Origin of the sequence: Bifidobacterium crudilactis, assembly GCF_000738005.1 — a bacterium.
Taxonomy (GTDB): domain Bacteria; phylum Actinomycetota; class Actinomycetes; order Actinomycetales; family Bifidobacteriaceae; genus Bombiscardovia; species Bombiscardovia crudilactis.
Window position 1 is genome coordinate 1 of sequence record NZ_JHAL01000001.1, and the last position, 461,373, is coordinate 461,373.

The following is a 461,373-nucleotide window of genomic DNA, read 5'->3' on the forward strand; positions in this document are numbered from 1 at the left end:
GAAACTTTGCGTGACGAGCTTTTAATGAACAAAAGAAACCCCTTCAAATCAGTATTCACACAGTACTGCCCAAAAAAATGAATACCGTGTAGTATTCCCCCGTTTTTAGAATAGCGGGTAGCCTGTGGCCTGTCAAAAGCCGTAACACGCCACATATCCCGCGCCCATACGACAACGAGGAGACCCGCTATGGGCGTTTCCTCGCGCTCTAAGACCTGGTAACGATTGAGAAATTCACCAACACCTCACACGTTTCTGCGTCTGAAACGAGGCCAGCACCACTGTCGCCTTCGCAAGGTCCGTAGTATCCCGGACTTCCTGAATCCCGGCAGAAACTGATGAAATCACCACGCAGCTCCTGCACGAACAGCGACATCACGGTCGGTTAGGAATTATCCAAGACCGTGTCTACCGCTGAATTTCGGCTGTAAAGTACTTGCGCAACGCCTGAGCCGTGAACGAATTACCGTGCATAAGCAGTTGTTCCGGCGGGCCTTCAAAGAGGACGTGCCCGCCGTCTGCCCCCCGCACCTGGTCCGACATCGACAATCCAGTCGGCCTGCCCGATGAATCTGAGATTGTGTTCTATGACGACGATGGTGACCGACCTGTTGACAATCAAGGACTTGAGCAGGTCGATGATCTGCTGGATGTTTGATTCGTGCAACCCGCTGGTGGGCTCGTCCAGAACCAGCAGCTTCGTGCTCTCGTTCATGAGGAACTTGGCCAGTTTCAGACGTTGCAGCTCACCACCCGAGAGGGTGTCCAGCGACTGCCCGATTGACAGATATGCGAGTCCGACCTCTTGCAGATGGCGCATGGCCGGCCCCAGTGATCTGGAATACAGTCGCTGAGCCTCTTGCGCCGTCAAGGCAAGGGCCTGCGCGATATTCAGCCCATGGTGACGATACCGTAATGCCTGTTTGGAGTATCGCGTTCCGTTGCAGTCTTCGCACACCGCCGAAGTGTCGGCCAGATAAGCGAGGTCTAGCGTAATCACGCCCTTGCCCTTGCAAGTGGGGCATCTTCCTTCACCGTTGTATGAGAACAACGAGGGGTCTTGATTCGTGGCGCTTGCGAAATCGGAACGCAAGGCGTCGAAAACGCCCAGATAGGTGAGGAGATTCGAGCGGTGGGTCGTATGGATGGGTCGTTGATCCAGCAGTATTCCTTGCTGCTGTTTGAGCAAACCTTCCGACACCAAGGTGCTTTTCCCTGAACCGGCGACGCCGGTTATCACGCTTAGCGCGTTCCTCGGAATTCTGGCGGAGACATTGACGAGATTATGTCTGGTGACGTTCTCGATTTCAATGAATTCACCATCTGCCGTCGAGCCTTGAGTCATCGTCCCGCGATTTCGCAGAGCATGGCCGGTTCCGGTGTCGCTGCCCAGCAGCCCAGAGTATGTACCTTGGAACGTTACCGTTCCCCCGTGGCTCCCTCCTCCGGGCCCCATATCGATGACATGGTCGGCGATGTTGATGAGCTCCGGGTCGTGATCGACCATAACGAGAGTATTTCCCTTATCTCGCAACCCTTGGAATATTTGCGCCACACTCACGAGATCATGCGGATGAAGACCCACACTGGGTTCATCGAAGATATACAGCACATCGCTCAAGGGGCTGTTGAGATAGTTGGCCAGCTTGAGACGCTGCGCCTCGCCGCCGGAAAGCGTTGTCGTCACCCTATCCAGACTGAGATAGCCCAATCCCACCTTGACGAGATTATCTATCTTTGCGGTTATCTCCTTGACTATCACCGCCGATGAGCCGGCATCGATTCCGCTCATCCACTCATGAAGCTGCCGAATGCTCATCGAACTGCACTCCGCAATGCTCGTTCCCTTGATTTTCGCGGAAAGCGCCTGCTCATTCAACCTCGTTCCCTTGCACGACGGGCATATTCCGGTCTGCGTGATTCGCATGATGTCATGCTCGTAGGTGCTTGAGTCCCGATTCATGATTGCCTCAATCCTCGGAATGAGACCTTCGTAGCTTGCGCTTTTATGCCATTGCGCCGACGGGTGCGCCGGTTTCTGCCGCTTCCCGTACAGCAGGAGCTCCAAGGTAGCAGCAGGCCAATCTTCGACCGGCATGTCATTGTCGAAGAAACCGGATTCCGTGTATCTCGTCAGTCTCCAACCCCCGGGTTGAAAGGTTGGGAAACGGATGGCCCCTTCCTTCAGGGTTTTAGACATGTCAAGAAGAGATTTCGGGACGATGGTTCTCGTAAAACCAAGACCCTGACACGTCGTGCACATCCCCGACGGGGTATTGAAGGAATACGCCATCGAATATCCGATGAAGGGTTTGGCGATACGGGAGAACAGCAGACGCAGTGCGGTGTATAGGTCGCTATACGTTCCCACGGTGGAACGTGCGTTTCCGCTGAGCTGTTGCTGACCGACCACCAGGGAAAAGGGCACATTATCTATCCGTCCGACCGTCGGTGCAGGATATTTCGGCAACAGTTGCTGAACATAGGCACTGTATGCCTTGTTCACGTTCCTCTGCGATTCCGCGGCGAGAGTCGAGAACACCAGCGAGGATTTTCCCGACCCTGATACACCCGTGACCGCCGTGATTCTGTGCTTGGGAATGCGCACTGTGACATTCTTGAGATTGTTCGTACAGGCATTCTCGACAACGATATCGTGACTGCTCATTTGGCAGACCTGCGATTGCGAAGCGCTGTCACAAGCTTTTGCGACATTTTTTCGAACTGTACCTGCTCACTTGCCGTCCACACCGATCTCGCGACATCGGCCAGTTCCTGATGTTGACGATCGACGTTGCTAATGAAAGCCTGGCCGGAAGCAGACAGGTTTGTCTGCAGTTCTCGTCGGTCACCCGTGCCCGGCACCTGATCGACGTAGCCAAGCGATTTCAGCTCGCCAAGATTCTTGGACAGTTTTGAACGCGTGATTCCCAAACGCTGACTCAATGCGGAAGGTAGAACCGAGCCCTCCGTCAATGCGAACATGATGTCGTATTGCAACCACGTTATGCCTTGCGGATTCACACGATTTCTCTCGGCCACGAATTCGCATTGCAACAGCATGAGAGCCGAGTTGAAGGAAGCGGAAGACCCGTCATTTGATTTCATATTGGAAACTATATCATAAATGAAACTATAATGAATCATCATATTGACAGGCTCGCCCCAGATGCCCGACCTTCACGCTGCGGCAAGTCAATATGCACGGAACCGCCCTCCGCTCCGATCGATACAACTCAATCACGGAAACTCGGATGGTTCTTCGTCAGTGGCCTCAACATGACCGAATACCAGTGCGCGGTGCCTGTCGTACCGTTTCGCAGCGCAGGAACAGGCCAGCACAAGGAGAGGCCCACCACCCCACAATCGGAGTGGCGGGCCTCAACGCGAAAGGCATTCGTGATCCTACCGCGTTCAAGACGTGGGCAGTGTCTCGTCATGCTCGGTTACTGCCCACGCATGTTGGCGATTATCTTTTGGAACGCTTTCTTGAGGACAGCAGGATCCCCGCACCTGCGACTGCCAACGCCAGCATCGCTCCAATCGCCGCATACACTTGGGCGCCGGTCTTTGCAAGTGTCCCACCGTTGCTCTTTGCAGGTGGATTGTTCCCAGGAACAACGACTTTACCTGGCGTATGGGTGTTGGTGATGTCGAAACCCTCGACCGTGGCGGTGTACCCGTCAACGGCATCCTCACTGACCGTGTACTGAATCAGTTTTCCACCATCGAACTTGGGAAGATTCTCAAACGCATACCGCCAGCCATCAGCCGCGGAAACCCGCTTGGACTCCACCTTCACACCATTCGCCAACACATTGACCACAACATGATCAGGACGAAGACCATCACGATTACCATCATCATTCCAAGACTTCACACCCGCAACACCAACCACCTCAGGAATTCTCTTATTCACCACCGTTTTGGTCACTGCATGATCCGAGGTGAAATCTCCTGCAACGACCTTGATTGGCGTGGCATCCAACTGGTACCCATCCGGTGCCACGGTCTCGATCAGGGTGTAGCTGGTTTTGAGAACACCATGGAGCTCTCCGTTGCCATTCGCGTCGGTTGTTATCTTACCGACCTCAGCGCCCGTTGCGTCTCGGGTCACCGAGAAGACGGCACCGGCCAGGGGGCTGTTCCCTTCATCTGTCTTGTGTATCCGTATGGTAAAGACACTGCCCTCGCCTTGACCACCAGAAACGGTATATCTAACGTTCGTGGTGGTGTCTTTGATGACGGTCTCATGCGACAGCAGCTCTGCCTTATTGGCGAATACCTCACCATCTATAGGCGTATACGAAAGCTTGACGGAATAGGAGATTTTGAAACCATCCGAAGCGGCATAGTCACCGAGCTTGACATTCATTCCCTTGCCGTCAGCATCTATTGTGCTGGCGTACGAAGATGTCACATCGGTGACATCCGAAAATCCCCAGCCGGACGTGTTGTCATTCCAAACCCACCGGCCTTTGGTCACCTGAATCGAACCTGGGACGATGGTGCCGCCATCGAACTGCAACCTGTCGCTTACAGATGCATCCGTCCGTGCCGTGCCATCCCTGTTCACGTAAATCGAATAGGTCAATGTGCCATCATTATTGAACCATCCGGACTTCCCGATAGGCGCATAATTGGGCTTATCGGGACCCGTATAGTTCACATCACCCGCATGAACGACCTTGCCGTCGATGGTGAGATTTATCGGCACGCTCGTGGCTTCCTTTACCACAGTGGAGTCAACGCGCGTGTAGAAGAAGAACGATCCCTTGACATCGGAATGCGTATCAACGTACGGAGCATAGGTGATAATCAAGGTCTTCGTAGACGCATCGACCGTCACCGATGCCACCACACTCCCATCTGATGACTTCAAATCAAATGATGAGGTCGCCTCCAGGGTCAGCTGATCAGGAAGCTTTATAGTCGTCGTATCCCCGGATTTGACATCTTTCCCGGAAAGATCGAAATCTCCGTTGATGCGAAAATCATCCCATCTACCCACATTTGGGGAAGAATTACCATTTGTGCCTGTGACCGAAAAATTATTCAGCACCCCGGTAATTTCGGCCGCATCAGCCACAGCACCTGATAGCGTCATTGCAAGCAGGCACAAGAAACTTGTCACCACGAGAAAGATCCTGCGGAACAGAGATCCTTTCGCATTTACATCTGATTCAGAGTCCCCACTCCGAAAAAACGGAGAAAGTCCTTTTGCTCGGGCTCCCACGTCTGAATTCAATCGAATCATATTATCCCCATCCCCTAGAAAAACCCAACAGAACAAGCTTATCATGGGCGTAAATTCCAAAACCGGGCCCCGGAGAAGCCCTTTCGCCCGCGATTACATCATTTTGGATCCGCTCGGTTTACGGCAAACCACACCGGAATATTCTGAGGACTGCATGTTGGTTCTCAACTTCTGCAACAGAAGATTGTCTATCTACGAGGACAAAAGCATTACCATGTCAGCACTTAAGGAGAGTGTGATGAAGATTCTTATATCAACTATTTTCCAGGACGCCGGTGAAGCCACTAGGGCATTGCGCATGGCCGGCATCATTCGCCGGTACGCCCCGGTCGACAAGCCGGTCGACATCGCGTTCGTATCACGGGGAGGCGGATTCAACCAGCTTGCCGAGGACTCCGGGTTCAGGATAATATCCGCAAAACCACATATCACGCATGCAAATTTCCATGATGAGTTTCATACGGCATTCGGTGATCTGATAGGTGACCTGCAGGTCGCCAAAGCATTGCTGCAAGGCGAGATCGAGGTGTACAAGCGTGAATCACCCGATGTCATTGTCAACGGTTTCTTTCCCGTCTCGACGATTGCCAGACGCATGGCATGCAGCAGCGCAATCGGCATCTCTTTCCTGCCGCTACCCCTGGTGAGAAGGTTCACCCAAGAGGTCACCCGATTCCCCGAGGAATCGGCTCTCTCACGACTGCCCGAGAGCCTTCAGAGAGCCATCATGCGATGTATTCCGACTAAAGCGAAGTGCGCCAATCCTGCTTTGAGACATCGGACACTTGCCCGCGCGGCGTATGAAATGGGATGTTCGGAAAAGCTCGACAACATTTTCGATATGCTCTCCTCTCGATGCTATCTCATCAACGATTATTCGATTTTCTATGATGCGGACAGCTACGGCGAGAACGTCGTATTCACAGGTCCTTTGATTCCACAGACCACAGAGAGCTCGATCTCCGATCCCGGCGTGCTGAAGGCACTCTCACTGAGCAATCACAGGAAAAAAGTCTTCTGCTCATTGGGAAGTGTGGGGAGTAAGGAGTTGTTGCAGGAAATCGTAGCCATGCTCAATTCTCCGCAAGGTCTCGATCTCGGTGGTGTTATTAGAGTGCCCAAGGAAACCTGTGATCTTGCCGAAGCTAAACGGATGCTCCACAACCGCCACATGTATATGACCGATAGCTTCCTGCCTGCTCGGCATCTCTGCCGACAAGTCGATGCGGTCATCTGTCATGGAGGGCAAGGCACATTACAGACTGCCATACAAGGTGGCGCTCCTGTAATCGGCGTAGCCATGCAACCTGAGCAGGAAATAAACCTACAGCATCTCGCAGATTTCGGTGCCGCAATCAAGATCAGCAGAAGACACTGGAACGCGGTGAACATTGGCACGGCGGTTGACAGAGTGCTTTCTGAGCCAGGATTCCGCATTCAATCGCGCAAACTGGAACTCATCGCCGAGAACACCGATACGGAAAAAATCATCGGCACACGGTTCTGGAAGGTCGCAGGAGATCCGAAGCGGGTACGACAGAACCTTCCTGCGGTAGATCTCTGATATGGCACGAGATTACCCGAAGTCTTGCCTCGGCCCGTCTCATCGCCCCACTCCGATGTGCCGTTTGGCCGCCTCATTTTCAGTGCCGCAGTTGCATCCGAAACATTCGCATGTCGCTATACAAACCGCACCCGTCACATGGCGCCCCCGAGGCTCCCAAGCAAAATACCCGCCCTGCGCTTGCCTGCGTAATGGGGTATCGATCAGCCGGCTACTTGAGCCGTTGTTCCGCCTCGGCCCTAGCCTCTTCAACGATTTTTCTGACATCTGATCGCTTGAATATCCATCCTATGGCGATGCCGATCACCAGGCTCACAAGGATAAGGACCAATGCCGGCATCCTTACAGAAAAGATAAGGAAATTGACCTCAACCGAATGCCAGTTGAAAAAGGCGAACAGCACAACTATCACAAGAACGGCAATCGCACATATCTGCTTTAACGAAATATTCTTCATCTTCACTCCTTACAACAATCCTGTCGTCAGTAACCAATCATCAGCTTGGACCAGAACTTGGGTGCCGCTGCATGCACCTCATCCCGATATCTTCTAGCGTAGCTTGTATTAGAACTCCTGATCCAGCCCCCGCGACTTGCAGGCACACCACGACTGTCATCAACGGCACCAAGGCGCTGCCTGCAGATACTGAACTACTCGTGCGGAGGATGAGGGAGGGCATGTATTTTCCGCCTGCCTCCGATCATCGGATGACTCACTCGCCTTTTGCTGAGCAGCGATGACCCCTTGGCCTCTAGTCTCCTGTGTGTCGATCGAAATCAGGCCAGTCAGAGCCTCGGACCCGCTTTCGACGTTCAGCCCTGCTTCCTGCAACTCGGTGTTGTCGCCTCGGTGATTGAATATCCACACTTCCCAAACACGCGATGCCACAGCGGAGCAGGCCGAAAAAGGATCAAACTCCTACACCGGCAGTTGTCCCCCTCCTCAGGAAGATCGAACAAACCACATAGACAAGGTGCACGGTTCCTCGGCACTGCGCAACGCAGGAAACCCAGGGCGTATGACGCCGAATCCCAATCAGGTGAATGCCTCTCAATCAACTGCCGACCATCAGGCATTGAGGAGCCATCCAGGAGGCAAACACCGGAAGCGGTCAGTACCTTGTTCGGCAGTCTGACTGATATCAGTTCTTGCGGTGATGCTTGAGCACCCAAGCCAGAGTCGTGGCTCCGGCAAACAAGAGTGCGTATATACTCACCGTTATCACGACATCCATGACGGGAGCACTCCACAATGATGGGAGAAGCTGCCGCATCCCATCACGCGTGAAGAAGCCGATGGTGACATGCAGCAGCAGACCAAGCCCGTTAATCCACTGGATGCGATTCAGCCAGTCGGCTGTATTCATCCTATTTCCCGCGGGCTCACCCGTGAAATTGACATAGGCAAAGCCGCCCAGGGCAAACACATTCAGCAACAACGGCACCCGCCAAACCGGCGACAGGCCACGGCTGCCGGCAAGCGCGGCAAGTGCTCCGACAATAGCTATGAGCACCGCCCAACCGCATACGCCTTCCAGGAATCTGTGTCGCTGAAAAAAGTCATACATACCAAGCAATCCCGTCACTCAACCATCTGCTCGAACGACACACCCCTGAGCCGTCACCGGCACAGCATCACATCAACTTGAACCATGAAATGCACAACAACCCACACTACACAAAGCATCCATCTGCCACCCAGCCGAGCGTGCCTCGTCGTGCGGCACTTCGGGCACTCCACCAGACTCTGCACAAGCACGAGGTCAGGCTTTCCTGCACTTCATCGGAAGCCGTGTCGCCGGGATTCACAACATATAATGCAGTGGTCAAGGCATCAACAGAGTTGCCGATTCGGGGAACAAACTTGGGGATAACAGGAGAACATCGCATGAAGATTCAACACCTGGGGACGGCAGCCGCCGAGAGGATTCCGGGAATATTCTGCAAATGCGACACCTGCAACAACGCAAGAAGGATCGGAGGCCGGGCCGTACGTACCCAGTCCCAGGCCGTCGTGGACGACACCGTGCTCCTGGATTTCCCGGGCGACACCTACCTGCACTATATTCGCGACAATTTCCCTTTGCCAGATATCCGCACGCTGCTCATCACGCATTGGCATTCCGATCACTTCTACGGCGAGGACCTGGCCTACCGCATGGGCAAGGGCATGTACGCCGATTGCAACGACTCGCATATGGACGTCTACGGCTCGCAGACCGTCAGAGGATTCTACGACAGGGCATTCTTCCTCGAACAGCATCACGACGACGATATGCTGTCCTTCCACACCATCGTCCCCGGCCAATCCTTCCAAGTAGAGAACGGCACTTACACAATCCATGTTTTCGAGGCGGCACACGGCCAGTACAGCGGCGACTGCGTGTTCTATGCCATCAGCGACGGCACGAAATCACTGCTCTACGCCCACGACACCGGCTACTTCTCCGAAGCAACATGGCAACAACTTCGGGAGGCCGGGCTCAAATACGACTATGTCTCCCTGGATTGCACTCTGGCGATGACCCCACTGCCGGAGGTCGGGGTGCCACACATGAACTTCGACCAGAACCTCAAAGTACGAGAAACCATGTGCCAGCTGGGTCTGGCGGACGACTGCACCATATTCGTCGCAAACCACTTCTCCCACCATGGCTTCGAAGGCTACGAAGACTTCACTCCTCGGGCCGAAAGCGAGCATTTCGTCGTCAGCTACGACGGCATGACCTGTTCCTTCTGACAATCGCACACCGACAGCGGAGCTATGAACGGTGAACGCATTCCGGTCATGAGCAGGTCAACAAGACCACGGCTCAGAGAGGACAAAGCAAGACGTTGTTGTCGAGTGGATGGCTGACCCGTTTATCGCATCAGACTCCATTGGCTGTTAAGACCAACCCCCGGTCGATATAGCTGCGAACGGCTTGCTCAACGGTTTCGAGTGTGTCGAACTTTGGGACATATCCGATCAAGGTACGGGCGTTCTCTATGCTGTATTGACCGCTCCGTGCAATGTGATAATACGTATGCTCACTCAACGACCCATTGTTGATGTGCTCAACCCACTGCGGCCAGGGCATGAACTCTATGTCGGGCTCCTGATCGAAGAAACGGTACATCGCCTTTGCGTACCCATACAATGTCATTGATTCAGCAGCCACCGCATGGAAGCTCTCTCCCAGAGCCTGGTTTCTGTGTTCGATTGCCTTGAAGAACATCTGTGCCACGTCATCGGCGTGAACATGGTGCAGCGTCTCCATTCCGAAATTCGGCAAGGCGATGGCTCGCCCGTCAGCAATGTCCTGGAATACTCCGATATCCGTGTTGCCCTGAGGATTGATTATGGTCCACCCCGGACCGGATATCTGACCGGGCATAATCACCGTGGAAGGGAATCCCTTCTTTCTGAACTCCTCCTTCAGGAACAACTCGCTGTCGTACTTGTTGATGCCATAGTCGTCGAGTGGTGTCTTCATCGCGTTTGGCTCGACCGGCAGGGTTTCGGCACGTCCATGCGCCCAGATCGACGAGCAGAAGAGATAATGCGACAGTTCGGTACCCTCCAAAGCTCCGACGATGCCTTTGGTGTCATCCAGACTGAAACTAATCAAATCGACAACAACATCGGCACCGAGTTCCGCTATCTTCCGGTTGAATTCGTGATCCTTGACTCTGTCGAGGCTCAACCGGCTGATATGCTCCCACTCGGTTCCTTTCACATAGGGCTTGTGCTGACCCCGGCTTACCGCAATCACATCGTTCCCGCTTCTTACCAATTTCGGGACGAGATACGACCCAATATGACCGTAAGCCCCAATAACCACTATCCTCATCCGCATATCCTTTCCTCGCTGACATCCGTGAAATTCATATCAATTCCTGCGCAGACACTACATACCTGATGCTTGATGGTTTCCTGCACCTTGCACTTCGACTGCACTCTCATCACTCTGCCCCGTGACGCAGGCTCCTGTAACCGGATCGCACCACCCCGATGTGAGATAGTGATTCAGCAGAATAATTCGCTCAGGCTTCGTTTCGTCGGCATTCTTGGCAGCTTCTTCACTCATCGGACGAATCCTTCCAGGCACGCTCGATAGCATCCGAGTACTGTGTGACGCCAACGGCCCCGGGAATGCCGAATCTCTTGTTCAAGAGTGTGAAGGGGACTCCCGTTACACCCATATCGAGCGCCAACCGCCTATCCTCACGCACTGCACGCCCGAATTCGCCACCGGAAATAACAGCTGATATCCGATGTTCAGATAAACCCACAGCCACACCGATTCGTAGCAATGTATCGGCCTCGAAGGCCTGCTGATTCCCACCGAATACTTCGGCTTGCATCGCCCGCATGTATTCCCAGCCGAGACCAAACTGATTCCCCAACTGCACCAATCGGAGCATATCGAAGGAGTTCTTCATCGGCCTGTCCACGTGATACACGAGTCCATCCTGCCGGGCCTGACGTGCGATCATCTCCTCGTTGGGACGCACCTGCTCCACTGTCATACCGACCTTTCGCGCCAGAAAATCCATGGTTGGCTTAACTTCTTTCGGAGCCTGCGGATCTATCTGGAAGGTGTGCACGTTCAGCTCGATCCGTTCACTATGCGATGACGATTCAATCTCCTTTGAGAGCCTGTGCTCACCGATATAGCACCAAGGGCACAGCACATCCGCCCACACATCGATAACGAGTTTCTTCCCTGTCTGTATTACGTCGTCAGTCATAATCCGCAACACCTTTCACATAAGTTGAGGATGACCTCAAGTTAATATCAGCATATCATCATGAGTAGGCTCGATTCTCGGAAAGGAGAAAAATGGCGCGCACCGCGAATTCACGAAAAGATGCCAGGGACAACACGGCTAAGCTGCACTCAGCGGCCCTGGCCGTTTTTGCGCGCCTTGGCGTCAACGCACCCCTTGAAGCGATCGCAAAAGAGGCTGGTGTCAGCATCGGTACGTTGTACAACCGCTATGCCACACGCGAAGAACTGTTGGAAGCACTGATGCCCGGCGCGATTGAACAGGCAAACTCAACACTCACCGAGGCATTGAAGGAATCCTCCGACCCCAAGAGCAGTCTCGAATTGTTTTTCAACACCATGATTGACCTTCAACGCACCGATTCCATGCTTAACGCCGCATTGCACGCCCTTCCCAAAACGACAGCCTCCACGAATTCCGATGGCTGCGGCGAGTTACTGGCGATTGGGTACCGACTTCTCGATCAGTGCCATGCGGCAAAGGTGCTCTCAGAGGACTTCGGCAAACAGGACCTGTTCAACATACTTTGGCTCTTCAGCAAGGCGCTATGCGACCCCGCCGCTCCGAACGATTGGGAGCACACCATACGACTGATGATTGACACCGCTTGGGTCAGACATCCCAAACAGCAATGACCTGCTGTGCTCAATCGGCGAGAAACGCTTTGAAGTTCCAGCCACAGTCCGGACAGCATGATGCCGATGCCTCTTTACCTTGTCGAGTTATCAGGAATGAATGATGATATGACGGCAGTCAACACTCTCCCGGAGTGAATACCGAGGTGTAGAAACTAGATGCATACCGTTTCTCAGAACCCTGCAGCCATATGGGTCGACAGTTGTACTGACGCATTTACTGAAATATCAGAGATGGGCACGCGGAACATGTGTGTCGAGACTGCTCTGCACGCTGATTGCCGCTTTGCTGAACAATGCCAACCGCATCGCAAGAATCCTTTGTGAACAAGGCTGATGTGCCTATCCCTCAGCTTCTCTCATTGTTCGTCGATCACTGCAGGAACCAGGAACATTCTGAGGACCCCAGGACACTGCAAACCCTCATTGAATCCCAACAAAGCAATTCGCTCGTCAATCAAGAAACGCGACGAGCTGCTTCATTCGCAGCAAGGCTTCCGCCAACCACACGAACAAAACTTCTCAAGCGTCATTCTTAAATTCAGCAACACGGGAAAGACTTTCGCACTCTTCGCCAACCACCAGCCTTATGAGAAATCCTGAGGTGATGACGGCACTCACCCGGTATCGAGAACTCTGTCCTTCCATCTGGTCTTCCAACCGCAAGGAACCATCCGCACAAAGCGTATCGAGAGTAAGGGTTCATTCTCTCGGTTTCTTCCTTCCAATAAACCCTGTGAATTTCTTGGATGCATCGCCTATCCCTGCACTGAGTCCGTCACCCAGCTGACGCCCTAATTGTGCGGCATCACCACCGAGACGTGCGCTTCCTTCGGCGACTTTGTGCGTCGTCTCGCCTCCGAGTTTGGCTGCGCCCTGCCCTAAACGCTTAGCACCTTCGCCGAGGTGCTTCACACCGGCTCCGAAGCGACTCGTACCATCAGTAATGAGCTTGCCCGCTGCGTCCGCCCAGCTTGGGGCCATCTCGATCTCAATCCGTTCGGCTTCGATACCGACTGAAATGGCAAACTGAGCCACGTGATCATTCACTTCGTCCAATATCTGGAGCGTATGCGTCACCGCGAAGGGATGTTTCACCTTCTGTTCACGGACCTTGAGACCCGATGCTTTTATGCTGGCATTCAGTTGGAACAGCTTGCTTTCGATATCGTGCAAGCGCACACGTCTCGCCTCGATAACGCCCTGCCTGTGCATTTCGACCGTTTCCGGACGCTCTGCCATCACACGATCAAGCTCCAGCACGTACAACTTGTCCTGCAACTGGACGGCGTTGCCAAGAATGGATGTCCACTCGGTGATGTCCTTCTGCATCTGGACACTCACACGTTCGGCTTCTCCAGCGTCACCAGCTTCTGACAGCTTCTTGGCGAGACCTTCGATTTTCAATAGTGCATACCCCTGTGCACGCACCAAATCCTGGGGGCAGCCCGCGATCTTCGACCATGTCGTATCGGTCACACTGCCGACTTTGTTACGAATCATCACTGTCTCATCGACCATATGGGCCACACCAACCAGGTTCGCGATTGATTGGTCCTTCTGATCCTGCAGCAGATCATCGATCTTCTTGTCGATGGTTTCCAGATAGTCTGTGATCTCTCGGATCGACTGTTCAAGAGCCATCTGCGTCATGATCCCGGCAACACCTGTCAGCATCTGCGGGTTTACCAGAGTCGATGCTTTGGATAGATTCTCAAACTTGAGAATGTGTTTGATTTTGCCGCTTTGGCGAAGCACACCGGTGCCTGTTGACCCGTACTGCGCCACCTTCTGTGCTGACTCACTGGTGAGTTTCACCCAACGGCCGCTCTGCGCAGCAAGTTCGCCGAATGCCTGCAACCCCTTACCTGCGACTTGCAGACTTTGTTTCCCGAGGTGCAGTGCCTGCTTACTGAGACCTGCATCGTCGAGCCACGAGTTGACGGCATCGTCATCGCCCAAAATCAATATGCCCTGATCATCTTTGATGATGCGAATAGCTTGCTCATCGCCCGACGCAGGAGTCATCTCCAATGAATCCATCAGATACCCTTTTCGATAAGTCAGGCAACTATTTGACTGCGGCCGAAAAGGCGCTGTTGAACAGTGAATCAGCGCGATGCCTGAGCGCCTTGATCTTCTTACGGTCCTTCTGCGGAGCCTTATCGAGCAAATCCAGACCAAGGCGAATCTTGTCGAGCTCGCCACGCCACTGACCGATGGGCGCATCTTCCGACAACTCGGCCGATTGCGTCTCGATGATCTCCTCGACCGCATCACATTGATAGCCGATACGTTCCAAGGGATCGCTGCCCTCCGGGAGATGAACCTTCTTGACCAAGTCGATGAACTTGTCCGAGAAATGCTGTTGCTGCAACCATGTAAAAGCGCTTTGAGTCATTTCGGGGGGTACGAGCTGCGCCAATGTTGTAATGATATTGACAACATTGGCGCCGGTTTTCACCACATTCCCAGGCTTCTTTGCTTTCGGCATTCTGACCCTTCCCCCGATCAGTGAACTCAATGCTTCTCAGTATAGATGCAGCACATCGCGTGCCGTCCTCTGACTCGGCCCTGGCTTAACCTGCAGAGCAGATCGCCACACAGACGGTCCCCGGCTACAGCTTCTTGTCTTTCAGCCATGCCGTTGCGATTTTGGATGCGGACTCCTGATCGGTGGTGCTGCGAACGTTCATGGAGATCAGGTCATCGGTGCTCAGCGAGGCATCGATGTCGTTGATGACCTTCACCGCCTTGTCGTCAAGTTTCTTGCTGGCGACCGGAACGACGTTCGAGGCAAGGAACAGTCCCTGGGGGTCCTTGAGGGAAAGCAGATGATTCGCCTTGAGCTCGGGGCTGGCCGTCGAGATGTTCGCGAGCTGAATGCTGTTATCGTTCAGCGCCTTGACGGTGAGCGGGCCTCCCTGGTCCTCTATCGGCGTGAAGGAAACCTTGACTCCGTAGGTCTGTTCAAGGCCTTTGGGGCCGTAGGGCCGCGTTTCGAGTTCGGAGTTGCCGCCAAGCGTCATCGTGTCCGTGACCTTCGAGAGGTCCTTGATCGTGGAGATTCCCCACTTGTCGGCGAAGGCCTGGGTCACGACGTAGGAGTCCTGGTCGGCGGCCTTGGATTGGTCGAGCACCTTCAACCCATTCGGCATCGCCTTGGACAGGGCCTGATACACCGCGTCCGAGGTACGGGCCGTCGTGTCCGGTTTCAGGTATTGCAGCAGATTGCCGGAATATTCAGGGAACAAATCGATCTTCCCCGCCTCGACCTCCGGAAGATACACCTCGCGTTGCCCTATGCGGAATTGCCGGTCGACCTTGTACCCCGACTTTTCCAGGCCCTGCGCATAGATTTCCGCGATGATCTCATTCGAATAGTAGTCCTGTGAACCGATGACGATGGCCTGCGAACTGCTGCTCTGACCGCCGTCATCCAATGGGTTGCTGTTGCCGCATCCCGTGAACATCAGCACTCCCATGAGTACCATCACGACTGCGCTTAGACGTTTGCGTGTGCTCATTCTCCGACTCTCCCTTGTTTCCCCTTGTTGATAACCGTTTACATGCATCCGGGCCCTATGCGCTGGCGTACCTCCTGGTCACGGCCCGCTGGATTGCCGCAAGAACGAGTTCCAACAGCACGGTGACCGCCACGACGAGCAATGCCGCGGCCAGCATCATCGGATAGTCGCGGGTTTTCAGACCGGCGAAAAGAAATCGCCCCAGACCGACATCCGACGTGTATGCCGCGAGGGTCGCGGTGGCCACGACCTGAAGCGTCGCCGCCCGGATGCCGCCCACGATCGTGGGCGAGGCAAGGGGAATCTCTACGCGGAACACCACCTGAAGCGGACTCATGCCGATGGCCTTGGCCCCTTCCGGAATCGACGGGTCCACCGCCTGCATTCCGGCATACGCCCCTGCCAGGAGCGAAGGTACGGCGAGAACCACCAACGCGACAAGAGGCGCCGTGATGCCGATGCCGATCCAGAGACCGACGATGGTGAGCAACCCCAGGGTGGGCACCGCCCGTGCCGCCCCGGTCAATGCGCCGATGAGTCCCGTTCCCCGCCGCACATGGCCCACCACCACGCCCAGTGGCAGGGCGATGAGAGCCGCTATGAGCACGGCGACAAGTGTGATTCCCAAATGCTGGGCCAAACGGACGGGAATCGATTCAGATCCTGCCCAGTTCGCAGGGTCCGTCAGCCAGGCGTATGCAGATGACCACATGACTATCGTTCCTCGCTTCCCACGCCGGACGTCCTACGGTTCCGCCTCCAAGGCGTCAGCAGACGACCGAGGCCAAGAATCAGACCATCGACGATGACGGCCAGCAGCATCGTGGCGACCACCCCGGTGACGACCTCGGCCATGATGCCCCGCTGGAACCCGTCAGTGAGCAGCGTTCCCAGACCGGAGACGCCGATCAACGCCCCGATGGTCACCAAAGCGATGGTCGAAACCGCCACCACCCTGATTCCGGAAATCAGCACCGGCAGGGCAAGCGGCAAATCCACACGCCAGAATACCGACCGCGGGGATTCCCCCATCGCGATGGCCGCATCCCTGACCTCCGGGTCGACGGAGGTGAACGCATCCTCGGCCGTACGCACCAGCAACGCGACCCCGTAGACGCTCAACGCGATCACCATCGTGGCGTTCGAACGCAGTGGCGTACCGAATATCAGCGGTATCACTATCAGCATCGGCAGTGCCGGAACCGCATACAGGACCGTGGCTGCACTGAGAAGAGGCCTGCCGATCTTTGGCTTGCGCGAAGCGAGCAGTCCGATGGGGACGGCGACCACGACGGCCACGATAATCGCGGGAAGCGCCAAAGCCACATGGTTCAGTGCCAAAGCCAGAAGCTGGTCGAGATTGGATGACACCCAGGTCATCGTGCCATCACCCCTACAGGACGGCCGTCAGCGTCAAGGACCATCTCACGACCTTCAACCATGGCCGTGGAAAGCTGTCTGTCCGCCCGGTCGACCCCCACGAACTCACGCACGAACTCGTTGGCGGGTTTGCTCAGAATCTCCTGAGGGGTGCCCTGCTGCGCAATAACGCCGCCTTCCCTGAGCACCACGACTTCATCTCCGAGTCGAAGGGCTTCGTCGATATCATGGGTGACGAACAAAATCGTCTTGCCAAGCGTTTTCTGCAAGCGAAGCAGCTCATCCTGCAACTCCCTGCGCACTATGGGATCAACCGCGCCGAATGGTTCGTCCATCAGCAGGATATTGGGGTCCGAAGCCAGAGCCCTGGCAACTCCGACTCTCTGCTGCTGCCCTCCGGACAGCTCATGCGGATACCGATCAGCGAATGACGCATCCATCCCTACACGTTCCAGGAGCCCAAGCGCATCCTGACGTGCGCGACGTCGCGGCACCCCATTCAGCACGGGAACCGTGGCGATGTTCTCGGCTACGGTGCGGTGAGGCAGCAATCCCCCGTTCTGCAGCACATAACCTATGGAACGGCGAAGCGCGACAGGGTCTCGCTGACGGATATCCTCTTCGTCAATCAGCACCCGGCCACTGGTCGGGTCGACCATACGGTTGACCATACGCAGCAGCGTCGTCTTGCCCGACCCTGAGGAACCCACCAGAGTCAAGGTCCGAGAGGAAGGAACAAGCAGCGAAAAATCCCTGATGGCCTGAGTGCCTTTGCCATACGACTTCGACACCGATTCGAATCTGATCATCACTCCCCCTTCGCCCGCCCCCCCGACACAACGTGGCTCAGTCTACAAGCACACGCAAAGCAGTTTCGTCCGAGCACGGGGCAGAGTGTGAATGTCTACACCCAGGTAACCAAGTGCCTTCAGCAGCAATCACTCGATACCTCGATCCTCGCCCGCGCCACCGGGACCAACGACATCTGCACCAGCGAGATGATGTGAAAAGTCACTGCTACAAGGCATTGCCGTCGCATGTCTCACAACGCTCCTGCCTCATCTGCAATCGCAGGGATGCGTGAATTCTCGCTTCTCAACCCCATCAGGGCTACCGTCGCCTTCCACGGGATACAGCCTCATCGACAGGCACTTGTTCAGGAGTTTTTCCGCTGTGCAAGAAGTGTCGGATTCTGTCGAACACACTCACGGAATCACGCTTGTTCAATGATTTGGTGATGTCTTTCCAGTGGTCCGTAAGCGGCGCTTCGCCATGCTCCCAGTAGTTGAGAAGCATCGCCAGCACTTCGCCCCCGTCGTCGATGATGGTGGAGTACTGGGTGAAGGTGCCGTCCTCGTTGAGCTGTCGCGTCTCCACCACGAACGACCCAAGCACCTGAATATAGGCGTTCCCCCGTATCGGCTCGCAAGGTTCCAAAACCAGGAAATCAAGGTCATCACGCTGCAGCCGTTGAACCAGGGACTCGAGCAGGGCTTGAGAAATCTCATCGTTGCGATAACTGTCCTGGTCTGTACGCAGCGTGAACTCGTTCATCGTTTCGACCTGCACTCCCATCATTCGACTCGGGTTGACGAGCACCGGGGACCCATTGCTCACCGCCCCACGATTCTACGCACCGCCCGCTCCACCAGATCCGGGTCCGGATCGTTGACACTGAGCAGACCATGAATGATCAGACCTTCGATAAGCGGGTCGAGCATCCGTACGGTATCGGCGTCGAAAAAGCGTCTCAGCGCCGTTCTGTTGCCGCACATCCACTGCTGCGTAATGTTTCTGAACCTTTCCTCGCGTGATGCCAGGGTATAGAGTTCGTGCGTGATTACCGATGCCTTATTCCCCTCCTCCTGGCCGGCGAGGATAAAAGTCACGATTACCGAGATGGCCACGTCAGGGGTCTCGCAGACTCGCAGACTCTCTGCGAAAGCGCCGCTGCCGTCTTGGGCGAACTGAGAGAACGCCTCGTACAGCAGGTCGTGCAGTTGTGCGAAGTAATAGGTGGTCAAGCCTAAAGGAACTCCGGCTTCGGCGGCGATTTTACGGTGTGTGGTCGCGGCGACGCCATATTCGGCTACGACCGTCAGACATGCCGAGATGATGAGTGCTCGCTTGGAGCGTTTGAACGCCCCTGATTTCCCGTCTTCACGGGCTTGCGACTGCTCGGCCATGGGACAACCACCTTACTGAAATCGCCGATATCGTTGCTATACTATTGTACATACGTACAGTTCCGGTTGAACTTCGAGAAGGAAGCCACAGCATGCAACAGGCGATCACATGGAACAAAGGTCACTGGACTCACGACCCTGCACTGGTCGACATCAGTGATTCACGGATGCGCGTGACCGCCCGTGAAGCTTCGGACGCCTGGCGCATCACATCCTATGGATTTATCCACGACTCCGAGCATGCACTCACCGCACCCTTCCAGATGGAATCCGCGATGGAGGTCACCTTCAGAGCCGACATGTCCCAACAGTTCGACCAGGCGGGTTTGTTTATCCGTGCCGATGAATCACACTGGGTCAAAGCCGGTCTGGAACAGTCAGACGGCGTGCTGCAGTTAGGAGCGGTGGTCACCTACGGCACATCGGATTGGTCGGTTTCACCCACACCGGAATGGAACCATCGCATCATCACCATCCGTGCAAGTTGGTCGAATGACGCCATCACGCTCCGCGCAAAGGCCGACGACGAAGACTTCCGTCTGGTCAGAGTGCTCCCCTTCGAAAAAAGCGCACATGTTGAGGCCGGCCCCTACATTTGCGCACCAAGCCGAGCGGGCTTCTCCATCGACTTCCTATCCTGGCAGACAGCCGAAGCCGACACCGCGCTTCACGGATAGCTTTCCGCAGACCGTGCGCCACGGACTCCCCGATGCCCATATCGAGATGGCATAGCATTCTCTCCGGCCCGAGCACTTGTCTTTCAGACCGCAACATGTCGCGGCGTTGAACACGCCCACAACGGTGTTGCGCCTGGCGGCGTTCGGTGATACCGTTACCAGCAATCGCGGTACAGCAGGGTTGCTACTCAGTGAAATGAGGCAAGACCTGGGACAGGGTATATCTGTCCCAGGTCTTTTTTTGTTTTCATCGCGGTGTGTATCTGTGAAGAAGGAGACAATGATGTCAAATACACAACAGTCTGCCGAGAGCATCATCTCCGGCGTCGGAGGCTCGGCCAATGTGCGCAGTATGACGCATTGCGCCACACGGCTACGATTCGAGCTCCGGGACAACAGCAAGGCCGACCAGCAGGCATTGGAAGCCATACCCGAGGTGCTTGGAGCGCTTGCGCAAAGCGGCAATCGCTATCAGGTGGTCATCGGCGGCGGCGTCGAAACGATGTACAACGCCATCGTCGCACTGCCCAGCATGGCCAATGTCGCTCATGGCGAGGAGTCGGAGGATGACGGCACATCCGGCACCTCCGATGCGGATGTCAAAGCGGCGGCAAGAAGCAAAGCTCGCGGAAAAATCGCCTGGCTGGATTCGTTCTTCGAATATCTTTCGGACTCTTTCCGCCCGATTCTCGGCGTTCTTCTCGGCGCTTCCCTAATCATCGCCTTCGCATCCGTGATGGACGCGCTTGGCATCGTGGATTTCCGCTCTCCCACAAAACCCGCGGGATGGGTGCTCATCGACGCGATGTGGCGAGGAGTGTTCTACTTCCTGCCGATCATGATCGCCTACAATGCCGCCAAAAAGCTGAAGGTTGATCCATGGCTCGGTGCAACGGTTATGGCCGCTCTGATGACGCCGAATTTCATGAGTCTTTCGGATATCAAGACATTCCCGAACGAAACACTCTGCGTCGTCAACCATACGTTGAACACCAGTTCCTGCACCACCAAGATCTTCGGCCTCACCATGCAGCTGAATGACTATGGCGGCAACGTGTTCGTGCCTCTGATGATGGTTGCCGTGCTCGCTCTGGTCTATCACGGCTTCAAGAAAGTCATCCCCAGTAGCGTTCAGATGGTATTCCTGCCCTTCCTGTCGATGATTATCGTCATCCCGCTCACCGCATTCCTCATCGGCCCGCTGGGCGTCTGGCTCGGCAACGGCATCGGCGCAGGTCTGGCATGGCTGAATACCACGGCTCCGTTCATCTTCGCCATTCTGATTCCCATGATCTATCCCTTCCTCGTCCCGCTGGGCCTGCATTGGCCTCTGAACGCCCTGATGCTGGTCAACATCCAAACTCTCGGCTACGACTTCATCCAGGGCCCCATGGGCGCGTGGAACTTCGCCTGCTTCGGCGCAACCGCAGGTGTGCTCTTCATCGCTTGGCGCAACAAGGACAAGGTCATGAAGCAAACCGCGACCGGCGCTTTGGTTGCGGGTCTGTTCGGAGGCGTTTCCGAACCATCTCTCTACGGCATCCATCTGCGTTTCAAGAGAATCTACCCGCGTATGCTCGTAGGCTGCTTCGCCGGTGGCCTTACGCTCGCCATTCTGAGCCTGCCTTACGGCGGCGTCCGAACCGGGGCATTCGCATTCACCTCGCTGCTGACCATCCCGGTGTTCAGCCCCATGTGGGTCTACGCGATTTCAGTGGCCGTTGCATTCGTAGTGGCCATGGTCCTCATCATCATCAGCGACTATCGCACTCCCGAGCAAAAGGCAGAGGCAGCAGCGGCTCTCGCGAAGGCCGAAGGGCAGGTCTCCGCAACGGTTTCGGCACAGGAACCGATTAGCGCACCGGCACCTCTCGGCCAGCAGACAAGCACTCTGCTTGCGGATGCCCCAGGAGATCTGGCCTCATCATCCGGCTCTCCGACGGCAGCGGCACCTGTTTCCGTGGTCCACGCTCCGATCGCAGGGCGCGTGATCACTCTCGACGAGACCGGTGACCCGGTATTCGCCACAAAAGCCTTGGGCGAAGGCGTCGGCATCGTTCCTGAAGGCTCCTCGGTGGTATCCCCGGTTTCGGGAACACTGCTCAGCGTAGCCAAGACCGGTCACGCCTTCGGCATCAAAACGGATGACGGCGTGGAGGTTCTGGTGCACATCGGCATCGATACGGTCAAGATGAAGGGAGAGGGCTTCACCGTCGCCGTGACCAAGGGCAGCCGAGTCACCGAGGGCGACGTGCTCGCCACCGTTGACTTCGATGCGGTTCGCGCAGCAGGCTACAGCACGACGACCATCGTCACCGTCACCAACACGCTGCGCTTGCATGCCGTTGAACCGATAACGGATGTTACCGTGGAGATAGGCGATCCCATCATTGCAGTGGAGCATTGAGACAAGGGATTGACGGTGTGCGCATGGGCTTCGTTTTGAAGGGAGGTCGTCATGGAGATTCTTCGAGTATTCAACAATAATGTGGTGTTGGCGAAGGACGATCATGCCGATGAGGTTATTCTCACAGGCCGAGGTCTCGGCTTTCAGACGAAGCCCGGCGCACACGTCGATCCGACGAAAGTCGTCAGAAAATTCATTCCCTCCGATGGCCGCGATCCTGATCATATGGCCGAAATGCTCTCGTGCATATCGCCGGATATCATCCAGCTCGTAACCGACGCCATGCAGGCCTCCGGATTGAAAGATCTGTCACAGAACAAACCGATGCTGGTTATGGCACTCTCGGATCACGTCGGCTTCGCGCTGCAGCGCATCAAGAAGGGAATAGCGGTCGAGTACCCGCTTCAGGCGGAAGTGGAGCATCTGTACCCCGAAGAATATGCCAAGGCAAACGAGCTGTTGCATGCCTTGAATACCAAACTCAACGACGTACTGCCGAAGGCGGAGGCCATCGCCTTCGCCCTGCATCTGGTGAACGCCGGTTTCTCATCCGGCGATCTGACCTACACGTACACGATGACCGGCATCATTCAACAGATGTTGGCGGTTGTGGAAAGCAGTTGCAACGTCACACTTGATTCGAGCTCCATCAATGTCGGTCGATTCATCACGCATCTGCGCTATCTCTTTGTGCGTATACACCAGCACAAGCAGCTCGAAGGCGATGAACGCTCCCCCATCGCCACCGCGATCATGCAAAGCTATCCAGAGGCGATGGATTGCGCGCAGAAACTCGCGACCATCGTCGAACTTCGTTTCGACGTGAATCTCACCGATGACGAAATCGCCTACCTTGCCTTGCATGTATACCGCGTGGCCCAACAGCCCAAGGTCGGCAGCAAGAACAGGCAATAACCAAACTTAGGGGCTGCCGCATGCGAAGCCCCTTGATCTGGGTCCTGACTTAAGTACCCACCGTCCTGCAGACGACGGCGGCATTGATTCTTCCGTAGTGACTGCTACTGGATTGTTTAGAAAGGAATTCTCATGATTTCAAAAACCGTCACCGTAGGTGCAGCATCAGGTCTTCATGCTCGCCCGGCAGCTCGCTTCTCACAGGCAGTGGCAGACTCAGGCGTAGATGTGGACATCACGTTTCACGATGAGACCGTCGATGCCTCCAGCGTGCTGGAATTGATGACGCTCGGCGTCGGCAACGGCGATGAGGTGACGCTCAGCACTGCGAATGATGCCGACGCGTCGACCCTGGATGAGCTTGTGGCTTTGCTGGCCAGTGATCTCGATGCTGAGTGAAACACTTCTCAAAACCACCGCGCACACACTTCACGGCATCGGCGTAAGCGCCGGGGCGGTCCACGGTCCGGTGGCTGTCGTGTCCACCGCCATCGGCGTGGACGGCAATGAAGCGCCGTCACATGACGCGGAGGCCGACAGCGCCACGGTCAAGGCCGCGATGACCCATGTCGCGGAACAGCTCAAGGAACGCGCGGATCGCAGCGTCGGGGAACTCGAAGGACGTACTCACCGCCACCGCACAGCTCGCCTCCGACCGCGGGCTGCTGAAAACCGTGACCAAACATCTTCAGAACGCCGAAGGCATCACCGCATCCGTGCACAACGCCGTGGGTGAATACGCGGGCAAACTGCAGAAGATCGGCGGATATATGGCCGAACGCGTCACCGATCTGTATGACGTGCGCGACCGGGTCATCTGCGAGCTGCGAGGCGAGGCTGCGCCCGGCGTCCCGGAACTGAAGGAGCCGAGCATCCTCGTGGCCCGCGATCTGGCACCTGCGGAGACCGCCACCTTGGATCCGAAGATCGTGCTGGGCATCATCACCGAGGAGGGCGGGCCCACAAGTCATACGGCGATTCTGGCCGCGCAGTTGGGCATCCCCGCGGCGGTGAAGGTATCGGGAATCGTCGAGGCCGCGCACGAAGCCTCCGAGCTCGCGTTGGACGGCGGCGCGGGAACGGTGCTGGTCGACCCTTCGGCAGCCGAAATCGACGAACTCAGCGAACGTTCCGCCCGCAGGACGGCATTGCTCTCAGGTTCCCAGGGTCCGGGTCTGACGAAGGACGGCAGGCCTATCGCCTTGCTGGCCAACATCGGCAGCGCCGCGGACGCCTCCAAGGCGGCGGCAATCGACCTTGAGGGGTCGGGGCTTTTCCGCACCGAGTTCATGTTCCTCGACAGACAGGACGCTCCGAGCGTCGAGGAACAGACGGATACCTATACCCGCGTGCTGCAGGCCTTCGGTGACCGTCGGGTCGTGGTGCGCACTCTGGATGCCGGCGCGGACAAGCCTCTGGCGTTCACGCAGATGCCCGAGGAGGAGAACCCCGCACTCGGCATCCGAGGCCTGCGTCTGGGCATGCGCAAGCAGGAGCTGCTGGATACGCAGCTGGAAGCGCTCTCCCGGGCGTACCAGGCGACCCATGGCAACGTGTGGGTGATGGCGCCGATGGTGGCGGATGTCGACGAGGCGCGCTGGTTCGCACAGAAGGTCCGCGCGCTCGGACTACCCAAGGTCGGCGTGATGATCGAAGTACCGGGAGCTGCCCTGCGTGCTTCCCGCGTGCTGCGTGAAGTGGATTTCGCCTCCATCGGCACGAACGACCTTGCGCAATACACGATGGCCGCGGACAGGCTCAACGGCGACCTTGCCGGACTGCTCAGCCCATGGCAGCCAGCGGTTCTGGAGATGATATCCTTTGCCTGCAAAGGCGGAGCCGCCACACACAGCCATATCGGCGTATGCGGAGAAGCCGGCGGAGACCCGCTGCTGGCATTGGTGTTGGCGGGCCTCGGCGTCACCTCGCTGTCGATGGCGCCCAAGAAGGTCGCCGCCGTCAGGGCCTCGCTAGCGATGCATGATTTCTCGCGTTGTCAGGACATGGCGCAGGCGGCGCTGGACTCCTCCAACGCCACCGAAGCCAAAAGCGCGGTACTGGCCCTGGCCGACCCGGCGGTGAAGGATCTGCTGTAAGCACTACAGCTTCGACATTGTCGGGGTTCGCATCAGGCAACATACGGAGATGCGAACCTCGACCCCATCCTCTCGGATACTGTCTGTTGCCACTGACGGCGATATGATTCGCACGCCATGCCGGAGCGCCTTCCAGAGCAGCGGCGACGCGAGAGTTGATTCCTAATGTTGGAACAAGGCTCTCAGGAAATCGATATCTATCTCCAGATCATTGTTGATGGTTGACCGGAGTTGGCGATAGCGCAGAGGCGTCGCGTCTTGTGATTCCTTGAATTTTCTGGAGAACACTTCGGCGCTTCCATACCCGCAGCGTTTCGCTATCTCGGCTATGCTCATCTCGGTCATACTCAGAAAATCACATGCTTTGGCGATGCGTATATGGTCGATGTACTCTTTCATGGTCATATCGTTTGCCGCGTGAAATTCTCGCGACAGATAGCTTCTGTCGATATGCAAATATTCCGCAACGCCCGTCGCGGTGATGCCTTCCCCATAATGTTCATCGATATATTGCATGGCCTTGGTGATAGTTTCGCCTAAATGCCGCGTCGAACGATTGGGGTTCAGAGACACACGATTGGATGCGAGTCTGAATAGCAGTTCAAAGGTAATCGCATTGAGCTTGAGCTCACTGCGCACGGACCCATCGGTGTACGAGAAGCATTCGGTGAGTAGATTCAGGAACGGCAACGCCGCAGTGACCCTAAAGGCATGTTTGCCAGGCGTGTAGCCGATGGCCGAGAGATACTCATCAGGGTTGTCGGCCGTGAATCCCAACCAGCAGTAGGTCCAGGGATCTTCTGCCGAAGCACTGTATTCCGCTGATTCATCGGGCTGGATCACAAAGCAATCGTTCTTCTCCAGTGAATACACGGTATCGTCTATTCGCAGCGTTCCTCTGCCATTGAGAACGATATGGATGATGTATGCGTTGCGTAGCGCCGGGCCGAAGGAATGATTCGGCCTGGTCTGGGATACTCCGCAAAATGCGAAAGCCACACCACTGTGCTTATGCGGAGCACGCAGAATGTAATAGAGCGAGTTCTCCATAAGTACGTCCTTCGAGTCGTATCGCCGATTGTACCTTCTACTCACGCATCCGCCTGCGTTTGGCCAAATCGGCGCGACGCAGGCGGACAACATCCAATGCTTGAATAGGACCATGGGTATGTGCAGTTCACTGCTGCACAGGCATGGTGACCGTGCGCGTCTTAGTTGCTTGCCGACACATCCGGCTTCTTGCGTCCTCGCAAGTCACTGACCAATACGCCAAGGAAGATAATCACGAAGATTGCGGACAACACCGGGAACGGAATCGTCAGCGAATCCGACCCCGTGACTGCTTGGACAGCACTCATGAACAGAGGGGCCGCAAAATTGCCGATGTTGCATCCCACGAAAATCAGCGAGGTAGCCAGCGTGCTGGTGCGAGGACCCGTTATGTCTCCCAAGGTGTTGAAAATATACGGGAAGCACCAGGATCCCGGAATGCCCGACAGAATCAGACCTGCCATGGCAAGAGGGAAGTTATTCGCGGCCAACCCCATCAACAGATCGGAAAGCGCGAAGATGGCGATACCCAGATACAGCAGTTTCTTGCCCATAAGTTTGTTCATCATGCCGAACACGAAGCCTGCGACGATACCGAGGATGGGCATAAGCGACAGCAGGTAACTCGAATTGAAGTTGTCTCCTCGAATGCTGGCTGCGATGGACGGGAAGCGCACGCTCATGGCCAGCGAGTTCAGCACCAGGATAATGGCGAATCCAACAAGAACATACACAAAGGGGTTCATACGTTCTTTGGCCTGCTCCGCACCCTTTGTCGGGTCGTCCTGCGGACGGGTGCTGGTCTCCGGAACGGTGATCCAGAAGAAGACCATCAGCGGGAATGCCAGGAAGTAGATGGCGAAGCTCCAGTGCCATCCAAGCGTCAGCAGCAGGCCTGCGATGAAGGTCAGCACGGACTGTCCGATGCTCTCCATGGAATTTCTGAATCCCAGCATCGTTGCACGAGTATCGCCGGAATACAAGGCATTGATCAGGCTGACTGCAAGAGAGTTGTACACACCAAGTCCAGCTCCAAGAATCAAACGACTGGCGAAAATAATGGGGTACGACGCGGTGAACATAGGAATCACGCCACCGATGCCGGCGAGCAGCAAGCCCAGGCAGATGGTTTTCTTCATACCTAGTCCACGTTCAATCAAACTTGACAGGAAGATGAAGATAATCACCATAAAGCTTGGAACCGTGGACAGCAGCTCATTTTGCGCGTTGGTGACGTCAAGTGCGTTACGCATCAAAGGCAGCGCGCCATTGATCGCCGGAGCACTGGTCAGGAGCAGCGAGATGCACAGCACCGCCGACTTGACCACCAGACTGTTGGATTTGGCTTTCATTGTTTCTCCTTACCTATATGCACAGTGAATGTGCACGCTAAACATAGAGGCGTGTTGAGCACGCTTCAGCAATTTCTTCGCTCAGAAACTCGGATTACTCGGTCTGCTGTTCGCCCACCGCCTCCACAATGAAGAGTTTGGAATCGAAGTCCTCGGTAGTGCCAAGAGGGTTGACTCCGCCCATCTCTCCACTCGAAGCATCGGTGTCGACCAATCCGATTCTCATCAGTTCAACTCCACTGAAATGCTTGCCGCTTATGGTCGACGGGCCTGTGCATGTGACGCTGTATACGGTCTGCGGGTCAAGCCCGCACAGCCGTACCCGCGTGTAAGGGGAATTCGGCTTCAGCAGAATCTTGTAATCACCCACAAGTGCACGCCTGCGGTCAGAGGACACCACCATCCATGCAGCCTTGCGGTTGTCATACGGCGCCAGCAGCCGGTAGAAGTCACCACGATGAATGACCTTCCTGTAATCCTGGAACAGTCGTACCTGGCGACGCACCTCGTCAACTTCCTCATCGGAAAGTTTGCCGAGATCGAGCTCATACCCGAAGGTGCCGAACATAGCCACGTTTGATCGGGTGCGGAGAGGAGTGACTCTGCCTGTCTGATGGTTCGGAGTGATCGACACATGCGACCCCATGCTCGCCAGAGGATAGAACACGCTGGTGCCGTACTGGATGTTCAGACGCTCAACCGCATCGGTGTCATCACTGCACCAGATCTGCGGGGAGTAATGCAGCATGCCCATGTCGAAGCGGCCGCCACCTGAGGCGCAGGACTCGATCAGCAGATCGGGGAAGGCCTGCAGCAAGCGTTCCATCAAGCTATACACACCGAGGATGTAGCGATGGAAGAGCTCCCCCTGATGCGCGGCATCGCGAGTGATGTCGTAGCCTTCGGAAATGAAACGGTTCATATCCCACTTGATGTAGGCGATGTTGGCGGAGGAAAGGAGGGAATACATCTGCTCGTAGATATTGTCGACAACCTCGTTATCCGCGAAGTTCAGCACATACTCATTGCGCCCATGCGACATCGCTCTACCAGGTGTGTGCAATGCCCATTCAGGATGCGCACGGAACAGATCCGAGTCCTTGTTGACCATCTCAGGCTCGAACCATAGGCCGAACTGCATGCCGAGATCGTTGATCCGACGCGCCAGACGTGTCAGACCGTTGGGAAGCCTATCCGCATTGGGAGTCCAATCTCCCAGTCCTGCTTTGTCGTTGTTGCGAGCGCCGAACCATCCGTCATCAAGCACAAACAGCTCAACACCCACATCGTGAGCACGCTGAGCGATGGCGACCAGCTTGTCCTCGTCGAAATCAAAGTATGTGGCTTCCCAATTGTTGATGAGAATCGGGCGCTCCTTGTTCTTCCACGGCCCGCGAATGATGTTGTTCCTCACCACGTCATGGAATCCGTGGCTGAGATCATTGAAACCTTCAGAGGTATATCCGATAAGAGCTTCGGGAGTCTGGAAGCTCGCCCCGGGGTCAAGCTGCCAGGAGAAATTGAAATCGTTGATGCCAACCTGCAGTCTGGTCACATCGAAGGAGTCCACCTCGGCATGCAAATCGAAATCGCCCGAGTACTCGAAGGCGAGACCAATGGCCTCCCCCGCGATCTCATCGGTACCCGGTCGCGAGAACAAAGCCGTCGGGTTTGCAAAATGGCCGCTGGCTCCTCTGAGCGACTCGATGGCCTGGATACCGGTATGGAGTCCGTGTCGCTGGGGATGACGCTCTCTTGCCCATGCCCCTATGAAATCCGTCATATCGTAGCGGCAATCAGGCAGATCAAGGCTCAGACTCATCGCCCTGTTCAGCACCAGCCCTTGGGTGCCTTGGTTCGTGATCGTCGCGCTGCGGGCGATGATCGGAGAGTTGCTGAATATCGTGTAATGCAACACCACAATGAGGCTCAACATCTGATCTCTTAACGTGACGTCGAGCGTGACGGCTTCGTCATCATCATTCACATAGGTTGAAGGCAGATGTTCGAAGCTTGGTTTTCCTTTGCTGACGGTATACGAGGAATACTGCAGGTCGGTGATTTTTGAACCGTTGGGCTGAGTCACGATAATCGCCGGTCGACGATAGTCGCCGGTACCGTACTCCGGATACTCCTGCCTCAAGTGTTCCAGCGAGTAGAGCAGATCGCCCTCTTTGCGGCAGGTCGCGGTTGACCGATGCTGGTATTCGACCAGATAGCTAAAATCATCACGGTCAGGCACTGCGGAACCGTAATACAGATTCAACAGCTTGCCTTGCTTGTCCGCCTGAATAATGTAGCTCACGGAACCATTCGTCAGATGGAATTGCTTCGACTGCTCATGAACGATTACTGATGCCATATACATCTCCTCATTGAGTTCGTATGCTGTATCGACATCGACCCGTTCCGCATCACCGCGGCACCCATGGCCGATAACGATTCCGAGTCTAAGCGGGTGAATCCTCGAATCGCGGGACAATGACGGTCAGCCGGTGGGCTGAAACTTGCATTTTGTGACGGCGACGTATTCGGGTGCACTATCCATCGCTCTCGGCATAAGGCCTGAATGAACCTATCGAAGGCCTGAATAGTCACAAAACATCAATATTCCGGAAGCCTGGCAAACTCTACGGCGTTACGGTAGATACTGTGAATGACGTATCCAAGCTAAGCGCATCCGGCAGCGAGCCCGACCACATCAGTGTGCGTGGGGCCCGCGTGAACAATCTGAAGAACATCGATGTCGACATTCCCCTGCACCAGCTGGTCGGCATCGGCGGAGTATCGGGAAGCGGCAAATCGTCGCTGGCTCTCGGCGTGCTCTATGCGGAAGGTTCACGGCGATACATCGAAGCCCTGTCAACGTACACACGCAGACGGATGTCCCTGGCTCCCCGGGCCGACGTGGACGCGGTGCAACACGTCCCGGCCGCTCTGGCGCTACGGCAACGACCCGGTGTTCCAGGCATCCGGTCCACCTTCGGCACCTCCAGCGAGCTGCTCAACGTACTCCGCCTGATGTTCTCACGACTCTCCAGCCATGTCTGCCCGAACGGGCACCATGTACCTCCCACCATCAACGTCGCCGCCGAACGGCCCATCATCTGCCCTATCTGCGGAGCCAACGTCGAGGCTCCCGGCGCCGAGGCCCTCGCCTTCAACTCTGCAGGCGCCTGCCCACGTTGCCAGGGCACCGGCGTGATACGGGATGTCGACGACCGCACCTTGGTGCCGGACCCGACCAAGACCATCGACGAGGGCGCAGTGCTGCCCTGGCAGATGTTCGGATTCAACGTCCAGCCCGATATCGTGCGGGAATTCGGGGTGCGCACCGACGTTCCCTGGAACGAGTTGAGCGACCACGAGCGCGATATCGTCTTCACCGGTCCGGAGGAGAAGAAACACATCACCCTCACCAGCGTCAAAGGGGTGCACAAGCTCGACTTCACCTTCCGCAATGCACGGCTCACCGTGACCAAGGAGCTCGAACGCGCGGACAGCGAGCGCAGGCTCAAGCGGGTGGCTCGATTCCTCAGCGAAGGCACCTGCCCGGACTGCAAGGGCACCCGGTTGAGCAAGACGGCGCGCGCTCCTCGAATCAACGGTCTGAACCTGGCCGACGTCAGCGCCATGACGCTCGACGAGGTCATCGCCTGGGCTCCGACGGTGACGGCCACTCTGCCCGAGGATATGCAGTCGATGGCGCTGGGTCTGGTGAGCACCCTCGAATCCATGGCGCAGCGCCTTGTGGAACTGGGACTGGGCTATCTGACGCTGGACAGGGCCGGCTCCACACTCTCGACGGGCGAGCGTCAGCGTGTTCAGCTGGCACGTGCCGTGCGGAACGAGACCACCGGAGTGCTGTACGTACTTGACGAGCCATCGGTCGGCCTGCATCCCGCCAACGTGGAAGGTCTCATAGGCGTGATGCGGGATCTGCTGTCGGATGGCAATTCCGTGGTGTTTGTGGACCACGACGTTCAGGTGCTCCGGCAGGCGTCATGGCTTATCGAAATCGGCCCCGATTCGGGCAGTCAGGGAGGTCAGGTCATCGCCGAAGGGACGATTGATGACCTTATCGCGTCGCAACGGCATGCTCAGAGTCGGGGAGAGGGAGAAGCAGGGGCGAAATCCCGCGCGGGCGGCTCAAGGCTTGCCGGATTCCTGGCCGGAAGCGAAGACATCGTCATACGCGAACGGATACCATCCGTGCAGGTCTTCGACAAAGGCCGCATCAGCATGTCCACCGATGCGATTCACACCGTGCACCCTCTGCAGGTCGATATCCCGAAAGGAAGGCTTACCGCAATCACCGGAGTCTCCGGATCGGGGAAAACGACCATGCTGCTTGAATCACTGGTTCCCGCCATCAATGCGGACAGCAACGGACATCTGATGCCAGAACACGTTCGGAGCATCGATGCGGCCGGCACCACTACGGCTCATGTGGTTGACGCGACGCCCATCGGCATCAATGTGCGCTCCACCGTAGCGACCTATTCAGGGGTTATGGACGAGCTGCGCAAAGCCTATGCGGCGACGTCAGCCGCCGGAGCCGACGGGCTGACAGCCTCCGACTTCTCCTACAACACCGGTTCGCTCGCCTGCACGCGATGCGAGGGGACGGGTGAGATATCACTCGACGTGCAGTTCCTGCCGGATGTGGTCATTCCCTGCCCGGATTGTCATGGTTCGAGATTTCTGGCGCGGGCGCACGACTATCTCCTGGACGGGATTTCCCTGCCTGAGATTCTCGGCCTGACCATTCACGAAGCCATCGACCGTCTGTCCGGCCTGCGGCGCGTGGCACGCAGACTGCATGCCTTCGACCAGCTCGGGCTCGGATATCTGACCTTGGGAGAGGCCACCCCTTCACTGTCCGGCGGCGAGGCACAGAGACTCAAACTCGTCAACCAGCTGCACAAGGACCAATCGGATGCGGTGTTCGTGCTCGATGAGCCGAGCGTCGGACTGCACCCTCTTGATGTGCGCACGCTGCTCAAGGTTCTCGACCGGCTGACCGAACGCGGCGCGACCGTTCTCGTCATCGAGCATGACCTCGACATCATCGCCAATGCCGATTACATCATTGATATGGGGCCAGGCGGAGGAGAGCAGGGCGGCCGCATCGTCGCCACTGGCACTCCGGCGCAGATTGCCGCCGATGCTCACTCGGTAACAGGCCGTTATCTGTCCCCGCTGCTGGCCCAACATAGATAACTGCAATAAAAGGACAGCTTTTCCGGGAATTATTCGATGAATTACTGTCCTTTTATTGCAGTTATCTCATTGTCGGGAAGACTTGACTGTAGGGTGAACGGTATGGAAGACAACGTTTGGATCACACGACTCAGCTGGGCCGCGACGATTATGGGCATTCTCATGTACGTGTCATACATTCCCCAGATCATGAACAACCTCAGCGGAGACAAGGGCAGCCCGATTCAACCTCTGGTGGCGGTGCTCAACTGCTCACTCTGGGTGGCGTACGGTCTGCTCAAGAAACCCAAGGACTACCCGATTGCCATCACGAACGCACCGGGCATCGTCTTCGGTTTGATCGCCTGCATCACCGCGCTCTGATTGGCATGGTCAGCCACGCGTAACGCATAGGGACGTCGATTCGGATGCAAGCGCCTCATATGCGCTTGGGAGCCTGGATGCCGCATCGCTCAACCGCGTGAATCTGCTCTGTGCCTTCGGTCGAGACCCACCAGGGCGAGCGCTCCCACAGTGACCCAGATCAGCGGGACCAGATAGCCGAGGAACTGACCTGTCCCCTCGAAATAGGCTGAGGACAAGACCGCTCTCACCACATTGCCGGTGGGCAGGATGCGGCTGACGACCTGATATGAGGGCGACAGGAACGGCATGGGTAGGATGCCGGTGGCGGTCGCATTGCCCAGGGTGATGAACAGAACAGCCGTAATCACCTGGCCCAGAGGGCCGACGGCTTCAAGCAAGGCCGTTCCGGTGACCACTGCGGACATGCAGAGCAGTGCGAGCATGGGCAGAGCCGACCAGAATGTCCCAGGCGCGATACCATACCAGGGGTCGAGCAGCAGGGCCACGAAGAGACCGGCGATTACCGATACCAGCAGCATGATGCCGAGTCTTGCCCGCAGCGATAGACGCAGCTTTTTCGCCAGAGACGACAGGGCCTGCGAAAGCACGAATCCGGTCAATGCCGTACCGAACACCGCGAAGAATACGCTGCGGCCAGGCGTCGCATTCGCAGCGACTTCCGGCGTGGTGTTTCTGACCTTCAACGTCATACCCGCACTCCGTGCAATACCAGCTGCCAAGGGCTGCATATATGCCAGTACCGAGGACCCGTCGACGCTGGTGTACGACAACACCACCCTTCGGTGCGCTCCGTCGAGCTCTATGACTCCGTACACGTCATGTCTGTTGAGCTGAGCGAGACCGGCAGCCTGGTCGCTCACCTCGATGAGTTTGTATTGATTTCCCGATTGCTCCTGCAGGCCCGTCGCGGAGATTCCCGCAACCGCGATAGGGAGTTCGTGGGGTTCAGGCGCGTTGAACACAGCGATGTAGAACAGACTGAACAGACCTCCCGTCAGCAGGGCGGAGACCATGACGGTCAGCGCTGCACGCACCATTGTTTTTCTGGGTATGGCCGACAAGCCCTTCGTCGGCAGTGTTTCTTCATCACTCATCTTCGGCAAAACCCTTCTCATTACTGATTGCACGTTGCCCGTTGCACGTCGTACATTTCACGCCGAACGTTATAGTTGTCATTGACTGATAACAATAACATATAATCAGTCGATGACAATCCGAGCTACCATGACTTCATGGCAAGAACGACACCAGGCACCCCATCAGGACGCGACCGCGTGCTCTCTGCGGCGCTGTATCTCTTCAGCCGTTATGGCTTCCAACGAATCACCACCGACCAGATAGCTCAGAGGGCGGAAGTCAGCCAGGCCTATGCGGTGCGGGCCTTCGGCAGCAAACAGGGCCTCATCCGCGCTCTGGCAAGCGGCTCGAGCAACCGTATGGCCGCTCTCTTCCTTGAGACGGCGCCGCTCGACACCGAGGGGCAACGAAAGGAATTCAGAACACGTTTCAGCGCTCTGGCATTCGAATCCGATGACATGCGACTGCTCGCACAGCTCTTCGCATGCGGCGGCGACGAGGAGATCGGCCCCCTCGCCCGAGAGGGATTCCTCAAGATGTGCCACCTGCTGCACGACGAGCTGAAGCTGCCACTCGAAGAGGTCAGACGCATTCTCGCCACCGGCATGCTTTCAATCACACTGTCCGCACTGGACTATCCGCGCCCGTCCGACGACATCATCGAGTACCTGATCAGCGGTCAATCCCCGAATACCTAAGCACATGAGGATAACTGCATCAACAGTGCAGCTTTCCTGCATGAACCACACGGTTTGCCGCACTTCTGATGCAATTATCCTCGCTGCACCCAGCTGAGCGGCTTTAATACAACCCCAACAAATCTCGAACCTTTGGCTAACACCCACTGCATACCCTCCTATTACCAGGCAAGGCCCGCAACACCACAGGGCCTTCGACGTCACCCAGTGAGAGGTATGGCAATACATGCAGAAGATACAATCCGGCCAATCATTCCTGTTTCGTCAACATGGATACAACAGCACCATCCTCGAAACCCGCATGACGGAACAGGTGCGCGGAGACTGCCTGGATGCGGCGTTGTCGAACACCGCACAGCGTTTCCCCGATATGACCCAAAAACTTGTGGAACGCGACGGCGACTACTATCTGCATCCCAACCCGCTGTCATTGCACGTGGCCAATACGGACAGATTCCGCACCTTGGGGGGCCTCGAAAGCGGTTACCATCTGATTGACGTCACCTACACAGGAAAGCGCATCAGAGTGGCCTTCCACCATGCCCTGTGCGATGGCAGAGGAGTGAAGCCCTTTGTGGAGACGCTGATCTACTACTACTGCCGCGAGCGCTACCAGCAACATTTCGACGACAGCGGGATTCTCACACTGGACACGGCTATCGACCCCCGTGAATACGAGGAACCGTTGCCGAGCAGCCCCTTCGTCACGAGCATGGAGACCGGCAGGCGAATCACCACCGAGGGCTATGCGCTGCCCGAAAGCACTCCCGACGCTCAGGACTGCCACCATACGGTTATCGAGGTGAACCAAGGTGCGTTCGTCTCTGCGGCGAAGGGCACAGGTGCAACCCCCGGCATTTTGGCGGCGATGCTGTTCTCGAAGGCGGTGCTGACACTGCACCCCGATGCGGGAGCACCGGTGATATGCAATATGGCCGCCGATATGCGATTCGCCATCGGGGACTCCCCCACCAGAAGGAACTGCACCGGTTCACTCTGCCTGCCGTATTCCGCAGCAGAGTCCGCCGATGCAATGTCCGAGGTGGCAAGCAGCTACCGGTCGATGATCGCCGAACAACGTTCAGAAGACTCCGCCCACGAAATGCTGAATATGCAGCTCGCGCTGTTCGACAAACTCGATGGAATGAGCACGCTCAAGGACAAGCGTCGCATGATGTCGATGTTCGACCGGCTTGTACTGAACACCTATGTACTGAGCTATGTGGGAAGCATGCGTTTCAACGATTTCGCACGATACGTGGAATCGACGCACCTGTACAGCGGCGGCATCAAGGGACTCACGCTGAATATGGTCGCAGCGGGGAACACCATGGGCTTTGATGTCCTGCAGGGATTTCCCGGCGCCATGTATGCACAGGCCTTTGCCGATGAGCTACGTAATCTGGGTCTTCATTGCGATGTCGGCACGACCACAATCTGCGAAAGCGGTGCGGACCACAGCCACATCACCGCCGAGCAGCAGCCCGAGCACTGGTGCAGGACCGCATGACGGTGCGTGCCCCTGCGATATCGTCGCGGCATCACCCGTCCACGCTGCTCTTGATGACGCGCATGGTGGGATATGACTCTATTCGTCGAACAGCAGGCAAAGGATACATTTTCTCCGTCTGGAAACGTTCGTATGCCGCGCTGTCCGCAACTTCGACCCTGATGAGGTAATCTACGGGGCCGAAAAGCCTGCGCACCTCGGTGGTCTCAGGATAGGATGCCACGACCGTTTCGAACTGCTCCACGATCTCCCTGCTCGTACCTACAATCTGGACCTCCATATACACGCAGAATGCCCTGCCTGCCATGACGGGATCGACCATGACTCGATAACCGGTGATGACACCTTCGTTCTCAAGCCGTTTGATGCGTCTGAGGCATGGAGCCGGGGTGAGACCCACGCGTGCCGCGAGTTCCACATTGCTGATACGTCCGTCCACAAGCAATATATTGATTATTGCTCGATCTACACCATCTATAGCTATATTGCTGCTCATACCTTCATATTAGAACCATAGAACACAATTTTCATGCGCCTGATAAGCGATATAATTGTTTTCATTCAGTCAATACGAAGGAAATGCCGATGTCACGCACCGTTCCCTATGCCCAAGTAGATGTATTCTCGCCGCAACCTTATGGAGGCAATCCTCTCGCGGTCATTCTGGACGGTTCAGGGCTGTCCGACGAAGCGATGCAGAGTATCGCACGCTGGACGAATCTGTCCGAAACGACCTTCGTCTCGTCTCCGCAGGATGCGAAGGCCGACTACGGTCTTCGCATCTTCACCCCGGGAGGCGAAGTGCCCTTCGCCGGACACCCCACCCTCGGCAGCGCACACGCATGGCTTGAGCACGGTGGCATGCCACATACACCCGGAACCCTTATACAGGAATGCCCCGCAGGACTGGTTACGCTACGTCAACATGCAGGAAAGCTCTCATTCGCCGCACCCAAGATGATTCGGACAGGAGCCATTGAACACGACTATCTCGAATCCTTGACTGCCGACCTCGGCATTCCTGCCGATCGCGTCGTCTCCCACCAGTGGGTCGACAACGGCCCCGGATGGGCCGTCATCCGTGTCTCCTCCGCCCAGGAGGTTCTCGAGCTGCATCCGAACTTCACCCGCGCACCCAAAGCGATGGTCGGGGTCATCGGAGCTTATCCAAAGGGTTCGCCCTGCGCCTTCGAACTGCGTACATTCGCCCCGGGTGTAGGTGTGTTCGAAGATCCGGTCTGCGGATCGATGAACGCATCAGTGGCGCAGTGGCTGATCGGCTCGGGCGAGATGACGGGTCCATACGTCGTTTCCCAAGGAACATGCCTGCATAGAGCAGGCCGCATCGAAATAACGCCGGGAGACGACGGGACCGTATGGGTCGGGGGCCACACGGCGACCATGTTCGCCGGCAGCGCCGTCATCTAGATATTCGACAATCGACGCGGAGATTCGATTGATGCGTACGTACAGAGCCGTAAACACCAGGCAATACCCGGGTGCAACGGTCCGACGATTACCCGACACCGTCGAAAGGCAAGGAACCATGACTCAGAACAACACTGAAGATACCGTCGCGCTTATCGGCGCGGGTGCCATCGGACTGTCCATCGCATCCGCATATACCCGCAAAGGAGCACACGTCGTGGTATGTGGCGGACACACGCCAATCGAGCGGATAAGCGTCACGGAGGGAGAACAAAGCCAATCTTGGCCAGTGACCCACACCGACGACCCATCGGCAATCGCCGGCGTCAAAACGGTAATTCTTGCCGTCAAAGCTCATCAGACGGAGTCCGCAGCTTCCTGGATCACAGCCGCAGCGAGTCCGTCCACAACGATTCTCGTCGCGCAGAATGGTATCGAACATGCCCGTCGGGTGTCGCCCTACTCAGGGGAAAGTCATATCGTACCGGCCATCGTCTATTTGAACGTCGAACGTACCGAACCCGGTCACGCACTGCTGCGCAGGGCAGGAGATCACGACCTATCACTTCCCGACACCCCGGCGGCCCGACGCATGGCCGATGAACTCATCGCAGGAGGCATGCGCATGCGTCTCGAAGACGATTTTCCCCGTACCGCATGGCTCAAGCTTCTGGTGAACCTCACAGCCAACCCCCTGACCGCACTGACCGGACGTCGCGCAGAGGTGATTCGAGAGCCCGGAATCACCGAACTCGCCCGCCAGATTATGCGCGAAGCCCAGCAGGTGGCACAGGCGGAAGGCGTTCACCTGGAACCGTCGGATGTGGAGACCGAGCTCGATTGGCTGATGCACGTGCCCGCCGGCTCCACAAGCTCCATGCGTCAGGACCGCCTGGCTGGCAAACCACTGGAATACGACGCTTTGACAGGAGCCGTCGTTCGCGCGGCGGAGCGTCACGGAATCGAAACCCCTGCGAACCGTATGATTCTGGCACTGCTTGCAGCTATTCGGCCCGCATAAGCCGGATGGAACACTAGTCAAGCGACATCCCCAGTCAGCCAGGGCCTTGCTCTAGGCCAGGTTCTCGCCACTTGCGGCATCTCGATGATTCGGCTCATCTTCCATCAGCGACGCACCCCTTGTCTTATGCACCCCGTCTTCACTCCCTGTCCAGGGAAAGCCAAAGAACTTGTAGATACCCGCCGCCGTCCCCTTGAGATGGAGTTACGCTCCCGGCTCGCATAAACCCAGTGACATATGCTTTGATGTTTTATGAGAGCTTGCGTATGACAGGGGGACGATGCGTCGAATTCACGATGTTGGAAAGCACTCGAATGCCGCCGGGGAACAGGTTCCTCCACGCTTCTCCGTGTGGAGGATAGCCGCTACGGTTCTGGCAATCGTGTCCGTTCTGCTGACTGCCGCGATAGCGCTGCCGCATCTGCTGCCCTCGCGCTCCCATCACCACGATGCAGCCTCTCGACATGAGAACCAACAGAACTTGAGTCCTTCGGCACTTCAGCACGCGGATGGCTATGCACCCGAGGGTGAAGTCCGGGTTCCAGGTCAGAGAGCCGAAGACCATGTGGTGAAAACACTCAAAGCGGGCGCATCGGAACGATACGTCTATTGGACCACAGGTACTGAACGGGCGACAACGCTCACCATTCCCGGAGCCCTGCGTGGTTCGGACAAAGGGAAGGACGTCACCATCGACATCACGCTCCGCCGCAAGGCCGCGATGGTGAACGGGACGCCGCATATCGGTGAAGACGGCGTCATAGACGCATCCTCTGCGGGACTCATCGGTGACGGCGAGACCAGCAACACCAAGAACTTCAACACCCTGCTCCAGCTGCTGCCCAGAGAGTCCACCACCACACTGAGCTTCCCCGAAGGCCACTTCGCCTTTACCGGGGTGCTCAACATGGTCAGCAATCTGAACATCCTGGGAACGCCGGGAAAGACCTATGTGCAGATGCCTGCCGGAACGGTCGGCGACATGGTCATCTGGTATCCGACGGGAGGGGCCAAGGCGTACGACGGCATACATGATGTGTCGTGGAAAAACATCACGTTCAGAGGAGATTACCGCGACCTCACCCCCACACAGACGATTTTCCAGTCCGTGATGCACGCCAGCAACATCTCTTTCGACAACTGCACCTTCGACATGATTCAGCGCCCTTTCGGACACATACTGGATGTCGACGGCAGCACCGGAGTGACGGTTCGCAACAGCACGGTCATCGGATCACCCAACCGCGGGCAGACCTTCAAGGAGGCATTCCAGATGGATGTGGCCGCCTTGGGAGCCAGCGGCTATTACGACAAGGAAACCGTCTTCAACAATCTCTCGACCACTCATATGACCATCGAAAATAATCGTTTCCTGCCGTTGCGGTCCGAATCGGGTCGCCTTCTGCTGCCTGCCGCCGCGCCTTTCGGCACACACATGGCCTATGCGAAGACACCCGAGGATGAAAGCTACATCCGCTTCGGCACCTTCACCGGCAACTATGTCGAGAATGCCGCCGCCTTTGAGGGGGCGGGGACCGAGAACAGCGCCGTCATCCATTTCGATGCAGCAGACGACATCACCATCAGCGACAACACCTTCGTATGGACCGGTGAAACGCCTCAGCCATCCTGGGCGGTGGCTTTCTACTCGCGCTCCCACCGGATGGTCAAGCCAAAAGCCTGGCACGGCATCACCATCACCGGCAACACCTTCAAGAATTTCGCGCCACGTCGGGGAGCGTTCGTCCTCTACCAGGAACCCGATAGCGTCACCGTACCGGGCCCTTCGGTTTCGCAGGTCACCGTTGCGCACAACAGTTTTGAAGGAACGCCACGGCACATCGGCCTGCTCTGGCAGCGCGAATACTTCCGACGTTTCATCGTCACCCACGACCAGCATATCCTCGGCCACGGCAACACCGTTGACGGAGACATTCATCTGGAAGACCGGACGGACGACCAGTAACCCGCTTCGGCGGGCCGCCGGGGCAGATGAAATCAGCGGCTATCCCTCGTTCCGCGCGTGTTCGTCCCCGACAGATTGCTCGACCCGGGGCGCCTTCCCGCCTCTGTAAATCAGCAGACTCGGCATTGCGAGAGCCAGAACCACGACTCCGGCGATCACGGGATACCACGCGGTCGGGATGCCCGACTGCCCGGCAGCAGGGACGAAGGTCATCACGAAGGCGCAGATGCAGGCGACTATGCCCATACCCGCCATCACGTACAACGCCGGTGCACGATACCCGCTGTTGCCGGTCTTATGCAGCCGACGGAGATTGATGCTGGCGACGAACATCAGCATGTACATCATGACATACAAGGCCACAGCCATGCCGATCAGCAGCGAGAACACCATGGAAACGCTCTTCGGGAACACCAGATACAGGCAAGCCAGAATCGTGACGATAACACCCATCAGCATAAGAATGCCGGATTGCGCGCCGTTCTTGTTCGTCTTCCTGAAATACTCGGGCAGACAGCCATCCTCCGCCGCGTTGTACAGACCTCGCGAGGGCCCGGAAATCCAACTGATGATGGAGGCGACGGCGCCGAATACGATGGCCAGGCCTACGACATTGCCCATGAATCCCAGATGGAAGGTGCTGAACATGGTCTGAAAGGCACGAACCGTACCGTCCGAGAGATTGACGTCCTTCGGCAGCACCATCGCCAGAATCAACGTCGGTACGATGAAAATCGCGAGCGCACTGACAAAGGCGATTGCGACCACATGCGTATATCGCTTGGGCTGTTCCATCTGCTGGGCATGAACGGCGTTGACTTCCATGCCGCCAAAAGCCAGAACATTCTGGACGACCAATGCGATGCCCGCGATATTGGTGAAGTTGGGGATGACGGAGCTCTCGGTAAGCGTGCTCGATATATGCTGCCCGGTGGCAAGCCAGGCCGCCCCGAGTATCAGCAGCAGGCAGGCCGGGATGATGGTGCCGATCAATCCGGCGCCGGAAGCGACCTTCGCGAAGAGGTTGCCTCCCTTGAGCGTGAGCCATATCGCCCACCAGAACACCACGACGATCACGATCATGACGTAGATGCCGTAATCCGAAAGCTGGCTGAGTCCGAAGGCGGCGGCACCCGCAGCCGCGACGAAGGCGAGCTGCGCGGGGTACCACACCACGTTGTGTATCCATTGCATCCACACTGCGATGAAGCCGAAACGCTTGCCCAGCCCCTCCTTGACCCATTCATAGACCCCGCCTTCATAGGTGGCGCCGAGTTCGGCGGATATCAGGGCCGTGGGCACGAAGAACATTATCGCGGGAATCAGATACAGGATGATCGACTGCCATCCGAGCACCGCCATGGCAGGGAGCCCCCGAAGACCAGCGATCGTGATGATCGTCATGATGGACATTTGCGATACCGTGATCAGTGTTTTCTGAGGTTTCACCAGTGTGGATCTTTCTGAACTAGGCTTCGGCCGCAGTGATATCCCCGTCACCATGACCCTGACAAACCTTACTCCGATTTTGTTTTCGCTCATCTCCGCACCAGCATATGGACTCTCCGCCCGCATTCGAAGACCCCATGACGCCAGTGCCACACTGCTTCACTCTTCAAGATATTTGCCGCTCACCACGGGCTTTCAGCCTCATCCACAGCTATACTGCAAGGCATCAGAGGCAAGAGAAGAGGAGCGCACCCGCATCCTCGTTTCATGTGCCAGAGGACCCTGACGGCAACAGGGAGAATCCACAGGAGGTCAACGCCGGGATGACGACGGTTAACGATCAACAGGCAAAAGCGGAACAAACCGACTTTCTGCACCATCTTTTCGTTCCCGTGTACATGCCCGCCATCCTCTTTGCGACCGGCGAAGGCGCCCTGATACCAGTGGTCCCTCTGACGGCACGGGCCTTGGGAGCCGATCTCGCCACATCGGGAATCATCTCGGGTCTGCTGATGATCGGCGTGGTTCTCGGCGACATCCCCAGCGGCTTCGCCGTCTCGCGCTGGGGTGAGACCTTCGCCATGCGCGCAGCCGCAATCATCGCCATCATCTCTGCGATCGTGTGTTGGAAGGCACCGAATCTGCCTATTCTCGCGCTGGGCGTGCTGATGATAGGCATCGCCTCGGCCACATTCAATCTCGCACGTCACGCATTCCTCACCACTTGGACGCCACCGTGGTACCGGGCGCGAGCTATGTCGCTTCTCGGCGGAACATCTCGCATCGGCTATTTCGTAGGCCCGTTCCTGGCCTCTCCGATCATCGCTCTTACCGGCGCGCAGAGCGTCTACTGGATTCATGTCGGGGCATGTATCGCCGTACTGATTGTCCTGCAGGTGATGCCCGACCCCGAAAAGGCCTTGGCCCGGAACCGTGCGAGCGCGGAAGCGCACCGAATACAGCTCTCGACGCCGCCATCAACGACAGCGACGAGTGCCGCGCCTGCTCCCGGTGCTTATGCCAGACCGTTGAAGCGCGCGCACAGGCTGCCGATCATCACCTATTTCCCGATACTCATCAGGATGGGCAGCGCCGCCGGAATCCTCCAGATGATGCGCGCTTCACGGCAGGTAATCCTGCCCCTGTGGGGAGTGCAGCTGGGTATATCCTCACCGCATATAGCGCTGATTATGGGAATAGCCGGTGCCGTCGATCTGTCATTGTTCTACACATCAGGTCAGATCATGGACCGTTTCGGGCGGCGCTGGGCCGCCGTGCCCGTACTGGTCGGAATCAGCATCGGCCATCTCGTCATGCCGTTGGCCACGGCCGAATGGGGTTACATCCTTGTCGCCATCATCATCTCCACGGCAAACGGTTTAGGCAGCGGCATCGTGATGACGCTGGGCTCGGACCTTGCCTCAAGGTACGCACCGGACCATATGCCGGCATTCCTGGGCGGTTGGCGCACCTCCACGGATTCCGGCTCGGCCCTCGGTCCATTGGCCATTTCGGGAATGACGGCCATCGCAGGATTGTCATCGGCCGCTGTGCTGATGGGCTGCGGCGGATTGGTCGGCGCATACCTGATGTATCGCTATATTCCCCGACTCGTCGGGAAATGAGCGTGAAAACCGTTGCCTGGGTACGGCACAGCTTCCACACTCGCCCGATTTGCGCAGCATGAGAGTCCACGATCACGAGGATGAGGTTGGCATCAGCTTTTCCGTGGCGGAGATCATGGCCTTGTACAACCCCTTGTCCTTCAGCCAGGCGATGGTGCGTGTGTAGTCATCCGTGATGCCGTAGAACACGCGGGTATTGTCCTGACTGCCCTTCTCGTCCATCTGGAAGGATATTCCGATCAGCACCCGCTTGTTCAGAGCGTTGCCGGTGTCGGAATCGTAGCTGAGGAGATTCGAGGAGACCTTGGTATTCGGCAGGGATTGGTAATCCTCGTCCAATAGCCTTGCAAGCGTGCGCGCGTCTGCGGCACCCAACGAGGTACTCGGCCCGTTCAGCTCTTCGGGATCTGCGACGTACGTGCTGTTGCCATAGACATCCGAGACCTCCGAAGACCGGATATTGTCGTAGCCCAATGTCTGCAGACTGTTGGCTTTGCGATATCCCGCATCGTTCACCAGTCGACGATAGGCATCGCTTTGATTCAGATATTTCTGATACAAGTGGTAGCTGCGGTCCATGGAAGAACCCGTATGCATCCGGTAGTGGAACTCCACGCTGAGAACATCATCATCATTGAGGTAACAATTCGAACAGCCTGACGAGGAGGCAAATTGACTCGATACACCTGTACCGGTCTCGGCATTGCCGCCGGTGAATAAGGAATCATATTTCGGATCGCGTGATCTGCTGATGATTTCCGCATGCAATGCTCTGGCATCGGCTATCGCCTGTGCATCGGTGAGTGTAATCGAATTCGCATTGGTGCCCGCATACGGCAGGGCCATCAGACCGATGTCCGGAATGGTGACCGAGGCGATGTCCTGCTGCGCGGGGACTCGACCTTCGTATCCGGTCAGGTCGAAGCTTGTCAAGGAGAAGAATACAGCTGCGATGACGACGAAGGCTGCAAAGCGTTTCAAGCTGGACAGCGTGAATATCCTAATCGTTCCGCACAGGGTCATGGAAGTGACGGCGAACACCACCGGAGCCCCGAGAACCACACCCAGAAAGAACAGACCGTGATTCGAGCGAACCGGGGCGTAGGTGGACGTCAGAGATTCCAGCAGCATGCCGGCGAGACAGGCACCAACGAAGGTGGTAAGCACGGTCGCCACCATGGTAAATCCACCGAAGGTAATGTTGCTGCCCGCACATTCGGATTTGAGTCGCCGGTACAGCACCCCGGATGCCCATATCACGACAACGCTCACCAGAATGAATGCCGCAACCGTCCAGGGCGATACTCTGGCTCCGTGCATCCATAAATCGATCAGCGGGTGCATCCAAGCGGCGTAACCGACGGAATCGTATGAGAAACCATAGAGGAACATGTCAAGAACACGGAAGGTCAGCACCGAGAGCGCAGGAACAATCCCGTTGAGCAGGGCCGACACCAACACCGCGACCCCGATATTGCCGGACAGTATGCTGGCCAGCACCGACAGAGCGTAGATGAACAGCATGATGACGGACGTCACGATGAACCATCGCAGAAGATCTCCCATATCGGGATTCCGCTGCACCGGTTCCGAAGAACTCGATGCGCCGACAATGCCCACCGATACTGCCGTGTTCACATACGAGTCCATCAAACCACCCTCGCGGTCCTGGGAGGCAAATCCCGAGAACCCCATACTCACAAAAGGCACCATCGCGAGCGAGAGAACGAATTGCGGTATGAACAGCAGGATGGCCCCCGATAGGACATTGCTGCGGAAAAGAGAATCTCTGGTCAGCGGCATCGCGTGAATGAAGGCGACTCGGCCTTTCGAATCCAGATACGAGAAGACCGCGACCGCTACGACCACTGGCGCAAGCACCTGATAAGCCAGAAAACCGAAGTTCTGGTCATTCAGCATCGACTCGACGATATACGAGCGAGCGCGTTGCGTATCGCTGCTCAGCAAGGCCACCACAGGGCCCAATATCAGCAGAATCGCACTACCGACCAACGATATCGGCCAATACCGCCTGAGCTGGTGCCGAATGATGGCCGAAGACACGACCGTGCCCGGCAGACCCGTGCGATCACGCTTGCCCATCCAAGGAAAGACGATGCGCCTGCGCACTGTGGTCTCAGCGTATCCTGGTGTGTTCATTGCCCTTGCCTCCCAGTTGATACATGAATACTTCTTCGAGGGTCAGTGGAATGACATCGAAGAGCAGCGGGTGAGTCCGCCGCGCAAAGTCTTCGAGCTCTTCGACCGTGTTGCGCACGATGAGATAATCGACCGAAGCACTGTCACGGCGGTCCAGGACATCCAGCTCTTCATAGATCCCCGCCCCCGGCCGAGCGTTTGCACCGTAGGAGACCTGGAGTTTATGGATGTCCGACTTGAGTTCGTCAAGGTCCCGCTCGACGACCACGCCACCTTGCTTGATTGCGCAGATGCTGTCGCAGTAGCCCTCAAGCTCACGCAGATTGTGGGATGACACGATTGTGGTCATGTTCCTGTCGGCGGAGGCATCGACGATGAGTTCCCAGATGCCCCGTCGGACTATCGGATCGAGTCCGTCGAGAGGCTCGTCCAACAACAGATATGCCGGTTTTCTGGCAAAGGTGAGGCAGAACGCCGCTTGCTTGCGCATTCCTTTCGACATATGGGCTATCTGCATACCGCCGCGAAGCGAGAACTGTGACACGCACATTCTGAAGACATCGTCATTCCAGTTTGTCGGGTACAAGCCGCTAAACAGTCGGGCTGCCTCATGAAGCGTGAAACCATTGAGAAAGGTGAGGTCATCCGGGACGAAAGCCAATCTGCTCTTCGTGCCCGGGTTCTCATAGACCGGCGTGCCGTCGTAGGTGACGGTGCCCGCATCAGGTCGGAGCACGCCGGCCAATATGTTCAGTATGGTGGTTTTCCCGGAGCCGTTGGTTCCCACCAAGCCGTAAATCGACCCGGTGGCAATCGTCATGTCTATATTCGATAAGGCGTGCTGCGCCCCGAAAGTTTTTACGATCGACCGTACCTCAATCATGAATATCCCCCTGATTCCTGGGTGTTGAGCGTCCGGAAGCCCTGACGTCCGCAAGCAACCGGGCAACGAGATCAGCCAGTTCGGCATCATCCGGAACCAGCAACCGAAGTTCATGCAAATCCTCGCTAAGGCGGGATGTCGCCTCCCGAAGCAGGCGTGCATCTGGACGGATGTCTTTGGGAGCGTGCGCGAAGCTGCCGACTCCTGCGACACTGTATATATAGCCTTGTTCCTCCAGCTGGCGGAAAGCCTTCTGGATGGTATTCGGATTGACGGTGAGCTCCTTCGACAATTCACGCACCGAGGGCAGCTTGCTTTGAGCGGGTATGAGCCCCGACAAAATCTGCTCTTTGATTCCCAGAACGACTTGTTCATAGATGGATTTGCGACTTTTCAGATCTATATCAATCATCGCCGCCTCCAAGACGCTCATTCCCTTAGCCAATCGGCCGTCGATCGGCTGCCGTGACACCGACGGGGAACAGCAGGTCGGCGCGGTTCACCAGATTGCGCTTTGGCACGAAGGAATTATGCCTCAATCCAGCGAACTAACTGTACTATATCACATAGTACAGTTATTCGTTTCACACGACGTCCGCCCGACATTGGCCACGCACCTCGCTAGATTGGGCGCTATGGCGAATAAGATACGACAGTCGGTAACACCGCATCCAGGCGAACAGCATCAGCTGGGAGGCGAGCAGTCGAAACTCAATTGGCTGAGAGCAGGCGTGCTGGGCGCCAATGACGGCATCGTGTCGGTTGCCGGCACCATCATCGGCGTGGCCGGTGCGGGTTCCAACATCAGGGCGCTGATGGTGGCGGGGTTCGCCGCACTGGCTGCAGGTGCCTTCTCCATGGCGGGCGGCGAATACGTGTCGGTGAGCACCCAGCGTGACACCGAACGGGCCTTGCTCGACAAGGAACGCTGGGAGCTCAAGAACTGCTGGGACGACGAGGTCGACGAACTTGCACAAATCTATGAGACCAAAGGCATATCCCCCGCGACGGCCCGCACGGCGGCGCTCGAGGCCATGCATACCGACGCCTTGTACGCCCACGCCACCGACGAACTCGGTCTCGACCCGAATGAGCTGATCAACCCTTGGAGCGCGGCGTTCTCCTCATTCGTATCCTTCACCACTGGCGGGCTCATCCCGCTGCTGTTCGCCTTGCTGCCGATTCCGGCAGTCGGCACCATCATCTGCATCGTCATGGCCGCGGCCCTGGCCCTGTGCCTCACCGGTCTGGTCTCGGCCAAGCTCGGAGGGGCGGACTGGCACAAGGCCGTCGTACGCAACGTCTGCATGGGGTTGGGCACCATGCTGTTCGCATGGCTCGTCGGCCTGGTATTCAACACCGCCACCGGGGCCTGACGGCCACACAGCCTGAAAGCTCCTCTCATATCGTCGGCGACAACGCCATGCCCTGTCGCCGGGCGCTACACTTGGTGAGATGACCAGTTCCGAGGATTACGTCACCTACGTCATGGATCAGGCCCGCGGCCCCTGGGCTCTCCGGCAGCGAAAGATGTTCGGCGATTTCATGGTCTACGTCAACGACAAACCGATACTGCTGCTCTGCGACGATCAGACCTTCGTCAAAATCGTCCCGCAACTCGACGGTCTGATGAAAGATGCAGCATGCGCGGCACCCTATGCGGGCGCGAAGGAACACTACATTCTCGATGTCGACGACGCCGAGCACGTGCGGCGGGTGCTGTCCGTGCTCGAACCCATCACACCGCTGCCCAAAGCCCGCAAGCGAAGAACTTGACACGTCCCAGTTGACGGATGCGACAACGACGGCATGACCGTCAGAAAGAAAGATATGAGGGATATAGCGATATTGGTATTCGACGGCTTCGAACCGCTTGACGTATTCGGCCCGGCGGAGGTATTCGGGTGCATCAGAAGAATCCATGACACCGCCGATGCGCCAGAGATACGGTATTACTCACTCGCCGGAGGAACGGTTCATGGTGCGATAGGCACCGACATCGTCACGAGAGCACTCGACGACGCTCCTGACAAGGATGTTCTGCTCATACCAGGAGGCCCCGGCACCAGAAGCCTGGTGAAGGATGCCGTCTTTCTCGAAGCGCTGCGCCGACAGCTTCCTCGTTTTTCGCGGATACTCACCGTCTGTACAGGTTCAGCTCTGCTTGCCGCGACGGGAACGATAGATGGGCGCAAGGCCACATCCAACAAGCGAGCGTTCACATGGGTGAAAAGCGTCAGACCCGAGGTCAAATGGGTCGCGCACGCACGTTGGGTCGAGGACGGGAATCTGACCTCATCGTCCGGAGTGAGCGCAGGAACAGACATGGCTCTGAGCGTGGTTGCCAAGGCCTACGGAGATGAATTTGCACGCACCTTGGCTGCCGCAATCGAATACGTGTGGAACGACGACCCGAGCGATGACCCCTTCGCCGCTCTCTGACCTTCATCGGCGGTCGCTCACCGTGGACCCGACTATGGATTCCTTCTCGACAAGCCTGCAGGTAATCATCGCCTGAGTGAGATCCAAACTGGGCATTTCCGCATTCGTCACGGGCGGCGCAACCTCAGAGACGTCCTTGCCTTCTATCAGGGAAATCAGCTTGCGCGTTCCCCAGCATCCCATCTCGTAATGAGGAAGCTCGACCGTGGTCAGGCGCGGAGAGAGCGTTTCCGCAATCACCTGATGGTTATCCACACCGACCACCGAAAGATCCTTGCCGACGGTCAGTCCTTGCCAGGCCGCGGCCTGGTACACGCCCCAAGCCCTGGCATCGTTGAAGCAGAAGAAACCATCCGGCCGGAGCTCCTCCATAAGCTTTTCGGTGGACACCAGCGCCTCGGCTCCGATGCGCGGATTGGTGACCAGCTGGTCGTCAAAATCGATTCCATGCGCGGCCAAGGTATCCCGATATCCCGAGAAACGTCCGAGCTGCGCCGCGATGTCGTCGTCCAAACCGATGTATGCCACTCGCCTGCACCCTGCGGCGATGAGACGTTCGGTCACATCCCTGCCGATGGCCGTCTCGTCAGGCACGATCGAGGGCAATTCGCCGTTGACATCCGTGGCATCCACCAGAACCAGCGGGTAATCTCGCAGGGTCTGCGGAACGGACGTCGGCTGATTGAACATGCGCGCGTAGAGAAAGCCATCCACACCATACTGTTTGAGTGTCTCGATTTCACTGGATTCCAGTGCCTTCTCGCCATTCGTATTGACTGTCAGCAGCGTGTAGCCGAAAGCTCGCGCGGCATCCTGAGCCCCAAGAATCAGTCGCCCGGCAAAAGGGGTCGTCGCGATTTCATCGCTGATGAAACCGAGGATTCGCGTTCTGTTCGTCCTCATGCTGCTGGCAATGCGATTCGGCCTGTATCCCAGTCGTTTGGCCTCATCGCGGATTCTGTCGGCGATATCGGGTTTGATACGACCGGCATCCCTGTTATTCAGGACCAAAGACACCGAGGACACGGAGACACCCATCCGTTCGGCTATCTCCTTCATCGTGACAACAGCCATATCGTTTCCTCTCGTCCTGCGTCTCGAATGTCATCCACGACACCGAATACCGCATCATTACTCACGTCAAACGTTACACGCTTGTTTGTCCGCCTTCCCGACCTTCCACCCACAGCACCTGCATCGCGTCCGGACGATGCCCTTCTCGGCCGCTGAAATCCGATGCCGGCAGGCAGGTGGCGCACCCGTCAGCGGCGGCGCACCCCATCCACCAATGGTGCCATGGCTTCGGCAATCGCAGTGAAGTCGATGTCATTGACCGAGCACAGCACGGCGATGTCGTCATCACTGAGGTTGAACATGTAACCTCCGCATATTCCTCCGCATATTGCCCCGAGGGTATCGGTATCGCCGCCGATGCTTGCACAGGTGCGAACACACGAGCGCAGATTCCCGCGATACCTGTAGACCAACGAGACGGCGGCGGGCACTGTCTGGATGGTGTCGAGTCCCGTGCCCAGGAAGGAATACAACTCGTCACGGAACTGACCTTCGTCCGGAATCTCGGCGATTCTGCGTCCGCAGGCGATACGTTTGAGGATATCGGGAGTGGGGAGCCTATTGCCGAAATCCGAGGCCAATCGCGCCGTTCGGGCTATGACGTCATAGTATTCATCCCAATCAACGTCATCGTTATCGAACATGAAGCTGACCGCCGCAGCTATTACGGATGCCCCCTGGATGGCTATCTGGGTGTTGTGCGTCGGCAGACAGATGGCCGCCACATTACTCACCAGAAGCCCCAGGTCATCGCAGTTTGACACCAGTCCAATCGGCGCGATTTTCATCGCCGCACCGTTCGTCGTCCCCCAGATGCCGGACTCGGTAATGGGCGTGCCGTGCTTGATCGCCTCAACCGCCCTTTTGGTGCTGGGACCTGCGACGACTGCGCTTTTCTCGTCATGATCGAGCCAGTCGATGAGATATCTGACGAATACCTCGGGCTCGACCTTACCTCCCGTTTCGATGAGCATGTCACAGAGGAATACGGCGTTCTCCGTGTCATCGGTCACCGTGCCTGCGTCCAGATGCCGGATGAAGGTTCCCAAATCATCAGGGCTGGGCTGGAAGTCGGTTACCTCACCGTAGCGGTGCTCGATCTGCTCCTTGGTGAGGTTCTCCGTCGGCATGCCCATCGCGTCCCCGTAGGCGATGGCAAGCAATGTTTCGCGCACTCGTTGTTGTGTGGTTTTCATCGATGCTCCTCGTGTTGTGCCGAAAGCAGGAAATTCTCGACTACCGAACGATTCGGAGAGGTCAACGCTCCGAATGCAGTGCACGTCAACGCCGCGCATGCGGAGGCGAAGCGCAACGACGCGTCAAGAGCCTGGTCTCGAAGAAGGTATTCGGTCATAAACGCCCCGATGAATGCGTCACCGGCACCGGTGGTGTCGCGCACGTCGACGTGGAAGGCGGGCATATCGTTGCGCTGATCCAGCTCATCAACCGCAGTGACTCCGGCGCTGCCTCTGGTCAGCACGATTGACCCTTGAAAATACTTTCTGATGAAGACTATCTGACGACCTATGTCATAGCTGCCGGAGAACGGTCCGATCCCCTCCTGACAGGGTGCGAAGACATCGACGTATTTCAGGAACTCATACAGAAACTCGCGATCGACGCCCTTGGCGAGCACCGTGTCGAAGTCTTCCTGCATATTGAACACCACCAGTTTGCCTGCGGCCTTTGCACGTCGCACTGCCGTCATGGACAGGTCAGCCGGTGTCAGGTCCACATACAGAATCGATGCTTCATCTATCAGATCAAGATCCGCTTCCTCGGCACTCATTTTCGGCAGCGCCTTCCCCCCGTCGGAATCGAGCACCAGCGCCTTCTCACCATCACCGTCGACATAAATCAGGCAATGCGGAGCCTGGTACCCCCCGGATTGCGTGACAACGCCCCGTGTGTCCACACCGATTTCCTTCAGACTCGTCACGATGAGCTCGCTGTCCTCATCATCGGCGACTTTGGATATCGAAGCCGTCCGTGCTCCCAGCCGTTGGGCCTGGACCAGAACATTCGTGCCGCTGCCTCCAAGCATGCGTTGGGTGGAGCGCACCGAGCAGAAACCATCGCGTATGGGCAGATGGTCCACGACTTTAATGGTGTCGAGCGCGCTACCGCCCAGACCGAGAATATCCATTCTTTCCCCTCTCATGGCACTCCGACCCCTCAGTCATGAACGCGCCACCGGATCATCGTTGATCAGCCTTTCGTTCCAGAAGAATAGCGTCTGCATACAGCAATGTCAAACGATTGACGACTGGTGTCGAGCGTCAAATTCCGAAATAACCACGTCAAGCACCGTCCGTGCGGCAAACGTTTCCGGCACGCGTGAACGCCGGGATACAGAAAGCCTGCAATTGCGGCGTATTGACCCACCCGATAGTCACGCTCATCGCATTACTCGCTGCGCACCATCACTACGCAACCGCACAAGGCGGCATGCTTAGCGCGGACCTTCGCGGCTATCAGCCGAGCAATGCCAGCAAATCGGCCTTACTCAGTGCAGAGAGCGAACCGCCTGTCGCGGTTGAGGCATCATCGACGAATCTGGTGGCAAGATCGGTTTTGGAGCGTTGAAGCGCAATAATGCGTTCTTCGATCGTGTCTTTGGCGACGATCTGATACACGTTCACATCCTGAGTCTGACCTATGCGATGGGCTCGATCCGTGGCCTGATCCTGCGCCGCCGCATTCCACCAGGGATCCGCATGAACCACCACGCACGCCCCGGTCAGATTGAGCCCCGTATTCCCGGCCTTCAGGGAAATCAAAAACACCGGGGTCTCATCACGGTTGAACTGTTCGACCAACTCCACCCGCCGTTTCTTCGCGGTGGCGCCGGTGATCACGTCATACTGCACCCCCACGGTCCGAAGTCGGGCGGCAATCAAGTCGAGGTAGCTGGTGAACTGGGAGAAGATCAGCATCTTGCGCCCCGCGTCACGACAATTCGAGACGAGCTCTTCGATCGCATCAAGCTTTGCGGAGGTTCCAGGCTTCACGAGCTCCGGCTTCGCCGAAGCATCACCGTCATTGTCGTAAATCAGTCGAGGATCACAGCACACCTGCCTCAGACGCATCAACTGTGCGAGAATCTGAATTTTCCCCTGTTCGAAGTCGACATCCTTCTGTTTGTTCAGACTCATACGAAGCTTCTGCTCCAAGGCCGCGTACAGTCTGCGCTGCTCGCCCTCGAGTCTGACGGTGACCACGTTCTCGATTTTATCCGGAAGGTCCTTCAGCACCTGAGACTTCAGACGTCTCAGCATGAACGGCCCGACGAAGGCCTGAAGCTTTTCCTGGGCGTGTTCGTCCCCGCTGATAACAGGCATCTCGAAACGTTCGCGGAAATGACGGTAACTGCCCAGGATTCCGGGCATCAGCACATCGAATATGCTCCAGAGTTCCGACAGTCGATTCTCTATCGGCGTTCCGGTAAGCGCGAACCTATGGCGCGCATCTATCGAACGCACGGCCCTGGATGACAGCGTCGCATGATTCTTGATGTATTGGGCTTCATCCAACACCAGTGCGAAACACGTGATGCCGGTGTAATCCTCGACATCACGGCGCAGCAGGTCGTATGAGGTAATCAGGACGTCACAGCATGCATGAGCCTGTATCAATTCCCTGCGCTCCGCCTTGCTTCCGGCGACGACCGATACGCGTAGCGACGGTGCGAACTTGGCGCATTCCGCCGCCCAGTTGTACACCAGCGAAGCAGGACAGACGATCAGGCTGGGCCCCACGTCGCGTGATTCATCCAAGCGGCCAAGCAGGAAGGAGAGGAGCTGGACCGTTTTGCCCAAACCCATCTCGTCGGCAAGAATCCCACCAAAGCCCTTGTCACACAATGCATTCAGCCAACGGAAACCTTCGACCTGATATGGACGAAGCACACCGCGAAACACTTCCGGCAGGGTGTATGTGGCGGGATCGACGACTTTCATATCCTGCAGATAGGCCGTAAAACTCGGGTCCTTGTCGTCATCATCAACCTGGCTGTCGAGGTAATAGGCTTCGAAGGCCGGCACCTTCACGCCCCCCTTATCCAGCTCCGTCACGGAAAGCCCCAGATCGCCGGATACTTCGTCCAACGCGTCGACATCCATGTTGCGCACATCGACGAACGACCCGTCGCGTAAGCGGTGGTAGCGTTTGCGCCGTCGGTAGCTTGCCAACAACGCGGGTATATCCTCCGGTGCGATCTCATCGGCAATCGGTGAGATTTCAACCAGACCCGATTTCACTGAAAGCCCAAGCTTTATGGTGGGATGGCTGACTGCCGTCAGACCATCGAATGCGGGGGTCGAAAACACCTCACCCATGCTTCTGAGCACAGCAAGCCCTTCATTGAGCAGCTTGTAAATCGCTTCATCCTGAGCTTCCGGAATCCTCGCGATAGGACCCTGCGGCCGAGGGAAGTAATGTCGAATCGCCTCGACGGCAAGCCTCTCGGTCTCCTTGTCCCTCAACACTCCCGACCCGGCCTGCACACCATCGAAGACGTGGAAACGGTCATCGCCGTACCTGGCCTGGAGGTCGCAGGTGATCCCCTCCCTGTCCCGATCCAGATAGATTTCGATATTGCACGGCAGTTTGCGCAGGCGAAGGAGCTCTTCGGGCATCGACACCGGAATTCCTCGCGACGTTGCACCACGACCATCGAGCTGAGACTCCCCTGAAGCCGCTGATGACATGCTGAGTGCAGGAAGCACGGTACGCACGAAGGCGTCGATATCCTGTCTGCCCAAGTACAGTGATTCGCCCTCGCTGCTGCCGCAGAGCACAGCAAGAAGCTTGCGGTTTCTGATGAAGGTATCCGAACAGCGATGGATACGAGGGTAATCGGAGCCGTCACTCTGATTGCCTGCAACCGGGCGGACCATCACGAAAGAGGAGCGGTGCCCTTTCACAAAGCGTTCGATGCACAGATTCGCATGAATGACGAAATCCTGAGTCTTGGCGTCGGCTTGCAGTGGACGTTGACCCGAATCCGTTGCTTCCGCCCCTGCCTCCGAGTCGGCCGTGTCGATCATCAGACCCAAATCAGGGTCCCCGTCCACGACAAGAGCAGGCATGGCGGCCATGAAATACTGTTCAGGAGGAGCGTATTCAACCGGCAGCCCCGTATCTACGTACAGATCCAGCAACTCCGCGATCTCATCCTCAGACAGGGGCATAGCCGTTGAGGGAGCCTTCCGCGAACGACGGTAGCTATCCATACGGTGCTCGCTCACGCTGTCGCGGATATCGACCGCCCTGTCGAGAATATCCAAAACACCTTTGGACCTGTCATCGAAGGCATCCCTGGTATGAACGAAACCCAGTTTCTTGCCGTACGCGACATACTGTTGCCATCTGACCGCCCTGACAAGCTCGCGGATGTCTTTGACCACATAATTCACCGCATGCGAAGACACGGCTATATGCAGTCGAAGCTGCCACCCAAGAGCGGTGAATTCGATGCTGGGCCTCAGGCTCACCGTTCCGATGCCCATTCTGCGATTGGGTTGCGAAACGACTCCCGATCCACCGGAATCCGCGAGGCTCCCGACTTCCTTCAACAGCTCGAGTTGCCGCGTTTTCGCCTGCTGCTTGAGGTCTGCATCCTCCTGGAGCATGAAGGCCTGCAACTCCCGCGAGGTTCGCTGTATCGTCCGGCGTGGGGCGTCGCCTTCTCTTTGGTGAAAATCCTCGGGCTTGTCGTTGTACGCCATCACCAAAGCGATGACATGCTTGCACAAGGAACCGAAGCGTCCGAATGCAGGGCATGAGCATGAGGCATCGGTGATGTCGCCGGCACCCTGATCTATCGTGGCAGCAACTCGATAATCAGCGCTCAATCCCTCGATGCCGTCCACCGTCGCGCTAAGGGACAAGACATCCCCTTCGGATGCGCTGCGGAGATTGTGCAGGCGCCCACTGCTAATCACCTGATACGCGCGGAAATACGCCGAACCGCCACGCTGTTTCAAAGTAGCATCGGGTACGACCTGCCAGTGCCCATAACTCACGCCGCCACCAAGGCCTTGCGGCAAGCGGCTCTCTTCGTTTCTGATACCCGATCCCCTGACTGATTCATTTGCATGTCGCCCTGTCCTCATGCCATACCCCGGCGAATGCCCATCCAATTTCAAACCTCATCCTGCTGTTAACAAACTGCAAACTATGACATTACTCAGCGCGTGCTAATTCCTCATCTGAACGGTGTTGTGAGGCGGAATCGCCACACGCGCCAATCCCTGCACACGCAAGAGGCGCGACGCCCTGGCGATGTCACAGCGGCGATGCCGTATCAGGGACAACGCTCCGGCGTATCGGCATATCACCACCCACGGCACGCAACAATCTTCCACTCAACACCGTAACGACAAGAATCGTGAGCAAAGCCCCCAATAGCAATGCGGTGGCCTCGCCTCCGGCGAACACTCCCATGCTCTTGCCCATGGCCACGGCCCCGACTGGAACACCCAACTGTGCCGATGTCGAAAGCGCAATCGGCCAAGGTTGCCGCGATATCGCCATCAGACCATGAGCAAGCAAGGATGCAGCAGCTAGGGAAAAGCCCAGCAGTATCGCCTTTGGATCCGAAATCACACTATGGAGATCGAGGGAACTGCCGACCCAGACGAAGAATATCGGCTCGAAAAAGCCCTGAGTGAGTGCGAAGGTCTGATTCGCCACCCTGTGAGGTTCGTGCACCGCGGCCACTGCCAGCCCCAAGGCGAATCCGGCCAGCATGACCGAAACTCCCATGGAAACCGCAATCGCCGCAAGCGTGAACAGCATCGTCAGGGTCATCCTGAGCTCAATCGCCAGACCACGTTCCTCGCTGAGATGGTGCACCTTGTGCCAGTACCCCGTTTTCCTGAGCCACATGAGGACGACGCCGAACAAGGCCGCAATCAGCAGCACCGCACCTGCACCCAATGCCGCCCTCCCCGCTCGCTGAGGTTCCAGTACCAAAGGCAACACGATTATCGAGGATGCATCCGCCACCGCGAGCTGCACCAACATCTCAAGACCGGAAGCAGTGGTGACGCGCGCACCGCCGAGTGCAGGCATGACTATGCTCGCCGACGAGGATGCGATCACCACGGCATACACCGCACCGTGCCCTGTTCCGAAAATCCATGCCACCAGCAATCCCAAAGGAACGGCCAGCACAGACACGGTCACAGCTCTGAGCGCTCCCCTTGTCAATCCCTTCAACATCGCGGATTGTCGCAGCGGAACATGCGTACCGGCCACGAACATCACCAATGCGAAACCGATTTGTGCCAGAAAGGTGAGAATCTCGTTGTTCGAATCCACAACCTGGAAACCGGAACGTCCGAGAACCATGCCCACCAGAAGCTCACCGATAACCACAGGGATATGCATCATGCGATTCAGGCTGAGAACCGGACCGAGCATGGCTACGGCGCAAAGCAGCGCCAATACGGCAAAACTCACAGTGTCACCAAAACACAGGGGATATCGGTGTTCTCATCATTGTGATAGCAGGCACACACGCGATGGTAGCCATCTGCTATCTGCAGAGCTCTGGATGTGGTGATGCTGCCACGTACCAAAAGTATGGGAGAGATCTCATCCCCCTGGTCAATTTTCGCCAAATCCGCGGAAACATGGGGATTATCGATTCCCAACAAGGGAAGTCTTGCGGCGCGAAGTATGTCTTTAGCCTTGAAATGCTGCAATTCCTTGCTCTGCCTCATGGCCTGCACCACTGTATCGACCTCTTCGTCCGAGGCAATCAAGGACAGGTATGACTCCGCCGCTGGGTAGTCGTGTTCCTGCGGCGCACTCTTCCACAACACGACGGTGCCTTTATCCGCTTTGGTTTTCCCCATTTCAAACCCCCACGTCCCCGGTCGATAAATGCGCACACATCATAACTCGGACAACACCTATGCACGATTTCTTGTATATCAGAGCGGAAATTCGCCTTGTCCGCATATACGACGACGGGTAGTGCGCACCGCGGCCTCCCGCCGCGCACTACCCGTCGATACTGCATTCACCGAAAGGTCGTCGATGATGATTCAACGACCTTGCAGTGAGTTCAGTTCTTGGAGTTTTTCCTGATTCGCAGTATCGCGAAGCCCAGCACGGCGAGCAGACCCGCCACGACGAGCACCGATGCCACGGCGGCACCGGTATGGGCCAAGGACTTCCCGGCAGGCACCGACGCTGCGCCGTCAGACGAGGACGGCGTTGAAGGAGTGCTGGGCACGACAGTGACGGCAGGCACCTTAATCGTTACCTCAAGCTTGCCTGTGGCCGTCAGACCGTTGGCATCGGTCACCGTATACGACTGAGGAGTGACCTTGCCCGAGTAATCCTTATCAGGMGTGAAGGTCGCTACCGGCTGACCATCGACCAGCTTAATCGTCCACGTACCCTCACCCGCAACGGTCTTCGCGGTCGAACCATCGGCGAACGCGGCACTCGTGATGTCACCGGAACCAGGAATCGTCTTCGGCGTGAGCGTGGCGGTCGTGTTGGGGTTAATCGTCTTCGACGCATCGCCAGTAGTCGGCTTGATGGTCACATCCAACTTGCCCGTGGCGGTCAGGCCATTGACGTCGGTCACCGTGTAAGACTGCTCGGTCACCTTGCCGGTGAACCCGGCCTCAGGAGTGAACTTCGCCTTCGGCTGACCATTCACCAAATCAATCGTCCACACACCCTCACCAGGAACCGTCTTCGACTGCTGACCGTTATCGAACGCCACCTGAGTGAGTGCCCCGGTACCCCTCGTGGACTTCGGCATCAACGTGGCACTTTCACCCTGAGCGACAGTCTTCGACGCGTCACCCGTCGTCGGCGGCACGTTAATGGTCACATCAAGCTTGCCCGTGGCCGTCAGCTCATTGACATCGGTCACCGTGTACGGCTGCTCCGTCACCTTGCCGGTATACCCGGCCTCAGGAGTGAACGTCGCCTTCGGCTGACCATTCACCAGCTTAATCGTCCACGTGCCCTCACCGGGAACCGTCTTCGTGGTCGAACCATCCGCGAAGGCAACCGCCTTGATAGCACCAGCACCCGGGGTCGTCTCAGGAGACAACTCGGCGGTCGTGTTCGGATTAATCGTCTTCGCAGCATCACCCGTCGTCGGCGGCTCGGCTGTCGCCGTGGCCACACAAGAAGAAGCACCGTTCGCCGGAGTGGTGACCGTTGCCGACTTACCATCAGCGGACAGCACGGGTGTGTACTTTTCGCCATTGACTTGGCATTCCCAAATAATCTTATATGCGTCTTCAGAGGTAGTGTTGCTACCCGTTGATTTAGCTATGGAATACGTGGTTTTTGAGCCTTCTGCTCCTGACAAGAACTGCTGTTTGCCGCTTGAGGTCTCTCCGCCTGAACTGCTGGTTGCTCCGAGGGTGCCTCCCTCATTTTTCGCAGTGACGGTGAAACCTGCATTGCTGCCACCGTTCTGAACTACGTTGAGGCCTGCTGTTGCCGTACTGAATACGACTGCGATTGCTATGCCCTGCCGTGAATTTCCGCCTGCAGAATTGCGAAATGCGGAACTTATCGTTGTCGGAGCATCTGCGGAAACCATGACGATACCATTCCCCGGCACGGTTCCATTTGCCGTTTCGCAAGTCACGCTCGTGCTTCCGAGACCTGTAAGCCCCTTTGTGCAAGGCTTAGCCCATCCGGAGGGAGTCACGTCGAGGTACTTGTTCAGTGCTTTATCAGAAGTCCAGGTGAAGCCCTCGTGCGAAGGTCCTGTGGATTCCGCATCCGCCATTACCAACGAATACCCTGATGTCACAGGTGCATCGTTGTTTTGAGTATCAAATACCTGTATCTGTTCGAGAGAGACCGTGTCCCGCTGAGCAAAATCGGTCGTGATTCCGGGATTGGCAACGACTTGATAGAGTGCGGGTTTCCCCGAAGTCCCCACGTAATAGTCTTGTCCAGCCTTGGTCGCGCCAAGAAGCGAACCCGACTTTCCTGATTCGGTCCATGTCGGGAGCTGAGTCGCCAAAACCCCATTAGCGCCATCAGCACCTGCTGAGACCTTCACGTTCATCGTAATCTTGTAGCGACCAAGGTTAATCGTCAATGGCTTGTTCGCAGGCATGGAATCCGCGGAGACCGTGCCGAAGGTGCTGAAATCTATCCAGCACAGGGCATCAGCATTAGGGCCGCCGCTGCCGTACGAGCAGCCTTGTACCGCGTTGCTCTGCTGCTCGCTCTGAGAACTTGAGGTGGCGGTTTCGGCTTGGGCTGCTTGCGCAGTGACCATGCCGGATGTTCCTATCAGTGCTGTTGCTGCGAGAAGCCCGACCAGTGATTTTCCACTGAGATGCTTAATTCGTGTGAATAACGACAACCAATTCCCCTTTACCAATGCAGATATATACCCAACATCAACGTGCCAGCCATAGAGGCAGACCTGTTCATTCCGAAATCGTCCACGGTTCATCCTGGCCCAACAACCATTCCACACAGCCGGAGAACTGTCTCCCCGCACCCATGTATCAAACCGGTTCGATATATTCGCCCGTTTACTGTATGACCAAGTGCAGACCATGCGAGCGGATAATGGCAAACCGTTATCGAAGAAGGCGGCATGCGCCACGACACCAGGATGCCCGGTCATTGCACGACCGGATCCCACTCCCCTGCCTGGATATCTCTTTCTGACTACGGCACCGGAGAAACTTCGTCGCGACCTTGCTCCGATGGATTACATTGGCAGGAAGAGAAGTCCGCATCAGTGAAGTTTCAGACCGAGTCACTGTCAGCCTGAACGGCTCGGGATGCATGGTCGAAGATATGAATATAGGAGTGCCACCGGAATGAATGTTCTCCCCCGAGAAAATCACCGAGAGGATTGCCCTGTACTGCATCGCTGCCCTTGGGGCGATTCGGAAGACATGCAGATGCGCCAGTATCATGACCTTGAATGGGGGACGCCTCTTCATGACAGCCGAGCGCTGTTCGAACTGCTGTCGTTGGAGCTCATGCAGTCCGGCCTAAGCTGGAGGACCATTTTGCACAAGCGGCAGGGCTTCATCAGGGCATTCCACAATTTTGACCCACATGTGGTGATGACGTTGGACGCGGAAGGCGACGGGTTGCTATCCGACCCTTCGATTATCAGGAACCGTAGAAAAATTCAGGCGGTGATCAATAACGCCGAAGCCATCGTCGCACTCGAAAATCGCGGCATCTCGTTCAATGAGTATGTCTGGCAGTTCGTAAATCATCAAAGCATCACGAACCAAGTCACCGACTACACACAATCCCCTTGTCAAAGCCCCATATCCATCACCATGAGCAAAAGCATGAAACGTGACGGTTTCAGCTTTGTAGGCCCTGTTGTCGTCTACTCCTTCATGGAGGCGGCAGGGTTGGTCAATGACCATGAAAGCAGCTGTTTCAGGTGGGCGCAGCTGGCGCAAGGTAGTCAGTCCGCGTCGCAAGGCCTGCAGGCCTGAACTGCGATATCAATGCTCACGGACTGGTGTTGAACCGGAGGGAACACCATCATCCCACCGGCCCGACACCTTCATACTCACCCAATGGCCGCGCGGGGACCGGCATCGGGGTGCGCACCATCACTGAACGCTCATATGGCGTTGCCTCTGACGATTTCTCTGAATCTGAGACCCGAATCCTTCCAAATACGTTCCTGATTATCGTAATTGACCCGAAGTATGCCGAAGCGTTTGCCGTACCCCAAAGACCACTCAAAATTATCCAGCAAAGACCAGGCGAAATACCCCGATACCGGGGCTCCCTCATCTATCGCCTCCGCAACGGCCTTGATATGCTCCTCCAGATACGTCACTCGGTGAGGATCGTGAACTATTTCGCCCCCGAACGGCGAGCCGCCGTTTTCAACCGTGTCGTCCCAGGCTGAACCGTTCTCGGTGACCATGAGTTGCAGACCGGGATAGCGCTTGGACATCTCGACCAGTAGATCGCGCAAACCCTCCGGCTCCTGATTCCAGCCCATTGCGGTGAGCTGGCCTTCGGGAGGCAACACCTCGACGCCTTCCTGAGCCGGCATGGGACTCGAATATGGACCGGCAGGACGAGCCGATGCAGTCACAAGGTCGTGCTCGCGCTGACGGACGTACATCGTCGAGTAATAGTTGATTCCCAGACTGTCCAGCGGCTGCCGGATGGTCTCCATATCTCCGTGATGGACGAAAGCCCAATCGCTGATACCTTCCGTGGACTGCAGCAATCGGGGGTCGTATCGTCCATCGAACATCGGACCCAGCCAGATTTCGTTCGCGAAAAGGTCGGATTGCTCTTTTGCCCTCATATCCGCCGGTGAGGCACTCGCCGCACGGCAGACCTGAAGATTCAGGGTAACCGACACTTTGGCTTCATCCCCGAGTCGCCTCCTAATCGCCTGCACTGCAAGCCCATGGGCAAGATTCAAATGGTGCGCGGCGGCGAGCGCCTGCCCATAATCCTGAATTCCCGGCGCGTGGACGCCGCTGCCGTACCCAAGGTATGCGGAGCACCAGGGCTCGTTCAGAGTCGTCCAGGTATCGACGAGCTCCCCGAGCTCCCGCGCCAGAACATCAGCATATCGCTCGAATTCCTCAGCGGTCTCCCGCACAGCCCAACCTCCGCGATCTTGCAGATACTGGGGAAGGTCCCAATGATAGAGGGTCACCACCGGCCTGATGTGCGCATCTCGCAATGCCTGAAGAACCCTGCGATAATGCTGCACGCCCTTGTCGTTTACCGGCCCCCTGTATTCGGGAATGATTCGTGACCATGAGATAGACAGGCGATATGCTCCGACGCCAAGCTCCTGCATAAGCTCTATGTCTTCGCGATAGCGGTGGTACTGGTCGCAGGCGACCGCTCCCGACGACCCGTCTGCTATCGTCCCCGAACGCTCGCAGAAGGTATCCCAAATGGATGGGGTTCTTCCATCCTCATGTACGGCACCTTCGACCTGATATGAAGCCGTGGCGGTTCCCCAAAGAAAATCGGGTGGAAATGTGAATGTCATGTCGCTCCTAACAACTCTTCGCGGTTGCTGACCAGATGGGTTCCGGCCGGTATTCCGCTATGAAATGGATGGTTCGATACCGGCAGGTGCCTTTCGGAAGACCTTAGGGACGGATTCCAGGCGTATGTAGCCACGCCCTGGCGTACCTGCGAACAGTTTCGCCGCATCATCCTTTGACCGCTCCTGCCATGATTCCCGAGACCAGTTGCTTCCCTGCTATGAAGAAGAGAATGATCAGCGGGAAGGTCGTCAGTATGACGCCCGACATCACAATCGTGTAGTCGGTGAAATGAGCGCCCTTCAATGTCGCGGCGGCCACCGTGAGCATACTGTTCTTGTTGGAACCGAGAATGAGCATCGGCCAGAAATAGTTGGTCCATTGGCCGATGAAGGTGAACAGGAATAGCATCGCCGTTGCAGGTCGTGCCGCCGGCATCGCGACCGACCAGAAGGTGCGGATCATCGACGCGCCGTCGACCCGGGCCGCTTCGATCAGTTCATACGGCAAGGCGTCACGCAGATACTGGGTCATCCAGAAGACGCCGAAGGACGTGACGAGACCGGGTATGATAACCGCCCACAACGAGCCGAAAAGCCCGGCTTTGTTAGCCAGAATATAGAGAGGTACCACACTTAGCTGCTGTGGGATGGTCATGGTGCCCACGACGAAGGTCAAGAGCACCCCGCTGCCTTTGAAGCGCAGCTTCGCAAATGAATACCCGGCCAAGGTGCTGAACAGCACGGTTGAGACGGAGACCAGCGTGGCCACCATCAGCGTGCCTCCAAGTGCCTGCCAGAACTTGATTTCTCCGAAAGCCCTTGCCAGGTTTCTGAATAACGAGCCCCCCATCACCAGCGCACGCACCCCATACTGATTCGCAGGCGTGTCCTGGGATGCGATGGAAACCGCATAGTACAGCGGGAACAGAAACAACAGCATAAAGAACGTCAACACCGCGTAGCTTGCCCAACCTGGTTTTCTTCCCTCAGAGGTCATTCCAAGGCGTGCGTTCCGTCTGCGTGAGGCTGCCGCGACCCTGCGGCCATATATCTGCTCCAACGCAGGTGAAGCTATAGGCTCTTTCTTCGACCATCTATCGAAATCAGTCATCGTGCCACCTCACTTGTCTGTTCGAGAGTCGCTTGTTGCTCGTCTGCACGGGCATTTGCACCGGAGCGGCGAGCCCTGAGCAATTCGGCATCCTGACGCTTCTTGAGTTCCCGCAATGTTGCCTTGTCGCGTTTGACACGAGTTCCCGACGACATCCTTCTGGTAAGCCAGAAGTTCAACATGGTCACCAGCACGATGATGATGAACAGGAACCACGCCACCGCTGCGGCACGTCCCAGATTGGGCTGCCCAACCGTGACATTCACGAATCCCAACTTGTACAGGTACAACGACACGGTCAGGTACTGGTTGTTGACGCCTCCTCCGGCGCTGGCGGCGTTATGGAAGAGCTGCGGTTCATCGAATATCTGCAATCCGCCGATGGTCGACGTGATAATCACGAAAATCAGCGTCGGTCGCAGCATCGGCAGGGTCACCGACCGGAAGGTCCTCCATTTCCCGGCGCCGTCCACTACGGCCGCTTCGATGACGTCGCGCGGAATCGCCTGCATCGCCGCCAGGAATATCAAGGCGTTGTATCCGGTCCAACGGAAATTGACGATCATGGCGATTGCGATATGCGACCACAACGCACTGCCATGCCACATGATCGGCTGCATGCCTATGGCTTGAAGCAATGCGTTGACCGCACCCATCCGGTCCGAAAATATCTGGGAGAAGATGATGCCTGCGGCTGACGGTGCGACCACATACGGGAGGAGCACACCCATCCTCCAAAAGGTTTTCGCCTTCAGATTCGCATCGAGAATCCACGCGATCAGCAAAGCGCATATCACCTGCGGAACGGAGCTGAGCAGAAAGATGGATACCGAATTCCGCAAAGCCACCCAGAAGGCTTCCTGATGCAGCACCCATTGAAAATTGCCGAGCCAGGATGCCTGTGTGTCGGAGCATGTCGCACCGCACACCGCCCATCCTGCATCGCCTGTCAGGGTATTGTACTGTCGCATCGCCACGAATACGGTGTAAATGAGCGGGAACAGACCGACTACTGCGAACAGTAGGAAGAACGGGGCGATATAGAGATAAGGCGAGGCCTTCCACTCGATGATACCCATCCTGTTTCTCCAGGACTTCGATGGTGCCGGCCGTCTCCGCGTGACCTCTTGCGATTCTGACATAATCTCTCCTTTGAGAAACGCCATATCGGACACTGTTGGTGAGATTCACGCCCTCAGCCACGGGCGCATGAAGGCAGTGATGACCTTTCATGCGCCTCTGTGGAGAGGGCGCGAATGCTGACCCGTGTGGTGTTGAAATACTACGACAGTGCCTTCACATCGTTCACGAACTGCTGCCACGATTGTGATGCGGACTGCTCCTTGGTCACGTCGACGCGACCGAGTGCGTCTCCGAGCTTGGAATCAATGTCGTAGTACTGACTGCCGGTGTATGGGATGACCTTGACCGCGTCGGCGCGGTTGGCGTAGATCTTCCCGGTGGGGGCGTTGTTGAGGAAGCTGTCGACCTTGTCGGTGACTTCAGAGTTCTTCAATGCGGTCGGGGAACTCGGGAACTGGGCCGCCGCCTTGAAGGTCGCGACCTGCTGGTCTGGCGCGGTGAGCCATGCCACGAGTTTCGCCGCCTCGGTCTTCACCTTCGAGGTTTCGGGCACCACGAGCCATGAACCGCCTTGGTTGCTGCCGCCTCCAGGTGTCACATCCGCTATGTCCCAGCCTTTGAAGTCCTCGCCTGAATTGCCCTTGATGTTGTTGACCAGCCAAGCAGGGCACATGATCGTGGCGAATCCGGAATCCGACTTGAAGCTGGCGTTCCAATCATCGGACCACTGGTTGAGGTGCGCTGACATGTCGGACGTCGCGGTAAGCTGGTCGTAGAGGTTCTTCACCGTGCTGTCCGTGGCGACGACCGTACCATCCTTCTTGACGTATGCTTCCTTGATTTGCGTCTTCATCGTGCCCCAGATTCCACCCATGGCGTCGTACCAAGGCAGACCGGTTTTCTTGGTGTATTCCTCACCGGCCTTGAAATAGGTGTCCCAGCTGGCACTGTCTCCGCCGAGCATCTTGGCTACTTCATCACGGTCGGTCGGCAGTCCTGCCTTGGCGAAGAGATCGGAGCGATAGCACACGGCCGTCGGTCCGATGTCGTTGCCGGCGCCTATCAGCTTTCCGCTTTCCGTAGTCCCTCCCTCCGTCTTCCAATCGAGCCAGTCGTTCCCCTTCACGTAGCTCGAAAGATCGACGAATTTATCCGGCATCGCCAGGATGGAAGGCATCCATGCGATGTCCGCCGCATACACATCGTAGGCATCCGAACCCGATGAGATGGCCGTGTTGAAAGCCGAGCGCGCATCATCCGAACCGGATGCCACGGTCTCCTCGATTTTCACATTCGGGTGCTCCTTCTCATAGGCCGCCCACAGATCTGCGCCCGGTCGCTCAGCCGTGCTCTTTCCATAGCCGAAATTGTTGAAGGTCTGAACTTTGATGACGACTTTGCCGTCGCTGTTGGTACTGCTTGCACTGTCTCCGGAGCCTCCGCATCCGGCGAATCCGATGACCGCGGCCCCCGCAGCGAGGGATGCCAACACCTTCTTAGCGATCACAGTCCTAGAAACACTCATCTTTTCCCCTTCCTATATCGCACGCCGATGTGCGACCTGTGCCGTCCAAGCCTTCTTTGCCTCGGACGATTCACAATGGAACCGTTTCCAATACGGTGGTATCAGGATAGCCTGACCATACTCGTTTGTAAAGCCACCACACCTCACCATCGGCAGCTCTCTTCGGGAGAAATCCCCGTCCAGGTATCTATTCAGGCGCTATCACGTATCTTGAGCTGAACCTCAAAAATCTCGCTCCGTTGCCGGCATTTCCCATCACGCAAGCATTCCTCCAACATGCGCACGGCTCCGTCGGCCATTGCGTCCAAAGGCTGGGCCAATGATGTCAGTTTGGGGGACAATGCCCTGGCCAGACGAAAATCGTCGAAGCCGATAATCGCCACATCCTCGGGGACTCTGATTTGCCGCTCATACGAAGCCATTGCCTGCATCGCCCCCGCAGCGATTTCATCGGATTCGGCGAATACCGCATCCAGATGAGGAAAGTCATCGAGCAACCGCTTCATCGCCTTCGCCCCGAACTCCGTGGAGAACGGCCCTTGCACCACCGCGAGAGGCTGCAGTCCTGCTTCTCCCAAGGCCTCGACCATGCCTTCGGTTCTGTCGACGGGAGCAGTCATGTCCTCGGGCCCCGCAATCACGACGATGCGTGTTCTGCCTATTTCCAACAGACGTTTCCCTGCCAAATATCCACCGGCGTGATTGTTCACATCCACATACGGCACCGCCGTGTCCTGAGGAGGACGACCAATGAATACCTGAGGCTTCTGGTACCGACGAATTGCTTCGGCAACCGTATTGCTCAGATGATAGCTGAGCACCACCATGCCGTCAGCACCCACCCTGTCCAACAGCCTTTCGAAACCATCGCTGTCATCAGGATTGGTCAAAGCCAACAGCGGCAGAAGCCCTCGCTCGGCGAAGGAGAGCGAAAGCCGACTAATCATTCCCGCTATGAAGGCGTCACCGAATATGAAGGGCGTGGGCTCCGGAACCGCAAGCGCCACAACCCCACTACGGCCCGAAGACAATCTCCGAGCCGCCAGATTCGGAGAAAAATGAAGTTCACTGGCGGCCCTCCGAACCTTCTGCCTGGTCGACGGCGAAGCGGACCCAGCACCAAGTGCGCGCGACGCGGTGGATACGGCGACACCGGCACGCTCCGCGACATCCCGTATCGTCACCACTTTTCCGTTGCCCATAATCATCAATGATTACACACCGGCAATAACCTTTTCCCAGGCGGCTACAGGACCGGGAACCACAAGGAAAATCGGATGCGGCTGGGGACCGCGTTCCGTCATGCGCGCATACGCCTTCGGATCGCGTTGTTCCAGCTTCTTGAGTAGCAGTCTCCATTCGTAGGACAGCTGCCCAGCGTTGACCGTCAACCGCAGTTCAGGATCAGGCCGCTCCAGGATTCTGGAGCGGTCGAAGTGATATCCACGCCGATCCGCCTCATCAGCCAGCGGCCCCAGATAACTGGCCACAGCGGCCAGCGGATGCTCGCATGCGCGAAAACGTTCAAGTTGGGGATGATGCGTATAGCCCTTGGTCTTGCCAGACAACACGGCCTGCGCCAACAACGATTCCCGCCAGCAGGCAACGATGCCTTTGGCATCGAGCACAGCAGGGGTCAGACTCCACATTCTCATTGCTTCGCCATCCCTTCACCATAGACTCAGTCAACCGAGCCCTTCGCCAATCGGCTCACATATCCGATGCACGCTCAGGACTTCTCGCTCCCGCCCCTGACAATACCCCACTCTGAACCCTGATAGGACGAAGAAATTCATCAGCACCCGGATGCTGATTGCGCTGCGGGGAAAACTCAAACACCCCGAAATGACGCCAATATTGTAAAAAGCAAGTGTGACTTAATTCACCCTTGTGCAAATTCGTCCCATTCTCCGTCGCCAGCGGTTATAGTTAGTGTCACTTGTTCCTACTACCGAAGGGGGTTCGTTATGGGATTGTTTGACGATGCAAAGAAGGCAGCAAAGGACGCTGGCGATAAGGTCGCCGAGGCAGCATCTGACGTGAAGGATGCGGTTTCCGAGAAGTTCTCCGAGGCGACGGATAAAGCTTCGGACAAGGCTTCAGACAAGCTGGACGAGGCCAAGGCCAACGGCAAGGCAGCAGGCGCCGAGGCGGAGAAGGCAGCCACCGAGGCCAAGAATGCAGCCAAGGATAAACTGCGCTGAACCAAGCAGTCATGAGGCGAAACCGATAGGCCAAACAGGCCCGGCGGTCCGTCCCTGACCACGCATCGACGAGGGCGCTCCCCAAGGGGGAGCGCCCTCGTGTCATTCTCGGACCTTTCGACTTTCGGCATTCACATATCGAGAGACCGCCGTTCCAAAGCCAGATGACCACGACCACCGTCGCATCCTTATCGTCACCGCCATGGCCGCGGGCCCTGTCCACCCAGGTACCATATCTCCAAAGACCCGCATGCTGAGGTGACGGCACCTCGAACATCATCGCGTCACAGGAAAGACTCCGAGACTTGTTGTAATATTCCCGGTGGCATTTCCCCATACGCGCCTATCGGCAATATGCGTTGGATATGCTGAGTCTCGGTTCGATGTTCATGGCAGAAAGGGGTGGGACGTGCTGGGTTCACGCTGTGGAGTTCCGGAATGTCAGAACCACGCCGTCAAAGAATGGGATACCGTTCGCAATCGTCCTGCTGATGCTCATACCTTCGTGCCGATTCCCGTATGCGAATTCCATTATTGGATACTCGACAATGGCGGTCGACTCACGCTGAAATTCCGGGGATAGCATTCTCGGCGCCCACCGCACGCACAACATCAGAGCTTGTTGCCCTGCCTTGTTCTGGCTGTGACGAAGTTTTCAAGCACCGTGGCATCAATGCCGACATAATCGCGAATCGAGGTGAATTGATGCTGCTCCCTGACATCCGCCCTGGTGAATCCGGTCACGGCAATCGTGGTCGCACCGGAGGCAACGGCGGATTGCAACCCTGAGGGAGAGTCCTCCAAAGCGATGCATTCCTTGATGTCGTCATGCGCTATTCCGAGTAATTCCGCGGCATGTTCATAAGGTGCCGGGTCCGGCTTCGACGGCAGACCATCGTCGCCGCATACAAAAGCCGAAAAGGCTCCCTCAGGAGCCTGCCGTACAACGACTTCAGCCAACGTTCTCGGAGACGATGTCACCAGAACGGAAGGCACCCCGGCCTTCACCAAGGATTTCAGGACGGACAGCACGCCGCCCGTCCAAGGCATTGCCTCCAACTCGCGGCGTGCCACATAGTCGACCATGAGTTCGGCAATACGTTCTTCGGGGAGGTCCGTGCCCATTTCGCGCATTTTCCTCGCGCACAGAGACAGAGCCGTCCCCGACATCTGCCAGCCCAACGCTTCATTCCAAGTGCCGCCGAAGCGTTTCGCTATGGCAAATTCGCCATCATGCCAGTAAGGCTCGGAATCTATCAGCGTGCCATCCATATCCCAGAACACAGCTCGCAATGTCATACGACCTCCCCGTCAATCACGCATTGTCGCTCTCCGAAAGGCTATCAAGCCCCACGGAGAGCAACAGGGAAATCAGCGGCCTGAATTGCGGAATGGCGCTTTGCCGCCGCTGCGCTTGCGCGACTGGTGGAAGGAGTGGTTCGCCCCGTTTGAGTTCATGCTCGACTGCTTACCGTTCCTTCTTCTGGAATCAGCTGACTTCGGCGCATGCGAACGCTCCGAACGCGGACCGTCGAAACGGCCGTCGCGTGAACGGGAACCCTGCGAACGGGAACCTCGTGACCTAGTGGAGGATTGCGCACCCCGGCCTCCCCTGCCCTGGCGGGCGGGTCGAGACTCAGGCAAAGTCCAACCTGAAACCAGCGGCGCATGCTGTCCGACAAGCTTTTCGACTGCAGGCGAGTCACTGGTCACGGAAAGCGCTTTGGCCTCGATACCGGCGGTACGCAGCAGACGACGTACATCGCGACGCTGGTCGGGCAGCACCAGAGTCACCACATCACCCTCATGACCTGCACGGGCGGTTCGTCCGGAACGATGCAGGAACGATTTCGCGTCTGCCGGCGGGTCCACCTGAACCACCAGCTCGACGCCACTGACATCGACACCTCGTGCCGCAACATCCGTGGCTACGAGCACACGGACATCACCTTCGCTGAAAGCGTTCAGATTTCTGTCGCGTTGATTCTGCGACAGATTGCCGTGCAGCTCGGCGGCGGGGATGCCGTTATCCGTAAGATTCTGAGCCAGTTTCTTGGCCTGGTGCTTGGTCCTGGTGAACAGAATGCGCTTGCCGGAGCCGGAAGCGAGGGTCCTGACCAGCTGATGCTTCTGCCCAAGAGTGGTTTCGAAGATATGGTGCGTCATCTGGGTCACCTGAGCGGTGGCGGAATCGACGGTATGAATCTTGGGATCTTTGAGGAAGCGGTTGACCAATGCATCAACGCCATGATCCAGCGTTGCCGAGAACAGCATGCGCTGCCCATCGGAGGAAACCTGTTCCAGAAGTCTTTCGACAGCGGGCAGGAATCCCATATCGGCCATTTCGTCGGCTTCATCCAGCACGGTGATCTCAACGTGTTCCAAGGTAAGCAGACGCTGCCTGAGCAAATCCTCAAGACGTCCAGGGCATGCTACGACGATGTCGGCTCCTGCCCGCAAGGCGTCGACCTGACGGCTCTGACGCACACCACCGTAGACCGTCGTGGTGCTGAGTCGGCATGTGGCGGCAAGAGGTTCGATGACCTCGTTAATCTGGTTGGCCAATTCGCGCGTCGGTGCCAGAACCAATGCACGTGGGCTTGGCATGGGGCCACGGCCTCGGCCTGCATTACGGTTGCTGCGACCACGGCTGTTATGACCTTTGCCGCGGTGGAAATCATCGTTCCCGCCGCGCTTGATGAGCTCCTGCTCGTATTCCTGCATCTCCCTGTCCGCAGCCGCTGGGCTTTGCATGCTCAGGCGCGTGATCAGAGGAATGGTGAAAGCCAAGGTCTTGCCCGAACCGGTCTTGCCGCGTCCGAGGATGTCCCGACCGGCCAATGCGTCAGGGATGGTGTCGACCTGAATGGGGAATGCGGTGCTCTTTCCGTCCGCAGCGAGGGCAGCCACCAGAATGTGTGGAACGCCGAGCTCCGCGAAGGATGTGGTTGAGTCTGAGATTGAAGAATTATCGTTTGATACAGATTTGGTGTTTGGCACCGGTTACCTTTCATTAAGGAATGATTCCAGCGGCTGTGATGTCAAGCCGCGCGGCCGCGAGCAAGGCCATTGATTTCGTGGAAAATTCCCGATAACCGAAGCGTTCAAGCGACATAGTGGGGATTCGACCGAATCCCGAGCAAAGACCGACTATAGCATGGAGCCGTCATTTTGCCGAATGGCGTTCCGATGAGAACATGCCTCCATCAATACCGCAAATGGCATTATTCCAACGTTTACAACGACAATGTACAGGATGTCGACTGCGCAAATCCATGCGTTTCGCCCCGCCTGTGTCGGGTGGATTCAGCGCAGACCCCAGATAATCAGTGATTTCGAAGAAGGGAAACCCTCGTCCCCTCGATCGTCGGAAGCCTGTGCGGCTTCGTCGGCCTCGTCCATTCGCCGATGCAGCTCTCGACGCCATAACCGTGCGCGCTCGGAACGTTGGATTTCAATGACCTGCCCGTCCGCAGCGGCGGCGAAGATGCTCGACCCTTCGGGCGTGCGCAACCGTCTCAGCTGACGACGAAGCTGCCTGTTCTCCTCCGCCAATTCGAGAATCCTGGTGATTCCCGCAAGGTTGATGGACTCTTCCTGACTCATGTATTGAGCCTGGCAGAGCCTATCCAAGTCGCGAATCGAATATCTGCGAGCGCCGCCCTCGGTACGTTTCGGCACAATCAGCCGAAGCCGGTCGTACTGCCGCAAGGTCTGCGGATGTATGTCGGCCAGATCCGCGACCTGTCCGACGGTCAGCACAGGAAGATCGATGTCGATACCGGCATCGTCCGCACCGTCGAGATCCACACGACCCGCGACCAAGGAGCGGGCGCATATGAGATACATCTGTCTGATTTCTCTCGCTATCGTGGCCATACCGCTCACCTCTCTTCCACGTGAAATGACTTGTCCTCAGGCCGCCGCGGTGTTGTGCGCACCGCGACGGCCCGGACCGCTCTATTGGGCGGAAGGACGCATACGGAGCTCATGGAGTTCGGACGCGAAGCTCTCGCTCTCGGCCTCGAGCTCACGCAGCAGCTTCTTCTGCTTGATGCCGAGCTTATGGGGAAGCGCCACCTGAATCGTGGCAACCAGGTCACCCTTACCTTTGCTGTTGTGGACGCCCTTGCCTGCGATACGCACCTCGGTGCCCGTCGTGGAGCCCGCTGGGACCTTGACCGTGATGGCTTCGCCGTCGATGTCCAAGGTCTCCACTTTCGCGCCGAGCGCCGCCTCAGAGACGGTGACGGGCAGCTTCATCCGCACGTCCAGGCCATCGAGGGTGAAGCGCTCGTCCCTCTTCACATGAACGGTGAGGTAGAGATCCCCGCTGGCGCCTCCGTACTGGCCCGGGTGACCTTTGCCGGAGAGGCGAATTTTCTGGCCGTCGCCCACCCCTGCCGGAAGGTGCGTCTTAAATTTGCTTCCTCCGACGCTTAACGAGACGGTGGCACCTTTGACGGCTTGACGGAAGCTCAGCGTGATGGAGGAATTTCGGTCCGCACCTTTGGACGGTTGGGGCTGTTCCTGTGCACGCTGGTATCCGCGCCGCGAAGAAGCTCCGCCGGCGCCTCCGAACGCGGAGAAGATATCCGAGAAGTCGGGCTGCCCGCCTCCGGAAGTGGAGAAGCGGACGCGCGAACCGCCCTGCCCGTCCGCCGCTCCACCGAACATCGAACCGAACACATCCTGGAAGCTGTTGGCATCGAATCCTGCCTGGCCGGAACCCCCTGCGAACCGTGCCCCGCCCATGCCGAACTGGCGAATCGCGTCGTATTTCTGACGCTGTTCCTTGTTGCGCAGCACATCGTATGCTTCGGAGATGTCCTTGAACTTCTCTTCCGCTGCGGCACCCTTGTTCAGATCTGGGTGATACTGGCGTGCCAGTTTGCGATACGCCTTGGTGATCTCCGTTTCGCTGGCATCCTTAGAGACACCCAGAACCTTGTAAAAGTCCTTGTTCAGCCATTCATTCTCAGCCATGCATGCCTCCCCGCTTGATGATGGTCGTTGTTCCTTCCTCGATGGTCAGTCTCTTCGAGACTTCCGCCTCTTCTCAGGCCGAAGCTCCCTGAGGCGAGGCCACGACGACACGCGCCGCGCGAATCACTCGATCTCCGATGCGATATCCGGATTCGACGACCGTATCAACGGTCTCCTTCTTGGCTTCCGCATCGGGTTTGTGCAGTATCGCCTCATGCTTGGTGGGATCGAAATCCTCACCGGCTTCCCCGAACTTCTCGACACCGAACTTCTCGAAGGTCTTGTCGATCTTCGCGCTGACGGCCTGGAAGGAATCATCCAGATCGCCATGCTGCCGAATTCTGTCGATGTCGTCGAGTGCAGGGAGCAGCGCGGTGAGCACGTCGATAATGCCGTGCTGCCGGAAGCGGTCCTGCTCCTTGACCGTGCGATTGCGAAAGTTGATGAACTCCGCTCTTTCACGCTGCAGGGCTTCGAGATAACCCGCGGCCTCCTGCTTCGCCTTGCCGAGATCGGTAAGCCCTTCCTTATCGGAGCCTTCCGAGGCATCGGCCTTATCCTGACCGGCTTGCCTGGTCTCGTCGGAGTCCGCCGAGGTGCCGGAGGCATCCGATTTCTCGGAACCCTCCGGTGCATCGGCTTTCGCCGACGACTTCGGGGATGCCGATTCGCCGCCGGTCTTGTCGGCCAGCGAATCGGCATCGGGCATATCCCGCAAGTAGTCGTCCTTGTCGAACTCGGACATCACTTGCTGCCCTTCTTCTTGTCGTCATCGTCCACGACCTCGGCGTCGACCACGTCGTCCTCGGACGATGGCGCCGCGCCTGCTGCGCCAGCCGCACCCTGAGCACCTTCGGCGCCCTGGGCCTGCTGCTGTGAGTACAGCGCTTCGCCGATCTTCTGAGCGGCGGTGGTCAGCTCCGTCTGGGCAGACTTGATCTTCTCGAGATCGTCACCCTTGAGGGCTTCCTTCAACGCGTCGACCTTCTCGGTGACTTCCTTGGAGACCTCGTCAGAAAGCTTGTCCTTGTTGTCGTTGACCAGCTTTTCGGTCTGATAGGCGAAGGATTCGGCCTGGTTGCGGGTGTCCACATCCTCACGGCGCTGCTTGTCCTCGGACTCGTGCGCCTCGGCCTCCTTGACCATACGGTCGATCTCGTCCTTGGGCAGGCCCGAACCGCCGGTGATGGTCATCGACTGCTCCTTGCCGGTGCCCTTGTCCTTCGCGGACACGTGCACGATGCCGTTGGCGTCGATGTCGAAGGTGACCTCGATCTGAGGCATGCCGCTTGGCGCAGGTGCGATTCCGGTCAGCTCGAAGGTGCCGAGCGGCTTGTTGTCACGGGCGAATTCACGCTCGCCTTGGTACACCTGAATCAGCACGCTGGGCTGGTTGTCCTCCGCGGTGGAGAACACTTCGGAGCGCTTGGTCGGGATGGCGGTGTTACGGTCGATGAGCTTGGTCATGATGCCGCCCTTGGTCTCGATTCCGAGGCTCAACGGGGTCACATCAATCAGCAGCACATCCTTGCGGTCACCCTTGATGACACCGGACTGCACTGCGGCGCCGACTGCTACGACCTCATCCGGGTTCACGGACTTGTTCGCTTCCTTGCCGCCGGTGAGTTCCTTCACGAGCCTCCTGCACGGCCGGCATACGCGTCGAACCGCCGACCAGTACCACATGGTCGATGTCGTTGACTGAGATGCCCGCGTCTGAGAGCACATTGTTGAACGGTGTGCGGCAACGCCCGAGCAGGTCGGAGGACATCTCCTCGAAGTGGGCACGCGTCAGCGTCTCGTCGAGGTGCACAGGTGTGCCGTCAGGCGTCATGGCCAGATACTGCATCGAGATATTCGTCGAGCTTGAGGAGCTGAGCTCCTTCTTCGCCTGCTCGGCCGCTTCCTTCAGACGCTGCAGGGCAATCTTGTCCTTGGCGAGATCCACGCCGTACTTGTTCTTGACTTCGCCGACCAGCCAATCGATGATCTTCTGATCCCAGTCGTCGCCTCCGAGTTTGTTATCGCCATTGGTGGCCTGCACCTGAATGGTGGAGAAGCCGTCATCGTCCTTGCCGATTTCCAGCAGCGAGACATCGAAGGTGCCGCCACCGAGATCGAAGACCAGGATGCGCTCGTCTTCCTTGCCCTTTTCCAGGCCGTATGCCAGAGCCGCTGCGGTGGGCTCGTTGATGATACGCAGAACATTCAGACCCGCGATCTTTCCTGCATCCTTGGTCGCCTGACGCTGTGCGTCGTTGAAGTATGCGGGGCAGGTGATGACCGCATCGGTCACCGGGCCGCCGAGATACGCTTCCGCGTCCCTCTTGAGCTTCATGAGAATCTGAGCCGAAATCTCCTGCGGAGTCCAGCCCTTGCCGTCGATGTCGACGGTCCAATCAGTGCCCATGTGGCGCTTGACCGAGCTGATGGTGCGATCAACGTTGGTTACGGCCTGACGCTTGGCAACCTCACCTACAAGAATCTCACCCGACTTGCTGAAGGCCACCACTGACGGCGTAGTCCTCATGCCCTCAGCGTTCACGATGACCGTTGGCTCGCCACCCTCAAGTGTGGCGATGCACGAATTCGTGGTTCCCAAATCAATACCGACTGCACGTGCCATAACTTTTTCCTCCTGGTTGTACTCGTACAAGGTCATCACACCTCGCACCTTCACGGTTTCCCGCTCACGTTCCTGGGCGGTGCCAATACCTCATACACGACCGCTCTCGAAACTTGAGCCTACATCACTCAACTTCTGATGGCAAACGAATATTCCCGGAATCCGCAAATTCTTCAAAACACCAGGCGGACCACCTTCAGAGCCAGGCGGCCATCCCACGTTCGAGCAACGGCGTATGCAGCATGATCAACGTGCCGTATCCGAACAGCACCAACAGAAACAGGCCCTCCGGCATCAGGAACCAGGACGCCACGACCAGAGCCGCCATCAGGGCGTCGATTACCGCCATGACGACCGTGAGACCTATACGGGATATACCGATCACGACGGCGTTCTTCAAAGTCCCGGACACGGTGTTTTCAAATCGGGCCTGCAACGCCCAGACCCACAGCCAGCCGATATACCAGATCACCGAGAACGCGATTTTCACTATCAGCAGGGGCGTGAACTGCAGCACCACCCATGCATACACCAGCGCAAGCCCCGTGACTGCGAACGGCAACCAAAGGATGGTCGACTGAACAAAGTTGCGTTTGAACGAATCAAAGAAATTCGAGGTGACATGCCCGCGTGCCTCCAGGGACTTTCGCCCCGCGTCGTGGGCGGCGGTCATCGCCGCACCGACGGTTATCAACGGCAGGCTGGTCACGATCAGCAGCAGATTGATCCATATCGCGTCGATCATGGCGGACAGACCTCGCATGAATGCGGAATCAGGTGAGAACATACCCATCGGGAACCCCCAGTGCATTGACTCCAGTGTCAACAATCCTAGTGCAACAGCTTCTGACAACAGATGACGCAGCCCTTCCTTCGGACAATCCACATCATCTCGTCGTCTCCATCAACCAGCATATATGAGAACGTATACATCGGAGCCGACTGCACGACATACTCCCGGCACGCGCGACACTTGCCATACAAGCGCATTGTTTACACAGCCACACTCCATGCCGCTGCGGACATCAATCTGCTCTGACGCCCGCATGTTGCTCTACGTGAATGCTATCGTTTTCATTGTTGCGGGCACGGCCCGGCAACGCAGCAACCCGTGCACGGAGGCACGGGGTCATCCGCACGGTGCTGTGCGTATGACCAGCCAATACCACGGCAACATGGAAGGGAATCAATGAAGAATCTCAAAACCATCGCAAGCGCCGCCACCGCCATCATCATCGGACTGGGGAGTCTGGCAGGATGCGGAGGAGGCAGCGCCAGCGGCGACAAAGGACACGTCTATTACCTCAACGGCAAACCCGAGGTGGTGGATCAGCTGAAACAGCTGGCCGAGGACTACACCAAGGAAAGCGGCGTACAGGTCGACATTCAGACCGCGGCCTCGGGAAGCTACGAATCCACGCTCACCTCCGAACTGTCCAAAAGCAACGCACCCACGATGTTCACGGTGGCAGGTTATGACGAATTCGCCAAATACAAGCAATATCTCAAACCCATCCAGGACACGGACGTATACAAACTGATGTCCGACGAAGGCAAGGCCAACGCACATCAGGATTCCGACGGAGTGTACACGATGCCCTACGCAGCGGAATGGTACGGCATCATCTACAACAAGAAGATCGTCAACGAATACGCCTCGAAAAGCTATGCGCTGATTCACAGCGACGCCGATATCACCAATTACGAGACCCTCAAAAAGGTCGCCGAGGACATGCAGAAACACAAGGACGATCTGGGCATCAAGGCAGCCTTCGCCACTCCAGGATTGGACTCCTCCGACTCATACCGCTTCGCGGCACACATGACACGACTCCCGCTTTTCTACGAGTTCCGTGACGCGGACAGCACCTTCGAGGCAACCATCAAGGGCACGTATCTGAAGAACTACAAGGATCTGTTCGACCTCGAAATGAAGAACAGTCCGACGGAAGCATCGTTGCTGAGTTCGAAATCCTATGATGACGTGACCTCCGAATTCGCATTGGGCGAGGTCGCCTTCTACCCGAACGGCATATGGGCGTACAGCCAGATTAAGAACCACGAAGTCGCCGACGACGACCTCGGCATGCTCCCCTATTACATGGGCATCAAGGGGGAGGAAGACTACGGAACGACCTCAGTCTATGACGCGTCCTGGGCGGTCAACGCCAAGGCCGATGAGAAGGATCAGCAGGCTTCCCTCGACTTCATCAAATGGATGGTCAGCAGTAAGGAAGGCAAGGAAATCCTGAGCAAGGAGATGGGCTTCTCCGTGCCATTCACCACTTTCACCGACAGCGACCAACCCAGCAATCCTCTGACAACGGCTGCGCGAGCATACCAGAAAGCCGGCAAGAACGACGTGCGCAGCTTCCCGTTGCCAAGTCCCCAGTGGCAGGAGGACCTCACGAGCGCCCTAACCGAGTACGCCCAAGGCACGGGCACCTGGGCGAAATTTAGCTCGACATTCACCGAAGAATGGAAGAGCGAATGGGCGCACAACAAGTCCGAGCTCGGCTTGCTGCCTGAATCACAGAAATTCAATTAACCCCGGACACGCGAATACACGCACATTTAGAGGCCCACGGCAAGGGAAGTATCTGCGCCATGGCCCACATCAGAAAGGACGATGATGACCGATAACAATCTCAATGACGACTGGTGGAAGCAAGCCGTTGTCTATCAGATATATCCACGAAGCTTCAAAGATGCAAACGGCGATGGCCTGGGCGATATTCCGGGCATAACTTCGAAGATGCAGTATCTGCGTGAGCTCGGCATCGATGCCATATGGCTTTCACCCTTCTACCCCTCCGACCTCGCCGACGGGGGATACGACATCATCGACTATAGAAACGTCGACCCGAGACTCGGTACGATGCAGGATTTCGATGCCATGGTGTCCGCCGCGCACCAAGAGGGCATCAAGGTCATCGTGGACATTGTGCCGAACCATACCGCGAACAAACACGCATGGTTCCTGGAGGCTCTCGCTGCAGGACGTGGCTCCACGGCACGCGAGCGCTATATCTTCAAGGAAGGCTCCGGACCGAATGGCGAATTCCCTCCTAATGACTGGCAGTCTCTTTTCGGCGGTCCAGCCTGGGAACGTGTCGAGGACGGCCAATGGTATCTGCATATCTTCGCCAAGGAGCAGCCGGATCTGAACTGGAACAATCCGGAGGTTCACGAGGAATTCAAGAAGACCCTGAGGTTCTGGTCGGATCATGGGACCGACGGATTCCGCGTCGATGTGGCGCACGGCCTGGCGAAGAAGCTGGACGGCGCTTCCATGAAGGACCTGTCGCGTTGGACCGTGCACGACTCGCTGTCGCATGACGGGACCCACCCGCTATGGGATCGTGCGCAGGTGCATGACATCTACCGCGAATGGCGACAGGTCTTCAATGAGTACAATCCTCCGCGCTTCGCTGTCGGAGAGGCATGGGTGGTGCCCGAGCACCAGTATCTGTATGCCTCACCGGACGAACTGGGTCAGGTCTTCAACTTTGAATTCGCCATCGCCAACTGGTTCAGCCAGGACTTCCGCACCGCGATTCGTGACGGTCTGCAGGCAGCCAAATCCTCCGGCTCCACAGCCACATGGGTGATGAGCAACCACGACGTACCGAGGCACCCGAGCCGATACGGCCTGCCGCAAGCCCCATCTAAGGCAACCCACCAGCTTCCCAAGGACTGGGTATTGCGCGACGGGACCACCTATGAGGAGAACCGGGAGCTCGGCACCAGACGTGCACGGGCGGCGATTCTGATGGAGACTGCACTACCGGGATCAGTGTATATCTACCAAGGCGAGGAACTTGGGCTGTTCGAGGTTCCCAACATCCCGTGGGACCGTCTCGAAGATCCCACACCATTCAGAACCAGAGGACGCTATACGGAAAAAGGTCGCGACGGTTGCCGCGTCCCATTGCCATGGAACTCGCAGGATGCACCGCACGAGGCGTCCTGGGATTCTCGCTTCGGCACCGGAGCATCTTTTGGATTCTCCCCGAGCGATGCCACGGCTGGCAGTCAGTCCGCCGACCCGCACCTTCCCCAGCCTCTGTGGTATAAGGATTTTGCCGTCGATGTTGAGCAACAGGACCCGACATCCATGCTGTCCTTGTACAAGGCATGCCTGTCGCATAGGGCGGCATTGCTGACATCAGCGCACAACACCTCGGTCACTTGGCTGGACGAGGGCGACGAAGTGATTGCATACACCCGCCAAGCGGCGGATAACAGCGGATATACGGCAATCGCCTCGATCACCAACTTCGGAAAGAATGCAGTCGCATTGCCGGAAGGTGATCTGATACTGAGCTCCATCCAGCTGGACGATCCCGCCCTTCTGCCCCAGGATGCCAGCGCCTGGATAGGCATCAAGTAGCGGGTGATATGCGAAACTGTGCAATAGGGCATGTTAAGAGGCGTGAATCGAGTACTTTACGTGCCGATATGCACAGTTTCCGGGAAATGGTCAGACCAGATTCACATGAAGCACGGAATATCCGACCGTTCAGAAGATAACTGCACTAAAAGGACAGCAATTCGGTGAGACTTCACCGAAAAAGCTGTCCTTTTAGTGCAGTTATCTCCGTTTAAGCCCCTGGACGGAACAGCTAGACCAGGTTCGCGTCGCGCTCGGCCCGCTTGGAGAGGATATAGGGGCGGATGGCGAACGCGAGTACCAGACCGCCGACGACGAGCAGGACGAGAATACCCATACCACCCGTGTAGGGCAGGTTCGCCAGACTCCACGCCGGGTCGAGCACCACCACCTGCCCGCCATCCTGGGACACATAGGCGAGATTCGTGCCGGACGTGGCATACGTGACCTTCGTGACCTGTGTGGCGTCGGCATTCCACACGGGACGCACATCCACCGTGAAATCGGACACCTTGAAATAACCGGACGGAGCATTCGTCTCCTTGAAGGAGAGCTCACGAGCCTCAACACCCTGCAGAGACAAGGTGCCATCCGATTTGGTCACTACCACCTCGGTACCGCTCGCATCACCCAGACGATACTCGCCATCCGACAGCTTCGTGAACTTCAACTTCTGCCCGTCACGCGACACCTCGAACCCCACGCCACCAAGCTTCTTCGACAGGTCGTCCTTGTTCAGCTTCACCACATCCACCTTGAAGGTATAGGCGTTCGCCGCGGCGCTCATGGATTCCGTGCCATCGCTGTTATCCGTCCAACCTTCAGTCGCACTGTCCGTATAGGAGCGGGCCAGGGTCACGGCATTCACATTCGGCTTCAACGACTCCCCCTCAACAGGAGACGACACCACAGCCGACGCACTCAACACCGCCTTGTACCGGAGTCGCATCAACGAACCCGCAGGCACCGTGTTCTTATTCCGCACACCACTAATGCCGTCCGACTCCGCGAACAAGACCTTCAACCCGTCCACCGACAACTTATCACCAGACACCACAATCGACGAGGGCGGCAAAGTCTGCGGCTGGGTGGGCGAGAGCGCATCCACGAACACCTCAACCCCCGACCCATCAGCAGGCAACGTCAACCCCGACGCCGCCACATCAGCCACATCGAACACATACGAGTCATACGACACCGACGAGAACCCACTCAAGTCAGGCACCCGCAACGCTATCTCAAACTCCACCTCGGAGCCCACATCGAAGCCATCCATACCCGCATCGTTCACTATCCGCTTCGCAATATCCGTCACCGTGGTCTTCAACGCCGCCTGGCCAAGGCGAGGCTTGCCCTTAACCCCGGCGTCCACGAAATCCACGAAACGACCTTCATCACCGAGAGCCTCGTTGAAGACCTTCGTACCCACGATAATCGGCAAAGAACCACCAGACGACTGCGTGGAATCCACGATCAAATACAAGCCCGGACCAGACACCTTAAGCGTTGCAGAGCCAGAAACACCAGCAAGCGGCATACTCTTGACCCCACCCAGCTCCGCATCACTCTTACCAGCCAACTGTTGGGCAAACAACTGCAAACTCCCCGCATACGGACTAAACGCCGAAGTCACATCATCCGACAACGGTTCAGTCGGATACCCCAACCATCGCGAGGCCACCCAACCCATCGGATTATCCACATCCACACTTGAAGCACCGGTCGCGTCCGCAACCGCCAACACCGAGGCCTTCACTGGATCGGCGGGAGTCGATATCCTCACCGATTTGAGCGCACCAGTCTGATCGAACACCGACTCCGCGTAGTCACCGATCTTGTACGCTGTCAACTCGCCCGCCGTGATACCCGTCAACGAAATCTCATAGGGCCTCGAGGACGCCACCTGCCAACCCCTTATGGTGGTTTTCACCGGCTCCGTCGCCCTATTCGACAACCCACTGGCGGCACTGCCATCCTGCTGACCCCACACATACAAGTCGTAATCCTTCGACTCATCGGTCATCTTCAACTCGGGCAACACCATATTGCCACCGTTACTTGTCCTACCCGAACCCAGTACCTTCTTCGTAACCGGGTCGACAATCTTCCACCCAAGAACGGAACCTAATTCCGATTCTCCCAACAGCTTCAACTCACGAGAACCTGCAACACCAGAAACCCAACCCATCCACGAGGTCAACCGCTTACCCGAATCCACGAATGTCAACCTCACATCCCCCACACCGTCCTGCGCCTGCGTGTCAGCATCCGCCGACAGCAGCAAATCAACTAGCTGCACACGAACAGCAGGCCGCAAGGCGTGGTTCGTGTTGTAGGCATTTACGAAGTACGCAGCACCGTCGTAGCGCACACCCGTCACTACACCAATTCTCCGCCAATCAGAGGAACGCAGCAAAGTCCCATCAGCACCAGAAGCGCAAGAATTCGCTGGACACCGTCGTTGCGCCATGCCGCGCATGGCGGTAGTACCTTGGTAATTGAAGTATTCGCCAGCATCGCCCATAGTCAAGGGAAACACACGATATGAGCCTGTAGACGTCCCGGCTGTGCTAGAGCCACTGTGACAAGCGATCTGGTTGCATACTCCTACTAATTGCGTAGCGTCACCCAACTGGCGCAGTTCAAGAGCTGAAAAGTATTCTTCTGAATCCAGCGCATGGGATACCTTGGCAAGCCTTGACTCATACGAGGCGACACCGTCCGTGACAGTACCGTAATCGAAACCATTACAAGCGGTGTCGCCGCATGAGTAACCACCGCTGTTAGTTGCACCGTCAAACGCGAATGTGCTGGTCATCATGTCAGTCGCCCATAACAGCACTTCACCTTCATCCAACGGTGTGGTGGCTGTTTTGGAGTTCTCTTGAAAAGATGTGTTTTCTATAGGCGTGACAACCCGGGAAGTTCGAGGTCCCGTCGCCAAGTAAAGGTACTGGCCATCGACCTGAACAGTGGGAGGGTCGCCGGACTCGACAACCGTCGCAGCATTCGATAGTTGTCCCGACTTGCCGAAGATCACCTTACGGGCATCAGCTTCACTGTCAACGTCCTTAATCAGCTGCGGTCCGCTGCCGCCAGTTCCTCTGAAATACCCATCAGGGCCATAATCGGGCGAATCGGCCACAGCCTGATTGACCGGAAACACGACGAGCACACCAGCCAGCAGTACGAACATGGAAAACACGAACACGAAAATGGCAAAGATTGCTCGGCCCGAACTATAGTCAAGCTCAGAGCGGCGTCGAAAAACAGCAAGAACCCACACCCTACGCACAAGAGCACCACCCATCGAAGCGAAAACAGCACCCCCCCCCCGCGACCGTTCTCAACCTTACGAAACGCCTGAGAAAGCGAAAGGAACATGCGACGAACATGATGAACAACATCATACACTATGTATGATGTTGTTCCGAGGATTCGTCCGCTCCCCCGGAAACCACTCAAGCGCACCGCGCAGCCAGCGGTGCCGCATATACAACAGCGGTTGCAAAGCGCCATTCATGCTTTGCAACCGCTGCCATACGACTTGCACCTGTGCTGGAGACTCCGGCACGGAGGCCTTCCGGCCAGAGATATCCGACTTGCCGCTATCCCTTGACCGCTCCTGCCATCACACCTTTGATGATGTATTTCTGGCACAGCAGGTAGAAGACGACGATCGGCACGATTGCCAGAACCAGGCAGCCCATCATCGCGCCCATATCGACCGACCCATAGCCGCCCTTAAGGTACTGGATGGCGATTGACATGGTCTTGTACTTACGCATATCCAAGGTGAGATATGGCAGAAGGAAGTCGTTCCAGATCCACATCGTCTGCAGAATCGCCACCGAAATCAGCGATGGCCGCATGATCGGGACCACAATCTGGAAGAAGATGCGCGGCACGCTCGCACCGTCGATCATCGCCGACTCCTCGAGTTCGACCGGAATGGACTTGATGACACCGGTGAAGATGAACACAGCCAATCCTGCACCGAAGCCGAGGTAGATGATCCACAATCCCCAGGGGGTGTTCAACCCCAGCATGTCGGCGATCTTGGAGAGCGTGAACATGACCATCTGGAACGGCACGATCATATTGAACAGGAAGAGAATGTACAGCGTTTTTGCGGAGAAGTTGTTGACACGCACTATCCACCAGGCGCACATCGAGGTGCACAGCAGAATAAGCGAGACCGATCCGACCGTCACCACCACGGTCCAGCCGAAGCTGGAAATCAGATTCGTCTGCTCGATGCCTCTGGTGTAGTTCTTGAAGCCCACGAAGGCTTTGCCCAGGGGAAGGGAGAAAGCGTTCTGCGAGATGTACGCCTTCTCCTTGAAGGAGTTGATAAACACCAATACGATCGGGAATATCCATGCGAGAGAGACAACGGTGAAGAAGGTTGTCCACCATGCCCCATGCTTGACCTTGTCGCTCATGCTGCCACCTCTTTGCTTGTTGTCAGGCGGTTCTGCAACAGCACGATCACCGCCACGATCACGAAGAACACGACTGCCTTGGCCTGCCCGACGCCCTCGAATCCGATACGTCCGTAGAAGGTTCTGAATATGTTCAGCGCCAGCAGTTCGGAACTATTCGAAGGTGCTCCGTTGGTCAATGCCAGGTTCTGGTCGAACATCTTGAACCCGTTGGTCACCGTAAGGAACGAGCACACCGTGATTGACGGCATCATCAGAGGAATGATGACCTTGGTCAGGGTCTGACGACCGCTGGCGCCATCGACGGCAGCCGCTTCAATGACATCTCCGGGCAGGCTCTGCATCCCGGCGATGTAGATGATCATCATGTACCCGATCTGCTGCCAGCAAACCAGCAGCACCATGCCCCAGAAACCATAGGTTCCCGAGAAGGTAATGGATCTTCCCCACTTCGCCAGTACGCCGTTGAGCAGCAGCAGCCATATGTAGCCCAGGATGATGCCGCCGATGAGATTCGGCATGAAGAACACTGATCTGAAGAAATTTGAACCGCGCATCGTTTTTGTCAGCATATACGCGATGGCGAAGGCCACCACGTTGACGACGATAGTGGTGATCACCGTGAAGGCCACGGTGTACCACAGAGCATGAATGAATTCCTTATCGGAGAAAACGCCGGAGTAGTTCCGGAGCCCCACCCATTTGGCATCGGTCACCGTGGTGAATTTCGTAAAGCTCAGGTAGATGCCCATTATGAACGGCACAAGAAATCCGATAATAAATGCTGCAAACGTTGGCAACGCAAAAAGCGCCCACCACTTACGTACAGCTTTACCGACCATCGTAATCATAGGTTGCTCACTTTCTCCTCCTCGAGATAAGCCGTACACCTCACCCGTAGGACCCGGAAAAGCAACGCACCCTTACGCTACTTGCGGGAATCAGGGTTTCTCGAACTCCGAATGGGAACCCGAACACTGAAAAACTATCAAACCGGTCGAGCAATGTCAAACGCTGTCATTCGGTATGGCGAGAATCCATCGAGAGTAAGCGGGGAGAAAAATTCATGGTATTCCGCGTCAAATCAATCAAACCACGAAGTGGCGCACTCGGCACGCCGTTAACCTTGATGCCGAGAACCCGACGACGAAAAGCTTTTCTGATGCCATCGTTTTCATGAGGAAATATCACACCAAAGGAACTCGAATCCATCGCTTCCTGCCCTGGTTCTGAGCCGTCAGGGCATATCAGGAAGCCGAAATCTCCCTTCTCAAGCCTTGTCGGAGCAACGAAACGATGCCCAAAGCAACGATTCGGTCTATGTTCTCACTGATTCCGCACCCATGCCGACGATGGACGCCCTCGACTCCTGTCCGGAGTCTGCGAAAGGGCGAAAGACCGGTGAATAGGACCGAAAACATCAGTCCACAGTTGCTCAGACTCGCAATTTCGAAGATTATATGTTAACGTTTTCAGTCAAGGGGGCAGGCAAAGTGGCTTGCCATCCCGAAAACCGAACGGTTTCACACTCACTGCATCAAACAGAGAAGTCTGATGGGAATAAGAAGGAGTCGGTGATATGAGAGTCGCGCATAAGGCACTAACTGCAACTCTAGCGATAGCGATGTTGGCTGGCACAGCGGCCTGCGGAAGTAGTTCCGATGACGGGGACGCCGCTGCGGGGGGCATCTACTATCTCAACAACAAACCTGAAATCGCAGACAGCATGAAGGCCCTGGCCGCAGCGTACACGAAAGAGACCGGAGTCCCCTTCACCGTACAGACAGCGGCCTCCGGCACCTACCAGCAATCGCTCAAATCTGAACTCTCCAAAAGCCAGCCCCCGACGCTGTTCCAGGTTCTCGGGCAAAGCGGTCTCGATACGTGGAAAGACTACGCCGCCAACATGAGCGACACGGAGATCTACAAGCAGCTGAATGACCCGGATCTGGCCCTCAAATCCGATGACGGCAACGAGGTTCTCGCCGTCCCCGTGGTGACGGAAACCTATGGCATCATCTACCGCAAAGACCTCCTGCAGAAGTACTTCGAGCTGCCGAATGCCACCATCAAGGACGTCAAGGACATCAACAACTTCGAAGCATTGAAGACCGTGTCCGATGAGATTCAGACGAACGCCAGCGCACTGGGCGTCAAGGGAGCCTTCGCATCAATGGGATTCGACGCCTCGAGCAACTGGCGTTGGAGCACCCACTTGGCGAGCATCCCCCTGGCCTTCGAATTTGCCAAAGACAATGTCACCAAGCAGCCTTCAAGCATCAAAGGCACCTATCTCAAGCAGTTCAAGAACATCACCGACCTCTATCTCAAGGATTCGACCGTCCCGACAAGCGCGCTGAGCGGCAAAACCATGGATGACTCACTGTCGGACATCACTACGGGTGCCGCAGTATTCTTCCAGAACGGCTCGTGGTCATGGCCGGATTTGGTCTCCGGAGGACTGAAGGCTGATCAGATCGGCGTTCTACCCATCTATACAGGGATTCCGGGCGAAGAGGACTATGGCATGTCGACCGGCTCGGAAACATTCTGGTGCGTCAACAAACAGGCATCCGAAGAATCGCAGAAAGCCACCAAAGACTTCCTCAAGTGGCTAATCACTTCGGACAAGGGACGCGAAACATGGTCGCACACCATGGGCTTCACCACACCGTTCAAGACATTCACCGGCGAGTACGCAACAGACAATCCCATCGTGAAGGCCGCGGACGAATACCAGGCCGAAGGCAAGAAGAACGTGCAGTGGGCATTCCTCTATGACCCGAGCGACGAGTGGAAGACGAACCTTGGCAACTCCTTGCTGGAATATGCCCAGGGAACCAGCGACTGGGACGGCGTGAAGAAAGCATTCGTGGACAGCTGGGCCACGGAGTATGAGACCACCAAGGCCAACCAAGGCTGATATCAAGACCGTCAACCGGTTGCACTGAGAGCAGGGTGGGTACGCGCAGCACACGTAGCGCACCCACCCTGCTCTTGTTGTAGAGAGACGCAGGCATGTATTCTTGCCGCCGGCGCATCTCCTACCGGAGCCCTCTCGGCCAGATGCCGCATGAAATCATGGTGCCCGGTGTGTCGAAGCCTGCCGGAGCACGGTCGCACACGCATGAAGCCCTATGCTGGTAACCACTGCTACGGGAAGGTTCAATCACCGAACCGCAATACGCACAGCAATGCCTTAACCTGACACCATACAAGGAGGAGATATGACCGCCACCATCCATGAAGTCGCAAAAGAGGCAGGCGTGTCCATTTCCACGGTTTCCCGCTCCTTCACCCACCCGGAACTCGTGTCAGAGAAAACCAAGACCGCCGTCTTGGACATCGCCAACACCTTGGGCTTTTCCATATCTCGTTCGGCGACAGCACTGAAATCCGGGGTTTCGTTACGCATCGCACTGCTGCTCAGCGACCGCCTGGGGTCATGGTTCAATTCTGCGATTCTGGAGGGATTGAATTCGGTCCTGCATCCTGCGGGTTACGATATTTCGATTTTCCAGATCGACAGCAGCTCCGACCGCAAGTCATTCTTCGACACGCTGCCAACCCGCAGGAACGCCGATGCGGTGATCGTCGCGTCATTCGATGTCGCCGACACCGAAATCGAACGTCTGAACACCTTGAAAGTTCCTATCATCGGCATCAATTCGGCCACTCACAACGTGTACAACGCCTCGGTCCGGATCAATGACGAGCTGGGTGCCATGTTGGCGTTCAAACATGTCTTCTCTCTGGGCCATCGCAATATCGTATATGTGCAGACCGATCCTATGAATTCCTTGTTTTTCAGCGTTCAGCAGCGCAAGGACTCCTTCGTCGAGTGCTGCAAGGAGGCTTCGCTCGATCCACGTGTGCTGACCGCGAGCGCCTCAGGCAACAGAATCTCGGATGTGCTGACCCAGCTCTTCACCTTGGACAGCATGCCTACCGCCGTCATCTGTCAGGAGGACGGGTTGGCCATACCACTGATGTTCCAAATGGCCCGAAGCGGTATTCGTGTTCCGCGCGACGTGTCGGTGATTGGCTTTGATGACGGCATCTACGCCAAGGACACCGGTCTGACCACCATTCGCCAGGACCCCCTGGCCATGGCCAGAACCGCGGCAAGAATGACTCTGGAACTCATCGACGGTGAACTTCCGAATAATCCGCAACGCATATTCGAACCGCAGCTCATGCTGAGATCCAGCACGGATGTGGTGCGAGCCTGACACACGGCATGAAACCGTGGTGATGCACCATGCCAGCGGCCACGGTCCTCAGCGGTATCGTCGAACCAAGGCACTCAGCAGTTCCAGTGGTTAATCACGTTGTCGCCCCTGTACCTGGAAAGCACCGAGTAGTGAGCTGTATCCAGACGGAACAAGCGGGCCGCATGCGGGTCCAGCCCCAGCCATTGCGTCGTCAGAATTCGCAGGATATGCGCATGGGCTACCATGACCACGACCTTGCCCTGCTCCATAAGCGGCGAAACATTCTGCAGCACTCCGGAGGCACGTTTCGCGGCATCCTCCAAGGATTCTCCCGGGCCATTGTGGACGTGGACGGTTTCCCCCGAAGGAAGCGTGGAATCCCAATCGCCCCCGAGTCGTTCCGAGAGGCTCTGAGGGCCGTCACGCCAAAGCACCCAATCACTGCCATTCGCCTTCGCGACATCATCCCGGGTTCTTCCCTCTGCCCGGCCATAATCCCACTCAGCCAGTCCGTCGACGACCGTCGCGTCGTGGAAACCTGCAAGTCGGGCCGTCGTACGTGCCCTTTTCAGAGGACTCGTATAGACCATATCCGGTGAAAAACTTCCGCCGAAGGCTGCAGCAAGCCGTTGACCTGCCTGGAGGGCCTGTGTCTCTCCAATCGGGGTGAGAGGGATATCGGTGCGACCCGTATGCTGTCCTGACACGCTCCATGCGGTCTGCCCGTGCCGGAGCAATACGATGAGTCCTTGTGTGATGGGTCCTTCTGTCGAAGCGTCATTGCTTACGTCGTGTTGAGAATCAGCCATGTCTCCACTGTACTCACAGGTGGGGTCTATGCACGATACCGTCTTAAGGATGCTTGGAGAGGACTGCAGCGACCGTATACGTTCCTCGTGAAGTGCGCGGCGCAGGAAGCTCCGGTGTGAAATAATGTGGGATGTGACTCAAGACGAACAGCGCAACGACCTCACCGAGACAGCCGATCGGTTAACGGCCACATTCGATTCCGTCAATACAAAGGTGGACAGCATGAAGGCACAAGCTCAGAACGATCCGGATTCCTTCAGCGACAAGATCATCAAACTCGCATTGCCTGGGTTGGCAGGCATGTTGGCGGGTCAGATATTCAAGATGGTCTGGAACAAGCAGCGCGGCAAGGATGGTCTGGATGATGAGGAGCGGCAGGAGGGCTTCTTCATGAGTCTGGTGTTCGCCGCGTTATCCGCCGCAGTGACCGCAGTCGTCTCGCAGCTGTCGAATAGGGGTTCGGAGGCTTTCGTCGACCATCGCCATAAAAAAGCCGCAAGGCGCTGAAGCGACGGTTGCGATCAACGCAGGACGAGTCTCTCTTCGACCGTAATGCCCCACGGCACTACCCAAGACATCGCCGGACATGCATAATGGTGACATGTCAACATCTTCTGACCGCACCAAATCCTCGGCGGCAAACAGGGACGAATCCCGAGACGAATCTCAAAACAACGCAGTTGTTCGGTGTTTGATGAATCGCCGCTCGATTCGTCATTTCACCTCCGCGCCCATCCCCGAAGATACCATCGACATTCTCGAAGCGGCAGCCCAACATGCGGCGACAAGCCAATATCTGAACTCGTGGTCGGCAGTGCGTATCACGGACCCCTCCGTGCAGCGGCAGCTGGCGGAGATCGGACGGCAACCGTATATCGCAGAAGCTCCTCTGCTATACGTGTATATCGTCGATCAGCACCGTAACGCGCGCATTGCAGCGGAACAGGGTATCGATGTCGAGTCCGAGAGCTTCACGCTGAACAGCAGCTATATTTTCAGCCAATCCCAGAACGATGCGGTCCTTGCTCTGCACGCCATGGAAACTGCGGCAAATGCCTTGGGGCTTGGCTGCGTTATTCTGGGATCGCTGCTCAACGATATCGACAGACTGATCAGCATCCTGAAGCTTCCGCCTCTGACGTTCCCCGTTCTTGGACTCGCGATCGGTGAACCGGACCAAAGCCCGGAACGCAAGCCACGCCTTCCGCACGACATGCAGTTTTTCCAGGACACGTATCCTGATGATCGGCAGTGGGCATCAATGGCTCCGGCTCTCGAGCGTTTCAATGACATCGTGCATCGATATTACGACTTGCGCGACACCAGCAAACCTGTGGCCTCATTCAGTGCACAGATAGCCAGAATATCCACGTCACCGGCACCGCTACACAAATGCATCAACCATCCGGCGGAACGACAGGGGTTCACACCGGATCGTTGAGCTCCGCATACTCCTGCGTGATGGCGGCTCAGCGCCGTCGGGGCTTGTACCCACGTTTGCGCGAACGAGGCTTGAACGCAGTCGATTTGGCTGCATAGCCCTCACTGCCAGGTGCTCGGCTGGTCAGGTGCCAGGTACCACACAACTCGCATCGATATACCCAAAGCTCGACTCCGCGTTGAACACGGCTTTCCTCAGCGGCCCGCCGCGCCGACGTCTGGTCGTGGTACATGATCTTGGAAGACGCACTGCATCTGCGAGGCACGAAATAGTGCACTGCTCAGCACCCCTTACGGCAAATCATTGCCGGCGGCAACATAGAGATCGTACCATTCCTGAGCACTTAACCTCACGTCGACCCCTGCGGCCATATCCTTCAACCGCGATGGCGTCATCGACCCGAGCAACACCTGCATCAAGGCCGGATGCCTGAGAATCCATGCGACCGCAATAGCGCTTGGGCTTACGCCATGATCGTCGGCAACCCGGTCGAGCATGTCATTGAGTGCAGGGAACTTGGGATTGTCGAGGAACACCCCCTCGAAGAATCCGTATTGGAAAGGGCTCCATGCCTGAATGGTCATGTGCTTGAGCCTGCTGTATGAGATCAATCCGCCATCGTGATCGATACTGGGCGCGTCGATCATATTGACGTGGAATTCCTGCTGGACCATACCGGTATGGCCGAGGCCGAACTGCAGCTGATTGACTTCCAATTTTTGGTCGACCGCGCTTTGCAAGAGCTCCACCTGCATCGGATTGACGTTGCTGACGCCGAAATGCCGTACCTTCCCCTCATTCTGGAGCTGGTTGAAGGCCTCCGCCAACTGGTCCAGCTCCACCAGAGTATCCGGACGATGCAGCAGCACGAAATCAACATAGTCGGTCTGAAGATTGGCCAGTTCACCATCCAGCGCCTGAAGCAGGTGCTCTTTGGTGAAATCGTAGCGAGTGATGTTCCCGCTTTGTTCATCTCTGAAAATTCCGAATTTCGTCTGGATGTAGATGCTGTCGCGGTCAACATGGCAGTCTTTCAAAGCGGTGCCGAAGCGTTGCGAGCTCAACCCGCCCGCATAACCGTCGGCGGTATCGAAGAAGTTGATGCCGGCATCCAATGCAGTGCCGACGATATCGGCCGCGTCCTGCCCGCTCTTGTCTGCGATGCGCATCACACCGAGCGCCACCCGTGAAGCGTTTACTCCTGATCGTCCCAATTGCGCGTATTTCATATCCGCAACTCCCTTTCACCAGATGGATGGCCACCACATCAATCCGGTGTCGTGGCCCACCTCCGTGTCTTCGCATGTCACTGCATTCCTGGCAGAGCCGCAGCTCATCCGTGCATCGGTCTGCACGCGATGCACGCGTGCGAGGCCTCTCCGTACAATGCGTCCGTTCAAAGTCTAACGCGGATGAACCGCAGGCATGAGAAAGTAGACGGCAAGCGAATTCCCTCCGGAATAGTGTTCCGTCATCCCTGCCGCGAAGATTGTTGACGCACCATCATAGCCCGCAGCATGGCTGCCGCCGAGACGACCACGACCACGGTCATACAGACGAAGGCAGAGCGGGACCCTGCGACGGTAGCCAGCGCGTATTTCCTGCTTCCTGCTGTTCCCTGCCCAGCCTGTGCCACTGCGATGAACACCGACATCACCGTGGTACCTACGGCGCCCATCAGCTGCTGGAGTGTGCTGAACATGGCGTTTCCGTCCGCTTTCAGCTCGGGTGGAAGCTCATTCAGTGCGTCTGTCATGATATTCGAATATGCAGTGGAGAAACCCACCATATAGATGCAGTAGAACACACCCAAGGCCAACAGACCGGCATCGCTGCCCAAAAGGCATAGCAACAGCAGACCTATGAAGGCTACGCCAAAGCCTGCGAATATCGGCTTGTTTGCGCCGATTCTATCGAGCAGCATCCCTCCCAGCGGTGCCATTACAGCTCCGAATACCGCTCCCGGCAGCACCGACAGCCCTGCGACCAAGGAGCTGTTTCCCATACCAAGTTGGATAAGGGTGGGCATCACGAATCCCAACCCGATGGTGATGAAGGGAAAGAGGACATAGGACAGCAAATGCCATCTGAAGCTCGCGCTTTGCAGTACACCAAGCCGTATCAAGGGGGAGAAGGATTTGCGCGAGATCCAGGTGAATGCGCACAAAGAAGCTATGCCTAACACCAACAGCGCTACGGCGGTCATCACGATTCCTGATGCAGAATGCTGCCCCAGCGACATCGCCGTTATCGCCGCACCACCCTGTTCGATGGCAAAGAGCAGCGACACGAATGCCACAGAGATGCACAACAATTGGATAACGCTCAATCTTGCTTCGGTGGTCGGAACCGGCTGCTCAATACATCTCACACCTATGAACAAGGCGAACAGCAGAAAAGGAACAATCAGCACGAAAACCCAACGCCAGGACACCAGCGATACCACGACACCGCCGAAAGTAGGGCCTAGAGCCGGCGCCGAAGCGCAGACCAGATTGCCGATACCCATCAACTGACCGATCTTGGACTTGGGTGACTGTTCGAGAATGATATTGAACATCAGAGGTAGGGCTATACCCGTACCGCAGCCCTGCAATACTCTGGCGACCAGCAGCAACGGAAAGTTGATGGCGGCAATAGCCACGACCGAACCTACAAGGCACAATCCCACGGCGATGCAGAACTGTGTTTTCAGCGGGACGCGCCGCTTCAGATATGAGGATGTGGTGACCGTAAGCGCGACAACCAGCAAGTAGCCGGTCGTCAGCCACTGGATGGTCGAGGTGCCTACACCGAATTCTGTCATAAGTGCTGGGAACAGCACGTTAACCAGTGTCTCCGTAAGAATGCCTATGAACGCCAACGTGCCTGTGGCGATGACCGCTCCAAGCAGACGACGCGTAATGCGATCGTTCTGGGGTGCAGTACCTGAATGCGGAAGAGCAGCCGTAGATTCGCTGCGGAGTGTGGAAGGGCCCGTGGTTACGGATTCCGATGCTTGTGTTGAAAGATGCTCATGTGGTGAGGTCATGATGATCTAGTGCCGTCCCCGGCATAACCTTTCTGGGGCTTGGATGCTGCATCAGCAAGAAAGAGCGTGCAGTCCGGAAGTCTGACCGGAAACCAAGCAGAAACCTGTATAGGTTATCAGTGCACACCAGACAAATATGTGGTTGGGTGTGTGGGGTATGAGTGAACCCCGGGTAGGTGGTGCCTACTCGGGGTTCTGTACGTGTATAGCGGCAACGTGCTACTCTCCCACACCCTAACGAGTGCAGTACCATCGCCGTGCTAGGTCTTAGCTTCCAGGTTCGGAATGGAGCTGGGCGTTTCCCCTAGGCTATGGTCACCGCAAATCTTTGATTATCACTCCCGGACGTGCCGGGAATGGGATGTGGCCGCTTGGGAACCGGATGGTGGACGCGATGTATATCGTTGTCATGAATCAACAAGTGCTCCTTGTTGACAGTCATTGCTAGAAGGACTTACGGTATCCATCCAACCCAAGGGTTGAATGAAGTATGATTGCCTTTCGACTGTTAGTACCGGTCAGCTCCACCCCTTACGGGGCTTCCACATCCGGCCTATCAACCATGTGTTCTACATGGAGTCTTCAGAGACTCGAGGTCTCATGGAATTCTTATCTTGAAGCAGGCTTCCCGCTTAGATGCTTTCAGCGGTTATCCCTTCCGAACGTAGCTAACCAGCCGTGCCGCTGGCGCGACAACTGGCATACCAGAGGTTCGTCCACCCAGGTCCTCTCGTACTATGGGCAGGTCTTCTCAAAATTCCAACGAGCGCAGAGGATAGAGACCAAACTGTCTCACGACGTTCTGAACCCAGCTCGCGTGCCGCTTTAATCGGCGAACAGCCGAACCCTTGGGACCTGCTACAGCCCCAGGATGCGACGAGCCGACATCGAGGTGCCAAACCATCCCGTCGATATGGACTCTTGGGAATGATCAGCCTGTTATCCCCGGGGTACCTTTTATCCGTTGAGCGATGCCGCGTCCGTACACCGGCACCGGATCACTATTTCCGACTTTCGTCCCTGCTCGACCTGTCAGTCTCACAGTCAAGCTCCCTTGTGCAATTACACTCAACACCCGATTGCCAACCGGGCTGAGGGAACCTTTGAGCGCCTCCGTTACTCTTTAGGAGGCAACCGCCCCAGTTAAACTACCCGCCAGGCACTGTCCCTGATGTGGATAACACATCGAGGTTAGATATCAAATGAGAACAGAGCGGTATTTCAATTGTTGACTCCACTCGAGTTGGCACCCAAGCTTCAAAGTCTCCCGCCTATGCTACACAGTTCGCACCTAATACCAATACCAAGGTATAGTAAAGGTCCCGGGGTCTTTTCGTCCTTCTGCGCTTAACGAGCATCTTTACTCGTACTGCAATTTCGCCGAGCTCCTGGTCGAGACAGTGGGGAAGTCGTTACGCCATTCGTGCAGGTCGGAACTTACCCGACAAGGAATTTCGCTACCTTAGGATGGTTATAGTTACCACCGCCGTTTACCGGGGCTTAAATTCACTGCTTCGCCGAAGCTGACAGATCCTCTTAACCTTCCGGCACCGGGCAGGCGTCAGTGCATATACAGCGACTTTCGTCTTCGCATGCACCTGTGTTTTTGGTAAACAGTCGCTACCCCCTGGTCTGTGCCACCCGCTACAGCTCGCTCCGTGAAGAAGTCCACCGAGACGGGTCTCCCTTATACCGAAGGCACGGGAGTAATTTGCCGAGTTCCTTGACCAGGATTCGCTCGATCGCTTTGGTATTCTCTACCTGACCACCTGTGTTGGTTTAGGGTACGGGCGGCTATCAACCTAACACCGAAGTTTTTCTTGACAGCCTGGATCGCCGAGTTCGGGCTAAAAAGCCCCCATCATCACACCTCGGGCAATATCCGGCGGATTTACCTACCGAACACCCTGCGTGCTTAACCACGGAAGACCACCTCCGCAGCCGGTTACCATTCTGTGTCACTCCTGTGCTGTCCTACTGTAAGGGAAGGTCCCAACCCGAAAACCATCGACGACCCGAAGGCCGCCTCAAGTCAACGAGGAGGTTAGTACCCCAAATCTCGGATTTGACGGTTGAAAGCCGGTAGGAGAATATCAACTCCTTCATCCATTCGACTACGCCTGTCGGCCTCGCCTTAGGACCCGACTAACCCAGGGACGATGAACGTGGCCCTGGAACCCTTAGTCATCCAGCGTGGGAGATTGTCACTCCCATTTCGCTACTCATGTCTGCATTCTCACTTCCGTACAGTCCACGGCTGAGTTCCCTCGCCGCTTCGCCCCGTACGGAACGCTCTCCTACCCATTAGCCATAAGACTAATGCCGCGTCTTCGGTGGTGTGCTTGAGCCCCGCTACATTGTCGGCGCGGAACCACTAGACCAGTGAGCTGTTACGCACTCTTTCAAGGATGGCTGCTTCTGAGCCAACCTCCTGGCTGTCTATGCGACTCCACATCCTTTCCCACTTAGCACACGCTTAGGGACCTTAGACGACGATCTGGGCTGTTTCCCTTTTGACTACGAAGCTTATCCCCCGCAGACTCACTGCCGAAATAGACTTCACAGGTATTCGGAGTTTGGCTGCTGTTGGTACCCGATATGGGCCCGCAAGCATCCAGTAGCTCTACCCCCTGGAAGCAATCAATCGACGCTGCACCTAAATGCATTTCGGAGAGAACCAGCTATCACGGAATTTGATTGGCCTTTCACCCCTAACCCCAAGTCATCCCCTCAGTTTTCAACCTAAGTGGGTTCGGTCCTCCACGCGGTCTTACCCGCGCTTCAACCTGCTCAGGGCTAGATCATCCCGCTTCGGGTCCAGGACATGCGACTAAAACGCCTTTTAAGACTCGCTTTCGCTACGGATCCCCCACTCGGGTTAACCTTGCCACATATCACTGACTCGCAGACTCATTTTTCGATAGGCACGCCGTCACCCCGAAAGGCTCCGACGGTTTGTAAGCACATGGTTTCAGAAACTATTTCACTCCCCTCCCGGGGTACTTTTCACCTTTCCCTCACGGTACTCGTTCGCTATCGGTCAGATTGAAATATTTAGGCTTATCCAACGGTCTGGACGGATTCGCACGGGATTCCTCGAGTCCCGTACTACTTGGGAGAAGCAATCAACAGACAACGCGCGTTCGACTACGGGGCCATCACCCTCTTCGGCCAGGTATTCAATCCTGTTCGTCTCACACATTGTTTTCTTACTGTTGCCGGCCTCATCAGCGACCGGACATACTTTCCCACGACACCGACTGCGCAACGCCTGACAGCTATCACACGCAACCGGTTTAGCCTGATCCGCTTTCGCTCGCCACTACTCACGGAATATCTTTTCCTGCAGGTACTGAGATGTTTCACTTCCCTGCGTACCCCCCGCATAAGCGGTACCACCCCATAACGGGCGGTGTGTTTCCACATTCAGAAATCCTCGGATCAAAGCCCTGTTGGCGGCTCCCCGAGGCTTATCGCAGCCTCATACGTCTTTCATCGGTTCAATCTGCCAAGGCATCCACCATATGCCCTTGCAAGCAACACATACGAACATACATATGCCCTGCCGCAAGCCTTTACTAGCTTATTCCTAGACAACAAATCATCACACTAATTGATCATTAAACGATCGACACGGACTCTATACAGAGCCCGATCGAAATATACAGCAAGCAGTAAAAACTGCTTGCTCGCGTCCACTATCCAGTTCTCAAGCTGCCACCGCACCAGGCGCATCAACCCACCACCAAAGGGAAGGCATCAACGACAGGGCGTCGAATCGCCGAGTGGCAATCCGGGAGCCCAAAAGCGTATCCGTACCGCAAAAGTCTGAATTAACTGATCCACACCAGTACGCCACCACACACGACAACCTGCCGCGCTGATGACCTGTTCGCCACAAACCGTGGCTTAAATTCTCCGTAGAAAGGAGGTGATCCAGCCGCACCTTCCGGTACGGCTACCTTGTTACGACTTAGTCCCAATCACGAGTCTCACCTTAGACGGTTCCCTCCAAAAAGGTTAGGCCACCGGCTTCGGGTGCTACCCACTTTCATGACTTGACGGGCGGTGTGTACAAGGCCCGGGAACGCATTCACCGCGACGTTGCTGATTCGCGATTACTAGCGACTCCGCCTTCATGGAGCCGAGTTGCAGGCTCCAATCCGAACTGAGACCGGTTTTAAGAGATTCGCTTCATGTCGCCATGTCGCATCTCGTTGTACCGGCCATTGTAGCATGCGTGAAGCCCTAGACGTAAGGGGCATGATGATCTGACGTCATCCCCACCTTCCTCCGAGTTAACCCCGGCGGTCCCTTGTGAGTTCCCACCATAACGTGCTGGCAACACAAGGCGAGGGTTGCGCTCGTTGCGGGACTTAACCCAACATCTCACGACACGAGCTGACGACGACCATGCACCACCTGTGAATCGGCCCCGAAGGGAGACCCCATCTCTGGGGCTGTCCGAAACATGTCAAGCCTAGGTAAGGTTCTTCGCGTTGCATCGAATTAATCCGCATGCTCCGCCGCTTGTGCGGGCCCCCGTCAATTTCTTTGAGTTTTAGCCTTGCGGCCGTACTCCCCAGGCGGGATGCTTAACGCGTTAGCTCCGACACGGAACCCGTGGAAGGGTCCCACATCCAGCATCCACCGTTTACGGCATGGACTACCAGGGTATCTAATCCTGTTCGCTCCCCATGCTTTCGCTCCTCAGCGTCAGTAACAGCCCAGAGATCTGCCTTCGCCATTGGTGTTCTTCCCGATATCTACACATTCCACCGTTACACCGGGAATTCCAATCTCCCCTACTGCACTCTAGCCTGCCCGTACCCGGCGCAGATCCACCGTTAAGCGATGGACTTTCACACCAGGCGTGACAAACCGCCTACGAGCTCTTTACGCCCAATAATTCCGGATAACGCTTGCACCCTACGTATTACCGCGGCTGCTGGCACGTAGTTAGCCGGTGCTTATTCAAAAGGTACACTCACTCTCGCTTGCTCCCAATTAAAAGCGGTTTACAACCCGAAGGCCTTCATCCCGCACGCGGCGTCGCTGCATCAGGCTTTCGCCCATTGTGCAATATTCCCCACTGCTGCCTCCCGTAGGAGTCTGGGCCGTATCTCAGTCCCAATGTGGCCGGTCGCCCTCTCAGGCCGGCTACCCGTCGAAGCCTTGGTGAGCCATTACCTCACCAACAAGCTGATAGGACGCGACCCCATCTCATACCGCTAACGCTTTCCCAACAAACATGTGAAATGTTGGAGCATCCGGCATTACCACCCGTTTCCAGGAGCTATTCCGGTGTATGAGGCAGGTTAGTCACGCATTACTCACCCGTTCGCCACTCTCACCATCAAGCAAGCTTGATGGATCCCGTTCGACTTGCATGTGTTAAGCACGCCGCCAGCGTTCATCCTGAGCCAGAATCAAACCCTCCACAAAAAAAATGAAGAGCCAACAATGACCCTTAAAAATAATTCATATTGACGGATTCGTTAAAAAACGAACCACACAAAAATCTCGGTACTCATTAAGCTAATCAAAGCACTCCACCAAAAAATGAAGCTCATACCGAACTGGCAATTAAAAAAGACTATAAAAAGTAGTACAAATACGCTCTTGAGTTCTCAAACCACCACCACACCAGCAAGCTTTCCAACTCCCTTGAGGAGAAGTCCGCCGTGCTGAGCAGCGAATAACAAACTTACCCTTGAGGGGCCTGTTATGCAAATTGATAGGCGCAGTGAAGCGTGGGAGCCTTGGCATTCCAAGCTTCCATCGGCGTGTCGAATATGCGCGAAAACTCTCGACAACACCAGATTAACGCTCCTGACCAGAGAAAAAAGGATTGCCGTGCATCGCAATACGGCGTGTCGCACCTTTCTTTCGCCCCCGAAAGCACCACGCACCTTTCCTCACCTCAACGGCAGGAGTCAAGGAGGTACCGCATAGGCATCACATATGCATTCCATCGTTCACACGACAGGTGGTAATACGGCAGTATGAGCAAGAACATAGCGGTACTGACCGGTGCTGGAATCTCGACTTCGGCGGGTATTCCCGATTTCAGGGGGCCTGAAGGCGTGTGGACCAAACACCCTGAGCAGATGAGCGTGTATGACATCGACGCCTTCATGACGGATACGGAGGAACGTAAGTACTCCTGGCGCTGGCAAAAGGAGTCGCCCGTATGGAACGCGCAACCCGGAATCGCGCACAAGGCCCTTGTGCATTTGGAAAAGGCGGGACTGCTGAGTCTGCTGGCAACGCAGAATTTCGACGCATTACATGAAAAAGCCGGCAACTCCCCGGATGTCATCGTGAATCTCCACGGGTCCATCGGCACATCGCACTGTCTGAAATGCCACGCACGGTATGACACGGCGACAATCATGAACCATCTTGACGAAGAACCCGACCCGCATTGTCATCGTCAGCTTCCATACCGCTCCAATATGACCTGCGGTGGCATCCTGAAAACCGACGTGGTGTATTTCGGCGAAGCCCTGCCGGAAGGGGCTATGGAGAAAAGCATGAGACTTGCGACATCGGCCGACGAGTTATGGGTCATCGGCAGCACTCTGGAAGTCTTCCCCGCAGCGTCACTGGTGCCGGTTGCCTCTCAGGCCGGCGTCCCCATCACCATCATGAACATGGGACGCACCCAATACGATTCCCTGGCCACCACGCTCATCAGGGAACCCATCCAGGATGCCTTGCCCCGGCTCGTCGAGGAAACGATTCAGGCAAGCAGGAGCTGACCGGCCGAAACCACCGGGGCGAGAATCAGTAGACCTGCTCTACTCGGAAACCTTCGCCCCGCAGGGTGTCCAAGACCTGGGCGATATGGTCGGGCCCGTTGGTCTCGACCGTGACCTCAAGCAGCACGCCGTTGCGATAATGCCCCGAGGCCTTGAACTGGTCATGGTTCAATTCGATGACATTGGTCTCTCAGGTCGGCGAGCAATGTGGCGATTTTAGCGAGCTGCCCAGGGATATCCGGCAGTTCAACGCCGAACTGCATGATTCTGCCCCGGGAAATCATGCCGCGTTGGATAACCGCACCGATGGTCACCGTATCGATGTTGCCACCGGAAACGATGGGCACAATCACATGGGGACCGGGCTCGGACTGAAAGACCTTGGATTGCATATCCAGTTGGGACAGTGCAGCCAGGGGAACCGCACCGGCGGCCTCGACCACGAGCTTGTGCTTTTCGAGCATCAGCAGAATCATCTCGGAAATATCGCGTTCGGTCACTTGGACGATGTCGTCCAGATACTCCCGCAACAAGGCGAAGGTCAGGTCACCGGGACGTTTTACGGCAACGCCTTCCGCCGCGGTATTGACCTGTTCGGCCTCGACCACATGCCCAGCCGCGAATGATTCACGCCATGCGGGCGACCCTACCGGCGTTGCCCCGATGACATGCACCTCCGGGCGAAAGGTCTTGATCGCGAGCGCGACGCCCGCCGCAAGGCCGCCCCCGCCCATGGGCACGACGACGTCCGTGACGTCCGGTACGTCATGCAGGATTTCCATCGCGATGGTGCCTTGCCCGCACAGCACCTGGTAGTCGTCAAAAGGATGGACGAAGGTCATATGCCTTTCGGTCGACAGACGTTGGGCGTAGGCGAAACTCTCATCGAAGACGTTGCCCTGAAGCACGACTTCGGCGCCGTAGGCCCTTGTGGCATCGACCTTCAGCGGCGGGGTTATCTGCGGCATCACAATCGTGGCCTGCGCCCCCCTCTCCCTGGCGGCGAAAGCGACACCCTGAGCGTGGTTGCCCGCCGAGGCGGTGACGATGCCTTTGTCAAGGTCCTCCTGCGACAGGGAGGCAATCTTGTTGTAGGCGCCCCGAAGCTTGAACGACCCGGTCAGCTGCAGGTTCTCCGGCTTGAGCAGCACACGGTGTCCGCTGCGTTCGCTGAGTATCTGAGACTCTTCGATACGCGTATGCCTGACCGTGCCCTGCAGACGTTGCTCGGCGGCAAGCAGCTCGGCACGATGATCGGATAAGAGATACTTCTGGACTTCGTCGCTTTGCATGGCATTCATTATCACGCCCGCACATGACGAGTGCATGTGCATCCGCCGGCATGCGTTCACTACGTGGACAGACGGCATCGGCGATACCGAACCAGGCACCGTCACGAAGACGGCGAATCCCCGGACTTCCAAGCTGTTCCTAGCCGCTGTCCGAACAAATGTCAAGACCTATTCAAAGCGCCTGTGCTCTGCTAGATTGATTTCGCTTCCCGCCCTTCGCAGATGAACGACTATGAATGACCTCAATCATCCGCAAAGCGCTGCGAGAGGAGGCACACACCATTGAATACGGATTAACCGGTAAGGGAACCATGATGAATATATTCGCACGTGACAGACGCACCTTGAGCTCGGTACGACGCCTGGCAGCGACGGCCCTGGCAGGGCTGAGCGTCATCGCCTTGACCGCTTGCACGGGTACCGGGCAATCGACGACCTCCTCGGATGCAAATGCCAGCGGTTCATCGAATTTCCCCGTCAGCATCAAGCATGCCTACGGCACCACCACCATCAAGTCACAGCCTTCTCGCGTCTCGACGATAGGTTGGACGAACCAGGACGCCGTCATCGCCCTTGGAGTCATCCCCGTGGATATGCCGAAAATCACCGACGGAGCCGCAGGAAGCAGCGGCATCCTTCCCTGGACCGAAAGCGCGTTGCAGAAACTGGGTGCTACAGGAGACAAAGCGCCGAAACTGCACGATGAAAGCGACGACATCGATACCGAGGCCATCGCCTCGACCAGCCCCGACATCATCATCGGCATCCAATCGGGCATTTCGAAAGCCCAGTATCAGACGATGAGCAAAATCGCGCCGACCATCGCCTACCCCGGCAAGGCCTGGGCGGCACAGTGGAGACAGGTCCTGACCTTAAGCGGCAAAGCCCTCGGCAAGGAGAGCGAAGCGAAACAGGTCATCGCGGATGACGAGGCCGCCATCAGCAAAGCCGCGAGCGCACATGCGGAACTGCAAGGCAAGAACGCCGCCGTCATGTACTTCGACACCACCAAGCTCTCCACGGTCAGCGTCTACACCACAGCCGACACACGACCTGCATTCCTGCAAGACCTGGGCCTGTCGACACCGGCCTCAGTGGAGAAGATTTCGAAATCCACGGATTCCTTCTACAAGGACATAGCGGCCGAGAATGTCGATCAGTTCAACGATGTTGACATCATCGTCACCTACGGAGACGACGCCACCCTCGCCACCTTGCAGAAGGACCCTCTGATTTCTCAGATTCCGGCGGTGAAACGAGGCTCCGTAGTAGTGATAGACCTGAATTCGAAGCTGGGCAGCGCGATTGCCCCTTCCGCCCTTTCCATCCCCTCCACGGTGGATGACTATGCCAAGGTATTGGCGCAAGCGGCGGCGAAGGTCGGCTGACACCAATTCAAAGACCGATTACCACGGGTGGCAAGCGGCTCACGAACGGCCACGAATCGTCACAGGCAGGCGACGACAAGCATCATGGGAGACGGGAACTTCAGGGCATCATGCACGGAGTCATACGAGACAAAGCAACTGCGCGTGGGGCAGGCGGATATGCCTTGCTGCTGATCACGGCTCTGGCGATACTCGGTGTGCTCTCGGTGACCTCGATCGCCATAGGTTCACGTTCCGTACCTCTCTCTGAAGTTGTGAGGATTCTGACCGATCCACAGATGACCGGCGTCTCCGCGGAGGCCGTCCGTCTGCGCATACCGCGTATGGCACTGGGCATACTGGTCGGAATGGCCTTGGCGACCGCGGGAACGCTGTTGCAGGGGATGACCAGGAATCCGCTTGCCGACCCCTCGATTCTCGGTCTCAATGGTGGCGCGGCCTTCGCGATTGTTCTCTCGATGGCCACGGTCGGCTTAAACGCTCCTATTCAATACGTCTGGGTAGGGATGCTCGGCTCATGCGCGGCGGCGATCTGCGTGTGGTTCCTTGGCTCAATCGGAGCGAAGGGAGCGACGCCGCTGAAGATGACGCTCGCGGGAGCCGTGGTCGCAGCCATGCTCTCCTCGTTGACGTCGGCGATACTGCTGCCACGGATAGACGTCATATCGTCGTATCGCTTCTGGCAGGTCGGAGGGCTGTCGGGAGCCCGCTTCTCACTGATGCTACCGATACTGCCGATTATCGGCATCGGCATAGGCATCGCCGCGCTCTGTCTGCCGGGCTTGAACGCGCTCGCCATGGGAGACGACCTGGCAACGGGACTGGGTAGCCGAGTTCGCACCGTGCGCTTCGGCGCCTGGGCCGCAGCGGTGATGCTGTCCGCGAGCGCCACGGCACTCGCCGGTCCGATAGCCTTCGTAGGCCTTGTCGTACCTCATGCAGCGAGATTGCTGGTCGGTTCTGAATACAAGCGCATACTCGGCCTCTCCCTGGTGCTGGGGCCCATACTCCTGGTGACCTCGGATACCATCGGTCGCGTGCTCACCCGCCCAACCGACGTGGAGGTGGGAATCGTCACCGCCATCATCGGTGCCCCATGTTTCATTCTCCTGGTACGCAGCCGCAGGCTGCAGCAGATATAGGAGGAGGGCTGACGATGAATCAGACACGCTCCTATCGGCATCCTGCACTGTCATCCACAGCGGATGCTCGGACCAGACGCATACGTCGCAAGGTTCTGGTGTGCCTGCTGCTGGTCATGCTCGCATGCTCGCTCCTGTACGTCGACATCACCTTCGGCACGGTGCTCTACAGCTTCGACGATCTATGGCGGGTCATCTCCGGCGAGTGGATTCCCGGCATCTCCTTCGCCTTGGGGGAGCTCCGCATCCCGCGGTCGCTCACCGCCCTGGCCTGCGGGGCGACGTTCGGTCTGGCTGGTTCGTGTTTCCAGCATCTGCTGCGCAACCCGCTGGCCAGCCCTGACATCATCGGCATCACCGCCGGGGCAAATACGGCGGCGGTGTTCGGCATCGTCGTTCTCGGACTGTCGGGGCCTGAATTGAGCACGCTGGCCATCGTAGGAGGCCTCGTAACCGCCTTGGTGGTTTCGGGGCTGACGTGGAAAGGCGGCCTCTCTCTGGGTCGGCTCATTCTCATCGGCATCGCGCTCGGAGCCATGCTCGACGCGCTCAGCTCATGGATGCTGGTGCACGCCGACCAATGGGACATCCAATCGGCATCGCGATGGCTGACGGGCAGTCTGGCCGGGGCTCAGTGGAGCGATGTCGCCCTCTCCATGTGCGCCCTGCTCATCGGAGGTGCGGCGATGATCGCACTTTCCAGAAGATTGAACGTTCTGCGCCTCGGGGACGACCTCGCAGCAAGTCTCGGAATCCGAGTCGGCATGTCTCAGATCGCCATCATCATCGTGGCCGTGTCCATGCTTTCGGTGGCTACGGCCGCGGTAGGTCCGATTGCATTCGTGTCATTTCTCTCCGGTCCAATCGCCAGACGGCTTAGCGGACATGGGGATTCCGCGCTGACGGAATCGGCGCTGGTCGGAGCGAGCCTCGTACTGGCTTCCGATATTGTGGCGCAGCACCTCGTCTCCGAACAGCTGCCAGTCGGGGTCGTCACCAGTGTGATCGGCGGGCCGGTTCTGGTGATATTGATGACATTGGCCGCAAGAAAGGGGAATCTGGAATGATAGACCATCCTCGCCGCCGAGCCGGTGGAGCGGAGACCGCGCACAGCGGCTTGCAAACAGACGTCGCAAACGGAATCGCCGGAGATACCGACCACATGCAGGCAAGTAATCTTTCAGTCGGCTACGGCACACATATCGTCGTCAACGACATCGACCTCGATATCCGACCTGGTTCCGTGGGAGCAATAATCGGACCGAACGGATGCGGCAAATCCACCTTGCTGCGGGCGCTTGCGCGATTGCTGAAAACACGCAATGGCGCGGTCCTGCTCAACGGCCAGGATATTGCCAGGATGCCGACCAAGTTGGTCGCCACGAAAGTCGGGCTGCTCCCGCAGTCCTCAATCGCGCCTGAAGGCATCACGGTGAACGATCTGGTCTCACGCGGTCGTTACCCGTATCACCGTTTCTCAGGCACATGGTCGGCAGAGGACCAATCCGCTGTGGACCACGCCCTGCAGGTCACGGGGATGACGGCTCTCGCGGACCGTCCTGTGGATGAGCTCTCGGGCGGGCAGCGTCAACGAGCGTGGATTGCCCTCACTCTGGCTCAGCAAACCGGGATTCTGCTGCTTGACGAGCCGACGACGTACCTCGATGTGGCCTACCAATTGGAAGTCCTTGACCTTCTCAGCGACCTCAACATCACGGAGGGCACCACAATCGTCATGGTGCTTCATGACGTCAATCTTGCTGCACGCTATGCGGATTGGATACTGGCGATGCACGAGGGCCACTGCGAAGCCTTGGGCGCACCTTCCGAAATACTCACCGAAAGGCTCGTGCAACAGGTGTTCGGCATACACGCGGCAATGATTGCCGATCCCGTGTCCGGACTGCCCATGATGATCGCCGATCGCGGCCACTCCCTGCAGGAACGTCGACATCGGCATTCGCCACATCGCGAGGAAGCACCCCGGTGAGCGGATTTTCCCGACAAACACAGCATCCGGATACGCATGCACGACGAACAGCAGAAGGGACAACAGATGAATTCCTCGCAACCGAATGAAGGGCAATCCGCCAAGCAGATACCTGCATTCCGACCGTATCTGGTCAAGGTCGCCCGCACGGAACAGCTCTCCACAAGCTTCCGCCGTCTCGTCTTCACCGGCGACGACCTTCAATACATCGGCACGGACGGCTTGGACCAGCGCATCAAAATCCTGCTGCCTCTAGAAGGTGGCAGATGGGGAGACCCGCATCTATTCGCGCCTGATTCAGTGGAACAGGGCTCATGGTGGGAACAGTGGCGGGCATTGGCACCTGAAGACCGCAATCCGATACGCACTTACACCATTCGCTCAGCGGATTGCGAGCGCCGAGAGCTGTCCGTTGATTTCGTCATCCATAACGACCCCGGTCCCGCAGGGACTTTTGCACAGCAGGCGGAGGTCGGCTCCCAGGTCGTCATCATCGGCCCCGACCGTCGCGCAGAAGATTCGTCCATCGGCATCGACTTTCACCCGGGACAGGCGAACACCATCCTCCTTGCCGGCGATGAGACCGCCGTTCCTGCAATAGGCGGCATACTCCAGGGGCTGCTTGACTCACATTGGTCCGGCCAGGGCAAAGCCCTGATAGAGGTCCCTTATGAAGACGATACGACCCTGCAGCTGCCGCATCCTGAAGGTTTCACACTCGATTGGGTCAGCCGTTCTTCCGGCCGGACGAGCATGGCGCACGGCGCTTCGCTCATCACTCGGGTGGAAGATTACATCGCCGAGCATCCGGCCTTGTTCCCCGCTGATGACTCTGACGTCACCAGCGCCGCCGCCCTTGCCTCAAGTGGATTCACGGACATCGATGTCGATAGGGAGCTCCTCTGGGAGGTTCCCGAAAAGGCTCACGTCAAAGGATTCTATGCCTGGATGGCTGGCGAGGCGGCAACGGTCAGGAGCCTGCGCAGGATTCTGGTCAAAGACCGTGGCATCGACCGTTCTCGTGTGGCCTTCATGGGGTATTGGAGGGCCGGGAAATCGGAGATGTAGGCTTCCTTATAGCTGATAGGCGAAGGCTTCCCATGGGGCGAGCCTTCCTGTGAGCAACGTGGACGCGGTCTGCGGCCTGGGATAATTGCTGATAAGCAGATTTTCCTCGTCGATTGACATACCCGATGCCTCGACCGGGAAGGCCACGGGGTCAAGGCCCAGAGCCGCTGCCGTCTGCGGAGGTATATGCGCCGTGTGCCCTGTCAGATTGGCGACCACGACCACGCGCGAGAGTTCGGTGGTGTCCGACAGATCGAATCCTTCCAAAGAGCGCTCAAAGGAATACACCCGCTCGTCGTCGCCGTCCAGCAACGTCCAGCCGCCCGCCGAAACCACCGGATTCGTATGGCGCAGATGAATCAACTCCTTGTAGAAGGCGAGAACCGAATTGGGGTCGCGCTGCTCGTCGACGGCATTGATGATCCGTTTGTTGGGATTGACCGGCAGCCAAGGAACCGACGCCGCATCCTCCTCAGTGAATCCCCCGAAGGTCGAGGAATCCCATTGCATCGGAGTGCGGGCATTGTCGCGGCTGCGTCTGCCCAGAGCGTCGAGCATCTGGTCATGCGTGGAAAGCTTCATCGCCAGCACCCGCAATTTGTACAGGTCCAAGGACTCGATATCTCGATACTGGTCCAAGGCGGTGAAGCCGGCGTTGGTCATGCCGAGCTCCTCCCCCTGATAGATATACGGCGTACCCCGGTGCATATGCAGTACCAAGGCCAGGGCCTTCGCCGACAGCGAGCGCAATTGTTCCGTCGTGGTATCGCCCCAACGTGACACCACTCTGGGCTGATCATGATTGTTGAAGAACAGACTTGCCCAACCCGATTCCTTGACGGCCTCCTGCTCGCTGGCCATGATGCGCTTCAGCGGCACGATGTCAAGCGGCAGCGGATTCCACTTGCTGCCTCTGGCATCAAATTCGACGTGATGGAACAGAAACAGCATGTCGAGCTCATCGTTCGCCGGGTCCGTTATCGCCTGGTTGCGTGCCGGGGTGATGCCAGGAGCCTCTCCGACGGTCAGGAACCCTTCCCTTCCCTCGAACACCTGCTGGCGCATCTCCTTGAGGAATTCATCGAGACGGGGCCCGTCGGCCATGACGATCTGTGCATTGGCGTAACCGTCCTCCCCCGGTACACCGTCCGGCAGTTCACCGTCTGCTTCGACGGGCTTGGAGATCAGCGTGATGACATCCATGCGGAAACCGTCGATCCCACGATCCATCCACCAGTTCATCATGTCGTACACCGCCTGGCGAACCGCAGGATTCTCCCAATTCAGGTCAGGCTGCTTCTCCGAGAAGGAATGAAGATAGTATTCGCCACGTTCCGGCGAATACTCCCATGCCGAACCTCCGAAATCCGATCCCCAATTATTGGGTTCTGAACCGGGCACACCGGGCGTATGGCCGTCTTTCGCGGGCCTCCACCAATACCAGTCCGCGTAGGGCATGGTTCCTTTGCGCGATGCCTCGAACCAGGCATGCTCGTCGGAGGTGTGGTTCACCACAAGGTCGATGATGATCCGCATGCCGCGTTGGTGCACGGCCTGGATCAGATCATCCATATCATAGAGCGTGCCGAACATCGGATCGATGTCCTGATAGTCGGAGATGTCGTAGCCATAGTCATTTTGCGGGGATTTATAGACCGGGCTCAGCCAGATCACATCCACGCCGAGATCCGCAAGATAGTCGAGACGACTGATGATTCCACGGAGGTCGCCGATACCGTCGCCGTTCGTGTCCTGGAAGCTCCGGGGATATATCTGGTAGACCACCGCATTCGCCCACCAGGGATTCTCGCTGGCCCCGTTGGTACGAATCGAACCCGCCAGGAATTCACGCTGCTCTGCTGTCATGACCGTCCATCTCGCATACCCAAGTAATCACTGCATATCGTCACAGGTTGCAACGGCACAGCCGACTCCTACCATCTCTCAATGGAGCGCCGGCACATTCCACGCTTTGCAGCCCGCGAAGACGAAAGCCTACAGCATCCGGCTCACAAATGCGCGCAGTGATGTCCCACTGAGACAATCACGATTCCGACTCAAGTTCAGCTACGGCGGATTCGGCGTTCAGGTACCCGATCAAGCGGTGAAGAGCCGCAGGATTCTGCAGTCTTGTATGGGCTTTGGTGAGTCCCTGACCGATTTTGATCGTCCAGGAATCATCAGGCATCACGGCGAACATGGTTTCATCCGTACTATCGTCGCCGACGGCCATCATGAAGTCGTAGGCGTCGCTGTTCACCAACGGACGTACCGCCTGCCCCTTGCTGGTGGAAACAGGGCAGACCTCGACCACCATGGCGTTCTCCATCACCATAAGTCCGAGCTTGCCGGTAACCGTGCGCAAGGATTCCAGAAGCGCGGTCTTCTCATCCGCGGCCTGCTGCTGGTCGCTCATGCGATAATGCCATGCGATCGCGTCATCCTTCTGTTCGATAAGCGAATTCGGCACCTTTTCGACTGCCTGTTCCAGAATCGGTTGAATAGTCTTCTTCCACTCCTGGGCATCAGGAAGATTCAACGCGCGCGTCCAGCCCTGCTCCCAGGTCTTCGCCGGGTCAACCCCATCGGGACTTTCCCCGACCTGCGGGTATTTCCAGAACCACACGCCGTGCTCGGCTATCATACCCACGGGGAGATCCGCAAACCAATCGTTCATGGTCTCATGGCTTCTGCCTGAGACGATGATCATGTCGACGCCGGGCTGCGACGCCAGACTGCGCATCAGCTCCTTCAAGGCCTTGGTGGGCTTTGCGCGATCAGGGGTACGGGCCAGGGGCGTCAACGTCCCGTCATAGTCGAACAGCACCAGACGACGCTTGGCATTGCGCCACTGGTCCATCAAATCGTTTCGCTGGCTCATGCGCAGACGCTTGTCGGCCGAGCTGACATCGGCCACCTGTTCCAAGGCGGAGATGAAGCCCGCGCACCAAGTCGCTGCGGTTCGTGCCTTCAATCGCGCCTGCATGGCGACATTCCGTCGTGTGGACTCTTCGACGCTGGTCTCCAAAGCATCGTGAAGCGCTTCGCAGACAGCCTCCGTATCGTACGGGTTGGCGATAAAGGCTTCAGAAAGCTCCGCCGCCGCACCGCACATATCCGACAGCACCAGCGACCCGTCACGCCCGTCATGGCATGCCAGATACTCTTTGGCCACCAGATTCATGCCGTCACGCAACGGCGTCACCAAAGCCACGTCCCCGGCCGCATAGATTCCGCAAACCGGCTTGATGGGCAGGGAACGAGTGATGTAGTGAATCGGGGACCAGGACAGCAAGGAATACTGCCCGTTGATCTGGCCGACAAGCTGATCGACCTGCTCTTTCAATCGCTTATAGGTATCGACGTTTTCACGGGACGGTGTGGCCAGCAGGTAGTACGTCACATGCCCCGCCCACTCCGGATATTTCTCCAGCATCCGCTGATAGGCGCGAAGACGCTCCGGAATGCCCTTGGTGTAATCCAGACGATCCACGGAAACGATGACCTTGTTGGGTTTGGTCGTTCCCCCGGCAGCGGACTTGGCAAGATTGAGTTCAGGCAGTTCCTCATGAGCGTAGTGACTCCACCAGCTGCCTTCCTTGGTGGATGCCTCCGCCGCGGCGTTGCTTTCGGCGGTGAGCGAGCTCAGGAAGCGGCTGTGGGGGCGTTTGCCCGCAGCCTCCTCGATGCCCCTGCGCATCATCCGGGCAAGGTTGGAACGCGAGGTCCGGCGGTACAGGTTGTAATCAATGCCGATCGGGAACGCGTCGACTGCGGCGTCATGCCCATCGGGCATCGCGAACCGGCCCTCCGCATCGCTGTGCTTGTCGAGGAGCAGCTCAACCGACCCCTCGAAGTTCTTCGCATAGTCGACCGTATGGAATCCGACGAGATCCGCGCCCAGAATACCTTCGAGTATCTCTCTGCTCCACGGAAGCGAGCGGAAAATCTCGGGGCTCGGGAAGGGCACATGCAGGAACCAGCCGATGGAGGCTTCCGGGAAATGCTCACGCAGCATCTGCGGCAACAGCATCAGGTGATAATCCTGAATCCAAACCTTGTCGCCCTTGCGCAGCAGAGGAATCAGGGTTTCGAGGAACCGAGCGTTGACCTCCTGATATGTCTGCCATGTGTCGGGCTCGAAGTGGGCCTCATGGGCGAAGTCATGGAGCAGCGGCCACATGGTGTCATTGGAAAAGCCCGCGTAATATCCATCGACCTCATGCTTGCTCAGAAAAATCGGCACGCATCGTCTGGTCTCGTACTCCTCGCGGATGCGATCGATTTCCTCATCGGAATGCTCATCCGGGTTGATACCGCTCCACCCCACCCAGATGCTGTCCTTGTGCGCTTTGTGGTAAGGCCCGATGGCCGTCGCCAGACCGCCGACGTTCTGCCGCAGGGAATATGACCCGTCATCACTGACATCTAGAGACATCGGCAATCTGTTCGATACGATTATCAGTCGTCCCACATTTCCTCGTTTCCGCGAGCAGGGCACGGCCCTGCATTGTTGGGCACTCTCTATCCTTCTCCAAGCTATAGCACACCAGCTTCACGGGCACACTACGTCCACGGAAGGCACGGATTTCGAGGAACACGCGCTCAACCTACTCTCCACTGGGAAAGCCGAAGATGGCTCACAAACCACAATTACGCGGTTCGCGCATCGTGACGGACCTAACCCGGTTGTTGCAGGAATCCCCCGCACAACAGACACCCATTTATGAGATAACTGCACTAAAAGGACAGCTTTTCGGAGAATTCTTACCGAATTGCTGTCCTTTTAGTGCAGTTATCGTATCCCGGCCTATACAGGGCGGAGACCACGGTTCAGAGAGCGTATACCAGCGCCTCCCAGGGCGAAAGCCTGCCCGTCAGCAACGAAGCCGCCGTGTCGTCCTGGGAATAATTGCTGATCAGCACCTTGCCCGAGTCCACGGCACCAAGCGAAGCGGCCATGGCACCCGACTGATCGGTTCCCAGAAGCTTCGCGGTCTGTTGCGGCACCTCGGCGCTTTGCGAGGAGAGGTTCACAACCACCAGCAAACGTTCACCTGTGGATTCCAACTCACGAGTGAAGGCGTACACGTGTTCGTCATCCTTATCCAGGAGATGCCATGACCCTGCCGCCACCACTGGATTCGTGTGACGCAGCTCGATGAGTTTGCGGTAGAAGGCCAGAACAGAGTCCTCGTCGCGGCTCTCCGCTGCGGCGTTGATCGTCGCATGGTTCGGATTCACCGAGATCCAGGGTTCCTTCGGAGCATACGAGGCCGTGAATCCTGCATATGCGGTCGAGTCCCACTGCATGGGCGTCCTCGCGTTGTCACGGCTCATCACAGCCATACCGTGCAGCATGGATGCCGCGTCCTGGACCTTCGCCTCTTCCACGCGCTGGTGATACATGTTGATGGATTCGAGGTCCCTGTACTGGTCGAGTCTGGTGAAACCGGCATTGGTCATTCCCAGTTCCTCGCCCTGATAGATGTAGGGGGTGCCTCTATGCATATGCAGCAACAGTCCAAGAGCCTTTGCGGACAGCGAGCGCAGCTCCTCGCTCGAGGTATCTCCCCAACGCGACACGATTCTAGGTTGGTCATGATTGTCGAAGTACAGGCTGGCCCAGCCCGCATCGCGCACGGCCTCCTGCTCGCGGGACATGATGCCTTTGAGCTTCGTCGCTTCGAAGGGCAGAACATTCCACTTCGTGCCCTCCTGATCGATGCTGACATGGTCGAAGAGGAACAGCATGTCCAGCTCATGGTTGGCAGGGTCGGAGATGACGCCCGTGCGCTCTGGCGACAGCCCCGGAGCTTCGCCGACGGTCATCACGCCCTCGCGTCCCTCGAACACGCTCGCGCGCATTTCCTTGAGGAACTCCTCAAGCCGCGGTCCGTCAGTGCAGAACGGCCCTGGATTCGAATACCCTTCCGGCCCCACGGGGGTATCTTCCAGAAGGCAGCCGGCCTCGCCCGGCAGTTTTCCGTTCTCGTCCATCACCTTGGAAATCATCACGATAACGTCCATGCGGAAACCGTCTACGCCGCGATCCATCCACCAGTTCATCATCGAATACACAGCCTTGCGCAGGCTCTCGCTCTCCCAGTTCAGCTCGGGCTGCTTCTTGGAGAAGTTGTGCATGAAGTATTCGCCGCGCTTAGGGTCGTATTCCCAAGCAGAACCCCCGAAGCAGGAGCCCCAGCGATTGGGCTCGGCACCTGGCGTGCCAGGCTCGAAACCGGGGCGCGCAGGACGCCACCAGTACCAGTCGGCATGCTCGTCCTGAGAATCGCGCGAAGCCTGGAACCACGCATGCTCGTCGGAGGTGTGATTGACGACGAGGTCCATGACGACCTTGATGCCGCGCGCATGCGCCTGGGCGAGCAGCTCATCCATGTCTTCAAGCGTGCCGAAGAGCGGGTCGATGTCCTGGTAGTCGGAGATGTCGTAGCCGTTGTCGTCTTGCGGGGACTTGTACACAGGGCTGAGCCAAATGACATCCACGCCAAGATCCGCCAGATAATCGAGTCTGGAAGTAATGCCCTGAAGATCGCCGAAACCATCGCCGTTCGAATCCTGGAAGCTGCGCGGATAAATCTGGTAGACCACGGCATTCGTCCACCAGGGGTTGGGGGTCTCCCCGTTGGTACGAATTGAATCACTGAGCACGACTCGTTCGGAGTTGGTCATGACGAATCCTTTCTTCGTTGCACTGCATCGGCTAGATTACAGATGTGACGTGGTGCCGACCTTCGGCATTCCCGTATCGATGTCGTCCGGAATGCCGCTCAATGTCACGAAGCCGCAACCGGCACGAACCGAGTCCACTGGAGTCTCCCACTGTGTGCAAGCGCTTGCTCACAGACCGTACAAAACCTTAGCCGACGTCGCTGTCCTGCTGCCATCACCTGAATCTTCTATTTTCCCCTACAGTATGGCAACAACCGAATAACTTGGGATGCCTCGGCGCGTCTGCCGTTTGGAGCAAGAAAATCCGTATCCGCCACGGGATTGAATCATCATCGGGCTCCGCCCACCTGGACGGAGCCCGATACACAACACCAGAAATCACGCACCCATCACAGACCGACACTGTGCAACATGGCACGCAGAGCCTGGCAATCCGAGTGCTTCACATGCCATGGTGCACAGTGTCATCCGTGACTCGACTCCGTGAATACGCAACTATGCGCAACAGCACGCAAAGCAGCTTGATTTGTCGGCTTTGCGTGCTGTTGCGCACAGTTCCCGGAGAACGAGTCAGACGAGACGATTGACTTCGTGAACGGTTGCGTTACGTATGACGACGTATGGCAATCGCTGCGCGATTCTTACCACCGCCAGGGGCGACGGCCTTCGCGCCCTTAGCGGGCGCTCACTTCGCCTACAAATACCCCAATGGGGGGGGTATTCGCTTAACGGTTCAGCCTTTGTGGTTGCTCACTTCGCCTACGACGTTTCACTTGCCGGTTTCGTGTGAACCTCGCTGATTAATCGCTTTCAGCGATTCTTACCATCGCCCCGGTGATGGCCTTCGCGGACGATGCCGTCCGCTCACTTCACCTACGAATACCCCAATTGGGGTATCCGCTTAACGGTTCAGCCTTAGTGGGCGCTCACTTCGCCTACGACATTTCACTTGACAGTTTCGTGTGAACCTCGCTGATTAATCGCTTTCAGCGATTCTTACCATCGCCGGGGCGATTGACTTCGCGCCCTTCGTGGGCGCTCACTTCGCCTATGTACAGCACACCGTGCTGTACATTTAACGGCTCAGCCTTTGCGGGGCGCTCGGCGCCGTCAGTACGCAGCCCACCGGGCTGTGTACTACTTGACGGCGCCCTGCAACAAAAGACCGCCCTTGCGGGCGGTCTCAATCACTCCTCACGCCCCTTTGCGGGGCGCTCGGCGCTGTCAAACAGACAGCCCACTGGGCTGTATGTTATTTGACAGCGCCCCTCATTACACCGGAGATGACCCACTTCTGGGCGAAGATGTAGACGATGAGGATTGGAGCCATAGCCATCAGATAGCTGGAGAAAGCCATAGGATAGTTGGTGGCGAACTGCGAGCTGAACACGTACTGCGCCAGAGGAATCGTCTGATTCGATTGATCGGTCAGAATAATCAACGGCAGCAGGAAGTCGTTCCAGGCCCACAGAGCGGTCAGGATGGCGATGGTGGCATTGATGGGTCCCATCAGCGGGAAGATGATCTTCCAGAAGATACGCCACGTACCAGCACCGTCAATCCTCGCGGCCTCTTCCAGTGAAACCGGAATCGAGCGGATGAATCCGGTCGCAATGAACAGATTCGTTCCCAGACCAAGCACCATGTACAGCAGCACCAGACCAATCTGATTGTCAAGGTGCCAGCTGCCGAACTGCTTGGCGATAGGAAGCATGATCACGGGGAAGGGCACGAACATGGCTGCGATGAAGAAGTAATACATGAAGCGGAAGAAGCGCTTATCCATATTTCTTGCGACCGCATATGCCACGAAGGTATTGGTCAGCAGCGTCAACACCACTGCGGCCACCGTGATCAGCGCCGAATTGAGCGCAGCCTTCGGGTAGTTCACCTTGTTCCAGGCATCGGCGAAATTATGCCATTCCCAGGTGGTCGGCAGACTGAAGGTTCCCGCATCGGCAGGTGTCTTCAGCGCCGTGATGACCGTGAAGTACAGCGGGATGAGGATGGTCAAGGAAAGCACAGCTATGACTGCTGTCAACCACCAGTTGATGCGGTGAGAATGGCTCTTCTTGATCTTTTCCGATCCGGTTGGCTTTGCGCCGGTAGTTAAAGTTGTTGCGGCACTCATTTCAGATCTTCTCCTTGTTCCCAAAGAACTTCAGCTGAACAAACGCGATAATCGCCAGAACGATGAAGAACAGCACAGCGTTTGCAGTCTGGTAGGCGTATTCACCGCCGGTTAGACCACCCGTGTAAATCAGGTAGGTCACCGTTTCGGTCTTTGAATCAGGCCCACCATTGGTCAACGCCACGACCTGATCGAAGGTACCCAAAGCGTTCTTCATGGTCAGCACCAGATTGATGGTGAAGAATGGTCCAATCAGAGGGAAGGTGATCTTGCTGAAACGCTGCCATCCATTGACGCCATCGATGGAAGCCGCTTCGTAGATTTCGCTGTCTATGGTCTGCAGACCCGCAAGATAAATCAAGGTCGAGTAGGCGATGCCCTGCCAAACGGCCAGGAACACGATCGGCACCCAGGCATAATGCTCGCTGGTCAGCAAGGATTCCGAAAGCCAACCGATATTCAGCGCACGTCCGAGAGCCGGTAAGGGCGTCATGAAGATGTACTTGAATACATAGCCGATGACGAGCACACCCAAGGTGTACGGAATGAAGTAGATTGCGCGGAAACCGTTCTTGAACCACAAATTGCCGTTCAATGCCACTGCAAGGAACATCGAGATGACATTGATCAGGATCGTGATGGCGATGGCGATCAGGAAGGTGAACAGATAGGCGTGCCCGACACGGTCGTCGGAGAACAACGCGATGTAGTTCTTGAAGCCGATCCACTTGTAATCGCCGAAACCTTGCGAATTGGTGAAGGAATAGGCAACACCCTGCACGAAAGGCACATACAGGAAGAGGCCGAAGATAACAGCCGCCGGAACGACCATCCAGTAGTAGGCCCGGTCGACCTTGCGTTTGGAGAAAGCACTGCGCTTCTTGGGACGCTTTACGACAGCGGCCTGCGCGGTTTGTACATGTGACATGATGATCTCTCTATCCTTCCTCGGCCTACTCGAAGGTCCTGGCTTGGATCTTGTCCCACTCGGTCTGCATCGAGGAGGTGAAGTTCTCCACATTGCCCGTGGTCACCATCGTCTGGAGATAGCCTCCGATATTGATGGACGAGGGAATGTAGTGGTCGCAGAAGTCAGCAAGCTTGTTCTGCTTGAAGAACGGCAGGACGCCCTTGAGCGCGTCGTCGCCGACCGTGGTGTCTTTCAACGGAGTGAACGCGGACTGAGCCTTGGCATACGCCTCGAGCTGCGGCTTGCTCATCAGGAACTTGATGAACTTCATCGCTTCCTCAGGATGCTTGGTATTCGCACCCATCGTCAGCATCACGTCATCGCCTGCAGTCAGAACCTGCTCGTCCGCATTGTCGGTGGCGGGCATTTGCGCGAAACCGAGGTCGGCATCCGCATTGACCAGCTTGATCTGCGGAATGGCATACGTGCCGAGCGGAATAATCGCCGCCTTGCCGTTGGCGAAATCCTGGGTTCCCTGCTGGTACGTCACACCCTTATCGGCCTGTGCGTACTTCATCAGCTCAACGATCTTGTTACCGGCATCGCTCCAGATGTCGTTGAACGTGGTCTCGCCCTTCTTCAGCGCGGTGTACTTGCTTTCAGGAACGAGCGTGCCGTTCAACGAAGCCAACGGAGCCTGCAGCGTCCACGAATCAGCGAGCGTGGCCTGCACCGGAGTGATCCCCGCATCCTTGAATTTCTGGAGCATCTGAATGAACTCGGACCAGGTCTTCGGCGGATTGTTCGGGTCGACACCTGCCTGCTTCCACAGGGTCTTGTTGTAGATATAGCCGCTGGCATTGCCTGCGAAAGGCAGACCATACAGCTTCTTCTTGGAAGCGTCCGTCGTCTGCACGAGGTTCTTCGCGATGGTCACCATGCCGGGGTTGAGGGTCTTGACGATGGGATCATCCGTGAAATCGTGGAATACGCCCGAAGCCGCGAACATGCCGAAGCTGATGTCGCCGTTGAAGGTGATCACATCAGGCACACGGTTCTTGACCAGACGAGTGCGCAAATCGGTCTGTGCACTGGCGGAGTTGTTGATGTTGATGCGAATGTTCGGATTCTCGGCCTCGAACTCCTTCGCCATGGCCTTGAACTGATCCGCGGCCTCAGACTTGAACTGGAAGAAATCCAGAGTGACGACCTGAGCGGTCGAGGAACCGCAACCGCTGATCGACAAGCCTATGGCAGCCGCCAGAAGAGCCGCGCACGAGCGGCCCAAAATTTTTTTCATTCGTCCCGACCAACCAGAAAGCGTTCCGCTTCCCTTAGGACGAAAAATGGAATCAGACTTCATTTCGACTCCTTATTGTCGTGGCTCGACGCGCCGTCGCGTACTGAGCTTACTGTCATTGAGCATCATAACTATCCGCAATTATCATTCCTATCCCTGGCGAGTCAGTTGCAGTAAGCAACAAAATCGAGCTTATTTTATAAACTAAGAAAGAAAATAGATCTTTCCTGTCCCTCGTCCCGTGATAGACGATGAGGCAGACCAATATCAGCGAATGGGGAAACGCACAATGGTAAGAGCATCCGATAATGATGCACTCGGTGTTCCCGGACAGCACGCCAAACTTCAGCAGCATGACACCACGCATCTCGCAGTACCCAAATGGTTCGATGCGTCTCCGTACACGCATCAGGTCGCTGCGGATATCGTCCGTTACGGGCCGATAGCCCGCACCACGCTCGCACAGATCCTCAACCTTTCCCAAGGCGCGCTCTCACGCATTACCGGAGACCTGTTGCATCTCAAAGTCATCGAAGAGCTCTCCGGCAACGACGCCCCTCGGCAGGGCGGGCGTCTGCCTTTCGGCTTCAGCAAGCAGCAGAACGACAGCTCCGAACGCCGCGGACGTCCGCTTACCGCCTTGCGAATCAATGCCAAAGAACGCACGTTCATCGGTATCAACGTGCGGGGCAACAGCGCCTTGGCCATAGCGGTGAACGCTCTGTGCGAACCTCTCGGAGAGGCGCACACCATCGAATTCTCCTACGTGTCCTCAGAGGAGCTCAGCACGCTGCTGGTGGAGCCGATCAAGGCATGTGCAGCCGATGCGGAAAGTGCCGGACTGCCACGCCCGTCCCTGGTTGGGGTCAGCTTGGGCGGACATGTCGTCGATAATCAGACGGTCACTGCGGCTCCCTTCCTGCACTGGAACGGCAACGCCCCTCTCGCCCGGATGATTTCAGAGAACTGCGGCGTTCCCACGATGCTCTTCAACGATCTCGAATCCGCGGTCAGACATGAATGCTGGTTCGGCGCGGGAGTCGGCGTCTCTCGCTTTGCCTTGATCACCATTGGTGCCGGTATCGGATATTCCATCGCACAGGACGGGGAGCCGATCAACAATTCGGAAACAAGCTATGGAACGGCCACGCACATCATCGTCGACCCCGAAGGCCCGAGATGCTATCAGGGGCACATCGGCTGTGCAGACTGTCTGGGAAACGACTCGATAGCGGAACAGTACTCAGAGCTTATGGGCAGAACCTGCTCCTTCGAGGATTTCGTCGTTGACGCCCGCAAGGGGTTGAGACAGGCCACACAGCTGCTCAACCGCACCTGTTTCAGGCTAGGCGTGCTCATCGCCACCATTACCAACGCCGCCATGCCCCAGAAGGTGCTCGTAGGCGGAGAATCCTCGTTCCTTGCCGAAATGAGCATGGAGCTGCTGCGTAAAGGCGTGGAAAGCTATCGCCACAGTCAGGCGGAGCCCGTACCTATAGAGATTCTTGACGACAACTGGATCAATTGGGGCAGATCGGCCGCCTCGAGTGCCATAGAACGATACATTCTGGGCTGAAATCCGACTCCCGGAGCATTTGCAGGGATTCCCGGGAGACCGTGTTCACAGGAATGCCGACATACACGAAGGTGGACGTTGATATTTCAACGCCCACCAACCTTGGTTACTGACAAATCCCTACACAACCGACGCTACTTCGGTCGGTTGCCTGGATGTCAGGCCAATTCCGCCTCGAACAGCACCGCCTGTGCAGGATGCAGGGAGGGGGCTCGCAGGCCCGAAGCCATCAGGAACATGCCCGGAAGCACTACCCCTTCGGCATTCCACCATGCCAAGTCGGACTGACCGTTCCCGATTTCACTGACGTCCAAACTGACCGAAAGCGGTTTCACCCTATACAAGGCCTCGGGGTCCAATCCCGGAAGTCGAACCGGGGCGCTCGGATAGATCTTGGATGTAGTGAGTTGGGTGAAGCTGTACACGCCGTGCGACCTGTCTCGGTTGACCACACCGTCGAGGCGCACTGCCGGATCGCCGGAATCCCCATGGACCATCCTGCCTGTCGCGAAGATCTCACGTCGGGCTTTGAAGGCCTCGACCCAACCGGCAAGGGTGTCGAGCGCCGACTGAGGCTCTTCCAACAGATTCCATTCGATGCCCATATGCCCGAAGAATGCCGTCGCCATACGCATCTGCTGGCTTGTCGAACGACGGGTCGAATGAGCAGGCGATGCACCGATATGCTCCCCTATCATTTCGGGCGGCACCAGCAGGGAAGTATAGCGTTGGATATCCGTACGCTCGACCGGGTCGACGCAGTCGGATGCCCAGATGCGGTCGGCCACTTCGAGTATGCCCAGATCGACACGGCCTCCGCCGGAGCTGCATGATTCGATTTCCAGACCGTCATGGTTCCGCTTGAGATCCCGGAAGATTCGGTAGACCGCTTCGGTCTGCTGGTGCACGCACGGACGGCCCGTCCGCGGTGAAACTGCTTCGGTGACCAAGCGATTGTGGTCCCATTTGATGTAGTCGATGCCGAGCCTGTCCACCAGTCCATCCATTGCCGAGAACACATAGTCATACGCGTCCGGGTTCGTGAGATCGAGCACCTGCTGGCTGCGACCGGTCATCGGCAAACGGTTTGGAGTCGGTTTGATAATCCAATCCGGATGTGCGCGGGCGATATCTGAATCGGGGTTCACCATCTCGGGTTCGAACCACAGACCAAATTCCATACCGAGATCGTGCACGTAGGCGGCAAGAGCGTCCAGGCTCTTGGCACCATCCGGCCACACCGCTGGATCAATCTGCCAGTCACCGAGTCCTGCAGTATCGTCTCGACGATGCATGAACCAGCCATCATCCACGACGAAGCGTTCCACACCGGACTCCTTGGCCTTATCCGCCAAGGCCTTCAAGGTATCGAAGGAATGGTCGAAGTACACGGCCTCCCATGTATTGAGGATTACCGGACGCGGCTTGTGTGCGAACTGCGGATGCAATGCCCTGAGATACTCGTGGAAGCGGGTGGCGACCTGATTCAGTCCGATGCCGTATGAGCCATACACCCAAGGGGTCGTGTAGCTCTGGGATTCCTCCAGTTCGACTTCACCTCCTGCAAGGCTTTCAGCTCCTCCGATGATTCCCTGCGTGTACGCCAGTCTTTCGGCGGACAGCAGCGAGTTGCCGCTCCACGCCACGTGCACGGAGTAGACCTCGCCATGAGTGAAGCCGAATCCGGGCACACCGGCTGAAAGCAGCAGCGAGGCGTCAAAATCGGGGCGGCCCACGGTACTGGCCTTTTCGAGCCGACCGAGGTTGAATGGCTGGCGCTGAGGCGAGCGTTCCCTGAGATGGTGGCCGGTGGTGGTCATAATCTCGCTGGCGATTTCGGGCACGGGGAAAGCCAACTCGACCTTGTCCACGGACACGGCGCCGTTCGCCCCTTCCAAATTGCTGACTGCGAGCTGTTGGCGCACAAGGCCTGACGGCGTGATTTCACAGCGCCATTCCACACCGATATGCTGCTCCTCGTCACGGGCCAGCACCAGGACCGTCCGCTCCGAAGCGGTGAAATGCACATCCTGCACGGAGAAGCTGCAGAACAGTTCGATTCCGTTTCGGCGCACCACGAAACGGGAGACTCCCGACCATGCCTCGGCTTGCGTCGGCAGCACGCTAGGCCAGTTGGTGTCATTGAGCGAACCCGATACGCGTTGAGGCCGCAGGGCGTCGTAGGCATCCACCAGGCGTTCTGGATGCCGCAGGGCTTTCCCCCAGTAGACCATGCGCGGCATCTGGCCGTCCGCGATGACAAAGGCCAAAGCCACGTCGGCATCGACACTTTGCCCGTAGTACAGGTGTACATCCGGGCCTAAGGCCGATGCACCCCGGAAGCTGCTCCAAACAGTCTGCACGGATGTCTGGTTATCGTTCATAATATGTTCCTTCAATCCCCTCATCATCGAAACAGGATACGTCGCATAGCGCCGAGCCACAGACGCCGCGTTTACCCACAATCGTAGAAACGCTGCGTTTGCTTGTCCTCATTCTGCGTGTCTGGGAAAATCGTAAAGAAAACAGCCCTGATGGCGGCGAACACGAATAGTCGAAAAGAGGCCAAATTCAAAGTATCCGTAGCATATCGACCCCACAAGCCCCGTGCGACGCACACCTATTATCTTAATTTTTGAAAGAAATTATTGAGCAGCTCGGTGCACTCCCGCTCTTTGATGCCACCGATGACTTCCGGCATCGCTCCGATATGCGGGTCGCGAGGTATGTCCCACACCGAGCCGCAAGCCCCCATTTTCGAATCCCACGAACCGAACACAATGCGCCCTACATGAGCTGCGAGCGCTGCCCCTGCGCACATCGGGCATGGCTCGAGCGTGACCACCAGAGTTGTGTCGGAGAGATTCCATCGTGTCTCCCGAGCATTCCTGTTCGGGTTTCGCGTTTCGCAAGCCAGCTGCTCGATTTCGAATCCGGCATGGCTATGAGACCCAGCCACATCGTGAACACCGCAATCGGAGGTCAGCTTCGCGGCCTGGCGAATTGCCTGCATCTCGGCGTGCGCCAAAGGATCGCCCAATATCTCCCGCTGATTGAATCCCCGCCCGAGAACACGTCCGTCAGATGCCAGAACGAGTGCACCCACCGGAACGTCACCGGCGGCACCTGCCTGCACAGCGAGTTCGATGGCTTCATCCATGCGGTCCTGCCAGGGTGAGAGCTGAGAAGCGATGTTCATACCCCCAATTTCTACCATTGGCTGTTCTCGGGCCCAAACAGCCCGGTATGCTCCATTCTCCCGGGCGCTGTTCGTCGATGAGCGTCAGCGGCTGGTGTGCAGCATCGTGATGATGCCTCTTCGCGCCCTACGGCCCATGGCCTTCAGACCCGACCTGGGCCCGTGCCCGTGCCTGGCCAGCCATGCCCTGATGATTTTGTCACCCTCGCAGAAGAACAGCACGGTGATGGACAGCAGGAAGCACGTCAGCCATTGCATGCCGTTCATCGGGGAAACTCCGAGCACCGAGGCCACCGGTGCGATGTACATCGCGCCTGCATGAATCACCAAAGCGACCACTGAAGCTATGAGCAGGAATTTGTTGCGCAAGGGATTGAGCTGCACGATGAGCAGAGTCTCTGACCTTGCGGACATCGACATGAAGAAGTTGAACAGCACCAGCAGCGTCAAGGCCATGGTCCTTGCCTCGACCACCTCGGTCCCGTTGTCAAGAAGCACCCTGAACATGACGAGGATGCACATGGCCATCCAAAGACCGCAGACCGCGGTTCGAGCCCACAGGGCCGATGACAACAGCCCTTCCTTCTTCTCTCGCGGTGGCCTGGTAAGTTCGTCCCCGCTGCCCGGTTCGAAGCCCAGCGCGATATCCTGCACGCCGTTGGTGACGAAGTTTATCCACAGCATCTGCAACGGAAGGAACAGCAGCGGCATTTCCGCGATGACGTTGACGCCGACCGCGATCATGGCCGCAACCGCAGTGGAAAGCAGGAAGAACGCGGAACCGCGTATCGCCTTGAAGGTCACCCTTCCCTCGCGCACGGCGTCGGTGATGGTCACGAAATTATCGTCGGTGAGCACCACATCGCTCGCCTCCCGAGCCACATCGGTGCCCGATTTACCCATGGCAATGCCCACGGAGGCGGCTTTCAGCGCAGGAGCGTCATTCACCCCGTCACCGGTAACTGCGACGACCTCACCCTGGTCCTGGAGGGCCTCGACGATGCGCAGCTTGTCCTGAGGAGAGACACGGGCGGCAATGGAAGTCTCCTTCAACCTGGCTTTGAGGACCTCGTCGCTCATGTCCGACATTTCGCTGCCCGTCAACGCATCCTTGGTGTGGCGCAGACCCAGGCGTTCACCAATGGCCGCTGCCGTCAACGGGTGGTCGCCGGTGATCATCTTGACCTCTATACCCGCGGCCGCGCACTGAGCGATAGCCTCCTTCACTCCGGCACGAGGCGGGTCGAGCATGCCTTCCATACCCAGGAACTTCATGCTGTGCGGCTCACGATATTCCTTGAGATCGGCGTCCGCATCGAGATGCTTGCTCGCCACCGCTATGACTCTGAGCCCCTCACGGCCCATGCTTTCGTAGGTCTGATGCATGGCATCCATGTCAAGCGACACCTCTTGCCCCGTGCCGTCGTCCATCGTCGAACTCATGGTGGCGACGCTGTCCGGAGCTCCTTTGACATACTGTGTGAAACTGCCGTCCGGATTGCGTCGAATCGTCATCGAATACCGCAATTCAGGCTCGTACGGTGTTTCGAGCTCTATCGGATGCTCCAATTCGGCGGCGCTCACGGCTCCCGCCTCATCGGCGATTCTGGCCATGGCCACATCCACGGCATCGCCGCTGTACGTCATGCTGCCGTCATCCTCGGTGTTCCGATAGGCTTCGTTGGTCAGCGCACCAGCCTTGAGAAGCTCCGTCAGACTCCGCCTGTGCGACTCGTCCATATGCTCACGGGACTCCGCATCGCACAGCTTTGCCGGTTCATGCCCGACCGCGAACTGCTCGACCGTCATCCTGTTCTGAGTGAGGGTGCCTGTCTTATCCGAACCGATAACGGTCGTGGACCCCAAGGTCTCGACCGCCGGAAGGGTGCGCACAATCGCGTTGCGCTTGGCCATCCGCGATATGCCCAGCGCCATCGCGACCGTGAGAACGATCGGCAGGGCTTCCGGCATCGAGGCCACGACAAGGGAGACGGAGGAGAGGAATGCGCCGGTCGCATCCTTGTTGATGAACACGCCGCCGAGGAATACGAATACCGCAACGATGAGGACGGCAATGGAGATGCCGCGTTCCGTCCGCTGCATAATCTGCTGCAAGGGCGTATTGGCTTTGGCCCCGTGAACCAGGTCGTTGATTTCACCGAGTTCGGTGTCCGAACCGGTCGCCACCACCAGTCCGCGTCCGCGTCCACTCGTGACCATGGTGCCGGAAAAGGCCATACCCTTGCGGTCTCCCAGCGAAGCGTCCTCTTCTACGGCCGCGATGTTCTTTTGGGCGTCGGTGCTCTCACCTGTCAGCATCGACTCGTTGATTCGCAGCCTGCTGGATTCGATGAGGCGAATATCCGCAGGAACTCGGTCGCCGCTTTCCATGACGACGATGTCGCCAGGCACCAAATCGGCGGCCTCGATTTTGCGCATCGCTCCGTCACGCAGCACGCGGGAGGTCGGAGAGGACAGAGAGGCCAATGCCTCCACAGCCTTGTCTGCTTTGGTCTCCTGGTAATACCCGATGATGGCATTGAGCAGCAACACGACGAAAATGGCGATGGCGTCAACGTAATGCTCCAGGAGAATCGTGATGATGCCGCACCCGATGAGCACCGCAATCAACGGACTCTTGAACTGAATCAGGAACATCTTCCACTTGGGCATCGGCGCTTCGGCGGAGAGGGCGTTCGCACCGAACAGGCCGAGCCGCCGTTCCGCTTCCTTGGGAGAGAGCCCACGTGGGGTCGTCTCCAATGCCTCAAGCGCCTGTTCCGCGCTGATCGCATGCCAGGAGTTTTCCTCGCGGCCGGAAACCAGCGACTCCGCCGATTCCACCGCAGTATCTGTTGTCGTTTGTGCCATTTCGGTCATATGGGGCCTTTCTCGTGAATGATTCCATCACCGGAGAGGTCGCTGCAAGTCAAAACCGATTTGTGCGCGACCTCGAATCCCCCTATTGGTGAACGGCGACAACGCACGTCAATCAGACCGTTAACAAGAACCTAATTCAACACTAACATGTTACTAACGGGCGAATCTGTAGTAATTGGAAACATTATGCTTCTGGCGGCATCTCCATGCCGATTCGGAGGACAATGAGAAGCTGTGATTGTTGTTTCCACTGTCGCGGATAATGGAAACGGCGGCAATGAGCGCGGCGGAGATCCGGGGCGCTCGGCTTTCCCTCGTAGGAATGCTTCTCGGACCGACTCGTCGCATGCACAACAACGCCGCCGAGGGCTTCGCGCCTGCCCCGCCGGAGGTTCAGCAACAGCACCGCATTACGGAACGACATACAACCCGAAGACCGTGCGCAATCGCATGTGACCGAGAAAGAGGGCGGATGTGCAGGAGTTCACGCTTATTCTTTGCATCGTTGGCGCAGTACTGATCTCCTCCTTCCTCAGCCGCTTTCTCCCGAAAATCTCGACCCCGCTGGTCCAGATTCTTCTGGGCATAGTCATGACCCAGCTGCCGTTCTTCCCTGAGGTGCATCTCGACCCGGAACTGTTCATGGTGCTCTTCATCGCGCCTCTGCTCTACTACGAGGCTCATAGCATCGACAAGTCCTCGTTGATCAAGAATCTTGGCATATCGCTGTCCCTGGCGATCGGACTGGCGACAGCCACGATGCTCGTCGTGGGATACGCGCTCAACGCCGTCTGGGCATCCATACCGCTCGCCGCGGCCTTCGCCCTGGGTGCGGCACTCGGCCCCACCGACGCGGTGGCGGTCTCGTCCCTGGGCAAGGAAGCCAGCCTGAGCGTCCGACAGCGAGCCATCCTCAAAGGCGAGTCTCTGTTCAACGATGCGACCGGCGTCATAGGCTTTCAGTTCTCGATTCTGGCAGCGGTGACCGGTGCCTTCTCACCGGTTCAGGCTATCGGCACATTCGCGTTCTCCTTCATCGGAGGCGTCCTGTTGGGGCTGGCCTCCGGCGTGTTCCTCAATTGGCTCTTCGAGACCAGCCGTGAACTCGGTTGGGAAACCACGACCACAAGAATTCTCATGGAGATATTCTTCCCGTTCCTGCTCTACATCGTCGCCGAGGACATCGCCCACATCTCGGGCATTCTCGCCGTGGTCACGGCAGGACTGCTCGTGCGTTTCGACCGCAGCGGCATCGGTCCGAATGTATCGCGGACCAACATCGTGTCCTCAAGCGTCTGGACCGTGCTCTCCTTCAGCTTGAACGGTGCCGTGTTCGTGCTGTTGGGCATGCTGCTCCCCGAGGCGATGCAGACGAGCTGGTCAGACGATTCCGTGAACAATCTTGCCCTTATCGGCATCATCGCCCTCGTCTCCGCGGTGGTGGTGCTGATTCGCTTCATCTGGGTCTCCGGCATGCTGGCATTCACCAAAGACGCCGTATCGCATAAGCGCCGGCCAATGACTCTCGAGCGTTGGCGCTCGGCCGCAGTGATGACCTTCGGAGGTCCCAAAGGGACGATAACGCTGTCCTTGGTGCTCACCGTGCCATATTTCCTCGCTTCAGGCCAACCCTTCCCGATGCGTGACGAACTCGTATTCGTCGCTGCCGGAGTCATCATCGTCACCTTGGTGCTGGCGAATTTCGCTCTTCCTCTCCTCGCCCCGGTCGGCGCACGCAACATTCCGACCAAGCACTTTGAGACGGTTATCGACGTTCTTCGCAAAACCGTCGAGGAATTGTCGTCCCGGGTCACCGCCGAGAACAAGCGTGCCGTGCAGATAGTCCTGTCGTCCTACAATCAGCGCATCGCACGTCTGAAAGCCCGCATCGGGCAAAGAGACCCCAAGGAGTTCGAGGCGCTTCAGATCGAAGCCTTGACATGGGAACAGGATTACATCGAGCGTCGTCTTGCCGCATTGGACGCCTCGGACAAGTCGAAGGGCTCCGACGACACGAAATCGGAAAACGACTCCGACGACCTCGCAAGAGAACAGCATGCAGGCGTTTCCGACATTCGCGACGCCGCAGATATGAACGATGCCGTAGTTACCGCCGAATTCGAGAACCGAGATTCGCAGGCCGAATCCTCGCTCGTCGCCGTGAAGGATTCGTCCTCCGGAAACACCCTCGCCGCCTCTGCCGACAGGGACGGCGCTCCTGCAGATTCGATGGACGCCGATCTTCGCAAAGAGTATGAGCGCCGTGCAGCCTCAAGGCTTCTTGACCAGATCTCGCGTTCCCTGAGCCACATAGACGAATCCAGCGAAATGCGATGGCGGCTCAGAAGCATCCGCCGTCGGTCGCACAGTCTGGTCAAACGTCTCAGCGGCCGTATACGGCATTCGACACCGCTGATGAACGGCGACACCCTGTTCGCCGTCACACGCTCCTTGCAGACGGATGTCAATCGTTATGTCATCGAGAAACTCTACGTCGAGCTCGGCGAGGAACGCTTCACCACCGAGGATGTGCTGTCACTGCTAATCGAGCATCAGCGGGCGGACAACGCGCTGCGCTCCCGCCCCACCATGGGGGACACCACGAAAACCCTGGTTTCGGTTCAGGAAATCAAACGAGAGGGATATGCCATCGAGCTCGGCATCATCCAGGACATGCTCGAAGCCGGCGATATCTCCAGGCCTGAGGCGCGACTGCTGCGTCGCAACGTGTATGTCATGCAGGTGGATGCCGATTCGGGCATCTGATTCGGACCACCGACAGCATCCGCATCAATCGTGCAGGCATTATGTCGGCAGGACCATCTCGGTGCTTCTGACAATGGCACCCCACCCGAGAGCAGCCCCTGCACAAGCGAAACCATCGCTGGAATTCCATGCAGCTCCATGCAACCCCAGCGACGCTCCCTGTGCCGCTTACATCATTCCGGATGAAATGTTGTTCTGTATGAGCCACTGACGGATGTCACTGAACTCCTCGAGGTTGACGGCGTGATCCAGCCCATGGTATTCGTGCGAGGTCAGCCAGGTGTATTCTTCCAGCCAGGCATCGGTGGCGTAGAGCTCATATCTGGGTATGACGTTGTCGGCGCTGCCATAGCCATAGAACACCGGAATCTCCAGTGAGGGCAAGCGCTGGTCGGCGGGTGCAGAACCCTTCACTCGTCCTGGCGCGATAAAACCGGAAAGACACACCGAAGCCCTGTACCGTTCCGGGTGGATGCGCAGCAGATGGACCGCCAGCACCCCGCCCTGAGAGAACCCCAGAAGGACGATGTCCCTTTCGGGAGGAATATGTTCCTCGACCCAGCCGTCTATGGCCACGGCCGCCGCATAGGCGTCACGATCCAGGTCCTCACCGGTTGGCACGCAGTCGTGAAACCACGTGAAGGCGGAACCGGCAGAACCGGAAGCTGCGGGCAATTCGAGCGGCGCCCTCAACGAAACATAATCATTGTAAGGAGCCACATACCGCATCAGGTCCGCCAAATCCTGCTCGTTGGAACCCCACCCATGCAGCAGCAGGAACATCGGCAGCCGAGTGTTCGCCTGCGCCTGTTCCTTCGAATACAAGGCATCTGCGACGGTCAATTGCTCGCCGAAACGACCTGGAATCACAGTTGACTCCTGACCGGCGAGATCCTGCGACAGTTCTTCTCCATCCATACCGCACACCATACCTTTTCTGCTGCGCCGCCGAGCATCGTGTTTGCAAACGTGGGATGTTCAAACGTCATCCTATTTCTGTCAGGGTGCCGCCCCACTTCTGCTGCAGTGCGGCGGCCTTCGATGCATCGACCACAACAAGCCACTGTTTTCCATTGAGAATTCGCCAATTGCCCTCGATCTGCGAGCTGCTTTCATATTGCTTGAGCATCGAGGCAATCTGCTGCTCCGCAATGCCTCTGCCCAAGGATGCCGCCGATGCGTTGCTGAATACGACGAACGCCATCTGTGGGTTCTTGCACACCTCGATGTTGCTCACGCCGGGGTATTCACTGGTGCCGACAGAGACCCACCCATCCGCGCATTGCCCTGCCGTCTGTTCCATACCCGCCTTCATGCTGCCGACTTCCGCAGTGGGCGCTTCGTCTTTGACGCTTTCTTTGATGATGCCACTTGGAAACAGGGACTGCACCACGAACACACAGGCAAGCAGTATCACGGTCGCGAACAAGCAGACAATACTCCACGAACCAATCGAATGACTGCGCAGCTCCTTCGGCACCCGCACGCGTGCGATGATGCCGAGGACCACGGCGGCAACCGCCAAAACCCCGGCTATCGCCGCCGACTGAGGCCACGGGAACACATCCTTCAACGATGCGAACTTCTCGGGTGCCACGACCACGGCGAGCAACAATCCGCAGATGCATACCGCTCCGATGCCAAATATGACCGCAATCCTGCTCATCGGCGTGGAATGCTTTATCGCAGGGGCGCTGATGATACCGGGGCCTTGCCGTCTATTGCCGGGTCCTCTTCCACCCGACTCCGCAGCATCGTACCCGTCGAACAAATCGAGGTCATCTGCCATACCAGGCTCCTCTCCGCGCAGTCCTGCCGGTTACAGAACTCTGAGGAACAGTCTACGCATTGCGTGGCAGAGGATAAAGAGAAACCCGGCGGGGGTTGACCGCCGGGTGAGAAAGGAGAGAGAAGAAGGATTCAGTTATCGGGAACAATTCGTGTTCCTGATCTTCGGATTTGTTGATTTCCGTTGATAACCACAAGTAGACCATCACCACCTTGGCAGATATATAGGATTTTCTGATAGTAGTCTGGGAATCCTGCCGATTTGTGGGGTTCGGCTCGTAACCATCGTCACAGGGGGAACCCAGCCAGATTGGAAACCGTCCGAATCACCTTGCACGATGCCGCGAAACGGATGTAGCAGCCAGACCGCTAGAATGTCTTGAGTTACCCATTACAAAGGAGCGAATCATGCTGTTGAGCGACCGCGACATTATTGCCGCACAGACCCAGGGTGGGATCTCCTTGACCCCTTGGACCCCTGAGATGGTTCAACCAGCAAGCGTTGATGTGCGCTTGGATCGCTTCTTCCGACTGTTCAACAATCATGAGTACACGTATGTCGACCCTTCGGAGGACCAGGGCAACCTGACGGAACAGATCGAGGTCGCACCCGACGAGCCATGGATTCTGCATCCAGGGGAGTTCGTGCTGGGTTCCACCTGGGAATACGTCAAACTTGATGGCTCAATCGCAGCACGGCTCGAGGGGAAAAGCTCACTCGGACGTCTTGGCATTCTCACTCATTCCACAGCAGGGTTCATCGATCCAGGTTTTGAAGGGCACATTACCCTTGAGTTGTCGAATGTCAGCAATCTACCTGTCAAACTGTGGCCGGGTATGAAAATCGGGCAGATGTGCTTCTTCGAGCTCTCCTCACCCGCAGCTCACCCCTACGGCTCGGACGGCACCGGTTCTCACTATCAGGGGCAGCGCGGGCCCACTCCTTCGCGATCCTTCGTGAATTTCTACCGCGCGGACGTCTCCGAGAGCGAGGAGTAAGCCGTTTTCCCTATGTCCGCAAGCGTCTCGCATCGTTTGTGTAGGGATTTGAAAGTAGCTTCAGCTGCAACAATGAGGGGACCGTTGATATTTCAACGGTCCCCTCATGCAACATGCCGTGTATTGGGATGAATCCCTACACAACCGCGTCCAACCCGCTTCACTGTCCCTAGAGACATGCTCCAAGCACTCCGAAATGGCTGAAATGGCGACGGAACTATCAATTAAGTTCCATTCATGAGAACCGACGTTCAGGCAAGAAGGATACGGGGAGTCTGAATCTACTGCCTGATACAGAGAAATCTCCGTTAATCTCCCTTATCAACACATCCACGGCGGTTTTCGCCATGTCATGAATAGGCTGGACGATCGTCGGCAGATCCGGTATGTATTTCCGCACCGTATCGGAACCGTCGTAACCGACGATAGCTATATGTTTATGCCGTTCGCGGCACATCGTCATCATCAGCGAAGCAGTCATATCATCCGCGATGAACAATCCGTCCAATGTCGGATTGTCCTCAAGGATACGTAGCAGGAACGGGACTTTCTCTTCCCAAGCAAGCGCCCAATCCACACGGAACACTGTCGGTTCAAGCCCCTTTTCCATTACCACATCCTCGTATCCACGCCGGCGTTCATAGCTGTACGGGGCTTCTACGACTTCAGCAGAATTGATGTGCCCGATCATCCGGGCACCCCTCTTCCACAGTTCTTCGGTTGCCATCCTTCCGCCCTGATAATTGTCGGAACTGACCACCGGAATGGTATGGTTTGTGACCCTATCGATGCTCACCACAGGCAGGTCGGATTGCTGATAGGCACGAATATCCAAATTATGCGACCCAACAATCATGCCATCAGCCTGGTTGGCGAGCAGCAGATCAAGGAATTGCCGTTCCTGTTCGCTGTCCTCACTGCTGTTGCATAGCAGCGTTTTATAACCACGCTTGAAGAGTTCTCGCTCCAACTCGTAGACCATATCGCCATAGAATGGATTCTGCGTCGTCGGAAAGATTAGGCCAGTCAGCTTGCTACGTTTCCCCCATAAGGTTCGCGCACTTTGATTTGGATGATAACCAGTTTCCCTCACTGCCTGGAAAACTTTTAATCGCGTCTTCTCGCTTAGGGAACCGCGATTGTTCAATACCCGTGAAACCGTTGTCGCAGAGACACCAGCCTCGGTGGCAACATCGAATAGGGTCGGACGCATTGATGTCCCTTTTGCACGAGCCATTGACGCCACCCCACAGAGTTCTAAAGATTTACCTCACCAATTGTAAGTGAGTGGTACCGCCATACCTGCACAGGCACATCAAGCAACACCCGCACAGCAAGATTTGCATAGTCAGGAAGATGTATATAGAATAATTGTCAAACGTTTGACAATTTGGACGGTCTGTGCAGACTCTCCTTAACCCTGACGTTGAAGCAGTTACCGAATCGCAACGACGCAATCATTCGGAACAGTACTGAAAGGTTGAATCATGGAAATCCTCCTCGCTATCATGCCCTCGATCCTCTGGGGCCTGTATGCCTTGGTCATACCAAAATTCGGTGGAAACACCGGTCAGCAGACGCTCGGGGTCACACTCGGTGCATTATTGTTTGCCCTGCTGAGCTTTCCGTTCACCCCACACAATTACAACGCCTTGAACGTATCGATCAGCCTTCTTTCCGGCTTCATATGGTCGATAGGCTGCCTCTATCAGGTGAAGTCATTCAAAGCCCTGGGTGTCTCCCGCACCATACCCATCACCACCGGCATGCAGCTCATTGGAACCGGCCTGGTGGGGGTGGTATTCCTTCACGAACTCAAAGACGCGGGCGCGCTTGCCCTTGCGGCCGTGGCACTACTGACATTCATTGTGGGCATCGCACTCACAGCCTATTCAGAGAAAAAGGATAAGTCAGAAGATACGCGCAAAGGCCTGATGCTGGTCACGATCTCGTCCATCGCCATCATCGCGTATGTCGTGCTCATCCAGGTATTCCACATCAACTCATTCGATGTGGTGCTGCCTCAATCGGTCGGCATGGTCATCGGCGCATTCTGCATCACCATGAAGTCCGAACATCGTCTGAGTGTCAAAACCGCGCAACTGATGATCCCCGGCATACTCTGGGCAACCGGAAATCTCATTATGTTCTATTCCAATGCCTCGCTTGGCGTTGCCATAAGCTTCCCGCTTTCGCAACTGGGACTTGTTATTTCCACCATCGGCGGCATCCTCTTCTTGAAGGAAGCCAAGACCAGCAAGGAACGCAACGCCGTCATCGTAGGCCTAATCTTCGTATGCATCGGGGTTGTGCTGATCGGCATCACCAAATCCATGTAACGCGCAGGCGTCACGCCGCTACCCACTTCCCTCATATCACCCACAGATCTCTCACACCCAGCTCTCGGTCACAACAATGAGGTCCGACCAATCACTCAAGGAGAATCATGACCAGCACCCCAGCCGAAACGACACGAAACGACACGTCAGAAGCCGATGAATGGATCAGCACACACAAAGAAAGCATCAACGAACGCTATCGTCTTGGATACCATCTGATGCCACCGGTCGGCTGGATGAACGACCCTAACGGTCTGGTCTACTTCAAAGGCCTATACCACGCCTTCTATCAGCATCACCCGTACACCAGCGAATGGGGACCGATGCATTGGGGTCACGCCACCAGCACCGATATGGTTCACTGGGTGGACCGGCCAGTAGCATTGGCACCAGGCGACGGCAGCGACCGCGACGGATGCTACTCGGGAAGTGCTGTAGTCGAAGGCGACACACTCAATCTCATCTACACAGGTCAGATATTCAACACCGGAGACATCGAACCCTTCAACTCGGATTTCAGTGAATCACAGAACCTCGCTATCAGCCGGGACGGTACACACTTCGAAAAGTACGCAGGGAACCCCGTGATTCCCGGCCCTCCGAGCGACAACACCCAAAACTTCCGCGACCCGAAAGTCTGGAAGCACAACGACACATGGTACGTCGTGATCGGAAGCACAAGCGCCGAGGATGATGCCCGCGCGTTGCTTTACAGCTCACCCGATCTTCACACCTGGCAACTCGAAGGGAACCTGGCACAATCCGATCACAAGATCGGCAACATGTGGGAATGCCCGGATTTCTTTGAACTCGACGGCATGCACATATTGATGATGTCGCCTGTAGGTCTTGAAGCGGATGGGCATAGATACCGCAACGTGTTCCAGTCGGGATATATCGCCGGAGACTTTGATTACCAGACCCTACAGCTGACTCACGGGGACTTCGAAGAACTGGATCGGGGTCACGATTTCTATGCGCCCCAAACTTTCGAAGCTCCAGATGGTCGTCGTATATGCTTCGGCTGGATGAATATGTGGCTCACCCCCATGCCCGAGCAAAAGGACGGCTGGGCAGGCGCTTTCACACTTCCTCGTGAACTTAAATATGTGGACGGCAAAGTCACCATGACTCCGGTCAAAGAACTCGAAAGCCTCCGAGGCAGCGTTCTCACTGATTGCGAGCGCTCCGTCACAAACGGCGACGTGATAGTGTCCCCTGACGAGAACCGCTTCGAACTGCTTTTCTCAGTAGACAATCTTCAAGTACATGCAGATAATCTTGGACTTGCCTTCGACTTGGGCAACGGTATCAAAGCCAGCTTCGTCTACGATTCCGGGCAAGAGCTTCTGACTTTCGACAGAGGCGGCAAGGATGGTGAGCGTAGCTGGGAATGCGGCACGTTGGAACATCTCGATCTGCACATCTATGTTGACAATTCTTCGATAGAAATTTTCGTCAACAATGGCTTAGCAACCTTCACCAGCAGAATCTACCCGACTGCTCCTGCAAGGGTAACGCTCCTCTCCTCCACAGACTCAGTCAAAGCCGGGATACAGTCCTATGCTCTCAACTAATAGACGCAATGCACAAAGCGAACTCGTTTGTGTAGGGATTTGAAAGTAGCTTCAGCTGCAACAATGAGGGGACCGTTGAAATATCAACGGTCCCCTCATACAACATGCCGTGTATTGGGATGAATCCCTACACTAGCGGCTTCTGTCGGCTACGCACGTCGCTTTTCAATGGCGCGAAGCACCAATTTCCTCAATTCGGACGCCACCAGCACGAAGGCGGCAAGCGCGATGCACTCGAACCAGGCCATTGCACCGAGCGGAGTGGTGCCGAAGGCCGTGTTCAGGAAGGGCACATAGATTACCAACAGCTGCAGAGCGATGGAAACACCGATTGCGCCCCAGAGCCACTTGTTGCTGAACAAACCGACGAATGCGGATTGACGAGCGGAGCGTGATGCCACGGCATTGAAGAGCTGCGCGAAGACCAGAATGGTGAAGCCCATGGTTCGAGCCTCAACCATCTGCTCTTCATGGCCGAGTACCGCAACGGAACGGTCGGTGAAGAGGCCACCGCTCAAATGCATATCCATACCGATCAACGTGACCACGGCCATGATGATACCGATGAAGATGATGTCTCCCCACATGTCCTTATCGATCACGCGGTCGGTGAGCTTACGGGGACTGCGACCCATCACATCATCGGTCTGCGGGTCCACGCCCATGGCCAGGGCAGGAGCCGCATCGGTAAGCAGGTTGATCCACAGCAGCTGAGTCGCCAGCAGAGGCAAGGTCACACCTTGCGAGCCCGGTTGGGTGATGCCGAGGAATCCTGCGAGCATCACTCCGCCGAAGACCGTGAACACCTCGCCCACATTGGAACTGAGCAGGTAACGCAGGAACTTGCGGATATTGTCGAAGATCACGCGGCCCTCACGGACGGCCGCAACAATCGTCGAGAAGTTGTCATCCGCAAGAATCATCTTGGCGGATTCCTTCGTGACCTCGGTTCCGGTGATGCCCATGGCGACACCGATATCCGACGTCTTGACCGCGGGGGCGTCATTCACACCGTCACCGGTCATGGCGACGATGTTCTTCTGGCGCTGCAGGGAATCGACGATTTTGAGCTTGTGCTCAGGCGCGACGCGGGCGTACACAGAAATCTCGCGGGTGGTCTTGTCGAACTCTTCCTGGCTCATGGCATCGAGCTCTTCGCCCGTTCGAGCCTCGTCACCTGGCTTGATGATTCCCAGGTCGCTGGCGATGCGAGCGGCGGTCAGCGGGTGATCACCGGTAATCATCACCGTGCGAATACCGGCACGATGAGCCTCGGTAACCGAATCACGGACCTCAGTACGCGGCGGATCGATGATGCCGACCATACCGGTCCAAATCAAATCCTTTTCGATGACTTCACTCTGGTCCGCGATGTCGCGCACACGTCCCGCCGCATTCGCCTCGACGCCCGGGACTTCGGCCAGCGACGCCGTATTCAGAGGACGATAGGCCTGGCCAAGTGTGCGGTATGCCTGCGAGGACAAATCCTCGACGCTTTGCAGAATCGTCTGCCGGTCACCTTCGGTCAACGGACGCACATGCCCGTTGACGCTGATGCGCGAGCAGTAGCTGAGCAGCACATCAGGGGCACCCTTGGCGAAAACGCTGAGCTTGGCGGCATCGGAACGATCCTCCGCAATGATGGACATACGTTTGCGCTCGGATGTGAATGGAATCTCCGCCACACGCTTGAAGTTCTCATATGCCTGATTGGCACGGATCTTTCTCGCGGCCACCACCAGGGAAACCTCAGTAGGGTCTCCCACAATCTCCCACTTGTCGCCTGAATCCGCTTTGCGCAGTTCCCCGTCATTGGCGAGCGCGCCAACGGCAAGGGTCAGCACGGCTTCAGAGCGCGCCGGGTCGGCATTTTGCAGTTCGCTGCCGCCCAAGCCCGTCATCTGGCCTTCGGGGGCATATCCGGTGCCGGTGATCTCAACCTGGCCGCTCGGTGTGAGCACGCGTTCAACGGTCATCTCGTTGCGGGTAAGCGTGCCGGTCTTATCAGAGCAGATAACCGATGCGGAGCCGAGTGTCTCCACCGAGCTGAGCTTCTTGACGATTGCATGATGCTGGGCCATGCGCTGCACGCCCAAAGCGAGGACAACGGTGAGAATCGCCGCCAAGCCTTCGGGCACCGCCGCAACAGCCAGAGACACCGCGAGCAGCAGGGAGTCAATGACATCCTGCGTGCTGTGGAAACCTTCCATAACCGCGAGCGCCACCAAAACCAGCACGGCGATGATGCACACTGCAATACCCAGAATCTTCGAGACGTGGGTCATTTCCTTCTGCAGCGGGGTCGTGTCATCCTCGGTCTGCGAGAGCATATCGGCGATTTTGCCGACCTGGGTGTTCATTCCGGTACCGGTCACGATCACGCGGCCGGTTCCCTGCGTGACTGAAGTGCCGTTGAAGACCATATTGTTGCGGTCGCCCAAGGCTTTGGCACTGTCCAGTCTGTCCGGGCGTTTGCCCACGGGCACCGATTCACCGGTCAGTGACGCTTCGGCGATGCGCAGGCTTGCAGAGGCGACGAGTCTGCCATCCGCGGAAACCGTATCGCCTTCACCCAGCACGACGATGTCACCGGGGACGACCTCGCTCGTATTGATTCTTGAGATTCTCCCGTCACGCAGCACAGATGTCTGCGGGGCGGTCATCTGAGCCAGTGCATCGACCGCTTTCTCGGCCTTGACCTCTTGCAGATACCCGAGCACGGCGTTCAGCACCAGAATCAGCACGATGACTATCGAATCGAAGGGCAGGGCCTCGGCGCCTTCCGCCCCTGCCTGCGCGTGCGAACGCTCGATGAACCAGGCCACCAGGGAAATCAGCGTCGCCGCAAGCAGCAGGTACACCAAAGGATCCCGGAACTGTTCAAGGAACTTCTTCCATTTGGGCACCGGTGGGGCGCTCGCCAGCTCGTTCGGCCCGAACTCTTCAATACGGCGTTTGGCCTCTTCGCTGCTTAAACCTGTCGAAACATCAACGTTCAGGGCCTTGGCGACCTGCTCTGATTCGAGCAGAGAGGGATCGCTGTCTTTTGACAAGCCGGATGAAGGTTGGACGACGTGATTACTGGAAGAACCAGTCATTCTCGAACTCCTAGGTCAGCCGCGGAGTATTCAGCTCGGGACTACGCGGAAACGCCGACCCGGACTGCGCGGTTGTGTGGCCGACGCTTATGCATCGGTCCTTAGCAGGTCTATTATTACACATCACTGCTTGCTGACATGGTCTCTCAGCGCTAGGAAAATCATATGTTCGACAAATATCCTGCCGACCGATTACAGAAATACCTACTTGCTATCACTTTTCAGTTACCACGAGCTGCTGAAGAACGGTTCCCCCGACCTTCCCGAATCGCTTCGCCGCTATCCGCCACTAATGAGAGAATGGGGGTATGGCAATGAAAAAGGGCCCGACAAAAGGTTCGGGCGGTAAACACCGCAGCAAGCTCCGCGGTAAAGGTCCGACCCCGAAAGCGGAGGACCGCGTATATCACAAAGCGTACAAGGCCAAGAAGACTGCGGAACGCCGCAAGGCATCCGATCCAAGGCTGGCGGCACGAAGGCGCGTGGCGAAATTCTCATCCGACACGGACGATCTCGTCATCGGGCGCAACGCGGTGCTCGAGGCTCTCAGGGTGGGCGTCCCATCGGTTCAGCTGTATCTTGCGACCCGCATCGAGCACGATGACCGGACTCGCGAAATCGTCAAGCTGGCGGGCAGCGCGGGCTTGCATCTGCTCGAAGCAGACCGTCTGGAGATGGACCGCATCGCCCGTTCCGGCAACCATCAGGGCGTGGTGCTGAAGGTACAGCCGTACCAGTACTCATCGGTCCAGACGCTCCTCGAGCAGGCCGCAAAGCGCGCTCGCGCGATGGAGGCGGCCTCCCCTGCGGCACGCATCGCTTCGCAGCCGCTGTTCATCGCTCTCGATGGGGTAACCGACCCGCAGAATCTCGGTGCCGTCATTCGCTCCGCAGCTGCTTTCGGTGCCTCCGGCGTGATACTTCCGGAACGTCGCAGCGCTTCAGTCACGTCAACCGCGTGGAAGGTCTCCGCCGGCGCGGCGGCACACATGCCCGTAGCCCGTGTGGTGAACCTCACCAAGGCGCTTCAGGGCCTGAAGGAAAACGGATACTACGTCGTTGGCCTCGATGGCGGCGGCGACTCGATGGTCGGCGAGACGGGCTTCGAAAAGGATCCGCTGGTGGTCGTGCTCGGTTCCGAGGGAAGCGGACTGAGTCGTTTGGTTCGCGAGAATTGCGATGCGATTGCGGGAATCCCCATCACCAATATGGTGGAATCCCTCAACGCCTCGGTCGCCGCCGGCATCAGCCTGTATGCCGTCGCCAACGCACGTCGCAAAGCTGCCGCCAAACTGTAATGAGTGACGTTAAGCGGCTCTTCACATTTCGGCATGTAAAGACCCAATGTAAGGGTCCAATAAGATAACTGCACTAAAAGGACAGCAATCCCGGATTTTTTTACGAAATTGCTGTCCTTTTAGTGCAGTTATCTGACCACGGCCCCGAACACACCGCCCGAGTCGAGTTGATGTTCAGCGCGCCGCGGCTGAACATCAACTCGACCAAACAGCCGCGTCGGGGTCGTCTTCGGGGTTGTAGTAGGAAGCGTCGTCATCGACCACGCCGGAATCGGCTTCCGAATTGATGTCCTCCATGGCTTGGGCATCGAGTTTGTATTGGGGCAGCACCTTTTGGATGTAGCTTTCCACCGCCTCCGCCATCGGAATATCATGACCCGCTTTCTCGGCCAGATACCAGCGATGCGTAAGAATCTCATGGAAGAACTGGGCTGGCTGGATCTGCGAGCGATACTCCTGAGGAATCATGCGAACGGTGGGTTCGAACATTTCTCGCATCCAGTCAGTGGCCACAATCTCTAGATCTTCGCCCTGCCTCCAAGTGGAGGCCCTGTAGGCATCGAGGTCATTGAGCAATCGGCGCGCCTGATTCTCCTGCACATCCAATCCGGTGAGCCGCAGCAGTTTCCGGGAGGCATAGCCCGCGTCTACCACTCGCGGACGCACGAGCACACGATTGCCGTCGGTGTCGGTCTTCATCTCCAATTCATCCACATCGAAGCCCAACTCGTTGAGCTTGTTGACTCGTTGCTCGATTTTCCACATCTCATTCGGGCTGAAGCTATCCACATCGGTGAGTGCGCTCCACAGCGAATGATACCGCTCGGCAAGCCTGTTGCCGACCTCGACTTCATCCACCTCGGCGGGCAGAAGATTGCCTGAATTCAGATCCATCAATTCGCCGATGATATTCGTTCGTGCAAGATCGATATCGTATTCCCGTTGCCCATTGGTGAGATTCGCATGAAGATCACCGGTTTCGGCATCGACCAGGAAGGCCGCGAAAGAATCCGCATCCCTGAGGAAGAGCACATTCGACAACGACACGTCACCCCAGTAGAAACCCATCAGATGCAGGCGAACCATCAGGACCGCCAAGGCGTCAATCAACCGTTCAGCGGTATCGGGACGAAGGTTACGGGCGAAGAGCGCACGATACGGCAGTGAGAACTTCAGATGTCTGGTGACCAGAATGGCCTCCAGCGGCTCACCCTCCGGGGTGCGTCGGCCGGTGACGACCGCAACGGGCGATACGGTGGGTAATTCGAGCATCTGCAGACGCCTGAGCAACTCGTATTCCCGCTCGGCGACCGACTGGGTGATTTCCTTCATGGCATAGACTTCATCGCCGACGTGCACGAATCTCACCACGTGCCTGGAGATGCCACGAGGAAGGTTGGCGAGCAGCTCAGCGGGCCACTGCACCAATGGCTTGTGCCACGGCAGAGTGAACATCGCGGGATTCGAGCTTGCCGCGGTTATCCTCAAGGCCTGCGGGGTTGCGGAGCTGTCCTCATCTCTTGCCTTCACGGAGGTCGCCTGCAAGGCACGAGGGTCCATTTGTGAGAGTTTCGCTTCATCCATAGCATTCAATGTATCCTGCTCAGTGGTCACCGGTGTAATCCCTCGTCGTTTCGTGATAATTCTTCGCTTTCCATGGACTTCATAGCAGCTCCCACAACCAGCCGACACGCTTTCGCATACCGCGGCAGCATTCGCAATTGCGAGGAGCCTCCCGGTACAGCGACGGACACCTGGGCGCTCCCGACGGGTATGGAAAACCCCCGCACAAGTGCGGGGGTCCACGGCTGGCAGCGCAGAGAATCCGGAACGCTTCAGCCACAACGGTTCAGGAATCTCGACAATCCCCGAACCTGCTACTAGTTGAGACGCAGTTCGCTTGAAGGAGCGAAGAGGTGCATCTTGGCGGGATCGATGTGAATCTTCACGGTATCGCCCACACCAGGCAATTCGCGAGGAGACACACGGACCGTGGTCATCTTGTTCTGATCAGACATCATCGTGGACTCTTCCGCGCTGGAATTATCCGTCAGAATGTGACCGTAGATGTATCCGTCCGAACCGAGATCCTCGACGTTGATGACCTTGAGCGAGAAGGCATCGGGATCCGCAGGGCTTGCCAAGGAGGCATCCTCGGGACGGAAGCCGAGAACGATCTTGCCGTTGTCCTCAGCGGTCAGCTTGTTCACCGCTTCAGCCGGAAGGCTGATGGTGTCGTCGCCAATCTTCGCCTGACCATTGACCACCGGATGAACGTTCAGGTTCATTGAAGGTGAGCCGATGAATCCGGCGACAAAGACGTTTGCCGGGCGATCGTACAGCTCGGTAGGACGTCCGACCTGCTGCAACAGACCCAGCTTGATGACAGCGATGCGATCGCCCATCGTCAGAGCCTCGGTCTGGTCGTGGGTCACATAGAGTGTGGTGACACCCAGCTGACGCTGCAGAGCAGCGATCTGCGTACGTGTCTGCACACGGAGCTTTGCATCCAAATTGGAAAGCGGCTCATCCATGAGGAATACCTTCGGCTCACGAACGATTGCGCGCCCCATGGCGACACGCTGACGCTGACCACCGGAAAGAGCCTTCGGCTTGCGGTCGAGATACTCGGTGAGATCCAGGATCTCAGCCGCCTTCTCCACACGCTTGCGAATTTCATCCTTCGGCGTTCCAGCAATCTTGAGCGCGAAGCCCATGTTGTCGGCAACGGTCATATGAGGATACAGAGCGTAGTTCTGGAACACCATTGCGATGTCGCGATCCTTGGGCTGCATCGTGGTGACATCTTTGCCACCGATGAGGATACGGCCCTTGTTGACCTCTTCCAGACCAGCAAGCATGCGCAGAGTCGTTGACTTTCCGCAACCTGAAGGACCGACGAGGACCAGGAACTCACCATCTTTGATTTCCATGTTGAGATCGTCTACCGAGGGCTTATCGTTGCCCGGGTAGATACGTGTAACATGCTCGAATACCACTTCAGCCATGTTGTTCATCCTTTCATCGGCAGGTACGTGCCGAACGATCCGTAGTGAAGGGTTTCACTGTTCTGCCGCTGAACTGGCATCGACGACTATGAAGACGCATGCACAACGACACTTGGTTATTGGTGGTTCGCCGAAGAAAACTCTCCCTTGAGCCAAAACTCACTATACACCATGAATATTGTCCCGGCGCGGCGCATACAAACCCTTGATATTGCAACGCTTTAAACGTTTGCCCCGTCCATGGGGGCCACCTGCTCCCGATGCCTGCCAGCAGGGGGAACGATCCGCCGGCAATCACGCGAACTTGCCTGAACGATGGAGACATGGAGAAGCCTGAGCCTTCGTCAATGATATGGGGGCACAATAGAGCCTATGAGCGATCTGAGCGTATTGAACCTGACTCCCGGCCAACAAGTCGGCGGTTACACACTCGTCGCACGTCTCGGCGGCGGGGCTATGGGCTCCGTCTGGAGCGTTACGGACGATGGCGGCCAGATGTACGCAATGAAGATTCTCAGAGATTCCCTGAACGACCAGAACGACCGGACTGACGAATCCGATGCTTCAGATTCCCGCGACCACGATTCCGAAGGATACGAGAGGGTCAACGCCCGCGAGCGCCTGCGTCGTGAAGCCTTGGCCCTTCGAAAAATCAACCATCCGGGGGTCTGCAACATCGTGGATATGGAACTCGACGATGCCTTGGCGTTCATCGTGACCGAGCTCATCGAAGGCAAGACCCTGCGCGACGACGTCGCCGCGAACGGCCGCTATACGGGCGATGATCTGGAACGCCTCTCGCGCAAACTCATGGATGCCGTGCGCGCGGTCCATGCGGCGGGAATCGTGCATAGAGATATCAAACCGACCAATGTCATGATCTCATCCCGAGGTCCGGTGCTCGTCGATTTCGGCATCGCGATGGGTGCAGGCGAAAGCCACGTCACCCGTACCGGTCTGGTCATGGGCACTCCCGGCTTCATAGCACCGGAAATCATCGACGGCGAGGAATCTGATGCCGGTGCCGACTGGTGGAGCACTGCGGCGGTTCTGGCCTTCGCCGCGACAGGCAAGGCGGTATTCGGAGTGAAACCGATGATGGCGGTTCTGGAGAGAGCCGCTTCCGGAAACGCCGATCTCAGCGGCCTGCCTACAGGAACACTGACGGCATTTCGCAAAGCGCTCGCACCGAAGCGACGGGACCGTTGCTCACCTGACGAGCTGCTGCGCGCGATCACGCTTGATGCGATGGTGCCTGAACTCTGGCAGACCGATGTCGCTCAAGAACACCAAAGTCCGGATACCCCCTCCGAGAATTCCCACGCCGGGGACTCCGGCGCCTCGAATGATGCGAACCCCTCAGAGACGGCGGTGATGCGCCCTTTTGGAGGAAGCTCCTCAGGCACTGAAACGCTGCCCGCTCTGGCCGGCAACACCGTGCCGTTGGAAGCGGAACGAGCCTCGGCGAACAATCCGCGCCGTCTGTGGGAACGTCAGGAAGCTCCCGATGCGGATAGCGACGACGACGAAACGGCGATTTTCGCGCCGACGACCGCGACGATGCCGCAATCGCAATTCGGGCAGATGAACACAGATGATGCCGGCGACCATACGGCGGTACTGAACGGCGCATTCCCGCAGAATCTCGAATCGGCGGATAGCGGCACGATGGATGATGCAGGTAGGGCATCAGAAACGACGATAGGAATGCCACCGACTGTGCCTGAGGCAGACTGGCGGCCTGACACCCCGACTTCGGCTTATCCTCCGTATCTGCAGGATTCGGATGCGGAAGATGATGTTGCCGCACAGCCACGCACCTTCACCGAAGCATGCGCGGTGTTTCGCAGTCGCGGAAATCTCGTTATCGTGTGCGTAGGCATTCTGCTCGCAGTGATAGCCGCATCTCTGCCAACCGTGGCTATGATGCTCTGCGCCCTGGTGCTCTGGTCAAGCTGCACGCAGGGGATGCTCAGCGAGGCTCGTCTGAGCCGCCAGGAACGCCGAGGCGGGCGATTTACTCGCGCCGATGGCATATTGAGCCTCACCTCCTTGCCCTGGTACCTGCTCAAAAGCCTGATATTGGCGATTCCCCGCCTGCTGTTGTCACTGCTTATCGTGGTGATTATCGTGACCTGTGTCGCCGTACTGTGGGATATGCCGGGCATCACCGGCTCCTTCAACGCGTTCGGCATAGTCGTCCACGTCCCCTTGTTAGGGGGAAAACCTCTTGGCGCTTCGGGCCTCACACTCGGACTTGCCGTATGCATCTCCTGGCTCGTGGTCTGCATCAGTCCGAAATCCGATACCTTGAAGCTCGGAGCCGGGCGCTTGCTGACGCGCTATCAGGGAATATTCGATGCCGAAAGCGAACACGAGGCAGAAAGCCAAGGCAGACGACTGCTCATCATGCTGCTGGCATGCCTTATCGTCATCATCGCCGCAATCGCCGTGGCTGCAAGCAAACAGTCGGTAGATTGGACCCCTATCCCGCTTCTGGAATCGTAGCCGCCGACGGCGCGATGTGCTTCTGGACCGCAATATTCACATGGAAACGAGATGTGGGTACAGTACACTTATGCCGGATTCTTCGAAAGGACCGCAATGTCTCAGAACCCCAACACACGACCGGGCAGCAAGGAAAACGGCAAGCGATCGGCGCGCGAGCAGCGCAAGGCCGAGCAACTGGCCGAACAACAGGCTCAGGCAGCCAAACTCGCGAAAGAACGCAAACAGCAAACACTGATAGGCATCATCGTCGTTGTCGTCGTAGTGGCTCTGGTGGCGGTCGCCGGTTTCGCCATCTGGCGAGCTACACGGCCAGTCAGCACGGCAGACGCCGATAAGGCGTACGAAGCCGTTCAGTCCGTTGAAACGAAACCGTCGGATGCAAATGCGAAAGGCGGCTTCCTGATTTCCAAGAACGGACTGAACAAGAAGGTCGCCGACGTACCGACCGTGGAGGAGTACATGGACTTCCTCTGCCCGGGATGCGGCTCATTCAACCGTGCCGTGGATTCCTCCTTGCAGAAGATGGTCGCGGCAGGGCAGATCAACCTCGTGGTGTACCCGAACGCCTTCCTCGACAGCCTCTCCACCGATGAGTATTCGACGAGGGCGGCAAGCGCCGCGGCATACATCGCCCAGAACGACCCCGAGCATCTCCTGGCATTCATTGCCGACATGTTCGCCGAAGACTTCCAGCCGAGCGAATCCAACTATAAAGCGGTCAGCGACAAGCAGATTCAACAGGTCGCCATCAAGGCAGGAGTCAATGAATCCGTGGCCAAGAAGTCCACCGACGGCACCTACAAGACCTGGATCACCAAGGTATCCGCATACTCCCCCTTGCGTCAGGAACTGTGGAACGTCTCAGGCAGCACCAAAGGACAGATGACAACTCCGACGGTCCGCATCAACAGCAATTACTGGGATATGAATTCCGTCAGTTCCTCTGGTCTCGATACCGGTTCCGCCCTGCTCAAGGCACTCGGTCTGTCATCGACCGATGTCGGTCAGGAAGGTGTGCTGCCTTCGATCGGGGCATCGGGAAAGCCCGTATCACTGAGCTGACGGCCAGCCACGACCCTTGTCCGCGATAACCGCTTCGACCCGAAGAACCCTCCTGAATACGGGAGCGGCACTTCGGGTCGAAGTCATTCAAGGGTACTGCTATGCTTGTCACTTGTCCGTTCGACGAGTGCGCAGCCCGTCGATGTTGAGACAGGCCTCCTTAGCTCAGCTGGCCAGAGCAGCCGCCTTGTAAGCGGCAGGTCGTCAGTTCGACTCTGACAGGAGGCTCTTTACATGTCACGCCCGAAAACTTCTTGTCAGAATGTTCGGCAACAACCTCGCAGCGGCTCTCGTCAGCTCAATGGCACATCGGTATTCCAGAAACAGCTCGCCATATTTCTCGAAGCGCGAAACACGGTGTTCTAATTTATACATAGAGTGCAGTATGATAATAATAGTTGTTGGGAATTATGAACAGTTGTTTCTTGAGTAAGCACACCGAAGCCCTTCCCCCAACAACGGCTTCGGTAAGGGTGCCCGGGCTTTCCCCCAACCTGCTCGGTGCATCCGTTGGGGGCGGGAGCATCCCCTTCATTCCCGCCCCCTCTTCTTTTTCTCGCATCCCAAGCTGGTTTTCCCACGTTGAATTAGATAACTGCATCACGAGGACAGCAACGTGGCAAAAAAATCTCGGAAGAACTGTCCTTGTGATGCAGTTATCGTAATGGGTGGGCAGTTTTCCTCCAACTCGCTGCGCTCTTCCCAGAATAAATGTGGAAGTTTCTTCCCCTAACGCTCATCCCGCCCCGAAACGACCGGCAAACGGTTAGAATCGCAACAGTTAGTGCTGCTATATGCACGGAGGAGGAATCTGGATGGCTAAACGCTGGACACCTGATCGCTTTGTCACGCGTCGGCGTATTCGGGTGATGGCATGCTCGATTATCGTCGCCGTTTCCTCAGTACTGTATTTCGGGGTGGCCGCACGGAAAACCGTGGCACTGTCCATCAACGGAGAGACCGAAACCGTGCAAACCTACGCCATGAGCATCGACCGTCTCCTGGAGCAACAGGGAGTGAAGGTCAAAACCCATGATTTCATCGACTCCACGTCCGGGGAAATGCTGACGAATCATTCAGTGGTGACCGTACGCAGTGCATATCAGACGACCATCAACATCGACGGCACCGAGGTTCCGTTCTGGACGGTCGCGACCAGTGCCGAGCAACTGTTGGGCTTCTTCCAGGAGAATGAGCACAACGCCTCCAAAGTCAGCGTCGACATCAAGAACGTCTACAACCAGCTCACCGGAGGCCTTGTCATCAATCGAAAGGGCCCGGTAACCGTCATCGCTGACGGCAAGAGCTCCGTCGCGCCGGACGGGAAGCTGCCGGCAGCATCGATTCTGGATTCCAAAGGCATCGTTCTCGGAAAACAGGACCGCGTCAGCATAGAAACCGACAACGGCGAGACGGTGCTTCGCGTAAAGCGTGTAACACAAAGCGAGACCACCAATATCAAGGCCACACCTCATGGCACGCAGACCGTTGTCGACAATACGCTTTCACCGGGGGAAACGGTGATCCGTCAGACCGGAAAGGACGGCGAGAACAAGGAGACCTACAACACCACCTTTGTCGATGGCGTCGCCGAGAGCTCAACGCTAATCAAGTCGGAAACGCTCAGCGTGCCATTGGATACGGTGGTTGCCGTCGGACCTGCCGAAAGCAGCACTCCATCCGACAGTTCCTCCGCCTCCGGCGACGACAGCACATCGACTTCGTCTCCCACGCCAAGCCAGAGTTCAAGCGAGACCTCGACGGACACTCAAAGCCCGGCACCCAGCAAGTCCACACCTTCTTCTTCGTCCGCGAAACCCACATCAACCCCATCGACGTCCAAACCGAGCACATCGACACCAACATCGACACCAGCTCCAAGCAAAACGGCGACCAGCACGCCCACCAATTCAGGAGGCTCCTCAGGCGGGTCATCCGGTGGCTCCTCAGGCGGCTCTTCGGCATCAGGTCGGCTTTGGCACCCCACCGTGGCACAGGCGCAAGCCTATGCGGCCGGGGCTGCGGCGCAACGCGGATGGACGGGGTCGCAATGGACTGATTTGGTCTGGCTCTGGAACAAGGAATCCGGGTGGAGATGGAACGCCGACAACCCAACATCTGATGCCTACGGCATCCCTCAATCACTTCCTGGTTCAAATATGGGCACGGGATGGCAGGATGACGGCGCAGTGCAGATCGATTGGGGGCTGCGATACATCGCTCAACGCTACGGAAGCCCTACGCAGGCCAAGGCGTACTGGCTGAAACACAACTGGTACTGAACGAGAGCCAATGACCGAAACAAGCATCCCTGCCGCACACGCCACAACGAAGGTGACACCGGTAGAAGAAACACAGAGCAACTTGCTCGGAGCCGCTGACATTCGTCGAATCGCAGCCGAGGCGGGCATCAGCCCCACCAAGAAACTGGGTCAGAACTTCGTCATCGATCCCGGTACCGTCCGTAAAATCGTTCGAGAATCCGGAATCGGCAGCGACGACCTCGTTCTGGAAGTGGGCCCTGGGCTCGGCTCTCTGACCTTGGGAATTCTGGAAGTCGGAGCTCACCTGACTGCCGTGGAGATAGACCCGCCTTTGGCCGCACGCCTGCCGTCAACCGTGAGCGAGTACAACAGGGACGGTGCCAATCGTCTGAACATCGTGAATCAGGATGCTTTGCTGCTCCAAGATACGAATCTGCCGGCAGAGTATGGCACCACGGACTTCACACTCGTCGCCAACCTTCCCTATAACGTTGCGACACCGATTCTGTTGACCCTCCTCGAACGCTTTCCGCACTTGACCCGCTTTCTAGTCATGGTGCAGAAGGAAGTCGCAGACCGTCTGGTCGCATCGCCCGGCACGAAGATATACGGCACACCAAGCGCGAAACTCGCATGGTACGGCACCGCAAAGCGTGCCGGAACGATAGGTCGCAACGTATTCTGGCCCGCCCCGAATGTCGATTCCGCCCTGGTCCTGTTCACCCGCGACAAGGCTGAAGCACGCGACATGAATTCGAGAGCCTCCGTATTCGACCTCATCGACGCAGCCTTCCAGCAACGGCGCAAGACCTTGCATGCCGCCCTCAGACAACGGGTCGGCGACCAGGCATATGCCCTTTCGGGAATAGATCCGACCCGTAGAGGCGAAACCCTTGGCATCGATGAATTCATGCGACTCAATGCCGCTGCGAAAAGGGCAGGTGAGTGACCACCGGCACCTCGTCACCGGGAGCCGGTGGCCCCATCACCGATACGGTCGTGGTCCATTGCCCGGCGAAAACCAACCTGGAGCTCAGAGTGGGTGCCGCCCGCACCGAAATCGGCAATCGTCATCCGCTGCGGACACTGTATTGTGCGCTCAGCCTCGCAGACTCCGTACGACTGACCAGACGCCCGGAAGGCTCAGGAGTCTCGCTGGCTTTGCAGGGTCCGCACCTGGGTGGTCTTTCCGTTTCAGGACCTTCGGCATACCGGAATCATGCGGTCAGGGCGCTGCTAGCAGCTGCGGAGGCATACGGCAGACTACCGGATGTCGCGATTTCCATCACCAAACGCATCCCGGTCGGCGCGGGACTGGGCGGAGGCTCCGCAGATGCCGCCGGCGTGCTACTCGGTGTGAACGCTCTTTGGCAACTTCACGAACCCCCGGCCGCGTGGGAGACGATAGCTTCCGGGCTCGGTGCAGACATGCCCTTCTGTCTCCACGGCGGTCTGGCATACGGCAGCGGCTACGGCGAAACCATCACATTGGTGGAGGATTCGTCTGAGGTCGCGCAACATTACCGTTCTCTCGGGCTGCTTGGTGAGACACTGATAGGTGCTTATCGACAGCAATTGCCGACTGCGGAGGTATACGCGGCCTTCGATCGGCTGGGTTCCTGCCCAGATGATACGAATGACCTGCAACGTGCCTCGTTAACGCTGCACCCCCGGTCACGGGAGGCAATCGACCTCGCCCTCGGCGCGGGCGCCCGGCACGCATTCGTCTCGGGTTCCGGCCCATCGGTGATCGCATGCGTAGACGGTGGAGGAGTCGCGGATGCGGTTCGGCAGGCTTGGCTCGAAGGCGGGGCGGTGGATTGGATTCACCAAGCGGAGAGCCCGGCATGGCCTTATGTCGAATGAAGTGGGGCGCGCACTGATGAGTCAGCACTGGTGAGTCAGCACTGGTGAGTCAGCACTGGTGAGTCAGCAAGTAAGGATAAGGTGTATGCAGAAAGATTGCGGAAGGGTTAGAGTATGACGATTCCTGAGCCGTTCGATGAACGCGAGGCACGCAAGCAGTTTGTTCGCAGGCGCCAGAAACTGGTTTTCACCATCGCCGTGGCGGCACTCGTCGCGGTTACGGTTGTCTGCGCGCTGTTCATTCTTGGCGCACTTGGCAAGACTCCACAGAAAACCGCCGCGCAGCAACCGAATTACGGTGTCGCCGTCCCATGCGCACCGGCCAATTCAACCGTCGCCAACCACCCGAACGTCGCGGTCCGCGTGCTCAACGGTACCGACAAGTCCGGCCTGGGCACTGCAGTCATGGAAGCGCTGAGCAACAGAGGCTTCAGCATGACGGGTAGCGGCGACTACCCGAGCAAGGTCGAGGTGCAGCGCACCGAGATTCTCTTCGGCAAGAACAATATCGCCAAGGCCTACACCGTTGCGGCCCAGTTCAACGATGCCATCATGAGAATGGATGACCGCTCGGATCAACTGGTCGATGTCGTCATCGGCTCGACCTTCAATAACCTCAACTCCGAAAAGTCAATCGTCGCCGCCGGAAAGCCCATAACCTCCATAGAAGGTTGCGTTTCGGATGCCAACACGATGAAGGATTTGCCCAAGGCCCCAGAACACGACGCGGTGAACTGATGTGAACTGATTCTTCCGGCCAGGGTCAGGACCGCAATGATCGCTCTGAACCCAACGGGCTCTTCGCATTTTGGCGTGTAAGAACCCACCGAATACGATAACTGCATCAACAGGACTGCTTTTCCGGGAAATCATTGCCAAAAACTGTCCTGTTGATGCAGTTATCATCTCAACGAACCGTGCCTGCTCCAACCCGCGACCGATAGGTACAGCGAGTGCCGCGCCGATGAACGACTGCACGAGACGCTAGAAACTGCTGTTGCGGGCTACTGCTGCCGCGACCACCATTGCAACAGTTCCTCACGTGCTGAATCTTCATCCACAGGGCCGTTGTCAAGCCTGTATTCGAGCATATGCTTGTATGCTCTGCCTACCTCCGGACCTGCCGGAATGCCCAGTATCTCCATGATTTGGGAACCGTTCAGATCAGGTCGAATCGCTTCGAAACCCTCTTTCTGCCTGAGATCCTCGACGCGCTTCTCCATCTCATCCATCGCCCCGGAGAACAGCATCGCCTTATGTTTGTTCTGCGTGGTCGCATCTGCCCTGGTGAGACGGTTCAATCGTTCATACAGATGTCCTGAATCCTTGACATACCGGCGTACCGCAGCATCCGTCCAGGGCTCGTCGACATAGCCGTGGAAACGCAGGTGCAGGGCGACCAAGTCGCTGACATCCGCAATGAGCTTGTGGTCGAAACGGAGCGCCTTAAGCCGCTTCCGGGCAATCTTCGCCCCTACGATATCGTGATGGTGGAAACTCACCTTCCCGCCCGCTTCGAATTTCCGTGTTTTCGGCTTGCCGATATCGTGAATCAGAGCGGCGAGTCTGAGCGTGAGGTCCGGTGCCGGAACCGCTCCGTCCGGTCCCGTCTCCAAGGAAATGGCGCGATCCAGCACGATCAGGGAATGTTCGAACACATCCTTATGGCGATGATGCTCGTCAATCTCCAATTGCAAAGCCGGAATCTCGGGGAATACGACATCAGCGATTCCCGATTCCACCAGGGCTTCGATACCTTCCCTGGGGTGGTCGGTCAGCAGGAGCTTGACCAGTTCGTCCCTTACCCGTTCCGCCGAGACGATGGACAATCTCTCGGTCATCTCGGTGATGGCGGTGGCGGTGTCGGGTGTGATGCTGAAGCCAAGCTGCGCGACGAAACGAACCGCACGCATCATGCGCAAAGGATCATCGGCAAAAGACTGACGTGGATCGACCGGCGTGCGCAGCACACCTTTCGCCAGATCAGCTGCTCCTGAATATGGGTCGACGAACTCCAGTTCCGGCACACGCAGCGCCATGGCGTTGACGGTGAAATCACGCCTCGACAGGTCGCCTTCCAAGCTTGAGCCGTAATTCACATCCGGTTTACGCGAATCAGGGTCATAGGTATCGCTGCGATAGGTGGTGATCTCCACCTTGACCTCGGTACCGTCCGGCCGGCGTCTCAATGCGCCCAGCGTCCCGAATTTACGGCCCATGTCCCAGAATCCCTGCCCCCAGGCCCTCATGATCGGCTCGAATTCCTCGGGCCGTGCAGAAGTGCAGAAATCCAGGTCATGGGAGGGGCGATGCAGCAGCAAATCTCGCACAGGCCCCCCTACCAGGGAGAGCTCGTACCCCTGCGCTGCGAATAAGCGCCCTAATTCAATGGCTTCAGGCCAGACTTCAAAATCCACGTACACCCTTTCAAGGAACCCTCACATGCGCCTACAAGCATACCGTTACCCCACCTGCACAATAACTTACGTAAAGTAGAGACATGATTACGCCCGCCGACTTCGCGCGCATGCTTGCCCATGCGACCGCTGCCGCGGACAACCATGCGTATGCCGAAGGCGACGAGGGAACCCTCCGATTCACCACGGAGAGCCAGGGCGAGGAATTCGTCATTCCCAATGACGACAAGGATTCCAAGCCCACTCCCGCCATGATGCCGACGCGTCGCGTCAGTGCGCGGCCGTCCACATTCGCTTCGCTGGACGCGCAGGAACTGCCGGTTGTACGAGAGTATTCCGCCGGCGGCCTTATCTTCGATGACGCTGAGCATGTGGCGATTATCGCGCGGCACTCACGTTCCGGGCATCTGGAATGGTGTCTGCCGAAGGGACATATAGAAAAGGGCGAGACCCCCGAGCAGACCGCAGTCAGAGAGGTCCATGAAGAGACGGGTATCCTCGGGGAGGTGGTCGACTCCATCGCCACAATCGACTACTGGTTCACCGGAACAACCCAACGCGTGCATAAACTGGTTCATCACTTCGTGCTGAGGCAGATCGGAGGATCTCTTAGTGTAGAAGGAGATCCCGATCATGAGGCGGAAGATGCCATATGGGTCGATTTCGATGATTTGGACAGCGTTCTCAGCTATCCTAATGAACGCAAGATAGCTTGGCTCTACGCAAGGAAACACAAGAAGCACATATGATTGGCGAGCACGGATCAGGGCATCACTCCCCCGAGAACAAGGCTGTTGCGCACAAATCGGCTCAACGCCTGTTCTGGTGTATCGTCATGCTGTTGCTGTCACTGGCAATCGCAATCTCGCCGAACGCAACCCGTGCGCACGCCGCCGAAAGCGCCACCGCAGCCACTGCGGATTCCTGCAATGACCAGGACATCAGCGTTTGCCTGCTGTCCTCCACCTCGGTGGTGACCGACACTTCAGGCTTCGATGCGCAGATTTCCGTCACCAACAACACCACGAGCACATTGGCAGGCGGCTCTCTGACCACTTCGACCAATGTGCTGTACCCCTTCACCTCCCGAGTCGACATGCAGGGTTGGTCCGAAGGCGACACACACATTCCGACACCCAATACGCTCAATACCAGTTCCGTCCCCGAACTCGCACCCCATGCCTCAACGACGGTGTCGATCCATCTGGATGCGGCCAGCACCGAACTCAAGGCCATGAACAGCTGGGGGCCGAAACCGCTGCTGCTGACCTATGCCAGCGGCAAGAGCACCCCGGTCAAGGTACACACTTTCCTGACCCGGTCATCCGACGGCCTGTCGACGGCGCAGACTCCCGCCTTGTCCATCACCACGGTTCTGCCATTGACCGCCTCATCCTGGACGGTAGACAATGATGCTCTGGTGAACCTGGTCACCAAAAGCAGAAATGCAGGCACTCGCAGTTCAGCCTCTCCGGCAGTGGACAAATCTCGGCTTTCGTCAAGTGCCAACTCGATTATTACCCTGGGCAAGGAAGCCAAGGAATACCAACAGCAACAACTCGACATGCTGAACAATCACCCCGAACTGCAATCCGTCGCCGACCCCGATTACCTCTCGTCCTTCCCCATACCACCGCAGACGACGGCGCTGATGCAGTCCTCGAACTTCGACATCACCGCATATTCGCAAGGCGACGCCGCTGCATATGCCAAGGCCGGCATCACCACGGAGCAGTGGAACGCCGCTGCCGGTCTGGCGGCGCTTCGCGAATCGACGGGTGACGAACAGGCCACAGGCACGTCAGTGGCATGGCAAGGTCAGGGAGCCTGGACCTTGCCCGCACTCGAAAGCGCCAGGGATGCGGGATATTCCACCGTCATCGCCGACAGCGAGTACGAAGCCAACAACTCCTCCGTCGCACATACCGGCAAATACGTGGTCCCCACAAAGGACGGCAACGTAACGGTCCTCACCGCACAGCGCGAACTCAGCCGCCTTGCACAAGGCAAATCCACATCCACCGATGCCGATGGAGAAGGCACCGATGCGGGGCGCATGGCCCGATTCATGGCTCAGAGCGCCCTGTACCAGATGGAGCAGCCCTACGCGAACAGAGTGCTTATGGTGACCTTTGCGGAGTCGGGTCAGAACCTTCATGCCGCTGATGCCCTGATGTCTGCAATGGAGCACGCCTCATGGATCAAGCTCACCGACCTGCAGACCCTCGATAAGGCGGACGCCTATCAGGAGGGTTCGAAAGCGAGCGCATCGGTGCCAACGACTTCGGGAATCTCCGCACACCGGCTCTCCGCAATCGAAGGGTATCTGAACACTCTGGCGAGCAACCATAACGACATCGTCCGTTTCGGGTCGGCCATTCTGGTTCAGAAGGAATCGAGCGGCGATGAGAGCGGCGATACTTCCCAGAGCTCAGACACCCAAGCCCTGGCACGCGGCGATGCATCAACCGTCATCGACCAGTCGAACGGTACCGCGGCCGCCTGGCTCGAACAACTCAAATCGGTGCAGAAGGCTTTGGCCCTGCACACCTTCACCGGAAACAGCACCCAGAGCGCATTTGCCAAGGCATCGTCCTCATTGTCACAGCAGCTGCTAGACGGGGTGAGCATCACACCTTCGGAATCCATTTCGGTGGTGAGCGAAACCGCAAGCATGCCCGTGACAATCAGCAATGACCATCCGTATCCCGTGAAGGTCAGCGTGAGCTCCCAAACCGACTCAACCATCATCGCGACCTCGCGATTGACCGAAGCGACCATTCCCGCGAATTCCGAGGTCCAAGTCACCTTCACCATTCGTGTGGCCACCTCGGGCAATGCTACCGCTCGTATCGCCCTGCTCGACCGCAACGGCGAGAGTTTCGGTACCACCCAATCGACCAGAATCACCAGCAGCCTGCAATTGAGCGACAAGAGCGGGCTGATTCTACTAGCAGTCGGCGTGCTGTTCGGCGCACTGGGACTGTGGCGACAATTCACACGCAAAAAGGATGCAGACGAATGAACTCTGTCGGACGCAACTCCGTAATCATGGCCTCCGGCACTGCAGCTTCACGCATCACCGGTCAAATACGCACTATTCTGCTTGCAGCAGCCCTGGGAACCACCGGTACGGCCATCAACGCCTATCAGACCGGCGCGATGATTCCGCAGGTGATGTTCACGCTGATATCAGGAGGCGTGTTCAACGCGGTTCTGGTACCGCAAATCGTCCGTACGCTCAAGTCCAAGCATGCCGAGGAGCATCTCAATAAACTGGTGACGTCCAGTGTGGTGCTGTTGCTGCTGATTACCTTCGTACTGATGATGGGCACATCCGTGCTCACATCCATCTATCTTGATGCACGTTGGACTGGTGAACAGCGTGGTCTGGTGAACGCCTTCACCCTGTGGTGCATGCCGCAGATCTTCTTCTATGGGCTGTATACCATCCTCGGTCAGATTCTGGCAGCGAAAGGCAAATTCGCCACATACGCCTGGAGCTCGGTGGGCGCGAACGTCATCAGCTGCATCGGCTTCGTACTGTTCATCGTGCTTTTCGGCAATGCGCAGCGCAAGCCGATGGAGTTTTGGACGCCGTGGACCATCGCTCTGACTGCAGGCGCCTGGACCTTGGGCGTGGCTTTCCAGGCACTCATCCTTTTCATTCCGCTGATGCGAAGCGGCTTCCGTTTCCACTGGCGCTGGGGCTTGCGAGGCATCGGGCTTCGTTCGATGGGCCCCGTAGCCGCATGGAGCCTTGGTGTCGTGGTGGTGAACCAGCTCGCCAACGTCATCAATGCCCGAATCACGAACGGAGCCCCGCTCGCAGGCAACAATCCATTCGGCATAGCAGGGAACGGTTCGTATCAGAACGCCTTCGCCATCTATATTCTGCCGTACTCGCTGATTGCGGTGTCCGTGACCACGGCCATGTTTCCCCGCCTCTCGAAGGCCGTCGCGGAACACCATATCGGAGAGGCCCGTCTAGGACTGAGCCAGGCCTTACGCAATGTGGGGTTGCTCATGGCCTTCTTCTCGGTCGCGATGATCGTCATGCCCGTTCCGATAACGCGGGCGCTGCTTCCCTCGGTGAACGTCCACGAGGCGGTGCTGATATCTCAACCCCTTGTCGGCCTCTCGTACGGTCTGGTCATATCCGGTGCCTTCCTGCTGGTACAACGTACGTTCTACGCCTTGGAAGACGGCCTGCACCCCTTCATCTTCGCGGCGATGACGAATATTCTGCAGGTGGGTATCGTCCTGCTGGCAACAACACTGCTTCCCCCCGAGCAGTGGACCGGCTGGGTCGGCTTCTCGATGACCCTGGGCAATATCATCTCCTTCCCGTTCCTGATATGGATGCTGCGCAAACAGCTCGGAGGGTCCATCGACGGCAAAAAAATCGGCATGACCTACACGAAGATTCTCATTTCGGCCGTCGTATCAGTGGTTGTGGGTATGGTGCTGTCGACACCCGTGGCACACTTCGTCGGCGCCTCCTTGGAAACCGGCCATGAGCGAATGAGCTGGATACAGGCCATCTTGATGTGCATCCTGCTCTGCGTGGTAGTGGGAATCGTGTATTTCGGTTTGTTGTTCCTCATGAGGACCGAAGAGCTGCTCAAGGCATTGAGCGGTTTCAACGGCCAATTGCACCGCATCTTCAAAGGTTTGGCGGCTCGCGGAACCGAGCCGGCGGTGCAGGAATCACCGGCCGCCGGCAGTCTTCCTCCCGGGCATCTGAAAACACCCGAACAGGCTACCGCGCCAAGTGCCGAAAAGGGTAGAATATCAACGGGACAGGGCTTAATAGAGCAGGCTTCTGATGGCGAAAGTAGCAAACACAGCATGACACCGAAACTCGGAGACACCATAATCGATCGCTATACCCTGATGGCGTCGTTACGCGACGAAGCAGGCTTACAGGCGTGGCGTGCTCACGATTCGGTTTTGGCGCGTGACTGCCAACTCTTCTTCGTCACCGACGGAGCCGTCGCATCGCAATGCAACACCTACGCCTCAGGGCTCGCATTGTCGCGGAACCGCCATTTCACCCCTGTATACCATTTCAGTGAGGCCGAAGGCGTGGCCCTGATCATCACCGCACTCGATGCGGGTGTGTCGCTGTCCGACTATCTGGCAGGCTCCACCGTGGGGACGCTCAGCAACGAAGCGATGCGGACCATCGTCGGCGAAATAGCGGAGGCTCTGATAGCTCTCAAACGCGTCGACCTGCCGAATCCCACGATTTGCACCGACACCATTCGTCTTTCCTCCACCGGCATCATGATTGCGGATGCTCCGATTAATTCGATGCTCGTGGATCCTCTGGGCATCGGCAAGGGTCGAACCCTGAACGAGGAAATGGTCACCAAACAGCTTTCGGCCGTGCTGTATGCCATGCTGACGCGCACTCCCGATGTGCAAGGAATGACCTTCGCGGAGCAAAAACTCCCTGTCGACATCCCCGACGAATTCCGCATCATCTGCTCACGCGGGCTCGGTATGAAACGCGCCAATGGCTCACCTGCCGTTCCGCTGCGCACCCTTGCAGAGTTTGAGGCGCTTCTCGGCGCCTGGACGCCGCCGGAGGAGCTTTCGGACCGGGACATCGTTTGGCCGGAGCACGCGGGCGAAGGCTCCATAGAAAAGGTCGGGGTCAGGGTTACCGACAGCCATGCAGTCCGTGACATCCCCGAATCCTTCGCCACCGCCTCCAAGGCTGCAGGAAACGCACAGGCAGAGCCGCAATGGGCGACGAATCAGCTGCTGTTCCCCGAAAGCGATGAAGTGCAGATGGTTCATCCGGATTCAAGCAACGGTGACCTCTTCGCAGCTTTCGAAGATTTCCCATACATCAAGCCAATCGCGGACCGCTATCCCGAAAACGCCACCAGCGCTCTCGACGTGAGTGGACTGCGCGCGGCGAAAGCCGTGGGAGACGGGGAAGTACCCACCAATACCGGTGAAATTCCCGAAACGACCGCTTCCATCCCTCTTGAGACAATCAAGCAGCAGGCAGAAGCCGTGAAAGAAAAAGAGGCCGAAGAACAGCAGGATGCGCTGAATCAGGAGATGACCTCTTCGATGCAGCCATTGCCGCCGAGCTTCACGCCCAAACCAAGAACCCGCAGACCGGTCTCACAGGAGTATTCCGGCTACGCCGGCGATTCATCAGATGATGACGATTCGGACTCGGCCGACTCAGGCAAGAAGCTCTTCGGAGTCTTGTCAGGTCGTACAGTATCGATTATCGCAGGAATTCTTCTGATTGTCGCCGCTCTGACCTGGGCGGTCAACGGCCTTCTGGATGCCACCATCGGCTCATCGGACGAGGGCAACACCAAAAGCAACTGGCCAGAGATGACCAATGTGCCCTTCCGCAGCACGGACACTGCAAGCACCTCCGATGGAGCGGAAAACACGGAAGCATCGCCTTCGAGTTCAGCAAGCACAACGAGCGAGACGAAGGTCACGCATGACGACAAGGTGGCCAATGCGGCCCCGAGTCCGTCGGCGACGCCGACCCCGGAGAACACCACGGCATTCCCCACGGGAACCCAGACCTTCCTCAGCCAACCCGCCGGACTGGCAGGGCGAGGCTGGTATGTGCACCTGACACAACCTCAGCAGGTCAGCAGACTGGTGATTTCCATTCGCCAATCCGGCGGTCAAGGTCAGATTTTCGTAAACTCCACTGCGGGCGCACCGAATCAGGGTGATCCTGTGGCACAGTTCACCTTCGACCCGAGCGGTACCACAACGGTCACGCTCCCCTCGCCGGTTAGCACGCAGGACCTCGTGGTATGGGTCCCCTTGGATTCCACACCTTCAGGTGGCCTGTACTTCAACTCCGTGAAGGTCTACTGACGGAGTTGCGGCTTTCCTTTCACGAGCTCGGCGGGGAAGTGTACCGAAGTCGTGACATCTTGGACATTGTTCTACTCTCCCATTCGGGTTTGTAATACAGTGTGCCGTAATGTGCGCAGTCGCATCGTCTACGAGCACATGCACCCAAATCTGTATTTCTCTGCAGAAAGGCAAAGATTATGTCGGATAATCCGAACACCGCATCCAAGGTCATCAAGAACGACCCCTGGTTCGGCAGCTACGCAAGTCGCGCCGAATCCATGCGAGCTTCGGAGATCCGAGCACTCTTTGCAGTGGCAAACCGGCCCGAGGTGGTTTCGCTCGCAGGCGGTATGCCCTATCTGGAACGCATGCCATTCGGAGAGCTTTCCGAGCTCATCGCCAAAATGATCGTCGATAAAGGCGATGTGGCATGGCAGTATGGTTCGGCGCAGGGTGATCCGCATCTTCGCGAAGACGTGCTGCAAATCATGGAATTGGAAAACATCACCGACGTGCAGCCCGACGATGTGGTCATCGTCAATGGTTCTCAATCGGGTCTGGACCTGATTACGCGCATCATGTGCAACCCCGGTGATGTTATCCTCGCCGAAGCGCCCAACTATGTCGGTGCTCTGGGTGTGTTCCAGTCCTTCCAGGTGGATGTCGTCAATGTGTTGCTCGACAAGGATGGCTTGATACCCGAGGCATTCGAACAGGCCATCGTGGAACAGCGGAAGCTGGGGAAGCAGGTCAAGTTCCTGTATACCGTGCCGAATTTCCATAATCCCGCCGGGGCCACGATGAGCGAGGAACGCCGTCCGCGAATACTGGAGATAGCCAAGCGCTACCATGTGCTGATCGTTGAGGACAACCCTTACGGATTGTTGAGTTTCAAGGGAAAGACCTACCCGGCGCTGCGCTCCATGGATTCCGAGAACGTGGTCTATCTGAGCAGCTTCTCCAAGATTATCGCTCCGGGTATGCGCGTGGCCTGGATGGTCGCCCCTCCGGGGATTCGCCACAAGCTGGTGCTGGCCAACGAGTCGGCAATTCTGTGCCCTTCGAATATGAGCCAGATGACGGTAACCACCTATCTCGATAACTTCGACTGGAAATCTCAGATTAACGACTATCGAGGCATGTACAAGGAGCGATGCGACACGATGGATGCCGCCTTGCGGGAGTATCTGCCCTACTGTTCGTGGCATAAGCCGGAGGGTGGCTTCTACATCTGGCTGCAGATACCAGAGGGTCTCAACTCCAGGGCGATGCTTCCACGTGCGATTACCGCAAAGGTCGCCTACGTGGCGGGTACGGCCTTCTACAACAATGGTGAAGGAACCGACCATATGCGTCTTTCCTTCTGCTACCCGACGCCTGAGCGCATACATGAAGGCATCAGAAGACTATCGACCGTCATCGATGCGGAGCGCGAAACCGCCGAGCTTTTCGGGACCGGCGGAAAGGCCGACCCCGACCCGAAGGATGTCGAGCATCCTGGTCCAGCGGCCAGATAATCGCATATTCATCAGCGACGGGGACAATTCCAATGACAGCAAGCAAGAAAAGAGGAAAGGCCGCAATCATGGCAGACCAACGCAACGATGCCAAGGCACAGTCCGAAGCCCGTACCGATACAAAGGCGGCAGCTCGGAATCCTTCTCCTGAAAGCAAGGGCAACCATCCACAGGCGTCTGTGCCGGAGCAGAACACCGTCCTGGTGATTTGCGGCGGTCTCAGTCACGAGAGGGATATTTCCCTGAGCTCGGGTCACCGTGTGGAAGGCTTTCTCGAAGATGCCGGTTGGCAGGTCGCCGTGCATGATATGGACAGCGACCTCCTCGACTATCTGTCATCCGTCGACACCCGTCCGGATTTGGTTTGGCCCTTGCTGCATGGTGCCAATGGCGAGGACGGGTCGATTCGCGACGTCCTCGAAATGGCCGGGCTTCCGTATATCGGGTCCCGCGCAAAAGCCTCGCGCACTGCCTGGAGCAAGCCAATCGCGAAGAATGTGGTCCGAAAGGCAGGCTTGACCACACCTCATTCGGTGACTCTTCCTGAGTCCATGTTCCGTGAGCTGGGAGCAGGCAAGGTTATTGACCTGCTGGTCAGTGCGCTCGGACTGCCGCTCTTCGTTAAACCCACCATGGGTGGTTCGGCACTCGGCTGTTCTCTGGTCACCGCGGCCGATCAGCTGCCTCAGGCGATGGTAAGCTGCTTCGCTTACGGGAGCGTGGCCTTGGTCGAGCAGGCCGTCGAGGGCACCGAGGTTTCGGTATCCGTCCTCGACATTGACGGCACTCCGACGATTCTGCCTCCGCTGGAAATCGAAACGCCCAACGGCATCTACGATTACGAGGCTCGCTACACTCCAGGACCTACCGAATTCTATGTCCCTGCACGTCTTGACTCCGACACCCTTCATGCCGTCGAGCAGGCGGCACTGACGGCACACAAGGCACTCGGACTCCGCGACATATCACGTACCGATTTCATCGTGGACCGTGAGGGCAATCCGCAGTTCCTCGAGTCCAACGTCACTCCAGGCATGACCGACACCTCGCTGCTGCCGCAATCAGCGGTCGCTGCCGGGTTCAAGTTGTCGAAACTATACTCGTCCTTGGCAACATCAGTGCTGGCGCAGCATCGTGAAGCCGGTCCCAGACACTGAACCGGCGCGTTGTTCATGCCGGTACAGGCGGTACAGGCGGTACGGGCGGTATACGGCCGATACGGCCGATTGTGTAGGGATTGCCGAGTAGACACCGATAGCGAAGCTCCCAAAATGGCGGAATGGCGTTACTGCTGATGACCTGATAGCACCAGAACGCCGACAAATCCCTACACAACCGAAGCCGCAGCGCCCTAACACGAAATTCTGCACGCAACTGTGCAAATCGGCACGCGTGGGGGCCGTATGTGGGTGCTTCGCGTGCCATTACGCACAGTTCCGTGATATTTCATCAGATGAGGATGTTGGCGGTGGCTTCGGCCCGGTGGGACAGGTAGTACGGGCGTACCGCCACCATGAGGAACACGCCGCCGATAATCAGCAGGAGCAGAATGCCCACGCCACCGGTGTAGGGCAGGTTCGCTGGACTCCGCGACGGGTCGGCCACCGTCACCGAATGCCCGTCCTGAGACACATACGCGAGGTTCGTGCCACCGGTGCGATACGAGGCCACCGTCACCTCACTGGCATCCGCATTCCACACCGGCACCACCTCCACCGTGAAATCGCTCACCGTGAAGTAGCCGTCGGGGGCCTGGGTCTCCCTGAAGGAGAGGTCACGAGCATCCACACCCAGCAGAGACAACGTGCCGGCATCCTCACCGGTACCCGACTTGGTCACCACCGCGGCACTGCCCGTCTCACCAGCAACCGCCAAACGATACACACCATCAGCACCCACGAACTTCAATGGACTCCCGTCACGGCTCACCTCGAACATCGCGGCATCGCCAAGCGGCTTCGACGTGTCCTTGTCCACCTTCACCAGGTCCACCCTGAACGAATACACATTCGCCGTCGCGGTCCTCGACTCCGTACCATCACTGTTATCCGCCCAATCCGCAGTCACCGCACCCGCATGGGAACGAGTCAGCGTCGCCTCATTCACATTCGCCACAGCAGTACCACCACCAGGAGGAGCCGCATACTCGGCATGCGCCTGGTTCAACACCGCCGCATAGCGGAGTCGTATCAACGACCCCGCAGACATCTTGTTCGTCACATCGGATGTACCGTTATCATGCGCAAACACGGCCTTCAACCCGCCCACCGTCAACATCTGACCAGACACACCGATGGTCAACCCACTCGTACTCGTCACATCAGTATTCGGAGCCGCCACACCCGACACCAGGTCGACATCCACCAACACGCGCACATCACCCGCAGCAGGCAACGTCAACCCGGGTTCAGCCGTATCCTCAACCTTGAACTCATACGCGTCATACGTGACACCAGACAACCCACTCAAATCAGGCACCCGCAACGCAACCTCAAACTCCACCACACTACCCACATCGAAACCATCCAACCCCGCATCATTCACCACACGCTTCGACACATCCATGACACTCGTCTTCAACGCCGCCTGACCCAAACGGGGCTTGCCCTTCACCCCCGCGTCAGCGAAATCCACCATCCCGTCCTCGACCACATCCTCCAACGCCTCGTTGAACACCTTCGTGCCCACGATAATCGGCAGAGAACCACCAGACGACTGCGTCGAATCCACAATCAGATACAAACCAGGACCAGACACCGTCAACGTCGCCGTCGACTCAGGCTGAGGGAACGTACCAGCGGGCAGACTCCCCGCCACAGCACCCAAACTTCCAGTATTCTCCGCCAACTGCTGGGCGAACAGTTGTAGCTTGCCCGCATACGGACTAAACGCCGAAGTCACATCATCACTCAACGGGTCAGTCGGATACCCCAACCACCTGGACGCCACCCAACCAATCGGATTACCCGCATCCACATCACTGCCACCAGCCGCCACAGCAGCATTCTTCAACACCGCGCCCAAACCCTCAGGAGTATCCAAACGCACACTCTTCAACGCACCGGCCTGGTCAAACACCTCACCGCTGTAATCACCAATCTTGTACGCCGTCAACGCGCCATCAGACCGCCCCATCAACTCGATACCATATGACGGAGGGACATACTCTTTGCCATCCTTGATAGTCACACGGCTCGCCGTCGTCGCACGATTCGACCAACCCGTCTCAGCACTGCCGTTCTCCTGCCCCCACACATAGAAATCAAACACCTTATCCGCAGGAAACACGGACGTATCAATCGTACCGTCCTCACTAAAACCCGAAGCAAACACCGAACCATCAGTAGCTGCACGGTCAACAGCCTTCCACCCATACCCGTCAATCGACGCATCCTCGTCAGCAGAAACCGTCAACTCGCCAGGAACAACATCCAAACGCGAGTCCTCAAGCGACCAACCCTCATCAACAAACGTCAACCGCAACGAATCACCATCACCCAACACCTGAGACTGATTCACACTATGAGCCGACAACACCAAACTATCTAGCTTCAAACGAAAAGCAGGCCGTAAACCGTCTTGAGAGGCATCTACTTGACTGCCATGTAGGTGTCCACTACTGGTGACTGAGTAAGTAAAATTTGGGTACCTCCATAGGGCAGTTCGCAACCAATAACCGGTGACACTATTAGAACAACCATCCGGAGGGCAAGCAATATGCGGTTCTTCATTCGATTCACTAGTCGCATCCAAATACTTGTTTAGATCGCCAACCGATAAAGGAAACACCTGATACAAATATTTTGAATCAGTCTGGTTCTTATAACTATTTGGGAAAGAACCGTTGTCGGCACACCCCTCGCTCGGCTTTCTGGTGCAAACCCCCTCCACTGCAGCCAGATTCAGCAACGACCGTTCAAAACCCGAATAATTCATAGTCACTACAGTGTTGCTAGTCTCACCCTGTTTGTTCGACACAACCGCTAAGTTCGACTGATAAGGACTACTCCCAGCAACACTGTCAAAGGTGTTAGTTCTTCCGGCAGCCGAGTCAAACTTTATCCCACTAGTCACAACATCATCAGACCATAACAACGCCTCATTCGCCGCAACCGCTGTAGTAGCGGACTTTCTATAATCGTCATCGTCGGAAAAATCGAACGGATTCGCATCCTTCACGCTCTCAATACCTGTCAAACCTCCGTATCCTAATGTTTTATATCCGCCAGAAACCTTGGCTGAGCCATAGACAACAACAGTGTTCTCTGAGCCAGTTCCGATTGCGTCGGTATCCTTCTGCTTTCCAAACAAAATCCGCCGCGTTCCTGCCCAGCCATCCTGAACGGTATCTCGCGTTTCACTATCTTTATCAATAACCGGCAGAATCTGACCATCGCCATCGATATCCTCAAGCGCACTGAAATACCCATCCGGCCCCAGCTCGAGCGAATCGGCCTCCGCCTGCTCCACGGGTAACGCCACGAGTACACCAACCAGAAGCATGAGCATCGAAACGGTGAGTGCTGCAAATGCGGAGAGCTTTCGGCTCAACCCTCTATGGCACTTACCAACACCACGAATCCGACCCATGAGAGCACCACCAAAGCGAAAACAGCACCCCCCCCCCGCGACACCGGCATCAATCAGACGAAACGCCTGAGAAAGCGAAGAGAACATGCGACGAACATGATGAATGAAAGTATACCATCTGTCAATAATTACTCAATTGCAGAATTCCGGAGCTCCGAAGACAGTATGCTCGGCGTTCGCATATGCTCATGAGCAGCAAGTGTTCATACTGTTTATGGAAATGATGCATAACAAGCTCAAAACGAACACGCGATTATTGCGAGGGTTTATTGCTGAGTGCTTAACCGCTGTGGAAATCACACCGTTTGGATATGGTGAGTTTATGACACAAGATGTTCATGACGCTATCGTCATCGGTTCCGGACCTGCTGGCTATACAGCCGCCATATACCTCGGAAGGGCTGGACACCAGCCCTTGATTATCGCGGGCGCTCTGACCCCCGGTGGCCAGCTCGTCAACACCACAGAGGTAGAGAACTTCCCTGGTTTCCCTGAAGGAATCCTTGGCCCGGATCTCATGGAAAACATGCGTGCGCAGGCCGAGAAATTCGGAGCTGAAATCGAGTATGACGATGTCACCTCAGTGGACTTCTCCGGGCCAGTCAAGCTCATCAATACCGATTCAGGCACGCAGTACAAGGCCAAAACAGTTATCGTCACTACAGGTTCCGAATACCGTAAGCTTGGTGTCCCTGGTGAACAGGAATATTCTGGCCGCGGAGTGTCCTATTGCGCCACCTGTGACGGCTTCTTCTTCAAAGACAAGCCCATCGTCGTCGTCGGAGGCGGAGATTCGGCGATGGAAGAGGCGGATTTCCTGTCTCGATACGGTTCCTCGGTAACCGTAATCCACCGCAGGGAGGGCTTCCGTGCCTCCAAAATCATGGTGGACAGGGCGATTGACAACCCGAATATCACCTTCAAACTCAATACAGTAGTCACTGAGGTCACAGGAGATGACAACGGTGCAAACACCATCGCGCTCAAAGATACCGTCACTGGTCAAGTATCATCGATTACGGCCAATGGCATTTTTGTTGCCATAGGTTATACCCCTCAAACGGGCTTCCTCAAAGACGCCATTGAGCTCGATAATGACGGGTATATCATGACAAAGCCTGATACCGCGAACACATCCGTTCCCGGAGTGTTCGCGGCCGGCGATGCTGTTGATAGAGTCTACCGGCAGGCAATCTCAGCGGCGGGCTCAGGCTGCAAGGCTGCGCTGGATGCTCAGCATTATTTGAGCACTTTCTCCTTGGAAGAAGCAGCGGAGAAAGCTGTTCAATCTATCTGAAAGTGCCAGGCGCATCACCGTTCTTGGTGATGCGCCGTACGGCTGTTTCTGGCATGCACGGGTTTTCATCAAACTGGGCGCGCACGTCTCTTTATCTTGTTACGGAGTACAGTCCTCAGACCCAGTTGTCGTTGGTATTACCTGCCTGACCGCTCTCCCCCAACATCAGGTTCACGATGCGCGTCATATCCTCCGGTGATGAGAAGGTAATTTCAATCTTTCCGTGCTTCTGAGTGCCCTTGATGTTGATTTTCGTCTCGAAATGATTTTCAAGGTTTTGCATAACCGGCGTACCTGTCCAAGGACTTGCTTTGGACCCCTGACTACGTGGTTTCTGCGAAGTCGCTCGCGACTTCAACGCGACGATTTCCTCCGTTGACCGTACAGAAAGCCCTTCCGAAATAATTCTGTTAGCAACTGATTCCATCTCTTCGGCTGTTTGCAATCCGAGCAATGCACGCGCATGACCTGCTGACAGCACTCCGGATGCCACTTTCTTTTGAACATTACCTGGAAGTTGAAGCAAGCGCAGCATGTTGGCTATTTGAGGACGTGACTTTGACACCGACTTCGAGAGTTCGGCCTGTGTTAGACCAAATTCTTCAATCATCTGCTGGTATGCTGCCGCCTCTTCCAATGGATTCAAAGCCACACGATGAAGGTTTTCCAAGAGTGCATCGCGGAGCATCTCGTCATCATTGGTGGTCTTGACGATAGCCGGTATCGTGGTTAATCCCGCCAGCTGAGAGGCCCTCCATCGCCGTTCGCCCATGATTAATTCATAGACGTGAGCCGCACCCGTTGAATCATCCCTATTCCTTGATTGAATTTTACGAACAACGATGGGTTGAAGTATGCCGACCTCAGCAATTGAATGAGAAAGTTCCAGAAGTTCCTCTTCATCGAACACGGATCTTGGCTGTTGCGAGTTCGCCTCGATATCTTTCACGGATATTTCAGCTAGATACCCTCCGGCCACAGTCTGCAACAATTCTTTGTTCTCATTATTCTGCTTGGACTCATCCTCTTGCAACGGTTCAGCATTGATACGTGACGGTTGTCCCTGTAGTTCTTCACCCGAATGTGAGCTTTCCGATTCTCGGGTTGTATTTGAAATTTCTGGTTGTGAAGCCTTATCCTCTGATTGTTCACGTAGTGTTTCACGTGAAACACCAAAAAAGACATCTGATGGATGGGACAGCTCATCAAAGCCTGGCATTGATTTACGCTTCTCTAAGCGTTTCTTGTTGTCAGAGTTGTTCTTCGATGCCGAAGTCGCGCTTTTTGAGGTGTTTGCCTGCACAGTCTTAGCCCTTGAGGAAGGCTTTCCAGTATCCTTCGACTTCGACGATTTTGATGTTTCACGTGAAACAGTTGTCGCTTTCCGTCGTTTGTTTGTTGATTGAGGCGAACTTACTTGACTAGTGTCTTTTGCTTTGGATGAAGCTGAAGGGGCATGGTCTGAACTCGCGTCCTCTGAGTTCTGCTCGTCATCATCCCCGGGAATCAAAGGGAACAACGCTCCAAGGCCTTTTCCTAGACGTGAACGTGATGCCATGCTATTCCTGTGTCCCCTCTGCTGTCTCTAATTCAGTACTTACTGTATCTTGCGCATCAGTGTTGCTCTTTGAAGCTCTATTGTGTTGAGCAGACTTCTGTTGCCTATTGGTGATTTCCAACGCTGCTTCAAGATAAGCAATCGAGCCTGCACCCTTCGGATCATATGCAATAATGCTCTGATTAAAACTCGGAGCCTCTGATATCTTAACCGCCCGTGGAATTGTGGTCTTAAGAACAATCTTAGGATAGTGTTTCTGAATTTCTTCAAACACTTCCCTACTTAATAACGTTCGCTTATCGAACATTGTTACCAACATCGTCGATACTTGTAATTGCCTGTTATAACTTTGTTGGACCAGTGAAATCGTATGTAGCAATTGGCCGAGCCCTTCAAGCGCATAATATTCTGCTTGAATAGGAATCAGAACCTCTTGAGCTGCACACAATGAATTCAAAACCAGCAAGCCCAGGCTCGGTGGGCAGTCAATAAATACGAAGTCGAATCTTTCACTTTGTTCATTCAGAAGTGACCTCAAATGCTCTTTAAGGACAAATTGACGTTGCTGAACGTCAGCTAACTCAAGTTCAGCACCACTGAGGTCAATCGAAGCTGGAACCACCTGCAGAGTCGGAAAGTCCGGACATGTTTGCATTACTTCATCAAGTGTCAATCGTGCTTCTATGACATCATAAACGGAAGCTTCGCCAGGGCTGTGTTTAACACCTAGCGCAGTTGATGCATTTCCCTGCGGGTCCATGTCAATTACCAGAACCGAAAGTCCACGTGAAGCTAAGGCCGCTGAAATGTTAACCGTTGTGGTTGTTTTACCAACGCCACCCTTTTGGTTTGCGACAGCAATAACTCGAGTTTGCTGCGGTTTCGAGAAGGTTGCAGCTTCAATGTTCCTCAACCGTTGGGTTTGATCAACAATGTCCGCTCCCATGGAGCTTTGTTGAGATGTACCAAAGATTCTCTTCAGTACGTCTGAAGCCGACTCCATAGTCCCCCCTTATTCCAAACTGCTACACTGAACAACCACACTCGACTGTACCTCGAAATACCATAATTATAGGTACATTTTGCCTTGTTGTGCGCCCTGATTTGTACTGTACACACTTCCAGAAATCCAAACCGAATAATGTGGATAACTGTGGATAACTTTGTCTATGTAATAACCTTACAATCATCGACAGATAAAGCCTGTTGATAATGTTTTCAAGGGTTTTTAAGCCTTACAACTTCTCGTGCTTCTCTAAACATTGCTCATTGGATAAGTGTGCACAACTCACAATTAGTGTGGATAACTGTACCTTCGTTGTCGTTCCTTAGCTGGTTCATAAACAGCAAATATTTTTCCCACGAACAGCACTGAACAGAGAACCCGAGAATAAGTCAACATGAGTGCAAAACAGGGTACAACTCACATTCCCACCTTCGCAACAACACATGGTGTATTGTCCGAAACTTCAATTTCATACAATCATGTCAAGCCAGCACTACACGATACGATATGCATATAGAACCAGTGAGCTTGGTCCACTACACACATCAGCACGCAAAATCATGTATGCACCTCACTGTACGTACCATGACGAATCCGCTAGTAACAATACGGTGCATCGAGGTCTAGAGGGTCGGCGATTACGCCAGCAATTACGTTCTATTCCGACCTGTCGCTAGATTTTGGTTGATTTTTGGATTTTATGTAGGAGTCATCCATCTGACGAATGCAGAGGGTTTGCAGACATCGAAGAGCACATATGATCGATGTGCACTTACCTAGCTCACGCAAAGCAGAAATTTCAATGCTCGCGAATATGCTTCTAGCCCTGTATCTGGAATAACATATCCGGTTCGAATGTATTACTTCACACCACTAGTTTCTACGTCTGCCCAACGTATTCGGGGGACCTGAAGCAGCTCTCACAGGAACAGTGTGTGTATGTACTTTCTCCATAACAGAGGAAGCGAACAGAAAGAACCGGACGCAGATGCTCGCCACAGGAAGCATGTTTCACGTGAAACATCAACATTGCTGTTTCACGTGAAACACTCTCAGGCTAAAAAGGTGAACTCTCTTCTGTCTTGAGCACCGAGAGACACCAGTGAAGTCAGGAGGTTACCGTTTTTCCACAATGACTACGTGTGTGGACTCTAGACCCTCGCCAACCGGTGCTTCTAGAACGCGCGACCTGAAGCCTTTGGCTTTCTTAATCATCGGCAATGCCTTCGCTAATTCCTGAGGTGCCGACCGTCCTTTAAGAGCAACCAGCTGTCCACCTGGAACCAGGAGGGGCAGAGCTAATGGAGCGAGCTTTCGCATTGGAGCGACCGCCCTGCAGGTAACCACATTAAAACGCTGAGAATACCCTACTGTAGGCTGTGAAGCCCCTCTATGTTCATGTTCCGCGTTGCCGAAATGCACCGCATGTTGCTCGGTGGGTGTACCAGGGTGAGCGATAGACGCAGGTACTAACTCTTCTGCCCTTGCCCTGAGAAGGGATACATTATCCAGTTCAAGCAGGTCAACAACCTCAGACAACCACTGAATACGACGTTCCATAGGTTCAATCAATGTCACTGGCACATCGCGGAGGCAAGAAGCTATGACAATGCCAGGAAAACCTCCGCCTGACCCGAGGTCAGCAACACCCGTGGTGACCTGCTGATGCTGCAACGCCTCTGTGACAAAAGGAACCACAGCCGCCGAATTGAGAATATGTCTTTCCCAAAGAATCGTTGTATCACGTGGGCCTATCAGTCCGCGTAGCTCGCCTTCCTTAACGAGTTTGTCATGGAACAGCTGCATGGCGTCATACGCGTCTTTAAGAATCTTCTTGGGAAGCACATTCCCGTCAAGGGCATCCTGCAATGAAGATGTGTTGTCGAAGCCGTCCTCACCCTTCGCTGCATCCCCTTGTGTTTCTTCCGAAGCAACCACTTGTCTGACCCCTTACAAATAGACCTAATTCCATAACCATGGATACCAGCCGACGCTAAACCCACCACCAGTCACGACAACACAGGCTCAAGTACACACGTACAGAGCACCAGGAATACCTTGGGATAGAAGCAAGGCAAGAAACCGAAACACTCAAAACCTGTGAATCATGGCTGCATCAAGGTATCGCGGATGTGTCAGCCCTGATCGGCTGCCAATTCCTCGCCATCGACATCCTCATCGACATCGGCCGCATCAACGCTTCCCGCCTTCGCGTAAACGGTGACATAGCGCTTAGGTTCCTCGCCATGTGAGCGTGATTTGAATCCCTCCTCACGGACAACATCATGAACGACTTTGCGTTCGAAGGAGTTCATGGGCTTCAAATCGACAGCCTCACCGTTCTCACGGACCTCATCAATGGCATCCAAGGCCATATCGGTCAAATGCTTGCGCTTGCGCTTCAGAAAACCGTCGACGTCGAGAATCAAATGAGACCGCTCGCCCGTTTTCTGCTGAACCGCCAATCTGGTCAGTTGCTGAAGCGCATCCACAACCTCGCCGTTCGTACCGATAAGGTTCTTGATGTCATGGTCGTCATCGGCAACAATCTGAACGACTGGACGGTTGTTCCTGATACCAAGCTCGATATCACCGTCGTAATCGACGACATCCAACAATGCTTCCAGGTAATCCGCGGCAATATCCGCCTCTTCGTTGAGCTGCTCTGCGGTCCGTACTTCTTCTTGCGACATATTCGCTCCTTACTCGGGTACTGGTCTTAAGTGTAAGCCCCGATTCCTCGGTTCGTACACCGACCTGGACTGCGTCATGCGCATTATCGTATCTTCCTCGATACGCGTCCATAACGCCACATCATACGTTCACGTCGGAACCGAAGCTCCGGTCACGCCTACTTCACCGTAACCGAAGCCTGGTGCAGAATCCTCAATCGAAAACCACCACCAGGCGAATACCGTCGAGGCACACCTGGTGGTTGTCACAATCGGGACATCACTTCTTCTTTTTGTTGCCCTTCTTCTTGCTGGGCTGATAGCGCTGATGGGTGCCCAGTTGCGACTGCTCAGCCTGAGCCTCCTTGGCCTTCACCAAGGCTTCATCCTCCAAGGACATCTGACCGCTCTTTGACCGGCGTTCATTCTCCCTGTCATGATCTCGTACGGCCTTCTCCTCGGCCGCAGGAGAACCGGGTGTAGGCATGTTTCTTACCTGCCACATGGTTTGGCCGAGATTCCACGTGTTGTTCGTCAACCAGTAGATAAGCACGGCGAAGGGGAAAGCGATGCCGGAGAAGATGTACATCACGGGGAAGATATATGCCATCATCTTCTGCATGCGGTACTGCGTACCTTCCATCGAGGCACGAGGAGTGTTCTTACGGGTGTTGTGGAATTGAGAATAGAACATCGTAAGACACATCAATGCTATGAACACGATGATGACGAAACGTCCGGGACCTTCTGTGGTCGTCAGGTTGTCGGAGATGTTCACTCCGAAAATCCTCGTCTGCTCAAACTCCATAGCCACATCTTTGGTGAATGCGCCTAGCGGCTCACGCTTGCCGCGTGCGATGAAGGGCACGGCAGACAACACATAGAACATGGTCATGAATACAGGGCTCTGAATGAGCATCGGCAGACACGATCCTGCGGGATTCGCATGATTGTCCTGATACAGCTTCATGGTCTCGCGACTGGCGGCCTCTCTGCTGGCCTGATCCTTCTTGCCCTTGTACTTGTTCTGGATTTTCTTGAGCTGGGGCTGGAGGGCCTGAAGACGGCGCATGGAGCGCATCTGCTTGATGAAAAGCGGCAGGATGCACAGACGCACCAGAATAACCAGCATCACCACGGAGATAGCCCAAGCGATGCCCGGGCCGCTCGGCAGTCCTATGAATGTCAGGAATTTGTGGCACCACACCATAACGTAGGTAACCAGCCACTCCACAGGTCTCAGAATCTTATAGAAGAAACCGAAAATGCCTGTGTCAAAGGTAAACGTATCTGTGACCATCGTCAGGCCATCTCCTTATCTGGTGCCAGCGGCGTAAGCCGTGGCTCTTCATGGGCCTTGGACCATCTGAAACGATAGAACAGTGAGAAGCGCTGCGGCACATCATCAATACCGCCATCGCTCCAAGGGCGGCAACGCATCAGGCGGAGAAACGCCAATGTCAATCCACGAATCGCCCCGAAACGCCTGACTGCCAACAGCGCATACTCTGAACAGGTCGGCAGATATTTGCAACGCGGCGGAAACAGCGGAGAGACCGATTTCCTGTACCAACGAATCGCCTTGATCACGGCATTGCTGACGTATCCGGTCATCGGTTCAGCCCCTGTGAATCGGCATCCCGCGGAACGCGGTCCCTGGCTGATCGCTGAGTACGGTGTTCAATCTCGTTGAACAGACTCCCCACCTGCGCGCTAAGACCGTCGAATGAGGCCTTGTCCGCCCTGGGTTTCGCCCTCATGACGATGTCGCATCGTTCGGGGAGCATGGACTCGTAAGCCTTTGCCAGCTGGCGGAAGCGTCGTTTCACGCGATTTCTGGTGACCGCATTCCCAACATTTTTTGAAACGGCCAACCCTAACCTTCTCTGGGTTACCGGGGGCTCGCCGTGTTCATCACTCTGCAAATAGGCGTAGTAATGCACCACAAGGTCCCTGCTGGTGACCTTGTTTCTATGCTTCAAGACGGCCATGAAATCCCGATGGCTCCTCAGCCGTTCCACGCTGTACTGGATCGGAACCGGTATCAGGCTGAGAGAGACTTGCGTCCTTTATTGCGACGACGGTTGATCAGAGCGCGACCGGAACGTGTACGCATGCGGATGCGGAATCCGTGCTTCATGTGACGACGACGGTTGTTCGGCTGGAATGTTCTCTTCATAATCAATGCTCCCGGGTTTTTCCATGCAAAATCACGGCTCAAGATTGAGTCAGGCTATACTACGGTACACATCGTGAGTGTTTCCGTCAAAACGAAATCATTATCAAATGCGTACGTTATGTGAAGGACGGGAAGTTCCAAGAGCCTCAACCCTTGCAAAACCGCCGAAAGACAGACGTCAAGTTATCCACAAATAACACCCATGTTATTCACATTTGAGTAATTTCAACACGCGATGCTGTGGATAACTTAACGGATACGGTGTAAACATGTCCTACTGTATTGCTGGACAGTGTTGGAGAGAACAAAGGGGAACACGACGATGTCACAGAATCCGCTCGACGCCACAGCTGAGGCTGCGAGAATTTGGGATTCCGTACTGCAGGTACTGAAAAGCAGCAGTTCCCTGACTCCACGGGATAAGGGATGGCTTGGGGATATCACTCCCGAGGCGGTTTTCGGCACCACCATCGTGCTTTGCGTAACGAATACCGCAGCCCAGGAAGCCATCCAGAACAACCTCAATGGTCCACTGCTCCAGGCGTTGAAGTTGGTCAGCGGCATGGATATGTTTCCTGCCATAAAGATTCTCCGTCCCTCCGAAACTCAGCACAAGGAGCCAACGGACGTTGCAGGCAAGGAACCGGAAGCGATATCTTCCACAGGCATTCCCGTAACGACGCCGTCCCAGCTGGAAGTGGAAAACAGCGCCCCGACCATAGCCGATCTCTCCCAGGAGGCGTATCCGCAGCCCCTGCCGATCGAGATGCCGTATGAGGAAAAGAAATCCGTTCCATCATTCGCACCCGCTTCACCTACGCCGCAAAATCAGGGCTTCAAGGTTCCCCAATTCCAGATGGTCCAGCAAAAAGTCGACCAGGACCCCGAAACCCATCTCAACAAAAACGCGACCTTCGATAAATTCGTTCCGGGAGATTCCAATCGCTTCGCCCGAACCGTAGCACTCGCAGTGGCGGAAGGTTCAGGTCGGGATTTCAATCCTTTGTGTATCTATGGCAGTTCAGGATTGGGCAAAACCCACCTGCTCAATGCCATCGGGAACTATGCCCTGGTGAAGGACTCGTCGCTTAAGGTCCGATACGTCAATTCCGAGGAATTCACGAACGAGTTCATAGACGCACTTCAGAACTCCACTCAGGGAACCGGCCAGATTGCCGAGTTCAACCGCAGGTACAGAGCCGTCGACGTGCTGCTTATCGACGACATCCAATTTTTGGGGGGCAAGGAAGCCACCCTGGACCAGTTCTTCCATACATTCAATGCCTTGCACGATGCCAACAAGCGCATTGTCATCGCCTCTGATGTGGCCCCGAAGAATCTCAAGGGATTCGAGCAACGGCTTATCTCGCGCTTCGATTCGGGACTCACGGTCGATGTGAAGCCTCCTGACAGGGAAACACGAGTGGCCATTCTGCGGATGATGGCGTCCATGAACGCGGTCAAGATACCGAATGACGTCCTTGACCTCATCGCGGAGCGTTTTACCGAGAACATCCGCGAGCTCGAAGGTGCTCTGACCCGCGTCACGGCGGTCGCCAGCCTCAACAATCAGCAGGTGACCTGCGCTCTGGCCGAGCAGACGCTCCAGGACTTCTTCACGACCGATGTGGAGATTCGTCCCACCGATATCATCACGCAGGTGGCCAAATACTTCCATCTGACCTTCGACGACATCGTCGGCCGTACACGGACGAAGAACATCGCTTTGGCAAGGCAGACGGCCATGTACCTCGCCAGGGAGATGACCAGCATGTCCCTGGTGGACATCGGCGAGGTGTTCGGCGGTCGTGATCACACCACCGTGATGCATGCCTACACCAGAATCTCAGGGGAGATGCAGGAACGTCGGGAAATCTACAACTACGTGATGGAGTTGACGGTCAGGCTCAAGCAGCATAGCGGAGAGTGACACGGACAACACGCCCGTAAGTGGATAACTTTTTTGAAAGTTATCCACAGGCTTATTCACAGATGTGGGTAAAGTCGGGGAATAAGTCACCAAATACGGTGGATTACTCGTGGATTACCGGTGCATTCGGAGATGAAAAATGTGGATAATTTCAAAGCGTCTCAGCAGTTGTGGATAAATTACCTACTTTTCCACAAGAATACTATTAGTTATCCACAGGTGGGGATTGTTCTTCAAGCTTGTCCCCAATGCTCTGAGAAGAGTTATCCACACTATCCACAGGCCTTATGAAGATGATTACTTACCCACTTACACCAATTCACCTCAGCAGTAACAACGCAATCACGCCACTGTCGAAAAGAAAGTTCGCTTTGGCTAGAATGGGGTCAGCATTAACGACGAAGAAAGCGCAACATGAAAGTTGAAATCAATTCCACGGCACTCGCCGATGCGGTAGCTTGGGTAACCCGCGTTATCCCGGCACGACCAGCCACCCCGATTCTTTCGGGCATCCGTCTTGAAGCAGTGGATGGGACACTGCAGCTTTCCGCCTTCGACTACGAGGTTTCTGCTCGTCACCACATCGAAGCGGGCATTGACGAGGCGGGCTCCGCCCTGGTACTCGGCAAACTTCTTGCCGACATTACGAAATCACTGCCCTCCGAGAAAACCTATCTCTCGACCGATGACTCAAAGATGACCATCACCTCGGGAAAATCGAAGTTCTCCCTGCAACTGATGCCTGAAGCCGATTACCCTGATTTGCCGATTGTTCCGACGACTCTCGGGCAGGTCGACGCTCAGACCTTTGCGCAGGCAATATCACAGGCAACGGTCGCTGTCTCACGAGAAGAGAATCGTCCGGTCCTGACAGGTGTAAAAATCGAATTCTCCGGTGACCGCGTGGTCATGACCTCGACTGACCGTTTCAGACTGTCTCGGGCAAGTTTCGCGTGGACACCCGAGAACCCTGACCTTTCAACGGTCACGCTGGTTCGTGGCTCGTTGCTCAAGGACACCGCTCGTTCCGTGGACGAACACCAGAACGTCATCATTGATTTCTCGACCGAAACACCAACGTTGCTCGGTTTTGAGAATGCAGGCCGCGTCTCCACTTCCCAGCTCATCGACGGCGAATTCCCTTCGGTCGATCGACTATTCTCGGATGAATATCCGATTCACGCGGTTATATCCAAACAGGCTCTTATTGATGCCATCAAACGTGTCTCGCTGGTTGCGGAACGCAATGCACCGGTTCGTATGGTGTTCTCAGGCCAGGAGCTCAACCTTTCGGCCGGCGCCGCGGACGAATCCCAGGCGTCGGAAATCCTCGACATCGACATGGACGGCGAGGACATCACCGTCGCGTTCAACCCCGGATACCTCATCGAGGGTTTGAGCGCCATAACCGAGCCCTACGTCAGGATGAAGATGACGACAGCGGTGAAGGCAGTGGAATTCAACGGTCAGCAGGAATCGGACTCGGACGAGTCACTCGATTACCGTTACCTGCTCGTCCCGATGCGCTTCTCTGCCTGACTCGGCTTTTCCTGAAGCATCCCAGGAAAAGCACTATTTGTTTGGGGACAACACCGTGTACATTTCTCGCCTGGCCGTAGACCACTACCGTTCGTGGGACAACTGCGTAGTCGATCTGGAACCGGGCGTCAACATCCTGCAGGGGCGCAACGGTCTGGGGAAGACGAACCTCGTCGAAGCCGTGGAAGTACTGTCCACGGGGTCCAGCCATAGGGTCTCAACATCCGCTCCGCTGGTGCACGTAGGAGATACCTCAGCCACTATCCGCGCGAATGTGCATCATCGGGAATCCTCGGAAACTTTGGAGTTTACGGTTGCAACAAGGGGAGCCAACAGGGGGAGGGTGGATTCAGGCCCTTCACTGTATGCCAGAGACGTCATCGGTCGACTGAACTGCGTCGTATTCGCTCCGGATGATCAACGTCTCGTGTCCTCCGACCCCGCCCAGCGACGTTCCTTCATAGACCAGGCCTGCAGCCAGCTCAATCCCATGTACGCCGAACTGCTGCAGCGCTCACGGCATATCGCCAAGCAGCGCGTGGCTCTCCTCAAACAATTGTCGCAGCAACCACAAGTATCCGAACAATCCGCAGCCCTGAGCGGTCTGGAGATCTGGACAGGGCAGTTCATCGATGTCGGTGTGCAGCTCACCAACGAACGCGCCGAACTGATCTCCGACCTTCAGGAGGAATTCGCGCATGCGTATTCCTCACTCGCAGGTCAGGGCAATCAGGCGCGACTCGACTACCAGCCGTCCTTCAGTGAGGTGCTCGACAACGACGACCCGAGAACGGCCATCAGCGAACACTACCAGCGTCTGTATGCGGGGGAGGTGTCCAGGGGGCAGAACCTCATCGGCCCCCACAGAGACGATATGCTGTTCCGTCTCAATGGCATGAATGCGCGAGAATACGCTTCCAACGGGGAGATGTGGACTCTGGCATTGGCTCTTAAGCTCGCTTTGTTCACCTTGATGAAGCGACGGCTCGGAACCACACCCGTCGTCATCCTCGATGATGTCTTCGCACAGCTCGACGAATCACGCAGAGCTCAGATCCTGGCCTTCGCCTCCACTCAGGAGCAGGTGCTGATAACGGTTGCGGCCGAAAGCGATGTTCCGGGACTGCTGGAAGTGCGCGAAGGGCAGAACGTGTCCGGCGGGGTGCATCTCATAGATGTCCAGCAACTCGTGGACCGACAGCACAACGACGATTACGAGATGCTGCTGAAGGAACAGATGAAGGGGGCGGAATAGGGATGGACCGACCCGTCGACCTGCAACTCCATCTGGATGTCAGAAAACTTCCGGCAAGGACCTTCGAACGTTTCACCAAGCGCTCGCTGTCGCTGAGACTGATGCGAGAGCGTTCCGAGCAGGCCTGGTACAACTTCGGCAAACCCGGACGAGACCCCAATTCCCTTGCAGGAGTGGTCAGCGGAATCGTGCAACGCGATGACTGGACTCCGCATCTGAAAATCGCCCAGTTGCGCAATCACTGGGATGAGATCGTCGGACCTGCCATCGCGAGGCATTCCTATGTCGCCGGCTATGAGCACGGTGAATTGACCATACGCAGCGAATCGACCGTATGGGCCACGCAGCTGACCTATCTCGTGCCGCAGCTGTCTCATACGATCACCCAGAAGCTGGGAGATCTGCCCGTTGACAAGATCACCGTGACGGGGCCGCACTCCGAATCCTTCAGAAAGTCAAGATTCAGCTCTCCGGGGCGCGCAAGGCGATTTACGGACTTCTGATGCCCCTATAGTCCCTAATCACTGGTAACCTAGCACTATAGGGTTCGGAGCCTAGAAGGGCTCATTTTTTGCTTTTTAGAGTGTATTGACCGTCGTGGGATTGTTGATGATAAGGTCCGACGGCGCAGGAAGGAACATCTGTGGCAGAACTCAGTTCAGATTCGCCCGTGAATGCCGAAGAAGACCAAAGCAACGAGAACGACAAGAATATCGTCGATGCCAACGATGCCACGGAAACCGACGAAGCGGTTTCCGACGGCGCCCAGTTGGATGATTCGCTTTCGCCTGAACATTATGATGCCAGCGATCTCAGGGTGCTCGAAGGGCTTGAGGCCGTTCGAATCCGCCCGGGTATGTACATCGGCTCAACGGGTCCGCGCGGCCTGCACCACCTGGTGTACGAAATCGTCGATAATTCGGTGGACGAGGCCCTGGCAGGATATGCAAGTCATATCGAGGTCACCATCATGGCGGACAACGCCATCCGGGTCGTGGACGACGGACGAGGCATCCCTGTCGATGATGTGCCGGGAGAAGGTGTCAGCGGCGTCGAGGTCGTGATGACCAAGCTCCACGCGGGCGGCAAGTTCGGCGGCGGTGGCTATGCGGTTTCGGGCGGACTCCATGGTGTGGGCATCTCGGTCGTCAATGCTCTGTCGACCAAGGTCGATATCGAAGTGCGCAGGCAGGACTACCACTGGACGCAAAGCTTCGTCGACCAGCATGCCACGGCACCGTTGAAGCAGGGCGCCCCTATGAGTCCCGATGAACATACCGGCACCTCGGTCACGTTCTGGGCCGATCCGGCCATATTTGAAACCACCAAATACGATTTCGAAACCCTGCGCAGCCGCTTCCAGCAGATGGCATTCCTGAACAAGGGACTGAAGATCTCGCTCACGGACCTTCGCCATGTCGATACCGCAGGGGACGAGGTCACCGGGGACGGCGACAACGTGGCCGAAGAACTGCACCAGACCGTGACCTATCAGTATGCCAACGGCATCAAGGACTACGTGTCCTACTTGGTGAAGTCGCGCAAATACACTCCTGTGGAGCCCGAAGTCATCGACATCGAATCAGAGGACATCAGCCTCGGTATCTCCGCCGAAATCGCGATGCAGTGGACTGCAGCATACTCCGAATCCGTGCACACCTTCGCCAACACCATATCCACCACCGAAGGCGGAACCCATGAAGAGGGATTCCGCGCGGCGCTGACCTCGATGGTCAACCGCTATGCCAGGGACAAGAACATCCTCAAGGACAAGGATGAGAATCTCTCCGGTGATGATGTGCGAGAGGGATTGACCGCGGTCGTGTCGGTGAAGCTCACCAACCCGCAGTTCGAAGGCCAGACCAAGACCAAACTCGGTAATTCCGAAGCGAAGACATTCGTACAGCGTGTGATGAACGATAAGCTCAAGGACTGGTTTGACGCGCATCCCGCCGATGCGAAGATGATTATCCAGAAATCCATAGAGGCCTCGCGCGCGCGCATCGCCGCCAAGAAGGCCAGGGAGAACACCAGGCGCAAGTCCATCTTCGAGACCGCAGGAATGCCCGACAAGCTCAAGGACTGCCAGTCCAACGATCCCAGCGAATCCGAGCTGTTCATCGTCGAGGGCGATTCGGCAGGTGGCTCGGCCATCCAGGGGCGCAATCCACTGACGCAGGCGATTCTGCCGTTGCGAGGAAAGATTCTCAACACCGAGCGGGCCAGCATCGACCGCATGATGAAGTCGGACACCATCGAATCGCTGATAACCGCGGTCGGCGCGGGATACGGCGAGGATTTCGACCTCGACAAGGTCAGGTATCACAAAGTCATCATCATGGCCGATGCCGATGTGGATGGTGCGCACATCGCCACGCTGAATCTGACGCTGTTCTTCCGCTATATGAGACCCATGGTCACCGCAGGCTACGTCTACGTGGCCATGCCGCCGCTGTACAGGCTCAAATGGACCAAGGGTTCGCATGACTTCGTCTATACGGACGCCGAACGCGACCGGGTGCTCAAACAAGGCAAGGAGGCCGGACGTCAGCTTCCCAAAGGCGAGGGCATCCAGCGGTACAAGGGTCTGGGAGAGATGAGCTATCAGGAGCTGTGGGAGACCACGATGGACCCCGAGAACCGCATCCTCAAGAAGATTCACATCGAGGACGCGGCACAGGCGGATGAAACCTTCACGATGCTGATGGGTGACGATGTCGAGCCTCGTCGTCTCTTCATCCAGCGAAACGCGCATGACGCGCGGTTCATCGACGCCTGAGCGGGCGCTGCCAGCAGCGGTTCACCATGGTGGACCAGCATGCGAGAGATACAGAAACGATTGAAGCTAAGGAATAACAGTGGCAGACGATACTCATTCACAGAATCCCGATGAGGGGCAGCCGAATGAATCAGGCGGCGCTCTTGAACCATTGAGCCCGCAAGAGCTTGATAACACGGATTACGGTCTGATCAGCGGCGAACGCATCCAGGCCATGGATTTGCAGCAGGAGATGCGCGAATCCTACCTGGCCTATGCACTGTCGGTGATTGTCGAACGCGCGTTGCCGGATGTTCGAGACGGTATGAAGCCGGTGCACCGCCGTGTGATCTATGCGATGTACGACGGGGGATACCGCCCTGATCGCGGATACAACAAATGCTCCCGCGTTGTCGGTGATGTGATGGGTAAATACCACCCGCACGGTGACTCGGCAATCTACGACACCCTCGTCCGTATGGCGCAGTCCTGGTCGATGCGATACATGTTGGTGGACGGGCAGGGAAACTTCGGTTCCCCCGGTGACGATCCTGCAGCAGCCATGCGTTACACGGAATGCCGTATGGCGCCGTTGGCTATGGAGATGGTACGCGACATCGACAAGGACACCGTTGATTTCGCGCCGAATTACGACGGTAAAACCCAGGAACCGACTGTTCTGCCCTCACGCTTCCCGAACCTTCTGGTCAATGGTTCGGCAGGCATCGCCGTCGGCATGGCCACGAACATACCTCCGCATAATATGCGCGAGGTGGCCGAAGGCGTGCATTGGGCCCTTGACCATCCTGAGGCCACTCGCGAGGAATTGCTGGAGTCTCTGATATCCATCATCAAGGGACCTGATTTCCCGACCGGAGCGACGATTCTCGGGCACAAGGGTATCGAACAGGCATATCGAACGGGTCGTGGGCTCATCACGATGCGGGCCGTGGTGAATACCGAGGAAATCAAGGGCCGCATGTGCCTGGTGGTCACCGAGCTGCCCTATCAGGTCAATCCCGACCGTCTCGCGTCATCGATACGAGAAGGCGTGCGCGACGGCAAGATTCAGGGCATCGCCGATATGCGAGACGAGACATCAGGGCGTACGGGGCAGCGTCTGGTGCTGGTCCTCAAACGCGATGCCGTACCCAAGGTCGTCCTCAACAACCTCTACAAGCATTCCCAGCTGCAGCAGACCTTCGGCGCGAATATGCTCGCCTTGGTCGACGGCGTGCCCAGGACCCTGTCGATTGATGCCTTCATCCGGCATTGGGTGAACCACGAGCTCGACGTGGTCGAACGTCGTACGAAGTATTTGAAGCGCGAGGCCGAAGAGCGCGACCATATCCTGCAGGGCTATCTCAAGGCTCTCGACATGATAGACGAGGTCATCTCGCTGATTCGCGGATCGCGGGATGTGGAAACCGCACGAACAGGGTTGATGAGTCTGCTCGATGTGGACAACGTGCAGGCCGACGCCATCTTGGCGATGCAGCTTCGCCGTCTTGCGGCACTTGAACGTCAGAAAATCATTGACGAGCACGAAGAGCTTATGCGCCGCATTGCCGATTACGATGACATTCTCGCCAAGCCCGAACGTCAGCGCAAGATAGTCGGAGACGAACTCGACGAGATCGTCGGCAAATACAGCGACGAACGCCGAACCAAGATTCTTCCGTATTCGGGAGAGATGAACGTCGAGGATTTGATCGCCGAGGAGAATGTGGTGGTGACAGTCACCCATTCCGGGTTCATCAAGCGCACCAAGGCCGAGGAATACCGTGCACAGCATCGTGGAGGCAAGGGCATCAAGGGTGCCAAGCTGCGTGAGGATGACGTGGTCGACCACTTCTTCCTGACCAGCACGCATAACTGGCTGCTCTTCTTCACCAACAGAGGTCGGGTTTACAGAATCAAGGCGTACGAGATTCCCGAAGGGTCGCGAGATTCCAAGGGGCAGCACGTCGCCAATCTTCTGCAGTTCGGACCGGAAGAGAAGATTCAGCAGGTGCTGTCCATCCACGACTACGACGAGGCGCAGTATCTGGTTCTCGCCACGCGCACCGGCAAAGTCAAGAAAACACGTCTGAGCGAATACGATTCCCCACGACAGGGCGGTCTGATTGCCGTGCGGTTGATGGATATCGAGGATTCGACGGACGGGTTGCAGGATGAGTTGGTGGGTGCGGCCCTATGCAACGCCAAGGACGACATCATTCTGGTCTCGCGTCTCGGCATGAGCGTGAAATTCCCGGCCGAGGACGGCACGCTTCGCCCGATGGGACGTCAGACCGCAGGTGTTCAGGGAATGCGTTTCCGCGAAGGGGATTCCATGCTGAGCATGGACGTGGTTCCTGAGGAATCAGAGGATGATTTGCTCGTGGTGACCAACGAGGGCTACGCAAAGCGCACGGCACTCTCCGAGTACCGTCTGCAGGGACGAAACGGTTTCGGCGTCAAGGCCATTCAGCTTGTCGAAGGCCGTGGTTCGCTGGTCGGCGCCGTCGTCGTAAACGAGGACGACCAGATACTCGCCATCATGAAATCCGGGAAGGTCATTCGCTCCAATGTCAACGAGGTGAAAAGAACCGGTCGCACCACGCAGGGAGTGACGCTGGCCAAACCGGACAAGGGTGACGAGATTCTTTCCATCGCGCGCAACGAGGAAAGCGAAGACGAGGTCGAGGCGGTGGAGGCTCAGGCCGAAAACGCGGAAAACGGTGCCGAATCTGCTGAGATTGTGGAAAAGCCGGCAGAATAGTCCAAGCGGTCAAGTTTGACTGGTAGCCTCACATCAGATGTCAGGCAAATCGAACAAGGAGAAGCGATGAGCCAGAATACAGGTGAACCGATCGACTCGCATGACGAGAACGGTGAACAGCAGGAGCAGTCGGGGCGCACTGCACGTTCATTCTCGTCCAAGCCGTTGATCAGTACCGAAGCGGCTGGCCAGCATGCCGCGGGAGCAGGTGCCGCACTTCCTTTGAGCACCCCCAAATCCGCCGTCTCTTCGGGTGCGAAGAAGCCTTCGGTACCCAGAGCCCGGAGAATGCGTCTGTCGTTGACCAGGATCGATCCCTGGTCGATTACCAAGGTGTCATTCCTCCTGGCCATTGCCGGAGCCATTATTCAGATCGTCGCCATGGCCCTGATCTGGTTGCTGCTGAACTCCATCGGTCTTTTCGACAATGTGACCCAGCTGCTTTCCAAAACCGGTCTCGATGCCGGAGGGTTCGATTTCAGCAGCGTGCTGAGCCTGAGCACGGTACTGAGCGCGGTAACCATTTTCTCGATTTTCGAGGTCGTGCTGGTGGTCGTGCTGGCAACGATCGTCGCGTTCCTGTACAACATCGTCAGCTCATTGGTAGGTGGCGTGCATGTTACCTTGGGCGACGACTGAACACCACTGAAAATCAGCAAACAGCGCAGTTCGCCGACATGGGCGACCTGCGCTGTTTGCTAAGTATCGCCATAAGCGATGCCACACATCGGCGGATATGAAAAAGCCAGAGGGAGGGCGATCATGGACGGCCTGGATGTTCGTGCCACACACTTGCCCGATGGTCTGCCCGGCGATCAGTGGCAGGACGATGATGTCATTGCAGGATACCAACGGCGTACGGTCGTTCTCGGACAGGACAGCGAAGGCGACTCGATCGCGACCTTCATCAGGAAAGCGCCAGCGTCGGATGATGCGGACGAGAAACGGCACGGGCGATGCTTGCGGAAGCTGTGGGCGCGTACCCGGACGACAGTGTTCCATACGCCGGAACGTCGCCCGAGGCCAAAGGCGATCATGTACATCCATGGATGGAACGATTACTTCTATCGGCGGCACGTATCGGAATATTGGGAAAGCCTGGGCGTGCGTTTCTATGCCGTGGATCTGCGCAGATACGGCCGAAGTCTACGAAGCGGAGAGATATCCGGATATATCGATGACCTGCATGAGTACAGGGCGGAACTCAACGCCCTGCATGACCTTGTCGTTGAGGAACAAGGCCCGGACGTACGCATCATGGTGGTCGGGCACTCCCAAGGAGGCTTGATAGCTTCGTTGTGGATGAACACGGACCATCCCACGCATGTCACCGCCATGGCATTGAACTCCCCGTGGCTTGAACTACAGGGCAATCGGATGCTTCGCATCATCTCGACCCCGGTGCTCAAAGGGCTGCTGCTCAGAGGTGCGCACAGTGCATTGCCTATACCCGACCCGGGTTTCTACCAGCGAACGATACTCAGGAAACTCGGAGGGCAATGGGATTACGATGCCTATCCCTTCTCGGATGAGCAGCAGTTCCTTCCACGGGCCGGATGGCTGGAAGCGATTTACCGGGCTCAGGCGGAAATAGCAGGCGGCCTTGATATCCAGGTCCCAGTTCTGGTGAGCACTTCGGACCGCACGATGCTGCAGTTGACCTGGGACGAGAGGATGAGGGAGAGCGACTCAGTGCTGGACGTCATAGCCATACGGGAGGCGGCGCTCAAGCTGGGGGATTTGGTTACCATCGCGACCATTCACCAGGGCATACACGACCTGACGATGTCATACCCCCGTCCGCGAAGAAGGTATTTCGCGATGGTCACCCGATGGTCGGCACAGAATGCCTGGCATGAGGAATTCCCCGAGCAGGCGGTCGCTGATGCCCTCGCCACCGTCAGCGCGGCGGGGGAGCGAACGACGAACAGCTTCGACGATGTCGTTCGACAGAACGATTTCGAGGCTTCGACAACGGGAATAGTCTGAGGATATGCTCGGATTCCTCGGATACTTCAGCGTCTCCTTCATCACCGCAGTCGCCATATGGCCTGTCGTCTCGCTGATATTGACCATACCGATTCTCGCGGTGATCTATCACCGATATCACGCCTTGCATTTCACGGCGGCATTCTCGGCGTATCTCGTGGTGCTGTATCTGCTGGCGCTGGTGTGCTTCACCTTGTGGCCCATGCCCGATAATCCCGCTGCATTCTGCGCAAGCCATCATCTGCACGCGCAGTTGAATCCCTTCGAATTTCTGACGGATGTTTCGCGGGGCGGGCTTTACGCCATACTTCAGATCGTGATGAACGTGTTGTTCTTCGTCCCTTTGGGCTTCATCATGTCAAGGGTGTTCCGGTGGCGTTTCACCGTGGCTCTTCCCATGTGCTTCGCGACATCCCTGATGATCGAAACGGCGCAGCTCACCGGGGCATTCGGTTTCTATCCATGCTCCTACAGACTGTTCGATGTGGACGACCTGCTGTGGAACACCGTGGGCGGAGTCATAGGTTTTCTGATGGCGTTGGCATTCGCCAGGTGGATTCCCGTACGCACGAAGGCCGCTGATGATGTGGTTACTCGTCCCGGGTTCATTCATCGCGTGGTGTCCTTGGCGATTGACCTGACGTGCATCTACGGCCTTGCAGGCACTCTCGGGCTGGGATTCGTCGTTGTGGTGGTGAAGGCAGGCACCTACAACATGAACGGAACGTATGGTTTCGCAGGAATGACGATTACCTCATCAGGCATGAGAATCGTCGTGCTCGCCCTTATGGCGATGTCGTTCCTCATATTCGAGCTGATGATGCCGGTACTTGCCAGAGGGCAGACCCTGGGCGGGCGATTCACGCATATGACCGTGGAGGGCAAAGAACGTACAGGATGGCGACGCACGGCCTTCTATGCCGGACGGACCGTCGTCCTGGCTGCGGTCCTGGGGCCCTGGGGAATTCCTGCGTTGTCCTTTGCCGTGGTGCTGGTTCTGCTGATATTTTGGCTCGTGAAACGTCAGATGCCTTATGATCTGATCTGATTCGGCCAGTCAGAGCCGTTTGTGTAGGGAATTTGTTGGAGATGGCGAGTGGCGGTATTGCTGGACATTGCAATACCGCCACTCGCCCTTCGGTGATGTCTGTTGTTTCAGAAATAATCCCTACACACGCGGATTGATGACCTGTTTAGCGGGCGCTTTCTTCGATGATGATGGCTTTAAGGACATCCAGGGCTTCGTTGAGCTCATCGTCCGTGATGACCAGGGGTGGCAGGAGTCTGATGACGTTGCCGTTGATGCCGCAGGTCAGCATGATGAGTCCGGCCTGCATGGCCTTGGCGACGATGCGAGCGACCAGGGGCTTGTTGGGCTGCATGCTTCCGGACTCGACGAATTCGATGGCCTGCATGGCTCCCAGACCACGCACTTCGGCAACGGTATCCAGAGATTCCACCAAGGGATTCAGCGAAGATGCGATTACGGAGGAGATATGCCGCGAACGCTCGTTGAGGTCCTTGCTTTCCATAATCGAAATCGCAGCCAATGCCGCGGCGCAGGACACCGGATTGCCGCCATAGGTGCCACCGATGCCTCCCGGCTGGACGCTATCCATGATTTCAGCCCGTCCGGTGACTGCGGAAATCGGCATGCCGCCTCCAAGAGCCTTGGCGGTGGTGATGAGATCAGGAACGACTCCGAAGTGATCGGAGGCGAACCATTCGCCGGTGCGGCAGAATCCCGACTGGATTTCATCGGAGACATAGAGAACGCCGTTCTCATGTGCCCACTCGGACAAGGTTTTGAGGAAGCCCTCGGCCGGGACGATGAAGCCGCCCTCGCCCTGCAGCGGTTCTGCGATGATCGCAGCGACGTTCTCATGACCTACCAGCAGTTCGATTTTCTCGATGCTGTCTTTCGCCGCTGCTACACCATCGCTGCCGAATGCGTCACGAAGCGGGTATGAGTAGGGAACAGGGTAGATATCGGGGGCAAAGGCACCGAATCCACGCTTGTACGGCGAGGATTTCGTGGTCATGGCCATCGTCAGATTGGTTCGTCCGTGAAATGCGTTCTCCATCACGATCACCGCTGAACGTCCCGTGTATTTACGGGCGATTTTGACGGCGTTCTCGACGGCTTCCGCACCCGAATTCAACAGCACGCTTTTCTTCGGGAAATCGCCTGGGGTATGTTCCGCGAGTTTCTCGCAGACCTCGACATAGCTCTCATACGGAGTTGTGGCGAAATTGGTGTGCGTCAGTTTGGCCACGGCCGTCTGAACCGCCTCGACGACCTCCGGTGCGGCGTTGCCGACCCCTGTGACCGCGATACCTGCGGCGAGATCGATGAAACGATTGCCGTCTACATCGGTGATGGTCGATCCCGAAGCGCTTTGCGCGAAGACCGGCATATAGGCTCCGACACCGGCGCTGACGGCCTGATGATGCCGCGTGGTCAAGGCCTGGGACTTCGGGCCGGGAATCGAGGTACGCAGTTCGCGGGCCCGCTGGGGGATATCCGACACGGTGGAAATGGGGGTTGCGGAGAAGCTGTCTGTGGACATGACTGTCATTCTTTCTGTGAAGTTACGGGTATGTAGGGTTTGGTGCTATTCGAATGAGGTGGCCACGGCGCTGATGTCGTCGTGAGCGTGGCCCTTGCCATCTGACTGTGCATAGAGATCCATGACCAATGACAGCAGATCGTTGCGGAATCCGACTGAATCCATCACGGCTTTCATCAGCCCGAGGTCCTTCTCCAAAGCCGAGACCTCGAATTGGGGACTGTAGTCCTTCGTTATCGCCTTGCCGCCCTTGATATGGGCATATGGCGAGTCGGACGTTCCCCCGGCGATGACGTCCAGGAACAGTTGAGGATCGACGTTCTGGCGTTCCAGGACCTTGACCGACTGACAGGCCGCCGCGGTGATGCAGCCCAGCCAGAGGTTGCAGGCCAACTTCACCGCGGTGCCGTCACCGACCTGCGGGCCGCAGTGGACGAGTTTCTTTGATATGGCGTCAAGGAAGGGTGCCGCCTGTTCGAACAGCGTCTGCTCGCCGCCGCCGATGAGAATGAGTTGCGAGGAATTCGCCTGGTCCTTGCTCCCCATCATCATCGTTTCGATAAGATGCAGGTCATGTGCTTTGGCGAATTCACGGACCTTTGCGGAGCCTTCGGTGCCGATGGTGGACATCTGTATCCACACCGCATCGGCTGGGGCAGCCTGATAGGACCTCTCCAATACGTCCACGACGCTGGCCGCATCGAAGACCACGATGGCGATCACGTCCGCATTGGACACGGCAGCGGCGAGCTCAGCCTCGGCTTTCAGACCGGGTCCTTCGAGTGCCTGTGCCCGTTCCACGGTGCGGTTCCATGCCGTTACCGAGAAGCCTTTGGAAGCCGCAACCGTGGCGATGCCACCACCCATGATGCCCGTACCCAAAACGGTGATATTCATGATTGTTCCTTTCCTCGATGAGGTGTGTTGAGGTATTCATTCCGCTTCGTATTCAGGCGGATTGTGTTTGAATCCTTTGGTCAATGCAGCCAGGATGACGATGCCGATGGCAAGCCAGGAGAGTCCGAGTACCAACGCCTGTTTGTCGAGATTGATAAGCAGATAAGCGCAGAAGAGCGAGCCCAATGTGGGGAAGGCGATATTGCGCAGCCATCCGCCCGGCATCAGCTTCGCCCTGGTTTCCGGCGAGACTTTGAAATATGAGGCTATGACGCTGACGTTGACCAGTGTGAATGCGGTGAAAGCCCCGAAATTGACGAAGGAGGTCGAAGTCGCCACATCAAGGAACATGGCGATGAGGCCTACGATGCCGACAAGCAGGATGCTGAGCACCGGAGTGTTGAATTTCGAGCTGAGTCGGCCGAAGATTTTTTTGGGCAGCACGCCGTCGCGTCCCATGACATAGAGCAGACGCGACGCGCTGGCCTGTGTGGCGATGCCCGAAGTGAACTGCCCGAAGCACAGACCTGCGATGAAGATGGCCGTAAAGAGATTCCCGCCTATCTGCCCCGCGATTTCAAACGCCGCTGATGATGCATTGTCGAAGGTGCCACCGGGGTGAACCAACTGCGTGGTGTAGGCGACGATGATGAAAATCAAGCCGCCGACCGCCGCGACGAGCATGATGGCTTTCGGCATCGTTTTACGAGGATTCTTGGTTTCCTCGGAAAGCGTGGTCACTGCATCGAATCCCAGGAAGGAATAAGCGGCTATGGCTGCGCCGGCAACGATGCCCGAGACGCCAGAACCCGAACCCAGGAACGGTTGGGTGCTGAATGCGGAGGCGACGCCGCCACCCACGATGACGCTACGCAGGGAAAGAACGACGAAGATGCCGATGACCAGAGCCTGGAAGCTCATCAGTGCAAAATTCACCTTGTCGGCGACATTGAGGCCGAAGATGTTCAAAACGGTCGTGACAATCACGAAGCCAAGAATCCACACCCAGATGGGCACGCCGGGGAATTCGGCATTGAGATATGACGCGCCGATGAGCCAGACGACCATGGGCAGGAACAGATAGTCGAGAAGCACGGCCCAACCCACCAGGAATCCGAGCTTGGGATTAATCGATTTGCCGATGTAGGTGTATGCCGAGCCCGATTCGGGGTACAACACGGACATCCTACCGTAGCTGCCTGCGGTGAAGAGCATGGCGACCAGGGCAACGGTGTAGGACATCGCCGTGGCTCCATGCGAGAGTTCGGCGATGACGCCGAAGGTGCCGAGGACGATGATGGGCGTCATATACGCCAGACCGAACATCATGACGGAGCGCAGGCCCATCGTGCGCTTCAACTTAGGTTCTGCCGTGTGCTCCGCGGCGATGGCCTGTTCGCCGCTTCCAAGTGTTCCTGCGGTCATCTGATGGTCCTTTCGACGGGCGAGTGGGTTTGGGGGAAATGGGTGACGTGGAATGGGTAAGGGGAGATTCGGGAAGGTGAGGAAGTCAGCGTCGTCTGCCGGGTCCGGATTGCGGGTGCCAGCGGGCGGCACTGATGTGGCCTTCATAGAGTGGTAGGAGGATGTCGTCGTCATCGGGTCTGAACTGCTCCCAAAGTCTGTTGCTCCCCGCCGTTCCGATGCGGCGGACATGGTCGACCATATCGAGGTCGATGGTGCGGGTCAGCAAGGCTTCCTCGTCGCCTCGGCAGACATCAAGAAGCTCACCTTCGGCGTCGACCAGGACCGAATCGCCCACACCCTGAGGCGCGGCGGCGTTCACACTGGCGACGAAGACCTGGTTGGTGATTGCCGTGGCGCGTGCCAGTACGAGTTCCTGTCTGCGGTCCGGAGTCGTGGTGCGTACCAGATTGAGGATGAGGTCGGCGCCGAGCCACGCGACCTGGCGGGCGATTTCAGGGAACCATGCGTCATAGCAGATTGTCAGGCCGAGGCGTCCTTTGCCCGGCAGGTCAACGACGGTAAAGGAATTCCCTGGAATATACCGCTCATAAGGCCTCCAGGGGCAGATTTTGCGGTAGCTGCCGACGAGCAGGCCATCCGGAGAGAATACGGCTGCGGTGTTGTATATTCCTCCAGACGGATTGCGTTCGCAGAAGGTACCTGGAACGAGCCAGATGCCATGCTTCTTGGCAAGATTCGCGCACTTGGAGAGCAGGGAATCGGACGCTTCGACCACGGAGACGGGTTGCGAGGAGGTGTCGGGAAATTCCACGGCGGCGGCCTCCTGTGCCCGATTCGCATCCTCCTCGTTGAGCGAGCCGGTGCCGAATAGGTGCATCTCGGGGAAAGCCACCAGTTCCGGACTGTTTCCTGCCGCATCGTGGCCGGCGCAGATTGCGGCGACTGTTTGTGCGAAGCGGTCGAAGGACTCATCGTCGGAGAGCGGAATCTGGGCGTATTGCGCCAACGCGATGGTGAAATTTCGTGTATCCGTCATATCGATTCCTTCGATGAGGCGATGCCAACTGGTCCCCTAAGCTTCGATGCGAAGCGTTGCTCTCAACCTAGAAGGAGGGAGGTGGAAGATATATGGCCAGAATGGATAAAATATGCCTAAGATATGTCCATAATGGCACCATATTGCATGGCCTGTCCTACTCGGAGGAGCGTCGGTCACGCGGACCGCATGCAGAATGAAGGGGATAATGACGATTTCATTGCGTAGTCTGCTGGCCCGCTCCGACCTGCATCTGCAAGTGGTGGTCCCAGGCCATCCGGAATCGGTGGATGCGCCGATTTCATGGGTTCATTCCACCGAGCTCGCCGATCCGACACCCTATCTGGAAGGCGGTGAACTGATACTGCTGACCGGACTCGCAATGGCTGACGACGTCGCCAACGACGAGCAGCGGCAATACGCCAGAAGACTGGTCAAGGCGGGCATTCGGGGGATTGGCTTCGGCGTGGGTGTCAGACATCAGCGTATTCCGACATGGCTTGTGGAGCAATGCACGCAATATGGCTTGCCGTTGTTCAGCGTTCCCGCCCCGACGCCATTCATCGCGATCACCAAGGAGGTGTCGAGAAAGCTCACCGATGAGAGACAGCGGGGCTTCGCGCGCGCCTATAACGACCAGCGTCAGCTCATGCGATCCGTGCATACGCTGTATCCGGTGAGCTCAATCGTCTCCAAGCTTGCCGAGATTATCGGCGGATGGGCGGCATTGATCAATCCGGCGGGAACGGTTATCGAGTCTTCGCACCGTTTTCTGCCCGTGCACATCGATGCCTTGGGCGACGCCCTGACCTTCAGTGTTCTGGGAGAGGCGAAATTCATCAATGTCAAAGGCTATGACGTGGCGGTGTTCCATGTCGCCTCGCCGGCGGGAGACACCTTGGGGTATCTGGTGGCCGGCAGAAAAGGGGTCACGGGGTCGTTGGACCATACACCGGTTGTGGCCGCAGTCTCCTTGCTTTCTCTGGCCATAAGCCGCTCCACGGATGCCAACAGGGTGCTTTCGCGGCTGAGGGCCTCGATGGTGCGTCGATGTCTGGAAGGCCATGCCGCTTCGGTGCGCCCGTACGCCCATGACCTATGGGATGGCATGCCGGCTGAACCCTTGTGCGCCATGCGATTACTCGGCGATATGAGTGCCCTGGAGGCAGCGCAGCGTCTGGTCGAGCCCTTCCGCAAATCCCTGGTCAAGAACCTCAATCCTGTGGTGTTCGGCATGGTTGAGGATGATCTGTGGATCATCGTTTCCCAGTCCAACGTCTCGGAATGGGTCAGTCAGCTCGGCAGGGACGGCAGCGTGGTGTTGGGTGTCTCATCGGCGTCGACCTGGCTGGACATGGCTCGGGCCAGACACGAGGCGTATCAGGCCGCGGCTGAGGCGAAAACCACCGGTGCCGCTTCGGTGCAATACGGACAAGGCAGTGCCGCGGGGACCTTGGAGAATCTGTTGGAACCTTCTTTGCTACGGGCATTCGCAGATCTTAAACTCGCGCCTTTGCGGAATGTGACCTTCAATCTTTCCACAGGTCCGCATACCGACCGTGATGCCGCCACGGATGGCGACTCCTTGAGTGTGGGGGCGATCGAGGTGCTGCACGCGTGGATCGAAGCGCAGGGGAAGATGGAAGAGGCCGCCAGAACGCTGGAGATTCACAGACATACGATGAGCAAATACATGGCCCGTATCGCCAGATTGCTGTCCGTCGATCTGAAGGATCCCGGTGCGGTGGCCGAACTCTGGTTCGCCTGCCGATACGCTCGGCCGGTACGTCGGTAGCTTCACCCCGCGTAAAAGGTGTAATACGATGGGGAAGGTTGGGCTATTCCAGCTTGGAAAGAAACGGGAGAAGAACGATGCAGGCCGTCAGTCTGTATGCCAGAATCTTTGAGATTCCGGGGACGAAATCATTTTCCGCTGCGGCGGCGCTGGCGCGCTTGCCGATTTCGATGATTCCCCTCGGCACGGTGCTGGCCATCAACAGCATCTACGGTGACTGGACGAGTTCCGGCATCGTGAGCGCACTGAACGTGATCGGCATAGCATCCGGAACGCCGCTCTTCGCAAGACTATTCGACCGCTATGGGCAGCATGCGGTGGGAAGAGTCGCCGTGGTGCTGTCCATCGGCAGCATGCTCGTATTCGCTGTTGCCGTGCTGCTGAGAGCTCCGTTGTGGTTGCTCGTCATCCTGGCCTTCGTGATGGGCGCGACGCAGTTCTCCTTCGGGGCGCTGGTGAGAACGCGCTGGTCATGGGTGCTTGGGCGTTCAGGACATAGTGAACTGCTGACCACGGCCTATGCCTTCGAATCCGCAGTCGACGAGCTGATTTTCATCGTCGGGCCCATTTTCGCCACGGTTCTGGCCACTTCGGTGCACCCGGTCTCACAGCTGTTCGTACCTGCCTTGGCGCTCTGCGTCGGAGGTTTCGCCTTCTTCTCCCTGGTGGACACACAGCCATCCTTCGTGCGGAAAGCATCTGCCGCCGAAGCCGAGACGGTAAGGGAAGCGCGGCATTCAGGAACCAGCGGCCAGAGCCGAGCTGAGGGCCTCGGCAGCGGTGACAAGTCGTTCGGGGCAATCGCCCGTCGACTGCTGCCCTTGTTTCCCGGAGTGCTGTCGGTGATGCTGAGTTACATGCTGCTGAACCTGGCGTTCAATGGCTACGATGTGAGCATTGTGGCCCTCACCAAAGCTCAGGGCAAGGCCGGCCTGGTCGGGGTCATGGTCGCTGTTTTCGCCTCGGGCTCCTTGGTGGGAGGGCTCGTATACGGTTCTCGAAGCTGGAGACGATCACTCTGGACACGCTATTGCGTGCTGCTGTTCCTGTTGGGATTGGGATATCTGTCGTTCCGTCTGGCATTGAGCAATCTGCTGGTGCTCGGATTGCTGCAATTCGTAGCGGGGCTGTTCATCGCACCCACCATCGCCACCTGCAATATGATCGTTCAGCATGCAGTGGCCTCGGAACACCTGACCGAAGGGCTTTCGTGGCTAGGTGCCCTCGGAGCTCTGGGTGCCTCGGCGGGGTCGGCCATCACCGGCGTGGTGCTTGATGCGCACGGGCCCGAACAGGGCTTTGCCATTCCTTGGATTGCTACCCTGATTGCCAGTGCAATAGTCGCTCTGCACATCGTCGTCGGCAGGCACCGGAGGCTGCCGGTGAGGTAAGTCGCTGTAAATATCTTGGCCCGCCTGATATGGGCGGGTTGTTGGCGGACTTGCGTGCTAATTTGTGCGGGTATTCGCTTAGCGGTAGACGGTACTTCGATGTTCGATGCTGAACACATGCACAATGAGTTCGTTGTCCTGGATTATGCACAGGACCCGGTACTTGCCAATACGGTAGCGCCATTCTCCTGCCCTGTTCGCGCTCAGAGGTTTGCCGAAGGCGCGGGGGTTGTCGCAGCCTTCGAGCCGGTCGGTGATCCAGTCGGTGATGATTCTCGCGTCGAAGCGGTCCATCTTCCTGAGTTGTTTGAGCGCGGCCGGGGTCAGACGAACGTGGTAGCTCACAGATCGAGTTCCTTCTTCACCTGGTCGAGGGTGTACCTGGTGCCGTCGTCGGCTTCGATAGCGTCTCGTAGGGCTGCGAGGTCGTGCGCGTCCTCAATCTTCTCGAGCATGGCCGTGCGGGCGAAATCGCTGACACTCATGCCGTGGAACCCGGCATACTCCTTGATGAGTTTTGCATCCGTGTCATCGACTCTCATGGTCATCGTGGTCATCGCCACCACCTCCTGAATACATTGTATTACCGTTCGCGCAACATCCGTGTTTACAGTGAGCTTGAAGAACAGCTAAACCACCAAGTATGTGTTGCACGGTTCCTAGGAATCCTGCGGTATGTTCACACGACCGCTGCCGAGGTGATGGCCAGAAAGGCCGCTACGGCATGGCAGACGTATCCGACGATGGTTCCCGCGTGAAAGACCTCATGATATTCGAACCAGCCGGGGAAAGGATTCGGGCGGCGCATCGCAAAGCAGCATGCCCCGGCGATGTAGGCTGCCCCGCCGACGGCCAGGAGGATAGTGACCGCGTGGCCATGGTTCGGCGCATTCCACAGCAAGGGCAGGAGCAGTACGGCCGTGAGTCCCAGAACCACATAGATGGTGGTGAAGAGCCAATCGTGATTTTCGTGCCATATGGCGTGACACACGGATCCGAGGAACGCCACGGTCCAGATGATGGCAAGGTACGTCCAACGAAGCGGGGTATGAAGCGTGAGCAGGAACACGGTGTTCGTGCCCGCGATGATGATGAAGATATTGGCGTAATCGATCTGACACAGGATGGTATTCATCCGTCGGCCCCAACGGCCTACATGAAGCATGGCGCTGTTGCCGAACAGGAGCATGGTGCTCAGCGCATAAATGGAGGCGCCGATCTTCAGCTCTCCTGAGGGGGCCAGCGCGATCAGGACCATCGAGGCGATGACGCTGACCGGGAACGCCATCAGATGGAGAATTCCCCGCAATCGTGGTTTTTGAATACGATCGGAAATCTGTGTCGTCACCGGAACTTCGCCGGAGGAGCGAATTTGACCGAGTCTGTCCGATGCAGTCACTTTGGCTGCTGGCATTTGGCTGTTGACAGGCCTCGATGCAGTACTCATATTCGCCACCCTACGCTTTGTTCATGTAACGATATGGTGACTTGCTGGCAGTGAAATCAGAGAATCCTGAACGAGCGGTGGGCATAGGTCGTCGACGTTTCCCCAAGGGCTCAGAGGACGTTCGCTCTGGGGCCCGATATGTCCTTGCGGCGCCGGTGCATATGGGGCCGATGCAGCTCCGAAAGTACTATGGCGAAGAAAATGAGCGCGAAGCCGACCAGATTCGTGGGACTGATGTGCTCATGTACCAGCACCACGGAAAACAGCAGGCCGAACAGGCTTTCGGTGCAGAGAATCAGAGAGCCTTGGGCCGCGGGCACCTTGGAGAAAGCAAGATTCTGGAAGTTCTGGGCGACCAGAGTAGATCCGATGATGAGGTATGCCAGAGAGGCGAGCGTGGTCCAACTGAAAGCCGCCGCCTGCGGAATCGGATCGGTGATGAGCGCGCCACCGGTGAAGAGCGTCGCGGCAGTGGCGAATTCGATGAGTGTCAGCATGAGCATGTCGAACTTCTTGGCGAACATTCCCGACAGGACCAGATTGATGGCGAACAGTACCGCGCCGATCAAGGTGAGCGTATCTCCCTGGCCGAGACTGAGACTGGCCCCGACTTTCGGGATGGCGATGAAGCCTACGCCGAACAGGCAGATCATGGCTGCAAGAATATGACGGGCCGCGGGACGTTGCTTGGCGATTATCCACACCAGAAAGGGGACGAACACGCAATACGTTGCGGTCAGAAAGGCGTTGCGGCCGGGTTCGGTCAGCGCAAGGCCGCGCATCTGGAACATGAAGGCTATCCAGTAGGTGAACCCGAGCAGTATTCCCGGTACCAACAGATGCGTCAGGTGCGTTCTGCGAATTCTGCGCCAAAGCAATACCACCATAATGGCCACGCTCAGGCACAGTCGTATCGCCATCATCCATTGCACGGAGAGGGTTTCAAGGGCGATTTTGGAAAAGGTATAGCCGCCTCCCCATGTGGCCGCGGCGATGATGAGCATTCCTCGCGCGGTCCATGGTGAAAGACGCAGTAATTCAGGTTCAGCGGTCCCCACGGTTACGAGTGTAAACGGACGGGTATCGTGACCACGCCGAGATGTCTGGGTTGTTTTCCGCGGTCCGTGAGTTTTCTGTGTCGATGGCATGAAGACCGGTCGCTGCAGCGTGCTCGCGATTCGCTGAATCGGGGACAGGGAAGTACGCTTACGGGCAAATCAGACGATACGCATATCGGTGTGTGACGATTGGAACATGGGATCAGCAATGATGGATATGTCCGTAGATGTATCGGGACTGCCAATCGACACAACCGCACCGGTTCTGGTGACCGGTGCCAACGGCTATGTGGCGAGTTGGGTGGTCAAAGGCCTGTTGGATGCCGGTGTAACCGTGCATGCGGCGGTCCGCAACCCGAAGGATGAGCATAAGGTCGGTCATCTGCTGAGGCTGGCTGAAGGTGCTCCGGGCGAGCTCAGGCTGTTCGCCGCGGATCTGCTCAAGCCCCGCTCCTATGTGAAGGCCATGCAGGGGTGTGCGGTGGTGTTCCATATGGCTTCGCCCTTTGTCCGCAAGGTCTCGGAACCGATGCGTGATTTGGTGAAACCGGCGTTGGAAGGCACCAGAAACGTGCTGAATAGCGCCAGCGAGACCTCCGAGGTCCGTCGTGTGGTGCTTACCAGCTCAGTGGCCGCCATCTATAGCGATGCGGTCGATGTGGAGCGTCGGCCCGGTGGCATCATCACCGAATCCCAGTGGAACGATACTTCCACGACCACGCGTGAGCCATATTCCTATTCCAAAACATTGGCGGAACGAGAGGCCTGGCATATCGCCCGGGCTCAGCATCAGTGGCGTCTGGTGGTGGTTAACCCCGCACTGGTTATCGGCCCGGCATTGAATCCCAGGCCGAGCAGTGACAGCTTTACCATCGTCGAGCAGATGATCGGCGGCACGGGAAGGTTCGGTCTACCCAGAATCGGGGTCAGCGTGGTGGATGTGCGTGATGTCGCCAGGGCGCATATCGCGGCGGCCTTCCTTCCTGATGCCCATGGTCGCCACATCCTTGCTTCCGAGGACACGGACACCTTGGCGCTCGCGAAGAGCCTGAAGCCTCGATTCGGCAACAGCCTGCCCCTGCCTGACAGGGCGATACCCAAGGCGCTGGTATTTGCCGCAGCACCGTTGATCGGCCTCGGTCGGGGATACGTGCGGCGGAATGTCGGGCATGTGCTGCGGGCGGATTCGAGAAAAAGTCGACAGGAGCTCGGTATGCGGTATCGTCCGGCACAGGAATCCATGGAGGACATGGTCCAGAGCATGCTTGGCCGCGACTAAAACAGCCGCAACGAGATAACTGCACTAAAAGTACAGCAATTCGGTCATCTATTGGTGAAAAAGCTGCACTTTTAGTGCAGTTATCTTCGTAAAGAGCCCTGTTAGAGGAACGAAGCGACGATTTCGGCGTTTTTAGGGTCGGTGTTGACGGCTGAAGTGGATATGCTTCGCAGAATGTCCGCGAGTGTGACCTGTTTCATCTCGTTTTCCGCAGCCTGCTGCAGCCGGTCGTACTCCTTTTCGAGGGCCTGCTGGATATTCGCGCCGATGATGCACCGCGGATTGGTATGGTCATCGACCTCGATAAGCCGGGCATCCTCGTTGACGCTGATGAACACGTCGTACAAGGTTATGTCTTCGACCGGTCGGCTCAATGTCGGCTTCGGACGTCCGTTCACCGTATGAATCAGGCCGTGTTGCCGCAACTTGCCCATGATTTTCCGGACGTTCGTCGGGTTCGTTTCTATGCTCGCCGCGAGAATGTCGCTGGTGACCGCATCACTTTCCGAGAACACGGCGATGTAGGCGAGAATGTGCACGGCATCGCTGAGTTGCGTGGAATATCGCATTCCTGTGCCTCCTCTCATGTGCTCGTGTGAGTTCTCTCGAAGTTCGACTATAACCGCACCGCTTCACAGTGACTCGACTTGAGGCGACTTGACTTGACGGAGAGAACTCACTACTATCAGCTGTACATTATAAATATACAGCAAAACACATGTGACGTCTTCTCAACGGGACTTCGGTGAGAGGGCGGTAATGGAGGGGACGACTATGACATATTTGGTAACTGGAGCAACCGGTGGTTTGGGCGGATACGCACTCGAATATCTGAAGAAGATGGTGCCTGTCTCGGACATCATCGCGCTGGCACGGAACGAAGAAAAGGCCGCATCGCTCAGAGGCCAGGGAATCACGGTTCGCATCGGGGATTATGGCGATACGGATTCGCTGAAGGAAGCCTTCAAGGGCGTTGACCGCCTGCTGTTCATCTCCGGCGCTCCGGGCAATCGTCAGGCCGAACATACCAACGTGGTGAACGAAGCCAAGGAGGCCGGTGTCTCGTTCATCGCCTACACCAGCTTTGCCAATGCCAGCAATGTGGACAACATGCTTTCCACGGACCATCAGTTCACCGAGCAGCTGATCGAGCGGTCTGGTATCGCTCACACCTTCCTGCGCAACAACTGGTACCTCGAAAACGAGACCACGTTGTTGAAGATGGCACTCGACAGCGGCGAGCTGGATTACTCCGCAGGCGATGCGACCGTCGGATGGGCTCTGAAGCGGGAATATGCAGAGGCGGCGGCACGCGTCCTGTCCGGACAGCAGGAAACCCCCGATATTCTGGAACTCTCAGGTGAGCCGCATACCTATGGTGAACTGGCACAAGCCCTGTCGAAGGCATCCGGGAAGGCGGTCAGCGCGCGTGACCTTGACGCTGACGGCTTCACGGAGGCTCTGAAAGGCCATGGGCTTCCCGAGGAGGCGGCGCAAGGGATACTCGGCATCCAGCAGCTGATAAAAGCCGGCGATCTCGAGCTGACCTCGGGGGATTTCGAAACAACGCTCGGTCATCCCCTCCTGTCGCTTGAAGATGGCCTCAAGGAAGTGCTGAGTCTCTAGAGAATCCCCTCTTCAGGCAATCCAAACTATGCCATAGGCTGTTGCCCCAAGTGGGTATGCTGCCTATGGCATTACTGTTAGTGAATCTTGGAGGACCACGTGTTGTACAGCGAAGAACGAGGTGACGGCACGCCGCTGCTGCTGATTCATGGTTTCGGTGTGGACCATCGGATTCTCGCATCACTGAGCTCAATGATTGACGACCTGGGTGGTTGGAGGCAGATATTCATCGACCTGCCCGGCCATGGCAAAAGCCCTGCCGAAGATGTCAACAGCTCACAGGATGTCGTTGACGCGGTCGAGAGCTGGATTCGTGGGCATCTGGGAGGCGAGTCCTTCGCGGTGCTCGGCAATTCCTTCGGCGGCATGGTCGCACGTTGCGTCGCCCATGATATGCGTGAGCAGGTCCTGGGCCTTGCAACCCTCGCGGGGGTCTTCGTCAATGACCACGATCAACGGTCGCTGCCCAGGACAACTGTTCTGCACGAGGACCATGAACTCATCGCGTCACTTGGCGCCATGGCCGAGGACTACACGCAGATGGCCGTCGTGCAGAATGCGGAGCATGCCGCGGCATTCGAGAAATATGTGCTTCCGGGCCTGAAATCCTCCGACCGGGAGGCTTTGAAGCGTATATCTGCGCATTACTCGCTGGACCAGGAGCCCGAGGACGCGCATCCCGAGCCCTTCGCGCGACCCAGTCTGTTCATCACAGGACGACAGGACCAGGTGGTGGGATACACCGATGCGTGGAATCGCATCGAGCATTATCCGCGAGGCACATACACCGTGCTCGATGCCGCAGGGCACAATGTGCATCTTGAACAGTCAACGGTCACCGAAGCGCTGGTGCGGGAGTGGCTCAGGAGGATGCGGGAAGACTGAACGACCCTGCATCCTCGGGAAGCTCAGACCTGTTTCTTGATCGGATCGGGATCGGGGATTTCCTCCGGTGTATAGTTGGGCAGTCTGCCTGCGGGAATGATGGCGACACCGCTCAGGGCGGCCATTATCAGGAGACCGGTTTTCAGAGCGGAAAGACGTGCTTGTTCATTCAGCGACACTGCCGCGTCGACCTGCTCAGGGGTAGCGGTCGTCGTAGCAAGCACTTCTTTGAGGTGATCGTTCGACACGAAGTTGGTGTTGTCCAGATCGACCTGTGAAGTCAGGTCCTTCGGTAGGTCGACATTGCTGCCGTCGCTCAGGGCGAGTGTGACGTTGCCTGCGAGCAGACCGACCATCAGTGCTCCGGCGAGTGCCGTACCGACTGCCGAGGCCAGATTCTGCGTCGTGCCTCTGATGGAACCGACATCGCCGGCCAGTTCTTTCGGTGCCGAAGTGACCAGAACGTTGAAAACCAGAGTGACCAGGGAACCCTGTCCAACGCCGAAGATGAACAGTCCCAGAATGGTGGGGAAGGTCTCCCAGTTATTGTTCACCACATATGCCAACCAGAGCAGCGCAAAGGTGGTGAGTCCGAAGGAGAAGACGCCGATCTGACGTGGAGTGAAGCGCTTGTACACGCGAACCACCAGCATGGCGGTGAAGAATACGGTCAGGTTGAAGGGCAGCATCGCCATCGATGTGCTGAATGCGCTTCTGCCCTGGACTATCTGGATGTAGAGCGGAATGGTGAAATTCAGTGCAGCTTCCATGGCGACCACGATGAACATGGCGAATACCGCTGAACGCTCACGTGAGGACTTCAGAATGCCGAGTTCGACAAGCGGCTCCTTGCCTTCGGCGGAACGTTTGCGTGTCCACATGGTGAATAGCTGGACGAGGATGATGCCGACCACGATGAGCAGTGGTGCGGGTGACATGCCGAGGATGTTGAACGGCGCGGAAGACGTGGCTCGTAGCAGACCCCATCCATTGAGATTATTCACGCCCAAGGTGAGCAGGACGATGCCCAAACCTATGAGCGGGGCCCCGATGACATCTATGCTTATCGTCTTGTCGCCGTGATCGCCGCGCAAACGGAAGCTGAATATGAATACGGTGACGGCGAGCACAAGCACGATACCGAATACGGGACGCCAACCGACGAGTGTGGCGAGAGTGCCTCCGATGAGGAATGCGCTCACACCGGAGAGCGCTCTGGCCGAGCCGAGCGAACCGATTGCCGTTGCCTGCTGGGCGCCATGATAGTTCTCGGCGATCAACGCGACCAGGGAGGGGACGATGATCGCGGCCGAAGCACCGGCAAGCGCCTGGGCGACGATGACCCACACCACTGATTGCGCCAATACCATGCAGAGCGCGGAAATGGCGAAAATGCCGACTACGACTCGGAATATATGCACCCAGCCGATGCGCTGCCCGAGTTTGGCGCCGACCATGACCAGGGCGGCCACGACTAGACCGTATGTCACGATAGCTGTTGAGACGCTGGTTGGCGGAACGCCGAAATCTTCGACCATGCCTCCCATGGACACGGGCAAAGCCGCAACGTTGAAGGACATCAGCACCTGTGCGAGGAATAATCCGACCATCGGCACCCAGGAGTTGCGGGTCACCGCCGCGAATTCCGTCGTCACCGGTGCCTTATCTGTTGTTCGTGGTTCCGTCATTGTTCCTCCAGAGGATTGTTCAGAGAACGTTCATCATTGCGGCATCGTTCGCTACTCATCGTTATCCGTGTCTTTCTTTCCTGAATCTGATGATGTGGTCTCGGATGCAGGCGTACCGGGTGAAGAAGCATCGTGTGCAGAGGCAAAGAGATTCAACCCCAGCGCACGTGAAAGATACGCCGCCGCGATTTGGCCTCGTACGCTGTTGCCCGCCTCATCCAAACGAGGTGCATAGCTTCCCACGGCCCCTTTTCCGGGGGCGACGGTGAGCAGGCCGCCGGCGACGCCTGATTTTCCGGGAAGTCCTATTTCCACCAGCCATTCCCCTGAGCGTTCGTACAATCCGGCCGTGGCCATAACGGCCAGGGCGTCGCGTGCGACCTGTTCCCCCACGACACGTTTGCCGGTAACCGGATTCACTCCGCCATCCGCAAGCGTCGCGCCCATAACCGAGAGATCATGGGCGTCAACCAGCAGAGAGCACTGGCGTGTGTAGACGTCAACCGTTTCGTCACTGTCTCCCTTGAGACACCCATAGCCGCTGAGCAGTCTGGCGATACCTTGGTTGCGTTGGTTCGTGAGCGCCTCCGAGCGGTAAACGCCATCATCCAAGGTGAGCGGCCGGCCCGCGAATGCGGAAAGCCCCGACTGAATGAACTCCCACCGTTCTGCGCCGCTGTTTCCGGGGACTCGGGAGGTGGTGGCAATGGCACCGGCATTGACCATCGGATTCAATGGATGCCCGCCGTTGAGTTCAAGGGCCATAACCGAGTTGAAGGGCAGCCCCGTCGCGTTGACGCCAATGGCGGTCAGCACCTCTTCATGGCCAAGCGCCTCGCACACCAGGGCATATACAAAAACCTTCGAGATGGATTGAATCGAGAAGACATGACCATACGAGCCGAGTTGGTGGGTGCGGCCGTTCGTCTCGGTGATCGCTATGCCGAAGACCTCAGGGTCTGCATCCGCCAGTGCGGGGATATAGTCCGCCACCTTGCCCTCATGATGCTGCAACGCACGCTCACATGCGCGTCCAAGAACGCCATCCACCACCGAAACGGCCGGCAGCCTCCCCGTGGCGGCGTATTGTCGAATATCCGAAACATCAAGATCCCACATCGGAACACCTTCCCCCTACAGTGCACACAACAACAGCATAGTTGATTCATTGAGCCTGAAACGTCTTGGTTTCACTGGGTATGGCGTGGCTCGCACGTGTGCAGGAAGATGAGGCCTTGAGCCTGGACGGTTTTCCGCACGCTGCCGGAAGGCGTTATACGGGAGAGGGGGATGGCCCCGGCGAAGAGAAAGAGTGGGGAAACCGGGGCCTTGAATTCAGTATGAACGACCTATCTCAATGGAGCGATGGGGAAAGCATGGAAGCAGCTGACAATCCTGTGACCAATCGGTGAAGCGGGCCCCAGCGGCGCGATGGACGTCGCAAGGCGATGTGGGCGAGGTCACAGTGAATTACGGTCATATGGTGTAGATGGTCATTGTGAAACGAGACGGCAATAGACATAATGAATGATTGCAATCGTCGAATGCCGACCACCGTCCTTGGTATCCGAAGGGACAGGCGCATCGCCATTACCAAGGCATTACAAGGCATTGCCAGGTATTGCCAGGCGCGTTGAGTATGGGTGCGGAACAGGGATTGCCGGTGCACAGGGCACATATGAGGAGGAACATTGGAAGACGCGAGAACCACGGAACTCGATCCGGCGACCGAAGCGAAAGCCGAGGTGAATGCGGAACCGGCGCTTTCCGAGGTTGCGGAGCGGCGCAGGAACACCGCCGACCTCATCGTCGAATGTCTGGTGAACGAAGGAGTCGAGGTTATCTTCGGCATTCCAGGCGAGGAGAACATCACGCTGATGGAGGCTATCGAGCGGGACGGACGCATTCGTTTCGTGCTGACCCGCCACGAACAGGGCGCGGGTTTCATGGCCTCGACCTATGCCTATCTCACCGGAAAACCCGGTGTGTGCCTGTCCACGCTTGGGCCGGGTGCGCTCAATCTGATGCTTCCCGTGGCACAGGCGAATGCCAGCACCACACCTCTTGTGGCAATATGCGCGCAGGGCTCATTGAATCGTCTGTATAAGGAATCCCATCAGATCGTCGATCTCGAGTCGCTGTTCAGACCGATAACGCAATGGACGTCAATGGTGATGGACCCGAATTCCTCACCTGAGATGGTGCGGAAGGCCTTTTCGATGGCCCAACATGCACGGCCCGGCGCAACCTGCCTGATCATCCCCGAAGACGTGGCGGAAAAACCCGTCGATGTGGATGCGCATCCTCTCGCCCTGCCAAGACCCTTGCACACCATTCCCACGGACGGCATCATTCAAGAGGCCGTGGAACTGATACGCAATGCGAAGCACCCCATCATTCTCGCGGGCAACGGCATCTCGCGCTCGCATGCGGAACAACAGCTGATGATGTTCGCCGAGCAGTGCAATGTTCCGGTCGCCACAACCTTCGAGGGCAAGGGCGTATTCCCCGACGACCATCCGAACGCGCTGGGCGTGGTCGGTTTCATGCACCACGACTATGAGAACTTTGCATTCGATACGGCCGATCTGATTCTGGCATTGGGATTCTCCATCCAGCAGTTCGACCCGAAGAAAATCAATCCGCATAACGACAAGACGATTATCCACATCAACACCTTCGTGGAAGATTCCGATGCGCACTACTCCACGGCGTTGAACATCAGGGCGGATATAGGGGCCACGCTGTATGCGCTCACCACCAAACTGCGTGAGCAGAATGTCAGCTTCGACACCAGCCAGCCGAAAATCCGAGAGCTGCTGCATGCCGAAACGATTTCCTGCGCCAACGATCCGGCATTTCCGATGAAACCGCAGCGAGTGGTGTACGACACTCGACGTGCGGTGAGAAGAGACTGGACGACACTGGTCGATACCGGTGCGTTGAAGATGTGGATGGCCCGCCTGTACCCCACGTATCAGACCGACACCTGTCTCATCGACAACTCCTTGTCCACCATGGGCTGGACGCTGCCGGGAGCTGTCGGCGTCTCGATTGCGCAGCCATCCAAACCCGTGCTTGCAGTGATGGGCGACGGCAGTTTCATGATGAATATTCAGGAGATTGAAACGGCGGTCAGGTGCGGCTGCCGTATGGTCGTTCTCGTGTGGGTCGACGAATCATACGGCCTGATCAAATGGAAGATGGACATTCACGCCGGAAAACACGAGTACGTCGATTTCAACAACCCCGATGTCGTCGCGCTCGCGGCCAGTTTCGGCGCCAAAGGTCACGAAATCACCAGTGCGGATGAACTGTATCCGGTGCTGCGCCGGGCCATGTGCAGCGGAAGCGGCGTCGACATCATCGCCTGCCCCGTGGATTACCGCGAGAATATGCGCCTGATCAGTCAACTGGGTGAACTCGACTATACCGACTGAGCCTGCAGCGAGACATGACCGTCGGTAGGGGAGCTGCGGTCACATGCCGGGGTGCCGGAGCTTCCCGGAAATATAGTCCCGGCATATGGCCACGATGCGTTCGGCGGCATGCCCGTCCCCATAGGGGTTTACCGCAGTAGACATCGCCCGGTACTCCCGCTGATCGTTCAGCAGCTCGGTCATGGCGTTGCGCACCGCTTCGGTTTCGGTCCCGATTACCTTGAGGGTTCCTGCCGTGACGCCTTCGGGGCGTTCGGTTGAATCACGCAGCACCAGCACGGGCTTGTTCAATGACGGGGCCTCTTCCTGCACTCCGCCGGAGTCCGTCATGATGAAGTAGCTCTGCGAGGCCAGACCGTGAAAATCGGTGACATCCAAGGGTTCTATCAGGTGAACGCCCTCGACGTCGTCAAAGATCTCGTGTGCCACCTGTTGCACGCGTGGACTCAGATGCACCGGATATATGACATCAAGGTCCGGTGTGGCCAGGACGACATTTCTGATGGCCGTAAAGGTATTCCTCATGGCTTGACCCTGGTTCTCGCGTCGATGCATGGTCAGCAGAATGAATTTGTGCCCTTGAGGAATCGCTTCGAGAACGGGATGATGATAATCGGCATGAACCGTGTATTTCAAAGCGTCTATGGCCGTGTTCCCCGTGATGAAAATCCGTGATTCGGGATGGTGTTCCTGCAGGAGGTTGTCTTTGCTCAGCTGCGTGGGCGCAAAATACAGATCGGCGATGTCGTCGGTGAGCATGCGGTTCATTTCCTCGGGATACGGGGAATACTTATCCCAGGTGCGCAGGCCCGCTTCGACATGACCAACGGGAATCTGATGATAGAAGGCGCTGAGACCGGCCGCCATGGTTGTGGTGGTGTCACCGTGGACCAGAACCAGGTCTGGCCGATGCTCGTCCAGAACCGGATCGAGCCCGAGTATGACTTTGCTGGTGATTTGGGAAAGCGTCTGCTGCCTGGCCATCACCTTCAGGTCGGCGTCCGGGTGAATGTCGAAGATATCCAGAACCTGCTGCAGCATCTCCTTGTGCTGACCGGTCAGCACGACGATGGGTGTGGTGTCCGGGTTGGCATCGATGGCTTTGATAACCGGAGCCATCTTGATTGCTTCGGGCCGTGTGCCGAAGATGGTCATTATTTTCTGCATCCTAATGGTTATCTCCCATCACTGCCATGACGGTTAGCGTGGCATCGTAGTAATTCGTGGTCGTCAGTGTTTCCGTAAGCATGCTCTGCCGGTATGCTTTCAGGCGGCTGTACCCTTGAAAGCGTTCGAGGTTCGCCGCGAAGGTCAGGGGAGCCGTGAAGCTGTTCGAAGTGTAGTCGTTGAGACGGTTGCCTGCCAGCGAATACCCCGCGGTTATGGTCTCCTGAGACTCGAAGAACTTCAGCAGCTTCGAAACGACCTTTCCTGCACGCGAATCGTCGCTCGAAGCCAGCATCATCGGTGTGCGGCATGCGTTCGAGGAATAATCGCCATCGAACTTCGTCGCGACGGTTTTCCCTTTGACCGGTCGGGCGCCGGTGTCCGTCACCCAAGCGAAATCAGGGAGAAGGCCGGTCTGCTGTTGATCGCTCAGATTCACCATGCGATCCAGCATGGCATTGTTCACCGTCGACCATCGAGCGTCGCCCGATAAGGTGTGGAACGCTTCAAAAAAAGTCGGCATGACATCGGAGGTGCGCATCAGATTGTAGTATTCGGACTGCTTGTCGGCCCAGTTGCCGACGGTGAGCGTTTGAGTCTCTGTGTTGTATTCATACGCGAGTATGTCGTCAATCAGTTTGCGTTCGATTGACTGGTAATAGCTTCTGCGGCCTGGCCAAGACGAACTGGCCAGATGAAGGCTGTATGCAATGTAGAGATCGCCATCGGTCGCGCTGTTGGCATGGCTTTTCCAGGTCTGATTGTTCTTCTCGAGCTTCCACTGCATCAGGTAGGTCTCGGTGTCCCGATGCTCTCCGACGACATCACGGTGTTCGAGATAGAAGTTCAGCAGGTCATCGAAGTTCTGTTGTGTGGCCCAGCCTTTGCCGCCTGCAATGGCGGTGAGATACATGCCGTAACCCTGCCCTTCGGAGAGCGCCACGGGATTGGATCTGTCGTTGCTGGTGTTGATGAAAGCCTGATTCCCGCTCTCCTGCATCACGTATTCCTGTTGCCATTGCCTGTACAGTTTGTGCTGCATGCCTGTGGTGCTCCCAACCCGCACGAATATCATGGTGGCGATATAGGCGATGGTGATTACGGCGGCCAAGGTCCACATGAGTGATAGGCGCTTCATCCAAACCCCCTAGTTGTTGAATCTTTTGGTTTTCACCCAGACACTGCCATCCCTGTGGAACAGGGCGTCCAGGCCCACGGAAATCACGGCATGAAGTGAGACGATGATGAATAATTGCGAATACGTGAAATACGATGCCAAGGCTATCCATATCTGATTGGTGGTGGCCTGCCCGAATTGCGTGGACATCGCTATCGATATCTGCAGCAGGTACAGGATGATCATCAGCAACCAATTGATCAGCAGCACTTGCATGATCGCCGTGTTGTTCTCACCAAAGGTGAATGGGATTGATAATGCGGGATTGAACGCTCTGGCTATGAGAAAAGCGATGTTGGAGAGGAAGATGATATTCGACAGCACTATTGCCGCGTCGAACCAGAAGAATGTTGCCGAGTAATACATCACCTCAAGTTTGACCCGCCAATTGCTGCGATTGAAGAGATGCTTGAAGTTGTGGATAACCACCTGGTAATTGCCCTTCGCCCAGCGCAGGCGTTGAAAATAGTAATCGTGCAGGCGTTCTGGCTCCTGCTGGAAGGCTTCGGAGTTATATGCCAGAGCAATCAGCTTGCCGCTTTGCATGATTTTGAAGGAGATGTCCGTATCTTCGGTAAGTGCTCCGTCGCTCCATCCACCAATCGATTTGGCGAAATCGCGATTGATGATGAAATTTGTTCCGGGGATGCGTCCGATTTTGAACATATGCCATATCGCGCAGTGCTGTATCCTCTGGGTGACGACGATTTCCTGATTGATGCATTTCGTCAGAAAATTCTGTTGCGCGTTTCTGGTCTTGTTTCTGCCGAACACAGCCATGTATCGTTCCGGATTCTCGATGGCTTTTCTGACCAGAAAGTACAGGGCGTTCTTCTCGGGCATCGCATCGGCGTCATACACGCCGATGTATTCTCCCTGGGCCATCGGCAGTGCGTCATTCAAGACGCCGGCTTTGCCTCCTGTCCCCACCCTCTCGATGATTTGGACGTCTCGATTACGGTATTCGGGCAGGTTCGCTACCTGCCTCATCGCCTCCGCGGTCCGATCGTTGCAGTTGTCCGCGAATAGCAACAGCTCGACCTGTTCGGGAGGATAGTTGAGTTCCAGAATCGCTCGAACCGTCTGGGCGATAACTATTTCTTCGTTATGCGCCGGGACGACGATCGTCACTTTGGGGTAGGAAGGCAGGGCTGTGACGAAAACCAGTTCCTTGCTCTGCTGCAACCAGAAATGAACGGCTCCTGCAAGGGTGGTCATGGATACCAGCAAGGATATCCATATAGTGATTAACGCGAAAATCATGAAAGCTTCTGATATCACCATACTGTTACCTTGTCGTCGTCATTCTGTGGTCTGATCGAGCTTCTGCTGTTGCAGCATCGATCGTTCAACCCGAAAATAGATAATCCATTGGCACGCGAAAAAAATCACCATCGCTACTGAGAACAGCGCGGTAATCAGCACGGCGACCCACCAGAATACTACAATCATCAGGAGCGCTCTCCTTGCAGATACTCGACCACTAGATCCGTTTCCATCTGACGACGCAGCTGGTTGAGGGTCTCGTCGAGAGTCGGATATTGCGTGACGTTGGCATCATCGATTACCACCTTTCCCCATTTGAACTGGGGGACGGCTTCCAGGCAGCGCACCTGATTCAGCTGTTCCTTGGTGTATGAGTTCCGCTTCTCGTATGTCTCGGTGGAGAGCTGATGCGAAATGATCAGAAAGGTTCCGTGGCCGAGATAGTACAGTGATTCGGAAGGCAGACGACTGTCCTTCAGCACTCTGGCCATCTGCCTGAGTGCTTCGTCGTAATCAGCGGGATGGAATTGTTTGAACTGAGTGTTATGCGCCCAGTGAATCGCGGTAACGGTGAACGAAAGCTCCAGATCGATGTCATCCTTAATGAAACGGGTGGCTTTGAGGTACATCTTGCTGGCGTTGTGTTCCGTTTGCAGTTTTGTCACTTGGTCGTAGTGCTGGGTATATCTCTCGATGTCATGCCGATTGACATTGATCCAGCCGAAGCGGATGACAATGAACCACCGAGCGCCATGAGACCGGCGCTAATCGGAAAGACCGCGAGAAGCACGATTTTTGACGCGAGCGATACGGGAACGTCTCCCAGTAGCAGAATGGCTCCACCGATAGTGGTGAGCAGCAGAATCACCCACGTCGACACGACATTGGGAAGCAATGCGCCCGTAGCCAGACCGATGATGAGCAGAACGACTGTGGCAAGAGATATCTCGGGCGTGAGGAGTTCGACGTAATACAGGGCTATCGTAATCGCTGAAAGCACGATAAGCAGCGTCACGATGCCGGATGTGATGATATGGCTTTTTTTCAAAACGGTTTCTCCTCATACGTGTTGTTGCCAATTGCAGGCAGACATGCCATTGGGGTAGCGGCCACCAACTGGCAAGACCTGGGAACGCGCTGAAGCAGTTGCTCTGCGTGTCAGCGCTGCGGTTGACTGCTAATTGAACTCGGTTCTGAGACTGAGCATCGTGGACTCGATCTTCCGTGTGAAGCTTCTGCGTGCGATGGATACTGTAGAAGCAGGGATACAGTATCCCGAAAGGATTCGTTCACACACCGCCATGGTTCCCGAGGCACAGTTGCTGTCTTGAGAAATCCTGGTGTGCTTGTTGCCATATTGCATAACCAGCTAACAATATTGACCGTGGTGTGCTTGCATATGCATGTTATCCGCCCAACCGTAACCGTGCATCACGAATAGTATCTGAAACTTGGTTTCTAGATTTATAGTACACCAGCCCGAGACAATTTCGGTGCTTGGGGTAGTTACTCTCATAACGATATGGGGCATATTTCGAAGTTCTGCAAACGTCACATCCTGGGAAGATTACAGTCGGAGAAACCATAAAAAACCTCGGAAAACTGGTGTTTCCGAGGGGTGAACTGTGGAGCTAGCCGGGTTCGAACCGGCGACCCTCTGCTTGCAAAGCAGATGCGCTACCAGCTGCGCCATAGCCCCGAAATCTGTTGCGAGAATATCGCGTGGGCCCGGGAGGACTTGAACCTCCGACCTCATCCTTATCAGGGATGCGCTCTAACCACCTGAGCTACGGGCCCAACTACGCATGACTTGAAAATCACACGACTGCCCACAATAGTGGCACTTTATTGAGATGTCAATTTGTGTCGCATGAGAGGCTGCAATCGGTGTGTTGCCTGCCGTGACGAGCTTTGTGGCGTCTGTGGCAGCGCCGAGAGATGTTGCCGGCAATGGCTCTGCCGCGGTACGGCCGGAGCCATCCAGAAAACATCCAGAAAACACAGGCCGGCGGGGCGCCCGTGAAGCTCGTATACATATACGGCACCTTTGCATACAGTCACGTTGCCGTCATGCAAGCGGTATCCAGTCCTTGCGGGAAGATATCGGTATGTCAAGCGCTCCACGGCCACAAGCCTCATACTCCGGCCGACGTGGGTACAAACAGTCTCAGATGCGGTGGAAAGCCGAGACGATTCAGGTCAGCCATGGCAGAGTCAAGAATCTGTACCTGCGAGTCAAGCCGCCGGACGGCCGAATCGAGATTACAGCGCCTCTGAGGATGCCGGATCATGCGATTCTTGAGTTCGTTGATTCCCGTGAATCCTGGATACGCAAGACGCGGAACAGGCTTTCCGCCGCCATGAGTTCGGTGCCTCCGGAGGGGAAGCCCGAGTGGGACGAGGCCGCCGTCGACCGTGCCAAGTCAAGCATCAATGCACGCCTTCCGGAGCTGCTGCAGCGGTGGGTTCCTGTGGTCGGACGTGAACCGTCCTCGATTTCCTTGAGGCTGATGACCTCGCGCTGGGGTTCCTGCACTCCGGCAACGCGAAGGATTCGCCTCAACGTCGAGCTTGCTCGGCTGGACCCCAGGTTTCTGGAGTACGTGCTGGTGCATGAGCTGACTCATCTATATGTGCACGGGCATGGTCCGGAATTCCAACGGCGTATGGATATGTATCTTCCGCAGTGGAGAATGCTGAGAAAAGAGCTCAATACCCATCTCATCGTGTGAAATCAACCAAGGTCACACTCGAATTGCGCCCATCTTGCGTTTGTGTAGGGATTTATCCTTATACGCGACATATTGAATGAGGAGACCGTTGATATTTCAACGGTCTCCTCATTGATTTAGCTTCGTGTACTGTCAAATCCCTACACAAACATTCAGTGGAGGACAATAACCCTCTACACAGCGCCCAAGGGGCCTTCGCAGCTCTCTCTCAGTAGGACGTGCACCGGCATTTCGGTGGAGTAGGGCGGATCGTCAGGGTGCTCGATACGTTTGACGACGGTGCTGACTGCGGCCCGGCCGAGATTGACCATCGGCTGGCGCACCGTGGTGAGCCGCGGGTGTGAGGTGTCGGACTCCTCGATACCGTCGAAACCGGTGACGATGACGTCTTCGGGGACGTGAAGTCCTGCCTGCGTGAGGGCGTCGAGTGCACCCAGAGCCATCTGGTCGTTGGCACATACCAGTGCCTGGGGGAGGTCTCCGCGTGCGATGAGGTCATTGGTGATGTTCTTCGCCGTGGGCCTGGAGAATTTCCCTCGGTAGATGGGAATGGATTCAGGGCTGATGCCCTTTGCCGCGAGGCCCTCCTGAAAGCCCACATACCGCTTGTGGTTATCGGGGGAATCATCCGGTCCGGCCATATATATGAAGCGACTGACCTGATGCGCGTCGACGAGATGCTCGACCAGGGTCTTCATGCCTTTGCGATTGCTGACACGGACGAGGTCCATCTTGTTTTCGCCGCCGATTGGCGCGTCCGCGACCATGACCAGGGGGATACGTGAATACAGCGATTCCACGAGCCTGTCCGGTACGCTCCTCGCCAGAATAATCAGGCCATCCACTTTGCCGATCATGTCGTGAACCAACTGGTTGACATCCGACTCGCCACGGCCCAAACCGATGCTGACCATCAAGGACAATCCCTGGCTCCACGATTCGAGTTCGCAGCCGCGAAGCACATGGTCGAAGTAGAGCGAGTCGCGGTGGCTTTTCCCTACGACCTGCCGGTCAACGGATATTTCTGCGGTGTCGTGATTCATGAGTTCGAAATCACCCAGTGTCTCGAGTTCGTCGACATTGGGGAGCACCAGCCCTATGATGCCTGTTCTGCGTGCTGCAAGACTTCGCGCGCTGCCGCTGGGCACGTATCCGAGCAGCTGGATGGCGGCCTCGATGGATTCGCGCGTCGTCTGCCTGACGCTTTGCGGTTTGCGGAGCGCTCGCGAAACGGTGGCGATGGACACTCCCGCCTGTTCCGCCACATCATAGACCGTAGGTTTCTTGGCCACGTCGCCCTCCAAAACCAGTTTTCATACATTTCTTTCACGAATGAGCATAACAATAGCGCTTAATTCGCGTTCGTGAGAGCGCTATCATTCGGCGTGTCGAGAAGGTTAGGTTACAGAAACGTTGAAAAATCAACACTTCAAGCAATGTAAGAAAATGTAAATTCATCGACTTGCGCAACTCAATGTAAGCGCATACAGTTGTTTCAAGTCAAGGCTGGTTACCCACGTGGTTTCGGTGACCGGTAGACGCGCGTCGGGTAACTCACCGCGCATCCTTGTCAACGAGGACAGAAAGAACATCAATGATGAAGAAGAGAATCGCAATGCGGATCTCCGCAGCGCTGGTAGCCGCCGCAACCTTGTTCGGCGTAGCAGCATGCGGAAACAGCACCGCAACTAGTTCAGGCGACGGAAGTTCAAGCTCCGAGCTGCTCTTTGGGGGAGACAGCGGAAGCCCTACTTTCGTGCGCAACTTCAACCCATTCTCGACGAGCAAGCGCATCGGCATCAATTTCATGTACGAGCCGCTTGAGGTCGTCAATGCCATAGACGGCACCTCAACCCCATTCCTGGCCACCGGCCATAAAATCGTCGATCCCCAAACGATCGAATACACCGTTCGCGACGGCGTCAAGTGGTCCGATGGGACCGCTTTCACGGCAAAGGACGTTGTCTACACCTTCAACCTCATCAAGAAGAACGCCGCACTGGACACCCTTGGCGTCTGGCAGCACCTGGACTCCGTGGAGTCCTCGGGCAGCACGGTGACCTTCCATCTCAAGACCGCTGATGTTCCGGCCGTGACCATCATCAACCAGCAGCTGATCGTTCCGGAGCACATCTGGACGAAGGTCAGCGATCCCGTCAAGTGGACCAACGAGAACCCCGTTTCAACCGGCCCATACCAGTTGGATACCTTCACTCCCAACCAGTACACGCTGAAGAAGAACACCAGCTACTGGCAGAAGGATAAGGTCGCGGCCGAGAAGATCGTGCTCCCCGCCTCCAACAAGCAGCTCGATCTGGTCAACAAGGGCTATGACTGGGCATATTCGTACATGACCAACGTGGACAAGACCTGGGTCGGCGCCAACAAGCAACACAACCACTACTGGTTCCCTCCGGGCGGCACCGTCTCGCTCTTCCCGAACCTCACCAAGGCTCCTTATAACGACGTCAACTTCCGTAAGGGACTGAGCTACGCCATCGACCGCAGCAAGATCGCCAAGGATGCCGAGGAAGGATACGTCGAGGGGGCAACCCAGACGGGTCTGCTTCTGCCCAACCAGGAGAAGTGGATCAACACCTCCATCGCCAACAAGGGCAACATCGACCAGGACAAGTCGACCGCGCTGGACTACTTCGCCAAGGCCGGATACACCGAGAAGGACGGCAAGCTCGTCGACTCGAACGGCACTCAGCTGGTGCTCAACATCACCGTACCGAACGGATACACGGACTGGCTCCGTGGCGTCCAGACCCTGCAGTCCCAGCTCTCCGCCCTGGGTATCTCCGTGAAGCTGACCCAACCTCAGCCCGCGGCCTACACTCAGGCACAGAACAACGGTGACTTCGACCTGATCGTCTCCTCCTTCGGTGGCAGCGGCAGCATCTTCCAGGACTACAACAACCTGCTCAACAGCGAGTTCGCGCTTCCTGTCGGACAGTCCACGACCGCCAACTTCCAGCGTTACAAGAACGACGACACCGACAAGCTCCTTGCCGAGCTCAAGGTGGCCACTTCCGAAAGCGACCAGAAGAAGATCGTCGACCAGCTCCAGAGCGTGGTCTACGACCAGGTGCCTGTGGTCGGTATGTTCTACGGCGGACTCTGGGGCCTGTACAGCACCAAGAAGTTCACTGGTTGGCCAAGTGCCGACAACCCCTATGCTCCTCCGAGCACATGGACCCAGGCCAACCTCTTGATCGTCACCAACCTCAAGAAGGCCTGACACCAGGTCCCCTGATTCTCGGTGCCCGCTCCATCACCTCCGGGTGGGCACCGTTGGATTGCAACGGGTGGTGTCGATGGTTGAGCAGTCGGGAAGCCATCATTCACCGCCCGTGTTTTAATGCCAATACGCGAAAGGTCATCTCGTGCGTTACTTTCTAGGGAAAATCGGTTTATTCCTGCTGACACTGTGGGCTGCAGTGACTGTCAATTTCATACTTCCGAGGATGATGCCCGGTTCGCCTGCTGATGCAGCAATAGCGAAACTCGCACAGAACGGCCCGGTAACCCCGGCGCTTCGTGCTTCGATCGAAGCACAGCTCGGTGTGCCGAAAGGCAACCTTCTCAGCCAGTACTTCCAATACCTCAACAATGTGGTTCACCTGAACTTCGGTGTTTCCTACAGCAACTTCCCCGCCAATGTTTCCGACCTCGTCGGCGCCGCTCTGCCTTGGACGATTACTCTGGTCGGTGTCGTGACCATCCTGTCCTTCGTCATCGGAACAGTGCTCGGCGCTGTGATGGCCTGGAAGCGCGGAAGCGCAGTGGATGCGACCGGCAGCGTAGGAAGCTCGTTCCTGTCGGCATTCCCTCCATTCTGGCTTGCGCTTATGCTGCTGTACTTCCTGGGATACGTCACCGGATTGTTCCCGACATCGGGTTCGTATTCCGCCAGCGCGGTTCCTGAATTGAGTTTCGCCTTCTTCTCAGACGCCCTCTACCACGCCATCCTTCCCGGCCTGACCATTCTCATCACCTCACTCGGTGGCTGGATTATGGGCATGCGCAACACGATGATCAGCACCCTCGGTGATGACTACGTGACATTCGCCGAAGCCAATGGTCTGCACCAGAATACGGTGATGCTGAAATACGCGGCCCGTAACGCTCTGCTGCCAAACCTCACATCCTTCGGCCTGGTGCTTGGCGGCGTCGTCGGTGGCTCCTTGCTGGTGGAACAGGTCTTCAACTACCCCGGCGTCGGTCTGCTCCTTTTCCAAGCCGTTACCAACCAGGATTACCCGCTTATGCAGGCGTTGTTCCTGATGATTACCGTGAGCGTGCTCATCGCCAACTTCATCGTTGATGTGCTCTACGGCGTGCTCGATCCAAGGACCAGAAGGTGAGTTCCATGACATCGACTTCACAAACTTCTCATTCGCAGGCACCCAGGCGCAACACCAAGCCTGAAGGTGCACAGCATAACAGCGACAACGCGCTGGTCCGCGGCCTGAAGGTCGCCGGCCGAGGCATCGCGACGGTATGGAGTGTTCCGAAGGCTCGTTTCGGCATCATCCTGCTCTCGTTGATCATCCTCATCGCCGTGTTCGCACCGCTTCTGAGCCCATACGACCCCAAGGCCAGCGAGTTCGAGGCAGGTGCCGCACCTTCGATCGACCACTGGCTCGGCACGACGGGCAACGGGCAGGATGTGCTTTCCCAGCTGATATGGGGTGGACGCATCTCCGTGATGGTGGCTCTGGTCGGCGGTCTGCTCTCCACCTGCATAGCGGTTATCGTCGGTTTGAGCTGGGGCTATATTCGTTCCTTCATGGGTGAATTCGTCGGATTCATCGTGAACCTGTTCCTGGTCATCCCATCCCTGCCTCTGATGATCGTCGTGGCTGCATACCTCCAGAACGGCGGTATGGGAGTCATCATCCTCGTTATCGTGCTCACCGGCTGGGCCTGGGGCTCACGAGTTCTCAGAAGCCAGACGCAGACGCTGCGCTCTCGAGATTTCGTCACCGCGGCTTCATTCAGCGGCGACAGCTCGCCACGAATCATCTTCCACGAGATATTCCCCAATATGCTGTCACTGATCATCAACAACTTCTTCGGTGCCGCAACGGCCGCCGCGCTTGCCGAGGCGGGTCTGGAATTCCTCGGTCTCGGGGATTCCACCACGGTCAGCTGGGGAACGATGATCTATTGGGCGCAGAACAACAACGTCCTGCTTACCGGGCAATGGGCACTGCTGCTGGCGCCTGGCCTGATGATTGCACTGCTCGCGGTTTCCATGACCTTCATCAACTTTGGTGTCGACCGTTTGAGCAATCCGCGTCTGCGTGAAGGGAGCTCACGATGAGCCTGCTGAAAGTCCAGAACCTTTCAATCGAATACGACACCCCCGGTGTCGAAGCGGTTAAAGCTGTGACCGACGTCAACCTTGAGTTGGAACAGGGTGAGTTTGTCGGACTTGTAGGTGAATCAGGGTCGGGTAAGTCCACCCTCGGTTTTGCCATCACACGTCTGTCAAAGCCCCCGGCACGCATCAGCGAAGGCAGCGTGCTGTTCGACGGCAAGGACATCACCACGCTGAGTGACGAGGAACTGCGTCGCCAGCGTCAGGGCGGTTTCGCCATGGTGCTGCAATCCGGTATGAACGCATTGAACCCCGTCCGTACGGTCCGAAAGCATTTCCAGGATATTTTCAAAGCGCACAAGCATGTGGCAAAGGATCGTTGGGAAGCTCGCTCCGAGGAGCTCATCGGTAAGGTCGGTCTGCCGAAGAACACGCTTTCGAGATACCCCGGCGAGCTGTCCGGCGGTATGCGTCAGCGTGTATCCATCGCCCTGGCGCTGTCGCTCGACCCTAAGCTGATGGTGTTCGACGAGCCGACGACGGCACTCGATGTGCTGGTCCAGCATGATGTGATGCGGACCATCCGTGAGCTGCAGAAGTCGGAAGGCTTCACCGCCGTGCTGATCAGCCACGATCTGGGAGTAGTGCTCGAATCCACGGAGCGCGTGCTGGTGATGCATAACGGGCATATCGTCGAGGATGCCTCCAGCGTCGATATCCTCAGCCATCCCAAGGATGAGTACACGAAGATGCTGCTGAGCCACTATGGCGATCCTCGTGCCGAAGAGGTTTCGGTGCCCGGTCTCAGTCCGCGCGGCACCACGAAGTATGAGGGTGCGGCTCAGGACCTGGACAGCCTGACGATTACGGTCGACGACATTTCGAAGGTCTATCCGGGACGTAAGCGCGGCGAGGAAGAGGTCAAAGCCGTCAGCAACGTGAGCTTCTCGCTCAAGCCCGGAGAGTCATTGGCATTGGTGGGTGCTTCCGGTTCGGGAAAGTCGACCATCGCGAAGATGATCACCGGTGTGGAGGACCCCAGCGCGGGCACGATCACTCTGGGGAAGCGGCGCATCGACCGCATGCACGGCAAACGGGACCTGCGCAAGCTGCATTCGGACATCCAGATGGTGTTCCAGGACCCATACGCGGCTCTGAACCCACTGCACAACGTCGAATACATCCTTACCCGCCCGATTCTGAACTATACGAATCTGCGCGGTGAGGAAGCGCGCAAGCGTATGCTCGAGTTGCTCGAAACAGTCGGGTTGACGCCCGTGGAGCAATTCGCCGCCAAGCTGCCGCATCAGCTCTCGGGAGGCCAGCGTCAGCGCGTGGTCATCGCCAGGGCTTTGGCGAGCAATCCCAAGGTGCTGGTCGCCGATGAACCGGTTTCGATGTTGGATATGACGTTGCGTGCGGGCATTCTGGCGTTGCTTGATGATCTCAGAGTCCGGTTGAACGTCAGCATGCTGTACATCACCCACGATCTGTTGAGCGCTCGTCTGATCACCGATCGGATCATGGTGCTGAATCACGGGCAGATAGTCGAGCGCGGCAAGACTGCTGAAGTCCTGCAGCACCCGACGGACCCGTACACCATTCGCCTGCTTGATGCCATTCCGAAGCTGGAAGCGCATAAGGAGTCGTGATGCCGGCGCAGTGCTCGGACGACACGGTTCCGGCACTGCGACCAGCAATCGAGCAGATATGACCGAGGAGTAGCAATGAGTATTGATCATCGCGCCGCAGCAGTCTCGGACAAGATTCGTCCCGGACAGGCATTCGGCGCACTACCGATTCCCGACGGGGTGGAAGCCTTGATAATCGACGCTTCCGTCGGCCCACTGACAGCCATTCACGGTATAGTCCCGGATGGGGTGAGCACCAAGGGCACCGCCCTCTTCATTCCCGGATTTACCGGCAGCAAAGAAGATTTCTATGAGATCTTCGCGCTGCTTCCCGGCATGGGATGGGACGTCTGGGCATATTCGCAACGTGGCCAGGGCGATTCCGTGGCGCCCAAAGGCATCGAATCATACAGCAGAGAACACACCGCCGCGGATGCGCTTGAAGTGGCGGGGATCATCGCCGATGCCACGGGATGCGACGGCATACATCTGCTCGGCCACAGCTTTGGCGGTCTGGTCGCCCAGGCTACCGTCATCAAGGATTCCCAACCGTTCAGAAGCCTGACCCTGATGAGTTCGGGCCCTCACGGATGGCCCGGGCGCAAAGCCGATATTCGTCAGCGTCTTCTGGACAGCAACGGCGTCGACCTTTGGCGTCTTGACAATCCGGACAAGGCGGACTGGCCGGACGACAAGCTGGATAGGCTTCAGGGCTTCCTGCGGGAGCGCTCGGAAAGAACCAGCACCGATCAGCTCATCGGTGCGATAGATCAGCTTGCCAATGTTCACGACACCACCTTCGAGGTCAAGGACACCGGATTGCCGGTTCTGGTGTTTCACGGCGTGAACGACAACTGGGCGTGGCCGCAGGAGTGGCAGCGCCGTATGGCGACATTGCTGGGCGCGCGATACGAGATCATCCCCGATGCCGCACATTGCCCGAACGGTGAGAATCCGGTACCAACCGCCGCGCTGCTCGATGATTTCTGGTCGAAGCACTGACGGAATCGCAAGACACGGTATGGGTGAGCGCTCTGCTGATTGCGACAACAAGCACAAGTGAATTGCCGTCTCAGGGACAACGGCCAACACGATAGGGCGTTGGCTGCCGGAGACGAATACCGCACATCCGGCGGCCGGGGATACGACGGTCGCCGCCAATACTGAGAACGAAGGATATGACCATGACTGTTGACAACCGGGAATCCCAGATTCCTGATAACCAGAACGAATCGTGGGCGGACTGGAAGCAGAAGCAGGAGTCCGATCTGAGCATCACGAATGGAGATGCCCGCATCGCATTCACCGAATTCGGTGATATCGCCAGCATCAGTTCAGGAGAACTCCAGATCTCGCAGTATGCTCCGGGCGCACACGACGCGGGTATCGCAGGTATCTGGTTGCGTCGTCATGACCAGTCGGGAATCGTCAGCGTTCCGCTCATCGGAGTACGCTCGCGTTCTTCCTGGGGTCTATCGTCACGCACCGCCGTCTGGGAAGGCTCTGACCTCGGCGTTTCGTGGACCGTTACACTCGTCATCGATCCGCACGCACCGACATGGGCGTGGCATGTGGACGTCAATCCGCAGAATGCCGCGTCGGCCTCAGCCGGACAGGCACAATGGGACATCGTCACCGATCAGGATCTTGCGCTGGCACCCAAGGCTCAGGCACTCACCAGCGAACCGTACATATCGCAGTACGTCACCTACAGAAGCGTCGATCTGCCTGACTACGGACGTGTTGTGGCCGCCCGACAGACGATGTCCTGCGCTCCCGCTTTGCCACTGCTGGTCAGCGCCATCAAGGAAGGTGCCCAGGCGCATCTCACCGACGGATTCGACTTCTATGGCAAGAACGCGCGACTGGGTGCCCATCCGCAGATGCTGGATAACCCGACCTGGGACGGTGGATTCACCAACCAGTATGAATTCGGCATGATTGCGTTGTTGTCGGCTTCTCAGAAGTCCGCTCCCGAGATGGGCGAGAGGCATCTGGAGTGGACGCAGGTATTTGCTTTCGACCCTGACTTCCGCGGCGAGATGCCCGAAGCCTGCGAGGAATACACGAAACGTGCATTCGCCGGTCTGGACGATGTTCTCCGTGATGCCACGAGTGATGCGCAAAGCATCCAGCTGACACCCGCAGGGCATGCGAAGAGTTCCGATGCGCATGCACCTTCGCTGCTTGCCACGGCGCCTGTGCTGGACGGCGATGACCTGGATGATGACGCCTTCCTCTCGCTGGGCGACGGCGTCGCAGCCGATCAGGAATCTGATGAGAGCGGACACGTGCTTTCGTATTTCGCGGATCGAGCATCGCATGTGGTCTCCAAGGCCAAGGAGCTGTTGGTAAGCCGTTCGCACGGGCAGATTCTGCTCGCCGGAAGCGTGCAGAATCCAGAGCATCCCGTCCTTGCCACCACGTCGTATGCACCGGGAGTCTTTGCCTCTCATATCGTCTTCGGCAATACCAACATGAACCGACTGATTTCCGTGCAGCGCACGAGCCTGAATCTTCTGCGCTCGCAGGGCATACGCATCCTGGTTCGCAGGAACGACCAGTGGCAGGTACTCGGCGTCCCCTCCGCATTCGTCATGGAGCTCGGCGCTTCAAAGTGGATATATCGTTTCGGAGAGCAGAGCATTACCGTAACGGTGGCCGCATGCGCACACCGTGACGCCCTCGAACTTGAATTCGAGTCGAGCGAAGCCATGGATGTCATGCTCACCGCTGATGTGGAATTCCCGGAAAACTGGAACGCCGAGCTGCATACCCTCCCCGGGAATGCCTCGGCGGTGGAGTTCTCTCCGGAAAGCGGCAGTTCGATCGACGGTCATTGCCCAGGGCTGAGGTATGTGTTCGCAAGCTCGGATGCCACGATCGGCGGCGACGGACCCTTGTTCGGACTGGAATCCTCCGCATCGGAAGGCACGGCGGTACTGACCTTCAGCAGCGCTCATGTGACCGGGCTCAGATTGGCCGTCGCGGCGAGCATGGATGGGTCCGAAGCGGCTCTCGAATGCACCGCTGCGGTGCTTGCAGACGAAACTCCTCTTGCCGATGAACTGCAGGCGCAGTTCGAATACATCAACGGCTTCATGGATGATTTCAGCATCTCCGATGGCGGCAGACTGAACGAGTGGAACGAGGGTGCGCCCTGGTTCGTTCAGAACGCCCTGGTGCATTTCCTGTCGCCGCACGGTCTCGAACAGTACTCGGGCGCGGCCTGGGGCACGCGTGACGTCTGCCAGGGGCCGTTCGAAATGGCCTTGGCGTTCGGGCATTTCGATATCGCCCATGACATCATTCTCAAGGTCTTCGGTCATCAGAATCCCGATGGCTCGCTGCCGCAGTGGTTCATGTTCGACGAATACGCTGAGATGTTCCAGCATGACTCCCACGGTGATATCCCCGTATGGCCGTTGATGGCGGTTTACGAATACCTGGAGGCGGGCGGTGACCGGGCTCTTCTCGAAGAACAGGTGGACTTCTGGGATGACGTGGAGCGCACGACGGGCAAGCCCACGGTGGCGGACCATCTTGAACAGACCCTTGACTACATCCGCACGCATCGTGTGCCGGGAACCGAACTCTTCTGCTACGGGGAAGGCGACTGGGACGACACCCTTCAGCCGGCACAGCAGTCGATGAAGAAGGAGATGGCCTCTACCTGGACCATAGCCCTGCTGTTCCAGGCGACAACAGCGCTGCATCGTCTGCTGAAGGAAGTCGGCTACGACGACCTTGCCCGCGAGTTCGATGCCGAGGCTCAAGGCATCAAGCAGCAGTTCGCCAAGAACTTCATCTACGACGATGTGCTCGCCGGCTATGTGGTATTCACGGATGACGGCCCCATGCCGGTGATTCATCCCGAGGACACCCGAACCGGACTGCATTATCGTCTGATTCCGATGACCCGATCGATCATCGCCGGGTTGTTGACGCCGGAAGGCGCTCAGAGCCACGAGCAACTGATCGAAGAACACCTGCACTACCCTGACGGCGTGCGTCTGATGAATCGTCCCGCACACTATCAGGACGGCATCACCACGTACTTCAAGCGCGGAGAGCAGGCCGCGAATATCGGTCGCGAGATCGGCCTGATGTATACGCACGCCCATATCCGCTACACCGAAGCCCTGTCGCAACTGGGCCGCGATTCCGTGGCGGAGGAGCTGCTCCGCATCAGCCCCGTGAACCAGTTCAAGCGACTCGACACCAGCGAGATACGTCAGCGCAACTGCTACTTCGCGTCCTCCGACGCCGATTTCCCCGACAGGTACACGGCGGCGGATCAGTGGGACCGTTTGAAGGCTGATGCGAAAGACCCGATCGGAGTGCGAGGCGGATGGCGTGTCTACTCCTCGGGACCGGGAATCTACCTGCGTCAGATGGTTCAGCACGTGTTCGGTCTGCAGCTGCATACTGACAGCGTGTCAATCGACCCGATTCTGCAGCTGCAGGATGACGGCGTGAGCGTGCAGCTGTCGCTGTTCGGCAGCAAACGCACCTTGCGCTATCACCTGAGCGACGACGACGCCCCGGTAACGGTGTCCGTCGGCGGTCGGCGCCTGGATGCAGACGCCTACGATCTCCCGTATCGACGAGGTGGTCTTGTGGTCGGCGAGAAGGCCCTCGAAGGGGCCGATGTCATTGACATCAGCGTCGGTGTCCATCGCTCGACAATCTGAATACGCATCTGAAACAACGATCTGAATGTGCATTGCGGCCCCGTCCGGGAGGAATCTGTGACGGGGCCGCACGCGAATAAGGGGAAATCATGGAACAATCACAACTGACAGACCTGCTTGGTCAGATGACGCTCGATGAAAAGATCGGGCAGCTGCTGCAGATCACCGGAGATTTTTACTCAGACAAGGCCGAAGAGCGTACCGGCCCGATGACGCAGTTGGGACTTGACGAAGACGATCTGGCCAATGCCGGTACGGTGCTCGGAGTCACAGGAGCCGAAGAATGCCGCAAAATCCAGACCGCCTATATGAAGCGCAACCGTCTGCATATTCCCACGCTGTTCATGGGTGATGTGATTCACGGATTCCGCACCATCTTCCCGATTCCGCTGGGTTTGGCCTCATCCTGGGACGAAAGCGCCGCAGAAACGATGGCACGGGTCTCCGCGCACGAAGCCTCGGTTTCAGGACTCTTCGTGACCTTTTCCCCGATGGTCGATCTCGTTCGCGACGCCCGTTGGGGGCGCGTGATGGAATCCACGGGTGAGGACCCGTATCTCAACGGCAAGCTGGCAGCGGCGATGGTCCATGGATATCAGGGTGACGATCTGCTCGCAGACACCACCCGTGTTGCGGCATGCGTCAAGCATTTCGCCGCATATGGCGCCGCCGTCGCCGGACGCGACTACAACACCGTGGATATGTCGGAACGGCAGTTGCGGGACATGTACCTGCCCGGATACAAAACTGCCATCGACGCCGGCGCCAAGCTGGTGATGACCTCCTTCAACACCGTCGACGGTGTACCGGCCTCGGGCAACCGTCATCTCTTCCGCGACATCCTGCGGCGTGAATGGGGATTCGATGGCGTGGTGATTTCCGACTTCGGTGCGGTCAAGGAGATGATCTCGCACGGTGTCGCCGCCGATGAGCGCGATGCGGCGAAGCTCGCCATCAAGGCCGGTGTGGATATCGAGATGATGACGGTCTGCTACCTGCGTCATCTGAAGGATCTCATCGTTTCGGGAGAGGTGCCCGAACAGGTGCTCGACGAGAGCGTGATGCGTATCCTTGAATTGAAGAATGATCTGGGATTGTTCGAGAACCCCCTCCGCGGCGCCGACGCGGAGGCCGAACGGACCGTGGTCATGAGCAAGCAGCACCGCGATGCGGCAAGACGGGTCGCCGAGGAATCCATGGTGTTGCTGAAGAACGATGACGCCACGCTTCCGCTGGATGCGTCCCGAAAGATTGCCTTGCTGGGTCCCGCTGCGAAGTCCACCGATCTCTTGGGTGCATGGTCGTGGAAAGGTCAGGAAGACGATGTCGCGGCCCTCGACGTGTCGTTGCGCGAGGCGGGCATCCAGGTCAGCACGGTCGATGGCGATTTCGATTATCTTCAGCCCTCCGATCAGGCCGTCGAAGAGGCCGTGAGGGTGGCCAAGGATGCGGATGTCGTCGTTCTGGCCCTTGGTGAGCCTTCATACATGAGCGGAGAGGCGTCGAGCCGTTCCGATATTCGTCTGCCGCAGGCACAGCTCGACCTGTTCAAGGCCGTTGCCGCGGTGAACGACCGGATCATCGTGACGCTGTTCAACGGACGTCCCCTGGACCTGAGCGACATTCAGTCGGCGAAGGCCATTGTGGAGGCATGGTTCCCGGGCACCGAGGGCGGTCGGGCGTTGGCCGACGTGCTGACCGGTGCTGTGAACCCATCCGCGAAGTTGACGATGTCCTTCCCCGTGAGCGTCGGACAGGTGCCGATCTACTACAACGTCGACAATACAGGCCGCCCGTATGAGAACGATCCCGAGGGCAAGTACGTCTCGAAGTATCTCGATGTGTCGAATTATGCGGCATACCCCTTCGGTTTCGGACTGAGCTACAGCAAGTTCGAGTATGGAGAGGTCAAAGTCGAGGACCATGAATTCGACGCCGACAATCCGCTGAAGGTCAGTGTCGAGCTGCGCAATGTTTCGGAGCGCGAGGGCACGGAAATCGTGCAGTGCTACGTCCACGATCTTGTCGGGGAAGTGGTGCGGCCGATCAAGCAGCTCAAGGGCTACGAACGCGTGACACTCGCCGCAGGCGAGAGCAGGACCGTCACCTTCACCATCACCGAGGAGGATGTCCGCTACGTTCATGCCGATTACGAGCTGGACAGCGATCCCGGTGATTTCGATGTGATGGTCGGCCCCAACAGCCGTGACCTGAGCAAGGCTGTCCGCGTGCATCTCTTCTGAGGTGTGAGCGTTCCCGTGCTGCGCGAAGAGCTTGGCGGACAGGCGTATCGACCTTCTTTACGCCGTGTCCGCACTGTTTCGCGTCGTTGATACGGCTGGGGCCCGAACGGTTTGATACCGTTCGGGCCCCAGTGCGTTACGGGGTTCAATCACACGAGGTGTGAGCGCATGAACCACTGGAACTTCTCGAGCTCCTGCACGTGATCCTGGACGATATTCGAGCTGATGACATCCAGCTCATCCAGCTCTGCGATGGCCTTGCGGTCGTCGGCGATGAAGGAGTCGTAGTACTCGACCAAAGCCTTCAGGAAGCTTTCCGTGGAGTGACGGCCGGTCAGGTCGATGCCCTTCCAGGAGCGGTTGCGAAGAATCGCGTCAGGACGGCCGTCAGGCGAGCCGCCCAGGGTGGCGATGCGCTCTGCGGTTTCATCCGCCTGTGCGAGAACGGCCTCCACTTCGGGGTCGATCATCTCATGTACGGCGATGAAGTTCGGTCCGGTGACATTCCAGTGTGCATGCTTGAGTACCAGAGCAGCCTCCTGCTCCTGGCTCAGGCGATTCTGCAGAATGGAAATGATTTTCTCGGAAGCCGCTTCATCCAATCCCGGAACGGTGAATTGCAATGCCATGTTGTTCTCCCTTACTGCTGAGTGCATTCGTTCTGCCCTGAACGGCGACCACGCTTTCGCGTATCGTCCTGCGGGCCTTGGCTACAACTGTAGGTGGCCTGACTGCTTTCTCAAAATGGGACTTGTTCTGTAAGCGTCATCGGGAGGTCGGCGTCATGCTCGAAGATCAGGCGGGAACGGTTATGCCCTCCAGCGCCTGCGGGTCTTCGCGTCGTGTCACTTCGATGCTCCCTATGCGTCGTCCGTCGACCTTGGTGACCGTCATATCGTAACCGCCATCGGAATGGAGGACCTCGCCGATTTCGCCCATTCGGCCGGTATGCGCAAGGAAGAACCCGGCCACTGTTTCGTATGGGCCATCCTCCAGTTCGATTCCGGTGAGATCCGCGAAATCCTGCAGGGTCATCCCGCCCTCCACCGTCACAGCGCCATTGACGAAGGCATGTTGCGGCTCCTTCTTCGCCGGGTGGTCGTCCGGAAGGTCATATTCGTCGCGTATGTCGCCGACAAGCTCCTCGGTCATGTCCTCAAGGGTGACGATGCCGTCTGTTCCGCCGTATTCATCGATGACTACGGCCAGATGGATGCCGCGTTTTCGCAACAGCTCCAGGCTGGGCAGCAGTTTGGATGTGCCGGGCAGAGAGATGCCTTCGCGCACCACATCGCGCACGGTGGCAGCCTGCGGGTCACGGATGTCAAGAAGATCGCGGACGTGGACGAAACCGAGTACGTCATCGAAGTCCTTCCCGCTGACGGGATACCTGGAATACGGTTCGTTGCGAACGAAAGCTGCCGCTTCCGCCAGCGGCATGTCCCCGTCGAGGAACACGACATCGGCACGCGGGCGCATGACCTCGGCGACAATGGTTTCCGAAGCGTCGAACACGTCATCCAGGATGGTGCGTTCATCCTTGCTCAGACGGGTATTGGAAGATACCAAGACGCGCAGCTCATCATCGCTCACCTGGGTTTCCGCCTGCTGCGGGTCGAAGCCGAGCATGCGTACCAAACCGTTGGTGTTCTTGCCGATGAGCCAGATCAAAGGACGGCAGACGCGTGAGAATATGTCGATTGCAGGAACGGCGGCACGCGCGATCTGCTCTCCGCGCTGCATGGCGATGCGTTTGGGGACCATCTCCGAGACCACGATGGAGAAGTAGGCGATGACTATGGTAAGTACCACCGTGACCAGCGGGGATGCGAAATTCACCGGGACGCCCCAGCTTTCGAACACCGGAATCAGGAATGGTGCTATCGAGGACGCACCCACCGACGAGGACAGAAAGCCCGAAAGCGTGACGCCGATCTGCACGGTCGAGAGGAAGGTGTTGGGGTCCCTGGCGATTTTGCCTACGCGTGCACCGCGGGCGTCCTCCTGCTCCATGCGCTCCACCTGCGAGCTGCGCAGAGAGACCAGCGCGAGTTCGGTACCCGAGAACACGGCTCCGATAAGTAGAAATACAATAATCAGAACAACATTAAGCCATAGTGACATACCTCTAAGATACGTGAGGGGTGGCTATTTGCGCTGAAAGTGTGCAAATTCGCACACGACATGCCAATACCTGCGGGAGTAAGGCTTCGGCGCAGTCAGAAGGAGAGCACCTCGACCTTGCCCGTGGTGAGGAGGTAGCGTGCCCCGACGATCATGATCTGCTCGGAGGCGACCGCATCCCTCAGTATGGAGGATCGGTCCACCAGCTGCTCGATGGTGCGAGCCACATGAACGCGCTCATAGTCGTCCGTGGTGTCGAGGTCGGAGTCCTGTGCCGCAAGCACCGAAGCGCCTACCTGACGTACGACAATCGAGTCCGAATCCTCGGCCTTGCCGAGTTTCAGACCCTGGATTGCGGATTCGACGGCGCCACAGTGTTCATGGCCCATCACCACGATCAGATTCACATGCAGTGCCTGCACTGAAAACTCCAGCGAGGCAACGACCGCTTCGTCGAGAATCTCGCCTGCCGTACGAATGGTGAACAAGTCGCCGAGTCCCTGATCGAAGACGATTTCAGGAGGTACTCGCGAATCGGAGCAGGAGAGCACGGTTGCGAAAGGATGCTGGCCGTCTATGAGCTGTTCGCGGCTTTCCTTGTCCTGCCAGGGATGCTCCGCTTCGCCCTGCGAGAAACGGCGATTGCCTGCAAGCATTCTGCTCCATGTACCTGTTGCCAGATCGGTATCCGGACGGTCGATAGCCGATGCGTTATCGCGTTGCTCCATACTCAATGCCCCCTGTTGACGGTCACCTCATCCTACTCTTGGGAAATCGTGAAGTCCCAAGGTGTCTAGAGCATTATCGCCCCTGGGCGGCCTTGACGCTCGAGGATGTGTGCAAACTCACACCGCTGTGCGCGAGAGCTCATGTATCTGTCAGCATCGACGGGCTAGCATTGATGGCACCAGACCTTCCACAGAACGTCCGGTGAGCGGACGCTCGTCCAGGGGGACAGGAAAGACCATCCGTCGAAAGGGGATAGCAATGACGCTGCTGCAGCATGAGCTGACAGATTTCACTGTGCAGTCATACCAAAACAACGAGTTCCACGAAGTCACCAAGGAAGACGTGCTCGGACACTGGTCCGTGTTCTTCTTCTATCCTGCGGACTTCACCTTCGTATGTCCTACCGAGCTCGAAGACCTCGCCGAGAAGTACGCTGACTTCCAAAAGGCCGGTTGCGAGGTGTACTCAGTGTCTTGCGATACGCACTTCGTGCACAAGGCCTGGCATGACGCCAACGAGAAGATCGCCAAGATCGCCTATCCGATGCTGGCCGACCCGACCGCGACGCTTGCCAAGGACCTCGACACCTATAACGAGGCCGATGGCACCGCCGAGCGCGGCGATTTCATCGTCAGCCCCGAAGGCAAGGTTGTGGCCTACGAAGTCATCTCCTCGAATGTGGGTCGTAATGCCGAAGAGATTCTGCGCCGCGTCCAGGCATCGCAGTTCGTCTATGCGCATGGCGACCAGGTCTGCCCGGCCAAGTGGGAGCCAGGCGATGAGACCATCGCTCCCAGCCTTGACCTCGTTGGTCAGCTCTGATTCGAGGATGATGCCGACGACCCTGAGAGGGTGAGGCCATACCTGTAATGCCGTCTTGGCCGCGAGATTCGTCATATGGTTTCCCGCGGCCAACGCATATGACGGGCATGGAACAGCCGTCTTATCAAGGGTGTTGCCGGGTGCGGCAGGATGATTTCAAAGCGTTGAAGGAGCGTTAATGACACAAGGAAGTGCTGCGACTACAGCGGCCAAAACAACTGATCCCGATCTCTACGATGTGGTGGTCATCGGAGGCGGTCCTGCGGGTCTGACCGCAGGACTGTATCTTGCACGTGCCCGTTACCGCACGTTGATTCTCGAGAAAGAGGATTTCGGCGGCCAGATTACCATCACCGCCGAAGTGGTGAACTATCCCGGTATTGCGAAGACCACAGGCAAGGCGCTCACCGATACGATGCACGCCCAGGCCAAGGATTTCGGAGCCGAGTTCAAAAGCGCCGAAGCCACGGGAATCGACATCGAGGGCGATGTCAAAGTCGTGCACACCAACCGCGGCGACATTCGCACCTTTGGCGTACTGATCGCCAGCGGTGCGAGTCCACGGAAACTCGGTTTCCAAGGTGAGAATGAGTACGCCGGTCGCGGTGTGGCATACTGCGCCACCTGCGATGGTGAGTTCTTCACGGGTAAGGAAGTGCTGGTCGTCGGCGGTGGGTTCGCCGCCGCCGAAGAGTCCGTGTTTCTGACGAAATATGCGAGCAAGGTGACCCTGCTCGTACGCGAGGAGGATTTCACCTGCGACGCCGGTGTGGCCCAGGAAGCCAAGGACGACCCGAATATCGAGATTCACTACCACACGGAGTTGGATGAGGTCTCAGCAGGTCAGGGAGGACTCACCGAAGCCACGATCCACGACGTGCATACCGGTGAATCGAAGCTGTGGAAACCATCCACCAGCGACACCTTCGGCGTCTTCGTGTTCGCCGGATACGTGCCGCAGACGAGTGTTGTCAAGGGTCTTGTGGACCTCGATGACTACGGATACGTGATTACCGACACCCATTTGCAGACTTCGGTCGAGGGCATCTATGCAGCAGGCGACCTCTGTCAGAAGCACCTTCGTCAGGTGGTCACAGCCACCGCCGACGGTGCGTCCGCAGCAGTCGAGCTTGAGCGCTATGCCTCGCAGCTCTCCGATAAGACCGGGCTGCTCCCCGTTCGTCCCACAGGTTCCAAGAGCAACAAGGAAACCACATCGACCCCTGCGGGCACGTCGCCTGCACCCGCACCGACGCCGCAGGCCACGGATTCAGCCAAGGCCGCGCAAGGCGCTTCCGCAGTGTTCTCCGACGATGTCAAGGCACAGCTCAGCATGGTGTTCTCACGGCTGGTGAAGCCTGCCGTGCTGCAACTCGAGCTGGATGGCACGCCGCTGTCCAAAGAGCTTCGAGGATTCATATCGGAAGTCGTCGCGATCAGCGGCGGCAAGCTCAGCAGTGTGGTCAGCGATGACGTCGCATCGGTGGACGACGAAGGCAAGGCCAGCTTCGACCCCGCAGGAGTGCTGCCGGTCGCCAGGCCATGCGTGCGTATCTGCACAACCGATGCCGATGGCAGTCTGCATCCTACGGGACTGGCGTTCCACGGCGTGCCGAGCGGACATGAGTTCAATTCCTTCGTGCTGGGCATCTATAACGCCGCAGGTCCGGGTCAGCCGCTCGAAGATGACGTCAAGGAACGTATCGCCGAACTTTCCAAGCCTGTCGATGTGATGCTCCTGGTGTCTCTGACCTGCACGATGTGCCCTGAAACGGTGCTCTCCTCGCAGCGTATCGCCGCCGCCAACCCCAAGGTGCGTGCCGAGGCCTATGATGTCTCGCACTTCCCTGAGCTCAAGGAACAGTACGGGGTTATGAGCGTGCCATGCATCGTCATCAATCGTGACGACGGTTCCCAGACGGTCGAATTCGGTAAGAAGAGCGTTCCGCAAATGCTTGATCTTATCGGAGCATAGGCGGAAATAAGACCGAGTCCGAAAGCATCGGATTTCCGACCGATTGTTCAAATGCCTGTGTGGGCACCGTGACACGTTCGCGGTGCCCACACAGGCATTGTTGTATTCCAATCCCTACACAAACGAAGGACGGATTTCCCGGACATTCCATGGGAAGCTCATATTGTCAACGATTGCAACGCTTTCGGAGCATTGTACAAGTTGGTCTTTTCGGGTGGGGTCCGTTTGTGTAGGGATTGGAAAGTAGACATTCCTATTATGACTGTGCGACCACCTTATGAGGCACGTTGACGCGGGAAACGAGCCATATGGACAGCAGTGCGACGGCATAGAGCACGGTAATCACAGGAATGACCGCTGCGTAGCGGTGAGCCTGATCCGAGGCATGCGACACCACGAAGGAAGCCAGCTGGTTGCCCGAAAGTCCGGCGATTGCCCAGGCGCTGAGGGTCAGACCATGGGTCGTTGACACGGCCTTGATGCCGAAATGCTGGTCCAACAGCACCGGCAGCGTCGAGAATCCGCCGCCGTAACCGGCATTGATGAGGAAGAGCATGGCCAGAACGGCCCAAAGCAAGGCATTGCCGATGCTGTTGGTGACCAGCTGCAAGGCGCATACGGCAATCGACATGATGAAGATGATCTTGTAGCTGCTCTCGCGGCGTTTCATGTGGTCTGAGAGCGTGGCGAAGCCCAGGCGCCCGACCGCGTTGAATACCGCATCGACTGCCAGAACGGTGCCGATGATGCCGGTGATGGCCAGAGAGAACTCGCTGGCGGACATGCCCGCATACTGTGGCAATTGGTGAAGGAGGTCCTTGAGAATGTCTTTCTCCTGGGAAATGAGCGCAAGACCGCAGGTGATGTTCAGATAGAAGGCAATCCAGATTCCCCAGAACAGTGGTTTCTTGAGCAGTGCGCGTCTGTTGGTCGCCGAGGACGGCTTTTCATAGACATAGCCTTGCGGACGTTTGATAAGCAGGAAGCCGCCGAGCATCATGATGGCGTACACCACCGAGAGGATATAGAACATGTTGACCAGCCCAAAGGATTCGATGAGGAATTCCATGACCGGACTGGCGATGGCTTTGGCCAGACCGAAGCCGGCGACCGCGATGCCCGTCGCCATGCCCTTGTTGCTCGAGAACCATAGCATCAGATTCTTCACCGGCGTCAGATAGCCGATGCCAAGGCCGACACCCATGACCGCCCCGTAAAAAATGAATACACCCGGAACGAAATGCATGGCGATGCTGACACCGGTCCCGGCGAAACCGACAACGAAGCAGATGGTGGAGATCAGCGCGGATTTCTTGATGTCCCTTTCGACCATCGGCCCGAGGAAGGCGGCGGACATGCCCAGGAAGAAAATCGCCAATGAGAAACCCCACTCGATGGTTCCGGGGGAGACCTTGAGCTCATCTGCGATCAACTGCTTGAATACGCTCCAGCAATAGACGGTTCCTATGGAAATGTGCAGCAACAAAGCGGGTATGACGGCACGAACCCAGCGATTATCCGGCAACAATGTCATTCGGGTTTTCCCTCTCCGCAGAGGGTTGCGCACATGGGAATCACGGCGGCTGTGGTCCTCTGCATGTTCAAAGTAACATCTTTTCTGCTTCCGATTCCTTGCGAATCAAACGTTGATTATGAGATAGATAACATAACTGGTGTGTGCTTCGGCGTGTCCACCTCGGCGTATTCAACGCGAAGCTCCGAGTGCGGTGATTCCGGGTGGGATAGGGCTCCTGTCGAGACGCGGGGATGGATGTGCGAGGAGGGGCCCCACGCCCTGCGCCGTTGCAGGAAGCCGAGTCCGACCTCGCATAGATATTTATACACCATGACCAATATAAACCGCATGTTGCTCGTCAGAAGCGGTCGGGCAGAAAAGCGGTGATGCCGTCTTATACGTCGTAGTCGGCGATCACGGTCCGGTTCGCACCGTCGAGTGTGATGGTGCCGCCATGCGGGATGATCCACTGGGGTCGGGTATGGCCGAATGGCACCCCGACGCACACCACGGCTTGGGGATTGTAGATGGCTATTTGGCCGAGAATCGCGTCGCGTTGCTCATGACGCAGGGCTGACCGTTCCTCAGCGGATGGCATCGGCGCGGATAACTCGCTAACTGGTGGCCGAGCTACGAGGACACCAACAGCCGCTTGGAGCAGGCCACGTTCACCAAGGGATCGAAGCCAACGTTTCACGGCTAGGGCGGAGGGCAGCTCCTCGCTGCTTTCCAGCAGAAGAATCACTCCTTCAAGGTCGGCTAGCGAAGGCATTCGCCCGGCCATCGCAATCTCGTCTATCACCTCGATGCAACCGCCCCACGTGCGAGCAGTGACGGTTTTCTGCGGGCCGGCCCACTCCCACGGTTCCGTGGCTTCGCGCCTCCCGAATTCAGTCAGCGCTCTTGGATTCTCCCAAGGGATTCCAAAATCCTCGGATTCGGCCGTTTGGGTGAGTTCGATGCTGCCGCCTTCGATGAGCGCGGCTCGCAAGGAGCGCAGATGAATGTCATCCACTCGTGGCCCTGCGCCGAGATGAACCTGGGTCGACCCGCCATAGAAACTGGGGACTCCCGAATTCCAAAGCAGGTTATGAAGATTGGTGTTGTCGCTGTAGCCGAAGAACGGCTTTGGATTGGCGGCGATGACGGAGGGGTCGATGTGTGCAATGACGGTGATCTGGTCATCGCCGCCGATTGTGGCCATCACAGCGCGAATATCCGGGTCCGCGAATGCTGCTTCGATATCGGCGGCACGTGCTTCGGCGCTGGCGCCAAGCTGTCGTGTAGTGGGATATTCCACCGGAATCAGACCCGTTGACTCGGACAGTCGGCGCAGGGCCTGCTCATGCACGGAAGGTGCAACGGCTGGAGCGGCGAATGCCGGGGATATGACCGCAATGCGATCGCCCCGTCTGGCTTTGGGCAGGGATTTGAAAGAGCGCACGACTGTCCTCCTGAGGTCCTAGGTCATCTCATCCTACGCGGCATCCGGTGACAGGTATCAGACGTGTGTCCGTCGTTCCGGTTCATGGCCGTTCTCCCGAACGACAAGCACAGGGCATTGCCCTGGTGATTCGTTATGAGCAAGGCGGCGACCGGCATACGAAAATCCCGCACACCGGGTTGGCGGTGCGCGGGATTCTCACTGAAAGGTTCGGAACTCGAATCATCCGGTGTTCTGGAGGCCGGCGGCGACTCCGGAAACGGTGCAGAGAATCAGGTAGATGAACTCCGCCTGCTGACTCGTGCTGAGCTCCTCCTTGTCGTTTCTCCGACGCAGGGAGCGCAGCGCGCGAACCTGAGTGACCGACAGGGCATCCACATACGGCGAGCGGATGCGGATTGCCTGGCCGAGCACATGACGATGCTGCAGGGGCCATTTGTCTCCGACGATCTTCAACACCCACTTGCGCGTGAGGTCCATCTCGTCGAGGACCTTCTGTGACAGATCATCGCGGTCGCCAAGAGCAAGATACATCTTTGCGATGCGTTCGTCAGTCTTAGCGATGGACATCTCGATATTGTCGATGAAGGTGCTGAACAGCGGCCACTCCTCGTATGCCTTACGCATCGTGTCGAGGTCGTTGAACTGCTCGCAGGCGGTGCCGAGGCCGTACCAGGCGGCAAGGTTGATACGCGCCTGCGCCCACGAGAACACCCACGGAATCGTGCGCAAATCATCCAAGGATTTCGCGCCGATGCCACGTTTCGCCGGTCTTGAACCAATCGGCAGCAGACCTACCTCGGTTAGAGGCGTGACAATCGAGAACCAGGGAGCGAAGTCCGGTGTACTCAGCAGGTCAAGGAAGCGGTTGTGAGATGCCTCATTGAGCGCGGCAGCCATCTTCGCGTATTTCTGAGTCATCTCGGTATTGCGCTTCTCGACGCTTGGTGCGGATTGAAGCAACGTGGCCGCGGCTACGGACTCGATGTGGCGGATTGCCAGAATCGGGTTTCCGTAGCGCGCGAAGATGACCTCGCCCTGTTCAGTGAGCTTGAAACGGCAGTTGACCGAACCCACCGGTTGTGCGAGCACCGCACGGTTGGCCGGGCCGCCGCCTCTGCCGACAGCGCCGCCACGACCGTGGAAGAGCGTCAGATCGATGTCATGGCTCAACGCCCATTTGGCGATGCGCTCCTGAGCAGAGTGCAAGGCCAAGGTCGCTGAAGTGGGGCCGGCGTCCTTCGACGAATCGGAGTAGCCGAGCATGACCTCCATCTTGTTGCCCGTGGCTTTGAGACGCGCCTGCACCTCGGGGATCTTGATGATCTCCTCGAGGGTGTCCACGGAGTTCTCCAGATCCTCAAGCTGCTCGAACAGGGGGATGACATCGATGGTGGGAACATCCTGCGGATGCGCGAAGGCGAGACGGTTCAGCTCGAAGACGTCCTTGACGTGCTGGGCCGACTTGGTGAAGGAGATGATGTAGCGGCGTGCAGCCTTGATGCCGTTGCGACGTTGGATCGAGCCCAGCGCGCGGAAGGTGTCCAGCACCTCATGGGTCATCGGCTGCAGATCCCCGCGCTCGCCATGCAACCCATGCTCGCGGATGTCTTCCAGCGCCCGGGCGTGAACCACGGAGTGCTGGCGGAATTCCATCTCGACCATGTGGAAGCCGAAGGTCTGAGCCTGCCAGATCAGATCCTGCAGAGGGCCGTACGCATGACGTGCGGCATTGGCCTCGGCCAACGAACGCTGCACGACCTTGAGATCGGCGATGAATTCATCGCAGCTCTTGTACATCAGGTCCGCGTCGCGCAGAATCGAGGCATGCAGACGGTCGGCGATGACGAGCACGACCGAACGGTGCGGCTCCCGGCTGGAAATCACCGAGGCCTTATCCGTCAGACGTTCGCTCATCTCCTTCTGATGGCTCCACAGGTTCAGCAGCTCAGCGCTCGGAGGGGTGGTCTCGCTTTCGACCGTAAGGTTCTTGCCTACGGTTCTGGTGGCCTGCTCCAACTTGAACAGCACATGGTCGGTGAACTTACGGGCGACCATACGGCTCACCTTGGCGGTGACATTGGGATTGCCGTCACGGTCCGAACCGATCCAACTGCCAGGATGGAAGAAGGCGGGGCAGACAGGCGCGACCCTTCCGGCCTTCTTGCCGAGTATCCAATCGTCGAAACGGCGGTACACCTTGGGAATGGTGTCGAAGAGCGTGTTGTCGAAGATGTCGATGATCGTGTCCGATTCCTCGACGGGAGTCGGCTTCTTCAAGCCGATGGGCGAAGTGCGGAACAAGGCGTCGATCTCGTTGTACAGACGGCGTTCGTTCTCTTCCAAATCCGAGCCACCGAGCTTGGGGCGTTCCTCCAGGAGTTCGGCCACACGTCGGATCTTCCCCTCGACGGCCTTGCGGCGCGCCTCGGTCGGATGGGCGGTGAACACCGGGTGGAACTCGAGTTTTTCGAGCAGCTCCTCGGCCTTTGCGGGCCCCATTTCGTCAATCAGCTGATGATATGCGCCGGTCATCTCGTTGACGGGATCCGTGGCGGCGTTGAGGTCGACTTCGGCCTCGCGCTTATGCAATGCGGCGACACGGTAGTTCTCCTCGCACAGATTGGCGAGGTGGAAGTATGTGGTGAATGCCCGTGCCAGCAGTTGCGAGTCGTGCATCGAGATGCCGTCGATGAGTGCAACGGCTTTTTCGAGCCCATCCTCATCGGGGTGCGGGTCCTTGAGCACATCGCTGAAGTGCTCAGCACTGGCCTCGACTGCATTCTGCCGAAGATCATCGAATGATTCCAAGAGCTTTGGATCGAATTCCCCCAGGACGTCGCGAAGGATACGCAGGCACAGGTCCATGTCGTATTTCAGAGAATCGGGAAGATCACGCTCCTCCGGACCCTTCGTCCCGGTGCCGGAACTGACGATTCCGGCATCCGCAGCTTTGATTTGGTCGTTGTTATCTGCCATTTGGCCTCCTTTGCCAAACCTCCGGTTGCTCGATCTACCAGCTTTCCGCGGCTCCTCCGCGGTTGTGTATAGCTGATCGTTCCAAGCCCACAGCCTTTAGTTCAGCGCTTGCGTGCAACATTGTAAGTCCTCTTATGGGCAGTTGTATTACATGGGTCCATCCGCGGTCTGTGAAATAGATAACGCGAACTCGCCCCGAGGTGCAGGGTGTGGAGTAGAAAAGAAGTTGTGGGCTTCGCAAAACGTTTCAGAGATAACAGTCATCAGGCGCAACGCGCCACGCAGGAGAGTGAGTCCGGCCAGGAGAAGATCTCGGCCTATCACACGCATTCCATTCCTCTGGACATGGAGGATATCGTCAGGGACCTCGACAAGCCTGTCACAGAAGCGGGTATCGCGGCGAAAGCCAGTCTGATTGTGAGAGTCGGGGCTCTGGACCTGTCATCGGGGACGGGAAGTTTTCGTGTTCGGGAGATGATGCACCGCATCGCGTATCCTCTCGGGGTACATGTGCGGGCGGATGTGAATCTGACGGATATCGAGGCGACCTGCACCGACGGCAAGGACCGCATCACCGAAGTGGTTGACCTTCCCACCACCGGTGTCAATACCGAACGCATCTGGTTGTTGGAGCATTTCGCCGATTGGTTCAGCGTGAGCTGCGGACTAAGCAGTGTGTACCATCACGAAGCTTCCATTTCCAAGGCTTTGGTGACGCGTCTCGGCACCCCGGCCGCTGCGCTGTCGGCATTGAGGGCACTCGGCAGGGTGAAGGAGGCCATCAACCAGAAGAAGGACGACGACGGTGAATTCCACGGTCTTACCGTTCGTAAGGCCCATGCGAGGCTTGATGTCATCGAACGACGCAAGCCACTGTACCCTGCGTGGTTCGCAGCCATCGGCTCGGCCGTCGCATGCGCAGCCTTCGTGTTCCTGCTCGGTGGCGGGCCATTTGACATGGCCGGGGCTTTCGTAGGGGCGGGCATCGGCCATTTTGTGCGCAGACTCATGTTGGCGAAGCATCTCAATCAATTCTTCGTCACCTTCGTTTCCGTTGCGGTCGCCGCATTGGCCTGCGTCGGCATGCTGAGGTTCATCGGGATATTCAATCCGATAGCGCTCGCCCATGACACCGCCTACATCGGGGCGATGCTCTTCGTCATACCCGGCTTCCCTCTGGTGACCGGCGGCTTGGACATCGCCAAAATCGATTTCCCCTCCGGGCTGCAGCGTCTGATGTACGCATTGTCGATTATCCTGATGGCCACTTTCGCAGGCTGGGCCGTGGCCAGGGCAGTGTCGTTGAATCCGCAGGGTTTCGAACCTTTGGGGCTGGACCCGATGCTCAATGGCATATTGAGGTTCGGTGCGGCATTCGCCGGGGTATGGGGCTTCTCCGTCCTGTTCAACTCCCCGCAGCGCATGGCCTTCACGGCGGCCTTGATCGGTGCCATCACCGATACGATGCGTCTGGAAATACAGGACCTGCTGAATGTGCCCCCGGAGGCCGCCGCCTTCTTCGGTGCCTTCGCAGCCGGATTGTTGGCCACGGCATGGAGGTCCTCGGTCCGCCGAGGGTGGCTGCCATCGCATCTCGGGTATCCGCGCATATGTCTGACCGTGCCGTCGATTGTCATCATGGTTCCCGGCCTGTATATGTACCGGGCGATGTTCTATCTAGGACAGTTCTCCACATTGAATGCGTTGGACTGGGCGTTCCGGGCATTCATGGTCATCATCTGCCTGCCGGTAGGCCTGGCCATGGCTCGTGTCATCACCGACAAATCCTGGCGCTACGACGTGTAGCGCTGCGGTGCGCCGCAGCGCCCGGTGTGAGTGCTTGGCGTGTGAGCCAAGCTTGTGTAGTCGGCTCTGTGTTGTCGGCCCCGCGTAGTCAATCCTGTGTAGTTACAACGCTGTGTAGTCACAAACCCTGTGTAGTCACAAACCCTGCGTAGTCACCAACCTGTGTAGCCTACCCCGGCGTAGCCGCCCGGTGGTGTCGCCTGGTGACCGTTCAGTACTTCATGCCCATGGCTGCACGAACCTCGTCCAGGGTCTCCTCGGCGATGGCGTTGGCGCGGGCGTTGCCGTCACGTAGGACATCGCGTACGGAATCCATGTCCTTGGCCAGCTCGGCACGGCGCTCGCGGTGGGGGCCCAGGAATTCGTTGACGGCCTCCGTGACGAACTTCTTGAGCGCGCCCGCACCTGATTCGCCGATTTCCTCGCCGATTTCCTCCGGACTGCGACCCGTGACCAATCCGGCGGTGGTGAGCAATGCGGATACCTGCGGCCGGTTGACAGGATCGAAGGTGATTCGGCGCTCGGAATCCGTGGGCGACTTCTTGATGAGTTTTGCGGTTTCCTCGGCGGTGGCACCCAGCATGATGGAGTTGCCGTAGGATTTGCTCATCTTGCGGCCGTCAAGTCCCGGAATTTCGGGGGCATCGGAAAGAATGGCCGCCGGCTCGGGGAAAACGGGATGTTTGGGCGCATACCGTTCATTGAAACGTCTGGCGATGGTGCGGGTGATTTCGACGTGGGGGAGATTGTCCTTGCCGATTGGGACCACATTCGCCTTGCAGAAGAGGATGTCGCAGGCCTGATGCACGGGGTATGTCAGCAGCAGACCGGTCAGCGCGTGGCCACTGGCCTCCATCTCGGATTTCACCGTCGGGTTGCGGTGCAGCTCCGCCTCGGTCACCAGCGACAGGAACGGCAGCAGCAGCTGGTTCTCGGCGGGTACGGCGGAATGCGTGTAGATCATGGTCTTAGTTGGGTCGATTCCCGCAGCGAGGTAGTCGAGCACCAGATTCAGCACATTGTCGCCGATGTGTTCCGTGGTGTCACGGTCGGTGATGACCTGGTAGTCGGCGATGATGATGTTGGTGTGGACGCCTCGCTCCTGCATCTGCACGCGTCCGAGCAGAGAGCCGAAGTAATGGCCCAGATGCAGTTTGCCGGTCGGGCGATCGCCGGTCAGCATAGTGTAACGTCCCGGAGCCTGCTCGAGCTTGCTCAGGGTGGCGTCCGAGAGTTTCTTAGCCGTAAGGAAGCTTGCGCTCATTTCATTGCCTGCCGCTGTCAGCTGCCGTTCATCCGTCATTGCCGTTATCCCCTGAGTTTCTGTGCAGAAAGCTGCACAAAGAGCCGAAATCTTGCTTTTATCGTAAAAGTCTCAGCAGACAAGACAACAGGTGGTAACCTCTAATATGATGCAAATTTAGAACCGTATTGCCTATTGCTTGGGCACTTGACTGGCGAAGGGGGTCAGATGGGCCGCGGACGTCAGAAGGCTAAACAGACGAAAATAGCCCGTAAGCTCAAATATCTGACAACTGATACCGATTATGACGAACTCGCGAAAGAGTTGAGCAGTCAGGAAGCTTCCGCTGAACAGGAAGCTTCGGCTGTGGGGGAAGAGTTCGGTCCGATCGAATCAGTGAGCTCACATACAGGGGACGAGCATTCGATTCCCGGAGTTGACGATGATTTGGATGATTACGCCAAATGGGCCGCACAAGCGGCGGCCAAGGCCACGGCATCGGAGATGCCGGCGGCGCCGGTCGCGCGACATCGTCACATACCGATTCCTGTGCCAAGTGCGTTGAAACCTAAACTGGAAAAGGTCAAGGCGCATCCGAAGTCGGAGGCCGCAAAGGAGCCCGGCAACGGCTCGGACAGCAAACCGGCCGCAAAGCGGGCAGCCAAGACAGCGAAGGCATCTTCCGAGGCGAAGACCCCGGCGAAGAAGAGGTCTTCTGCGGCGGCAAAGACGAAAACAGCCGCCAAAAGCAAGGCAAAGTCCACTGCTAAATGAGGTCTGGGAGTTAACTGCTTCACCAGGACAGCTTTTCACGTGCATATTCGTCGAGAAGTTGCTTGGTGAAGCAGTTATCGTATTTCCGGTCATAACACCCTATACCAGCGGCAATAACGAGCTCAAATCGTCGCGTTCGCCTATGGCGCTGATTCGTCCGGCCTCGCGTTCCGCGTCCCAGCTGCTGATCCCACAGGCCAGGCGGAGCCATACCTCAGGCTCCAATTCGATGGTGTCCGGCGGCGTGAGATTATGGGGGTCCGAGTTGGGGCCATCGAGTATCTTGACGGCGGCCCATGGGGCCACGCGGACTTCCACGGCACCGCCTGGTGCCCTCATCGACAGTAGATACAAGGAGTAGCGCACGGCCATCCCGCAGTCTTTGCGCGGCAGGTCCACAGGGGCCGTGGGGTCACCCGCCTTCTTGTTGGACAGCGCTGCTGCTCGCCACTGCTCAAGGGCTAATCGGCCCGATTCAACATCCTGTTCTCTGATGACGCTCATAGGCACATTCTTGCGCTAATGCTGGTCATCGGTCGTCGAAAGCCCCGAGATTACCTGATGTTCATGTCGTCATGCCTGTCGCAACATGAAAAAGCGGGCATAATGATAAGCACGATTCGATCAGGAAAGAGGATTCTTCATGACTGAAGTAACTGCACCGAAAGCGTCGCTATCGGGTTCGGAGTTTGCGAACGAAATCCGGAACAAATTGAAATACCAGCAGGGAGTCGAGCTGTCATCGGCCACACCCGCTGATATCTACGTCGCTGTGGCAGGGGCGGTACGAGATCATCTGGTTGATTCCTGGTCGCGGACGCGCAACGATATGGTCTCCGGCAATACCAAGGCTGTCGGTTATCTCAGTGCGGAGTTCCTGATCGGCAAACAGCTGTCCAACGCCTTGCTGAATGTGGGGCTGGACGAGCAATTCGCGCAGGCGGCGAAGGAACTTGGTTTTTCGCAGGCCGAGGTACTTGCCGCTGAGCGTGAGCCGGGCTTGGGCAATGGTGGTCTTGGCCGTCTGGCTGCGTGCTATGTGGATTCGCTCGCTTCTCTTGGCGTTCCTGCATTCGGCTACGGCATTCGGTACCGCTACGGCATTTTTCGTCAGGAATTCGATGATGCCGGTCGGCAGGTCGAGAAGCCGGATTATTGGCTGACCGAAGAGGAGCCCTGGGGTCACGCGGATTACCAGCGCTCGCAGCGTGTCTCCTTCGGGGGCGAAGTCGTGGAGAACGATGGCGTCACCGTATGGAAGCCGGCATGGTCAGTGCGCGCGGTCCCCGTGGATTACATGGTTCCGGGGTATCGCTCCGGCAGAGTCAACACCCTCCGCCTCTGGGAGTCCCGTTCATACGACGAATTCGACCTTGGAGCGTTCAACCGTTCCGAGTACATGGAGGCCGTCATCCCGCAGGTCGATGCGGAGAACATCACCAAGATTCTGTATCCGGAGGATTCGACTCCGCAGGGCAAGCGCCTGCGTCTTGAGCAGCAGTACTTCTTCGTAGCCGCATCAATCCATGACGCCATCGCCACCTTCTACCCGGGTGAGGATCACCCCGACCTGCGTGGCTTCCCCGAGAAGATATGCTTCCAGTTGAACGACACCCATCCCGTCATCGGGATTCCGGAACTGATGCGCGTGCTGCTCGATGAGTATGGATACGACTGGGACACCGCTTGGGACATCACCACCAGAACCTTCAACTACACCTGCCACACCTTGCTGCCGGAGGCACTTGAGGTCTGGTCGGGCGAATTGATCGGCGAGCTGCTGCCGCGCCATCTGCAGATCATCGATCGTATCGACGCCCAATTCGTCGAGGGCCTTCAGGCGAAGGGCATAGACGGCGAACAGATCGACCGGATGCGCATCTTGACGCGTGATGGCAACCCTCAGGTTCGCATGGCATTCCTGGCGACTGTCGGAGGGTCTCACGTCAACGGCGTCGCCGAGCTGCATTCTCAGCTGCTGCGAGATGTCACGCTGAAGGACTTCAGCGAGGTGTTCCCCGATCGCTTCACGAATGTGACCAACGGCGTCACGCCCAGGCGCTTCGTGCGCTTGGCCAATCCAAGACTCTCGGCGCTGATTACCGAAGGGCTGGGTACGGACAGCTGGATGGCGGATCTGGAGCAGCTCCAAGGATTGGCGCCTTTGGCGGATGACGCATCCTTCCTGGAGCGTTTCGCCGAGGTCAAGCAGGCCAACAAGCGAGATTTCGCCGATTTCGCAGCGGCACGCTACGGGTTCTCGATCGATCCCAATACCATGTTCGACTCGATGGTGAAGCGTCTGCACGAGTACAAGCGGCAGTCTTTGAAGATTCTTGCGGTCATCGCGCAGTACGCGGCCATCAAGGACGGCAGCGCCGAGAACCTGCTGCCAAGGACCGTGTTCTTCGGCGCGAAGGCGGCTCCCGGATATGCCATGGCGAAGCTGACGATACGGCTTATCAACAATGTCGCGCGAGTTATCGACCAGGACCCGGATGTCGCAGGCCGTCTCCAGGTACGGTTCCCCGAGAACTACAACATCGAACTGGCGGAGCACCTCATACCCGCGACCGAGCTTGACGAGCAGATTTCCCAGGCAGGCAAGGAAGCGTCGGGCACGGGCAATATGAAGTTCGCGCTCAACGGCGCGTTGACCGTCGGTACCTTGGACGGTGCGAATGTGGAGATCCGTGAGCGAGTGGGTGCGGAGAACTTCTTCCTCTTCGGTCTCGAAGTTGAGGATGTCGACCGTCTCTACGCCGGAAACTACAATCCGATGTCGTATGTCCAGGCCGACCCCAGGCTCAAGAAAGCCATTGACCTGGTTGCGAACGGCACCTTCTCGGAGGGTGACAGGGATGTCTACGCGCCCTTGGTCTCTGATTGGCTGACGAAGGATTACTTCATGGCGATGGCCGATTTCACCGCCTACATGGACATCCAGCAGGAGATCGAAGATACGTACCGGGACCAGAAGGCATGGAACCGCAGTGCGATCCTCAATGTGGCGAACAGCGGTTACTTCAGTTCGGACCGTTCCATCCAGGATTATCTGGACCGTATCTGGCACACCGCACCATTGCCCGAGAACAACTGAGCGCTCTGAGACATTACACGGGCATCCTTCGCCGTATGTCGCGGTCCCCGACTTTCTCGGGAGTGAGATTCGGCGAAGGCCTGCGAAGGACCTGGGGCATGCCACGCGAACTACGGAGCATCCGGTGCGCGTGAGTGGCTCGCTTCAGGGGTACTCCGAGTGAAGAGCACGCGAAGCTTGAGAACAATCAAGCCTCGCGTGCTCTTTTGCATGGTTGCTGTCCGGAACGCGCTCGCCATTATGCACCTGTGCATTGAGATACACGGGACACCCTGCTGATTTGTTGCCTTCACACATGCTTCGCCGCACGCGTTCAGGCGCCGCCATTAGCCTTCTATCGGGGTACGAAAACAGCGACTTAGATGCCCGAGCACCGCCACATCCGGTACTTGGCACATAAGTCGCTGTTCAATCACAACACCGCTTCGAAAACTTGGGCCGAAATCATTGGGTCGAAATCATTGGTTCCACGACACTGCTTTGAAAACATTGAGTCGTATAACCGCTGAGGTCAGGATTCGGCCCTGAAACCCTTACTTCTGCTCGTCGGCCTTGTCTTCGTTGGCCGTATCCTCGGCGTCTTCGGCGTTTTCGTCCTCGTCGGCATCTTCCTCGGAGTCCGTCTGCGACTCGGCCTTCTCGGCGATACCAAGATCAACCGGCGATGAGCTGTTCTCCCATGGTTCTTCCCAAGGGTCGTAGTCTGGATTCTGCTGCTTGTAGATGTACAGTCCGACTACTCCTGCAAGCAGTGCGCCGAACAGCAACGCGAAAAACTTCCAGCCGTTTGAAGACTTGTTCTTCATGTTGGCTCCTTCCACCGTGTTAAGGCGACCTGCCCATCCAAGCCACCGCTAGTCACCATCATAATTGTTTTTTGTGGCGATTGCGTGTGAATTGTCTCCTGAACGGGGTGATTCCTATGAACAGGACATGGAGATTGGGTATTCGCGACTGTGCTTTCGATAGAGTGAGTCGCATGAACAATGCATTCAATCGCGGGGGTTTCGGCCTCGGCTCCGGCCCATCACTCTCGACCCTGTTTTCCCGTAGGCGCATTGCCGCCTCGTGGCGCAACGGTGGGGCAGTGGTAACGGGCGGCATCATCGTCGCCTGCGTGCTCATATGGCTGGTTGAAATCGCATTGAGGGTTTTCGCTCCAAACGCTTTGAACGCGATGCTGAGCAATACGGTGTTCATTCCGGTCTATGCCGTGTCGAGGCCGTGGATTTTCCTTTCCGCGATGTTTCTTCATGCGACGAATCTGCTGCATGTGCTGTTCAATATGCTGACCCTGTGGTCGATAGGCCCGGTCTTGGAAAAAATGATGGGGCATTGGCGTTTCCTGGCGCTCTATGTCCTGGCTGGGCTGGGTGGCGGTGTCGGGATGATGGTGTGGAGCGTGTTCTCGCCGTCAGGATGGGTCACGGCATCCTATGGGGCGTCCGGAGCGTTGTTCGGTCTCTTCGCCGCGGTCCTCATCGTATTCAGACGGATAGGCGCGGATATTCGTTCGATGAGCATTTGGATCGGCATAAACGTGCTGATGCCTTTGGTCGTGCCGGGAATCGCGTGGCAGGCGCATGCGGGCGGCTTCGTCATCGGTGGATTGCTGACGTGGTTGCTGGTGTCCGGCGTCCCCGCGTTGCGAAAGACCAGTTTTGCACGCCGAATGTGGATATATGCTTCAGCGGTGTTTGTGTTGCTGCTGGCTGTCGCGCTGCTGTGCAATACCCAGAATCCCTTGTCGTCATTGACTTATTAAGCGTTCGACCCCGGGCTGGGCTTCGGGGTCGAACGGCAAATTACACGCATGTAATCTATCCACAGAGTGTGTACAACGTTGTGGATAACCACCCCATCCTTGGGGATAAGTATTCACATAATGTGCATAACAATGGATTTCGGGGGAGTTACCTCCACCACATGGTCATGAGGAATCCAACCATCACCGAGGAGAAACCGATGGCGAGATTCCACGAGTTGATGTTGGGGATGGGGTATTTACCCGTCAGGTAATACGTCGCACACCAGATAAGGCCGAGAATCATGAAAGCGCAGAACACGGGGACGAACCATCCCGGATTTGCCTTCGTTCCTTTGATCGATTCCTCCACACGCTTCGTGTTGTCATCCTGACGTTGAATCATGCGTTTCATCTGAGGAGTCAGAGCAGACTTATCAACATTCGCGTTCAGTACCGCTTCAACTTTGTCGATTGAGACACCGAAATCGTCATCGCTCGACGACTTCTTCGTGGTTTCGCTCTCAGTATGTTGTTCGGACGGTGTTTCGGTTGCTAGTTGTGCCCCGGACTCGTTGCCCTGCCATGATTCCTGCGCTTGCGCGTCGGTTTCGTGCAGCTCTTGCTCAGCCATGGGTGTGTTCTCCTTCGATAGGCTATAAGTCATAGTAATGGGTAGACTCGAAACCGACCACATCGGTAGTCGGGAAAGGGTGTTCATGGCTCGGCGAAACGAACGGCACAGAGCTCGGCGCAGCACTGCCGGGTTGATCAGTGTTGCCTTGGTCATGGCGCTTGCCGGATTCCTGCTGATTACGAATCTTCGCGTCAACCGGACGGTGACGGTCACCTCTGACACGGCAGGTCTTGTGGCCGAACGAGAGCAGCTCGTCACCAAGCTCAGCGGACAGATCAATACGCTCAGTGAGCAGATCAATACGCTCAAGGACCTCACCAGCGCCTCAAACACCGCAAACGATACTGATGACGCCGGTTCGGGAACGGTGCTGCCAGCCATAGAAGGTCCGGGAGTGACCGTGACGCTTGACGATTCGCCATTATGGGAGCAGCAGGTCGATCAATCGGGTTCGTCGGCCACCATCAACGACTATGTCGTTCATCAGCAGGACATCGAAGGCGTGGTCAATGCGCTCTGGGCCGGTGGCGCCGAGTCCATGCAGATTCAGGACCAACGAGTGCTGCCCACCACCGCTGTGCGCTGCGTGGGCAATGTGCTGCTCCTCCAGGGAAAGAAATACTCCCCGCCCTACAAGGTCTCCGCCATCGGGCCCACGCAACAGATGACAGCGGCTCTCGATGATTCCAGAACGATTCAGATATACAAACGCTATGTCAACACGATAGGTCTGGGCTGGTCCGTGGAGACTTCGGACAACCTGAAATTCGCGAAAACCACAGCAGTGCTGCAACCCTTGCACTACGCCACCGAGTACAAGAAGGACTGAGCCGAATATGGCACGTCAAGATCACACACGCAGAAGCATGCGGTCCGCACCCAAACGCAGCGCATTGTTCAGCGTTCTCGGCATATTGGGCGAGATATTGCTGACCCTCGCAGTGCTCTGCGGCTTGTATATCGCCTGGCAGTTGTGGTGGACGGGCGTTGAATCATCTCAGAGTCAATTGCAGCAGCGTCAATCGGTATCGTGGTCGGAACCCGCGAGCGACAACGGCACCTCGGCGGTGGCGGCCGCACAGCAGGGCGATCCGCCGGTGCAGCCCACAAGCGCCGCGGAGGGTGATCTCGTTGCTGAAATCTACATCCCGCGTTTCGGTTCCGCCTGGCAGCGCAACGTCGTTCAGGGAACGTCGAACGAACAGCTGGCCAAACACGGTCTGGGGCATTATGAGGATACGCAGATGCCGGGGGAGCTGGGAAACTTCGCCGTCGCGGGGCATCGCTCAGGATACGGCGAGCCGCTCGCCCATGTGGACGAGCTGCAGGAGGGCGATGCGATTGTGGTGCGTACCAAGGACTACTGGTACGTGTATCACTACACCACGCACAAGATCGTCCTGCCGGACCAGACGGATGTGGTGGCGGCGAATCCCGAGGACCCGACCGTGGCGGCTACCAAACGGATGATTACCTTGACCACCTGCGAACCCCGATACACCTCGGCGACCCACCGGTGGATCAGCTGGGGTGAGTTGGATTACTGGGCAAAAGTCTCTGACGGGGTGCCGAAGGAACTCTCATCCGGGGATTCCTCGGCTTCGACGGTGTTCTCCAGTCAGAAGAGCACGTCTCCGCTGGACAGTCTGACATCTCTGGTGCCTGTGGTGACATGGCTGCTGATCGCCTATCTGGTGATTTCCATCGCTGCGGCGATCGCATGGAGATATCCGGTGCTCAGAAGAATACGCCAGGGAGAGCAGGCGCGCCCTGATGTCAGCATCTTTGGCTGGCTGAGTCGGCACCAACCGGGTATCAAGCCCATACGCATACTGCTGATGGCGCTGCTCGCGCTCGCCGCCGCCGCCGCGCTCTTCCAGTGGGGCTTCCCCTGGCTGGCCTCGCACGTGCCTTATCTGCAGTTGATGTCCAACTATGTTTCGGTCAATTAGCGATGATCCGGTGAATCGGCGCCGCGACTGCGGAATGCGACGTCGGGTCAGGTGCGCTTATGGTCAATCGCCTGCCATGCAAGCGTCTGCGAGATAATGTGAGGACACGTGTTCTATAGTCGATTCAACAAGTGAAGCAAAAGTTAGGCCACAGTACGGGGAGCAGCATGACGGACAGTGCGAGGATTCTGGTCATCGACAACTACGATTCGTTTGTCTACACCATCGTGGGTTATCTGAAGACTCTCGGGGCGACGGTAAGCGTCGTCCGCAACGATGCCGTCTCCGGCGACGCACCAGGTCTGCTTGACGACTATGACGGTGTATTGATATCCCCGGGCCCTGGGGCGCCTGCGGATTCAGGTGCAAGCGAGGCGTTGATCAGATTGTGCGCCCGTACCGAAACACCCATGTTCGGTGTGTGCCTGGGGCTGCAGGCCCTGGCCGAGGTCTATGGGTGCACTGTAGGTCACGCCCCGACCATCATGCATGGCAAGACCAGCAGTGTGGAGCACATCGAGGATGAGATATTCGCCGGCCTGCCTAATCCGATGACGGCGACGCGGTACCATTCACTCGCTGTGGAGCCTTCGACCGTTCCGGCCGAGCTGGTGGTGACTGCATGGACGCAATCGGATCACATCATCCAGGGCCTCAAACATCGCAGCCTGCCGTTGTACGCGGTGCAGTTCCATCCCGAATCCGTGATGACCGAGGGAGGCTACCGTCTGCTTGCCAACTGGCTTGAGCTTTGCGGACAGGGGAATGCGGTGCAACGCTCGGCAGGTCTGAAACCAAAGGTCGCCTCGCAATCGTGAGGATATGTCTTGGAAATCGACCGTCGATGAGATAACTGCAATAAAAGGACAGCAATTCGGTGATAATCCTCCCGTAAAGCTGTCCTTTTATTGCAGTTATCTCATTGAGGCAGTGGTGGCTTCAGACAAGCGCGGACATCTTCACCACGCTCAGTTTGAACCGGTGTAGAGAGTCACCTGTTTGTCGCTGACGGTGATTCTCGTTACGGTGTCTGTATCCGAGCTGTTGCTGCTGTTCCGCTTAACCGTATATCCGTGCGCCTGCAGGTCGCTGGTGGCATCGCTCTGGGTCATACCGACCACGCTGCTCGGGTTGTATGAGGATGTCGGTGCGGTGGTGGTCAGTGCAACCGCCGTCCCCTTGTCGACGGAGGCATTCGCGGCGGGGTTCTGCTGCGTGACCGTGGAGGAGCCATCCTGAGAGCCGGTTATCGTGCCGGTTGACAGAGAGGCGCTGCTCAGGGCCTTCTTCGCCTCATCCAGAGTCATGCCGACAAGGTTCGGCACCGTCACCTGCTCCTTGCCTTTGGAGATGTAGACGGTGATGGCCGTGCCTTGCTCCACGGAAGTGCCGGCAGCCGGATTGGTTCGGGTTACGGAACCTGCGGGAACCGTATCCGAATTCTCCTCCGTGGTGTTCGTATTGAATCCCTGATCATTGAGCGTCTGCAGGGCCTCGGCCTGGGCTTTGCCTGTGACGTCGGGAATCTTGGTCATGCCGGAGGATATGTACAGCAGCACGCTGCTGCCCTTGGAAAGCGACTGACCGGCTGCGGGATCCGTGCGGGTGACATGATCCTTCTGGACGGTTCCACTGTCTTCGACGGAAGCGGTCGAACCGACCGTGAATCCGGCGTTCTGGAGCTCCTGTCGGGCTTCATCCTGGGATTTGCCGGTGACATCGGGGACCTTTACGGATTGCGGACCTGTCGAGAACCATACAGTCACCGTCGAGCCCTTCGACACCTTGTCTCCGGCCTTCGGACTCTGCTTGGTGAAGGTGCCCTGGGGTTCCGTCGAGTTGGTGTCCTGCTTCTCGGCGAATACCAGTCCTGCGCTCTCTATCTTCTCCTGAGCCCGCGCAGCGGACATCTGCGAGGTGATTTCAGGCACCTCAACCGTTTCGGGCGATGCCGGTTGGTTGAAATACCAAAGAGCGCCGATTGCGGCGAGAACCGCCAGAATGCCCACGACCGACCAGATGATTATGGCCTTTTTCCTCTTCTTCTGCTTGTCGGCGGCACGCTGGTCGGCTCGAGAGGCCGTGGCGAGATTGCCGTTCATCGGAGAGCTCTGGGTTCCGGTCGGGTTGAATGCCTGTGTGGCCGCCATGCTCTCGGTCGGAGAGCCCATCGCGACCGTCGTGGCGTCCTGCTCGGCGTCCTTACGGGCCTTCATGTTGGACAGGTCGGTCAGCGGATTGAAAGCGGCCGCAAGAGGCGTTCCGCCATTCATGAAGGTGAGTACATCGTTCTTGAAGTCGGCGGCGGTACCGTAGCGGTTCTGGCGGTCCTTGGCCATCGCCTTGGCGCAGATGGAATCCCACATCTTCGGGAGGCCCGGAATGAGCACGCTCGGCGGAGTGGCCACTTCGGAAACATGCTGGTATGCGATGGCCACGGCCGAATCGCCCTTGAAAGGAGGGCGTCCCGTGAGCATTTCGTAGAGTACGCATCCGGCGGAATACAGGTCGGAGCGCATATCCACGCTCTCGCCCCGTGCCTGCTCGGGGCTCAGGTATTGTGCCGTCCCCACCACGCCCTGTGATTGGGTCATTGTGGCCGCAGAGTCATCAAGGGCGCGTGCGATGCCGAAATCCATGACCTTGACCATGCCTTGGTCGCTGATCATGATGTTTCCGGGTTTGATGTCGCGATGGATGATGCCCATGCGGTGCGAATATTCCAGGGCGTTGAGCACGCCGAGCATCACCTGTTCTGCGTCGCGCTGGCTCAGAGGGCCGTTGGATTTGATGATATCCCTGAGCGTCTGGCCTTTCACATATTCCATGACCAGGTACGGCACGCGTTCATGGTTGCCGTTTTCGTCGACCAGCGTTTCCTCGCCCGAGTCGTATATGGATACGATATTCGGATTGTTGAGCTGCGCCACGGAGTGGGCCTCGCGGCGGAAGCGCGACAGGAAAATCTCGTCGTTGGTCAGATCGGAGCGCATGATTTTGATGGCCACGGTTCGTCCCAGGCGCGCATCCTGCGCCACATGGACCTCGGCCATGCCTCCCCGCCCTATAAGCTGCCCAAGCTCATAGCGACCATTCGCCAGTGATGACGGCAACGTGGTGCTCATATCGAATCCTCTCTGCTCAACATCTCTGATTCGGTGTTCAAGTTCTGTACTATTCGTGCGGCCGCGCCCAAATCTGCAGTCGTCAGCTTACGCGAAGCCTGCCATGCCGCTTGTAGCATATTGTGCACGGCGTGCGGCGCGCTGACCACTCTTCTGGGCATGCGTTTGCTCGTCTCGACAATAAGTTCGGTGTCGTGGGTCTGCTGGTCCAGCAGACGACGCTCTATGCGTGCCAGGGTCTTGGAGACCATCATCGCATCTGGTGGGCGGTCAAGCGGATCCTTGGCGAGCATCGACATGACGAAAGCGGCCAATTGGGTGTCGACGGTGTCGGGGAGCGGCGGAACGGGCTCATTGACGTGTGCGGCGGCGATGTCCACAGCCGTGGCACCCGTGAAGGGCCTGTGCCCGCACAGTCCCTCGTATGCGACGACTCCCAGCGAATAGATATCCGACTGCGGGGTGGCTTTCAAGCCCTGAGCCTGCTCGGGGGAAATGTATTGCGCCGTCCCGACCACCATGCCGTCCTGTGTGATCTGGCCTTGATTGGTGGAGTAAGAGACGCCGAAATCGGTTATCTTCACTTCGCCGGTGTCCGAAACCATGATGTTCGCGGGTTTCACATCCCTGTGAATCACGCCGTGGGAATGCGCCACAAACAGTCCGCGCGCCGTCTGGATGAGAATCGGCAGGAGGTCGATTGCATCCATGGCTCCGGAATCCTGGAAAATCTCGGCGAGCGATTTGCTGGGAACGTATTCCATGATGAGGAACCCGATGCCGTCATGCTCGTAGTACTCGAAGAGGGCCGCGATATTCGGGTGTGCAAGATTCGCCGAGTTGTGCGCTTCGGCGCGCAGGCGTCGCAGCTTGGCCTCTTCATTGGCCACATCGCCGCGCAGAGCCTTAATCGCCACGGTTCTGCCGAGTTCGATGTCGTAGCCCTTCCAGACCTCGCCCATGCCTCCCTGAGCAAGTCGTTGGTCAAGACGGTACCTTCTGTGAATCAGTTGGCCCTCGATGAGTTTCATTTGAGTGCCTCCTGCATCATCTGTTTCATAATCGGGCCGGCCGTGACGGCTCCGGCCGATGGCGCATCGCGCAGTACGACGGCGACGGCGATCTTCGGGTCGTCGGCGGGGGCGAATCCGATCATCCATGCGTCGATGGAGGTGTTGTCGCCTGTCTGGGCGGTGCCGCTCTTCGCTGCGACCGCGGCATTCGACAATTGCAGTTCGGGCGCGTCTTTGACCACCATGCTCTTCATCATATTGGTCAGTGATTTGGCGGTGTCGGAGGAGAAGGCGTCGGAATATACCGAGGGACTTGTCTGGGAGATGACGCTGAGATCGCTCGAACGCACGCGATCGACGATTGTCGGTTGCATGAGCTTGCCGTTGTTCGCGACCGCGGCCGCGATCATCGCGTTCTGCAGCGGCGTTTCGACGGTGTCGCCCTGGCCGATGGATGCGAGAGCGAGTCTGTCCGCCGATGCCGTGTCGGGGAAGCTGGATGCAGTGGCCTTCATCGGTACGCCTGTCGTCGTCGAACCGTCCACGGTGATGCTGCTGCCGAAGCCGAGCTTCGCAGCCTCATCGCTGATGGCTTTGTTGCCGAGCGCCACGCCAAGCTGGGCGAAAGCGGTATTCGAGGAATACGCCAAGGCATCGCTCATGGAAATCTTGTTGTTCGTACCGTTTGCGGCCGTGGTGGTATTCGTCAGCTGCGTGTTCGTGCCCGGCAGAGTGTAGGAACTCCCTGCGGGCAGCTCGGTGTCCTCTTTGTACTGGCCCGATTCGAGCGCAGCCGCCGCAACGACCACCTTGAAGGTCGATCCCGGAGGGTAATGCTCCGCGATGGCGCGGTTGAGCATGGGGTTGCTGTTGTCCTGGACGAGGGCCGAGTAAGTGGCGTTCGCCTTCGTGGAATCATGGACGGCAAGCCTGTTCGGATCGTAGCTGGGTGTGCTCGCCATTGCCAGAATCCGACCGGTGCTGGGTTCGATGGCGACCACCGAACCGGATTTGTTGCCCAGAAGGGAGTAGGCAAGCGTCTGCAGCTTCGGATTGATAGATGTTTCGATTGACGCGCCGCGGTTCTGGCTGCCGGAAATCAGCGATTTGAACTTATTCCACCACAGGCTGTCGGATTGGCCGCTGAGCAGCTCGTTTCTCGATGCCTCAACGCCTCGGTCCGCACGTGCGGTAATCGAATAGTAACCGGTTACAGGGGCGAATACGGAACCGTTGGAGTATTTGCGCTGATACTCCAAGGAGTCGTTGGACGGGTCGGATTCCGCAAGGACCGTTCCGTCGGAGGCGAGTATCGAACCCCTGGGAACGCCGAATTCGTGGTACAGGGCGCGGCTGTTGCGTGAATCCGCGTTCAGGGCACCCGCTCGGAAGGTCATCAGGACCGTTGTGGACATGCCCAGAATCACGAAGAGCACGATGACGGCGGTGAAGAGCTGACGTAATGACTTGTTCACTGTGCTCCTCCTCGTACTGTGCGCGCTTGCTGTGCTGCCGCTTGCCCATCATCGTCGGCATGTACACGATCCGGGTGCTTCGTGGCGACCGGGAACTGCGATGTGCTGTCCGGTTGTTCCGATTCGGCGTCTTTGGCCGCCTGACGGGTTTTGATCTCATGGTCTCTGAGAGCAGCCAGGGCTTCATGCTGGAAGGTCTCCGAAGACACCTCCGGTTCCGGCCTGTTGGCCTGGTTGGAGATGACTATCAGCAGCGAGGCCAATATGGAGTTGGCCACCATGCTGGAGCCGCCTGCCGCCATAAAGGGCATGGTCAGACCTGTCAGCGGAATGACCAGGGTTATGCCACCGACGACGGTGAAGACCTGGAAGGCCATGGTGAACACCAGACCGGAGGCAAGGAGCTTGCCGAATCCATCCTTCACCTTCATCGCCGTGATCATGCCGGAGGCGATGATGATGAGATACAGCATCAGCACGACCAGCAGACCGGCAAGGCCCAGTTCCTCGCCGATGGAGGAGTAGATGAAATCGGAATTTGCCAGCGGCGTGAACCACGGATGACCCTCGCCGAGACCGGTGCCCAGCAAGCCGCCTGTCGCCAGGCCGAACACGCCACGGACCAGCTGTCCTGAACCGCCGAAGGCCTTGTTGTATTCCGCGTCGCTGAAAGGATGCAGCCACGCGTCGACTCTGGCGTTGACATGGCTGAACATCAGCGTTGCCGCGAAGGCGCCGATGACGAAGAACACCGCCCCCAGGAATATCCAGCTGCGTCGGCCCGTCGCGACATACAGCATCGAGACGAACATGGCGAAGAACATCAATGAGGTGCCCAGGTCATGTTGCAGGACCAGCACGCCCATGGATGCGACCCATACGACGATGATCGGTCCCAGGTCGCGGATGCGGGGCAGACGGACGCCGAGGAACTTGCTGCCACCCACGGCCAGCTGGTCGCGATGGTCGAAGAGATAGGAGGCGAAGAAAAACGCCAGGAAGAGTTTGGCGAATTCGCCCGGCTGCAGGCTATGGCTGCCTATGCCGATCCAGATGCGGGCGCCGCCGATCTCCCGTCCGACCACGGGAAGCATAGGTGACAGCAGCAACGCTATGCCTACGACCATGCTCACGTAGGAGAAGCGTCTCAATACTCGATAGTCCCGAAGGAATACGATAAGCAGACAGCTGAGGACCAAGGCAGTGGCGAGCCAGACCAACTGCCTGGTGGCCACATCGGAAGCGTTGCCGAGAGCGGTGTTGGCTATGTCGATGCGGGCGATCAGCAGTATGCCGATGGAACTGAGCAGCAGCACGCAAGGCAGTATGGTCTGGCTGGCGTAGGGCTGAAAACGGGCTGTCAGCGCCCACAAGAGCACGAACAGTGCCCCCACGGCAAGCAGCAGCACGATGAAGGTGAAGGACGCATCGCCGGAAGTCCTGCGGAACAGCTGGAAGAAGCCTATGGCGCTGATGGCCATAGCCAGCATCAGCAGACCGATCTGTTTGAGTCGCATGGGAATCGTCATGAGCTCTGCCCCCCGCTTGGCGAGGCCGTGCCGGATGAAGGGCTCTGCGTCGATGATGAGGACGAGGCCGAGGCCGAGGCACTGGCCGATGCCGATTCGGAATCGTGAAGAGTGCTGGCCTCGCTATGTATCAGCTGGGCATGGTCGCGGGCTTCCTGAAGATTCGCCACGCTGATGCCGTCCCTGAGCTGCTCGCGCCAGGACTTCGGCAGCGAACTGACCTGGATGGTGGTGCGTTCGACCTCATGTGAAAGGCTCAATCCAAACACATTCGTGGGAACGCCTTGGTAAATGGCCACGCGATTATCGCTTTCGCCGAGATAATACTGTGTCTGACTCCACCGATATGAGGCGAACACGCCTATGGAGACCACCGCCAGAATCGCCGCGACGAAGGATGCGACGATGATCTGGATGCGGCGTTTACGCGAACGGTGCTGCTGACGCTGCTCCACATGTTTGTGGTGGATGGCCTGGGCGACGGCAGGATCGTTCGGATCGGCGCTGGCACTGCCGTCCTTCTTGTGTACGACGGGAATCTCTCCGGTGTCGGGAACCTGGCGGTCTCCACGGTCTTCACGTGTTGAGGAAGGCTGAGCCATCCTGACGCCGTCTTCGCCATCCTGCTGGTGCGAGCGCTGCTTGGAGTCGCTGGAGGACAGGGCGGCCGCGCGTTGCGCAGGAGAACCGTTGCCTTCCCTGAGCTTGGGTGCCGTGGTCACGGGCCCTTCGACGATGTCGGCTATGGGCTCGAGACTTGCGCTTGCGGCTCCTGCGATGACGGGATTCTGATGCGGCAAGTCGAAGGCATTGGCGTCCAGGGCAAGTGTCGCATCCGCGACCACCGCGGTCACGTTGTCGGTGCTGCCGGCTTTCAACGCCATCATGACCAGACGCTGGGCGCACTCCTCCTGATCGGAAATCGTGGCCAGAGCCTGTTCGATTGTCGAGTTCTCCAGAACACCGCACAAACCGTCCGAGCAGAGCAGCCACCGGTCCGCCGGCTTGGCGGCGCGGATGGAGATATCCGGGTGGGGGTCGATGTCGAAATCGCCGAGCACTCTCATAACGACATTGCGCTGAGGATGATTCTTGGCTTCGGCTTCGCTGATTCTGCCGGTGTTGATGAGGTGCTGAACGTAGCTGTGATCCTGGGTCACGCGGATGATATGTCCGTCGCGGAGGAGGTAGGCGCGTGAATCGCCTATATGGGCGAGAACCCAATAGCCGCCGACCAGTGCGACGCTGGTGACTGTGGTCCCCATCCCGGACAACCGCCGTTCGCGCTTCGCCTTGCCTACGATGGCGTCGTGGGCGGCCATGACGGAGGTTTCCATCATTTCCGCGACGCGTTGCACGTCGCTGTCGTTGTCGTCGCGTTCGATGTGTGCAAGGGAGCGTATCGCTATCGTCGAGGCCGTATCGCCCCCGGCGTGGCCTCCCATGCCGTCGCAAATGGCTACCAGACGTTCGCCCGCGAATGCGGAATCCTGGTTGTTGCTGCGCACGTATCCGACATCCGACACTGCGGTGGAATATAGGAACAGCGAGCGAGCCGACCGATTATCGTTCATGCCGCGTTACCTCAACTCGAAGGTGGTCGCGCCGATGCGAACAGGTACTCTGGGCTCCAGAATGGTGGGGGAGCTGATCCGCTGACCATCGACGACAGTGCCGTTGGTGCTGTGCAGGTCGTGGATGATCCAGCGGGCGTGATCCGGGTCAGGAGCCACGCTGGCATGATGCGAGGAGACGAACTCGTCGTCGAGGACCATGGTGTTCGACGCGGCGCGTCCCAGTGTGATGGCCTGATGGCCGAGGGGAACCGAGACTCCTGCTATCGGCCCGTCGATGACCACGAGAAGCGTCGGACCGGCGTTATGCTCGGCGTTGCCCGATACGCCGCGAGGTGAGGTCGGCTGTGGCGACACCGACACCGCTTCGCGCGCGGCTTTTTCGCGTCTTCTTCTCGCTCGTGAAGGGCGGGGTGAAAAAGCGGTGATCTCCTTGTTCAATGAACGTATGGCCAGCCACACGAACACCCACAGCAGGGCCAGGAACCCGTACTTGAGGATGGCGAATGTAAGTTCCGTCATACTTTGACCTTACGCCTATTCGGCCTACCCTTGTTCCTGCGAAGAAGCCCAGTACAGGATACGGGTACGTCCTATGGTGACTGTGTTGCCGTCCAGGAGGGTCGCGGCCGGCACCTGGTGGCCTTCCACATACGTGCCGTTGGTGGAACCCAGGTCACGGGCAATCACGCCTTTATCGGTTATATCAATTTCAAGATGCCTGCGGGATATGCCCGGGTCATCAATGACGATGTCGCTGTTCGAGCCTCTGCCCAGAACCGTTTTCGGAGCCGTGAGCAGATATTGCCTGCCATTGATCTCCAGGACGGGGCAGTCCTTGCTTTCGCTCGGAGTGGTCACGGGCGCGGCGTTGCCTTGCACGGATTCGGAGGCGAGGTGGAAATCACCCTTGCTGAGGTTCAGGTCCTCTTCAAAGATCACGACCACCGGGCCGACGAAGGCGTAATGCTGGCTTTCGGCGTATTTGGTGAGGTTGTCGGCCAATTCGTTGGCCAGCGCCTCGGAACCCCACTGCTCGATACGGTCGAAGTCCGGAGTGGACAGCTTGAAGCGGTATTCGTTGGGTGCGACTGTGCGGTCACGACCCATAGGCATCGCCTGTGCGTCGATTTCGCGCTCAAGTGCGCTGGACAGATCGACAGGCTGAAGATCCTTGGAGCCGAACTTTGAGAATACGCCGTTAACGGCACTTTCAACGCTTTTCTCAAAACGGTCGAGAACGCTCATAGTCATCCCTTTCTATATACTCACATCATCCTACGCAGTGCGCTCGGCCTGTATCGCTGGGGGAGGCAATACTTGCAAAGTCTTCAAGCGAAGGGCACTACGACCGCTTCAGACATGGTGCTAGCGTGAGTTGCATGGGCGAATCCAAGCATACCTTGAGTAATGATGTGATATCCGATTTTCCGGGAAAGCGTGCCAGAACACTACGTTTCAGCCTCGGTGCCCCGCGTTCGGCACAGGTGATCGGCGGTGGCAGCAGAGCGTTGTTCCTGCGCTCCGATGGTCCTGAAGACCTGGCCACGAGCTTGTGGATCAGTGTATTCGACGAGCATGGTGAGCATGCGGAGCATCTCTTGGCCGATCCGCGCGAGCTGCTCGGCGGTGAGCGTCGGGAGGAAATACCCGCGGAGGAGCGGGCCCGGCGCGAACGAGCCCGTGAGGGTGCGGAAGGCATCGTCTCCTTCAGTGTCGATGATGCCGGTGACACCGTCGTATTCCCTCTGGACGGGAGACTTTGGGCTGGCCGTATCGGTGCCGACGCCGACAAGGTGCGAATAGGTGAGGTCCCTGTTTCAGGCGGTGCGCGAATCGAAGCCCGTGATCTGCAGCCGGTACTCAACCCCCGCATCAGTCCGGACGGCACTCTTGTGGCGTACACCACGGGCCGCAAGATGGTGGTCGTGCCTGTCAACGCGGGTGCTCAGGCGAAAGTCGTCCTGGATGTCGATGCCACCGTTCGGCCCGACACCACAGTCGGACTCGCTGAGTTCGTCGCTGGCGAGGAGATGGACAGATACGAGGGATTCTGGTGGTCTCCCGATTCGGATGCCCTGCTGGTGGAGCGGGCGGATGAGTCCAGGGAGACGATGTGGTACATCAGCGATCCCGCGAATCCGGATCATCCGGCGGTTGGGCGCAGATACCCCCGCGCGTTGACCGACAATGCCGAGGTCGACCTCGTCGCCTTGCGTCTGTCGAGGGATTCCGGACCTGCCGGCAGCATCGAGATAGCTGTCGCTGCAAGCGCCGATGTCCATTGGGACCAGCAGGAATACGAGTATCTGTCCGCGCTGCGCTGGCAGCAGGGGAACGACCCCCTGGCCTTGGTCCAGAACCGCTTGCAGAACAAGGACCGTATTGTGACGATCCCACTTGCTTCCGAACTGGATTCCGCAGGCGGCGAGCATGATATCGAAGCAACCGTTCTGTTGGAACATGGCAGTGACACGTGGATTGACCTCTTTGCGGGTTGCCCCTGCCGTACTCCACGCGGAGAGCTGATCAGTGCCGTATCCGATGAGCGGAGCGACACCAACAGGCTGGAGATTGACGGCAAGGCTTTCACCCCGGCGGGGTGGCAGCTGCGGGAACTGCTGGATGTCGACGAGAGCGGTGTGCTTGCCGTGGCATCGCAGGATCCCAGAAGCTTCGATGTGGTGGCATTCGGTTTCGACGGTTCCGTGAGAAGACTCAATGAGCGGCCAGGTGTATGGACCGCATCCCGGGCGTCTTCGGGCATGGTCCTCAGCGGCAGGGATATGGACAACGCCCGTAGCGTGATGACGCACTCCTGGGTCAGAGGCAACGAGGTGTTCCGCGCCACTATTGGCAACCACGCCGCCGAAGCAGGCTTTGCGCCTCGTGTCCAATTCCTGCAACTCGGTGGTGATCGTTTGCAGGCCGCCGTCATCCGCCCCTCCCAAGGCAGCAGGTATGAGCATGCCGAGAAACTACCCGTGCTGCTCAAGCCCTATGGAGGCCCGGGATTCCAGCAAGTGGTCTACAGTCAGGCGATGTATCTGGAGGCGCAGTGGTGGGCGGACCAGGGCTTTATCGTACTGACCGCGGACGGTCACGGTACGACGGGCCGCGGACCCTCATGGGATCGGGCAATCTTCAAGAACATGGCCGAAGTGACGCTCAACGACCAGATAGCAGCCCTGCATGCCCTTCCCGAGGCCGTTCCGGAGGCAGATCTCGAGCACGTGGCCATGATCGGTTGGTCATATGGTGGATTCCTGTCGGCGCTCGCCGTGCTGAGGGCCCCGGAGGCCGTGCACGCCGCATGTGCGGGGGCGCCGCCTACCGACTGGACCTTGTACGACACCCATTACACCGAACGCTACCTCGGACTCGATCCGCAGGTGTATGAGGACAACAGCCTTCTCGACGATGCCGCAGGTCTGAAACGTCCCTTGATGCTGATTCACGGATTCGCGGATGACAACGTCTCCGTGGCGAATACCCTGCGTCTTTCGCAGGCCTTGCTTGCCGCGGGCAGGGATCATACGGTGCTGCCACTTAACGGCATCACCCATATGACCAATGATGAGACCGTGGCCGAAAATCTGCTGCTTGCCCAGCGCGACTTCCTCTATCAGGCATTGGGTATGGAGGGCTAGGTGCGGAAAGCCGGGCTTGGCGGGCATGGCGTGGGGAGCTGACGCGGCGAAAAGGGATACCGCATACGGTGGGTTTCAGGTGTCCGGCGTCCCTCATCTTCCGGACACAGCCAAAGCCTGATGGCCGATGGCGGCGGTAGAGTGATGTTGAATTCGGGCAATGTGCGCTAAGGGGGCGATCGGTTGAAGGCTGTGTCACGCATCTTCTTTCGTGATGTCATTCGTTTGGTGCGCAACCCTGTGGCCGTGGTGATCACCCTGGGGGTAATCATCATCCCGTCTCTGTACGCATGGTTCAACATCATTGCCAACTGGGACCCGTATGCGAATACCGGCAATATCAAGGTGGCCGTAGCCAACGCGGATACGGGGTATACATCCGATATCGCAGGGGATCTCAACGCCGGCAAGCAGGTCGTGCAGAAGCTGAAGAGCGATCATCAGCTGGGATGGACCTTCGTCGACCGAGAACAGGCGGTCGAAGGTGTGCATTCAGGCGAATATTACGCTGCCATCGTCATCCCGAAGGATTTCAGCCGCAGCCTGATATCTTCGCTCGACGGCACATCCTCCCGTGCCTCCTTGCAGTATTACGTGAACGAAAAGAAGAACGCCGTCGCGCCCAAGGTCACTGATACGGGCGCCAGCACCATCGAAGAGCAGATCGACGCCACCTTCATCTCCACGGTCAGCGACGTCGTGGTGAAGAACATCACGAACGCCGCGGGAATCATCGACTCATCAGGCACGCAGGCCAGGGCATCGGTGACCGCCGACCTCAATGCGGCGGTGGATAACATCGCTCATGTGCAGTCGACCCTTGCCGATGTTTCGCAAACCATGCAGCAGGCCACGGAGGATATTCGCTCGGCCCAACAGGATTCGGACAAGCTGATCGCTCAGATCGCCACAGCCCAGCAGACCCTGCAGAACACCCGGAGTGTGCTGGAGCAAAGCCGGAGCAGTTCGCTCACCTTCTCCAACACCCTGCTCACAGGGTTGGGCAACGCGTCCACCGGGCTTTCGGGCATGGCAGTCGACGCCAACGCGCTTTCGGGAACCGTTGTCGGAGGATTCAACGATGCCGGAAGAGCTGTAGACCAGGTGAACGCTGCGGTGGGCAACGTCATCGATGCCAACGACCAGGCGATTGCGCGACTCAGAACGGCTCTGGAAGAGTCGGGACTCGACAACAGCGACGATCTGTACAAAGCCATCGAAGCTCAGATTCAGCAGCTTCAGGACGCCAACACCGTTCAGCAGCAGCATCTCGATGCTTTCAAGAACTCTTCGTCGACGATCATCAACTCGGGAAAATCCGCCGCGACGAATCTCTCGCAGGCTGTCTCGACTTCGACGAACAGTGGTGTGGCCGCTTTCAACACGGCGAGTGCGAACATATCCGGCACGGTGGTCCCAGGTCTGCTTAATGGCATGGACAACTTCTCCGCGATGACAGGCACGCTTTCCGGAACGATGACCGGTCTGTCCTCGACGGTTTCGCAGTCCAAGGCCCTGATGGGACAGCTCATCAGCACCATGGATCAGACACGGACGACCATGGCCTCCACCGAGGCGTCGCTGGCCTCGGTGAAAAGCGGCCTGACGTCCGTCCGCGATGATATCGCCGCATTGGGCAGCTCGGCGGTGATGCAGAAGCTGTCGTCGCTGCTCGATCTCGACGAGAACGGCATCGGCGAATTCATGGCCTCACCCGTGGCTCTGAGAACGACGGTGGTCTATCCGATCGGCAACTACGGTTCGGCGGTCACACCCTTCTATACGAATCTGGCCCTTTGGGTGGGCGGTTTCGTCATCATCGCCATCTACAAGCTCGAAGTGGACCGTGAAGGTCTCGACAAGATGAACGCCGCGCAGTCGTATCTCGGCAGAGGCCTGCTGCTCAGTCTCATCGGCATACTGCAGTCTCTGATCGTGACCATCGGCGATCTGGTCATCGGCGTGCAGAACGAGAGACCGGCGCTGTTCATCCTTGCCGGAGCCTTCATCTCTCTGGTCTACGTGAACATCATCTATGCCTTGGCTTCGGCACTGCGGCATATCGGCAAGGCCATAGCAGTCGTGGTGCTCATCCTCCAGATACCGGGGTCTTCCGGTATGTACCCGATCGAGCTCATGCCTCAGTTCTTCCGCAATCTCAGCCCTTGGCTGCCCTTCACCTATGGAATCAACGCGATGAGAGAGACCATCGGAGGGATGTACCGCAGCCACTACTGGGGGAATATGCTTGCGGTGTTCTGGTATCTGCCCGTTGCGCTGGTAGTCGGCATCCTCGGCAAGAAAGTGCTGGCCAATCTCAATGCGATGTTCGACCGCAGGCTTGCGGCCACCGATCTGCTGATCACCGAGCAGAGTCATGGGGAACGCGATTCGATCGGCATGGGTTCCATTCTGGAGATATTCGCGAATTCGGGAGAGTATCGTAAGCGTATTTCGCAACGCGCACACCGTTTCCTCGCCCTGTACCCGAGTCTGGTGCGTACCGGTCTGATCATGGTCGTCGTGCTGCCGGTGGTGTTCCTGGTGCTGCTGTTCAGCGTCGAAGCCAAAATCGTGATGCTCACCTTGTGGATAGTGTCCATTATTCTGATTGACTTCTATCTCATCGTCGTGGAATACATGCGTGACAGTTTCATCAAACAGGTCGGATACAGCAGCGTCGTAGCAAAAGAGCTGCCCGTCGGAGCAAGGCCGGGAGATGCTCCAGACAAGTCCGCAGGGGAAGATGAGCATGTCCGGACGATGCGACCCGGTGACCACGGTGATGCCGAGAGCACCATGGTTCTTCCTCCGATGGCGACGTCCGAGGACGGCAGTGCAGTGCAAGCCGAGCCCGAAGCCGAGTCGCAGGGCGAAAGGGACGGAACGGACGAGACGACCGTGCCGCACGAGACGCGGGAGCCCTCAGAGACTCGAGGGGCACAAGGTAATCGGGGTGAGGACTCATGAGTGCAATATGGCGGATATTCGCCCGTGACCTTCGGAACCTGACCAGGAACGTCATCGGCGTCATCGTCCTGATCGGGCTGATAGTGGTTCCCGCCCTGTACGCGTGGTTCAACATCGCTGCGAGTTGGAATCCCTACGGCAATACCAAGGATCTGAAGGTGGCCGTGGCCAACGAAGACCGAGGATACTCTTCGGATCTGATGCCGATTCGCATCAATGTCGGCGAAACGGTGGTCAACAAACTCCGGGCCAACGACTCACTGAACTGGCAGTTCACGGACAGCGCCGAAGCCAGGGACGGCGTCGCTTCGGGGCAGTACTATGCGGCCATCATCATACCGAAGCAATTCAGTGCCGATATGATGACGCTCTTTTCATCCGAAGTCACCCATGCGAAGCTGGAATACGTCATCAATGAGAAATCGAATGCCATAGCTCCGCACATCACCGGTCAGGGTGCCGATGCCCTGACCACGACCATCGACCAGAGTTTTGCGAAAACCATCGGGACGGTCGGCTTGGATATGGCCTCAAGCCTGCTGAAATACGCCAAAAGCCCGGAGATGCAGCAGTATGTAAATGCCGCGACGGGGCATGTGGGAGATTTGGCGGGACAGCTCAATAGCGCCAGCGAACAGTTGCGCGCGTATTCGAGCCTGCTGTCATCCTCGCAGTCGATTATCACCTCCACGAATGCCCTGCTCACCCAAACGGGAAAATCGGCTGACGGTGCATCCGCCGCGCTGAAGCAGGGTTCGGACGGTATGAGCGCATTCGAAAGCACGTTGAATTCCAGCGGCAACGCGCTCTCCGCCGCGCTCACACAAGCCGACTCCGCATACGGGCAGGTATCCACGCAGATAGACAGTGCCCTCGCCAGCGCGGGGAAACAGTCGAGCGCGGTCGCGGACCAGATGACCTCTTTGCAAGGCACGGTGAATTCCGGTGCAGAAGGTTTCGGAAGTCTTGCGGACGACCTCGCCAAGCAGGCCCAATCAACCGAGCAGGCGGACCTGAAACAGGCACTTCAGCAGGCTTCGGATCGCGCAAAGTCCGCGCAGCAGTCGCTTAACGGCGTCGCCGACAGTCTGGGCGCCGCCGCCGGCAGCGTCAAGCAGAACAATGCATCCCTGCAAAGCGCCCAGCAGACGACCAAGCAGCGCATCGCCGAAGCCCGTGCCGCCGTGGCCTCGCTTTCTTCGGATTACGACGACAATCTCAAACCGAAGCTCAAGGAACTCAACACCTCCGTGAACGCCCTCATCGCCCAGAGCACGGCCATCGTCGGAGATTTGGGCGATACGGCCGGGGGCGTGACGCAGCTGTCGGACAGTCTGCTGGGGAGCATCGGCGCAATCCGGACGGACCTGGACAAGGGAGCCGATGCCTTGGCAACCGCATCCGGGAAGCTATCCGATTTCGGCAACAGGCTTACTGCGGCATACAACAACGGCAATCCCGCGAACCTTGATCAGTTGAGCTCATCCGACCCCGACGCACTCGCGACGCTGCTGTCTTCTCCTGTCGCCTTGCACCGGGTAGCGGTCTATCCGATTGCGAACTACGGTTCGGCGATGACGCCTTTCTACACCGTGCTGTCCATATGGGTGGGCAGCGTCATCCTCGTGGCGATGGTGTCCGTGAACATATCGGATAGGCAGCGCAGGGCGGTTCTGGGACTGGACGACATCGGGCAACACGAACGCGATAGGCGACATGGCGCGCAGAGCGAGTTGAAGGCCCATCAGCGGTATTTCGGCCGATACCTGATATTCCTGGTCATCGCGCTGTTCCAGGCAGGTCTGGTCGCTCTGGGCGACCTGTTCTATCTCGGGGTTCAGGCCAACCATGCATTCAAGTTCCTGCTGGTCGCGTGGATGTGCGCCCTGGTGTTTTCCGCCATCATGTACACCCTGACCCTGTCCTTCGGGGATGTGGGCAAGGCGCTGTGCGTGGTGCTGCTCGTGATGCAGGTCGCCGGCTCCGGAGGCACATTCCCCATAGAGATGCTGCCGGGATTCTTCAGGGCGGTGTATCCCTTCCTTCCCTTCCCCCATGCAATCGACGCGATGCACGCAGCGATGACCGACTCGTATGGCGCGGAATATTGGGAAGCGATGGGCGCGCTCGCCCTCTTCCTCATTCCTACGCTGTTCCTGGGGCTGGTTCTGCGACGTCCGATGGTGCGTTTCAACGCCTGGGTGAACAGAAGCCTGGCGAGCACCAAACTCATGTAGCGGCACCGCCTACCAACTGGTGGCCCCTGGGTTGTAGCGTGGACGTATGCAATTCGAACTTCTCGATGAGAGTCACTACGCCGAAATCATGAACACGACCGTGGTGCCCGCCTTGGAATCCTGTCGGGTCGAAGGATGGATGGAGGCATCGCCCTCGTTGCAGGGCCATGCTCCACATCAGAACGGGAAACTGCACTATGTGTGCTATCCGGCCGAGGACTTCGATGGCCTGCATCGAAGCGAAGCGTCCGCGAGGTTGCGTGGCGTGGTGGTGATTTCCCACGGTTTCACGGAGTTCGCCGAAAAATACGATGAAATGGTCTGGTATTTCCTCCTGGCCGGGTACTCCGTATGCGTGCTGGAGCATCGCGGGCATGGCTTCTCGGTGAGGGATGTGCAGGACCCGAATCTGGTATCGATCGACGATTGGCACCGCTATGTCGAGGACCTGTCGCATTTCTGTTCCAGTGTGGCCCAGGAGCTTGCCGGAGGTCGGCCCGTCTATCTCTTCGGACACTCCATGGGCGGTGCCATCGGCGCCGGGGTACTGCAACGCTATCCGACGCTGTTCGACAAGGCCGTGTTGTCGTCGCCGATGATTGCCCCGCGTACAGGGATGCCGATGCTGCTCGCTCCGATGGTTGTCGGTGCTGCCTGCATGGCTGGTTTTTCCTCACGCATGGTGCCCGGGCACGCCCCGTTTTCTCAGGCCATCGACGAACGGGACTATCGAAGGGCCAGCGCGAATCGTATCGAATGGTTCCAATCCTTGCGCACCGAGCACATCGAGTACCAGACAAGCGCCGCCACCTTCGCCTGGGTCAGGGAGGCGCTGCGCATGTCGAGATCGCTGCTGCGGCAGTCGAACTGTGATCGCATCGAAACGCCGATGCTGCTGCTGCAAGCCACCAATGACGATTATGTGTTGGAACGGCAGGAACGGCAGTTCGTGGAGCAGGTGCAGGAAGGCGGTTGCCATGCCGAGCTGGTGAGGGTGGAAGACAGCAGGCACGAACTCTTCGGCATGCCGAATGCGGCGATGTCCTCATATGTGAGGACGATTCTTGATTTCTTCGACCGGGCCGTGCACTGAGTGCACTCGAACCTTGCACTGAATACGATACCTGCTTCAACAGGACAGCCTCATCGGTGATTTTCCGACGAAAACTGTCCTGTTGAAGCAGGTATCCTATTGCTGAAAGACCGGGCTCAGTTCTTCTTGGAGAACACGCCTTTGACGAATCCCCAGATGGCCGTGATGATGAACAGCACGAGCGACACGAAGAACAGCCAGATAAGACCCTTGACGGCGAGGCCTGCGATTCCGCCGACAATCCACAGCAGCATAAGAATGATGAATAAAGCTAACATAATCTCCCCTTGATTGCGCTTCAATAGCGGCTACATCATAGCAGTGTTCATCCGTTTCGCGGGCATTATTCATATGGGAGGTGATAACTGCACTACAAGGACAGCAATGTGGTGATAATTTCTCCGCAAAGCTGTCCTTGTAGTGCAGTTATCGGGCGTCGCAGGTGCACATGGTCACTCCAGTTCCAACGCGCCCGTGTACAGCTGATAGTACTGACCGCGTTGTGCGATCAGCTCATCATGCGTGCCCCGTTCGATGATCGCGCCGTGGTCGAGCACCATAATCACATCCGCATTGCGCACGGTCGACAGACGGTGCGCAATAACGAACACGGTGCGGTTGTTCATCAGCGCGTCCATGCCCTGCTGCACCACTGATTCGGTGCGGGTATCGATGGAGGATGTGGCCTCGTCGAGAATCATCGCCGGTGGGTCCGCTACGGCGGCCCTCGCGATGGAGATCAGCTGACGCTGGCCCTGGGAAAGTCCGCTGCCGTCGCCCTGCAGGACGGTCTGGTAGCCGTCCGGGAGCATACGGATGAAACCGTCGGCATTGGTCAGCTTCGCCGCCTCGACGCATTCCGCATCGGTGGCGTTCAAACGACCGTAGCGAATGTTGTCCATCACCGTGCCGGTGAAGAGATTCACATCCTGCAGGACGATTCCTAGGGAATGCCTGAGGTCGGGCTTGCGGATGTGGCTGACATCGATGCCGTCGTACAGTATCTGCCCTTGCTGAATGTCATAGAAACGGTTGATCAGATTCGTCACCGTGGTCTTCCCCGCGCCGGTCGCGCCCACGAGCGCGACTTTCTGCCCTGCCTTGGCGAACCACGTGATGTCGTGCAGCACCGCTTTGGAGGGATTGTATCCGAAGGTCACATCGGTGAAGCGGACGTCCCCACGCAGCAGGGTAAGTCGCCCATCGGCGGAGGTGACGGAGCTTTCCCTTGCCTTCTGTGCCACCTCTGCTGCACGGGGGCTGAGCTGGCCGGCCGCTTGCATCGAATGCGTGCCGTCATCGTCGGCCTGTCGTTTCCATGCCCAGTGCTGGGTGGCTTCTTGCGACTCCCTGAGTTCTCCGTTGTCGTCGATGGTGACGTTGACCAAAGTGACCGTGCCGTCGTCCTGCTCCACCGGCTCATCCATCAGCGCGAAGATCCGTGATGCGCCTGCCAACGCCATCATCACCATGTTGAACTGCATGGATACCTGGCCTATGGGGTTGATGAAGGACCTGGAAAGCGTCAGCAGGGAAATGAGCGTTCCCAAGGTCAATGCGCCGGCACCTGAAAGCCCGATGTTGCCCCATCCTGCGATTCCTGCGATGCCACCGACGATGGCCAGCAGCACATAGAGCAGATAGCCCATGTTGCCCACCACGGGCATCGTGATGTTGCCGTAGATGTTTGCCTGAGTGCTGGCCTCGAAGAGCTTCTCGTTTTTCTCGGCGAAGGTTGCCGCGGAAGCATGCTCGTGGTTGAAGATCTTGATGACCTTCTGACCGTTGACGGCCTCCTCGACGAAGCCGTTGACGTCGCCTATGGACTGCTGCTGGTACATGAAATACCGACCGCTCCTGGTGACAAGCACCCGGACCACCACGATAAGGACCACCGTGAACAGCAGCGTGAACACCGTGAAGGGAATCGACAGCCATAGCATCGCCGCGAGGGCTGCCAGGGCCGAGACGGCCGATGAGAACATCTGGGGGAAGGATTGGCTGATGGCCTGACGGAGCGTGTCGGTGTCATTGGTGTATCGGCTCATGACATCGCCATGCTCATGAGTGTCGAAATACCTGATGGGAAGCAGCTGTTGATGGGCGAACATCTCGTCGCGTATCTGCTTGAGGGTGCCTTGTTCGACGCCGACCAGAAGCCAATTGTACAGCCAGGTGCTCAATGTGCCGACCGCATAGAGGCACCCCATGAGAATCAGCGCTTCGATCAGGGGCATCCAGTCTGGATTGTCGACACCGACGAGCGGCAGGATATAGGTGTCGATGAGCGTTTGCAGGAACAATGCCGATCCGGCCTGAGCCGCCGCGGAAAGCAGGATGCAGACGATGATTGCGGTGACTCGCCATTTATAGGTGAATATGTAGGCGAACAGTCGTTTGGTGGTTCCAGGTGCGGCTTTCGGCGCGCTGCGGTGTTCTGCCGACGGGGCGTCCGCTGCCTTGGTCGCTTTCGAAGTTGTTGTGCTCATCACTTGTCATCTCCGGAATTTCTGGTCTGGGATTCGTATATCTCGCGGTATTCTTCGCTGGTGCGCAGCAGCTCTTCATGGTTGCCGTGGTCGAGGATGCGACCTTCCTGCATCACGATGATGTCATCGGACTCCTGCACCGAGGCGATGCGCTGAGCGATGATGATTTTCGTCGTGTCGGGGATTTCGCTGCTGAATGCTTCCCGTATGAGCTGATCCGTCTTGGTGTCTACGGCGCTTGTGGAATCGTCGAGAATAAGAATCTTCGGATGTTTGAGCAGTGCGCGGGCGATGCACAGCCGCTGGCGTTGACCGCCGGAAACATTGCTTCCGCCCTGTTCGATGTAGGTGTCGTACCCGTCGGGGAACTCCGTGATGAATTCGTCTGCCTGAGCGAGCCTGCAGGCGTGGACGAGTTCGGCATCGCTCGCGTCGGGATTTCCCCACCTCAGGTTTTCCTTGATGGTTCCGCTGAACAGCACGTTCTTCTGCAGCACCATGGCGACCTGGTCGCGCAGCACTTCGAGATCGTATTCACGCACATCATGCCCGCCTACGCGCAACGATCCGGAAGTCACATCATAGAGACGTGGGATGAGCTGTACCAGGCTGGACTTCGACGAACCGGTACCTCCTACGATGCCTATGGTCGTTCCTGATTCGATGTGGAGCGATATGGAGTCCAGGACGGGGTTTTCGGAGCTGTCCGCATATCGGAAACCGACGTCGGAGAAGTCAACGGAACCATCCGCGACGGTGGTCAGAGGATGATCCGGTGCACTGACGGTACTGACCTCGGTGAGGATTGCCTGGATGCGTTCGGCGGATGCCCTGGAGATGATGACCATCACGAAGATCATCGAAAGCATCATCATGCTCATGAGAATCTGCATGGCATAGGTCACCAAAGCGGTAAGGTCGCCCGTGCTGAGGCCGTTGGCGCTGTTGTTGCCGGACGCGACTATCTGATTGGCTCCCAACCATGCGATGGCGATCATCGACACATACATGCACAGCTGCATCAATGGCATGTTGAAGCTCATGGTTTTCTCGGCCTTGACGAAATATCGGTAGATGCGTTCCGAAATCGCCGAGAACTTGCCGACTTCGTGTTCTTCGCGGTTGAAGGATTTGACCACGCGGATACCCTGAAGGTTCTCGTCGACGACATTGTTCAATTCGTCATAGGTGTGGAAAACCTTCTCGAATACCGGATGCACGATAACGGTCAGCGCGAACAGCCCGATACCGAGAACGGGTATCGTGGCGACGAACACCATGGATATCGAGGGGCTGATGCGAAAAGCGAAGACCCAGGAGATGATGACCATAATCGGCGCTCGCACGCCGAGGCGTATGAGCATCTGATATGCGTTCTGGAGATTGGTCACATCCGTGGTGAGCCTGGTGATGATGGAACCTGTGGAGAAGTGGTCGATGTTGGTGAAGCTGAAGGACTGCACTGTATCGAAGAGGTCGTGCCTCAGATTCTTGGCCAGGCCGGATGAGGCTATGGCCGCGTATCTGCCGGCTAGGAACCCGCAGCTCAGCGAAACGGCCGAACATGCGATGAGCATCAGTCCGAAACGCCAGATGTTCGGCATGCTCCTGCCGGAGATGCCCTTGTCGATCAGCAGCGCCATGACGGTCGGAATGATGATTTCCAGAACGCTTTCCACGGCTACGAAAGTCGGCGCCAGCAGACTTTCCTTTCGGTACTCCCTGAGGCTTCTCAACAGCGTGCTGATGGTATGGCTTTGCTGCTTATGCCCTTCCCCCTGCTCCTGCGCCGGTGACTGCGGTTGGGACTGTGGTTTCGGGGTGGTTGTGGCAGTTCTGGTGGTCGCTGTCATGATGTGCTTCTCCCGTTCTCTGCGTTTCTCTGATTCGTGCAGGACCCGCTTACCAGACCCGTATCCAGCAGATTGCTTCTCATGCGTATGAAATATGAGGAGAGCCGGGTCATTTCGGAGGGTGAGAATCCTTCGAACAGCGTCGTCTCCATGGCGTTCGCATTCCGTTTGAGCTCGTCGACGATGTCGAAGGCGGACGGTGTCAACACGATTCTTCTCAGTCGCGCGTCCCTTTCGACTGCCTGCCGTTCGATTAATCCCTTTTTCTCCATCAGGCTCAACACCCTTGAGGCGGTGGAGGGGGTTATGGAGCAACGTTCCTCGATGTCATATTGGAATATGTCGCGGTCCTGGTTCCGCGCGAGAAACATGATGATCCGGACATTGCCGCCGGTGGCGGTCCGGGCGCTTTCCGGCATCGTCGCATTGAGATACCTGCTGATCATATTGCTGAGCGAGCGTATCTCGAGTCCCAAAGGAGCATGATGACGTTCATGGTCATCGTGCGGACTTGGGGTTTTCCCCGATAGGGGGCGTTGGGACGTCGTCTCCGCCCCGTCATGGTGGTCCTGCTGATGTATCACTCGAACAGACTAGACCCTTGTATATACAACAGTTGTATATACAATAATTACCGATTTGCGCATCGAGCAGTCGACAACCGGAAGTCGTCGTGGATATGACGTTGACAACTGCCACGGGATGTGACCGGCCGCGGTGTGGATGCCGGGATGTGGCGCGGTATGGATACCGCAATGTGACGGGGATAGCAGTCAGGCTGGCGTTGGGGGACGCCAGCCTGACTGTATAGAGGAGAGAGAAGAAGGGTTCAGTTATGGTTTTCGGGAACCTTGAGAAGGGGAACGGGTTCCTGGTCTGAGAGGCGGGTGTCTCCTGTCAGTGCGGTGCACCACGAGGAGCTGTGCTCGACTTCCTTCGACAACCTCTAGTAAAGCCTTAGTGTCTGGGGAGGCCGTCGGATTTCGGTAGGAAGGGTGATGGAGTTTGCTGGGAGTCTCCTGAAACGCTTGATGCCAGTACCAGGCGGGATGATACGACTCCCAGGCATGTGGACAGTCCAAGCGGTCCGAGAGCGGTTATGGGTAGGTGGCTTATTTCCATCAGCATCATCAGTGCCATCAGAGGAGCCTGTTGGGAGGCCGACAGCAGGGCTACGGCTCCGACGATAGCGCATTGCCAAATAGGAATGCCTGGAAGCGTGCTTCCTGACGCCGTCATGTTCTGTGCCGCCAGATTCCATACTGCTCCGAGTGCGGCTCCCGTGCTTGCGCCCAAAGCGATGGAAGGCGTCAGCGTTCCTCCCGAAGCGCCCGAACGGATGGTCAGAATCGTCAGAACGGCTTTGACCGCTCCCAACAGCACGATGCTGAGGACGGCGGGTGATAGCGTCGCGTTCATGGCGATCTGGGCCAGCGCCCTGCCGTTGCCCATCACCGCAGGGCCCCATATCGATACCACGGCTGTCAGCAACGCCGCCAGCGGTAGCTGCCAGAGGATGTGGACGTCGGTCGTTTTGCGTTGTTCCGCCCAGGATGTCGCTTTCGCGAAGCAGCCGCCGATATATCCTGCAAGAGGCGCCGCAATGAGGACGAACAGCAGCAGTGGAGTCTGAAAATCCTGAGTGCCGGTCGCATAGTAAGGGTCCGTGCCGTGAATCATGCCACCGACCCATGCGGCGATGGCAGCCATGGAGAAGCTCACCGCCACAGTGGTCGTGGTGATGCGTTTGAGCAAAATCTCGATGCTGAACAGCGCCCCGGTCAGCGGGGATATGTATATTCCGGCGAAGCCCGCGCCCGCCGCGGCTGCGACGAGCAGACGACGGTCATCCTCGCGCAGACCGATGCGTCTGCATGCCCGAACCCATAGGCCGCCGAGCATGGCCCCCGCTTCTCGTGGGGCGACCTCTCTGCCGATCGAGGCTCCGGTCCCGACCAGGAAAATCTGTGTGGCGACGTGAACGATGGTTTGCCACACCGGCATGTCCCTGCCTTTGACGGCTTGCCCGACGGTGGGCACCGTTTTGGCGCGGTTGCGTAGCAGCCACCATATGACGGCGGCGATGATGCCGCCGATGACCACGGACGCGGCACGCCATAGCCAGGGCGTATTGAACGGTCCTGGCAGGGATGGGGACTCGTTGAAGTTCAGAAACAGCGACTCGACGGATTTGAGCAGCAGAGCCAGCAGGCCCGAGGAAAGTCCCGTGGCGACGCCCAGAACCAGCGTGGAGAGCATCATCGTCAGCGGCCTTCGCCAGGAGATGTTGCTCTGCCGAATCCGGGCTTTGCGGAACTGTGCATTCACGCAATCAATCTATCCGATGGTGTGCACACTGTGAACATGCTTGCACGGAAAAAGACCACTGTGGTTATATGGTTAGGCAAATAGAACTATCTGATTGGGGGATTATGGACCTCGTTGAATGCGTCGGACAGATGTACTACAGCATCGTGATCAACGAACTCAAGCGTATGCGTACCAGCGGTCTGTATCGCGGAGTTTCATACAACGGACTGCTCTACATGGACCTGATACGTCAGATGGACAATCCGACGGTGAGCAGCATCGCGGAAACGCTTGGGGTGGCCAAGTCCTCCGTATCGCAAAAGGTCAGTGAACTCGAATGCAGGGGGTTGGTCAACAGGGAGAGGGATGCCCTGGACGGAAGGGTCAGCCATGTGAGCATCGCGCCCGAGGCCGTCGACGACGTCAGTGCGATTGATGCGCCAATCCGCGCCGCTCTGGAGAGCGTGAGCCGCGACTACAGCGAGGAACAGATTCAGATGGTCTGCGCCATGATCACCAGTGTCGCTCGTGCATTGGATGCACAGACCCAGGATGACCGGTGATGACCGAGGACCGTCGCTCGCGCAATGTCGAGTCTCGCGCCCTGCTGGTGGGCACGGTTATCAACGGGGCCATGGGCGTCGCGGGGCTCGTGGTCTACCTGATTACCGATATTCAGGCGTTGTTGCTGGATGCGGCCTTCACCATCATCGCGGTCATATCGGGGCTGGTCTCCATCGCGATTTCCAGTACGAGCTCCACACGCAGCCAGCGATACCCATATGGCCGTTTCGCGCTTGAATCCCTGTATATGCTGGCGAAATCGGTGTTGATTATCGCTCTGATGGCGCTGACGCTATGGAAGGTCAGCGTCAAAGCTTACGACTACTGGCGATACGGTACAGGGGAAGCCATGAATATCGGCCCGGTCATCTTCTACGAGATCATCATGGTCACCTGCGGCTTCATCCTGTATGCGTATCTGCAGAGAAGAAACCACGTCCTGCATGACACCAGCTCGCTGCTCGATGTGGAGGCGACCAATACCAGAATCGACGCCTTGATGTCGGGTGGCATCGGCGTGGCGGCCCTGGTGGTGTCGCAGATACCGATGAATTCCCCCTTCGCATTCCTCCTGTACACCGGCGACTTCTTCATCACCCTGGTGCTGACGATATTCACGGTCAAAGACCCCTTGGTGATGTGCGGGCAGGCGTGGACGGAGTTGTCGAACGGCATATTGACCTCGGGGGGAATGCAGCTCGAGATCAGCAGAATCGTGCGTGATATGTCCCCCTCGAAAACCATAGGGCATAGATGCATGGTGTTTCGGCAGGGCAAAGGCCTGAGGGTGGCGATTCCGATCGTCGGTGATGCCGGTGTGGCCACCTCGGCCTGGAGGGATGCGGCCGTCGCGATCCGTGAGCGCCTCGCGCATGAGTACGGCCATGTCGTCGTTGAGTATGTTATCGGCGGTCAGGACGAGGAGCGTCCCATTCGTGAACGTTAGGTCGGACAAACGTCAGGCCGGTCGCCCCAAACTTTGGGGCGACCGGCCTGACGATGTGATGCTATATGACCTGCAGAGCGTCAGCTATTTGACTTGCTGACGAAGAAGGACACGACTGCGACGACGATGACAGCTCCGATAATCGAAGGAATCAGTGCCATTCCCGCCAGCTGTGGTCCCCATGAGCCGAACAGCGCCTGGCCGACGGCCGAACCGATCAGGCCGGCGATGATGTTGCTGATCCAGCCCATCGACTTGCCCTTGCTGGTAATGGCCCCTGCGATGATGCCGATAATCGCACCTACGATAAGCGTCCAAATCCAATACATGATTTCCCCTTCCGTTGTTCCACTCTTCGTGTCTCGATGGTAGAGAGAAAAATCGGGCGAGGAGTCTGGTTACTCTCGTAGCGTTGTGGTGACGTGCTTCGGGAAGAACGGCATATAATAAGGCTATTTTCCCGAAGCGAGCGTTATTCGGTTTATGCCATCAGTTCCGCGTTCGTGAACTGACTGTTGTACAGGTCGGCGTAGAAGCCACCGCGCGCGAGCAGCTCCTCGTGTGTGCCACGTTCGACGATATCGCCGCTGCGCATCACCAGAATCATATCCGCGTTCTTGATTGTGGACAGACGGTGGGCGATGACGAAGCTGGTCCTGCCCACGGTGAGTGCATCCATGGCCTGCTGAATCAGTTCCTCGGTTCGCGTATCCACTGAGCTGGTCGCTTCGTCGAGTATCAGTATCGGCGCGTTCTTGACCATCGCTCGGGCGATGGTGACCAGCTGTCGTTGTCCTTGCGACAGCGTGGTCTTGTCGTCGAGCATAGTGTCATAACCTTTGGGGAGCGTCCGGATGAAATGGTCCAGACCCACCGCCTTGCAGGCATTGACGACCTGCTCGTCGCTGACCCCCGTTTTGGCGTAGACGATATTCTCACGGATGGTTCCGCGGAATATCCAGGTGTCCTGAAGCACCATGGAGAACTGGTCGTGAACGTTCCAGCGCGGAACGCTTGCGGTCGATACGCCGTCGATGAGGATGTCCCCGGACGTAACGTCGTAGAAGCGCATCAGCAGGTTCACCATCGTGGTTTTCCCTGCGCCGGTCGGCCCGACGATGGCGATTTTCTGCCCGGCGCTGACCTGTGCGCTGAAGTCGTGGATGATGGTCTTGTCGGGCGAGTAGCCGAAGCTGACATGGTCGAATTCGACATCGCCGCGAAGCTGCTTCGGACTTCCGTCGGCATTCTCACCGAGGAGAGCGGCTTTCCCTGATTCGTCGGACATTTCCTCTTCGTCCAGGAATTCGAACACACGCTCGGATGCCGCCGCGGTACGTTGAAGATTCTGGAATGCCTGAGCGAACTGGCTCAAAGGTTGTGTGAACAGGCGGACGTACATCATGAAGGCCACGATGACGCCGAAGGTGATGGAACCGTTGACCACAAGGGCCGCACCCACGACGCAGACCACCACGTATCCGAGATTGCCCACGAAGTTCATCAAGGGCATCATCAGACCGGAGAGGAACTGAGACTTCCAACCGGAGTCGTAGAGGTCGCGATTGTACTTCTCGAACTGATTGATGGAGGATTCCTCGCCGTTGTAGGACTTCACGATGACGTGCCCGGCGTACTTCTCCTCCACATGTCCGTTGACGTCGCCGAGCGCCACCTGCTGACGCACGAAGTAGCTCTGCGAATACTTCATCACCACAAGCATGAGCACGATGCCAACGAGGCTCGAAGCGATTGCCGCGAAAGTCATGATGACATTGTTGGCGAACATCATGATCAGCGAACCGATGAAGAGGGTGATCGAGGTTATCAGCGCCCCGATGCTCTGCCCGAGTGTCTGGCCGATGGTGTCGACGTCATTCGTGATGCGGCTGAGCACGTCGCCATAGCTCACGCGATCGAAATACCGCAAGGGCAGCTTGTTGATCTTCTTCGAAATGGCATCGCGCATCTTCCGGGCCGTCTCCTGGGTGATGTTCGCCATGATCCAGCTCTGCAGATACGTGAGCACGGCGTAGCCGACATACAGGGCGACCAGGGTGAACGCGATATGCTCCACCTGGGTGAAGTCAATCGAGCCGACGACCGGCTTGCCGTGGACCAAGGAGGGAAGGCCTTTCATCACCAGATTGGTGATGTCCTTGAGCTTGTCGGGCCCTATGATCTGAAAGACCGTTCCCACCGCTCCCAGCACCAAAGCGAATATGATGGCGGGGATGTAGCTGCGTGTGAAGTGCAGGAGCTGACCCAGCACCCCTTTGAAGTTCTGTGGTTTCTCGGCGGGGCCTCCGCCTCCCGGGCCATGTCCCGGGCCGAAGCCGCCGCGACGTGGCGCCCGGCTGTGCGCCTGTGCATTCGTACTAGTCATCAATCCTCCAGCTTTCTGCCCGACAAACGGACATACGCCACATCACATCGTTCAACCTTGCGCTGTATACGCCAGCGCTGAATTCGACCGCCAGGAACGGCCCCGTCGCCATCGGCGGCAATGCCGTCGGGTGCGGATTTCTCATGCAGGGATACGCTCATGCCGTGAGCTCCTTCTCGCTGAGCTGTCCTTCTGCGATCTGCCTGTACACCTCGCAGGTATCCAGCAGTTCCTTGTGTGTTCCCAATCCCACGACTTTTCCTTCATCGAGGACCATGATCTGGTCCGCGTTCATGATGGTGCCGATACGTTGCGCGACGATAAGCATGGTGCTGCCTGAGGTCTCCTTCGCCAGGGCGTCGCGTACCTCTCTGTCCGTTTTGAAATCCAACGCGGAGAAGGAATCGTCGAACACCAGAATCTCCGGTTTGCTCCATACCGCCCGTGCGATCGAAAGACGCTGTTTCTGTCCGCCGGAAAAGTTCGATCCGCCTTGGGCGACAGGAGCGTCGTAGCCCTCCGGCAGTCCTTCGACGAATTCCGCGGCCTGTGCGACCGAGGACGCGTGCCTGACGTCTTCAAGGGTCCGCTCCGCGGAATCGGCGTCGGAGGCCTTGTCGCCGTAAGCGACATTGGAAGCGACCGTTCCTCTGAACATGACGGACTGCTGGGGAACGTAGCCAATCTTGCTGCGCAAGGTCTTGAGACGATATTCACGAATATCGACCCCGTCGACGCTGACCGTGCCGGAAGTCGGGTCATAGAATCGCAGAAGAAGATTCAGCAAGGTGGTTTTGCCTGATCCCGTGGAGCCGATGAACGCCATGGTCTGACCTTGGGCAACCTTGAAATTGATGTGTTCGAGCACCTTGTCCTGTGCATCGGGATAGGCGAAGCTCACGTCGCGGAATTCGACGAGACCCTGTTGCCCGTCGACCCCTTGCGTGCGCGTCCCGTCGATGATGCTCGGTTCGGTGTCGAGCACTTCCAGAATACGTTGGGCCGACACGTCGGCACGGGGGAGCAGTACGAACACCATGCTCATCAGCAGGAAGGCCATGATGACCTGGACCGAATAGCTCGAGAACACCACCATGTTCGAGAAGACGGTGAGTTTGTCTCCCATGGAGGCCGATTCGATGAGGTATGCGCCGATCCAGTAGACCGCGAGCATCAACCCGTTCATCACGGTGTTCATCAAGGGCATCATCACCGCCATTGAGCGTGTGGTGAACAGCTGCGTATCGGTCAGGTCATTGTTGGCCTTCTCGAATTTGTTCTCCTGGTAATCCTCGGCGTTGTATGCGCGGACGACTCTCACGCCGACGAGATTCTCGCGTGCAACGAGGTTGATGTTGTCGGTGAGCTTCTGCATGCTGCGGAATTTAGGAATCACCAGCACCATCAGCGTGCCGATGGTCACCATAAGCACGGCGACCGCGATGCCGGTGGCCAAGGTCCATTCGAAACCCTTCCCTGCGATCTTGAGCACGGCCCAGACGGCCATGATCGGCGCACGGACCAGCATCATCAGTCCCATGGTGATGAACATCTGGATTTGGGTGATGTCGTTCGTGGAACGCGTGATCAGGCTGGGTGTCGAGAACTTGTTCAGCTCTGCCGTCGAGAAGGACTCGACTTTGGCGAATTGCATGGAGCGGATGCGCTGGGTGAAGGATGCCGCGACTCTGGCCACGATGAATCCCGTAATGACCGTGCAGATCACCGAACCAAGGGATACCAGCAGCATTTTGCCTCCGGCGGACCAGACGGAGGACATTTTCGTCCCGGGCTGTTCGACCATCTGCGTGATGTCCGACATGTAGTCGGGCAGTTTCAGGTCGAACCAGACCTGGGCGACGATGAACACCAAAGCCAGGAACAGCTGGCCTATTTCCCGTTTAGAGAGATATTTGCATATACGAACCACGAATAATCCTTTCAGTGGTTGCCGAATCATGAGATGCATGCTGCTGAATGGAGGACACACCGTCGCATGCATAACGGAGGAAGAGCAGGGGAAGAACAGAGGAAGAGCGGGCATCGAGGATGTCCGGGAGAAGTTCCCGTCGCCTGACGCGACAGGGAACGCGCAGTGCGAAGCGCGCCAAACAGTCCGGTCGGTAAGTCTGTCGGCGCTTCAGGGCTTCGTGAATCGGTACTGCGGAGATTGACACCATAGGTGCCGAGACCGTGGCTGTCTGCTGCCGGGAATTTCAGCCCCGCGGTCGCGGCGTACCAACACCGGCGCGGGTGCTGGTGCTTATTGGAGGTCCGGCGGCCTCGAGGATGCGCTCTTTATGTCTTCGTGGAGGCCGCCTTCATGCGCTGCTGGTGAAATACCTCAGCAATCTCCTCTTCGGAAGGTCGAGGCTGGCCGGGCTGGCACAGTGTGGTGTATGTGGTGAATTCCGTCATCAACTTGATGAACTGTTTGGTTTTGCGCTCGCCCATCTGTTCAAAGACCCAGCACAGGGCCGAATGCATCTCTTCGTGGCGTTGTTTGCCTACTTCCCGGCCCGCCTCCGTGAGGGTGACCAGAATGTTGCGTCTATCCTCATGGTCGATGTCTCTTGTGATAAGACCCTTTTTCTCCAAGGAGGAGAGTACGGCGCTGATACGGGCCGAGCTGCTTCCGAGGCCGGAGGCAAGTTCGGAAGGCGTCATCGTGCCATTGTGACCGAGTTGTGCGAGGACGAAGGGCTCGCCCTTCATGTCCCGGCTCATCCGGTTCATCATTTCCGAGTGTTTTTCAGCGGCTAAGTGAATAAGTTGCTGGTATCCCTCGTCTGCAAATGTCATTCGCACCCCCTGTTCGACCTACACTATACACCATATCTCACAGTGTTAACTATTCATGTCGTATGTTATTAACGTCCGTTATTAAATTTGGGATGCAGGAGTGGCCTGTCAAGCGGGTGGGTTGCGCCGTCATGCTGCGCATAGTGGCTGTATCCCTCCGCGGCAGGAATGCGGCGTGTGCTCTTCTCGCATCGCGGTTCACGTCGCGATATGCGGATAGGGGTCTGCTGTAACAGGCGTGGGTTTGGAATCGGCGGATTGCGAGCCATCGTGGATGCGCGTAGGGCATAACAAACGTGCCACCCGGGTAAGCGGATGGCACGGAAAACTCGCGTAGTGGCTAGACAGTCACAGCAGAACGGGTGGAGGCCCTGTCACTGCCATGGCCGTTGCTCGCTGTCATCGTCGTGGCTTGAAGACCATGAGGTGCCGCTACCTGTGGGTTGCCCAGATGCTTGTGTCGGGAGAGGCGCTGCATAGCTCGAAGCGGACGGTTCTGAAGATATGTAGCTTTGCGCGGTTTCATCCTGGCGGCGGCGGGGCTTCGGGGCCTTCTCGCTGTATTCGGGATGTTCCTTGGCCCACTCTTCGAAATGGACCGTCAGCAACTTGTTTGTTCTGAATGCATTGCGCAGTGGTTTCAATGCCGCGAAAACCATCAGCAGTACGACGACCACCACCGCGAAGCCGACGCCGATGCGAATCCAGACGGTATACGGGTTGAACATGACGCAGAACAGCGCGACCGCCACAATGGAGAGGTACAGCGCGCGCTTCGTGAGCGGACCATATGACCGGCGGCACGTAATCAGTGCGTCGATAATCTCCAGCACCGCCTTCGCTTCATCGTCGTCGACCGGGTGCTGCGAGAAGGACATCTGCCCTGCTGCGTCGCGGGTGAGATTACGCTTCGTCACGGTAAGCGAGTGGTACTTCGGCCGGTGGTAGATGGCCCAGCTGAAGATGAACAGCACGGCGAATATCATGAGTCCGAAGAAAAAAGCGACCAGAGCAATGGTTTCTGTTTCTGTCATACCGCCATCTTTCAGGAGGTCTTGGACCGGTGCCTTGCCGCCGTTATGATGCGAAGGTTTCGAATCACCTTGAGTTGAAGTGACCGTATCCCCAGTGTGGGCAAAACGTGGGCACGAGGCTATGGGTGCGGGTAAAGAAAAACCCTCGGACCGCTGATTAATCAACAGTTCCGAGGGTTTCACTCTCGTGCGCGCGGGGGAGTTGAACCCCCACGACCTTGCGATCACTGGCACCTGAAGCCAGCGCGTCTACCATTCCGCCACGCGCGCAGACAAACGTCAAAAATAGCACTACCTATCCGTGATGTGCAAGTCCGTGCGAATGTCAGCGTGTTCCGCAGGAAGAGCAAGGACCCTGCGGCTCGGGCGATGCCGCGAACCGTCAGCCCCGCGAACCGTTCGCGTAGAAACGTGCCAGCGTCTCCTGCTTGAACTTGTCGAAATATCCGCCGTCAATGGAGGCACGAATATCGTCAAGGAGTTTGACGAAGAAATGCTCGTTGTGGATGGTCGCCAAGGTGAATCCGTTGAATTCGCGTGCTCTGAGCAGATGGTCCACATATGCACGGGAATAGTTGCGGCAGGTGTAGCAGTCGCAACCGTCCTCAAGCGGGCGGAAATCGTGCTTGAACTGGGCGCGTTTCACGTTCCATCGTCCGTCACGGGTGAAAATGGCACCGTTGCGGCCATTGCGTGCGGGTGCGACACAGTCGAAGGTGTCTCCACCGTTCTCCACCGCATTGAAGATATCGTTTACGGCTGCGATGCCCAGAACGTGCCGTGGCCTGGATTCAGGCATTTCGTCGCATATCCAAGCACACGTCTGGCCGAGCAGCTGCTTTTCGATGGCGCCTCCGATTCCCACGCCGTCAAAATCCAACGAGGCGATTTGCGAGGCGGCCAGACGGCGGAGGTCTTCATAGTTCGCGCCCTGCACCACTCCGAATAATGCCTGATAGGGCTTGCCCACCCTTGAAGCGGTCAGTTTCCGGTGTTCCGATACGCAGCGTTGCGCCCACCGGAAGGTGCGGTCGACCGATTGCTCCTGATAGCTCCTGGTGTTCATCAGTGTGGTGAGCTCGTCGAAGGCAAACATGATATCGGCACCGATTTTATGCTGGATGCCCATCGAGATTTCTGCCGAAAAGCGATGCAGAGAGCCGTTCAGGGGAGATTTGAAGGTCACGCCGTCCTCGTCGACGAAGGCCATGCGTTCCTTGCCGTCGGCGATGACATCGTCAGATTTCATACCCTTCACGTCCATGGCGAGGGTCTTTTTGAAACCCGCTCCCAGGGAGAGGACCTGAAAGCCGCCTGAATCCGTATATGTGGGGCCGTCCCAGTTCATGAATTGGGCCAGACCACCCGCCTCGTCCAGCACATCTTCTCCCGGTCGCTCGAAGAGGTGGAAGGCGTTGGACAGCAGACACTGTGCCCCTAATTCCTTCATCTGCTCCGGCAGCACGCCTTTCATCGCGCTTTGTGTGGCGACCGGCACGAAAGCGGGCGTGCGAATATCCCCGTGCGGCGTATGGATGACCCCGGTACGGCCGTGGCGTTTTCCTCCTCTGCCAAGACCTTGGACGCTGTCGTCCAAACGTGTGGTGATGTCGAAGCTGAATGTTCTGCGATCTCCAGGCTGGTCCGGTGCGCATCCCAGTGGGCTCAAAGTCAGTGTCATGGACACCACTGTAGCGGGGAAGGCCTGATTTCCCGACCTTTGTTGGGCGTCCGGACGGCTTGCGGTCAGCCCAAGGCGGAACCGGACGAAGCCGGGTGAAAGCCGCTGTGCCGCGGGGGCAGAGGAGCTGCGATGCGCCTGTATATCAAGGAATATCCCTTCTTTTATGTGGTTTTCGGTGGAGAATTCGCCCTCTTCTTACAACAAACACTCAGAAAACTTCCAGTACCGCTATCTTTACTTCTATATAGCAGTTGAATGAAGGCGGCACGGAGAGGCTCCAATGGGGTCGTTGCGGTGCGCCTGGCATGCGTACCGCAGGAAGTTGTTAAGGAGTAGCAATGGCAGAAGAACATAATCTGTATCCGTGGAAGGGTCCGCACGATGAGTCGTCATGGCAGCCCAGCCCAATAGCCCGTAACGGTGCAGCGAATCAGGAAAAGCATGCGGAGCAGAGCGACGTGAACAACGCAAGCGTGAACGGCGAGCACGGTGCCGCCCAGGACCCGCAGAACGACAACACACCTCAGGACTCCCAGGAGACGCAGAATTATACGGACTTCGGTGTCCCGTCGATTCCGTCGATGTCCGACAGCCTGAATACTCAGCGGACCACTCCGCTGCCCACCGTGCATGCGGGCGATTCGGCAAGCGGAGACGACGCTCAGCAGACCCGAGTGGTTCCAACGGCGGATAGTGAGGACACTTTTGCGCTTCGCGGTCTGGGCGCCGGTACACAGCGATATGACGGTTTCGTGGCGCCACGGTCCGATGAATCAGCTGGACAGAGCCAGGGTCAGGAGCAGAACCAGACCTCGGATGGAGGCGAAGTTCACCCGCAGCCTTCATACGAATCAGGGCAGACGCAGCAGATTCAGCCGATGCAACCGGCGCAGCCCACCGAACAGTTCGCGCAGCAGACCCAGTACCGTCCGGCTCCGCAATACGGCGCATACGCTCCCAGGCAAGACAATGTGCAGCCTCAGGAGACCCAAGGCCAGAATGCGCAATACGGTGCACCTCAAGAGCAGAACAATCCTTTCATGCCTGAATATGGAGTCTCCGACGGCGGGCAGATTCCGCCGCAGGCACCGGAAGGACCCGGGCAGAACCACGCCGAGAACAGCGGTGGCAAGGGCGGCAGCAAGACGCTGAGCATGGTGATGGTGGCGGTTATCGCCGCTGTGCTCAGCGCCGCACTGATGCTCGGTCTGGGCTGGGCCGCCATCTCGAACGGCTTGATTTCGGGACCGACGACCTCATCCCTGTCCGGTATCAATTCGAATTCCTCGGGTTCCGGGAGCGCGACCGCAAAGTCCGGTGAAGCCGCCGATTGGGAGGCTGTGAGCAAGAGTGTCTCGAACTCGGTGGTAGCCATCGACACGGTCGTCTCGGGTGGAACGGCCAAAGGCTCCGGCGCAATCATCGACACGTCAGGTGAGGTGGTAACCAACAACCACGTCGTGGAGGGGGCCACGAAAATTCAAGTAACCCTGTCAAGCGGGCAGATTTACTCTGCCAAGGTTGTCGGCACCGACACCACAACGGATCTGGCGGTCATCAAAATCGAAAACCCGCCGAGTGACCTCCAGGCGGTGACTTTCGCCGACTCGGACAGCCTGGCCGTCGGTGAGAGCGTCATGGCCATCGGCAACCCGCTGGGGTATGACAATACCGCCACCACCGGTATCGTATCCGCCTTGAACCGCCCGGTTTCGGTTATGGACGACACCAACACGACGATTGTGACGAACGCGGTCCAGATTGACGCGGCCATCAACCCAGGCAACTCGGGCGGTCCTACGTTCAATGCCGCGGGGCAGGTAATCGGCATCAACTCATCGATTGCCTCTACCGCGACGACCAGCTCCAGCGCAGGTTCCATCGGCATTGGTTTCGCCATTCCTTCGAATCTTGTGAAGCGTGTGGCGAATGAAATCATCCAGAACGGTTCGGTGCAGCATGTGGTGCTGGGCATCACCATTCAGAGCGCCACGGCGGAGGCTGATGGTGTGACGCGCACCGGCGCACAGGTCACGAAGGTCACCTCCGGCAGCGCGGCGGCCAATGGCGGGGTCAGAACGGGCGACACGATTGTCGCCTTCAACGGCCACGCAGTGAACAGCAATTACGCACTGCTCGGATTCGTACGTGCCTCTGCACTCGGTGACAAGGTGACCCTGACTGTGGTGCGCAGCGGCAAAACCCTGGACCTCAGTGTGACCTTGGACCAGAAGGAGGCTGCGGTTTCCGGATCGTCGAAGTCCGATTCCAACGACAGCGGCAACTCGGGCGGTTCCGGCTCTGACGGTGATTCGGGGAGCGGTTCAGGAAGTGGTTCTGATGACGGCGGTCTGACCGACCCGTACGGGTTGTTCGGGAACTAAAACGCATGTTCTGACCGCATGAGCATAGACATGACCGTGGCCGCGCCGCAGGTAAGCATCCTGCGGCGCGGCTTTTCCATGCCGGTCTGTCGAAAAACTGCTTCAGATGCAGACAAATTCATTGGAATAATGCGTTTGTGTAGGGATTTTCATGTATATGGCGAAGTTTTTGGCGCCAAACCGCCATCGTCCATGCGCGTGGTCGGGCGTGTCCAAAACAATCCCTACACAAACGTACGAGCAGGGTGATTTTCACCCTGTTGCTGTGTCCCGTCCTGGGATAATCTGTTACTCGTGAATGATTTATTGCAATCCGCCGACGGCAACCTGTCCGAAAAATCCAAGGTGACAGCGGTTGATTCTGCGTCCGTGCATGACGATGGCCCACTACGCATCGCTGTGGTCGGTGCCGGGCCCGCCGGAGTGTACGCTTCGGATATTCTGCTCCGACAGCTGCAACAGCATGGTGAGGAGCGCGGCCTTGGCGCTGCCGCCAGAATCGACCTGTTCGAAAAGCTTCCCGTCCCCTTCGGTCTGGTCCGCTACGGTGTGGCCCCTGACCATCCGAGCATCAAATTCATTGCAGGGGCATTGCAGAAAACCCTTGATAATCCGAATATCCACCTGTATGCGGATGTCGAATTCGGCAAGGACCTGACGCTTGACGACCTGCGTCAACGATATGACGCAGTGCTCTTCGCCACCGGAGCCACCGAGGATCGTGTTCTTGACATCCCCGGTCATCAGCTGGACGGCGTTCATGGTGCGGCAGGCTTCGTCGAATGGTATGACGGTTACCCCACGGCCGTTGACGAGTGGCCCTTGGAGGCGCAGGATGTGGCCGTCATCGGCGGAGGCAACGTCGCCATGGACGTCGCGAGGATACTGATGCGCAGACCTGACGACCTGTTGAGCACCGACATCCCCGACAATGTATATGAAGGACTGCAGAAGAACTCGGCGCGTGACCTGCATCTCTTCATACGCAGAGGGCCCGCACAAGCCAAGTTCTCCGTCCAGGAACTGCGGGAGATGGAAAAGCTTCCCGGAGTCCAGCTCATCATCGAGGAGGATGATTTCGAACTTGATGACGAGACCTTGCAGCGAGCGAGCGAGGACAAGCTGACCCGACAGATGCTGGAGGAGCTCTACACCATCCGCGAGATGGCGGAGGATATGGAGGACGACGGCAACACCGACTTCGCGGGCGACCCTGCCGACAGGCGGTACCACATTCACTTCTTCTCGTCTCCGACCGAGATTCTCGGCGCGGACGGCAAGGTGACGGCGATTCGCGTTGAGCGTACCCAGGTTGATGCACAGGGCCATCTTGCCGGTACTGGTGAGAACATCGACTACCCTGTTCAAGCGGTCTATCACGCCATCGGATACCGTCCGGCGCAGGTCCCTGGAATCCCCTATGACCAGAACCGTTTCACCCTGGCGAATGTGGGTGGGCGGGTGTTCACGGCGCCCGAGTCGGAAGGCGGGGAACGCATTCCGGGGCTGTATGCCACTGGTTGGGCGAAACGTGGTCCGGTGGGGCTTATCGGTTCGACGAAGTCGGATGCCCTCGAAACCGTGGGGAATATCCTCGACGATCTCGCCGCGAGCGAAGAGCATGGCCGTTTGGCCGAGGATCGCTCCGAGACATCCATCGACGACCTTCTGGAAAGCCGTGGAGTCAGGCCGATCACCTTCGAGGGATGGCGGAAGATTGACGCGTATGAACGATCCTCGGGTGCGGCTTCTGGCCGTGAGCATATCAAGGTCATCGACCCTGAAGAGATGAGACGCATCGCTTTGGGCTGATGGCGCGCTCGCGTACAGCATGTAATCAGAAAAAATCCAGCGTTTATCGCTACTGTATGGAGCATGACAGGCAATATGAAGGTTCATGGGCATCTCAATGGCTTGAAGACCACTGTGCTCTTTGGGCTGATGTGGGCGATCGTCATGCTCATATGGTGGTTTACGGGCGGCTCCCAAGGTACCTTGGGTATTTTTATCGTCATCGGGCTGGCGACCACTTTCGGGTCGTACTGGTTCTCCGACAAGTTGGCGATCGCGTCGATGGGAGCGAAGCATGTCAGCGAGCAGGAAGCTCCGGAGCTGTACCGCATCGTGCGCGAGCTGTCCATGAAGGCGGGGAAGCCCATGCCGCGGATATACATCGCGCCGACGATGTCTCCGAACGCTTTCGCGACGGGACGCAACGAGCGTCATGCGGCGGTATGCTGCACGCAGGGAATTCTGCAGATTCTCAACGAGCGCGAGATTCGCGGTGTGCTGGGTCATGAGCTGATGCACGTCTACAATCACGACATCCTGACTTCCGCCGTGGCATCGGCGATGGCCACGGTCATCACCTACCTGGGATACTCTTTGATGTATATGGGTGGCGGCCGGGACCGTGATGGCAGGGATTCCGGTGGCATCGGCATCATCGGTGTGCTGTTGAGCAGCATTCTCGCTCCGATCGGGGCTTCGCTGATACAGATGGCCATCTCGCGTACCAGAGAATTCGATGCGGATGAAGACGGCAGCAGGCTCACCGGCGACCCGGAGGCCTTGGCGTCGGCCCTGAACAGAATCGAGTCAGGCGTTCAGCAGGAGCCTCTTGCACAAACCGCAGGCACGCAAAGCGTTTCCTCGATGATGATTGCGAATCCTTTCAATGCCAAGGGCATGAGCAGGCTTTTCTCCACGCATCCCCCCACCAGCGAGCGTATCGGACGTCTGATGCAGATGAGCGCCGAGATGGGCGGGGAGGCAAGCATCGAAACTCCGGCCCCCTCATACCGGCAGCGTTCGGACATCGGGGCGTAACATCACAGGGGCGTAACACCACGGAGCGTAAGGCCGCATCGGGCCTCGTGCTACACTGATTCCTCGTACGGATTCCCCGCGGGGAATCATATTTGCGGGCGTAGTTCATCGGTAGAATGGAAGCTTCCCAAGCTTCAGAGGCGGGTTCGATTCCCGTCGCCCGCTCTCTTGATATTCGTTGGTATTCCGCCGTTTCTGGCACTTTTCCGAACTAGACTTTTCGGTTTCATGTTATTGCTATGTTATTAAAATCGGACTGATTGCGGTGTTGGTAGAGGTGGAATTCTCGCGAGATGCCCATATCGGGGTGCCGGGTATCGGCTTGCGGTGAACATCTTGTACAACATGTATGATTAACGACATCATGTTTCCTAGCATGTTCCCTCCGCGTATGGTGCGTGGTGTTGTGTCACCGAAGTCCTGACACATCACACATCACACATTTTCCGGTTTTCCGGTCGCGGGGGGGGGGGGCTGTTTTTTGACATCCCTAGGGTGGTGCTGAGTATGCGATGGTTGGGTTCTCATGGGTTTGCTGGCGGTCTGCGGATGAAGGGCGGGTTTTGCGCTCTTGTCGCGTTCGTGCTTTCGATGTTCATGCTGTTGGGTGGTGTGCTGGTTGGGTTGCCGGTGGAGCGGGCTGCGGCTGATGATGCTGCGGTTACGGGTACGGTGAAGGCTGGTGTGGCCGACGGCTATTTCAGTACGTTGACCGCGTTTCCGATGCGGTCTGTGGGTGCGACTGCGGATGGGGCTCGGAAGGTGTTGTTCGGCAGGTCGGGTTCGTTGGCGAATGCGGCGCAGGAGGTTGAGTCGGGTGATGCTGACACTGCTGAGGTTGATGGCAAGTATCTGGTGTTGGGTAAGGGTCCGAACACGACCTCGGTCAATCGTTCTCCGAGGTCTACTAGTGAGAGTGATTCGTGGGCGTGGTCGAAGACGACGCAGTTGGATGCGAATGAGGTGTTGTTGTGGGCTGATGATGTGGTGACCACCCCGTTCGCGTTTGCTGCCGGTTCGTCGTGCAGTGGGTATCCGTGTAACACGTTTGATGCCGGTACAGCTACTGACGGCGTGGCGTCGTATGAGTCGTATGTGGCTAAGGTGTCTCGGCAGTTGGGTTCTGACACGTATTATTCTGATGTCGAGTTGAACCAGATGGGTGCTGCCTCGAAGTTGTCCGGAGTTTGCACCAAGGGCGGTACTACGGGATGTAACAGTGGGTATGCTACTGACCAGTCCACGTCTGTGGGTTCGTATCGTGTGTTTCCGTTATCGACGGGTGATATGGCCGAATATTTCAACGCCAACGATGGCTACATTGATGCTGATAACGTCAAACGTTGTCCCAATATTATTCATAGTGCTTCTGCCTCTTGGTTGCGTTCTGCTTACTGGAGCAATTCGAATTATGCGTTCTATATGGAGTACGGCGGTCGCCCGAACTATATCTTTACGTACGACACCGGTCTCGGGTTGCGGCCTGCTCTTCGTCTGAATGTTGATAATCTGCTGCTGTCGGCTGACAGCAGCAATCAAAGCCAGGGCGGTGGTGGTGATTTGAGGCTCACGTTTGTGGAGTCAGGTAAGAAGTTGCATAATGGTTGGTCTGCTTCGGTTTCTGGTGGTGAGGGTTCGCGCGTGTTGAGTTTGTCTGGGAGTTCGGATTTGGATGCTCAGTCGGGTTTGGGTTGGAAGGTTGTCGACCCTGAGTCGAATACGGTGTTGGGTTCGGGCAGGACGAGCAGTGGTGGCAATATGGCGTTGCCCGAGTCGGCTATGAGCGATGAGTCGAAGGATTACGACTTGTATGTGTGGGGTCAGGAGGATGGCAGTGCGGCCGAGGGGTTGACAAACAAAGCCACGGAGCCGGTGAAGACCACCATCAAGGGGTGGAAGGTGAAGACCCCGCCCTCCTACGGTATTGAGTTGACGGGCACCACGACGGGCACATTGAGCGCGTACAAGATTGGTGACTACAAGGACGAGGTGTTTGACCAGACCGGTGCGTTGAAGCGCGTGATGTTGACCACTCCGGCCGCGTTGAAGGACACGCTCAAGGAGGCCGCTGAGATTGTTGGTGGTTCGAATGTGGATGCGGATAATCCCATCGGTTGGGTGGCGTCGCACTGGTTGGGGTATCCGACTGACCCGCCTACTGATGATGTGACGAGTGCATATAGCCCATATGCGGGCAAGCTTCAACTGTTCGCCAAGGAACTGGCGAACAAGGATGCTGCGACGCTGGGTGGGGTCAAGGGCAGTCTGAACGGCTTGGCTGGTGGCCCTGAGACGCTCAACGTGACTGGCGGCCCTGGCTTGTATCTGATTGTGGATTCCTCTCAGTTGTCTGGTGGTTCTCTGCCGATTGTCGTGGGCACGAAGGTGTTCAACGAGGCTCTTGGTGATGAAGGTCGTTTCGTGGATTTTGCTGATGCCGGTGTGAAGGGCAAGCCGCGTCTTGGTCAGGCGTCGTTGAAGACTACGGTGACGGATATTGCGAAGCGGATTGTCAATGATGCGGGTGTGGATGGTTTTGATGTGGGTAGTCAGGTGGAGTATGAGATAGCGCTCCAGGTGCCTGATTTGAGCGATGCGGGGTATTCGTCCGTCGCGTACGACTCGTATGCGTTCGATGTGGCTGATGTGGCGGAGTCGGGGTTGACGTTGCCTGCCGCGTCCGGGGTGAGGGTGTTGGTGGATGTGCCGTCGTCGGATACTGATGTGACCGGCCAGTTGCCGTCCAATTCGATTATGGTGTCGGGTCAGACGTTGACGGTGACGGGGTTGAAGGCCTTGTTTGCGGAGTCGGATGGTGCTTCGGGGGTGCGGAACAAGGCCGTGGTGCCTGCGGGTTCGCTGATTCGACTCCGCTACAAGGCGGTGTTAAATGCGTCGGCCGTGGTGTCGTCTCCTGTTGAGGGGGAGTCGTTGAAGCCGAATGTGAATACCGCGACCCTGACCCGCTCCCGTATCGGCGAGGTATCCAACGGTTGGACGGATGCGGGTGCTGGTTTGGAGTCGAAGGCCGCGACGGCGAACGCGTACACGTTCAAGCTGGACTTGGTGAAGCTGGACAAGGACGACCTGTCGAAGACGCTTGGCGGCGTGGAATTCGAGGTGTCGCGTGACGGGCAGGTGTTGAAGTTTACGCAGGTGTCGGATGGTGTGTATCGTTTGGATGCTGCGGGCGGTACCGAGGTCGTGACGCATACGGATGGCACGTTGTCCTTGTCGGGTGTTGAGGCTCCTGAGCTCTCCTTCAAGGAGACTACGGCTCCGTCGGGCTATTTCAAGGTGTCCGATTTCACGGTGGACATCCGTCCCGAGTGGAATGAGGATGCGACCCAGGTGACGAAGGTCACGTATGCCACGTCGGGCACGAACCTCGCCTACGTGTCCCAGGAGGGCAGGCAGGTCATGGTGCTTGACCCGGCGTGGAGCCTGGCCAACCTGCCCTACATGGGTGGTATCGGCATCCTCGTCCTGCTTATCGTCGGCGGCCTGATGCTTGTGTTCGCCGTCCGCCCCTATGTCCTCTCCAAGCGGGCCGAGCGCGACGCGAACCTGGTCTAGCCGTTCCGTCCAGGGGCTTAAACGGAGATAACTGCACTAAAAGGACAGCTTTTCCGGTGAAGTATCACCGAATTGCTGTCCTTTTAGTGCAGTTATCGTATTAGATGGGTTATTACCTGCCAAAATGCGAAGAACCGGATTGTTTGTGGACGTTCTGACGGGTCTATCAGGAGGCTTCGGCGGATAGGTCGTACACGGTCACTCCATCCACGGTGGTTGCGGTGTAGTGTTCGGTGACCCAGGAGGATATCTCGGAAGCGGAGCCCGAACCTCCCATCTGCGTGCCTCCTCCGGACGAGCTGGCGATGTAGTAGTGAATCAGTCCTTGTCGCACATACTCCTTGAACTGTTTGAGAGTGGGTGCCGGGTCCGAGCCATTGAAACCGCCGATGGCCATGACCGCTTTCTGCGAAGCCAACTGATAGCTGGCCGCATTCTGCGAACCGGTGATTGCGGCTGCCCATCGATACGAGCTTGACGACTGCTCCAGCATCGAGACGATTTTGGAACTTGCAGAGCTGCCGCCCATACCCATGCCGCCCATTGAGCCGCCGCCCATGCCTTCGCTGGACGTTCCTTCACCGATGGAGCCGCTCGGGGCCGAAGCGTTGCCGTAGCCGGAAGCGGAGCTGGGGGGTTGGCCCATTGTTCCGCTGGGCGCCTCCGGTGCGCTTCCCGAGCCTTGCCCGGGTGTGCCTGAAGGAGCCTCCTGCATGGTGCCGTCCGAGGAGCCGGGGCCTCCCTGACCGCCTCCCGGGCCTCCGCCCTGTCCGCCCATACCTCCGCCCATGCCGCCCATCCCGGTGGATGACGTCACGCTCGGACCGGCCAGAACGATGGAACCATTGTGCCCGGTGGCGACCGTGTAGGCCGTCCAGGCCAAGGGGCCTGAAAGCAGCGATACCGCGGATAACGTCATACCGCATATCGCGATTCTCCTTGAGGAAGACAGCGCTGCGATGATGAATACGACGGTTGCGAGGATACCGAAGCTGAGTATGCACCATTTCAGCCAGGGCAGCCAGGTGCTCCTGCCCGCAAGCGTGAACGCCCAGTATGCGGAGCCGAGGACCAATGCGGGCGTGACGATTCTCGACCACAGGGATTTGCGGGACACCCACAGTCCGGTAACTGCAATCGCCGCGAGGACGGCGACGGCGGGTGCCAGCGCGACCGTGTAGTACTGGTGGAAGATACCCGCCATGAAGCTGAAGGTCAACCACGTGACGGCGAGCCAGCCACCGAAGACGATGACGCTTGCCCTGCGCAGGTCAATACGTGCCGCACGTCCCAGCGTCACCAGACCTATGACGATTCCGGCAAAGGCGAGTGGTGCGAGCCAGGCAATCTGCGTACCGTATTCACCGTCGAGCAGTCGCGTCCAACCCGTTTGACCCCACATGCCTCCGCCTGTTCCGCCGGTCGAGGACCCGCCCGGAACGACGGAACCCTCTTCGCTGCCGGTGAGTCTTCCGAAACCGTTGTAACTGAAGGTGAGTTCTAGGAAGGAGTCCGTTTGCGAGCCGCCGATATACGGGCGCGAGCCGGATGGGACGAGGACGGTCAGCGCGACCCACCATCCGGCAGCCAAGACCATGCCGATTACCGCGGCTACGCCGTCCACCACGCGGCGAAGGAAGCCTGTCGGGGACGCTATCAGGAAGGCGATGGCGAATCCGGGAAGCACCAGAAACACCTGCATCTGCTTGGTGAGGAATCCGAAACCGACCAGTATTCCAGCCAGAACCATCCACCAGGTACGGCGTCGATTGCCTGCCCTGGTCTTGGCGTATTCCAGTGAGCGCAGCACGCAATGCGCGGCCCCGACCATCAGCAGGACGAGCAGAGCGTCAGGGTTGTTGAACCTGAACATCAATGCCGCCACAGGGGTCAGTACGAAAGCGATTCCTGTAATCAGCCCTGCCGCGTTGCCCCAGTAGCGGCGGACGGTCGCATAGAGCAGATAGGTCGTCAGCACGCCCATAATCGCCTGGGGGAACAGTATGGAGAAGGAACTGAGGCCAAACGCACGCACGGAGAGGGCCATCAGCCATATGGATGCAGGCGGCTTGTCGACCGTTATCGCATTGCCCGAGTCCAGGGAGCCCCACAGGAAGGACTCCCAGTTCACCGAACCCGCTTGTGCCGCCGCCGAATAGAACTCATTGGCGTAGCCGGATGCCGTGAGATTGACGAAGTATGTCGCTGCGGCCATAGCCATCAGCGCGAGCAGCAGAATCCAGTCCGACAGCCTGCGTTTCGGCAGCCGGTACATGGTGATGCCCGTGTGTGATGCGCGTCCGTGGTCGTGCGACCTGGTCTGGTGCGACCGGTCCTTCGCCAAAGGGAGTGACATGTCGGATTGCTCGCTCATTATGCGCCCACTTTCACGTTGGCGAGTTCAATCAATGACCCGCGTAATTCATCTTGGTTCCGGACTCCCCAGCCGAGCGTCGCGTAGGGATTGGTGATGGGGCTTTTCCCGTCTTTCCGGCTTTCCTGACGCATGCGACGCATCCCTGCGATGTCTTTGCTGACGGTATCGGGGATGTTCACCCTGCTGTCGCTGTCCTCGACCCAGGTCACCGGTATCTCGTAGATTTGCATCCCACGACGTTCGGCCAGCACCAGCAGTTCGGTGTCGAAAAACCATTCGTCGTCTTTGATTCTGGGGAGCAGGGCGTCGGCGGCGGCTGCGGTCATGGCTTTGAAGCCGCACTGTGCGTCGTGGAATTTCACACCGAGATAGGTTCTGAGCATGAGGTTGTAGGTGCGTGAGATGAATTCGCGTTTCGTCGAACGGGTCACATCGGATTGCGCGAGCAGTCGGGAGCCGATGGATACGTCGGCCCCTCCGGCGAGCAGTGAGCCGATGAGTATGCCGGTGCAGCGAATATCGGTGGAAAGGTCCACATCCATGTATGACACCACTCTGGCCAACGATTCCGACCATGCCAGTTTCAGGGCGGCACCCCGGCCTTTGCGCCCGATGCGGACGGCCCTCAGCGATTCAGGGTATTGCGCGCACAGGGCCGTCGCGACATCCCATGTGGCGTCGGTGCTGGCGTTGTCGGCGATGATGATGTTCCAGGTGAAGGCGCTGCCCGGGTTGGCTTCATGGGAAAGGTAGGCTTCCAGCGTCTGAATGCAGGTCTGCAGGGTGTGTTCCTCGTTGTACACGGGAATCACGATATCCGCATCCACCTGTTGCGGATGGCCACGGCGGTCGATGATTGCCGTGCCTTGCGGGGTTGTTCCGTCATGCTTCGGACTGGGTTCCGTGGGTTTCTTGTTGGTGTTCATGCTTCCATGAAAGTGCCGGAGCCTTGCCGTTTTCTTCGGCCGACATTCATGTTGCATCCGATGCGGGAAAGAATTCTCTGAATGATTTCTGGATGTCTTCTGTGCCTGAGAGGGCTTCAGCGGGTCTCGGGAGTCCCTCAGCGTGCTGATCGCCGTATGTGTAGGGATTCTGAAGTAGACAGGGCCGTGGAGATGCGGAAAATAGCGGAACCGCAATAGCGGTTGTTGCGTAGTAGCCGACGGCTCTTAAAAAATCCCTACACAAACGCAGCGAAAGCCCCGGTTATGGTGTGAAAGCTCTCGGAATGCCTATTTCGTCTGAGGTGCCACTTCATTCTTGGCCACCCATTCGGGGAAGCGACCATCCATCGCAATCAGGTCGTTGACCGTCACGAACTCATATCCCTGTGCATGCAGGGCGTCGATGATGGAGGGGAGCACGTTCACGTCTTCGGTTCTGTCGCCGCCGCCGTCATGCATGAGGACGATTGCGCCGGAGTACGCGTGTTTCAACACCTGATCCTTAATGGCCTGTTCGCCGGGCCTCTTCCAGTCCAAGGTGTCTGTGGTCCAGAGAATGTTGGAGCTGACCATATCCGAGGCGTCGCTCCAGCATTGTTTGTTGAATGCGCCATAGGGGGCCCTCAGCATACGGGATTGCGTGTTGGATGCACTGCTGATGGCGCTGAATCCCGCATCCAGCTCCTTGCGCAGGGCGTCCCGTCCCAGTGTCGTCAAATCAGGGTGAGTGTTGCTGTGGCTGGCGACCTGGTTGCCGTCGGCAAGGATTTGCTGCTCCATCTGGGGCATTTCCGCCGACTGCTTGCCAATGTCGAAGAAGGTGGCTTTGGCGCCTTTGCTTTTGAGGATGTCGAGTATCGGAGCGGTGAAATTGCTTGGTCCGTCATCGAAGGTCAGCGCGATGACCTTCTTGTCCTCCGGTGGCTTGGGGCTCAGGGAGTTGATTTTCAGTTGGGTCGGTTGCTTGGTCACCGACTTGTCGACCTGCTCGCCGGAACGATCGCCGACCCAATACTCCTGCCGGCCTGCCCGGCCTTGCTGTTCGACGAACTGTATGGCGCCACCGGTGGTGACGCTGGTGTCGAAGGGAATGTCCTTCTCATGAACGGTGTGCTTCTCCTCGAGGTCCTTGCCGTCCTGAACCGTGATTGAATCGTTGGAGCGCAGATAGGTATTGCCGAGGTCACCACTGCTGATGGTCGCATTGTTGTTCTTCACCGATATGCCGGCCCCGCCATGTTCTTCAAGGGTCTTGCCGGTGAGGGAAAGCAGTCTGCCGGCCTTCTTGTCAAAGTCGTGATGCTCTTCAAGAATGTCTTTGAGACTTTGGTTGGCGGTGACCTGCATGGCGACGTTGTTGATGGTCACGTTGAAGGTGCGGTAGTTGTTCCACCAGAACCATGCGCCGAAGACCAGGGCTGCGCACAGTGCCACGGAGATGACGGACACGGCGATTCTGGTGTTGCGTCGCTTCGGAGACGTGGGGATGTCGAGCGCCTCGACACCGTTTCCACGTAAGGACGATGATGACTCACCGTTGTTCTCGTTCGCTCCCATGACTTCCCCCTGACTCTTCCCCTGCTCGTTACCCGCAACTATTGTAGTGGGAAAGCCACGAAAAGTTAATGTTGATTAGTACAAAGTACTTTGTTCTGTAAAGCTTTCTGGAGTGCGGCTATTGCCAATCGGGAGAAGGGATGAAAGGGGTCTTTCCATGAAGGGCAAATCTCGGTGCTGCCAAGATGCACCAAATCGACACCTCCTGTCGCTGTCAACTGTTCACCGGCCATTTCCTCTGCGGCTATTCAAGTGGGCAAATCACCGCTCGGAAGATGAGCGCTTCGCGGCCGTCCGGCGCGTGGATGGGGCGGTCGTTCGGTGCCGAGGGCGTCGGCAGGTCATCATGCCGATGGAGCGTGCGGCATGAGCGATGCACTCGATCCGGTCATTCATCCTGCCTCCAGACTGAGAATCATGACGACCCTGTACCGGACGGACCATGGACATCCCGTCAGCTTTCAGGAGCTCGCCGCTTCGCTCCGAATGACCTCGGGGAACCTGGCCGTTCATCTGCGGAGATTGGAACACGCCCGCTACATCAACATCGAGAAAAGCATCGAGCTGAAGAAGCCGGTGACGAGAATCTCGCTCACCGCATCGGGGCGTCGAGCATTCAACAATTATCTCGAGACATTGCAACAGCTATTGCAGGGATGATGACTGAGCAGTCGACGCGACGAAACGCCGTGGACCGAGCCCTTGACCTGGAGCTAACTCCAAGTTCTAGAATCGCAGTCATGCTTAAGAAAAACAACACCGTGCGTCTGCTCGGTGAAGCCGACGGCGCCCCGGAGGAGTGGTCGGTGCCGCGTTGGTCGATTGGACAGGCCGCTGAACGCACAGGGGTCTCTGCAGATACGCTCCGATACTACGAACGCGAAGGAATCCTCTCTCCCGCCGGACGCACACCAGGTGGCCTTCGTCGCTACAGTGAACTGGATCTCGAAAAAATATCCTGTGCGCACTGGCTTCGGTGTGCGGGGGTGTCATTGAACACCATCAGGGAGTTCGATGCACTCCGTGACGGCGGCAGGCAGACCCTCAGCGGAAGAAGGGCCTTGCTTGAAGACCACCTTGATGAGCTGGAGCGAAAGCGGGAGGAAATCGACGCGTCGATGACCTCCATCAAGGCGAAAATCGCCAAATACGACCGTCTGATTGAGGAACGACAATGACCGCACGCGCACGAGCCTTCATCGCCCTGGTCGCAGCCGCTGCGTTCTGGGCGGGCAATTACGTCTTCGGCCATGTCGCGGTCGCCACTATGTCCCCCTTCAGCATCGTGTTGTTTCGTTGGGCGCTCGCGCTGATACCGCTGGGTATCATCGCCCAGTGTCTTGAGCACCGGCGCTGGAAGGATCTCCTGGCTCATTGGCCCTTCCTGCTCATGCAGGCAGCTCTCGGCATGTTCGCCTACAACATCCTGCTGTATGCGGCTCTCCATGTATCGACCGCGTTCGAGGCGTCACTGATCAATGCCGCGAATCCCGCTTTGATCGCCGTAGCCGCCACGGTGCTGCTTCATGAGCGGATTGGCTGGAAAGGTGCTGTGGGCATCGCCCTGGCGCTGTTCGGCGTGCTGATTGTGCTGACCCGGGGCGACATATCCACACTGTTCCGCAATGCTTTCGGCCCCGGGGCCCTGCTGATGATAGGAGCCATAGTCGTCTGGACCGCTTACAGCATCGCTGGCCGCATGGGGCCTCGACTGCCTCCTGTGTCCTCGGTCCTGGTGCAGGCGATGTTCGTGGTCATCGTCATGGGTGCTGCGGCGCCCTTCGTGGGAGTCACTCTACCGACCAGTACCGAGGCATTCGCGTCCCTGCTGTTCATCGCGGTGTTTCCCTCATGCCTGTCCTACGTGCTGTGGAACGTCGCTTTGACGCAGATTCCATCCGGCATGGCAGGAGTGTTCCTCAATCTCATCACCCTGTTCACGGCGATATGGGCTCTGATGACAGGAGAGACCATTACGGTCTCGCAGATTGTCGGCGGGCTCGTCATCATAGGCGGTGTCATGCTGACGGCGCTCTCGAAGCGAGGAGACGGCAACCACGTCGAGGCGGATGTCCCCCGAGAGGTCTGAGGGGCTTGTCCCCGCTATGCGAAGGCGTTCAGAAGGCCAAGCGAACAATCAGAGGCATGGAGGCAGTGCCCGGTGTAGACGACACGACGGCAGTCGCCTCTGAGAGCAGGACCCTGATTGCTCTAGTGTTCGCCGAAGCGTTTCGTGAGCTTTTCCTCGCTCGCCTGCATCAGGTCATCCGCTGTGAAACCGTACTTGTCCGCCATGATGAGCAGGTTGTCGAGAACATCGGCAAGTTCCTCGCGAATATGCAATAGCTGCCCGTCTTCGGAGAGCTTCTGCTCGTGGGGGTGGTCCCTGCCGATTTCATGGGTGCGCACCGCCTGCGCCAACTCTCCGAGCTCTTCGCTCATGAAAGCCAACCTGACGAAGGGCGGGTAGGGGTACCATTGTCGGCTGATGTAGAAGTCTTTCAGCCATCGGGCATGATCGTGGATGTCCATGAGCTTCGACCTTCGGGAAGAGACGTTGTTGAACTTCGAATCACTATAGGCAGAGGAGCGGAATTGACCCGGAACATTGTGGTGTACTGCGGCGCGGCAAACGGCAATAGCGCGGATTTCACGGCGACGGCGATAGCGGTCGCGGACTGGATTGTGGACAACCGCTACACGATGGTGTACGGCGGGGGCAGCGTCGGACTCATGGGCACCACGGCGAAACGAGTGCTCGACCGCGGCGGCAGTGTGCACGGCGTCATCCCGAAGATACTGCGGGACCGTGGCACCGCGATGGAAGGTCTGACCCAGCTGAGCGTCGTCCCCGACATGACCGCGCGCAAACACATGATGTTGGAACTCGGCGACGTCTGTCTGGCGTTGCCTGGAGGTCCGGGCACGCTGGAGGAGATCAGCGAGGCTTTTTCCTGGGCGCGGCTGGGGCTGAACAACAATCCCTGCATCTTTCTCGACGTGCATGATTTCTGGAAGCCTCTGGCCCAGATGTTCGACACCATGGTCGCCAATGCTTTCCTGACAGCGGAGGATCGTAAGAAGCTGCTGTTCACATCCTCGCTTGATTCATTGAACGAGTGGATATCTTCGTATGAGCCTCCTGCCATACGGCAGTACCATACTTCCACCTCCGACGAGAGGTCCTCGGAGGGTGGCAGATAGACCGCGTCCAGACACCGGCTGCCCGTATGCGAGGTGAAGGACCGCGTGTTCTTGCCGGAGCGGAAGTTCGGGTGCTTCCCCGAGGTTCCCGGTAGAATGGAATACCATATCCATCGTGACATTGATAGGGCAGCTGTCGGTTTAGGGCGTTGATGAGCATCGGCGCCCGGAGCGGCACTGGGAGGGCTCATGAAAATCCTTGTTGTGGATGACGACCGCACATTTACGGAAATGTTGCGCGCCGCCCTGCTGACGCAAGGGTATGAGGTCGCAGTAGCCTCCGCGGGCAGCGGTTGCCTCGCTGCGGTGCCGCAGGAGAAACCGGATTTGATACTGCTTGACATGGAGTTGCCGGACACTGACGGTCTGAGCGTCATACGAAGCGTTCGCCGGTGGAGCGATGTGCCGATTCTGGTGGTTTCGGGCCAGGGTGCCACTGCCGAACAGGATGTTCCCGAGGTCATCGAGGCCTTGGATGCCGGTGCGGACGAGTATGTGCCGAAGCCTGTGGCTCTGGACGAGATTCTTGCCCGGGTGAGGGCACTTTGCAGACGAATTCCCCATGACAGTGGAGCGCCTCTGGTCACCATGGGGCATGTCACCATCGACCTGTCCACGCATTCGGTGTTCAGACAGTTCCGCGGACGCCAGACCAGGGTGCAGCTGACTCCCACGGAGTGGAAGGTGCTGCAGATGCTGGTCAAGAATGTCGGACGTCTGGTTACCAGACAGGATTTGCTCACCGAGATATGGGGGAGCGAACATGTGCATGATTCGGGCAATCTGAGACTGTACGTCTCCCAGTTGCGCAAGAAGATCGAGCAGGACCCGGCGAAGCCGCAGTTCCTGAAAACGGAGACCGGCATGGGGTATCGCTTGGAGCTTCAGGATAGCTGACATCACGGTGTTCTGCGCAATAATCCCTGCGCAACTCCCTGTACAGGTCTCTCAACCATTCTCCAAACGACTCTCCGGACCATCGCGTGCCTGGTGGAGGAGTGCCGCACGAAGTGGCGCACGGGATTGTGAACCCTGCCACAGTCCGTGGAGTTATGCGGACGCAAGAGGAAATTCGTATCGTGGGCAGTGGATAATGAAGGTATGACTATTGCCACACCGGAGCGTTACGCTCACATGCTTGAAGCCGCCAGAAGCGGAGGATATGCATATCCCGCCATTAATGTCACCAGCACCCAGACACTTAATGCGGCGCTCCAGGGTTTTGCCGAGGCGGAGTCCGATGGCATCATTCAGGTATCCGTCGGCGGGGCCTCGTACCTTTCGGGGCAGGCCGTCGCAGACAGAGTCACCGGGTCTCTCGCGCTTGCGGCCTTCGCCAGAGAGGTCGCCAAACGCTATTCGCATATCACGATTGCACTGCACACCGATCATTGCGCGGTGCAGTATCTTGACGAGTGGGTACGGCCACTGTTGGCATATGAGGCGGAGCAGGTTGCACATGGCGAGGAACCGGCCTTCCAATCGCATATGTGGGACGGCTCCACGGTGCCTCTCGACCAAAATCTGACCATCGCCGAGGAGCTTCTCGATAAATCGCAGGCGGCCCGTACCGTGCTTGAAATCGAGATCGGCGCGGTCGGCGGCGAGGAGGACGGTCATCGTGCCTCCGAGAACGCCAAGCTCTACTCCACGCCCGAGGATGCCGTCGAAGTCGCCCGACGGCTGGGACTGGGCGAAAGAGGCCGATACATCGCGGCCTTCACCTTCGGCAATGTGCACGGTGCCTACAAACCCGGATTCGTGAAATTGCGCCCGGACATTCTCGGTGACATCCAGCGGGAAACCGCATCGGCTGTGTCGCAGGGGAAGGTCGAGGGACTGGATGCCTCCACGCGTTATCCTGACGATAAGCCCTTCATGCTGGTGTTCCACGGAGGTTCGGGCTCATCTCCCGAGGACATCGCGACGGCGGTCGGCAACGGTGTGGTGAAGATGAATATCGACACCGATACGCAGTACGCCTTCACCCGCGCGGTGGCGGGCCATATGTTCGCCAACTACGACAAGGTTCTCAAAATCGACGGTGAGGTCGGAGAAAAGAAGCAGTATGACCCGCGTTCGTGGGGGAAGCAGGGGGAAATCTCGATGGCGCAACGGGTCGTCGAAGCGTGCCAGGAGCTGGGTAGCGCCGGACATGCATTGCGATAGGCCGCTTTTCTGACCGTGCACACGCATCCGTGCGCTTAACCGTGCGCTGATTCGGGCCGGAGGGCTGACCGGATACCGCTCCAGGCTTCGGGGTATTCTCATTGTGGCGGACGGGGTGTCCCCGACGCACGAATGGAGGTGCAGTATGCCCGGAATCGTTCTCATCGGAGCCCAGTGGGGTGACGAAGGCAAAGGCAAAGCCACGGATCTCATCGGTGACAAGGTTGATTACGTCGCCCGGTTCAATGGCGGCAACAACGCTGGTCATACGGTCGTGGTCGGTGACCAGACCTATGCGCTTCATCTGCTGCCTTCCGGTATCATCCACCCGAATGTGACGCCTGTTGTGGGCAATGGGGTCGTCGTCGATCCCGAAGCGCTGTTCTCGGAAATAGACGGGTTGGAATCACGCGGGGTGGACTGCAGTCGACTTCTCGTCAGCGAATCCGCACACATCATCACGCCGTATCATCGCACGCTCGACAAGGTGACCGAGCGCTTCCTCGGTAAACACAAGATAGGCACCACTGGTCGCGGCATAGGTCCGGCCTACGCCGACAAGGTCAATCGCGTGGGTATCCGCGTCCATGACCTGTTCAATCCGCAGCATCTGCACGACAAGGTCGAGGCCAGCCTCCACCAGAAGAACCAGATGCTCGTCAAACTGTACAATCGCAGGGCCATAGACGTCGATGCCATCGTCGATGAGCTCCTCGCAGTCGCAGGGCGTCTCAAGCCCTACGTAGCGAATACTTCGCTCGTGCTGAATTCGGCATTGGACGAAGGGAAAACCGTGCTCTTCGAAGGTGGCCAGGCGACCATGCTCGATGTGGACCACGGTACCTATCCTTTCGTTACGTCATCGAATTGCACGGCGGGCGGAGCATGCACGGGAACGGGCGTCGGCCCGACGAAGATCAGTCGTGTCATCGGGGTTTCCAAGGCGTACATCACCCGAGTCGGGGAAGGGCCGTTCCCGACCGAGCTGAATGACGCCTCGGGAGAGTGGCTGCGCGCGCAAGGTCACGAGTTCGGCGTCACCACGGGAAGGCCGCGTCGTTGCGGCTGGTTCGACGCCCTGGTCAACCGCTACGCGGCACAGATCAATGGTCTGACCGACATCGTGCTGACCAAGCTTGACGTATTGACCGGTCTTGAAAGCATTCCGATATGCACGGCATATGATGTCACGCTTGCCGATGGTTCGCACGCAACCGTGCGTGATATGCCTACCGATCAGGCCGAGTTCGCTTCCGCTGTGCCTGTTTACGAGGAAATGCCCGGATGGAGCGAGGATATTTCCCAGGTGCGGTCCTTCGAAGAGTTTCCTCAGAAGACGAAGGATTATGTCAAAAGACTCGAAGATCTGTCCACATGTCGGATTTCCGCCATCGGCACGGGCCCTGGCAGAGATCAGATCGTATCCGTTCATTCGCTGATCGACTGACGCTTTCGCACGCTCGTCCTGTCTCCCCGAGAAGGGGAGGAGCAGTCGTTGAAGAGCCCGCGATGAGAAGCCTCTGACACCAAGCGTGTCAGGGGTTTTCGTCATTCAAGAGACTTCCGGGCTGTTTGGCGTGAAAAGGACCGCAGCATACGATAACTGCACTAAAAGGACAGCTTTTCCGAGAAACTATTACCAAATTGCTGTCCTTTTAGTGCAGTTATCTCTGCCGCTCAATAGGTGACGAGTCGTTCGGCAATGTTTCCAATCGGCGTTCTCCGTAATATCCGAGAAATATTGGTGCAACCAGATAAGGACTTCCGTCTTTTAGGTTAAAGCCCATCGGAGGGAGCCATATGATTGCATATGTTTCAAAGAGGAGAGTGCTTCGCCCTGCCCTGATGTGCGTTGGGTTGGCGATTGCCCTTATGGTCTTGCTGTTTGGTGTGAACCCAGTGACCGCGAACGCCGCGGAAGCAGTCGAGACGTGTAATCCCACAAGTGAAATCGCTTGTGTGAACGGCGTGCTGCAGGATTCGGCGAAAGCCCCTATCGCAGGTGTCGAGGTCACGCTGGGAGGGGCCGAAAGCGCGACCGCGACAACGGACGCTTCGGGGAAATGGGCGTTTTCGGTCACTGCGGATGGCGAGTACACGGTTTCGATACCTGCGTCCGTTGTGCAAGAGCACGGTCTGAAAGCGGACACCGCAACCGTCGACGTCAAAAAAGGCGATTTCAGCAAAGCGCGGCGGGTGGTGAGATTCGACGAAGTGCAGGCGTCGTCGGAGGCTTCCTCCGGCAGCAAGGCTTCTTCGGATACCGGAAAGTCGTCGGAATCCGCATCATCGACGGCGGAGGGGCCCAGCGCCTTCTCGACCTTCATGTCTCGCTTCTGGCAGCAGTTGTTCAGTGGAGTCATTTTCGGCCTGATGCTTGGACTGATGTCGGTAGGCATGAACCTCGTCTACGGAACGACGAAGCTGAGCTCCTTCTCACACGGCGAGCAGGTGTCTCTTGGTGGTCTGATGGCGTATGTCGGCACGCAGCTGCTGCACTGGCCCCTGGTGGTTTCAGCGATATTCGCGGTGGCGGTCGGAGCGTTGACCGGTTGGATTCAGAACGAACTCGTATGGAGCCCCTTGCGGCGTAAGCGCGTCGGTCCAACGCAGCAGATGATCGTGACCATCGGTCTGTCCATGGCCTTGCAATATGTGTTCCAGTTCTTCTTCGGAGGCGATGTCAAGGGCATCACCACCACAGTCCCCAAAGGATTCCAGATAGGTCCGATCACGACCGATGCGACGACGCTCGTACTGGCAGGTATCGCGCTTGCGGTAATCATCGCCTTCACGTTGTTCCTCTACGGCACCAGACTCGGCAGGGCGACTCGTGCGGTCTCGGACAATGCCGCCCTGGCTTCCGCCTCCGGGATCAACGTCGAGCGGGTGGTGCGCATCGTCTGGATTATCTCCACTGCCCTCGCGGCGCTCGCAGGTGTGCTCATCGGCATCTATCTCAACGGCATCGCGTGGAACACCGGTGCCTTGGTTCTTCTGCTGATGTTCTCGGCGGTGACCCTGGGTGGTCTGGGCACCGCCAACGGTGCTCTGGTGGGTTCATTGGTCATCGGCATCGTCGCGGATATGAGCTCGCTGGTGATTCCGAACGATATGCGTTACGTCAGCGCCTTGGCGATTTTGATCGTGGTCCTGCTCATCCGCCCGCAGGGTGTTTTCGGCAAGCAACAGAGAGTGGGCTGAGATGAAGGGGATACGGGAAATTCAACGGTCGGTGGCACTTCTGAACGGGCATGCAACGTCAAGGAGTCACGCCACGCACGACAACAGCTCGAGTGAAGGATGCACGGTGAAAGGAGGTCAGCGATGGATTGGATGACGATTCTCAGCAATTCGGTCGCTCAGCTCATTGCTCCGACAACGGCGGCGTATGTGCTTGCGGCGATAGGGCTCAATATCCACTTCGGCATGACCGGATTGATGAATATGGGTCAGGCGGGCTTCATGCTTCTTGGAGCGTACGGATTCGCCATAACGCAGAGCATGGGCTGGAACCTTTTCGCCTCGCTGCTGGCAGCCCTGGCGCTCGCCGCCGTATATGCGGTGCTGCTGGGCATACCTACGTTGAAGTTGGGGCCGGACTATCTGGCCATGGTCACTCTGGCTTCGGCCGAAATCATACGCATCGTGGCCAGATCGACTTCCATGACGAATCTCACCGGTGGCTCGGGAGGCATTTCACCTCAGGATTTCACCACGCAGTTCGAAGCGGCTTCACCCTTGCCGTCCGGCAGCTCCACGATCCTGCTGTGGACGTATTCGAATAACATCGCCGATTCCTGGTGGATCAGAATCGTCGCCTGGACCCTGGTGCTGATTGCCGCGCTGCTGGTCTGGCGTTGGTTCAAGTCGCCGTGGGGCCGCGTGCTCAAGGGCATCCGTGAAGACGAGAACGCTCTGCGTTCCTTGGGCAAGTCGGTGACGAAGTTCAAGTTGCAGTCCTTGTTCCTGGGCGGTGCCTTCGGTGCTCTTGCGGGTATCATCTTCGTGCTGCCTCGTTCGGTGCAGCCGGATTCGCTCGGCAGGCAGGTCACCTTCTATGTGTGGACCATCCTGCTGCTCGGCGGCGCCGCCTCGATATTCGGCCCGGTGCTGGGCTCGTGCCTGCTGTGGGTGATGCTCACCTTCGTCAAGGAGCTCATGCGCGGCACCATATCCGAGAATTTCATGTCCTCCAACCAGATTGAGGCCCTGGGTTGGGTCATCGTCGGTGTGGCGCTGATGTGTCTGGTGATATTCAGACCACAGGGTCTTCTCGGAGACAGAAGGGAGTTGGCGTTCAATGTCTGATACTCAAATCACACCCGGTGAGGTCGTAGCCGGACAGCAGTCAACAGAGCAGTCAACAGAGCAGTCAACAGAGCAGTCAACAGTGCAGGTTGCCGAGGCGTCGGGTGCTGCGTCGGGCGGTGTCACGTTTGGTGCCCAGGTGGTCCGGGACCTTTCCTTCGTGGAGCATGCGGCAGGCGTGCACAAGCCGGACCCGATTCTCGTGGCCGACAACGTGACCAGGAAATTCGGAGGCATCACCGCTGTCGATGTCGATCATTTCGAGATAGAACGTCATGGCATCACCGCGTTGATCGGCCCCAATGGCGCAGGCAAGACCACATTCTTCAATCTGATGACCGGGTTCGACACTCCGGACTCGGGGACGTGGCAATTCGACGGCAGCAACCTCTCGACGGTCTCATCCGAGAAGGTCGCGCGTATGGGCATGGTCCGTACCTTCCAGCTGACCAAGGTGATGAACAGACTGACGGTGCTCCAGAACATGCTGCTCGGCGCTCCGGACCAGCCGGGTGAGGGGATGCTGAGATCGCTGGTGCCGAGCCTGTGGAGGAACCGCGAACGTGAAATCACCGAACAGGCCGAACAGCTGCTGGATCGTTTCCTGCTCTTGAAGAAGAAGGACGATTACGCAGGTTCGCTCTCCGGTGGACAACGCAAACTCTTGGAGATGGCTCGGGCGCTGATGAGCAGGCCGAAGCTGGTGATGCTCGATGAGCCGATGGCCGGTGTGAACCCCGCGTTGAAACAATCGCTGCTCGACCATATCGTTTCTCTGCGTGACGACGGCACCACCGTGCTTTTCGTCGAGCATGACATGAACATGGTTCGCCATATCGCCGATTGGGTCACGGTGATGGCCGAGGGGCGAATCGTCGCGGAAGGGCCGCCGCAGTCGGTGATGAACGATCAGGCAGTGGTGGATGCCTATCTGGGTGCTCACGCAAATATCGATTTGGGTGACGACAGTGTCCTTCAGGACATGGAGTAGGAGGGTGTGCAATGGCAGACTTGGTTGAGGAGCAGTCGGTACAACAGCTTCCGGATCGCAGCGAGATTCATGTCGGCGAGCCTGATGGGGAGCCCTTGCTTGATGCGGTGGATTTGATCGCCGGGTACCTTCCCGGTGTCAATATCCTCAACGGCGCCTCCCTCTCCTTGCACGAGGGTGAAATCGTCGGCATCATAGGTCCGAACGGTGCAGGCAAGTCGACCCTGTTGAAGTCCTTGTTCGGCCTGGTCCATGTGAAATCAGGCTCCTTGCTGCTGCACGGCAAGGACATCACGAATCTGCGCGCGGACAAACTGGTGTCGATGGGGGTCGGCTTCGTGCCCCAGACCGAGAACGTGTTCCCAAGTCTCACAGTCAGGGAAAATCTCCAGATGGGCGCATATCAGAGTCCTCAGCTCTTCGGCGAACGCTTCGACTATGTGACCTCGATATTCCCCCGATTGGGCGAGCGCAAGGACCAGGCCGCCGGTTCCCTCTCGGGTGGTGAACGACAGATGGTGGCGATGGGCCGGGCATTGATGATGAAGCCTTCGGTGCTGCTGCTCGACGAGCCTTCGGCGGGTCTGAGCCCGATGCTGCAGGACGAGACCTTCATCCGCGTGCGGCAGGTCAACAAAGCCGGGGTCAGCGTCATCATCGTCGAACAGAACGCCAGGCGCTGCCTGCAGATCTGCAATCGTGGCTATGTGCTCGATCAGGGTCGCAACGCCTACTCGGGGCGGGGCCGCGAACTGCTTAACGATCCGAAGGTCATCTCGTTGTATCTGGGCAATCTGGAGGAGACGGTCGAGGAAGAGGGCCGCTGACGTCTTTCCGGTGTTCTTGAGGCGGAGTGCCTTTCGCCGTTTGAACGAGCGCTGAGGCCAGGGCTTCCAATACCCTGTTCCCGGTCTCTGGATATTGGCATCCATAGACCGGGCCTTGGCATGCTCGTTTACTGATTTCCTTGTGTTTCCAACAGTTTTCGGGCTTCATCTCAAAGAAATATGAGGTACATGAAACCGTTGCAAGCGACTTCTACTCTGGTTCTCATGGTCACATTCGGAGAAATTGTTTCCATATCCCGAACGGTGTGCTGCAGGTGATCCGCATATGCGGTGTCGCGGCATTCCCCACACCGAGGGTTCAGGGAGAAAAATTCGGAGAAGGAATGGTGATGTTGATATGCGAAGGAATCGATCATTGGCGGTAACCGCGACGGCTTCAGTCGCGGCACTTGTTATGGGGCTCTCCGCGTGCGGCGGTTCGGGCAGTGAGGCGAGCTCATCAGGCTCGGCATCCGACGGACAGTTTGTGGTCGGAGGCCTGTTCCCGTTGACAGGGTCGCTGGCGTATCTTGGTCCTGCGGAAACCACTGCGGCGGATCTGGCGATCAAGGACATCAATGCCGCAGGCGGAGTACTCGGTAAAGATGTCAAGGAAGTCAGCGCGGATGTCTCAGACGCCGATCATGCCGACCAAAATACGACGGCCGCGCAATCCGTGCTGTCCAAAAGCCCTTCGGTGGTTATGGGTCCCGCGTCGAGCTCGGTGGTGAAGAACACCTATAAAGCGGTTACCGAGGCCAAGGTGCCGATGATTTCGATGGGCGCCACCTCGCCCTCCCTTTCGGGCATCAGCCCCTACTTCTTCCGCACCGTTCCACCGGACTCCGTGCAGGGTGCCGTGGTGAGCAGTCTCATAGCCCAGGATGGGGTGCAGAAGCTTGCCATCGCGGTCTTCAACGAAGAGTACGGCACAGGATTGCGTAAGGTCATCGTCAACAGCCTCAAGGATGCCGGCGTCGAAGTGGTCTATGGGGAGACGGATACCTTCGACCCGACCGAGACCAACTTCTCCTCGCTGGTGACCTCCATCAAAGCCACCAAGCCTGATGCCGTTCTGGTCATCGCCTTCGACCAGACGAAGCAGCTGCTGAAGGAGATGAGCAGCCAGGGGCTTGACACCAAAACGAAGCTGTACATGACCGATGGCAATACCGCGGACTACTCGTCCGATTTCGATGCGGGATTCCTCGAAGGTGCACAGGGGACCATTCCGGGAGCCCATCCGAGCGATGATTTCCAGAAGCGTTTGAAGGAGATAGACTCCAAGCTGTCCGATTACACGTATTCCGCCGAAACCTATGACGGCATCGTGCTTGCGGCCCTCGCCGCGGAGAAGGGCGGCGCGGTGGATGGTGAAACGGTGCAGAAGAATCTCGCAGCGGTTTCGGGTGCCGACGGAGGGGACAAGTGCTCGACTTTCAAGGATTGCGCGGCGCTCATCAAGGAAAAGAAGGATATCCAGTATGTAGGACTCGCCGGAATCGGACCCTTCAACAGCAACAACGATCCGAGCTCCGCGTCTATCGGTATCTACAAGTTCGATTCCGCCAACAAGCCCGTCTACAGCAGGTCCCAGGAAGGCGAAGTGCCGAAGAGCTGAAGCCGTGACCGTGGTCCGTGGCATGCTCTTCGGTAGTGTTCTCGCCTAAGTTCCGGCGAAGGAGGCAGGATTCACCGACGGACGATGATGCGGGATTGCGAGGGCCGGGTTGTGAGATGGTGGCGACACCATCACAACCCGGCCCTCGCTGATTTCATACCGGATACCCGCTCGGGCCAGGGCAAGGGCCCCGTCGAAGGTTCTGATGCTGGATTACAATGCAGAGTGAATGTTGGAAATCGGGAGAGTCCTGCGATCCAGGGAGGTTTCACTATGGTCGGCATGCGTGATGTGGCCAAAAAGGCGGGCGTCGCGCTGAGTACGGTGTCGCTGGTGGTCAATGAGAACGGATATGTCTCGGATCAGATGCGTGAACGTGTCGAATCGGCCATGAAGGAACTCGATTATGTGCCGAACGAGCTGGCGCGCAATCTGTATCATGGGCGTTCGCACATCATCGGCGTGATCGTTCCCACCATTCAGCATCCTTTCTTCTCGACCTTGACCGCATACCTGCAGCAGGTGTTCGCCAGGCATGGCCTGTACACGATGCTGTGTTCGACCTTCGATGTCGGGGAGGGTGAGGCGCCGTATGTGGATATGCTCAGAAGGCGCATGCTGGACGGCATCATCCTCGGCGCGCATACGGATTACCCGCACGATTATTGGACTTCCATAGAACGACCAGTGGTGGCCTTCGACCGCTCTCTGGGTGCGAGCGTACCCTCGGTCGGTTCGGATCACGAGCAGGGCGGTGAGCTCGCCGCGTCGTTGTTCGCTCTGACGGGTGTGAGGCATGTCGTTGAAATAGGCGGGCCCAGATCACGTTTTCACGATGCCGCCGACGACGCACCAAGGGATACTCCAAGTGCGTTGAGCCCTGTACCGGATGACGATGCGAAGGGGGATTCCGAGGATGTGTCCGCCCGGCGTACCACATTCCCTCCTGTGCGCTACCAGCTTGCGTTCGAGTCCGTCCTTGATGCGGCGGGCATCAGATACGACTATATGGAGATTCCTTCCGTGGCCGATCTCGGACAGTTCGAACGTGTCGCCCGCCAGTTGTTCGAGCGCTTTCCTGATGCCGATGCCATCATGGCTCCCGATCTTGCCGCCGCGTTCTGCGTCCAGGAGGCTCTCAGAAGGGGAATCAGGATTCCCGAATCTCTCCAGATTCTCGCCTACGACGGTACCTTTGTGACCGACGCCGCAGGTATGAAAATCACCAGCATTCTTCAGGATTTCTCAGGTATCGCCAACAAGCTCTCGGAGGCCATGCTGGAAACAATCAATGCAGACGCTCAGGACGCAGAGGGTGATGGCGCGGGCGTCGACCAGGAGCACGGCGTGCAGCCGGCGTTGCCATCGGAACAGGCGGATGTGCTCTCCGGCATGAGGGCCGATGAGGCAGACGAAGAAATCGGTGTGGCGGGTATGCTCACCCATACCATTCCCATGAAGGTCAAAATCGGCCAGACCACGCGATGGAACGAGACCGTGAGGGAGCTGCTCTTCGGCTCGCATCCGCAGACCGACTGACTTGGCGCGGTGCACTGAGACCTTACTCGGCTGAGAGGCGATAACTGCACTAAAAGGACAGCAATGTGGAGATAATTTCTCCGAAAAGCTGTCCTTTTAGTGCAGTTATCGTATTCGGGCCATACAACCCAACATAAGCGGCGCTCTTGTGAGGTGGCGGACTTTGCATTGCTGCTGTCGAACCGGTTCGATACAATTACGGCTGTATCTGCCGACGTAGTCAAATGCGGTCGGGACAGGTACGCGTGGCACATAACAGACGTTGCACACAACGATGTGACCGTTTCGCTAACGAACAAGGAGGTCCGATGCTGAACAAAGTACAACTCATCACCTATGCCAACAGGCTTGGCGATGGAACAATCGAGTCAATGACGGAGCAATTGCGGAGCAAATTCGCAGGCGCATACGAAGGTGTCCACATCCTTCCCTTCTTCACCCCCTTCGATGGTGCCGATGCCGGTTTCGACCCGATGGACCACACCGCGGTAGACCCGAGACTGGGGTCATGGGACGATGTCGCGGAGCTCTCCAAAACACACAGCATCATGGTCGATGCCATCGTGAATCACGTGAGCTGGAAGTCCGCACAGTTCCAGGACGTCCTTGCCAAGGGGGAGGACTCGCCCTATTACCCGATGTTCCTCACGATGAGCTCCATCTTCCCCGATGGCGCCACCGAAGAGGACCTTACCGACATATACCGCCCGCGTCCGGGTCTGCCCTTCACTCACTACAATTTCAACGGCAAGACCAGACTCGTGTGGACCACCTTCACGCCTCAGCAGGTGGATGTGGATACCGATTCGGATGCAGGGTGGGCTTATCTGATGTCGATTCTCGACAAGATGGGCCAGTCGCACGTGTCCTCTCTGAGACTCGACGCGGTCGGCTACGGTGCCAAAGAGGCGGGAAGCAGCTGCTTCATGACACCCAAGACCTTCCAGCTGATCGGACGTCTGCGTGAAGAGGCCGCGAAGCGTGGTCTCGAAATCCTGATTGAAGTGCATTCCTATTACAAGAAGCAGGTCGAAATCGCCGGCAAGGTCGACTGGGTCTACGACTTCGCGCTGCCGCCGCTCCTGCTCCATTCGCTGTTCACCGGCTCGGTGGACGCCCTGGCCAAGTGGGTGGAGATTCGCCCCACGAACGCCGTCACCGTGCTCGACACCCACGACGGCATCGGCGTGATAGACATCGGCCCGGATCAGATGGACCGCAGCAAGCAGGGCCTTGTTGACGACGAGGCAGTGGACCGTCTTGTGGAAACGATTCACGAACGCACGCATGGCCAGAGCGCCGAAGCGACCGGGGCTGCGGCATCGAACCTGGACCTGTATCAGGTCAATTCCACCTTCTACTCCGCCTTGGGTGCCGACGATGAAGAATATCTGGCGGCCAGAGCGGTGCAGTTCTTCCTGCCTGGTGTGCCGCAGGTCTATTACGTCGGCGCGCTCGCAGGTGAGAACGACATGGAACTGCTGAAGAAGACGAACAACGGACGTGACATCAACCGTCACTTCTACACCAGCGAGGAGATCGACGAGAACCTGCGGCGTCCGGTGGTACGTTCCCTGAACGCCCTGTGCCGGCTTCGCAATACGCTTGACGCCTTCGACGGCGAATTCTCCTACGAGGTCGACGGAGGGTCCATCGCGCTCGCATGGTCCGGTGAACGCAGCTCTGCGAAACTCACCTTCACGCCAGGCGACCATGCCCGGCTGAGCAAGCTCGAATGGTCCGATGAGTCGGGAATCCACAGCAGCGACGACCTGCTGTCGAATCCTCCGCAAGTAGATTGATGTGATGGCGCCACGTATGCAACGTGGCGCCAAATTCGTGGTGTTCTGAGGAGGTACGGTGTCTGCTGACAACCACAACGGTGATGGCGCTGACGAAGACGTCGAAAAGAACGTTGGCGACAGGAACGACAAGTCGCATCGACGACGAAAGGTATCGGGAGATTCGTCGCAAGCGAGTCCCGGCTCGACCACGACCCAAGCCGAGACCCAGGGTATACGCATGGTGGCCGAGACGGCACCGGCGGTGGCTGCCGCAGGCGCGGTATCGCCCTCGCATTCGGTGGATGCAGCGGTCCCGGACAGGGAATCGGCGTTCATGGATATGCGCGATCCGATGGTCAGCGCCGATGGGCACCGCCCGAACCGCAAGGAAATCATCAGGCTGACCCTCGGATTCACGCTGAGCGCCGTTGCCTGTGCCATTCCCTGGGTGGCGCTGAGCTCCCTGATTCTGCCGCAGTTGCTGGACCAGATTGACCCCGGCACCCGCGAAGCCATGATCGGGACCATCAACGCCGTCGGCTCGGTGGTGGCGCTGTTCGCCAATGTCGTCTTCGGCACTCTGTCTGACCTGACCCGTTCCCGTTTCGGCCGACGTTCGCCGTGGATTATTGCCGGCGGTCTGCTTACCGGTCTATGCATCTTCGGCATAGGCTTCACCACGTCGCAGACGATGATTCTGCTGCTGTGGTGCACGGCTCAGCTCGGGTACAACATGATGCTGGCGCCTTTCGTGGCCACGATGTCCGACCGAGTGCCGGACAAGGTGCGCGGTACCGTTTCAGGGTTCTACGGTGCGGGCATAGCCGTCGGGCAGACCTTGGGCTCCCTGGTGGGCTCTCAGCTCATCGGGCATATCCAGGGAGGCTTCTTCATGGGTGCGGCGGTGTTCGCGGTTATCGGCATGGTCACCGTCGTGGTGTGGCCGAGAGAGCGCTCAAGCGTGAACATGGTTCGCAAGCCCTTCAGCGTGAAGATGCTGCTCCTGAGTTTCCAGCCGCCGAAGAACGCACCGGATTTCTATTACGCGCTATTCGGCCGCACCTTGATGATGGCCGGATACAACATGGTGACCATGTATCAGCTCTACATCGTGAAGTATTACGTGTTGAAGGACTCCGGATTCAATGAGTCCGACCTGGCCGCCCATGCGGCGACCATCATCGCCACGATGTCGATTATCACCTTGGTGGTGTCCTTGGTGGCGGCCCTGGTCGCCGGGCCGATTTCGGACCGTCTGGGCATGAGGAAGGTGCCGATTTCGCTGTCGAGCTGTCTGTTCGCGGTCGGTGTGGCGATGCCGTGGATTCTGCCCAATGCTCTGGGCATGTACCTGTTCGCGGGTATCGCGGGATTCGGCTATGGCGTGTACAACGCCATCGACCAGGCTTTGAACGTCGCGGTTTTGCCGAATCCTGATGAAGCTGGCAAGGACCTGGGCATTCTGAATCTGGCCAACACCCTGTGCACTGTGCTTGGGTCGATGCTGGCATCGGGCGTGGTGCTGATGTCGGGACGCAACTACATGTGGATATTCCCCACGGCCATCGTGGTCGTGCTGATGGCGGCCGTGCTCATCATGCGCATCAAACACGTGAAGTAGAGCGGACGCGTCATCAAGGAGATAACTGCACTAAAAGGACAGCTTTCGGTGATGATTTCCCGCGAAAAGCTGTCCTTTTAGTGCAGTTATCGTATTCGACCCGTATTCCGGCAAGTGCAGAGTCCGTCTCTGTCCACATTGTGGACATGCGATAGCGATGCGTGATACCACGGACCTATGGTCTGTTGCAGTCCGGTTGAGAGACTTCCGGTGATGAATGAAAGCGAGGTGTCGACATGATGAAGAGCTATCTCCAGCATGTGGATTGCACGCTCGTGAACGTTCATCGTGAAGAGCTGCGAATTATTAGCCCGTCTTCGTTGGCGGACTGAAACAGCATTCACACTGTTCGACCCCACCACGAAGAGCGGGGTTCTGAGCAGACCGGACGATTCCCTTCATGCACATGCAGATGTGTCATAGTCTCGTTCATCATCATTCTCAGGTTGAAACCCCGTTTCCCAAGCGGGGTTTTGTTGTATCGCACGTCGGAACACGACAGGCGGTACCTGATGAGGAGATGACAAGGATGACAACAGTCGACGTTTCGGCTGATACGAGCCTTCCGCAGACCGACGGAGCCACCACGACCGGGGCGCCCGAGGCCTTTGTCCGTGGGGAACGTGGGGAAAAGGGGCCGGCACTGGGCGCGAAGATGTCCACGCTGGCCAGGGACTCGGTGAAAACCGTAATCGGTGCTTCGATGGTTGGCACCGCCATCGAATTCTATGACTTCTACGCGTACGGCACAGCCTCCGCGAATTACTTCCCGAAGATATTCTTCCCCGAGGCCAACCCAACCGTGGGGCTGTTGGCCTCGCTGCTGACCTTTGCCATAGCCTTCATCGCCAGACCATTGGGGTCGCTGCTGTTCGGGCATTTCGGCGACCGTATGGGACGCAAAACAACCTTGGTGGTGTCTCTGCTGCTGATGGGTTGTGCGACCGTGCTGATTGGCTGCTTGCCGACATACGGCACCTGGGGCTTGCTGTCCGTGGTGCTGCTGTGCGCGTGCCGCTTCGTGCAGGGCATCGGGTTGGGCGGCGAATGGTCCGGCGCGGCGTTGGTCGCCACCGAGAACGCGCCTGCCGACCGTAGGGCGCTCTACGGTTCCTTCCCAGAGCTGGGTGCACCGATCGGCTTCTTTCTGTCGAACGGCACCTTCTTCCTATTGGAGATGTTCTGCACGCCACAGCAGATGCTGAGCTGGGGGTGGCGCGTGCCCTTCCTGCTGTCCGCCGTGTTGGTCGTCATCGGTCTGACCATCCGTGTGCATATGGAGGAGACCCCTATATTCCGTATGGCTCTCGAACAGCAGAAAGTCGTGAAGGCTCCCCTTGCGGAAGTCTTCCGCACAAGCTGGAAACAGGTATTGCAGGCGACCTTCCTGGTTGCGGTGACGTACACGCTGTTCTACACCCTGGCCACATGGTCGCTCGCCTTCGGCACCAAAGCCAAGGGGCAGGGCGGTGGCGGCCTGGGCTTCACCACCCAGGAATATCTGCTGATGCTGATGGTCTCCATCGTGGTGTTCGCAGTGTTCATCGTGCTGTCCTGTGTGTATGCGGATCGTCTGGGCCGCCGCAGGGTATTGGTTGCCAGCTCGGTGGCACTGGTGGTGTTCAGTCTGGTGTTCCCGTATCTGCTGATGGGATACCGTAATTTCTTCCAGGTCATGGTCTTTCTGTGTGTGGGTTTCGCCCTGATGGGCGTGGCCTTCGGGCCTATCGGCGCCATGCTCCCCGAGCTTTTCCCGACGAACGTGCGGTATTCGGGGGCCGGAATCGGCTACAACCTCGCGGCGATCGTTGGTGCGGCATTCGTGCCGACGATAGCCACCTGGCTGTCCTCTCATTGGGGTGTGCGGTCCGTGGGGCTCTATCTCGCCTTCATGGCGTTGTGCTGCCTGGTTGCGGTACTGAGCTGCCACGAGACGAAGGATATCGATTTCAGCAGATAACGACACGGCTGCCACGAACGCCACGGCAGCAGCAGAGAGCGGGGTGTCGCCTATGTAATCGGCGAGAACAATGAACAATCCGACAAACACAACAACATCCACGGAACTTAGTGCACCTGATATATTCCACACAATATATATTCCACACAATGAAATAGTCCACACAATGAAATAGTCCACACAATGAACTTGGGCGGGTGTGCACGGTAGAGTCGGGTAGAATCAACAACGGCTACCATAAGACTTTATTTCGGTTGGAGTCGAACGGGACAAAATCTCGGGGTCACCACCGATAGGCAACGACTGTAAGTACACGACAACAAACGGCATGGCAGCAACCGTATTTCTGCCGAGAAAAATTAATAATAAGGAGTAGTGCATTCATAATGGCAGCACAAATCTGGTATGAACAGGATGGCGATCTTTCGGTTCTTCAGGGGAAGAAAGTGGCCATCATCGGCTACGGCTCACAGGGACACGCCCACGCGCTGAACCTGCGTGACTCGGGTGTCGACGTGGTCGTCGGACTGCGTCCGAACTCGAAGTCCGTCGAATTCGCCAAGGAGCAGGGACTTGAGGTCAAGTCCGTTCCCGAAGCGACCGCCGAGGCCGACGTGATCATGATCCTGGCACCTGATCAGTACCAGCGCACCATCTGGACCAACGACATCGAGCCGAACATCAAGGAAGGCGCAGCGGTCGCCTTCGCACACGGCTTCAACATCCACTACGGCTACATCAAGCCTTCCGCGGACCACCCCGTGTTCATGGTTGCCCCCAAGGGCCCGGGCCACATCGTTCGTCGCGAGTATGCGGCGGGCCGCGGCGTCCCCGTGGTGGTTGCGGTCGAGCAGGATCCCCGTGGTGACGGTTGGGACATCACCCTGGCCTACGCCAAGGCTCTGGGAGCTCTGCGTGCAGGAGCCATCAAGACGACCTTCAAGGAAGAGACCGAAACCGATCTCTTCGGCGAGCAGGACGTGCTCATGGGTGGCATCAACCACCTCGTCGAGTGCGGCTTCGAAGTGCTGACCGAGGCTGGCTACCAGCCGGAGATCGCGTACTTCGAGGTCTGCCACGAGCTGAAGATGCTTGTGGACCTCATGAACGAAGGCGGCCTGAACAAGGCTCGTTGGAGCTGCTCCGACACCGCACAGTATGGTGATTACATCTCCAAGGTCGTGGACGATTCCACCAAGGACCGCATGCGCTACCAGCTCAAGCGTATTCAGGACGGCTCCTTCGCCAAGGAGTTCATCGACGATCAGAACGCCGGAGCTCCTAAGTTCAAGGAACTGCAGGAGAAGTACTCCCACGAGAAGATCGAGGAAGTCGGACCGAAGCTGCGCGCCATGTTCTCCTGGAACAAGGGCGAAGCTGCAGATGCCGATGAATCGCAGTCCTTCACCGGAAAGATCGCCCGCGCCCAGGTTCAGTAAGTCTGGCTCGGTTCACAGGTAGCGTTAAACCCACCTGACTCTCGTAGCGTGTAGGCCGCAACCCGAAAAGGTTGCGGCCTACACGTATTTCGAGGGCCGTCAGATGAACTCCTCGGCGCAGCTGTGCAATATGGCACGTGTGACGCCGGTATTCAAGTGATTGCCGTGCTCTTGCGCACAGTTCGGCGCTGACGGATGTCAATGGAGCGCGGAACGGTGCGCAACGGCACATCAAGCCATGATGTCGGAGGGTGTGTCGTTCGATGCCGGGCGGCTGCGTTGAGGTCGCCGCACGGTGCGAAGAATCCCGATTCCGGCGACCAGCAACAAGGTGCCGATTCCGAGAGGCCAGACGACGGCACTGCCGGTGTTGCCGAGTTTGCGCGTGGATGCCGACTGTGCCTGCCGTTGCCCAGGGTGTTGCAGGGTTTGCTTGCTGTCGCTGCCGGCCGGTGTGCCGGTGATGCCGGTGGATGCCGATGGTCCGGGCTGTGAGTCGGGCGTCTGCGGAGTCGGGTCTGCAGTGGGTTCAGGCGTGGGTGACGGCTGGTCGTCCTGGCTGCCGATGGTGTTCAGCGAGTATGACAGCGCATTGCGGCCATCGGTGCTCACGCGGATGGTGGATTGCGTATCCGTCGACAGGCGGAGCATGGTGTAGGTCTTGCCGCTGCCCGGAATCGTGAATTCGACGCTGCTCTGGTCCTGCAGGATGTGCATGGTGAGCGAGCGTGGCGATGTGCTGCCTGCGCTGGCTGCGATGACCTTGGTGTATTCGTATACGCCGTCCTTGTCGCTGAGTCTGGTGGTCGAGCGGGTGGCGGTATAGGTGGCGGTGTCGGCATCATAGATGATGGTAACCGAGGAATCGGCCTGTTCCAGGGTTATGGTGATGCGGCCTTCCACGGCTTTGTCGCCGTCGGTGTTGGTGAAGGTCAGTTTGGCGTTCTGCGCGGACGGGCGCGAGATCTTCAGCAGCTCCTTGTTGCCGTCGGCGCTGCTTGCGGTGCCCGTCAACGCTTTGCCGAACAGCGCAGTCGGCTCCACGAAGGCGCTGTCGAGTGTGTAATTCCCGGCGGAGCCGCTTAGGGTCAGGTGCCGGGCCAGACTTATCGAGCCGAGTTTGTAGGTGATGCCATTGTCGTCGCTGATGTCTTTGGCGGAATATCCCCAGTTGCCCATCCACGCGAGTGAGGTGATTCGTGCATCGCCGTCCTGCATGAAGTTGGCGCCGTAGTAGTCCGAACCGTCATCCACGCGTTTGGGCTGCTGTTCGGTCACGAACACCCTGTTGTCGTCCAGATGCCCGACCATATAGTACGTTCCCGTGGTGCTCCCGTATTGATATCCGTTGGCGCCGAAGAAGAGGATGGTCTTCTCCTCTCCCGTGGCGGGGTCCCGGAGCGTCTTGATATTGGGGCATTCGACGGTTCCCAGATCCTTGCCGTTCAAGGCTCCCGCATTCAGTATCGTTGCCCCGACGTACGAGAAGGTGATGCCGTCCTTGCTGGCGTAGGTGCCGATTTTGTCCCCCTCGGCGAGGTACATCATCATGGTCTTCGAAGCAGAGTCATAGGACATGTAGGGGTCGCGGAAGTCGGTGTGGTCGTTGGGAGCGCTCATGATGGCTGAGTCCCGGTATGGTTTGAAGCTCGCCCCTTCGTCCGTCGAGTATGCGATGAACTGTTTCTGGACGCCTTCGATGTAGCTGGTGAAATAGGCGACAAGGGCGTCTTTGGGCAGGTCGGTGAAGGGGCCCTGGCTGTTGTCGATGATGGTTCCTGTAGCCATCGAGAACCATACGCCGTTGAACTTCGGTATGGATACCCCGACATCGGTGTAATGCACGAAATCCTTGGTTTTGACGTGGTACCACACGGTTCCGTCTCCATCGTGCTTGTACATGGGATTCTGGATGTACATGAAGTGGTAGTATCCGTCCCGCCCTTTCCAGATGCTCTGGATGTCATTGAGAAAACCCTGAGGGGTGTTGTAGTGGTATAGCTGGTCGAACTGGCTGCTGGTGAGCCCGGCCGGCGTGGTGCTTTGCGTGATTGCCGTGGTAACTCCTTCATGGTGTTCGCTTGCGTCGGCCTTTGTGCCTGACGTGATGCCGATGCCGAGCGCAGTGACCAGACAGACGATGCTCGCGGTCAGGCGCATGGTGGCGCGGGCTGCCTCCGAGCGGGAGGGCGGATGGTTGCGGTTTGTGCCGTGATTCGACAGAAATGTGTTCATGAATTCCCCCAAAATCGTGCAACAGCGTTGTTGCAGGTGTGCCTTCGACACCAGTGGAAACTGTATTGCGTCAAACGTTTGACGGCAAATTCATGGGAAGTCAGAACGACGTCTTGGAGGTTATCTCAGTCGCCTGTCGTGGATGCAGGATGGCGGTGTTGGCGCGCCGCGAAGGCGCCAAGCAGCAGCAACAGCCAAATCGGCCCTACGGCCACAGCGATTCGGTAGCTTGGGGAGAAGCACATGAGCACCACCACCAGGGCGAGGAACAGCAAGACGAAGATATTGCTTGCAGGATGCACCGGCATCGGGAAGGCCAGCTTGCCCAGTGCCTGCTTGCCATGCAGCCTGGAAAGCCTGTTCGGTCCGAGTCCTGCCGAGACGTGTTTGCGGAATTTCATCTCCGTGATCATGATGATGGTCCAGTTGATGATGCCTGCAATGGTGGCTATCGACATCAGATAGTTGAAGGCGAATTCGGGCCAGAGGAACACCACCACGACGGCTATCGCGGTAATCGCCGCCGAGGTGAGCACTCCGGCCGCAGGAACGCCGTTCCTGCTGAGACGACCCAGGTATGCAGGGGCATTGCCTTGGCGTGACAAGGAGTACAACATGCGGGAGTTGGCATACAGTCCGGAGTTGTACACGCTCATCACCGCCGTCAGGCATACGAAATTCAACAGACCCGCAGCTGCGTGGATGCCGACGGAATCGAATATCTGGACGAAGGGGCTGACGACGGTTCCCCGCGCGTTTGGTACGCCGATCGTGTTCCACGGCACCACGGCCATGATGATTCCCAGAGCGCCTACATAAAAGACCAGGATGCGCCAGATGACATCGTTGGTGGCCTTGGGAATCGTCCTCCGCGGGTTCTCGGTCTCGCCTGCGGTGATGCCGATCAATTCCGTGCCGCCGAAGCTGAACATCACCACGGTGAGCGCCATCAGCAGACCGGACCAATGCCCGTCGGCACCGCGCGACATCAGACCATGCGGCAGTGCCCCGCCGGCCAGCCCGAACCAATTGTGGAAGGATGCGGTGATGCCGCTGCTGGTGGGCAGATTCAGCACGAGTATCGCTATCCCGCCGAGAATCATCGCGATGACCGCGACGATTTTGATGATGGCGAACCAGAATTCGAATTCCCCGAAGCGGCTCACGCCGAGCAGGTTCGCGCAGGTGATGACGACCAGAAATACGGCTGCGGACAGCCAGGCGGGAATCGACGGAAACCAGTAGTTGACGAATGAACCGACCACCGCCAGCTCGACCATGGAAACCAGGATGTAGTTGAACCAATAGTTCCAGCCGGAAATGAAGCCCGCACGTTTCGACCAGTAGCGGCTGGCGAAATAGCTGAACGCACCCGCTTTCGGGTCCTCCACACTCATTTCGCCCAAGGCCCGGACGATGAGGAAAATCACGCCGCCGCCGATGAGGTATGCCAGCAGAATCGCGGGACCGGCAAGGGATATGGACTCGCTCGAGCCATAGAACAGACCTGTGCCGATTGCTCCGCCCATGGCTATGAGCTGGATGTGCCGGTTCTTCAGCGTACGATGCAGAGCGGTTGCAGGATGGTTGCCCGTCACATTCCCCGTGCTCTTCTCTTCGGGTGTGCTGGAATCCACGTTACCTCCCCTGGCGTATGCGCAGACTCCCCTTGCCTGCGTGCGATACGATGATGTCAGGAATGGGGCGTGCCCGTTCGTGGCCCCAAACCAACTGCTTTTGAAGCATAGTCTCTTGTTGCGCCAAGAGGCCTTGGTACATCGTCGTCGTGGACGCTGCCGCAGCGTATCTCATGCAGCGTTGCATATTACGGCGCATTTGCGGCGTTGCGCATGCGTGCTGCATCAGTCGAGGAGGATACGTTGGCCTACATCGAATTCAGTCATGTCGTCAAGGAATACCGATCGGGCGGGGGAAGCATCCGCGCCCTCGACGATGTGAGCTTCTCCATAGCGCAAGGCAGTCTTACCATCATCCTCGGTGCCTCCGGCGCAGGTAAAACCACGGCCCTGAACATTCTGGGGGGCATGGATACCCTGACTTCCGGCACGGTGACGGTCGACGGGCATGACATCTCATCGCTCGGTCGCAAGGAGCAGACCTTGTATCGACGTAGCGACATCGGTTTCGTCTTTCAGTTCTATAACCTCGTCTCCAGCTTGACCGCGCTGGAAAACGTGGAATTGGCCTCCCAGATACGACGCGAGCACTTCGACCCCCGGGAGACGCTGGAACAGGTCGGTTTGGGACACAGACTCGATAACTTCCCCAGCCAGCTCTCGGGTGGCGAACAGCAGCGGGTGGCAATCGCCCGTGCCATAGCCAAACGCCCCAAACTCCTGCTGTGCGACGAGCCCACGGGGGCTCTGGACTATGCGACCGGCAAGCAGATTCTGCAGTTGCTCCAGGATATCAGCCGGGAACAGGGTATGACCGTGGTCATCATCACCCATAACACCGCAATCTCCCCGATGGCCGACACTGTGATTCATTTCCGCAGTGGGCAGGTGCAGCGCAGTTCGGTGAATGCGCACCCCGTACCCATCGCCGACATCGAGTGGTAGGTGCGACATGACGGACAGCAATGCGCGAAAGGGCCGCCATGGATTGCGTCGTTACGGCGCCGCGGTCAAGGATATGTGGCGCACCTCGTTGACGAATTGGAAGAGATTTCTTTCCATCGTGCTGATAACCATGCTTGGCGTCGCCGTGCTCACGGGCATCTATGCCGGATGCAGGGACACCTTGCTGTCGGCCGACCGTTTCTATGATGCTCAGCAGCTTTATGATATTCAGGTCGTCTCGTCGGCGGGGCTGACGAACGATGACGTGAAGGCCCTGGCCGCCGTGAAGGGTGTGCAATCGGTGCAGGGCGAGCATGCGGGTGCCGCCAGCGTGAAGATCGGCGGCACGCAGCACCTCGCCACCATCAATGAACTCGGCGGCAGCAGGCTCAACCAGGTCGCCGTGCAGCAAGGCGCATTGCCCGCCAAAGCCGAAGACGTGGCGGTGACCAAGCGCTTCATGGTCGATAGCGGCGCGCGACTGGGGGACCGTGTCGGTCTGACGAGCACCGATGCCGCAACGGGGCGGGCCATCACAGCCGAATACACCATCACCGCGGTCGTGCTCAATCCCACGGATATCGCAAATCCCGAAGGCTACAGCACCGGCACCTTCCGTTCGCAGCAGACTGCCAGCTATGAATTCTTCGTGCCTTCGGGCAGTACCGATGCGGCGGTGTATTCAGCCGTCTCCATATCCGTCGCCGGCGCGCGGCAGCTGGATACCTTTTCCGATGAATACGATTCCCGAGTGCAAACCGTCATCGACCGTATCAACGATACGGTGACGCAGCGCAGGGAGGAGGCCAGAAGCCGGGAGCTGGAACGGGAATCGACGCTGCTGCGTCAGACGGCATCGCAGTCGGACGGGACATCGTCCGCGGACGACGGCGCGAGCACTGCTGAGAGCACTGCTGAGAGCACTGCTGAGAGCACTGTTGCCAGCACTGATGCGAGCGCCGCAGAGGTGCAGTGGCATATCACCGATCGCGCATCCATCGCCACCTTCTCGAATCTCAAGGGGGATCTGAGTTCCATCGAATCGATTGGGCGTGCCTTCCCCGTGGTGTTCCTGGTCGTCGCCATTCTGATGAGTCTGACGGCTATGACGCGCATGGTGGAAGAGGATCGCGGGCTCATCGGCACGTACCTGGGTCTGGGGTATGGCAGAGTCCCCATCGCTTCACGATATGTGGTGTTCGCGCTCGCGGCGTGCATGGTCGGCGGAGCGCTGGGCAATGTTCTCGGATTCATTGGTATCCCGGCGTTTCTGATGAAGGTGCTGGAAGGTCTCTACGTCATCCCGAACACTGCATTCTCCTTTGACGCGCTCTATGGCCTTGGAGGATTCGTGCTGTTTGCGGTGGGTGTCGTCGGTGCGACCCTGTTGGCGTGCAGGGAGGAGATGTCGCAGATGCCCGCCCATCTGATGCGTCCCAAATCGCCGAAGGTCGGCTCTCGCGTGCTGTTGGAACGTTGGGGGTGGCTGTGGAAGCGTATGAGCTTCCTGAACAAGGTGACCGTTCGCAACATCTTCCGCTTCAAAAGCCGACTGTTGATGACAATCGGCGGTGTCGCCGGATGCACGGCGCTGATTGTTTGCGGCTTCGCCATCAACGATACGGTGCAGACTCTGGGGGCAAAGCAGTATGGCGGTGTTGACCGCTATGATCTGCTGAGCATCGCGGTCTCGGACGATGCCGCATCGACGATGCGGCAGAAGCTTGCCGACGATGGTCGGGTGAATCGTTCGGTCGACTTGCGGGTTGAAGGGGCGGACCTGCTCAATGCGGTCGGAGAGAGCGAAGCCGTTCGGTTGATAGTGGTTCCCGACGGGGAGGATATCGGGGATATGGTGGATTTCCGGCCCTCGGCTGAAGGCTTGAGTCGCACCTTCGGTTTCTCCGCCGAAGCGGGCTCCCGTCCTCGATTGACATTGGGCAAGAGCGGCCTGCTCGTTGCCCAGAGTGCGGCCAATGCCATAGGGGTCAGGGCTGGGAGCGCCGTCTCTCTGCGCAGCGACGCCCACGGCCAGCACAGCGTGAAGGTCCAGCAGGTCTATCGCAATCTGATCGGCAGCGATGTGTTCATGTCGGAGAGTCTGTACAAATCTGTTTTCGGCGTGGCGGCGCAGGACTTCGCCACGAATGCGGTGATGGCGACGTTGAAGGGAGACGGAGACGCTCAGGTCAGATATGCCAAGGACCTTGAGAAGTCCACTGCCGTGGCCTCGGCGAGCAGCACCGTTGCGATGGAGCGAGGCTTCTCCTTTGACCTGATGAGCGCGGTGGTCGCTCTGATTGTCGCCCTGGCCGGCTCTCTGGCCTTGGTGGTGCTCTTCACGCTGTCCAGTACTAACGTGTCGGAGCGCATACGGGAAATGGCGACGTTGAAGGTGCTCGGCTTCACCGATCGGGAGGTCCACATCTATGTGAACAAGGAGATGCTGTTGCTCGCCTTCTTCGGTACGCTTCTGGGCCTGCCGCTGGGTCGTGTCGTGGGAGGCATGCTTACGGGGGTGCTGAACATGTCGGGAATGTTCTTCGAGGTTGAGGTGCATTGGAGCAGTTATCTGATTTCGGCCGGTGCGACGATGGTGTTCGCGTTGATCGTGCAACTGTTCACCAACGTGGTGCTCAATCGCATCGACCCGGTGAGCTCGTTGAAAAGCGTGGAATGACGACGCTTGGATGACGGTTGTCGAGGCGTTTCCAGCCGTCACCGAATAAACCGTCACCGTATAAACAGTGAACCCGGGAAATGCCGCGATACCAGGGCTGTCCGGTCGTTGCGGATCACAGCGCATTCGAAGGGGAAGCTGCGGCTCAGGGTTTCAGGGTCGCAGACGAACAATGCGGTCGAAAGCCCGTCCGCCACGGCGGACGGAAAATTGCCGAAGTCATGAACATCCAGCGGTGTGGTGCCTGACGGGTTCGGTGAGGTCACCCAGGTGGCCATGACATCTTCTACAGGCATGCCATCTATGGCGTTGAGCAGATGATGCAGCGTGACCAGGCCGGTCTCATGGCCAAGGTGCTGCTCGTCGGGCTGCTCCCCGGTGCCTTGGCCTTCGAGTTCCGCGGTCCAACGTCGTCTGCTCGGGGCCGAAGCGCAGAGAGAGCCGTTGAGTATCTCGGCGACACCCACTGCATCCTCGTCGTCGCTCGGGTCCTCGAGCGCGATGCTGACCGGTGTGGCGGCACGGATATTCAAATCTCCTCCGGCATCGATAAGCAGATGCTTGCTGTGCTCCGCGCAGCGTTCACTGAGCAGATCCACCAGAAATCCCTTGCCGACCGCTCCGAAATCACATTGAACGGCCTGCCGGGTTATCAGGGTGGTGCCGTGGCGGGTGACGGTTTCGTCCCAACGCGATCTGCCGTGGACCCATCCAAGGGATTCCCGAACATCGGGGCGAGGATGGAAACTCAGGTCCGGACCATACCCGAGTTTCACCAGGTCGGCACCAACAAGAGGGTCGATGCTGCCTTGGGTCGCCGCGAACAGCAGGTCGACTATCTCGAATAGTGGATTGAGATAATCGGGAAAATCGAAGCTGCCGCCATGCTCCGCCTTGGACATCTGCTGCACCAGAGAGTCGTCGCGGAAACGGGAAAGCACCTGCTCGTATGCTTCGATCATGGTGCCCATATCCGACAGCACCTGTGTATCGAGTGCGGATTCGGTATGCATGACGATTCCGGTGCCTAGTGCTTCAGGGAAAGACGCGACATGTCGCAGACTGCCGACTGCGGGATTGTCGGCCGCTGCTGATGCTCCGGAATGGTGCTGCATATACGCAACTCTACTCATGTATCGGTGAGATGAACCGGTTTCGCGTCGCTCCGTGAATTGTGGTCACGATGGCAATATTAGGGCTTATACACCACAAAATTGTGAAAAACAAGACTGCACATTCTGGTTTTTTTCAGCTATTTTTCTAACTGGTGATTTCCCTCACACTGCTTCTTCACATAAGAAAACGGAAAGAGTCACAGCATGCAGTCACGTATGTATTCATTTGCGAAGCGCTCGATGGCGCTGTTCGCGGTGATGGTCGCCGCATGTGCGATGCTGCTGGCCCTGCTGCCGCAAGATACGGCACAGGCCGCCGACTCCGGGCAGTATGCGACGTGGAATGATGTCGCCACGGCAGCGAACGCTCAGCTGGACGCGGCGGAACAACGATATGAGAACGGCGATACCGCGGGAGCGTCCTCCGCGTTCAGTGCCAGTTACAACAGTGTGTATGTTGCCAGCAACTTCGCCAAAGTCGTGAACGACACCCTCGGCTCAGACCGTCAGCAGCAACTGCAGCAGCAATTCCAGTCGATCGAGCAGGCATCATACACTGCAGGCAATGCCGCGAGCATCAGGCAAGAGGTCGCAGCCTTGCAGGCGGCCCTCACCTCGGACGCCCGGCAGCTGGATGCGAACACCACGCTTGCCGATCCGACGAGATATGCGAAGGATTTGGAGCAGCAGATCGAGGAACAGCGGCAACAGCTGGAAGCCGCCAAAAAGAACAAGAACACCGGCAGGGGCGAACGCAGCTGGACGCAGGTGGCGACCGAAATGCACACCATCCTCGATAAGGCGTATCAGGCCGCATCCTCAGGCGATGGGCGCAAAGGTTCCGATCTGGTGAACGAAGCCTACTACCAGTATTACGAGAAGCTGGGTTTTGAAAAAACGGTGATGAACGCCATCAGTGGCAGACGCGTGTCGCAGGTTGAATACCAGTTCAAGGAAACCCGTATGGCAATGGTTCAGGGGGAGCCCAAAGCCAGAATCAACACCCTGGTGACCGATCTCAAGACCATGCTCAGTGAAGATGCCAAGACTCTCGATGGTGGTGCTGCCGGAAAGGTCAACGGTATGACGGCATTCTTCACCAGTGCGTTCGGTCAGGCCTTCGTGGTGCTGCTCCGTGAAGGTCTTGAAGCCTTGCTGGTGGTCGCCGCGATCATCGCGTATCTCGTCAAGGCCGGTCACAAGGACAAGCTTCGCTACATCTATTGGGGAGTGACCGCGGGACTGGTGGGCAGCGCTCTGATGGCGTTGCTGTTCACCTTCGTGTTCAGTTCGGCCGGGGCGCATCAGGAACTGCTCGAAGGGGTCACTGCGCTTATCGCGATGGTGATGCTGCTGTATACGAGCAATTGGATGTTGTCGAAATCCTCCGTCGAATCCTGGAATACCTACATCAAGGAGAAAACGGTGGCGGCGGTGTCGCAGGGGAGTGTGCTGTCCTTGGCACTGCTGTCTTTCCTTGCCGTATTCCGCGAGGGTGCCGAGACGGTGATGTTCTATCAGGCGATTTTCACGATGGCGCCGAGTGGAGGGAAGGAGATATGGCTGGGGTTCGCCGCCGCGACGGTGGTGCTGGCCATACTGTTCCTGCTGATTCGCTTCACCTCTGTGAAGATACCAATCCGCCCGTTCTTCATGATTACCAGTGCGCTGATGGCGGTGATGGTGGTGATCTTCGCAGGAGGCGGAGTGCACGCCCTCATCGAGGGCGATATCATCCCCGCCACCTATCTGCCATCCGTGCCGACCAATGACTGGATTGGTTTGTACCCCTACGCGCAGACGGTCATCGCCCAGATTGTGGCCCTGATAGCGGTGGCGGCACTGTTCACCGTGTCGCTGATTCGTCAGAGGCGTACGCGGGCGGTGGTTTCGGCGGTACGCGAATAAGACTTGTTGTCCCCCTTAAGGATTCGCATCCTTACCCCAAGGAAACAGAAGGAAAGAGAATATGACAAAGAAGCATTTCATGGCGGTCGCCGCACTGGTGTTGTCCGGTGCGCTGGCCCTGTCGGGCTGCGGCAGCTCCAGCAGCTCCGCGGACAAGGCGAACTCCTCCGAGTCGTCCAGTGCATCGTCGAGCGATGCCGGAGCGGGTTTCGAAGAGGTGCCCATCGGTGATGACCAGCAGAAGGGTCCGTTGAACATCGGTACCGTATTCTTCCAGCCGGTCGATATGGAGCCTGCGGGCATGGGCCTTGCCGCGGCGGATGCGAATATGCATCTGGAGGCGGATATCCATGCCCTGGCGAACAACGAGTTGGGCTATGCCAAGGGTGAGTTCGTTCCCGACCTGACCGTGAACTACACGATCACCGACGAGAACGATGCCAGCAATACCCAGTCAGGAACCTTCATGCAGATGAATGCTTCCGACGGACCTCATTACGGGGCGAACATCAAGCTGGAAAAGGCCGGAACCTACAAACTGACCTACAAGATCGACTCGCCGGCCAAGAAGGGGTGGATGCTCCACACCGATCCTGAAACCGGCGTTACAGGCAAGTTCTGGACAGACGCGATCACAGTCTCCTGGGACTGGGACTACACCCCGCATGAATGGTAGGAGCGTAAGCGAAAAGCGCAGTGCGCTTTTCGTAGCTCCGTGAGCGCGACTTTCGAGCGCGAAGTACATGTTGGGCCGGCCCTCTGGGCCGTCCGTTGTTGCAGGACGGAGCGTAAACACGGTGTTTCGGGTGCGCAGTGCGCTTTTCGTAGCTTCGTGAGCGCGAGCACCTACGGTGTTGTCGAACCCTTGGCGGGTTCTCCCCTCACCTTGGAGGAACGCACTGCGTTTCTCCTTTGACGGTTCGGCGAGCGCGAAGTACATGTTGGGCCGGCCCTTCGGGCCGTCCGTTGTTGCAGGACGGAGCGTAAACACGGTGTTCTGAGTGCGCAGTGCACTTTTCGTAGCTTCGTGAGCGCGAGCACCTACGGTGTTGTCGAACCCTTGGCGGGTTCTCCCCTCACCTAGGAGAAACGCACTGTGTTTCTCCTAGGTGAGGGGAGCGCGAAATACATGCTGGCGTATAAGAGCCGAGCGAGATAACTGCACCAACAGGACAGCAATTTGGTAATAATTTCTAGAAAAGCTGTCCTGTTGATGCAGTTGTCTCCTGAAATGGCTCCTGTTTGACCCTTCCCTATTCGTATGTGGCCGCATACCATGGGGAAGGGTCTGTTTGTGACCCGGTTACGGGCCTTTGGGTTGTATGACCGTCACCAAGAAGGGGGAGCGGATCGGATGCTTGAACAGTTTGTGACCGTGATGCCCGGCACGCTTGGGGCGGCCTTGGTGGTGATGAGCGCCAGCGTGATGCTCGGCGCCGGTGAGGGCAGGAACAAACCGCACAGTTCCGCGTGGAGGTTGTACGGTCTGGTGATCGGCTGCTTGGGGGCCATCGTTTTCGCTGGCCTGAGGGCCACCGCGGTCATCAATCAACGAACCGTCGTCAACTATCCGACATTGGTGTGCTGTGTGCTTGCCGATGTCGCTCTGGCGGTGGTGTTGTTCAGATCACGGAGGACGGTGTCCGAACGCGCCGCACATCCGCGGCGTCTGGATGTCGCCAATGCGGTGGCGGCGGTCGCCATCGCGCTGATTGTGTTCCGCGCCCTACCCGATGTGATTCTTGAACTGACTATTTTCGTTGCGCCCGGGGACCCGGTGTTCACTTCTGCGATGCTGCTTCGCGCATTGGGCTTCATTCTGGGGTTGGCTGCTTCCGTCATCGTGGCCTCGATTCTTCGTACGCTCCGGGTCACCGCGGACAGGCGCTTCTTTGACGCGGCCGCGATGCTGTTGCTGGCCTTGGTGTTCGTCCAGCATCTCACTGCGCTGTTGACGGTGATGCAGACCACGGGCGACGTGTTCCTGCGAGGCGTATCCTTCCGGCTGCTGGCGTGGCTCATCAACAATGGAACCCCGCTGATCATCGCCCAGGTCGCGGTGTTCGCCATTCCTGCGATCGCATCGATCGTCGCAGGGTTCCGCATGGCCGCGGACGGCGAGAATACGGCCGTCGTCCGTCAGCACACCGCGTTGCGCCGGCACGCGAAGGCGGCGGGGGTGTGGACCTTGCTCGCGGTGATCGGCGTGACGGTCGCATTGACCTATGGTGTCGCCCAGACCAATCAGGTTCCGGTGCTTTCTCCTCCTGAATCCTATGCGCTTTCGTCGGACAGGACTACCGCCACCATCAAATTCTCCCAGCTTGCGGATGGGCATCTGCACCGCTTCGAGTACAAAGCCAAAGACGGTACCGTGATGCGCTTCATCATCATCAAAAAGAACGGTGGCGCCTACGGAGTCGGGCTGGATGCCTGCGACAATTGCGGCGACGCCGGATATTACGAGAAGGATGGCAAAATCATCTGCAAGCGATGCGATGTGGCGATTAATCTCGCCACGATCGGATTCGCGGGCGGGTGCAACCCCATCCCCTTCCCATATCAGGCCGGGCACGGCAGCATCACGATACAAACAGCGGATCTCGATGCTCTTTCCGCGCATTTCAAGAGTTGATGGGAGGCAGATGACATGTTTCTCAATCGCATGGTGTTGCGCTCGTTGAGCCGACAGTTGGGCAGGCGCGTACTCATTGCGCTGAGCGTCGGACTGTCGGCGTGCGTGAGCGTGGCGATGCTCGGTGTGGTATTCGATGTCGGTGACAAACTCAACGCCGAACTATCGACCTATGGTTCCAACATCGTGGTCCAGCCGAAATCGGATGCCGTGGTCTCCGATCTGTATGCATCCGGTGATTCCGGAACTTCCGGCGGCGCGACGAAAGCCGACCCCACGTCATTCATCAAGGAATCGGATACCACCAAAATCAAGACGATTTTCTGGGCATACAACATCACCGATTTCGCTCCCCAATTGAACGCCCACGCGAAGGTCGGTGTGGGTTGCGGCGCTGCGTCCGGCACGGTGGACGAGTCATGCACCTCACACTCGGTTCCTCTGGTCGGTACCTGGTTCAACAAGCGCATCACGGCTTCCACAGGGGAATCCTCGACGGTCGGCGTGCAGGGCATGCGTTCATGGTGGAAGATTCAAGGACGTTGGGCGAAGGATGACGGCGATGAGGCGATGCTCGGTGCCACGTTGGCCAAGGAGCTCGATGCCACCGTCGGTGACACGCTCAGCGTCAGCAAAGGCGAGGGCGCCCGTCAGCTGAAAATCGTCGGGATATTCGATTCCGGTGATGACGACAACGGCGCGGTGTATCTGCCGTCGTCGATAGCGCAGGAACTGGCGGGTCTGCCTGACCAGGTGGACCGTGTGGAGGTCAAGGCTCTGACCACTCCGGAGAATGACCTGGCGCGCAAGGCGGCGCGGAATCCCGGAGCGCTGTCCCAGGAGGACTGGGAGACATGGTATTGCACGGCATACCCTTCGTCGATCGCCTATCAGATCGAGGAGGTCATACCCGGTTCCGTGGCGAAGCAGGTGCGGCAGGTCGCCGCCTTGCAGGGTGACGTGATGAAGAAGACGCAGGCGGTCATGATTCTCATGACCGCATTGAGCCTGCTTGCCGCCGCCATCGCCGTGGCGAATCTTATGGCGGCCGCCATCTCGGAGCGCTCGTCCGAATTCGCCTTGCTGAAGGCGATAGGTGCGAGCGATGGCTCGGTGAGCAGGCTCGTCCTCCTGGAGACGGCTTCCGTAAGCCTTGTCGGTGCGGTGGTCGGGGCCGGTCTCGGTTCCGTGATGGCCCAGGTGGTAGGCCATGTGGTGTTCGGATCGGGAATCACCATGCGACCGATGGTGTTCGTGCTGGTGTTCGTGCTACTGGCTGTGACTATCCTGGCGGCATCGTTGTCCGGTATTCGCTCGATTCTCAGGTTGCGGCCTGCGGAGGTGTTGCATGGCAGGTAAATCAACGCGAAAGAGACGTTTCGGCATGGGGAGCATGACCAACGGACGGATGTTCGCGGTCATGATTCTCGGCGCGGTGTTCCGTCGGCGGTCGCGTGCGCTGATGGCGGTTATCGCGTCCACAGTTGGCGCGGCGACCCTGTTCTGCCTGGCTGCGGTGTGTATCGCCGTCCCGCAGCAGATGAGCGAGGATATGCGTTCCTACGGGGCGAATCTGGTGGTCACCGCCGTGGAGAAGGACTCCTCCGCCAAAGCGGGCATCGCCGAGGATATGGTCACTCATACCACGGAAATGATAGAAGCAAAGGCTCCGGCCAAACTCGCGACATACCGCTACGACACCGTGCGCATCAACGCCGCCTCCTACATGATGGCCGGCATCGATCCGACGGCGGTGAAAACGCTCAACCACCACTGGAGCGTCGAAGGTGCGTGGCCCTCCGAAGGCCAGGTTCTCGTGGGCACGGATGTCGCCTCGGCCCTCGGACTCAAGGTCGGCAGTGATATCACCATCGCCTACCGTTCCGCCGACAATACCGGAGCCACGGCTGCTGCAGGAAGCGGCGGCGGCACCCCGAGTGGAGGGGCCGGGTCGACGCCGTCGGCGACCGGCACCGACGGTCGGGTCTCGACGGACATCATGGAGGAGGGCGGGGTGAGCTTCCGTGTTGCCGGCATCGTGGATACCGGCGGTTCGGAGGACCAGATCGTTTACGCGACGACGAAGGATCTCGACGCACTCGCCGGGTCGACTCGTGGAGCGGATGTACTCGAATATTCTGTGGATGCCTCGTCGAAGGACCTGGACTCCATCGTCCGGAGCATCAACGCGATGAGCAGTATGGGAGTCAAAGCGCAGACCGTCACGAAAATCACCACATCGAACACGAAAATCATCACCATGCTGCAAACACTGTTCTGGCTGGTTTCGGTGGTGGTGCTGGTGCTGACCTTCGTGGGTGTGGGGACGACGATGACCTCAATCGTGTCCCAGCGCCGCAATGAAATCGGTTTGCGCAAGGCTCTTGGCGCGCCGTCTTCACGTGTAGGGACCGAGTTCTATGCCGAATCGGCGCTGTACGGCCTGCTTGGCGGCGTGCTTGGCACCGGGCTGGGGTATTGCCTGGCCTGGATGCTGTGCTCAGTGGTGTTCGACCATGACCTGCGGATGAATTGGCCTTTGGCGCTCGCTGCCGTGATCTGCAGCATGCTTATCGCAGTGGTGGCGACCATCCGGCCTGTTCGCAAGGCTTCTGGCATAAATCCGGCAGTCGTGTTGAGGGAGGAATAACCCGAAAATGGAGATGAAGGCCTGTTGTGTAGTGATTGTTCCGGAACCGGCGCAGAAAACAAAGAACGAATGGCTGGATATCAACATGTCAGCATCAGAGTTTCGGATTGCACGATGAAAATCCCTACACAAACGAAAACGAAGTGAGAAAGGGGCGAACATGTTGCTCGAATTGGACCATGTGTCGAAGATCTATGGTGATCTTCATGCGGTCGATGACCTGAGCCTGTCGGTCGGGGAAGGCGAATGGCTCGCCATCGTCGGCTCGTCCGGCTCCGGCAAGACCACATTGATGAACATCGTCGGCTGCATGGATACGCCAAGCGAGGGCAGCGTCTCGCTGGAGGGCCGTCAGCTCAATGACCTGAATGCCGGTCAGCTTGCCGACGTTCGCAAGAACGTCATCGGCCTGGTGTTCCAGAAGTTTTATCTGGTGCCCCACCTCACAGCTGTGGAGAACGTGATGGTGGCCCAGTATTACCACTCGGTGGTCGACGAGGAGCAGGCCATGGAGAGTCTGAGGAACGTGGGCCTCGAGGATCGCGCGCATCATCTGCCCGGGCAGCTGTCCGGTGGGGAGCAGCAGCGCGTCTGCATCGCCCGGGCGCTCATCAATTGTCCGAAGCTGATTCTCGCTGATGAGCCGACAGGCAATCTCGACGGCGCGAATGAAAAAATCGTGCTGGACCTTTTCAAGCAGCTCCATGAACAAGGCACCACCATCATCGTGGTGACCCATGATGCCTTGGTCGCGTCCTGCGCGCAACGCGAGATCATGCTCAATCACGGTGTGCTCGTTGGCGAACAATGGAACGATGAGGATGCCCGGAGACGATATGTCGAGGCGGGCGGCAAGCCTGGCGTTGCCGAGGCCGCGTCGATGAGCGACCGGGTTTCGGATCAGGAAGCGGCGCCTTCAAGCGACATCCCGGTAGGATTCGCGGACCCGACCAAAGCCGCGAAAACAGATGGCGCAAGTCTCCCAGACGACACGGGCGTCTGAGAGCAGTTTCGGGGCAGTGCACAGAAATCACTGCGGAGAGAGGACCATGATGAACAAGCACGGCAAATCAGTCAGAGCTGCCTCGCTCGCGGCCGTAGGACTGGTGGCGGCCGGCACGCTGCTTGCAGGCTGCGGCGAGCCTTCCGCGGTGCCTATGAACGATGAGTATGCCGGTTCGGGCGATGAATCCAGCGCGTCCACCGACGCTTCATCACCCGACTCGTCATCAGGCGAGTCGGAGAACCCGTCCGCCAGTGGGAAAACGGATACCGGCACCTACAAAGACGGCACCTATGCCATCAAGGGCGAATACGGTCCGGTCGGTGAGGACACCATTGATGTGACGCTTACCGTGGCTGCGGGGAAGGTGAGCGATGTGCAGGTGGTCGGGCACCCCTTCACCACGATTTCGAAGAATCACCAGAACGCCTTCATCAAGGCCATACCCGGCGTCGTCGAAGGCAAAGCCTTGAAGGATTTGAAAGTGGACAAGGTCGCGGGCGCGAGCTGGACCAGCGAAGCCTTCAACAAGGCCTTGGAAGTGGCCCGGCAGGAAGCCTCGGAGTAGGAAAATCCGCCCAAAAACGATAACTGCACTAAAAGGACAGCAATACGGTAATGCTTTCTCCGAAAAGCTGTCCTTTTAGCGCAGTTATCATTTTTGTGTGTCGGAAGTCGAAGTGATGGTTGTCTTCGCGCCCTTGGCGTGCGCTCACTTCGCCTGGCTTCGTGAACAGTTGCGTTACGTATTACGACGTGTGGCAATCGCTACGCGCTTCTTCGCGCCCTTGGTGGGCGCTCACTTCGCCTATGCGGAGCGCACTGCGCTCCGCATTTAACGGCTCAGCCTGCAATTAGGGTCTGTCTTCCAGACAGGCTTTGCTTTGGCTTCGTGAACATTTGCGTTACGTATTACGACGTGTGGCAATCGCTACGCGATTCTTCGCGCCCTTGGCGTGCGCTCACTTCGCCTACGGACAGCCCACAGGGCTGTCCGCTTAACGGCTCAGCACAGGGCTTTGGTTACCTATTCCACCATGGACGGAGGGGATAGGTGGTGGTGCCGGTTTCCGGGTCTGGTTTGACGCAGAGGAATTGGTGAACCTGGATGGTATTGAGTTCGAAGTTGAAGCGTGAACCTGCCATGTACACACCCCACAGTCTGGCCTTGGGTTCACCGACGAGCTTGACCGCATCATCCCAGCGATTCTGAAGATTCTCGTTCCAGTGCTTCAGCGTAATCGCGTAATGCTGCCTCAGGTTTTCCTGGTTGATGACCTCGAATCCGACATTGTTGATGGTGACTTCGATTTCACCCGGGCTCGCCAGCTCTCCGTCGGGGAAGATGTACCGGTCGATGAAACCGCCGGCACGCTTGCCCTGATAGCTGTTGCAACGGGTGATCTGATGGTTCAGCAGCATGCCGCCCGGACGCAGCTTGTCCAGCATCTCCTTGAAGTACGCGGGATAGTGCTTGTGACCGACGTGCTCCATCATGCCTATCGAGCAGATGCCGTCGAATCCGGATTCCGGCACATCGCGATAATCCATCAGTCGTACCTCGGCAAGATCCTGAAGACCTTCGCGGGCAATCCACTCGTTGGCCCAATCGACCTGTTCCTGTGAGAGCGTGACGCCGATGACGTGAATGCCCCTCTTGGCGGCGGCGACCTCCATCGAGCCCCACCCGCAGCCGATGTCCAGCAGCGAGTCGCCCTCCGAGAGATTCAGCTTGTCGAGCACCATGTTGAGCTTATGCTCCTGGGCCTCTTCGAGCGTCGCATCCGCAGTGGGGAAGCATGCGCACGTATAGGTCATCGACGGCCCGAGGAACATGGCATAGAACTCATTGCTCTGGTCGTAGTGATAGCTGACCGTTGCCGCGTCGCCCTTCTTGGTGTGCGGCATAATCCCTTCGGCCATGCGCTGCGCCAGCGACGGCAACTCGATTTCCGGCGGTTTCGGCACGCGCACCCCATGTGACAGGATGGTTGCGCTCAGCTTCGCCAGCTCGCTCTTCTTGGGCTTCCTGGCATAGGATTTGAGCTCCATGAGCTGCTTGAATACGCCGTACGGGTTGCCGGGTTCGAGCTCCGGTGAGGCGATATCGCCTTGCAGATACGCGCGTGCAAGGCCCAAATCATTCGGACATTCAGCAATGTAATACACCGCACGTGAATTGCGAATCTCCAGATGCAGCGGAGCATCAGTGCTGCCGAAGCTTGATCCGTCAAAGGCGCTGACATGCAGCGGTGCGTCATCGTTGAAAAAGACGCCGACCATGTCCGCCACGGTCATTGTTGTTATAGCCATGTAAATGTATTGCCCCCTTCTGAAACCACGCTACATGAAGTGCATAAGGTCTCATCTTTATCAGTCTCCACCCTACTCCGATTGAGGATGATGGGCGTCGTCCGGAGACCGAATTCTTTACACTTGTATGCGATTCGGGTGTGTTGGTGCACCGCTGTTGAACCTAAGCTGGAGACTATGCAAACAGAGGGTGATAGCCGGGATTCGTGGATTTCGCAGACGCTGATTCGTTTGTCGGCTTCGTCGTTCAGAGCCGGTTTTGCCTTGAGCGCACACGATAGGGCTTATGCGCGGAGCAAAGGGCGTACAACCATAGAACGACATGCGCGCGAGTTGCTTCGAGGGCGCGTGGGCGATGCCTGGCCCGCAAAGGATGGCAGGCAAACGCCGTTCAGAGGGCATCCCGTGTTTACCGCGCAACATGCCACAGCCACATGCTGCAGAGGGTGCATCGAGAAATGGCATCACATTCCGCGTGGCACTGAACTCAGCGATGAGCAGCTCGATCGCTTGGTTGACCTGGTGATGGCCTGGATAGAAGGGGACCTCGCCAGTCACCCCGCCTAGTCGACCGGCTTGAAAAGCACCTTGGAATACAGCAAGAGGTACAGGCTGGTCGGAGCCGGTCATCGCTCCACCCTGTCTGTACCTCTTGTCGTAAGCCTCGCGGATGCGACGGCGTTTTCGCAATCTTCAGCGCTGGATTGCGAATCCGCCCGTCCAGGCGATCTTCTCTCCTGCCGCCAGAGTGAGCTGGAGGAAGCCGACTGCTTCCAGTTCGCGTGCGCGTTTCAGCGCACCGGCATCGACCGCTGCGAGGCCTGCGGCTTCGACCAGTTCGGTGAGTCCTTGCTTGGCATCCGCATCATCGCCTGCAACCAGAACGGTTGTGGTGTCTTCGCCGATGGTCCCGGAAGCCAGTGTTGCCGCGAAGTTCGTGTTGAAGGCCTTCAGTACATGCGCATCGGGCAGTTTGGCGGCCAATTCCTGCGCTGCGGAGGAATCCGCAGGCGTGACCAGCGAGTCGAAGGTCGAGAAGTCAAGGGGATTGGTGATGTCGACGACCGTCTTTCCTGCGAAAGCCTGACCGAACTTATCGGCGATGGCGTCGAGTGCCGGGTATGGGACCGCGAGAATCACGATGTCGCCGGTGATTGCGATATCGGCGGCTGCGGACGAGTCGAGGACCTGTACCTCTGCTCCGGCCTTCTCGGCGATTCCACTCAGCGCTGAACCCATGTTGCCCTTGCCGAAGATCGTTACCTTGCTCATGTTTGCTCCTTCATAGTGTCTGTTGAGGCGTTAGCCCTTGTTTCCTTGGTATCGCAATGTTTTCACGGCCTTGTCGTCATCCGGCCGCATCAGCATCACGAAACTAACATTATGTTAGCACTAACAAATAGTTAGTAAAATCGGAGAGTCGGAATAGAATGATTCGTATGACCAGATCAAGCGAAAACAACAACTGCGCCGTGCAGATGACGCAACGGTGTTCCTCGAAGCCACAGGACGTCAAGTCCGAGGCTCTTCGCTACAACGTCTTCTCTGATCGCTGCATCTCGCGCAAACTTCTCACCGACGTGTCGCGCAGGTGGAGCGTCCTTATCCTGTCAACGCTCAGAACGGGGCCGAAACGCTTCGGAGAGTTGAACGACACCATCGAGGGCATGAGCGAACGCATGCTCTCGATTACGTTGAAGACGCTGCTTCACGATCACCTGGTCGTTCGTGTGGGCACGACTTCGTGCTCCACTTATGAGTTGACGCCGGCGGGGATGCCCATAGCGGCCAAAGCCGATGAACTTTTTGAGGCTGTATACAGTGCCTTGGACCACATGGACCCCAGTGAAATCGACTCCGCCGCAGCCGCTGCCGCGTGATGCTGCGGGGCGGCTGCGGCGGTCGAGATACGACGGCGGGTCAGTCTCACATTTCCTGATGGCTGCGCGGGTCGAAATCGCCTCGGCTGCCGTCGGGGCTGTCCATGGCCGCGAATGCGGCGCGATCCTCGTCGTCGAAATCAAAACCCATCACGTCGAGGTTCTCGATCTGGCGCGATGGCGTGGCCGACTTGGGGATGGGGATGTCGCCGTAATCGACGTGCCAGCGCAGCACGACTTGCGTTGGCGTCACATCGTGCTTATCGGCCACTGCAACGATGGTCGGGTCCTTGACCGTTTCGCCGCCCCTACGCAGCGGGCTCCAGGCCTCGGTGATGATGCCATGCTGGTCGTCATATGACTTCAGCTCTCGCTGCTGCCAATAGGGATGGAGTTGAATCTGGTTGACCGCCGGGGTCACGCCGGTTTCCTTGATCAGACGATCGATATGCTCCGGCAGGAAGTTGCTTACGCCTACATGCTTGATCAGACCGCGCTCTCTGAGCTCGACGAGTGTCTGCCAAGCTTCGACGTACTGGTCTTCGATGGGATTCGGCCAGTGAATCAGGTACAGGTCGATATAGTCGAGGTCCATGCGCAGCAGGCTCTCTTCGACGGTTTCGACCGCCTGGTCGTGATTGTGGTAGCGGCCGGGTAGCTTCGAGGTGACGATGATGTCCTCACGTGGCACGCCGCTGCGCCGGACCGCCGCGCCCACAGTCCCCTCGTTGTCGTAGTTGACTGCGCTGTCCAACAGCCGGTAGCCGTTGTCCAATGCAGATTCGATGGCTGTCGCACCATCAAAGCCTCGAAGTTTGTATGTGCCGAATCCGATGGCGGGCAGTGCCAATCCGTCGTTGGCCGTACGATCTGGCAGGGCCTGGGCTTCGTGTGATGTCATTGTTCCCTCTTTCTCTGGTGGAGTTCGCGTCGCACGATTCGTGACGGCGGTCCGGGGAAAGGGCGCATCGAATGCCAGGCAGAGTTCGTGACGGCCCGGCCGGTGCTGCACCCTCAACGCTCACCATTCTAATTCCGGCGGCGAGGTCGAGCGGGGATGTTCATGCAGAGCATGGTCGTCGATGGCGTGCAGCGATTCTGCGGGTCGGGAGCTATGCCTCGGTGAGGTCGTTCGAGACCTGGGCATTCAGAGTGGAATGTTTCGCGCCGTACGTGAAATAGACCACAAGGCCCAGGGCGAACCACACGGCGAAGCGCACCCAGGTCTCCCAATTCAGACCGGCTATCAACACGCCGCAGAAGACGATGGCTATCAGCGGGGTGAACGGTACGCCCGGGGTTCTGAACCCACGCTGCATCTCGGGGTGCTTGCGTCGCATCCAGATGATTCCCGCCGCGACGATGATGAATGCGGAAAGCGTGCCGATGTTGACCAGTTCGAACAGCACGTTGATGTTGATGAATCCTCCCGCGATTGCGGTGGCGATGCCAAAGAACCAGGTCCCTTTGAAAGGCGTGCGATACTTCGGATGGACTTCACCGAAGAACTTGGGGAACATGCCGTCCCTGCTCATGGAATAGCAGATACGCGACTGCCCGTAGAGCTGAACGAGCATCACGGTGGTCATGCCGATCAGCGCGCCGAAATCAACGATCAGCGCCAGCCAGTTCATCCCCGTTTTGAGAATCACGCCGGCGACGGGGGCATCGATGAACTTCGCGAACTCCGGGTATTTCACCACGCCGGTCATAATCAGGGTCATGACGATATAGAGCACCGTGGAAACGGCCAGCGAGAGCAGAATTCCTCTGGGCAGGGTCTTCTTGGGCTCGATGGTTTCCTCGGCGCTTGAGGATACCGCATCGAATCCTATGAAGGAGAAGAATACGATGGATGCGGCCGGGATGATACCCATGGGTACGGTGCTGTGCTGTTTGAAGGAGTACCAGCCGTATGGCGAGAAGGGCTGCCAATTCGAGGGTTTGACGTACCACACCACGCATACGATGAACAGCACGATGACCGCCAGTTTGATGCCCACCATGATGTCGTTTGCACGGCGGGTCTGGTTGATGCCGACGGACAGCAGCCAGGTGATGAGCAGCACCACGACGAATCCGGGAAGGTTGAAATATGTCGTCACGCCGGGTGTGGTGCCGTAGGCGGCAGTGAGCTCAACCGGCAGGTTGATGCCGAAACCCTGTAGTAATTTCGTGAAATAGCCTGACCAGCCTGCAGAGACCGTAGCCGCCTGCAGCGCGTATTCGAGTATCAGGTCCCAGCCGATGACGAAGGCGACCACTTCTCCGAAAGCTATGTAGGAGTATGTGTATGCCGAGCCTGCAACAGGTGCCATGGAGGCAAATTCCGCGTAGCACAGACCTGCGAAACCGCAGCATATCGCCGCAAGAACGAAAGAGACCGACAGTGCCGGTCCGGCGGTCAGAGCGCCTTTGCCTGTAAGCACGAAAATTCCGGTGCCGATGATGGCTCCGATGCCCAGCAGCGTCAGATCTAGCGTGCGCATGGTTCTGCGCAGTGGAGTCGATTGTTTGACGAGCTCGTTGACGGTTCTTTTGCGGAAATAATCCACGGCAATCTCCCGATTGATATTTGCGGTCTGTGGTGGTGCAGACTGGTGGCGCGACCGTGGGTATTGTAACTGAATCGTGTAGATGGGATTGCCGTGGTGTCCAGCAATGGGACGGCACCCCGGCTTTCCGGCCTTCGGGTGTGCGTTTGTTCCCCTATGCGCCGGAAAGGTCGTTTCTGTAGGGATTTCTCAGTGGAGCGCCTGTTCTGCGAAGCCGTATCGGCGCCATGGCGATACGGCAAGATGGGCGGTGTGGCCTGTTTCCGAAAAATCCCTACACAAACGTTGCTTGCAGAGTCAGGCGATGAATGCCGCCGGATTCTTGTCGAAGGTCGCCGCGCAATGGGTGCTGCAGAAGTAATATCGTTTGCCATCCACTTCTCGTGTCGCAGCGGCGCTTGATGGGTCGACGGTCATCCCGCAGACGGGGTCCTTGGCGGATGCCGCATCCTGAACCTGATGCACTGCCGCCTCCTGGTGGTGGGACTGGTGACGCTGGAATATTGACATGGTGTTTCCTTCCCTTGCATGGTGTTGCGAAATCTGCTTGTCCCCGGGATGAGTGGCGTGGGTATCGGGGTGGAAGCTCCTGAGGCGGTTAGCGTTGATGACCACGGAGAGCGATGAGAAGGCCATCGCGGCACCTGCGATCATCGGGTTGAGCAGTACGCCGAAGAGTGCATACAGCGCACCGGCGGCAACCGGTATGCCCAGACCGTTGTACCCGAAGGCGAACCAGAGGTTCTCCTTGATGTTCCGCATCGTTGCCTTGGACAGCGCTATGGCGTTCACGGCTCCGCTGAGCTTGCCGGACATCAGGGTGATGTCGCTGGATTCGATGGCGACATCGGTGCCGGTGCCGATTGCGAAACCGACATCTGCCTGGGTCAGGGCCGGGGCATCGTTGATGCCGTCACCGACCATGCCCACAAGCTTTCCTTGGGACTGCAGTCGCATGATGATATCGGCCTTGTCCCCTGGTGAGACGGGCGCGACGACATGCGAGATGCCGACCTGGGACGCTATGGCCTTGGCGGTTACGGTGTTGTCTCCGCTTGCCATCCAGACCTCGATGCCTTGCGAGCTGAGCTCGCGGATTGCCTGGGCTGAGTCGTCCTTGACGGTATCCGCTACCGCGATGGCTGCGGCGAAGACCCCGTCTACGGCCGCCAGGACTGTTGTCTTGCCTTCCGAAGACAGCGCCTCGATGGTCTGAACGATGCCGGAGTCTTCTGAACGCTCACGGTGACTGTCCGGTGCCTGTATGCCTCGGACACCGTGTTCCTCCAGAAGCGACTGGTTGCCGATAAGTACGTCGTGGCCGTCGATCCGTGCAACGATTCCTCTGCCGGTGACGGCTTCGAAGTGTTGCGTAGGGGAGAGCTGCAAGCCCTGGTCGTCGGCGTATTCGACGATTGCCCGGGCCAGGGGGTGCTCCGACGGGCTTTCCGCGGAGGCGATCAAGGCGATGGTCGCATCATCCACATGCTGCGGGAGGATGTCCGTGAGTTTCGGCTTCCCCTGGGTGATGGTGCCGGTCTTGTCGAGGATGAGCACCTGAAGTTTATGTGCGTTCTCCAACACCTGGGCCGAGCGTATCAACACGCCGGCCTGAGCGCCTTTGCCGGTGGCGATGGTCACGGACAACGGCGTGGCGATGCCCAATGCGCACGGGCAGGCGATGACCAGCACGGATACCGCGGCCACGAGCCCGTGGACGGCCTGTGGTGCCGGGCCCAGGAACCACCAGCCGACGAATGTCCAGATGGCGATGATGATGACCGCCGGAACGAAGTATCTGGCGATGGTGTCAGCCAGCCGTTGGATGGGGGCCTTTGAGGACTGTGCCTGCCTCACCAGGCCGATGATATGCGCCAGAACGGTGTCCTTGCCTACCTTCGTCGCCCGGTATTGCAAACTGCCGTTGCCGTTGACCGTGGCGCCCGTGACCGGGTCGTCGACGCTTTTCGAGACGGGCATGGATTCGCCGGTGATCATGGATTCATCGACGGTCGATGCGCCTGAGATCACCACGCCGTCAACCGGGAATTTCTCTCCCGGGCGGATGGCGATGAGGTCACCTACGGCGACACGGTCCACGGACAGTTCCTCGACACTGCCATCGGGGCGGATAACGCGTGCGGTGCGGGGATTGAGGTCTATCAGGGAACGGATGGCTTCGCCCGTTCCGGCACGGGCTTTGGCTTCCAGCAACTGCCCCAGCACCATGAGGGTGATGATGGTGCCGACCGATTCGTAGTACGGCTCGCGTGAACCCTGCGGCACTATCTGCGGAGCGACGGTGACCACAAGGCTGAAGAGAAAGGCCGCTGTGGTGCCCAGAGTGACCAGAGAGTTCATCTCGGCCGAACGATGCCTGAGGGCGAGCCATCCCGTACGATGCACCGGCCATCCCGAATAGAACATCACCGGAAGTATCAATACCAGCTGCACCCATGGGTTCATCAGTATCATCGGCGTCCAGTGGCCGAGGACCGGGTGGAACATCGTGGCGACGAATACGGGGAGGGTGAAAACCGTTCCCACGATGAGCCGCGTCCACAGGCTCCTGATTTCGCGTGCCCGTGACTCGTCCTCGCCGTGCTGCTCGTCAAGGGGGCTGCTGTCGTCGGAATCGTCTGAATTGGCGTTCGAGCTTGAGCTTGAGACCGTGCTGCTCGAAGTGGGCTCGGAGCTGTCGGTTGGCGGATGCGCCGTGGCTGGTGCCGAGGCGGCACCCCCCTGCGCTTCATGGACGATGAGGCTGCCGTGCAGCATGTTCATCCCGCAGGCGAAGGGATATTCGCCCGCTTTGAGCGCGCCGAGCTCCAATGTGCTGTGCGCGAAGGCGGGGAGCGCCTTGTCGATGCCGAGTTCGGAGAACACGACATGCGATGAGCACTCGCCATCCTCCTGACGGTCGAATTCGAGCCTGATCGGCACGCCTGCCGACGCTTCGATAACCGAGGGCGAATACCCGCCTTTGACGGTGATGTGCACGGTCTGCAGACCTTGTTCAAGCTCGGCTCGGGTGGCCTGTTGTTTTGACAGCAGCAGCCACGAGACCAGCGCGGTCAATGCGAGTGCCACCAGAATGACGATGATGCCGCTTCCCATGTGATCCTCATGCTTCCTTCGGTTCTGTCGAACCGAACTTTCCCTCATGTGGTCTATACCATATACCCCTATAGGGTATAATACAATACGGATACGCTGAACGGCAACAGCCGGTCTTGATGGGTGATTCCGCCAGGTGGTCGTACCGCCCTGAAAATATCGGGAGAATACCGGTCGCGGAAGCCCCGCGAGACCCGTGCTGCCGGGCACATCGGCGATGTCGGAAACACGTCCTACAACCTTGGAAGGGAAGGTGCGACGATGGCAGTCCATGCAGAAAGCGACACGTATGAAGGCGAGGGCCGCGAACTCGGAGGGGTGCATGAAGGGGGTCACGGGTATGTCGCGGACAAGCAGCGCGTCACTGCCCGTCTGAAACGCATCGAAGGTCAGGTCAGGGCCGTGACGCGAATGATCGAGGACGACACCTACTGCATCGATGTGCTCACCCAGATTTCAGCCTGCGACAAAGCGCTGAAATCAGTTGCCCTGATACTGCTTGACGACCACCTGAACCATTGCGTGCGTACCGCGGTCAAACAGGGGGGCGATGTCGCCGATGACAAACTGCGTGAGGCGGAGGATGCCATCGCACGGCTGGTGCGCTCCTGATTCAGGCGATGCGCTGCGCATCGGTGGCGGAATGCGGATGCCGAGTTACGCCGCCGATGCGTCGATTGCCAACATGGTGCCAGACATCGCATCACACATGGTCCGGTGGCGAAGTTCAGCACGGTGAAGTTCAGTACAAGGGCGCGACGGCGGTGGGCGAGCCCACGATGATTTCCGTGCCGGGAGTGGCTTCGCCGTCGGGCGAGAGCGTGAAGGTGCTCAATTTGCCGGTGGTCTGATTCGCCACGAACAGACTGTTGCCGATGGCTTTGATGTGGCGCGGTCTGCCGCCTCCGCTGCTGAATCCTCCGACTTCGGCGAGACGCTCGCCATCCCAACGCAGGCGGATGATTCTATCCGACCCGCGCAGACCGACATAGCAGTACCCTTCAGTCGTGGATGGTGACGGTGCCTCAGCGGAGGGTGCCTGTGCCCCCGCGAGTGCGGCATCGCTGACGAATGCCAGTGACGCCGCCTGATCCTTCGCATCCGCGTCCAGCTCGACCCGTTGCGTATGGGTGAATCCGTTTGCGGCATCGGCTTGTGGTGCGTACACATCCACAGTGCGGCTCCATTCGTCCACCACGGCCACGCGCCAACCCTGTTCCTGGCCTGGGGCGGAGGGCAGCAGGTGCATGTCTCTCGGACCCGTGCCCGGTGCGCAGACGATGGATGAGGTGCGTCTAAGCCTGTCATCTTCCCATTGGTGGACGTGAATACGGTCCGCTCCCAGATCTGTGCTGAGGATGCGGCCATCCGGCAAGGGCAGTATCCAATGCGCATGCGGGCATTCCTGGGCTGGCAGAGGGCCGTGCCCTTCGTTCGTCAGTACCTGCCCGTGTTCTCCGATGCTCCCGTCGGATTCGAGGGGAAGAACGCATACATTGCCATCGCCATAACATGCCACCAGCAGATGAGCCTTACCTGATGCGTCGTGAGATACGGCAAGATGCGTTGGCGTGTCTCCTTGGACGGAAACTCGGGAAAGCGGCTCAAGATGCAGGCCTTCGCCCGACTTGGACACTTTCAGAGCCACCACTTCGTTGTTGAATTCCAGAGGGGCGTAAACCACGGAATCCTCGACAAGCAGCCACGTCGGCGAGGGGAGTTCCGCGAGCAAGCCACGATGCTCCAGACCCACGGAGTCTGAATGCTCCGTATTCTCCGGGTACGAGGCCCGAATCCAGTCGATGCCCAGGCAGTCGCCTCCACCCTGACTCCCGAATCCGCCGATGAGTATGTCAGCAGGCCGTGTCGATGTCGTCTCTTGCGATGCGTGTCGATGTGCTTCGTTGCCTTGCATTGCTTCGTGCTCCTTCGTCCGCGTTCCAGCCGGAATCCGATGATGCTTCCCCGTATATCAGCAGCATTCTATTACCGCACCGTGAAGGACGCGCGTCACTGGGCGCTGGGCTCCGAATAAGATAGTTGCACTAAAAGGACAGCAATTGGGTAAAAATTGCTCGGGAAAGCTGTCCTTTTAGCGCAGTTATCGTCTTGACGGCAGGAAAAATGGCTCATGCGGTAGACTGGATGGGCTTTGTGGCGCGCTGACTGGTACACGATGCCGGTCTGAGGGGAGAGTCCCGCGTCATGTTGGGTATGGTTTGCCGATGGTGTTCGAAGGCCCCGTATGGGGCGAGCAAGGGGACTTGCGGATATGGATGCCTGTGCCGGTATCGCTTCCTTGAAGCGTTTGGGAACATTGAGTCCCGTCTGCCGATGACAGAACGAGCATCGTCTGTCGGCATGGTGATGGAGTGCTTCGCCGCCAGGGCGTATTGCCGTGTTGATACCGGCGAGGCTGCACCGAGACCTGCTTGGCCAAGCCGGAAAACCGCTTGGCGTTGAATAGGAGCTGAATACAAGAATAATGCGCTCACAAATGATGTCAGAAACAGTTGAAGAACAATCCAGGCAGGACGAGCCCGCCTCGCAGGGGAATCCCGCACCTCGGGCGCACGGTCGTGCCAAGAAGGGTCGTCCCAAGAACAAGCGGCGGTTGATGTGGCTGCGCAGATTGCGCAAGGAAGACATCGTCGTGGTCGAGCAGGAATCGGTTCGTCAGGCCGTGCTGGGCACGGCCGTCGGCAACTTCATGGAATGGTTCGATTTCGGTATCTACGGCTATCTCACCATCGTCATGACCACGGTGTTCACGAAGGGCATGCCCCAATCAGTGGGCGTGCTGGTCATGCTTCTCGGCTTCGCGGTGAGCTTCATCGCCCGACCCTTGGGCGGTTTCATTCTTGGGCCCTTGGGTGATCGCATAGGTCGTCAGAAGGTGCTCTTCCTCACCATGTCGGTGATGGCTGTGTCCACCGCATTGATAGGAATCCTGCCGACGGCGGCGCAGATAGGCCTGTGGGCGCCGATTCCTCTGTATGCGCTCAAGCTTGTGCAGGGTTTCTCCACCGGTGGCGAATACGCGGGAGCCGCCACGTACGTGTCCGAGTTCTCGCCGGACAAGCGTCGTGGGTATTACAGCGCATGGCTCGACATGGGCTCCTATCTCGGATTCGCCACGGGCGCCGGCGTGGTGGCGCTGTGCAGTGTCCTGACGCAGCAGGCGTGGGGCCCTGACGCGATGGCGAACGGCGGTTGGCGCATACCGTATTTCATGGCCGTCCCCTTGGGCATCGTGGCCATCTATTTCCGTACACGTATTCCCGAGACTCCGCACTTCGATGAGGACGGCGATGGCGATGACCGTGGCGGACGCAGCAAGTCGAAACGACGGGGGCAGTGGAAGTTTGCAGTCGTCGATCCCGAGGGCCGCGATTCCAAGATTTTCGGTCATCACAGCCTGCTGAACCTGGTGCATAACTTCCGCCGGGAGATAGTGCTGGGCATCATGCTCGTGGCTGCGACCAACACGCTCTCCTATGTGCTGACCAGTTATATGCCGACCTATCTGGAAAAGGAGATCGGTGCCAGCCAGGTGACCGCTGCAGCGTCGACGATTCCCGTCCTGGTGCTGGTGGCGGTGCTGTTGCCGTTCATCGGCAAGCTGTCGGACCGCATAGGCAGGCGTCCCGTGCTGGCCGTCGCTGTTGTGCTGACATTGGTGATGGCGCTGCCTGCCTTCTGGATGCTCCATCTGGGGCAGTCCTGGGCTCTCCATGTTGCTCTGGTGATGATTGCTATTCCTGCCGCCTTCTACATCGCGGTGACGGTGACGACGATTCCTGCGCTGTTCCCCACGGCTTCGCGCTTCAGCGGTATGGCCGTGACGTACAACATCGGCGTATCGCTGTTCGGCGGCACCACCCCGCTGATTGTGCAGGCCTTGCTTGAACTGACGGGGAACCGCTATGTTCCGGCCTTCTACGTCATGTTGTTCTCTGCGATAGGCGGTGTGGCCGTGTGGCTGATTCCCGAATCTGCGGGCAAGCACCTCATCGGTTCCATGCCTGCAGTGGAAACCCATGCCGAGGCATCACGGCTGGTCGCCACCCAGGACGACAATCCTGACATCGATTTGCATACCATGCCTGTGCAGGCGGTCACCGCCGAGTGGAAGGGCAATGGGCCAAAGGCATAGCGAAGTTCATCTGCCACATGGCACGCCGTCGCTCCGCCGCACATCCGGATTGGTGAATCGCGATGCGCGGGAGTGACGGGGATGATGCCCACCCGGTACAGTGAGCGACATGGTAGACATTCTTGTGGTTGAGGACGAGCGTGACCTCAATGAGGTCACGTGCATGTATCTTCGCGATGCCGGTTTCACCGTCACCGGTTGCATGAACGTGCATGACGCATATGAGGCCATGCACGGTCACCTTTTCGATCTGGTGGTGTCGGACATCATGATGCCCGGCACGGACGGCTTCGCCTTCGCTGCGAAGCTTCGGGAGATATACGCGCACCTGCCCATCATCTTCATGACCGCACGTGACGACATCGCCTCCAAGAAAAGGGGTTTCCACACAGGTGTGGACGATTACATGGTCAAGCCCATCGACTTCGACGAACTGGTGCTGCGCATCGAGGCGCTGCTGCGCAGAGCGCACATCGACGACGAGAAGCGGCTGTCCGTCGGGAATCTGGTGATGAACGCCGACGAGATGACGGCAGCCGTCGAGGATGAGGAGATCACCTTGACCACGCGTGAGTTCAACATCCTCTTCAAGTTGCTGAGCTACCCGAAGCAGGTGTTTTCGCGCGCTCAGCTCATGGATGAATTCTGGGACACGGATTCCTATACGGGGTTGAGGGCCGTTGACGTGTACATCACCAATCTGCGCAAGAAGCTCGCCGCATGCGACGGATTCGACATCGTGACGGTCAGAGGTCTGGGCTACAAGGCGGTGCCGCGATGAGATCGGGTATGCGCAAGCTGCCGCAGGAGGCTGATTCCGGCATGGAGCAGCCGACGGGCAGAGTCGTCAAGGAGAGGCGATTCTCTCCCGCCATGTTTGTCTGGACTTTTGCGCTGCTGTGCGTGCTGGCAGGAGGGCAGGCCCTGATTCTTGGGGCATATGTCAGGCTCCCTTCTTTCCCGCCGATGTTCGTTGCCGGCATGACCGGATACTGGGCCATCGTCGCAGGCATTCTCAGCCTGGTTACCTACCTGCAGATCCGCAGGAGGTTGGAGCCGATGCGAAAGTTCAGCGAGGCCAGCAGACAGGTGTCGTCCGGCGACTTCTCCGTCTACCTTGAGCCTGAGCATCTTCCCGAATCCCCGAAGTGGGACAGCAGTGACGAGATGTTCGAGGATTTCAACGCCATGGTGCGTGAACTCGGCAGCATCGAGACCATGAAGAACGATTTCGTCGCCAATGTCTCCCATGAGATAAAAACACCGTTGGCCATCATCCAGAGCTATGTGCAGTTGCTCGGGAAGCCGGGGCTTTCGGACGAGCAGCGTTCGCGCTATGCGGCTACCGTAACCGACGCCAGTGAACGTTTGGGTCAGTTCGTCACCAGCATCCTGAAGCTCAGCAAGCTGGAGAATCAGACCATGGGCCTGCAGATCGAGGAATGCGACCTCCCCCGGCAGCTGACCGATGCCGCACTGTCCTACGGTGATTTGTTCGACGACAAGGGCATTGCCTTCGAAGTCGATATCGAGGATCGCGCTTTGGTCAGGGCCGATCCGGACGTTCTTGAGGTCGTCTGGAGCAATCTTCTGGGCAATGCGTTGAAATTCACCGATGAGGGTGGCCATGTCTCGCTCCGGCAGAGCTCCGACAAGGAGATCGTCTCGGTGGAGGTCCGCGATGACGGCTGCGGTATGAGCGGCGAGGAGCTGTCTCATGTGTTCGACAAGTTCTATCAGGGAGACACTTCCCATGCTGCCCGGGGCAATGGCCTTGGCATGGCCATGGTTCGCAGGGCCGTTGAACTGTCCGGAGGCACCATCTCGCTGAGCAGCGCGGTCGGGGAGGGGACCACCGTGCTGGTGCGTCTTCCCGCGGCCATCTAGCAAGAGCGCGCGTGGACGGAACTAACACAACTCGAACAATTCGCCAACAGTCACCCAACAATCGCCCCATACATTGTGTGTTGTCAGCAACGAGAGACACATGATGAAGGAGAGATGATGACTGTCGAGAACACCAATGAGGTACATGCAGGAGCCAGGGATTTCGTCGGCTACGAATACAAGAACATAAGCGTTCCTTCGCTGGACGAAGGCTTGTACGTCGATAGCTACCGTTCCTTCGGGTGGTCGCTTGAGTCAAGCGAACAGGACAAGCTCAGCAACAGCGTGGTGCTGAAATTCAAGCGTGATCGCCAGATTCGCAACAAGGCTGAATTATCGAGGCTGCAACGCCAGTTCGATTCCTCCGCCCTCAAAATCAGAGCTCTGGAGACCGCTCCGGAGTCGACGGCACGTCTGCTCGCACTGTGCCTGGGCATTATCGGCTGTGCCTTCCTGGCGGGTGCGACCTTCTCGTACATGGCCGGTTTCATCGTCGCCATGGTGCTGCTCGCCATCCCCGGCTTCCTGCTGTGGATTGTCGCCTACCCCGTGTTCGTTCGGACGAAGGCGAGCAAAACCCAGAAGAACGCCCCTCAGCTTGACGCATGCTTCGACGCGGTCTACGAGACCTCAAAACAGGCGAGCCAGCTGCTGTAATACAGCCGCAATGCGGGAGAACTCCATGGAGGGCCCTGTGGGATAGGCCCTGTGGGATAGGCCCTGTGGAATAAGTCCTGTGGAATCAGCCCCTGTCAATCTGCACGGTGGAGTGAGTTCACCGGAGCGAATGCAATGCTGAAAGGAGAGACTCATGAAATATCTGTTGGCGGCGGTGGCTGCGATAGTGCTCGGCGCGGGAGCATACATATGGAAAGTGAACGCAAGGGAAGTGCGCTGAGCGAGGGTAGCCGGCATCCGTATCCAGACCGTCACAGGTCGGGATACGGATGCCGGCTGTGGGGAGTGAAGGGGCAACGATGATCGACCGTGTTATCTCGATCTGGAACAGATATCGGAAGCTGGCCGTCGGCGACCGCACGGCATTGGGGGCCGCCGTCTCGGCGGCGACCGGGGTGGCGATGGCGTCGTTGAAGCTGGGAATGGGTGTGGTGACCCAATCTCTGCTGTTCATCGTCAGTGGAGTGTATTACCTCATGCTGTGCCTGTCGCGTGCAGTGGTGGTGTACAGGCATCGTCGCATCAGGACCTTGGATGTCGCACCTGAAAGGCGTCGGCATGAAGTGAGCGTGTACCGCAGGACCGGCTTGCTGCTGTGTCTGGTGGGGGTGTCGTATGCCGCGTTCTCTCTGACCTTGATGCATGAGGATGCTGATGGTTCCTATTCGGATATCGTGGCCATCACGGTCGCCACGATCACCGTGGTGAAAATAGGCACCGCCATTCGCGGCATGGTGGTATCTCGCCGTGAGCGCAATCCCACGGATTCCGCGGTGAAGGCCATCGCGCTCACCGATGCTCTGCTTTCCGTGGTGGTTATGCAGAACGTTCTGCTGGTCTCTCAGCATACCGGCGGTGCAGGGAGAAGTTCGGGTGTCTTGGGCATTGCCTTGGGCTCCGCCGTCGTGATTGCTGGTCTGCTGATGTATTGCAGGCGGCACTGGGCGCGGTTCTCTGATGTCAGGGAACGCTAAGGCATAGAACTTTACGGTTGTAAAATCTTTTTTACTGTTGTATGGTGTGACGCGGCAATACACGCGTGACGGGAAGAGGTCATCATGGCAGCATCGCAGGCAGCGGATGCAACAACGGCAAAGACTCGTCGGAAGAGTGCTTCTCGCCAGGCAATCGACATACTGGTAATTGCAACGCTGATTGTGCTGGCAATCCTTCCGCTCATCTATGCGGGACTATTGACGGATGCCAACATCGACCCATTCGGGAAGCTCAACAATGTCGATGCAGCCATCGTCAATCTGGACGAGGGCAAGACCGTCACCGCCAACGGTACCTCCACGACGACCAATCTCGGCAGGCAGGTGACCGAAAGCTTCACCGACAAGGGTTCCTCCACAACGAACTTCAACTGGCACGTCACCAGTGACGATGATGCCCGCGACGGTCTGAAGCACGGCAGGTATGAGGTGACCATGGTCATTCCCAAAGACTTCACCGCCGATGCCCTGTCGAGTGCGACCAGCACACCGGACAAGGCGGATGCGGTCAAGCAGGGGAACATCGCCATCACCACCGACGATTCGGTGAACTACCTCTCAGGGACGATTGCCAAAAGCGTCGGTTCCGCGCTGGAGCGTTCGTTGTCGGGGAAAGTGTCCTCGGCATATCTTGACAAGGTGTACATGACCATCTCCGGCATGCATGATTCGCTGACCACAGCCTCCGATGGCGCTACGGCACTCGCGCAGGGAACCCAGAAGAGCGCGCAGGGCGCGAATACGCTCAGCTCGGGACTGAACACGATGTCGGAGAAGACCGCAGCGCTTCCCTCGGCGACGAAGAAGCTCGCCGATGGGGCCGCTGCCGTCAATACGGGAGTGGGCACACTCGCCAATGGCTCGCAGACCCTGGCAAACGGGACTCAGACGCTCGCCAATGCCGTATCCGCGATGCCGACGGCCACACAAGGGCTCGCCAACGGCATCAGCAGCGTCGCCAATGCCGTGCACCCCCTGTCAAGCGGCGCAGGCAGCCTGTCGGATGCGACTTCGAAGCTCGCCGACGGGGCAAGCAAGTCAGCCGACGGAGCGAATACGCTCGTCAGCGGCGCCGAGAGTCTGCACGACGCCACAGGGAAGCTGGCCTCCGGCACATCCAGCGCACTCGACGGCGCAAGCGCACTCGCATCGGGTGCGACGAAACTGAGCAGCAGTGCCCTGCAGCTGCAGCAGCTGCAGGCGGCGGAAACGCAAAAAATCCAGGAACTCCTGAACTCGTACAGCGGCATGGATGATGTCCAGCGTCTCGAAGCCCTGCAGACCATCAGCGGCATGTCTCAGCAGCTCACCACCGGAACGGCCGCACTGTCAGGCACATCCGATCAGTCTGGATTGCGTATGCTCGCGTCCTCGAGTGCGCAGCTGGTGGGCTCTCCTGCCACCTCCACCACACAGGCTAGTGGTCTGCATGCGTTGAACGATGGCGCAACATCCGTGGATGCCGGTGCCCAGCAGCTCAGCGCAGGGTCGAATGCGCTGTCGCAGGGACTGAAGACTCTGTCATCCGGCGCTCAGCAGAGCGATGCAGGGGCGAAGAAACTGAGCGCGGGCCTCTCCTCCTTGGATGAGAATATGCCGAAACTCGTCCAGGGAGGCACCCAACTGAACGCGGCCAGCACCTCGTTGGTCACCGCCACGTCTCAGCTGAACGCCGGCGCGGGGACGCTGAGCGGCGGATTGCAGACGCTCAACTCGAAGATTCCATCGCTGGCCAATGGGCTCAACACCCTGAATACGCAAAGTGACACCCTGGTGGCGTCCATATCGAAGGCGGCCAGCGGGTCCCAGCAGTTGAGCGAGGGGTCGGCGACGATCGCCAAGGGTAGCGGCAATCTGGCCACCGCCCTCTCAAGCGGCGCGCAGAAGGTGCCCTCATACACCGAGTCACAAGCGAAAACCATCAGCGGTAAGGCTTCGCAGCCGGTGACGGTGAGCAGCACCCGTAACCATGAGGTGGGCAATACCGGTACGGGCATGCTGCCGTACTTCCTCGGCCTTGCACTGTGGCTCGGTGCGCTGTCGACCTTTATGATGAGGCCGTCGCTGCGCGCGAAGCTCATGCGCAAGCACCGCTCCGCCCTCGTGGTGACACTCGGCTCCTATCTCCCCTACGCTGTGCTGGGCATGGTGCAGGCCATAGCCGCCGTCAGCGTCGTGCACTGGGGCATCGGAGTCGACATAGCCAATCTGGGCGGACTGTTCCTCTTCACCATGTTCGTCTCGTGCTGCTACATGGCGGTCAGCCAGGCATGCATCGTGCTGTTGGGCGATCCCGGGAAATTCGTGCTGATTCTGCTGATGGTCACGCAGCTGACCAGTGGCGGCGGCACCTATCCCGTGGAGACCACGCCAGGTTTCTTCCGAGCGGTCAGCCCCTACCTCCCGATGACATACGTCATCAAGGGCGTGCGCTCGCAGATAGCGGGTGGCAGCGTCTTCGTCGGCCCGGCTATCGCGCCGCTGCTGATCTGGGGCCTGGGTGCGCTGTTGGTCACCTTCATCTCGGCGAGTATCCTGATGAAGCAGGTGCGTAACAGCAATTCCCAGGAGATGCCGATGTCGGTGATCGGCGGAATGTCTCAGCGAAAGGTCGAGGAGTCCGTTTTGCCTGCGGATGTGGAAAGTACCGCCGTCTTGCAACCGGTGGCAGGATGAAGTAGACCATAAAGAACATTCATATCGCTTAGCCCAGAGGTCATCAGCATGTCAACCGTTACTGTCAGGCAAGGTTCCAGCAGATCGCGCCAAGCCCTGCTGGACGCCACGATCAAACTTATCGAGGAGCGAGAGGTTCCTGATATCACGGTGACCGACATCGCCGCAGTGGCGGGGGTTACGCGTCCGACCTTCTACCAGAACTTCCAGGATCTGCCCACCGCGTTCGCCGCCGCGGCCTTGCACAGGATACGACCGGTGTTCGAGAATCCGCTGCTCTCGATGATTCCCAGGGAAGAACGGATGTCGATCGTCGATTCCTTTCTCAGGCAGATCACACTGGTGCTGGAGCATTATCGCGATTTCTATCTGAAGATATTTCAGGGGCCTGCAGCGCTTCGTGTTCTTGACGAGCTCGTCGAGGGCGTTGCCGAGCATATGGAACGTGAGTCGCCGGTGATGGGCGCCCTGCAGGAAGGGCCCCTGCCCTTTCACGAGGCCAGTCATGCCGTCGCTGCCGGAACGCTGTGGATTATTCGCAAATGGCTGGAGCATCCTGACGGGCTCAGCGCCGAAGATGCGGCCAAGCAGCTCAGAATGTTCAATACGATGAGCATCTGCGGCGGCTTGGGTTCGCAAGTGCAGGAACAGGTCTCCAAACCTTCCGAACGTTGATGAACATCGCCATCTGACGGACTTTTCGCGCATCCGGGACGCTTCTGCAGGGATTGCAAGGTAGCTCTGCCCACCGGAAAATCATGTTTGCTGCAATTCCGGCCTTGCTGCGGTGCGAAGCATCGAGCAATCCGCCGGTGCCATCAATAATCCCTACACAAACGGCAGCGACTGCATGCGGGCTCCGGAATGACGGGTCGGGAAGGCCGCAGGGACGCTTCTTTGATGTTTTCGCAGTGGCAATGGTCGTCGAATCGATGGTCATTTGTGAATCTCTGCGGTATTCTCATGCTTCTGCCCGGTGAACAGCGCATGCGCAACCGTATAATCCTACTCGGTAAGCATGAGGACGGGCGATGGCAGAATCCTCATCGCCGTGAGGGTCTCCGCGAGGCCACGAACCGTCGTCGTCACGACACCGAACCGGAAAGGTGGGGCATCAATCCATGGCAGAGTCCTTGCATGAACAGACACCTCAACGCAACCAAGCGCTCGGAGATCATCGTGCGGCCTATGCAAACGATGCCCACGAGATGGACAGGGTCTACCTCTCCGGTTACGGAGAAACGTGGGCGAAGACCATACTCATCGGTGAGCACAGTGCGGTCTATGGGTATCCGGCCATAGCGCTGCCCCTGCAGAGTCTGAAGATGCGAGCTTGGGTCACGCCTACCGGAGGCGGGGAGCATATGCTGCACGCTCTCGGGTATGAGGGCGAGCTCAGGTCGTCCGGCAAGCGCTTCGCCGGAATCCGACGTGCGGTCAAGGTCGCCGAATCCTTCGTCGGGCGCTCCAGCCTTGCTTTCGATATCGTGACCGAAGCCGACTTTCCTGCCGAGCGTGGTCTCGGATCGTCGGCGGCTGCCGCCGGGGCGGTCATCCGGGCGGTAATCGATGCCTATGGACGGTCGGCCACGCCGGATGAACTCTTCGGACTGACGAATGGTGCGGAAATCGTCACTCATGGTCATCCCTCAGGTCTTGATTCGGTGACCACATGCGCTAGTGACCCCATCCTGCTTGATCACGGTGCGATTTCGACGGTCGACATGGATATTCCCGCCTATCTGGTGATAGCGGATTCAGGCATTTCCGGCAGCACGCGCGAGGCCGTGGGCGGCGTAAGACGGCAATACGAGCACGACTTCGAGAGCACCAAAGCTCTTCTGGATTCGATGGGCGTCCTCGGAAGACAAGCGGTTGTCGATCTTGCGCAGGGTGATATCGAAGGCCTGGGAGAGCGCATGAACCAGGCCCAGCAGATGCTGGACAGGCTGGCCGTCAGTCACCCCGTGCTCGACCTTCTGGTGCAGAGCGCTCTGGAATCAGGTGCGGCCGGTGCCAAGCTGACCGGTGGCGGCCTGGGCGGCTGCATGATTGCGCTTTCCCCGAGTATGGTCACCGCCGAGGCGATACGAACGAATCTGTATGGGCAAGGTGCCAAGAAGGTCTGGATTCACCCGATGCACTCGCGCCCTCAATCACTTGTCCGCGATGCACCAGGCTATGCCTCTGCGCGCAAACAGGCTGATGAGAACACCCGATGACGAGTTCGGGCGATACGTTTCTTCCTCGGGTGGAGCTCACGGATGACACTCCGCTTCTCACGAACAAGGCTGCGGCAGGCGGTGCCACGGCCACGGCGAACGCGAATATCGCACTGGTCAAATACTGGGGCAAGGCGGATGAAGACCTCATCATCCCTAGGACTTCAAGTCTGTCGTTGACGCTGGAGGGTTTGGAGACCACAAGCTCCGTATGCTTCCGGGAAGACTCCACGCAGGACCGTCTGTTCATCGACGACGTCGAGCGTCATGGAAAGGCCCTGAACCGTGTGAGCGCGCTGCTTGATCTCGTTAGAGAGCAGGCGGGCGTCCAAGCGGGCGCCGTAGTCACGTCGCGCAATACCGTTCCATACGAAGCTGGTCTGGCCAGTTCGTCCTCGGCTTTCGCCGCGCTCGCCTTGGCCGCCTCGCATGCCGCTGGTCTGCGGCTGAATGACACGGAACTTTCCCGTCTGGCCCGGAGGGGGTCGGGATCGGCATCCCGCTCTGTTTTCGGTGGTCTGGCGGTTTGGCATGCCGGGCACGACGATGCGTCCTCATATGCCGAAGCGGTCGATTGCCCGCTGGACCTGGCCATCGTTGTCGTGCTGATTTCCGGAAAGCCGAAGAAGATATCCAGCAGGGAAGCCATGCGGCGGAGCGTCGAGACCTCGGATCTGTATGATGCGTGGGTTCGTGCGAATCCCCGCGACCTTGAACGCGCGTTGAAGGCGGTCAAGGCAGGGGATATCACAGCCCTGGGCGAGGTCGCTCAAGGGAATTTCCTGGGCATGCACGCCACGATGATGACCGCGAAGCCGCCGGTGATGTACTGGATGCCCGGCAGTGTCGAGGCGCTGCAGGCGGTGGACGAGTTGAGACAGGACGGGCTTCCCGCCTGGGCTACGATGGATGCCGGACCCAATGTGAAGGTGCTGACGACCGCGGCTGACGCTAGGCGCGTAGAGGATGAGTTGCGCCTCAGGCTTCCGCGATGTGCAATCCATACGCACCTCGCAGGCCCGGGGGTACGGTTGCTGTAGGCCTTGAACGGTGAGCGACGAGCAGGAGTCTGAGTGCGAGTGCGTATTGCGCGCGCTCGGGATCGACGGAGATGCGACGAGGGAATGGGTATGGAAAGCGCAGATGACGTGATCACGGCGAAAGCGCCGGGCAAATTGTATGTTGCCGGAGAGTATGCCGTTGTGGAAGCCGGCTATGCCTCGGTTCTGATCGGCGTCAATCGCTTCCTGACCGTTACGGCCAGACAGGCCGAGTCATCGGGATGCATCACTTCGACGAGGTTCCCGAACTCTCCGATAACGTGGAAGCGTGAGAACGGTTCTCCTGTCGTGATTGAGGGGAATCCCGATTCGGCGGCTTTCATACTGAGCGCAGTTTCCTATGTCGAGCGGCTGGTTCTCGAAGAGGGCGGCACGCTCAGGTACTTCGACCTCGATGTGAGCAGCGGTTTGGATGATGCCTCCGGCAGGAAGTTCGGCCTGGGTTCTTCGGCTGCCGTGACGGTGGCCACGGTAAGAGCGGTATCGGGCTTGTACCATCTCGAGTTGGATGATTTGCGGGTGTACCAGCTGTCCTTCCTTGCGGCGCATGCCATACAGCCATCGGGTTCGGGCGGAGACATCGCCGCCGCGACCTTTACCGGTTGCATAGCCTACCGTTCCCCGGATCGACTTTGGCTGACGCGATTCCAGCGTGAGAAGGCTCGGCTTGCGCGGCCTTTGCGAGCCGTGCTGGACGAACATTGGCCTGGCCTGGATATCGAAGCCCTGCCCTTGCCAAAGGATTCGACCTTCATGATCGGGTGGACGGGCGCTCCCGCGTCCACGCCGGAATTGGTCGGCAAAGTGCAATCCACGGTCAAGGGTGGCACCAGTCATGATTCCAAGGAGTACCGCCTGTTCCTTGACCGCAGCGATGCCTGCGTGGAAAACCTCAAACAATCCCTCCGACGCGGTGATATTCCGGCATCGCAGCAGGCCATCCGCGAGGCGCGTGCAACACTTGGCTACCTTTCCTCGATCAGTGGCACGATTATCGAAACTCATCGTCTGCGCAGTCTCGTGGACATCGCCGAACGGCACGGTGCAGCCGCGAAAAGTTCGGGTGCGGGCGGCGGCGATTGCGGTATCGCCATCTGCGGGCCGAATGCCGACCAGGAGGCGATTCGCAAGGGGTGGGAGCGTGAAGGCATTCAGGCACTGGACATGACTGTCTATGATTCCAGCACTGACGAAGCTTCCGGGAGCGGCGACGGGGCGAGTCCACGAAGAGAACCGCAACAAGACGATGATGAGAGCTCCCGGCCAAGCGCGGTTTCGCAGCGCAAGATCGACCACATCCGTCTTGCGGATGGTCAACAGCGCGAGGGACGTTCCAACGCTTTCGACGATGTCAGCTTCATCCATCACGCTTTCGCCGATATGGCTACTGCCGATGTGGATTCGGGCACTCGGGTGTGCGGGACCTCGTGGACTTCGCCCTTCTACATCAATGCGATGACCGGCGGTTCCGACAAAAGCGCCGAAATCAATACGGCTCTGGCTCGCGCGGCATCGCACACCGGCTTGGCAATCGCCTCGGGTTCGCAGCATGCGGCGTTGCGGGATGCGTCGTTGACCGGCAGCTTCACCACCATTCGAGAGCACACCTCCGGGGTGGTGTTCGCCAATGTCGGACCTACCGTCAGCCCGGAACAGGCAGCAGATGCGGTGACGATGCTTGAAGCCGACGCCTTGCAAATCCATGTCAACGTGGCTCAGGAAATAGTCATGCCCGAAGGCGATCGGGACTTCACCTCATGGAAGGACCGGATAGCCGCCATCATCGCTGCGGTCGGGGTGCCGGTGATCGTGAAGGAAGTAGGCTTCGGCTTGAGTGCGAGAAGCATCGACGCCATTGAATCGCTTGGCGCGATGGCGGTCGATGTGAGCGGTCAGGGCGGCACGGATTTCGTGAGTATCGAAAACAGCAGGCGGCAACGTTCCGAGTTCTCGTATCTTGAAGGATTCGGCCAATCGACGGTGCTGTGCCTGCTCGACGCGGGGCAGCGCTCGCATATCGCGCAAAGCCATATGGAGCTGCTGGCATCGGGTGGCGTGCGCAACCCCTACGATGTGTTGAAGTCATTGGCCTTAGGTGCCCGCGCAGCGGGGGTTTCCGGCCACTTCCTGCACACCTACCTGGAATCCGGATATCAGGCCTTGGTGGATGAAATCCAATCGTGGCAAGGGCAGATTCGTTCCCTGATGACTCTCGTCGGAGCGCATACGGTAGCCGATCTGCAGCGTTGTGACGTTCTGATAACCGGTGGCACCCGTGAGCAGGCCGAACTGCTGGGAGTGCGCTGCAGTGAATTCGCCCGACGCGGGTAGCCGGTGGCTGGACGAGTGCCGACCTGCCTCTGTCCCTGATGCTCATGTACTTGGCAGAGAGTACGCGTCGTTTCAGTTACGGTCTTGCTACGATGGTCTCAGGGAGCATGCATACGCCGCCATCTGAGTGCAGTGAAATGGGTGGAAGATGCCGAGCCGTGCATGATGGTCAGGCCTGTGCCCTCTGAAGGGGGTGGGTCGCAAACAAGAGAGAGAACACAATGGGTGACACGAACAATCCTTATGGATCACTGCCTCCTGAAGACGCCAACGAGCATTCAGAGGATGCCGAGGCGAACTCCTCGAAAGGTGAAGAGGGAAAGAAGTCGGTCTGGTCCGACGGCTTCGAGCAGCAGGCGCAACGTCCATGGCAGACATCCGAGAACCAGCAAAGCAGCTCTGATGATTCCGGACAGGCGAATACCTACCAGCAGCCGCAGAATTATGCGAACAACGGCGCACAACAGCCTGACTCACAACAGTATGGTGCACAGCAGTACGGCACCGGACAGCCCGGTGCCTCTCAACCCGGTGCTTCTCAACCCGGTGCCCAGCAGCCATCCGGTCAATTCAACGGAGCCTACGGTGGCAACACCAATGCAGGCAATGCCTATGGCGCCGCTCCTCAGGGTTCGTTCCAACAATCTTCGTTCCAGCAGGGAACATACCAGCAGGGCGCATACCAGAACAACGGTAACCCCGGCCCGCAAGGGCCGAACGCTCCGATGACGCATCCATATGCCATTCCGGCAGGCCGTTCAGGAGCGCCGCTCAGTGCATTGGCTGTTTCCGGTCTGGTGGTGGGAATCGTCTCGCTGGTGCTTTGCTGGCTGCTGTCCCTCCTGAATGTTCTCGTATTCGTCGGTCTGGGTCTCTCGATTGCGGGTATCGTCGCCACCGGTCCGACGAAGGGCAAGCGTGGCAGAGGCATGGCCATCGCGGGTACCGTGGTCTCGGCGGTGGCTCTTGTGCTGAGCATCGTGTTCGGCACACTGTACGTGGGCGCCTTTTCCACCGGCTTTTCTGAAGCGCTGAAGTCGCATTCCACCGATGGAAGCTACAGCTACAGCTACAGTTTCGGTTCCGACTCGGGGAAGACGGTGAACAGCGATGCAAAGATCGTGGGCTTCGATTCCGGGCAGACTGCGGTCCTCAATATAGGCGATACCTATCTCGGTACTACCGATGACGGCGAAAACGTGGTTGCCGTCGTCTATAAGATCAAGAACACCGGCAATGCCAAAATCAGCTTCCTGGATGTGGTTATGGACGTTGCCAAGCAGAACGGCAAGGAGCTGGAAGTCAATTACAGCGCCGACGACATTGCGGACGGTTCGATTGCCGATAAGGTCCAGGACTACGACGACATCGCACCCGGCCAGGAAGTGGAAGTGGTCAGGGCATACACCCTCACTGATACCACGAAGACGGTGTCGTTGACGGCAACGGGCTGGGGTTCCCATGATTCGGAGACCCTCGCCGCTGATGTCACATTGAAGTAGTTGCCTTGATGCCGTAGACACACGGTATCTATTACCGTATTGAGGTCCCCTGGGCGAGCATCGACTCGTTCGGGGGATCTTGTCATATCCGGGACAATGTCGTCACGGTCTCTGCCGGGTTGCCACGGAGCGGAACCCTGCGTGTGTGCGGTTCGTCGAAGTGGGCTGTGTCGGCGCGCAACCGGTTTTGCGATAAATTAGCCCTGCGTTCATGTGCTTTCCACTGACCGTTCTCGATGATGGCATAAACAAGACTGGGAATATTCGTCATGCTCGCAACAAGGCCGCGCGGAATATGACGCGGGTCATTGCGAGATGCATAGGGGAAACACAGGGGAGAACAGGGATGCACAAATCTCAATATCAATCGGGCATGCGTCCGAAACGAGGACGTACCCGCGCCGCGGTCGCGGCATTGGTGGCTTCGGTCATGATGATGGCTTCGGCCGTCGTCGTCCCGTCGTCATACGCGGAAGATAACACGACAGCCCAAAGCACAACGGTCTCCGCCGCTCAGGGCTTGGTCATCAACGAGGCCTACACCAGTGGTGGCAGTGCAGGAGCTCGATACAGCAACAAATTCGTCGAACTCCTGAACACGAGCGATCATGCGATTGCCTTAAGCGGCATATCGTTGCAATACCGTCCATCAAGCAGCACGACAGCCGCGCCGACAAACGTTCCACTCAGCGGAGAGCTCGCATCGAAGGGGCACTACCTGATTTCCGGCGCTTCGAACGGCACTGTCGGACAGGCATTGCCAAACGCCGACATCACCGCCTCGAAGCTGAATCTCAAGGGTACCGACGGCACGTTGGCCCTTACGCAAAGCGGTACGTCGCTCGAAGGAGTGTCGGGCGACACCAGCCAGGTTTCTGGGGTCATCGACGCACTCGGGTACGGAAGCACCAACACCTACGAGAAGCGGGCGGCCAGCGGACCTGCAAACAATCAGGACGTCAAGTCGCTGACCCGCGCCAACGGTGTCGACACGAACGACAACGGTGCCGACTTTACGTTGAGTTCCGCCATCACTCCGGAAAACAGCAAGCGGCAGACCGCTGCCGACGGCTCCGATACCCCTACGACACCGAGCGATGGTTCGAATGGCGACACTTCGACCGACCCCCAGGATATGAGCATCGAGGACATTCAGGGCACGTCATCGGAGACACCGGTCGCCAGCACCACCACCGTTCGAAGCAAGGGCGTGGTCACTGCGGCATACCCGGACGGAGGCTTCAACGGCTTCTACATCCAGACTCCGGCGACCGGCGGGGCAATTGACCTTGCGACGCATAAGGCATCTGACGCGGTGTTCGTCTATTCCGCGAGCGATGTCTCCAAGGTCAAGGTCGGGGATTACGTCCAGGTCACGGGAACCGTCACCGAATACTACGGTCTGACCGAAATCAACGCCGCCACCACCGTAGTGCTCGACGAAAAGGTGCAAAGCCCCCAGCCGGCCAAGGTGTCCTACCTGAAGACGGACGCCCAGCGCGAGACCCTCGAAGGCATGCTGATTGCGCCACAGGGCGACTACACGGTCACCGATGTCTACGACACCAACATGTACGGCGAAGTCGGTCTTGCCGCTTCGGACACCCCACTGGTCAACCCTTCCGTGAAGGGCATCAAGGGAAGCTCCACGAATGCCGCCTACCAGGCCGAAGTCGACCGTGCGGCGCAGGAAAGCGTCCAACTCGACGACGGGTCAAGCCGCAACTACCTCGATACGAAGAACACCGCCAATGCGAACATTCCGGTGCCGTATCTCTCGCAGAGCAGCCCCGCACGCGTGGGCGAGTCCGTCACCTTCACCAAGCCCGTCGTGATGGATTGGCGCAACAGCGCATGGCGCTTCCAACCCACCTCGCCGCTCACCGGCGCCAACGCAGCAGACGTGCAGCCGGTCACCTTCAGCAACACCCGAACCGAATCTCCAAGCGATGTCGGCGGCAACATCAAGCTCGGCACCTTCAACGTGCTCAACTATTTCTCCACCACTGCGGAAGAGACGGGCTGCGCGACCAGCAACGCCTACAAGGACAAAGACGGCAACCCCATCACCGCGAAGAACTGCGATGTGCGAGGCGCATGGAACACCGCGAACAAGCAGCGTCAGCTGGCGAAAATCGTCAAAGCCATCAATGCTCTGGGAGCCGACGTGGTCTCGCTCGAAGAGATCGAGAACTCAGCCAGATTCGGCAAGGACCGCGATGCCGCGCTCGCGACGCTCGTCGAGGCGCTCAACGATGCGGCGGGAAGCGGCACCTGGGATTATGTGCGTTCGCCCTCGAAGCTCCCCGGCAACGAGGATGTGATTCGCACTGCATTCATCTACAAGTCCGCCAAGGTGCAGACCGTCGGCGACTCGGAGATTCTGCTCGATTCCTCGGCTTTCGATGGCAAGGGACGCCAGCCTGACGCCCAGGTGTTCAAAGCCAAGGGCGCAGCCGACAAGGATGCCTTCCTGGTGGTGTCCAACCACTTCAAGTCCAAGGGTTCCACCGGCGCGACTGGCGACGATGTGGACCAGAAGAACGGCGCGGGAGCGTATAACGCCACGCGTACCGCGCAGGCCAAGGACCTCATCGCCTTCACCAACAAGGTCAGCAGCGAACGCGGTGTCGAGAAGGTGTTCCTGGTGGGAGATTTCAACTCCTATGAGGCCGAGGACCCTATTCAGGAGATACTCAACGCCGGATACACGAATATCAGTAACGACCTGGTCAGCGAGAAGAACGGCAAGTACAGCTACGCCTATGACGGCGGTGTCGGCTCGCTCGACCATGTCTTCGCTAACGCCGCAGCGGTCAAGATGGTGACCGGAGCCGACATCTGGAACATCAATTCCGTGGAATCGGTGGCTCTGGAATATTCCAGATACAACTACAACATCACCAACCTATACAGCGACAACGTGTATCGCGCATCGGACCACGACCCCGTTGTGGTGGGTCTGAAGACCTCCGACGATGCAGCATCCACGAAGACCACGGTGAATCTGCTGGGCATCAACGATTTCCACGGGCGCATCGATGCCAACACGGTCAAATTCGCCGGAACCATCGAAGGTCTCAAAGCCCAATACCCGAACAACTCGCTGCTGATTTCGGCAGGCGACAACATCGGGGCCTCGCTGTTCGCCTCATCCGTGCAGAACGATGAGCCGACCCTGCAGGTGCTCAAAACCCTGGGGCTCAAAGTCTCCTCAGTGGGCAATCATGAATTCGACAAGGGTCTGAGCGACCTGACGGATCGCGTCGAAAAATCGGCGAACTTCGACTATCTCGGCGCCAATGTGTACAAGAAAGGCACCAAGACGCCGGTGTTGAAGGAATACAGCATTCAGGAGGTCGACGGCGTCAAGGTCGGTGTCATCGGAGCGGTCACTCAGGAAACACCCACCCTGGTTTCGCCCGGGGGAGTGTCCACCATCGATTTCGGTGATCCGGTCGAAGCGGTCAACAGGGTCGCGGCGCAACTCAGCGACGGCGATGAGTCGAATGGCGAAGCGGATGTGATCGTCGCCGAATATCACGACGGTGCAGGTGCGGGCGAGCCCGACGGCGCCACGCTCGAGCAGGAGATTGCGTCCAGCCCCGTATTCTCCAAAATCGTCAAGGACACCTCGTCAAAGGTATCGGCCATATTCACCGGTCACACCCATAAGGAATACGCCTGGGAGCACAACGGTCGCCCGATCGTGCAGACCGGCGATTACGGCACGAACGTCGGCCAGATCGTCCTCGAATACGACAGTGCGACGAAAGCAGCGACCGCGAAGCTCTACCGTAACGTGCCTCGCGTCACGACCGATGATGCCGAACTGGTCGCCCAGTATCCGGCCGTCGCCAAGGTCAAGACCATCACCGACGAAGCGCTCGCCCATGCCAAGCAGAAGGGCGAGGAGAAGGTGGGGTCGGCTTCGACGGACATCACCACGGCCTTCGTCGACGGTAAGCGTGATGACCGCGCATCCGAATCCACACTGGGTAATCTGGTCGCCGATTCACTGCTCTCGTCGCTTGGCGACTCGGAGCGTGGCGGGGCCGAAATCGGGATCGTGAATCCCGGCGGCCTGCGCGACGAACTCTACAAGGGAGACATCACCTACGCCGAGGCGAACGCGGTGCTTCCCTTCCTGAACAATCTGTGGACGACGACGCTGACCGGCGCCCAATTCAAGGAGGTGCTCGAAGAGCAGTGGCAGTTGGACGCCAAGGGCAATGTGCCTTCGCGACCATACCTGCAGCTCGGGGTTTCCAAGAACGTTTCGTACACCTATGACCCGGATGCGGCCCAAGGCAGCCACATCACGTCCATCACCGTCAACGGCAAGCCGATAGATATGAACGCCGAATACCGCATAGGCTCCTTCAGCTTCCTGCTGCAGGGCGGCGACAACTTCCGCACGCTGGCCAAAGGCAAGGACACCAGGGATTCCGGTCTTGTGGACCGCGACGCCTGGATATCCTACATTTCGCAGAATTCGCCGCTTTCCGCAGATTACGCTCGGCGTTCGGTGGCGGTCAAAGGCCTGCCGAGCAGCGAAGTGAAGGCAGGAGCCAGCTTCACGGCGGACTTCTCCAAGCTCTCCCTGACCTCAGTGGGAGCTGCCCAGGAGACGCAGCTCGTGGCAAGCATCAACGGTGTGGAAGTCGGCAAGAGTGATGTCGCCGATGGAAACTCCCAGCTGACCGTGACTATTCCAGCCGGAATATCGGGTGGGCTGACCTTGCAGGTCAAAGGTGTGAGCACGGGTCTGACGATGAGCTATCCGTTGACCGTCGCCGCCGCTTCGAACGATGGCGGGACGAAGGAGGATCCCAAGCCTCAGAATCCGCAGGCTCCCCAGAACCCCTCGAAGGAGGGCGATGGGAAGACCCAAGGTGCCGATGCGGCGAAGACATCCGCCGAAGCCGGTGCGAACGCCGCCGCCAAGCGGAACCTGGCGACGACCGGAGCAGACGTGTCGCAGGCAGGGCTCATCGTTCTGGCCCTGTTCATGGCTTGGGGAGCCTGTGCACTCAGCGTGAAGGCCCTGCGTCAGCGCGACGGAACTCGCTGACCGAAACACTCGCTGGCCGACATGTCCGCTGAGCGAGTGCAGGAGCAGTAGCCGGCATCGGACCCGCCCACAGTTGATACTGCGGGCGGGTCCTGCCCGTGTTGGCGGCAATAATCGTCCGTTTTGCCCTGGATATCGCACCATCCGCCCGAATTTTTCGTGTGTGTAGGGATTCTGGCGTGCATAAGGCCTACCTCGAATCAAGTAATGGCGGAATTGCGGCATTCTTAAACTCAGCAATAGGTGGTCTCAGCATCAATCCCTACACAAATATGCTCTCACTGCATGTTCGGGGTACCGTTGTGATGGCCGATGCCCATGATTACTTGAAGCTGTGATATTCGAACGCGAGAAGGGAAGCGTGACCGTGACAAGACCTGCAACAGGCAAGGATGAGAAGCTCGAAGCACTGAAGGCTGAACGCAGAAAGCAGACGCTTATTGGAGCACTGGTCTGTGCACTGGTTGTCGCGCTGGCGCTGGTGATTTTCGTGGTCGTGCACTCGCAACCGCAATCGGGCACTGCGGTCGACCAGGCCTATGCCAAACTGCAGCAGGTCACCGATAAGCCAAGCATTGCCACGAAGCAGGGTGGCGTGCTGATTTCCGCGGACGGCACCCCCAAGAAACATGTGCCCACAATCGAGATGTACCTCGACCCCTTGTGCCCGGCATGCGCTCAGGTGGACCGTGCGCTGAACCCGACTTTGCAGAAGCTTTTCGAGGCAGGGCAGATTAATGTCGATGTTCATGCGGTGACCTTCCTCAACCGTGCATCGAGCGATAAGTACTCGACCCGTGCGGCCTCGTCTCTGGCGTATGTGGCGGAACACGACCCGAAGCATGCGATTGCTTTCATCGGTGAGCTCTACGCCGAGGATTATCTGCCATCCGAAAGCAACTACACCTCTACCAGCGACGCTCAGATCGCGCAGCAGGCCGTCAAGGCGGGAGTCAGCCAGGGTATCGCAGAGGCCTCCGTTACCAGTGGGTATGGGAGTTGGGTCGATAGAGCAACCACGTACACGATTGACCGCACGGAACTCATTCAGAACGGCAGCAGCGGCTTCACCACACCTCTGTTCAGAATCAACGGCCATATCTGGGAGCGGCAGCAGATTGACAATGCCGACCTTCCCGAGGCTTTTGCCAAGAGCCTGGGTCTCTCGGCGTCGGATGTCGGCAACGCCAAGGTGCTGCCAAGCATCGGTGCCGATGGTGCGATTGCCTGATGTGAGCGTGTGAGCGTGTCAGAGTGTCAGGGTGCTCCGGAGGAAAGTTCACTGAATGCGAACGAGTAGCCCTGCCTTTACGATGCGAAGACAGGGAATCCGGTTCAGGATGATATATCGGATGTACAAAAAATCGTACATCGGATGTACAAAAAATCGTTTTGCGAGCATTGGCTGAACAGATGACTTGCTTTCGTGAGGCGAAGGCCAGTGCTAGAAATCGGTCGACTGAGGGGTCGCCGCGTTCAGTTTCTTCCATTTTCTGATTTTGGTGCGGAAGGATGTGAAAGGAGCGACGGTGTTGATGTGTATCCACTTCCACACCGGCCAGTTGGCGGGAGTCGAAGCAGCCCATGCTCTGCCGCCGGCTGTGAACAGTTCGGTGTCTGAGTAGGAGTCGGTCATCGAAATCATCTCGTCGACAGTTTCTCGGAATTGTGCGGTGAGTTCTGCAATGCCGCAATCGGCATATTCGTCATAGAAATGCTGGTACAGTCCGCCGAGAGCATTCCATCGGTATTCCGGATGGGGAGTCACCACCTTGTGGCCTTCGCTCTCTTCCCGCTCCCATCCGAGCAGCAGGCGCATCCAGCCGAGTTGGTAGGCAATCATCTGAGCGGGAGTCCGGTCAACACCGTCAACAATCAGGTCTTTTTCGGTGTCTGTCACCTCCGAGAATTCATTGATGAACAGCTCTGCCCGTTTGCGGATTTCACCGATGAGTTCCTGTTTGCCGTCGTATGCTCGCATCGCCTGCATTCCTCTCGCGTGTAGGTCCGTGGTCGTACCGTCCTCACCTGAATCCTACCGAATGCATATGCAAAACCAGTGGGAAATGACAGCTGCAGATGTGGAATTACAGAATGAGATGCCGTGCTTCGTCCCACATGTATCGCATGTATCTGCGTTCTGTGTCAGTAGAGTCTCGATTCATGGCGATGAATCAAACGCGCCGACAGCATCGTCGGTTTCGGATTCCATCCGAACGGCACCCTCAACGGGTGCATGGGTTTTATGATGTATATTAGCCAAGCTGATTATAATAATACGACATGACCAGAAAGGAAGCCTAGTGGATGCGGTGTTCCTGTTTGTGACGATGGTCATCCCCAAGGCGGGTGCGGTAGTCCTTGGTTTGCCGCTCACCCTGAATCTCTTGCTGCTGTTGTGCGTGGTTATGATCAACGTAAATCATGCCATTCTGGCGGTGCAGTCTTTCAAGGATTTCGGCGTCGTCTATGTGATGCTGGGCATATTCGTCGTGACTACGATGTGCCTGAGTCTGGCGTCCGGTGTGAGTCCTTTTCAGTTGTCCCAGATGCTGGTAGTCCTCATCTCGCCGCTTGCGGCGGTTTCAGTATCGCGCATTCGACCTGAGCTGATGTTCAAACTGGTGTGTGTCGCAGTGATAGTGGTGAACGCGTATGGCATGATTCAGTTCATCGGGGGCATCAGCAGAATGACGATACCTGGTCTGACAGTTACCTATGGTCAAAATATTGAGATGAAGAACATTGGGTACGACGGTTCTACCGACGGAGGAAACAAGATTCCGTCGACCTACCAGAACGGCAACAGCGTCGGCATCTTCAATGTGCTGGCGGTCTCGTATCTGCTGTCCTTCGTTTCCCTGGGCCTCTGGAAACGAACCCGAATTCTCGGCGTCATGTGTGGCCTTGTTGGATTGCTGCTCTGTGGTTCACGCTCGATACTCATCCCCTTCGTAGTGGCGTTCGCGGTGATGATTACAGCGTTTCTGAAGGAACTCCCCAAAGGCAGAAGAACAACCGCAACAACTGTTGTGACGGTCGGCAGTCTTGTGTTGCTTGTGCTTCTCGCCTTTCAACGGACCATCCTCGAACAGTTCTGGCAGAGAAACATTTGGCAGACCATCGAGGACCCGACTGCAGCAGGAAGGACAGGACAATGGGCGAGTTCCATCAAGGCAATGCACTCGCTTGACCTGCCGCAACTGCTCAGGCTCTTCGCTTTCGGTAAGGATTCCTCGATGCAGATAGGGGGAGAGGGGCTTCCTGCATTCTTCTTCACTTTCGGTATCGTCGCTACCGTACTGTTCTATGGCGGGCTGATGTTGGTTGTGTATCGTTGCTGGAATTTCAGGAGCGGCCGGCCCTTAGCGCTTGGGCTGCTTTGCGTCGTTGTGGCTTTCTGTGTGGACACCACGTATTTCTATCCCCCGAATCTGATGATGTTCTTCATCTTCGCGATGACGGTGGTGCGGGTACGTGATGGTGAGTCGAATCCGGTCCTCGTCTAGGAACTGGGCTCCAGTCCGCCACTCTATTCTTTTGGGCCTTCGGGGTTGCTATTCCGAGAACGGTGTTCTGATAGGCGCACTTGCCAAGTATGAACCAGGTCAAACAATCGATTGAAGAGTCTGCCTTTATGCCGGTCGATGGTGATGGCAAAGAGTGGTTGTCTGATGAGGATGTCAATGAGGATGCCAAATAGAGTGATGAGTATTATGACTCCGAAGGCATAGGGAAACAACCACGGTGACCGGTACCATTCCCCCACAGGGAACAGGTGCTCCCATAGCAACTGTCTGACGCTGGGATACACGTGGATCAGGTACACGGCGAAGGTTCCCGATGACAAAACGTTGACGACTCGGCTGGTGAAGTGCATCCGTGAGCATATGAGAAGCAGCCCAAGCGCGATTGACAATGTAATCGGACTCAGGGGTATCGATGCGATTCTTCCTCCGGTTACAGGCTCATTGAGAAATTCTCCGATGATATCCATAACGTATACGCTCAGCAAATTCAACGTGACGCCAAATGCCAGCATAGCGTAGGAACATTTTTTTGAGAGTATAAATCTCGGTCGATACCATCTAATAAAGGCAATGATTATGTAGATGACCACGAATCTTGTGATGCCTGGGAGAGTATCCAGAGCATAGCCGAGGATTACAGGTTGAATGCTGAAAAAGGCCAGAGAAAGAACGATAAGCATCGCGTGATTTCGTTTGGACAGCGCTCTGAGGCCTTGGGTCAGAAAGGGCCAAAGGAACAGGAATTGCAGATAGCTCGTCACATACCACCACAAGTTGGTTGATGAAGGGAAGAGCGAACTGAGCATCAATGAAAATGACGCCTGTTTGGTGGTCAAAGTCGTTATTGCGAACAGGCAGATTGAGTAACAAAGAACCTGTCGCTCCAGTAGCCATGCTTTGCGTGAGGCTCGTTTTAGCGAGACATGCTCTAGGCAAAGGAACCACGAGGAAATCATGAATAGTAATGTCACACCAAGTTGGCCCGTTGGAGCGAAAAGCGACTGCACTATGAATTTTGTAAGGTCAAATGGCTGATGTTCGAAGGAAAAGGAAGCGGTGTTTTGGCTCAGGGATGAGAAGTGGGCGCCTACGATTGCCAGCATCGCGATAATGCGAAGCGCCTCAAAGGGCGACTGGCGAACCGTTCTGGCGAACCGTTCTTCGCGGGGGGGGGGGCTGGGCAAGGGCATGAGCGAACCTCTGGCGTAAGGCATTCGATTATAAATATATACAGTATATATGAAATTGTGCCGTTGTGATTCAGGCCCTGTCTGAGGTCGCCGAGAGGGATGCATTTTTGCTAATTCGACAAGTATGCAACCGCAGCACCAGATGAAGTAGCAACAAACAAGGTAGTGAAACTTTCAAGAATTCCGTTTCGGTGAAGCTCCAGATTGTACTGTTGCGACAGGTTTCAAATATCTCTTAGCTATGTTTTTCGACTCGCGTTTGGTATGCAGCCAATAGTTCTATGAGTTTTTCTAGTTGTTGTAGTGATAACGCACTGGTGTTGCCGGCATCGTATCCATCGGCATATTCTTTCTGGAAGACGCTGAGTTTCTCGAAAATCGGGATTGGCACTACCTTGCAGTCGTATTCCAGACCGAGTATGCATGCATGCATCCGGCAAGAGACGACGAGTTGGGTTTTCGAGAGTAGGGCGATAAACGAAGTGAGGCTTGGGGCATCGATATATCTTGCATCAAGACCATGCTCAGTCGCATACCGAGCTAGTCTGTTGGCGGTATCTACATCCTCACGTGTCGTTGTGGTGAAAGCAACTCTGGCTGTGGGAGAGGTGTGCTGTGTTATAAGGCGCAATATGTAATCGAAATACTCCTCCTCTGAGGCCACACCGAGGAATGTCGATAAAGAAACCGAATATGCCATCGGTACGCATAGCGTTAGGTCCCGCTTGTACTGGACAGAGGTATCTTCAGAGGCAATCGAGCGGTAAGAGAAAACAACGTCGGGCGCATACTGAACATCACTGATATGAAAAGCGTCCTGTAGAAAATTCTGTGTTGAGTGGTCTCGTACAGATATATAAGAGCATTTTTCTAGCGCCTGAATATATCTGCTATCAAAACGTGGGTGTCGCGTGGAGTCGCGGCTGACGCCGACGACAACAATCGGGATGCCGCGTTTGTGCAATTCTCTGGTCCAGCAGAAGAACGCCGAGTTCAGACCCGGATGTTGCCCTATAAGCAGTTCACCGCCACCGATGACTGCGGCGGTGACGGCATCGGTTTTCAGGTATCGTCGTATCCGCAAGGTGTTTAGTAGGTCAAGTATCGCTTCGATGTGTAATACGCACTTTCCGACGAATGATCTGATCGGCAATGGAAGATGTGAGAAGTACTCCACACGGTCTTCGAAAGGCCTGCAGATTACATCGATATCGTGGTTCTTCAGGAATGTTGTAATGACTGTGTTGATGGCGACGTCCCCGAGGTTCGAAGTATGTCCCTGATTGATGAGCAATACTCGTGGCATGTCATGATGCCTTTCTGAGAGATTCCACAGCTTCGATGAAAGGCGCCATTCTGTCAGGTCTCGCATAAGAATCAGACGACGATAGCTTATACACTGTGGTTTGCCTGGGTAACGTTGTTAGCAGCGACCAGAATTGGCTTGTAGGAGCTTGTTCGAGTTGCGGTCTGAGCATTTCGCATTCCGTGTTGTTGGGTGGGAGTTGGTTGAATTCTTTGCTGATGGTGGGGATGTCTTCTCGTGCGATTTTGGCGAAGTGGTTGATGAGCAGGTATTCGAGCACCATGTCGTATCGGTTGAAGTACTCGGTGTAGATTGCTTTGAGGAATTTGAACAGCAGCGAGTGCGGCTGGGCGGCCATGAAATAACTCTCCCACACTGTAATATCCACGCATTTCGGTTCCATGGGAAAATTCGGGTTGAGTCCTGTGGCGTTCCAGAAGGGTCTGGTGAATATCTCGTCGGGCAATGGTGCGGTCAGGAGCACCGTCGCGTCGAGCCAGCAACCCCCATACTGTTCGAGTAATGCGAAGCGAATGTAATCGGTAAAGTGTGCGGCTCCGATGTTGTGTTGTCTGTACAGTTCGAGGACACGGGGACTGATGTCGACGTATTGGTTGATGGTGTCGAGTGAGACGACGTGAACGGGGTGTGTGCCGGCGTGGGCTTTGGTGTTGGCGATAAGGGTCGCAATAAAAGGCGGAGCGTTCTGCTCCCCTTGGAGCCAACACATCCAGATAGGCGCAGTAGAAATGTTGCCATGAGCGACTGCGGTTTCTTCCAGGCCTTTCCACCCGTCGGTGAAGGGGCCAAACTCACGACGCAGAAAACGTTGAAATTCACGGTTTCTTTGCTGGTTTATCCATGTTGAATAGGGTGTTCCAAGTATCCGATTGGTGACTTCTGCCAAATAATTGAGAGCGATGATTCCTAAGAACAGCGGTGATACATCTGTAGCGTATCTCATTAGTCGCAAGAGCCGCCTGCGTATAGTTGACATCATAGTTCCTTATGAATATTCGGGGCGCTTCTATCGAATCAATGTGCGCTGTTCTTCGCTATTGCCGTATCGGTGAATAGTTCCTGTATGGCTTGGATGAGTGCATCAACATTGTTTCCGCGCGAGTAAGGGTCTCCCTCGGTATGGGATAGCTTAAAGAGGTATGTATCGGCGGGCAAAGCATCAAGAATATTTCTGTATTCAGTTGACGGTGCACGGATTAATCTGGGTCTGAGCATTTCGCATTCCGTGTTGTTGGGCGGGAGTTGGTTGAATTCTTTGCTGATGGTGGGGATGTCTTCTCGTGCGATTTTGGCGAAGTGGTTGATGAGCAGGTATTCGAGCACCATGTCGTATCGGTTGAAGTACTCGGTGTAGATTGCTTTGAGGAATTTGAACAGCAATGCGTGCGGCTGGGCGGCCATGAAATAACTCTCCCACACCGTAATATCAACACAAAATGGGACGAAGAATGTCGCAGGGTTGAGTCCTGTCGCGTTCCAGAAGGGTCTGGTGAATATCTCGTCGGGCAATGGTGCGGTCAGGAGCATCGTCGCGTCAAGCCAACAGCCACCATACTCTTCCAGGAGAGCGAAGCGGAGCATGTTGGCTACGACATTTGCTCCGATTTTGTGTTGTTTGTAGAGTTTGAGGATTTGTGGGTCGATTTCGACGTATTGGTTGATGGTGTCGAGTGAGACCACGTGGACGGGGTGTGTGCCGGCGTGGGCTTTGGTGTTGGCGATGAGGGCAGCGATGAGCGGAGGTGCGTTCTTCTCTCCTTGTAGCCAGAACATCCAGATGGGTGCCGTTGAAGGATCGGCGAAGGGGACGGCGGTCTCTTCCAAGTCTTTCCACTGGTCGACGAAAGGGCCAAACTCGCGACGCAAAAACCGCTGAAACAGACCATCCCTGTATCTGTGAATCCTATGGCGGCAATAGGTGTTGGTGATTTTATGTGCGTATCGATCTACACGGGTCACTCGTCCAAGAAGATAGAACCAGAGAGAAACCTGCCGTGAGTGGTAATACAGGTTGTGAGCCTTTTGCCTTATTGCCGTAATCATTTGTATTCCTCGCATTGTTTGCTTCACTTGCTCTTCGCTGGACGGACTGATTGTGCCAGTCTTATTTCTTTGGCAATCGGATGCGCTGAAGCAGTATCTTCATGTCGGATCTGAGAGCGATAAATGCCAAGACCGCAATGATGAAGAAAATGCATAGTGAAAGGTAGGTATTGCCTCGCACTTGAAAAGATGCGCTAACCGCTTGAATGGACAGTAGTAATGCCCCGATGGTGAAGAAGAATGAATCGATCGGGATTTTCATAATTGTACGTGCCATGATGACGCGGACACCGAAAACCGTGGCGTTGCTTACAGTAAGAGCCAGGCTGGCTCCTTGCAGCCCTAATTTGGGTATTAGTAACCATGTGAGACCGGCACATAGGATAGCCCCGACAACAGTCGTCTTCATAATAAGTGATGTCCTCATGCTTGCCGCGTACACGGTTGAATAGAATGAACTGAGTTGGCTGAAATAGACGGCTACGAGTAACAGCGGAGCTAAAGTCCAAGCGGAATAAAATTGCCGCTGGAATAATATTGAAGCCAGCATTGGGCTAAGTATGATAAGCGCCGATATGCACACAGTGAGCACTGCATTTAGGCTCTTGAACACGGTCCCGAAAAAGTGTGCAGCTTCTTTGCTCCCATACTCTTGATATGCCGAGAGTTGCCATGCGCGAGAGAACAGTCCATAAGCGGCAGCAAGAATGTTGGGAATTTTGCCAGCGGCGGCGAATAATCCGGTTGCTGCAACTCCCAGCATCCCCGTGATGAAAAAACGATTAATGCTGGTGCTCATCCACCAGAGCAGAGCATCGGGAACCAGTGGAAGGCAATAGCGAAGCATCTTTTTCGAGATGATGAACAGTTGCCCCGAATCTCTCAAGTGCAGTTGGATTTGGAGATATATCTTTCCCGGGAAGAGGTAGCAGAAAACGCTGAAACCATAACCGATTATCAGCGATCCCCAATACCCTTGCACTCCCCAATCCAACACGGCGATAAAAACCGCCGCTGCCCCTCCCATTATTGTCGAACTGATAATTGAGATTCCCGCGATGAGTTTGATTTTGTTCAACGCCCGTGCGACCTGGCTCAGATATTCTGTCAGCACATTGAGCACAAACATTACAAAAAACTCAGCTTTGTATTCCCCTAATCCGCCAAAAATGCCCAAGTTCAACAGGGGAGGGCAGCAGCTGATGCGAGGCATCCGCCAAGAGTAACCAGTAAACCAATACTTATGCATTCCTGAGGTTTGTCCTTGCCTGCAAGAACGAATCTCATAGTCGCATCGCCTATGCACAGAGTCATCATAGGCAAGAGTAATGAACTGGTTGCGATGCCCAAGTCGGTCATCCCAAACTCCGCTTTGGATAGATATCCGGTATATAGAGGGATGAGAATGAAAGTGATGAGTTTTGTGGAGACGGTGCTCAAACCGAACAGGCCGATATTCGTCACAAGATTCTTATATTTGCCCAAGGGTAACCATAACCGAGGGCCGTAGGGCTTTCATTATGGATTTTCCTTCCATGCCAAAGGTCTCCTCTGCGCTAGAAATCGGTACTGCTCCGATTGTCGTCATTGCAAAAACAGTCATATTGTATGATTATTTACAATAAACCAAAACATTACCATGTTCGAAAGTGGAGGGTCATGCTCACTGCTGTGTCGCCGTTTGCGAGTTCGACTTCACCCATGGAGGCAAGGGCATGACAGCTATTTCGATAGTGATTCCCGTTTATAATGTTGAGCAATATCTCGAGGAATGCATTGAATCGGTGCTTACGCAAGACTATGAGGACTTCGAGCTCCTGCTCATCGATGATGGTTCTACTGATGGGTCGGGAATCATTTGCGATAAGGCTGCGGATAAGGACACCAGAGTTCGAGTGTTCCATAAACAGAATGGTGGTGTTTCAGATGCACGCAACTTCGGAATGGAGCGTGTGCGTGGGCAATTCGCCTTATTCGTAGACGCCGATGATACTTTGCATTCGTCCGCAATGAGCAAATCCATGGAGGTGTTGGCTTCCTCGGAATCGAAAGCCGATTGTTTGGTGTTCACCTATTGGTTGACTGATGAAACAGGTGAACACCGATATAGCGATTTCGAGGCGGGGTCATTTCCTCAAGAAGGAGTTGTCACCGGGAAACAGGCATTAGAGGTGCTGCTCAAGGATAAGATTCAGAATTATATTTGGAGAATATTATTCGCGGTGAGTATTTGGAAATCCAATACCATCGTTCTGCCGGTCGGGCAGATTTATGAAGATGTCTTTGCTCTGTATCGCATCTTCCTCGGTTCCCGAAATGTCATTTTCATGAACCAATGTTTGTATAACTACCGTCAACGAAGTGATTCTTTTATGCACAGGCCGTCCTTGAGCGGTGTTCTGCAATACAGGAACGCCTTCATTCAGCGGAGTCATGATCTGTGCGCGCAAATACCAGGGCTGTCCTCACTGTGTCGAGCGCAGATTTACAAGGCGCATTATCGTGTTGTCATATATATGCTTCGAAATGGCATGATGTGCAATCAACAGGAAATTGATTTGCTGCGTGAGTCGATTCACGCCCTGAAATCGGAAAAGTTCCGAGGGGATATACCCTCAGTTTTCTCTTTGAAACAGAAACTCACGGTGTCGTTGTTGAGATATTGCCCTGTGAACGTACTGTTGGGGGCAATCCGCCTCATGCGGAAAAGAGCCCACTTGGGGTGATGATTGATGTGTCGGTATCTGAGATGACTGGTTCGTCTTTCGTCGGTCAACACCCAAGAAGCTGATGCAGCTGGAGCAAATACTGTTCTTGCCTTGCCGAAGGTTTGCTTGTGCACTTCGCTTCCCTGTCGGGTGCTTCGAGATTCATATGCTTTTTAGCCGCCAACTCCCGCATCGCCGCAGTCAGATTCCGGACCAGGTCTTCGTCGCGTTCGAGAATCGCCACTCTGCCTTCGTTGACATATTCGGGTATGCCTCCGGAGCGCGTGGTGATGAGCGCTCGCCCGGAGGCCAGTGCTTCGATGACGGCGAGCGGGGCAGGGTCGTCCCATATGGACGGCAGGCAGCAGATGTCCGCCAGCGCGTAGATTCCGGGCATCTGTGAGTACTCGACGAATCCGGTGAACAGGATGCGTTTGCCCGCGCGTTCGGCGAGTCTGCGTAGATGCTCTTCGAAGGGACTGACGATGTCGGTGTCGACGAAAAACGAGCCTGCGATCACCAAACGAGAATCTGGAATATCCGCCTGATTGAATGCCTCCAGCAGTTCCGCCGCGCCCTTTTCCGGAGTCAACCGGCCGCTGAACAGAAATACCGTTTCGCTGCTTCTGATACCCAGTTTCCGGCGCCATGCGATTCCCGCTTGTTGCGTCGCCGGATTATCGGGATTGAAGGCATCCGTATCCACGCGATTGCGCCACACCGCACGTTGGTCCTTGCGAAGAGGGCCGATGCGCTCTTCAAGTTTGTCGATGATGAACTGCGAGACGCCCAGAACCTTGCGCACCTGCCGTATTTCCTTGGTACAGCCGAAGGTGCCGGTGACCTCATTGTGTAGATGGTAGTAAATCTTTCCTGCATAGCGTCGCGCGTTGCCGAACAGCTTGAACACGGCGAACAGCGTCGCATGGTTCTCAATGATGATGGCATCGGCTGCCGCATCATCGCTGACATTTGCCAGTTTCTTCGCCACTGCACGGATGTACCACAAGCGTTGCGCGATGAAACGGTAGCTCATGAGTTTCTGTTTGCGCAGTATGTATTTGGCGCCCCAGTAGATGCAGCAGTCCACAGCCCGAATCGGGATGGGTATGGGGATGAAAACACACTGAGTGCGGTGGTATTCCAGTGAGGCGTCGACTGCCTGCGGGGTCCGAACCGAATACACGGTGAAGTCGAAGACTGGATGTCTCTCATTCTGACGAATCAGCATCGTGTCAAGCGCTTCGACCGCCCCGCCCGAGGTATTCGGCACGGGGAGGTAGCCCGAAGTGACGATGGATACCCTGGTCTTTGCGGAGTTCATGAGCGCCGAACCGTCTGTATGGGTGGAAACGCATCGGGGCAGGCATCAGAGCGTTCGTCTGTGTGTTCGTCATCCAGACGTTCGCTTTCCTGTCGGTAATTTGCTGACGGCGAGGCGATGTGGACAGGCACCCGATTTGCCAATGAACGTTGACTCTGCCCTTCTGCGGCCAGACTCTGATACCAGCGACACAATGATTCCGCACTCTGCCTGATGTCGTAGCCGGCGGCGGCAAGCTCTCTGCTGTGTCCGTTCCTCTCGAATTCCGTCACCATGCGTTGCCGCGTGGCGATGTTCGCCAGATGCTCGCTCCACTGTGTGATGTCGGATCTCAACGGCAGTCGCTCGACTGCACCGGGAACGATGCATGCCTCGGCAGGGATGGCGGTGGAGGCGAGAACCGGCAGGCCCGTTGCCTGTGCTTCGATGACAGCCATGCCGAGACCTTCGTACAGTGACGGGAACAACAGGGCGTCGCATGCCTGATACAACGCTGAGATATGGTCTCGCACACCGAGGAAACGCACTGCGTGGTCGATATGCAAATCTCGTGCCAGCCGGCGTAACTCGACCAGCATCGGACCATCCCCGGCTACCAGTAACACCGCTTCCGGCACTTGAGACAGCAGTCCGGCGAAGACCTTGAGGGCGAAGGTCTGATTCTTCTGCGTGCAAAGTCGTCCGATGCAGGCGACGGTGAACTGCTGCGGTGATAGGTTCAGGGCGTCTCGTTGCCGATTGCGTATCCGGGGCGAGAAGGTGAACTCCGCAAGGTCGATGGCGTTCCTGACGATGTGAACCTCGTCGATGCTTCTCCACCGACCGCCGAAGAGCCATGACGCGGCATGGTGCGAGCATGCTGCGAGATGCGTGGGGAAGAGCCGTGAGCAAGTCTTCAGCATGGATTTAACCGCATTTCGCAGAGGCTCGCCGGGGTCGGAAGCGCTGTGGCTGTGCGCAATGCGAATGGGGACGCCTGCGAGTCTGGCCGACAACAGGGGGAATACGCTCAGCGCATTGATATGCGAATGAACGATGTCGGGTGACGTCGAGGCGAACACCCGTCGGCAAGCCAGGACGTGCGTCACCACATGCCTGCAGGGCGGAATAACGAACACCCGACCTCCGGACCGTTCAATCTCCTTGAGGGGGACCTTCGACGAATCAGCATCGACGATGAAATCGAACTGCACGCAAGATTTGTCAAGATGCCGGTAGTGATTCATCACCGAGCTTTCAACGCCACCGCCCACCATCTTGCCAACCACCACGGCGATACGAACAGGGGGATCATCGGAGATGGTCATGATGGCCGCCTTCCTTGGCGAACGAAACGATATGCCGTCACAAGCCGCTCCCTGTCGAGTGGTGAATGGAAACCGAGCTGAGAGAGCGGAATGGATGTTACTCATCCCACGCCTCCGCAAACCACGGACACTCATCATAACCAATATTTATACATATTGTTACAATTACGAGACATTGTATGGCGATAGGAGAAATCGGTGAGTTCCAAAGATGTGAAAACCGGTGTGACGGCATCTGTGACGACGACTCGGCAATATGGCGAAGAACCTGCAGGGGTGTCTCTGATGGACCTGGCGCTCTCTGTGCGCAAACACATCGTCACCGCTATCGTGGGCTTCGTGGTCGTGCTGGGGGCGGTAGGTGCCTATACCCTCTTGGCCACGCCCAAGTACACGGCCACGGCGGAACTCTTTGCGAGCTATGACTTCAGCGCGGCCAGCGCAGAAGACATCTCTGCGATTACGATGGCAGGTTCCTATATCTCAAACCAGATAAAGTCATACCCTGACCTTGCCAAAACGCAGGCGGTGTTGGACCCCGTCATTCGCAAGCTGGGTTTGGAGACCACTGCCAAGGGGCTGTCCGAAGGCATCACGGTGACCAATCCGGAAGACACGCTGCTCGTTCGCGTGGAGGTTGAATCCGATGAGGCGGCGCAGTCGCAGCGAATAGCGGACTCTGTGGCCGAATCGCTGTCCGAGGTGGTGGCGTCGTCGTTGTATTCGACATCGAATTCGCTTATCAAACTGGAGGTTGTCCAACATGCGTCTTTGCCGCAGCAACCCAGCACGCCGAACATCAAACTCAATGTGCTGTTGGGGCTGGTCGTTGGTCTGATGGTCGGTCTTGCCGCCGCAATCGTGAAAGACATGGCGGACACGCGTTTGCATTCGGCTCAAGACCTCGAGAAGCTGGCGCATGCGGCTCTGTTGGGTTCCATCCCTGAAAGCGAAGTGGTCGTGAGCAAGACCCCCGTGGTCATCAATGAGCCTGGTTCCCTGGTGTCGGAAGAGTACAGGCGCATTCGCAGCAATCTGTCCTTCACCCTGCCGGTCGAGGGTGAGCAATCCAGGTTGATTGTTCTGACGTCGACTGATTCAGGTGAAGGCAAAACCACGACCGCGGTGAACCTGGCCGTTGCATTTGCCGAGAACGAAAGCCGCGTGTTGTTGATTGACGCCGATTTGCGGCATTCGTCGGTGGCCGACAAAATGAATATCGATGGCACGGCCGGCCTGTCGCATGTGCTGTCGGGCCAGGCGCGAGTGGTCGACGTGGTTCAGACCTATTGGAAACCCAATCTGCACATCATGCCTGCGGGCGTCAGACCTCCCAATGCGTCGCTTCTGTTGAATTCCGCCACGATGCAGTGCCTGTTGGGCCAGGCGCTCAAACAATACGACTATGTGATCGTTGACACCACGCCGATGTCCATCGCCGCAGACGCCAGCGTCTTCGGTCGCATCAGCGATGGCATTGTGCTGGTGGCAGGGCGGGAACGTTGCGATATCAAAGAACTAACAGCTATCGTCGAACAGTTCGACAATGCGGAAGTGCCTATTCTGGGCACCATCTTCAACTTTGCTGAACGCGTGAAAAGGCATAACGGCAACTATTACTATTACGCTTCCGACCGGAAATCGAAACGCGGAAGCCGCCCCCGCCAGCCCAAGGGTGATTCTTCGACACGGCAGTGATTGCAGCCGTGACTGCAGTGCCGACAGTGTCGTGTCGGCAGTGTCGGCACTGCATGGAAGCAGAGGCTGAAGCCTAGCCTCTGATGGTTTGCGCGATGGTGTGGAGAGCGTCTTCGATTCGTTCGGCGATATCTGTGAATACTTCGAAAGGTTGCCCGAATGGGTCTGGGATGTCATTCCTGTTCGGCGTCAGCAAGCGTGGGTCGAGGGGTTGCATGAGGATTTCGAACAGGCGTTCTTCGGGGGCGGTGCACCGGATTTGGCCGGTCGATGTCAGGTGTTGCAGGATGCTCACGAAGTTGCTGATGGCGAAGGTCCTCCTCGTCATGGTCGGTGCCAGCTGAATGCTTTCGCGACGTTGCATCTGTTCAAAGCACAGGATGAGGTCAGAGGATTTGGCTATCGGCGTGGTGAGCCTGCGCGAGCGGAAATCGGCGGTTTCGGTGATTCCTCGTTGTCGGAGAATGGTGTTGCTGAATTCATTCATGGGTCGATTCACCAGGCCGTGCGTACCGGCGCTGGCAACCGAGATGGCGGTTCCTTCGAGATATCGACGAAGCAGGAACTCCCCGATAGGGGACCGGCAAATATTGCCTGTGCACACCAGAAGTATCCGCATCATCCAACCTTTCACCGCATTCTCCACCGTATAAGTTTATACACTATGCTTGATGTTCGAGTGCATCTGGCATCTGTCCGGATTCAAGAACTATCAGCGCTGTCAATCGGGGGTGATGTGTGTGGAGCCATATGAGCCGCAGTCGGATAAGTCGCATGAGAAGCCTGGCAAGGATTCGGAACTTCCTGGTGATTTGGAGCTCCGCAGTGAATCGGGAGCTCGCAGTGAGTCGGAATTGAGCACTGCACCGGAAACACGTCGACGCAGAAGGAATCAGGAACGGGCTTCTCGCAAGAGAGGCTGCAGACATCGGGGGAGGCTGGTCGGACTGTTCTTCGGAGCGTTGCTCTTTGCGGTTTTCGTATGCGCTATGTTTTTCGTCTACCATGCTTTCAGCCTGAAAGAGCACGTCACTGCTGTACGTGAAGAGGCATCCGCTCTGCAATCAGGTCTGCTGACCGAGGAGCGACAGCAGACCGCACGGCATCTTACGGTGATAGCCTCGCACCTCCTGGCGGCCGAAAAAGATGCGGACAGTCTGTCCTGGCGCATGGCGAGTCTGGCTCCTTATGTCGGTTCGGATATACGTGCAGTGAGGACGCTGGCCGCTGGTTTGGGCGATATCGCCAACAACGCTCTGCCTCAGCTCGAACAGGCTGTCACAATATTTTCCGTTCAGGATGTGGCGATAGCCGACGGTGCCGTCTCCCTGCCGAATCTTGCGCAGGCGGCTCCGCACCTCACAGAGGCGAGCACTTCCATACACCTCGCCGCACAGCGACTGACGGGCATGCCGGAAGCCAGAGTCCCCGAGTTGCGCAGCCAGATAGATGAGGCGACTGAACTGTTCCGGTCCGTTGATGCCGGTATCGAGGCTGTGGCGAATTTCGCCGAGATCGCTCCGCAGATGCTTGGTCTGAATGGTGAAGCGCAGAGAAGCTATCTGGTGCTGTCGCAGAACAACGCGGAACTGCGGCCTCGAGGAGGGATGCCCGGCTCATGGGGGATTGTGACCAGTGAGAACGGCAAGCTGGGCGTGGAACCCTTCGTGTCGGTCGGAGAACTCGGGTGGATGAAAGAGCCGGTGGTCAAACTCTCAGTGGAGGAGGAGCAGCTGTTCACCAGTAAGCTGGCGAGAATCGGGCAGGATGTCAACTTCACCCCCGACTTCCCGCGTACCGGTGAAATCGCCAAGGCCATGTGGATGGAACGATTCGGGCGCGAGGTCGACGGCGTGATAGCGATTGACCCTGCCGCCCTGCAACACGTATTGGCCGTCACGGGTCCGGTCACGCTCTCCGACGGTACGACCTTGGATGGGGAGAACGCGGAAGAACAGTTGTTGCATCAGATATATCTGGAGAAACCCGTACAGCAGCAGGACGCGTTCTTTGCCGAGGCTGCGGCAGCCGCATTCACTGGTCTTATGACGTATCGGGGAAGCCCTCTCCCCTGCATGCTTGCCATCGCCCAGTCTGCGTCCGAAGGGCATGTATTGCTTTGGAGCGCGCATCAGGACGAGCAGCGAGTACTGAATTCCACCGGCATTTCAGGCGTTCTGGTCACGGAAACCGACGACCCGCGTATAGGTGTCTATTTTACTGACCAGACACAGTCGAAGATGGATTGGTTCTTGCGTCGCGAGGTATCCATCGTCTCCGAACGGGTGATTGACGGTGCTGTTCGCGAATACGAGGTCGAAGTCTCGCTGAGTAATACGATGACCGAGGAACAGGTCGGCGTGATGCCGGGGTATGTTCTCGGAGGGTCGTCGAACAGTCAGCTGCGGCCCGGGTCCATAGATACGGCAATATACCTATATGCTCCGGCGGGCGGCGGAATAGTCGAATCGCAATTCTCCGATGGCGGCGGCTTCGACTCGATTTCCACTCACGAAGGTCTGACCGTGGGGTTGAAAACGGTGATACTGGAGCCGGGCCAGAGCATGGTCATGAAGGTTCATGTGCAGTCTGCCGTTGGTGTGCTGAAGGAGGCTCGTTTGGAGCAAACACCATATACCTTGGGCAGGTAGGAAACGATAGAAACAGATAACTGCACCAAAAGGACAGCTTTTCCGTGGAAATTATTCCCGATTGCTGTCCTTCTGATGCAGTTATCTCAATCTGATACGCCAGGCCGGTGATATTGGTGGATTAACGCTGCCGTTTTCGTATTATCAGGAACGCTGTTCCTGCACCGGTGAGCAGGAGTGCGACGATGACGAAGGATGTCACTGCGGCACCCGTCTTGCTGAGCTGGTTCTTTGAGGATGCCGTCCGTGTGGAGGCGCGGGATGTGGTCGGGAGCGTGTATGAGGTCATCTCCTGAATGGTGACGCGTTTTCCTTGCTCGTTTGCCGCCTCGATTTGATAGGCGAACTGCTTGACGCCTTCCTTGAGCACGAATTTCACGTTCGCGACGTGGGGCGAGGTGGGGGATACCTGGAAAGGTCCGTATTCGCGTATCGCCACTTGCTGGACGGAGGACACCAAATCATCGTCTGCTTCGACGAAAACCTCCGTAAATCCTTGGTCGTACAGCTCGTCGCTCACTATCACGGGAATGGTCACCAGTCCCGAATCGGCGTCCACGGTCGGGGTACCCACCTCGCCGTAATCCTCGGCGAACGCCGTCGAGCACGTCAACATCAGCGCCAGAGCCGATAGAATGGCCGCGGCAAGCACGACTGCATGCTTAGGTGCAACAATATGTTTCATCTCGTATTCTCCTTAATCGCTGCATTCTTTTACGGCGCAGCCTGCCATGTCCACAACATTATACGATATGTATAAAACAATTCTGCATGAATGAAATTATCGAGCGCAGTTGTTCCGGTGTTCCCTTGCGTGGAACGCTGCTTGACGTCGGGGCCAAGGCTCAGAAGTGACGACGATTGCATGTACAATATTGGTCATACTATATAAAAATGACAGAGTTCTGCCAGGAACTATGCCACGAAGTCAGTTGAGGCTGTTGAATGGGATACGCAGGTCGCAATCGAGAACGTCGCTCAGTGCATGGCAAAGGAAGTGAGCGAAACCGTCACAGGCGGAATGCGGCGGTATTCGAGCACTATTTCAAGGTGGTCCCTTCGTGGAGACGGTGGTTTCTGCTCTGGTTGTTGCTCGTCGATACTCTCGTGATGGTGTCGGCGCTCGCCGTGAGTTTCTGGCTGAATCCGTGGGCGTACGAAGCTTTGCAGCGGATTGTTCCTATCGTCGTGTTCACCATGTTGCTGTGCGGCGTATGGCTGGTGACGCTCTGGCTCAGCGGTTCTTACCGGCGGCACAAGCTGGACGATGGTTTCAGCCTGTATGAAACGGTATTCAATGCCGTCATCGGCACGGTTATTCTCACCGGCAGTGCCGCGTATATGCTGCATATGGAGATTCCCAGGACGGCTGTCATCATTGCACCGGTGGTGGCGGGAGTGCTCGGGCTCTTCGCTCGAAGACTGCTCCGTCGTGTTCTGCTCAATCGTCGTAGCGACGGGAGATGCAGTTACGCGACGGTTCTTGTCGGCTCTCCTGCGGGGATTGGCAAGAGTCTGCGCACGCTTTCGGAGAATCGTGCCTTCGGCTATCTGCCCATAGCTGTATGCCCTATAGCAGTCTGTACGGGCGAGGATGGTGAGAGCGTCCGCAACGCTGACTATCGAGAAATCGTAAGTAACCCAGAGTTCGTAAAACCCGCCGTTCTGCCCTTTGCGGCAACGCTGCCGGAAGATGCTCTGGCCTTGGGCGCACAGACGGTGTTGATTGTCGATGCGCTGCCAAGGGAATCGTCGAGCCTGCATGCGTTGGCGCTCGCCACGGAATCATTGGGTATGGAATTGGCGGTATCCGTATCGTTCGCGGATTTGAGCGGACATGACCTGTATCTGCGTAACTCCGCACAGCAGGATGTGCTGACGGCCAGCCTGCCGCAGTATTCGCTCGCCACTACGATGTTCAAACGGGTTTTCGACGTGATTGGTGCGAGTCTTGCGCTACTTATCAGTGCGCCGCTGGTCATGCTTCCTGTGGCGTTGGCTATAAGGTGCGAAGACGGCGGGCCGATTTTCTACCGACAGGAGAGGGTGGGGCGCAAAGGCAGACCTTTTGTCCTGTACAAGTTTCGGTCCATGCAGGTCGATGCCGAGAGGCTCGACAGCGAGTTGGCAAGAGAATCGGGCCAGCAGTACGGGGCTTTGTTCAAAATGCGCTCCGACCCTCGTGTGACTCGAGTCGGTCGGTGGATACGCAAGTATTCTCTTGATGAGTTTCCGCAGTTTCTCAATGTTCTATTGGGGGATATGTCGTTGGTGGGACCGCGTCCTCAACGAAAATACGAGGTCGACAACTATGGAGAACTGTATTCGACCAGGTTGCTGGTCAAACCCGGTATAACCGGCCCGTGGCAGATTTCCGGAAGGTCCGACCTCAGCCAGGCGGAGGCGGAGCGACTTGACGTCAGCTACATAGAGCATTGGTCGATAACTGGTGATGTGGTCATATTGCTCAAAACGGTGGTCGCCGTCCTCCGAGCCGTCGGCTCCTATTAGATACCGACGGAGTTCGCTGATTCCCTGCGTTGGGTGGTTTTGACGGCGGCAGCGGCTGTTGTGCTGTCGGTGACAGTAGTGGTGACAGTGGCAGTGGCATTAGTGTTGACATTGACGTTACGTCAACATCTAGGGTGGTCGGCATGGAGTATTCAACACATGAATTGGCGAAGCTGGCCGGGGTGACGACTCGTACGCTGAGGCACTACGATGCCATCGGCATATTGGTGCCCGTCAGAACCGGCTTCAACGGGAGCCGCTGGTACGACGCGTCCTCGTTGGTCCGTTTGCAGCAGATTCTGCTGTTTCGCGGTCTTGGTCTGCACCTATCGGTGATTCACGCCATGCTCGACCGTCAAACCGACGAAGAGCAGGCTTTGCGAGAACATGTCGAATTGCTCCGGGAACAGAGGCGGCACTTGACCGAGCAGATTGCTTCGGTCGAATGCACGCTCAAATCGCTAGCACAGGGGGAGGAACCTATGGCAGAGCACATGTTCAAGGGATTCGATGACCACCAGGTATATGCGCAAGAGGTGGCGCAACGATGGGGACGGGACGCGTATCAACGCTCCGATTCATGGTGGCGTGGGAAGAACGATACGGAGAGGCAGAAGATGGCATCGCGAGTGCAACAGTTGAACTCAGACTGGATTTCCATCGCCGACAACCCTGACGTTTCGGCGGAGTCATCGCAGGCGCAGGAGATGGCCCGACGTCACATCGCATGGATTACAGAGATTCCGGGGACGCCGGCTTACGATTCGGCGGCTCATCAGGGCGCTCATGGTCGGTCGGATAATACCGGGATGGCAGTTAAGGCAGAGCGCTATATCAGGGGGCTCGCTGAATTGTATGTGGAGGATGAACGATTCGCCGCACAATACGGAGGCATCGAGGGTGCGCGTTTCGTTCGTGACGCTCTACTGCACTACGTAGGGCACGAGTCATCCGAGCTGCGATAGTCGTATGCGACGGTGATGCTGACTGTTCTTATGAATGCTTTCGTGTGGAAGTCCTATAGCTTGAATATGTACAGAGTTTGAATGCACAGGGCTTCCATGCGAAAGCGTTCATAGAGAGCCGAGGATAGGAAAGTGCCCCCCCTCGGATTCGAACCGAGAACCCACGACTTAAAAGGACGCTGCTCTAACCATTGAGCCAGAGGGGCAACAGCAGTACATCTTACAACCGAATCGGCAAAGACGCCACTCGAACACGGAATTGGTGTGGTCGGGCATGAGAGGGCGATGGCTCGGTTGAGGTCATGCCGTCGTTCGGCGCTTGTTATTCATGCGAAGAACATGCGCTGGCGATTGAGACAGTTGGTTGCATCGCAGGGCGCGATGGTTTCCGCAAGGGGCGGAGCGCGCGGAGGAAGGGACTGAGGTCAGTCCAGGCCCAAATCGAACGCGGCGCTGAGTTCTTTGTCCGAGTATGTTTTGAAGGCCATCAGGGTCTGTGTGTTCAGCACCCCGTCCACCTTCGCGATACCGCCGGGAATGATGGTGGTGAGGTCCTCGAAGGCTGGTGTTGAGACCACGGCCACCAGGTCGATGTCTCCTGCGACCGAATACACGTCTTTGACGCCGTCGATTTCAACGATGGCTTGCGCTGCATCGTTGATTTTGTTGGATTCTGCGTTGACCATCACGATTGCATCGACCATGGGGGTTCCTTTCGGGATTTGCCGTGTTCCGCCATCCGCGCCCTTTGCCTGTGTGCGGGCGCTGCGAATGGGGACGTCATCTGCTGACCAGTATAGATTCTTTCCCGATGCCGCGTGAAGGTTGAACTCATCGGATGGTGCATCCCCTTTTGGATACGGGATGCGGCACCGGACTCGTGTTTGGGGAAACTCAGGCGATGACAGCCTTGGATGATAGAAACATGCTACTAAAAGTCATAATGACTATAAGTGATGTAGAATGCAGAGCAAACAGAAAAAATGCCTGTATTCCAGTGCACTTGACCATATCAGGACTGCTGACACTGCGGCTATGTGCTGTGGACATGCACGGTGGTGCTGCACGGTGGCCATATGTATCGGTGGGGCTCTGTGATGAAACGAACGGTTATCGCGAGGAGGACCTGGTGCCGATAGGCAATGTGAGTGAACGGCGGCGGCAGCCACCGGACGTAGGTATTTCAGTCGTGATTCTCGCCCTTGCTCCCCAGGGTGCCGAGGGCAATGCGCGGGTATCGCATGCCGACCAGGAGCTCTCTGACATCGGAGAGACGGGACGACTGTGGATACCGCTGGTCAAACGTGTGAAGCAGCCTTTCCTGGATGACTGGGCTTTGCCCGGTGGCGGCCTGCAATGCGGAATCTCTCTGGAACAGGCGGCTTTTTCCGCGCTTGCGTCCACGACCGACATGCATCCGCGATATTTGGAGCAGTTGTACACCTTCGGCGACCCTGACCGGTCCAGTGGCGGTTTGCCGATGGTGTCCATCGTGTATTGGGCGCTGGTCGGCGAAATGGAGACCAAACAGTACCCGGATGCCGACAACGTCCAGTGGTTCCCGGTCGATGCCCTTCCGGATATGGCCTTCGACCACCGCAACATCATCGAATATGCATTATGGCGGCTGCGCAACAAAATCGAGTATTCCACCATCGCCGCTCGCCTGGTCGGCGAACGCTTCACATTGGCGCAACTGCGCAGTGTCCACGAGGCGGTACTTGGCCATTGCCTGGACCCGGCGAATTTTCGCCGCCGGATGCTGGCCTCCGGAGAGCTGGAAGATACCGGCAGCACGGTCGTGCATGGACGCAGCAGACCTGCGGCGGTATATCGCTACCGTGCTTCGGAGCGAGCTGCATTCCGGTTCGGGACTGCATCGCAGAAGGAAAAACCGTTGGCGGGAATATCCCTTCCGGACGACGACGCCTCCGCGGTGTCGGCGCAAGGACAATCAAGGAGTAAGGCATGACGGCTGTAGATGAGATTATCGCCCGCCTCGACGCACGACAGACCTGCGACACCGGTCTCACGCTCGACCCCTGGGCATTCGACAATCCCCAATCCCGGAACTCGTACGGTCCTGGTGCGTCCATTACGGACAGCATCCCTCGTTCCGCGCCGAGACAAGGGCTGCTCCCCGAACTGTATCGGCACTCGACCGACGATGAGCTCCGAGAGCGTATCGTCTCGGCCAAGGCGACATTGGGCAGCAGCCTGCTGATTCTGGGGCATTACTACCAGCGTGACGAAATCATCGAGCACGCGGACTTCGTCGGAGACTCGTTCCAACTGGCGAAGAACGCCACCGAACGTCCAGATGCAGAGCACATCGTCTTCTGCGGTGTGCACTTCATGGCGGAAACCGCGGACATCCTCTCCACCCCCGAGCAAAGCGTCACACTGCCCAACCTGTCCGCAGGATGTTCGATGGCGGATATGGCGGATATCAATCAGGTCGAGGACTGTTGGGAGCAGCTTCTGGAGGCTTGCGGCTCAGGTGCGGCAGCCGATGGCCGTGCACCGATTGTCCCCGTAACCTACATGAACTCCTCGGCTGCGTTGAAAGCCTTCTGCGGAAGACACGGAGGCATCGTATGCACATCCTCGAACGCCCGGGCCGTGCTCGAATGGTCCTTCGCCAGAGGCCAGCGCGTGCTGTTCTTTCCCGACCAGCATCTAGGTAGGAACACGGCCGTGGCGATGGGCCTGGATGTCGACCGTATGCCCGTGTGGAACCCTTACAAGCCGATGGGCGGCGGAAGCCCGGCGACCTACCGGCAAGCCCAGATGATTCTGTGGAAAGGATTCTGCTCCGTTCACCAGCGTTTCACCGTCGAGCAAATCGAAGGTGCGCGTGCGGCCTTTCCCGGTGTGACGGTTATCGTCCACCCGGAATGTTCGATGGAGGTGGTCAACGCGGCGGACGGCACGGGGTCGACCGCGTACATCGTCAAGAGGATAGAACAGGCTCCGGCCGGCTCGGCAATAGCGGTCGGCACGGAAATCAATCTGGTGAATCGACTTGCCGCCGAGCATCCCGACAAGACGATTTTCTGCCTTGACCCGGTGGTATGCCCATGTTCGACGATGTACCGTATACATCCCGCGTATCTTGCCTGGTCCCTCGACAGGCTGCTTGAAGGTGAAGTGGTGAATCGCATCACCGTGGACGGCGCTACGGCCGAGCAGGCGAAAATCGCTCTCGAGCGTATGCTCAGGGTGCACCCATGATTGTTGTCATCGGTTCCGGCATCGCCGGTCTTTCTGCTGCGCTTGCCGCGACGGGTTCGATTGGCGGTGACGAGGCGAATTCGGTCCGAAGCGATGTGGAAGTGCTTCTGGTCACCAAAGGCCCATGGCTGGAATCCAACACGTACCACGCACAGGGTGGAATTGCGGTCGCCTTGTCCCAGGATGACGACCCGCGCCTGCATGCCGAGGACACCTTGGCCGCAGGTGCCGGTCTTTGCGACCCGCAAGCCGTCGATATCCTTACCGCAGAAGGTGTGATGCGGATGCGGGAGCTGATTCGCGCAGGCGTGCGTTTCGACCGAGGTGAGGACGGCAGACTCCTAAAAGGTCTTGAGGCGGCGCATTGCCAGCCGAGGGTCGTTCATGCTGGAGGTGACGCGACCGGTCGGATTGTGGAAGAGGACGTTGCCGCTCTGGTGCGTGACGACCCCCGAATTCACGTGCTCGAATACGCTTTTCTTGAAGACCTCATCGTCACAGGGGGATGCGTCGTCGGAGTCAGATTGCTTCTCGAACCGTGTGCCGAATCCTCCGACGGTTTGGACGCGGACTCTCTGGTGCAGGATATTCGCGCCAGGGCGCGGCAAGGGCCGCAGACCAATGCGAATGATGCCCACGACGCTGACGGTGCACGTGACGCGAGGGAGATTGACCTCGACGCACAGGCCGTGATTCTCGCCACCGGGGGTTCGGGTCAGTTGTATCCCTACACCACCAACCCAGCTATCGCCACGGGGGACGGAGTCGCCGCGGCATGGCGTGCCGGTGCGGAAGTCGCCGATTTGGAGTTCTATCAGTTCCATCCGACCGCGCTTGCTGTGGGCGCGCACTTCCTGATTTCGGAAGCGGTACGTGGGGAAGGCGCTCGTCTGCTTGATGAACACGGCCACCGATACATGCCGGAGGTGGACGAACGTGCGGAGCTCGCTCCCCGCGATGTGGTGGCGCGGGCTAACTATTCGGTGATGCGCCGACAGTCGGGGAGACCCGTATTCCTGGACGTATCCACGTTGAGACCCGAATGCTCCGAAGTCGAAAACATCGTGTCTGCAAGCACTGTTTCCGAAAGCACTGTTTCCGAAAGCGCCAGCACTGTGTCCGCAAGTACGGTGCCTGAACGCTCGCAGATATCCGCCGAGCCCGCAGACTCGCGAGAATTGCGGCGCGAAGCACTCAAGCGATTCCTGAGCAGGCGATTCCCGACGATTGATGCGATGACGCGTTCTCTCGGATTCGATTGGAGTGCCCGGGCATTACCGGTCACCCCTGCGGCGCACTACTCCATGGGAGGCATCTGCACGGATGTCTGGGGAAAGACGAATCTGCCGGGCTTGTTCGCAGCCGGCGAGTGTGCACGGAGCGGAGTCCACGGGGCGAATCGCCTGGCATCGAATTCCTTGCTTGAAGGTCTGGTATTCGGGCATCGGGCAGGTCTTGCGGCACAGGCATACATCGCCGAAGGGATTCCTGCATCCGCTAGTGAGATGGACGAAGCGGCACGCGTGCCGACTCAAGCGGTCATCGAACTGGATATGCCGATTTCGACTGAGACCTACACGTCAGCTGCGTCGGAGACGTCGGCTGAGGCGGACATGTATCCATGTCCGGCAGACTGTGAAACCACAGAATACACGGATGACGGTGGGAACGCCGCTAACGACGCCGGCAATCAATGGAGCAGGGAACGCATACAACACGAAATGTGGAATCACGTCGGTGTGCTGCGGGATGCGTCCGGTTTGAGCCAGGCCGTTGCGCATCTCGGCGCGGCTCTGGCCGCAAGCGAGGCCCGCTGCAACGCTGAGCGGGATGAGACGCTCTCGTGCTCTGCCGCTGAGCGGGTGCATCAGTTGGAAAATCGCAACCTGATAACCCTCGGATATCTCAGTGCCGTCGCGGCCCTGCAGAGGCACGAGTCCCGCGGAGCCCATGCGAGAAGCGACTTCCCGCACGCGGCCGGCATCGGTGTCTCAACGCGATACAGGAAGGCTTCGTCGGAGCGACACGTATCGACCTCCGATTCCCAACCGTCGCCGAAGGAAAGGGGGATGACATGCTGACAAGAGCACATGCCAGAGCAGTGATTGAAGCCGCTCTCGAAGAGGACGCGCCTTACGGCGACATCACCTGTGCATACGCGATGGATGGTTGCAGCAGAGGAAGCGCTCGACTGGTGGCCCGGGAAGCGGGCGTCATGAGCGGGGCTCAGGTCTTCGCGGAGGTTTTCGGCATTCAGAATTCCCGGAGCCATGTCGTTTCCCTGACGCAGGACGGCGAATCTTTCGCACCTGGGCAAGTGCTGGCGGAGGTCGACGGATACGTCGGTGATGTGCTGTCTGCGGAACGCGTGGCGTTGAATTTCGTGCAGCGTATGTGCGGCATCGCCACCATGACCGCAGCCTTCGTCGCAGCATCGGGCGGCTCCCATGCGCGGATAAGCGATACGCGCAAGACCACTCCGGGACTGCGGGCATTCGAGAAATATGCGGTCACATGCGGCGGAGGCGTGAATCATCGACAGGGACTTTCCGATGCGGTGATGCTGAAGGACAATCATCTCGCGGCGCTCGCCGCCCAGGGGCTCAGCGCAGGTCAGGCCGTCCGCCGCATCCGTTCGCAGGTCGGGCATACCACGCATATAGAAGTCGAAATCGACCGTCTGGACCAGTTGAACGATGTGCTCTCCGGGCATCCCGACAGCATCATGTTCGATAATTTCAGCACGGAGGATATGGCGGAGGGCGTGCGCAGAGTCGATGGCCGAGCAATCGTCGAGGCGAGCGGAAACATGACGCTCGCGCGTATACCCGAAGTCGCAAAGACAGGGGTGGATATCATCTCCGTCGGAGCTCTGACGCATAGCGTCAGCAGTATCGACCTCGCTTTGGATTGGTCGGACCGCAATGCGCGACCCTGACGATTCGGTCCGGGCAGCAGGCAATCTGTATCTGGACTCGGCGGCAAGCGAAGCCGCAGACCCCGACGTCATCAAAGCCATGCTGCCCTACATGCTCCAGGAATACGCGAATCCTTCAAGCGTGCACGCACAGGGGAAGGCGGCCGCCGCCAGTTTGCGCAAGGCCAAATCAGAAATCGCCGGTCATCTGGGCGCCAGGGCCGGAGAGGTGATAATCACGTCAGGAGGAACGGAATCAGACAACCTCGCCATCAAGGGGATAGCGATGGGGATGGCCGGAGGCGATGCTTCACAGGTCTCGCGCACGGATATCGTCATATCGGCGATTGAACATCCCTCAGTGCGGGAATCGGCGTACTGGCTTGAACGACACTTCGGTTACCGTGTCAGGGAGGCTCCGGTCGACGCAGACGCCCGTATCGATCTGTCAAGGCTTCGGGAGATGGTCGGTGCGCGTACCGCACTGGTTTCGGTCATGCTGGCGAATAACGAGGTCGGTACGATACAGCCGATACGCGAGGTCGCGAGGATTGCCCATTCCTGCGGTGCCGTGATGCATACGGATGCGGTACAGGCCGCTGGACTGATACCCATCAGCATGGCGGATCTGGGTGTGGATGCGATGAGCATATCCGGCCATAAATTCGGAACGCCGAAAGGCATGGGGGTGTTGTTGTTGCGATCATCCGTGCCCTATGAGGCTCTGATTTCCGGAGGTGGGCAGGAGCGGGGAATCCGTTCGGGTACTGAGAACGTGGCCGCCGCCGTCGCGATGGCGGTGGCGCTTCGTAAGTCCTTGGGGGCCTTGGAGTCTCGCAACGCTCTGCTGCTGGATTCGGCTCATACGCTCTGCGAAGCCGTGAAGCGTGCGATTCCCGGCGTGATATTGACCGGCGACCAGAAGCATAGGCTGCCAGGGCACGTTTCCATGGTGTTCCCAGGTGTCTCGGGTGAGGCATTGCTGGTGGAGCTGGATGTGCTCGGCATCAGCTGCTCAAGCGCTTCGGCATGTGCGGCAGGGAGAACGCAGGCTTCGCCGACTTTGCTGGCCATGGGATTCGACCGCGTCACGGCGAAGTCTTCTTTACGGATGACGTTCCGCAGGGCTCTCAGCACCACGGATATAGCGCTCATCGCCGGGCGTTTGAAGGATTCAGTGCACGCATTGACGGTTTGAAGCTGTGACGGTTTGAAGGTGTGAAGCTGTGAAGGTGTGAAGGTGTGAAGGTGTGAAGCTGTGAAGTGCCTCTTTTGGGTGTATTTCGGCACGTACTGCCGGTTGTGTAGGGATTTGAGACGGTATTCCGTTTCGGGAGCATCTGTAATCGCGGAATCATGGGGTTCTTGACGCCATGCCATGCGTGGTATCCGAATAATCCCTACACAAACGGGTGCGCACGGGCATTGGTCTAGGATTCTAGGGTCTGGAGTACTGTCTGAGTACGGTTTGAGCAGGTCTAAGCAGGGTCTGAGGCTTCGTCATGGGTGGGTAGCGGCTCGGCGGGGTCGCTGTTGTTTCCTGAGGAACTCTTCTCGTCGTCGGATGCGTCATGCCCGCCCGCAGTGGAGTCCTTGCCGGGCTTATCCGCACTTCGTACAGGTGGTTTGCCTGTCGGATGTTTGCCTTCGAAGCGCAATGTGGGTTTGGCTTCCAGACGTGAGAGTCCGTTCCAGGCAAGGTTGACGATGTATGCGGCGAGCTGTTCCTTGCTGGCTTTACGACGGTCCGCCCAATACTGCCCCGTGAATACCGTCAATCCGACAAGCATCTGGGCGTAATAGGGCACTGCTCGGGTCGAGAGCTTGTGGCGTTTGAAGGAATCGTCCAAAATCTCCTCGACGCGCAGGCTCACATCTCCGAGCAGGGAGCTGAAGGAACTGGAAGGGTCCGTTGTCGGAGAGTCGCGTACGAGTATCTGGAATCCCTCGGTGTGCTCCTCGATGAAGCTCAGCAAGGCGAGCGCCGTACGTTCGACGATTCTTCTGGGGTGATCGCTGCTTGCGCTGAGGGAATCGTTCAGTGCGCTGGTCAGGGACTGCATCTCCCTGTCCACCACCACGGCATAGAGGCCTTCCTTGCCGCCGAAGTGTTCGTATACTATCGGTTTGCTCACTTTGGCGCTGGCGGCGATCTCTTCGACGCTTACCGATTCGAAGCCTTTGGAAGCGAATAGGGAGCGACCGACCTCGATCAACTGTTCGCGCCGCTGGAATGATGTCATTCGTGAAGATCCGCTCATGCACCCAGTTTCCCACATTGTTCGCCTCGATACCGGTATCCGCACGGGCGCTCAGGGCGCGGCGTGTGGAGAACGCGCGGGGGTTCGGGACATGCCTGGGAATTATGTCCATGGAACTGGCAGAATATATGACATGGTTTGGGCGATTCTCATTTGGTTGGCGGTGGTCATAGCACTCGTAGTGGTGGTGCTGCGTCTGGCGCGCGGTGAATCGCATCGAGGCGGATCGTATGAGCCCGTCGACGATATGCTGGAGAGCGAACAGGAAGCCCGGCAGGCCAGGAGCCCGCGGGTTGCGGGTACTGCCCCGTCATTCCAGCCCACGGGACGCCCGAGGCACGAATACCGAGGTGATGACACCTTGGATTCGACGATGGAGAATCCCGTGTACGTGAATAACGCCTCGGTCGTCGAGGTGCGGGCGCTGTTCAAGCCCGAGGACAGTCAGGTCTTGAAAGCGGACGAAGGCGAGTCGCACAACGTCGTGCAGAGCAATCCCGACTCCGGCCCGTTGCGCCAGATTCACTGACTTCTGAACGCCATCATGCTCTTCTCCTTGCGGTACCCCGGCGAAGGCCTGTGCTGATAGCTTGTGAAACGTGCTTCGTTTGTATAAGGGCGCTGTCCCACTCCGTTTTTAGTGTTGTGGTATGGATACAAAGCTGATTGTGGGCATTATCGTTGCCGTGGTTATCATTCTGGCGATTATCGTTACGATCGTCAGCATTCGGCGTGCGCGTCACCGGCATGATGTTGACGGGACGGGCGCCGCTGCGAATATCGGGCAGGGTGCCTCCGGAGGTCCGGATACGGCCGATGCTGCGGGTAACGAACCCGGTCCCAGATTGCAGCCGGTGTCCGCCGAGGTGCTTGACCCTGCTGCGGCAGTTGTCGATGACCTTGCCAAAAGCGATGGGCACCCTTCCTCGGAGCTTCAGCGTCCCGAGTCCTCTGCGTCCAGACTGCTGCGCTTGCGCTCGCGTCTGGCGAAAAGCGCCAACCCCTTCGGCAAGGTTCTCTTCACCATTCTGACCAAGGACAATCTGACGGAATCCGATTGGGAGGATGTGGAGGACACCTTGCTGTTGGCTGATGTCGGGGCCGAGGCGAGCAGCCAGCTCGTGGACGAGCTGCGTTCGGATGCAAGGGTGACGGGCCAGAAGAATCCAGCGGAGGTGCGTGACCTTCTGCGGGGCAAGCTTCTGGAACTGGTCGACATCGGACAGGACAGGTCGCTTGCGGCAAGCCGGGAACATGCCGATAAGCCATCGGTCATCATGATGGTTGGAGTCAACGGCACAGGCAAGACGACCACCGCAGGCAAGCTGGCCAGACTCTTCGTCGCGGAGTCCAAAAGCGTGGTGATGGGCGCCGCCGATACCTTCCGCGCCGCCGCTGCCGACCAGTTGGAGACTTGGGGGAACAAGGTGTCCGTGCCTGTCGTGCGTAGCGACAAGGATGGTGCGGACCCCGCTTCGGTCGCCTTCGAAGCGGCGGAACGTGCCGTGCATGACGATGCGGACGTGCTGATCATCGATACCGCAGGACGTTTGCAGAACAAGGCGAATCTGATGGATGAGCTCGGCAAGATTCGTCGGGTGGCCGAAAAGACCGTGAAAGTCGATGAGGTGCTGCTGGTGCTTGATGCGACGACCGGTCAGAACGGCATGGCGCAGGCGAAGGTCTTCGCGGAGGCTATCGGCATCACGGGCATCGTGCTCAGCAAGATGGATGGTTCCGCGAAGGGAGGCATCGTGATTTCCGTCCAGAAGGAGCTCGGCGTGCCCGTCAAGCTTGTGGGGTTGGGCGAAGGTCCCGATGACCTGGCTCCATTCGACCCTGATTCCTTCGTCGACGGGATTCTGGCCCAGAACTGAGATTGCGGCGCGATGCGATGCACGCCAGGCGTCACGGATCAACTGAGCAGAGGACCGCGATATGCCCGCTAATCGTGCGATGCCTTGTGCAAACCAGTATGTGGTTGGCTAAGATAGCTTACGGGAGTAGGCAATTTACATATTCGTAACACACTGGAATGGTCACGGTAACCACGCGGACGTTGTATTGCTGCTGTTGGTTTCCTCAACGAAAACCATGTGAGAAGTCCGCCGGATCCCCGCCGGCGGTATTGAGAACGACTGGTGATTCCAGAGAATCGGATCGCTCGTTTACGAACAGAGAGGGAGGTAGACATGGACACTGGCAATGCAGCATGGATGTTGACATCCGCGTCCTTTGTGTTCCTCATGACGCCAGGAGTGGCGTTTTTCTATGGAGGTATGGTTCGCGCCAAAGCGGTGCTGAACATGTTGATGCTGTCGGTAGGTGCACTGGCCGTCACAGGCGTCGTCTGGACGCTTTGGGGCTGGTCCATCGCCTATGCGGGCACTGACATCGGAGGAATCTTCGGAGACCCCGCAACCGGTTTCCTCCTCAAAGACACGATGGTCGCCACCGATGGCGTCTTCGGGTCTGTCGATGTGAAGGATGCGGCCTATCCGCATAGCATTGACGTGGCCTTCCAGGTCACCTTCGCCATGATCACCGTCGCCCTGATTTCAGGAGCTTTGGCGGAGCGTATCAAGTTCAGCACGTGGATGATTTTCGTCGCGCTGTGGATCACCTTCGACTACGCGCCTATGGCGCACATGGTCTGGAACGGTGGCCTGCTGTCGGCGGACGGCGCCATTTCGCAGGCTGTGGGAGCGGCTGCACATGACTTCGCAGGAGGTACGGTCGTCCATATCAATGCGGCAGTCGCTGCGTTGATCATCGTGCTGATTATCGGCAAGCGCAAGGGTTTCGCCAAAGAGCCGTTCCGCCCGCACAACGTCCCCTTCGTCATGCTCGGCGCTTTCCTGCTGTGGTTCGGCTGGTTCGGATTCAACGCGGGTTCCGCCTTCGGTGCCAATGGCACCGCCGGTTACGCTTGGGTCTCCACGACCGCCGCGACTTCGGCCGCCGTTCTCGGATGGCTGTTCACCGAGAAGATTCGTTCCGGACACTACACCGCCATGGGCGCCGCGTCGGGCATGGTTGCCGGACTCGTTGCCATCACCCCTGCAGCGGATGTCGTGTCTCCGTTCTGGGCCATGGTCCTCGGCCTTATCGCCGGTATTCTCTGCTGCTTCGCATGCGGCCTCAAGTTCAAGCTGGGCTATGACGATTCGCTTGATGTGGTCGGCGTCCACGGCGTCGGCGGCCTTGTCGGCACCGTGCTCATCGGCTTCTTCGGCGAGGGCACCGGTCTGTTCGCAGGCGGCAACGGCAAGCAGCTGCTCGTGCAGGTCCTCATCGCGCTGATTGCCATCGCTTTCTCCGCCGTCATCACCTTCATCATCGCCTTCGCGCTGGAGAAGACCATCGGCTGGAGGGTCACCGAAGCCCAGGAGATCACCGGTGTCGACCTTTCGGATCAGGGCGAACGCGCCTACGATTTTGCTGGTACAGCAAGTTCGATCATCAAGGAGGTGAAGTGAGATGAAGCTCATCACAGCAATCATTCAGCCCCATAAGCTCGATGACGTCAAAGAGGCCTTGTCCGCTGCCGGAGTTCATGGACTGACGGTGTCCGAAGCCAACGGTTACGGACGTCAGCGTGGTCACACCGAGGTCTACCGCGGTGCGGAGTACACGGTCGATCTCATTCCGAAGATTCGCGTTGAGGTGTTGTCCGATGACGCGGATGCCGAAACCCTGGTGGATGTCATCGTCAAGTCTTCCGGAACCGGCACCATCGGTGACGGCAAGGTATGGGTCGCCCCGCTCGATACCGTTACGCGAGTGCGTACCGGAGAGACCGGTTCGGCCGCCATCTGACCCAATCATATGAGATGAAGCATTGGAAGGCCCCGCACGTCAACCGTGCGGGGCCTTCGTATAATCCGGGTCGCAAGAGCGCTGCTCCTCTGCTGACTCGGTGCCGGAGAGCTGTCCGGACAGTGAAAGATGGAGGATCAGACCATGGGCCATGCCGTAGAGAAGCTGCACGAACGCTTGTTGGCGATAAGCGGCGTTGACGACGATGGCGTGTATCGCGACGGTGCCAGCAAACGTGCCCGACGCAGCGAACTGGTGCTCGGGTCGCTGAAACGGTTGTGGGATGAGGCGCTTGCCTCGCTGGATTTCGAGGTGCCGACGCGGGGCGTGGGGCTGGCTGCGGTGGGTTCACTCGCGAGGGGTCAGATGGGGCCGAATTCTGATCTTGATCTGGTGCTGATGGTCGAAGACCGGTCGTTGAAGCAGGAACAGCTCGCGCAGCTGGCGGATAAGCTGTGGTATCCGCTGTGGGATTCCGGACTCGACCTGGATCATTCGGTGAGAACGCGTTCTCAATGCGAATCCGTGACCGACCACGACCTGCCGGCCGCAATGGGTTGGCTTGATGTCAAGCCGATCGCCGGGGATGTGGACCTCATCGGCCATACGGCGACCTCGATTCTGGAGCGGTGGCGCAAGGCTGCACGAAAACGGCTGCCTGAACTCACGGAATCCGCCGATTCGAGGCTGAAGCAATTCGGGAGGTTGCCCTATATCAACCAGCCGGATATCAAGGAGGCCCGTGGAGGACTGCGGGATTCGACCCTTATCGCTTCCTTGGCGGCGTCCTGGCTGTCGGATCGTCCGCACGGGCAGTACGATTCGGCGCTTGAACGGCTGCTGGACGTCCGTGACTGCATTCATCTGGCGAGCAGGAAAGACAGCAATCTGCTTCTGCCGCAGTATCAGGCACCGGTTGCCGAGATGCTCGGCCTCGCCGACCCCACGCTGCCCGAGGAGGAGCGTCAGGCCCGCTCGATCGAGGACCTGCAGACGCTGCTGGCAAGTTTGGGCAGGCGCATAGCCTTCGCCTTGGATGCCACCACATCGCGGGCCCAGCATTCGCTGACTCACGAACGCCCACGATTCGCCTTCTTCCAGGGCCGGCGTGAGGCTCCGCGCTTCGACGTCATCGCTCCTGGTGTGGCAAGGCACGAAAGGGAGGTGGTTCTGGCTCCTGGTGTGGAACCCGCCAAGGACCAGTATCTGCCTCTGCGTGTGGCCGTCGCATCCGCCGAGTTCGGATTGCCGATAGCCAACTCGACCTTGATTAATCTCGGCAGATCGCCGATTCGCGATTCCGTCTGGGATGAGGAATCCAGAGCGTTGTTCATACGTCTGCTTTCATGCAGCGACGAGCTTATCCGTGTTTGGGAGGAAATCGATTACGTCGGCATCCCGGGGCGGTGGATTCCGGAATGGCTTGGCGTGCGCAACCGCCCCAGTGCTTCTGCGGCGCACCGCTACACCATCGACAGACATATGGTCGAGGTCACGGCGCGGCTCGACGAGCGGGCTCCTGGTGGTTCCAGGTACGATACGGAGCATCTTCAGGCCTTGTTGCTCGCCGGAATCCTGCATGATATCGGCAAGCGCCCCGGTGTTCGGGACCACGCTGTCGAAGGCGCCCGGCATGTGCCGGTGATTCTTCGCAGGATGGGATACGCGGAGTCGGTGGTCGGCATGGCGACGATTCTGGTTCGGGAACATCTCACCCTTTCGGACTATGCCACCGGGAAGGACCCCTATGACCCTGCCGTGGTGCAATCGCTTTCGGAACATCTGGAAGGCGATGTGCTGCTGCTAGATATGCTCTTCGACCTGACCAAGGCCGACGGTTCATCCCTGGGGGCCACCGCCTCCGAAGCCATCACCAAACGCTACGGCTGGTCGAAATGGCGTGAACAGCTCGTCACCACCATGTATGCGGCCACCAGAAGCCATATGCTCGGTCGGTAACTGCATCAACAGGACAGCACAACAGCCATCCGATACGATAACTGCACTAAAAGGACAGCAATGTGGTAATAATTTCTCCGAAAAGCTGTCCTTTTAGTGCAGTTATCGTATTTCGGCCTTACACGCCAAAATGAGAAGTGCCGCTTTCAGACCTTGGCTATCGCCCTTTCAATCCAGATGTCGCTGCGCACGCGTAGTCCGTTGCATATGGCTCGAACCCCGATGAACACCACGCTGATGAGTGCCCACAGCATGCCGATGCGCCAGATGTCATCGGGCCAGGGCACGGCTGCCGCCGCCCACAGCGTCAACAGATATACCGCAGCGGTGAGCGTGCAGGAGTAGGCCAGAAATCGATAGTCCTCGGCGCCGATAAGAATGCCGTCCAGAGCCCACATCCATCCGGCGAGGGGCAGGAATACGGCCTGCACAATCATGCCGACGGTAATCAGCATTTGCACGTGCGGACTGGCGCTGAACAGCGGCGATGCGATGAGTCCCAGAACGACCATGCCCACCCCGATGAGGATACCGGCGAGGAAGCCGGCGCGGGCCGCCTCGCGGGTCATGTGGCGCGCCTCGTCCCTGTCTCTGGCTCCGATGGATGTCGCCACCAGGGCCTGCCCGGCGATGCCAATGGCGTCGAGCATATTCAATGCGAAGTTCCAGGTGGAGTTGACCGCCTGGTATGCGGCCAGCACCTGTTCTCCCATATGCGTGGCCAATACGACGGTCATCACCATGGAGAGGCGCAGAGCCAGTGTGCGTATGAAAAGCGGGAATCCGTCTCCTGCGCTTGATGCGATGCCTTCCAATCGGGGCTTCCAGCTTGCGCCGAATTTCCTGGCCCAGACCAAGGCGGGGATGGCGAGCATGATGCCCATGACCCATTGGGCTATGAGCGTCGCTATGCCCGAACCGACGATGCCCCAGTGGAACACCAGGACGAAGAGGAGGTCGAGGACGGTATTGACCACAGCGCCCACGATGGCGGCGACGAGAGTGATGCGCACTTTGCGCATGCCGCGGAAAATGCCGTTGGCGGCATAGACGATCAGCATTCCCGGCAGACCGAAAATGATGGCTTGCAGATACAGCTCGGCCTGAACGAGCACCTGCCCGCGCGCTCCCATCAGTGCACAGAGCTCGCCTCCGAAGAAGAACAGCAGCAGGGATGCCGCCGTGCCGATAATCAGAGCCAGCCACATGCCGTCGATGCCCGCTTCGATGCCACGGCGTTTATGACCTGCACCCATAAGTGCGGCAACCTGCGAGGTCGTGTTGTACGCGAGGAATACGCACAGGCCGACCGTGGTCAGCAGGATGGTGGAACCGATGGACAGACCGGCGAGAGATGCGTCGCCGATGTGCCCGACCACGGCGGTGTCTATGAGGATGAATGCGGGTTCCGCGATCAGCTGGCCGAATGTGGGTATCGCCAGGGACAAAATCGCATGCCCGGTCTCGCGTTTGTTGCTCACTGCGCCTTCTTCCGCGATGCTGCGTGAATTGTCTGTCCTGTGCGTTGCTGCGGGTTCAGGCTATCAGCACCTTGAATTCAGGGAAGACGATGTTTCGAGCTTTGAGGAAGGGACTGTCGGACTGTGAGGGATATCACGCCTCAGACGTCGGCGAACGCAGGGTAAACGACCTGTGACGGCAAAGCTAATAGCACATGAATCAGGTTTTGGAAATCGTACAAATGTTCACGAGGGTCTATCCCCAAGCTATGCACAGAGTTATACCCATCGTGTGGATAACTCTGGGGATTATCCCCCTGAACACGCCTACGATGTGGATAACTTGTTTTTTCTGTCCACAAGGGGTGTGGATAGTCCATGTCGTCAACTGACAAGGGGCGAACGTAGAATCTAAACCATGAATTCCGAGGACTTCCCTGATTTTTCGCGCTCCGAGCAAGCAGGAGGCCGCAAACAAGGCTCACACCAAGGCCGAGCATCCGGCGGAGCGGGCGCATTGTCCGGCGATGCACTGTTCGACCGTGTTCCGCCACATGACGATGAGGCCGAGATGGCCGTTCTCGGTGGCATGCTGATGAGCAAGGACGCCATCGGCGAAGTCAGCCAGCTTATCGACGTATCCGACTTCTACCAACCGAAGAACCAGACGATCTACGATGCGGTTATCACCCTGTTCTCCGCATCGCAGCCCGTCGACGCCGTGCTGGTCGCCAACGCCCTGCTCAAGGACGGTGACCTGGAGAAGGTCGGAGGCACCGATTATCTGCATTCCCTCGTCGCATCTGTCCCAACCGCGGCGAACGCCACCTACTACGCCGATATCGTCCATCAACGGGCCATCCTGCGCAACGTGATTGCTGCAGGTACCAAAATCGCCCAGCTCGGCTATTCCGCCGAGGGCTCGCAGGCCGAAGACGTGGTCAATCTCGCACAGGCCGAGATATACGAGGTCAGTTCAGGTAAGGTCCGACAGGATTATCAGGCGATAGGGCCGGTTGTCCATGATGCCTTGGACCAGTTGGACAAGCTGCAGAACGGAGACCTCGAACGAGGCGTGCCCACCGGATTCAAGGACATCGACGATGTGACGCAGGGCTTGCAACCGGGGCAGATGATCGTGGTCGCGGGGCGCCCCGCGATGGGCAAATCCACCCTAGGCATCGATTTCGCTCGTTCGGCTGCCTTGCACCATCACGATGCCGCGGTCGTGTTCTCGCTGGAGATGAGCAAAACCGAGCTGGCGCAGCGCATCATTTCGGCCGAGACGAACATTCCGCTGGTGGCATTGCGCAGGGCGGACGACATCACGCCCGAGCGTTGGAACACCCTGAACAACTTCTGGAACAAACTGGATGATGCCCCGCTGTTCATCGATGACTCCCCGAATATGAGCCTTATGGAGATTCGGGCAAAATGCCGCCGTCTCAAACAGACCGACGACCTCAAACTCGTGGTTATCGACTACCTGCAGCTGATGAGCTCGGGCAAACAGATAGAGTCGCGACAGCAGGAGGTCTCGGAGTTCTCGCGAGCTCTGAAACTGCTGGCGAAGGAACTGGAACTCCCCGTGGTCGCTTTGAGCCAGTTGAACCGTGGTCCTGAAATGCGCAACGACCGCAAGCCCATGCTGTCGGATTTGCGCGAATCCGGTTCCATCGAGCAGGACGCCGATGTGGTGATGCTGGTGCACAGACCCGATTTCTACGACAAAGAGGACAGACCCGGCGAGGCGGACATCATTATGGCCAAGCACCGCAACGGTCCCACGGACACCTTCCATCTGGCATTCCTGGGAGCGACCTCCAAGTTCAAGGACATGCCGCAGGACTACCAACAGGCGGGGGTATGAGATGTCCGTTCAAGACCAGCAGCACGAGCGCGCGAACAACGAGAAACCGTGGTATTCCCCGACGATTCCACTCGTAGGCAAAGGCATCCGCCTGCTGTCCCGCCTGACCAGGCACGGCGGCAGCGCATTCCCCGGGAAGGTCATCGAAGCTCTGGACCCGGGATTTCTCGCCCGTTCACTGGCGCAGCTTCCTCTGGGGGTCGTTCTGGTCTCCGGTACCAACGGCAAAACCACCACGACGCGTATGGTCGCTTCAATGTTGGGTGACCAGGGCTTGAAGGTATTCACCAATCCCACCGGTTCGAATTTCACCAGAGGGGTGGTATCGGCGTTGCTGGGCTCGGTGAACGCCGCAGGCAAGCTGAATGCCGACATCGCCGTCCTGGAGCTTGACGAGGCCTATGCGGTGCATTTCGTCAAACAGGTCAAACCGCGATTCTCACTGTTGCTGAACGTGATGCGTGACCAGCTCGACCGTTTCGGAGAAATCGACAACACCGCCCGTCTGCTCAGCCACGTCGCCGAATCCACCACGGGCACCGTGGTGCTGAACCGCGAGGACCGACGTATCGCGGCTTTGGCACAATGCGTTCCGGAAGACACCTCCGTACGATATTTCGGGCTGAGCGAGGCATTGAAGGACGCGTTCCCCTCCGATGACGACATGCACGCGGATGACACATCCACGCAGACACCCGCAAGGGCGGAGCATGCCGAAGATGATGACGATTCCGCTCAGTCGAGCAAACAGAACCCAACGGCCGTAGGCTCCCGTCAGTCCTCATCGCACTCCATCGAAGTCTCCGCCGGTAGTCTGCTGCTCCCCATGGGTACGCCCGTGGCCGATGTGACCTTGGTGTCGGTGGGGAAACAGTACGCGCAGTTCGAGATGGACGGCGTGACGCGTGGCACCTCGGTCAAACTGGAAGGGCTGTACAACCTCTTCAACGCCGCGGCCGCCCTTACCGTGGTGCGCGCGGTGCAGCGCTCTTCGGGCACGGAGCATGAAGCAGACGACGACAGCCTGCTCTCATCGCTATCCGGTGTGACGCCGGCCTTCGGACGAGGCGAAGTGATTGACTACCGTGGCGTGCCTGTGGAGCTCGTGCTGGTAAAGAACCCGATGGGATTCCGACTGGCCTTGCAATCCTTCGACCCCCAAGGCTGCGACACGATGGTGGTCATCAACGATGAATTCGCCGACGGCCGGGATATGAGCTGGCTCTGGGATGTCGATTTCACCTCGCTGCGAGCCGAAGGCGTCGCGATGGTCTCGGGTGTTCGCGCCTGGGATATGGCGCTGCGTCTGGAATACGATGAGGTTCCCGTCTCCGGCGTGGAAACGAATCCCGCTCACGCCCTGGATGCTTTTCTGGCAGGGAATCAGGACTCCCCACAGGGGCCGAAGAGAATCTATTGCACCTATACCGCCATGTTGAAGATTCGTTCCGCACTCGCTCATCTGACCAAGGTCGCTGACGCAGGCGTCTGATTGGGCTCTGACGCAGTGAGCTGGGCGGGTGGCTTCGCGCTGTGGCGACGGGGCTATGCTGGTGTGAATGCCGAAGAGACGGAAATCGGATGGTGAATAGGAGGTCGTGATGGACAGGCGCATCGATGTGCTGTCGCTGTATCCGAAGGATATGAATATCTATGGTGATTCCGGCAACGTGCTCTCCATACGCCGTCGACTGGAGCTTTTCGGATACCACGTGCAGCTGCACGCCTACAACCAGGACGACGAATGGCCCGAACATGTGGACCTCGTTCTCGGCGGAGGCGGCCAGGACCAGGGGCAACGCAAAATCATCCGAGACCTGTTCAAACGCGCGGATGCCATCAGGGCTCTGGCGAACGACGGCGTCCCGATGCTGATGATTTGCGGAATGTACCAGCTCTTCGGCGACTATTTCGAAACCATCGACGGAGACCGACTGCCCGGCATCGGCATCCTGGGATTGCATACCATCGGTCAGGAAGAACGCCTGATAGGCAATCTGGTCGAACACTCGGAGGAGTTCGGCGACATCGTCGGTTATGAGAACCATTCCGGCAAGACCTTCCTGCATGAAGGCACCCGGCCGCTCGGCACCGTCGATAATCCGGGAACGGGAAACAATGGTTCCGACGGCACCGAAGGAGCCCGCATGAACCATGTCATCGGCACCTATATGCACGGTTCTCTGCTGCCGAAGAATCCTGAGATCACCGATTTCCTGATTCGTGCGGCATGCCAGCATCGCTATGGAGAGTTCGCGGCGCAGTCCGATGCCTCTGCCCTCCAGGAGCTGAAAGGTCTTGATGACATCGCGTCGAAGGCCAGAGCGGTGGCGATGCAACGCCCCCGCTGACATCGTCAGCTGACGATATACGGTATGCCACCGGAATTACGCTCGAAATTCACTGCTGTAGAGTTGAAGGAAGGGTGCCACCGAAGGATGCATGCGGGTGTGACATGACGGTGGCCGGACAACATGCGGATACGAGGAGGTAATCATGGCTGATTTCGATTTTGGTGAAGGTCTGCGCAAGGTGTTTCTCGCCGGTGTCGGCGCACTCGCCACAGGTGTCGAGAAGAGTCAGGAAATCGTCGACGAATTGGTGAAAAAGGGCGAAATCACCGTCGAGCAGGGCAAACAGCTCAATACGGAGCTCAAGCGCAAAGCTCAGGAGCATGCATCCGGCGATGAGCATGACGGCGGAGAACACGCGGCACAGGCCTAGCTCGAGACCAAGGCAGGCACGAGCGATACTGGTGATTCAGCGATGACCTCTCAAGGGCATCGGGTTCCGAAGAACCCGACCGACGCATCTCAGGACCGTATGCAGCATGCTGCCGCGGTTCCCGGGTCATATCGCGCTTCCACGGTAGATGACGACATGCTCCGCACACAGACCATCGGACTGTTCGGCAGCAAAACGCAGCAGACGAATCCGGATACGTACCATCTCACCGCTCTGGGCAAGATGCGGCGCCTGTGGCAGATAGCGAGAATCGCCACGCGCTTCGACGTTGTCAGAGGACTGACGCCGGTGACGATGCGACTGATGCTGGAGGCTCTTGGGCCGACCTTCGTGAAGGTCGGGCAGATTCTTTCGATGAGGTCCGAAATACTGCCGGACGCCTTCTGCAAGGAACTATCGAAGCTTCGCGCGAACGCCGACCCGATGCCCTACCAGACAGTCGTCAACACTCTCGCACGGGAGTACGGGCGTCCTGTCGAGGAGGTGTTCTCGCGGATAGACCCGACTCCTCTGGGGTCGGCATCCCTCGCCCAGGTTCACCGGGCAAAACTCGTGAGCGGCGAAGACGTCGCCATCAAGGTGCAGCGTCCCGGCGTGCGTGAGATCATGGCTCAGGACATCGACATCATGCGTTCCTTCGCTAAGGTGGCGACCCGCTTCGCCCGAAGCGCACAGATACTCGACCTCAAAGGTGTGGTCGAGGAGCTCTGGGAGACCTTCCAGACCGAAACCGATTTCATGATGGAGGCCCGTAATCTCGAGGACTTCCGGGATTTCTGCAAGGACTACGCCTACATCGACTGTCCGCGTCCATATATGGGGCTGTGCACGCAGCACGTGGTCGTCATGGATTACGTGGACGGAATCTCCGTCTCGCACCCCAAGGAACTGGTGAAGGCAGGATACGATCTCGAGGAAATCGGGATGAAACTGGTGGACAACTATGCCACCCAGGTGCTGGATGTGGGCTTCTTCCATGCCGACCCTCATCCGGGGAACATTCTCATCGACGGCGGACGCATCGTGTTCATCGATTTGGGGATGACGGGCAGACTCGATTCGAGCACCCGTTCCGCTCTGCGGGATATGCTCTACGCCGTGGCGCGGCAGGACTCCCCATCGCTGGCGAACGCCCTGCTGCGTTTCGCCGGTTCGGACCAGCAGCGTGCCGACGACTACTCATCACTGCTGGGCGATCTCGACGCCGTCATCGAACGTTTCGGCACCATCGCACTGGCGGAACTCAATATCGGCGAGTTCTTCAATGCGCTGATGCAACTGGCCCGCAGGCACGCGGTTGAGGTCCCCAGCACGGTGACCACCGTCGCACGCGGTCTCGTCACCTTGGAAGGCACCCTCGACGAGTTTCTCCCCTCGACGAATATGATTGCGATTATTTCGCAGCACATTCTGGCCTCGAAGACCACCGGCGAACGGGTCAAGGAGGAAACGAGCGCATTGCTCAATCAGGGCAACCTGGCGTTGCATGGCCTGCTTGCCGCACTGGGCGAGACGAAGACCGCAACGAAGATGCTCACCCGAGGACAGACGAAAATCAACATCGAGCTGGTGGGGTCGGAGCAGCCGCTGCAGCAACTCTCCGATATGGTCAACCGGATTACGATGGCATTGATTGTCGTAGGTCTGTATGTGGGGTCGTCCATCGTGTATTTCGCGGGAATCAAGCCGGTCATATTCGGCATTCCGGTCATCGGGCTGATGGGCTACGTGGTGGCGTTCATCCTTTCCGTCTGGATTGTCTTCGACATCATGCGGAAGAACAGGGCGGTCAAACGTCACTGAGTCCGCCGCGAAGGAGCGGAATTATCGGAGTTGTTAGCCCGTTCAAGATTATTGCGATATGTTAAAGCGATAACGCTACGGGTGAATACAGCGTTTCTTCGTTACAGTAAGGGAGCAATCGTCGCATATATTTGGTGTGTTTCCTACATGCGGGGGTAAGGGATTGCCGCGTACTTCGCAGTCGGGGTGGCGGTAACAAGGAGAGGATAGATGTCTATGTTTGCATTGGGTACCAGATTGTCCAAGAAAGTCGCGACCACGGCCGCAGCCGTGATGGTGGTCACCGGATTGGCCGTTGTCGCAGCGTGCGGCGAAGCGCCCGCGCCTTCGGCATCCAGCACCAACAGCTCGGTGAATCCTGATTTGGATACCGCTGCCTACACGAAAATCATCGACGGTGGAGAGACCGCGGACTCCGCTACGGTGGAAGGCAATGCCTGGGCAAAGGCCGTCAAGGATGCAGGCGTCCTCAAGGTCGGCGGTACCAAGACCTCGACCTTGTTCTCCTTGCAGTCCACCAGCGACAATCAGGTACGCGGCTTCGATGCCGGACTTTCCCAGCTGCTCGCCAAGTACATCATCGGCAAGTCGAATACCGAGCTGACCGTGGTCGACTCGTCGACCCGTGAGAGCGTGCTGCAGAACGGCACCGTGAACTCCGTGTTCGCCACCTACTCGATTACCGATGAGCGCAAGCAGAAGATTGATTTCGCAGGACCGTATTACGTATCCCAGCAGGCGATTCTGGTGAAGAAGTCCACCAACGATATTTCCGGCGTCAAGGACCTCGACGGCAAGAAAGTCGGTGTCCAGGCTGGTTCGACAGGCCCCGATGTGGTCAAGGAGAATGCGCCGAAGGCCACGGTCCAGGAATTCCAGACCGACGATGAGATTACGCAGGCGCTGCGCCAGGGCCGTATCGATGCCTATGTCGTGGATCAGACGCTGCTGCTGGGCGATGTCGTCAAGAACCCCAACGACTTCAAGATCGTCGGAGAACCATTCGGCGACAAGGACCCCTACGGCATCGGATTGCCGAAGGGCTCGGACGCCGCTGAATTCGTCAATGCCTGGTTGAAGAAGATCGAAGCAGACGGCACTTGGGCGAAGCTGTGGAAGGTTGCCATCGGCGACCGTACCGGTGTGACCGAGGTTCCGACGCCTCCTTCCATCGAGTAGTGGCACATTCGCATTTCGTGAGGCATGTGGCCGTTTCGCCGTTCCAGGCGTCGGCCACATGCCATTGAAGTCCGACACGGTTAAGGAGGTGCCATGGGAGCTGATCTCAGCCATCTACTGAATACATATGGCATGCAGTTCTTAAGCAGTTACTGGGTCTCTTTGCAGATCGCGCTGTTGGCATTCGCCGGTGGATTTCTGCTCGGCACCTTGTTGACGGTCGCCCGAGTGAGCCCGATACCGCCTTTACGAGGCGCAGTCAACGTATACGTCGAGACCTTTCGCAATGCGCCGGTGCTTTGCGTGCTGATTTTTATTGTCTACGCACTTCCCGATCTCGGCGTGGTCATCGACTATGAGCCCAGCGTGATCATCGCACTCATTCTGGTGTCGTCGGCATTCGCCTGCGATAATCTGCGCACAGGCATCAACACCATCGATGCAGGGCAGATCGAAGCCGCCCGCGCTCTGGGCATGGGGTTCACCTCCATCGTGGGTTCCGTCGTCCTTCCTCAGGCCTTCCGCAGTGTCATACAGCCGATGGTGACCCTGTTCATCTCGGTGGTCATCAGTTCCTCGGCCGGTTCCCTGGTGCCTTTGGCGCACAAGGAGCTGACCGGTCTCGTCGCCGAAATAAACAACCATGAGGCGCTGGGAGTGCTGACCTTCCTGGTCGCCTCCTTGCTGTACGTATTCACCGGCCTGATTATTGCCTTCTTCGGCCGCAGAGTTGAGAGGAGGCTCGCGATATGGCGATGACACGTACGGAACGTGCATTATTCGAAATCGGCGGGCCCAAGGCTCGTCGCCGTATCATCGTCGGCACCGTCATCAGTGCGATTCTGCTGGCCCTGCTGCTTGCCTGGGTGGTATACCGCTTCTACGAGAAGGGCCAGCTCGACTACCGGTATTGGTACTTCTTCGGGCAGTCCAACGTGCTGGCCTTCCTCGGTGCGGGCCTGGTCGGAACTTTGCGTGCCGCCTTGGGAGCCGGCGCGATCGCTCTCGTGGCAGGCATGCTGCTGATGCTCTGCCGTACCTCCTCAATCAGACCGTTGTCGTGGATCGCCACCACGATCATCGAATTCCTGAGGGGCACGCCGACCCTGCTGTTCATTTACTTCCTCTTCCTCGTTCCCGCGCAGTTCGGCCTGCACATGAGCACGTATTGGATGGTGGTCATTCCGACCTCCGCGTATGCCTCCGCCGTCCTCGCGGAAGTGTACAGGGCAGGTGTCGCCGCCGTGCCCAGCGGTCAGAAGGAAGCGGGGATATCCCTTGGCCTGGCTGATTCGCAGAACTTCCGCTATATCGTCATGCCGCAGATGCTGCGTATCGTGACGCCGACCTTGGTGGCGCAGCTGGTCGTAGTGGTGAAGGACACGACATTCGGATATGTGGTGACCTATCCCGAGCTGATGGTGAATGCCAAGGTGGTCATTGCCAACTTCAGCAGTCTGGTTCCCGTGTATCTGGTTGTCGCGATTGTCTATGTGCTCATCAACTACGCGATTTCCCGTTTCGCCAACTGGCTGTCTCACCGCAACAGCATCGATATTCTGGTCTGACCTGTCGAAACTGCATGGACTGGATAACTGCATCAGAAGTGTAGCAACATAGCGGGTTTCCTCCAGATAGCTGCCACCTTTGATGCAGGTATCTCTTTCTACGAAGCGCCGGTTAAGATACGAGGTGTGACGGACCGCAGGGGTGGTGGGCCGAAACCGTGATAACGACACTGTTGTTAACGACAGTGTGTGCAAGACAATGCGCAAAAGACAGTGTGTAAAAGACAGTGTGTAACGACGATGCAACGAAGGAGTACCCACAATGAGCTTCGGGAAAAACGTTCGTAGGCTGATATTCGCAGGTGCCGCAGCAGCGGGACTGGGCGCTTGGGCACTCGCGCCGAGAGGTCCTCGGGGAAGATCCAATGCAGGGGTCAGCGCCACCCCCAACGGCATACCGGGTCAGGAGATTTACGAAGACAGTCCCATACCCAACGTGCATTTTGCTCACCGCGGCCTGCATGATGCCGGTTCAGGCCTTACCGCCGGGTACCTTGCGGAGAGCGTCGATTACGTCACGCTCGCCAGGGAGATGGCCCAGAAGGCCGGATACGGCGTGGGTGTTTCCGGGGTTATCGCACCGGAGAATTCCCTGGCCTCATTCGCGGCGGCCTGCGAGGCCGGATTCGGCATCGAACTGGACCTGCAGCTGACCAAGGATGGGCATGTCGTCGTCGTGCATGACGACAATCTGGCCAGGGTCGCCGGTGTCAATCGCAACATTGCCGATCTGACCTACGCGCAGCTCTGCAGGATTCCACTCTTCCCACGCCCTGCCAAAGCAGGCGATGCTCGCGTCGAGACGGTGAGCGAGGACATCCCCGAGGCGCAGAGCGGTGACGAGTATGCGCAGTACGTGCCCTTGCTGACGGAAGTGCTCGCAGTGGTGGATGGCCGAGTTCCCCTGATTGTCGAATACAAGATGGGGGAGGACTTCGACGAGGAACTGATGACCCGTGGAGATGCCATACTTCGTGGATATCAGGGGCCATACGTAATCGAGTCCTTCCATCCGATGGCCGTGAACTGGTATCGGAATCATCGTCCCGAGGTGTGCAGAGGACAGCTGGCGGAAGCCGAATCCTTCGCATGCGGCAATGTTCGGGAAGTCAAACGCACCTTGGCCGGAAGCCTGTTGTTCAACTGGTTGGGACGTCCCGATTTCGTCGCCTTCGACTGGCATGGCGGCGATGGCTTCCCGGTGCGAAGCGCTCGTTCGCTCGGAGCGATTACCGTTTCTTGGACGGTTCGCAGCAGCGCCGAACAAGAGGCATCGGACCCGTACTTCGACTATATGATTTTTGAGTCCTTCGTGCCGCTCGCATAGCGCTGCACTGTTTGTATTACTGGCATGGCGCCGACCGCCCGCTGGGACGACGATTCCCGCCGCAATGAGAGAGTCCCGGATATGCACACCTTCGAGAGGCGCATATCCGGGACTCGTGTATTCGTCGTTCCGTACGTAGCGAGGCGGAATCAGTCGATGACGCCGTAGAGACGGTCACCGGCATCGCCCAGGCCGGGTACGATGTAGGATTTCTCGTTCAGCTTCTCGTCCACCGCGCAAACCACGACCTTGAAGTCGATGCTGGGGTCGATTTCCTCGCGCAGACGGTCGAGGCCCTCGGGTGCGGCGATGATGTTGATCGCCGTGACGTCCTTTGCCCCGCGCTCGGCGAGATAGTGGGTGGCGGCGATCAGCGTGCCGCCGGTGGCGAGCATCGGGTCGAGCAGGAAGCACTGACGGCCGGAAAGGTCCTCCGGCAGCCTGTTCGCATAGGTGACGATGTCGAGTGTGTTCTCATCGCGTTTCATGCCGAGGAATCCGACCTCGGCCGTCGGCACGAGGCGGGTCATGCCATCGAGCATGCCCAGACCGGCGCGCAGGACGGGTACGACCATGGGCCTTGGCGTGCTGAGCTTCTTGCCGACCATCGAAGCCACCGGAGTTTCGATGGGGTAGTCGGAGATGGCGAGGTTGCGGGTGGCTTCATAGGCTTCCAGCATGACCAGCTCGCTGACGAGTTCGCGGAAGGTGTTGGAGGGGGTGTTCTTATTTCGCAGGACGGTGAGCTTATGCTCCACCAGAGGGTGCTGCAGTACGTGTAATTCCATACTCTCAAGGGTAAACCCCAAAAGTGCGCGAACAGGGGGTTTGCAGTCACAAAGTCGCAAAAGCGAAGAGAAATGCGCCGAACCAAGAAAGCGCCTGTCGGCGCAAACGCCGCTCGCAGCGGCAACAAATGGAGCCCGGGGCTTTGACATGGCCCGACGCGGTAATCATTGTACGGCACTGGTCGCGAATGCCTGACGAGTGTTGTGCTTACCGAGGAATATACGTTTGAATTCCCCTGATTGCCGCTCAAAACGGATACAGACCGTTTGTGTAGGGATTTTTCAGATGAACACCGCTTGACGACGAAGTAAGTTCTCGGCATCACGCCATTATTGGGGTATAGGACTGCTCGTGTACTTGCGAATCCCTACACAAACGGAGTCTGCGGTGGTTCGAGGGACTTACTCCAGCTTCCCACGACGCCATAATGATGCTCCGTGCTTGAAATCCTTCGCGGTATTGGCCAGATTCCGGGAGGTCTTCAGCATGGACGAAACACGCGGGTTGCCATGTTGCGCTCCAAGGGCTTCGCTTCCGATGCTTTCTTTGCCCAGATGCTCGGCCTCCGATGACAGTCCTGCCGCGATGACTTCGCAGAACATGCACGCCCGTTCCAATGCGACCGCGAAATCCCCGGTGAAGGCGCCGGAGAGGATGGAATCCGCTGTTTTGGCGATGTCCGACGCCGTAGGAGCTTGGTCGATGCCGACGATCGCGGATGCGGCGGTATCGAAGGGCTCGCCGGAACGCCACAGCAGGCTGATGGATTCGCGGTTTCGGTGCATCCATGTGCGCAGCGTATAGAGGCGCCAGAGGATGCCGGGGAGGGAGTCCGCTTCGGATCTGCTCCACAGTTCGGCTACGATGTCAATGCCCTCACGGTCAATGAGGGACAGAACCCGCTGAACGATCTGAGGGTCCTGCGTGTGATGAACGCGGTCAAGGAGCGATGCAGCCGAGGTGTGGCTCAGCTCGCTGATCTGCTGGGGATCCATCCCTCCTGAAAGGTGATCGGCCACAGCCTGGTCCAGTTGTGCCGGACGGGCAGGACGATTGGAGCCCGAGCGTGCCGATGAGAAGGCATGCGACGATGAACGGACGGAGCCTGATGAGAAGAAATCAATAGACAATAGGTGCCACTTTCTGGATATCGATGATGACAGGTCCATCAGCAGAATCTACTACACTCAGCGCCAAGGCATGGGCCGTCTGCATGTAGGGTGATGCCTTCGGCAGCCGTTTCGCCAGTCCGGAAGAGGTGCACATGCCTCGTAACTCTTCGAAAATGCTCTCAAACAGGGGACGGTGGGTGCACAGCACCGTATGCCGTGATTCTCGCAGAGCTGACATGATGCAGGAATCGAGGGCGTCGAGCACCCTCTGATGGCTCGTTTCGTAAGCCTGTTCGGTGAAGTCGTCGCTGCGTTCCAGCGGGATGCCGCTTTGCAAGGCATAGGGGAGCACGGTGTCCGCGCATCTGGTCCACGAGGAACTCACGATCTGGGAGGGTGCGAAACACGCCAGCTCCCGGGACAGGGCATAGGACGCAGCGGCACCCTGCGGTGTCAGCGGACGGATGTCATCGGTGCCTATCCATGATTTCCTGGATTCGGCCTTGCCGTGTCTGACGACAATCAGCGACACGGCACCCAACGCCGATTCGCGAAGGCGGGAGACAAGGGCATCGAGCACGGTGCGATCGGTCGAATGAGTGAGCATACGCCTCGCCTGCTGGATGGACGTCCATCGAATGTCGTTGATTTCCGAGGCATCGGGCTCATGAACGGGGCCGAAGGCGACGTGCCGCTGCTGCTCCTGCAAGGCGGTCAGCGGTGTCGCCATCCAGAACGACACCCGTTTGATGGTCGAGCCCGACACACCTTTTCGTTTGCGTCCGCCCTCTTCGTTCAAAGGGTATTCCACGGTGGTGAGGAAGGGGCCGAGCCGTGCAGGTGTGCCGGTTTCCTCGCCGACTTCGCGGACGGCGGTTCGAAACAGCGACTCGTTCTGCTCCTGTTTGCCTTTTGGCCAGCTCCAGTCGTCGTACTTCGGCCGGTGGACCAGGCAGACCTCCAGGCTGTCGCTCAAAGCGTGCAGCTCTTCGTCGTCAAGCGCCGTTGCGCTGTGCCTATCCGACGGTGGCAGGCAGCCCGAACGTACCCTGACCAGTATCGCTCCGGCTGCCTCGATGGTCTTAGACATGGCTGGTCCTTGAGTCTGCGAGCATCAGCGGGGAAGCTGAGGTCCGCGTGTGTGTTTCTTGATCAGATACTCCTGGCAATCGATGAGCGGCTGTCCCTGCTCGTCGTGCGAGTGGCGGATATACGATCCGTCTCCCTGCATATGCCAGGAACTGGTGGTGTCGGCCATCTGCAAGTCCACATATTTGATGAGCTCGTCGACCTCATCGGGAGCGGTGATGCGCACCAGCGCCTCGACGCGTCTGTCGAGGTTACGGTGCATGAGATCAGCAGAGCCTATCCACACCTCGGGGCCAGAAATCGGCCCTTCGCCGATCTGTGGCCCTTCCGCGTTGGCGAAGGCGAAGATACGGCTGTGCTCGAGGAATCGACCGAGGATCGAACGAACTCGTATCGTGTCGCTGAGACCGGGGACTCCGGGTTTGAGCGCACATATTCCGCGCTCGACGATGTCGATGTTCACGCCTGCCTGGCTCGCACGGTACAAGGCGTCAATCGTCTTCTCGTCGACGAGGGAGTTGACCTTGATTTTTATCCACGCATCCTTGCCCTGACGTGCTGCGGCCTCTTCGCGCTGGATACGCTGGATAAGTCCCGTGCGCACGGTGCGAGGCGCGACCAGCAGCCTATGGAAGCTGGACTTGGGCGCGTAGCCTGACAACTGGTTGAAGAGCCTGGTGAGATCCTGCCCGACAACAGGGTCGCACGTCAGCAGTCCGAGGTCGGTGTAGATACGGGCGGTCTTGGGATTGTAATTTCCCGTTCCGACGTGACAATACCGGCGCAACCCCTCCTGCTCCTGCCTGATGACCAGGGAGAGCTTGCAGTGGGTCTTCAAGCCCACGATGCCGTACACCACATGCACTCCGGCCCGTTCCAGCTTGCGTGCCCAAGCGATGTTGGCCTCTTCATCGAAGCGGGCCTTGATCTCCACCAATGCCAGCACCTGTTTGCCTGCATGTGCGGCATCCACCAGGGCGTCGATAATCGGCGAGTTGCCGGATGTGCGATAGAGGGTCTGCTTGATGGCAAGCACCTTCGGGTCGGCGGCGGCCTGCGCGAGGAAGGCCTGGACCGATGTGGAGAAGGAATCGTAGGGGTGATGCAGCAGCACGTCGCGTTCGCGAATCGCCGCGAAGATATCCTGGGCCCTGCTGGATTCGACTTCGGCGATTTGTCTGTTCGTCGCGGGAATGAAGGGTTGGTACTTGAGATCGGCGCGGTCTATGGACTGCAATTCGAAGAGCACGGTGAAGTCCAGAGGCGCGGGCAGACGATACACTTCGTCCTCGTTGACGCCGAGCTTGTCGGCCAGGAGCTGGGAGAGGAAGGGCGATGTGGTGTCGGAGATCTCGAGTCTGATAGGAGGTCCGAAGCGGCGACGGAGCAGTTCCTTCTCCATCGCGTTCAGCAGATTCTCCGCGTCATCTTCCTCGACGTCTATATCCTCGTTGCGCGTGACGCGGAAGGAGCGTGCCTCCTTGATGATCATGCCGGGGAACAGGGCTTCGAGATGCGCTATCAGCAGGTTCTCCATGGTGATGAAGCCGTAGCGTTCCTCACGTCCCTCCTCATCCGTCAAATCTTCGACGGCGACCAGTCGAGGCATGTTGTCCGGAATCTTGATGCGCGCGAAGTGTGACTTGCCCGAAGCGGGATTCTCCACTATGACGGCGAGGTTCAGCGAGTTTCCGGAGATGTACGGGAATGGGTGGGCAGGGTCGACGGCCAGGGGCGTGAGAACGGGGAAGACCTGACGGCGGAATATACGTGAGAGCCGCTCCTGCTCGGTGGCATTGAGCTGGTTCCATCGCAGCAGCACGATGTGCTCTTTCGCCAGTTCGGGAAGGATGTGCTCGTTCACATAATGTGCGTGTTCGTCCTGAAGCTTGTGGGCGTGATCGGAAATCGCGCGCAACTGCTGCCTTGGGCTGAGGCCGCTGGCGGCCGTCACCGCTATGCCGCTGTCGATACGGCGTTTGAGGCCTGCGACGCGGACCATGAAGAATTCATCGAGATTGCTGGCGAAGATGGCGGCGAAATTCGCGCGTTCAAGCATCGGCTGGGTCTCATCTTCGGCGAGTTCTAGCACGCGCTTGTTGAACTTCAGCCAGCTGATCTCTCTGTCGAAGAAACGGTCTTCGGGCAAGGGGGTCGCATCCGCCCCGGAGCCGTCCGCGCGACGGTCAAGCTTGTCGGTTTCCGCAATATGCTCTGCGATCTGGCTGCGCAGAACCGCCTTTGACGGAGCATCAAAAATCTGAACCATAAAACCATCCTAGATGCAGGGGCATAACACTTCATGCCCAGCTGATGAGAATTCAAGATGAATTCACATAACGATACTCGGTTCGAGCTCGGATTTCCGGCCCCTTCCGTTGTGGCGTGTAGGGGAGAATGCGATAACTGCATCACCAGGGCAGTGCATTCCCCGTTGTCTACGCGGAAAGATGTCCTGGTGATGCAGTTATCGCATCAGAGGGGCATGGGCTGAGGAAGCAAAAGAGGAGGCGCCCCGCCGGGGCGCCTCCTCTACAAGTCCAACTCAGCAGAATCTCTGCACAACATCATCGTTGCGACGGTAAGTCTATCCATTGCCCGTCCAACGTAACGGTCCTCGTGACCATATACCTTTGTGGGCTTCTGCTCTGTTCTGTTGTCCTTGTAATGACTATTATGCCCCTAATTTCTGCGCTTGCAAGTCCTATATGGGCATTGTGACCTTCTTGTCGAAAGTGGTAGCAAATGGTGTTCTTGCGCCGAGGAAAGTGCAGTTCGGCCCTGTAATGAACACCATTCTGTTCACTTCTGTGACATGCCCTCAGAATCGTGATTGGTGGTGTGTCTCATGGCCGTGGTTATCCACTCTCACGCGGATAGTCGCACCTTCGACCACAAGACCTTGCAGATGCGGCAAGGCCGCTGGTTCGTATATTCAATGTTCCCATGATAATGAACAGCAGAACAGCGCATTCAGGTTCGCGACGAACCGCGCAGAGACCCGTGCGTGGAACAACTCGCAGAACTGCGGTCTCGGCGAGTGCCGACGCTTTCGACGCGGGTGACGGGTTGTGCCGTGTGGTCGTGTGCGTTGGCGTGAGCGGTGGGCTCGGAGTGAGCACCATGGCCTCGATGCTGGCATGGCATCTTGCCCGCAGTGGGATGCGCACGGCGATCGTGGATGCCGATTTCTCCAGAGGAGGACTCGACGTGCTTCTGGGCATCGAATCGGAGCATGGTCTGCGCTTCGGCGATGTCACGGCACCCCTTGGCCGCCTTGACGGCAATGCGCTATCCCACGAGCTCGCTTCCTGGGAGACGATGAAGGTGCTGAGCGTAGATCCATGGAAGGCCGAACGTCCTGACTGGTGGGAGCAGCAGGCGGCCGTCAAAGCCTTGCGGGAAGTCAATGACGTGGTGGTTATCGATGCCGGGCTGGGAGAGGGCCTCGCCGATCTGGCGCTGCCCTCGTCGGCTCAGACCGTTTTGCTGGCGGAGCTGTCGGTGCTCGGCCTGGCGCGGGCGAAGGCATTGCTCGGGTCCGAACCGTCGCTTGGTGCCGAAGGCCCCGGCGGCAGCAAAGTCAGGCGTGGCTCCGGTGGCAGGGCACGGGGATCGCAGGAGCCGATGATTGTCGGCATATCGCCTCGAGTCCTTCGGATGCGGGTGGTCGGGGTCGGTGTCAAGGATGCCCAGGAGTATCTCGGCAGAGAGATTCTGGGTGCGCTCGCAGTCAGCAAACGGCTCGGAGAGTCGATACTGTCCGGAACCGGCATTCCACGAATACCGAAGCGTCATATCCCTGTTCTCGACGCGCTGGTTGAAGCGATTCTGGACGGTCTCGGGCACGACGGGCATCATCGCATCGAAGGCCTTCGCGGCGGACCGTATGCGGATGCCGGCTGCGACGGTGCGCACCGTGACCATTCGAAGGCTGAGACATCTCGAAAAGCAGGGCAGGCGGGTGACGACCATGTCTGAAGAAAGCGAAGAGGACGACCTGATTTTCGGCCCTCTCGATGAGTTCGCACACGATCCGAAGGTCAGCGACATTGCGGTCACCGAACAGGGTCGGGTGTGGGTCGACTCCGGTGACGGCATGAAGGAACGCTTCGCGCGTCTCAGCTTTCATTCGCCAAGGGTCGTGCGTGAATTCGCCGTTCAGCTCTGCTCGCAATTGGGTCACAGGCTGGACGACGCCTGCCCGATAGCCGATGTCTCGACACCCGGAGGCATACGAATCAATGCCGTGATTGCTCCGCTGGTTCCCCACGGTGCGGTGATTTCCATACGATTCCCCAATCGAATGACTCCGCGACTTGACCACCTGGCACGTGAGGGCATGATGCCGGAAATCTGGGCATCCACACTCAAGTCCCTGGTGCGCAGAAGGGCATCGCTGCTGGTAACGGGTGCCACGGCAGCCGGTAAGACCACGCTGCTCAGGGCCTTGCTCGCGGAGTGCGACGACAATGATCGAATCATCACGGTTGAAGAGACCCGGGAACTCGGTCAACTGCCCATGCCTAATCACGTGTCATTGGCCACCCGTGCCGCGAACGTCGAGGGAGCAGGTGCCATCGGGCTGGAGGAGTTGATGCGAGCGACCTTGAGAATGCGACCGGACCGTGTGATTCTGGGCGAATGCAGGGGCGCCGAAGTCGTGCATCTTCTGAGGGCCTTGAATGCCGGGCATCGTGGTGGTATGGCCACGATCCACGCCAACGGTGTTCCGGGGACTCCGGCGAGGCTGGTGTCCCTGGGGCTGCTCGCAGGGCTTGATGCGAAGGCGATGACCTACCTGCTTGAAGGGGCGTTCGATGTGCTCATCCATGTGCACCGCGTATCCGGGGTGCGGCGGATAGCCCAGATAGGGTGTCTGCATCAAGGAGACGGCGGCCAGCTGTCAGGCAGGGTGCTGTCGGTATGGGATGGCGGCACCGGGGTGCTCGGGGGTGATGCATGGTGCCGTTTTCTTGAGCGGTGGAATCCCGAATGGCTTTCCTCAGCACCACGCGCGGGGAGAGGATGGTCATGACCGTTGAAAGCGCCGCGGCGAATCTCGCCATATGCCTGAGTGCGCTGCTGATTCTATGGCCGAGCAACGCTGCACCGGGTAGCGGACGTCTGCGAAGAAGCATGCGACCAAACCCCCGTGGAAGCTTCGGCCCGGGAACGATATCCACCCTTGCCTCACTCAGCTCCATGCTGCGCTGCGGAATGGGCATCGTGGAAAGTGCGGAGCTCCTGGCGACAAGGCCGTTCGCGACGAAAGTGCTGAGCCTGGAGCGCAGCTATGCTCTGCTGTGGAGATGCAGAAGCGAAAGCGAAAGCCCTGCGCAGGTCCAAGAGATTGCCCTGGCTCTGACCGCAGCGTACCGGCTCAGTGAGGAATTGGGGTGCGAGGCCGCGAGAAGCGTTGACGCCGCAGCCATGGCCTACAGACGTTCCAGAAACGTGGACGAGCTGAGAAGCAAGGCGTTTTCCATGCCAAAAGCCACCGTGAGGCTGTTGTCGATTCTGCCTTTTGCCGCCATCGCCGTAGGGGAGCTCATCGGTATCCCAGTGCTTTCCTTTCTCCTCACCAAGAGACTCGGCATGTTGTGTCTCGTGCTGGGATGCTGCAGTTACGTCCTGGGAGTGCTATGGATGCGTGCCCTGCTCCGGCACGGCTTCGCCGACGGTTCCGTGCACGGCGGGGAATCGGGAGGATACGCATGGGAGACGTCCTGATGCCACTGGCCATTGTCGGACTGATATTGCTCGCCGGGCCCCGAAATGACAGAATCGCGCCCTTCAGAAGGATGAATGCGAGTGCGAGCTTGCACATCCCGCTGATTCTTGAACTGCTTGCGGTCGCCCTCCGGCAAGGCTCATCGATTACCCGTGCTCTGGATACGGTCGCTCAGGTGGTGGATGTCGGTCTCGGTACGGCGGTGGGGAAGGTGACCGCGTCATTGCACCAGGGGGTCGCATGGTCCGAATCGTGGGCCCTGGTCTGTGACGACGGCAGCTACGTGGGGCAGGCGTGCATCGTACTGAGAGATACCTTGGAAGCCTCATGGCGTCTGGGAGCGTCCCCTTTGCCCCGCATAGAAGCGGTGATATCCCAATTGGACGGAGAACAGCGCACGCGTGTGGAATCTCAAGCGGCGCGGCTGTCGATCAGACTGCTGCTCCCAACCGCATTATGCTTTCTGCCGGCATTCGTGCTGCTCGGTGTGATTCCCTGCATCTCCGCCTTCGCACAAGGACTGTTCGCGTAAGTGAATCCTCGGGATTCCGCCGTGTGGCGGTGTTCGCGGAGGCAGTCCCCAAAGGTCACACGGCCTCCTGCCATGCAGCGGCGCTGCGTAGGCTCCTGGGGACCGTGCTTGTCGCATGACTGAACGGAGTTGTTCACCTTGCACGATGCGACCGCCACCTTCGACCACATGTCTCTCTGAGGATGGGCTGTCCCGCCCTGCGCAGGCATAGTGGTGTCACGCACACACGCCGTCGTCGTTCGTTCCGGAAGCCCTCTCCAGCTGCTTCCCGGAGCTCAGAGGAGTACAGAGACGCTCCGCCCGGAATATCGACGATTCACATGATGCAGCTATTGATTCAGCAATTCACGAAAGGACTGACCATGCAATACGACAATCTCATGAAGAAGACCGACCCGGAGTGCACTGTCGGGGATGACGGGAGCTGCGGCACCTGTATCACGAACCTCCCGCAGCGTCTTGGCAAGGGCATAACGAAGCGGTGCTGTCTGTTGGACGCCCGCATACGTACGGTGACGTCCGAACCCGAAGCGGGGATGGCGACCGCGGAATATGCCGTGGTGCTTATCGCCGCCACCGGTTTCGCGGGTATTCTCGTGGCGATTCTCAAGTCGGGCGATGTGAGAGAGCTGTTGATGAACATCGTCAAACAAGCCCTCAACATCGGGTGATGAGCAATTCGTCAAAGCCGGGCGTTCCGGCAGACAGAGGCAGCGTGACCGCGGAGTTCGCCATGGTATTGCCTGCCGTCATGGCTCTGGCCATGACGTTGCTGGCGCTGACGAGCGCGGTCACCGCTCGCATCGACTGTCAGGACGCCGCCAGCGCCGCGGCGAGGGAGATGCTGACTTCCGGAGATGTGCAGCGCTCGGAGCAGGTCGCGCGGGTGGCGGGTGGAAACGGCACAGAGGTGTGGATGCATCGTGAGGACATGTACATCGTGGTCACCACGCAGTGCCCCATACTTCCAGACGTCCTGGGAGCGCTCCCGCTGCACGTGAATGGCAAGGCGGCTGGGACCCTGGCCGCTGCTGCCGAGCCTGATGCATCTGCTGAGCCAGTGGTCTCAATCGGATGCCCGGGAAACGAGGAGTGGACGGTCAGCGCCACGGATTGGCCGCCGGCTGACACAGAAGGAGAGGTGGAGACATGAACGGCTGCGCGAAGCTGGATGGTGTCGAGCGCGATGGTGTTCGACCCGATGGTGTCGAGCAAGACCCTGGAGGTTCGGACCGTGCCGGTTCGGACGGTGCCGGTTCGGACCGTGCCGTGAGCACTTGCATGAAGAGCGATGCCGGTTCGGGCACGATGCTCGGCGTCGTGTTGATTATGGGCGTCGCCGTGTGCCTGACCGCCCTGACGCTGGTCGGCAATGCTCTGGTGGTGTCGGCTCAGGCTCGTTCGGCTGCCGACATGGCCGCTCTCGCGGCTGCCGGCGCATATCAGGCAGGAGAGAAGGAGCCCTGCCGCGCCGCGGTCGACAATGCGGCCAAAGTTGACGCGACGGTTCTGGAATGTCGAATCGTGGACGAGGACGCCCTGGTCTCGGTGTTACGCAGATTGCTGCTGACGTCTCTGCCTCCTGTCGAGCAACGTTCCCGTGCCGGGCCCGAGTTCTGCGACGAGCTTCGGCAATAATTCCTGGGACAGCCGTCCTTCCGATGCAGTTGTCATGTTCTGCATGGGCATCTCCAAATGCTCGGAACCCTGTTTCCTGTGCGTCATTCACCTTCGGCGTAGCCTCTGACGAACGTCGCTTGTATGGTTGGTAGCGCTTGGCCGGAGCGGCTTGTTCTCGGCGCTCGCACACGCGATCATGGCAGAGGGACGGTAGATTAGAAGCATGGCTCTTGCACTATATAGGCGTTATCGTCCGGATACCTTCGACGGCGTAATCGGACAGGACCAGGTGACGGTACCGCCTTGGCCGTGCCTTGGATCAGGGGAAGCTGACGCATGCCTATCTGTTCTCGGGGCCCAGGGGTTGCGGCAAGACGAGCTGCGCCCGTATTCTGGCACGTTGCGTCAACTGCGCCAAGGGACCGACCAGTCATCCATGCGGAGAATGCGACAGCTGCAAGGATCTGGCGACCGGGGGTCCCGGGTCGATCGACGTGGTGGAGATTGACGCCGCCAGCCATAACGGTGTGGATGACGCCCGGGAGCTGAGGGAACGTGCGGGCTTCGCCCCTGCCCGAGACCGGTACAAGATTTTCATTCTCGACGAAGCGCATATGGTCACGCAGCAGGGATTCAACGCGATGCTGAAGATCGTGGAAGAGCCTCCCGAGCACGTGATGTTCATATTCGCCACCACCGAGCCCGAAAAGGTCATCGGCACCATCCGCTCCCGCACCCATCATTACCCTTTCAGACTGGTGCCTCCCGAGGTCATGGGTCCGTATCTGGAACAGGTGTGCGACAACGAGGGCATCCACGCCCAGTCCGGCGTGCTCCGTCTGGCCATGAGGGCCGGTGGTGGCTCCATGCGAGACACGCTTTCCGTGCTTGACCAGCTGATGGTCGGAGCGCAGGAGGATACGATAACCCAGGATTCCGCCATCGCATTGCTTGGTTTTACGCCCGAGACGCTGATACGCGATGCCGTCAACGCCATAATCGACGGCAACGGTGAGGAACTCTATGGAGTCGTGCAAAAGGTGGTCGTGGGAGGTTTCGACCCCCGGAGATTCGTCGAAGACCTGCTCTCGCGGGTGCGTGATCTGCTGGTGCTCACCTTGGGTGGCGTTCATGCCGAAAACGTCCTGAGCGATGACGCCGAGACGGAGGACATCGAGGAACTGCACCGTCAGGCGGCCAGTCTCGGACTGCAATCGCTCACGCATATCGCCCAGATCATCAACGACACCTTTGCCTCCATGAGCGGCGCGACATCTCCGCGTATGCGACTGGAACTGCTTGTCGCCCGATTGCTGTCGTACCGGATGGCCCAATCCGAACATGCCACTGAGACGTCGGCTCCTGCCGAATCGCCCCGTGCTGCGCAGCCCGCAGGTCGTCAGACAAGGCAAAGCGGAGGTTTCATCGGTGCCCGACGTGCCAAGAACACCGAGACCGGGAGCGGTCAGCAATCCCAGCCGCAGCAGCAAGTGACGCCGGCCCCTGCCGTTGCACGAAACGATGCGGAAAACGGCGCGCAAGGCACTCCGCGCGCGGATGACGCTGCAACTGCCGTGCCGCAGTCGGTGAACGGCAAGGGCGCAGCCGATTCGGCGACTGCGGTGAAGTCTCCGGAGCACACCTCGTCAGCCGCATCACGCCAAGGGGCCGGTGAGGTCTCGGCCGCTGTTGCCGAGCGTGCAGGTGCAGGCGACCGCGGTTCCTCCGATCAGGCTCCTGCATATGGGAGCGTCGATGAACAGTGGGACGCGGTGGTCGGCGCCCTTCCACCGGATGTCAAAGAGTACGTGACCAGGGCCAAGGTTCCCAGTGTCGCTCTTGATGTCGCCAATTCCGGAAGGCGTCGTCTGCGGATGACCTTCGATACACCGCTCAGCCAACATGCCTTCGCACTGGCCGTCGCATCGGAAGGTGTCGAAGGGGAGACCAGTATTCCCAAAATCGTGTTGCTCATGGTGAAGCGTTCCTTCGGCACGGAAACCTTCATCGCTCCCTCGCCGACCGCCGCGGATGGCAATCCGGTGGAGTCGACCAGAAAGATGAGTCCTGAACAGCTGGCGGATGTGAAACGACGCATAGCCTTGGCAAAGGCGGGGCTCTCCGCCGCCAATCTCGGTATGGCATCGCAGATGTCGCAAGGTGCCGCGGGCGGGCAGAATCGTGGAAGGTCGAAAGCTCCCAGAGCCGCGTCGGCACAGTCCGGACATGTGGATTCAGAGCATGAGGACGATGCGGGGCACGACGCCGACGGGCGGGAATCGGACCCCGCGCACCACCGAGGTCGGAGCAATCCTGATTCCCCGCTTTCGGATGACGATCCCTGGGCGAAACCGCATCCTGCACAACCGCAGAGCGCGCAATCGGCGGACGCTGGAAACGTCGGAAGTGCGGGGAGCGCTGCCTTCCATGAGGCATCGCGCGTCAACAATCACACGCGGAAGGTCGTGGCCGTTCCGGATATGTCCAATGACGACGATCCGTGGCTGGAACCCGTACAAGAGTCGTCCCGTGCGGATGGCGGTCCGCAGGATGACGAAACTCGGTCTTCTGCGGCGCGTCCCGAGCACCTGACGGAGGCGTTGCCCGGCGACAAGGCCGCCTGGGACGAGAGACAAGCGCAACAGGATGCTCCCGGCACGCATGTGCAGCCGGACGATCGCGCCGATGCACGCTCTGGCGGTAACCCGAGGACGTCGCCTTCGGGCCAGGGTTCCGATGCAGGTGACGCGCCAGCAAGGAGACAACCGCGTGTCGCCGCCGATGAAGACACCTACACGATGCAGGACAAGAGCCTGAACGGCGACGGCGTCCTCGACATCGAGGGCATCACCAGACTGTTCGACGTGAAGCAGGTCGAGACCTTTGCCGCGGACGACCCGCTGAATCCGATCAATGTCGAACATCATAAACAGCAAGGACACGAGTAATGGCTTTGGCGTACGACGGTGCGATTCAGGATCTGATCGACGGTTTCGCGAAATTGCCGGGAATCGGCCCCAAAGGCGCTCAACGCATAGCCTTCTATCTGCTTGGGGCGGATATGCAGGAGGCACAGGAGCTGGCCGATGCCATAGTCACCGTGAAGGTGAAGGTCAGGTTCTGCGAGATATGCGGCAATGTGTGCGAAAGCAGCCCCTGCCCGATCTGCGAGGACCCGCGGCGTGACCGAAGCGTGATATGCGTTGTGGAGGAGCCCAAGGATGTTATGAGCATCGAACGAACGCGTGAGTTCAAAGGCCTGTATCAGGTGCTCGGAGGTGCCATCAATCCGATGGCGAACGTCGGTCCTGCAGACCTGAAGATCGCCCAGCTGCTCAAGCGGTTGAAGGACGATGAGGTTACCGAGGTGATTCTTGCGCTTGACCCCAATATCGAGGGGGAGGCCACGACCACCTATCTGAGCCGGCTGCTCGGGCCGCTGGATTTGAAGGTCACGCGTCTGGCGAGCGGATTGCCGGTCGGCAGCGATCTGGAATATGCGGATGAAATCACCCTGGGGCGTGCTCTCGCAGGGCGTCGCACGGTGTGATCGTCCTGAGACGCTTCCGGCTCGGAAACAATCGCCAAAGGGTCTCGACGCCCGGTGAAGTGCTCTGCCCATATGCTGGGAGAAGTGTCGGGGCTATCTATGCCGCAACCTATAATCGTCACAATTGTGTAAAAATGTCGCGAAGCGGTGAAATACCAGTTGCGAGATTGGATTGAAGTGGCCCTTATCGTTCAGAAATACGGCGGATCATCCGTCGCGGATTCAGATTCCATCAAGCGCGTTGCGAAGCGCATCATTGCGACCAAAAAAGCGGGCAACGATGTCGCCGTCGTGGTTTCTGCCATGGGGGATACCACCGATGACCTGATCGATCAGGCTTTGGATATGGATTCCAATCCACCTGCACGTGAGATGGATATGCTGATGACCGCCGGTGAGCGTATTTCCATGAGCCTTCTGGCGATGGCCATTCACGCGCAAGGCGACAAGGCGCATTCCTTTACGGGTTCCCAGGCCGGGTTCATGACCGATGCAAGGTACGGGGCCGCGCACATCCGAGCGGTGCATCCGCACCGTGTGGCCGAAGCTCTCGGCAATGGCGAAGTCGGCATCGTCGCCGGGTTTCAAGGCGTCAACCCCGATGGGGACGCCACCACACTCGGACGCGGCGGTTCGGACACGTCAGCCGTGGCGCTGGCGGTGGCGTTGCATGCCGACGTCTGCGAGATATACACGGATGTGGACGGTGTGTTCACCGCCGATCCGCGCATAGTCCCCACTGCGAGGAGGATTCCGGTGATCTCCTACGAGGAGATGATGGAGATGGCAGCATCGGGTTCCAAGATTCTGGCATTGAGATGCGTGGAGTATGCGCAGCGCTTCCACATGCCGATTCATGTGCGCAGCTCCTTTTCTCACCGCTCGGGAACGCTGATCATTCCACAGGGAATGAATCCCGGTATCGTGCCAAACTATTCGTAATGCCGGGACGGGGACGTGCTCCCTGCGCCAAAGATCAGAACAGAACAACACATCAGACACATGAGGCGGATTCATGAACAATAACGATGAGAACAAATCAATGGGCGAACTGTTCCCGGATCTCAACGGGCCTGAGTCGCCGGTCATCTCAGGTGTGGCTCACGACAGCAGCGAAGCGCAGGTCACCTTGCGCGCCGTCCCCGATCTCCCCGGTGTCGCCGCGCAGTTGTTCACCATTCTCGCCGAAGGCGGCATCAACATCGATATGATCGTGCAGGCAGGTGCCGCGACGGGGACGGCCGACATCTCATTCACCATGCCGCAGGCGCAGACGGATGCGGTGGAGACGCTGATGGAATCTCAGGCGAAGCCGCTGGGCTACGACAGCGTCGAGGTGAACACCCATGTGGGCAAGGTGACTCTGGTGGGGGTGGGCATGAAAACCCACTCGGGCATCACGGCCACCTTCTTCAAGGCTCTGAGTGCGAAGAACATCAATGTGCTGATGATTTCCACCTCGGAGATCCGCATCTCGGCGATGGTGCCTTTGGAAGATCTGGACGATGCGGTGAGGGCGATTCACACCGCGTTTAATCTGGATGCTGAACAGATCGAAGCTGTTGTATATGGAGGGACGGGACGCTGATATGGCGAGAATACATGATCACGGTGTGAATGTTGCGGTTCTGGGAGCCACCGGACAGGTCGGCATGGTGATGCGCCGCATTCTGGCCGAGCGCGATTTTCCTGTCAAGGACCTGCGTTTCATCGCCTCATCGCATTCGGCAGGGCAGAATCTGCGTTGGGAAGGCCATGACATCACTGTGGAGGATGTCGAGCATGCGGATCTGCGCGATATCGACATCGCGATATTCTCCGCAGGTGGCGGCACCTCGAAACTGTGGGCTCCGCGCTTCGCCGCGGAAGGCGCCTATGTGGTTGACAACTCATCGCAATGGCGCATGCACGACGATGTACCTCTGGTGGTGGCGGAGGTCAATCCCGAGGATGTTGACGATGTGCCGGGAAGAATTATCGCGAACCCCAACTGCACGACGATGGCATGCATGCCGGTGCTGAAGCCGCTGGCGGATGCCTTCGGTCTCAAGAGGCTTATCGTGTCTTCATATCAGGCGGTTTCCGGTGCAGGGCGCGCCGGAGTACTGCAGCTCAAGAACGAGGCCCAGGCGGCTCTCGACCAAGGTGCGGACAAGCTGGTTTTCGACGGCTCATCCATCGAGTTCCCCGAACCGACCAAGGTCGTGAAGACCATAGCCTTCGATGCCGTGCCATTCATCGGGTCAATTGTCGATGACGGCAGCGAGGAAACCGACGAAGAGCAGAAACTACGCAACGAAAGCCGCAAGATACTGCACCTGCCCAATCTCGCCGCATCCTGCACCTGCGTGCGGGTGGGAGTGTTCACCGCGCACGGCATGAGTCTGAATGCCGAGTTCGACAAGGCGGTCACGCCGGATCAGGCGCGCGAACTGCTGAGGCAGGCTCCCGGCGTCGCACTCAGCGACATTCCGACGCCTCTGCAGGCTGCGGGCAAGGACGACAGCTTCGTCGGGCGCATCCGTCAGGATCAGGCGGTCGAGGACAACAAGGGGCTGGCCCTTTTCGTGGCCAATGACAATCTGCGCAAGGGCGCTGCCCTGAATGCCATCGAAATCGCCGAAGTACTGGTGCGCAAACACTTTGCCGATAGGTGATGTGCGTGCTTCGGTAGCCGCTTCGGGCCTAGGAACGCGGTATGGCCCTTGTCGAAGAATGCGGAGCACCCGACAGAGATAGATAACTGCACTAAAAGGACAGCAAAGTGGTAGGAATTTCTTGGAAAAGCTGTCCTTTTAGTGCAGTTATCGTATTGGGTGGCCCCTTACACGTCAACATGCGAAGAGCCACGATGGTGATGGTGAGATACTGGGAATATGTCGAAGGCATCACAGGAAGCGCAGCGTCAGTTGGACCGAATCGTGGCCTTGGGGTACCCGGATGTGGCCGATATCAGCGCCGCCTCCTTCCGCGCCCTGGCCAAGCCCCTGATTCAGGCTCTGGAACGGCATGACCTCGGGGAGTCGATTCTGCTCGTCCCGACACGAGAACTGGTTTCTCCCGAATCTCTGATCTCACGAACCAGCATCAACCGCATGGCCGGATTCACCACCATGCCGCCGCGAGATATCATCAGCTTCCTGCCTCAGGATGGTTTCGAGCCGCCGGAAGGGCCCTTCTATCTGGTTATCGAGCCGCATACCGGGACTGCATACGTCAACAGGGAACCTGACGTCGCCAGAAAGCTCATCGATTCAGATGACCGTCTGCCGCTGACCCTTGAGGAAGGATTGGCCATAGCTACGCAGCACCCTGAATGGCTGCGTGAGAAGAATGGTTTCAATCTGCTCGGTTCCCGAAGCGCCGATGGGCGCGTGCCGAGCATCTGGATGAGTCAGAACGCCCCGAGGCTGGGGTCGGTCTGGCCGAATTCCAAGCATACCTGGCTGGGCAACGCGTACTGCCGTGCCCGACGAGGCATCAGTCTGTTCCACTGATTCGAGGTCCCTGTGCTGCTGCGCCGGCTTGACGGCAGGACCGTGCTTCCGCATGCCGGGCGCACGGAGGTAGATATCATTGCCGTCATCACAGAGGAAGACCCGGAATGAAATATGGTCGCCCGCGCCTGCTGACCGGACGTAGATTGTAGGATGGTCAATTGTGGCGTGACAGAGTGTCACGTTTTTGCGGTGTGAATTCATCTCAGAAAGCAAAGGAGGAAGTATGGATCGGAATCAATCATCCGTGTTTGATTTAGCTGCCGAAGCGGCGGGCTCCAACGGAGGGAATAATGACCGACTGCTGCCCCCAGCGCGATTCGTGGGCGCACCTCAACGGCCGAGCAACATGCCATACACCAAGTATCTTGCATACGGCAAGCAGGTCCCCTTCGATTATCCCGACCGCACTTGGCCGGGAAAGGTATTGAAACGGGCTCCACGCTGGTGTTCGGTGGACCTACGCGATGGCAACCAGGCATTGGTCGACCCGATGGACCCCGAGCGCAAGCTGAGGTTCTGGAACCTCTTGATGAGCATGGGCTTCAAGGAAGTGGAAGTCGGCTTCCCCTCGGCGTCCTCGACGGATTACGACTTCATCCGCCTGCTCATCGAACGTGAGCTCATACCTGACGATGTGACCATCGTGGTGCTGACCCAGGCACGCGAGCATTTGATACGCAAGACATACGAGGCCTTGCGCGGAGCCAAGCGCGCCGTCGTGCATTTCTACAATTCCGTTTCGGTGCTCCAGCGCGAAGTGGTGTTCCGCAAGGACAAGGAAGCCATCAAGAAGCTCGCGACCGATGCAGCGCAGCTGTGCAAGTCCCTGGAAGCCGATGCCAAAGGTACCGAGCTCTACTACGAGTATTCGCCGGAGTCGTTCTCGGGTGCCGAGCCGGAGTATTCCCTGGAGGTCTGCAATGCGGTGATTGATGTCATCAGACCCACTCCGGAGCGTCCGATTATCATCAACCTGCCCAATACCGTGGAGATGACCACGCCTAACGTCTTTGCCGACCAGGTCGAGTTCATGTCCCGCAATCTCAATGAGCGTGACGCAGTGGTGCTGTCGTTGCACCCGCACAATGATGAGGGCATGGCCGTCGCGGCGACCGAACTCGGTGTGCTCGCCGGTGCCGACCGCGTAGAAGGATGCCTGCTGGGCAACGGCGAGCGGACCGGCAACGTCGATCTGTGCACCGTCGGTTTGAATCTTCTGGTGCAGGGCGTGGACCCTCAGCTTGACTTCTCCGATATGCCCGAGATTCGCAGAACCGTCGAATACTGCAATCAGATCAAGGTTTCCGAGCGTCATCCCTATGTGGGCAGCTTCGTGTTCACCGCGTTCTCCGGTTCGCATCAGGATGCCATCAAGAAGGGTCTCGAAGCGCGTCAGCAGGCGGCGTTGCGCGACAATGCCGATATCGACAATTACCTGTGGCTGGTCCCGTACCTGCCCATCGACCCCAAGGATGTCGGCGGCAGCTACGAGGCCATCATCCGCGTGAATTCCCAGTCCGGCAAGGGCGGCATGGCCTATCTGCTCAAGACCAACCACCATATCGACCTCCCGAAGCGTCTGCAGGTCGAATTCGACCGCATCGTCCAGCATTTTGCGGATGACACGAAGCGTGAGGTGCGTGACGAGGATATCTGGCGTCTCTTCAAGGACGAGTACCTGCCTGTCGAGGAGGGCGGCAGCACCGCTGCGGCCGGTGCCGTGGCGGATAAGGCGGATTCAAGCCTCAGCCAATGGGGTCGGCTCAAATTGCTCAAGGTCAGTGTGAGTTCCGGCGAAGACGGTTCGGACACCGTGCTCAAGGCGCGTGTGCTCGACCGTGGTCTGACTGGGCATGACGCTCCGGAGGAACGACAGATCGAGGGGACCGGCAACGGCCCTGTGGCCGCCTTCCTGAACGCCCTGAGCGCTCTTGACCTGACCATATCCGTAGAGGACTATGTGGAGCACGCCATGACCGCGGGCTCCGATGCCCTCGCCGCATCCTATGTGGAATGCAAGGTTGGCGAACCGGCGCAGGAGCGTGTGATCTGGGGAGTCGGCATCGATTCCTCGGTAATCACCAGCACCTTGAAGGCGATTATCTCCGCAGTGAACCGTTTTGAACGGTAATCGCTAACCGTCTCCGATACGTTGCAGGGCGGATTTCAGACCACGGCAGAGTTTGCTGTCTGGGTCGGGAATCCGCCCTGCAACGTATGGTGCTGCGTTCCACGAATGACCTGACAATGCAAGCGCCCCATACGGCACCGGAGAAACAACCGGGTCGTATGGGGCGACGCGCACTGCCGGGCATCATGCCTGGCTCATCGCGTTACTCGGAGGAATTCGAGTTCGTGTTCGGAGACTGCGACTCCGTGCTCGAAGTGCTTGTGCTGGCATCCGTGGTCGGAGCCGGGCTCTGGCTTTCGGGCGCGGTTTCCGTGCTGGATGCCGAGGCCGAAGGGGATGACGAACTGCTGGCACTGGGCGAACTGGTGCCGGTACCCTGACGGTTGTTTTTCGAATCGTCCGTGGAGGACGAGGAGCTGCCCCTGCCATAGCCCCAGGTGCCGTCTGGCCCTCCTACCTTGCCGTTATCAGTCGCCGTAGGGAATTTCTCATCAGCCACGCCGGAAAGCGCCTGACCCATGTATTCGGCGAACAAATGGGCGGGATAGCCCGAACCGTGGGGATACCCGCTGAAGGTGGGAACTTTCTGCGCGCTGCCGTCGGACCCGGGATACCAGATGCCGAAGGTCGTGAGCACCGAAGGAGTGAAACCTACAAAACTGGCCGCGGTGTCGTCGTTGGCTGTTCCTGATTTTCCGGCAAGCGTGTTGCTGATGGAATTCGCGGCCTTTCCTGTGCCGTAGCGAATGGTGCCGGTCAGCGCTTTTTGGAGCAGGGCGACGTCGTTGGCGTCGAAAACCTGCTCTGTTTTCGTCGACGCCTTGTAGAGCTCTTTGCCGGTGGAACTGTTCACCGTGCCGACGATATGCAGCGTGGGCTTGTTGCCGTCGTTGGCGATGGTGGCGTACCCCCTGGTCAGGTCCAGCGCGCTCAGTGCGTCCACGCCGAGAGCGTTGAAGGTCGTGGTGTCGTCGATCTTTCCGGTGATGCCCGCGCTATGGGCGATTTCGGCGGTCTTCTTCGCCGTGACGTGCTGGTTGAGATCCATGAACACGGTGTTGACCGAGTGGGCGGCCGCCGAGTAGAGATTGACCGTCCCATAGCTGACGTACCCCGAGTTCGCCACCGATTTTCCGACGCTGGAGAATGTGCGTGGAGAATTGCCGTTGAAGGTGGTGTTCAGACTCACGTCATCCTGAATGGCGCCCAGCAGAGTGAAGACCTTCATGGTGGACCCGACCTGGAAGGTGGATTGGGAGACATTGTTGAGCTGGTGCTTCAGATAGTCGTCTCCTGCATAGAGGGAGATGATTGAGCCGTCCTTGGGATTCACGCTGATTCCGCCCACCTGGACGCCTTCAGGAAGAGCCTTGTCGCCGGCGGTCGGGCTTGCCACCTGGTACATGAGGTCCTGCTTGGATTTGTCGATGGTCGTGACGATCTTGTATCCGCCGGTTTCCAGTTCCTCCTCGGTGAAGGCCTTGTTCGCCACCAGCTCGCTTTTCACCATATTCAGCAGATACCCCTTGGGGCCGGAGTATACGTTCTCCTGGGCATACTGAATGGTGGTGGGCATGGTCGCCGCTGCATGCTCCTTGGCGCTGATGTATTCATCCTCTTCCATGATGTTCAGCACGCGTTTGAAACGGATTTCCGCCTCATCGGGGTTCACGGCGGGGTCCCAGGTGCTCGGTGCCGGAATGATTCCCGCCAGCATCGCGGCTTCGGGCAGAGTGAGGTCCTTGGCGCTCTTCCCGAAGTAGTTCTGTGCGGCGGCCTGGATGCCGTAGGCCCCGCGGCCGAGATAGATGGTGTTCATGTAGTTGCACAGAATCGTGTCTTTGTCCTGTGTCTGCGTGATTTTCAGAGCGAGCAGCGCCTCCCGCAGTTTGCCGGTGTAGCTGGTGGTTTCACCCAGGTAGTAGCGTTCCGCATACTGCTGGGTGATGGTGGAGCCTCCCTGACGGGTTCCTTGGGTCACATTGTTGAACAACGCTCGGCCGATGCCCTTGATATCCAGGCCGTTGTCCTGATAGAAGCTGCGGTTCTCGGAGGCGACGATGGCGTTGCCCACGTATTTGGGAAGGGTCGAGCAGTCGATGATCTCGCGGTTCTGCTCCGCATAGGAGCCGATGGGCGTGGTGCCGTCGGCATAATATACGGTCGTTTTCTGAGCCAGTGCCATGGCGCCCGGTTCGGGGACGTCCGTGGTGATGTACAGATATGCGAAAGCGGCGATACCGGAAACGGCAAGGAAGGCGAAGATGCCGAGGGTCCACTTGAGAATCCGGTGGCGTTTCTTGTTCTTGCCGTGTTTCGAGGGTCTGCGCGGCTGCGACGTTCGGGGAGACTTCGTGCCTCGTTGGGGACGAGAGCCTGAGTCCTTGCCTTTGGCACCCGCCTGCGCACCATGTGCGCCGGTGTTTCCTGACTTCGAGCTGACACTTCGGGTCTGAGATGACATGCCCACCACGCTAACCCGCGCACTTGAGAAGCTGCGCACGGGTGCCGAAATATCCATGATTCCCGTACGTTTTGTTCGTTCCCTGCGAACGCGGATGCCGTTGACCGAGGTGCGGAAAATGCGCGGAAGCCGGGGAGTGACCCTCCTGAACTGCCTTTATCAGGATTACATATGTATGATTAAGGGTTGAAGTACCACATCTTCAGGTAAGAGGAGTTTTTTATGAGTATCCGCGTTGCTATTGCTGGCGTAGGCAATTGTGCCTCGTCGTTGGTGCAGGGAGTCGAATATTACAAGGATGCCGAAGACGGCACGAAGATTCCGGGCATCATGCACGCCAACTTCGGTGGATATCGGGTTCGTGACATCGAATTCGTCACGGCCTTTGATGTTGATGCGCTCAAGGTCGGCAAGGACCTGAGTGAGGCCATCGCTGCATCTCAGAACAATACCTACAAATTCGCAGAAGTCCCGAATCTCGGCGTTGAGGTTCTTCGTGGACCGACGAATGATGGTCTGGGGGAGTACTACCGCCAGATGATCACCGAGTCCGATGCCGAGCCGGTCGACGTGGTTCAGGAGCTGAAGGACAAGAAAGTGGACATCCTCGTCAGCTACCTGCCCGTCGGGTCGGAAGAGGCGGACAAGGCCTACGCCACCGCGGCCATGGAGGCCGGATGCGGATTCGTCAACTGCCTTCCCGTGTTCATCGCCTCCGATCCGGAGTGGGCTCAGAAGTTCCGCGATGCGGGCGTGCCGATCGTCGGCGACGACATCAAGTCCCAGGTCGGCGCCACCATCACCCACCGTGTGATGGCCCGTCTGTTCGAGGATCGCGGTGTGCGCCTCGACCGTACATACCAGCTCAACGTCGGCGGCAACATGGACTTCATGAACATGCTGCAGCGCTCGCGCCTTGAGTCCAAGAAGATTTCGAAGACCCGTGCAGTGACCTCCGTCGTTCCTCACGACATGGAGGAACGCAACGTGCACATCGGACCTTCCGATTACGTGGCATGGCTCGACGACCGCAAGTTCGCCTTCGTCCGTCTGGAAGGCACCACATTCGGTGATGTCCCGCTGAATCTGGAATACAAGCTCGAAGTCTGGGATTCGCCCAACTCTGCCGGCATCGTCATCGATGCGGTTCGTGCCGCCAAGATCGCACTCGACCGTCACCTTGCGGGGCCGATTCTGGCACCGAGCTCCTACTTCATGAAGTCCCCTGCGGTTCAGCATGAAGACAACGAGGCACGCCGCCTGGTGGAGGAATTCATCGAAGGCCGCGTGGAGTCCACCGAAGAACAGCTCAATGCCGATGTGGCAGCTGCAAAGGCAGCCGGCAAGGATGTGTGGCGCGCATAGGCGCAATCCGCATCGGATTCGGCCCTTGACCCCGCAGAAGAGTGGGGTCAAGGGCCGTTCTACTTTTCGATCCCTACACAACCGAGACCTAGTGTCACGAGGATTCCAAAAGGGTTCCTTGGAGCCCTACTCCTGCGTGGAAGTCAGAATTCAGCTGATAAAGGGGGCACTCAGACGAGGTCGTTTGTGTAGGGATTTTTTCGGAGTATGGGCAAAATGCGTTTCTCGAAACTCGTCAGGGCGCTGTTGATGACCTGATGCATGTCGTAGTAGGCATAGGTGCCGAGCCTGCCGCCGAAGAAGACTTCCGGTTCCGATTCGGCCAGTTTTTTGTAGGCGTTGTACAGCTTGCGATCCTCCGCCGTGTTGATTGGATAGTAAGGCTCGTCTCCCCGTTGGGCGAAGCGGGAGTATTCTTCCCAGACCACGGTCTTCTCGGCGTTCTGCCGTTCGCGGCGCTCCGGATTGAAGTTCTTGAACTCAATCGCCCTGGTGAAGGGAACATCGGCATCCGGAAAATTCATCACCGGGCAGCCGAAATGATCGCCCTCATCATATCGACGTTCCTTGAAATCGACGGTCCGCCATTGCAGCTCGCCCAGGGAATAATCGAAATACCGGTCCACCGGCCCCGTATAGATAACCGGGACCTTGCCGACCAGAGCCTTCTTGCTCCAAGGCTGTGAAGTGTCGAAGAAATCGGTGTTGAGATGGACGTGGATGCGCTCGTCGGCAATCATCCGCTCGAACCACGCGGTATAGCCGTCAGTCGGCAGACCCTCCCATGTGTCTTTGAAATAGCGATTGTCGTAGTTGAACCGTACCGGAAGTCGTTTGATAATCGAGGCCGGCAATTCGCCAGGGTCGGTCTGCCACTGTTTGGCGGTGTAATTCTTGATGAAGGCCTCATACAGAGGCCGGCCGATCAGACTGATACCCTGGTCGTTGAGATTTTCGGGATCGGTGCCGGCAAGTTCGCCGGCCTGCTTCGCCACCAGCGTCTCAGCCTCCGCAGGGGTGTAATGCGCGTGAAAGAACTGATTAATCGTGCCTAGGTTGATTGGCAGGGGAAAGACCTCACCCTGATGAGTTGCGTACACCCGATGCACATACTTCGTAAAATCGGTGAATCGATTGACATAGTTCCATACGCGCCGGTTTGAGGTGTGAAAGAGATGAGCGCCGTATCGGTGAATTTCCGCCCCGGTCTCCTCGTCGAAGTAGCTGTACGCGTTTCCTCCGATATGGTCGCGAATATCGAGCAGCTCGACTGTCGCTCCGGTGTGCTCCACCGCCTGCTGGGCGATGGTGAGTCCATAAAGGCCCGCTCCCACAATGACTAGATCTGCGTTCATCTGCACCCTTTGCTTGCACTGAAAAGATTGATACCAGCTCGAATCATTTTCATAGTACCTTGAGCCGGATTCGCATCATTCACCCATGAGCTCGTATCCACGGCGATGCGGCAGATGCGCCGTCGCTGGTTTTCGCCGCAGTTTGCGATAGTCAGGCATTCGGGTAGTATGGTCGTTGCTCCTACGTGGCGTTATGTCACCCAATCCCCCCAGGGCAGGAATGCAGCAAGGGTAAGTGGCCTCTGACGGGTGCGTAGGAGTTTTCTTTTTCCGGTCGACGGCGAGGTCGACTCCGCCGTCAAGTGTTTGCTGAATGCCTGTCCGAATGCCTGTCTGACGGGCCGATTCCTGTGAATGATGTGCTTCGATTCGACGCTCCCCGCCGTAAATGGTGACCATGAGCCTTACAGTCATAGGTATGAGCAACAATTCACAAACAGATAGCTCCGTGCTTGGCGGTGTCCAGGAGGACACGCCTGTCGAGGATATCGCGTTGCAGCTTGCCCAGGCCGACCCGTTGACGATTCGTCCACGCAGGTCCTCAAGGGTTCTGTGCATCGTGATCGGTGTCCTGTTCCTCTGTGCGGCGGGGATCGTCTGGTGGCTTGGCGTGCGTACCGTAAGCGGTCAGGAGTACGACGATCTGGTGTGGACTCATTTCCGCGACGCAGTCCCCTCATGGATGGCTCCGGTTATGGGCGTATTCACCTCGAGCTTCGCTGCCCCCGTGGTGGTGGGTGTGCTGTCAGTGATTTCGCTGGTGTTGATCGTGCTGCGCAAACGGTGGTGGATGATCGGGCAGTTCGTGGTGCTGATCGCATTGTGCGCGGTCATCCCCGGGATATTGAAATCCTCTCTGCCAAGGCCGCAGCTCATCAATTCCTTGGCGAGCCAGAGCAATTCCGCGCCTTCCGGACATACGATGATCACCTGTGCGGCGGGAGCCATGCTGTTGTGTGCGGTTCCGCGTGCATGGCGTGCTGTCTGCGCCGTGGTGGCGGTGGCCTTGTCCTTCATGATGGCGCTGTCCGTTGTGGACGGGCAATGGCACAGACCAAGCGATACGGTTATGGCCTTGCTCATCACCGTTGGGCTGGCGTGCATTATGCTGGCATGCACCAGCAGATCCGGTATGGATGCGCCGGGAACGAGGGCGTCCTCCGCAAGCGTGCAGATCGTGTCAAGCGTTATGATTACCGCTGGTACCGTGGCTCTGGTCTATGGAATGTACGTCATCTGGCAGATTATGCCCGGCCTGCAGTTCAGTGCTCAATGGGCTCGGTCGGGAGCGCATATCTCCTTCATGGTCGTGCAGCTCGGACTGAGCGCTTTAGGATTCGGTATCCTGCTGGCATTGAGACATCTGACCGCGGCGCCTTTGAGCAAGATAGGGCTCGTCGGTGCGCCACCGGCGCCTCCGAAGAATGCGGCGCAAAGTCGGTGATCCGGAATTCGGAACACCGCCGTGTACTGACTTACACGTCGCGTGGGTATGATTACCTGCGATAAGACGACAGATGATAAGGAGATGTCGATGGCAACCGGCACGAAGCTCGTCATTGTGGAATCCCCCACGAAAGCGAAGAAAATAGGCGGATACCTCGGCGACGGCTATACCGTGATGGCATCCGTCGGCCATATCCGCGATCTTGCCCAGCCTTCGCAGGTACCAGCTGCGAAAAAGGCTCAGTTCGGTAAGTTCGGAGTCGATGTTGAGGACGGGTTCACGCCCTACTACATCGTCGACGGCGACAAGAAGAAAACCGTCGCCGAGTTGAAAAGCGCCTTGAAATCCGCCGATGAACTCTTCCTCGCAACCGATGAGGATCGCGAAGGGGAGGCCATCGCCTGGCACTTGGTGCAGACGCTGAAGCCCAAGGTGCCCGTAAGACGCATGGTCTTCCATGAAATCACACCCGAGGCCATACGGTCATCCCTCAACCAGACGCGTGACGTGGACGGCAATATGGTCGATGCCCAGGAGACGCGGCGTGTGCTGGACCGTCTGTATGGGTATGAGCTTTCACCTGTGCTGTGGCGCAAGGTGGGGCCGGGCCTCAGTGCCGGACGAGTTCAGTCGGTGGCCACACGGCTCATCGTGGAACGCGAACGCGAACGCATGGCCTTCGTGCGAACATCCTATTGGGATGTGCTGGCCACGCTGAATACTGAGGACGGGGCCGGCCCGGATAGCGCAGGCCAGGGATTCGACGCCCGTCTGGTGCAGCTCGACGGCAAACGTCTGGCCGGTTCCAAGGACTTCGACGAATCTGGCAACGCCACCAAAGCCGCGTTGAAGGATGGCGCCCTGCGTCTCGAGCAGGCACAGGCCGAATCGCTGGTGGAGGAGCTCAAGGGCAAGGACTTCACCGTTCAGGGGATGGACACCAAGCCCTACCGCCGTCGCCCCCAGCCCCCGTTCACCACCTCGACACTGCAGCAGACCGCAGGAAACAGGCTGGGTATGAGTTCGCGTTCGACCATGCGTGCGGCGCAGGGCCTGTACGAGAACGGCTACATCACCTACATGCGAACCGATTCGGTCACGCTCTCGCAGGAGGCCATCGCCGCAGCGCGTGAAAGCGTCCAGGAACGTTTCGGCAAGAACTACCTTTCCGAAAAACCCAAGCAGTACACCACCAAAACCGCCGGTGCTCAGGAGGCCCATGAGTGCATCCGCCCGGCGGGTTCGCACTTCCGCTCTCCCGACGAGCTTGCGGGATTGCCGCCGGACCAGCTCAAGCTGTACACCCTGATCTGGCGCAGGACCCTCGCCTCGCAGATGGCCGATGCCACAGGCTCCACCGCAACCGTCAAAATCGAGGCGGAAAGCGACAAGCAAGGCGTGGCCGTGTTCCAGGCATCCGGTACGGTCATCGAATTCCCCGGATTCCTCAAGGCCCTGGGCGAGGGACGTCACGCTGTCCAGAGCGGAAGCAAGAAGGATGGCGGCGACGGCAAGACCGCCGATGACGCCAACGCCTCGCTGCCGGTGATGGGCAAAGGCGACGTGCTGCATGCCAGCGAACTGCAGGCGGATGGGCACGAGACCCAGCCCCCGGCACGGTATACCGAAGCGACCCTGGTCAAGACCTTGGAAGCCAGGGAAATCGGCCGACCTTCGACCTATGCGAGCATCATTTCTACGATTATCGACCGCGGATACGTCTATGAGCGCGGCCGTGCGCTGATTCCTTCGTGGCTGGCCTTCTCGGTGATCAAGCTTCTCGAGAGCAAGTTCCCGAAATATGTGGATTACCAGTTCACCGCCCAGATGGAGAACGGTCTGGATATGATCGCGCATGGCAAGGAAAGCGGTCAGGAGTGGCTGACCCGTTTCTACTTCGGGGCAGGGGAATCTTCCGCGCATAGTCCGGACGAAGCGCATGAGGGTCTGCAGCAGCAGGTCGCACAACTCGGTGAAATCGACGCCAGGGCTATCAACACCATCGAGATCGGTGACGGCCTTCAGGTCAGGGTGGGGCGATACGGCCCGTATCTGGAAGACACCGTCGAGCTCGACGACGAAGGAAACCCGAAAAGAGCTTCGATACCCGAGACCATCGCGCCGGACGAACTGACCGTCGCCGCAGGGCACGAACTCATCGCCAGCAATGCGGGAGGCCCGCGAGAGCTGGGCAAGGACCCGAAAACCGGTGGTACCGTCGAGGTACGCAAAGGCCGATTCGGACCTTATGTCGCACTGGTCCAGCCGGATGACGACGGCAAGGCGTCCGGGCAGGAAGCCGCGGAAGACAAGCCCAGGAAACGCTCTAAGAAGGCTGTTGCCAACAAGCCCAAGATGGCGTCGCTTTTCAAAACCATGGACCCCGAGACCTTGACGCTCGAAGATGCGCTCAAACTGCTGGAACTTCCTCGCACAGTCGGCAGCATCGAGGAGCAGGACGCCGAGAGCGGCAACACCACGGAAGCCGTGGTCACCGCGAACAACGGGCGATATGGCCCGTATCTCACCAAAACCGCCGGAAACGGCAGCACCGAAACCCGTTCCCTTGCCAGTGAAGACGAGATATTCACCGTCGATATGACCAAGGCCAAGGAGCTGTTCGCCCAACCGAAGTACGGACGCAGAGCCAGAGGAGCCGCCAAACCGCCGCTTCGTGAGCTCGGTGCGGATCCCGAGAACGGCAAGAGCGTCACCATCAAGGACGGTTTCTACGGCGCGTACATCACCGACGGAGAAACCAATCGCACCCTGCCCAAGCAGTATTCCCCCGAATCCATCGAGCCTGCGGAAGCCTTCCGTCTGCTGGCCGAGAAAAGGGCTGCCGGGCCGGTGAAGCGCAAGGGTCGAGGCGCGCGAAAAGGTTCGTCGTCCAAGGCGGCGAGCAGCAAGTCGAAGAGTGCCGGAAAGACCAGCAAGGCGGGAAAGGCCGGTACTGCCGCGAAGAAGACGAAGAAGGCCACAGGCACATCCGCCGCAGCCAAGGCGAGGTCCTCGAAGGCATCTTCGGCCGCGTCGAAGTCCACGGCGCGAAGCACGAGCAGAAGCAAGACCAAAGCCGATGCCACAGCTGCCGGTGCATCTTCGGACAAGCTGGAGTGAGTGTATGACAGGCCTCTTCATTTCCTTCGAAGGCGTCGACGGCGTGGGGAAAACCACGCAGGTCAACCGTTTGCACAACTATGCCCTTGAGCGGGGCCTGCAGCCTTTGGTGACCAGGGAACCCGGCGGCACTCCGGTGGGACTGGCCATCCGTGAACTCGTGTTGCACGGCATCGCGGCCTTCCCGTCATTCGCCGTGACGGGGGGCTCCGACGTCGTGGAGGAGGGTGACGACCTCGGCCCGAGGACGGAGGCTCTGCTCTATGCCGCCGATCGCGCCCAACACGTTTCCCAGGTGATTCGACCGGCCTTGCAACGCGGTCAACTGGTGGTCAGCGACCGCTACGTGGATTCCTCTCTGGCATACCAGGCGGGCGGGCGCGAGCTTACGGTCGATGACGTTCGAGGTCTGAGCACCTGGGCGACACACGGTCTGATGCCTCGACGAACCTATCTGCTCGATATGGACCCAGAGCTGTCCCATGCCAGACTTCGTCACCAGCTCGACAGATTGGAAGTGGAGGGCGATGACTTCCAACGCCGTACCCGTGACGAGTTTCTGAAGCTTGCCGAGGCGGAGCCCGAACGATTCGTCGTGTTGGACGCCAGTCAGTCACCTGATGACATCTGGCAGCGCATCCGGCGTGATTTCGATGCCTTGACGGCGGAATCCGGGATATCCGGGTCCTCGGAACAGGATTCCCGATGAGTGTCTGGGATGCCATCGTCGGGCAGCGCCCCGTCGTGGACATGCTTTCCAGGGTCGCGCAGCTGTCCGGGCCGAGTGCGGACCCAAGCGGGCAGCACTCCCGTCGCGACGACCTCGCACAGTCCTGGCTGATTTGCGGACCTCCGGGATCGGGGCGCTCAAACGTCGCACGGGCCTTTGCGGCGGCGATGGACAGTCCTGACCATGGACTTGATGACGAGCCCACCAAGGTGACCAGGCAGGTTCTTTCCGGAACGCACCCCGATGTCACCATCCTGGCCACGGATAAGGTGACCATCGGCATCGACCAGGTGCGTGACCTTATCGCCACCTCCGAGCAGATGCCGAGCACCGCTCCCTGGCGAATCATCATCATCGAGGACGTCGACCGCATGATGGAGCGCACCACGAACGTGCTGCTCAAGGAAATCGAGGAGCCTGCGGAACACACGATTTGGCTGCTGTGCGCACCAAGCCCGCAGGATGTGCTGCCGACCATCCGTTCCCGTACCAGAATCGTCAACCTCGCCGTACCCACCACCGCCGCGGTAACGGCTTTTCTCAAGGAGCATACGGATGCGGACCGGCACGTTGCGGCGCGGGCCGCGCGTTTGGCCGAAGGACACATCGGCATCGCCCGTCTGTACGCCACGAACGAGCGAGTGATGGCCGACAGGGATTCTCTGGTCGTCGGCGTGCTCGGCATGTCTCGGACGTCGGACGCGGTCATGCTGGCCGAAGGGCTCATCGAGAATGCCCGTGGGCAGGCGCAGGAGGACATCGCGGCTCAGGTCGAGGCGGAACAGCGCTCTTTCAGAAGAATCAACGGTCTGGATGAGAAGGACCGCATGCCGCCCAACCTCAGGTCGGCGTATCACGCGATTGGCGCAAAGGATGATGTGAGACGACGTGTGACCCGACGTTCGCGGGATGTGCTTGATCGGGCGTTGAATTCCGTGGCCAGCGTGTATCGGGATGTATGTGTATTGCAGAACAATGCCGAGGACGCCGTCGGCATCATCAATCTGGAGAACCGTACGGCGATTACCGAACTCTCGGTGCGGCTGAGCCGATCCCAGGCGATTGACCGCTTGGAGCACATCGCCGTCGCCCGCCGCCGCATGGCAGGGAATGTGGCGCCTCAATTGGCGTTTGAAGCCCTGTTCGCCAGCTTGGTGGTCTGAAAACCGCGCGCACGGAGATAACTGCACTAAAAGGACAGCAAATGCGCACTGTGTGCTGATAAAAGCTGTCCTTTTAGTGCAGTTATCTTCAATTTGGATAATGGCATACTGGGTATATGAGAATTTCCACTGATTTCACGCAGATACCAGACGAGTACGGCAAATATGCGGATGCATCGGGGCGTATCGACGGTGTGCCGGTGGTCTCCTTCCCTTTCACGATTGCAGAGATTCCGAACACCTGCAGTGTCTTGCATTGGGAGCTGGTCGATCCGGATTCGATTCCGGTGTGCGGATTCCAGTGGATTCATTGGTCGGTGGCGAATCTGTCCATGACCGATATCGCTTTCGAGGACGGCGTAGTGCGCATTCCCGCTGATTTCTCACGTCAGCAACCGCGGCTTGCTCCGAGCGCGATCCAGGGACGGACCTCGGCGGCGTCACCCTTCGTTGGCAAGGACCATCCCGAAGTGACGATGCGATACAACGGGCCGCAGCCGCCGGACCGTCCTCATGGCTATCTTCTGCGCGTTTGGGCGGCTTCGCAAAGCATCGAAGGTCTGGACGAAGGGTTCTGGCTGAACGAGCTCGAAGGCCGGATGCGTGAACCACACGCCTATCTGGATTCGGCGACGGCGATCCTCCCCAGCAGAGCCTGAAGGCTTCGCGAGGGGCGTCATTTGGCGTAGCCCGGCACTAGAGTGTGCAGTGAAAGCGTGAGTCGTTGTCGAAAGGAAGACACGCATGTCCTGCACCACAATTCTGGTAGGCAAGAATGTCAGCTATGACGGGTCCACGATTATCGCCCGCAACGAGGATTCCGCGGATGGGGAGTTCACCGCGAAACGCTTCGTGGTGGTGCATCCCGACGAGCAGCCCCGGCAGTACACGAGTGTCATCAGCCACCTGAGCATCGATCTGGACGAGGAGTACTCTGGCCAGCAGCCGATGCGCTACACCGCGATGCCCGACGCCGTGCAGAAGCAGGGGATATGGGCGGAGGCCGGTGTCAACGCCGAGAACGTGGCTATGAGCGCCACGGAAACGATTACCAGCAACGAGCGTGTGCTGGGTGCAGACCCTCTGGTGGAGTATGCGCCTGCGGTAGGTCATCAAGGCGAGCAGGGCTATCACGCCGAAGTGCCCGGCGGCATCGGCGAGGAGGATATGGTGACCCTCGTCCTGCCCTACATTCATTCCGCGAAGGACGGGGTCCGCAGACTCGGAGCTCTGCTTGAGCGTTACGGCACCTACGAGATGAATGGCGTGGCCTTCAGCGATGTCGATGAGATTTGGTGGCTGGAGACCGTAGGAGGTCATCATTGGATCGCCAAACGTGTCCCCGATGAGGCCTATGTGACCATGCCGAACCAGTTGGGGATAGATGAATTCGACATCGAAGACGCCTTCGGTGAGCAGGAGTCGCATCTGTGCTCGGACGATTTGCGGGAATTCATCGAATCGAATCATCTCGACCTGGCCGTCGAGCATGAGTCGCTGTTCAATCCGCGAGACGCCTTCGGATCGCATTCGGATTCCGACCATGTGTACAACACCCCTCGAGCATGGTTCATGCAGCGCTATCTCAATCCCTACGATGAGGTCTGGGACGGGCCGGATGCAGTGCATACGCCGATGTCGGACGACATTCCCTGGGGACGTCAGCCCGAGCGCAAAATCACCATCGAGGATATCCGATACCTGCTCGCATCCCACTATCAGGGCACCGTATACGATCCTTACGGCACGCAGGGGGATGATCGCACGCGGGGCATGTTCCGCCCCATCGGCATCAACCGCAACAGCCAGCTCGCGGTGCTGCAGATCCGCCCCGACCAGCCCGAATCATGCCGTTCGCTGCAGTGGATAGCCTATGGTTCCAATGCCTTCAACACCTTGGTGCCGTTCTTCTCGAATGTGGATGGCACTCCGGAATATCTCGAGTCGACCGGAGCGAGGGTCACCACCGAGAATTTCTACTGGGCCAACCGCATCATCGCGGGATTGTGCGACCACGCCTATGCGGGCACCGCCAACGCCGTGGAAAGCTACCGGCAGAAGACGGGTGCTCAGGGTCACAGAATCGTTGCCGCCACCGATGAACAGGTGGCTCGGCTCGGGGCCTCGGACACTTCCACGGCAAACGGCGAGGTTCGTGGCATTCTGGAAGCGGCGAATCAGGCAATCGCCGAAGAATTGAAGAAGGAAACCGATGCTCTGCTCAACGGGGTGCTGTTTACCGTGAGCATGGGCATGCGCAACGGTTTCCGTATGTCCGATAATTAATGTCCGATAATTAATCCGAGCTCGAATCGATCCCGTATACACCTGCGGCATTCCGGTGGCGGTGCGCCGTCGGATGCCACAACCCCTTGAGCCACGTTCCGAACAATCAGAGAGGACCACATGAGCACCTACGAAAGCTATGTCACGCAATACGGACAGGTCGAGAAAATCGATGCCTTCGCGTATCTGAAGGATTTGGAAGACAACCCGCAGGAGCCGAGAAAGCACGGGAAAGTGGTGCTGGTCACCGCCGACACCCCGCTGAAGGCATCTCGCGGGGAAGGCAAGACCACTACGACCATCGCGCTGATCGACGCGTTGCGCGCCCGTGGTGTCGACGCCGCCGCGGTGCTCAGGCAGCCCAGCATGGGTATCACGGCTGCGGGGTCTAAAGGTGGCGCTTCAGGCGGCGGCAAGGCATCCCTGACGCATCCGGAGCTGATTGACTGGGGGCTGTGCGGGGAGATGGCGGCAATCGCCGCCGCTCAGAACCTGCTGGTGGCCTTCGCGGAAAAAGCCGTGGACGACGGCAGGATCGACACGATTCTGTTGCCTCGGGTCTCCGAAACCCCGTCGAGGTCATTGCGACAGATTGCCGTGGACCGCGGCAAGGGCAATGTGCCTGAGCGCATGGTGCTCACGCCGACCTGCGAGCTGATGCAGATCGTGGTGCTGTCTCGCAGCATGGAGGAGATAGGCCGGAGAGTCTCGGAAATCGTCGCGGGAACACTTGACGGCAAACCCGTGGTGTTCGGGGACTTCATCGATCTGTGGCGCATCACCAACATTCTCACCGATGCCGTGAAGCCGGCGCTGACCGAGACCAAACAAGGTTCCCCGGTCTATGTGCACTGCGGTCCTTTCGCCAACGTGTCCATCGGCATCCCCAGCCTCGTGTCCGTTGAACTGGCATGCGCGCGGCATGACGTGGTAATCGTCGAGGCAGGATACGGAACCGACGCCGGAGCGCAGAAATGGCTGGACATCGCGGCCAGGGAGTTCGGCGCGCAGTGGCCGGCAGCGGCCGTCGTCGTCACCAGAGCGAGCACATGGCGTGACGATCCCAGCCTGCGCTGGCGCTATCCATTCCACATCAACCGTCTTGAAGGCCTTGGACTGGCATCGTTCCCGCTGATCAATCTGTGGGAGGGGGAGGACGATCAGGTTCCTCAGCTGCGTGAGCAGGCCGCGGACCTGGGCTTCCGCAACCCCATCGTGGGCAATCTCTTCCGTGACGGCGGGGATGCGCTCTCGGATCAGTTGGATGCCTTCATCGACGCCATTCATACGAGCGGGGATGCCGTGGCCTCGGAATCTTCGGAAAGCCATCGCGGGATGGACACACTTGACGATGTGCGGTGGATTATACGCAGCGCATACGGTGTGCCGCCGGAAAGAGTGGTTTTGCGCGAAGGCTTCGAACAATCCTTGCAGGCTGCACGAGAGCTGTGTGCCAGCCTTGGTAAGCGACTCGAAGACATGGCCGTCGTGGCCGTCAAGTCTCCTGCGACGATGACCGATGACGACCATGCATCCGAACAGGACCGCACCGTAACCTTGAAGAAGGTCGAAGTGCATGCAGGAGCCGGTTTGGTGCAGGTGAATCTGACATCCTCACTGACCACGCCGATGCCGAAAATCGTCTGATTCCGGGGGTGGAATCCCCTTGTCGAGAGGCTGCTTCGAACCGAGGACACGACACGAGTTGCACATTCTGAAAAATTGAGTACTGTTGTTCCTCGGCTCAAGTGTGTGCCACTGCCCCTGTAGCTCAGTTGGCTAGAGCAGCTGACTCTTAATCAGCGTGTCCGGGGTTCGAGCCCCCGCGGGGGCACACAATATAAGGACCCGTCCTAGGACGGGTCCTTATGGCGTTCAAACAACTTTTTCTGGATAATGCCGGACGAACCATGTCCCCATTCGGATATTTCGTGCGGCATGATGCCTCGGCGCCGGGAAAAGTCACCAGAAGAATACAACTTAAGGAACCATCGTGGATTACCCCTTGATGACCAGGCTCGCAGCGGAGTGCATGGGAACGGCCCTGCTCATGGTATTCGGCAACGGAGCTGTGGCAAATGTGGAGCTCAAAGCAACGAAGGGACATCATTCCGGATGGCTTACCATCGCCATGGGATACGGCTTCGGCGTGATGTTTCCGGTGATGATGTTCGGCGCGGTCTCGGGCGCGCAGATCAATCCCGCGATGACCATCGCCTTGGCGACGAACGGCCTCTTTCCATGGAGCGAGGTCGCGCCGTATATTCTGGCGCAGATCGTCGGCGCTGCAATCGGTCAGTTGATCGTCTACGTCACCTACTACCCGCATTATCGTGATACCGATTCGGCTGACGCGATTTTCGCGAGTTTCTCGACGACCGATGCCGCGGGCTCACGTTCCAACTATTTCCTCAACGAGTTTTTCGGCACGCTGATTCTGGTGCTCGGCGCATTGTGCTGCCTGTCCCTGCCTTGGGGACAGAAGGACCCGGCGGTGGCCTCGCTGGCCGTGGGCTTCATCGTCTGGGGACTGGTGACATCCTTGGGCGGTCCGACCGGGCCCGGCCTCAACCCGGCCAGAGATGCCGTGCCGCGTCTGCTGCATCAGTTGCTTCCCATCTCGCATAAGGGTTCTTCTCGGTGGAACGAAGCATGGATTCCCGTCGTGGCCCCTATTGCAGGTGCGATTATCGGCGCCTGGCTCTTCCACGCGATTTTCGCCTGAGCTCATCGCGGCGGGCTATACTGACCTCATCGACAGGACGCTCAACCGATAGACGAACGGTTTGTGCAAGGCGGCGTTGCCCTGTTCCTGCACACATTGGGAGATGAGGCCTATGCCGTCGTTCGGTGATTGCTTCGCTTCGCTGCGTCGGTGTTGTCTGAGAATGTGGAACAGATTGTCCGGGGCGTTCGGCGGCATCATGGCCGCGTTGCGCTTGCATCCCCATGAGGGACATGCCGTTTGGAGTCCGTGTTCTGCGCATGACCAGGAAATGCAGCGTATCTACAGGATTCGCAGAGCTGCGGTCCTGTGCGTCGGCGCTCTCATTCTGGTGGGTATTCTTGCCGGCGTGGGTGTGGCGGTGAATAATACCAGGGCCGGAAAAGTGCAGGGTCGGTCATATGCGAAGGCCGTGGCGAGTTCTTCGAAGACCAAGCCTGACGGTCACGGCCCGCTTGTCAGGCAGGCTGCTCCTGCCGCTCAACCCTTGGCCGTACTGACCGACAGTCAGCGAAAGGCGATTGCCTCCAAGGCTCAGACTGTGGCGGAAGCCAGCGGCAACACTATTCGCCGGTATCGGTACTGCATCTCCTCGACCGACGGCATCGACGGCATCACGGTATTCGAGAGTGTGGTCTTCCGGACATTGAATTCGAGTTTGGGGTGGCCTCGTGCGGGTGCCACCTTTTCATATGCCGGCAACGGATGCGATATGACGTTGATTCTGGCCGAGGCCGACACGATGACGTCCTTTTCCGAGGGGTGCAGCGAGGAATACAGCTGCCGTGTCGAGGACAAGGTCATCATCAATGCGGATCGCTGGCGGAACGGTACCTCGGACTGGTTGAAGGCGGGTGGAACGGTGGAACGTTACAGGCAGCTGGTAATCAACCACGAAGTAGGCCACCGGCTTGGACACCTCGACAACGAGGCCACATGCAGCGTCCCGGGAGGTGCCGCGCCGGTGATGCAGCAGCAGTCGATGTCTTTGCGCGGATGCTCTCCGAATGAGTGGCCGCTGGACTCGGAACTGTGGGTGTCCTGAACATGACCGCTGAATCACCAAGGCCTCTGCAAATCGGCAGACTGGCACCGTCCCCGACCGGGCGCATGCATCTCGGCAACGTCTATGCCGCGCTGGCCGCATGGCTGGATGCTCGAAAGGTCGGAGGGATGCTGCGACTGCGAATCGAGGACATCGACACCTATCGCGTGGTCTCCGATGCCGATTCATGGATTATGGACGACCTGGACTGGCTGGGAATGGATTGGGATGGTCCGGCGGCGTATCAATCCCGGCGCCTGACATCCTATGATGCGATGTTCCGGTGGTTCATGACGCAGCATCTGCCGTCAGGTGAGCCGCTACTGTACCCCTGTTTCTGCTCTCGTGCCGATATTCGGGCGGCTTCGGCCCCCAATGAGGGCGACGGTTTTTCGCGGTATCCGGGAACATGCCGACAGATTGGGGACGCCGAAAGGCGGCGAAGGCTCGACGCCGGTGACAGGCACTCGTGGAGAATCGCGGTGCCGCGATCTGACGACGATTCGGATGACCTGGTGCGCTTTCATGACGAGATTTTCGGTCCGCAGGCTTTTTCCCTGTCAAGCCAACTCGGTGATGTCATCATTCGTCGCTCGGACGGTGTGTACGCCTATCAGTTCGCCACTGCGGTGGACGATTGGTCGATGGGTGTCTCGCGTATCGTGCGTGGACGCGATCTGTTGCGGTCCACGGCGATACAGCTGTGGATTCAGCGGCATTGTCAGGAGTCGGGTCAGAGCCATGACGCGGCGTGGCGCAACAAGACGATGGGCGCTATTCGGAGGCAGCCTTTCTTCGCCCACCTCCCGTTGATTGATGGCAGCGACGGCAGGCGCATGGCCAAGCGCTTCAACTCCTTGGACATGGGAGCACTCAGAGCGTCCGGCACCCGCCCGCAGGAGGTGATAGGGAGATGCGCGTGGCTGCTGGGTGTGTTGCCGGAAGCGACTCCTGTCGAGGCCAAAGACCTGATAGGCGCCTTTTCCTTCGCTGCGCTGCATGAGGACAGAGAGGACCGCATACTTGACGCGGAGATGTGACGCAGGTGCTACTAGCATTGGCAGATGAAATAGTCACAAGCTGCGGGGATGAATGGTTATGGTCGCATATATGGAGCACAAGGATCTCGCCAACGAGCGATTGGACCCTTCGAGAGGTATCGAAATCCGTGACGGAGTGCACAGGGTCATGGACGCCGTCGCCTTGGCGGCCGCGGACAGTGGCAGGAATCCGGACGATATCCGGCTGCTCGCAGCAACAAAAACCCGCGACGTCGGTGAGATCATGGCGGCGATTGATGCCGGTGTGCGTCTGATAGGGGAGAACAGACCGCAGGAAATCGAGGCCAAGGCCGAAGCTTTGCTCAAGCTGTGCGCCCAGCGCGGGCTGGACCTGGGTGTCGGCGGGAACGGTGTCGGCGATGTCCCATCTGCACGGGCGTCGGAGCATGTGGGTTTTCATCTCATCGGTCAATTGCAAAGCAACAAGATCAACAAGGTGCTGCCCTTCGTGACCACCATCGAGTCGGTGGATGGTCTGCGTCTGGCGGAACGTATCGCGAGACGAGCTGTGAGCGGCGGCCGTTCGGTCGGTGTGCTGCTAGAGGTCAACGAATCGGGAGAGGAATCGAAATCGGGTTGTGCGCCTGAGGAGGCTCAGGAGCTGGGATGCAGTATCGCGGCTCTGGAAGGTCTGGAATTGCGTGGGCTGATGACCATCGGAGCGCACGTCGAAGATGAAGGACGTATCCGAGCGGGCTTCGCGCACCTGCGTGGACTGCGCGATGCCATCCTTGCGTCAGGCGAGGCCGGAACGGCGTCATGCCGGGAACTGTCGATGGGCATGACCCACGATATGGGCTACGCGATTGAGGAGGGTTCGACCATCGTGCGCGTAGGAACCGCGATCTTCGGCGAGCGCGCCTTCATCTGAGCGCGCGCTTGAAATAGATAACTGCACTACAAGGACAGCTTTTTGAAGAAATTCTGCGATTTTGCTGTCCTTGTAGTGCAGTTATCTTGTCGGACCCTTGCACGGCGTACTCTCATATGCCATGCGTACCGCATCATGGGTGTGCTTCAGAGCGCTTCCTTGATGGCATCCACGAATGCATCGAGGTCATCGGGCTTGCGTGAGGTGATGAGTTTCCAGCCCCTGGCATCGTCGACGACGACCTCGCGATCTTCATGGACGCCGCCTGCGTTCTCGACATCTGCCTTGATGTATCTGCAGCTGGTGAGGGTTTTGCCGCCGAGGACCTCCGCGTTGACGAGCAGCCACGGCCCATGGCAGATTGCGGCGATGGGTTTGCCCGCTGTGGCGAAATCCTTCGCCAACGCGATTGCGTCCGGGTTGATGCGCAGATGGTCGACATTGCATGTGCCGCCGGGAACCACCAGCAGGTCGAAATCGGAGGCTTTCACGTCGGAGAGCAGTGCGTCGGGCTGGACTGTGCTGCCTTCATAGCGGTCGTGCCGTACGGTCTCCACGGCTTCGTGCGCCGGTGCAGCCAAGGTGACTTGGGCGCCGGCCTGGCGAAGATCATTGAGTGGTCTGGTGAGCTCGGTTTCCTCGATGCCCCAATCGTGAACCACGATAAGAACCTTGCTGGAATGTATGTCTGACATCCTCGTCCTTCCTGTTGCGCGGCAGATGCAATGGTGACCGGTCCGTTCCGGTGCGGATGGCTTCGGCCGCCGACGGTGCCGGTGGCCGCGAACCTGGGCCATGACTCCATAGTGTCACCTTGCTTCGCGATAGGCATCCCTTCCCGTCTCATATCAGTTATCAGCGAATTCGCGCTCTTATGGGCAGTGCGCAATATCGTCGCGGTATGGTTCCGGCATTATGCTGGAGAGCATGAGAATCGCACGCTTTTCGTATAACGACCGCCCACAGTATGCTTTCGTCCAACATGACGACTCCGACAACAGGGATTACCTCATTGCTCTCGATGGTTATCCCCTGTCCGCGCAGGCCGTCAAGCCGACCGGAGAGCGTTACGCGGTGGACGGCGAAGGCATCCGTCTGCTGGCGCCCGTCATTCCCTCGAAGGTGTACGGTCTGGCGAAGAACTATCAGGCCCATGCCCGATTCATGGCCGAGGCCGGTATGTCCGACATCACCGAAGCGCCGGAGCGCATGATGATTTTCGCGAAGCCTTCGACCGCGGTGATCGGGCCGGATGACCCGATCGTGTACCCGGCGTATTCCCACCAGATGTGCTATGAGCCCGAAGTGGCCGTGGTCATCGGGCGCATCGCGAAGAACGTGCCGGTGGAGCACGCAATGGACTATGTGCTTGGCTTCACCTGCGTCAATGATGTGACGTTGCGCGATCTGCAGCAGAACGATCCGATGTGGACGCGTTCGAAGGGCTTCGACACCTCCTGCCCGCTGGGTCCGTGGATCGAGACGGAGCTGGACTTCGCCAACACCGGTATATCCTTCTCTCTCAATGGCGAGACCGTGCCGGAGGCATCCGGAAACACCACCAAGCTCATCCACTCCATTCCTGAGCAGATAGCCTTCATCTCCAGCTTCTCGACCTTGCTGCCGGGTGATGTCATCATGACCGGCACACCGCATGCTTCCGGATCGCTGCGTCCCCGTGACGAGGCGGTGGTGCATATCGACGGCATCGGTGACCTGCGCAACGTGGTGGTGTCGGCCTGACCCTATCCACATCTGAAACTGTGCAAACAGGCATGTCAGCGGGTTCATTTCGGCTTCTTGGCGTGCCTGTTCGCACAGTTTTGTGATATGGGGGGCGTATTGAGAGCCAAGTCCGACGATTAAATCGTAAACTTGAGTGCATGAGGCTCAAGTTTGGGAATATTGTGGTGTATCGAAGTGTTGTGCATATGAGACTTCACGGAATGTGATCGAGAGAAATTCGGTGCGCCGGATGATTGCCGTTGTTGATGGCGGTGTTTTCCGAAGCTCGAATTCGTTGAAGGTTCCGACTGAATGCAACGGAGGAGATAATGGAACAACAATTTACGACGATGTCGCAGCAGGCGATTTCCGACGCGATTCAAAGCGCATCGGCGGCGGGTAACGCTCAGGTGGATGTGCTGCATCTGCTGGATGCGCTGCTGCGCCAACAGGAAGGGTCGGTGCCGGGCCTGGTGGCCGCCGCGGGAGCGGATGTGCAGAGTCTCGGTGCCGAAGTGCGCAATGCGCTGGTCGCGTTGCCTCGCGCCAGTGCTTCGACGGCCACACAACCGCAGGCAAGTCGTCAGCTCAGCACGGCCATCGCCCAGGCAGAGAAGGAGATGCGCGATATGGGGGACGAGTACGTCTCCACGGAGCATCTGCTCATCGCCTTGGCCGTCGGCCCATCGCAGGTTGCCGACATGCTCAAGCGGCACGGACTGACGCCGAAAGCCTTGCGTGACGCGGTGCCCGGTGTGCGGGGCGGGGCGAAGGTCACCAGTGCGGATGCCGAAGGCACATACAAGTCCCTGGAGAAATATTCGACCGATCTCACCGCCCAGGCGAAGGACGGGAAGCTCGATCCGGTCATCGGCAGGGATAGGGAGATCAGGCGCGTCATCCAGATTCTGAGCAGGAGGACGAAGAACAATCCCGTGCTGATAGGTGAGC

Annotated in this window: 340 protein-coding genes, 7 tRNA genes, 3 rRNA genes, 1 other RNA gene and 8 pseudogenes (1 of these 359 only partly in view); 193 read left to right on the forward strand and 166 right to left on the reverse strand. The window is 57.8% G+C overall.

Features of this window, described 5'->3' with window-relative positions:
* Positions 1-496: 496 nt before the first annotated feature.
* From DB51_RS00005 to DB51_RS00015, 3 genes are all read right to left on the reverse strand, one after another.
* Positions 497-2,668 carry an ATP-binding cassette domain-containing protein gene (locus DB51_RS00005; protein ID WP_051867091.1) on the reverse strand — a complete coding sequence of 724 codons (2,172 nt, stop codon included), beginning with the start codon at positions 2,666-2,668 and terminating at the stop codon, positions 497-499.
* Entirely contained in the window at positions 2,665-3,108 is a 444-nt protein-coding gene (locus tag DB51_RS00010; RefSeq protein WP_084674496.1) for a MarR family winged helix-turn-helix transcriptional regulator, read from the reverse strand. The genes DB51_RS00005 and DB51_RS00010 overlap by 4 nt, the downstream gene beginning before the upstream one ends.
* A gap of 361 nt (positions 3,109-3,469) precedes the next feature.
* Complete coding sequence (locus tag DB51_RS00015) at positions 3,470-5,011, reverse strand: Cna B-type domain-containing protein (RefSeq protein WP_162174585.1); 1,542 nt, start codon at positions 5,009-5,011, stop codon at positions 3,470-3,472.
* Between DB51_RS00015 and DB51_RS00020 the strand changes: the two genes are divergently transcribed.
* Positions 4,986-6,821 carry a glycosyltransferase gene (locus DB51_RS00020; RefSeq protein ID WP_156958161.1) on the forward strand — a complete coding sequence of 612 codons (1,836 nt, stop codon included), beginning with the start codon at positions 4,986-4,988 and terminating at the stop codon, positions 6,819-6,821. The genes DB51_RS00015 and DB51_RS00020 overlap by 26 nt on opposite strands.
* A gap of 211 nt (positions 6,822-7,032) precedes the next feature.
* Here DB51_RS00020 and DB51_RS00025 read toward each other — a convergent pair whose 3' ends face one another.
* Together DB51_RS00025 and DB51_RS00030 are read right to left on the reverse strand one after the other, a co-directional pair.
* Positions 7,033-7,278: a lipopolysaccharide assembly protein LapA domain-containing protein gene (locus DB51_RS00025; RefSeq protein ID WP_034250599.1), complete on the reverse strand. Its 246-nt coding sequence runs from the start codon at positions 7,276-7,278 to the stop codon at positions 7,033-7,035.
* Positions 7,279-7,963: 685 nt separating this feature from the next.
* Complete coding sequence (locus tag DB51_RS00030; protein WP_034250600.1) at positions 7,964-8,389, reverse strand: hypothetical protein; 426 nt, start codon at positions 8,387-8,389, stop codon at positions 7,964-7,966.
* 320 nt (positions 8,390-8,709) lie between these two features.
* On the opposite strand from DB51_RS00030, the gene DB51_RS00035 reads away from it, so the two are divergent.
* Positions 8,710-9,561 (forward strand): MBL fold metallo-hydrolase, encoded by an 852-nt coding sequence (locus tag DB51_RS00035; protein WP_034250601.1) that lies wholly within the window; start codon positions 8,710-8,712, stop codon positions 9,559-9,561.
* 130 nt (positions 9,562-9,691) lie between these two features.
* Here the strand turns inward: DB51_RS00035 and DB51_RS00040 are convergent, their stop codons facing one another.
* The 3 genes from DB51_RS00040 to DB51_RS00050 are packed head-to-tail and all read right to left on the reverse strand — an operon-like array spanning position 9,692 to position 11,555.
* Entirely contained in the window at positions 9,692-10,660 is a 969-nt protein-coding gene (locus DB51_RS00040; RefSeq protein ID WP_202961967.1) for an NAD-dependent epimerase/dehydratase family protein, read from the reverse strand.
* Positions 10,661-10,711: 51 nt separating this feature from the next.
* Positions 10,712-10,891, reverse strand: coding sequence for a hypothetical protein (locus DB51_RS00045; RefSeq protein WP_034250604.1), 180 nt, complete (start codon positions 10,889-10,891; stop codon positions 10,712-10,714).
* The gene (locus tag DB51_RS00050; RefSeq protein WP_034250605.1) at positions 10,884-11,555 is read right to left on the reverse strand and encodes a DsbA family oxidoreductase; all 672 of its coding nucleotides are present in this window, start codon (positions 11,553-11,555) and stop codon (positions 10,884-10,886) included. Before DB51_RS00050 ends, DB51_RS00045 begins: the two co-directional genes overlap by 8 nt.
* A 92-nt stretch (positions 11,556-11,647) precedes the next feature.
* On the opposite strand from DB51_RS00050, the gene DB51_RS00055 reads away from it, so the two are divergent.
* Positions 11,648-12,229 carry a TetR/AcrR family transcriptional regulator gene (locus DB51_RS00055; protein ID WP_034250606.1) on the forward strand — a complete coding sequence of 194 codons (582 nt, stop codon included), beginning with the start codon at positions 11,648-11,650 and terminating at the stop codon, positions 12,227-12,229.
* A gap of 702 nt (positions 12,230-12,931) precedes the next feature.
* On the opposite strand, the gene DB51_RS00060 is transcribed toward DB51_RS00055, so the two are convergent.
* From DB51_RS00060 to DB51_RS00095, 8 genes are all read right to left on the reverse strand, one after another.
* Entirely contained in the window at positions 12,932-14,272 is a 1,341-nt protein-coding gene (locus tag DB51_RS00060; protein ID WP_156958162.1) for a hypothetical protein, read from the reverse strand.
* A gap of 28 nt (positions 14,273-14,300) precedes the next feature.
* On the reverse strand, positions 14,301-14,723 hold the full coding sequence (locus DB51_RS00065) for a hypothetical protein (RefSeq protein ID WP_034250607.1): 423 nt from the start codon (positions 14,721-14,723) through the stop codon (positions 14,301-14,303).
* Positions 14,724-14,847: 124 nt separating this feature from the next.
* Positions 14,848-15,756 carry an ABC transporter substrate-binding protein gene (locus DB51_RS00070; RefSeq protein ID WP_034250609.1) on the reverse strand — a complete coding sequence of 303 codons (909 nt, stop codon included), beginning with the start codon at positions 15,754-15,756 and terminating at the stop codon, positions 14,848-14,850.
* A gap of 55 nt (positions 15,757-15,811) precedes the next feature.
* A complete protein-coding gene (locus DB51_RS00075) occupies positions 15,812-16,468 on the reverse strand; it encodes an ABC transporter permease (RefSeq protein ID WP_034250610.1) in 657 nt (218 codons plus the stop codon).
* Between the two features lie 2 nt (positions 16,469-16,470).
* Positions 16,471-17,136 (reverse strand): ABC transporter permease, encoded by a 666-nt coding sequence (locus tag DB51_RS00080; protein WP_034250612.1) that lies wholly within the window; start codon positions 17,134-17,136, stop codon positions 16,471-16,473.
* Positions 17,133-17,945 (reverse strand): ABC transporter ATP-binding protein, encoded by an 813-nt coding sequence (locus DB51_RS00085; protein WP_034250616.1) that lies wholly within the window; start codon positions 17,943-17,945, stop codon positions 17,133-17,135. The genes DB51_RS00080 and DB51_RS00085 overlap by 4 nt, the downstream gene beginning before the upstream one ends.
* Before the next feature lie 301 nt (positions 17,946-18,246).
* Positions 18,247-18,753 carry a hypothetical protein gene (locus tag DB51_RS00090; RefSeq protein WP_034250620.1) on the reverse strand — a complete coding sequence of 169 codons (507 nt, stop codon included), beginning with the start codon at positions 18,751-18,753 and terminating at the stop codon, positions 18,247-18,249.
* The gene (locus DB51_RS00095) at positions 18,750-19,322 is read right to left on the reverse strand and encodes a TetR/AcrR family transcriptional regulator (protein WP_051867094.1); all 573 of its coding nucleotides are present in this window, start codon (positions 19,320-19,322) and stop codon (positions 18,750-18,752) included. The genes DB51_RS00090 and DB51_RS00095 overlap by 4 nt, the downstream gene beginning before the upstream one ends.
* A gap of 92 nt (positions 19,323-19,414) precedes the next feature.
* Here DB51_RS00095 and DB51_RS00100 point away from each other — a divergent pair, with 92 nt between their 5' ends.
* The 5 genes and pseudogenes from DB51_RS00100 (at position 19,415) to ptsP (ending at position 25,417) form a co-directional block, all read left to right on the forward strand.
* On the forward strand, positions 19,415-19,999 hold the full coding sequence (locus tag DB51_RS00100; protein ID WP_034250623.1) for a DUF1349 domain-containing protein: 585 nt from the start codon (positions 19,415-19,417) through the stop codon (positions 19,997-19,999).
* Between the two features lie 280 nt (positions 20,000-20,279).
* Positions 20,280-22,406: a glucose PTS transporter subunit IIA gene (locus tag DB51_RS00105; protein ID WP_034250625.1), complete on the forward strand. Its 2,127-nt coding sequence runs from the start codon at positions 20,280-20,282 to the stop codon at positions 22,404-22,406.
* Between the two features lie 51 nt (positions 22,407-22,457).
* On the forward strand, positions 22,458-23,321 hold the full coding sequence (locus tag DB51_RS00110) for a PRD domain-containing protein (RefSeq protein WP_051867095.1): 864 nt from the start codon (positions 22,458-22,460) through the stop codon (positions 23,319-23,321).
* A gap of 132 nt (positions 23,322-23,453) precedes the next feature.
* The gene (locus DB51_RS00115; protein WP_034250627.1) at positions 23,454-23,720 is read left to right on the forward strand and encodes an HPr family phosphocarrier protein; all 267 of its coding nucleotides are present in this window, start codon (positions 23,454-23,456) and stop codon (positions 23,718-23,720) included.
* Positions 23,710-25,417 (forward strand): annotated as a pseudogene (ptsP, locus tag DB51_RS00120) (phosphoenolpyruvate--protein phosphotransferase). Before DB51_RS00115 ends, ptsP begins: the two are co-directional and overlap by 11 nt.
* A gap of 162 nt (positions 25,418-25,579) precedes the next feature.
* On the opposite strand, the gene DB51_RS00125 reads toward ptsP, so the two are convergent.
* The 3 genes from DB51_RS00125 to DB51_RS00135 all read right to left on the reverse strand — a co-directional run bounded on the left by DB51_RS00125 (position 25,580) and on the right by DB51_RS00135 (position 30,181).
* Complete coding sequence (locus DB51_RS00125) at positions 25,580-26,467, reverse strand: AraC family transcriptional regulator (protein ID WP_051867096.1); 888 nt, start codon at positions 26,465-26,467, stop codon at positions 25,580-25,582.
* Positions 26,468-26,628: 161 nt separating this feature from the next.
* On the reverse strand, positions 26,629-27,819 hold the full coding sequence (locus DB51_RS00130) for an MFS transporter (protein ID WP_034250628.1): 1,191 nt from the start codon (positions 27,817-27,819) through the stop codon (positions 26,629-26,631).
* 94 nt (positions 27,820-27,913) lie between these two features.
* Complete coding sequence (locus DB51_RS00135; protein ID WP_238548259.1) at positions 27,914-30,181, reverse strand: alpha-galactosidase; 2,268 nt, start codon at positions 30,179-30,181, stop codon at positions 27,914-27,916.
* Between the two features lie 290 nt (positions 30,182-30,471).
* On the opposite strand from DB51_RS00135, the gene DB51_RS00140 reads away from it, so the two are divergent.
* Both DB51_RS00140 and DB51_RS00145 read left to right on the forward strand, forming a co-directional pair.
* Positions 30,472-33,042 (forward strand): excinuclease ABC subunit UvrA, encoded by a 2,571-nt coding sequence (locus DB51_RS00140; RefSeq protein ID WP_202961968.1) that lies wholly within the window; start codon positions 30,472-30,474, stop codon positions 33,040-33,042.
* 102 nt (positions 33,043-33,144) lie between these two features.
* The gene (locus tag DB51_RS00145; protein ID WP_034250630.1) at positions 33,145-33,405 is read left to right on the forward strand and encodes a SemiSWEET family transporter; all 261 of its coding nucleotides are present in this window, start codon (positions 33,145-33,147) and stop codon (positions 33,403-33,405) included.
* A gap of 89 nt (positions 33,406-33,494) precedes the next feature.
* Here DB51_RS00145 and DB51_RS00150 read toward each other — a convergent pair whose 3' ends face one another.
* On the reverse strand, positions 33,495-34,502 hold the full coding sequence (locus DB51_RS00150) for an ABC transporter permease (protein ID WP_034250632.1): 1,008 nt from the start codon (positions 34,500-34,502) through the stop codon (positions 33,495-33,497).
* A 138-nt stretch (positions 34,503-34,640) separates the two neighbouring features.
* Here DB51_RS00150 and DB51_RS00155 point away from each other — a divergent pair, with 138 nt between their 5' ends.
* The gene (locus DB51_RS00155; protein ID WP_034250634.1) at positions 34,641-35,183 is read left to right on the forward strand and encodes a TetR/AcrR family transcriptional regulator; all 543 of its coding nucleotides are present in this window, start codon (positions 34,641-34,643) and stop codon (positions 35,181-35,183) included.
* Between the two features lie 226 nt (positions 35,184-35,409).
* Positions 35,410-36,693 carry a hypothetical protein gene (locus DB51_RS00160; RefSeq protein ID WP_034250636.1) on the forward strand — a complete coding sequence of 428 codons (1,284 nt, stop codon included), beginning with the start codon at positions 35,410-35,412 and terminating at the stop codon, positions 36,691-36,693.
* A gap of 31 nt (positions 36,694-36,724) precedes the next feature.
* Here DB51_RS00160 and DB51_RS00165 read toward each other — a convergent pair whose 3' ends face one another.
* Positions 36,725-37,189: an Lrp/AsnC family transcriptional regulator gene (locus DB51_RS00165; protein WP_034250637.1), complete on the reverse strand. Its 465-nt coding sequence runs from the start codon at positions 37,187-37,189 to the stop codon at positions 36,725-36,727.
* Positions 37,190-37,278: 89 nt separating this feature from the next.
* Here DB51_RS00165 and DB51_RS00170 point away from each other — a divergent pair, with 89 nt between their 5' ends.
* The 3 genes from DB51_RS00170 (at position 37,279) to DB51_RS00180 (ending at position 41,108) form a co-directional block, all read left to right on the forward strand.
* A complete protein-coding gene (locus tag DB51_RS00170) occupies positions 37,279-38,121 on the forward strand; it encodes a PhzF family phenazine biosynthesis protein (RefSeq protein WP_034250638.1) in 843 nt (280 codons plus the stop codon).
* A 118-nt stretch (positions 38,122-38,239) separates the two neighbouring features.
* Positions 38,240-39,142 (forward strand): 2-dehydropantoate 2-reductase, encoded by a 903-nt coding sequence (locus tag DB51_RS00175; protein ID WP_034250639.1) that lies wholly within the window; start codon positions 38,240-38,242, stop codon positions 39,140-39,142.
* A 280-nt stretch (positions 39,143-39,422) separates the two neighbouring features.
* Entirely contained in the window at positions 39,423-41,108 is a 1,686-nt protein-coding gene (locus DB51_RS00180) for a glycosyl hydrolase family 28-related protein (RefSeq protein ID WP_034250642.1), read from the forward strand.
* Between the two features lie 39 nt (positions 41,109-41,147).
* Here the strand turns inward: DB51_RS00180 and DB51_RS00185 are convergent, their stop codons facing one another.
* Positions 41,148-42,683, reverse strand: a complete 1,536-nt coding sequence (locus tag DB51_RS00185; RefSeq protein WP_084674441.1) for an amino acid permease — start codon at positions 42,681-42,683, stop codon at positions 41,148-41,150.
* Between the two features lie 143 nt (positions 42,684-42,826).
* Here DB51_RS00185 and DB51_RS00190 point away from each other — a divergent pair, with 143 nt between their 5' ends.
* A complete protein-coding gene (locus DB51_RS00190; protein WP_202961970.1) occupies positions 42,827-44,182 on the forward strand; it encodes an MFS transporter in 1,356 nt (451 codons plus the stop codon).
* Between the two features lie 72 nt (positions 44,183-44,254).
* Here DB51_RS00190 and DB51_RS00195 read toward each other — a convergent pair whose 3' ends face one another.
* Genes DB51_RS00195 through DB51_RS00205 form a run of 3 tightly spaced genes read right to left on the reverse strand, consistent with a single transcriptional unit; the run spans position 44,255 to position 47,637 of the window.
* Positions 44,255-46,342, reverse strand: a complete 2,088-nt coding sequence (locus DB51_RS00195) for a hypothetical protein (protein ID WP_156958163.1) — start codon at positions 46,340-46,342, stop codon at positions 44,255-44,257.
* Positions 46,320-47,315, reverse strand: a complete 996-nt coding sequence (locus tag DB51_RS00200; protein ID WP_338023749.1) for an ABC transporter ATP-binding protein — start codon at positions 47,313-47,315, stop codon at positions 46,320-46,322. The genes DB51_RS00195 and DB51_RS00200 overlap by 23 nt, the downstream gene beginning before the upstream one ends.
* On the reverse strand, positions 47,218-47,637 hold the full coding sequence (locus tag DB51_RS00205; RefSeq protein ID WP_034250919.1) for a GntR family transcriptional regulator: 420 nt from the start codon (positions 47,635-47,637) through the stop codon (positions 47,218-47,220). Before DB51_RS00205 ends, DB51_RS00200 begins: the two co-directional genes overlap by 98 nt.
* Positions 47,638-47,860: 223 nt before the next feature.
* Here DB51_RS00205 and DB51_RS00210 point away from each other — a divergent pair, with 223 nt between their 5' ends.
* The 3 genes from DB51_RS00210 to DB51_RS00220 all read left to right on the forward strand — a co-directional run bounded on the left by DB51_RS00210 (position 47,861) and on the right by DB51_RS00220 (position 49,667).
* Positions 47,861-48,601, forward strand: coding sequence for a VIT1/CCC1 transporter family protein (locus DB51_RS00210; protein ID WP_034250647.1), 741 nt, complete (start codon positions 47,861-47,863; stop codon positions 48,599-48,601).
* Positions 48,602-48,680: 79 nt separating this feature from the next.
* Positions 48,681-49,001 carry a hypothetical protein gene (locus tag DB51_RS00215; protein WP_034250649.1) on the forward strand — a complete coding sequence of 107 codons (321 nt, stop codon included), beginning with the start codon at positions 48,681-48,683 and terminating at the stop codon, positions 48,999-49,001.
* A gap of 33 nt (positions 49,002-49,034) precedes the next feature.
* Complete coding sequence (locus DB51_RS00220; protein ID WP_202961971.1) at positions 49,035-49,667, forward strand: DJ-1/PfpI family protein; 633 nt, start codon at positions 49,035-49,037, stop codon at positions 49,665-49,667.
* A 3-nt stretch (positions 49,668-49,670) separates the two neighbouring features.
* On the opposite strand, the gene DB51_RS00225 is transcribed toward DB51_RS00220, so the two are convergent.
* The 7 genes from DB51_RS00225 to DB51_RS00255 form a co-directional block, all read right to left on the reverse strand.
* Complete coding sequence (locus tag DB51_RS00225; RefSeq protein WP_034250922.1) at positions 49,671-50,726, reverse strand: LacI family DNA-binding transcriptional regulator; 1,056 nt, start codon at positions 50,724-50,726, stop codon at positions 49,671-49,673.
* Positions 50,727-50,929: 203 nt separating this feature from the next.
* Entirely contained in the window at positions 50,930-51,937 is a 1,008-nt protein-coding gene (locus DB51_RS00230) for an ADP-ribosylglycohydrolase family protein (protein WP_034250653.1), read from the reverse strand.
* A complete protein-coding gene (locus tag DB51_RS00235) occupies positions 51,934-52,902 on the reverse strand; it encodes a carbohydrate kinase family protein (protein ID WP_084674444.1) in 969 nt (322 codons plus the stop codon). Before DB51_RS00235 ends, DB51_RS00230 begins: the two co-directional genes overlap by 4 nt.
* Before the next feature lie 313 nt (positions 52,903-53,215).
* Entirely contained in the window at positions 53,216-56,884 is a 3,669-nt protein-coding gene (locus DB51_RS00240) for a DEAD/DEAH box helicase (protein ID WP_432762342.1), read from the reverse strand.
* A gap of 145 nt (positions 56,885-57,029) precedes the next feature.
* The gene (locus tag DB51_RS00245) at positions 57,030-58,208 is read right to left on the reverse strand and encodes a cation:proton antiporter (RefSeq protein ID WP_051867097.1); all 1,179 of its coding nucleotides are present in this window, start codon (positions 58,206-58,208) and stop codon (positions 57,030-57,032) included.
* The gene (locus DB51_RS00250) at positions 58,205-58,606 is read right to left on the reverse strand and encodes a hypothetical protein (RefSeq protein WP_034250657.1); all 402 of its coding nucleotides are present in this window, start codon (positions 58,604-58,606) and stop codon (positions 58,205-58,207) included. The genes DB51_RS00245 and DB51_RS00250 overlap by 4 nt, the downstream gene beginning before the upstream one ends.
* Before the next feature lie 212 nt (positions 58,607-58,818).
* A complete protein-coding gene (locus tag DB51_RS00255; RefSeq protein ID WP_034250658.1) occupies positions 58,819-61,020 on the reverse strand; it encodes an Ig-like domain-containing protein in 2,202 nt (733 codons plus the stop codon).
* A 556-nt stretch (positions 61,021-61,576) separates the two neighbouring features.
* Here DB51_RS00255 and DB51_RS00260 point away from each other — a divergent pair.
* A complete protein-coding gene (locus DB51_RS00260) occupies positions 61,577-62,218 on the forward strand; it encodes a DNA-3-methyladenine glycosylase I (protein WP_084674446.1) in 642 nt (213 codons plus the stop codon).
* Between the two features lie 131 nt (positions 62,219-62,349).
* Here the strand turns inward: DB51_RS00260 and DB51_RS00265 are convergent, their stop codons facing one another.
* The 6 genes from DB51_RS00265 to DB51_RS00290 all read right to left on the reverse strand — a co-directional run bounded on the left by DB51_RS00265 (position 62,350) and on the right by DB51_RS00290 (position 69,133).
* Positions 62,350-63,759, reverse strand: a complete 1,410-nt coding sequence (locus DB51_RS00265) for a GH1 family beta-glucosidase (protein ID WP_034250659.1) — start codon at positions 63,757-63,759, stop codon at positions 62,350-62,352.
* A 166-nt stretch (positions 63,760-63,925) separates the two neighbouring features.
* Complete coding sequence (locus DB51_RS00270) at positions 63,926-64,870, reverse strand: carbohydrate ABC transporter permease (RefSeq protein WP_034250662.1); 945 nt, start codon at positions 64,868-64,870, stop codon at positions 63,926-63,928.
* On the reverse strand, positions 64,867-66,012 hold the full coding sequence (locus DB51_RS00275; protein WP_051867098.1) for a carbohydrate ABC transporter permease: 1,146 nt from the start codon (positions 66,010-66,012) through the stop codon (positions 64,867-64,869). Before DB51_RS00275 ends, DB51_RS00270 begins: the two co-directional genes overlap by 4 nt.
* 140 nt (positions 66,013-66,152) lie before the next feature.
* Entirely contained in the window at positions 66,153-67,478 is a 1,326-nt protein-coding gene (locus DB51_RS00280) for an ABC transporter substrate-binding protein (protein WP_051867099.1), read from the reverse strand.
* A 191-nt stretch (positions 67,479-67,669) separates the two neighbouring features.
* Positions 67,670-68,680, reverse strand: coding sequence for a LacI family DNA-binding transcriptional regulator (locus DB51_RS00285; RefSeq protein ID WP_084674447.1), 1,011 nt, complete (start codon positions 68,678-68,680; stop codon positions 67,670-67,672).
* 12 nt (positions 68,681-68,692) lie between these two features.
* Positions 68,693-69,133, reverse strand: coding sequence for a pyrimidine dimer DNA glycosylase/endonuclease V (locus DB51_RS00290; RefSeq protein ID WP_034250664.1), 441 nt, complete (start codon positions 69,131-69,133; stop codon positions 68,693-68,695).
* Positions 69,134-69,445: 312 nt separating this feature from the next.
* Here DB51_RS00290 and DB51_RS00295 point away from each other — a divergent pair, with 312 nt between their 5' ends.
* On the forward strand, positions 69,446-69,682 hold the full coding sequence (locus tag DB51_RS00295) for a hypothetical protein (protein ID WP_034250665.1): 237 nt from the start codon (positions 69,446-69,448) through the stop codon (positions 69,680-69,682).
* A gap of 612 nt (positions 69,683-70,294) precedes the next feature.
* Here DB51_RS00295 and DB51_RS00305 read toward each other — a convergent pair.
* From DB51_RS00305 to DB51_RS00335, 7 genes and pseudogenes are all read right to left on the reverse strand, one after another.
* Entirely contained in the window at positions 70,295-70,981 is a 687-nt protein-coding gene (locus DB51_RS00305) for an HAD family hydrolase (protein WP_034250667.1), read from the reverse strand.
* Between the two features lie 243 nt (positions 70,982-71,224).
* Positions 71,225-72,682 (reverse strand): annotated as a pseudogene (locus DB51_RS00310) (DEAD/DEAH box helicase); the annotation flags it as partial.
* A gap of 306 nt (positions 72,683-72,988) precedes the next feature.
* Entirely contained in the window at positions 72,989-73,561 is a 573-nt protein-coding gene (locus DB51_RS00315; protein ID WP_034250668.1) for a heat shock protein transcriptional repressor HspR, read from the reverse strand.
* Positions 73,562-73,642: 81 nt separating this feature from the next.
* A complete protein-coding gene (locus tag DB51_RS00320; protein WP_034250669.1) occupies positions 73,643-74,668 on the reverse strand; it encodes a DnaJ C-terminal domain-containing protein in 1,026 nt (341 codons plus the stop codon).
* A gap of 73 nt (positions 74,669-74,741) precedes the next feature.
* The gene (grpE, locus tag DB51_RS00325; protein ID WP_034250670.1) at positions 74,742-75,413 is read right to left on the reverse strand and encodes a nucleotide exchange factor GrpE; all 672 of its coding nucleotides are present in this window, start codon (positions 75,411-75,413) and stop codon (positions 74,742-74,744) included.
* Positions 75,413-77,294, reverse strand: a pseudogene (dnaK, locus tag DB51_RS00330) (molecular chaperone DnaK). The gene grpE and the pseudogene dnaK overlap by 1 nt, the downstream one beginning before the upstream one ends.
* Positions 77,295-77,490: 196 nt before the next feature.
* A complete protein-coding gene (locus DB51_RS00335) occupies positions 77,491-78,087 on the reverse strand; it encodes a YesL family protein (protein WP_034250671.1) in 597 nt (198 codons plus the stop codon).
* 396 nt (positions 78,088-78,483) lie between these two features.
* Here DB51_RS00335 and DB51_RS00340 point away from each other — a divergent pair, with 396 nt between their 5' ends.
* Both DB51_RS00340 and DB51_RS00345 read left to right on the forward strand, forming a co-directional pair.
* Positions 78,484-79,842, forward strand: a complete 1,359-nt coding sequence (locus DB51_RS00340; RefSeq protein ID WP_034250672.1) for an ABC transporter substrate-binding protein — start codon at positions 78,484-78,486, stop codon at positions 79,840-79,842.
* Between the two features lie 84 nt (positions 79,843-79,926).
* A complete protein-coding gene (locus tag DB51_RS00345; protein WP_034250673.1) occupies positions 79,927-81,687 on the forward strand; it encodes a glycoside hydrolase family 13 protein in 1,761 nt (586 codons plus the stop codon).
* A gap of 232 nt (positions 81,688-81,919) precedes the next feature.
* On the opposite strand, the gene DB51_RS00350 is transcribed toward DB51_RS00345, so the two are convergent.
* The 4 genes from DB51_RS00350 to DB51_RS10105 all read right to left on the reverse strand — a co-directional run bounded on the left by DB51_RS00350 (position 81,920) and on the right by DB51_RS10105 (position 87,344).
* Positions 81,920-84,883 carry a SpaA isopeptide-forming pilin-related protein gene (locus DB51_RS00350; RefSeq protein ID WP_238548274.1) on the reverse strand — a complete coding sequence of 988 codons (2,964 nt, stop codon included), beginning with the start codon at positions 84,881-84,883 and terminating at the stop codon, positions 81,920-81,922.
* A gap of 412 nt (positions 84,884-85,295) precedes the next feature.
* Positions 85,296-86,132 (reverse strand): carbohydrate ABC transporter permease, encoded by an 837-nt coding sequence (locus DB51_RS00355; protein ID WP_034250675.1) that lies wholly within the window; start codon positions 86,130-86,132, stop codon positions 85,296-85,298.
* Entirely contained in the window at positions 86,129-86,983 is an 855-nt protein-coding gene (locus tag DB51_RS00360) for a carbohydrate ABC transporter permease (protein ID WP_034250676.1), read from the reverse strand. Before DB51_RS00360 ends, DB51_RS00355 begins: the two co-directional genes overlap by 4 nt.
* Positions 86,984-87,149: 166 nt before the next feature.
* The gene (locus DB51_RS10105; RefSeq protein ID WP_156958165.1) at positions 87,150-87,344 is read right to left on the reverse strand and encodes a hypothetical protein; all 195 of its coding nucleotides are present in this window, start codon (positions 87,342-87,344) and stop codon (positions 87,150-87,152) included.
* Between the two features lie 367 nt (positions 87,345-87,711).
* Between DB51_RS10105 and DB51_RS00365 the strand changes: the two genes are divergently transcribed.
* Positions 87,712-89,055, forward strand: a complete 1,344-nt coding sequence (locus tag DB51_RS00365) for an ABC transporter substrate-binding protein (protein WP_034250677.1) — start codon at positions 87,712-87,714, stop codon at positions 89,053-89,055.
* 304 nt (positions 89,056-89,359) lie between these two features.
* Positions 89,360-90,364, forward strand: a complete 1,005-nt coding sequence (locus DB51_RS00370) for a LacI family DNA-binding transcriptional regulator (protein WP_034250678.1) — start codon at positions 89,360-89,362, stop codon at positions 90,362-90,364.
* 74 nt (positions 90,365-90,438) lie between these two features.
* Here DB51_RS00370 and DB51_RS00375 read toward each other — a convergent pair whose 3' ends face one another.
* The gene (locus tag DB51_RS00375; protein ID WP_034250679.1) at positions 90,439-91,155 is read right to left on the reverse strand and encodes a histidine phosphatase family protein; all 717 of its coding nucleotides are present in this window, start codon (positions 91,153-91,155) and stop codon (positions 90,439-90,441) included.
* Between the two features lie 223 nt (positions 91,156-91,378).
* Here DB51_RS00375 and DB51_RS00380 point away from each other — a divergent pair, with 223 nt between their 5' ends.
* Positions 91,379-91,663 carry a DUF4235 domain-containing protein gene (locus DB51_RS00380; protein WP_162174588.1) on the forward strand — a complete coding sequence of 95 codons (285 nt, stop codon included), beginning with the start codon at positions 91,379-91,381 and terminating at the stop codon, positions 91,661-91,663.
* A 187-nt stretch (positions 91,664-91,850) separates the two neighbouring features.
* Entirely contained in the window at positions 91,851-92,597 is a 747-nt protein-coding gene (locus tag DB51_RS00385) for a nitroreductase family protein (RefSeq protein WP_051867101.1), read from the forward strand.
* 28 nt (positions 92,598-92,625) lie between these two features.
* Here DB51_RS00385 and DB51_RS10380 read toward each other — a convergent pair whose 3' ends face one another.
* From DB51_RS10380 to DB51_RS00415, 6 genes are all read right to left on the reverse strand, one after another.
* Positions 92,626-92,874 (reverse strand): hypothetical protein, encoded by a 249-nt coding sequence (locus DB51_RS10380; RefSeq protein WP_034250681.1) that lies wholly within the window; start codon positions 92,872-92,874, stop codon positions 92,626-92,628.
* Between the two features lie 13 nt (positions 92,875-92,887).
* Positions 92,888-93,826 (reverse strand): aldo/keto reductase, encoded by a 939-nt coding sequence (locus tag DB51_RS00395; RefSeq protein ID WP_034250682.1) that lies wholly within the window; start codon positions 93,824-93,826, stop codon positions 92,888-92,890.
* 242 nt (positions 93,827-94,068) lie between these two features.
* Complete coding sequence (locus tag DB51_RS00400; protein ID WP_034250683.1) at positions 94,069-95,628, reverse strand: MFS transporter; 1,560 nt, start codon at positions 95,626-95,628, stop codon at positions 94,069-94,071.
* A 206-nt stretch (positions 95,629-95,834) separates the two neighbouring features.
* A 5S ribosomal RNA gene (gene rrf, locus DB51_RS00405) occupies positions 95,835-95,951 on the reverse strand.
* Positions 95,952-96,115: 164 nt separating this feature from the next.
* Positions 96,116-99,172 (reverse strand): 23S ribosomal RNA (locus tag DB51_RS00410).
* A gap of 380 nt (positions 99,173-99,552) precedes the next feature.
* Positions 99,553-101,073 (reverse strand): 16S ribosomal RNA (locus DB51_RS00415).
* The 16S, 23S and 5S rRNA genes sit together here, the layout of an rRNA operon.
* Positions 101,074-101,633: 560 nt before the next feature.
* Between DB51_RS00415 and DB51_RS00420 the strand changes: the two genes are divergently transcribed.
* Complete coding sequence (locus tag DB51_RS00420) at positions 101,634-102,392, forward strand: SIR2 family NAD-dependent protein deacylase (protein ID WP_034250684.1); 759 nt, start codon at positions 101,634-101,636, stop codon at positions 102,390-102,392.
* A gap of 25 nt (positions 102,393-102,417) precedes the next feature.
* On the opposite strand, the pseudogene ilvA reads toward DB51_RS00420, so the two are convergent.
* Positions 102,418-103,684, reverse strand: a pseudogene (ilvA, locus tag DB51_RS00425) (threonine ammonia-lyase).
* 311 nt (positions 103,685-103,995) lie between these two features.
* On the opposite strand from ilvA, the gene DB51_RS00430 reads away from it, so the two are divergent.
* The 5 genes from DB51_RS00430 (at position 103,996) to DB51_RS00450 (ending at position 109,272) form a co-directional block, all read left to right on the forward strand.
* Positions 103,996-105,072, forward strand: a complete 1,077-nt coding sequence (locus DB51_RS00430; protein WP_162174589.1) for an iron-siderophore ABC transporter substrate-binding protein — start codon at positions 103,996-103,998, stop codon at positions 105,070-105,072.
* Between the two features lie 110 nt (positions 105,073-105,182).
* The gene (locus tag DB51_RS00435; protein ID WP_034250685.1) at positions 105,183-106,214 is read left to right on the forward strand and encodes a FecCD family ABC transporter permease; all 1,032 of its coding nucleotides are present in this window, start codon (positions 105,183-105,185) and stop codon (positions 106,212-106,214) included.
* A gap of 14 nt (positions 106,215-106,228) precedes the next feature.
* Positions 106,229-107,281 (forward strand): FecCD family ABC transporter permease, encoded by a 1,053-nt coding sequence (locus tag DB51_RS00440; protein WP_034250686.1) that lies wholly within the window; start codon positions 106,229-106,231, stop codon positions 107,279-107,281.
* On the forward strand, positions 107,278-108,204 hold the full coding sequence (locus DB51_RS00445; protein WP_238548260.1) for an ABC transporter ATP-binding protein: 927 nt from the start codon (positions 107,278-107,280) through the stop codon (positions 108,202-108,204). The genes DB51_RS00440 and DB51_RS00445 overlap by 4 nt, the downstream gene beginning before the upstream one ends.
* A 66-nt stretch (positions 108,205-108,270) precedes the next feature.
* Positions 108,271-109,272 (forward strand): siderophore-interacting protein, encoded by a 1,002-nt coding sequence (locus tag DB51_RS00450; protein ID WP_084674497.1) that lies wholly within the window; start codon positions 108,271-108,273, stop codon positions 109,270-109,272.
* Between the two features lie 6 nt (positions 109,273-109,278).
* Here the strand turns inward: DB51_RS00450 and DB51_RS00455 are convergent, their stop codons facing one another.
* The 6 genes from DB51_RS00455 to DB51_RS00480 form a co-directional block, all read right to left on the reverse strand.
* Complete coding sequence (locus DB51_RS00455; RefSeq protein ID WP_034250687.1) at positions 109,279-111,138, reverse strand: alpha-glucosidase; 1,860 nt, start codon at positions 111,136-111,138, stop codon at positions 109,279-109,281.
* A 178-nt stretch (positions 111,139-111,316) separates the two neighbouring features.
* Positions 111,317-113,773 (reverse strand): trehalose-phosphatase, encoded by a 2,457-nt coding sequence (otsB, locus tag DB51_RS00460; protein WP_338023735.1) that lies wholly within the window; start codon positions 113,771-113,773, stop codon positions 111,317-111,319.
* A gap of 332 nt (positions 113,774-114,105) precedes the next feature.
* Positions 114,106-115,965 (reverse strand): glycoside hydrolase family 13 protein, encoded by a 1,860-nt coding sequence (locus DB51_RS00465; protein ID WP_034250688.1) that lies wholly within the window; start codon positions 115,963-115,965, stop codon positions 114,106-114,108.
* Positions 115,966-117,217: 1,252 nt separating this feature from the next.
* The gene (locus tag DB51_RS00470) at positions 117,218-118,096 is read right to left on the reverse strand and encodes a carbohydrate ABC transporter permease (protein WP_034250689.1); all 879 of its coding nucleotides are present in this window, start codon (positions 118,094-118,096) and stop codon (positions 117,218-117,220) included.
* Between the two features lies 1 nt (position 118,097).
* The gene (locus DB51_RS00475) at positions 118,098-119,024 is read right to left on the reverse strand and encodes a carbohydrate ABC transporter permease (protein ID WP_034250690.1); all 927 of its coding nucleotides are present in this window, start codon (positions 119,022-119,024) and stop codon (positions 118,098-118,100) included.
* Between the two features lie 25 nt (positions 119,025-119,049).
* Positions 119,050-120,306, reverse strand: a complete 1,257-nt coding sequence (locus tag DB51_RS00480) for an ABC transporter substrate-binding protein (protein WP_034250691.1) — start codon at positions 120,304-120,306, stop codon at positions 119,050-119,052.
* A gap of 289 nt (positions 120,307-120,595) precedes the next feature.
* On the opposite strand from DB51_RS00480, the gene DB51_RS00485 reads away from it, so the two are divergent.
* Positions 120,596-121,882 carry an ROK family protein gene (locus tag DB51_RS00485; RefSeq protein WP_051867176.1) on the forward strand — a complete coding sequence of 429 codons (1,287 nt, stop codon included), beginning with the start codon at positions 120,596-120,598 and terminating at the stop codon, positions 121,880-121,882.
* A 158-nt stretch (positions 121,883-122,040) separates the two neighbouring features.
* On the opposite strand, the gene DB51_RS00490 is transcribed toward DB51_RS00485, so the two are convergent.
* From DB51_RS00490 to DB51_RS00500, 3 genes are all read right to left on the reverse strand, one after another.
* On the reverse strand, positions 122,041-124,266 hold the full coding sequence (locus tag DB51_RS00490) for an alpha-galactosidase (RefSeq protein ID WP_034250692.1): 2,226 nt from the start codon (positions 124,264-124,266) through the stop codon (positions 122,041-122,043).
* A gap of 239 nt (positions 124,267-124,505) precedes the next feature.
* Complete coding sequence (locus tag DB51_RS00495; RefSeq protein ID WP_051867105.1) at positions 124,506-125,081, reverse strand: nucleoside deaminase; 576 nt, start codon at positions 125,079-125,081, stop codon at positions 124,506-124,508.
* Between the two features lie 84 nt (positions 125,082-125,165).
* Positions 125,166-127,952, reverse strand: coding sequence for a cation-translocating P-type ATPase (locus DB51_RS00500; RefSeq protein WP_084674498.1), 2,787 nt, complete (start codon positions 127,950-127,952; stop codon positions 125,166-125,168).
* Between the two features lie 483 nt (positions 127,953-128,435).
* Between DB51_RS00500 and DB51_RS00505 the strand changes: the two genes are divergently transcribed.
* Entirely contained in the window at positions 128,436-130,727 is a 2,292-nt protein-coding gene (locus DB51_RS00505) for a cation:proton antiporter (protein ID WP_034250693.1), read from the forward strand.
* Positions 130,728-130,895: 168 nt separating this feature from the next.
* On the opposite strand, the gene DB51_RS00510 is transcribed toward DB51_RS00505, so the two are convergent.
* Positions 130,896-131,645: an alpha/beta hydrolase gene (locus DB51_RS00510; protein WP_034250963.1), complete on the reverse strand. Its 750-nt coding sequence runs from the start codon at positions 131,643-131,645 to the stop codon at positions 130,896-130,898.
* Between the two features lie 67 nt (positions 131,646-131,712).
* Positions 131,713-132,516 (reverse strand): hypothetical protein, encoded by an 804-nt coding sequence (locus DB51_RS00515; protein WP_034250694.1) that lies wholly within the window; start codon positions 132,514-132,516, stop codon positions 131,713-131,715.
* Between the two features lie 407 nt (positions 132,517-132,923).
* On the opposite strand from DB51_RS00515, the gene dcd reads away from it, so the two are divergent.
* Positions 132,924-133,514, forward strand: a complete 591-nt coding sequence (gene dcd / locus DB51_RS00520) for a dCTP deaminase (protein WP_034250695.1) — start codon at positions 132,924-132,926, stop codon at positions 133,512-133,514.
* A 235-nt stretch (positions 133,515-133,749) separates the two neighbouring features.
* On the opposite strand, the gene DB51_RS00525 is transcribed toward dcd, so the two are convergent.
* Entirely contained in the window at positions 133,750-134,751 is a 1,002-nt protein-coding gene (locus DB51_RS00525) for a LacI family DNA-binding transcriptional regulator (protein WP_202961972.1), read from the reverse strand.
* Between the two features lie 250 nt (positions 134,752-135,001).
* On the opposite strand from DB51_RS00525, the gene DB51_RS00530 reads away from it, so the two are divergent.
* On the forward strand, positions 135,002-135,853 hold the full coding sequence (locus DB51_RS00530; protein WP_034250697.1) for a GRP family sugar transporter: 852 nt from the start codon (positions 135,002-135,004) through the stop codon (positions 135,851-135,853).
* A gap of 107 nt (positions 135,854-135,960) precedes the next feature.
* The gene (locus tag DB51_RS00535; protein ID WP_084674449.1) at positions 135,961-137,430 is read left to right on the forward strand and encodes a glycoside hydrolase family 32 protein; all 1,470 of its coding nucleotides are present in this window, start codon (positions 135,961-135,963) and stop codon (positions 137,428-137,430) included.
* 149 nt (positions 137,431-137,579) lie between these two features.
* On the opposite strand, the gene DB51_RS00540 is transcribed toward DB51_RS00535, so the two are convergent.
* Entirely contained in the window at positions 137,580-140,528 is a 2,949-nt protein-coding gene (locus DB51_RS00540) for a cation-translocating P-type ATPase (RefSeq protein ID WP_034250698.1), read from the reverse strand.
* 308 nt (positions 140,529-140,836) lie between these two features.
* Between DB51_RS00540 and rlmB the strand changes: the two genes are divergently transcribed.
* Positions 140,837-141,826 carry a 23S rRNA (guanosine(2251)-2'-O)-methyltransferase RlmB gene (gene rlmB / locus DB51_RS00545; RefSeq protein WP_034250699.1) on the forward strand — a complete coding sequence of 330 codons (990 nt, stop codon included), beginning with the start codon at positions 140,837-140,839 and terminating at the stop codon, positions 141,824-141,826.
* Positions 141,827-142,021: 195 nt separating this feature from the next.
* Here the strand turns inward: rlmB and DB51_RS00550 are convergent, their stop codons facing one another.
* The gene (locus tag DB51_RS00550) at positions 142,022-143,386 is read right to left on the reverse strand and encodes a DUF4032 domain-containing protein (RefSeq protein ID WP_432762343.1); all 1,365 of its coding nucleotides are present in this window, start codon (positions 143,384-143,386) and stop codon (positions 142,022-142,024) included.
* Between the two features lie 320 nt (positions 143,387-143,706).
* Positions 143,707-144,834, reverse strand: a complete 1,128-nt coding sequence (locus DB51_RS00555; protein ID WP_034250971.1) for an ABC transporter ATP-binding protein — start codon at positions 144,832-144,834, stop codon at positions 143,707-143,709.
* 363 nt (positions 144,835-145,197) lie between these two features.
* Here DB51_RS00555 and DB51_RS00560 point away from each other — a divergent pair, with 363 nt between their 5' ends.
* The 7 genes from DB51_RS00560 (at position 145,198) to DB51_RS00590 (ending at position 153,275) form a co-directional block, all read left to right on the forward strand.
* A complete protein-coding gene (locus DB51_RS00560) occupies positions 145,198-147,342 on the forward strand; it encodes a serine/threonine-protein kinase (RefSeq protein WP_432762344.1) in 2,145 nt (714 codons plus the stop codon).
* A 96-nt stretch (positions 147,343-147,438) separates the two neighbouring features.
* Positions 147,439-148,407, forward strand: a complete 969-nt coding sequence (locus DB51_RS00565) for a DsbA family protein (protein WP_034250977.1) — start codon at positions 147,439-147,441, stop codon at positions 148,405-148,407.
* Between the two features lie 154 nt (positions 148,408-148,561).
* Positions 148,562-148,635: transfer RNA gene (locus DB51_RS00570), tRNA-Thr, on the forward strand.
* A gap of 587 nt (positions 148,636-149,222) precedes the next feature.
* Positions 149,223-150,689, forward strand: coding sequence for an aggregation-promoting factor C-terminal-like domain-containing protein (locus tag DB51_RS00575; RefSeq protein WP_034250980.1), 1,467 nt, complete (start codon positions 149,223-149,225; stop codon positions 150,687-150,689).
* A 10-nt stretch (positions 150,690-150,699) separates the two neighbouring features.
* Positions 150,700-151,620 carry a 16S rRNA (adenine(1518)-N(6)/adenine(1519)-N(6))-dimethyltransferase RsmA gene (rsmA, locus tag DB51_RS00580; RefSeq protein WP_084674450.1) on the forward strand — a complete coding sequence of 307 codons (921 nt, stop codon included), beginning with the start codon at positions 150,700-150,702 and terminating at the stop codon, positions 151,618-151,620.
* Positions 151,617-152,537 (forward strand): 4-(cytidine 5'-diphospho)-2-C-methyl-D-erythritol kinase, encoded by a 921-nt coding sequence (locus DB51_RS00585; RefSeq protein ID WP_238548261.1) that lies wholly within the window; start codon positions 151,617-151,619, stop codon positions 152,535-152,537. Before rsmA ends, DB51_RS00585 begins: the two co-directional genes overlap by 4 nt.
* Positions 152,538-152,651: 114 nt before the next feature.
* Positions 152,652-153,275 (forward strand): LytR C-terminal domain-containing protein, encoded by a 624-nt coding sequence (locus tag DB51_RS00590; RefSeq protein WP_238548262.1) that lies wholly within the window; start codon positions 152,652-152,654, stop codon positions 153,273-153,275.
* A 266-nt stretch (positions 153,276-153,541) separates the two neighbouring features.
* Here DB51_RS00590 and DB51_RS00595 read toward each other — a convergent pair whose 3' ends face one another.
* Entirely contained in the window at positions 153,542-154,954 is a 1,413-nt protein-coding gene (locus DB51_RS00595) for a CCA tRNA nucleotidyltransferase (RefSeq protein WP_034250701.1), read from the reverse strand.
* An 83-nt stretch (positions 154,955-155,037) separates the two neighbouring features.
* Between DB51_RS00595 and DB51_RS00600 the strand changes: the two genes are divergently transcribed.
* The 5 genes from DB51_RS00600 (at position 155,038) to DB51_RS00620 (ending at position 164,483) form a co-directional block, all read left to right on the forward strand.
* On the forward strand, positions 155,038-155,703 hold the full coding sequence (locus tag DB51_RS00600) for an NUDIX hydrolase (protein ID WP_034250702.1): 666 nt from the start codon (positions 155,038-155,040) through the stop codon (positions 155,701-155,703).
* Complete coding sequence (locus tag DB51_RS00605; protein WP_051867107.1) at positions 155,700-157,979, forward strand: DUF6049 family protein; 2,280 nt, start codon at positions 155,700-155,702, stop codon at positions 157,977-157,979. The genes DB51_RS00600 and DB51_RS00605 overlap by 4 nt, the downstream gene beginning before the upstream one ends.
* On the forward strand, positions 157,976-161,827 hold the full coding sequence (locus DB51_RS09930) for a murein biosynthesis integral membrane protein MurJ (RefSeq protein WP_084674451.1): 3,852 nt from the start codon (positions 157,976-157,978) through the stop codon (positions 161,825-161,827). The genes DB51_RS00605 and DB51_RS09930 overlap by 4 nt, the downstream gene beginning before the upstream one ends.
* Before the next feature lie 179 nt (positions 161,828-162,006).
* Entirely contained in the window at positions 162,007-163,326 is a 1,320-nt protein-coding gene (locus DB51_RS00615; protein ID WP_034250704.1) for an aminotransferase-like domain-containing protein, read from the forward strand.
* A 32-nt stretch (positions 163,327-163,358) separates the two neighbouring features.
* On the forward strand, positions 163,359-164,483 hold the full coding sequence (locus tag DB51_RS00620; RefSeq protein ID WP_202961973.1) for a D-alanine--D-alanine ligase family protein: 1,125 nt from the start codon (positions 163,359-163,361) through the stop codon (positions 164,481-164,483).
* A 292-nt stretch (positions 164,484-164,775) separates the two neighbouring features.
* On the opposite strand, the gene DB51_RS10275 is transcribed toward DB51_RS00620, so the two are convergent.
* Positions 164,776-166,860, reverse strand: a complete 2,085-nt coding sequence (locus tag DB51_RS10275; protein ID WP_162174590.1) for an isopeptide-forming domain-containing fimbrial protein — start codon at positions 166,858-166,860, stop codon at positions 164,776-164,778.
* 1,378 nt (positions 166,861-168,238) lie between these two features.
* On the opposite strand from DB51_RS10275, the gene trxB reads away from it, so the two are divergent.
* On the forward strand, positions 168,239-169,213 hold the full coding sequence (gene trxB / locus DB51_RS00635) for a thioredoxin-disulfide reductase (RefSeq protein ID WP_034250997.1): 975 nt from the start codon (positions 168,239-168,241) through the stop codon (positions 169,211-169,213).
* A 115-nt stretch (positions 169,214-169,328) separates the two neighbouring features.
* On the opposite strand, the gene DB51_RS00640 is transcribed toward trxB, so the two are convergent.
* The 8 genes from DB51_RS00640 to rpmH all read right to left on the reverse strand — a co-directional run bounded on the left by DB51_RS00640 (position 169,329) and on the right by rpmH (position 176,628).
* Positions 169,329-170,771: a ParB/RepB/Spo0J family partition protein gene (locus tag DB51_RS00640; RefSeq protein ID WP_034250707.1), complete on the reverse strand. Its 1,443-nt coding sequence runs from the start codon at positions 170,769-170,771 to the stop codon at positions 169,329-169,331.
* 1 nt (position 170,772) lies between these two features.
* Complete coding sequence (locus DB51_RS00645) at positions 170,773-171,774, reverse strand: ParA family protein (protein WP_051867108.1); 1,002 nt, start codon at positions 171,772-171,774, stop codon at positions 170,773-170,775.
* A gap of 1,119 nt (positions 171,775-172,893) precedes the next feature.
* Complete coding sequence (locus tag DB51_RS00650) at positions 172,894-173,646, reverse strand: 16S rRNA (guanine(527)-N(7))-methyltransferase RsmG (protein WP_034251003.1); 753 nt, start codon at positions 173,644-173,646, stop codon at positions 172,894-172,896.
* 266 nt (positions 173,647-173,912) lie between these two features.
* On the reverse strand, positions 173,913-174,470 hold the full coding sequence (locus tag DB51_RS00655; protein WP_034250708.1) for a Jag family protein: 558 nt from the start codon (positions 174,468-174,470) through the stop codon (positions 173,913-173,915).
* A gap of 259 nt (positions 174,471-174,729) precedes the next feature.
* Entirely contained in the window at positions 174,730-175,749 is a 1,020-nt protein-coding gene (yidC, locus tag DB51_RS00660; protein WP_034250709.1) for a membrane protein insertase YidC, read from the reverse strand.
* A gap of 2 nt (positions 175,750-175,751) precedes the next feature.
* On the reverse strand, positions 175,752-176,063 hold the full coding sequence (gene yidD / locus DB51_RS00665) for a membrane protein insertion efficiency factor YidD (RefSeq protein WP_034250710.1): 312 nt from the start codon (positions 176,061-176,063) through the stop codon (positions 175,752-175,754).
* Positions 176,060-176,470 (reverse strand): ribonuclease P protein component, encoded by a 411-nt coding sequence (gene rnpA, locus DB51_RS00670; protein WP_051867109.1) that lies wholly within the window; start codon positions 176,468-176,470, stop codon positions 176,060-176,062. The genes yidD and rnpA overlap by 4 nt, the downstream gene beginning before the upstream one ends.
* A gap of 23 nt (positions 176,471-176,493) precedes the next feature.
* Positions 176,494-176,628, reverse strand: coding sequence for a 50S ribosomal protein L34 (gene rpmH, locus DB51_RS00675; protein ID WP_034250711.1), 135 nt, complete (start codon positions 176,626-176,628; stop codon positions 176,494-176,496).
* Between the two features lie 322 nt (positions 176,629-176,950).
* Between rpmH and dnaA the strand changes: the two genes are divergently transcribed.
* The 9 genes from dnaA (at position 176,951) to DB51_RS00720 (ending at position 189,911) form a co-directional block, all read left to right on the forward strand.
* A complete protein-coding gene (gene dnaA, locus DB51_RS00680) occupies positions 176,951-178,558 on the forward strand; it encodes a chromosomal replication initiator protein DnaA (protein ID WP_034250712.1) in 1,608 nt (535 codons plus the stop codon).
* 414 nt (positions 178,559-178,972) lie between these two features.
* Positions 178,973-180,097: a DNA polymerase III subunit beta gene (dnaN, locus tag DB51_RS00685; protein WP_034250713.1), complete on the forward strand. Its 1,125-nt coding sequence runs from the start codon at positions 178,973-178,975 to the stop codon at positions 180,095-180,097.
* Positions 180,098-180,152: 55 nt separating this feature from the next.
* Positions 180,153-181,352 carry a DNA replication/repair protein RecF gene (gene recF, locus DB51_RS00690; protein WP_034251009.1) on the forward strand — a complete coding sequence of 400 codons (1,200 nt, stop codon included), beginning with the start codon at positions 180,153-180,155 and terminating at the stop codon, positions 181,350-181,352.
* 2 nt (positions 181,353-181,354) lie between these two features.
* Positions 181,355-181,855, forward strand: a complete 501-nt coding sequence (locus DB51_RS00695) for a DciA family protein (RefSeq protein ID WP_034250714.1) — start codon at positions 181,355-181,357, stop codon at positions 181,853-181,855.
* Positions 181,856-182,064: 209 nt separating this feature from the next.
* Positions 182,065-184,131 (forward strand): DNA topoisomerase (ATP-hydrolyzing) subunit B, encoded by a 2,067-nt coding sequence (gene gyrB / locus DB51_RS00700; protein WP_272866978.1) that lies wholly within the window; start codon positions 182,065-182,067, stop codon positions 184,129-184,131.
* Positions 184,132-184,210: 79 nt separating this feature from the next.
* A complete protein-coding gene (gene gyrA, locus DB51_RS00705) occupies positions 184,211-186,874 on the forward strand; it encodes a DNA gyrase subunit A (protein WP_051867110.1) in 2,664 nt (887 codons plus the stop codon).
* 66 nt (positions 186,875-186,940) lie between these two features.
* Positions 186,941-187,513 (forward strand): DUF3566 domain-containing protein, encoded by a 573-nt coding sequence (locus tag DB51_RS00710; RefSeq protein WP_034250716.1) that lies wholly within the window; start codon positions 186,941-186,943, stop codon positions 187,511-187,513.
* A gap of 123 nt (positions 187,514-187,636) precedes the next feature.
* Positions 187,637-188,863: an alpha/beta hydrolase gene (locus tag DB51_RS00715; protein ID WP_084674454.1), complete on the forward strand. Its 1,227-nt coding sequence runs from the start codon at positions 187,637-187,639 to the stop codon at positions 188,861-188,863.
* Positions 188,864-188,867: 4 nt separating this feature from the next.
* Positions 188,868-189,911, forward strand: coding sequence for a VanZ family protein (locus tag DB51_RS00720; RefSeq protein ID WP_034250717.1), 1,044 nt, complete (start codon positions 188,868-188,870; stop codon positions 189,909-189,911).
* Positions 189,912-190,056: 145 nt separating this feature from the next.
* Here DB51_RS00720 and gabT read toward each other — a convergent pair whose 3' ends face one another.
* From gabT to DB51_RS00740, 4 genes are all read right to left on the reverse strand, one after another.
* Positions 190,057-191,433 (reverse strand): 4-aminobutyrate--2-oxoglutarate transaminase, encoded by a 1,377-nt coding sequence (gene gabT / locus DB51_RS00725; protein ID WP_051867111.1) that lies wholly within the window; start codon positions 191,431-191,433, stop codon positions 190,057-190,059.
* A gap of 45 nt (positions 191,434-191,478) precedes the next feature.
* Positions 191,479-192,330: an NAD(P)-dependent oxidoreductase gene (locus DB51_RS00730; protein ID WP_034250718.1), complete on the reverse strand. Its 852-nt coding sequence runs from the start codon at positions 192,328-192,330 to the stop codon at positions 191,479-191,481.
* Between the two features lie 36 nt (positions 192,331-192,366).
* On the reverse strand, positions 192,367-193,755 hold the full coding sequence (locus DB51_RS00735) for an APC family permease (RefSeq protein WP_084674456.1): 1,389 nt from the start codon (positions 193,753-193,755) through the stop codon (positions 192,367-192,369).
* 85 nt (positions 193,756-193,840) lie between these two features.
* Positions 193,841-194,794 (reverse strand): carbon-nitrogen hydrolase family protein, encoded by a 954-nt coding sequence (locus DB51_RS00740; RefSeq protein WP_034250719.1) that lies wholly within the window; start codon positions 194,792-194,794, stop codon positions 193,841-193,843.
* A gap of 208 nt (positions 194,795-195,002) precedes the next feature.
* Here DB51_RS00740 and DB51_RS00745 point away from each other — a divergent pair, with 208 nt between their 5' ends.
* Both DB51_RS00745 and DB51_RS00750 read left to right on the forward strand, forming a co-directional pair.
* The gene (locus tag DB51_RS00745; protein WP_034250720.1) at positions 195,003-196,589 is read left to right on the forward strand and encodes a PucR family transcriptional regulator; all 1,587 of its coding nucleotides are present in this window, start codon (positions 195,003-195,005) and stop codon (positions 196,587-196,589) included.
* A gap of 77 nt (positions 196,590-196,666) precedes the next feature.
* Entirely contained in the window at positions 196,667-197,980 is a 1,314-nt protein-coding gene (locus tag DB51_RS00750) for an MFS transporter (RefSeq protein WP_034250721.1), read from the forward strand.
* Positions 197,981-198,058: 78 nt separating this feature from the next.
* Here the strand turns inward: DB51_RS00750 and DB51_RS00755 are convergent, their stop codons facing one another.
* From DB51_RS00755 to DB51_RS00770, 4 genes are all read right to left on the reverse strand, one after another.
* Positions 198,059-198,325 carry a type II toxin-antitoxin system RelE family toxin gene (locus DB51_RS00755; RefSeq protein ID WP_034250722.1) on the reverse strand — a complete coding sequence of 89 codons (267 nt, stop codon included), beginning with the start codon at positions 198,323-198,325 and terminating at the stop codon, positions 198,059-198,061.
* The gene (relB, locus tag DB51_RS00760; RefSeq protein WP_034250723.1) at positions 198,322-198,537 is read right to left on the reverse strand and encodes a type II toxin-antitoxin system RelB family antitoxin; all 216 of its coding nucleotides are present in this window, start codon (positions 198,535-198,537) and stop codon (positions 198,322-198,324) included. Before relB ends, DB51_RS00755 begins: the two co-directional genes overlap by 4 nt.
* A gap of 122 nt (positions 198,538-198,659) precedes the next feature.
* Positions 198,660-199,427 (reverse strand): PAQR family membrane homeostasis protein TrhA, encoded by a 768-nt coding sequence (trhA, locus tag DB51_RS00765; protein ID WP_156958167.1) that lies wholly within the window; start codon positions 199,425-199,427, stop codon positions 198,660-198,662.
* A gap of 110 nt (positions 199,428-199,537) precedes the next feature.
* Positions 199,538-200,485 (reverse strand): DMT family transporter, encoded by a 948-nt coding sequence (locus DB51_RS00770; RefSeq protein WP_034250724.1) that lies wholly within the window; start codon positions 200,483-200,485, stop codon positions 199,538-199,540.
* 196 nt (positions 200,486-200,681) lie between these two features.
* Between DB51_RS00770 and DB51_RS00775 the strand changes: the two genes are divergently transcribed.
* Complete coding sequence (locus DB51_RS00775) at positions 200,682-201,764, forward strand: NAD-dependent epimerase/dehydratase family protein (protein WP_156958168.1); 1,083 nt, start codon at positions 200,682-200,684, stop codon at positions 201,762-201,764.
* A 101-nt stretch (positions 201,765-201,865) separates the two neighbouring features.
* On the opposite strand, the gene DB51_RS00780 is transcribed toward DB51_RS00775, so the two are convergent.
* The gene (locus DB51_RS00780) at positions 201,866-202,333 is read right to left on the reverse strand and encodes an Rrf2 family transcriptional regulator (protein WP_034251026.1); all 468 of its coding nucleotides are present in this window, start codon (positions 202,331-202,333) and stop codon (positions 201,866-201,868) included.
* 205 nt (positions 202,334-202,538) lie between these two features.
* Between DB51_RS00780 and DB51_RS00785 the strand changes: the two genes are divergently transcribed.
* Complete coding sequence (locus DB51_RS00785; protein WP_034250726.1) at positions 202,539-203,390, forward strand: SDR family oxidoreductase; 852 nt, start codon at positions 202,539-202,541, stop codon at positions 203,388-203,390.
* 99 nt (positions 203,391-203,489) lie between these two features.
* On the forward strand, positions 203,490-204,275 hold the full coding sequence (locus DB51_RS00790) for an alpha/beta fold hydrolase (protein WP_202961974.1): 786 nt from the start codon (positions 203,490-203,492) through the stop codon (positions 204,273-204,275).
* 23 nt (positions 204,276-204,298) lie between these two features.
* Here DB51_RS00790 and DB51_RS00795 read toward each other — a convergent pair whose 3' ends face one another.
* Positions 204,299-205,963 carry an MFS transporter gene (locus tag DB51_RS00795; RefSeq protein ID WP_202961975.1) on the reverse strand — a complete coding sequence of 555 codons (1,665 nt, stop codon included), beginning with the start codon at positions 205,961-205,963 and terminating at the stop codon, positions 204,299-204,301.
* A gap of 51 nt (positions 205,964-206,014) precedes the next feature.
* Entirely contained in the window at positions 206,015-207,082 is a 1,068-nt protein-coding gene (gene glsA, locus DB51_RS00800; RefSeq protein ID WP_051867114.1) for a glutaminase A, read from the reverse strand.
* 626 nt (positions 207,083-207,708) lie between these two features.
* Here glsA and DB51_RS00810 point away from each other — a divergent pair.
* On the forward strand, positions 207,709-209,403 hold the full coding sequence (locus DB51_RS00810) for an acetolactate synthase large subunit (RefSeq protein WP_034251035.1): 1,695 nt from the start codon (positions 207,709-207,711) through the stop codon (positions 209,401-209,403).
* Between the two features lie 39 nt (positions 209,404-209,442).
* Here DB51_RS00810 and wecB read toward each other — a convergent pair whose 3' ends face one another.
* The 8 genes from wecB to DB51_RS00840 form a co-directional block, all read right to left on the reverse strand.
* Positions 209,443-210,570 carry a non-hydrolyzing UDP-N-acetylglucosamine 2-epimerase gene (gene wecB / locus DB51_RS00815; RefSeq protein WP_193786461.1) on the reverse strand — a complete coding sequence of 376 codons (1,128 nt, stop codon included), beginning with the start codon at positions 210,568-210,570 and terminating at the stop codon, positions 209,443-209,445.
* Between the two features lies 1 nt (position 210,571).
* Complete coding sequence (locus DB51_RS00820; protein WP_034250730.1) at positions 210,572-211,708, reverse strand: glycosyl hydrolase family 8; 1,137 nt, start codon at positions 211,706-211,708, stop codon at positions 210,572-210,574.
* A gap of 9 nt (positions 211,709-211,717) precedes the next feature.
* Positions 211,718-213,031 (reverse strand): glycosyltransferase family 2 protein, encoded by a 1,314-nt coding sequence (locus DB51_RS00825; protein ID WP_202961976.1) that lies wholly within the window; start codon positions 213,029-213,031, stop codon positions 211,718-211,720.
* An 18-nt stretch (positions 213,032-213,049) separates the two neighbouring features.
* Complete coding sequence (locus tag DB51_RS10110) at positions 213,050-213,199, reverse strand: hypothetical protein (RefSeq protein ID WP_156958169.1); 150 nt, start codon at positions 213,197-213,199, stop codon at positions 213,050-213,052.
* A complete protein-coding gene (locus tag DB51_RS09645; protein WP_051867115.1) occupies positions 213,199-213,678 on the reverse strand; it encodes a hypothetical protein in 480 nt (159 codons plus the stop codon). The genes DB51_RS10110 and DB51_RS09645 overlap by 1 nt, the downstream gene beginning before the upstream one ends.
* Positions 213,675-214,061 (reverse strand): hypothetical protein, encoded by a 387-nt coding sequence (locus DB51_RS09650; protein WP_051867116.1) that lies wholly within the window; start codon positions 214,059-214,061, stop codon positions 213,675-213,677. The genes DB51_RS09645 and DB51_RS09650 overlap by 4 nt, the downstream gene beginning before the upstream one ends.
* Before the next feature lie 578 nt (positions 214,062-214,639).
* A tRNA-Ala gene (locus DB51_RS00835) sits at positions 214,640-214,712 on the reverse strand.
* Positions 214,713-214,736: 24 nt separating this feature from the next.
* Positions 214,737-214,810 (reverse strand) — tRNA-Ile (locus tag DB51_RS00840).
* A gap of 416 nt (positions 214,811-215,226) precedes the next feature.
* Between DB51_RS00840 and DB51_RS00845 the strand changes: the two are divergent.
* Positions 215,227-215,745 (forward strand): annotated as a pseudogene (locus DB51_RS00845) (YgjP family zinc-dependent metalloprotease); the annotation flags it as partial.
* Positions 215,746-215,918: 173 nt separating this feature from the next.
* On the opposite strand, the gene DB51_RS00850 reads toward DB51_RS00845, so the two are convergent.
* Entirely contained in the window at positions 215,919-217,037 is a 1,119-nt protein-coding gene (locus DB51_RS00850) for a LacI family DNA-binding transcriptional regulator (RefSeq protein WP_034251042.1), read from the reverse strand.
* A 302-nt stretch (positions 217,038-217,339) separates the two neighbouring features.
* On the opposite strand from DB51_RS00850, the gene DB51_RS00855 reads away from it, so the two are divergent.
* The 7 genes from DB51_RS00855 to bglX all read left to right on the forward strand — a co-directional run bounded on the left by DB51_RS00855 (position 217,340) and on the right by bglX (position 229,642).
* Positions 217,340-218,989, forward strand: a complete 1,650-nt coding sequence (locus tag DB51_RS00855) for an ABC transporter substrate-binding protein (protein ID WP_051867119.1) — start codon at positions 217,340-217,342, stop codon at positions 218,987-218,989.
* Between the two features lie 199 nt (positions 218,990-219,188).
* Positions 219,189-220,115, forward strand: coding sequence for an ABC transporter permease (locus DB51_RS00860; RefSeq protein WP_238548263.1), 927 nt, complete (start codon positions 219,189-219,191; stop codon positions 220,113-220,115).
* Positions 220,116-220,120: 5 nt separating this feature from the next.
* Positions 220,121-221,077 (forward strand): ABC transporter permease, encoded by a 957-nt coding sequence (locus tag DB51_RS00865; protein ID WP_034251048.1) that lies wholly within the window; start codon positions 220,121-220,123, stop codon positions 221,075-221,077.
* On the forward strand, positions 221,074-222,726 hold the full coding sequence (locus tag DB51_RS00870) for an ABC transporter ATP-binding protein (protein ID WP_034250732.1): 1,653 nt from the start codon (positions 221,074-221,076) through the stop codon (positions 222,724-222,726). The genes DB51_RS00865 and DB51_RS00870 overlap by 4 nt, the downstream gene beginning before the upstream one ends.
* A 75-nt stretch (positions 222,727-222,801) precedes the next feature.
* Positions 222,802-223,707, forward strand: a complete 906-nt coding sequence (locus tag DB51_RS00875; RefSeq protein WP_051867120.1) for an alpha/beta fold hydrolase — start codon at positions 222,802-222,804, stop codon at positions 223,705-223,707.
* A gap of 182 nt (positions 223,708-223,889) precedes the next feature.
* Positions 223,890-227,399 (forward strand): GH36-type glycosyl hydrolase domain-containing protein, encoded by a 3,510-nt coding sequence (locus tag DB51_RS00880; protein WP_162174591.1) that lies wholly within the window; start codon positions 223,890-223,892, stop codon positions 227,397-227,399.
* A gap of 89 nt (positions 227,400-227,488) precedes the next feature.
* Positions 227,489-229,642 (forward strand): beta-glucosidase BglX, encoded by a 2,154-nt coding sequence (gene bglX / locus DB51_RS00885; protein ID WP_034250734.1) that lies wholly within the window; start codon positions 227,489-227,491, stop codon positions 229,640-229,642.
* Between the two features lie 149 nt (positions 229,643-229,791).
* On the opposite strand, the gene DB51_RS00890 is transcribed toward bglX, so the two are convergent.
* From DB51_RS00890 to DB51_RS00900, 3 genes are all read right to left on the reverse strand, one after another.
* Entirely contained in the window at positions 229,792-230,271 is a 480-nt protein-coding gene (locus DB51_RS00890) for a Dps family protein (protein ID WP_034250735.1), read from the reverse strand.
* Positions 230,272-230,437: 166 nt separating this feature from the next.
* The gene (locus tag DB51_RS00895; protein WP_034250736.1) at positions 230,438-231,766 is read right to left on the reverse strand and encodes a hemolysin family protein; all 1,329 of its coding nucleotides are present in this window, start codon (positions 231,764-231,766) and stop codon (positions 230,438-230,440) included.
* A gap of 95 nt (positions 231,767-231,861) precedes the next feature.
* Entirely contained in the window at positions 231,862-232,422 is a 561-nt protein-coding gene (locus tag DB51_RS00900) for a carbonic anhydrase (RefSeq protein WP_051867180.1), read from the reverse strand.
* A 331-nt stretch (positions 232,423-232,753) separates the two neighbouring features.
* Here DB51_RS00900 and ahpC point away from each other — a divergent pair, with 331 nt between their 5' ends.
* Both ahpC and DB51_RS00910 read left to right on the forward strand, forming a co-directional pair.
* The gene (gene ahpC, locus DB51_RS00905) at positions 232,754-233,317 is read left to right on the forward strand and encodes an alkyl hydroperoxide reductase subunit C (RefSeq protein ID WP_034250738.1); all 564 of its coding nucleotides are present in this window, start codon (positions 232,754-232,756) and stop codon (positions 233,315-233,317) included.
* 178 nt (positions 233,318-233,495) lie between these two features.
* On the forward strand, positions 233,496-235,292 hold the full coding sequence (locus DB51_RS00910; RefSeq protein WP_051867121.1) for an FAD-dependent oxidoreductase: 1,797 nt from the start codon (positions 233,496-233,498) through the stop codon (positions 235,290-235,292).
* A 256-nt stretch (positions 235,293-235,548) separates the two neighbouring features.
* Here the strand turns inward: DB51_RS00910 and DB51_RS00915 are convergent, their stop codons facing one another.
* The 3 genes from DB51_RS00915 to DB51_RS00925 form a co-directional block, all read right to left on the reverse strand.
* Positions 235,549-236,826, reverse strand: a complete 1,278-nt coding sequence (locus DB51_RS00915) for an OFA family MFS transporter (protein WP_051867122.1) — start codon at positions 236,824-236,826, stop codon at positions 235,549-235,551.
* 376 nt (positions 236,827-237,202) lie between these two features.
* On the reverse strand, positions 237,203-238,252 hold the full coding sequence (locus DB51_RS00920; protein WP_034250739.1) for a S66 family peptidase: 1,050 nt from the start codon (positions 238,250-238,252) through the stop codon (positions 237,203-237,205).
* A 222-nt stretch (positions 238,253-238,474) separates the two neighbouring features.
* Positions 238,475-241,231 (reverse strand): phosphoenolpyruvate carboxylase, encoded by a 2,757-nt coding sequence (locus DB51_RS00925; RefSeq protein WP_034250740.1) that lies wholly within the window; start codon positions 241,229-241,231, stop codon positions 238,475-238,477.
* 309 nt (positions 241,232-241,540) lie between these two features.
* On the opposite strand from DB51_RS00925, the gene DB51_RS00930 reads away from it, so the two are divergent.
* Positions 241,541-243,037, forward strand: coding sequence for a threonine/serine exporter family protein (locus tag DB51_RS00930; RefSeq protein ID WP_238548276.1), 1,497 nt, complete (start codon positions 241,541-241,543; stop codon positions 243,035-243,037).
* Positions 243,038-243,248: 211 nt separating this feature from the next.
* Here DB51_RS00930 and trpS read toward each other — a convergent pair whose 3' ends face one another.
* Positions 243,249-244,340, reverse strand: coding sequence for a tryptophan--tRNA ligase (gene trpS, locus DB51_RS00935; protein WP_034250742.1), 1,092 nt, complete (start codon positions 244,338-244,340; stop codon positions 243,249-243,251).
* Positions 244,341-244,508: 168 nt separating this feature from the next.
* Here trpS and DB51_RS10385 point away from each other — a divergent pair.
* A pseudogene (locus tag DB51_RS10385) lies at positions 244,509-244,853 on the forward strand (DUF3073 domain-containing protein); the annotation flags it as partial.
* A 300-nt stretch (positions 244,854-245,153) separates the two neighbouring features.
* Here the strand turns inward: DB51_RS10385 and DB51_RS00945 are convergent.
* Positions 245,154-245,558: a sterol carrier family protein gene (locus tag DB51_RS00945; protein WP_034250743.1), complete on the reverse strand. Its 405-nt coding sequence runs from the start codon at positions 245,556-245,558 to the stop codon at positions 245,154-245,156.
* 139 nt (positions 245,559-245,697) lie between these two features.
* Between DB51_RS00945 and DB51_RS00950 the strand changes: the two genes are divergently transcribed.
* On the forward strand, positions 245,698-248,154 hold the full coding sequence (locus tag DB51_RS00950) for a glycogen/starch/alpha-glucan phosphorylase (RefSeq protein WP_034250744.1): 2,457 nt from the start codon (positions 245,698-245,700) through the stop codon (positions 248,152-248,154).
* A gap of 533 nt (positions 248,155-248,687) precedes the next feature.
* On the opposite strand, the gene DB51_RS00955 is transcribed toward DB51_RS00950, so the two are convergent.
* Positions 248,688-248,960: a hypothetical protein gene (locus DB51_RS00955; RefSeq protein WP_034250745.1), complete on the reverse strand. Its 273-nt coding sequence runs from the start codon at positions 248,958-248,960 to the stop codon at positions 248,688-248,690.
* Between the two features lie 173 nt (positions 248,961-249,133).
* Here DB51_RS00955 and DB51_RS00960 point away from each other — a divergent pair, with 173 nt between their 5' ends.
* Positions 249,134-249,919 (forward strand): rhomboid family intramembrane serine protease, encoded by a 786-nt coding sequence (locus tag DB51_RS00960; RefSeq protein WP_051867123.1) that lies wholly within the window; start codon positions 249,134-249,136, stop codon positions 249,917-249,919.
* Between the two features lie 148 nt (positions 249,920-250,067).
* Here the strand turns inward: DB51_RS00960 and crgA are convergent, their stop codons facing one another.
* Positions 250,068-250,532, reverse strand: a complete 465-nt coding sequence (gene crgA, locus DB51_RS00965; RefSeq protein WP_034250746.1) for a cell division protein CrgA — start codon at positions 250,530-250,532, stop codon at positions 250,068-250,070.
* A gap of 85 nt (positions 250,533-250,617) precedes the next feature.
* On the opposite strand from crgA, the gene DB51_RS00970 reads away from it, so the two are divergent.
* From DB51_RS00970 to DB51_RS00980, 3 genes are all read left to right on the forward strand, one after another.
* Entirely contained in the window at positions 250,618-251,364 is a 747-nt protein-coding gene (locus DB51_RS00970) for a DUF881 domain-containing protein (protein WP_034250747.1), read from the forward strand.
* 7 nt (positions 251,365-251,371) lie between these two features.
* The gene (locus DB51_RS00975; RefSeq protein ID WP_084674462.1) at positions 251,372-252,487 is read left to right on the forward strand and encodes a class E sortase; all 1,116 of its coding nucleotides are present in this window, start codon (positions 251,372-251,374) and stop codon (positions 252,485-252,487) included.
* A 167-nt stretch (positions 252,488-252,654) separates the two neighbouring features.
* Positions 252,655-253,305: an anthranilate synthase component II gene (locus tag DB51_RS00980; protein WP_034250748.1), complete on the forward strand. Its 651-nt coding sequence runs from the start codon at positions 252,655-252,657 to the stop codon at positions 253,303-253,305.
* Positions 253,306-253,455: 150 nt separating this feature from the next.
* Here DB51_RS00980 and pknB read toward each other — a convergent pair whose 3' ends face one another.
* The 7 genes from pknB to DB51_RS01015 are packed head-to-tail and all read right to left on the reverse strand — an operon-like array spanning position 253,456 to position 262,451.
* The gene (pknB, locus tag DB51_RS00985; protein WP_084674463.1) at positions 253,456-255,612 is read right to left on the reverse strand and encodes a Stk1 family PASTA domain-containing Ser/Thr kinase; all 2,157 of its coding nucleotides are present in this window, start codon (positions 255,610-255,612) and stop codon (positions 253,456-253,458) included.
* The gene (locus DB51_RS00990; protein WP_084674464.1) at positions 255,609-256,643 is read right to left on the reverse strand and encodes a serine/threonine-protein kinase; all 1,035 of its coding nucleotides are present in this window, start codon (positions 256,641-256,643) and stop codon (positions 255,609-255,611) included. Before DB51_RS00990 ends, pknB begins: the two co-directional genes overlap by 4 nt.
* Positions 256,640-258,100 carry a peptidoglycan D,D-transpeptidase FtsI family protein gene (locus DB51_RS00995; protein ID WP_034250749.1) on the reverse strand — a complete coding sequence of 487 codons (1,461 nt, stop codon included), beginning with the start codon at positions 258,098-258,100 and terminating at the stop codon, positions 256,640-256,642. The genes DB51_RS00990 and DB51_RS00995 overlap by 4 nt, the downstream gene beginning before the upstream one ends.
* Positions 258,097-259,629: an FtsW/RodA/SpoVE family cell cycle protein gene (locus DB51_RS01000; protein WP_084674465.1), complete on the reverse strand. Its 1,533-nt coding sequence runs from the start codon at positions 259,627-259,629 to the stop codon at positions 258,097-258,099. Before DB51_RS01000 ends, DB51_RS00995 begins: the two co-directional genes overlap by 4 nt.
* Positions 259,626-261,203: a PP2C family protein-serine/threonine phosphatase gene (locus DB51_RS01005; RefSeq protein ID WP_034250750.1), complete on the reverse strand. Its 1,578-nt coding sequence runs from the start codon at positions 261,201-261,203 to the stop codon at positions 259,626-259,628. Before DB51_RS01005 ends, DB51_RS01000 begins: the two co-directional genes overlap by 4 nt.
* Before the next feature lie 6 nt (positions 261,204-261,209).
* Entirely contained in the window at positions 261,210-261,725 is a 516-nt protein-coding gene (locus DB51_RS01010) for an FHA domain-containing protein FhaB/FipA (RefSeq protein ID WP_034250751.1), read from the reverse strand.
* Positions 261,726-261,749: 24 nt separating this feature from the next.
* Positions 261,750-262,451, reverse strand: coding sequence for an FHA domain-containing protein (locus DB51_RS01015; RefSeq protein ID WP_034250752.1), 702 nt, complete (start codon positions 262,449-262,451; stop codon positions 261,750-261,752).
* Between the two features lie 134 nt (positions 262,452-262,585).
* On the opposite strand from DB51_RS01015, the gene DB51_RS01020 reads away from it, so the two are divergent.
* The 4 genes from DB51_RS01020 to DB51_RS01035 all read left to right on the forward strand — a co-directional run bounded on the left by DB51_RS01020 (position 262,586) and on the right by DB51_RS01035 (position 271,153).
* The gene (locus tag DB51_RS01020; RefSeq protein ID WP_034250753.1) at positions 262,586-264,853 is read left to right on the forward strand and encodes a S9 family peptidase; all 2,268 of its coding nucleotides are present in this window, start codon (positions 262,586-262,588) and stop codon (positions 264,851-264,853) included.
* Between the two features lie 183 nt (positions 264,854-265,036).
* Complete coding sequence (locus tag DB51_RS01025) at positions 265,037-267,823, forward strand: YhgE/Pip family protein (protein WP_051867124.1); 2,787 nt, start codon at positions 265,037-265,039, stop codon at positions 267,821-267,823.
* Positions 267,820-270,060 (forward strand): YhgE/Pip domain-containing protein, encoded by a 2,241-nt coding sequence (locus DB51_RS01030; RefSeq protein WP_034250754.1) that lies wholly within the window; start codon positions 267,820-267,822, stop codon positions 270,058-270,060. The genes DB51_RS01025 and DB51_RS01030 overlap by 4 nt, the downstream gene beginning before the upstream one ends.
* A gap of 46 nt (positions 270,061-270,106) precedes the next feature.
* Positions 270,107-271,153 (forward strand): alpha/beta fold hydrolase, encoded by a 1,047-nt coding sequence (locus DB51_RS01035; protein ID WP_034250755.1) that lies wholly within the window; start codon positions 270,107-270,109, stop codon positions 271,151-271,153.
* Between the two features lie 116 nt (positions 271,154-271,269).
* On the opposite strand, the gene DB51_RS10325 is transcribed toward DB51_RS01035, so the two are convergent.
* From DB51_RS10325 to DB51_RS01060, 5 genes are all read right to left on the reverse strand, one after another.
* Complete coding sequence (locus DB51_RS10325; RefSeq protein WP_034250756.1) at positions 271,270-271,431, reverse strand: membrane protein; 162 nt, start codon at positions 271,429-271,431, stop codon at positions 271,270-271,272.
* A 174-nt stretch (positions 271,432-271,605) separates the two neighbouring features.
* Positions 271,606-273,642 (reverse strand): ABC transporter ATP-binding protein, encoded by a 2,037-nt coding sequence (locus DB51_RS01045; protein ID WP_034250757.1) that lies wholly within the window; start codon positions 273,640-273,642, stop codon positions 271,606-271,608.
* On the reverse strand, positions 273,642-275,495 hold the full coding sequence (locus tag DB51_RS01050; RefSeq protein WP_034250758.1) for an ABC transporter ATP-binding protein: 1,854 nt from the start codon (positions 275,493-275,495) through the stop codon (positions 273,642-273,644). Before DB51_RS01050 ends, DB51_RS01045 begins: the two co-directional genes overlap by 1 nt.
* Complete coding sequence (locus DB51_RS01055; RefSeq protein ID WP_156958170.1) at positions 275,492-276,079, reverse strand: MarR family winged helix-turn-helix transcriptional regulator; 588 nt, start codon at positions 276,077-276,079, stop codon at positions 275,492-275,494. The genes DB51_RS01050 and DB51_RS01055 overlap by 4 nt, the downstream gene beginning before the upstream one ends.
* 373 nt (positions 276,080-276,452) lie before the next feature.
* Positions 276,453-277,823, reverse strand: coding sequence for a chloride channel protein (locus DB51_RS01060; RefSeq protein ID WP_202961977.1), 1,371 nt, complete (start codon positions 277,821-277,823; stop codon positions 276,453-276,455).
* Positions 277,824-277,891: 68 nt separating this feature from the next.
* Between DB51_RS01060 and DB51_RS09655 the strand changes: the two genes are divergently transcribed.
* Together DB51_RS09655 and DB51_RS01070 are read left to right on the forward strand one after the other, a co-directional pair.
* The gene (locus tag DB51_RS09655) at positions 277,892-278,368 is read left to right on the forward strand and encodes a MarR family winged helix-turn-helix transcriptional regulator (RefSeq protein WP_084674466.1); all 477 of its coding nucleotides are present in this window, start codon (positions 277,892-277,894) and stop codon (positions 278,366-278,368) included.
* Positions 278,368-279,315, forward strand: a complete 948-nt coding sequence (locus DB51_RS01070) for a cation transporter (protein WP_051867126.1) — start codon at positions 278,368-278,370, stop codon at positions 279,313-279,315. Before DB51_RS09655 ends, DB51_RS01070 begins: the two co-directional genes overlap by 1 nt.
* Positions 279,316-279,395: 80 nt before the next feature.
* On the opposite strand, the gene DB51_RS01075 is transcribed toward DB51_RS01070, so the two are convergent.
* The 8 genes from DB51_RS01075 to tgt form a co-directional block, all read right to left on the reverse strand.
* Complete coding sequence (locus DB51_RS01075) at positions 279,396-279,644, reverse strand: GlsB/YeaQ/YmgE family stress response membrane protein (protein ID WP_034250759.1); 249 nt, start codon at positions 279,642-279,644, stop codon at positions 279,396-279,398.
* Between the two features lie 152 nt (positions 279,645-279,796).
* A complete protein-coding gene (locus DB51_RS01080) occupies positions 279,797-281,701 on the reverse strand; it encodes an ABC transporter ATP-binding protein (protein ID WP_084674467.1) in 1,905 nt (634 codons plus the stop codon).
* A complete protein-coding gene (locus tag DB51_RS10115; protein WP_156958171.1) occupies positions 281,701-281,862 on the reverse strand; it encodes a hypothetical protein in 162 nt (53 codons plus the stop codon). Before DB51_RS10115 ends, DB51_RS01080 begins: the two co-directional genes overlap by 1 nt.
* On the reverse strand, positions 281,859-283,631 hold the full coding sequence (locus DB51_RS01085; protein ID WP_034251100.1) for an ABC transporter ATP-binding protein: 1,773 nt from the start codon (positions 283,629-283,631) through the stop codon (positions 281,859-281,861). The genes DB51_RS10115 and DB51_RS01085 overlap by 4 nt, the downstream gene beginning before the upstream one ends.
* A gap of 368 nt (positions 283,632-283,999) precedes the next feature.
* Entirely contained in the window at positions 284,000-284,428 is a 429-nt protein-coding gene (locus DB51_RS01095; RefSeq protein ID WP_238548264.1) for a MarR family winged helix-turn-helix transcriptional regulator, read from the reverse strand.
* 449 nt (positions 284,429-284,877) lie between these two features.
* Positions 284,878-285,537 (reverse strand): hypothetical protein, encoded by a 660-nt coding sequence (locus DB51_RS01100; RefSeq protein ID WP_034250761.1) that lies wholly within the window; start codon positions 285,535-285,537, stop codon positions 284,878-284,880.
* 188 nt (positions 285,538-285,725) lie between these two features.
* Positions 285,726-285,807, reverse strand: a tRNA-Leu gene (locus tag DB51_RS01105).
* 112 nt (positions 285,808-285,919) lie between these two features.
* On the reverse strand, positions 285,920-287,218 hold the full coding sequence (gene tgt, locus DB51_RS01110; RefSeq protein ID WP_034251104.1) for a tRNA guanosine(34) transglycosylase Tgt: 1,299 nt from the start codon (positions 287,216-287,218) through the stop codon (positions 285,920-285,922).
* 341 nt (positions 287,219-287,559) lie between these two features.
* On the opposite strand from tgt, the gene DB51_RS01115 reads away from it, so the two are divergent.
* The 5 genes from DB51_RS01115 (at position 287,560) to DB51_RS01135 (ending at position 296,010) form a co-directional block, all read left to right on the forward strand.
* Positions 287,560-289,605 carry a trypsin-like peptidase domain-containing protein gene (locus DB51_RS01115; protein WP_084674468.1) on the forward strand — a complete coding sequence of 682 codons (2,046 nt, stop codon included), beginning with the start codon at positions 287,560-287,562 and terminating at the stop codon, positions 289,603-289,605.
* A 369-nt stretch (positions 289,606-289,974) separates the two neighbouring features.
* Positions 289,975-291,417: an FAD-dependent oxidoreductase gene (locus DB51_RS01120; RefSeq protein WP_034251106.1), complete on the forward strand. Its 1,443-nt coding sequence runs from the start codon at positions 289,975-289,977 to the stop codon at positions 291,415-291,417.
* Between the two features lie 63 nt (positions 291,418-291,480).
* Positions 291,481-292,434, forward strand: coding sequence for a zinc metalloprotease HtpX (gene htpX, locus DB51_RS01125; RefSeq protein ID WP_034250762.1), 954 nt, complete (start codon positions 291,481-291,483; stop codon positions 292,432-292,434).
* 94 nt (positions 292,435-292,528) lie between these two features.
* A tRNA-Gly gene (locus tag DB51_RS01130) sits at positions 292,529-292,599 on the forward strand.
* A 384-nt stretch (positions 292,600-292,983) separates the two neighbouring features.
* Positions 292,984-296,010 carry an isopeptide-forming domain-containing fimbrial protein gene (locus tag DB51_RS01135; protein WP_162174592.1) on the forward strand — a complete coding sequence of 1,009 codons (3,027 nt, stop codon included), beginning with the start codon at positions 292,984-292,986 and terminating at the stop codon, positions 296,008-296,010.
* Positions 296,011-296,176: 166 nt separating this feature from the next.
* Here DB51_RS01135 and DB51_RS01140 read toward each other — a convergent pair whose 3' ends face one another.
* The 3 genes from DB51_RS01140 to DB51_RS01150 form a co-directional block, all read right to left on the reverse strand.
* Positions 296,177-298,366 (reverse strand): mannosyltransferase YkcB-related protein, encoded by a 2,190-nt coding sequence (locus DB51_RS01140; protein ID WP_169740163.1) that lies wholly within the window; start codon positions 298,364-298,366, stop codon positions 296,177-296,179.
* Between the two features lie 17 nt (positions 298,367-298,383).
* Positions 298,384-299,313, reverse strand: coding sequence for a dolichyl-phosphate beta-glucosyltransferase (locus DB51_RS01145; RefSeq protein ID WP_162174593.1), 930 nt, complete (start codon positions 299,311-299,313; stop codon positions 298,384-298,386).
* A gap of 309 nt (positions 299,314-299,622) precedes the next feature.
* Positions 299,623-300,891 (reverse strand): polysaccharide deacetylase family protein, encoded by a 1,269-nt coding sequence (locus DB51_RS01150; protein WP_156958172.1) that lies wholly within the window; start codon positions 300,889-300,891, stop codon positions 299,623-299,625.
* A gap of 366 nt (positions 300,892-301,257) precedes the next feature.
* Between DB51_RS01150 and DB51_RS01155 the strand changes: the two genes are divergently transcribed.
* The 3 genes from DB51_RS01155 to DB51_RS01165 all read left to right on the forward strand — a co-directional run bounded on the left by DB51_RS01155 (position 301,258) and on the right by DB51_RS01165 (position 302,980).
* Positions 301,258-301,551, forward strand: coding sequence for a transcriptional regulator (locus DB51_RS01155; protein WP_034250764.1), 294 nt, complete (start codon positions 301,258-301,260; stop codon positions 301,549-301,551).
* Positions 301,552-301,631: 80 nt separating this feature from the next.
* Positions 301,632-302,069 carry a MerR family transcriptional regulator gene (locus DB51_RS01160; RefSeq protein WP_162174594.1) on the forward strand — a complete coding sequence of 146 codons (438 nt, stop codon included), beginning with the start codon at positions 301,632-301,634 and terminating at the stop codon, positions 302,067-302,069.
* Positions 302,066-302,980, forward strand: coding sequence for a DMT family transporter (locus tag DB51_RS01165; protein WP_051867128.1), 915 nt, complete (start codon positions 302,066-302,068; stop codon positions 302,978-302,980). The genes DB51_RS01160 and DB51_RS01165 overlap by 4 nt, the downstream gene beginning before the upstream one ends.
* Positions 302,981-303,102: 122 nt before the next feature.
* Here DB51_RS01165 and DB51_RS01170 read toward each other — a convergent pair whose 3' ends face one another.
* Entirely contained in the window at positions 303,103-303,423 is a 321-nt protein-coding gene (locus DB51_RS01170; protein ID WP_034250765.1) for a MazG nucleotide pyrophosphohydrolase domain-containing protein, read from the reverse strand.
* Between the two features lie 63 nt (positions 303,424-303,486).
* Here DB51_RS01170 and DB51_RS01175 point away from each other — a divergent pair, with 63 nt between their 5' ends.
* The 14 genes from DB51_RS01175 (at position 303,487) to ilvC (ending at position 322,357) form a co-directional block, all read left to right on the forward strand.
* A complete protein-coding gene (locus DB51_RS01175; RefSeq protein WP_034251112.1) occupies positions 303,487-304,095 on the forward strand; it encodes an LOG family protein in 609 nt (202 codons plus the stop codon).
* Between the two features lie 189 nt (positions 304,096-304,284).
* Positions 304,285-304,992: a response regulator transcription factor gene (locus DB51_RS01180; protein ID WP_034250766.1), complete on the forward strand. Its 708-nt coding sequence runs from the start codon at positions 304,285-304,287 to the stop codon at positions 304,990-304,992.
* Between the two features lie 204 nt (positions 304,993-305,196).
* Positions 305,197-306,264: a class II fructose-bisphosphate aldolase gene (gene fbaA, locus DB51_RS01185; RefSeq protein ID WP_034250767.1), complete on the forward strand. Its 1,068-nt coding sequence runs from the start codon at positions 305,197-305,199 to the stop codon at positions 306,262-306,264.
* A 145-nt stretch (positions 306,265-306,409) separates the two neighbouring features.
* A complete protein-coding gene (locus tag DB51_RS01190; RefSeq protein WP_034250768.1) occupies positions 306,410-307,711 on the forward strand; it encodes an adenylosuccinate synthase in 1,302 nt (433 codons plus the stop codon).
* Between the two features lie 353 nt (positions 307,712-308,064).
* Positions 308,065-309,468 (forward strand): ABC transporter permease subunit, encoded by a 1,404-nt coding sequence (locus tag DB51_RS01195; RefSeq protein WP_034250769.1) that lies wholly within the window; start codon positions 308,065-308,067, stop codon positions 309,466-309,468.
* 123 nt (positions 309,469-309,591) lie between these two features.
* Complete coding sequence (locus DB51_RS01200) at positions 309,592-310,575, forward strand: branched-chain amino acid ABC transporter permease (protein WP_034250770.1); 984 nt, start codon at positions 309,592-309,594, stop codon at positions 310,573-310,575.
* The gene (locus tag DB51_RS01205; RefSeq protein ID WP_084674474.1) at positions 310,568-311,566 is read left to right on the forward strand and encodes an ABC transporter ATP-binding protein; all 999 of its coding nucleotides are present in this window, start codon (positions 310,568-310,570) and stop codon (positions 311,564-311,566) included. Before DB51_RS01200 ends, DB51_RS01205 begins: the two co-directional genes overlap by 8 nt.
* 11 nt (positions 311,567-311,577) lie before the next feature.
* Positions 311,578-312,393 carry an ABC transporter ATP-binding protein gene (locus tag DB51_RS01210; protein ID WP_034250771.1) on the forward strand — a complete coding sequence of 272 codons (816 nt, stop codon included), beginning with the start codon at positions 311,578-311,580 and terminating at the stop codon, positions 312,391-312,393.
* Between the two features lie 358 nt (positions 312,394-312,751).
* Positions 312,752-314,014, forward strand: a complete 1,263-nt coding sequence (locus tag DB51_RS01215; protein ID WP_034250772.1) for an ABC transporter substrate-binding protein — start codon at positions 312,752-312,754, stop codon at positions 314,012-314,014.
* 273 nt (positions 314,015-314,287) lie between these two features.
* Positions 314,288-315,553, forward strand: a complete 1,266-nt coding sequence (locus DB51_RS01220; RefSeq protein ID WP_051867129.1) for a LacI family DNA-binding transcriptional regulator — start codon at positions 314,288-314,290, stop codon at positions 315,551-315,553.
* 308 nt (positions 315,554-315,861) lie between these two features.
* Positions 315,862-317,355: a sucrose phosphorylase gene (gene gtfA / locus DB51_RS01225; RefSeq protein WP_034250773.1), complete on the forward strand. Its 1,494-nt coding sequence runs from the start codon at positions 315,862-315,864 to the stop codon at positions 317,353-317,355.
* Between the two features lie 58 nt (positions 317,356-317,413).
* Positions 317,414-318,958 (forward strand): MFS transporter, encoded by a 1,545-nt coding sequence (locus tag DB51_RS01230; protein ID WP_238548265.1) that lies wholly within the window; start codon positions 317,414-317,416, stop codon positions 318,956-318,958.
* A 655-nt stretch (positions 318,959-319,613) separates the two neighbouring features.
* Positions 319,614-320,918: an MFS transporter gene (locus tag DB51_RS01235; RefSeq protein ID WP_034251117.1), complete on the forward strand. Its 1,305-nt coding sequence runs from the start codon at positions 319,614-319,616 to the stop codon at positions 320,916-320,918.
* A 386-nt stretch (positions 320,919-321,304) separates the two neighbouring features.
* Positions 321,305-322,357 carry a ketol-acid reductoisomerase gene (gene ilvC, locus DB51_RS01240; RefSeq protein ID WP_034250774.1) on the forward strand — a complete coding sequence of 351 codons (1,053 nt, stop codon included), beginning with the start codon at positions 321,305-321,307 and terminating at the stop codon, positions 322,355-322,357.
* 231 nt (positions 322,358-322,588) lie between these two features.
* Here the strand turns inward: ilvC and DB51_RS01245 are convergent, their stop codons facing one another.
* Positions 322,589-324,592, reverse strand: coding sequence for a glycoside hydrolase family 32 protein (locus DB51_RS01245; protein WP_202961979.1), 2,004 nt, complete (start codon positions 324,590-324,592; stop codon positions 322,589-322,591).
* 125 nt (positions 324,593-324,717) lie between these two features.
* On the reverse strand, positions 324,718-326,190 hold the full coding sequence (locus tag DB51_RS01250) for an amino acid permease (RefSeq protein ID WP_238548278.1): 1,473 nt from the start codon (positions 326,188-326,190) through the stop codon (positions 324,718-324,720).
* Positions 326,191-326,472: 282 nt separating this feature from the next.
* Here DB51_RS01250 and DB51_RS01260 point away from each other — a divergent pair, with 282 nt between their 5' ends.
* Positions 326,473-327,174, forward strand: a complete 702-nt coding sequence (locus DB51_RS01260) for an ABC transporter ATP-binding protein (RefSeq protein WP_034251122.1) — start codon at positions 326,473-326,475, stop codon at positions 327,172-327,174.
* A 7-nt stretch (positions 327,175-327,181) separates the two neighbouring features.
* Entirely contained in the window at positions 327,182-329,854 is a 2,673-nt protein-coding gene (locus DB51_RS01265; protein WP_051867131.1) for an ABC transporter permease, read from the forward strand.
* Positions 329,855-329,907: 53 nt separating this feature from the next.
* On the opposite strand, the gene DB51_RS01270 is transcribed toward DB51_RS01265, so the two are convergent.
* Entirely contained in the window at positions 329,908-330,969 is a 1,062-nt protein-coding gene (locus DB51_RS01270; protein ID WP_051867132.1) for an FAD:protein FMN transferase, read from the reverse strand.
* 204 nt (positions 330,970-331,173) lie between these two features.
* On the opposite strand from DB51_RS01270, the gene DB51_RS01275 reads away from it, so the two are divergent.
* The 8 genes from DB51_RS01275 (at position 331,174) to DB51_RS10120 (ending at position 340,004) form a co-directional block, all read left to right on the forward strand.
* On the forward strand, positions 331,174-332,877 hold the full coding sequence (locus DB51_RS01275) for an FTR1 family iron permease (RefSeq protein WP_051867133.1): 1,704 nt from the start codon (positions 331,174-331,176) through the stop codon (positions 332,875-332,877).
* Positions 332,878-332,938: 61 nt separating this feature from the next.
* A complete protein-coding gene (locus DB51_RS01280; RefSeq protein WP_034250776.1) occupies positions 332,939-333,553 on the forward strand; it encodes an iron transporter in 615 nt (204 codons plus the stop codon).
* 678 nt (positions 333,554-334,231) lie between these two features.
* Entirely contained in the window at positions 334,232-335,512 is a 1,281-nt protein-coding gene (locus tag DB51_RS01285) for a DUF2318 domain-containing protein (protein WP_034250777.1), read from the forward strand.
* A 15-nt stretch (positions 335,513-335,527) separates the two neighbouring features.
* Positions 335,528-336,871 carry an ABC transporter permease gene (locus DB51_RS01290; protein WP_034250778.1) on the forward strand — a complete coding sequence of 448 codons (1,344 nt, stop codon included), beginning with the start codon at positions 335,528-335,530 and terminating at the stop codon, positions 336,869-336,871.
* A 34-nt stretch (positions 336,872-336,905) separates the two neighbouring features.
* The gene (locus DB51_RS01295) at positions 336,906-338,162 is read left to right on the forward strand and encodes an ABC transporter permease (protein ID WP_034251129.1); all 1,257 of its coding nucleotides are present in this window, start codon (positions 336,906-336,908) and stop codon (positions 338,160-338,162) included.
* Between the two features lie 160 nt (positions 338,163-338,322).
* Positions 338,323-339,165 (forward strand): ABC transporter ATP-binding protein, encoded by an 843-nt coding sequence (locus tag DB51_RS01300; RefSeq protein ID WP_034250779.1) that lies wholly within the window; start codon positions 338,323-338,325, stop codon positions 339,163-339,165.
* Positions 339,166-339,214: 49 nt separating this feature from the next.
* Positions 339,215-339,733 carry an FMN-binding protein gene (locus DB51_RS01305; RefSeq protein ID WP_034251133.1) on the forward strand — a complete coding sequence of 173 codons (519 nt, stop codon included), beginning with the start codon at positions 339,215-339,217 and terminating at the stop codon, positions 339,731-339,733.
* Between the two features lie 97 nt (positions 339,734-339,830).
* Entirely contained in the window at positions 339,831-340,004 is a 174-nt protein-coding gene (locus tag DB51_RS10120; RefSeq protein ID WP_156958173.1) for a hypothetical protein, read from the forward strand.
* A 184-nt stretch (positions 340,005-340,188) separates the two neighbouring features.
* Here the strand turns inward: DB51_RS10120 and DB51_RS01310 are convergent, their stop codons facing one another.
* Positions 340,189-341,478, reverse strand: coding sequence for a class I SAM-dependent methyltransferase (locus tag DB51_RS01310; protein WP_034250780.1), 1,290 nt, complete (start codon positions 341,476-341,478; stop codon positions 340,189-340,191).
* Positions 341,479-341,655: 177 nt separating this feature from the next.
* Here DB51_RS01310 and DB51_RS01315 point away from each other — a divergent pair, with 177 nt between their 5' ends.
* Entirely contained in the window at positions 341,656-342,045 is a 390-nt protein-coding gene (locus DB51_RS01315; protein WP_034251135.1) for a DUF4186 domain-containing protein, read from the forward strand.
* Between the two features lie 126 nt (positions 342,046-342,171).
* Here the strand turns inward: DB51_RS01315 and DB51_RS01320 are convergent, their stop codons facing one another.
* Complete coding sequence (locus DB51_RS01320) at positions 342,172-342,750, reverse strand: NADPH-dependent F420 reductase (protein ID WP_034250781.1); 579 nt, start codon at positions 342,748-342,750, stop codon at positions 342,172-342,174.
* 167 nt (positions 342,751-342,917) lie between these two features.
* Here DB51_RS01320 and DB51_RS01325 point away from each other — a divergent pair, with 167 nt between their 5' ends.
* On the forward strand, positions 342,918-343,358 hold the full coding sequence (locus DB51_RS01325) for a winged helix-turn-helix transcriptional regulator (protein ID WP_051867134.1): 441 nt from the start codon (positions 342,918-342,920) through the stop codon (positions 343,356-343,358).
* A 46-nt stretch (positions 343,359-343,404) separates the two neighbouring features.
* On the opposite strand, the gene DB51_RS01330 is transcribed toward DB51_RS01325, so the two are convergent.
* The 3 genes from DB51_RS01330 to DB51_RS01340 form a co-directional block, all read right to left on the reverse strand.
* On the reverse strand, positions 343,405-344,259 hold the full coding sequence (locus tag DB51_RS01330; protein ID WP_034250782.1) for an aldo/keto reductase: 855 nt from the start codon (positions 344,257-344,259) through the stop codon (positions 343,405-343,407).
* A gap of 211 nt (positions 344,260-344,470) precedes the next feature.
* On the reverse strand, positions 344,471-345,913 hold the full coding sequence (locus DB51_RS01335) for an amino acid permease (protein WP_034250783.1): 1,443 nt from the start codon (positions 345,911-345,913) through the stop codon (positions 344,471-344,473).
* Positions 345,914-346,210: 297 nt separating this feature from the next.
* The gene (locus DB51_RS01340; protein WP_034250784.1) at positions 346,211-349,030 is read right to left on the reverse strand and encodes a heavy metal translocating P-type ATPase; all 2,820 of its coding nucleotides are present in this window, start codon (positions 349,028-349,030) and stop codon (positions 346,211-346,213) included.
* Positions 349,031-349,291: 261 nt separating this feature from the next.
* Here DB51_RS01340 and DB51_RS01345 point away from each other — a divergent pair, with 261 nt between their 5' ends.
* A complete protein-coding gene (locus DB51_RS01345) occupies positions 349,292-349,642 on the forward strand; it encodes a metal-sensitive transcriptional regulator (protein WP_084674505.1) in 351 nt (116 codons plus the stop codon).
* Positions 349,643-349,772: 130 nt separating this feature from the next.
* On the opposite strand, the gene DB51_RS01350 is transcribed toward DB51_RS01345, so the two are convergent.
* On the reverse strand, positions 349,773-350,945 hold the full coding sequence (locus DB51_RS01350) for a lactonase family protein (protein ID WP_051867135.1): 1,173 nt from the start codon (positions 350,943-350,945) through the stop codon (positions 349,773-349,775).
* A gap of 582 nt (positions 350,946-351,527) precedes the next feature.
* On the opposite strand from DB51_RS01350, the gene DB51_RS01355 reads away from it, so the two are divergent.
* The 13 genes from DB51_RS01355 (at position 351,528) to DB51_RS01420 (ending at position 372,843) form a co-directional block, all read left to right on the forward strand.
* Positions 351,528-353,186 (forward strand): MFS transporter, encoded by a 1,659-nt coding sequence (locus tag DB51_RS01355; protein WP_202961980.1) that lies wholly within the window; start codon positions 351,528-351,530, stop codon positions 353,184-353,186.
* A gap of 109 nt (positions 353,187-353,295) precedes the next feature.
* The gene (locus tag DB51_RS01360) at positions 353,296-353,967 is read left to right on the forward strand and encodes a response regulator transcription factor (RefSeq protein WP_034250786.1); all 672 of its coding nucleotides are present in this window, start codon (positions 353,296-353,298) and stop codon (positions 353,965-353,967) included.
* Between the two features lie 8 nt (positions 353,968-353,975).
* On the forward strand, positions 353,976-355,073 hold the full coding sequence (locus DB51_RS01365; protein WP_084674476.1) for a HAMP domain-containing sensor histidine kinase: 1,098 nt from the start codon (positions 353,976-353,978) through the stop codon (positions 355,071-355,073).
* A gap of 114 nt (positions 355,074-355,187) precedes the next feature.
* Positions 355,188-355,730 (forward strand): hypothetical protein, encoded by a 543-nt coding sequence (locus tag DB51_RS01370; RefSeq protein WP_084674477.1) that lies wholly within the window; start codon positions 355,188-355,190, stop codon positions 355,728-355,730.
* A 320-nt stretch (positions 355,731-356,050) separates the two neighbouring features.
* Positions 356,051-356,725 carry a hypothetical protein gene (locus DB51_RS09660; protein WP_051867136.1) on the forward strand — a complete coding sequence of 225 codons (675 nt, stop codon included), beginning with the start codon at positions 356,051-356,053 and terminating at the stop codon, positions 356,723-356,725.
* An 84-nt stretch (positions 356,726-356,809) separates the two neighbouring features.
* Positions 356,810-359,422, forward strand: coding sequence for a YhgE/Pip domain-containing protein (locus tag DB51_RS01385; protein ID WP_034250787.1), 2,613 nt, complete (start codon positions 356,810-356,812; stop codon positions 359,420-359,422).
* Positions 359,423-359,470: 48 nt separating this feature from the next.
* Positions 359,471-360,097, forward strand: coding sequence for a TetR/AcrR family transcriptional regulator (locus DB51_RS01390; RefSeq protein ID WP_034250788.1), 627 nt, complete (start codon positions 359,471-359,473; stop codon positions 360,095-360,097).
* A gap of 446 nt (positions 360,098-360,543) precedes the next feature.
* Entirely contained in the window at positions 360,544-361,644 is a 1,101-nt protein-coding gene (gene mvk / locus DB51_RS01395) for a mevalonate kinase (protein WP_202961981.1), read from the forward strand.
* Positions 361,641-362,684 carry a diphosphomevalonate decarboxylase gene (mvaD, locus tag DB51_RS01400; RefSeq protein ID WP_084674478.1) on the forward strand — a complete coding sequence of 348 codons (1,044 nt, stop codon included), beginning with the start codon at positions 361,641-361,643 and terminating at the stop codon, positions 362,682-362,684. Before mvk ends, mvaD begins: the two co-directional genes overlap by 4 nt.
* A gap of 90 nt (positions 362,685-362,774) precedes the next feature.
* Entirely contained in the window at positions 362,775-365,036 is a 2,262-nt protein-coding gene (locus DB51_RS01405) for a phosphomevalonate kinase (protein WP_051867137.1), read from the forward strand.
* Between the two features lie 221 nt (positions 365,037-365,257).
* Positions 365,258-366,538, forward strand: a complete 1,281-nt coding sequence (locus DB51_RS01410; RefSeq protein ID WP_034250789.1) for a DUF5067 domain-containing protein — start codon at positions 365,258-365,260, stop codon at positions 366,536-366,538.
* A gap of 346 nt (positions 366,539-366,884) precedes the next feature.
* Complete coding sequence (locus DB51_RS01415) at positions 366,885-371,612, forward strand: ExeM/NucH family extracellular endonuclease (protein WP_051867138.1); 4,728 nt, start codon at positions 366,885-366,887, stop codon at positions 371,610-371,612.
* Positions 371,613-371,979: 367 nt separating this feature from the next.
* Entirely contained in the window at positions 371,980-372,843 is an 864-nt protein-coding gene (locus DB51_RS01420) for a DsbA family protein (RefSeq protein WP_156958174.1), read from the forward strand.
* Positions 372,844-373,056: 213 nt separating this feature from the next.
* Here DB51_RS01420 and DB51_RS01425 read toward each other — a convergent pair whose 3' ends face one another.
* Positions 373,057-373,593 carry a ClbS/DfsB family four-helix bundle protein gene (locus DB51_RS01425; protein ID WP_034251175.1) on the reverse strand — a complete coding sequence of 179 codons (537 nt, stop codon included), beginning with the start codon at positions 373,591-373,593 and terminating at the stop codon, positions 373,057-373,059.
* Positions 373,594-373,915: 322 nt separating this feature from the next.
* Between DB51_RS01425 and DB51_RS01430 the strand changes: the two genes are divergently transcribed.
* Positions 373,916-375,121, forward strand: coding sequence for an O-antigen ligase family protein (locus DB51_RS01430; RefSeq protein ID WP_034250790.1), 1,206 nt, complete (start codon positions 373,916-373,918; stop codon positions 375,119-375,121).
* Positions 375,122-375,144: 23 nt separating this feature from the next.
* Here the strand turns inward: DB51_RS01430 and DB51_RS01435 are convergent, their stop codons facing one another.
* The 5 genes from DB51_RS01435 to DB51_RS01455 all read right to left on the reverse strand — a co-directional run bounded on the left by DB51_RS01435 (position 375,145) and on the right by DB51_RS01455 (position 380,915).
* Positions 375,145-376,332, reverse strand: coding sequence for an acyltransferase family protein (locus DB51_RS01435; RefSeq protein WP_034250791.1), 1,188 nt, complete (start codon positions 376,330-376,332; stop codon positions 375,145-375,147).
* A gap of 235 nt (positions 376,333-376,567) precedes the next feature.
* Positions 376,568-377,638, reverse strand: coding sequence for a polysaccharide pyruvyl transferase family protein (locus DB51_RS01440; protein WP_034250792.1), 1,071 nt, complete (start codon positions 377,636-377,638; stop codon positions 376,568-376,570).
* A gap of 1 nt (position 377,639) precedes the next feature.
* Complete coding sequence (locus tag DB51_RS09665) at positions 377,640-378,638, reverse strand: capsular polysaccharide synthesis protein (protein WP_051867140.1); 999 nt, start codon at positions 378,636-378,638, stop codon at positions 377,640-377,642.
* Between the two features lie 35 nt (positions 378,639-378,673).
* Positions 378,674-379,702 carry a capsular polysaccharide synthesis protein gene (locus DB51_RS09670; RefSeq protein WP_162174596.1) on the reverse strand — a complete coding sequence of 343 codons (1,029 nt, stop codon included), beginning with the start codon at positions 379,700-379,702 and terminating at the stop codon, positions 378,674-378,676.
* 61 nt (positions 379,703-379,763) lie between these two features.
* Complete coding sequence (locus tag DB51_RS01455; protein WP_162174597.1) at positions 379,764-380,915, reverse strand: MATE family efflux transporter; 1,152 nt, start codon at positions 380,913-380,915, stop codon at positions 379,764-379,766.
* Between the two features lie 502 nt (positions 380,916-381,417).
* On the opposite strand from DB51_RS01455, the gene DB51_RS09680 reads away from it, so the two are divergent.
* Positions 381,418-382,428, forward strand: a complete 1,011-nt coding sequence (locus DB51_RS09680) for a glycosyltransferase family 2 protein (protein WP_051867144.1) — start codon at positions 381,418-381,420, stop codon at positions 382,426-382,428.
* 46 nt (positions 382,429-382,474) lie between these two features.
* Here DB51_RS09680 and DB51_RS01465 read toward each other — a convergent pair whose 3' ends face one another.
* On the reverse strand, positions 382,475-383,734 hold the full coding sequence (locus DB51_RS01465; RefSeq protein WP_034250793.1) for a glycosyltransferase family 4 protein: 1,260 nt from the start codon (positions 383,732-383,734) through the stop codon (positions 382,475-382,477).
* Complete coding sequence (locus tag DB51_RS01470; protein WP_051867145.1) at positions 383,731-385,041, reverse strand: glycosyltransferase; 1,311 nt, start codon at positions 385,039-385,041, stop codon at positions 383,731-383,733. Before DB51_RS01470 ends, DB51_RS01465 begins: the two co-directional genes overlap by 4 nt.
* 198 nt (positions 385,042-385,239) lie before the next feature.
* Here DB51_RS01470 and DB51_RS01475 point away from each other — a divergent pair, with 198 nt between their 5' ends.
* Entirely contained in the window at positions 385,240-386,739 is a 1,500-nt protein-coding gene (locus DB51_RS01475) for a tyrosine-protein kinase domain-containing protein (protein ID WP_238548266.1), read from the forward strand.
* Between the two features lie 73 nt (positions 386,740-386,812).
* Here the strand turns inward: DB51_RS01475 and DB51_RS01480 are convergent, their stop codons facing one another.
* Complete coding sequence (locus tag DB51_RS01480) at positions 386,813-387,361, reverse strand: arsenate reductase/protein-tyrosine-phosphatase family protein (RefSeq protein WP_156958176.1); 549 nt, start codon at positions 387,359-387,361, stop codon at positions 386,813-386,815.
* A 49-nt stretch (positions 387,362-387,410) separates the two neighbouring features.
* Here DB51_RS01480 and DB51_RS01485 point away from each other — a divergent pair, with 49 nt between their 5' ends.
* Positions 387,411-389,390 carry a DUF4012 domain-containing protein gene (locus tag DB51_RS01485; RefSeq protein WP_034250794.1) on the forward strand — a complete coding sequence of 660 codons (1,980 nt, stop codon included), beginning with the start codon at positions 387,411-387,413 and terminating at the stop codon, positions 389,388-389,390.
* A 121-nt stretch (positions 389,391-389,511) separates the two neighbouring features.
* Here the strand turns inward: DB51_RS01485 and DB51_RS01490 are convergent, their stop codons facing one another.
* Positions 389,512-390,075 (reverse strand): LPXTG cell wall anchor domain-containing protein, encoded by a 564-nt coding sequence (locus tag DB51_RS01490; RefSeq protein WP_034250795.1) that lies wholly within the window; start codon positions 390,073-390,075, stop codon positions 389,512-389,514.
* A gap of 260 nt (positions 390,076-390,335) precedes the next feature.
* Between DB51_RS01490 and DB51_RS01495 the strand changes: the two genes are divergently transcribed.
* Positions 390,336-391,901: a sugar transferase gene (locus tag DB51_RS01495; protein ID WP_051867147.1), complete on the forward strand. Its 1,566-nt coding sequence runs from the start codon at positions 390,336-390,338 to the stop codon at positions 391,899-391,901.
* A gap of 143 nt (positions 391,902-392,044) precedes the next feature.
* Positions 392,045-392,866: a MerR family transcriptional regulator gene (locus DB51_RS01500; protein ID WP_034250796.1), complete on the forward strand. Its 822-nt coding sequence runs from the start codon at positions 392,045-392,047 to the stop codon at positions 392,864-392,866.
* Positions 392,867-392,999: 133 nt separating this feature from the next.
* Here the strand turns inward: DB51_RS01500 and DB51_RS01505 are convergent.
* Together DB51_RS01505 and DB51_RS01510 are read right to left on the reverse strand one after the other, a co-directional pair.
* Positions 393,000-393,072, reverse strand: a tRNA-Lys gene (locus tag DB51_RS01505).
* 219 nt (positions 393,073-393,291) lie between these two features.
* Positions 393,292-393,570: an Lrp/AsnC family transcriptional regulator gene (locus tag DB51_RS01510; RefSeq protein WP_034250797.1), complete on the reverse strand. Its 279-nt coding sequence runs from the start codon at positions 393,568-393,570 to the stop codon at positions 393,292-393,294.
* Positions 393,571-393,995: 425 nt separating this feature from the next.
* Here DB51_RS01510 and DB51_RS01515 point away from each other — a divergent pair, with 425 nt between their 5' ends.
* The 5 genes and pseudogenes from DB51_RS01515 (at position 393,996) to DB51_RS01535 (ending at position 400,215) form a co-directional block, all read left to right on the forward strand.
* On the forward strand, positions 393,996-394,838 hold the full coding sequence (locus DB51_RS01515) for an NUDIX hydrolase (RefSeq protein WP_162174598.1): 843 nt from the start codon (positions 393,996-393,998) through the stop codon (positions 394,836-394,838).
* The gene (gene nadA / locus DB51_RS01520; protein WP_034250798.1) at positions 394,835-396,100 is read left to right on the forward strand and encodes a quinolinate synthase NadA; all 1,266 of its coding nucleotides are present in this window, start codon (positions 394,835-394,837) and stop codon (positions 396,098-396,100) included. The genes DB51_RS01515 and nadA overlap by 4 nt, the downstream gene beginning before the upstream one ends.
* A pseudogene (locus tag DB51_RS10345) lies at positions 396,097-398,067 on the forward strand (L-aspartate oxidase); the annotation flags it as partial. The gene nadA and the pseudogene DB51_RS10345, both read left to right, overlap by 4 nt.
* A gap of 107 nt (positions 398,068-398,174) precedes the next feature.
* A complete protein-coding gene (gene nadC / locus DB51_RS01530; protein ID WP_034250799.1) occupies positions 398,175-399,038 on the forward strand; it encodes a carboxylating nicotinate-nucleotide diphosphorylase in 864 nt (287 codons plus the stop codon).
* Positions 399,025-400,215: a cysteine desulfurase family protein gene (locus DB51_RS01535; protein WP_034250800.1), complete on the forward strand. Its 1,191-nt coding sequence runs from the start codon at positions 399,025-399,027 to the stop codon at positions 400,213-400,215. The genes nadC and DB51_RS01535 overlap by 14 nt, the downstream gene beginning before the upstream one ends.
* 280 nt (positions 400,216-400,495) lie before the next feature.
* Here DB51_RS01535 and DB51_RS01540 read toward each other — a convergent pair whose 3' ends face one another.
* Complete coding sequence (locus DB51_RS01540) at positions 400,496-401,278, reverse strand: TetR/AcrR family transcriptional regulator (protein ID WP_084674483.1); 783 nt, start codon at positions 401,276-401,278, stop codon at positions 400,496-400,498.
* A gap of 133 nt (positions 401,279-401,411) precedes the next feature.
* Here DB51_RS01540 and DB51_RS01545 point away from each other — a divergent pair, with 133 nt between their 5' ends.
* The 5 genes from DB51_RS01545 to DB51_RS01565 all read left to right on the forward strand — a co-directional run bounded on the left by DB51_RS01545 (position 401,412) and on the right by DB51_RS01565 (position 407,056).
* Positions 401,412-401,807 (forward strand): hypothetical protein, encoded by a 396-nt coding sequence (locus DB51_RS01545; RefSeq protein WP_034250801.1) that lies wholly within the window; start codon positions 401,412-401,414, stop codon positions 401,805-401,807.
* A gap of 121 nt (positions 401,808-401,928) precedes the next feature.
* Positions 401,929-403,155, forward strand: coding sequence for a signal recognition particle-docking protein FtsY (gene ftsY / locus DB51_RS01550; protein ID WP_034250802.1), 1,227 nt, complete (start codon positions 401,929-401,931; stop codon positions 403,153-403,155).
* A 315-nt stretch (positions 403,156-403,470) separates the two neighbouring features.
* Entirely contained in the window at positions 403,471-404,757 is a 1,287-nt protein-coding gene (locus DB51_RS01555; RefSeq protein WP_034250803.1) for an ammonium transporter, read from the forward strand.
* A gap of 1 nt (position 404,758) precedes the next feature.
* On the forward strand, positions 404,759-405,097 hold the full coding sequence (locus tag DB51_RS01560; protein ID WP_034250804.1) for a P-II family nitrogen regulator: 339 nt from the start codon (positions 404,759-404,761) through the stop codon (positions 405,095-405,097).
* Between the two features lie 144 nt (positions 405,098-405,241).
* The gene (locus DB51_RS01565) at positions 405,242-407,056 is read left to right on the forward strand and encodes a [protein-PII] uridylyltransferase family protein (RefSeq protein ID WP_034250805.1); all 1,815 of its coding nucleotides are present in this window, start codon (positions 405,242-405,244) and stop codon (positions 407,054-407,056) included.
* Between the two features lie 146 nt (positions 407,057-407,202).
* Here DB51_RS01565 and DB51_RS01570 read toward each other — a convergent pair whose 3' ends face one another.
* Positions 407,203-408,537 carry an MATE family efflux transporter gene (locus DB51_RS01570; protein WP_238548267.1) on the reverse strand — a complete coding sequence of 445 codons (1,335 nt, stop codon included), beginning with the start codon at positions 408,535-408,537 and terminating at the stop codon, positions 407,203-407,205.
* A 397-nt stretch (positions 408,538-408,934) separates the two neighbouring features.
* Between DB51_RS01570 and dnaB the strand changes: the two genes are divergently transcribed.
* The 9 genes from dnaB (at position 408,935) to DB51_RS01615 (ending at position 419,008) form a co-directional block, all read left to right on the forward strand.
* Positions 408,935-410,386 carry a replicative DNA helicase gene (gene dnaB, locus DB51_RS01575; RefSeq protein ID WP_193786464.1) on the forward strand — a complete coding sequence of 484 codons (1,452 nt, stop codon included), beginning with the start codon at positions 408,935-408,937 and terminating at the stop codon, positions 410,384-410,386.
* Position 410,387: 1 nt separating this feature from the next.
* Positions 410,388-411,878, forward strand: coding sequence for a Mur ligase family protein (locus DB51_RS01580; RefSeq protein ID WP_051867149.1), 1,491 nt, complete (start codon positions 410,388-410,390; stop codon positions 411,876-411,878).
* Positions 411,879-411,987: 109 nt separating this feature from the next.
* Positions 411,988-412,737, forward strand: coding sequence for a type 1 glutamine amidotransferase (locus DB51_RS01585; RefSeq protein ID WP_034250807.1), 750 nt, complete (start codon positions 411,988-411,990; stop codon positions 412,735-412,737).
* A gap of 145 nt (positions 412,738-412,882) precedes the next feature.
* Positions 412,883-413,110, forward strand: coding sequence for a phasin family protein (locus DB51_RS01590; protein WP_034250808.1), 228 nt, complete (start codon positions 412,883-412,885; stop codon positions 413,108-413,110).
* A 42-nt stretch (positions 413,111-413,152) separates the two neighbouring features.
* Positions 413,153-414,934 (forward strand): ABC1 kinase family protein, encoded by a 1,782-nt coding sequence (locus tag DB51_RS01595; RefSeq protein WP_084674484.1) that lies wholly within the window; start codon positions 413,153-413,155, stop codon positions 414,932-414,934.
* Positions 414,935-415,144: 210 nt separating this feature from the next.
* A complete protein-coding gene (locus tag DB51_RS01600; RefSeq protein WP_156958177.1) occupies positions 415,145-416,113 on the forward strand; it encodes a glutamate ABC transporter substrate-binding protein in 969 nt (322 codons plus the stop codon).
* A 93-nt stretch (positions 416,114-416,206) separates the two neighbouring features.
* The gene (locus DB51_RS01605; protein WP_034250809.1) at positions 416,207-416,872 is read left to right on the forward strand and encodes an amino acid ABC transporter permease; all 666 of its coding nucleotides are present in this window, start codon (positions 416,207-416,209) and stop codon (positions 416,870-416,872) included.
* The gene (locus tag DB51_RS01610) at positions 416,863-417,681 is read left to right on the forward strand and encodes an amino acid ABC transporter permease (RefSeq protein WP_238548268.1); all 819 of its coding nucleotides are present in this window, start codon (positions 416,863-416,865) and stop codon (positions 417,679-417,681) included. Before DB51_RS01605 ends, DB51_RS01610 begins: the two co-directional genes overlap by 10 nt.
* A 262-nt stretch (positions 417,682-417,943) precedes the next feature.
* The gene (locus DB51_RS01615; protein ID WP_034250810.1) at positions 417,944-419,008 is read left to right on the forward strand and encodes a glycerophosphodiester phosphodiesterase family protein; all 1,065 of its coding nucleotides are present in this window, start codon (positions 417,944-417,946) and stop codon (positions 419,006-419,008) included.
* Positions 419,009-419,157: 149 nt separating this feature from the next.
* On the opposite strand, the gene upp is transcribed toward DB51_RS01615, so the two are convergent.
* The 4 genes from upp to DB51_RS01635 form a co-directional block, all read right to left on the reverse strand.
* Positions 419,158-419,796 (reverse strand): uracil phosphoribosyltransferase, encoded by a 639-nt coding sequence (gene upp, locus DB51_RS01620; RefSeq protein WP_033494554.1) that lies wholly within the window; start codon positions 419,794-419,796, stop codon positions 419,158-419,160.
* Positions 419,797-420,198: 402 nt separating this feature from the next.
* Positions 420,199-420,927 carry a hypothetical protein gene (locus DB51_RS01625; protein ID WP_274955241.1) on the reverse strand — a complete coding sequence of 243 codons (729 nt, stop codon included), beginning with the start codon at positions 420,925-420,927 and terminating at the stop codon, positions 420,199-420,201.
* The gene (locus tag DB51_RS01630; protein ID WP_034250811.1) at positions 420,917-421,999 is read right to left on the reverse strand and encodes an NUDIX hydrolase; all 1,083 of its coding nucleotides are present in this window, start codon (positions 421,997-421,999) and stop codon (positions 420,917-420,919) included. The genes DB51_RS01625 and DB51_RS01630 overlap by 11 nt, the downstream gene beginning before the upstream one ends.
* Positions 422,000-422,023: 24 nt before the next feature.
* Positions 422,024-424,267, reverse strand: a complete 2,244-nt coding sequence (locus DB51_RS01635; protein WP_034250812.1) for an RNA degradosome polyphosphate kinase — start codon at positions 424,265-424,267, stop codon at positions 422,024-422,026.
* Positions 424,268-424,950: 683 nt separating this feature from the next.
* On the opposite strand from DB51_RS01635, the gene DB51_RS01640 reads away from it, so the two are divergent.
* The 14 genes and pseudogenes from DB51_RS01640 (at position 424,951) to leuA (ending at position 439,065) form a co-directional block, all read left to right on the forward strand.
* On the forward strand, positions 424,951-425,979 hold the full coding sequence (locus DB51_RS01640; protein ID WP_051867151.1) for a CpaE-like family protein: 1,029 nt from the start codon (positions 424,951-424,953) through the stop codon (positions 425,977-425,979).
* Positions 425,972-427,036, forward strand: a complete 1,065-nt coding sequence (locus DB51_RS01645) for a TadA family conjugal transfer-associated ATPase (RefSeq protein WP_051867152.1) — start codon at positions 425,972-425,974, stop codon at positions 427,034-427,036. Before DB51_RS01640 ends, DB51_RS01645 begins: the two co-directional genes overlap by 8 nt.
* Complete coding sequence (locus DB51_RS01650; RefSeq protein ID WP_156958178.1) at positions 427,033-427,731, forward strand: pilus assembly protein; 699 nt, start codon at positions 427,033-427,035, stop codon at positions 427,729-427,731. The genes DB51_RS01645 and DB51_RS01650 overlap by 4 nt, the downstream gene beginning before the upstream one ends.
* Positions 427,716-428,264: a type II secretion system F family protein gene (locus tag DB51_RS01655; protein ID WP_051867154.1), complete on the forward strand. Its 549-nt coding sequence runs from the start codon at positions 427,716-427,718 to the stop codon at positions 428,262-428,264. Before DB51_RS01650 ends, DB51_RS01655 begins: the two co-directional genes overlap by 16 nt.
* A gap of 362 nt (positions 428,265-428,626) precedes the next feature.
* Positions 428,627-428,935: a DUF4244 domain-containing protein gene (locus DB51_RS01660; RefSeq protein ID WP_238548269.1), complete on the forward strand. Its 309-nt coding sequence runs from the start codon at positions 428,627-428,629 to the stop codon at positions 428,933-428,935.
* Positions 428,935-429,417, forward strand: a complete 483-nt coding sequence (locus tag DB51_RS01665) for a TadE family protein (RefSeq protein ID WP_051867155.1) — start codon at positions 428,935-428,937, stop codon at positions 429,415-429,417. The genes DB51_RS01660 and DB51_RS01665 overlap by 1 nt, the downstream gene beginning before the upstream one ends.
* A complete protein-coding gene (locus DB51_RS01670) occupies positions 429,414-429,902 on the forward strand; it encodes an Rv3654c family TadE-like protein (protein WP_051867156.1) in 489 nt (162 codons plus the stop codon). The genes DB51_RS01665 and DB51_RS01670 overlap by 4 nt, the downstream gene beginning before the upstream one ends.
* Before the next feature lie 205 nt (positions 429,903-430,107).
* A pseudogene (gene dnaX, locus DB51_RS01675) lies at positions 430,108-432,832 on the forward strand (DNA polymerase III subunit gamma/tau).
* The gene (gene recR / locus DB51_RS01680) at positions 432,832-433,434 is read left to right on the forward strand and encodes a recombination mediator RecR (RefSeq protein WP_034250813.1); all 603 of its coding nucleotides are present in this window, start codon (positions 432,832-432,834) and stop codon (positions 433,432-433,434) included. Before dnaX ends, recR begins: the two are co-directional and overlap by 1 nt.
* Positions 433,435-433,611: 177 nt before the next feature.
* A complete protein-coding gene (locus DB51_RS01685; protein ID WP_084674509.1) occupies positions 433,612-434,376 on the forward strand; it encodes an aspartate kinase in 765 nt (254 codons plus the stop codon).
* 73 nt (positions 434,377-434,449) lie between these two features.
* Complete coding sequence (locus tag DB51_RS01690) at positions 434,450-435,022, forward strand: ACT domain-containing protein (protein WP_034250814.1); 573 nt, start codon at positions 434,450-434,452, stop codon at positions 435,020-435,022.
* Position 435,023: 1 nt separating this feature from the next.
* Positions 435,024-436,091: an aspartate-semialdehyde dehydrogenase gene (locus DB51_RS01695; protein ID WP_034250815.1), complete on the forward strand. Its 1,068-nt coding sequence runs from the start codon at positions 435,024-435,026 to the stop codon at positions 436,089-436,091.
* Between the two features lie 219 nt (positions 436,092-436,310).
* Positions 436,311-436,931, forward strand: a complete 621-nt coding sequence (locus DB51_RS01700) for a DUF5701 family protein (protein WP_034250816.1) — start codon at positions 436,311-436,313, stop codon at positions 436,929-436,931.
* A 226-nt stretch (positions 436,932-437,157) separates the two neighbouring features.
* Entirely contained in the window at positions 437,158-439,065 is a 1,908-nt protein-coding gene (gene leuA, locus DB51_RS01705; protein WP_034250817.1) for a 2-isopropylmalate synthase, read from the forward strand.
* Between the two features lie 202 nt (positions 439,066-439,267).
* On the opposite strand, the gene DB51_RS01710 is transcribed toward leuA, so the two are convergent.
* Positions 439,268-441,529, reverse strand: coding sequence for a transglycosylase domain-containing protein (locus DB51_RS01710; RefSeq protein ID WP_034251249.1), 2,262 nt, complete (start codon positions 441,527-441,529; stop codon positions 439,268-439,270).
* Positions 441,530-441,751: 222 nt separating this feature from the next.
* On the opposite strand from DB51_RS01710, the gene DB51_RS01715 reads away from it, so the two are divergent.
* A complete protein-coding gene (locus DB51_RS01715) occupies positions 441,752-442,894 on the forward strand; it encodes an inositol-3-phosphate synthase (RefSeq protein WP_034250818.1) in 1,143 nt (380 codons plus the stop codon).
* Positions 442,895-443,064: 170 nt separating this feature from the next.
* On the opposite strand, the gene glf is transcribed toward DB51_RS01715, so the two are convergent.
* Positions 443,065-444,249, reverse strand: a complete 1,185-nt coding sequence (glf, locus tag DB51_RS01720; RefSeq protein WP_034250819.1) for a UDP-galactopyranose mutase — start codon at positions 444,247-444,249, stop codon at positions 443,065-443,067.
* Between the two features lie 175 nt (positions 444,250-444,424).
* On the opposite strand from glf, the gene ffs reads away from it, so the two are divergent.
* The 13 genes from ffs to DB51_RS01785 all read left to right on the forward strand — a co-directional run bounded on the left by ffs (position 444,425) and on the right by DB51_RS01785 (position 458,697).
* Positions 444,425-444,515, forward strand: an RNA gene (ffs, locus tag DB51_RS09950) — signal recognition particle sRNA small type.
* 152 nt (positions 444,516-444,667) lie between these two features.
* On the forward strand, positions 444,668-445,693 hold the full coding sequence (locus tag DB51_RS01725) for a phosphatase PAP2 family protein (protein WP_162174599.1): 1,026 nt from the start codon (positions 444,668-444,670) through the stop codon (positions 445,691-445,693).
* 90 nt (positions 445,694-445,783) lie between these two features.
* A complete protein-coding gene (topA, locus tag DB51_RS01730; protein ID WP_084674510.1) occupies positions 445,784-448,816 on the forward strand; it encodes a type I DNA topoisomerase in 3,033 nt (1,010 codons plus the stop codon).
* Between the two features lie 4 nt (positions 448,817-448,820).
* Positions 448,821-449,525 (forward strand): dTMP kinase, encoded by a 705-nt coding sequence (gene tmk, locus DB51_RS01735; protein ID WP_034250820.1) that lies wholly within the window; start codon positions 448,821-448,823, stop codon positions 449,523-449,525.
* On the forward strand, positions 449,522-450,709 hold the full coding sequence (locus DB51_RS01740; RefSeq protein WP_034250821.1) for a DNA polymerase III subunit delta': 1,188 nt from the start codon (positions 449,522-449,524) through the stop codon (positions 450,707-450,709). Before tmk ends, DB51_RS01740 begins: the two co-directional genes overlap by 4 nt.
* Before the next feature lie 116 nt (positions 450,710-450,825).
* The gene (locus DB51_RS01745; protein WP_034250822.1) at positions 450,826-451,368 is read left to right on the forward strand and encodes a YbhB/YbcL family Raf kinase inhibitor-like protein; all 543 of its coding nucleotides are present in this window, start codon (positions 450,826-450,828) and stop codon (positions 451,366-451,368) included.
* Between the two features lie 85 nt (positions 451,369-451,453).
* On the forward strand, positions 451,454-452,995 hold the full coding sequence (locus DB51_RS01750; RefSeq protein ID WP_034250823.1) for a C69 family dipeptidase: 1,542 nt from the start codon (positions 451,454-451,456) through the stop codon (positions 452,993-452,995).
* Positions 452,996-453,115: 120 nt separating this feature from the next.
* Entirely contained in the window at positions 453,116-454,642 is a 1,527-nt protein-coding gene (locus DB51_RS01755) for a formate--tetrahydrofolate ligase (RefSeq protein ID WP_034250824.1), read from the forward strand.
* Between the two features lie 113 nt (positions 454,643-454,755).
* Positions 454,756-454,829: transfer RNA gene (locus DB51_RS01760), tRNA-Lys, on the forward strand.
* A 159-nt stretch (positions 454,830-454,988) separates the two neighbouring features.
* Positions 454,989-455,720 carry an MIP/aquaporin family protein gene (locus DB51_RS01765; protein WP_034250825.1) on the forward strand — a complete coding sequence of 244 codons (732 nt, stop codon included), beginning with the start codon at positions 454,989-454,991 and terminating at the stop codon, positions 455,718-455,720.
* A 163-nt stretch (positions 455,721-455,883) separates the two neighbouring features.
* Complete coding sequence (locus tag DB51_RS01775) at positions 455,884-456,765, forward strand: DUF3152 domain-containing protein (RefSeq protein ID WP_238548270.1); 882 nt, start codon at positions 455,884-455,886, stop codon at positions 456,763-456,765.
* 2 nt (positions 456,766-456,767) lie between these two features.
* Entirely contained in the window at positions 456,768-457,805 is a 1,038-nt protein-coding gene (locus DB51_RS01780; protein WP_034251257.1) for a glutamate--tRNA ligase family protein, read from the forward strand.
* A gap of 58 nt (positions 457,806-457,863) precedes the next feature.
* Positions 457,864-458,697, forward strand: a complete 834-nt coding sequence (locus DB51_RS01785; protein ID WP_034250828.1) for a YggS family pyridoxal phosphate-dependent enzyme — start codon at positions 457,864-457,866, stop codon at positions 458,695-458,697.
* Between the two features lie 146 nt (positions 458,698-458,843).
* Here DB51_RS01785 and DB51_RS01790 read toward each other — a convergent pair whose 3' ends face one another.
* Complete coding sequence (locus DB51_RS01790) at positions 458,844-459,392, reverse strand: type 1 glutamine amidotransferase domain-containing protein (RefSeq protein ID WP_034250829.1); 549 nt, start codon at positions 459,390-459,392, stop codon at positions 458,844-458,846.
* A gap of 232 nt (positions 459,393-459,624) precedes the next feature.
* On the opposite strand from DB51_RS01790, the gene DB51_RS01795 reads away from it, so the two are divergent.
* Entirely contained in the window at positions 459,625-460,440 is an 816-nt protein-coding gene (locus tag DB51_RS01795) for a fumarylacetoacetate hydrolase family protein (protein WP_034251260.1), read from the forward strand.
* 311 nt (positions 460,441-460,751) lie between these two features.
* A protein-coding gene (gene clpB / locus DB51_RS01800) for an ATP-dependent chaperone ClpB (RefSeq protein WP_084674486.1) crosses the window boundary here: on the forward strand, positions 460,752-461,373 show its beginning. Its footprint extends 2,129 nt past the window's final position; 622 of the gene's 2,751 nt are visible here — the first part of the coding sequence; its start codon is at positions 460,752-460,754; its stop codon lies off the right edge, out of view.

Coding starts and splice junctions, on each gene's coding strand:
- DB51_RS00005 (WP_051867091.1), bottom strand. CDS start 2,668: ATGAGCAGTCACGATATCGTTGTCGAGAATGCCTGTACGAACAATCTC.
- DB51_RS00010 (WP_084674496.1), bottom strand. CDS start 3,108: ATGAAATCAAATGACGGGTCTTCCGCTTCCTTCAACTCGGCTCTCATG.
- DB51_RS00020 (WP_156958161.1), top strand. CDS start 4,986: ATGCGAAAATCATCCCATCTACCCACATTTGGGGAAGAATTACCATTT.
- DB51_RS00025 (WP_034250599.1), bottom strand. CDS start 7,278: ATGAAGAATATTTCGTTAAAGCAGATATGTGCGATTGCCGTTCTTGTG.
- DB51_RS00030 (WP_034250600.1), bottom strand. CDS start 8,389: ATGTATGACTTTTTTCAGCGACACAGATTCCTGGAAGGCGTATGCGGT.
- DB51_RS00035 (WP_034250601.1), top strand. CDS start 8,710: ATGAAGATTCAACACCTGGGGACGGCAGCCGCCGAGAGGATTCCGGGA.
- DB51_RS00040 (WP_202961967.1), bottom strand. CDS start 10,660: ATGCGGATGAGGATAGTGGTTATTGGGGCTTACGGTCATATTGGGTCG.
- DB51_RS00045 (WP_034250604.1), bottom strand. CDS start 10,891: ATGAGTGAAGAAGCTGCCAAGAATGCCGACGAAACGAAGCCTGAGCGA.
- DB51_RS00050 (WP_034250605.1), bottom strand. CDS start 11,555: ATGACTGACGACGTAATACAGACAGGGAAGAAACTCGTTATCGATGTG.
- DB51_RS00055 (WP_034250606.1), top strand. CDS start 11,648: ATGGCGCGCACCGCGAATTCACGAAAAGATGCCAGGGACAACACGGCT.
- DB51_RS00060 (WP_156958162.1), bottom strand. CDS start 14,272: ATGGATTCATTGGAGATGACTCCTGCGTCGGGCGATGAGCAAGCTATT.
- DB51_RS00065 (WP_034250607.1), bottom strand. CDS start 14,723: ATGCCGAAAGCAAAGAAGCCTGGGAATGTGGTGAAAACCGGCGCCAAT.
- DB51_RS00070 (WP_034250609.1), bottom strand. CDS start 15,756: ATGAGCACACGCAAACGTCTAAGCGCAGTCGTGATGGTACTCATGGGA.
- DB51_RS00075 (WP_034250610.1), bottom strand. CDS start 16,468: ATGTGGTCATCTGCATACGCCTGGCTGACGGACCCTGCGAACTGGGCA.
- DB51_RS00080 (WP_034250612.1), bottom strand. CDS start 17,136: ATGACCTGGGTGTCATCCAATCTCGACCAGCTTCTGGCTTTGGCACTG.
- DB51_RS00085 (WP_034250616.1), bottom strand. CDS start 17,945: ATGATCAGATTCGAATCGGTGTCGAAGTCGTATGGCAAAGGCACTCAG.
- DB51_RS00095 (WP_051867094.1), bottom strand. CDS start 19,322: ATGGCCGAGCAGTCGCAAGCCCGTGAAGACGGGAAATCAGGGGCGTTC.
- DB51_RS00100 (WP_034250623.1), top strand. CDS start 19,415: ATGCAACAGGCGATCACATGGAACAAAGGTCACTGGACTCACGACCCT.
- DB51_RS00105 (WP_034250625.1), top strand. CDS start 20,280: ATGATGTCAAATACACAACAGTCTGCCGAGAGCATCATCTCCGGCGTC.
- DB51_RS00110 (WP_051867095.1), top strand. CDS start 22,458: ATGGAGATTCTTCGAGTATTCAACAATAATGTGGTGTTGGCGAAGGAC.
- DB51_RS00115 (WP_034250627.1), top strand. CDS start 23,454: ATGATTTCAAAAACCGTCACCGTAGGTGCAGCATCAGGTCTTCATGCT.
- DB51_RS00125 (WP_051867096.1), bottom strand. CDS start 26,467: ATGGAGAACTCGCTCTATTACATTCTGCGTGCTCCGCATAAGCACAGT.
- DB51_RS00130 (WP_034250628.1), bottom strand. CDS start 27,819: ATGAAAGCCAAATCCAACAGTCTGGTGGTCAAGTCGGCGGTGCTGTGC.
- DB51_RS00135 (WP_238548259.1), bottom strand. CDS start 30,181: ATGGCATCAGTAATCGTTCATGAGCAGTCGAAGCAATTCCATCTGACG.
- DB51_RS00145 (WP_034250630.1), top strand. CDS start 33,145: ATGGAAGACAACGTTTGGATCACACGACTCAGCTGGGCCGCGACGATT.
- DB51_RS00150 (WP_034250632.1), bottom strand. CDS start 34,502: ATGAGTGATGAAGAAACACTGCCGACGAAGGGCTTGTCGGCCATACCC.
- DB51_RS00155 (WP_034250634.1), top strand. CDS start 34,641: ATGGCAAGAACGACACCAGGCACCCCATCAGGACGCGACCGCGTGCTC.
- DB51_RS00160 (WP_034250636.1), top strand. CDS start 35,410: ATGCAGAAGATACAATCCGGCCAATCATTCCTGTTTCGTCAACATGGA.
- DB51_RS00165 (WP_034250637.1), bottom strand. CDS start 37,189: ATGAGCAGCAATATAGCTATAGATGGTGTAGATCGAGCAATAATCAAT.
- DB51_RS00170 (WP_034250638.1), top strand. CDS start 37,279: ATGTCACGCACCGTTCCCTATGCCCAAGTAGATGTATTCTCGCCGCAA.
- DB51_RS00175 (WP_034250639.1), top strand. CDS start 38,240: ATGACTCAGAACAACACTGAAGATACCGTCGCGCTTATCGGCGCGGGT.
- DB51_RS00180 (WP_034250642.1), top strand. CDS start 39,423: ATGCGTCGAATTCACGATGTTGGAAAGCACTCGAATGCCGCCGGGGAA.
- DB51_RS00185 (WP_084674441.1), bottom strand. CDS start 42,683: ATGCGGGCGGAGAGTCCATATGCTGGTGCGGAGATGAGCGAAAACAAA.
- DB51_RS00195 (WP_156958163.1), bottom strand. CDS start 46,342: ATGAACACACCAGGATACGCTGAGACCACAGTGCGCAGGCGCATCGTC.
- DB51_RS00200 (WP_338023749.1), bottom strand. CDS start 47,315: ATGATGCCGAACTGGCTGATCTCGTTGCCCGGTTGCTTGCGGACGTCA.
- DB51_RS00205 (WP_034250919.1), bottom strand. CDS start 47,637: ATGATTGATATAGATCTGAAAAGTCGCAAATCCATCTATGAACAAGTC.
- DB51_RS00210 (WP_034250647.1), top strand. CDS start 47,861: ATGGCGAATAAGATACGACAGTCGGTAACACCGCATCCAGGCGAACAG.
- DB51_RS00215 (WP_034250649.1), top strand. CDS start 48,681: ATGACCAGTTCCGAGGATTACGTCACCTACGTCATGGATCAGGCCCGC.
- DB51_RS00220 (WP_202961971.1), top strand. CDS start 49,035: ATGACCGTCAGAAAGAAAGATATGAGGGATATAGCGATATTGGTATTC.
- DB51_RS00225 (WP_034250922.1), bottom strand. CDS start 50,726: ATGAAGGAGATAGCCGAACGGATGGGTGTCTCCGTGTCCTCGGTGTCT.
- DB51_RS00230 (WP_034250653.1), bottom strand. CDS start 51,937: ATGAAAACCACACAACAACGAGTGCGCGAAACATTGCTTGCCATCGCC.
- DB51_RS00235 (WP_084674444.1), bottom strand. CDS start 52,902: ATGAGAGGGGAAAGAATGGATATTCTCGGTCTGGGCGGTAGCGCGCTC.
- DB51_RS00250 (WP_034250657.1), bottom strand. CDS start 58,606: ATGGGGAAAACCAAAGCGGATAAAGGCACCGTCGTGTTGTGGAAGAGT.
- DB51_RS00260 (WP_084674446.1), top strand. CDS start 61,577: ATGAATGTTCTCCCCCGAGAAAATCACCGAGAGGATTGCCCTGTACTG.
- DB51_RS00265 (WP_034250659.1), bottom strand. CDS start 63,759: ATGACATTCACATTTCCACCCGATTTTCTTTGGGGAACCGCCACGGCT.
- DB51_RS00270 (WP_034250662.1), bottom strand. CDS start 64,870: ATGACTGATTTCGATAGATGGTCGAAGAAAGAGCCTATAGCTTCACCT.
- DB51_RS00275 (WP_051867098.1), bottom strand. CDS start 66,012: ATGTCAGAATCGCAAGAGGTCACGCGGAGACGGCCGGCACCATCGAAG.
- DB51_RS00280 (WP_051867099.1), bottom strand. CDS start 67,478: ATGAGTGTTTCTAGGACTGTGATCGCTAAGAAGGTGTTGGCATCCCTC.
- DB51_RS00285 (WP_084674447.1), bottom strand. CDS start 68,680: ATGGGCAACGGAAAAGTGGTGACGATACGGGATGTCGCGGAGCGTGCC.
- DB51_RS00290 (WP_034250664.1), bottom strand. CDS start 69,133: ATGAGAATGTGGAGTCTGACCCCTGCTGTGCTCGATGCCAAAGGCATC.
- DB51_RS00295 (WP_034250665.1), top strand. CDS start 69,446: ATGGGATTGTTTGACGATGCAAAGAAGGCAGCAAAGGACGCTGGCGAT.
- DB51_RS00305 (WP_034250667.1), bottom strand. CDS start 70,981: ATGACATTGCGAGCTGTGTTCTGGGATATGGATGGCACGCTGATAGAT.
- DB51_RS00315 (WP_034250668.1), bottom strand. CDS start 73,561: ATGGCCACGATAGCGAGAGAAATCAGACAGATGTATCTCATATGCGCC.
- DB51_RS00320 (WP_034250669.1), bottom strand. CDS start 74,668: ATGGCTGAGAATGAATGGCTGAACAAGGACTTTTACAAGGTTCTGGGT.
- grpE (WP_034250670.1), bottom strand. CDS start 75,413: ATGTCCGAGTTCGACAAGGACGACTACTTGCGGGATATGCCCGATGCC.
- DB51_RS00335 (WP_034250671.1), bottom strand. CDS start 78,087: ATGGGTATGTTCTCACCTGATTCCGCATTCATGCGAGGTCTGTCCGCC.
- DB51_RS00340 (WP_034250672.1), top strand. CDS start 78,484: ATGAAGAATCTCAAAACCATCGCAAGCGCCGCCACCGCCATCATCATC.
- DB51_RS00345 (WP_034250673.1), top strand. CDS start 79,927: ATGACCGATAACAATCTCAATGACGACTGGTGGAAGCAAGCCGTTGTC.
- DB51_RS00350 (WP_238548274.1), bottom strand. CDS start 84,883: ATGTTCGTACTGCTGGCTGGTGTGCTCGTCGTGTTTCCGGTCAATCAG.
- DB51_RS00355 (WP_034250675.1), bottom strand. CDS start 86,132: ATGAGCGACAAGGTCAAGCATGGGGCATGGTGGACAACCTTCTTCACC.
- DB51_RS00360 (WP_034250676.1), bottom strand. CDS start 86,983: ATGATTACGATGGTCGGTAAAGCTGTACGTAAGTGGTGGGCGCTTTTT.
- DB51_RS10105 (WP_156958165.1), bottom strand. CDS start 87,344: ATGGATTCGAGTTCCTTTGGTGTGATATTTCCTCATGAAAACGATGGC.
- DB51_RS00365 (WP_034250677.1), top strand. CDS start 87,712: ATGAGAGTCGCGCATAAGGCACTAACTGCAACTCTAGCGATAGCGATG.
- DB51_RS00370 (WP_034250678.1), top strand. CDS start 89,360: ATGACCGCCACCATCCATGAAGTCGCAAAAGAGGCAGGCGTGTCCATT.
- DB51_RS00375 (WP_034250679.1), bottom strand. CDS start 91,155: ATGGCTGATTCTCAACACGACGTAAGCAATGACGCTTCGACAGAAGGA.
- DB51_RS00380 (WP_162174588.1), top strand. CDS start 91,379: ATGAAGGCACAAGCTCAGAACGATCCGGATTCCTTCAGCGACAAGATC.
- DB51_RS00385 (WP_051867101.1), top strand. CDS start 91,851: ATGAATCGCCGCTCGATTCGTCATTTCACCTCCGCGCCCATCCCCGAA.
- DB51_RS00395 (WP_034250682.1), bottom strand. CDS start 93,826: ATGAAATACGCGCAATTGGGACGATCAGGAGTAAACGCTTCACGGGTG.
- DB51_RS00400 (WP_034250683.1), bottom strand. CDS start 95,628: ATGACCTCACCACATGAGCATCTTTCAACACAAGCATCGGAATCCGTA.
- DB51_RS00420 (WP_034250684.1), top strand. CDS start 101,634: ATGAGCAAGAACATAGCGGTACTGACCGGTGCTGGAATCTCGACTTCG.
- DB51_RS00430 (WP_162174589.1), top strand. CDS start 103,996: ATGATGAATATATTCGCACGTGACAGACGCACCTTGAGCTCGGTACGA.
- DB51_RS00435 (WP_034250685.1), top strand. CDS start 105,183: ATGCACGGAGTCATACGAGACAAAGCAACTGCGCGTGGGGCAGGCGGA.
- DB51_RS00440 (WP_034250686.1), top strand. CDS start 106,229: ATGAATCAGACACGCTCCTATCGGCATCCTGCACTGTCATCCACAGCG.
- DB51_RS00445 (WP_238548260.1), top strand. CDS start 107,278: ATGATAGACCATCCTCGCCGCCGAGCCGGTGGAGCGGAGACCGCGCAC.
- DB51_RS00450 (WP_084674497.1), top strand. CDS start 108,271: ATGAATTCCTCGCAACCGAATGAAGGGCAATCCGCCAAGCAGATACCT.
- DB51_RS00455 (WP_034250687.1), bottom strand. CDS start 111,138: ATGACAGCAGAGCAGCGTGAATTCCTGGCGGGTTCGATTCGTACCAAC.
- DB51_RS00465 (WP_034250688.1), bottom strand. CDS start 115,965: ATGACCAACTCCGAACGAGTCGTGCTCAGTGATTCAATTCGTACCAAC.
- DB51_RS00470 (WP_034250689.1), bottom strand. CDS start 118,096: ATGAGTGCCGCAACAACTTTAACTACCGGCGCAAAGCCAACCGGATCG.
- DB51_RS00475 (WP_034250690.1), bottom strand. CDS start 119,024: ATGTCACATGTACAAACCGCGCAGGCCGCTGTCGTAAAGCGTCCCAAG.
- DB51_RS00480 (WP_034250691.1), bottom strand. CDS start 120,306: ATGAAAAAAATTTTGGGCCGCTCGTGCGCGGCTCTTCTGGCGGCTGCC.
- DB51_RS00485 (WP_051867176.1), top strand. CDS start 120,596: ATGGTAAGAGCATCCGATAATGATGCACTCGGTGTTCCCGGACAGCAC.
- DB51_RS00490 (WP_034250692.1), bottom strand. CDS start 124,266: ATGAACGATAACCAGACATCCGTGCAGACTGTTTGGAGCAGCTTCCGG.
- DB51_RS00495 (WP_051867105.1), bottom strand. CDS start 125,081: ATGAACATCGCTTCTCAGCTCTCACCCTGGCAGGACCGCATGGATGAA.
- DB51_RS00500 (WP_084674498.1), bottom strand. CDS start 127,952: ATGGCACAAACGACAACAGATACTGCGGTGGAATCGGCGGAGTCGCTG.
- DB51_RS00510 (WP_034250963.1), bottom strand. CDS start 131,645: ATGGATGGAGAAGAACTGTCGCAGGATCTCGCCGGTCAGGAGTCAACT.
- DB51_RS00515 (WP_034250694.1), bottom strand. CDS start 132,516: ATGGCAGATGACCTCGATTTGTTCGACGGGTACGATGCTGCGGAGTCG.
- dcd (WP_034250695.1), top strand. CDS start 132,924: ATGCTGTTGAGCGACCGCGACATTATTGCCGCACAGACCCAGGGTGGG.
- DB51_RS00525 (WP_202961972.1), bottom strand. CDS start 134,751: ATGGCTCGTGCAAAAGGGACATCAATGCGTCCGACCCTATTCGATGTT.
- DB51_RS00530 (WP_034250697.1), top strand. CDS start 135,002: ATGGAAATCCTCCTCGCTATCATGCCCTCGATCCTCTGGGGCCTGTAT.
- DB51_RS00535 (WP_084674449.1), top strand. CDS start 135,961: ATGACCAGCACCCCAGCCGAAACGACACGAAACGACACGTCAGAAGCC.
- DB51_RS00540 (WP_034250698.1), bottom strand. CDS start 140,528: ATGACTGGTTCTTCCAGTAATCACGTCGTCCAACCTTCATCCGGCTTG.
- rlmB (WP_034250699.1), top strand. CDS start 140,837: ATGGCAATGAAAAAGGGCCCGACAAAAGGTTCGGGCGGTAAACACCGC.
- DB51_RS00550 (WP_432762343.1), bottom strand. CDS start 143,386: ATGGACCCTCGTGCCTTGCAGGCGACCTCCGTGAAGGCAAGAGATGAG.
- DB51_RS00555 (WP_034250971.1), bottom strand. CDS start 144,834: ATGGCTGAAGTGGTATTCGAGCATGTTACACGTATCTACCCGGGCAAC.
- DB51_RS00565 (WP_034250977.1), top strand. CDS start 147,439: ATGTCTCAGAACCCCAACACACGACCGGGCAGCAAGGAAAACGGCAAG.
- DB51_RS00575 (WP_034250980.1), top strand. CDS start 149,223: ATGGCTAAACGCTGGACACCTGATCGCTTTGTCACGCGTCGGCGTATT.
- rsmA (WP_084674450.1), top strand. CDS start 150,700: ATGACCGAAACAAGCATCCCTGCCGCACACGCCACAACGAAGGTGACA.
- DB51_RS00590 (WP_238548262.1), top strand. CDS start 152,652: ATGACGATTCCTGAGCCGTTCGATGAACGCGAGGCACGCAAGCAGTTT.
- DB51_RS00600 (WP_034250702.1), top strand. CDS start 155,038: ATGATTACGCCCGCCGACTTCGCGCGCATGCTTGCCCATGCGACCGCT.
- DB51_RS00605 (WP_051867107.1), top strand. CDS start 155,700: ATGATTGGCGAGCACGGATCAGGGCATCACTCCCCCGAGAACAAGGCT.
- DB51_RS09930 (WP_084674451.1), top strand. CDS start 157,976: ATGAACTCTGTCGGACGCAACTCCGTAATCATGGCCTCCGGCACTGCA.
- DB51_RS00615 (WP_034250704.1), top strand. CDS start 162,007: ATGTCGGATAATCCGAACACCGCATCCAAGGTCATCAAGAACGACCCC.
- DB51_RS00620 (WP_202961973.1), top strand. CDS start 163,359: ATGACAGCAAGCAAGAAAAGAGGAAAGGCCGCAATCATGGCAGACCAA.
- trxB (WP_034250997.1), top strand. CDS start 168,239: ATGACACAAGATGTTCATGACGCTATCGTCATCGGTTCCGGACCTGCT.
- DB51_RS00640 (WP_034250707.1), bottom strand. CDS start 170,771: ATGGCATCACGTTCACGTCTAGGAAAAGGCCTTGGAGCGTTGTTCCCT.
- DB51_RS00645 (WP_051867108.1), bottom strand. CDS start 171,774: ATGGAGTCGGCTTCAGACGTACTGAAGAGAATCTTTGGTACATCTCAA.
- DB51_RS00655 (WP_034250708.1), bottom strand. CDS start 174,470: ATGTCGCAAGAAGAAGTACGGACCGCAGAGCAGCTCAACGAAGAGGCG.
- yidC (WP_034250709.1), bottom strand. CDS start 175,749: ATGGTCACAGATACGTTTACCTTTGACACAGGCATTTTCGGTTTCTTC.
- yidD (WP_034250710.1), bottom strand. CDS start 176,063: ATGACCGGATACGTCAGCAATGCCGTGATCAAGGCGATTCGTTGGTAC.
- rpmH (WP_034250711.1), bottom strand. CDS start 176,628: ATGAAGAGAACATTCCAGCCGAACAACCGTCGTCGTCACATGAAGCAC.
- dnaA (WP_034250712.1), top strand. CDS start 176,951: ATGTCACAGAATCCGCTCGACGCCACAGCTGAGGCTGCGAGAATTTGG.
- dnaN (WP_034250713.1), top strand. CDS start 178,973: ATGAAAGTTGAAATCAATTCCACGGCACTCGCCGATGCGGTAGCTTGG.
- DB51_RS00695 (WP_034250714.1), top strand. CDS start 181,355: ATGGACCGACCCGTCGACCTGCAACTCCATCTGGATGTCAGAAAACTT.
- DB51_RS00710 (WP_034250716.1), top strand. CDS start 186,941: ATGAGCCAGAATACAGGTGAACCGATCGACTCGCATGACGAGAACGGT.
- DB51_RS00715 (WP_084674454.1), top strand. CDS start 187,637: ATGGACGGCCTGGATGTTCGTGCCACACACTTGCCCGATGGTCTGCCC.
- DB51_RS00720 (WP_034250717.1), top strand. CDS start 188,868: ATGCTCGGATTCCTCGGATACTTCAGCGTCTCCTTCATCACCGCAGTC.
- gabT (WP_051867111.1), bottom strand. CDS start 191,433: ATGTCCACAGACAGCTTCTCCGCAACCCCCATTTCCACCGTGTCGGAT.
- DB51_RS00730 (WP_034250718.1), bottom strand. CDS start 192,330: ATGAATATCACCGTTTTGGGTACGGGCATCATGGGTGGTGGCATCGCC.
- DB51_RS00735 (WP_084674456.1), bottom strand. CDS start 193,755: ATGACCGCAGGAACACTTGGAAGCGGCGAACAGGCCATCGCCGCGGAG.
- DB51_RS00740 (WP_034250719.1), bottom strand. CDS start 194,794: ATGACGGATACACGAAATTTCACCATCGCGTTGGCGCAATACGCCCAG.
- DB51_RS00745 (WP_034250720.1), top strand. CDS start 195,003: ATGACGATTTCATTGCGTAGTCTGCTGGCCCGCTCCGACCTGCATCTG.
- DB51_RS00750 (WP_034250721.1), top strand. CDS start 196,667: ATGCAGGCCGTCAGTCTGTATGCCAGAATCTTTGAGATTCCGGGGACG.
- relB (WP_034250723.1), bottom strand. CDS start 198,537: ATGACCACGATGACCATGAGAGTCGATGACACGGATGCAAAACTCATC.
- trhA (WP_156958167.1), bottom strand. CDS start 199,427: ATGAGTACTGCATCGAGGCCTGTCAACAGCCAAATGCCAGCAGCCAAA.
- DB51_RS00775 (WP_156958168.1), top strand. CDS start 200,682: ATGGGATCAGCAATGATGGATATGTCCGTAGATGTATCGGGACTGCCA.
- DB51_RS00780 (WP_034251026.1), bottom strand. CDS start 202,333: ATGCGATATTCCACGCAACTCAGCGATGCCGTGCACATTCTCGCCTAC.
- DB51_RS00785 (WP_034250726.1), top strand. CDS start 202,539: ATGACATATTTGGTAACTGGAGCAACCGGTGGTTTGGGCGGATACGCA.
- DB51_RS00795 (WP_202961975.1), bottom strand. CDS start 205,963: ATGACGGAACCACGAACAACAGATAAGGCACCGGTGACGACGGAATTC.
- glsA (WP_051867114.1), bottom strand. CDS start 207,082: ATGTGGGATCTTGATGTTTCGGATATTCGACAATACGCCGCCACGGGG.
- wecB (WP_193786461.1), bottom strand. CDS start 210,570: ATGCAGAAAATAATGACCATCTTCGGCACACGGCCCGAAGCAATCAAG.
- DB51_RS00820 (WP_034250730.1), bottom strand. CDS start 211,708: ATGAAGCGCCTATCACTCATGTGGACCTTGGCCGCCGTAATCACCATC.
- DB51_RS00825 (WP_202961976.1), bottom strand. CDS start 213,031: ATGGTGATATCAGAAGCTTTCATGATTTTCGCGTTAATCACTATATGG.
- DB51_RS10110 (WP_156958169.1), bottom strand. CDS start 213,199: ATGATTGTAGTATTCTGGTGGGTCGCCGTGCTGATTACCGCGCTGTTC.
- DB51_RS00855 (WP_051867119.1), top strand. CDS start 217,340: ATGATGAAGAAGAGAATCGCAATGCGGATCTCCGCAGCGCTGGTAGCC.
- DB51_RS00865 (WP_034251048.1), top strand. CDS start 220,121: ATGACATCGACTTCACAAACTTCTCATTCGCAGGCACCCAGGCGCAAC.
- DB51_RS00870 (WP_034250732.1), top strand. CDS start 221,074: ATGAGCCTGCTGAAAGTCCAGAACCTTTCAATCGAATACGACACCCCC.
- DB51_RS00875 (WP_051867120.1), top strand. CDS start 222,802: ATGAGTATTGATCATCGCGCCGCAGCAGTCTCGGACAAGATTCGTCCC.
- DB51_RS00880 (WP_162174591.1), top strand. CDS start 223,890: ATGACTGTTGACAACCGGGAATCCCAGATTCCTGATAACCAGAACGAA.
- bglX (WP_034250734.1), top strand. CDS start 227,489: ATGGAACAATCACAACTGACAGACCTGCTTGGTCAGATGACGCTCGAT.
- DB51_RS00890 (WP_034250735.1), bottom strand. CDS start 230,271: ATGGCATTGCAATTCACCGTTCCGGGATTGGATGAAGCGGCTTCCGAG.
- DB51_RS00895 (WP_034250736.1), bottom strand. CDS start 231,766: ATGTCACTATGGCTTAATGTTGTTCTGATTATTGTATTTCTACTTATC.
- DB51_RS00900 (WP_051867180.1), bottom strand. CDS start 232,422: ATGCTTGCAGGCAATCGCCGTTTCTCGCAGGGCGAAGCGGAGCATCCC.
- ahpC (WP_034250738.1), top strand. CDS start 232,754: ATGACGCTGCTGCAGCATGAGCTGACAGATTTCACTGTGCAGTCATAC.
- DB51_RS00910 (WP_051867121.1), top strand. CDS start 233,496: ATGACACAAGGAAGTGCTGCGACTACAGCGGCCAAAACAACTGATCCC.
- DB51_RS00915 (WP_051867122.1), bottom strand. CDS start 236,826: ATGACATTGTTGCCGGATAATCGCTGGGTTCGTGCCGTCATACCCGCT.
- DB51_RS00925 (WP_034250740.1), bottom strand. CDS start 241,231: ATGGCAGATAACAACGACCAAATCAAAGCTGCGGATGCCGGAATCGTC.
- trpS (WP_034250742.1), bottom strand. CDS start 244,340: ATGACGGATGAACGGCAGCTGACAGCGGCAGGCAATGAAATGAGCGCA.
- DB51_RS00945 (WP_034250743.1), bottom strand. CDS start 245,558: ATGAGCGTCATCAGAGAACAGGATGTTGAATCGGGCCGATTAGCCCTT.
- DB51_RS00950 (WP_034250744.1), top strand. CDS start 245,698: ATGACTGAAGTAACTGCACCGAAAGCGTCGCTATCGGGTTCGGAGTTT.
- DB51_RS00955 (WP_034250745.1), bottom strand. CDS start 248,960: ATGAAGAACAAGTCTTCAAACGGCTGGAAGTTTTTCGCGTTGCTGTTC.
- DB51_RS00960 (WP_051867123.1), top strand. CDS start 249,134: ATGAACAATGCATTCAATCGCGGGGGTTTCGGCCTCGGCTCCGGCCCA.
- crgA (WP_034250746.1), bottom strand. CDS start 250,532: ATGGCTGAGCAAGAGCTGCACGAAACCGACGCGCAAGCGCAGGAATCA.
- DB51_RS00970 (WP_034250747.1), top strand. CDS start 250,618: ATGGCTCGGCGAAACGAACGGCACAGAGCTCGGCGCAGCACTGCCGGG.
- DB51_RS00975 (WP_084674462.1), top strand. CDS start 251,372: ATGGCACGTCAAGATCACACACGCAGAAGCATGCGGTCCGCACCCAAA.
- DB51_RS00980 (WP_034250748.1), top strand. CDS start 252,655: ATGACGGACAGTGCGAGGATTCTGGTCATCGACAACTACGATTCGTTT.
- pknB (WP_084674463.1), bottom strand. CDS start 255,612: ATGAGCACCACGTTGCCGTCATCACTGGCGAATGGTCGCTATGAGCTT.
- DB51_RS00990 (WP_084674464.1), bottom strand. CDS start 256,643: ATGAAACTCATCGAGGGCCAACTGATTCACAGAAGGTACCGTCTTGAC.
- DB51_RS01000 (WP_084674465.1), bottom strand. CDS start 259,629: ATGACGATTCCCATGCGACTCAAACAGATCGGTCTGCTGATGCTGGCT.
- DB51_RS01005 (WP_034250750.1), bottom strand. CDS start 261,203: ATGAACGATAATCGGTCGGCTCGCTCGCTGTTCCTATATTCCACCGCA.
- DB51_RS01010 (WP_034250751.1), bottom strand. CDS start 261,725: ATGACGGAACTTACATTCGCCATCCTCAAGTACGGGTTCCTGGCCCTG.
- DB51_RS01015 (WP_034250752.1), bottom strand. CDS start 262,451: ATGAGCGTTCTCGACCGTTTTGAGAAAAGCGTTGAAAGTGCCGTTAAC.
- DB51_RS01020 (WP_034250753.1), top strand. CDS start 262,586: ATGGGCGAATCCAAGCATACCTTGAGTAATGATGTGATATCCGATTTT.
- DB51_RS01030 (WP_034250754.1), top strand. CDS start 267,820: ATGAGTGCAATATGGCGGATATTCGCCCGTGACCTTCGGAACCTGACC.
- DB51_RS01035 (WP_034250755.1), top strand. CDS start 270,107: ATGCAATTCGAACTTCTCGATGAGAGTCACTACGCCGAAATCATGAAC.
- DB51_RS10325 (WP_034250756.1), bottom strand. CDS start 271,431: ATGTTAGCTTTATTCATCATTCTTATGCTGCTGTGGATTGTCGGCGGA.
- DB51_RS01045 (WP_034250757.1), bottom strand. CDS start 273,642: ATGAGCACAACAACTTCGAAAGCGACCAAGGCAGCGGACGCCCCGTCG.
- DB51_RS01050 (WP_034250758.1), bottom strand. CDS start 275,495: ATGACAGCGACCACCAGAACTGCCACAACCACCCCGAAACCACAGTCC.
- DB51_RS09655 (WP_084674466.1), top strand. CDS start 277,892: ATGGTTAGGCAAATAGAACTATCTGATTGGGGGATTATGGACCTCGTT.
- DB51_RS01070 (WP_051867126.1), top strand. CDS start 278,368: ATGACCGAGGACCGTCGCTCGCGCAATGTCGAGTCTCGCGCCCTGCTG.
- DB51_RS01075 (WP_034250759.1), bottom strand. CDS start 279,644: ATGTATTGGATTTGGACGCTTATCGTAGGTGCGATTATCGGCATCATC.
- DB51_RS01080 (WP_084674467.1), bottom strand. CDS start 281,701: ATGACTAGTACGAATGCACAGGCGCACAGCCGGGCGCCACGTCGCGGC.
- DB51_RS10115 (WP_156958171.1), bottom strand. CDS start 281,862: ATGAGCGTATCCCTGCATGAGAAATCCGCACCCGACGGCATTGCCGCC.
- DB51_RS01095 (WP_238548264.1), bottom strand. CDS start 284,428: ATGAGCCGGGACATGAAGGGCGAGCCCTTCGTCCTCGCACAACTCGGT.
- DB51_RS01100 (WP_034250761.1), bottom strand. CDS start 285,537: ATGACAGAAACAGAAACCATTGCTCTGGTCGCTTTTTTCTTCGGACTC.
- tgt (WP_034251104.1), bottom strand. CDS start 287,218: ATGACACTGACTTTGAGCCCACTGGGATGCGCACCGGACCAGCCTGGA.
- DB51_RS01115 (WP_084674468.1), top strand. CDS start 287,560: ATGGCAGAAGAACATAATCTGTATCCGTGGAAGGGTCCGCACGATGAG.
- htpX (WP_034250762.1), top strand. CDS start 291,481: ATGACAGGCAATATGAAGGTTCATGGGCATCTCAATGGCTTGAAGACC.
- DB51_RS01135 (WP_162174592.1), top strand. CDS start 292,984: ATGAAGGGCGGGTTTTGCGCTCTTGTCGCGTTCGTGCTTTCGATGTTC.
- DB51_RS01140 (WP_169740163.1), bottom strand. CDS start 298,366: ATGTCACTCCCTTTGGCGAAGGACCGGTCGCACCAGACCAGGTCGCAC.
- DB51_RS01145 (WP_162174593.1), bottom strand. CDS start 299,313: ATGAACACCAACAAGAAACCCACGGAACCCAGTCCGAAGCATGACGGA.
- DB51_RS01150 (WP_156958172.1), bottom strand. CDS start 300,891: ATGGGAGCGAACGAGAACAACGGTGAGTCATCATCGTCCTTACGTGGA.
- DB51_RS01155 (WP_034250764.1), top strand. CDS start 301,258: ATGAGCGATGCACTCGATCCGGTCATTCATCCTGCCTCCAGACTGAGA.
- DB51_RS01160 (WP_162174594.1), top strand. CDS start 301,632: ATGCTTAAGAAAAACAACACCGTGCGTCTGCTCGGTGAAGCCGACGGC.
- DB51_RS01165 (WP_051867128.1), top strand. CDS start 302,066: ATGACCGCACGCGCACGAGCCTTCATCGCCCTGGTCGCAGCCGCTGCG.
- DB51_RS01170 (WP_034250765.1), bottom strand. CDS start 303,423: ATGGACATCCACGATCATGCCCGATGGCTGAAAGACTTCTACATCAGC.
- DB51_RS01180 (WP_034250766.1), top strand. CDS start 304,285: ATGAAAATCCTTGTTGTGGATGACGACCGCACATTTACGGAAATGTTG.
- fbaA (WP_034250767.1), top strand. CDS start 305,197: ATGACTATTGCCACACCGGAGCGTTACGCTCACATGCTTGAAGCCGCC.
- DB51_RS01190 (WP_034250768.1), top strand. CDS start 306,410: ATGCCCGGAATCGTTCTCATCGGAGCCCAGTGGGGTGACGAAGGCAAA.
- DB51_RS01195 (WP_034250769.1), top strand. CDS start 308,065: ATGATTGCATATGTTTCAAAGAGGAGAGTGCTTCGCCCTGCCCTGATG.
- DB51_RS01200 (WP_034250770.1), top strand. CDS start 309,592: ATGGATTGGATGACGATTCTCAGCAATTCGGTCGCTCAGCTCATTGCT.
- DB51_RS01205 (WP_084674474.1), top strand. CDS start 310,568: ATGTCTGATACTCAAATCACACCCGGTGAGGTCGTAGCCGGACAGCAG.
- DB51_RS01210 (WP_034250771.1), top strand. CDS start 311,578: ATGGCAGACTTGGTTGAGGAGCAGTCGGTACAACAGCTTCCGGATCGC.
- DB51_RS01215 (WP_034250772.1), top strand. CDS start 312,752: ATGCGAAGGAATCGATCATTGGCGGTAACCGCGACGGCTTCAGTCGCG.
- DB51_RS01220 (WP_051867129.1), top strand. CDS start 314,288: ATGGTCGGCATGCGTGATGTGGCCAAAAAGGCGGGCGTCGCGCTGAGT.
- gtfA (WP_034250773.1), top strand. CDS start 315,862: ATGCTGAACAAAGTACAACTCATCACCTATGCCAACAGGCTTGGCGAT.
- DB51_RS01235 (WP_034251117.1), top strand. CDS start 319,614: ATGTCCACGCTGGCCAGGGACTCGGTGAAAACCGTAATCGGTGCTTCG.
- ilvC (WP_034250774.1), top strand. CDS start 321,305: ATGGCAGCACAAATCTGGTATGAACAGGATGGCGATCTTTCGGTTCTT.
- DB51_RS01245 (WP_202961979.1), bottom strand. CDS start 324,592: ATGAACACATTTCTGTCGAATCACGGCACAAACCGCAACCATCCGCCC.
- DB51_RS01265 (WP_051867131.1), top strand. CDS start 327,182: ATGACGGACAGCAATGCGCGAAAGGGCCGCCATGGATTGCGTCGTTAC.
- DB51_RS01270 (WP_051867132.1), bottom strand. CDS start 330,969: ATGCAGCACCATTCCGGAGCATCAGCAGCGGCCGACAATCCCGCAGTC.
- DB51_RS01275 (WP_051867133.1), top strand. CDS start 331,174: ATGCAGTCACGTATGTATTCATTTGCGAAGCGCTCGATGGCGCTGTTC.
- DB51_RS01280 (WP_034250776.1), top strand. CDS start 332,939: ATGACAAAGAAGCATTTCATGGCGGTCGCCGCACTGGTGTTGTCCGGT.
- DB51_RS01285 (WP_034250777.1), top strand. CDS start 334,232: ATGCTTGAACAGTTTGTGACCGTGATGCCCGGCACGCTTGGGGCGGCC.
- DB51_RS01290 (WP_034250778.1), top strand. CDS start 335,528: ATGTTTCTCAATCGCATGGTGTTGCGCTCGTTGAGCCGACAGTTGGGC.
- DB51_RS01295 (WP_034251129.1), top strand. CDS start 336,906: ATGACCAACGGACGGATGTTCGCGGTCATGATTCTCGGCGCGGTGTTC.
- DB51_RS01300 (WP_034250779.1), top strand. CDS start 338,323: ATGTTGCTCGAATTGGACCATGTGTCGAAGATCTATGGTGATCTTCAT.
- DB51_RS01305 (WP_034251133.1), top strand. CDS start 339,215: ATGAACAAGCACGGCAAATCAGTCAGAGCTGCCTCGCTCGCGGCCGTA.
- DB51_RS01310 (WP_034250780.1), bottom strand. CDS start 341,478: ATGGCTATAACAACAATGACCGTGGCGGACATGGTCGGCGTCTTTTTC.
- DB51_RS01315 (WP_034251135.1), top strand. CDS start 341,656: ATGCAAACAGAGGGTGATAGCCGGGATTCGTGGATTTCGCAGACGCTG.
- DB51_RS01320 (WP_034250781.1), bottom strand. CDS start 342,750: ATGAGCAAGGTAACGATCTTCGGCAAGGGCAACATGGGTTCAGCGCTG.
- DB51_RS01325 (WP_051867134.1), top strand. CDS start 342,918: ATGACCAGATCAAGCGAAAACAACAACTGCGCCGTGCAGATGACGCAA.
- DB51_RS01330 (WP_034250782.1), bottom strand. CDS start 344,259: ATGACATCACACGAAGCCCAGGCCCTGCCAGATCGTACGGCCAACGAC.
- DB51_RS01340 (WP_034250784.1), bottom strand. CDS start 349,030: ATGGGAAGCGGCATCATCGTCATTCTGGTGGCACTCGCATTGACCGCG.
- DB51_RS01345 (WP_084674505.1), top strand. CDS start 349,292: ATGGCAGTCCATGCAGAAAGCGACACGTATGAAGGCGAGGGCCGCGAA.
- DB51_RS01350 (WP_051867135.1), bottom strand. CDS start 350,945: ATGCAAGGCAACGAAGCACATCGACACGCATCGCAAGAGACGACATCG.
- DB51_RS01355 (WP_202961980.1), top strand. CDS start 351,528: ATGATGTCAGAAACAGTTGAAGAACAATCCAGGCAGGACGAGCCCGCC.
- DB51_RS01360 (WP_034250786.1), top strand. CDS start 353,296: ATGGTAGACATTCTTGTGGTTGAGGACGAGCGTGACCTCAATGAGGTC.
- DB51_RS01365 (WP_084674476.1), top strand. CDS start 353,976: ATGCGCAAGCTGCCGCAGGAGGCTGATTCCGGCATGGAGCAGCCGACG.
- DB51_RS01370 (WP_084674477.1), top strand. CDS start 355,188: ATGATGACTGTCGAGAACACCAATGAGGTACATGCAGGAGCCAGGGAT.
- DB51_RS09660 (WP_051867136.1), top strand. CDS start 356,051: ATGATCGACCGTGTTATCTCGATCTGGAACAGATATCGGAAGCTGGCC.
- DB51_RS01385 (WP_034250787.1), top strand. CDS start 356,810: ATGGCAGCATCGCAGGCAGCGGATGCAACAACGGCAAAGACTCGTCGG.
- DB51_RS01390 (WP_034250788.1), top strand. CDS start 359,471: ATGTCAACCGTTACTGTCAGGCAAGGTTCCAGCAGATCGCGCCAAGCC.
- mvk (WP_202961981.1), top strand. CDS start 360,544: ATGGCAGAGTCCTTGCATGAACAGACACCTCAACGCAACCAAGCGCTC.
- mvaD (WP_084674478.1), top strand. CDS start 361,641: ATGACGAGTTCGGGCGATACGTTTCTTCCTCGGGTGGAGCTCACGGAT.
- DB51_RS01405 (WP_051867137.1), top strand. CDS start 362,775: ATGGAAAGCGCAGATGACGTGATCACGGCGAAAGCGCCGGGCAAATTG.
- DB51_RS01410 (WP_034250789.1), top strand. CDS start 365,258: ATGGGTGACACGAACAATCCTTATGGATCACTGCCTCCTGAAGACGCC.
- DB51_RS01415 (WP_051867138.1), top strand. CDS start 366,885: ATGCACAAATCTCAATATCAATCGGGCATGCGTCCGAAACGAGGACGT.
- DB51_RS01425 (WP_034251175.1), bottom strand. CDS start 373,593: ATGCGAGCATACGACGGCAAACAGGAACTCATCGGTGAAATCCGCAAA.
- DB51_RS01435 (WP_034250791.1), bottom strand. CDS start 376,332: ATGCCCTTGCCCAGCCCCCCCCCCCGCGAAGAACGGTTCGCCAGAACG.
- DB51_RS01440 (WP_034250792.1), bottom strand. CDS start 377,638: ATGCCACGAGTATTGCTCATCAATCAGGGACATACTTCGAACCTCGGG.
- DB51_RS09665 (WP_051867140.1), bottom strand. CDS start 378,638: ATGATGTCAACTATACGCAGGCGGCTCTTGCGACTAATGAGATACGCT.
- DB51_RS09670 (WP_162174596.1), bottom strand. CDS start 379,702: ATGATTACGGCAATAAGGCAAAAGGCTCACAACCTGTATTACCACTCA.
- DB51_RS01455 (WP_162174597.1), bottom strand. CDS start 380,915: ATGCCTCGCATCAGCTGCTGCCCTCCCCTGTTGAACTTGGGCATTTTT.
- DB51_RS09680 (WP_051867144.1), top strand. CDS start 381,418: ATGACAGCTATTTCGATAGTGATTCCCGTTTATAATGTTGAGCAATAT.
- DB51_RS01465 (WP_034250793.1), bottom strand. CDS start 383,734: ATGAACTCCGCAAAGACCAGGGTATCCATCGTCACTTCGGGCTACCTC.
- DB51_RS01470 (WP_051867145.1), bottom strand. CDS start 385,041: ATGACCATCTCCGATGATCCCCCTGTTCGTATCGCCGTGGTGGTTGGC.
- DB51_RS01480 (WP_156958176.1), bottom strand. CDS start 387,361: ATGATGCGGATACTTCTGGTGTGCACAGGCAATATTTGCCGGTCCCCT.
- DB51_RS01485 (WP_034250794.1), top strand. CDS start 387,411: ATGTTCGAGTGCATCTGGCATCTGTCCGGATTCAAGAACTATCAGCGC.
- DB51_RS01490 (WP_034250795.1), bottom strand. CDS start 390,075: ATGAAACATATTGTTGCACCTAAGCATGCAGTCGTGCTTGCCGCGGCC.
- DB51_RS01495 (WP_051867147.1), top strand. CDS start 390,336: ATGGGATACGCAGGTCGCAATCGAGAACGTCGCTCAGTGCATGGCAAA.
- DB51_RS01500 (WP_034250796.1), top strand. CDS start 392,045: ATGGAGTATTCAACACATGAATTGGCGAAGCTGGCCGGGGTGACGACT.
- DB51_RS01510 (WP_034250797.1), bottom strand. CDS start 393,570: ATGGTCGATGCAATCGTGATGGTCAACGCAGAATCCAACAAAATCAAC.
- nadA (WP_034250798.1), top strand. CDS start 394,835: ATGACGGCTGTAGATGAGATTATCGCCCGCCTCGACGCACGACAGACC.
- nadC (WP_034250799.1), top strand. CDS start 398,175: ATGCTGACAAGAGCACATGCCAGAGCAGTGATTGAAGCCGCTCTCGAA.
- DB51_RS01535 (WP_034250800.1), top strand. CDS start 399,025: ATGCGCGACCCTGACGATTCGGTCCGGGCAGCAGGCAATCTGTATCTG.
- DB51_RS01540 (WP_084674483.1), bottom strand. CDS start 401,278: ATGAGCGGATCTTCACGAATGACATCATTCCAGCGGCGCGAACAGTTG.
- DB51_RS01545 (WP_034250801.1), top strand. CDS start 401,412: ATGGTTTGGGCGATTCTCATTTGGTTGGCGGTGGTCATAGCACTCGTA.
- ftsY (WP_034250802.1), top strand. CDS start 401,929: ATGGATACAAAGCTGATTGTGGGCATTATCGTTGCCGTGGTTATCATT.
- DB51_RS01555 (WP_034250803.1), top strand. CDS start 403,471: ATGGACACTGGCAATGCAGCATGGATGTTGACATCCGCGTCCTTTGTG.
- DB51_RS01560 (WP_034250804.1), top strand. CDS start 404,759: ATGAAGCTCATCACAGCAATCATTCAGCCCCATAAGCTCGATGACGTC.
- DB51_RS01565 (WP_034250805.1), top strand. CDS start 405,242: ATGGGCCATGCCGTAGAGAAGCTGCACGAACGCTTGTTGGCGATAAGC.
- dnaB (WP_193786464.1), top strand. CDS start 408,935: ATGAATTCCGAGGACTTCCCTGATTTTTCGCGCTCCGAGCAAGCAGGA.
- DB51_RS01580 (WP_051867149.1), top strand. CDS start 410,388: ATGTCCGTTCAAGACCAGCAGCACGAGCGCGCGAACAACGAGAAACCG.
- DB51_RS01585 (WP_034250807.1), top strand. CDS start 411,988: ATGGACAGGCGCATCGATGTGCTGTCGCTGTATCCGAAGGATATGAAT.
- DB51_RS01590 (WP_034250808.1), top strand. CDS start 412,883: ATGGCTGATTTCGATTTTGGTGAAGGTCTGCGCAAGGTGTTTCTCGCC.
- DB51_RS01595 (WP_084674484.1), top strand. CDS start 413,153: ATGACCTCTCAAGGGCATCGGGTTCCGAAGAACCCGACCGACGCATCT.
- DB51_RS01600 (WP_156958177.1), top strand. CDS start 415,145: ATGTCTATGTTTGCATTGGGTACCAGATTGTCCAAGAAAGTCGCGACC.
- DB51_RS01605 (WP_034250809.1), top strand. CDS start 416,207: ATGGGAGCTGATCTCAGCCATCTACTGAATACATATGGCATGCAGTTC.
- DB51_RS01610 (WP_238548268.1), top strand. CDS start 416,863: ATGGCGATGACACGTACGGAACGTGCATTATTCGAAATCGGCGGGCCC.
- DB51_RS01615 (WP_034250810.1), top strand. CDS start 417,944: ATGAGCTTCGGGAAAAACGTTCGTAGGCTGATATTCGCAGGTGCCGCA.
- upp (WP_033494554.1), bottom strand. CDS start 419,796: ATGGAATTACACGTACTGCAGCACCCTCTGGTGGAGCATAAGCTCACC.
- DB51_RS01630 (WP_034250811.1), bottom strand. CDS start 421,999: ATGTCTAAGACCATCGAGGCAGCCGGAGCGATACTGGTCAGGGTACGT.
- DB51_RS01635 (WP_034250812.1), bottom strand. CDS start 424,267: ATGGTTCAGATTTTTGATGCTCCGTCAAAGGCGGTTCTGCGCAGCCAG.
- DB51_RS01640 (WP_051867151.1), top strand. CDS start 424,951: ATGAACAGCAGAACAGCGCATTCAGGTTCGCGACGAACCGCGCAGAGA.
- DB51_RS01645 (WP_051867152.1), top strand. CDS start 425,972: ATGTCTGAAGAAAGCGAAGAGGACGACCTGATTTTCGGCCCTCTCGAT.
- DB51_RS01650 (WP_156958178.1), top strand. CDS start 427,033: ATGACCGTTGAAAGCGCCGCGGCGAATCTCGCCATATGCCTGAGTGCG.
- DB51_RS01655 (WP_051867154.1), top strand. CDS start 427,716: ATGGGAGACGTCCTGATGCCACTGGCCATTGTCGGACTGATATTGCTC.
- DB51_RS01660 (WP_238548269.1), top strand. CDS start 428,627: ATGCAATACGACAATCTCATGAAGAAGACCGACCCGGAGTGCACTGTC.
- DB51_RS01665 (WP_051867155.1), top strand. CDS start 428,935: ATGAGCAATTCGTCAAAGCCGGGCGTTCCGGCAGACAGAGGCAGCGTG.
- DB51_RS01670 (WP_051867156.1), top strand. CDS start 429,414: ATGAACGGCTGCGCGAAGCTGGATGGTGTCGAGCGCGATGGTGTTCGA.
- recR (WP_034250813.1), top strand. CDS start 432,832: ATGGCTTTGGCGTACGACGGTGCGATTCAGGATCTGATCGACGGTTTC.
- DB51_RS01690 (WP_034250814.1), top strand. CDS start 434,450: ATGAACAATAACGATGAGAACAAATCAATGGGCGAACTGTTCCCGGAT.
- DB51_RS01695 (WP_034250815.1), top strand. CDS start 435,024: ATGGCGAGAATACATGATCACGGTGTGAATGTTGCGGTTCTGGGAGCC.
- DB51_RS01700 (WP_034250816.1), top strand. CDS start 436,311: ATGTCGAAGGCATCACAGGAAGCGCAGCGTCAGTTGGACCGAATCGTG.
- leuA (WP_034250817.1), top strand. CDS start 437,158: ATGGATCGGAATCAATCATCCGTGTTTGATTTAGCTGCCGAAGCGGCG.
- DB51_RS01710 (WP_034251249.1), bottom strand. CDS start 441,529: ATGTCATCTCAGACCCGAAGTGTCAGCTCGAAGTCAGGAAACACCGGC.
- DB51_RS01715 (WP_034250818.1), top strand. CDS start 441,752: ATGAGTATCCGCGTTGCTATTGCTGGCGTAGGCAATTGTGCCTCGTCG.
- glf (WP_034250819.1), bottom strand. CDS start 444,249: ATGAACGCAGATCTAGTCATTGTGGGAGCGGGCCTTTATGGACTCACC.
- DB51_RS01725 (WP_162174599.1), top strand. CDS start 444,668: ATGAGCAACAATTCACAAACAGATAGCTCCGTGCTTGGCGGTGTCCAG.
- topA (WP_084674510.1), top strand. CDS start 445,784: ATGGCAACCGGCACGAAGCTCGTCATTGTGGAATCCCCCACGAAAGCG.
- tmk (WP_034250820.1), top strand. CDS start 448,821: ATGACAGGCCTCTTCATTTCCTTCGAAGGCGTCGACGGCGTGGGGAAA.
- DB51_RS01740 (WP_034250821.1), top strand. CDS start 449,522: ATGAGTGTCTGGGATGCCATCGTCGGGCAGCGCCCCGTCGTGGACATG.
- DB51_RS01745 (WP_034250822.1), top strand. CDS start 450,826: ATGAGAATTTCCACTGATTTCACGCAGATACCAGACGAGTACGGCAAA.
- DB51_RS01750 (WP_034250823.1), top strand. CDS start 451,454: ATGTCCTGCACCACAATTCTGGTAGGCAAGAATGTCAGCTATGACGGG.
- DB51_RS01755 (WP_034250824.1), top strand. CDS start 453,116: ATGAGCACCTACGAAAGCTATGTCACGCAATACGGACAGGTCGAGAAA.
- DB51_RS01775 (WP_238548270.1), top strand. CDS start 455,884: ATGTGGAACAGATTGTCCGGGGCGTTCGGCGGCATCATGGCCGCGTTG.
- DB51_RS01780 (WP_034251257.1), top strand. CDS start 456,768: ATGACCGCTGAATCACCAAGGCCTCTGCAAATCGGCAGACTGGCACCG.
- DB51_RS01785 (WP_034250828.1), top strand. CDS start 457,864: ATGGTCGCATATATGGAGCACAAGGATCTCGCCAACGAGCGATTGGAC.
- DB51_RS01790 (WP_034250829.1), bottom strand. CDS start 459,392: ATGTCAGACATACATTCCAGCAAGGTTCTTATCGTGGTTCACGATTGG.
- DB51_RS01795 (WP_034251260.1), top strand. CDS start 459,625: ATGAGAATCGCACGCTTTTCGTATAACGACCGCCCACAGTATGCTTTC.